Annotated in this window: 455 protein-coding genes, 5 tRNA genes, 8 pseudogenes and 1 riboswitch (1 of these 469 only partly in view); of the genes and pseudogenes, 230 read left to right on the top strand and 238 right to left on the bottom strand. The window is 48.9% G+C overall.

Translation table 11 applies throughout. The features are described from left to right. Both IPG80_RS15765 and IPG80_RS15770 read right to left on the bottom strand, forming a co-directional pair. The coding region (locus IPG80_RS15765) for an IS110 family transposase (RefSeq protein ID WP_345108620.1) at positions 1-784 on the bottom strand (784 nt) is incomplete at its 3' end. 1,082 nt (positions 785-1,866) lie between these two features. Continuing rightward, a pseudogene (locus tag IPG80_RS15770) lies at positions 1,867-2,025 on the bottom strand (IS110 family transposase); the annotation flags it as partial. Positions 2,026-2,474: 449 nt separating this feature from the next. Here IPG80_RS15770 and IPG80_RS15775 point away from each other — a divergent pair. Then, positions 2,475-2,735: a DUF1905 domain-containing protein gene (locus IPG80_RS15775; protein ID WP_345108623.1), complete on the top strand. Its 261-nt coding sequence runs from the start codon at positions 2,475-2,477 to the stop codon at positions 2,733-2,735. Positions 2,736-2,772: 37 nt separating this feature from the next. On the opposite strand, the gene IPG80_RS15780 is transcribed toward IPG80_RS15775, so the two are convergent. The 3 genes from IPG80_RS15780 to IPG80_RS15790 all read right to left on the bottom strand — a co-directional run bounded on the left by IPG80_RS15780 (position 2,773) and on the right by IPG80_RS15790 (position 6,439). Then, positions 2,773-3,462 (bottom strand): HAMP domain-containing sensor histidine kinase, encoded by a 690-nt coding sequence (locus tag IPG80_RS15780; RefSeq protein WP_345108626.1) that lies wholly within the window; start codon positions 3,460-3,462, stop codon positions 2,773-2,775. Between the two features lie 233 nt (positions 3,463-3,695). Continuing rightward, positions 3,696-5,195, bottom strand: a complete 1,500-nt coding sequence (locus IPG80_RS15785) for an acyltransferase family protein (RefSeq protein WP_345108628.1) — start codon at positions 5,193-5,195, stop codon at positions 3,696-3,698. Positions 5,196-5,431: 236 nt separating this feature from the next. Then, positions 5,432-6,439, bottom strand: coding sequence for a LysM peptidoglycan-binding domain-containing protein (locus IPG80_RS15790; protein ID WP_345108630.1), 1,008 nt, complete (start codon positions 6,437-6,439; stop codon positions 5,432-5,434). 99 nt (positions 6,440-6,538) lie between these two features. On the opposite strand from IPG80_RS15790, the gene IPG80_RS15795 reads away from it, so the two are divergent. Then, on the top strand, positions 6,539-8,035 hold the full coding sequence (locus tag IPG80_RS15795; protein WP_345108634.1) for a methylenetetrahydrofolate reductase C-terminal domain-containing protein: 1,497 nt from the start codon (positions 6,539-6,541) through the stop codon (positions 8,033-8,035). Here IPG80_RS15795 and IPG80_RS15800 read toward each other — a convergent pair. Further along, complete coding sequence (locus IPG80_RS15800) at positions 8,032-8,586, bottom strand: pseudouridine synthase (protein WP_345108636.1); 555 nt, start codon at positions 8,584-8,586, stop codon at positions 8,032-8,034. The genes IPG80_RS15795 and IPG80_RS15800 overlap by 4 nt on opposite strands. A 69-nt stretch (positions 8,587-8,655) precedes the next feature. On the opposite strand from IPG80_RS15800, the gene IPG80_RS15805 reads away from it, so the two are divergent. After that, entirely contained in the window at positions 8,656-9,456 is an 801-nt protein-coding gene (locus IPG80_RS15805; RefSeq protein WP_345108639.1) for a hypothetical protein, read from the top strand. A 23-nt stretch (positions 9,457-9,479) separates the two neighbouring features. Next, positions 9,480-10,106 carry an RNA methyltransferase gene (locus IPG80_RS15810; protein ID WP_345108642.1) on the top strand — a complete coding sequence of 209 codons (627 nt, stop codon included), beginning with the start codon at positions 9,480-9,482 and terminating at the stop codon, positions 10,104-10,106. A gap of 6 nt (positions 10,107-10,112) precedes the next feature. Here the strand turns inward: IPG80_RS15810 and IPG80_RS15815 are convergent, their stop codons facing one another. Both IPG80_RS15815 and IPG80_RS15820 read right to left on the bottom strand, forming a co-directional pair. Beyond that, positions 10,113-10,982 (bottom strand): GDSL-type esterase/lipase family protein, encoded by an 870-nt coding sequence (locus IPG80_RS15815; protein ID WP_345108645.1) that lies wholly within the window; start codon positions 10,980-10,982, stop codon positions 10,113-10,115. Between the two features lie 21 nt (positions 10,983-11,003). Next, positions 11,004-11,651 carry a YgjV family protein gene (locus tag IPG80_RS15820; protein WP_345108648.1) on the bottom strand — a complete coding sequence of 216 codons (648 nt, stop codon included), beginning with the start codon at positions 11,649-11,651 and terminating at the stop codon, positions 11,004-11,006. A 157-nt stretch (positions 11,652-11,808) separates the two neighbouring features. Between IPG80_RS15820 and IPG80_RS15825 the strand changes: the two genes are divergently transcribed. Then, on the top strand, positions 11,809-12,003 hold the full coding sequence (locus tag IPG80_RS15825) for a PspC domain-containing protein (RefSeq protein WP_345108651.1): 195 nt from the start codon (positions 11,809-11,811) through the stop codon (positions 12,001-12,003). A 56-nt stretch (positions 12,004-12,059) separates the two neighbouring features. Here the strand turns inward: IPG80_RS15825 and IPG80_RS15830 are convergent, their stop codons facing one another. Then, positions 12,060-12,245 (bottom strand): LysM domain-containing protein, encoded by a 186-nt coding sequence (locus IPG80_RS15830; protein WP_345108654.1) that lies wholly within the window; start codon positions 12,243-12,245, stop codon positions 12,060-12,062. Positions 12,246-12,406: 161 nt separating this feature from the next. On the opposite strand from IPG80_RS15830, the gene IPG80_RS15835 reads away from it, so the two are divergent. Together IPG80_RS15835 and IPG80_RS15840 are read left to right on the top strand one after the other, a co-directional pair. Further along, positions 12,407-12,778 carry a hypothetical protein gene (locus IPG80_RS15835; protein ID WP_345108657.1) on the top strand — a complete coding sequence of 124 codons (372 nt, stop codon included), beginning with the start codon at positions 12,407-12,409 and terminating at the stop codon, positions 12,776-12,778. Positions 12,779-12,914: 136 nt separating this feature from the next. Further along, positions 12,915-13,505, top strand: coding sequence for a hypothetical protein (locus IPG80_RS15840; protein WP_345108660.1), 591 nt, complete (start codon positions 12,915-12,917; stop codon positions 13,503-13,505). A 119-nt stretch (positions 13,506-13,624) separates the two neighbouring features. On the opposite strand, the gene IPG80_RS15845 is transcribed toward IPG80_RS15840, so the two are convergent. The 7 genes from IPG80_RS15845 to gpmA all read right to left on the bottom strand — a co-directional run bounded on the left by IPG80_RS15845 (position 13,625) and on the right by gpmA (position 21,325). Beyond that, positions 13,625-14,176, bottom strand: coding sequence for a hypothetical protein (locus IPG80_RS15845; RefSeq protein ID WP_345108663.1), 552 nt, complete (start codon positions 14,174-14,176; stop codon positions 13,625-13,627). Between the two features lie 7 nt (positions 14,177-14,183). Continuing rightward, complete coding sequence (locus IPG80_RS15850; RefSeq protein ID WP_345108666.1) at positions 14,184-15,050, bottom strand: GDSL-type esterase/lipase family protein; 867 nt, start codon at positions 15,048-15,050, stop codon at positions 14,184-14,186. Continuing rightward, positions 15,047-17,989 (bottom strand): FAD-linked oxidase C-terminal domain-containing protein, encoded by a 2,943-nt coding sequence (locus tag IPG80_RS15855; protein WP_345108668.1) that lies wholly within the window; start codon positions 17,987-17,989, stop codon positions 15,047-15,049. Before IPG80_RS15855 ends, IPG80_RS15850 begins: the two co-directional genes overlap by 4 nt. Before the next feature lie 10 nt (positions 17,990-17,999). Continuing rightward, positions 18,000-18,611, bottom strand: a complete 612-nt coding sequence (locus tag IPG80_RS15860) for a hypothetical protein (RefSeq protein ID WP_345108672.1) — start codon at positions 18,609-18,611, stop codon at positions 18,000-18,002. A gap of 32 nt (positions 18,612-18,643) precedes the next feature. Continuing rightward, positions 18,644-19,309: a hypothetical protein gene (locus IPG80_RS15865; protein WP_345108675.1), complete on the bottom strand. Its 666-nt coding sequence runs from the start codon at positions 19,307-19,309 to the stop codon at positions 18,644-18,646. Positions 19,310-19,372: 63 nt separating this feature from the next. Beyond that, the gene (locus IPG80_RS15870) at positions 19,373-20,527 is read right to left on the bottom strand and encodes a uroporphyrinogen decarboxylase family protein (RefSeq protein WP_345108678.1); all 1,155 of its coding nucleotides are present in this window, start codon (positions 20,525-20,527) and stop codon (positions 19,373-19,375) included. A gap of 51 nt (positions 20,528-20,578) precedes the next feature. Further along, positions 20,579-21,325: a 2,3-diphosphoglycerate-dependent phosphoglycerate mutase gene (gene gpmA, locus IPG80_RS15875; RefSeq protein ID WP_345108681.1), complete on the bottom strand. Its 747-nt coding sequence runs from the start codon at positions 21,323-21,325 to the stop codon at positions 20,579-20,581. Between the two features lie 95 nt (positions 21,326-21,420). Here gpmA and mutS point away from each other — a divergent pair, with 95 nt between their 5' ends. Further along, a complete protein-coding gene (gene mutS / locus IPG80_RS15880; protein ID WP_345108684.1) occupies positions 21,421-23,991 on the top strand; it encodes a DNA mismatch repair protein MutS in 2,571 nt (856 codons plus the stop codon). Positions 23,992-24,338: 347 nt separating this feature from the next. Here the strand turns inward: mutS and IPG80_RS15885 are convergent, their stop codons facing one another. The 11 genes from IPG80_RS15885 to IPG80_RS15935 all read right to left on the bottom strand — a co-directional run bounded on the left by IPG80_RS15885 (position 24,339) and on the right by IPG80_RS15935 (position 36,226). Next, on the bottom strand, positions 24,339-25,640 hold the full coding sequence (locus IPG80_RS15885; RefSeq protein ID WP_345108686.1) for an O-antigen ligase family protein: 1,302 nt from the start codon (positions 25,638-25,640) through the stop codon (positions 24,339-24,341). Then, positions 25,640-27,052: a sugar transferase gene (locus tag IPG80_RS15890; RefSeq protein WP_345108689.1), complete on the bottom strand. Its 1,413-nt coding sequence runs from the start codon at positions 27,050-27,052 to the stop codon at positions 25,640-25,642. Before IPG80_RS15890 ends, IPG80_RS15885 begins: the two co-directional genes overlap by 1 nt. Positions 27,053-27,085: 33 nt before the next feature. Further along, positions 27,086-27,370, bottom strand: a complete 285-nt coding sequence (locus IPG80_RS15895) for a WecB/TagA/CpsF family glycosyltransferase (RefSeq protein ID WP_345110139.1) — start codon at positions 27,368-27,370, stop codon at positions 27,086-27,088. Positions 27,371-27,374: 4 nt separating this feature from the next. Further along, the gene (locus IPG80_RS15900; RefSeq protein WP_345108692.1) at positions 27,375-27,794 is read right to left on the bottom strand and encodes a WecB/TagA/CpsF family glycosyltransferase; all 420 of its coding nucleotides are present in this window, start codon (positions 27,792-27,794) and stop codon (positions 27,375-27,377) included. After that, the gene (locus IPG80_RS15905) at positions 27,791-28,462 is read right to left on the bottom strand and encodes a glycosyltransferase family 4 protein (protein ID WP_345108695.1); all 672 of its coding nucleotides are present in this window, start codon (positions 28,460-28,462) and stop codon (positions 27,791-27,793) included. Before IPG80_RS15905 ends, IPG80_RS15900 begins: the two co-directional genes overlap by 4 nt. A 523-nt stretch (positions 28,463-28,985) precedes the next feature. Continuing rightward, positions 28,986-30,710 (bottom strand): capsule biosynthesis protein, encoded by a 1,725-nt coding sequence (locus tag IPG80_RS15910; RefSeq protein ID WP_345108697.1) that lies wholly within the window; start codon positions 30,708-30,710, stop codon positions 28,986-28,988. Positions 30,711-30,728: 18 nt separating this feature from the next. After that, positions 30,729-32,243, bottom strand: a complete 1,515-nt coding sequence (locus IPG80_RS15915) for an oligosaccharide flippase family protein (RefSeq protein ID WP_345108699.1) — start codon at positions 32,241-32,243, stop codon at positions 30,729-30,731. Positions 32,244-32,258: 15 nt separating this feature from the next. Next, positions 32,259-33,161, bottom strand: a complete 903-nt coding sequence (locus IPG80_RS15920; RefSeq protein WP_345108701.1) for an FkbM family methyltransferase — start codon at positions 33,159-33,161, stop codon at positions 32,259-32,261. Between the two features lie 356 nt (positions 33,162-33,517). Continuing rightward, the gene (locus tag IPG80_RS15925; RefSeq protein WP_345108703.1) at positions 33,518-34,903 is read right to left on the bottom strand and encodes an SAM-dependent methyltransferase; all 1,386 of its coding nucleotides are present in this window, start codon (positions 34,901-34,903) and stop codon (positions 33,518-33,520) included. After that, positions 34,903-35,103, bottom strand: coding sequence for a hypothetical protein (locus IPG80_RS15930; RefSeq protein WP_345108705.1), 201 nt, complete (start codon positions 35,101-35,103; stop codon positions 34,903-34,905). The genes IPG80_RS15925 and IPG80_RS15930 overlap by 1 nt, the downstream gene beginning before the upstream one ends. A 163-nt stretch (positions 35,104-35,266) precedes the next feature. Next, complete coding sequence (locus tag IPG80_RS15935) at positions 35,267-36,226, bottom strand: proline dehydrogenase family protein (protein WP_345108707.1); 960 nt, start codon at positions 36,224-36,226, stop codon at positions 35,267-35,269. A gap of 127 nt (positions 36,227-36,353) precedes the next feature. Between IPG80_RS15935 and IPG80_RS15940 the strand changes: the two genes are divergently transcribed. The 15 genes from IPG80_RS15940 (at position 36,354) to IPG80_RS16010 (ending at position 51,130) form a co-directional block, all read left to right on the top strand. After that, positions 36,354-37,844: a serine hydrolase gene (locus IPG80_RS15940; protein ID WP_345108710.1), complete on the top strand. Its 1,491-nt coding sequence runs from the start codon at positions 36,354-36,356 to the stop codon at positions 37,842-37,844. A 63-nt stretch (positions 37,845-37,907) separates the two neighbouring features. Continuing rightward, the gene (locus IPG80_RS15945) at positions 37,908-38,606 is read left to right on the top strand and encodes a hypothetical protein (protein WP_345108713.1); all 699 of its coding nucleotides are present in this window, start codon (positions 37,908-37,910) and stop codon (positions 38,604-38,606) included. 8 nt (positions 38,607-38,614) lie between these two features. Next, positions 38,615-41,146: a HEAT repeat domain-containing protein gene (locus tag IPG80_RS15950; protein ID WP_345108716.1), complete on the top strand. Its 2,532-nt coding sequence runs from the start codon at positions 38,615-38,617 to the stop codon at positions 41,144-41,146. 1 nt (position 41,147) lies between these two features. After that, complete coding sequence (ssnA, locus tag IPG80_RS15955; RefSeq protein ID WP_345108719.1) at positions 41,148-42,500, top strand: putative aminohydrolase SsnA; 1,353 nt, start codon at positions 41,148-41,150, stop codon at positions 42,498-42,500. A gap of 27 nt (positions 42,501-42,527) precedes the next feature. Then, the gene (gene npdG, locus IPG80_RS15960) at positions 42,528-43,202 is read left to right on the top strand and encodes an NADPH-dependent F420 reductase (protein WP_345108722.1); all 675 of its coding nucleotides are present in this window, start codon (positions 42,528-42,530) and stop codon (positions 43,200-43,202) included. A 55-nt stretch (positions 43,203-43,257) separates the two neighbouring features. Continuing rightward, positions 43,258-44,025 carry a coenzyme F420-0:L-glutamate ligase gene (gene cofE, locus IPG80_RS15965; RefSeq protein ID WP_345108725.1) on the top strand — a complete coding sequence of 256 codons (768 nt, stop codon included), beginning with the start codon at positions 43,258-43,260 and terminating at the stop codon, positions 44,023-44,025. Between the two features lie 72 nt (positions 44,026-44,097). Next, the gene (locus IPG80_RS15970) at positions 44,098-44,490 is read left to right on the top strand and encodes a pyridoxamine 5'-phosphate oxidase family protein (protein ID WP_345108728.1); all 393 of its coding nucleotides are present in this window, start codon (positions 44,098-44,100) and stop codon (positions 44,488-44,490) included. Next, a complete protein-coding gene (locus IPG80_RS15975; RefSeq protein WP_345108731.1) occupies positions 44,474-45,097 on the top strand; it encodes a nitroreductase family protein in 624 nt (207 codons plus the stop codon). Before IPG80_RS15970 ends, IPG80_RS15975 begins: the two co-directional genes overlap by 17 nt. A gap of 6 nt (positions 45,098-45,103) precedes the next feature. Beyond that, a complete protein-coding gene (cofD, locus tag IPG80_RS15980; RefSeq protein WP_345108734.1) occupies positions 45,104-46,018 on the top strand; it encodes a 2-phospho-L-lactate transferase in 915 nt (304 codons plus the stop codon). A gap of 3 nt (positions 46,019-46,021) precedes the next feature. Further along, entirely contained in the window at positions 46,022-46,630 is a 609-nt protein-coding gene (gene cofC / locus IPG80_RS15985) for a 2-phospho-L-lactate guanylyltransferase (protein WP_345108737.1), read from the top strand. 145 nt (positions 46,631-46,775) lie between these two features. After that, positions 46,776-47,777 (top strand): LLM class flavin-dependent oxidoreductase, encoded by a 1,002-nt coding sequence (locus IPG80_RS15990; RefSeq protein ID WP_345108740.1) that lies wholly within the window; start codon positions 46,776-46,778, stop codon positions 47,775-47,777. A gap of 194 nt (positions 47,778-47,971) precedes the next feature. Next, a complete protein-coding gene (locus IPG80_RS15995; protein ID WP_345108743.1) occupies positions 47,972-48,577 on the top strand; it encodes a TetR/AcrR family transcriptional regulator in 606 nt (201 codons plus the stop codon). A 22-nt stretch (positions 48,578-48,599) separates the two neighbouring features. After that, entirely contained in the window at positions 48,600-49,568 is a 969-nt protein-coding gene (locus tag IPG80_RS16000; protein WP_345108746.1) for an ABC transporter substrate-binding protein, read from the top strand. 51 nt (positions 49,569-49,619) lie between these two features. Beyond that, positions 49,620-50,393 (top strand): ABC transporter ATP-binding protein, encoded by a 774-nt coding sequence (locus IPG80_RS16005; RefSeq protein ID WP_345108749.1) that lies wholly within the window; start codon positions 49,620-49,622, stop codon positions 50,391-50,393. After that, on the top strand, positions 50,390-51,130 hold the full coding sequence (locus IPG80_RS16010) for an ABC transporter permease (protein ID WP_345108752.1): 741 nt from the start codon (positions 50,390-50,392) through the stop codon (positions 51,128-51,130). The genes IPG80_RS16005 and IPG80_RS16010 overlap by 4 nt, the downstream gene beginning before the upstream one ends. 26 nt (positions 51,131-51,156) lie before the next feature. On the opposite strand, the gene IPG80_RS16015 is transcribed toward IPG80_RS16010, so the two are convergent. Then, positions 51,157-52,044 carry a 1,4-dihydroxy-2-naphthoate polyprenyltransferase gene (locus IPG80_RS16015; RefSeq protein WP_345108755.1) on the bottom strand — a complete coding sequence of 296 codons (888 nt, stop codon included), beginning with the start codon at positions 52,042-52,044 and terminating at the stop codon, positions 51,157-51,159. Between the two features lie 67 nt (positions 52,045-52,111). Between IPG80_RS16015 and IPG80_RS16020 the strand changes: the two genes are divergently transcribed. The 9 genes from IPG80_RS16020 (at position 52,112) to IPG80_RS16060 (ending at position 59,067) form a co-directional block, all read left to right on the top strand. Next, positions 52,112-52,690 (top strand): ubiquinone/menaquinone biosynthesis methyltransferase, encoded by a 579-nt coding sequence (locus tag IPG80_RS16020; RefSeq protein ID WP_345108758.1) that lies wholly within the window; start codon positions 52,112-52,114, stop codon positions 52,688-52,690. Between the two features lie 114 nt (positions 52,691-52,804). After that, positions 52,805-53,284, top strand: a complete 480-nt coding sequence (locus IPG80_RS16025; protein ID WP_345108761.1) for a PaaI family thioesterase — start codon at positions 52,805-52,807, stop codon at positions 53,282-53,284. Between the two features lie 132 nt (positions 53,285-53,416). Beyond that, complete coding sequence (locus IPG80_RS16030; RefSeq protein WP_345108764.1) at positions 53,417-53,989, top strand: RNA polymerase sigma factor; 573 nt, start codon at positions 53,417-53,419, stop codon at positions 53,987-53,989. Next, on the top strand, positions 53,986-56,481 hold the full coding sequence (locus tag IPG80_RS16035) for a LysM domain-containing protein (RefSeq protein WP_345108767.1): 2,496 nt from the start codon (positions 53,986-53,988) through the stop codon (positions 56,479-56,481). Before IPG80_RS16030 ends, IPG80_RS16035 begins: the two co-directional genes overlap by 4 nt. A gap of 66 nt (positions 56,482-56,547) precedes the next feature. After that, a complete protein-coding gene (locus IPG80_RS16040; RefSeq protein ID WP_345108770.1) occupies positions 56,548-57,150 on the top strand; it encodes a trimeric intracellular cation channel family protein in 603 nt (200 codons plus the stop codon). A gap of 34 nt (positions 57,151-57,184) precedes the next feature. After that, entirely contained in the window at positions 57,185-57,928 is a 744-nt protein-coding gene (locus IPG80_RS16045) for an FAD binding domain-containing protein (protein WP_345108773.1), read from the top strand. Positions 57,929-57,955: 27 nt separating this feature from the next. Further along, a complete protein-coding gene (locus IPG80_RS16050) occupies positions 57,956-58,234 on the top strand; it encodes a hypothetical protein (RefSeq protein ID WP_345108776.1) in 279 nt (92 codons plus the stop codon). Positions 58,235-58,400: 166 nt separating this feature from the next. Continuing rightward, positions 58,401-58,886, top strand: coding sequence for a CarD family transcriptional regulator (locus tag IPG80_RS16055; RefSeq protein WP_345108781.1), 486 nt, complete (start codon positions 58,401-58,403; stop codon positions 58,884-58,886). A 10-nt stretch (positions 58,887-58,896) separates the two neighbouring features. After that, positions 58,897-59,067 carry a hypothetical protein gene (locus IPG80_RS16060; RefSeq protein WP_345108784.1) on the top strand — a complete coding sequence of 57 codons (171 nt, stop codon included), beginning with the start codon at positions 58,897-58,899 and terminating at the stop codon, positions 59,065-59,067. A 61-nt stretch (positions 59,068-59,128) separates the two neighbouring features. Here IPG80_RS16060 and IPG80_RS16065 read toward each other — a convergent pair whose 3' ends face one another. Then, positions 59,129-60,922, bottom strand: a complete 1,794-nt coding sequence (locus tag IPG80_RS16065; RefSeq protein ID WP_345108787.1) for an ATP-binding cassette domain-containing protein — start codon at positions 60,920-60,922, stop codon at positions 59,129-59,131. Positions 60,923-61,025: 103 nt separating this feature from the next. Here IPG80_RS16065 and proB point away from each other — a divergent pair, with 103 nt between their 5' ends. The 16 genes and pseudogenes from proB to yqeB all read left to right on the top strand — a co-directional run bounded on the left by proB (position 61,026) and on the right by yqeB (position 78,874). Continuing rightward, complete coding sequence (gene proB, locus IPG80_RS16070) at positions 61,026-62,123, top strand: glutamate 5-kinase (protein ID WP_345108791.1); 1,098 nt, start codon at positions 61,026-61,028, stop codon at positions 62,121-62,123. A gap of 95 nt (positions 62,124-62,218) precedes the next feature. Then, positions 62,219-63,467: pseudogene (locus tag IPG80_RS16075) on the top strand (glutamate-5-semialdehyde dehydrogenase). 31 nt (positions 63,468-63,498) lie between these two features. Next, positions 63,499-63,747: a hypothetical protein gene (locus IPG80_RS16080; RefSeq protein ID WP_345108794.1), complete on the top strand. Its 249-nt coding sequence runs from the start codon at positions 63,499-63,501 to the stop codon at positions 63,745-63,747. Beyond that, on the top strand, positions 63,744-64,388 hold the full coding sequence (locus tag IPG80_RS16085) for a nucleotidyl transferase AbiEii/AbiGii toxin family protein (protein WP_345108797.1): 645 nt from the start codon (positions 63,744-63,746) through the stop codon (positions 64,386-64,388). The genes IPG80_RS16080 and IPG80_RS16085 overlap by 4 nt, the downstream gene beginning before the upstream one ends. Further along, positions 64,385-65,449: a DNA methyltransferase gene (locus IPG80_RS16090; protein WP_345108800.1), complete on the top strand. Its 1,065-nt coding sequence runs from the start codon at positions 64,385-64,387 to the stop codon at positions 65,447-65,449. Before IPG80_RS16085 ends, IPG80_RS16090 begins: the two co-directional genes overlap by 4 nt. Positions 65,450-65,517: 68 nt before the next feature. Beyond that, a pseudogene (locus IPG80_RS16095) lies at positions 65,518-68,426 on the top strand (insulinase family protein). 42 nt (positions 68,427-68,468) lie between these two features. Next, positions 68,469-69,122 (top strand): transposase, encoded by a 654-nt coding sequence (locus tag IPG80_RS16100; RefSeq protein WP_345108803.1) that lies wholly within the window; start codon positions 68,469-68,471, stop codon positions 69,120-69,122. Between the two features lie 36 nt (positions 69,123-69,158). Next, positions 69,159-72,116, top strand: coding sequence for a molybdopterin cofactor-binding domain-containing protein (locus IPG80_RS16105; RefSeq protein ID WP_345108806.1), 2,958 nt, complete (start codon positions 69,159-69,161; stop codon positions 72,114-72,116). Between the two features lie 166 nt (positions 72,117-72,282). After that, on the top strand, positions 72,283-73,224 hold the full coding sequence (locus tag IPG80_RS16110) for a histidine kinase N-terminal 7TM domain-containing protein (protein WP_345108809.1): 942 nt from the start codon (positions 72,283-72,285) through the stop codon (positions 73,222-73,224). Then, entirely contained in the window at positions 73,199-73,648 is a 450-nt protein-coding gene (locus IPG80_RS16115) for an HD domain-containing phosphohydrolase (protein ID WP_345110145.1), read from the top strand. The genes IPG80_RS16110 and IPG80_RS16115 overlap by 26 nt, the downstream gene beginning before the upstream one ends. A 53-nt stretch (positions 73,649-73,701) precedes the next feature. Then, the gene (locus IPG80_RS16120; protein WP_345108812.1) at positions 73,702-75,045 is read left to right on the top strand and encodes a DHHA2 domain-containing protein; all 1,344 of its coding nucleotides are present in this window, start codon (positions 73,702-73,704) and stop codon (positions 75,043-75,045) included. A gap of 82 nt (positions 75,046-75,127) precedes the next feature. Next, on the top strand, positions 75,128-76,003 hold the full coding sequence (locus IPG80_RS16125; protein WP_345108814.1) for an alpha/beta hydrolase: 876 nt from the start codon (positions 75,128-75,130) through the stop codon (positions 76,001-76,003). A 53-nt stretch (positions 76,004-76,056) separates the two neighbouring features. Next, positions 76,057-76,551, top strand: a complete 495-nt coding sequence (locus tag IPG80_RS16130; RefSeq protein ID WP_345108817.1) for a DinB family protein — start codon at positions 76,057-76,059, stop codon at positions 76,549-76,551. Further along, the gene (locus IPG80_RS16135) at positions 76,548-77,303 is read left to right on the top strand and encodes a DUF1361 domain-containing protein (protein ID WP_345108821.1); all 756 of its coding nucleotides are present in this window, start codon (positions 76,548-76,550) and stop codon (positions 77,301-77,303) included. The genes IPG80_RS16130 and IPG80_RS16135 overlap by 4 nt, the downstream gene beginning before the upstream one ends. 57 nt (positions 77,304-77,360) lie before the next feature. Then, positions 77,361-78,077 carry a DUF1361 domain-containing protein gene (locus IPG80_RS16140; protein ID WP_345108824.1) on the top strand — a complete coding sequence of 239 codons (717 nt, stop codon included), beginning with the start codon at positions 77,361-77,363 and terminating at the stop codon, positions 78,075-78,077. Further along, positions 78,074-78,874: a selenium-dependent molybdenum cofactor biosynthesis protein YqeB gene (gene yqeB / locus IPG80_RS16145; RefSeq protein WP_345108826.1), complete on the top strand. Its 801-nt coding sequence runs from the start codon at positions 78,074-78,076 to the stop codon at positions 78,872-78,874. Before IPG80_RS16140 ends, yqeB begins: the two co-directional genes overlap by 4 nt. Positions 78,875-78,969: 95 nt before the next feature. On the opposite strand, the gene IPG80_RS16150 is transcribed toward yqeB, so the two are convergent. The 3 genes from IPG80_RS16150 to IPG80_RS16160 form a co-directional block, all read right to left on the bottom strand. Further along, on the bottom strand, positions 78,970-79,695 hold the full coding sequence (locus tag IPG80_RS16150) for a response regulator transcription factor (protein WP_345108829.1): 726 nt from the start codon (positions 79,693-79,695) through the stop codon (positions 78,970-78,972). After that, positions 79,692-81,275, bottom strand: a complete 1,584-nt coding sequence (locus IPG80_RS16155; RefSeq protein ID WP_345108832.1) for a response regulator — start codon at positions 81,273-81,275, stop codon at positions 79,692-79,694. The genes IPG80_RS16150 and IPG80_RS16155 overlap by 4 nt, the downstream gene beginning before the upstream one ends. 111 nt (positions 81,276-81,386) lie before the next feature. After that, entirely contained in the window at positions 81,387-83,984 is a 2,598-nt protein-coding gene (locus IPG80_RS16160) for a GAF domain-containing protein (protein ID WP_345108835.1), read from the bottom strand. A gap of 71 nt (positions 83,985-84,055) precedes the next feature. On the opposite strand from IPG80_RS16160, the gene trmFO reads away from it, so the two are divergent. The 7 genes from trmFO (at position 84,056) to IPG80_RS16195 (ending at position 92,116) form a co-directional block, all read left to right on the top strand. After that, the gene (gene trmFO, locus IPG80_RS16165; RefSeq protein ID WP_345108837.1) at positions 84,056-85,396 is read left to right on the top strand and encodes a methylenetetrahydrofolate--tRNA-(uracil(54)-C(5))-methyltransferase (FADH(2)-oxidizing) TrmFO; all 1,341 of its coding nucleotides are present in this window, start codon (positions 84,056-84,058) and stop codon (positions 85,394-85,396) included. Continuing rightward, positions 85,393-86,364: a M28 family peptidase gene (locus IPG80_RS16170; protein WP_345108839.1), complete on the top strand. Its 972-nt coding sequence runs from the start codon at positions 85,393-85,395 to the stop codon at positions 86,362-86,364. The genes trmFO and IPG80_RS16170 overlap by 4 nt, the downstream gene beginning before the upstream one ends. A gap of 41 nt (positions 86,365-86,405) precedes the next feature. After that, on the top strand, positions 86,406-87,680 hold the full coding sequence (locus IPG80_RS16175) for a HAMP domain-containing sensor histidine kinase (protein ID WP_345108841.1): 1,275 nt from the start codon (positions 86,406-86,408) through the stop codon (positions 87,678-87,680). Then, positions 87,640-89,013, top strand: coding sequence for a GTPase HflX (hflX, locus tag IPG80_RS16180; protein WP_345108844.1), 1,374 nt, complete (start codon positions 87,640-87,642; stop codon positions 89,011-89,013). Before IPG80_RS16175 ends, hflX begins: the two co-directional genes overlap by 41 nt. Next, positions 89,010-89,213, top strand: a complete 204-nt coding sequence (locus IPG80_RS16185) for a hypothetical protein (RefSeq protein WP_345108846.1) — start codon at positions 89,010-89,012, stop codon at positions 89,211-89,213. Before hflX ends, IPG80_RS16185 begins: the two co-directional genes overlap by 4 nt. Before the next feature lie 9 nt (positions 89,214-89,222). Further along, positions 89,223-91,208 (top strand): protein kinase, encoded by a 1,986-nt coding sequence (locus IPG80_RS16190; protein WP_345108849.1) that lies wholly within the window; start codon positions 89,223-89,225, stop codon positions 91,206-91,208. Between the two features lie 311 nt (positions 91,209-91,519). Beyond that, complete coding sequence (locus IPG80_RS16195) at positions 91,520-92,116, top strand: SET domain-containing protein-lysine N-methyltransferase (protein WP_345108852.1); 597 nt, start codon at positions 91,520-91,522, stop codon at positions 92,114-92,116. A 98-nt stretch (positions 92,117-92,214) separates the two neighbouring features. Here IPG80_RS16195 and IPG80_RS16200 read toward each other — a convergent pair whose 3' ends face one another. Together IPG80_RS16200 and fabD are read right to left on the bottom strand one after the other, a co-directional pair. Then, on the bottom strand, positions 92,215-93,447 hold the full coding sequence (locus IPG80_RS16200) for a phospholipase D-like domain-containing protein (RefSeq protein ID WP_345108855.1): 1,233 nt from the start codon (positions 93,445-93,447) through the stop codon (positions 92,215-92,217). Between the two features lie 85 nt (positions 93,448-93,532). After that, the gene (gene fabD / locus IPG80_RS16205; RefSeq protein WP_345108858.1) at positions 93,533-94,474 is read right to left on the bottom strand and encodes an ACP S-malonyltransferase; all 942 of its coding nucleotides are present in this window, start codon (positions 94,472-94,474) and stop codon (positions 93,533-93,535) included. A gap of 185 nt (positions 94,475-94,659) precedes the next feature. Here fabD and IPG80_RS16210 point away from each other — a divergent pair, with 185 nt between their 5' ends. After that, a complete protein-coding gene (locus tag IPG80_RS16210) occupies positions 94,660-97,671 on the top strand; it encodes a TIR domain-containing protein (protein ID WP_345108860.1) in 3,012 nt (1,003 codons plus the stop codon). 55 nt (positions 97,672-97,726) lie between these two features. Here the strand turns inward: IPG80_RS16210 and rpmF are convergent, their stop codons facing one another. Then, positions 97,727-97,927: a 50S ribosomal protein L32 gene (gene rpmF, locus IPG80_RS16215; RefSeq protein ID WP_345108862.1), complete on the bottom strand. Its 201-nt coding sequence runs from the start codon at positions 97,925-97,927 to the stop codon at positions 97,727-97,729. 128 nt (positions 97,928-98,055) lie between these two features. Between rpmF and IPG80_RS16220 the strand changes: the two genes are divergently transcribed. The 7 genes from IPG80_RS16220 (at position 98,056) to IPG80_RS16250 (ending at position 104,135) form a co-directional block, all read left to right on the top strand. Continuing rightward, on the top strand, positions 98,056-98,763 hold the full coding sequence (locus tag IPG80_RS16220) for a SpoIIE family protein phosphatase (protein ID WP_345108863.1): 708 nt from the start codon (positions 98,056-98,058) through the stop codon (positions 98,761-98,763). Beyond that, on the top strand, positions 98,756-99,817 hold the full coding sequence (locus tag IPG80_RS16225) for an NAD-binding protein (RefSeq protein ID WP_345108866.1): 1,062 nt from the start codon (positions 98,756-98,758) through the stop codon (positions 99,815-99,817). The genes IPG80_RS16220 and IPG80_RS16225 overlap by 8 nt, the downstream gene beginning before the upstream one ends. Then, positions 99,807-100,166 (top strand): hypothetical protein, encoded by a 360-nt coding sequence (locus tag IPG80_RS16230; protein WP_345108869.1) that lies wholly within the window; start codon positions 99,807-99,809, stop codon positions 100,164-100,166. Before IPG80_RS16225 ends, IPG80_RS16230 begins: the two co-directional genes overlap by 11 nt. 171 nt (positions 100,167-100,337) lie before the next feature. Then, the gene (gene secD / locus IPG80_RS16235; protein ID WP_345108871.1) at positions 100,338-101,696 is read left to right on the top strand and encodes a protein translocase subunit SecD; all 1,359 of its coding nucleotides are present in this window, start codon (positions 100,338-100,340) and stop codon (positions 101,694-101,696) included. Positions 101,697-101,719: 23 nt separating this feature from the next. Then, complete coding sequence (gene secF, locus IPG80_RS16240) at positions 101,720-102,634, top strand: protein translocase subunit SecF (protein WP_345108873.1); 915 nt, start codon at positions 101,720-101,722, stop codon at positions 102,632-102,634. Positions 102,635-102,694: 60 nt separating this feature from the next. Further along, entirely contained in the window at positions 102,695-103,534 is an 840-nt protein-coding gene (locus tag IPG80_RS16245) for an endo alpha-1,4 polygalactosaminidase (RefSeq protein ID WP_345108876.1), read from the top strand. A gap of 4 nt (positions 103,535-103,538) precedes the next feature. Beyond that, entirely contained in the window at positions 103,539-104,135 is a 597-nt protein-coding gene (locus tag IPG80_RS16250; protein ID WP_345108879.1) for a LysE family transporter, read from the top strand. Positions 104,136-104,203: 68 nt separating this feature from the next. Here the strand turns inward: IPG80_RS16250 and IPG80_RS16255 are convergent, their stop codons facing one another. After that, positions 104,204-105,631, bottom strand: a complete 1,428-nt coding sequence (locus tag IPG80_RS16255) for a sensor domain-containing diguanylate cyclase (RefSeq protein WP_345108882.1) — start codon at positions 105,629-105,631, stop codon at positions 104,204-104,206. Between the two features lie 118 nt (positions 105,632-105,749). On the opposite strand from IPG80_RS16255, the gene IPG80_RS16260 reads away from it, so the two are divergent. Then, a complete protein-coding gene (locus tag IPG80_RS16260; RefSeq protein WP_345108885.1) occupies positions 105,750-106,241 on the top strand; it encodes a prolyl-tRNA synthetase associated domain-containing protein in 492 nt (163 codons plus the stop codon). Positions 106,242-106,255: 14 nt separating this feature from the next. On the opposite strand, the gene IPG80_RS16265 is transcribed toward IPG80_RS16260, so the two are convergent. Genes IPG80_RS16265 through IPG80_RS16285 form a run of 5 tightly spaced genes read right to left on the bottom strand, consistent with a single transcriptional unit; the run spans position 106,256 to position 109,615 of the window. Further along, complete coding sequence (locus IPG80_RS16265) at positions 106,256-106,501, bottom strand: FeoC-like transcriptional regulator (RefSeq protein ID WP_345108890.1); 246 nt, start codon at positions 106,499-106,501, stop codon at positions 106,256-106,258. Positions 106,502-106,507: 6 nt separating this feature from the next. Continuing rightward, complete coding sequence (feoB, locus tag IPG80_RS16270; RefSeq protein ID WP_345108893.1) at positions 106,508-108,193, bottom strand: ferrous iron transport protein B; 1,686 nt, start codon at positions 108,191-108,193, stop codon at positions 106,508-106,510. Continuing rightward, positions 108,190-108,702: a FeoB small GTPase domain-containing protein gene (locus IPG80_RS16275; RefSeq protein ID WP_345108896.1), complete on the bottom strand. Its 513-nt coding sequence runs from the start codon at positions 108,700-108,702 to the stop codon at positions 108,190-108,192. The genes feoB and IPG80_RS16275 overlap by 4 nt, the downstream gene beginning before the upstream one ends. Next, on the bottom strand, positions 108,695-108,946 hold the full coding sequence (locus tag IPG80_RS16280; RefSeq protein ID WP_345108899.1) for a FeoA family protein: 252 nt from the start codon (positions 108,944-108,946) through the stop codon (positions 108,695-108,697). The genes IPG80_RS16275 and IPG80_RS16280 overlap by 8 nt, the downstream gene beginning before the upstream one ends. Before the next feature lie 15 nt (positions 108,947-108,961). Next, positions 108,962-109,615, bottom strand: a complete 654-nt coding sequence (locus tag IPG80_RS16285) for a metal-dependent transcriptional regulator (RefSeq protein ID WP_345108902.1) — start codon at positions 109,613-109,615, stop codon at positions 108,962-108,964. Positions 109,616-109,759: 144 nt separating this feature from the next. On the opposite strand from IPG80_RS16285, the gene IPG80_RS16290 reads away from it, so the two are divergent. Together IPG80_RS16290 and IPG80_RS16295 are read left to right on the top strand one after the other, a co-directional pair. After that, a complete protein-coding gene (locus IPG80_RS16290; RefSeq protein ID WP_345108905.1) occupies positions 109,760-110,515 on the top strand; it encodes a dienelactone hydrolase family protein in 756 nt (251 codons plus the stop codon). Positions 110,516-110,529: 14 nt separating this feature from the next. Then, positions 110,530-110,799: a DUF6295 family protein gene (locus IPG80_RS16295; protein WP_345108908.1), complete on the top strand. Its 270-nt coding sequence runs from the start codon at positions 110,530-110,532 to the stop codon at positions 110,797-110,799. A gap of 72 nt (positions 110,800-110,871) precedes the next feature. On the opposite strand, the gene IPG80_RS16300 is transcribed toward IPG80_RS16295, so the two are convergent. From IPG80_RS16300 to IPG80_RS16310, 3 genes and pseudogenes are all read right to left on the bottom strand, one after another. Next, entirely contained in the window at positions 110,872-111,462 is a 591-nt protein-coding gene (locus IPG80_RS16300; protein ID WP_345108911.1) for a TlpA disulfide reductase family protein, read from the bottom strand. 12 nt (positions 111,463-111,474) lie between these two features. Next, positions 111,475-111,687 (bottom strand): annotated as a pseudogene (locus tag IPG80_RS16305) (thioredoxin family protein); the annotation flags it as partial. A 12-nt stretch (positions 111,688-111,699) separates the two neighbouring features. Further along, entirely contained in the window at positions 111,700-112,143 is a 444-nt protein-coding gene (locus tag IPG80_RS16310) for a hypothetical protein (RefSeq protein ID WP_345108914.1), read from the bottom strand. 118 nt (positions 112,144-112,261) lie between these two features. On the opposite strand from IPG80_RS16310, the gene IPG80_RS16315 reads away from it, so the two are divergent. Continuing rightward, positions 112,262-112,867, top strand: coding sequence for a sigma-70 family RNA polymerase sigma factor (locus tag IPG80_RS16315; protein WP_345108916.1), 606 nt, complete (start codon positions 112,262-112,264; stop codon positions 112,865-112,867). Then, positions 112,864-113,127, top strand: coding sequence for a zf-HC2 domain-containing protein (locus IPG80_RS16320; RefSeq protein ID WP_345108920.1), 264 nt, complete (start codon positions 112,864-112,866; stop codon positions 113,125-113,127). The genes IPG80_RS16315 and IPG80_RS16320 overlap by 4 nt, the downstream gene beginning before the upstream one ends. A gap of 49 nt (positions 113,128-113,176) precedes the next feature. Here IPG80_RS16320 and IPG80_RS16325 read toward each other — a convergent pair. Both IPG80_RS16325 and IPG80_RS16330 read right to left on the bottom strand, forming a co-directional pair. Then, positions 113,177-113,247 (bottom strand) — tRNA-Gln (locus IPG80_RS16325). A gap of 60 nt (positions 113,248-113,307) precedes the next feature. Then, the gene (locus tag IPG80_RS16330; RefSeq protein WP_345108923.1) at positions 113,308-113,646 is read right to left on the bottom strand and encodes a hypothetical protein; all 339 of its coding nucleotides are present in this window, start codon (positions 113,644-113,646) and stop codon (positions 113,308-113,310) included. Positions 113,647-113,813: 167 nt separating this feature from the next. Between IPG80_RS16330 and IPG80_RS16335 the strand changes: the two genes are divergently transcribed. The 3 genes from IPG80_RS16335 to IPG80_RS16345 are packed head-to-tail and all read left to right on the top strand — an operon-like array spanning position 113,814 to position 116,269. Beyond that, a complete protein-coding gene (locus IPG80_RS16335) occupies positions 113,814-115,490 on the top strand; it encodes a glutamine--tRNA ligase/YqeY domain fusion protein (RefSeq protein ID WP_345108926.1) in 1,677 nt (558 codons plus the stop codon). 20 nt (positions 115,491-115,510) lie between these two features. Continuing rightward, complete coding sequence (locus IPG80_RS16340; RefSeq protein WP_345108929.1) at positions 115,511-116,011, top strand: hypothetical protein; 501 nt, start codon at positions 115,511-115,513, stop codon at positions 116,009-116,011. Positions 116,012-116,053: 42 nt separating this feature from the next. Then, positions 116,054-116,269: a hypothetical protein gene (locus tag IPG80_RS16345; protein WP_345108932.1), complete on the top strand. Its 216-nt coding sequence runs from the start codon at positions 116,054-116,056 to the stop codon at positions 116,267-116,269. A gap of 36 nt (positions 116,270-116,305) precedes the next feature. Here the strand turns inward: IPG80_RS16345 and IPG80_RS16350 are convergent, their stop codons facing one another. Then, positions 116,306-117,994 carry an AarF/UbiB family protein gene (locus IPG80_RS16350; protein WP_345108935.1) on the bottom strand — a complete coding sequence of 563 codons (1,689 nt, stop codon included), beginning with the start codon at positions 117,992-117,994 and terminating at the stop codon, positions 116,306-116,308. A gap of 323 nt (positions 117,995-118,317) precedes the next feature. Here IPG80_RS16350 and IPG80_RS16355 point away from each other — a divergent pair, with 323 nt between their 5' ends. The 5 genes from IPG80_RS16355 to IPG80_RS16375 all read left to right on the top strand — a co-directional run bounded on the left by IPG80_RS16355 (position 118,318) and on the right by IPG80_RS16375 (position 124,797). Further along, complete coding sequence (locus IPG80_RS16355) at positions 118,318-120,084, top strand: ABC transporter ATP-binding protein (RefSeq protein WP_345108938.1); 1,767 nt, start codon at positions 118,318-118,320, stop codon at positions 120,082-120,084. 100 nt (positions 120,085-120,184) lie between these two features. Beyond that, the gene (locus IPG80_RS16360) at positions 120,185-121,993 is read left to right on the top strand and encodes an ABC transporter ATP-binding protein (RefSeq protein WP_345108944.1); all 1,809 of its coding nucleotides are present in this window, start codon (positions 120,185-120,187) and stop codon (positions 121,991-121,993) included. Positions 121,994-122,144: 151 nt separating this feature from the next. Beyond that, positions 122,145-122,573: a nuclear transport factor 2 family protein gene (locus IPG80_RS16365; RefSeq protein ID WP_345108947.1), complete on the top strand. Its 429-nt coding sequence runs from the start codon at positions 122,145-122,147 to the stop codon at positions 122,571-122,573. A 101-nt stretch (positions 122,574-122,674) separates the two neighbouring features. Further along, the gene (locus IPG80_RS16370) at positions 122,675-124,096 is read left to right on the top strand and encodes an RtcB family protein (protein ID WP_345108950.1); all 1,422 of its coding nucleotides are present in this window, start codon (positions 122,675-122,677) and stop codon (positions 124,094-124,096) included. Between the two features lie 59 nt (positions 124,097-124,155). Next, positions 124,156-124,797 carry an adenylate/guanylate cyclase domain-containing protein gene (locus tag IPG80_RS16375; protein ID WP_345108956.1) on the top strand — a complete coding sequence of 214 codons (642 nt, stop codon included), beginning with the start codon at positions 124,156-124,158 and terminating at the stop codon, positions 124,795-124,797. Positions 124,798-124,831: 34 nt separating this feature from the next. Here the strand turns inward: IPG80_RS16375 and gltX are convergent, their stop codons facing one another. The 9 genes from gltX to IPG80_RS16420 are packed head-to-tail and all read right to left on the bottom strand — an operon-like array spanning position 124,832 to position 134,066. Next, the gene (gene gltX, locus IPG80_RS16380) at positions 124,832-126,313 is read right to left on the bottom strand and encodes a glutamate--tRNA ligase (protein ID WP_345108959.1); all 1,482 of its coding nucleotides are present in this window, start codon (positions 126,311-126,313) and stop codon (positions 124,832-124,834) included. Positions 126,314-126,358: 45 nt separating this feature from the next. After that, complete coding sequence (locus IPG80_RS16385) at positions 126,359-127,531, bottom strand: FtsW/RodA/SpoVE family cell cycle protein (RefSeq protein ID WP_345108962.1); 1,173 nt, start codon at positions 127,529-127,531, stop codon at positions 126,359-126,361. Between the two features lie 18 nt (positions 127,532-127,549). Then, positions 127,550-127,801 (bottom strand): cell division topological specificity factor MinE, encoded by a 252-nt coding sequence (gene minE, locus IPG80_RS16390; protein ID WP_345108965.1) that lies wholly within the window; start codon positions 127,799-127,801, stop codon positions 127,550-127,552. Positions 127,802-127,805: 4 nt separating this feature from the next. Further along, positions 127,806-128,603, bottom strand: a complete 798-nt coding sequence (gene minD / locus IPG80_RS16395; RefSeq protein ID WP_345108968.1) for a septum site-determining protein MinD — start codon at positions 128,601-128,603, stop codon at positions 127,806-127,808. A 1-nt stretch (position 128,604) separates the two neighbouring features. Continuing rightward, entirely contained in the window at positions 128,605-129,303 is a 699-nt protein-coding gene (gene minC, locus IPG80_RS16400; RefSeq protein ID WP_345108971.1) for a septum site-determining protein MinC, read from the bottom strand. Between the two features lie 54 nt (positions 129,304-129,357). Then, positions 129,358-131,616: a penicillin-binding transpeptidase domain-containing protein gene (locus tag IPG80_RS16405; RefSeq protein ID WP_345108974.1), complete on the bottom strand. Its 2,259-nt coding sequence runs from the start codon at positions 131,614-131,616 to the stop codon at positions 129,358-129,360. A gap of 2 nt (positions 131,617-131,618) precedes the next feature. After that, the gene (locus tag IPG80_RS16410) at positions 131,619-132,113 is read right to left on the bottom strand and encodes a hypothetical protein (protein ID WP_345108977.1); all 495 of its coding nucleotides are present in this window, start codon (positions 132,111-132,113) and stop codon (positions 131,619-131,621) included. A 4-nt stretch (positions 132,114-132,117) separates the two neighbouring features. Further along, entirely contained in the window at positions 132,118-132,960 is an 843-nt protein-coding gene (gene mreC, locus IPG80_RS16415) for a rod shape-determining protein MreC (protein ID WP_345108980.1), read from the bottom strand. A 38-nt stretch (positions 132,961-132,998) separates the two neighbouring features. Then, positions 132,999-134,066: a rod shape-determining protein gene (locus tag IPG80_RS16420; protein ID WP_345108983.1), complete on the bottom strand. Its 1,068-nt coding sequence runs from the start codon at positions 134,064-134,066 to the stop codon at positions 132,999-133,001. Between the two features lie 140 nt (positions 134,067-134,206). Here IPG80_RS16420 and IPG80_RS16425 point away from each other — a divergent pair, with 140 nt between their 5' ends. From IPG80_RS16425 to IPG80_RS16465, 9 genes are all read left to right on the top strand, one after another. Next, the gene (locus IPG80_RS16425; RefSeq protein ID WP_345108986.1) at positions 134,207-135,058 is read left to right on the top strand and encodes a DegV family protein; all 852 of its coding nucleotides are present in this window, start codon (positions 134,207-134,209) and stop codon (positions 135,056-135,058) included. 3 nt (positions 135,059-135,061) lie between these two features. Continuing rightward, complete coding sequence (locus IPG80_RS16430) at positions 135,062-135,736, top strand: Crp/Fnr family transcriptional regulator (protein WP_345108989.1); 675 nt, start codon at positions 135,062-135,064, stop codon at positions 135,734-135,736. 75 nt (positions 135,737-135,811) lie between these two features. Beyond that, complete coding sequence (locus IPG80_RS16435; protein ID WP_345108991.1) at positions 135,812-136,012, top strand: DUF2892 domain-containing protein; 201 nt, start codon at positions 135,812-135,814, stop codon at positions 136,010-136,012. A 49-nt stretch (positions 136,013-136,061) separates the two neighbouring features. Beyond that, complete coding sequence (gene trxA / locus IPG80_RS16440; protein ID WP_345108994.1) at positions 136,062-136,559, top strand: thioredoxin; 498 nt, start codon at positions 136,062-136,064, stop codon at positions 136,557-136,559. 91 nt (positions 136,560-136,650) lie between these two features. Then, entirely contained in the window at positions 136,651-137,271 is a 621-nt protein-coding gene (udk, locus tag IPG80_RS16445; protein ID WP_345110147.1) for a uridine kinase, read from the top strand. A gap of 42 nt (positions 137,272-137,313) precedes the next feature. Next, positions 137,314-137,823 (top strand): peptidylprolyl isomerase, encoded by a 510-nt coding sequence (locus tag IPG80_RS16450; protein ID WP_345108997.1) that lies wholly within the window; start codon positions 137,314-137,316, stop codon positions 137,821-137,823. 68 nt (positions 137,824-137,891) lie between these two features. Then, positions 137,892-138,398: a VTT domain-containing protein gene (locus tag IPG80_RS16455; protein ID WP_345109000.1), complete on the top strand. Its 507-nt coding sequence runs from the start codon at positions 137,892-137,894 to the stop codon at positions 138,396-138,398. 19 nt (positions 138,399-138,417) lie between these two features. Then, positions 138,418-139,776 (top strand): M20/M25/M40 family metallo-hydrolase, encoded by a 1,359-nt coding sequence (locus tag IPG80_RS16460; protein WP_345109002.1) that lies wholly within the window; start codon positions 138,418-138,420, stop codon positions 139,774-139,776. 174 nt (positions 139,777-139,950) lie between these two features. Continuing rightward, positions 139,951-140,592, top strand: coding sequence for a CBS domain-containing protein (locus tag IPG80_RS16465; RefSeq protein WP_345109006.1), 642 nt, complete (start codon positions 139,951-139,953; stop codon positions 140,590-140,592). Between the two features lie 110 nt (positions 140,593-140,702). Here IPG80_RS16465 and IPG80_RS16470 read toward each other — a convergent pair whose 3' ends face one another. The 11 genes from IPG80_RS16470 to scpB all read right to left on the bottom strand — a co-directional run bounded on the left by IPG80_RS16470 (position 140,703) and on the right by scpB (position 152,602). Further along, positions 140,703-141,866, bottom strand: coding sequence for a DUF1786 domain-containing protein (locus IPG80_RS16470; RefSeq protein ID WP_345109008.1), 1,164 nt, complete (start codon positions 141,864-141,866; stop codon positions 140,703-140,705). 66 nt (positions 141,867-141,932) lie between these two features. Continuing rightward, complete coding sequence (locus tag IPG80_RS16475) at positions 141,933-143,600, bottom strand: hypothetical protein (RefSeq protein ID WP_345109011.1); 1,668 nt, start codon at positions 143,598-143,600, stop codon at positions 141,933-141,935. Between the two features lie 117 nt (positions 143,601-143,717). Continuing rightward, positions 143,718-144,521 carry a class I SAM-dependent methyltransferase gene (locus IPG80_RS16480; RefSeq protein WP_345109014.1) on the bottom strand — a complete coding sequence of 268 codons (804 nt, stop codon included), beginning with the start codon at positions 144,519-144,521 and terminating at the stop codon, positions 143,718-143,720. 117 nt (positions 144,522-144,638) lie between these two features. Continuing rightward, the gene (locus IPG80_RS16485) at positions 144,639-145,439 is read right to left on the bottom strand and encodes a hypothetical protein (protein ID WP_345109017.1); all 801 of its coding nucleotides are present in this window, start codon (positions 145,437-145,439) and stop codon (positions 144,639-144,641) included. A gap of 127 nt (positions 145,440-145,566) precedes the next feature. Next, positions 145,567-146,103 (bottom strand): hypothetical protein, encoded by a 537-nt coding sequence (locus IPG80_RS16490; RefSeq protein ID WP_345109020.1) that lies wholly within the window; start codon positions 146,101-146,103, stop codon positions 145,567-145,569. A 109-nt stretch (positions 146,104-146,212) separates the two neighbouring features. Beyond that, entirely contained in the window at positions 146,213-147,700 is a 1,488-nt protein-coding gene (gene gcvPB / locus IPG80_RS16495; RefSeq protein WP_345109023.1) for an aminomethyl-transferring glycine dehydrogenase subunit GcvPB, read from the bottom strand. Further along, complete coding sequence (gene gcvPA, locus IPG80_RS16500) at positions 147,700-149,049, bottom strand: aminomethyl-transferring glycine dehydrogenase subunit GcvPA (RefSeq protein ID WP_345109026.1); 1,350 nt, start codon at positions 149,047-149,049, stop codon at positions 147,700-147,702. Before gcvPA ends, gcvPB begins: the two co-directional genes overlap by 1 nt. A gap of 51 nt (positions 149,050-149,100) precedes the next feature. Next, positions 149,101-149,478, bottom strand: coding sequence for a glycine cleavage system protein GcvH (gene gcvH, locus IPG80_RS16505; RefSeq protein ID WP_345109029.1), 378 nt, complete (start codon positions 149,476-149,478; stop codon positions 149,101-149,103). 182 nt (positions 149,479-149,660) lie between these two features. Further along, positions 149,661-149,765: riboswitch (glycine riboswitch) on the bottom strand. A gap of 60 nt (positions 149,766-149,825) precedes the next feature. Then, positions 149,826-151,154, bottom strand: a complete 1,329-nt coding sequence (locus IPG80_RS16510; RefSeq protein WP_345109032.1) for a sulfatase — start codon at positions 151,152-151,154, stop codon at positions 149,826-149,828. After that, positions 151,155-152,030, bottom strand: a complete 876-nt coding sequence (locus tag IPG80_RS16515; RefSeq protein WP_345109035.1) for a pseudouridine synthase — start codon at positions 152,028-152,030, stop codon at positions 151,155-151,157. 2 nt (positions 152,031-152,032) lie between these two features. Further along, positions 152,033-152,602: an SMC-Scp complex subunit ScpB gene (gene scpB, locus IPG80_RS16520; RefSeq protein WP_345109038.1), complete on the bottom strand. Its 570-nt coding sequence runs from the start codon at positions 152,600-152,602 to the stop codon at positions 152,033-152,035. A gap of 40 nt (positions 152,603-152,642) precedes the next feature. On the opposite strand from scpB, the gene IPG80_RS16525 reads away from it, so the two are divergent. From IPG80_RS16525 to IPG80_RS16585, 13 genes are all read left to right on the top strand, one after another. Continuing rightward, entirely contained in the window at positions 152,643-153,212 is a 570-nt protein-coding gene (locus tag IPG80_RS16525) for a hypothetical protein (RefSeq protein WP_345109041.1), read from the top strand. Positions 153,213-153,231: 19 nt separating this feature from the next. Beyond that, the gene (locus IPG80_RS16530) at positions 153,232-154,821 is read left to right on the top strand and encodes a G5 domain-containing protein (protein ID WP_345109044.1); all 1,590 of its coding nucleotides are present in this window, start codon (positions 153,232-153,234) and stop codon (positions 154,819-154,821) included. Between the two features lie 26 nt (positions 154,822-154,847). Next, positions 154,848-155,807 (top strand): UDP-glucuronic acid decarboxylase family protein, encoded by a 960-nt coding sequence (locus tag IPG80_RS16535; RefSeq protein ID WP_345109047.1) that lies wholly within the window; start codon positions 154,848-154,850, stop codon positions 155,805-155,807. 124 nt (positions 155,808-155,931) lie between these two features. Further along, positions 155,932-156,270, top strand: a complete 339-nt coding sequence (locus tag IPG80_RS16540) for a GtrA family protein (protein WP_345109050.1) — start codon at positions 155,932-155,934, stop codon at positions 156,268-156,270. A 10-nt stretch (positions 156,271-156,280) separates the two neighbouring features. Then, entirely contained in the window at positions 156,281-156,655 is a 375-nt protein-coding gene (locus tag IPG80_RS16545) for a hypothetical protein (protein ID WP_345109053.1), read from the top strand. A gap of 3 nt (positions 156,656-156,658) precedes the next feature. Beyond that, positions 156,659-157,120: an acyl-CoA thioesterase gene (locus IPG80_RS16550; RefSeq protein WP_345109056.1), complete on the top strand. Its 462-nt coding sequence runs from the start codon at positions 156,659-156,661 to the stop codon at positions 157,118-157,120. A 4-nt stretch (positions 157,121-157,124) separates the two neighbouring features. Continuing rightward, a complete protein-coding gene (locus IPG80_RS16555) occupies positions 157,125-158,678 on the top strand; it encodes a hypothetical protein (RefSeq protein ID WP_345109060.1) in 1,554 nt (517 codons plus the stop codon). A 21-nt stretch (positions 158,679-158,699) separates the two neighbouring features. Then, positions 158,700-159,533, top strand: a complete 834-nt coding sequence (locus tag IPG80_RS16560) for a polysaccharide deacetylase family protein (RefSeq protein WP_345109063.1) — start codon at positions 158,700-158,702, stop codon at positions 159,531-159,533. Continuing rightward, positions 159,530-160,552 carry a peptidoglycan bridge formation glycyltransferase FemA/FemB family protein gene (locus IPG80_RS16565; protein ID WP_345109067.1) on the top strand — a complete coding sequence of 341 codons (1,023 nt, stop codon included), beginning with the start codon at positions 159,530-159,532 and terminating at the stop codon, positions 160,550-160,552. Before IPG80_RS16560 ends, IPG80_RS16565 begins: the two co-directional genes overlap by 4 nt. Before the next feature lie 9 nt (positions 160,553-160,561). Beyond that, the gene (locus IPG80_RS16570; RefSeq protein WP_345109069.1) at positions 160,562-161,161 is read left to right on the top strand and encodes a GNAT family N-acetyltransferase; all 600 of its coding nucleotides are present in this window, start codon (positions 160,562-160,564) and stop codon (positions 161,159-161,161) included. Between the two features lie 6 nt (positions 161,162-161,167). Then, positions 161,168-162,145, top strand: coding sequence for a uroporphyrinogen decarboxylase family protein (locus IPG80_RS16575; protein ID WP_345109071.1), 978 nt, complete (start codon positions 161,168-161,170; stop codon positions 162,143-162,145). After that, a complete protein-coding gene (rsmD, locus tag IPG80_RS16580) occupies positions 162,142-162,696 on the top strand; it encodes a 16S rRNA (guanine(966)-N(2))-methyltransferase RsmD (RefSeq protein WP_345109074.1) in 555 nt (184 codons plus the stop codon). The genes IPG80_RS16575 and rsmD overlap by 4 nt, the downstream gene beginning before the upstream one ends. 72 nt (positions 162,697-162,768) lie before the next feature. Next, positions 162,769-163,056 carry a DUF4345 family protein gene (locus IPG80_RS16585; protein ID WP_345109077.1) on the top strand — a complete coding sequence of 96 codons (288 nt, stop codon included), beginning with the start codon at positions 162,769-162,771 and terminating at the stop codon, positions 163,054-163,056. 148 nt (positions 163,057-163,204) lie between these two features. Here IPG80_RS16585 and IPG80_RS16590 read toward each other — a convergent pair whose 3' ends face one another. Then, on the bottom strand, positions 163,205-163,795 hold the full coding sequence (locus tag IPG80_RS16590; protein ID WP_345109080.1) for a hypothetical protein: 591 nt from the start codon (positions 163,793-163,795) through the stop codon (positions 163,205-163,207). Further along, entirely contained in the window at positions 163,792-164,328 is a 537-nt protein-coding gene (locus IPG80_RS16595; RefSeq protein ID WP_345109082.1) for a hypothetical protein, read from the bottom strand. The genes IPG80_RS16590 and IPG80_RS16595 overlap by 4 nt, the downstream gene beginning before the upstream one ends. Before the next feature lie 122 nt (positions 164,329-164,450). Here IPG80_RS16595 and IPG80_RS16600 point away from each other — a divergent pair, with 122 nt between their 5' ends. Next, positions 164,451-165,308 (top strand): RHS repeat-associated core domain-containing protein, encoded by an 858-nt coding sequence (locus IPG80_RS16600; protein ID WP_345110150.1) that lies wholly within the window; start codon positions 164,451-164,453, stop codon positions 165,306-165,308. 17 nt (positions 165,309-165,325) lie between these two features. Further along, positions 165,326-165,976 carry a hypothetical protein gene (locus IPG80_RS16605; RefSeq protein ID WP_345109084.1) on the top strand — a complete coding sequence of 217 codons (651 nt, stop codon included), beginning with the start codon at positions 165,326-165,328 and terminating at the stop codon, positions 165,974-165,976. Positions 165,977-166,114: 138 nt separating this feature from the next. Here IPG80_RS16605 and IPG80_RS16610 read toward each other — a convergent pair whose 3' ends face one another. From IPG80_RS16610 to IPG80_RS16630, 5 genes are all read right to left on the bottom strand, one after another. Further along, complete coding sequence (locus IPG80_RS16610; RefSeq protein WP_345109087.1) at positions 166,115-166,621, bottom strand: site-specific integrase; 507 nt, start codon at positions 166,619-166,621, stop codon at positions 166,115-166,117. Between the two features lie 4 nt (positions 166,622-166,625). Further along, positions 166,626-166,964, bottom strand: coding sequence for a hypothetical protein (locus tag IPG80_RS16615; RefSeq protein ID WP_345109090.1), 339 nt, complete (start codon positions 166,962-166,964; stop codon positions 166,626-166,628). Beyond that, positions 166,961-167,560 (bottom strand): tyrosine-type recombinase/integrase, encoded by a 600-nt coding sequence (locus tag IPG80_RS16620; protein ID WP_345109093.1) that lies wholly within the window; start codon positions 167,558-167,560, stop codon positions 166,961-166,963. Before IPG80_RS16620 ends, IPG80_RS16615 begins: the two co-directional genes overlap by 4 nt. 370 nt (positions 167,561-167,930) lie before the next feature. Then, positions 167,931-169,046, bottom strand: coding sequence for a hypothetical protein (locus tag IPG80_RS16625; RefSeq protein WP_345109096.1), 1,116 nt, complete (start codon positions 169,044-169,046; stop codon positions 167,931-167,933). A 292-nt stretch (positions 169,047-169,338) separates the two neighbouring features. Further along, complete coding sequence (locus IPG80_RS16630) at positions 169,339-170,019, bottom strand: RHS repeat-associated core domain-containing protein (protein ID WP_345110153.1); 681 nt, start codon at positions 170,017-170,019, stop codon at positions 169,339-169,341. Positions 170,020-170,083: 64 nt separating this feature from the next. Here IPG80_RS16630 and IPG80_RS16635 point away from each other — a divergent pair, with 64 nt between their 5' ends. From IPG80_RS16635 to IPG80_RS16645, 3 genes are read left to right on the top strand one after another with little or no spacing between them, the layout of a single operon-like run. Beyond that, the gene (locus tag IPG80_RS16635) at positions 170,084-170,377 is read left to right on the top strand and encodes a hypothetical protein (protein WP_345109099.1); all 294 of its coding nucleotides are present in this window, start codon (positions 170,084-170,086) and stop codon (positions 170,375-170,377) included. Next, a complete protein-coding gene (locus IPG80_RS16640; protein ID WP_345109101.1) occupies positions 170,370-170,639 on the top strand; it encodes a nucleotidyl transferase AbiEii/AbiGii toxin family protein in 270 nt (89 codons plus the stop codon). The genes IPG80_RS16635 and IPG80_RS16640 overlap by 8 nt, the downstream gene beginning before the upstream one ends. Before the next feature lie 31 nt (positions 170,640-170,670). Continuing rightward, positions 170,671-171,033 carry a hypothetical protein gene (locus tag IPG80_RS16645; protein ID WP_345109103.1) on the top strand — a complete coding sequence of 121 codons (363 nt, stop codon included), beginning with the start codon at positions 170,671-170,673 and terminating at the stop codon, positions 171,031-171,033. Between the two features lie 119 nt (positions 171,034-171,152). Here IPG80_RS16645 and IPG80_RS16650 read toward each other — a convergent pair whose 3' ends face one another. Together IPG80_RS16650 and IPG80_RS16655 are read right to left on the bottom strand one after the other, a co-directional pair. Beyond that, entirely contained in the window at positions 171,153-171,389 is a 237-nt protein-coding gene (locus IPG80_RS16650; protein WP_345109106.1) for a hypothetical protein, read from the bottom strand. Between the two features lie 62 nt (positions 171,390-171,451). Continuing rightward, complete coding sequence (locus IPG80_RS16655) at positions 171,452-172,141, bottom strand: peptidylprolyl isomerase (RefSeq protein WP_345109109.1); 690 nt, start codon at positions 172,139-172,141, stop codon at positions 171,452-171,454. A 102-nt stretch (positions 172,142-172,243) separates the two neighbouring features. On the opposite strand from IPG80_RS16655, the gene IPG80_RS16660 reads away from it, so the two are divergent. The 4 genes from IPG80_RS16660 to IPG80_RS16675 are packed head-to-tail and all read left to right on the top strand — an operon-like array spanning position 172,244 to position 174,814. Beyond that, positions 172,244-173,086 carry a YwiC-like family protein gene (locus tag IPG80_RS16660; protein ID WP_345109112.1) on the top strand — a complete coding sequence of 281 codons (843 nt, stop codon included), beginning with the start codon at positions 172,244-172,246 and terminating at the stop codon, positions 173,084-173,086. Next, positions 173,074-173,301 carry a DUF2007 domain-containing protein gene (locus IPG80_RS16665; protein WP_345109114.1) on the top strand — a complete coding sequence of 76 codons (228 nt, stop codon included), beginning with the start codon at positions 173,074-173,076 and terminating at the stop codon, positions 173,299-173,301. Before IPG80_RS16660 ends, IPG80_RS16665 begins: the two co-directional genes overlap by 13 nt. Positions 173,302-173,309: 8 nt before the next feature. Further along, positions 173,310-173,651 (top strand): DsrE family protein, encoded by a 342-nt coding sequence (locus IPG80_RS16670; RefSeq protein WP_345109116.1) that lies wholly within the window; start codon positions 173,310-173,312, stop codon positions 173,649-173,651. A 14-nt stretch (positions 173,652-173,665) separates the two neighbouring features. Beyond that, on the top strand, positions 173,666-174,814 hold the full coding sequence (locus IPG80_RS16675) for an acyl-CoA dehydrogenase family protein (protein WP_345109119.1): 1,149 nt from the start codon (positions 173,666-173,668) through the stop codon (positions 174,812-174,814). 44 nt (positions 174,815-174,858) lie between these two features. Here IPG80_RS16675 and IPG80_RS16680 read toward each other — a convergent pair whose 3' ends face one another. The 10 genes from IPG80_RS16680 to IPG80_RS16725 all read right to left on the bottom strand — a co-directional run bounded on the left by IPG80_RS16680 (position 174,859) and on the right by IPG80_RS16725 (position 183,025). Beyond that, positions 174,859-175,407, bottom strand: coding sequence for a class I SAM-dependent methyltransferase (locus IPG80_RS16680; RefSeq protein ID WP_345109121.1), 549 nt, complete (start codon positions 175,405-175,407; stop codon positions 174,859-174,861). Further along, positions 175,407-175,994 carry a helix-hairpin-helix domain-containing protein gene (locus IPG80_RS16685; RefSeq protein WP_345109123.1) on the bottom strand — a complete coding sequence of 196 codons (588 nt, stop codon included), beginning with the start codon at positions 175,992-175,994 and terminating at the stop codon, positions 175,407-175,409. The genes IPG80_RS16680 and IPG80_RS16685 overlap by 1 nt, the downstream gene beginning before the upstream one ends. A gap of 10 nt (positions 175,995-176,004) precedes the next feature. Beyond that, positions 176,005-176,448: a GNAT family N-acetyltransferase gene (locus IPG80_RS16690; protein ID WP_345109125.1), complete on the bottom strand. Its 444-nt coding sequence runs from the start codon at positions 176,446-176,448 to the stop codon at positions 176,005-176,007. Position 176,449: 1 nt separating this feature from the next. Further along, positions 176,450-177,064 (bottom strand): type II CAAX endopeptidase family protein, encoded by a 615-nt coding sequence (locus tag IPG80_RS16695; RefSeq protein ID WP_345109127.1) that lies wholly within the window; start codon positions 177,062-177,064, stop codon positions 176,450-176,452. Positions 177,065-177,071: 7 nt separating this feature from the next. After that, complete coding sequence (locus tag IPG80_RS16700) at positions 177,072-178,508, bottom strand: glycosyltransferase family 39 protein (protein WP_345109129.1); 1,437 nt, start codon at positions 178,506-178,508, stop codon at positions 177,072-177,074. After that, positions 178,505-179,005 carry an SET domain-containing protein-lysine N-methyltransferase gene (locus IPG80_RS16705; protein WP_345109130.1) on the bottom strand — a complete coding sequence of 167 codons (501 nt, stop codon included), beginning with the start codon at positions 179,003-179,005 and terminating at the stop codon, positions 178,505-178,507. The genes IPG80_RS16700 and IPG80_RS16705 overlap by 4 nt, the downstream gene beginning before the upstream one ends. A gap of 67 nt (positions 179,006-179,072) precedes the next feature. After that, a complete protein-coding gene (locus tag IPG80_RS16710; RefSeq protein ID WP_345109132.1) occupies positions 179,073-179,903 on the bottom strand; it encodes an ABC transporter permease in 831 nt (276 codons plus the stop codon). Next, the gene (locus IPG80_RS16715; RefSeq protein ID WP_345109134.1) at positions 179,893-180,798 is read right to left on the bottom strand and encodes an ABC transporter permease; all 906 of its coding nucleotides are present in this window, start codon (positions 180,796-180,798) and stop codon (positions 179,893-179,895) included. Before IPG80_RS16715 ends, IPG80_RS16710 begins: the two co-directional genes overlap by 11 nt. 1 nt (position 180,799) lies before the next feature. After that, the gene (locus IPG80_RS16720; RefSeq protein WP_345109136.1) at positions 180,800-181,828 is read right to left on the bottom strand and encodes an ABC transporter ATP-binding protein; all 1,029 of its coding nucleotides are present in this window, start codon (positions 181,826-181,828) and stop codon (positions 180,800-180,802) included. A 69-nt stretch (positions 181,829-181,897) separates the two neighbouring features. Next, the gene (locus IPG80_RS16725; RefSeq protein WP_345110155.1) at positions 181,898-183,025 is read right to left on the bottom strand and encodes an ABC transporter substrate-binding protein; all 1,128 of its coding nucleotides are present in this window, start codon (positions 183,023-183,025) and stop codon (positions 181,898-181,900) included. 323 nt (positions 183,026-183,348) lie between these two features. On the opposite strand from IPG80_RS16725, the gene IPG80_RS16730 reads away from it, so the two are divergent. From IPG80_RS16730 to IPG80_RS16780, 11 genes are all read left to right on the top strand, one after another. Continuing rightward, entirely contained in the window at positions 183,349-184,518 is a 1,170-nt protein-coding gene (locus tag IPG80_RS16730; protein WP_345109138.1) for an acyl-CoA dehydrogenase, read from the top strand. A gap of 1 nt (position 184,519) precedes the next feature. Continuing rightward, a complete protein-coding gene (locus IPG80_RS16735) occupies positions 184,520-187,423 on the top strand; it encodes a glycosyltransferase family 39 protein (protein WP_345109140.1) in 2,904 nt (967 codons plus the stop codon). A gap of 8 nt (positions 187,424-187,431) precedes the next feature. Then, on the top strand, positions 187,432-188,463 hold the full coding sequence (locus tag IPG80_RS16740) for an alcohol dehydrogenase catalytic domain-containing protein (protein WP_345109141.1): 1,032 nt from the start codon (positions 187,432-187,434) through the stop codon (positions 188,461-188,463). A gap of 2 nt (positions 188,464-188,465) precedes the next feature. After that, positions 188,466-190,538 carry a hypothetical protein gene (locus tag IPG80_RS16745; protein ID WP_345109143.1) on the top strand — a complete coding sequence of 691 codons (2,073 nt, stop codon included), beginning with the start codon at positions 188,466-188,468 and terminating at the stop codon, positions 190,536-190,538. Positions 190,539-190,541: 3 nt separating this feature from the next. Further along, positions 190,542-190,955 carry a hypothetical protein gene (locus IPG80_RS16750; protein ID WP_345109145.1) on the top strand — a complete coding sequence of 138 codons (414 nt, stop codon included), beginning with the start codon at positions 190,542-190,544 and terminating at the stop codon, positions 190,953-190,955. Then, positions 190,921-192,471, top strand: a complete 1,551-nt coding sequence (locus tag IPG80_RS16755; RefSeq protein WP_345109147.1) for an acyl-CoA carboxylase subunit beta — start codon at positions 190,921-190,923, stop codon at positions 192,469-192,471. Before IPG80_RS16750 ends, IPG80_RS16755 begins: the two co-directional genes overlap by 35 nt. Before the next feature lie 17 nt (positions 192,472-192,488). Next, positions 192,489-193,997 (top strand): acetyl-CoA carboxylase biotin carboxylase subunit, encoded by a 1,509-nt coding sequence (gene accC, locus IPG80_RS16760; RefSeq protein ID WP_345110157.1) that lies wholly within the window; start codon positions 192,489-192,491, stop codon positions 193,995-193,997. Between the two features lie 20 nt (positions 193,998-194,017). Then, the gene (locus IPG80_RS16765) at positions 194,018-194,515 is read left to right on the top strand and encodes a biotin/lipoyl-containing protein (protein ID WP_345109149.1); all 498 of its coding nucleotides are present in this window, start codon (positions 194,018-194,020) and stop codon (positions 194,513-194,515) included. 2 nt (positions 194,516-194,517) lie between these two features. Continuing rightward, the gene (gene cyaB, locus IPG80_RS16770) at positions 194,518-195,129 is read left to right on the top strand and encodes a class IV adenylate cyclase (protein ID WP_345109152.1); all 612 of its coding nucleotides are present in this window, start codon (positions 194,518-194,520) and stop codon (positions 195,127-195,129) included. Between the two features lie 6 nt (positions 195,130-195,135). Beyond that, the gene (locus tag IPG80_RS16775) at positions 195,136-195,621 is read left to right on the top strand and encodes a DUF3601 domain-containing protein (RefSeq protein ID WP_345109155.1); all 486 of its coding nucleotides are present in this window, start codon (positions 195,136-195,138) and stop codon (positions 195,619-195,621) included. Positions 195,622-195,759: 138 nt separating this feature from the next. Beyond that, positions 195,760-196,251, top strand: coding sequence for a nitroreductase family deazaflavin-dependent oxidoreductase (locus IPG80_RS16780; protein ID WP_345109157.1), 492 nt, complete (start codon positions 195,760-195,762; stop codon positions 196,249-196,251). On the opposite strand, the gene murI is transcribed toward IPG80_RS16780, so the two are convergent. From murI to moaC, 11 genes are all read right to left on the bottom strand, one after another. Further along, positions 196,217-197,029: a glutamate racemase gene (gene murI / locus IPG80_RS16785; protein ID WP_345109160.1), complete on the bottom strand. Its 813-nt coding sequence runs from the start codon at positions 197,027-197,029 to the stop codon at positions 196,217-196,219. The genes IPG80_RS16780 and murI overlap by 35 nt on opposite strands. Positions 197,030-197,040: 11 nt before the next feature. Then, on the bottom strand, positions 197,041-197,490 hold the full coding sequence (locus IPG80_RS16790; RefSeq protein WP_345109163.1) for a DUF4442 domain-containing protein: 450 nt from the start codon (positions 197,488-197,490) through the stop codon (positions 197,041-197,043). Between the two features lie 11 nt (positions 197,491-197,501). After that, complete coding sequence (locus IPG80_RS16795; RefSeq protein ID WP_345109166.1) at positions 197,502-198,212, bottom strand: gamma-glutamyl-gamma-aminobutyrate hydrolase family protein; 711 nt, start codon at positions 198,210-198,212, stop codon at positions 197,502-197,504. 123 nt (positions 198,213-198,335) lie between these two features. Then, complete coding sequence (gene rplS, locus IPG80_RS16800) at positions 198,336-198,683, bottom strand: 50S ribosomal protein L19 (RefSeq protein WP_345109168.1); 348 nt, start codon at positions 198,681-198,683, stop codon at positions 198,336-198,338. A 94-nt stretch (positions 198,684-198,777) separates the two neighbouring features. Next, entirely contained in the window at positions 198,778-199,281 is a 504-nt protein-coding gene (locus IPG80_RS16805) for an endonuclease V (RefSeq protein ID WP_345109171.1), read from the bottom strand. 54 nt (positions 199,282-199,335) lie between these two features. Further along, positions 199,336-200,580 carry a beta-ketoacyl-ACP synthase II gene (gene fabF, locus IPG80_RS16810; protein ID WP_345109173.1) on the bottom strand — a complete coding sequence of 415 codons (1,245 nt, stop codon included), beginning with the start codon at positions 200,578-200,580 and terminating at the stop codon, positions 199,336-199,338. Positions 200,581-200,892: 312 nt separating this feature from the next. After that, on the bottom strand, positions 200,893-201,453 hold the full coding sequence (locus IPG80_RS16815) for a GNAT family protein (RefSeq protein ID WP_345109176.1): 561 nt from the start codon (positions 201,451-201,453) through the stop codon (positions 200,893-200,895). A gap of 39 nt (positions 201,454-201,492) precedes the next feature. Next, entirely contained in the window at positions 201,493-201,957 is a 465-nt protein-coding gene (locus tag IPG80_RS16820) for a molybdenum cofactor biosynthesis protein MoaE (protein ID WP_345109178.1), read from the bottom strand. A 52-nt stretch (positions 201,958-202,009) separates the two neighbouring features. After that, positions 202,010-202,258, bottom strand: a complete 249-nt coding sequence (locus IPG80_RS16825) for a MoaD/ThiS family protein (RefSeq protein ID WP_345109182.1) — start codon at positions 202,256-202,258, stop codon at positions 202,010-202,012. A 1-nt stretch (position 202,259) separates the two neighbouring features. Next, positions 202,260-202,628 carry a cupin domain-containing protein gene (locus IPG80_RS16830; RefSeq protein ID WP_345109185.1) on the bottom strand — a complete coding sequence of 123 codons (369 nt, stop codon included), beginning with the start codon at positions 202,626-202,628 and terminating at the stop codon, positions 202,260-202,262. A gap of 34 nt (positions 202,629-202,662) precedes the next feature. Beyond that, positions 202,663-203,139: a cyclic pyranopterin monophosphate synthase MoaC gene (moaC, locus tag IPG80_RS16835; RefSeq protein ID WP_345109188.1), complete on the bottom strand. Its 477-nt coding sequence runs from the start codon at positions 203,137-203,139 to the stop codon at positions 202,663-202,665. Positions 203,140-203,237: 98 nt separating this feature from the next. On the opposite strand from moaC, the gene IPG80_RS16840 reads away from it, so the two are divergent. Then, positions 203,238-204,011, top strand: a complete 774-nt coding sequence (locus IPG80_RS16840) for a segregation/condensation protein A (RefSeq protein ID WP_345109191.1) — start codon at positions 203,238-203,240, stop codon at positions 204,009-204,011. An 80-nt stretch (positions 204,012-204,091) separates the two neighbouring features. Here the strand turns inward: IPG80_RS16840 and IPG80_RS16845 are convergent, their stop codons facing one another. The 3 genes from IPG80_RS16845 to IPG80_RS16855 are packed head-to-tail and all read right to left on the bottom strand — an operon-like array spanning position 204,092 to position 205,936. Continuing rightward, positions 204,092-204,565: an FAD-dependent oxidoreductase gene (locus IPG80_RS16845; RefSeq protein ID WP_345109194.1), complete on the bottom strand. Its 474-nt coding sequence runs from the start codon at positions 204,563-204,565 to the stop codon at positions 204,092-204,094. Between the two features lie 53 nt (positions 204,566-204,618). Next, a complete protein-coding gene (locus tag IPG80_RS16850) occupies positions 204,619-205,491 on the bottom strand; it encodes an FAD-dependent oxidoreductase (protein ID WP_345109197.1) in 873 nt (290 codons plus the stop codon). 58 nt (positions 205,492-205,549) lie between these two features. Next, positions 205,550-205,936 carry a VanZ family protein gene (locus IPG80_RS16855; protein WP_345109200.1) on the bottom strand — a complete coding sequence of 129 codons (387 nt, stop codon included), beginning with the start codon at positions 205,934-205,936 and terminating at the stop codon, positions 205,550-205,552. Positions 205,937-205,947: 11 nt separating this feature from the next. Between IPG80_RS16855 and pabB the strand changes: the two genes are divergently transcribed. From pabB to IPG80_RS16885, 6 genes are read left to right on the top strand one after another with little or no spacing between them, the layout of a single operon-like run. Then, entirely contained in the window at positions 205,948-207,672 is a 1,725-nt protein-coding gene (gene pabB / locus IPG80_RS16860) for an aminodeoxychorismate synthase component I (RefSeq protein ID WP_345109203.1), read from the top strand. A gap of 30 nt (positions 207,673-207,702) precedes the next feature. Next, complete coding sequence (locus IPG80_RS16865; RefSeq protein WP_345109206.1) at positions 207,703-209,163, top strand: DUF6056 family protein; 1,461 nt, start codon at positions 207,703-207,705, stop codon at positions 209,161-209,163. A 56-nt stretch (positions 209,164-209,219) separates the two neighbouring features. Then, the gene (locus IPG80_RS16870; RefSeq protein WP_345109209.1) at positions 209,220-209,408 is read left to right on the top strand and encodes a hypothetical protein; all 189 of its coding nucleotides are present in this window, start codon (positions 209,220-209,222) and stop codon (positions 209,406-209,408) included. A gap of 15 nt (positions 209,409-209,423) precedes the next feature. Next, positions 209,424-211,232 carry an alkaline phosphatase family protein gene (locus tag IPG80_RS16875; RefSeq protein WP_345109212.1) on the top strand — a complete coding sequence of 603 codons (1,809 nt, stop codon included), beginning with the start codon at positions 209,424-209,426 and terminating at the stop codon, positions 211,230-211,232. Continuing rightward, positions 211,219-211,794, top strand: coding sequence for a hypothetical protein (locus tag IPG80_RS16880; protein ID WP_345109215.1), 576 nt, complete (start codon positions 211,219-211,221; stop codon positions 211,792-211,794). Before IPG80_RS16875 ends, IPG80_RS16880 begins: the two co-directional genes overlap by 14 nt. 8 nt (positions 211,795-211,802) lie before the next feature. Continuing rightward, positions 211,803-213,329 carry a sulfatase-like hydrolase/transferase gene (locus IPG80_RS16885; RefSeq protein ID WP_345109218.1) on the top strand — a complete coding sequence of 509 codons (1,527 nt, stop codon included), beginning with the start codon at positions 211,803-211,805 and terminating at the stop codon, positions 213,327-213,329. A 32-nt stretch (positions 213,330-213,361) separates the two neighbouring features. On the opposite strand, the gene IPG80_RS16890 is transcribed toward IPG80_RS16885, so the two are convergent. Then, the gene (locus tag IPG80_RS16890; protein ID WP_345109221.1) at positions 213,362-213,943 is read right to left on the bottom strand and encodes a sulfotransferase; all 582 of its coding nucleotides are present in this window, start codon (positions 213,941-213,943) and stop codon (positions 213,362-213,364) included. A gap of 102 nt (positions 213,944-214,045) precedes the next feature. On the opposite strand from IPG80_RS16890, the gene IPG80_RS16895 reads away from it, so the two are divergent. After that, positions 214,046-216,082 (top strand): thioredoxin domain-containing protein, encoded by a 2,037-nt coding sequence (locus tag IPG80_RS16895; RefSeq protein ID WP_345109224.1) that lies wholly within the window; start codon positions 214,046-214,048, stop codon positions 216,080-216,082. 29 nt (positions 216,083-216,111) lie between these two features. Here IPG80_RS16895 and IPG80_RS16900 read toward each other — a convergent pair whose 3' ends face one another. From IPG80_RS16900 to IPG80_RS16940, 9 genes are all read right to left on the bottom strand, one after another. Beyond that, entirely contained in the window at positions 216,112-217,389 is a 1,278-nt protein-coding gene (locus IPG80_RS16900; protein WP_345109227.1) for a DUF1501 domain-containing protein, read from the bottom strand. 8 nt (positions 217,390-217,397) lie between these two features. Next, entirely contained in the window at positions 217,398-218,876 is a 1,479-nt protein-coding gene (locus IPG80_RS16905; protein ID WP_345109229.1) for a DUF1800 family protein, read from the bottom strand. A 94-nt stretch (positions 218,877-218,970) separates the two neighbouring features. After that, positions 218,971-219,162: a twin-arginine translocase TatA/TatE family subunit gene (tatA, locus tag IPG80_RS16910; RefSeq protein ID WP_345109233.1), complete on the bottom strand. Its 192-nt coding sequence runs from the start codon at positions 219,160-219,162 to the stop codon at positions 218,971-218,973. A 57-nt stretch (positions 219,163-219,219) separates the two neighbouring features. Further along, a complete protein-coding gene (locus tag IPG80_RS16915) occupies positions 219,220-220,323 on the bottom strand; it encodes a beta-ketoacyl-ACP synthase III (RefSeq protein WP_345109236.1) in 1,104 nt (367 codons plus the stop codon). Between the two features lie 9 nt (positions 220,324-220,332). Beyond that, entirely contained in the window at positions 220,333-221,571 is a 1,239-nt protein-coding gene (fabF, locus tag IPG80_RS16920; protein ID WP_345109245.1) for a beta-ketoacyl-ACP synthase II, read from the bottom strand. Positions 221,572-221,667: 96 nt separating this feature from the next. Beyond that, positions 221,668-222,858: a DinB family protein gene (locus IPG80_RS16925; RefSeq protein ID WP_345109248.1), complete on the bottom strand. Its 1,191-nt coding sequence runs from the start codon at positions 222,856-222,858 to the stop codon at positions 221,668-221,670. Between the two features lie 34 nt (positions 222,859-222,892). Continuing rightward, on the bottom strand, positions 222,893-223,225 hold the full coding sequence (locus IPG80_RS16930; protein ID WP_345109251.1) for a hypothetical protein: 333 nt from the start codon (positions 223,223-223,225) through the stop codon (positions 222,893-222,895). Between the two features lie 3 nt (positions 223,226-223,228). Beyond that, on the bottom strand, positions 223,229-223,786 hold the full coding sequence (efp, locus tag IPG80_RS16935) for an elongation factor P (RefSeq protein WP_345109255.1): 558 nt from the start codon (positions 223,784-223,786) through the stop codon (positions 223,229-223,231). 223 nt (positions 223,787-224,009) lie between these two features. After that, positions 224,010-226,742, bottom strand: coding sequence for a DPP IV N-terminal domain-containing protein (locus tag IPG80_RS16940; RefSeq protein ID WP_345109258.1), 2,733 nt, complete (start codon positions 226,740-226,742; stop codon positions 224,010-224,012). 40 nt (positions 226,743-226,782) lie between these two features. Between IPG80_RS16940 and IPG80_RS16945 the strand changes: the two genes are divergently transcribed. Next, positions 226,783-227,304: a hypothetical protein gene (locus IPG80_RS16945; RefSeq protein ID WP_345109261.1), complete on the top strand. Its 522-nt coding sequence runs from the start codon at positions 226,783-226,785 to the stop codon at positions 227,302-227,304. Between the two features lie 896 nt (positions 227,305-228,200). Beyond that, positions 228,201-228,986 carry an ABC transporter substrate-binding protein gene (locus IPG80_RS16950; RefSeq protein ID WP_345109264.1) on the top strand — a complete coding sequence of 262 codons (786 nt, stop codon included), beginning with the start codon at positions 228,201-228,203 and terminating at the stop codon, positions 228,984-228,986. A 55-nt stretch (positions 228,987-229,041) separates the two neighbouring features. Here IPG80_RS16950 and IPG80_RS16955 read toward each other — a convergent pair whose 3' ends face one another. The 8 genes from IPG80_RS16955 to IPG80_RS16990 form a co-directional block, all read right to left on the bottom strand. Beyond that, a complete protein-coding gene (locus IPG80_RS16955; protein ID WP_345109267.1) occupies positions 229,042-229,536 on the bottom strand; it encodes a MogA/MoaB family molybdenum cofactor biosynthesis protein in 495 nt (164 codons plus the stop codon). Further along, on the bottom strand, positions 229,536-229,967 hold the full coding sequence (locus tag IPG80_RS16960) for a GNAT family acetyltransferase (RefSeq protein ID WP_345109270.1): 432 nt from the start codon (positions 229,965-229,967) through the stop codon (positions 229,536-229,538). Before IPG80_RS16960 ends, IPG80_RS16955 begins: the two co-directional genes overlap by 1 nt. Beyond that, positions 229,964-230,326, bottom strand: a complete 363-nt coding sequence (locus IPG80_RS16965) for a response regulator (RefSeq protein WP_345109273.1) — start codon at positions 230,324-230,326, stop codon at positions 229,964-229,966. Before IPG80_RS16965 ends, IPG80_RS16960 begins: the two co-directional genes overlap by 4 nt. Further along, complete coding sequence (gene lon, locus IPG80_RS16970; protein WP_345109276.1) at positions 230,298-232,913, bottom strand: endopeptidase La; 2,616 nt, start codon at positions 232,911-232,913, stop codon at positions 230,298-230,300. The genes IPG80_RS16965 and lon overlap by 29 nt, the downstream gene beginning before the upstream one ends. A gap of 7 nt (positions 232,914-232,920) precedes the next feature. After that, entirely contained in the window at positions 232,921-233,310 is a 390-nt protein-coding gene (locus IPG80_RS16975) for an Hsp20/alpha crystallin family protein (RefSeq protein ID WP_345109279.1), read from the bottom strand. Between the two features lie 33 nt (positions 233,311-233,343). Beyond that, positions 233,344-233,416, bottom strand: a tRNA-Arg gene (locus IPG80_RS16980). Positions 233,417-233,437: 21 nt separating this feature from the next. Beyond that, positions 233,438-233,875, bottom strand: coding sequence for a hypothetical protein (locus tag IPG80_RS16985; RefSeq protein WP_345109282.1), 438 nt, complete (start codon positions 233,873-233,875; stop codon positions 233,438-233,440). After that, a complete protein-coding gene (locus tag IPG80_RS16990) occupies positions 233,872-235,443 on the bottom strand; it encodes a hypothetical protein (RefSeq protein ID WP_345109285.1) in 1,572 nt (523 codons plus the stop codon). Before IPG80_RS16990 ends, IPG80_RS16985 begins: the two co-directional genes overlap by 4 nt. Before the next feature lie 167 nt (positions 235,444-235,610). Here IPG80_RS16990 and IPG80_RS16995 point away from each other — a divergent pair, with 167 nt between their 5' ends. The 10 genes from IPG80_RS16995 to IPG80_RS17040 all read left to right on the top strand — a co-directional run bounded on the left by IPG80_RS16995 (position 235,611) and on the right by IPG80_RS17040 (position 242,994). Beyond that, positions 235,611-236,114, top strand: coding sequence for a c-type cytochrome domain-containing protein (locus tag IPG80_RS16995; RefSeq protein ID WP_345109289.1), 504 nt, complete (start codon positions 235,611-235,613; stop codon positions 236,112-236,114). A 132-nt stretch (positions 236,115-236,246) separates the two neighbouring features. Then, positions 236,247-237,002, top strand: a complete 756-nt coding sequence (locus IPG80_RS17000) for a glycoside hydrolase family 25 protein (RefSeq protein ID WP_345109292.1) — start codon at positions 236,247-236,249, stop codon at positions 237,000-237,002. Continuing rightward, the gene (locus IPG80_RS17005; protein ID WP_345109294.1) at positions 236,999-237,367 is read left to right on the top strand and encodes a hypothetical protein; all 369 of its coding nucleotides are present in this window, start codon (positions 236,999-237,001) and stop codon (positions 237,365-237,367) included. The genes IPG80_RS17000 and IPG80_RS17005 overlap by 4 nt, the downstream gene beginning before the upstream one ends. Positions 237,368-237,435: 68 nt before the next feature. Next, positions 237,436-237,642 (top strand): hypothetical protein, encoded by a 207-nt coding sequence (locus IPG80_RS17010; RefSeq protein WP_345109297.1) that lies wholly within the window; start codon positions 237,436-237,438, stop codon positions 237,640-237,642. A 173-nt stretch (positions 237,643-237,815) separates the two neighbouring features. Beyond that, positions 237,816-238,487 carry an FCD domain-containing protein gene (locus tag IPG80_RS17015; RefSeq protein WP_345109299.1) on the top strand — a complete coding sequence of 224 codons (672 nt, stop codon included), beginning with the start codon at positions 237,816-237,818 and terminating at the stop codon, positions 238,485-238,487. 71 nt (positions 238,488-238,558) lie between these two features. Beyond that, positions 238,559-240,514: a 2-oxoacid:acceptor oxidoreductase subunit alpha gene (locus tag IPG80_RS17020; protein WP_345109301.1), complete on the top strand. Its 1,956-nt coding sequence runs from the start codon at positions 238,559-238,561 to the stop codon at positions 240,512-240,514. Positions 240,515-240,691: 177 nt separating this feature from the next. After that, positions 240,692-241,606, top strand: a complete 915-nt coding sequence (locus IPG80_RS17025) for a thiamine pyrophosphate-dependent enzyme (RefSeq protein ID WP_345109304.1) — start codon at positions 240,692-240,694, stop codon at positions 241,604-241,606. Positions 241,607-241,669: 63 nt separating this feature from the next. Next, a complete protein-coding gene (arfB, locus tag IPG80_RS17030) occupies positions 241,670-242,074 on the top strand; it encodes an alternative ribosome rescue aminoacyl-tRNA hydrolase ArfB (RefSeq protein ID WP_345109307.1) in 405 nt (134 codons plus the stop codon). A 28-nt stretch (positions 242,075-242,102) separates the two neighbouring features. Next, positions 242,103-242,540, top strand: coding sequence for a DMT family transporter (locus IPG80_RS17035; protein WP_345109309.1), 438 nt, complete (start codon positions 242,103-242,105; stop codon positions 242,538-242,540). Then, complete coding sequence (locus tag IPG80_RS17040; protein WP_345109312.1) at positions 242,527-242,994, top strand: DMT family transporter; 468 nt, start codon at positions 242,527-242,529, stop codon at positions 242,992-242,994. Before IPG80_RS17035 ends, IPG80_RS17040 begins: the two co-directional genes overlap by 14 nt. 389 nt (positions 242,995-243,383) lie before the next feature. Here IPG80_RS17040 and pyk read toward each other — a convergent pair whose 3' ends face one another. From pyk to IPG80_RS17085, 9 genes are all read right to left on the bottom strand, one after another. Next, on the bottom strand, positions 243,384-244,853 hold the full coding sequence (gene pyk / locus IPG80_RS17045; RefSeq protein ID WP_345109315.1) for a pyruvate kinase: 1,470 nt from the start codon (positions 244,851-244,853) through the stop codon (positions 243,384-243,386). A 288-nt stretch (positions 244,854-245,141) separates the two neighbouring features. Beyond that, positions 245,142-246,452, bottom strand: coding sequence for an acetyl-CoA hydrolase/transferase C-terminal domain-containing protein (locus IPG80_RS17050; RefSeq protein ID WP_345109318.1), 1,311 nt, complete (start codon positions 246,450-246,452; stop codon positions 245,142-245,144). Next, positions 246,449-247,540 (bottom strand): alanine dehydrogenase, encoded by a 1,092-nt coding sequence (locus IPG80_RS17055; protein WP_345109321.1) that lies wholly within the window; start codon positions 247,538-247,540, stop codon positions 246,449-246,451. Before IPG80_RS17055 ends, IPG80_RS17050 begins: the two co-directional genes overlap by 4 nt. A 57-nt stretch (positions 247,541-247,597) precedes the next feature. Further along, on the bottom strand, positions 247,598-248,800 hold the full coding sequence (gene rocD / locus IPG80_RS17060) for an ornithine--oxo-acid transaminase (protein WP_345109324.1): 1,203 nt from the start codon (positions 248,798-248,800) through the stop codon (positions 247,598-247,600). A gap of 57 nt (positions 248,801-248,857) precedes the next feature. After that, positions 248,858-249,784 carry an ornithine carbamoyltransferase gene (argF, locus tag IPG80_RS17065; protein WP_345109327.1) on the bottom strand — a complete coding sequence of 309 codons (927 nt, stop codon included), beginning with the start codon at positions 249,782-249,784 and terminating at the stop codon, positions 248,858-248,860. Between the two features lie 81 nt (positions 249,785-249,865). After that, positions 249,866-250,768 carry an MBL fold metallo-hydrolase gene (locus IPG80_RS17070; RefSeq protein ID WP_345109330.1) on the bottom strand — a complete coding sequence of 301 codons (903 nt, stop codon included), beginning with the start codon at positions 250,766-250,768 and terminating at the stop codon, positions 249,866-249,868. Then, positions 250,735-252,054, bottom strand: a complete 1,320-nt coding sequence (locus IPG80_RS17075) for a DUF58 domain-containing protein (protein ID WP_345109333.1) — start codon at positions 252,052-252,054, stop codon at positions 250,735-250,737. Before IPG80_RS17075 ends, IPG80_RS17070 begins: the two co-directional genes overlap by 34 nt. Positions 252,055-252,056: 2 nt before the next feature. Next, on the bottom strand, positions 252,057-253,022 hold the full coding sequence (locus IPG80_RS17080; RefSeq protein WP_345109336.1) for a MoxR family ATPase: 966 nt from the start codon (positions 253,020-253,022) through the stop codon (positions 252,057-252,059). 114 nt (positions 253,023-253,136) lie between these two features. Further along, a complete protein-coding gene (locus tag IPG80_RS17085; protein WP_345109339.1) occupies positions 253,137-255,578 on the bottom strand; it encodes a sodium-translocating pyrophosphatase in 2,442 nt (813 codons plus the stop codon). 194 nt (positions 255,579-255,772) lie between these two features. On the opposite strand from IPG80_RS17085, the gene IPG80_RS17090 reads away from it, so the two are divergent. Further along, positions 255,773-256,171, top strand: coding sequence for an iron-sulfur cluster assembly accessory protein (locus IPG80_RS17090; RefSeq protein ID WP_345109341.1), 399 nt, complete (start codon positions 255,773-255,775; stop codon positions 256,169-256,171). Between the two features lie 74 nt (positions 256,172-256,245). Here the strand turns inward: IPG80_RS17090 and IPG80_RS17095 are convergent, their stop codons facing one another. Beyond that, complete coding sequence (locus IPG80_RS17095; RefSeq protein WP_345109344.1) at positions 256,246-256,866, bottom strand: hypothetical protein; 621 nt, start codon at positions 256,864-256,866, stop codon at positions 256,246-256,248. A 2-nt stretch (positions 256,867-256,868) separates the two neighbouring features. Continuing rightward, entirely contained in the window at positions 256,869-257,480 is a 612-nt protein-coding gene (locus tag IPG80_RS17100) for an SH3 domain-containing protein (protein ID WP_345109346.1), read from the bottom strand. 49 nt (positions 257,481-257,529) lie between these two features. On the opposite strand from IPG80_RS17100, the gene IPG80_RS17105 reads away from it, so the two are divergent. The 4 genes from IPG80_RS17105 to IPG80_RS17120 are packed head-to-tail and all read left to right on the top strand — an operon-like array spanning position 257,530 to position 261,848. Further along, entirely contained in the window at positions 257,530-258,117 is a 588-nt protein-coding gene (locus tag IPG80_RS17105) for a zinc ribbon domain-containing protein (protein ID WP_345109349.1), read from the top strand. Positions 258,118-258,127: 10 nt separating this feature from the next. Further along, a complete protein-coding gene (locus tag IPG80_RS17110; protein WP_345109352.1) occupies positions 258,128-258,949 on the top strand; it encodes an FHA domain-containing protein in 822 nt (273 codons plus the stop codon). Further along, a complete protein-coding gene (locus tag IPG80_RS17115; RefSeq protein WP_345109354.1) occupies positions 258,946-259,431 on the top strand; it encodes an FHA domain-containing protein in 486 nt (161 codons plus the stop codon). The genes IPG80_RS17110 and IPG80_RS17115 overlap by 4 nt, the downstream gene beginning before the upstream one ends. Next, entirely contained in the window at positions 259,428-261,848 is a 2,421-nt protein-coding gene (locus IPG80_RS17120) for an FtsW/RodA/SpoVE family cell cycle protein (RefSeq protein WP_345109355.1), read from the top strand. The genes IPG80_RS17115 and IPG80_RS17120 overlap by 4 nt, the downstream gene beginning before the upstream one ends. A gap of 265 nt (positions 261,849-262,113) precedes the next feature. Here IPG80_RS17120 and IPG80_RS17125 read toward each other — a convergent pair. The 4 genes and pseudogenes from IPG80_RS17125 to IPG80_RS17140 all read right to left on the bottom strand — a co-directional run. Then, positions 262,114-262,311, bottom strand: a pseudogene (locus tag IPG80_RS17125) (ferredoxin family protein); the annotation flags it as partial. A 131-nt stretch (positions 262,312-262,442) separates the two neighbouring features. Beyond that, on the bottom strand, positions 262,443-263,048 hold the full coding sequence (locus IPG80_RS17130; protein ID WP_345109358.1) for a superoxide dismutase: 606 nt from the start codon (positions 263,046-263,048) through the stop codon (positions 262,443-262,445). Positions 263,049-263,170: 122 nt separating this feature from the next. After that, a complete protein-coding gene (locus IPG80_RS17135) occupies positions 263,171-263,647 on the bottom strand; it encodes a hypothetical protein (RefSeq protein WP_345109360.1) in 477 nt (158 codons plus the stop codon). A 170-nt stretch (positions 263,648-263,817) separates the two neighbouring features. Further along, on the bottom strand, positions 263,818-264,051 hold the full coding sequence (locus IPG80_RS17140; RefSeq protein WP_345109363.1) for a hypothetical protein: 234 nt from the start codon (positions 264,049-264,051) through the stop codon (positions 263,818-263,820). A gap of 133 nt (positions 264,052-264,184) precedes the next feature. On the opposite strand from IPG80_RS17140, the gene IPG80_RS17145 reads away from it, so the two are divergent. The 4 genes from IPG80_RS17145 to IPG80_RS17160 are packed head-to-tail and all read left to right on the top strand — an operon-like array spanning position 264,185 to position 266,627. Continuing rightward, positions 264,185-265,108 (top strand): DMT family transporter, encoded by a 924-nt coding sequence (locus IPG80_RS17145; RefSeq protein WP_345109365.1) that lies wholly within the window; start codon positions 264,185-264,187, stop codon positions 265,106-265,108. Positions 265,109-265,119: 11 nt separating this feature from the next. Continuing rightward, positions 265,120-265,608, top strand: coding sequence for a gluconokinase (locus IPG80_RS17150; RefSeq protein ID WP_345109368.1), 489 nt, complete (start codon positions 265,120-265,122; stop codon positions 265,606-265,608). After that, complete coding sequence (locus IPG80_RS17155; RefSeq protein ID WP_345109369.1) at positions 265,605-266,084, top strand: YbaK/EbsC family protein; 480 nt, start codon at positions 265,605-265,607, stop codon at positions 266,082-266,084. Before IPG80_RS17150 ends, IPG80_RS17155 begins: the two co-directional genes overlap by 4 nt. Before the next feature lie 21 nt (positions 266,085-266,105). Further along, positions 266,106-266,627 carry a cupin domain-containing protein gene (locus tag IPG80_RS17160; protein ID WP_345109371.1) on the top strand — a complete coding sequence of 174 codons (522 nt, stop codon included), beginning with the start codon at positions 266,106-266,108 and terminating at the stop codon, positions 266,625-266,627. Between the two features lie 64 nt (positions 266,628-266,691). On the opposite strand, the gene malQ is transcribed toward IPG80_RS17160, so the two are convergent. From malQ to hisS, 6 genes are all read right to left on the bottom strand, one after another. Continuing rightward, a complete protein-coding gene (gene malQ / locus IPG80_RS17165) occupies positions 266,692-268,221 on the bottom strand; it encodes a 4-alpha-glucanotransferase (protein ID WP_345109374.1) in 1,530 nt (509 codons plus the stop codon). A gap of 15 nt (positions 268,222-268,236) precedes the next feature. Then, positions 268,237-269,658 (bottom strand): glycogen/starch synthase, encoded by a 1,422-nt coding sequence (locus tag IPG80_RS17170; protein ID WP_345109377.1) that lies wholly within the window; start codon positions 269,656-269,658, stop codon positions 268,237-268,239. A 23-nt stretch (positions 269,659-269,681) separates the two neighbouring features. Then, positions 269,682-270,485 carry a polyphosphate kinase 2 family protein gene (locus IPG80_RS17175; protein ID WP_345109380.1) on the bottom strand — a complete coding sequence of 268 codons (804 nt, stop codon included), beginning with the start codon at positions 270,483-270,485 and terminating at the stop codon, positions 269,682-269,684. A 140-nt stretch (positions 270,486-270,625) separates the two neighbouring features. Continuing rightward, positions 270,626-270,697, bottom strand: a tRNA-His gene (locus tag IPG80_RS17180). 55 nt (positions 270,698-270,752) lie between these two features. Next, the gene (locus IPG80_RS17185; RefSeq protein ID WP_345109383.1) at positions 270,753-271,220 is read right to left on the bottom strand and encodes a GNAT family N-acetyltransferase; all 468 of its coding nucleotides are present in this window, start codon (positions 271,218-271,220) and stop codon (positions 270,753-270,755) included. After that, complete coding sequence (hisS, locus tag IPG80_RS17190; RefSeq protein WP_345109385.1) at positions 271,213-272,490, bottom strand: histidine--tRNA ligase; 1,278 nt, start codon at positions 272,488-272,490, stop codon at positions 271,213-271,215. The genes IPG80_RS17185 and hisS overlap by 8 nt, the downstream gene beginning before the upstream one ends. Before the next feature lie 109 nt (positions 272,491-272,599). On the opposite strand from hisS, the gene IPG80_RS17195 reads away from it, so the two are divergent. Both IPG80_RS17195 and IPG80_RS17200 read left to right on the top strand, forming a co-directional pair. After that, a complete protein-coding gene (locus IPG80_RS17195; protein ID WP_345109388.1) occupies positions 272,600-273,400 on the top strand; it encodes a class I SAM-dependent methyltransferase in 801 nt (266 codons plus the stop codon). A 79-nt stretch (positions 273,401-273,479) separates the two neighbouring features. Further along, complete coding sequence (locus IPG80_RS17200; RefSeq protein ID WP_345109391.1) at positions 273,480-274,109, top strand: PIG-L family deacetylase; 630 nt, start codon at positions 273,480-273,482, stop codon at positions 274,107-274,109. A gap of 74 nt (positions 274,110-274,183) precedes the next feature. On the opposite strand, the gene IPG80_RS17205 is transcribed toward IPG80_RS17200, so the two are convergent. From IPG80_RS17205 to sufC, 10 genes are all read right to left on the bottom strand, one after another. Beyond that, a complete protein-coding gene (locus IPG80_RS17205; RefSeq protein WP_345109394.1) occupies positions 274,184-275,062 on the bottom strand; it encodes a GNAT family N-acetyltransferase in 879 nt (292 codons plus the stop codon). A gap of 20 nt (positions 275,063-275,082) precedes the next feature. Continuing rightward, positions 275,083-275,451, bottom strand: a complete 369-nt coding sequence (locus tag IPG80_RS17210) for a response regulator (protein ID WP_345109397.1) — start codon at positions 275,449-275,451, stop codon at positions 275,083-275,085. Between the two features lie 101 nt (positions 275,452-275,552). Beyond that, positions 275,553-275,900: a non-heme iron oxygenase ferredoxin subunit gene (locus IPG80_RS17215; protein ID WP_345109400.1), complete on the bottom strand. Its 348-nt coding sequence runs from the start codon at positions 275,898-275,900 to the stop codon at positions 275,553-275,555. A gap of 14 nt (positions 275,901-275,914) precedes the next feature. After that, positions 275,915-276,331, bottom strand: coding sequence for a GNAT family N-acetyltransferase (locus IPG80_RS17220; protein WP_345110159.1), 417 nt, complete (start codon positions 276,329-276,331; stop codon positions 275,915-275,917). A 26-nt stretch (positions 276,332-276,357) separates the two neighbouring features. Continuing rightward, complete coding sequence (sufU, locus tag IPG80_RS17225; RefSeq protein ID WP_345109403.1) at positions 276,358-276,753, bottom strand: Fe-S cluster assembly sulfur transfer protein SufU; 396 nt, start codon at positions 276,751-276,753, stop codon at positions 276,358-276,360. Between the two features lie 92 nt (positions 276,754-276,845). Continuing rightward, the gene (locus tag IPG80_RS17230; protein ID WP_345109406.1) at positions 276,846-278,072 is read right to left on the bottom strand and encodes a cysteine desulfurase; all 1,227 of its coding nucleotides are present in this window, start codon (positions 278,070-278,072) and stop codon (positions 276,846-276,848) included. 38 nt (positions 278,073-278,110) lie between these two features. Beyond that, positions 278,111-278,725 (bottom strand): hypothetical protein, encoded by a 615-nt coding sequence (locus IPG80_RS17235; protein WP_345109408.1) that lies wholly within the window; start codon positions 278,723-278,725, stop codon positions 278,111-278,113. A gap of 133 nt (positions 278,726-278,858) precedes the next feature. Beyond that, the gene (gene sufD / locus IPG80_RS17240; protein WP_345109410.1) at positions 278,859-280,196 is read right to left on the bottom strand and encodes a Fe-S cluster assembly protein SufD; all 1,338 of its coding nucleotides are present in this window, start codon (positions 280,194-280,196) and stop codon (positions 278,859-278,861) included. A 1-nt stretch (position 280,197) separates the two neighbouring features. Then, positions 280,198-281,622, bottom strand: coding sequence for a Fe-S cluster assembly protein SufB (gene sufB, locus IPG80_RS17245; protein ID WP_345109413.1), 1,425 nt, complete (start codon positions 281,620-281,622; stop codon positions 280,198-280,200). Between the two features lie 31 nt (positions 281,623-281,653). Next, entirely contained in the window at positions 281,654-282,424 is a 771-nt protein-coding gene (gene sufC / locus IPG80_RS17250) for a Fe-S cluster assembly ATPase SufC (RefSeq protein WP_345109416.1), read from the bottom strand. A gap of 180 nt (positions 282,425-282,604) precedes the next feature. On the opposite strand from sufC, the gene IPG80_RS17255 reads away from it, so the two are divergent. Continuing rightward, positions 282,605-283,258, top strand: a complete 654-nt coding sequence (locus tag IPG80_RS17255) for an HAD family phosphatase (protein ID WP_345109419.1) — start codon at positions 282,605-282,607, stop codon at positions 283,256-283,258. Between the two features lie 12 nt (positions 283,259-283,270). Beyond that, positions 283,271-283,798: a GNAT family N-acetyltransferase gene (locus tag IPG80_RS17260; protein ID WP_345109422.1), complete on the top strand. Its 528-nt coding sequence runs from the start codon at positions 283,271-283,273 to the stop codon at positions 283,796-283,798. Positions 283,799-283,811: 13 nt separating this feature from the next. Here IPG80_RS17260 and IPG80_RS17265 read toward each other — a convergent pair whose 3' ends face one another. After that, positions 283,812-284,615 carry a tyrosine-protein phosphatase gene (locus IPG80_RS17265; RefSeq protein WP_345109424.1) on the bottom strand — a complete coding sequence of 268 codons (804 nt, stop codon included), beginning with the start codon at positions 284,613-284,615 and terminating at the stop codon, positions 283,812-283,814. A gap of 301 nt (positions 284,616-284,916) precedes the next feature. Between IPG80_RS17265 and IPG80_RS17270 the strand changes: the two genes are divergently transcribed. The 28 genes from IPG80_RS17270 (at position 284,917) to IPG80_RS17405 (ending at position 310,644) form a co-directional block, all read left to right on the top strand. Further along, on the top strand, positions 284,917-285,387 hold the full coding sequence (locus IPG80_RS17270; protein ID WP_345109427.1) for an SAM-dependent methyltransferase: 471 nt from the start codon (positions 284,917-284,919) through the stop codon (positions 285,385-285,387). Between the two features lie 83 nt (positions 285,388-285,470). Then, entirely contained in the window at positions 285,471-286,238 is a 768-nt protein-coding gene (locus tag IPG80_RS17275) for an intradiol ring-cleavage dioxygenase (protein ID WP_345109430.1), read from the top strand. 136 nt (positions 286,239-286,374) lie between these two features. Then, on the top strand, positions 286,375-287,424 hold the full coding sequence (locus tag IPG80_RS17280) for a zinc-binding dehydrogenase (RefSeq protein ID WP_345109432.1): 1,050 nt from the start codon (positions 286,375-286,377) through the stop codon (positions 287,422-287,424). A gap of 42 nt (positions 287,425-287,466) precedes the next feature. Further along, positions 287,467-288,198, top strand: coding sequence for a hypothetical protein (locus tag IPG80_RS17285; protein WP_345109435.1), 732 nt, complete (start codon positions 287,467-287,469; stop codon positions 288,196-288,198). Next, positions 288,195-288,452 carry a cytochrome b5 domain-containing protein gene (locus IPG80_RS17290; protein WP_345109438.1) on the top strand — a complete coding sequence of 86 codons (258 nt, stop codon included), beginning with the start codon at positions 288,195-288,197 and terminating at the stop codon, positions 288,450-288,452. The genes IPG80_RS17285 and IPG80_RS17290 overlap by 4 nt, the downstream gene beginning before the upstream one ends. A 17-nt stretch (positions 288,453-288,469) precedes the next feature. Continuing rightward, positions 288,470-290,188, top strand: coding sequence for an alpha-glucosidase (locus tag IPG80_RS17295; protein WP_345109441.1), 1,719 nt, complete (start codon positions 288,470-288,472; stop codon positions 290,186-290,188). After that, positions 290,185-290,457, top strand: a complete 273-nt coding sequence (locus IPG80_RS17300; RefSeq protein WP_345109444.1) for a hypothetical protein — start codon at positions 290,185-290,187, stop codon at positions 290,455-290,457. The genes IPG80_RS17295 and IPG80_RS17300 overlap by 4 nt, the downstream gene beginning before the upstream one ends. After that, positions 290,432-291,220 (top strand): formate dehydrogenase accessory sulfurtransferase FdhD, encoded by a 789-nt coding sequence (gene fdhD / locus IPG80_RS17305; RefSeq protein WP_345109447.1) that lies wholly within the window; start codon positions 290,432-290,434, stop codon positions 291,218-291,220. Before IPG80_RS17300 ends, fdhD begins: the two co-directional genes overlap by 26 nt. Before the next feature lie 134 nt (positions 291,221-291,354). Beyond that, entirely contained in the window at positions 291,355-291,720 is a 366-nt protein-coding gene (locus IPG80_RS17310) for a DRTGG domain-containing protein (RefSeq protein ID WP_345109455.1), read from the top strand. Then, positions 291,707-292,714, top strand: coding sequence for a CBS domain-containing protein (locus IPG80_RS17315; RefSeq protein WP_345109458.1), 1,008 nt, complete (start codon positions 291,707-291,709; stop codon positions 292,712-292,714). The genes IPG80_RS17310 and IPG80_RS17315 overlap by 14 nt, the downstream gene beginning before the upstream one ends. After that, positions 292,711-293,049 carry an AraC family transcriptional regulator gene (locus IPG80_RS17320; RefSeq protein WP_345109461.1) on the top strand — a complete coding sequence of 113 codons (339 nt, stop codon included), beginning with the start codon at positions 292,711-292,713 and terminating at the stop codon, positions 293,047-293,049. Before IPG80_RS17315 ends, IPG80_RS17320 begins: the two co-directional genes overlap by 4 nt. Positions 293,050-293,051: 2 nt before the next feature. Further along, positions 293,052-293,786, top strand: a complete 735-nt coding sequence (locus IPG80_RS17325) for a PHP domain-containing protein (protein ID WP_345109463.1) — start codon at positions 293,052-293,054, stop codon at positions 293,784-293,786. Positions 293,787-293,904: 118 nt separating this feature from the next. Then, on the top strand, positions 293,905-294,411 hold the full coding sequence (locus tag IPG80_RS17330; RefSeq protein ID WP_345109465.1) for an NAD(P)H-dependent oxidoreductase subunit E: 507 nt from the start codon (positions 293,905-293,907) through the stop codon (positions 294,409-294,411). A gap of 2 nt (positions 294,412-294,413) precedes the next feature. After that, positions 294,414-294,983: an ATP-binding protein gene (locus IPG80_RS17335; protein ID WP_345109467.1), complete on the top strand. Its 570-nt coding sequence runs from the start codon at positions 294,414-294,416 to the stop codon at positions 294,981-294,983. Between the two features lie 12 nt (positions 294,984-294,995). Further along, the gene (locus IPG80_RS17340) at positions 294,996-295,364 is read left to right on the top strand and encodes a (2Fe-2S) ferredoxin domain-containing protein (protein ID WP_345109470.1); all 369 of its coding nucleotides are present in this window, start codon (positions 294,996-294,998) and stop codon (positions 295,362-295,364) included. Positions 295,365-295,403: 39 nt separating this feature from the next. Beyond that, positions 295,404-297,188: an NADH-quinone oxidoreductase subunit NuoF gene (locus tag IPG80_RS17345; protein ID WP_345109473.1), complete on the top strand. Its 1,785-nt coding sequence runs from the start codon at positions 295,404-295,406 to the stop codon at positions 297,186-297,188. 119 nt (positions 297,189-297,307) lie between these two features. Continuing rightward, entirely contained in the window at positions 297,308-297,799 is a 492-nt protein-coding gene (locus tag IPG80_RS17350; RefSeq protein ID WP_345109476.1) for an NAD(P)H-dependent oxidoreductase subunit E, read from the top strand. Positions 297,800-297,808: 9 nt separating this feature from the next. Next, positions 297,809-299,446, top strand: a complete 1,638-nt coding sequence (gene nuoF, locus IPG80_RS17355) for an NADH-quinone oxidoreductase subunit NuoF (protein ID WP_345109479.1) — start codon at positions 297,809-297,811, stop codon at positions 299,444-299,446. Between the two features lie 59 nt (positions 299,447-299,505). Next, on the top strand, positions 299,506-301,479 hold the full coding sequence (locus IPG80_RS17360) for a molybdopterin-dependent oxidoreductase (RefSeq protein ID WP_345109481.1): 1,974 nt from the start codon (positions 299,506-299,508) through the stop codon (positions 301,477-301,479). Positions 301,480-301,486: 7 nt separating this feature from the next. Then, a complete protein-coding gene (locus IPG80_RS17365) occupies positions 301,487-302,029 on the top strand; it encodes an NADP oxidoreductase (RefSeq protein ID WP_345109484.1) in 543 nt (180 codons plus the stop codon). A gap of 38 nt (positions 302,030-302,067) precedes the next feature. Next, positions 302,068-303,495 carry a Ni/Fe hydrogenase subunit alpha gene (locus IPG80_RS17370; protein WP_345109486.1) on the top strand — a complete coding sequence of 476 codons (1,428 nt, stop codon included), beginning with the start codon at positions 302,068-302,070 and terminating at the stop codon, positions 303,493-303,495. A 52-nt stretch (positions 303,496-303,547) separates the two neighbouring features. After that, on the top strand, positions 303,548-303,994 hold the full coding sequence (locus tag IPG80_RS17375) for a CBS domain-containing protein (RefSeq protein ID WP_345109489.1): 447 nt from the start codon (positions 303,548-303,550) through the stop codon (positions 303,992-303,994). 57 nt (positions 303,995-304,051) lie between these two features. Further along, complete coding sequence (locus IPG80_RS17380; protein ID WP_345109492.1) at positions 304,052-304,558, top strand: hydrogenase maturation protease; 507 nt, start codon at positions 304,052-304,054, stop codon at positions 304,556-304,558. 135 nt (positions 304,559-304,693) lie between these two features. Continuing rightward, on the top strand, positions 304,694-305,140 hold the full coding sequence (locus tag IPG80_RS17385) for a CBS domain-containing protein (RefSeq protein WP_345109494.1): 447 nt from the start codon (positions 304,694-304,696) through the stop codon (positions 305,138-305,140). A 200-nt stretch (positions 305,141-305,340) separates the two neighbouring features. Continuing rightward, positions 305,341-305,811: a GNAT family N-acetyltransferase gene (locus IPG80_RS17390; RefSeq protein WP_345109497.1), complete on the top strand. Its 471-nt coding sequence runs from the start codon at positions 305,341-305,343 to the stop codon at positions 305,809-305,811. A gap of 54 nt (positions 305,812-305,865) precedes the next feature. Then, positions 305,866-307,488: a LysM peptidoglycan-binding domain-containing protein gene (locus IPG80_RS17395; RefSeq protein ID WP_345109500.1), complete on the top strand. Its 1,623-nt coding sequence runs from the start codon at positions 305,866-305,868 to the stop codon at positions 307,486-307,488. A 41-nt stretch (positions 307,489-307,529) separates the two neighbouring features. Next, the gene (locus tag IPG80_RS17400) at positions 307,530-309,164 is read left to right on the top strand and encodes a M23 family metallopeptidase (protein WP_345109503.1); all 1,635 of its coding nucleotides are present in this window, start codon (positions 307,530-307,532) and stop codon (positions 309,162-309,164) included. Then, the gene (locus tag IPG80_RS17405) at positions 309,148-310,644 is read left to right on the top strand and encodes a LysM peptidoglycan-binding domain-containing protein (protein ID WP_345109506.1); all 1,497 of its coding nucleotides are present in this window, start codon (positions 309,148-309,150) and stop codon (positions 310,642-310,644) included. Before IPG80_RS17400 ends, IPG80_RS17405 begins: the two co-directional genes overlap by 17 nt. 13 nt (positions 310,645-310,657) lie before the next feature. Here the strand turns inward: IPG80_RS17405 and IPG80_RS17410 are convergent, their stop codons facing one another. The 3 genes from IPG80_RS17410 to IPG80_RS17420 are packed head-to-tail and all read right to left on the bottom strand — an operon-like array spanning position 310,658 to position 311,948. Beyond that, positions 310,658-311,128 (bottom strand): OsmC family protein, encoded by a 471-nt coding sequence (locus IPG80_RS17410; protein WP_345109509.1) that lies wholly within the window; start codon positions 311,126-311,128, stop codon positions 310,658-310,660. Between the two features lie 6 nt (positions 311,129-311,134). Next, entirely contained in the window at positions 311,135-311,710 is a 576-nt protein-coding gene (locus tag IPG80_RS17415) for a TlpA disulfide reductase family protein (RefSeq protein ID WP_345109512.1), read from the bottom strand. A 34-nt stretch (positions 311,711-311,744) separates the two neighbouring features. Continuing rightward, complete coding sequence (locus IPG80_RS17420; RefSeq protein ID WP_345109515.1) at positions 311,745-311,948, bottom strand: hypothetical protein; 204 nt, start codon at positions 311,946-311,948, stop codon at positions 311,745-311,747. A 152-nt stretch (positions 311,949-312,100) separates the two neighbouring features. Between IPG80_RS17420 and IPG80_RS17425 the strand changes: the two genes are divergently transcribed. Continuing rightward, positions 312,101-312,556 carry a cyclic nucleotide-binding domain-containing protein gene (locus tag IPG80_RS17425; protein WP_345109518.1) on the top strand — a complete coding sequence of 152 codons (456 nt, stop codon included), beginning with the start codon at positions 312,101-312,103 and terminating at the stop codon, positions 312,554-312,556. A gap of 5 nt (positions 312,557-312,561) precedes the next feature. Next, the gene (locus tag IPG80_RS17430) at positions 312,562-312,807 is read left to right on the top strand and encodes a NifU family protein (RefSeq protein ID WP_345109521.1); all 246 of its coding nucleotides are present in this window, start codon (positions 312,562-312,564) and stop codon (positions 312,805-312,807) included. A gap of 51 nt (positions 312,808-312,858) precedes the next feature. Here IPG80_RS17430 and IPG80_RS17435 read toward each other — a convergent pair whose 3' ends face one another. The 11 genes from IPG80_RS17435 to IPG80_RS17485 all read right to left on the bottom strand — a co-directional run bounded on the left by IPG80_RS17435 (position 312,859) and on the right by IPG80_RS17485 (position 322,978). Further along, positions 312,859-313,626, bottom strand: a complete 768-nt coding sequence (locus IPG80_RS17435; protein WP_345109524.1) for a hypothetical protein — start codon at positions 313,624-313,626, stop codon at positions 312,859-312,861. Positions 313,627-313,636: 10 nt separating this feature from the next. Beyond that, a complete protein-coding gene (locus IPG80_RS17440; RefSeq protein WP_345109526.1) occupies positions 313,637-314,422 on the bottom strand; it encodes a hypothetical protein in 786 nt (261 codons plus the stop codon). A gap of 4 nt (positions 314,423-314,426) precedes the next feature. Beyond that, complete coding sequence (locus tag IPG80_RS17445) at positions 314,427-314,954, bottom strand: hypothetical protein (protein WP_345109529.1); 528 nt, start codon at positions 314,952-314,954, stop codon at positions 314,427-314,429. Between the two features lie 89 nt (positions 314,955-315,043). Beyond that, entirely contained in the window at positions 315,044-315,928 is an 885-nt protein-coding gene (locus IPG80_RS17450; protein ID WP_345109532.1) for a class I SAM-dependent methyltransferase, read from the bottom strand. Next, positions 315,925-316,692 carry a nucleoside phosphorylase gene (locus IPG80_RS17455; protein WP_345109535.1) on the bottom strand — a complete coding sequence of 256 codons (768 nt, stop codon included), beginning with the start codon at positions 316,690-316,692 and terminating at the stop codon, positions 315,925-315,927. Before IPG80_RS17455 ends, IPG80_RS17450 begins: the two co-directional genes overlap by 4 nt. Next, positions 316,670-317,845 (bottom strand): oligosaccharide flippase family protein, encoded by a 1,176-nt coding sequence (locus tag IPG80_RS17460; RefSeq protein WP_345109538.1) that lies wholly within the window; start codon positions 317,843-317,845, stop codon positions 316,670-316,672. The genes IPG80_RS17455 and IPG80_RS17460 overlap by 23 nt, the downstream gene beginning before the upstream one ends. A gap of 7 nt (positions 317,846-317,852) precedes the next feature. Next, positions 317,853-319,256, bottom strand: coding sequence for a radical SAM protein (locus IPG80_RS17465; RefSeq protein WP_345109541.1), 1,404 nt, complete (start codon positions 319,254-319,256; stop codon positions 317,853-317,855). Further along, on the bottom strand, positions 319,253-320,146 hold the full coding sequence (locus IPG80_RS17470; protein WP_345109543.1) for a hypothetical protein: 894 nt from the start codon (positions 320,144-320,146) through the stop codon (positions 319,253-319,255). The genes IPG80_RS17465 and IPG80_RS17470 overlap by 4 nt, the downstream gene beginning before the upstream one ends. An 11-nt stretch (positions 320,147-320,157) precedes the next feature. Further along, entirely contained in the window at positions 320,158-321,027 is an 870-nt protein-coding gene (locus tag IPG80_RS17475; protein ID WP_345109545.1) for a glycosyltransferase family 2 protein, read from the bottom strand. Then, positions 320,939-321,652, bottom strand: coding sequence for a glycosyltransferase (locus tag IPG80_RS17480; protein WP_345109548.1), 714 nt, complete (start codon positions 321,650-321,652; stop codon positions 320,939-320,941). The genes IPG80_RS17475 and IPG80_RS17480 overlap by 89 nt, the downstream gene beginning before the upstream one ends. A 3-nt stretch (positions 321,653-321,655) precedes the next feature. Beyond that, on the bottom strand, positions 321,656-322,978 hold the full coding sequence (locus tag IPG80_RS17485) for an O-antigen ligase family protein (RefSeq protein ID WP_345109551.1): 1,323 nt from the start codon (positions 322,976-322,978) through the stop codon (positions 321,656-321,658). A gap of 98 nt (positions 322,979-323,076) precedes the next feature. On the opposite strand from IPG80_RS17485, the gene IPG80_RS17490 reads away from it, so the two are divergent. Further along, positions 323,077-324,210 (top strand): glycosyltransferase, encoded by a 1,134-nt coding sequence (locus tag IPG80_RS17490; RefSeq protein ID WP_345109554.1) that lies wholly within the window; start codon positions 323,077-323,079, stop codon positions 324,208-324,210. Here the strand turns inward: IPG80_RS17490 and IPG80_RS17495 are convergent. From IPG80_RS17495 to IPG80_RS17515, 5 genes are all read right to left on the bottom strand, one after another. Next, entirely contained in the window at positions 324,158-324,619 is a 462-nt protein-coding gene (locus IPG80_RS17495) for a DUF2214 family protein (RefSeq protein WP_345109557.1), read from the bottom strand. The genes IPG80_RS17490 and IPG80_RS17495 overlap by 53 nt on opposite strands. Before the next feature lie 62 nt (positions 324,620-324,681). Further along, on the bottom strand, positions 324,682-325,629 hold the full coding sequence (locus tag IPG80_RS17500) for an NAD(P)H-binding protein (RefSeq protein WP_345109560.1): 948 nt from the start codon (positions 325,627-325,629) through the stop codon (positions 324,682-324,684). Positions 325,630-325,640: 11 nt separating this feature from the next. Further along, positions 325,641-326,492: an alpha/beta hydrolase gene (locus IPG80_RS17505; RefSeq protein WP_345109563.1), complete on the bottom strand. Its 852-nt coding sequence runs from the start codon at positions 326,490-326,492 to the stop codon at positions 325,641-325,643. Further along, a complete protein-coding gene (locus IPG80_RS17510) occupies positions 326,489-326,764 on the bottom strand; it encodes a hypothetical protein (protein ID WP_345109566.1) in 276 nt (91 codons plus the stop codon). The genes IPG80_RS17505 and IPG80_RS17510 overlap by 4 nt, the downstream gene beginning before the upstream one ends. Beyond that, positions 326,742-327,635: a TetR/AcrR family transcriptional regulator gene (locus IPG80_RS17515; protein ID WP_345109569.1), complete on the bottom strand. Its 894-nt coding sequence runs from the start codon at positions 327,633-327,635 to the stop codon at positions 326,742-326,744. Before IPG80_RS17515 ends, IPG80_RS17510 begins: the two co-directional genes overlap by 23 nt. A gap of 166 nt (positions 327,636-327,801) precedes the next feature. Between IPG80_RS17515 and IPG80_RS17520 the strand changes: the two genes are divergently transcribed. From IPG80_RS17520 to IPG80_RS17535, 4 genes are read left to right on the top strand one after another with little or no spacing between them, the layout of a single operon-like run. Beyond that, positions 327,802-328,254, top strand: coding sequence for a hypothetical protein (locus tag IPG80_RS17520; RefSeq protein ID WP_345109572.1), 453 nt, complete (start codon positions 327,802-327,804; stop codon positions 328,252-328,254). A 1-nt stretch (position 328,255) separates the two neighbouring features. Then, on the top strand, positions 328,256-328,483 hold the full coding sequence (locus IPG80_RS17525; protein WP_345109575.1) for a helix-turn-helix transcriptional regulator: 228 nt from the start codon (positions 328,256-328,258) through the stop codon (positions 328,481-328,483). Between the two features lie 12 nt (positions 328,484-328,495). Beyond that, positions 328,496-329,314, top strand: a complete 819-nt coding sequence (locus IPG80_RS17530; protein WP_345109578.1) for an NAD(P)-dependent alcohol dehydrogenase — start codon at positions 328,496-328,498, stop codon at positions 329,312-329,314. Positions 329,315-329,367: 53 nt separating this feature from the next. Beyond that, the gene (locus tag IPG80_RS17535; RefSeq protein WP_345109581.1) at positions 329,368-329,490 is read left to right on the top strand and encodes a zinc-binding dehydrogenase; all 123 of its coding nucleotides are present in this window, start codon (positions 329,368-329,370) and stop codon (positions 329,488-329,490) included. A 212-nt stretch (positions 329,491-329,702) separates the two neighbouring features. Here IPG80_RS17535 and IPG80_RS17540 read toward each other — a convergent pair whose 3' ends face one another. Then, positions 329,703-330,551 (bottom strand): crosslink repair DNA glycosylase YcaQ family protein, encoded by an 849-nt coding sequence (locus IPG80_RS17540; RefSeq protein WP_345109584.1) that lies wholly within the window; start codon positions 330,549-330,551, stop codon positions 329,703-329,705. Positions 330,552-330,612: 61 nt separating this feature from the next. On the opposite strand from IPG80_RS17540, the gene IPG80_RS17545 reads away from it, so the two are divergent. From IPG80_RS17545 to IPG80_RS17600, 12 genes and pseudogenes are all read left to right on the top strand, one after another. Then, entirely contained in the window at positions 330,613-330,960 is a 348-nt protein-coding gene (locus tag IPG80_RS17545) for a hypothetical protein (protein ID WP_345109587.1), read from the top strand. Between the two features lie 6 nt (positions 330,961-330,966). Continuing rightward, positions 330,967-331,683 carry a 6-phosphogluconolactonase gene (gene pgl / locus IPG80_RS17550; protein ID WP_345109589.1) on the top strand — a complete coding sequence of 239 codons (717 nt, stop codon included), beginning with the start codon at positions 330,967-330,969 and terminating at the stop codon, positions 331,681-331,683. Between the two features lie 59 nt (positions 331,684-331,742). After that, positions 331,743-332,657, top strand: a pseudogene (gene gnd, locus IPG80_RS17555) (phosphogluconate dehydrogenase (NAD(+)-dependent, decarboxylating)); the annotation flags it as partial. 76 nt (positions 332,658-332,733) lie between these two features. Beyond that, positions 332,734-334,215 carry a glucose-6-phosphate dehydrogenase gene (zwf, locus tag IPG80_RS17560; RefSeq protein ID WP_345109592.1) on the top strand — a complete coding sequence of 494 codons (1,482 nt, stop codon included), beginning with the start codon at positions 332,734-332,736 and terminating at the stop codon, positions 334,213-334,215. A gap of 411 nt (positions 334,216-334,626) precedes the next feature. Further along, positions 334,627-334,794, top strand: a complete 168-nt coding sequence (locus IPG80_RS17565) for a hypothetical protein (protein WP_345109595.1) — start codon at positions 334,627-334,629, stop codon at positions 334,792-334,794. After that, positions 334,761-335,744 (top strand): efflux RND transporter periplasmic adaptor subunit, encoded by a 984-nt coding sequence (locus IPG80_RS17570; RefSeq protein WP_345109598.1) that lies wholly within the window; start codon positions 334,761-334,763, stop codon positions 335,742-335,744. Before IPG80_RS17565 ends, IPG80_RS17570 begins: the two co-directional genes overlap by 34 nt. A 65-nt stretch (positions 335,745-335,809) precedes the next feature. Then, positions 335,810-336,952 (top strand): ATP-binding cassette domain-containing protein, encoded by a 1,143-nt coding sequence (locus IPG80_RS17575; protein WP_345109601.1) that lies wholly within the window; start codon positions 335,810-335,812, stop codon positions 336,950-336,952. Further along, complete coding sequence (locus IPG80_RS17580) at positions 336,949-339,342, top strand: FtsX-like permease family protein (protein ID WP_345109606.1); 2,394 nt, start codon at positions 336,949-336,951, stop codon at positions 339,340-339,342. The genes IPG80_RS17575 and IPG80_RS17580 overlap by 4 nt, the downstream gene beginning before the upstream one ends. Before the next feature lie 147 nt (positions 339,343-339,489). Then, positions 339,490-339,975, top strand: coding sequence for a hypothetical protein (locus tag IPG80_RS17585; protein ID WP_345109608.1), 486 nt, complete (start codon positions 339,490-339,492; stop codon positions 339,973-339,975). A gap of 108 nt (positions 339,976-340,083) precedes the next feature. After that, entirely contained in the window at positions 340,084-340,767 is a 684-nt protein-coding gene (locus IPG80_RS17590) for a response regulator transcription factor (RefSeq protein ID WP_345109611.1), read from the top strand. Positions 340,768-340,819: 52 nt separating this feature from the next. Next, positions 340,820-342,160 (top strand): ATP-binding protein, encoded by a 1,341-nt coding sequence (locus IPG80_RS17595; RefSeq protein WP_345109614.1) that lies wholly within the window; start codon positions 340,820-340,822, stop codon positions 342,158-342,160. Positions 342,161-342,243: 83 nt separating this feature from the next. After that, positions 342,244-344,343 carry a WD40 repeat domain-containing protein gene (locus tag IPG80_RS17600; RefSeq protein WP_345109617.1) on the top strand — a complete coding sequence of 700 codons (2,100 nt, stop codon included), beginning with the start codon at positions 342,244-342,246 and terminating at the stop codon, positions 344,341-344,343. A gap of 99 nt (positions 344,344-344,442) precedes the next feature. Here IPG80_RS17600 and IPG80_RS17605 read toward each other — a convergent pair whose 3' ends face one another. Both IPG80_RS17605 and IPG80_RS17610 read right to left on the bottom strand, forming a co-directional pair. Continuing rightward, positions 344,443-344,748 carry a hypothetical protein gene (locus IPG80_RS17605; RefSeq protein ID WP_345109620.1) on the bottom strand — a complete coding sequence of 102 codons (306 nt, stop codon included), beginning with the start codon at positions 344,746-344,748 and terminating at the stop codon, positions 344,443-344,445. A 2-nt stretch (positions 344,749-344,750) separates the two neighbouring features. Next, complete coding sequence (locus tag IPG80_RS17610; protein ID WP_345109623.1) at positions 344,751-345,239, bottom strand: DUF4405 domain-containing protein; 489 nt, start codon at positions 345,237-345,239, stop codon at positions 344,751-344,753. Between the two features lie 150 nt (positions 345,240-345,389). On the opposite strand from IPG80_RS17610, the gene IPG80_RS17615 reads away from it, so the two are divergent. After that, the gene (locus IPG80_RS17615; protein WP_345109625.1) at positions 345,390-348,233 is read left to right on the top strand and encodes an FAD-binding and (Fe-S)-binding domain-containing protein; all 2,844 of its coding nucleotides are present in this window, start codon (positions 345,390-345,392) and stop codon (positions 348,231-348,233) included. Positions 348,234-348,334: 101 nt separating this feature from the next. Here IPG80_RS17615 and IPG80_RS17620 read toward each other — a convergent pair whose 3' ends face one another. Further along, positions 348,335-348,967 (bottom strand): YigZ family protein, encoded by a 633-nt coding sequence (locus IPG80_RS17620; protein WP_345109627.1) that lies wholly within the window; start codon positions 348,965-348,967, stop codon positions 348,335-348,337. A 112-nt stretch (positions 348,968-349,079) separates the two neighbouring features. On the opposite strand from IPG80_RS17620, the gene IPG80_RS17625 reads away from it, so the two are divergent. From IPG80_RS17625 to IPG80_RS17635, 3 genes are all read left to right on the top strand, one after another. After that, positions 349,080-350,234, top strand: coding sequence for a sensor domain-containing diguanylate cyclase (locus IPG80_RS17625; protein WP_345109629.1), 1,155 nt, complete (start codon positions 349,080-349,082; stop codon positions 350,232-350,234). A gap of 67 nt (positions 350,235-350,301) precedes the next feature. After that, positions 350,302-350,940: a helix-turn-helix transcriptional regulator gene (locus tag IPG80_RS17630; protein ID WP_345109631.1), complete on the top strand. Its 639-nt coding sequence runs from the start codon at positions 350,302-350,304 to the stop codon at positions 350,938-350,940. A 189-nt stretch (positions 350,941-351,129) separates the two neighbouring features. Further along, entirely contained in the window at positions 351,130-355,194 is a 4,065-nt protein-coding gene (locus IPG80_RS17635) for a TIR domain-containing protein (protein WP_345109633.1), read from the top strand. Between the two features lie 49 nt (positions 355,195-355,243). Here IPG80_RS17635 and fdhF read toward each other — a convergent pair. The 3 genes and pseudogenes from fdhF to IPG80_RS17650 form a co-directional block, all read right to left on the bottom strand. After that, positions 355,244-357,382 (bottom strand): annotated as a pseudogene (fdhF, locus tag IPG80_RS17640) (formate dehydrogenase subunit alpha); the annotation flags it as partial. 99 nt (positions 357,383-357,481) lie between these two features. Beyond that, positions 357,482-358,168 carry a 2Fe-2S iron-sulfur cluster-binding protein gene (locus tag IPG80_RS17645; protein WP_345109636.1) on the bottom strand — a complete coding sequence of 229 codons (687 nt, stop codon included), beginning with the start codon at positions 358,166-358,168 and terminating at the stop codon, positions 357,482-357,484. Then, entirely contained in the window at positions 358,165-359,832 is a 1,668-nt protein-coding gene (locus tag IPG80_RS17650) for an NAD(P)H-dependent oxidoreductase subunit E (RefSeq protein WP_345109639.1), read from the bottom strand. The genes IPG80_RS17645 and IPG80_RS17650 overlap by 4 nt, the downstream gene beginning before the upstream one ends. A gap of 91 nt (positions 359,833-359,923) precedes the next feature. On the opposite strand from IPG80_RS17650, the gene IPG80_RS17655 reads away from it, so the two are divergent. The 11 genes from IPG80_RS17655 (at position 359,924) to IPG80_RS17705 (ending at position 372,487) form a co-directional block, all read left to right on the top strand. Further along, positions 359,924-360,667 (top strand): GntR family transcriptional regulator, encoded by a 744-nt coding sequence (locus IPG80_RS17655; protein ID WP_345109642.1) that lies wholly within the window; start codon positions 359,924-359,926, stop codon positions 360,665-360,667. A gap of 12 nt (positions 360,668-360,679) precedes the next feature. Next, positions 360,680-361,345 carry a corrinoid protein gene (locus IPG80_RS17660; RefSeq protein ID WP_345109645.1) on the top strand — a complete coding sequence of 222 codons (666 nt, stop codon included), beginning with the start codon at positions 360,680-360,682 and terminating at the stop codon, positions 361,343-361,345. Between the two features lie 60 nt (positions 361,346-361,405). Beyond that, a complete protein-coding gene (locus tag IPG80_RS17665) occupies positions 361,406-362,860 on the top strand; it encodes a trimethylamine methyltransferase family protein (RefSeq protein WP_345109653.1) in 1,455 nt (484 codons plus the stop codon). A 112-nt stretch (positions 362,861-362,972) separates the two neighbouring features. Continuing rightward, a complete protein-coding gene (locus tag IPG80_RS17670; protein WP_345109655.1) occupies positions 362,973-364,451 on the top strand; it encodes a trimethylamine methyltransferase family protein in 1,479 nt (492 codons plus the stop codon). A gap of 49 nt (positions 364,452-364,500) precedes the next feature. Next, positions 364,501-365,031, top strand: a complete 531-nt coding sequence (locus IPG80_RS17675) for a hypothetical protein (protein ID WP_345109658.1) — start codon at positions 364,501-364,503, stop codon at positions 365,029-365,031. Next, a complete protein-coding gene (locus IPG80_RS17680; protein ID WP_345109660.1) occupies positions 365,028-366,815 on the top strand; it encodes an alpha/beta fold hydrolase in 1,788 nt (595 codons plus the stop codon). The genes IPG80_RS17675 and IPG80_RS17680 overlap by 4 nt, the downstream gene beginning before the upstream one ends. A 53-nt stretch (positions 366,816-366,868) precedes the next feature. Further along, a complete protein-coding gene (locus IPG80_RS17685) occupies positions 366,869-368,287 on the top strand; it encodes a trimethylamine methyltransferase family protein (RefSeq protein WP_345109663.1) in 1,419 nt (472 codons plus the stop codon). A gap of 65 nt (positions 368,288-368,352) precedes the next feature. Further along, positions 368,353-369,510 carry a M20 family metallopeptidase gene (locus tag IPG80_RS17690; protein ID WP_345109665.1) on the top strand — a complete coding sequence of 386 codons (1,158 nt, stop codon included), beginning with the start codon at positions 368,353-368,355 and terminating at the stop codon, positions 369,508-369,510. A 25-nt stretch (positions 369,511-369,535) separates the two neighbouring features. Beyond that, positions 369,536-370,408, top strand: coding sequence for a dihydropteroate synthase (locus IPG80_RS17695; RefSeq protein WP_345109668.1), 873 nt, complete (start codon positions 369,536-369,538; stop codon positions 370,406-370,408). Next, positions 370,405-371,343, top strand: a complete 939-nt coding sequence (gene mmuM / locus IPG80_RS17700) for a homocysteine S-methyltransferase (RefSeq protein WP_345109673.1) — start codon at positions 370,405-370,407, stop codon at positions 371,341-371,343. Before IPG80_RS17695 ends, mmuM begins: the two co-directional genes overlap by 4 nt. Before the next feature lie 76 nt (positions 371,344-371,419). Beyond that, positions 371,420-372,487 (top strand): alpha/beta fold hydrolase, encoded by a 1,068-nt coding sequence (locus tag IPG80_RS17705; protein WP_345109676.1) that lies wholly within the window; start codon positions 371,420-371,422, stop codon positions 372,485-372,487. Between the two features lie 60 nt (positions 372,488-372,547). Here IPG80_RS17705 and IPG80_RS17710 read toward each other — a convergent pair whose 3' ends face one another. Together IPG80_RS17710 and IPG80_RS17715 are read right to left on the bottom strand one after the other, a co-directional pair. Then, complete coding sequence (locus IPG80_RS17710; RefSeq protein WP_345109679.1) at positions 372,548-374,512, bottom strand: cation:proton antiporter; 1,965 nt, start codon at positions 374,510-374,512, stop codon at positions 372,548-372,550. 109 nt (positions 374,513-374,621) lie between these two features. Then, entirely contained in the window at positions 374,622-375,047 is a 426-nt protein-coding gene (locus tag IPG80_RS17715) for a GNAT family N-acetyltransferase (protein WP_345109681.1), read from the bottom strand. Positions 375,048-375,137: 90 nt separating this feature from the next. On the opposite strand from IPG80_RS17715, the gene IPG80_RS17720 reads away from it, so the two are divergent. From IPG80_RS17720 to IPG80_RS17730, 3 genes are all read left to right on the top strand, one after another. Continuing rightward, complete coding sequence (locus tag IPG80_RS17720; RefSeq protein ID WP_345109683.1) at positions 375,138-376,190, top strand: proline racemase family protein; 1,053 nt, start codon at positions 375,138-375,140, stop codon at positions 376,188-376,190. 183 nt (positions 376,191-376,373) lie between these two features. Beyond that, complete coding sequence (locus IPG80_RS17725; RefSeq protein WP_345109685.1) at positions 376,374-376,889, top strand: hypothetical protein; 516 nt, start codon at positions 376,374-376,376, stop codon at positions 376,887-376,889. Positions 376,890-376,906: 17 nt separating this feature from the next. After that, positions 376,907-377,833, top strand: a complete 927-nt coding sequence (locus IPG80_RS17730; protein WP_345109687.1) for an ornithine cyclodeaminase family protein — start codon at positions 376,907-376,909, stop codon at positions 377,831-377,833. A gap of 45 nt (positions 377,834-377,878) precedes the next feature. Here the strand turns inward: IPG80_RS17730 and glp are convergent, their stop codons facing one another. From glp to IPG80_RS17760, 6 genes are all read right to left on the bottom strand, one after another. Beyond that, positions 377,879-379,138, bottom strand: coding sequence for a gephyrin-like molybdotransferase Glp (gene glp, locus IPG80_RS17735; RefSeq protein WP_345109689.1), 1,260 nt, complete (start codon positions 379,136-379,138; stop codon positions 377,879-377,881). 16 nt (positions 379,139-379,154) lie between these two features. After that, on the bottom strand, positions 379,155-380,018 hold the full coding sequence (locus tag IPG80_RS17740) for a hypothetical protein (protein WP_345109691.1): 864 nt from the start codon (positions 380,016-380,018) through the stop codon (positions 379,155-379,157). A gap of 1 nt (position 380,019) precedes the next feature. Then, positions 380,020-381,150, bottom strand: a complete 1,131-nt coding sequence (locus tag IPG80_RS17745) for an aminotransferase class I/II-fold pyridoxal phosphate-dependent enzyme (protein ID WP_345109694.1) — start codon at positions 381,148-381,150, stop codon at positions 380,020-380,022. Positions 381,151-381,183: 33 nt separating this feature from the next. Further along, positions 381,184-381,654: a DinB family protein gene (locus tag IPG80_RS17750; protein WP_345109696.1), complete on the bottom strand. Its 471-nt coding sequence runs from the start codon at positions 381,652-381,654 to the stop codon at positions 381,184-381,186. A 64-nt stretch (positions 381,655-381,718) separates the two neighbouring features. Next, on the bottom strand, positions 381,719-383,347 hold the full coding sequence (locus IPG80_RS17755; protein ID WP_345109698.1) for a hypothetical protein: 1,629 nt from the start codon (positions 383,345-383,347) through the stop codon (positions 381,719-381,721). A 10-nt stretch (positions 383,348-383,357) separates the two neighbouring features. Next, positions 383,358-384,074: an SDR family oxidoreductase gene (locus tag IPG80_RS17760; protein ID WP_345109700.1), complete on the bottom strand. Its 717-nt coding sequence runs from the start codon at positions 384,072-384,074 to the stop codon at positions 383,358-383,360. A gap of 111 nt (positions 384,075-384,185) precedes the next feature. Between IPG80_RS17760 and IPG80_RS17765 the strand changes: the two genes are divergently transcribed. Next, positions 384,186-384,258, top strand: a tRNA-Arg gene (locus IPG80_RS17765). Between the two features lie 374 nt (positions 384,259-384,632). On the opposite strand, the gene IPG80_RS17770 is transcribed toward IPG80_RS17765, so the two are convergent. Beyond that, on the bottom strand, positions 384,633-386,939 hold the full coding sequence (locus IPG80_RS17770) for a cellulose biosynthesis cyclic di-GMP-binding regulatory protein BcsB (RefSeq protein ID WP_345109703.1): 2,307 nt from the start codon (positions 386,937-386,939) through the stop codon (positions 384,633-384,635). Between the two features lie 46 nt (positions 386,940-386,985). Further along, complete coding sequence (locus IPG80_RS17775) at positions 386,986-388,098, bottom strand: diguanylate cyclase (protein ID WP_345109706.1); 1,113 nt, start codon at positions 388,096-388,098, stop codon at positions 386,986-386,988. Between the two features lie 375 nt (positions 388,099-388,473). Here IPG80_RS17775 and IPG80_RS17780 point away from each other — a divergent pair, with 375 nt between their 5' ends. Next, positions 388,474-389,304, top strand: a complete 831-nt coding sequence (locus tag IPG80_RS17780) for a right-handed parallel beta-helix repeat-containing protein (RefSeq protein ID WP_345109709.1) — start codon at positions 388,474-388,476, stop codon at positions 389,302-389,304. A gap of 111 nt (positions 389,305-389,415) precedes the next feature. Beyond that, positions 389,416-390,447 carry a polysaccharide deacetylase family protein gene (locus tag IPG80_RS17785; RefSeq protein WP_345109712.1) on the top strand — a complete coding sequence of 344 codons (1,032 nt, stop codon included), beginning with the start codon at positions 389,416-389,418 and terminating at the stop codon, positions 390,445-390,447. Between the two features lie 30 nt (positions 390,448-390,477). Here the strand turns inward: IPG80_RS17785 and IPG80_RS17790 are convergent, their stop codons facing one another. The 11 genes and pseudogenes from IPG80_RS17790 to IPG80_RS17840 all read right to left on the bottom strand — a co-directional run bounded on the left by IPG80_RS17790 (position 390,478) and on the right by IPG80_RS17840 (position 401,545). Next, a complete protein-coding gene (locus IPG80_RS17790; protein WP_345109715.1) occupies positions 390,478-391,260 on the bottom strand; it encodes an FkbM family methyltransferase in 783 nt (260 codons plus the stop codon). A gap of 218 nt (positions 391,261-391,478) precedes the next feature. Next, positions 391,479-392,501, bottom strand: a pseudogene (locus IPG80_RS17795) (glycosyltransferase family 4 protein); the annotation flags it as partial. Beyond that, a complete protein-coding gene (locus IPG80_RS17800) occupies positions 392,498-393,619 on the bottom strand; it encodes a glycosyltransferase family 4 protein (protein WP_345109718.1) in 1,122 nt (373 codons plus the stop codon). The pseudogene IPG80_RS17795 and the gene IPG80_RS17800, both read right to left, overlap by 4 nt. A 219-nt stretch (positions 393,620-393,838) precedes the next feature. After that, positions 393,839-395,311, bottom strand: coding sequence for a lipopolysaccharide biosynthesis protein (locus tag IPG80_RS17805; RefSeq protein WP_345109721.1), 1,473 nt, complete (start codon positions 395,309-395,311; stop codon positions 393,839-393,841). Beyond that, positions 395,308-396,795, bottom strand: coding sequence for an O-antigen ligase family protein (locus IPG80_RS17810; RefSeq protein WP_345109724.1), 1,488 nt, complete (start codon positions 396,793-396,795; stop codon positions 395,308-395,310). Before IPG80_RS17810 ends, IPG80_RS17805 begins: the two co-directional genes overlap by 4 nt. 54 nt (positions 396,796-396,849) lie before the next feature. Then, positions 396,850-397,557, bottom strand: a complete 708-nt coding sequence (locus IPG80_RS17815) for a hypothetical protein (protein WP_345109727.1) — start codon at positions 397,555-397,557, stop codon at positions 396,850-396,852. 24 nt (positions 397,558-397,581) lie between these two features. Continuing rightward, positions 397,582-398,361: a glycosyltransferase family 4 protein gene (locus IPG80_RS17820; protein ID WP_345109730.1), complete on the bottom strand. Its 780-nt coding sequence runs from the start codon at positions 398,359-398,361 to the stop codon at positions 397,582-397,584. Positions 398,362-398,372: 11 nt separating this feature from the next. Further along, positions 398,373-398,714 (bottom strand): hypothetical protein, encoded by a 342-nt coding sequence (locus IPG80_RS17825; RefSeq protein ID WP_345109732.1) that lies wholly within the window; start codon positions 398,712-398,714, stop codon positions 398,373-398,375. Between the two features lie 24 nt (positions 398,715-398,738). Next, positions 398,739-399,923, bottom strand: coding sequence for a glycosyltransferase family 2 protein (locus IPG80_RS17830; protein ID WP_345109734.1), 1,185 nt, complete (start codon positions 399,921-399,923; stop codon positions 398,739-398,741). Positions 399,924-399,987: 64 nt separating this feature from the next. Beyond that, the gene (locus tag IPG80_RS17835) at positions 399,988-400,653 is read right to left on the bottom strand and encodes a sugar transferase (RefSeq protein WP_345109737.1); all 666 of its coding nucleotides are present in this window, start codon (positions 400,651-400,653) and stop codon (positions 399,988-399,990) included. A gap of 28 nt (positions 400,654-400,681) precedes the next feature. After that, on the bottom strand, positions 400,682-401,545 hold the full coding sequence (locus tag IPG80_RS17840; protein ID WP_345109740.1) for a diguanylate cyclase: 864 nt from the start codon (positions 401,543-401,545) through the stop codon (positions 400,682-400,684). A 234-nt stretch (positions 401,546-401,779) separates the two neighbouring features. On the opposite strand from IPG80_RS17840, the gene IPG80_RS17845 reads away from it, so the two are divergent. Further along, complete coding sequence (locus IPG80_RS17845; RefSeq protein WP_345109743.1) at positions 401,780-402,436, top strand: hypothetical protein; 657 nt, start codon at positions 401,780-401,782, stop codon at positions 402,434-402,436. Between the two features lie 6 nt (positions 402,437-402,442). On the opposite strand, the gene IPG80_RS17850 is transcribed toward IPG80_RS17845, so the two are convergent. The 4 genes from IPG80_RS17850 to IPG80_RS17865 are packed head-to-tail and all read right to left on the bottom strand — an operon-like array spanning position 402,443 to position 407,004. Continuing rightward, the gene (locus tag IPG80_RS17850) at positions 402,443-403,783 is read right to left on the bottom strand and encodes a hypothetical protein (protein ID WP_345109745.1); all 1,341 of its coding nucleotides are present in this window, start codon (positions 403,781-403,783) and stop codon (positions 402,443-402,445) included. 28 nt (positions 403,784-403,811) lie between these two features. Further along, a complete protein-coding gene (locus IPG80_RS17855; protein ID WP_345109747.1) occupies positions 403,812-404,927 on the bottom strand; it encodes a hypothetical protein in 1,116 nt (371 codons plus the stop codon). A gap of 11 nt (positions 404,928-404,938) precedes the next feature. After that, the gene (locus IPG80_RS17860; RefSeq protein WP_345109748.1) at positions 404,939-405,649 is read right to left on the bottom strand and encodes a hypothetical protein; all 711 of its coding nucleotides are present in this window, start codon (positions 405,647-405,649) and stop codon (positions 404,939-404,941) included. Between the two features lie 5 nt (positions 405,650-405,654). After that, on the bottom strand, positions 405,655-407,004 hold the full coding sequence (locus IPG80_RS17865; protein WP_345109751.1) for a hypothetical protein: 1,350 nt from the start codon (positions 407,002-407,004) through the stop codon (positions 405,655-405,657). 140 nt (positions 407,005-407,144) lie between these two features. On the opposite strand from IPG80_RS17865, the gene IPG80_RS17870 reads away from it, so the two are divergent. Further along, on the top strand, positions 407,145-407,900 hold the full coding sequence (locus IPG80_RS17870; protein ID WP_345109754.1) for an NYN domain-containing protein: 756 nt from the start codon (positions 407,145-407,147) through the stop codon (positions 407,898-407,900). Between the two features lie 48 nt (positions 407,901-407,948). Here IPG80_RS17870 and IPG80_RS17875 read toward each other — a convergent pair whose 3' ends face one another. Continuing rightward, complete coding sequence (locus tag IPG80_RS17875; protein WP_345109757.1) at positions 407,949-409,205, bottom strand: glycosyltransferase; 1,257 nt, start codon at positions 409,203-409,205, stop codon at positions 407,949-407,951. Positions 409,206-409,297: 92 nt separating this feature from the next. Here IPG80_RS17875 and IPG80_RS17880 point away from each other — a divergent pair. The 5 genes from IPG80_RS17880 to IPG80_RS17900 all read left to right on the top strand — a co-directional run bounded on the left by IPG80_RS17880 (position 409,298) and on the right by IPG80_RS17900 (position 414,546). Continuing rightward, positions 409,298-409,370: transfer RNA gene (locus tag IPG80_RS17880), tRNA-Thr, on the top strand. Between the two features lie 692 nt (positions 409,371-410,062). Beyond that, positions 410,063-410,596 carry an SHOCT domain-containing protein gene (locus IPG80_RS17885; RefSeq protein ID WP_345109761.1) on the top strand — a complete coding sequence of 178 codons (534 nt, stop codon included), beginning with the start codon at positions 410,063-410,065 and terminating at the stop codon, positions 410,594-410,596. Positions 410,597-410,813: 217 nt separating this feature from the next. Next, positions 410,814-413,006 (top strand): ATP-binding protein, encoded by a 2,193-nt coding sequence (locus IPG80_RS17890; RefSeq protein WP_345109764.1) that lies wholly within the window; start codon positions 410,814-410,816, stop codon positions 413,004-413,006. Positions 413,007-413,131: 125 nt separating this feature from the next. Beyond that, entirely contained in the window at positions 413,132-413,695 is a 564-nt protein-coding gene (locus tag IPG80_RS17895) for a PadR family transcriptional regulator (RefSeq protein ID WP_345109766.1), read from the top strand. Positions 413,696-413,697: 2 nt separating this feature from the next. Next, the gene (locus tag IPG80_RS17900) at positions 413,698-414,546 is read left to right on the top strand and encodes a CPBP family intramembrane glutamic endopeptidase (RefSeq protein ID WP_345109769.1); all 849 of its coding nucleotides are present in this window, start codon (positions 413,698-413,700) and stop codon (positions 414,544-414,546) included. 69 nt (positions 414,547-414,615) lie between these two features. On the opposite strand, the gene IPG80_RS17905 is transcribed toward IPG80_RS17900, so the two are convergent. Genes IPG80_RS17905 through IPG80_RS17915 form a run of 3 tightly spaced genes read right to left on the bottom strand, consistent with a single transcriptional unit; the run spans position 414,616 to position 419,281 of the window. Next, a complete protein-coding gene (locus tag IPG80_RS17905; RefSeq protein ID WP_345109771.1) occupies positions 414,616-416,343 on the bottom strand; it encodes an aldehyde ferredoxin oxidoreductase C-terminal domain-containing protein in 1,728 nt (575 codons plus the stop codon). A 17-nt stretch (positions 416,344-416,360) separates the two neighbouring features. Beyond that, a complete protein-coding gene (locus tag IPG80_RS17910; protein WP_345109774.1) occupies positions 416,361-417,896 on the bottom strand; it encodes a hypothetical protein in 1,536 nt (511 codons plus the stop codon). A gap of 26 nt (positions 417,897-417,922) precedes the next feature. Then, positions 417,923-419,281, bottom strand: coding sequence for an aspartate aminotransferase family protein (locus IPG80_RS17915; protein WP_345109777.1), 1,359 nt, complete (start codon positions 419,279-419,281; stop codon positions 417,923-417,925). Between the two features lie 115 nt (positions 419,282-419,396). On the opposite strand from IPG80_RS17915, the gene IPG80_RS17920 reads away from it, so the two are divergent. After that, positions 419,397-420,494: an AAA family ATPase gene (locus tag IPG80_RS17920; protein ID WP_345109780.1), complete on the top strand. Its 1,098-nt coding sequence runs from the start codon at positions 419,397-419,399 to the stop codon at positions 420,492-420,494. Here the strand turns inward: IPG80_RS17920 and IPG80_RS17925 are convergent. The 15 genes from IPG80_RS17925 to IPG80_RS17995 form a co-directional block, all read right to left on the bottom strand. After that, complete coding sequence (locus tag IPG80_RS17925; protein WP_345110161.1) at positions 420,491-421,735, bottom strand: aminotransferase class III-fold pyridoxal phosphate-dependent enzyme; 1,245 nt, start codon at positions 421,733-421,735, stop codon at positions 420,491-420,493. The two genes, IPG80_RS17920 and IPG80_RS17925, sit on opposite strands and share 4 nt — an antisense overlap. 134 nt (positions 421,736-421,869) lie before the next feature. Further along, on the bottom strand, positions 421,870-423,777 hold the full coding sequence (locus IPG80_RS17930; protein ID WP_345109783.1) for an aldehyde ferredoxin oxidoreductase family protein: 1,908 nt from the start codon (positions 423,775-423,777) through the stop codon (positions 421,870-421,872). 284 nt (positions 423,778-424,061) lie between these two features. Further along, positions 424,062-425,270: a saccharopine dehydrogenase C-terminal domain-containing protein gene (locus tag IPG80_RS17935; protein ID WP_345109785.1), complete on the bottom strand. Its 1,209-nt coding sequence runs from the start codon at positions 425,268-425,270 to the stop codon at positions 424,062-424,064. A gap of 318 nt (positions 425,271-425,588) precedes the next feature. Further along, the gene (locus IPG80_RS17940; RefSeq protein ID WP_345109788.1) at positions 425,589-426,056 is read right to left on the bottom strand and encodes an Lrp/AsnC family transcriptional regulator; all 468 of its coding nucleotides are present in this window, start codon (positions 426,054-426,056) and stop codon (positions 425,589-425,591) included. Between the two features lie 163 nt (positions 426,057-426,219). Beyond that, on the bottom strand, positions 426,220-427,380 hold the full coding sequence (locus IPG80_RS17945; protein ID WP_345109790.1) for a spermidine/putrescine ABC transporter substrate-binding protein: 1,161 nt from the start codon (positions 427,378-427,380) through the stop codon (positions 426,220-426,222). 64 nt (positions 427,381-427,444) lie between these two features. Then, positions 427,445-428,341 (bottom strand): ABC transporter permease, encoded by an 897-nt coding sequence (locus tag IPG80_RS17950; protein WP_345109793.1) that lies wholly within the window; start codon positions 428,339-428,341, stop codon positions 427,445-427,447. A gap of 40 nt (positions 428,342-428,381) precedes the next feature. Beyond that, positions 428,382-429,305 (bottom strand): ABC transporter permease, encoded by a 924-nt coding sequence (locus IPG80_RS17955; protein WP_345109796.1) that lies wholly within the window; start codon positions 429,303-429,305, stop codon positions 428,382-428,384. A 2-nt stretch (positions 429,306-429,307) separates the two neighbouring features. Continuing rightward, on the bottom strand, positions 429,308-430,423 hold the full coding sequence (locus IPG80_RS17960; protein ID WP_345109799.1) for an ABC transporter ATP-binding protein: 1,116 nt from the start codon (positions 430,421-430,423) through the stop codon (positions 429,308-429,310). A 76-nt stretch (positions 430,424-430,499) separates the two neighbouring features. Continuing rightward, a complete protein-coding gene (locus IPG80_RS17965; protein ID WP_345109802.1) occupies positions 430,500-431,861 on the bottom strand; it encodes an aminotransferase class III-fold pyridoxal phosphate-dependent enzyme in 1,362 nt (453 codons plus the stop codon). Between the two features lie 23 nt (positions 431,862-431,884). Further along, positions 431,885-432,310, bottom strand: a complete 426-nt coding sequence (locus IPG80_RS17970) for a universal stress protein (RefSeq protein ID WP_345109804.1) — start codon at positions 432,308-432,310, stop codon at positions 431,885-431,887. A gap of 12 nt (positions 432,311-432,322) precedes the next feature. Then, positions 432,323-433,735, bottom strand: coding sequence for an APC family permease (locus tag IPG80_RS17975; protein ID WP_345109807.1), 1,413 nt, complete (start codon positions 433,733-433,735; stop codon positions 432,323-432,325). Between the two features lie 24 nt (positions 433,736-433,759). After that, a complete protein-coding gene (locus IPG80_RS17980) occupies positions 433,760-435,226 on the bottom strand; it encodes a CoA-acylating methylmalonate-semialdehyde dehydrogenase (RefSeq protein WP_345109810.1) in 1,467 nt (488 codons plus the stop codon). A gap of 61 nt (positions 435,227-435,287) precedes the next feature. Then, positions 435,288-436,613: an aminotransferase class III-fold pyridoxal phosphate-dependent enzyme gene (locus tag IPG80_RS17985; RefSeq protein WP_345109812.1), complete on the bottom strand. Its 1,326-nt coding sequence runs from the start codon at positions 436,611-436,613 to the stop codon at positions 435,288-435,290. 55 nt (positions 436,614-436,668) lie between these two features. Further along, complete coding sequence (gene gntE, locus IPG80_RS17990) at positions 436,669-437,967, bottom strand: guanitoxin biosynthesis PLP-dependent transaminase GntE (protein WP_345109815.1); 1,299 nt, start codon at positions 437,965-437,967, stop codon at positions 436,669-436,671. Between the two features lie 46 nt (positions 437,968-438,013). After that, entirely contained in the window at positions 438,014-438,520 is a 507-nt protein-coding gene (locus IPG80_RS17995) for an Lrp/AsnC family transcriptional regulator (protein WP_345109817.1), read from the bottom strand. Between the two features lie 118 nt (positions 438,521-438,638). On the opposite strand from IPG80_RS17995, the gene IPG80_RS18000 reads away from it, so the two are divergent. Further along, complete coding sequence (locus IPG80_RS18000) at positions 438,639-440,195, top strand: glycoside hydrolase family 36 protein (RefSeq protein WP_345109819.1); 1,557 nt, start codon at positions 438,639-438,641, stop codon at positions 440,193-440,195. A gap of 57 nt (positions 440,196-440,252) precedes the next feature. Here IPG80_RS18000 and IPG80_RS18005 read toward each other — a convergent pair whose 3' ends face one another. The 5 genes from IPG80_RS18005 to IPG80_RS18025 form a co-directional block, all read right to left on the bottom strand. Further along, complete coding sequence (locus IPG80_RS18005; protein ID WP_345109822.1) at positions 440,253-440,396, bottom strand: hypothetical protein; 144 nt, start codon at positions 440,394-440,396, stop codon at positions 440,253-440,255. Positions 440,397-440,474: 78 nt separating this feature from the next. Then, the gene (locus tag IPG80_RS18010; RefSeq protein ID WP_345109825.1) at positions 440,475-442,943 is read right to left on the bottom strand and encodes a bifunctional transaldolase/phosoglucose isomerase; all 2,469 of its coding nucleotides are present in this window, start codon (positions 442,941-442,943) and stop codon (positions 440,475-440,477) included. Between the two features lie 30 nt (positions 442,944-442,973). Continuing rightward, positions 442,974-443,435, bottom strand: coding sequence for a ribose 5-phosphate isomerase B (gene rpiB, locus IPG80_RS18015; RefSeq protein WP_345109828.1), 462 nt, complete (start codon positions 443,433-443,435; stop codon positions 442,974-442,976). A 51-nt stretch (positions 443,436-443,486) separates the two neighbouring features. Next, entirely contained in the window at positions 443,487-445,457 is a 1,971-nt protein-coding gene (gene tkt / locus IPG80_RS18020; protein WP_345109831.1) for a transketolase, read from the bottom strand. Positions 445,458-445,478: 21 nt separating this feature from the next. Beyond that, positions 445,479-446,237: a DUF429 domain-containing protein gene (locus IPG80_RS18025; protein WP_345109833.1), complete on the bottom strand. Its 759-nt coding sequence runs from the start codon at positions 446,235-446,237 to the stop codon at positions 445,479-445,481. A 69-nt stretch (positions 446,238-446,306) separates the two neighbouring features. On the opposite strand from IPG80_RS18025, the gene IPG80_RS18030 reads away from it, so the two are divergent. Together IPG80_RS18030 and IPG80_RS18035 are read left to right on the top strand one after the other, a co-directional pair. Further along, positions 446,307-446,852: a TlpA disulfide reductase family protein gene (locus IPG80_RS18030; RefSeq protein WP_345109836.1), complete on the top strand. Its 546-nt coding sequence runs from the start codon at positions 446,307-446,309 to the stop codon at positions 446,850-446,852. Beyond that, on the top strand, positions 446,852-447,586 hold the full coding sequence (locus IPG80_RS18035) for a prolipoprotein diacylglyceryl transferase family protein (protein WP_345109838.1): 735 nt from the start codon (positions 446,852-446,854) through the stop codon (positions 447,584-447,586). The genes IPG80_RS18030 and IPG80_RS18035 overlap by 1 nt, the downstream gene beginning before the upstream one ends. A 45-nt stretch (positions 447,587-447,631) precedes the next feature. Here IPG80_RS18035 and raiA read toward each other — a convergent pair whose 3' ends face one another. From raiA to IPG80_RS18100, 13 genes are all read right to left on the bottom strand, one after another. Next, positions 447,632-448,195, bottom strand: coding sequence for a ribosome-associated translation inhibitor RaiA (gene raiA, locus IPG80_RS18040; protein ID WP_345109840.1), 564 nt, complete (start codon positions 448,193-448,195; stop codon positions 447,632-447,634). 45 nt (positions 448,196-448,240) lie between these two features. After that, on the bottom strand, positions 448,241-448,969 hold the full coding sequence (locus IPG80_RS18045; RefSeq protein ID WP_345109843.1) for a ComF family protein: 729 nt from the start codon (positions 448,967-448,969) through the stop codon (positions 448,241-448,243). 31 nt (positions 448,970-449,000) lie between these two features. Next, positions 449,001-449,966: a type II secretion system F family protein gene (locus IPG80_RS18050; RefSeq protein WP_345109846.1), complete on the bottom strand. Its 966-nt coding sequence runs from the start codon at positions 449,964-449,966 to the stop codon at positions 449,001-449,003. A 1-nt stretch (position 449,967) separates the two neighbouring features. Continuing rightward, positions 449,968-450,927: a type II secretion system F family protein gene (locus IPG80_RS18055; RefSeq protein WP_345109848.1), complete on the bottom strand. Its 960-nt coding sequence runs from the start codon at positions 450,925-450,927 to the stop codon at positions 449,968-449,970. A 39-nt stretch (positions 450,928-450,966) separates the two neighbouring features. Beyond that, complete coding sequence (locus tag IPG80_RS18060; RefSeq protein WP_345109851.1) at positions 450,967-452,430, bottom strand: CpaF family protein; 1,464 nt, start codon at positions 452,428-452,430, stop codon at positions 450,967-450,969. Positions 452,431-452,441: 11 nt separating this feature from the next. Further along, positions 452,442-453,686, bottom strand: coding sequence for a response regulator (locus IPG80_RS18065; RefSeq protein ID WP_345109854.1), 1,245 nt, complete (start codon positions 453,684-453,686; stop codon positions 452,442-452,444). A gap of 41 nt (positions 453,687-453,727) precedes the next feature. After that, positions 453,728-454,810 (bottom strand): hypothetical protein, encoded by a 1,083-nt coding sequence (locus IPG80_RS18070; protein WP_345109857.1) that lies wholly within the window; start codon positions 454,808-454,810, stop codon positions 453,728-453,730. A 145-nt stretch (positions 454,811-454,955) separates the two neighbouring features. Beyond that, complete coding sequence (locus IPG80_RS18075) at positions 454,956-455,966, bottom strand: histidine kinase (protein ID WP_345109859.1); 1,011 nt, start codon at positions 455,964-455,966, stop codon at positions 454,956-454,958. 9 nt (positions 455,967-455,975) lie between these two features. Then, positions 455,976-456,671, bottom strand: a complete 696-nt coding sequence (locus IPG80_RS18080; RefSeq protein ID WP_345109861.1) for a response regulator transcription factor — start codon at positions 456,669-456,671, stop codon at positions 455,976-455,978. A gap of 67 nt (positions 456,672-456,738) precedes the next feature. Then, on the bottom strand, positions 456,739-458,220 hold the full coding sequence (locus IPG80_RS18085; protein ID WP_345109864.1) for a hypothetical protein: 1,482 nt from the start codon (positions 458,218-458,220) through the stop codon (positions 456,739-456,741). Further along, complete coding sequence (locus IPG80_RS18090; RefSeq protein ID WP_345109867.1) at positions 458,192-459,727, bottom strand: hypothetical protein; 1,536 nt, start codon at positions 459,725-459,727, stop codon at positions 458,192-458,194. Before IPG80_RS18090 ends, IPG80_RS18085 begins: the two co-directional genes overlap by 29 nt. A 61-nt stretch (positions 459,728-459,788) precedes the next feature. Further along, on the bottom strand, positions 459,789-461,042 hold the full coding sequence (locus tag IPG80_RS18095; protein WP_345109871.1) for a hypothetical protein: 1,254 nt from the start codon (positions 461,040-461,042) through the stop codon (positions 459,789-459,791). Further along, on the bottom strand, positions 461,039-461,373 hold the 3' portion of the coding sequence (locus tag IPG80_RS18100; RefSeq protein WP_345109874.1) for a GNAT family N-acetyltransferase. The gene runs 241 nt beyond the window's last position; only the last 335 of its 576 coding nucleotides appear in the window; its start codon lies off the right edge, out of view; it ends in the stop codon at positions 461,039-461,041. The genes IPG80_RS18095 and IPG80_RS18100 overlap by 4 nt, the downstream gene beginning before the upstream one ends.

Here is a 461,373-nt window from a genome sequence, read left to right on the forward strand (position 1 = left end):
TATCTCGCATCATTGCATTCAAGATCGTTAGGAACTTCCGCATGCACGCGGTCAGAGCTACCTTCTTCACCTTCCCCCTTCTCAATAATTCCTGATACTGTGCCTGGATCAATGGGTTGTAGCGGGTCGCCACCAAGGTCGACATATACAGCACGTTCCGCACTTCCACACGCCCTCCCTTCGTCTTGCGGTAGCCGCGCTTCTTGCCACTGTCCGCATTCATGGGTGCCAAGCCCACCAAGGCGGCAATCTTCTTGCGGTCTAGTTTTCCAAGTTCTGGTAGCTCAGCCAACAAGGTTGTTGCGGTAATCCGTCCCACCCCCTTGGCACTCGTCAGGATCTGCTCCTGTGCCTGCCACTCTTCATTCTCTTTCATGAACTGATCCAAGTCCTTTTCCAGCCGTTTGATCTCTTCCTTCAACGTCTCGATCATCCGCTCCACCGAGGGTCGCATCTTGGGCGGGACCGTCCGCAGGCGGCTTTTTTCTGCTTTCAGCATCTCTTCCAGCTGTCTTCTCCTCACCAAAAGCGCGGATATATCCCTGCCCGCCTCACTTTTCGCTTCGAACCGTCTTGGTTTCATTTGTTTCCCAAACTCTGCCAGGTTGAAGGCATCCAACTTGTCCGTCTTGGCAAAGAGTCCACTCGCTCGGGCGTATTGTCTCACCCGCGTTGGGTTGACCACGGCGACCAGTAACCCGGCTTCGTACAGTCCCAGCACCACTGCCCGCTGATATCCCCCCGTCGCTTCCACCACGATCAGCTCCGGGTTCAGGGTTTGCATCTTCTTGATCAACCTAGCAATCCCAACTTCATCATTCCCACTTGGCTGGCTTTCTTCTCCCCAATACCGCTATATCTAACTTATCCTTCGCGACATCGATCCCTACGAACTTTCCACTACTAGTTGTCATTCCTGCCTCCGCTTTGTATAATAGGAGTTGATCCCACGCTAGTATACGGTCTTCAAGACCCTGCAACTGTTCGGGATCACCTGACGTACTGGACATGGCGATCCTGCTGCACGACGGTCTTACCTGACGACCTACCTGACATCGATCTGCCGTGTCCACTCTTAAAGATACTACCTGACGCTGGGGATTCTGCGCACATCCCAAGCAGTTTCACACGCCTTATCATTTTTCTGGTTGGACGGCTTCGCCGTCCCCGCCCCAGCGCAGGTATCCCCTATCGGGGACGAGCCGCAAACCGTTGGAAGGCACAACCATAATGCGTCCCAACCTAATAAAAGGTAGAATTCACACAATGCAAAATATACTCTTGGTTGTTGGATCTCCAGCCTCAGGAAAGAGCACCATCTCGCAGGCTATTGCAACGCGAAGCGCAAAAGGTGTACATATTCCAGTCGACGACCTTCGGACAATGGTACGAGGCGGAGTCCTCCATCCAGGACCAAATTGGACACCAGGTTTGATTCATCAACTTAAACTTGCACGGCAAACCGCAACAGACATGGCTTTACGCTATCGAGAAGCCGACTTTTTTAGTCGCAATAGATGATTTCTGGGATTCGTTTTCGCAATTGCAGGAGTACACTACACTCCTCAATCAGCCAAATGTCACCCCAATTATTCTCAAGCCAGAGTTGTCCGTTGTCCTAGCCCGCAACCATGCTCGCAATCCTCCATCAGAGTTTCGGGAACATATGGACGACGGCATTAGAATGATTTATGTGGATCTGGACAAGCAAGAGTCTGTGCTGAAGTCGCAAGGTTGGCTTATATTTGACACATCGAATGACACAATAGAATCATCGGTTGCTCGAATTCTGACACTACTTGAAACTTCTACAAGTTGAACATAAGCACTTAATGGATATAAATAAAAAGGAAAACCCAGTCCCGTTCAGGCAGTCACCGTCTGCCTGAACGGGACTTTGTCTCGCATTATTGCGTTCAGGATCTTTAGGAACTTCCGCATACATGCAGTCAGAGCCACCTTCTTCACCTTCCCCCTCCTCAATAATTCCTGATACTGTACCTGGATCAATGGGTTGTATCTCGTCTATTTGTTTTGGTAATATTTTGGCTATTTTTTAACCTCTAAGGAATGTATCAAGACAAATACAGGTCATTATACAGATGCAGGATAAATAGACAACACCCCAAAAGCGTGTACAAGAAAAAAATAACAACATCTACCTGCTTTCGTGATACTGCCTGCCCGGGTTATCATTTCCAGCACTACTTCGTTCTGCCTTGTCAGATTCTTTTTCATCCAACTTTCCAGGTTCGACAGCTCAACCCTGCGTGCAGGCACGACCAATCCAAGTTTTCATCCACCTCAACCCGATCAGGTAATGTTTATGCACATCCATTTCTATTCCCAGAGGTATATTCTTGATTATTCTGGCTTACCCGCCGGAATAGCACGAACAAGAGATTTACGGCGAATATAATATAATGCTTGCATTTAAAGAACCTATCTGGATATAGAAAAGGAGCTTCTCTTCAATGAGCATTAAAGAATTTAACACAAAGATCCAGAAAGAGGGAAAATTCACCTTTATAGCAATTCCGTTTTCGCCGCGCGATATATGGGGTGCGAAACCACGCTATTACGTCACAGGAACAATAAATGGTCACCCAGTGAGAGGTTGTCTCGGCGCCTCAGGACACGAATACTTTTTACGACTGAGCAGTACGTGGATGCGCGAAAATAAAGTCGTTCTTGAAAAAACCGTACATGTGCAACTCTCATCAGAAGACCGGTGATAGACTGAAAGATCAATCGCTGCACAATAACCAACCATTAGGTTGGTATCGTAAAGAAGAATGAACTTCCTGAATCTTTCTTACTCTCAAACCAGGTCTCCCCATCATGCAAGTTGATGATATTTTCGACGATCTTCAACCCCAAACCAAAACCCAAACGTGGATCATTTTTATCTTCGAGAATCGTCTCGAACGGCTCAAAAACTTTATCCTGATCTTCCTCAGAAATGCCGATCCCTGTATCGTGAACCTCGAACAAGATGCGATCAGGTTCTTGCTCCACGCGAAGGGTAACAATGCCTTTATCCGTAAACTTAACTGCATTGTGAATGTAGTTTAATAATGCCTGTGTCAATCGGGTGGGATCACCTTCAATAACAGGTAGGTCATCTGGAATATCTTCTTCAACCGTAATCCCTCCCTTGTGTTCAGCTAATTGATCCGCCATCATCAACACGCCTTCCAGTAAAGCATGTATATCTACTTCTTGAATATCCAGCTGCATACGACCTGTCACAGATTCGGCATAGTCCTGAAAATCGTTCACCTGGATCACCAGTGGCATAAGCGCTGCTTTGATATGCTCAATGGGTGAATCAGGGATATTGATGTAATCTTCCAATTCGTCTATTCGGTACAGATCATTAACCTTCGCCTGCACTTCGGCAAGTCCTTTGTGCAAGTGGCTGGACATCTTATAAAGAAATTCACTTTGATTCTCGGTCACAGTTCACTCCTGAAAGCCTGTTTTATATAGTTCGTATTAGCGTCCATGTAAATTAAGTACATACTGCCATGCTCAACGATCCTGTCACCATCGATATCTACGATTTTATCCGCATTGATGATGATATATAAGGACGAAGAAAGGCAACAGAGCGCATTAGGGTTTTCAAAATCGGGGATTTTTGGATATCAAAGCAGACGTTTGATAATTATTCGCCGGTAAATAATGAAGGGTCAAGGTTTAGGCGAAACCCCAGGCAAAATGGAAGTCCGGAAGCGAAATAATAGACGTACCGCAACGGATCCAGTAATCACAATTAGAAAATCCACCAAAAAGATACTGCGCGGAAAGTTTTCAGAAAATCCAGCGTGAAAACCCAGGTATCCAATAACAGTAAGAATTAACGACTCCAGTAGTGCAGAAATAAAAACAGGACGAATTGATTGAAAAATAGAACTTTGGCGCAAAACAGATTCATCGTATATGCGAAAAACTATCGCTACTGCGATTCGCAAGAAAAGAGCAGCCCAAAGCAACAATCGCACCAACGTCCGATAGGATAAATAGTCGCGCCCATCACCAAACCTAAGATAAAACGAAATGAATATAGATGAACCAAAAATAATCAGATCAATAAAGAAAAGCTGCGCATTAATTTTCGGCAAAATTTTCTTTAATCCATTTCGGATCGGAGTATCTACATACAGATACATTACCAGCCCGATCACCGTCACCATAGGAACAACCGCAACAGAAAAAATCCATTCCGGGTTTGAAACCGTGGAATTAAAAAGTTTTTTTTCGAAAAACCAGATCACCGGGATGTGCAAGATGTAAATGGCGTATGATGCCTCACCCAGGTTAACCAGCCAGGGATGCTGCAAGGCTTTTGAGAGCTTTGATTCGTCTAAAGCCAATGCAATGATAAAAATGACCATCACGGGGGCGAGCAATCCTGCCATGGGCTGCAATTCACGCGGCATGGATGGGAAGAAATTCATACTGACGATCAAATAACCCAAGGAAAGAAATGCGCTGCCTGCCAACAATGCCCACTTCAACCCGGCAGTCGCTTGTTGATGTTTCCCCTCGCGAACGTACCAAATGCCTCCCACGGCACCCAGGATAAAGGAATTCAAATGAAACAAAGGAAAGTACAGCACAAAATGACGCTGTGTTTCAAAATACCCGATCCAGAGTACTTGATACACCACCTGACTCGCCGCCCAAAAAGCCAACCCGCCCCAGATCAATTTTTTCAGAGATTGCCGGTACGCCCATATGGTAAAGAAGGGGAAAATGAAATAAAAAAAGATCTCAACCGTTATTGACCAGGCAGGGTAATTAAAAGATTGGGCGTATGGTGGGTACCATGCCTGTAATGCCAATAGATTCACCAGTATCTTCTGTGGCTTAACCCTGAGAATGGTATCGAGATAATAAACGCATGTCAATAAAAACGCGATCAAGTAAAGGGGGTAAATACGAACAAATCGCGACTTCCAATAAGTGATTATCTCGAATTTTTCGGAAGGACGATAATAGACCAAGGACATGATAAACCCCGAAAGTACATACATGTACCCTACAGCCGTAGTTGCCGATTTTATCAACGCATCAAAAAATGGGATATTCTGCAGGAATGCTTCATAGACACCGCCGTATCCATGATAAAGCACAATGAACAAAACCATTCCAAATCGGATGAAGGTCAGCTGATCGAGTCGTTTCATATGATCCTAATCACTAGAAGTTATCTCAAAAATACCTTGTCACCCTGAGGGAGCGTTTTTTGCGACCGAAGGGTCTCTTACATTGGGGGTAGAGATCCTTCGCTATCGCTCACGCGTGCCTGCTGCACGGTGCAGGCAGGATGACATTTTTGAGACAGGTTCTACTTATTTTACATCTAAAACAGAGCTGCAATTTCAGCCCTGTTTTAGATTTTTAACAGCGGCAACGCGGCAAGTTAGGGTGTATCAGTAGATGCCGGACGGTCTTGATTGGTCATCTTTTCTTTGCGCTTGCCTAAAAAGGAAAGCAATCCGGCTGCTGACAAAGCAGCAAGTGTAATCGCTCCAACTGCCAATCCCCCGCTTCGTAATGTAGTGGGAGGAGCCGGCAAGGCTGTTGGTGTTTGGGTGATGGTCGGGGTGACGGGTTTGGTGGCGGTCGATGTCGGGATGCCAAGCGTGGCAGTGACTGGTACAAGCGATGGCGTCGGCGTTTCCGTCCATACCGGACGAATCACCAAACGTTGTCCGGCAAAGATCTCATCAGTAGCAAGTCCATTCAACAGCTTAAGTTCCTCAATGGTTGTATCATACAGTACGGCAATGCTCCATAAAGCTTCGTTCTTTCTAACATCATGGAAAATTGCGCCGTCTGGTAATGCCGTATTTGGGTATACCGTCCCTGTAAGCGGGGTCAGCAATGAAGCGGCAACTGACGGAACAGCCGTCCTGGCTTCACCCTCTGTGCCAGCCACTAGAACGTAATATGTAATGCCATTGGCAGCAGTAATTCCAACGCCAACATCTTCAAAATCAGCTGAGAACAGAGCAGCTGAGTCTGCGGTATTTGCCTGCCAGGCAGAAAGTACTTCATCATCTGAAACCGCAGAACCGGAAAAGATTGCCTCGGCAAACGAGCCGCCTGCGGATAAATTTCCTGCAACTGAGTATCCAGCTGCCATCGCACGCTCATAAGGACGGCGACCTTTATCATCAAAATGGGTCAGCACGCCCGTGCTTGCTATATATTCCACATGGTCCTGTGCCAGCGTCATCAAAATCTGATTCTGCTTATACGGCACAAGCCCTTTCGCCTGACGAAGCGAATTCGCTTTTTCGATTAACTCAAGGGCAGAGAGGTTGGGCGATAATTGTCTAGGCTGAGCACCCACCTGCTCAGACGGGAGCAAGGCGAGGGTTAAAAAAAGAAGCGGGATCAACATCCCAAAAAGGTAACGTTTCATTGGTCAAAATTATACCCGCCCCGCATTTTACACCTTCCCAAATCCAAAGAGTCGGCGGTAAAATTATATATAATATATAATTCTTAGGAGCAGCTCCCTATGCCCGGTTTTACTCCAGGACGTCGCTATCAACCCCCATTCATGCCTTTCAAACGCCAGCCGTTCAAAAAACGCGCCTTGGCGGCCATAGAACTTGCCATCAAAAGCCCATTGTTTGGCTGCCGCATGTGTGGAAATTGCCTCCTGCAAGAAACTGCGCTGATTTGCCCCATGGAATGCCCTAAAGGGCTGCGAAATGGACCTTGTGGCGGTTCTACACCCGAAAAGTGTTACGTCGATGAATCGCGCCCATGTATTTGGTATAAGATCTACGAACGTTCTTTCAAGCTAGGACGCGAAGCCTTGCTTCTAGAAGTCCTGCCCCCTATGGATTGGAGCAAAGCGGGAACAGATGCATGGAGCGATGTGTTCGCACAGGCAGGCAAAGTGGGGATTAAAAACATCGCCTCCGGTCTGACATCGGGTGAAGCGGGTTCAGTTTCTCGAACCTTAGACTCCATCTTCAAACCGGTGCGGCAGCCTGAATGGTGGCAGGGCGACGCAGAGTATCATGCACCCAAATATACAGAACCCGTATCCGAATTGGAGCGCCGCCTCAAAACTGGCGAATTTGTCGTCGCAGCAGAAGTCACACCACCGCTTTCCATCAAGACCGACAAGCTCAAAGAAAATATTGAATTGCTCAAACCCTATGTGGCGGCGCTTAACTTTACCGATAGCGCCTCAGCCATTCCTCGCATGTCTTCCTGGGCATGCAGCAAACTTGCCCTGGAATTAGGTGCCGACCCCGTCATGCAGATCACTGGACGTGACCACACTCGCGTCAATTTACAATCCAGCGCTATGGGAGCTTCAGCCTTGGGTGTACGCAACATCCTCTGTCTGACCGGCGACAGCATGACTCTGGGACCTGGTCCACAAGGGCGCATGGATATCGTGGATCTGGATGGTATTCAAATGCTCTGGATCTTGCGTAGAATGCGCGACGAGGGCAAATATCTGGATGGTCGTGAGATCAAGTTCGCGCCAAAGTATTTCCTCGGAGCAGCAGCTTCACCTTTTGCTTCGAACATGAAATTCCAGGCATTGCGCGAACAGAAAAAAGTAAACGCCGGAGCGCAGTTCTTCCAAACCAATGTCGTATTTGATGCGGATGCGCTCGATGAATGGCTGAACGAGATCGCCAAACGCGATATTCTCGATAAGGTCTACATTATGATCGGCATCACACCATTAAAGAATTACAGAACAGCCGCCTACATGAATCAAAAGATCCCGGGTGTTTTTGTGCCTGAAAAAATCCTCAAACGGATGGAAGCGGCGAAAGAAAAAGGAAATGAACAGGAAGAAGGCTTGCAGATCGCGCTGGAATTGATAGAAAAGATCAAAAGTAAGCCCGGCGTTAACGGGATTCACTTGATGGCGGTGGGCTGGGAAGAGATCGTTCCGCGTATTGTTTTAGAAGCCGGACTCGTTAAGAAGCAAGACTGGCAAATGAACGATTTTTCAATCAAGAATGCGCAAGTTCAGGCTTAACGCAATGTTCGTAGTTCGTCAGGTGTCAGGTCGCGCCAATGGCCGACAGGCAAGTTGCCAAGTTCAATATCACCGATAGCCACACGAAAGATCCGCAGGGTAAACAAGCCAACTGCTGCAGTCATGTGGCGGATCTGGCGTTTTTTGCCTTCGCGCAATTTCACGGTAAGCCAGGCAGTCGGTCCATGCGGAGTAACAGGTTTGGGACGTGGCGGCAGATTTGGGTCAGGGATGAGGCGAAATGAGGCGGGACGTGTAAAATGATCTTTGAGTTGGACTCCGCTAGAAAGTTGATTTAACTTTTCCGGAGTCGGATCGCCCTCTATCATCACAAGGTACGTCTTTTCAATATGATGAATGGGGTCAGTAAGGCGTTTGATCAAGCCTCCGTCATCGGTGAGCAGCAGCAATCCTTCGCTGTCGCGGTCCAGCCTGCCTGCCGCATAAACATTCGGTATGTTTATATGATCTTTGAGTGTCGGATGTCCGGTGCCTTCGTCTGTAAATTGCGAAAGGACGCCATAGGGTTTATTGAAGAGTATATAACGCATTCAGATCAAAATCCAATCCATCGAGATTTTCGTTGAAAAATAATATAAAATAATGGAAGAGAGAGTCCCATGAAAAATAATCATCTTATTGTAATGGCATTAATTGTTCTTACCAGCGCCTGCGTCCCTTCCATACAACCTCCAACACCGCGTCCGTTTGTTGCGGGTATTTCCTCAACAATGACGAAGAGCGTATTTGAGGCAACCGAAAGAGCCAAAATAACTCCAACGGTAACCGCAGGCAATCCAAACCCAAACATGACCGCCACTCCAGATATTTACACCAACTTTAGAGATGACTTTGATGAAAAACTCCAACCTGGCTGGGAATGGATAAACGAAGACCCGAAAATGTGGAGTCTGACTAACACCGCAGGTACACTACAGATCCAATCTGAATTCGGAGAGATCAGGCGGGGTTCTGCAAAAAATGTATTACTGCGAAGCGCTCCCCGTGGGGACTTCATGGTTGAAACCAATCTCAATTTCTCGCCTGATGAAAACGATCAGTTCGCAGGGCTGGTTCTGTTCGCGTCAGAAACTGATTTTGTTCAAGCGGGTCTTGGGTATTGCGCACCGACAGTTGGCTGTATCAAGCGCGGTTTTTATATTGATACCTATGAAGGTGGAAAACTTCTACTGCCAAGGCGCGCCTTTACTTTTAATGAAGATATTATCTTTGTCCGTCTGGTCGTTCAAAACGGGAGTCTGAGCACTTTTACCAGCCCTGATGGCAAAGTTTGGTACCGTACGGGAAAACAGGGGTTGAACTTCACCCCGACAAAGATAGGGCTTTTTACGGGACAAAACAGCTACGATATCATCATCCCTGCTTGGTTTGGTTACTTTGAAGCAACTTTATTGAAATAGTAATCCTTACGTCATACTTAGAAATGTCCATATTAAATTTTGAAATTCGAAGATGTAATTCGTGTGGTCTACGTTACCCTGCCCAGGAAGGGAATTCGTTCGGGATTCGCTGTCCGATCTGCCTTGGCGAAACGACCGTAGTACTCAAAAAGTCCATTAATGCCAGTGAGAAATCAAGGGAAAAGGACGCCCGCAAGAAGGATTTTTCTCGCGCCGTATTGCTGGATAACATCCGCTCAGCCTGGAATGTTGGTTCGATCTTTCGCAGCGCAGATGGATTTGGGCTTGATCATGCCTATCTTTGCGGCATTACTCCCACGCCGGAGATTGAAGCCGTCACCAAGACCTCGCTTGGGTCCGAGGAATCGGTTCCGTGGTCACAGCACAAGGATGCAGTGAAATTAATACAAGGGTTAAAAAAAGAGGGCTGGAAAATATATGCGCTGGAGGAGGATATGCGCGCAGGAAAACTTCACAAGCTCACACCCTCAAGACAAAATTCTGTTTTGATCCTCGGTAGTGAAATAACAGGGGTGGACCCAGATCTGCTCGACCTGTGCGATGAGATATTCTATATTCCCATGCACGGAGAAAAACGCTCACTAAATGTTGCCATCGCTTTTAGTGTGGCAGCCTTCGCACTGAGGTAATAAACGCTAAGGTAATATCTTAATGAGCGTCTTATACCAAGACTGTGTAATCAAGTCATATCCTGCCGGGTTGGGATGGTAGCCATCACTTGCCAGTGTAGCATCTTTGATAAAAATATCGCTCCCATAAAAATTAACTGTCAGGGCGTTATGCCTATTGGCAATATCTGCGATCACTCCGTTGTAACGCTGAACCTGAAGCGACATTCGGTCCAATTCTTCTGCTGTGATATTTGGATATATCTCACTACGCGTTCGCGCTGGACGTTGAGACTGGTCATCCAACTGAGCAATGATCACCTCCGCGCCCGCCTCGCGCAATGTGAAAATGATGGTGTTAATATTTCCCGAAAACCGAGCGACGTCCTGATCTTCCTTTTCGCGCGTCACTGGTTCTTCACCGGTATACAACTCCCACAGGTCATGTTCACCTGTCCAAACCAAAACAACTGAACCGCGTCTCTGCCCGACAGCAGAATTGACTTCGCTGACTGCTCGCCCCAATTGCCCCGAGAAATCTACAGTCCCATTAACCAAATCACCGGAGGTCCAGCCGCTCTGACTAAAATTTGTGATCCAGGAACCGGGTCGAATCTGGGTAACCAGTTCCAATAAGCGCCCCGGATAGCCGCGCCCCAAGTCATCTCCGTCACCACGGGTAATATCATCGCCAATGGCAACAATGCTGATCGGACCCGCAAGCAGCACTTGCGGCAAAGGAAAAGCCGGAGTAGGTGTAAACACCGGGGTTGAAGTTGGAATCGGAGTATTCGTCTCAAAAGCGGAAGTAACCACTGGGATATTCACATCTGTCGATATCTCCTGACGACAGGCTGTTAATATAAGGACTGCGATCCAAATGTAGTAATGCTTCATAGGGTCCTCTGAGGTTTCAACTTAAATATGCTCGCGAATGATGCGGGTTGGAAGTATGTAATAATACCTGCCATCTTCCTCTTGCTGAAAGCCCATACGATTTAAATAGGTTTCATGTTTTCGGCTGCCCGGTGCAGTTGAAAGACGGAGAATACCCATTTGTCGATAAAATTCAGCGCTTTCTTCCAAAAGGAATTTTCCAGCACGGAAATCACGATAGCCGGGTATGACGAAATCCAGAAAAATACGCGCCTCCTCACCTTCAGGTCTAACGACAACCAACCCCACAGGAAGCATATTACGTAAAATGAAGACCACGACCTGGTTGTCATCCGGCTTGAATTGATACGTTGGAATAAATTCAGATATTTCCCTGCGGTAAAAATCGAGAAACTTTATCAGGTAGGCGCTATCTGCTCGCACCTGCATTAAAGTGAAATAATCCCTGCGCTGCCACATACCCCATAAATTATAGATATTTACACATAGAGTCAACCCATTAAGTAACGCGATTGGAAGCGCACCGATCAACAATCCATATGTAATAAAAAAAAGGGCGCCAACCATGTTGACGATTCGTAGTTTCTGAAGGGATTTCATCGTCAACGAGAATGCGACGAGTAGGGACCCCATATAGCCGATCATTTCATAGAAAAGCGATAATTCCATTTTATTTGCCTGCCTTAAGATTTCAAACGCCGGATTATACACCTGATGAGATGGAAGGTCTTTTGAAAGTCTGGACAAATCAAATTGTACACGGCAGCTACCACTTTCTACAACCTTCCGTAATAAAGGACGTATATTTCCGCATAAGGAGATAAATATGAACATACAACGACAAGCTTTACGCAGATCAAGAAAAGACCGCATCATTGCCGGAGTTTGCGGAGGGCTAGGTGAGTTCTTTGGTATTAGTCCATTCTGGTTCCGCCTCGCCATGTTTATCGCTTTTATCCCAGGCGGTGTACCCGGTATTTTAGTGTATCTTGCCGCCATGATCATGATCCCATCGGAGTAATTAAAATAAAAAACGTCCGAAATATTTCGGACGTTTTTCGTATCATAGTATTAAACTTATCTTATCCGAATGGATTGATCTGCGTAGATATAGTTGGGGTCGTACATCGTGAAGTTGAGTAATTGCAGGTTGTAGACCGTGGTGCCATAATACCCGGCAATTATACGAAGTGTCTCACCATAAACAACCGTGTGATAAGCAGGCGCAGCTGGGATATTAAGAACTTGACCCGCATATATCAAACTTGGACTCCCACAACAATGAAAATCGCCTCATAAAAACCGGGTGTTAAACACGATCGAGACGTAACAATTTTGTTAATTGTAATCCTTGATTCAAGAGCGCTCTATTGTTAATATATCCACCTATAACCGCCAACGGATAGGAGGATTCCATGTCGTACATGTTGAATTACGAAAAAGAGGGTTATATTAAGCTCATTTATGAGGGAAATGCAAATCTAAACGACATTAAGGATGTAATAACTCAAGGGGTATTGCTTGCTCAGGAGAATAATTGCCTCCGGGTCTTAAGCGATTTTCGGAAAGCAAGCCTCAGTCTTTCCATCATGGAACTCTTCTCCATTCCGAGCAAACAAGAGGTGCAATCAAAAATGCTGAATGTGCCTTTTTACCGATACCGACGCGCCGTGGTCGTACCGGCTGGAGATTATAAAAAATACAAATTCTTCGAGAATGTTGCTGTAAATCGCTCGCACCAAGTGAGGGTATTTATTAGCTTTGATGAAGCCTCCAATTGGTTAATGGAAACATAGTGCATTCACCAGACTGGTAATCTATTGTCTTTATTTCGGACAACAATACGCATAATATTATCCATCAACATTCCTATTGTATTTTCACGTCAATACTTCAATAATAAGGTTCATCTCAATAAAACAGGAGTTAAGAATGAACCGTCCTTACACAGCAAGGGTGTTACTTTCCATTGTTATGGTGATCGCAAGTTTTGGATGCGTTACTCTCACAAAAGCTATCGCAGAGCAACAACCGCAGGCAACAGCCACTCCGAATGAAGATGCCACTGTCGCTGCCGTTATGACCGATATTGGTATTTCGCCATCCTCAGTGGCATGGATGGCAACTGTAAATGCCGTAAGCACTCAGGGATTTTATGGCAACCCAGCTGATCTTGATGGTGTATGGACTGGAACAGGCTTTACCGTTGACAACACGGATTACACCCTCGATGTGGAAATTGCAAATAACTACATTACAGATATCACCATCAATTACCCTGGATCAGGGAATGAACCTTGTTCACTCCACATCAGTGGTACAGAGAAAGAGTACGGCGTAGATTTTCTGCCCGCAGAGATCGACTTTACTGGAACAGTCTACCTGGAAGAATTTGGCGGATTTACCGGTACCTTCTTCCCAGATAATAGTGCCAGTGGCGGTATGGGCTTAAAAATAACTGACCAATCTAAAGCCGCCTGCAATGTAGAACTTATCGGCGCATGGACCGCGGAGAAAAAATAAGCAAATTGTAAACCTCAGAGGGGTTAATGGGGAATTTACAAAAAAATATGCTGCATCTTATATCTATCCAAGATGCAGCATATTTTTTTAGATGGGTTATCTGTAAGTTTTATTATCTTTTATTTTCTCAACTTTTTCCACAACACCACCAATATCCCCAATATTACAATCACAAAACTGCCATTCACGAAAAACCATTTTATAGCTGTAAATACCGGAGCTAATCTGTCAACAACGGGTGTCGTATCTGGATAACGCCAAAGCACCAGCGAAGTGGAAATATTCTCAAGAAAATCAAAGATTGCCCCTGCCAGCGGAAACAGATTCAGCAAACGCCAGGGACTTTGCTCCAACAACCCACGCGCCAACAGCCAACTGATCGACGTAACGAGAAAAAATAAATACGCAATAGGGAAGACCACATCAAACGTGAAACGCGCACGAATATAGGCAGCCCGTCCTTCTGCGCCGTAAACTTCCGCCATATGATAAAGATCTGCTGCCGAATAAATATATGAAGTATCCGGCGAGGTTCCACCACTATAAGCCTCTGCTTTTCGTGATTGCTGCGGTAGAACAAAGACCATAAAGAGAACGAAAACCACCAAACCCAGTAATGTAACCCAGCCAGTGGAGAATGAATAAAAGGAAGTAGAAATTCTCTTCAACATGGATACCTCATGGATTGATCGAACTACTTAAGATTTCCCACCACTTTTGCGTGATGGCTTCATAACCTGCGCTATTCGGATGATTGCCATCATCGTACAGTGTGGCAGGGTTGGTGAAAATATCGGTATTGTAAAAATCCACAGTCAGTGCGCCATATTGGGCAGCCTTGGCGGTGATAACCTCGTTATAGCGCGTTGCCTGCACTGACATGCGCTTCAATTCATCAGGCGTCACAGCAGTAAACGCTTCACCCTTTAAAGCGACTGGGCGTTGTGATTGATCATCCAGTAGTGCAACCAAAACGAGTGCGCCGGATCCACGAAGGCGGCTGAGGATCAAATCCATGTTCGCTTCGAAGTGCGCAAGGTCTTGCACATCTCCCTCATCGTTGATCTCGCCGCCATACTCATATAAGTACCACAGGTCATTGCTGCCGATCCAGACCAACGCCACAGTTCCACGACCTTGAGCAGTTGCATTTTGCAACTCAGTTATGGCGCGATCCAACTGACTCTCCAAACCTTGATCGCCATTGATCAAAGCGTCGGAATTCCAACCTGATTGCCCAAGATTGGTCATTGTAGACCCAGGTCGTACGGCATTCACCTGCTCCAGCAAGCGACCTGGGTACCCGCCCAATCCGGCATCATCGCCGTCACCTTGGGTCAAGCTGTCGCCAAGTGCAACTAAAGTCAAAGGTCCAGCAGGAAGCGCCGCAGGCAAGGTCGCTTCAGCAGGTACAAGCGGAGTCGCAGATTCCGCAGCCGAAATAGATTCAACGGGTGTATCCTCCGCCTGCAATGGAGCTGATTCACCCAACGTACAAGCCAGAATTAAGAAAACCGCTGAAATGATCCAAATAATCTTTTTCATTTTGCCTCCAAGCCAAGTAGACCTGCAACAATAACAAGTGGATGTTCCGCTTCTATGCCTGCACCTTGCTTTATCTGCATTCGACATGCCGCACCTGACGAAACAACCTCAATACTTTCTGCGTCAGACAAAGTTAATGCTCGGATTTTTGGTAAAAGACTTAACTCCCCCACTTGCATTGAAAGCTGATAATGCTCCGCTTCAAAACCAAAGGTGCCTGCCATTCCGCAACAACTTGCGTCACTTAACTCCACATCACAACCACAGGCACGCAACAAAGCTATGGTGGCACCCGTGCCGTTTGGTAAACCATCTTCAGCCATCCCTTCAGCACGTTGATGACAATGTGGGTGAAAAAACAACTGCAGTGACGACATCTGTATATTTTTGGCTACACGCAAATCATCAAAACCTTGTGAACGGATCAACAACTCATCCACCAGCCAAACAGGGCGAGTCTGATCTTCTGCTTCGGCAACCAGGTCACCATATCCAGATTTGAGCAGATAAATTTCCGGCGGCTCCACTCCAACGATAAGCGCTTCTTTCTTCGGGTCGGCTTGATCCAACAACGCAAGCACCCGCCTCGCATAAAGTTTTGCCTCACTCAAAAAACCCTTTGAAAGTAAAGCCGCTCCGCAACCCACGACCGGCAAAACATACACATCATATCCGCAGGCATTTAAAAGATTCAAGGCAGCCTGTTCTACTTGCGGCTCGATAAAACGAGAAAACACATCAGAAATAAATATCACTTTCTGTTTTCCGGCTTCCACATGCGCAAATCCTTTTCCGGATTTTATGCGAGAGTTCGCAAACTTTGGCAGCGGACGGTTTTGCGCCAGCCCCAGTGTTTTTGATATCAAAGTTTTCGATGGCGGAAAGTTCATCAACGCATTGGCAAGCGGCGCCACAGGTGACATCACCTTTGCCACTACGTCAAAATATCCGAACAAATAATCACGCATGGGTCGGCGGTGCGTTTTGTAATATTGATTCTCGAACTCATATTTCAGCTTTGGCATATCCACACCGCTCGGACATTCGGATGTACAACCCTTGCACGCCAGGCAGAGATCAAGAGCCGTGAAAGTTGAATTTTCTATTTCGGATCGACCTCCTTGGATGGTGCCAGGCGAGATGATCAATGCTCGTAGAAGGTTTGCCCGGCCTCTCGTTGAGTTCGCTTCATTCCGTGTCGCCTGAAACGAAGGGCACATCACACCAGTTGATTTACGGCAGACACCCTGCCCATTACAAGCTTCGATCGCACCCACCAAGCCATGCTCATGTTCAAAGCGTAATAAAGGCTGCCACGCTTTGGCGTGATAGGACTCGCCGTAGCGCAAGTTCGTATCCATGGGCGGCGCATCAAATAATTTCTTCGGATTTAATAGGTTATCAGGGTCAGCTGCCTGTTTCAATAAGCGCATGGCTTGAGTCACTTCACTGCCATATGTCCGCTCAATGAATTCGCCGCGCGCGATCCCGTCGCCATGCTCGCTGCTCATCGCACCACCTAAAGACATGGTCAGCGCAAAGACCTGCTCAACAATTCCACGCATTGCCCGGATGGCTTCACCGCGTTGAAGATCCAAGACCGGGCGGATATGTAAACAGCCTGCAGAAGCATGAGCATAGATACCGCCAAAAGTTCCATGGGCATCCAATATCTTTTCCACTTCACGAACAAAATCGCCTAACTTTTCGACCGGGATGGCGCAATCCTCAATAAAAGCAACCGGTCGCGCGGACTGGGGGCGGGAGTCTAAAATCCCCAAACCCACTTTACGAAGATTCCAAATGCGCGCCTGCTCCTCTGCTGTTTCAGCGATGGTTAGTACATCCCCAAGATGACGAATTGCTTCTTTCAATGCCGAGGGCTGATCACCACTAAATTCAACCACCAACACTGCCGCCGGGTCACCCACTACCCAACCCATTTGTCGCGCATATGCTGGGATGCTTCTAGCATTGCGCAAGATCAACTGCGGAATCAACTCCACGGCACTGGGGCTCAGCTTTAGCAACCGCGGAACATCGTCACAGGCTTCAGCAATACTGGCATACGACAAAACGCCCAACATTGTATGTTTGGGCTTTGAGACGAGAGCTACTTTTAATTTACGTATGACCGCCAGGGTCCCTTCGGAGCCTGCCAGCAACGGTGCCAGACTCCAGGTGCCAGGTTTCAAGTTTGCAGGATAATTTTCCCCTGTCCATTGCGGTGGAGTGGATGGGCTCCATGGCAAAAGATAATTAAGGCGATAGCCCGCTGAGTTGCGCCATGATTTTGGATAGTTTTGTTTGATGGCGTCAGAATACTTCTGTCTGATTTCGTGAACAGCAGAGACGATATTCGATAATCGAGTATTCGATAATCGAGTATTCGAATATCGAATATCAGATATCGAATTATCAAACTTCGCCAAACTGCCATCACTTAATATCACATCCGCTTCAAGCAAATGGTCTGCACTCATACCATACAAGATGGAATGAGCACCTGTAGCGTTATTCCCAATGACCCCTCCCATTGTGGCACGTTCCGCCGAAGCCGGGTCGGGACCGAACATCAGACCGTATTTTGCTGCAGCACGGTTGAGGTTTGCCAAGACGACACCAGGCTCAACAAAAGCAGAACGAGATTCCGGGTCTATCTCAATAATCGAATCGAGGTATCGGGAGCAATCAAGGATCAACGCTGTACCAATGGCTTGCCCTGCAAGTGAAGAACCTGACCCTCTAGGAAGGATCGGGACCTGATATTTTGCCGCAAGTTCAACAACAGCATGCAAATCGTCCTGCGTCTTTGGGATGGCGACGCCAAGCGGTTCGATCTGATATGACGACGCATCGGTGGAGTACAAAACACGGGACGCCTGATCGAGGAGAATTTCTCCTCGAAAGTGAGACTTTAATTTCTCGTAGAAATCCAAGGTGTTTACCTTACCCCGGCACAGCCGGAGAATTTTGATTTATAAAAAAGACATGTTGTAAAAATATTCGTACGATAAAGGCAAAAAGCAAAAGGTGAAAAACAGCCATGCCATTAAACATCAATCTTCCAAAAATCTGATTTAATGCTGACAAGTATCCGAATAAGAAACAACCATAAAACACTGCTCCCGCCAGTAAAATTATCAAGCTTCTCTTGTTGATAAATGACATGGTTAAAAAAGCAGAAATCACAAAGGGATAGAAGTGGTACAAGTAGCGCTCATGAGTACCCGAGAGGAAAAGGTTGAACGCCAAATTCACCAATCCAAGATGAAGAAGCCAGAAAATCAGGTCTTCCACACCAAAACGACGTTGACCAGCGAGATACTTTCGGCGGAAATAGACCAACATCAAAACAAAGAGAAAAACATTCACAAACAAAAACAGTCCTATCCCAGTACTAAAAGGGACAATCCCAAACTCTACTACGCTGCTGGTAAATAATTTCAATGGTTCATGAGAAGAAACCAACGGATCCTGAACAAACAGGGACCAAACATTAAAACCATAAGACGAAATCACATCCCCGTGACTACTCCCGGTGGCTAAAATATATTGCAAATGAGAAATATACGGAGGATCAAGTGAAACTGTCAGATCAACAAAAAGAATAGGCAGAAAAATGCAAGGAGAAACAAGAATGCATCTGTGAATACATCCATCCATGTATTGGAATTGAGAAGGATATTTACAGAAACCAACAAACCAAGGGAGATCATACTGAACATGACCAACTGCTTTGTCAACAAAACGCATGAGAGCAGCAATCCAAGGACAATGACGTATACACGGAAACTGAATGGGCGTTGTTTTGTATGGAGGTTATAAAACGCTACCCAAATGAAAATTACCATCATTATCAACTGACCCAAACCATCCACCTGCCCCCAATAGGAAGTGCCAATGAAAGAGGAAGGCAGCAATCCGATCAAGCCCGCCCAAAAAGCAGGATTTGAATTCCCCATTTTTTTTAACAAGAAATAGACCGCAACCACGTTCAACAAGTCTATTGCAGTGAGATAATACCTGAAGCCCGAGATCATTTGGTCGTAATTGATGATCCCAAGGAAATGAACCATCCCACCCGAAAAAAACATTCCAAGGAAGGGATAATTACAACCAGGGCAATTTATATAAATATCCCGCCACCCAAGTGCCCAGGCTTTTGACCAGTGCAAGAATGCATCTATGTCATCTGGCTGGTAATATTTTAGGTAAGTTAATAGCACAAATACCGGGAACACCATCCCGGTAAACATAACCATTGAGTTTTTATTCTTTTTAAGCCAATCAATAAAGTTCATGTACGTCGGCAACGCTTTTTAGCGATACCACCCAAATTCCTCTACGGCATCCACCATGGCAAGAATATTTTCAGCCGGTACATCCTCAAGAATTGTATGGACGGATGCCAGCATGTAGCCGCCGCCATCGCCAAGGACATCAATGATGCGCTTCACTTCCGCACGGACTTCCTCGGGGGTACCAAACGGCAGGACACGATGCGTGTCGATCGCGCCGCAGAAAATAAGGTCTTTGCCGAATTGCTTTTTGAGCTCTGGCAGATTGGACATCTTCCCAGCCGAGGTTTGAATTGGATTCAAGATATCGATGCCCATTTCAACAAAATCCGGCAAAAGCGGGAAGACATCTCCATCCGTATGGAAGAATACTTTGGCTTTGGTCTTCGATTTGATGAATGAGATGTAGTCAGCATGAATGGGTTTAACATAATTTCGGTACATCTTGGGCGAAAGCATCAGGCTGGATTGCATCCCCAAGTCATCACCGATCTTGACGATATCGATCACATCTCCGCATTCATCGAGGAAATGTCCCATAAGGGTTTTGCACATTTCGCCGGTCTTCTTAAGCAGTTCAACCACAAAGTCGGGATGCCGTCCCATGTTGAGATAGAACTTATCCATGCGCTGCATTTCATAAGCACGTTCAACCGGGAATGCCAACCAAGGTGTACCCATAAGCGCGTACTTATTTTCCTGATGAAGTTTTTGTGCATGCGCGCGGACATGTGCTACACGCGTGGGGTCGTTCATGTCGGGCCAGGGATATTTTTCAAGGTCTTCGATGGAATGCGTTTCTGCCAGCGGATGATAAGAAGGGAACCAGTTATCGACTCCGGCTTTGGTCACGCCGCCGCCCCACGAGTTGACGTACATCGAATCGGGTTCACGGTTGGCATTGCGCTCAAGGATATGCTGAGGCTCACGATCCAACACTCCACGCACATCCACATGCAAGCGTTCAAGCATGGGTTCGTCAAGGAGTGCCGTGCCAAGTTCCGGAAAATCGTACAAGTAGCGTTCAGGCGCCTCAAAGTTGAGCAGATTCTTTAGGCGGCGATAGGTCGGCATTTTGATCCCGGTGGCATTGCTTGCACCGATAACAATGGGAACTCGATCTGGAACCTCGTGATTAATGGTTGTAAGGACACGTTCGCGGGAAGTGAGTGGCATATTAATGTTGCAGGGACACAACGGCGCTGTGTCCCTGCCCTTTCTGAATATTTATTTCACTTTACCCTGGTTCGCCACAGCAGCAGCTTTCTTTGCCGCTTCTTCAGGGTCGCCAAGATAATAGTGCTGGATCGGTTTCAGATTGTCGTCCAACTCATACACTAAAGGTAAACCCGTCGGAATATTCAATTCAGTTATTTCGGCTTCGGAAACATCATCGAGATACTTCACCAAGGCGCGGATGGAATTTCCATGCGCGACGACGAGCAAACGTTTGCCCGCTTTGATCTCAGGCGCGAGGGTGCTTGTCCAATAGGGCAGAACACGATCCAGCGTAATCTTAAGTGACTCAGTGGCTGGCAACTGTTCAGGAGTCAGTGAGGCGTAGCGGCGGTCAAATTTCGGGTGACGTTCATCGGTCAATTCCAAAGCTGGGGGCGGCACATCATACGAACGTCGCCAAACTTTTACTTGATCTTCGCCAAATTTCTCAGCAGTCTCGGCTTTATTCAAGCCTTGCAGCGACCCATAATGACGTTCGTTCAATTGCCACGCCCGAATAACAGGCAGCCAGTCGCGATCCATCACATTCTGAATAATGCCGAGGGTCTTGATGGCGCGCTTGAGAACAGAGGTGTAGGCAATATCGAAATCATAACCCGCTTCGCTCAACAACTTGCCAGCCTCGGCAGCTTCGGCTTTGCCGAGGTCTGTCAGTTCAACATCCGTCCAACCGGTGAAGCGGTTTTCGAGATTCCAAGTGCTTTGTCCATGACGGACTAAAACCAATTTATACATATGAACTCCTGAGTGTAACCACGCATGCGTGGTGAATTTTTTCGAATGCGGCTCAAATTATAGCCCAAGTCTTTCGGACATAGTAAAATCAGAGCATGTCCAACGAAGATATCACTCCCGTCCGCAGGCAGTATCTCGATGAAAAAAAGAAACACCCCGACGCGATCCTGTTTTTCCGTCTGGGCGATTTTTATGAAACCTTTGATGAAGACGCCGAGATCACCGCGCGCGAACTCGATATCGTCCTCACCTCCCGCCCCGTCGGCGGCGGTGTGCGCGTGCCGCTCGCGGGCATTCCCTATCACGCCGTTGAAAATTACCTTTCGCGTCTGATCGAAAAGGGCTATCACGTTGCCATCTGCGAACAGATCGGCGAAGTGCCTGCCAAGGGATTGGTTGAACGCAAAGTAGTACGTGTGGTGACTCCCGGAACTGTGACCGAACCGGGACTCTTGCCTGGTGACGCGAATAACTATCTCGCCTCTGTGATCTTGGACTCTTCCGCCTCACCCTCAGGGACAGTTGCCTCTGTTTCTTATACCGACGTGACCACTGGAGAATTCGCCGTCACCGAGCTTCCGCTTGAAGCCCTGCGCGCCGAATTGACACGCCTCCACCCTGCTGAAATTCTCTACCCCGATAATCAAAAACTTCCCGATGGCATCATTGGTCACACCACGCCATTACCTGCATGGAAGTTCGAACCTGGAAAATGTAATGAAGTCCTGCTGACGCAGTTCAAGTCATCTACCTTGGATGGCTTTGGATTGAAAGCGAACAGCCTTTCTGTCCGCGCAGCTGGGGCGATCATTCAATACCTCAAAGAAACTCAACCCGACGCACTCAACTTGTTGAATTCCCTGCGCTCCTACAGCCTTAACGAGTTCATGACCCTCGACTCATCCACCCGCCGCAACTTGGAATTGGATGAAACCCTGCGCGGCGAGCGCAAAGGCTCGCTACTCGGCACACTTGACGCAACCATTACCCCGATGGGCAAACGCATGATCCATCAATGGGTCAGCCAGCCGTTGTTGAATGTAGAACGCATTACGAAACGCCAGAACGGCGTAGAACATTTCGTTCAAAACGGCATGATGCGGGCAGAACTGCGCGAGTCGCTCAAACCGATCGCAGACTTGGAACGCCTGATCAACCGCGTCATCGCCGGGCAGGCGCAGCCGCGCGATCTGGTGGCGATGCGCTCAACAATCGGCTCGCTGCCAAATATTTTGCAGGCGTTGGAAGAAAGAGGGAAGAAGAAAGAAGTTCAGTTGCCTTATGTTGATTTATTGAGCGAGCAATTGTCGATTCTACAAAACGCATTGGATGATGACCCGCCCGCGACATTGCAAAACACGGGCGTCATCCGTGTTGGGTATTCGGCAGAACTCGATGGCGTGATGGATGCATCCAAACATGCGCGGGAGTGGATCGCCAACCTTGAATCTGTGGAGCGTGAAAAGACTGGCATCAAGACTCTCAAAGTCGGCTACAACAAAGTCTTTGGCTATTACATCGAGATCTCGCGCGGCGCGGCAGATAAAGCGCCCGAGCATTACATCCGCAAGCAAACTTTGGTCAATGCCGAGCGTTTTATCACGCCAGAGATGAAAGAATACGAAACGCTGGTCTTGAATGCCGAAGAACGCGTCAAAGAGATCGAAACTCGTCTTTTCAAGGAACTTTGCGCAGAACTCGCTAAAGCAGCAAATAAGATCCTTGCAACGGCACGCGCTATCGCCGAACTGGATGTGCTATCCGCTCTCGGCGAAGTGGCAGCTTTGAATGGGTACACCAAGCCTCAAGTCCACGAAGGAAGCGAGCTGGAGATCCACGAAGGGCGGCATCCGGTCGTTGAGCAGTTGTTGAAGTCTGACCGTTACATTCCTAACGATGTCATCTTTGAAAAAGGCGAGATCGTGCGGGTCATTACCGGTCCGAACATGAGCGGCAAGTCGACTTATTTGCGGCAATCAGCTTTGATCGCGTTGATGGCACAGATGGGCTCATTCGTGCCCGCGGCTTCGGCTCGAATCGGTTTGGTCGACCGCATCTTCACCCGCATCGGCGCGCAGGACGAAATCCATGCTGGGCAATCTACCTTCATGGTCGAGATGGTCGAAGCGGCGAATATTTTGCATCACGCCACGAATCGCAGTTTATTGATCCTAGACGAGATCGGGCGCGGCACTTCAACCTATGATGGTTTGTCCATTGCATGGGGCATCATCGAATACATTCATAATCATCCGCAACTGCGTGCAAAGACCTTGTTTGCAACTCATTATCACGAGTTAACGCAACTTGCCGAGTTACTACCCGGCGTACGCAATTACAATGTCGCCGTCAGTGAAGCGGATGGTAGTGTGGTTTTCCTGCACAAGATCATTGCAGGCGGCGCGGACAAATCCTACGGCATTCACGTTGCCCAACTGGCAGGCTTGCCCGCTCCAGTTATCAGCCGCGCCAATGAGATCATGGCTGAGCTTGAAAAATCAGCAGCACGCGGTGTGAAGATCAACCCGCAAGCAGCGCAACAAGTGGCGCTGTTCCCGGAGACCAATCCGCTGCTTGATGAATTGAAGGATATCGATGTCAATTCACTTTCGCCGATCGAGGCATTAAACAAATTATTCGAATGGCAAAAGAGGTTTGGGAAGTAATCTCTGAGCATCCCACAAAACTCGGGCGCTGTCTAAGTGGTCGAATAAAAAAATAATTAGAACCTGTCTCAAAATGTCATCCTGAGCGATAGCAAAGGATCTCTACCCCTAATGTAAGAGACCCTTCGGTCGCAAAAAACGCTCCCTCAGGGTGACAAGGTATTTTTGAGATAACTTGTAGAATTCCGTCATTGTGAGTCTCGCCTTTTCCGACACCTCTCTCAAATCTTGGGATTGCTTCGTCGGGATACTTGCCCATTATGCAAGTACTGGGAGAGCAGCCGCATTACATGCGTACCTGCTGCAAGGTCCAGGCAATGACGGTGCTTTTTTAAAATTTAATTCGATCACTTATTTGCATACGTTTCGTCTTTCTTATCCAAAAGCACTATTTCCTTCAGGGTAATAGTGGAGACCGCCACCATTAAAATCCAAACAAAAACTTCAGTCTCAAAAAATAAGCTAAAAGTAAGATTTGCCAAAAACGTAATAAAAAACAATAAAACAGGGAAATATCCCTCAATCTCGATCGGCTTCAATAAATTACGAACAATATTGATCCAAATCTTTAAGTAGTAAATTAAAAACAAAACAAGCCCGACCAATCCCAAGTTAAGCAAAATGTCAATAAAACCATTATCTCCGATCATTATAGGATACCCCCAACCAGCAAGGTCACGCATATAAATACGAAAATCACGATCCGCCCAAATAGTACCAAATCCACTTCCGAACCAAGGGCGTAAAGGGAACACCTCGCGAAATAAAATCCCCCACATTGGAATGCGGCCGGTTAAACTTACATTTTTACCAAATAAACCAAAAATAAAATCTATATTTAGCAGCACCCCAAAAAGCAGAATAAAAACAAAAAATAGTAAATAGTAATAATGCACGGGTCGTAAAGCGTGCCTTATTCTTATCCATACAAACAGGGAAAGGAAGCCAACGTGGAGCAAGAACATTACCATCCAGCCTGAAGCAGATTTTGAATAAAATGCAGCAACCAAAGAAGCGAAGTAAAGAAAGACGGAACCTATCCTAACTAAACTGTCTATCTTTACTTTTGGCGAAAAAAACAGCATCAAGTATACGAGAACAAAGACTGGAAGAATATTCCCAAAATGGTTTTTATGCCAAAAAATTCCCCGCCACGCCCCATTGTAAGGTGGATTTGTATCAGTCCCCCCCATTGGAAGCAGCCAAATAAACAAAAAACTCATGACCATTACTGACAAGCTAAAATAAAACAAAATCTTCATAAGTTGCAAAATTGAGTATTTAGTTCCGATATAAACAGCCACACAAGAGGCTAAAAAAAACACCAAACTACGATGCAAAGTTACCAGCCATGAAGTTGACCAAATCACAGAAACCAGCGAAAACGATACAAAAACTACCAAACCAGGCTGAAGTCTCCATAACTGCAAATACTGGTTTTTTAAGTTACCCCACTTAATTAGATATACCATAAACAAGACAGCAATCAACCAAAAAACAACTTCACGCCAGGCTCGCGCGTAAATTCCATCAACAGTTGGGTATAAATCTGAAACAATAAAAGCGCGAATGTTCGCAAAATAAAAAACAAGAATCAAGAACAAGCTTTCAACAATTACTTTATACCTAACTTGGATAAATGCAATCATTAATATGCTCCTTTACCAAAGAGAACAACCCAAACAGTCTTGATCAATATCTGAATATCCAAAAGAATGGAATAATTTTGGATGTAATACAGGTCGTCCTCTGTGTTCAAGTGCATGGGGCGGTCACTGCGTCCATTCACCTGCCACCAGCCGGTAATGCCCGGGGGCACGGCAAAACGTTTGCGTTGCCAGGGTTGGTATTTATCCACCAAATGTGGCATCTCAGGGCGCGGACCAACGAGACTCATATCGCCCCGTACAACGTTTAGGAATTGCGGCAGTTCATCCAGACTAAAGCGACGAAGAAATCGACCAACCCTGGTAACGCGTGGATCTGACCTGGTTTTATGAATTATTTTTCCGTCTTCATCTCGCTTCTCTACCTGACTTTGCAATTGTTCTGCGTTTCTAACCATGGTCCTGAATTTGAGCATTTCGAATAAATGCCCGTTCGCGCCAACCCGTGCCTGCTTGAAAAAGATCGGCGCGCCATCGTCCAGAAAAACCAACAGCGCAGAGAATGCCATAAGTGGCAGAGCAAGCGCAAGCGCAGCAAGACCGAAGGTCACATCAAAGCCGCGTTTGAGCATGTGTTGGTAATCATCCATGGCAGATGCCCTTAGATCCAGCATGGGGATTCCGGCAAAATCTTCTATGGACGTTTTGTATAAAGCCAGATCAAAAAAGCCCAGCGCAACCCACACTCTTACAGGCAGGTCTTCCATTCGCTGAACGATATCCCCCATTTGATAATACGCAGAATGAGGCAATGCAATAACGACATCTGTGATCGAATGTTTATTAAGCACTTCACGGATTTCCTCCGCTGCACCCAGGTACAAGGTTGGGTCGACAGCTTTCATGGATGCATCGTCAACGAACCCTTCAAACTCAAGGTCGAGCGACGGTGAAATCAGCAATTGCTCTTTGACCTTCTGCCCCAGCGCACCTGCACCAACAACAAGAATATGCCGCTTCTTTTCTGGAGGTGTTTTTTGACTACGAAAATAAATTCGAATCAAAATTCGCCAGGCAAGGCATATCAGATAAACGATCAGGATAAACAGAAGGAATAATGCACGCGAAACTTGACGGTAGGACAAATACAGAATCCCTGCCGCTGAAACAGACGCGATCAACATAGCAAAAGTAAGCGCGGAAAATTCGTCAAAGACCCGCAGATATTTCCGTCCGTCGTAAATTGATAAAGAAGAGTAGATCAAAACCCAGATCAAGGGAAAGAGAAAATACAAAGTTAATGGAACCAGCCCCGGAGTCTCTATCACCTTAAACCATGGAATACTATTAAAAAAAGGGCGGGCATACACTGCAAGTTTTAACCCTGTCGAAACCGCCAGCATATCCAACACCATTGAAAAAAGAGCAAAATTAATCGAGAATCTTCGAAGCATGCTACTTATAAACCCCAAGCAGGTCTAGAATTGCTAAGTTACAAAGCGCGGGTTGTGATAAAGATACCGCCGCCACAACCGTCGCGGCTCGGTCAAAAGGCGGAAGAACCATTCCAATCCAAGTCTTTGCAGCCACGCAGGGGATTGTGGCTTCACGCCCGCATGAAAGTCGAACGCGGCGCCAACCCCAAGCATGACAGCATTGATGGCATTCCGTTGTTCTGCCATCCAAACTTCCTGTCTGGGGCAACCAAGCCCTACGAAAAGAATTTGCGCACCTGAGTTTTTTATTTCTTGAACGACATCCTTTTTTCGGATTCGTTCAAATCACGAAAAGGAGGGCTAAAAGCATAAACGATCTGTAATTCTTGGAATCGCGCTCTTGCATTTTTAGAATCAATTTGCCTAAAACTTCGGGGGAGCCGCCGTAAAAGCCAATCGGGATTTTTTTACATGCAGCCAAATCCAGTACATGCAGCATCAGCGTCGGACCGTAAACACGCCGCTGGTCTTTTTGTCCTTTTAGACGCATCATCCAAACAACGGGCATACCATCCGGAACAACAAGGTCTGATGAGTTTATTATTTGTTTGTATAATGGCACATCGTGAGATTCCATTATCATGTGTGTGTTCGCAGCACAAACAAATCGCCCTTCTTTATGGGCTGCCCACTCACCAATCATCTTCGATGCTTGAGAGTAGTTTACTGCATCAAGGTAGATGTCTAGCACTGTCGTCATCTTGATTCGATCAATTCATCATACACTTTAATAAGTGTATGATAACAACGTTTGTCCGTATAATAATTCTCAAAAAACTCCAATCCATTTCGCCCCATTGTATCAGCCTCCGTTGTATGATCCCACATCCATGCAGCTTTATCGGCTAGATCACGAGGGTTTCCAGATTCAAATAGCAGCCCCGTATATTTATCGGAAACAATCTCACTTGTAACTCCGAGATTTGACGCAACCACCGGAACGCCTTTTGAATATGCCTCAACAATTACCATACCAAAAGTTTCGTAATATCCTCCTGATGGCACAATTAAGAAACGCGCTTTATTGATCAAATCTGATAACTCTTCTTCGCTTAGTCGCCCAACAAATTCAACATGATTCAAGTGGTGAAGTTCAACAAATTGTTTTGCTTGCAAGGTTAATTGCCCATCTCCACGAATTTTTAATGGGATTTTCAATAAACGCCACGCTTCGAGAAGGGTTTCCACTCCTTTTTCAGGATCAAGCCTCCCAACAAACAAAGCATACTCTCCACTTTTATCTTTTGCGCTTACGTAAGGCAATTGTCTAACATAATGCGGCATGACAACAATCTTCTCGGAGGGGAAACCACTCTGAATAAACAAGTCTTTATAAAAATTAGTTGAACATAAAAATATATCAACCATTTGTTGCCAGGTTTTTAACCATCGATGGATCGACACCATCGAAGCTACAACCCCGTATGCAGCCGGGAATTATGATAACAAGCGTGCAACACACCCGGCCATGGTATGTTTGTTCCCAGACATTCCAGGCAAAGTTTCCCGTCCCGAAAAAAAATTCGCAGACGGGCATATTAATCTTTGATTATCAAGAGTTTGAACGACCGGAATTCGCAATTCCCGACACGCATAATATGCGGCGGGGGAAATCAACGGAAACGTGTTGTGAAAATGAACAACACTAGGTCTTTCGTCTTCAAGGATTTGCTTTATTTTTCGATACGATGAAAAAGACCAGACTGTCTGCAATGCCACAATTGCCTTATTCATTTGCTCGATCTTTTTATTATCCTCAACATATGTTATTACTTCATGACCATACGAACGAAGAAGTTCCACCTCTGCGTGGAACACAGTATCTTCCCCGCCTGGCTGAACATAATAATTATGAACTTTAAGAATACGCAAAAGATTCAACCTTTTAAGATTAAGATGAAACAAAATCTTCAGCCGGGTAAATGAAAGGAGTGTTATTCAAAATACCGTTGCAGATAATATCCAACCCAATGGATTGCCCAGGTATAAGCTCACTTATATTTTTCACAGTAACACGGTACGGCGAACTCCTGCCCGTTGGCTCAAAAAATTCTAAAGGTATCATCCGTCTAAAAAAGAAATGGTATGCATATTTGCGAGCACGTTTTATTTTTTCTTCATCCAGTCGCTTATTTAATGGCAACTGATCCAACAAACCAAGATACCCGTCAACAGATGACGCGTCAAGAGTAATGCCTTTGTTGCGAACCCACGCCTCACCAGCAACAATCACAGGGATTCCGATACTGGTTAGTTCCACACCCATTTTTGTTCCAAAAATGATCACTGAATCACATGTTGACATAGCAGCATAAGTGCTAATATGACTCTGAGGAGGGATTACGAAAACATTTTTTGGAAGGTTAGGAAACCTTTCTTTGATTTCCTCTACAATTGTCTGCCTTGAGGGAACAGTACCACGTATCTCTGCCGGGTGAACTCTTATTAAAAGGTTCAAATCAGGACGTTCTTCAAAATACTCGATCGTCTTCATTACCCAATCCAACATGTTCGGAAATGCGTTTGCTGGATAATGAAGCTGGGCATCCCATAAAACATTAGTCAACATCCCGATGCATGGCTTGGAAAAATCAACGCCTATTTCCTCAGTTATTTTACCCAAGTCAAAGTAAGGATGCTCGTGAAACCAAATCCAATCCTGAGATCCTTCCCATCTACTTTTTAAGTAATCCAACAAGTCGGACTCTACTTCAGGATTCCATCGAATATCTTCCCAATCCTTAACGGGCTCCGACATTAGTGTATGATGATATGTATCTTGATGACTGAATATAAAACGCTTCTTTCTATAAGCGGGATTCCAATTTACCACTCGTACATTTTCTTTACGCGCAACTTCACCTATTAAACCTTGCGGTACATAAATCCCATGATGAAATACCGCAGCCTGAAAATCCACTTTCTTAAGCAGGCGCTGCACAGCCATAGTAGATAACAAAGCAGACTTAAAAAAACGTCGCAAAACTGGTTCGGTATCAGGTTCCCCGGATAAAGTGCCGCGCGCATAGAATCTCAAAGTTCCTGCAATCGCATGTTCACCCACACTACAACCTTCAAATGTATAGCCCGCTATTTCATTAACTGCTATCGTCGTAGAAAGATGGTCAGCCCATTGCTGCTCTTCCGTTGTAACAAGGTCACCATATTTATGAACAGTAACTCCCAACGACTTGTATAATTTATTAGCAGGAGCAAAACAATGTTTACACAAGTCCTTACTAGGACCATACTTCACAAATGTTTTTCGATTTGGATACCATGAAACATCACAAGCAAAGCAAGCGGGCAAAAAAGAGTCACACAATAGAACATGGACATCTGCGCCTCTTAGTGTAAGTGCAACCGCCAAGACACTTTCCAAATTTGTTCCAGCAAAATATTGTCCAATGCTGGTGCCGATTAATATTTTGGAACCATTTTTTGATTCAATCAAAAAAGAATCCCACATTGCCCTGCTTGCATTTAACGTCTTCGACCAGGTTGGATGCCCAGTTTGTTTTACATTCATCCATTTTATGAAAAACTTAAGCCAACGGTCCAAAAATTTATTCTGTCGCCTGTAACGATTAACAAGGGAGATAATTTTATTTTTCATCCTACCTCTTTGAAATTGCTAAGGTTTCTTGAATTTCTCAATCCAGGGAAATGCAAACATGAAATCCTTTAATAAGAAAAAAAATAGAGGGTAGACAGTCAAACAAATAACAAGGTAAAACATTCCTCCTAAACACAAAAATATAATAAAAGAATAATTGAAGTTTGATTTCAACCAGTATGATAAGCCAAAGATAGAAAAGCTGATAAACATGAACGACAATGTGTCTTTAAATATCCAGTCCAACTTTTCTTTTTGCAGGATATATCGATGCATAACCTGAGGCACAATCAAATAATAAGTTATATTAAAAAAGACCCATGCCACCCCTGCCCCCGCAATGCCATGTCGATGAATCAGGTAATACATAAGTGGAAGCAGAACAACCAAACTTATCGCGTTATTCCACAAGGCAATCCAAGTAATACCCGCAGCAAGCTGCAACACATATGGAATATACATCATCAAATTAAACATGGCCGCAATGGACAAAACGGAAAGGGTGGGCGCTGAATTAATCGCAACATCCGATGATCGGGTCCAGATCAAAAGGATGTCGTAAGAATAAAAATACATGATACTGGAAACTGGAGCAACAACAAAAGAAACACTCTTTGCAAGTTTGTGATATGTAGCAGCCAACGCCTCGTGGTTCTGGTCGGCAATTAATGAAGCAAACCTCGGGAATGCAGCAGAAGAAAATGGCGTAGCAAACAAAGAGATCGCCATATAGGCTGTGTTCGCAGTTGTGTAATAACCAACCTGACGCAAAGACAATAAACTGCTTATCAAAACACGGTCCAATTGCTTTAGAAAAGCAGCAAACAGGGAATTAAGACTAACAGATGCACTAAAACGCAACACCAGTTTAAATAAAGAAAAATCAACTCGGGCCCCTTTCCCTCTCATGGATCTCAAGATCGTCCACGCAGCACTCCTCATAACGATCAACTCCACAAGAGCAAACAAGAGATTCCAGAGTAAATATGCAAGAATTGTTTGTGACAAATAAATAATCACCAACACAGAACCAGTTCCACGAGCAGTGGTCATCACAATGGATAAGAAGTTATAATAAACCTGCCTCTCAGCACCTTGCAAAACCCCGATGTAAAGCGCCATAGGCCATCGAACGGCAAGAGTTGCCCCAAATGTTATTACCGCCAATCGAACTGTATCAGCAGTCAAATTTTCTGTGGTAATCCAATCTGAAGAGAGCCAGTATGATGCAAAATAAAAACAAAATACAATAATAATTGAAACTGATCCATATATTATTTCAAACGTGCGGATTAATGTCTGGATTTTACGTGTATTTTCTGGCTTGTTAAGATCCAATGCAACTTCACGGTTTGTTGTTGTACTTAAGCCTAAATCCAAAAAACTTATGAGCGCCTGAAGGGAAACAAAAAAACCTACCAAGCCATATGCTTCAACCCCAAGAAAATGCAAATAAACCGGAACCAAGATAATGTTCAATAGGCTTGGCCAAACACGTCCAATAAAATTTGCAATAATATTGCTCCTCAGCATATTTTTTTATTCCGCCTAGTCGCGAGTAAATATATAATTACAGGTGGAAGATTCACTTCTGCCATGGCTTTTTATTATGTGAGTATGAAAACCATACAACCCAAGAAATCCCACAATTTGCTCAGATGTCTCCAAACTAGGTTCAATTTCAACCAGAACACTCCGTAATCCCGGGTATTGCAATGTTTCCACTACACCTTTAAGAACTTTTAATTCGATGCCATCCACATCCAACTTTATATGCGTTGGAGGGGACATGCGAAACATCTTAATAAAATCATCAATCCGATAACTTATTACAGGTTGTTTAAAAACTGGTTTAAATGCCTCTCCGAGATTATTAATCGGCAAACCTAAGGCGTGCAATGCTGCTCCCGGGGCAAGGCTACTATAATTTAAGACGCCAAGATATGTTTCATCTGAGAGAGCAATGCACAATGGAACAATGCGCTCCTGGCATGAATTCAAGTTAACATTCCGAACTAGTTGAGCGTATGTAGAAAAGCTGGGTTCAAAGGAATAAATCTTGGCCAGCCCCCTTGTGTGACAATCTGCAATAAATGAATAAGAGCCTGTATTCGCACCAATGTCAAAAAATATATCTCCAGGTTTTACATAAGTCTCGATCCACTGCACTGTCTCTGGTTCTTTTCTAGATGAATTCGTACGAACCACGTACTCGGTTACTGAATCGGAATATAAGTAAATATCAGATCGTGCATAGTCCATCTTCACCGTAATTGACAGTCGTTCTTTAACTTCAACTAACAATCTTTTGGGCAGTAAGCGCAATAATGCCAAGATTAAAGACGCAACGATATTAATGATTCGATACCAAATTCGTAGAACGCGAGACGCTAGTTGTTTCAAAAAACTCCAAACATTAGGAGGCAATTTCTCCTTAAGCAGTTCTTTCATAACATACGGTGCCTGTACATTTTTATTTCACTCATTGTATTCACTCCGTCAAGCAATAACTCCAATATCTAAGTTTTTTTCCCTGAAGATTCGAAACTCATCCAAGCATAATTTTAAAGATTTCAACAATCGTATTATAGACAAATTTCAGGAAACTGCAATGCGACTTATTTCCCTATCAATCAGCCATGAATTTTTACGATATTGTCGTTTCGATCGCTATTTAAGAAGTTTGTAGTAATAAAAGAAAGGCAATGGATAAGGTAGAGACACAAAAATGTTCCACAGTAGGCTTGCACACATTATGGAAATAATGCCGCCTAAATCTCCCTCTGCCCCCCAGAGCTTATCAAATTTTATGTACGCATCTCCATCAAATACAAAAAGCGCTCGGTCCCAGCGATGGCTATTTTCTCACGGGTTATAAACTTTTCGCCAAAATATCTCTCGAAGCCCTCGACAGTATATTCATCGAAAATATCCAATCGTGAGGAAAGCAATTTTTGAACCTGCGAGTCGGATTTTGGTACAAACTCAATTACCAGCCATTTTCCAAGACCGTGAAAGAAATTTGCAAGCTCCGCCAGGGGGACATTGTTTGAAATGGCAAGGTGATGAATGATCGCCAAGGCAAATACCATTTCAGCGGGAGCGCGTTCAAAAAGAGAATCGCGCTCGCGTCCATTCCAACCAAGGGACGGGCTTGGGCTGGTTAAATCCATTACCAAAGGTAGAAGCTGCTTTTCTTTCGCTGCCTTAACATTAAGGTAATTCTTCTCTACCGCAGCGGGATCAAGGTCGAAAGAAATTGATGCAATGCCCTTTTCTGCTGCAATACGGGTAAATAAGCCCGTATTAGCGCCCAGGTCCCAAACTGACTTGGGCTGTATCCGAGAAACCCAATCGTCCAGAATTTCTTTTTTCGTCTGGAACGCAGAGTCAGAATAATTGGTAAAGGTGTAATACTCTCCCCAATCCGTTCCTGTCGGTTTCCATAGCAGAGACTGAATGGTTTTCTTGAGATTATCCAGCAATGCGAGCATGGCGTCCTTGCTCATCCTTGCCGCATTCGTTCTAGGAGCATCCGGTCGAGAATCTGAAAGACGAGATAAAGCATGCGCATGCATGTGTATGTGGGTCAGCAATCCAAATCGTAGTCTTGTAGAAAAAGGCAAAAGGCGGCTGGCAAGATCAAGTGGAATTCCGTCAATATAAACTTTTAATAACTGTGAAAGACGAATATCCACCTTAGACATTAAAGCAAGTGGAGCCAAAAAATGCTGGCAAAACTGCTTATAAGCAACCCAGGGCACTCCATCTTGATAAGTTTCGAAGGAGAGTGTATCGATCAAAATAGCTCTACCTTGATGAAACTGAATGTTATATGCACTGGCATCCTTCAATGACATGCCGTATTTCAATGCACGGCGCTGGATGGACAAAGTGGTTAAAGCTGCATCCTTAAGTTGAGAGAATGACCACTCATATGGATAAGAAATAAAACCTACCTTTTCAGGTTGAATCACCTTATATGCACCCTCAGATTCATAAGGTGCAATATCCGTCTCTTGGTGTTCGATCAGCAACCCAGCCTTCAGCAGATTTTCATACAAACCAGAGCTCATTAAAAGGTCGTATTCCGCTGAATATTTTTTATTAACTTGACGATACAGGGTACCAGAGTGCCTGAATAAATAACCGCTCGGGTCGCGGAAAGAGGCGGAATGCTTGTCGGCTGACACTACTTCTCCTCACTTTCGTCATCCGAATCCGGGTCTGAATCTTCAGTCTTTACCCCAAACCAGCCTTTGATACGCTTCCACTGTGAACGGACGAGGATTCCTCCGCCAAGCAACACAGCAAGGATCATCTGCATCAGGATGCTTCCTGAGCCTGGGTCAAGGTAAAGGCGGGGCAACAGCAGTATTGAAACAAAAAACATGGTTATATTCCTTTTGGGGTGATTTGTGGCAAGTATTGTATTTCAGAGAAGGATTGCAGTCAATAAGAGTATAAAATTCTCTTACTTCATAAAAAACTTTTTCCCTAAAAACAAAAATCCGCAAAGAAACCTTCTCTTTGCGGACGGGAATTTTTCAATTTCCTTATTTTTTGAAAAAATTAGAGATAAAGAACCAGACGTTTGCAGGGCGTTCCGCAAGGCGGCGCATAAAATAGGGGTACCAATGTGTGCCAAATGGAACATACACACGTACAAGGTAACCATCTTTTGCGAGCGCTTCTTGCAAGTCTCTGCGGATGCCATACAGCATTTGAAACTCAAGTCCATTTTTAGGTAAACCGATCTTTTCGGCATAACTTTTGGCAAAGGCAATGCGCTTCTCATCATGGGAAGCAATGGCAGGGATGGGTGGAACACGTCCATCATCGCTAAGGCTGGATTTCTGCGCAAGTGAGGCGTCGAGCATGATCTTTGTGATCAAATCAAAGTTCGCATCCACATCCGCCTTTTTAGGGAAGGCTTTATCAGGCGGCTCATTGTAAGCACCTTTTACATTGCGGATACACACACCGTCCTGCAACATCCGGCGCACATCCGCTTCAGTGCGGAAGAGGTATGCCTGAATCACCATGCCATGATTGACATATCCCTTTTCACGCATGGCATAGTGCAAATTTATGGTCTTATCTGTATATGGAGTATCTTCCATATCCACACGAATGAAGGTGTTAGCGGCTTTAGCTCGGGCAAGAACCCGTTCAAGGGTTTCGGCACACAGGCTTTCATCAAGCCCCATTCCGATCTGCGTCAGTTTCACAGAAACATTACTGCGCAAACTAGGCTCCGCGCCAATGGCGTCCAACGTGGAGTAAATATTTTCGGCCGCCTGATGTGCTTCTTCAGGCGTATTCGTATGCTCGCCAAGATGGTCGAGCGTGGCATTGATCCCTTTTGCATTTAATTCACGGACAACACGCAAAGCGTCTGCCAGTGTCATTCCCGCGATAAAACGGGAGGCGATCCGCCAGGAAAAACTCCAGCCAGTGAACAGTTTTTGTGCCCAAGCGGCTTTGGACAGGTAGATGAAAAATGAACGGAGCATATCCATCCTTTTGAACAGAATTTTCAACTAATGCGAACTTATTCTAGCACATGCCCCTTGTTTCGGTATGTTATACTTTTTGAGTGATTTTTGTCATGACTCGTGACTCTGGAGGCAAAGTCAAAACGTGAGAAACCGCAACACAAATACCATCCTTCGGGGTGTTTCGATCCTTTTCCTTATCGGCGCCTTCGTTATTACTGTTTTTTCGTTGATCGCCTACAGCCGTCAGCGAAACACCTACCCATCGGGTATGACCATCGCCGGCGTGCCTGTGGATGGGCTTGCTCCCGCAGAAGCCTCTCAACGCCTGCTTGAAGTCTATACATCCCCGATCGAGGTTAAATACAACGAAGCGGTCTTTCATATTGACCCAGGTGCCGTTGGTTTTACGATAGATGTTGAAACCATGCTCGCCGCCGCAGACTTAACCCGCACAGGCGGTTCCTTCTGGGGCGGATTTTGGGATTACATCTGGAACCGTACTCCACCCGAATCAAATATTCCATTAAGTGCCACAATTTCGGAAGAACGCCTGCGGGAATTCCTGCAAAATGAGATCGCCTCTCGCTATGATACTCCGCCCGCACCTGCACAACCCATTCCCGGCGGGACCACCTTCCTGCCTGGTGCTCCCGGACAGACCCTCGACCTTGACCGTGCGCTTGCGATTATCACAACCGCGCTGCGTTCGCCCGCCAACCGTTCAGTGGCATTGACCTTTAATGAGACAATCGCCGCCCGCCCTACTGCAGAAAATCTGGAGATCCTGCTCAAACAGATCGTCAGTACATCTGAATTTGATGGCTTGATCGGCTTTTATATGATGGACCTGCAAACCGGGCAGGAGATCCACTTTGCCATGAACAACAAACAGGAAGTCATTACCGAGCCGGATATTGCCTTTACCGCATCCAGCACTATCAAGCTCCCCATCCTTACCAGTTATCTTGTCAATTACGGAACAAATTTGGATGCGCAAACCACAGATGCCATCACACGTGTTTTCCGCGTTTCAGATAACTCCGCTACCGACCTAATTCTTGAACGCATCGACCCAAACAATGGACCCATCATTGTCACCCAAAATATGGATGCCATTGGTCTGACCAGCACCTATATCAGCGGCATGTTCTTCCTTGGAGCACCCAATCTGATTCCCGGGCGTGTAACCCCTGGGAACTCTCGTGCAGATATATTCACAGACCCGGATCCCTACTCACAGACAACGCCATCCGAAATGGGTATCCTGCTGGCAGATATTTATCAATGCGTCCAAAATGGAGGCGGCGCACTAGCCGCGGCTTTCCCTGACAAGGTAACCCCAGCCACCTGCCAGCTCATCATCGACTTCCTCGCCCTCGACAAATTTGGGGCGCTCATCCAGGGCGGCGTACCTGACGGGACTCTTGTTCCGCATAAACATGGTTTTGTCCTCTCGCGTGACGGTGTTATGCACGACATCAGTGATGTGGGGATCATTTATTCACCTGGCGGTAATTTTGTGCTTTCCATTTACACATATCATCCTGCGCAAAACATTTGGGATATCACCAACCCGCTCTTTGTAAACCTGACTCAGGCAGTTTACAATTACTTCAACATTTCAGCTCAATAACCAAATACCCCGTTTTCAAAACAAAACGGGGTATTTTTTCACTCTTCGTATATAATTCGAAGCATGAGCGCCTCACTGGGACTTTTCCGCCTGCAACAGATAGACACCCAAATTGACCGCGCAAAAACGCGTCTGAACGGTATCCAAAAAACCCTCGAAAACGACAAAGAACTCAAAGCCGTTCACACCCGTTTTGAAACCACCAAAAGTGAAAACCAAAACGCACTTCTTGCAGCAAAGAACGCCGAAGCCGAAGTTGACGCCATGAAAATAAAAATCGAACAGGTGGAAGCCAGTTTGTATGGCGGCGTTGTGAAGAATCCCAAAGAACTTCAGGATCTGCAAAAAGAATCTGCGTCGCTCAAAAAACATTTGGTGACCCTTGAAGAACGCCAACTGGAAGCCATGCTCCTTTCTGAGAACGCAGGTATAGAAATGGAAAAAGCACAGAACGACCTTGAGCTTGTCCAGGCACGACTCGGCAATGAACATAAAAAATTATTCGACGAACAGAACGAATTGGTAAAACACATGGAAAGCTTTGTGCAGGAACGTGAAGCCGCCCTGGCTCCCATTGAAATCCCCCTGCTCTCCTCATACGAAGACTTGCGCAAACAGAAACGCGGGGTTGCTGTAAGTGAAGTTGAAGATGGCGCTTGCGCCTCTTGCGGCACAACCCTTAATGCAGCATTGCAACAAAATGCACGCTCCCAAAAATTAGCATATTGCCCCTCCTGCGGGCGGATCCTTTTCGCAAAGTAGGCGCTTACATGCTCCTGAATTTAATTGACCCCATCTCTTTCCTTGCAGGTTTTGCAACCGCCACAGTCTTATGGTTCGTGGCTGGGCGCGCGCGTCCGTTAATTGAAGATATACGCAATAGCCTCAAAGAGCAGCGTGAACAAGCCCAATCACGAAAATCCAGCACAGTGGAAGAAAATCACCGCCGCCTAACTCTGCGGCGCGCCCAAGGCATGCACCTTGCTGCCCAGTTATTTGCGTTAGACGAGATCCTTCAGGAACCGATGGTGATCACACCGCCTGCACCTGTTGAACCCAATGGCGCAGTTCGTTTTGAAGACATTGTCACCCAAACCCTGCCGTATTTGCCAACCTGGCCAGAGATCGCATCGGTCTATCAGCCACACACGCTCAGCCTTCCTACAGCACTCGCGGGAGATACCAACCTCGTCATCATCGGTCAACCTGGAACAGGGAAGAGTGTGGCATTGGCACATCTCGCCAGCCTGGCTGCCAACCGCAGCGAAAAGCTGGGGGCACTGAAAGATTTCGTCCCCTTTCATTTCCATGTAGCAGACCTTAACCTTCCAGTCCAAGACCCGAAAAATGTTCTCAACGTCATCATAGATGCCGCTTCAGAAAATGCGCCGATTTTTGACGTCAGCAAGATTTCAGCGTTTGTGCAATCCGTTTTCAAAAGCGAGACCGCCCTGCTGCTTGTAGATGGCTACGACGAGATCACACCAGACGAACAATCACTTATTGCCGAGTTCTTTAAAACGTTATTAAAAGCCCACCCCAAAACCCGCATTGTGACGACTGGCGCGCCCGAGTATCTCGATGGATTGATCCCGCTTGGTTTTGTTCCACTCGCATTATGCACCTGGTCTGAACGGTCCAATCAACAATTCGTGGATCAATGGGGCGAATTATGGTCGCGCACAGTTGCATTAGAAACCTGGGCACAAACCGGACCTGAACAAGTGGATGCGCTCCTTATTAACTCGTGGCTGGGTTCATCATCTTTAAATTTATCTCCCCTTGAACTGACTCTCAAAGTCTGGGGGGCATACGCAGGGGACAGCCTCGGACCGCACACCCCGGACGCCATCGCTACACATATCCGCAGGTTGGCTCCGGCAAACACGCCGCTTGCCGCTTTGGAAACTCTGGCAATGCAGGTGGTCATAAACGCCACACCAGTCTTCGACCCGCGCAAAGCGCGTGAATGGGTGAAGTCGTTCGAAGTGGCGGAAGAAACGCCTGAAGGCGAAGCAGTTCAAAACCCAGAAGAAGAGGCGCAGGAAGCTCCGAAAGCCGCAAAAGGCAAAAAGGTCGAGAAAGTTTCCACGCCAAATTCAGGCTTACTTGGAAAAATGTCCACAAGCGGTTTGTTGATCTCATACGCCAATAACCGTATGAGATTTGCACATTCGATATTAGCCGGGTATCTCGCCGGACACGCCATGACAAGTTACAACGCTGAGGAAACCCTTATCAACCAGCCTGATTGGTCTGGGAAATTCCTTACCATGCGCTTCATCGCCGCACATGGGGATGCAAGCCGACTGGTTCAAGCCTTGCTTGAATCCTCCGACCTGCCGATGTATCGCTCGTTGTTCGCAGCAGCACGTTGGCTACGGGATGCCCCGCGCACCGCGCCATGGCGTGGAAAGTTATTTAGCACCCTGGCATCCATTCTACAAATGGAGGGCATTCCATTAAGTCTGCGCGGACAAGCCATGGCAGCATTTGTCTATAGTAACGACTCAGCTGCAGCGCCGCTATTCCGACAATTTGCTGCATCTGGTTCCTTTGAACTGGTACACCTTGCCATTCTGGGCTTGGGTGCCATACGCGATATTAAGTCTCTAAAATTACTGGAAGCTGCATTGAACGCTCCCAGCCTAGCGGTCAAACGTGCGGCATGCATGGCTCTGGCTGCCATCAGCACAAACGAGTCGCTTGAGATCGTGGCGCATGCCCTGCTCAACGGCGAAGAAGATGTCCGCCGTGCGGCAGGAGAAGCGCTTGCCAATGACCCGAACGAAGGCCACGAAATGCTGCGTGATGGCATTACCATCAACGACATTCTTCTGCGCCGTGCCGCGATCTACGGTCTTGGGCGCGTGAAGGAAGAATGGGCAACCGACCTGTTGAAGAAGGTTCAGATCGAAGACGAGCAATGGGTGGTTCGCAATGCCGCCACCGAAGTACTGGAAATGAGAAGTCATAGCCACGCTTACTCGCCAATGAAGCCCAAAGCACCATCTGAAACTCCATGGCTGATCGAGTTCGCCGCTAAAAAAGGCGTAGGTGTATCACCCGGAGTCCCTGCCACCGATATTCTGCTCATTGCCTTACAGGATGAAACCCCAGAAGTACGCCTTGCCGCCCTGCAGTTCTTAAAATACACGCCGCAGGATATCGTCCTGAAACAAATGTATGAAGCCATGTACAAGGATGACCCCGAACTTCGGGAAGCCGTGTATCTTGTTCTTTGGGAACTTGGAATCGCAGGTATCAAGCTCCCACATCCCAGCCAATACGGATTAGGATAATATGCTGATAACAAATGCGAACATCATCACCTGGGAAGCGCAAAACCGCATCCTGACAAACTACGCCATTCTGATCGAGGGCGGACACATCAAAGAAATCGGTACGACCAAGGCGCTCACAACCAAGTACCCCAAGATTAAGGCTACCGATGTTAACGGACAATATGTAATGCCTGGCGGCATCTGCGCACATACGCATTTCTATGGAGCCTTTGCGCGCGGAATGGCAATTCCAGGTCCGGCACCGAAAGATTTCCCCGAAATTCTGAAAAAACTGTGGTGGCCCCTTGACCGTTCGTTGGACGCCGAGGGAGTACGCTATTCTGCCTTGGTATGTTTGGTCGATGCCATCAAACACGGCACCACCACGCTGATCGACCATCATGCCTCTCCCAATTCTATCGACGGCTCATTGGATGTGATCGCTGATGCCGTGGACAAAAGTGGGCTACGCGGCGTGCTTTGTTATGAAGTAACCGACCGTGATGGAGTGGAGAAAGCCAATGCAGGTATTCAGGAAAATGTACGCTTCCTGAAACGCCTCGCCTCGAATCCCCATCCTCGCCTGGCGGGTGCATTTGGGCTGCATGCCGGTCTGACACTTTCCGGCGCGACCCTGCAAGCATGCGCATCCTCCATCCCGGAAGGGCATGGGTTCCATGTTCATACCGCCGAACATGAATCGGATGAATACGACAGCCTGCAAAAATCGAACATGCGCGTGATCGACCGCCTGCAAAAACATGGCATTCTGGGTCCCAAAACGATTACTGCACACGGCGTTCACTTCGATGCACGAGAGATGGAAATTCTCAAAGAAAGCGGGTCGTGGCTCACCCACCAACCGCGCTCGAACATGAATAATGGAGTAGGTACTGCACAGGTCGAATCGATGTTGAGGCTGGGTATCAAGGTCTGCCTTGGTAACGACGGTTTCACCAATTCGATGTGGGATGATTGGAAGGCAGCTTATCTGCTTCACAAGGCAGAACACCGCGATCCGCGCCGTATGGGCGGATATGACGTCCAGCAAATGGCGATCTACAATAACTCAGCGTTGGCTCAGGTATTCTTTCCAGATGCACCCATCGGACAGATCGTCCCTGGCGCAGTGGCAGACCTGATCTTCGTAGATTATCAACCCTTTACCCCACTAACTGACGGTAACCTGCCCTGGCACATTATCTTTGGCTTCCAGCAAAGCATGGTCACCAGTACGATGGTCGCCGGGAAGTTCCTGATGAAAGACCGCGAACTGCTCACGCTCAACGAAGCGGAAATCGCCGCCCGCGCCAGAGAAATTGCGCCGCGCATTTGGAAAAAGTACGAAGAAGAAGTATCCAAAGTATCTTAAGTTTTCATCCCTGATTCTGGAGAGACAATGAAAGAAGAACCCATCCTGTTAACCATTGCTGTTTTAGGCGGTACCGGAAAAGAAGGTAAAGGACTTGCGTATCGCTGGGCGAAAGCAGGCTACCATGTGTTGATCGGCTCACGCACTGAAGAAAAAGCTGTTGCTGCGGCAAAAGAGGTCAGTGAAATGCTTGGCGATGGCGCCTCTGTCTCTGGAATGAACAACCCGCAGGCGGCGAAAGAGGCGAACATTATTGTGTTGACAGTTCCCTATGCCGCACATCGCGACACGCTGGAATCGGTCAAAGGCGATCTGCAAGGAAAGATCCTTGTGGATGTAACAGTGCCGCTCGTCCCGCCCAAAGTTGCCACAGTGCAAATGCCCACCGCGGGCTCCGCCGCACAGGAAGCCAAAGAGATCCTCGGCGATGGCGTGGAAGTTTGTGCAGCATTCCAGAATATTTCGCACGAGCATTTGCTTGGCGAAGAAGGCGTGGAATGTGATGTACTGGTCACCGGCACCAGCAAAGACGCTCGTGCCAACGTCATCAAGCTTGTCGAAGCGGCTGGTTTGCGCGGCTGGGACGCAGGACCGATCGAGAATTCAGTGGTGGTCGAAGGACTGACCAGTGTATTGATCGGCATTAACAAAAAATACGGCTCGACTCACGCGGGCATCAAAATCACAGGAATTTCAAATTAAACCCGTAATGCGTAATGCGTAATTGATACGTGTTACGCATTACGCATTACGTAACATGTCTCTCACTCTTAATTCGCTAAAAAACATTCCCCTCATCCGCCAAGGCGACCCTCTGGCGGATATTCTTCTTAACTCCCTGGAACAAACCAATATTCAAATACAGGATGACGACATCCTCGTTCTGGCGCAAAAGATCATTAGCAAGACCGAAGGACGCATGGTCAACCTGGCAGAGGTTGCCCCATCGCCGCACGCCATGGAGATCGCCCCGCAAACAGACAAAGACCCGCGGCTGATCGAATTGATCCTGCAGGAGAGCAACGAGGTACTGCGCATCCGCAAAGGAGTCATCGTCGTTGAGCACAAGCTGGGTTTCGTTTGCGCCAATGCCGGGATCGATCACTCCAATGTCATGGGCGATGGCAATGAAAATGAAGAATATGTTTTACTGCTCCCCAAAGACCCAGATGCTTCGGCAAAAAAAATCCGTGAAGAGATCAAACAAAAGACTGGTAAAAAGGTCGGCGTCATGATCATAGACTCGCATGGGCGCGCCTGGCGTAATGGAACCGTTGGCATATGCATTGGAATAAGCGGTATCCCTGCTCTGGTTGACGAACGAGGTTGGACAGATCTTTTCGGCTACACACTTAAAGCCACAGTTGTCGGTGTTGCAGATGAACTCGCCGCCGCCGCTTCGCTAGTGATGGGACAGGCAGCTGAAGGCACCCCCGCCGTTCACGTACGCGGATATCCCTATCCACCAGGCGAAGGATCGCTTGCAGATCTTATCCGTCCTAAAGATACGGACATGTTCCGATAAAAACAAAACGCTAACAGGAATCTTATGTGCCCCTGATATAAACAGCGCGCACGAACATCCCTGGAGAAAACAATGCCTTTCCCTGATAAATTTATAGACCTCTTCCAACCAGAAACGAAAGCGTTTCTATATCTCGCGACCGTAAACTCCAAAGGTCTGCCGCAAGTTACGCCGGTCTGGTTCGACACTGATGGCGAGTACATCCTCATCAACACCAATGAAGGGCGGCTCAAAGACCGCAACATGAAGAAAAACGTGAACGTGGCAATGGTTATTCAAAACCCCGCCAATCCCTATCGTTACCTCGGCATGCAAGGCAGGGTCATATCCTATACCACCGAAGGTGCCGACGAGCACATCAACATGCTTTCCGAAAGGTATTACGGCAAACCGTGGACGTACCGCGAAGGACAGAAGCGGATCATATTCAAAATCCAGCCAATATCCTTTGACGAACACAACTGATCTTCGCAATTTTCTGCGCACGCGTCGCTCGATCCGCCGCTTCAAACCGGACCCGGTTCCTGAATCGGTCATCCGCGATATTCTCTACACTGCCACATTTGCCCCCTCTGCTCATCATCGCCAACCCTGGCGTTTTATCGTGCTGACCGATCCTGTTGCCAAATCGCATTTCAGCGAATTAATGGCGGCGGAGTTTCAACGCGACCTCGAACAAGACCAACTTCCTACTGATGAAATCCAAAAACGGTTGAAGCGTTCCCGTGAAAGAATCACCAATGCGCCTGTCGTCATACTCCTGTGCGTGGATATGACCGAAATGGATAGCTATCTAGATGAACGCCGACGAATGGCAGAGCGGGTCATTGCCACTCAATCTGCAGCGAATGCAGGCATGCAACTCCTCTTGGCAGCACATGCAGAAGGGCTTGGCGGGGTTTGGGTTTGCAGCCCTGTATTTGCACAAGAAATCGTACAACATGCATTAAACCTCCCCAAAACGTGGGAACCCCAGGCAATGTTTTTACTGGGTCACCCCACAGAAATACCGGCTGTCCGAGAAAGAAAAACACTAAATGAAGTATCAATATTCTTCAATAAACAAAGGTGATCTAATTTGAAAATCGTCGCACTTGCAGGCGGAGTCGGCGGAGCAAAGCTCGCGCAAGGACTCGCCCAAACCTTACCACCAGAAGACCTGACCATCATCGTCAACACGGGCGATGATTTTGAACACCTCGGGCTTTCCATCAGCCCCGATCTCGACACCGTCTGCTATACACTGGCGGGGCTCGCCAATAACGAAACAGGCTGGGGGCGCGCTGGCGAAACCTGGAATACCATTTCCAATATCGAAAAACTGGGTGGACCTGCCTGGTTTAGACTCGGAGATCAGGATTTCGCAACCCATCTTGAGCGCACAAGACGACTAAAAGAAGGACAGTCTCTTTCACAGATCACCAGTGAATTTTGCAAAGCCTGGGGAATTCAAGTCACGGTGCTGCCCATGTCTGATTCACCAGTGCGGACGATGGTTGATTCGGATGAAGGCGAGCTGGCTTTTCAGGAATATTTTGTTCACAGGCATTGTGAGCCAAGAGTAAAAGGTTTCAGGTTCGATGGAGTTGAGGCAGCGAAACCAGCTCCCGGTGTGAGTGAAGCGCTAGAAGCTGCGGATGCGGTTATTTTTTGTCCATCCAATCCCTGGGTGAGCATCGACCCAATCCTTGGTGTTGTAAAAGAAATAAATAAGCCGGTCGTGGCGGTTTCGCCGATCATAGGTGGAAAGACCGTCAAAGGTCCAGCGGCGAAAATGTACAGCGAGTTGGGCATTGAGCCTTCTGCCCTGGCAGTTGCAAAGCATCATCGCTCCACCCTAAAAGGATTCGTGCTAGACCATTTGGATGCCAGTATGGAGGAACAGATCAGGCAGCTGGGATTAGCGACACTTGTCACAAACACGCTTATGAATCTACCTACAGATCGCTCACGACTCGCAAACGATGTGCTAAACTTTATCGGGAGTTTATAATCAATGTCACTTTGGGCAATTGTGCCAGTCAAACCCTTACGACGCGGAAAGTCCCGCCTTGCTGGCACGCTCACAGAAGATGAACGTACAGCATTGAACCAGGAATTACTGAAACGGACTCTGAAAACCCTGACCAACTTGAAAGAAGTGGATCAGGTCTTGGTGGTCAGCCGAGATTCACATGATCTAACCATTGCCCGCAATCACGGGGCAAAAACCGTTCAAGAGGATGGTCAACCTCATTTGAACACTGCTCTTACCAGGGCTTCTGTTGTTGCGCAAGTACATGCAACCCAAGGGGTATTGGTTCTTCCCGTAGACCTACCCTTGCTTACCCCGGAAGATGTGATCGCCTTGATCGACCGGGCAGCCAAACCCCCTGTTGTGGTGATCGCACCAGACAGACACCACAAAGGGACCAATGCCCTGTTGATGGTTCCAGCGGGACAGATCGAGTATGAATTCGGTGAGGGATCCTTCCAACGGCATTGCGAACGGGCGATCCAATCTGGTGCAAGGCTTGAAGTTGTGGAACTGCCTTCTCTTGGTTTAGATCTCGATGATCCTGAAGATCTCGAGCTCATCCGAAAATTGGAAGCTTCAAAAGTATAGACATTAAATTGTGCCACTTGTTCGCAAACCCTATGAAATTTGCGAAACCTGTGGCACAATTTTTATTAATTGTCAGACAATAATTTAAAAGTTCATAAGTCCTGAGTACAGCCGTAATAATCATTTCACATTCAAGGAGAATGTCATGACCAAAGAGCGCGTTGCACTTTACCTGCAAGACTCGCATGACCTGCGAGACGGATTGGATTACGCAAAGTACGCCGAAGATAAAGGCTTCGAAGCCGTGTGGCAAGCGGAAAGCAGGCTTGTACGCGATGCGATCGTGCCAATGGCAGCGTATGCCGCTGTGACCAACAAGATCAAGGTTGGCTCAGGCGTGATCAATAACTGGACTCGCAACATTGGTTTGCTGGCGGCAACCTTTCTTACACTCGATGATCTCGCGCCTAACCGTGTTATTTGTGGACTCGGCGCATGGTGGGACCCCCTAGCCGCAAACGTTGGCATTGACCGCAAAAAACCTTTAACCGCCATGAAAGAAACGGTCATGGTCATGCGCAAACTGCTCAACCTGGAACGTGTAAGTTTTGATGGCGAATTCATTCATGTAAAAGATATTGAATTGGATGTTGTCTATGGTCGTCGTGAACCGCGCAACGTGCCGATCATGATCGGTGCGACCGGCGACAAGATGATGGAATTAACCGGCGAAGTTGCCGATGGCGCGGTGTTGAATTACTGCGTCGCTCCTGATTACAATGACAATGCCATGGAATTGTTGAATAACGGCTTGAAGAAATCCGGGCGCAAGATGGATGACTTCGACCGTCCGCAGTTGATCGTTTGTTCGGTGGATGAAGATCACGATAAAGCCATTAACTACAGCAAGATGCTGCTCTGCCAATATATCGCCCAGCAGCCCCACATTGCCAAGGCATCGAATGTTTCGGACGAGGTGGTTCACCAGATCCAGTCCATCTTAGGCTGGCCTGCCACCAAGGAGCAGGTGATGAAAGCCAAAGATCTGGTGCCGGATGAATTGGTGCTCAAGATCACTGCCTCAGGCACACCTTCTGAAGCGAAAGCCAAAGTGGAAGAATACAAGAAGCGCGGCTGCACCTGCCCGATCCTCTACCCCGTCGGCGGAAATTTCAAACTGCTGATCGACACTTTCGCGCAAGCTTAGTCAAAAACTGAACTGCATTTGTCCACGAAGGACACGAATAAACACGAAGTTTTTATTTCGTGAAAATTCGTGACTTCGTGGATTTTTTTTGGGAGGATTCACATCTGCAATGGTGAGATTCGTCACCTTGCCCGCATTTTTTGACCATGCTATCCTCATATCAATAGACTGACCAGTCAGTCTATTGATCAATTATGAGCAAACCCAACCAAGACCCCTCGCATGAAACCCGCAGCCGCATCCTTGAAGCGGCGGTGAAAGTATTTGCCACTAAAGGTTATCACGGCACCAAAGTGGATGATATCGTCAATGAGGCTCAAACTTCAAAGGGGTCCTTCTATTTTTACTTCCCTAGCAAACAAGACATTTTCATCGCCTTAAGCGATACGTTCGCAGATCTGCTTGAAAGCAGACTCGCGGAAGCCATACAAAGCGAAAGACACGGGCTCCAACAAATGGATGCAGCCCTGCGGGTGAGTCTGGGGCTATTCAGCCAATACCGCGGATTGGCAAAAGTTGCGCTTGTGCAAGCTGTTGGGTTGGGTGCCGTTTTCGAAGAACGCCGCCGCGCCATCAACGACCGCCTGACACGCCTCATTCAATCGCGACTTGAAACTGCCGCAACAGAAGGAAGCATTCCGCCGCTGAATGCAGATCTCACCGCCCGTGCCTGGGTGGGTGCGCTTAATGAGGTGGTCACAAATTGGATCTACACTGGAACCCCACCGCTTGAAGAATCATTACCGGAAATAAGAAAATTCCTGGCACGTTCCATCGGCGTGCCAACTGAAAAAATATGATCACCAAGGAGACTCACATTTCATGAGAATCACACGTTCATTCTTTTTTGTTCTACTAGCACTCAGCCTTGTCCTTAGCGCCTGTGCGCCCGCCGGTTCAGGAGAGGGAGCGAATGAAAGCACTGGCACACTTAAAGTAGCAACCCTGCCTATCATTGACACGCTTCCAATGTATGTTGCTGAAGCAGAAGGGCTATTTGCCAAACACGGCGTGACTGTGGAACTTGTTCCAGTTGCCTCCGCACCCGAGCGCGACCAATTACTTTCAGCAGGGCAGGCAGATGGCACCATCAACGAGACCCTGTCTGTAATGCTCTTCAACAAAGACGCAATCCAGATGCAAGCTGTACGATATGCCTTGCGCCCAACCGAAGGGTTTGGTCATTTCTTCATCCTTGCTTCAGGCAAGAGCGGCATCACCGATGCACAAGGACTGAAGGGGGTCGAAATCGGTGTCTCACAAGGAACGGTCATTGAATATGTTACGGAACGATTGCTGCGAGCCGAAGGCTTAAGCTCCGACGAGATCAAGACTATAGCAGTACCAAAGATTCCTGACCGGATGGCACTGCTTGGATCAGGCGAACTTGCCGCTGGGGTATTACCGGACCCACTTGCTTCACTAGCCATCAGCCAGGGTGCAGTAAAAGTATTGGACGATTCAACTCACCCAGAATATGGATTTAGTGTGTACTCCTTCCGCAAAGACACAGTAGACAAAAACCCAACCGCTGTAAGTGCATTTCTCGCCGCGATCGAAGAGGCAACCTCACTTATCAACGCAGACCCGACCAAATACACGTCTCTATTAAGTGACAAGGGACTCGTCCCCCCGCCATTACTGGAAACTTTCAAAGTTCCAACCTTCCCTGCTGGCGAAATTCCCACGGAAGAGGAATGGAATGATGCATTGGCATGGGCGAAAGAAAAGGGGATGTTGACCGTGGATGTTTCATACTCCGACTCTGTAAACGGAACTTTGCTTCCATAAAAAACAATTTCAGGCGAGGGATGCCCCTCGCCTGAATAACCGAACTGCTTAATGATATCCATCCGCTCTCTCGCCTTTGAATACACAAATGGCTTGCCCCTCTTTCAGAACTTTAATTGGGCGGTCTCGCGCGGCGAGACTTGGGCGATTTTAGGACCTTCAGGTTGCGGTAAAACGACCTTGCTATATTTGCTTGCAGGGCTAAAATTCCCCGCATCAGGCGAAGTAAAGATTAGCGGCGAGCAGATCACCCGTCCGCGCCCACAAAGCGGATTGATCCTGCAGGATTACGGTTTGCTGCCCTGGTCAACTGTACGTGAGAATGTAGAACTGGGTTTAAAAGTCCGCAATTTCTACGGACCTGACGGGAAGCACACACCCAATAATTTTATTTCCAAAAATAATACTGAAACCTGGCTCAACCGCTTGGGATTGAGTGAAGTGGCAGATAAATTCCCCGGTCAGCTCTCGGGTGGTCAACGTCAACGTACGGCAATCGCCCGCACATTGGCTCTTGAACCAGACCTGCTGTTGATGGATGAACCATTCTCTTCACTCGACGCCATCACCCGCGAAGACCTGCAAAACCTGACCCTTAGCTTGTGTGCCGAAAAGAGCATTACGTTCATCATCGTGACTCATGCCATTGAAGAGGCAGCGGTGCTTGGGAGGAAAATCCTACTTCTTGGAACAACGCCCAACGACAAACCATATATAGTTGAGAATCCAAATGCAGGTTCAAGCGGCTACCGTAATACAGCCGAATTCCATGCTACATGCGAACACCTTTGGAGCGAAATGCAAAAAAAGGATATTACAGCATGAAGCGGCGGGACATTTTCTACACTACCCTTGCGCTCTTCGTCATTTGGCAGATCACAGCAATGCTTGTGAATTTACCCATTCTGCCTGAGCCAATAACCGTACTCGCGGTATTCTTCAAGGAATTACAGAGTGAGTTGCTTATTCATTTCTCGGTCAGTTTGTGGCGCGTTAGTGCCGGGATGCTCCTTTCGGTTTTGATCGCCGCGCCAGCCGGGTTGGTTATCGGTGGGTCAAAACGGTTGAACCGTCTGTTCTCCCCCATCATTTACCTGCTCTACCCCATTCCTAAAGTGGTTTTCGTACCCATCATTATTCTTTTCCTTGGTATTGGCGACACATCCAAGATCGTTATCATGTTTCTGATCCTGTTCTTTCAGATCATTGTGCTCGTCAGAGACCAGGCGAGCGGAATTGCGCCGCAATTAATTCAAAGCCTGCAAAGCCTCGGTGCTGGTCGCCGTGCACTGTTTCGGTTCGTATATTTACCGGCAAGCCTGCCTGCCATTCTAACTGCCCTGCGCCAATCCATCGGAACGGCAGTCGCAGTGTTGTATATCACCGAGCTTTCAGCAACAAAGTATGGGCTTGGTTATTACATCTACTATAAAGGCAGCACCCTGCTGGATTACCCATCCATGTATGCAGGTGTGATCGCCATGAGTCTGCTGGGGCTGGGTATGTATTTTTCAGTAGACTGGTTGGAAAAAAAGTGGTGCAAATGGAAGTTCGTAAGTTAGGTGCAGAGTTCAAATGGGACACCGAACTAGAGAAGCAAGCCCAGCCAAAATAGCAGGCTGAATAAAAATGCAGTCTGCCCTGTGCCTGCCAACGCAGCATTTAAAGCACGACCTTTTTGAGTAAGGACAACGCGTAACGTACGCAGCGCAAAAGGCAATGACAACCACGCCAACAACCCGCCAAGTGGAATGAGCTTCATCATTACAAAGAACGGCAGGATCAGGTAAGCCACTCCCATACACAGCACGTATTCGATCTTCGTTCCGGTTTCACCAAAGCGAACTGCCAATGTATGTTTGCCTGCCTTGCGGTCACTCTCGAGATCACGCAGGTTATTTACAACCAGAATTGCGGTAATGATCAAACCGATCGGCACAGCCATCCACCATGCGGCTGAAGAGACGAAGCCTGCCTGAACGTAGTATGTACCGGCAACAGCGGCAAGACCAAAGAAGATAAATACAAATATATCGCCGAGTCCATGATAGCCCAATGGATACGGACCGCCGGTATAAGCAACAGCGGAGAGAATGGCTGCAGCGCCGATCCAGATCACGGTCCAGCCGCGAAGCGCGGCAAGATACAAACCGAACACAACCGCCAAAGCAAGCACAACCATCAAGCCGCGCTTAACCTGCGAGGGTGAAAGAAGTCCAGCTTGAGTGACACGCAAGGGTCCCATTCGTTCTGCCGTATCTGCCCCGCGTTCAAAATCAAAAACATCATTCGCCACGTTGCTGGCGATCTGAAGAAGTAATGCCACCATTAAAGCTGCCAACGCCGGCATCCACCGAAATGAACCGTCGTACCACGCAAGCGCACTGCCCATCGCCACACCTGATGCTGCTGCCGGTAAAGTACGCGGACGTATGGCAAGCCACCAGATTTGAAAAAGATTCGGTTTATCATTCATAAGTGCCGCAGTATAACATGGGTATAATTCCAACCCGCAAGACAAGCTGCACAATTCAGGAGAATTCATGACCCAACTCACCGGGCGGGAACGCGCCAATTATGTTCAATCCATGTTCACTCAGATCGCCCATCGCTACGATCTGATGAATCGACTGATGACAGGCGGACAAGATGTTCGCTGGCGAAAGGAAGTCATTCGCCGCGCGCGCCTGATGCACAACGCCTCTCTACTGGACCTGGGAACAGGCACCGGCGACCTGGCTCGGGAGGCGCTGACACAGTTCCCTAAAGCCCGTGTAACCGCGGCGGATTTCACTCTGGAGATGATGCGCGTTGGTAAAAAAAACGGCAATCTCAACTTTTCATCTGCGGATGCGTTAAACCTGCCATTCAAGGAAAAAACCTTCGATGCGATAGTCTCCGGTTTCCTAATGCGCAATGTCACCGATGTGCAGCAAGCCCTGAAGGAGCAGCATCGCGCGCTCAAGCCCGGCGGACGAATCGTCATCCTTGATACGACCCGACCGAAAAAGAATCTCCTTTCGCCGTTCATTAAATTTCATATGCATGTCATCATTCCAACATTGGGCGGTATATTGTCTGGGGTACGCGAGGCGTACACCTTACCTGCCAGACACTACTGAAGGATTTTTAACTGCGGAAGAGCTCACCGTACGCATGGTGGCGGTCGGCTTCCGAAGGGTTAATTTTGAACGTTTGATGTTTGGCACCATTGCCATTCATTGGGGAGAAAAGTAATGTCTAAAACAAAGCAACCCAATTCACGGCATTGTTTCATATGCGGAGTGGAAAACCCTGTCGGTTTGCATTTGCATTTTTACGAAACAGAGCCAGGGGTGATAGAAACCCAATACCTTGCACCAGACCATTTCGAAGGGTTCCCGGGTGTTTTGCATGGCGGCATTGTAGCGGCGATCATTGACGAAGTCTCAGGGCGTGCGTACATGGGCAGCGACCCGACGAATCCACGCTTTATGTTCACCGGCAAGCTTGAGGTTAAATATCGCAAGAACGTGCCGATCGGAAAGATGCTGAAGATCGTCGGCAAGGTATTGAAGAATAAGGGTCGCATTGCCGAAGCCTGGGGCGGTATCTATGATGCTGAAACAAATGAACTACTAGCCGAAGGCACAGGGATGCACATCAATGTACCCCCAGATCAATTTGACATGAGTAAACTCGAGGAACTGGGCTGGAAAGTTTACCCGGATCAATAATAGACATTTACAAATAGTCTGCGGACGCCGATGTCGCCACAATCATCGTCTGTAGGCTATTTTCTTATTTTGCCTGTTACTTTTCTCCGCCTCCTGCAACATAACCATGTGCACACACTACCCAGGAGGTTTATGACTACCCTAACAAATATGGACATTAAAGAGCTGGACGAAGAAGACCTAGCACGTAAGGCTGCCACAGATGTAGATGCCTTTGCCGAACTGTATCGCCAACACGTGACGCGGGTTTACCGCTACCACATGGCACACATTGGCAATGTAAAAGACGCCGAAGACCTGACTTCACAGACCTTCGTGGCAGCCATGGAAAACATTCGTTCCTACCGGGGCGAAGGGTCATTTGCAGCGTGGGTCATGGGAATTGCTTCAAAAAAGCGCCTTATGTTCTTTCGCGAAAACAGACACGAAGTCTCGCTGGAGACAGTGGAACATTACCCAAATCCCAGCCTGCCTACAGATAAAGCCGCGATGCAACGCATTAGGCTGCAATCCATTGCACAGGCACTCAAACAGGTTTCAAGCGACCGCTGCGAAGCCATCATTCTCATTTACTTTGGCGGACTAACCTATCTTGAAGCCGCGCACATAATGAAGAAAAATGAAGCGTCCGTCAAAATGCTCGTTTCACGCGGATTACAAGATCTGCGTGAGCGAACCACCCTCAGAATGGAGGTGGAAGAATGAATGAATTGGATCAAGAAAAAAACATCGAAAATTTATTGGAAGACACCGCCGAACAGATTCAGCCGAACCTGATGTTTAAGGCTGAATTGGAAGAGAAGCTCCGCAAAGAATACCGCCCCAAAGCAGGTTTCTTTTCCAATTTTAGCAGGAGTATTACTGCAAATCGTCCCACACTGACCGGCATTGCCGCACTAGGTGCATTGGTGATCGTTATCTTTTGGATTTTCCAAACCATTCGACCTCAAAACAGTGCAGGCACCAGTGAAATACAAAGCACACCCGAAAGCGTCATTGACCCGCAAAACAGTACCAGCGAAGATAACGGGGAGAGCTACGACTACCGTGAAGGGAAATTAGTCCTCACGGCTCCTTTACCAGAATCACCTGCCAGCGCAAACATATATACATACCGCAATGACCAACCAGCAACCCAGGAAGAGGCGCAAGCCCTCGCAGATAAATTTGGATTAAAAGGTGATACCTACAAGGTGGCTTTTCCGCAATCGCCAGAGCAAACGGGCTATGTCATCTCAGACGGAAAACGCATTCTTACCGTTTACACAAAGAATTATTTCACCTACACCCCGGATATCGTAGTGACAGATCGTGGATACTACGGTGTTTTTAACGAAAATGCAGAAGCGATCATCTTCGACTTCTTCAAAGCGAATGGCTTTGACTTGAAATTAGATATCAGCGAATCTCCCATGGAAGGCATCTATCAATTTGCGCAAGTGTCACCGGATGACATCCCTATGCAATATGATATCTATACCATCCAGGGTTCAACAGTCACCCTCGACAAGAATGGCGAGGTGGCAAACCTTACCGCCAACCTGATGAGTTACGACCAGAACCCAGCAGGAACCTACGACATTATCAGCGCCAAAGATGCCCTTGATGCGATCCTGGATCCCAACTCCACTGTTGGCATGACAGAAAGCGGTTCATCTGGCGGCAGCGGTGAAATTCCGCAACAATGGTATCGAGAATATCCAAATAATGAAACCGTCACAATTTCTGGCAGCCTCATAAAATATGACGCAGCAACTCCAGGGCAACCGCCATTGATCTTTATTGGAAGCACCCCCGCAATTGGGAATATTGAAGCTCTAAAAACAGTCAATGACTATACGTTCGTGCAGGCAACCGGTCAGTTTTTGTTAGAGGATGGAGTCCGTAAATTCAACGTGGAGACTGCCGATGTGAACTCGATACAAGGTTATATTTCTGGTTCATTGCGCCAGGAAGGCAGCCAAATCTTACTTATCGGTGACGATGGCAAAAGCGAGTACATCTTACTCGATCCGCCTGCAGATCTGCCACTGAATACCAAGATCGAAGAATCTTATATCGGGATTACTGGCGCGCTCATTGAGAATACATTGGACTGGTCGAACATCCAATACATAGCGGACGCCAGCAGCATGGGCGGCGGTGGCGGCGGTGGCGGTTACGGGTTTTATCCACTCAATCTAACCGGCACGCCAGCGGTCTTCCCAACGCCTATCCCGTCAGAAGATCAATACAGTCCCGCAGAAATAAGTAGCTTTTTAAACTACACAGTAAAAAGCGGCGACACACTGGAAAGTATTGCAGCCACCTTCAATGTTCCGCTTGAAGATCTTAAGCGCGTCAACTACATCACAGACTTGAACGTCATTCAAAACGGCTGGATCATAAAAATTCCCGGTGTGCCGGGACCCACCCAACTGGAAGGCGCGGAAGGGATCGTCAACGTCTATCAATTCAAAAAGCCCGATGGCAGATTGCGCTATCAATACAACTTTGTCAGTGTACAGGACAGCGCCTACTATGAGTTGACGGGAGACGAGCTCGAGCCGCTTCAAAAGATGATCAATCGTCCGGTAAAAATATGGGGCGACATCAGTTTTTCAGAGAATGGTTCAGCATTTCTGGATGTGAAGCAATATGAGGAACTCTACCCGGGTTTGCAATATCAGATCCTGCAAGGCAAAGAGACTGTAAAAGAGATCAATGGATATCCGATGGCGTTCTTCACCACCGGGAATGATACCTACGTTATTCTCTCAGAAATGGGTACCTACCAAGACATAAGTTTTAAAGGTGATTTCCCTGAAGGTGTAAGCGTCGAAGCTTTGATCGTCCCCGGCGAAACATACGAAGGGATGCCTGCGATAAGAGTATTCAACATGGTACCCGCCACCAACCCAACCACCGGACTTCCACTCGATATTGAGCCCATGGCAAATAAAATCCTGCCACCAGGACCAGACCCGTATGGAAATTCGGATGAATACATCCAACCTGATCTCATAGTGGACAGCATCCAGCTTGAATATTACGTCTCGGATCCCAAAATGCTCTACGACTCTCCAACAGACGCGGCAGATGGTCAATACATCCAGCCAGTCTGGCATTTCCACGGGCACTATATAGACGGCGCTATTATTGACATCCTAGTGCAGGCGCTTAAACGGGAGTACCTATCTCCATACGAATCGCAGTAAGATAAATAAATGCCCGCCATCGTTTGATGGCGGGCATTTCAGTAATACTTGTGTGATACTAGGCGAATGGAACAAATTCTACTCGTACTCACTTACATCGCGGTGGCGGCATCGTCCATTTCTGGCGCACTTGAAGCACGCAAACATCAAATGGACATTGTCGGAGCCACAACAATCGCCTTTGTCACTGCATTTGGCGGCGGCACAGTACGCGACCTGCTCCTTGGACGCACCCCTGTCTTTTGGGTCAATGACGCCTGGTTGACCGTAACAACATTCGTTGTAGCCATTATTTCATTCTATCGACTCAATCGGATATCCAATCGCCTGCTCGTGTTTGCAGATGCCATCGGACTTGGCATTTTCAGCATTTTAGGCGCTACCTATGCACTGCAACTAGGCATTCCATCCATTGTGGCTGTGCTCATGGGGGTGGTTACCGGTATTTTCGGCGGCGTCTTGCGTGACGTCATGAGCGTACGCATCCCCAGCGTTTTTGGTCAAAGCACAGAACTCTATGCCACTTGTTCACTTGTCGGCACGGCACTTTTCATCATACTCAATACGCTCAACCTTAATACATTGGTTGCCTCGCTCACTGGCGGGTTAACTATTTTTACCATGCGGCTTCTGGCGGTCCGCTTCAAAATGACCCTACCCTCTCCATAAGCATTTATAATCAAGCTATTACGGAGGCACTCTCATGATCTCAACCTACCATCGACCGAAAAATCTCGACGAAGCCCTCACCCTTCTATCACAGCCAAACACCGTCCCTCTTGGAGGCGGTACGCTTCTTTCTCACGGGACAGTTGATCCTGCCGCCGTTGTAGACCTACAAGCCCTGGGGCTGGATGCGCTCCGCGTCAACGGCAATGAACTGCAAATTGGCGCCACTGCCACATTACAGTCATTGCTTGAGTCTGGCATGTGCCCGGAACCTCTCAAGAAAGCCATCAAACTCGAAGCGCCACTCAACGTCCGTAACACCGCCACTGTCGCCGGGACGGTCGTTGCCAGCGATGGACGCTCGCCTTTTGTGACCATGCTTCTGGCAATGGATGCCAAACTCGAAATCCGCACCTCAAAAAGTGACTCGCGCGCTTCGAACATTGGCGAATACATCCTCACCCTTCCCCGCGGACTTGTCACATCCATCGCCATTCCACTCAACACAAAGACTGCATTTGAATTTGTCTCCAAGACCCCTGCCGATAAGCCTGTAGTTTGCGCTGCCGTTGCACAATGGAATTCCGGTCGCACCCGCCTGTCACTGGGTGGATATGGGAAAACGCCCTTGCTCGCCATGGATGGCACCGAAGCAGATGGCATTCAAGAAGCCGCAGCCAACGCCTACCACGAAGCGCACGATGAATGGGCATCGTCAGAATACCGCATGGATGTTGCTGCAACGCTGGCAAATCGCTGCCTGGGCTCGTTGGTTTAACTCGATCATGAAAGCACAAGAATCCTAATGACCCCAAAAGACAAGAGTAAGGCTTACGAAGAAATCGCGCGTATCTTTGAGATATCGAACGAAAGCGCAAAATATTTTCTGAATCACGTTCAAAAAAGTTTCAAAGTGGAAAGACCGCCCCACAAATTGATCCTTGAATTTGTGGCAAAACAAAAATACCAATATCAGCCCACTCCGTATGATGTCGCCTCTGCGATGAAAGAAGGCGGCATTTGGGACTTCGCCCTCGGTTCTCCGCCCCCAGCCCTGGAAGACGAAGAAGACATCTATCAATAAAGAAATTTCAGGCAACAATAAAGTGATGTTAACTTTTACCGATCAAAGGAAAGAACCGTATCGGTGATATAATACATTGTACATAACAGATTGACAGTGTCCATGCGCCAGTCCTTTTGTCGGACTGGCGATTTTTTTATCCAATTGAACAATTAAGGAGCCCCGTATGAATTTTCAGACCGGCGAATGGGTCGTGCATTGTACGCATGGATTGGGGCAGGTAAAAGCCATTGAAGAGCGCTCCTTTGGAGACAACACCGTACCTTATTATATGGTTCAGATCGCAGACCTGACTATTTGGGTGCCAGATGATGAAAACCTGGGAAAAAGATTAAGAAAACCAGTTAATGAGGGTGAATTCAAAAAACTGCTCAATACTCTCGCCGGACCTCCGGAAGAACTCCCCACAGACCGCCGCCAAAGAAATCAATATCTCGTGGAAATGCTGAAAGACGGCAGCGCCGAATCGCTTTGCAGGGTGATCCGTGATCTTACAGCGCATCGCGGTCACCGCTCGTGGAGCGAGTATGACAGTGAGTTAATCCGCCGCGTAAAAAAGACATTGATCGGGGAATGGAGTTTCATTTTATCCATCACCCCACTCGATGCCGAAGTAGAGATGCAAAAACTATTAGCTCAAAACGCCAAATAAGGAAAACGCCATGCAATCAGAAGAGAAGACCATCCTGCAACGAGTTGTCGAAAACTTCGCCCTTACCGGCAATGCCAGTGACGAACAGGTTACTGTGGTGAATCTGCCCAAGGGAAAATCCAGCATTGTCGAAAACGACCGCTCAGTAATGTTGAAAGAATATAAGTTCAATGAAAGTTGATCTGGGCGGGCTATAGCAGCCGCAGCAATACCGTCTACTTGAGTGTGATGAGCGGATAAACCTAACCGTCCAATTCGCCCCAGCGCTCGTACACCTGCGCTAATTCTTTATGAATCTGTTCCAGCCGTTCGACGGCTTGTGTGATGATTGCGCCTTCCTGTTGATAAAAGGAGGGCGCTTCCATTTTAAGGGTGAGCTGTCTCTGCTCTTCTTCAAGCGTTTCTATTCGTTTGGGAAGTTCTTCAAGCTCGCGTTTTTCGTTATAGCTTAACTTGCGAGACTTAACCTCAGGCTTGGATTCTGCTTGAGCGGACTGAACAGGCTTCGGCGTTGGACGTGAGGCGGGACTTGCATCCAATTGCTTTTGCCAATCTTCGTATCCGCCAATGAATTCTTTCACATCCCCGGAGCCATCCAGAATTAACGTGCTGGTGACGATGTTATTGAGAAAGGCGCGGTCGTGGCTGACGAGCAGGAGCGTGCCTTCGTAATCCAGCAAAAGGTCTTCCAGAATTTCGAGTGTTTCAATGTCAAGGTCGTTGGTCGGTTCATCGAGGATGAGCAGATTGGCAGGCATGGCAAAGAGCCGTGCCAATAATAGACGATTACGCTCACCACCTGACAATGCCGTGATAGGCGCGCGGACACGGTCACGCGTGAAAAGGAAATCTTCGAGATACCCCATCAGATTGCGCGTACGTCCATTGATGGTGACGGTGTCGCGTCCCTGCCCAACGTTATCGAGCACGGATTTGGATTCGTCGAGTTGGGTGCGCAGTTGGTCAAAATAGACGATCTCAAGATTCGTACCGTGACGCACCTCGCCCGTCTGCGGTTGCAGTTGACCCATGAGCAGTTTCAGCAGTGTGGTCTTGCCTGACCCATTCGCGCCGACGATACCGATCTTATCTCCGCGTTGAATGGTGGTAGTGAAGTTACGAATGATGGTTTTCTCGGCGTAGGCATAACTGATGTTCTCAGTTTCGATTACCAACCTGCCCGAACGTTTCTCGGTGCCGATCTGCATTTTCACTTTACCAAGCAGGTCACGTCGTTCGGAGCGCTGTTGACGTAATTTTTTCAACGCAAGCACACGTCCTTCGTTGCGGGTGCGGCGGGCTTCAATGCCTTTGCGGATCCATTGTTCTTCTTGCGCAAGTTTTTTATCGAAGAGGGCATTCGATATTTGTTCAGACTCGAGCATAGCTTCTTTACGTTCGAGGAAGGTCGGGTAATCACATGCCCAATCGTAAACGCTGCCTCGGTCGAGTTCGATGATGCGGATGGTGAGCTTCTGCAAAAAGACACGGTCATGCGTCACGAATAAAAGCGTGCCGCCCCAGCGTTTGAGGAAATCTTCGAGCCAATCAATGGCTTGGATGTCGAGGTGGTTGGTGGGTTCATCGAGAAGCAAAAGGTCTGGGTTGCAGACCAAGCCGCGGGCAAGAATGATGCGGCGCTTCATCCCAGCAGAGAGAGTTTCAAAGCGGGCATCGCCGTCGAGTTCCATCAATGAGATGGTCTTTTGTACCTGATTGTCGCGCTTCCAGTGATGTTCATCGTCGGCAAAATCAGAATCGATGAGACCCGACGCGATGATATCTTGGACACGCCCAGTGAGGTCTTGCGGTACTTCCTGCGGCAAATATGCCGTGCGGACGTTCTGCTGGCGGGCAATGACCCCATCATGCGGCATGAAATCATCGTTGAGCATCTTCAACAGCGTGGACTTGCCCATGCCGTTACGCCCCAACAGACCGACGCGCTCGCCGCGTTCGATCTGAAAACTGACGCCCTCCAAAAGCGGGTGCCCGCCAAAGCCGATACTGACTTCCTGCAAACTAATTAACGCCATGCAAAGAACCTCGCGAATGATTTCATGAGGGCGAATTGTAGCCGATAAAATGGATGTGATGCGAGTCTGACGAGGGTATAATCCTCGACTAATTAATAACCTTATGCTCATCATCGTAAAACTCGGCACCTCCTCTCTTACTGCTGGCACATCAAAGATCTCTGCGCCTTTTCTAGTAGACCTTGCCCGGCAAGTGACCCAATTGCAGACAGCGGGGCATCAAGTCATTTTGGTTTCCTCTGGCGCCATCGCAGCCGGTCGCGAGAAACTGGGTTTTCCTCAACTACCCAAAGACATTCCCGCAAAGCAAATGCTCTCTGCAATTGGTCAACCACGCCTGATGGCGATCTATGAGCAGGTATTTGGTTTATATGGGCTAACGCTGGCACAAGTCCTGCTCACGCGCTCAGACCTTGCCGACCGTCGCCGTTACCTGAATGCACGCAATACGCTTACGGCATTGCTTTCACATCAGGCACTTCCCATCATCAACGAAAATGATACGGTTGCCACCGAAGAGATCCGTGTGGGAGATAACGACAATCTTTCTGCCCTGGTTGCCAACGTCGTTGAAGCGGACTTGCTCGTTTTACTCACTGACCAACAAGGTCTTTACACTGCTGACCCGCGCAATAATCCCAATGCAAAGCTTGTTCAAGAAATCAGCACACCTGAAATTCCACAAGAAATTTGGGAAGCCGCAGGCGGCAGCGGCACAAAACTCGGCACAGGCGGCATGGTCACCAAATTACAGGCTGCCGATCTTGCACGCCGTTCCGGGACGACCGTGGTGATCGCACAAGGCACAGAACCCAATGTGCTTTCACGCCTTGCAAGTGGGGAGCGCATCGGCACTCGTTTCATGCCCGTCCTCTCTACACTGGAAAGCCGCAAACGCTACATCCTCTCTGGTAGGCTTTCGCCGGGGCAGATCAGTGTCAACGAAGGCGCCGCCTCTGCGCTCAAAAAAGGCGGCAGCCTATTGCCCATTGGTGTGACCCAGATCACTGGCGACTTTGACCGCGGCGACACCGTCCGCGTTCTCGACCCGAGCGGACGCGAACTGGCGCGCGGCATCACCAACTATTCCAGCGCCGACCTCGCCCGCCTGCGCGGACGTCATTCCGATGAGATCGAATCCCTGCTTGGGTATGACTATGGCGATGAAGTGATTCACCGCAACGACCTGGTAGTTCTTTAGACCATAGACCGCCGACCACAGACGATAGACGGCACTGCACGGTCAGCAGTCTGTCGTCCGCGGTCCATTACTCAACCTCTTTAATAAGGATTTATATGCTGACTGAACTTGGAAAACGTACCCGCCTCGCCGCCCGTGGACTCGCTCGCTTAAGCACGACTCAAAAAAATACCGCGCTTCATCACCTAGCCGATGCCTTGGTCGCTGACCAGAAAGCGATTCTCGCCGCCAATTTGAGCGACGTCGAGTCTGCCAAAGCAGCAGGGCTTGCCCCAGCCATGATTGATCGCCTGATGCTGAACGAAGCCCGTCTTGCAGACATTGCCCACAACGTACGCCTCGTCGCGGACTTGCCTGACCCGGTTGGCGAGATCTTCGAAGAATCCACCCAACCAAACGGACTGCACATCCGCAAACAACGTGTGCCGCTGGGTGTGCTGGGCGTCATCTACGAAGCACGCCCCAACGTCACGATCGATGTCGCCAGCATTGCCATCAAAAGCGGCAACGGCGCCATCTTGCGCGGAGGTAGTGAAACGTTGAACACCAACCGTGCCATGATCGCGGTTTTACAAAAAGCACTCGCAAGCAGTGACGTCTCTGCCGATGTGATCCAATTTATAGACAGCCCCGACCGCGCCCTTGTACTTGAGCTTCTTCATTTGAGAGACTATGTGGACATGATCATCCCGCGCGGTGGCGCAGGCTTGCATGAGTTCTGCCGCGATAACAGCCACATCCCTGTTATCACTGGCGGCATCGGCATCTGTCACCTCTTTGTAGATGACACCGCCGACCAAGATGCAGCCCTGAAGATCATCCACAACGCCAAGACCCAACGCCCCAGCGTGTGCAATGCGCTCGATACCATTTTGGTTCATCAACAGGTTGCAAAAGAATTTTTACCACATGTCGTGGAAAACCTCGTTCCAGCCGGGGTCACCTTCCGCGCCGAACCGAAAGCCGCCGCCTTGCTTCAGCATGAGACGGTCTTCCCCGCTGGCGAAAAAGACTTCGACACCGAATGGCTCTCGCTTGTGCTTGGCATCAAAGTCGTGGACGGTCTCGATGAAGCGATTGACCACATCGCCGCCCACAGCACCGCCCACTCTGACGGAATCCTCACCTGCACTGACGCACAATGCCCAACGCTTCATCGCCGAAGTGGACTCTGCCGCAGTCTACGTCAACGCCAGCACCCGCTTCACCGACGGCACCGAACTCGGCTTGGGCGCGGAAGTTGCCGTCTCCACGCAACGCCTGCATGCGCGTGGTCCGATGGCGTTGAGGGAACTCACCACCTATAAGTGGGTCATCGTCGGGGATAATCACGTACGGGCGTAAGAAGGCAGTGAAAGGTATAATTTGTCCTGCCATGACCTCGATTCCCATTTCCCTCAAACCATTTTTTCAGGAATACGACATCACAAAACTAACTCCTGAAAAAGATGCACACACGATCATCGAGCGGGTCTTACAATTTGGCAATCGTGCAGAAATTAAATGGCTATTTGGGGTATATACCCATGAGCAGGTTGTTGCCTGGGTTAGGAAGTTCGGGAAAGATAAACTTCCGCAACCGCATCGCGCATTTTGGGAGATTGTTCTGGATATTCATTCATGAGCGATTTATTCTGGAACACCATAACCAATCCCATGCGGGAGGTTTTACGTGGATTCATGCAATCCGAACTTGGTTCCCAATTCTATCTTGCTGGTGGAACTGCGCTTTCTTTGCAAATCGGACATCGGCTGTCAGTTGATTTAGATTTCTTTTCACCAACAGAAGATATTCCATCCACGCGAGAAGTGATCGAGAAGACTCTTAATCCATTTCAAATTATGTTGACGGATTCTTCCTGGGGTAATCTTGTTTACATTGTCAATAATGTCCGTGTTGGGTTTTATGGTTACGGATTCCCCTTGATTGCACCACTCATTGAAACTGAAAATATTAGACTTGCTTCCATCGAAGACGTTGCTCTAATGAAATTCGACGCCCTTCTTGGTCGTGCTTCACGCAAGGATTTTTACGATCTCTACTACATTTGCAAATACCTTTCATTGAGAGAACTCCTGAACAAAGCGCCGCAAAAATATCCTTCCGTCCGTGACTTTGAAGTTCAGGTGGTAAAACGGCTCGTCTTTTTTGAGAACGCAGAAAACGAAACAAACCTTGTCTTACTAAATGAAATTGACTGGCAATCCGTAAAGAATTTCTTTATCGACCAAGCCAAAGTTATCGAACAGGGTTGGCTTCAATGACCCTCCCCCTCAACCAGATCCTGCAAGGCGATTGCATTGAGATTCTCAACTCCCTGCCTGAAAAGTCAGTGGACTTGATCTTTGCCGACCCGCCCTACAATTTGCAATTGCAGAACGACCTCTTCCGCCCCGACCTCAGCAAAGTGGACGCGGTCAATAACGGTTGGGACAAATTCTCCAGTTTCTCAAAATATGACGAATTCACCTCTAACTGGCTACGCGCAGCAAGGCGGGTCTTGAAAGATACAGGCACCATTTGGGTCATCGGCTCGTATCACAACATTTATCGTGTTGGCACGGTGATGCAAAATTTGGGCTATTGGATCCTCAACGATGTGGTCTGGCTCAAAACGAATCCCATGCCGAACTTCCGCGGCGTGCGTTTCACCAATGCACACGAGACCCTGCTCTGGGCGCAAAAAGAACAAGGCGCAAAATACACCTTCAATCACAAGGCGATGAAAGCCCTGAACGATGACCTGCAAATGCGCAGTGATTGGGTCATTCCATTGGCGACGGGAAAAGAACGCCTCAAAACCAACGGGACGAAGGCTCACCCCACCCAGAAGCCGGAAGCCCTCTTATACCGAGTCTTCCTATCCAGTACCAACCCCGGCGACGTGGTACTCGATCCATTTTTCGGCAGCGGCACGACCGGTGCGGTCGCCAAAAAACTGGGACGCAACTTCATCGGCATTGAACGCGACAAGAAATACATCAAGGTCGCGCAAAAGCGCATCGCCGCGATTCAGTCCGCACCGGCTGAGGCGTTGGACCTGCCCGAGAGGCGCAACCAGGCTCGAATTCCGTTCGGAGCGCTGCTGGAGCATGGCTATCTCAAGCCGGGGCAAAAACTCCAATACGCCAAAGGGAAACGCGAAGCAACCATCCTCGCCAACGGACATCTCAAATGCGGCAAGCTCACCGGCTCGATCCACACCGTTGCAAGAGAATTGACCAACGCCCCCGCCAACGGCTGGGAAATGTGGCTTTATTCAGAACGCGGTACACTTAAGCCGATCAATGAACGGCGAGAAAAATACAGGCAACAAAAGTTATAAGGTTAAGAAAGAGTAAATAGTAAAAAGTACTTACCACGCACCAATTACCATTTACCTAAAAGGAACCCATGACCAAATCTTTCACTCTTATCAAAGAACAACAAATCCCCGAGATCAACTCACTCGTGCAACTGTGGGAACACAAACGCACCGGCGCGCGCCTGCTCTCGGTCATCAACGACGACGAGAATAAAGTATTCAGCATCAACTTCCGCACCACGCCCAAGGACTCAACCGGTGTGGCGCACATCCTTGAACATTCGGTTTTGAACGGCTCGGAGAAATATCCGGTCAAGGAACCGTTCGTGGAATTGCTCAAAGGTTCGCTCGCAACTTTCGTCAATGCCTTCACTTTCCCCGATAAGACTTGCTACCCCGTTGCAAGCCAGAACGAAAAAGATTTCTACAACTTGATTGATGTCTACATCGACGCGGTGTTCAATCCCATCCTCAGCGAACAGACTCTCATGCAGGAAGGCTGGCACTACGAGATCGAAGACCCATCTGCACCACTGAAATACAAAGGCGTGGTCTTCAATGAGATGAAAGGCGCGTATTCCTCGCCCGATAATTACCTCGCCAAGGTCATCATCGAGTCGCTGTTCCCCAAACACATCTACGGCGTGGACTCTGGCGGCAACCCGGCAGAGATCACAAACCTAACCTACGAAAACTTCTTCGCATTTTGGGAGACGTACTACCACCCCTCCAACTCGTTCATTTTCTTCTACGGCAATGATGACCCCGATACCCGTCTCAAACTGATGGATGGCTATCTCAAGCCGTTCAAAAAGAAGAAGGTCAAATCAGCGGTGCCGCTTGCTAAGCCGTTCAAGAAACCAAAGAAACTTGAGTATGCCTACCTCGCCACCGAAGGCGAAGACCTCGACAAAAAACATTTCCTCACCGTCAACTGGAAACTACCCGACGCATCCGATCCCGTGCAGGCAATGAGTTTTCACATTCTCACACACACCCTCATTGGCACGCCCGCTTCCCCGCTCTATAAAGCGCTCACCGATTCAGGTTTGGGTGAAGACCTCGCGGGTCTCGGTCTCGAAAGTGACCTGCACGAGATGATCTTCTCGACCGGTCTCAAAGGCACCAAAGCCCGCAACGCCAAGAAGATCGAAACGCTCATCTTTGACACGCTGCAAAAACTCGTTACCGAAGGCATCGACCCAGACACCATCGCCGCCTCCATCAACACGCTCGAATTCGCCATGCGCGAAAACAATACCGGCGGCTTTCCGCGCGGCATCGCCATCATGTTGCGCGCCCTCAGCACCTGGCTCTACGATGACGATGCTTTCAAGACTCTCGCCTTCGAAGCCCCGCTTGCTGAGATCAAGAATCGACTCGCCGCTGACTCACGCTATTTCGAAAAGATGATTCAGACTCACCTGCTGGATAACATGCACCGCACGGTCATTCGCCTCACACCAGACGTGGAATTGGCTCAGCGCCTCGAGGCGGAGGAAACGCTCAGGCTGGATTCTGCCAGAAAGACCATGAGCGACGACGACATCCGCAAGCATATTGAGAACACCCAGAAGTTGAAAATCCGTCAGGAGACTCCCGACTCGGCGGAAGACTTGGCAAAACTCCCGTGCTGGATTTGGCAGACCTCGACAAGCAAGTCCGCACGATTCCGGTTGAAGAAATCCAAGTGCAAGACTCGAAAGTCCTGTTTCACGACATCTTCACCAATGGCATCGTCTATCTTGACCTCGCCTTCGACATGCGTGCCATGCCGCAAGAACTCCTGCCGCTGACTGAAGTCTTCGCACGTGCATTGTTCGAAGTGGGCACCGAAACTGAAGACTACGTCAAACTGTCGCAGCGGATCGGGAAAAGCACAGGCGGAATCTACGGCTCGTCGGTCACAGCGACCACGCAAGGGTCAAGAGAGAGCCGCGCATACCTCACCATCCGCGGCAAGTCCACGATGAGTCAAGCCAACGAGATGTTGAGCATCCTGCGTGATGTCCTCCTGACCGTGAAGTTCGATAATAAGGAACGCCTCAAGCAAATTGTGATGGAAGAAAAGGCGGGCTTAGAATCTGGCTTGGCGCCTGCAGGGCATCGCTTTGCGAACATGCGCCTGCGCTCGCAATTTGGCGGCACGGGTTACATCAACGACCAGACCAAGGGCATTGGTTATCTGTTTGCACTGCGCGAACTCGCGACCGAGATCGATAAAAAATGGGCGAACGTGCTGAAGAAGTTGGAGACCATCCGCGAGACCTTGATCAACAGCAAGACCCTGCTTTGCAATGCGACCCTCGATGCTGCAAACTGGAAAACCTTCCAACCACATCTTGAGAATTTCATCTTCGCCATGCCTGTGAAGGATGTTGAAATTAAGCCGCTCAACTTTACAGCGGCAACTCAAAAGGAAGGCTTGGCGATTCCTGCACAGGTCAACTATGTGGCAAAAGGCGCGAACCTCTACGACCATGGATATGAGTTGGATGGTTCTTCATCTGTAGTTGTTGGCTACCTCGGCATGACTCACTTGTGGGAAAAAATCCGCGTGCAGGGCGGCGCGTACGGCGCCTTCGCCCAGTTCGACGACACGACAGGTGTGTTCACCTTCCTTTCCTACCGCGACCCGAACGTGGATAACACCATCGCCAGTTATGACAGTTCCGCCGCGTTTTTGAAAGGTCTCGACGCCTCACGCCTGAACGATAACGAACTGAAGAAATCCATCATCTCCGCCATCGGTGATCTGGACTCGTATCAACTGCCCGACGCCAAAGGCTACACATCCATGATGCGCTACATCACCGGGCGAACGGATGAGATCCGCCAGAAGTATCGTGATCAAGTACTCTCCACCAATGGCGAAGATTTCATTGCATTCGGCGAGGCATTAGAGAAAGTGGCACAATCCGATGCCGTGGTGGTGGTAGGGGCACAGTCCGCGCTGGAGGGGTCGAAAGTTGGGTTGAAGGTGACGAAGGTCGCGTAACAGTAGAACAAGTCTATAGACTTGTTCTACGAGTCTCAAACAATGGCAGATTTCTTTCAACGCAACCTCCCGCATTATCATCAACCAAATGCCACATATTTCATTACTTTTCGCCTAGCAGGAAGTCTACCTGTGGAGATTTGGAAGAACTTGAAGGAAGAGTACGAGCAAGAAAAAAGAAATCTGGCAACAAGACATTCAGGAGCTAAATTACAAGAAGAACGGTATAACCTGCAAAAACGTCATTTTGCCCGTTTTGACGCTTTGCTTGAAAACGATGAAGGAAGTCCGCGCTGGCTGGCAGAGCCTCAATTTGCAGATATCGTTCAACGCGAGCTTCATACGTTGTCCCCCGAACATTACAATTTACACTCATATTGTCTAATGCCCAATCACTGCCATTTGCTTATTAATCAACAAGACATTCAGGAACCACCATTACCTATTGACGGGAAGCACTACACATCCTTGAGTCATGTCATGCGCCTACTCAAAGGTCGAACAGGGTATACCTGCACAAAATTACTGGGGCGCAAAGGCGCGTTCTGGCAGCATGAAAGTTACGATCATGTTGTAAGAGATGACAGAGAATTTACAAGAATCCTTGATTACATTGTCAATAATCCAGTCAAAGCTGGGTTGGTTGAGAAATGGCAAGACTGGTCTTATACTTACGTCAACCCCAATTTGCTGTAGAACAAGTCTATAGACTTGTTCTACGAGGAGCAATACATGAACATCACACTCAAGATCAACGGAATTGAATACATCATCGATGCACCCGCGTCCACCACCCTGCTGGCAGCTTTGCGCGGACTGGGTTTCCATGGCGTGAAGTTTGGCGATGAGCAAGGTCTCACCGGCGCAGATACGGTTTTGCTGGATGGCAAACCGGTCAACGCAGGGTCGATGCTTGCGGCGCAGGCGGAGGGTCATGCCGTAGCAACCATCGAATCTCTGGGCGAACACCCAGAACAAGGCTGGAGAAAGACCGATGGTCTGCATCCACTGCAAAAGGCTTTTGTTGAATCCGGTGCAATCCAATGCGGATATTGCACGCCTGCACAGATCCTCGCCGCGAAAAGCCTTCTGGAGAAAAATCCGAAACCCAGTGAAGATGAAGTCCGTGAGGCGATCTCTGGCGTGTTATGTCGCTGTACAGGATATCTCAAACCGGTGCAGGCAGTTTTAAAAGCAGCCGCAGTGATGCGCGGCGAAACACCCGAAGATGGAGAAGCAGTCAACTGGGATCTGGGAAACTGGGGGAATCGTCCGGAAGCGCCTAACAGCCCAAGTGACCAACTCACCAACGTTATGACCAAGCCCAAAGTGGTGCTCACATCAGAGACGCAAACCTGGAAAACTGTCGGCAAACCCGAAAAGAAGGTGGACGCCATTAAATTGGTGCAGGGCAAACCTGCCTTTACTGCCGACATAGACATGCGTGGAATGTTACACGCCAAAGTGCTGCATTCGCCTCATGCACATGCACTCATTAAGAACATAGATGCAAGCAAGGCATTGGCACTGAAAGGGGTGGTCTCGGTGTTAACATGGAAAGACCTGCCTCGTGTGGTGTACTCCACTGCCGGGCAATCAGACCCCATTCCGGGTCCACTGGATGCATTTTCACTGGATCACAAGGTACGATTTGTAGGTGACCGCGTGGCGTTCGTTGCCGCAGAAACGCCTGAAATCGCCGAGCAGGCGCTTGCATTGATCGATGTTGAATATGAGATTCTGCCTGCCATCATTGACTCACGCGATGCAATGAAACCCGATGCAGTCAAAATTCACGACGAACCAGAATATGTCAACTTTGCAGATTCCAACCCTGATAAAAACCTCGCGGCTCACATCCGCATTGATATTGGCGATGTCAACAAAGGATTTGCAGAAGCCGACGAGATATTCGAAGCTGAATACGAGGTACCCAAAGTACAGCATGGTCATATCGAACCGCATGTCTGCGTAACCTATTGGGATGAAGACGACCGCTTGGTGATCCGCACTTCCACACAGGTGCCATTCCATGTGCGCAGAATGATGGCGCCCGTGTTAGGCTTGCCTGTAAAACGCATCCGCGTGATCAAGCCGCGCATTGGCGGCGGCTTTGGCGGCAAACAGGAAGTGTTGATGGAAGATGTAGCCGCCCATCTGACGATCGCCACCAGACGCCCGGTGATCTACGAATACACACGCGAAGAGGAGTTCATTGCTGCACGTTCTCGTCACCCCATGCGTGTCAAAATGAAGACCGGCGTCAAAAAAGATGGGACAATTACAGCCAACGAAATGTATGCGCTTTCAGACACCGGCGCATATGGTTGCCACGCGCTGACAGTAACCGGTAACACGGGACATAAATCCATGGCGTTATATGTTGGTGATGGGGAATATCGCAAAGCGCCCAACATCCGCTTCTATGCTGATGTCGTCTACACTAACACCCCGCCTGCTGGAGCCTTCCGTGGGTACGGCGTACCGCAAGGTTACTGGCCCCTTGACCGTCATTTGGAAAAAATCGCCCGCGCCATGGGCTTTGACCCAATCGAATTCCGTTTGAAGAACGCCATCCGCCCGGGTGAGTATCATCCCTTCTCAACCGCTTGGAACGAAGGACGCGAACCACGTCCCGAGATCATCCACACCGTTGGGCTGGAGCAATGTGTGGCTCAAGGGAAAGCCGCCATTGGCTGGGATCAGAAATTCGGGAACAGCGAGTTCCATAAGCAAGGTACAAAACGAAAAGGCATCGGCGTGGCAATGGTCATGCAAGGGACAGCCATCCCCTACCTGGATATGGGCGGTGCATCGATCAAGATGAATGATGATGGTTCGTTCAACATGCTGGTCGGCGCGACCGACCTCGGCACCGGCTCAGATACGGTCCTTGCCCAAATGGCAGCAGAGGTTTTGGGCGTCCCCATCGATGACATGATTACATACTCATCGGACACTGACTTCACACCGTTTGATGTTGGCGCATACGCCTCCTCGACCACTTATATTTCCGGCACAGCAGCAGTCAAAGCAGCTCAGATCGTGGCAGAGCGGATCAAAATCCGCGCAACGATGATGCTGGATCTGCCAGAATCAGAAGCGGCAAACATCCGCTTGGTCGACCGAAAAGCCATGTCACCAGATGGGCGTTCAGTATCGTTCGCGGACATTGCACTGCATGCCCTGCACAAGGCAAATCAAGAACAGATCATGGGTGTTGCGAGCTATGTCTCGCCGGTCTCACCTCCGCCTTTCGCAGCACAATTTGCCGAAGTGACAGTGGACACGGAAACAGGTCAAGTGACAGTGGATAAATTGGTCATGGCAGTAGACTCCGGTGTGATCGTCAATCCGCTTACGGCTTCAGGTCAGATCGAAGGCGGCATGATGCAGGCGCTTGGCTACGCCGTCTCGGAAGAGATGCGGTACGATAGCAAAGGCGTTGCCTATGAACGCGATCTGGAGCGCTACCACCTTCTGCGTGCAGACGAAATGCCGGAGCTGGAAACCATCTTTGTGGAAACCTTCGAGCCAAGCCATCCGTTCGGCGTGAAAGCGGTGGCGGAGATCCCCATGGACGGGGTGGCACCAGCAGTTGGCAACGCCATCCTCGATGCTATCGGCGTCAACGTGGATGTGAACCCAACCACACCAGAACGAGTCTGGAAGGCGATCAAACATCAGTAAGCAGGAACGGGCAATCACAATGAAGACGCGCGGAGTCAAATCCCGCGTCTTCATTTTTGTAATGAGTTGGCTTCCGGGGGAGAGGCGGGATATAATAACGAGCATTCTTGATCAGTGTGCCCAATTATGATTCTCCGTACACATCGCTGCCACCAACAATGTCATTATGAGTGAAGAAAAAATTATTTTTTTGATCCCATATGCAGGGTCGCTGGGAATTTCCCTGGGACTCCTTTTTTACGTTTGGGCGTGGAGAACGTCCAGAGGCGCAATCTCCTTTTTTTTATTCACCCTCAGTCAAACCATGTACATCACCGGAAATATTCTGGAGATGGTTTCACCCACATTGAACGGAAAGATTATTTGGGAAAGTTTTCAGGCAGTCGTTGGGAGCATGGCGGTCATTGCCTTTCCCATCTTTATCATTCAGTACACCGAATTTAAAATCAAGAACCAAAACCTGCTATTTGCACTTAGCTTTGTATTTCCGATCCTATTTTCTGTCCTGAGCATCGCAAAGGATTATCACAGCCTGATCTACCTAAACCCAAGAATCTTACCCACCAAACCATTCACGGCATTGGTCTATGAGTATTCGCCGGTTTTCATCACGTACACAGTCTATATCTTCTTCATTGTTTTCTCTGGTTGCGCAGTTTTGGTCCACAAAATGATCCAGCCTCACAGCCTGTACAGGAATCAATCCGCGTTCATTCTAGCCGGGCTGATGCTGCCAGTGCTGGGCTCGATCCTTTCGCTTGCCGGTATTTATATTACTGCACAACGAGACTCTTCTCCATTCACGGTTGCCATTGGAAACTTGCTGCTAGCCTGGGGGTTGTTCCGTTTTCGTATTTTTGATATGACACCCGTTGCACGCGACAACGTATTTGAGACTCTGGTCGACCCGGTTGTGATCCTCGACAAAAACAACAGTATTCTGGATGTCAACACAGCCATGCTTGACCTGCTTGGAAAAGAATCGAAAGATGTCGTTGGGCAATCGGCAAAGATCGTTTTCGAGAACTTCCCGATCCCGATCAAGCAATACAACCGAATCTGCCTTGAAGATCGCCCTGAAGATGGGGATCCAGGGAGAAATGCTTGAAGATATTCGCAGCGGGTCGATCCTGCATGATATTGGAAAGATCAGCATACCAGACGAGATCTTGCATAAACCGGGCAAACTCACTCCCGAAGAACGCCTGATCATTGAAAAACATCCTGAGACGGCATTTAAACTACTCTCGCGAATTCCCTTTCTGAGCAAAGCCGTCGAGATCCCATACTGCCACCATGAGAAATGGGACGGGACGGGTTATCCACGCAAACTCGCAGGAGAGCAAATCCCCCTTTCAGCCCGCATCTTTGCCGTCGCTGATGTTTGGGACGCGCTTAGCAATGACCGTTCCTACAACAAAGCCTGGCCCCGTGAACAGATCATTGAGTACTTTATTGAACAAACCGGTAAACATTTCGATCCCGTTGTTGCAAAGTTGTTTTTATCCATGGTAGAAAAAGGCGAGATATAATCAGGGATAATATCCCTTTGGGGATAAAAGAATTCAAGGAAGAAAAGAAAAGAATGCCTGATCAGATCTATGTTGTAGGACACATCAACCCCGATACCGACTCTGTTGCTTCCGCCATGGGCTATGCCTGGTTGTTGCGCGAACGGGATGGGCTCAACACCGTCGCAGCCCGAGCCGGGGCATTAAACGCTCAGACCTCATGGGTGCTAAAAACCCTCAAATTGGATGCCCCCTACCTGCTTACCGATGCATCACCGCGTTTCGATTCTGTCATGCAACGGCTCGACAGTCTACGCCCTGATGCGCAGCTTGGTTCCGCCTGGACGCTCGCCAGCCGCACCGGCGGGCTTGCTCCCATCGTCAATGAAGATGGGACTCCGTATGGCATGGTTAACGGTATGAGTCTGTTCAAATATTTCAGCGACACACTCGGTCCACGCCCTGGCGATACGACCGTGCGTGAAATGATGTCTGCCCAGTGCCGCGATGCCGCCGATACGAATGTCCCTAAATTTCAATCAAATGCCCACATCCGTGACTCACTCAACCGCATCCTGCGCGCCGAGATCGACGACTACTGGGTCGTAGACGAAAGTGGACGTTACCTTGGCATTGCACGCCAGCGCAACATCCTAAACCCGCCGCGCCTTAAGATCATCCTCGTTGACCATAACGAACCGCGCCAATCCATTGCCGCGCTCGAAGAAGCCGAATTGCTGGAGATCCTCGACCATCACCGGCTTGGCAACCCGTATACCCATCAGCCCATTCGCTTCACGGTAGATGTGGTCGGATCGACATCCACACTCGTCACAGAACAGATAGCGGAAGCAGGCTTGTCTGCCCTTCCCGCCATTGCTGGTGCGCTTCTTTCTGGACTTTTATCTGATACGCTCATCCTAACCTCTCCCACCACAACAGAACGAGACCGAGCCGCAGCCGAGCGATTGGCGCGTTGGGCGTTCGTTGGCGGCAGCCCGCTGCAAGGCGAGACCATCGATTCTTTCGGGAAAGCCGTTCTCAGTGCCGGAGCGGGACTCTCCAACCGCAAACCGGAAGAGATCGTCAGCACAGATATCAAACCATTCGAGGGCGGCGGTTTCAAGTTCGCGGTCGCCCAAGCCGAAGTAACCGATATCATGCAGCTTTCGGAACATCTCTCCCCGCTCACCAAAGCCCTCGATGAACTGCGTGAAAAACGCGGGCTGGACTTTGCCATGCTGCTCGTCACCGATGTCGTCCGCGGCACCAGCCGTCTGCTGCTTTCATCTTCTGCCCCGCCAATTCTTGACGACCTGCCCTATCCGCCCATGCCCGACGGAACCCGTGACGCCGCTGGCGTGGTTTCCAGAAAGAAACAATTGCTGCCCGCAGTCCTCGGTCTGCTGGAAAGATAATAAAAACTCCAAAACTTTTAAAAGGCACATAGACACAAAAAGCACTTAATCGTCTTTGTGCCTTTGCAGTTCCAACAACAAAATGACCTTTCCCTACCTTGACGAAACGCTTGCGTTGAACGATGAGACCCGCAAAGAATTGCCTGGATCGTTCATCACCCTGCCAAGCGGAGTAACTCACTTTGAGGAAGGCGGCAACCCAAAGGGACAACCCATCGTCCTCGTGCATGGATTCTCCGTCCCGTATTTTATTTACGACCCCACCTTTGAGTTTCTCTGCAGCCAGGGCTTCCGTGTTCTGCGCTACGACCTGCTCGGACGCGGCTTCTCAGATAGACCTCGCATGCGCTACGATGCGGCATTATTCGTACGTCAACTCCGGGAATTGCTGGAAGCTTTAGACTTTAAGCGCATTAATCTTTGCGGAGTTTCCATGGGAGGACCCGTCACCAGTTCCTTCATTGCCGCCCATCCTGAGTCCGTGAAAAAACACATCATGATCGACCCTTCCGGCGCAAGAGCCGTTACACTTTCGCCTTTTCTCAAGGCGGTGAAAATGCCAGTTTTTGGCGAGCTGGCTATCGGTTTATTTGGAACCAACAGCATGATAAAAGGGATAGCCTCAGACCTTTTTACGCCCGAATTAGTGCAACAATTTCAGGAAAAATATCAAGTCCAAATGCAGTATCAAGGATTCAAGCGCGCCATCCTATCCAGTATGCGCAATGGGATGCTGGATTCCTTTATAGAAACCTATAAAAGGATTGGAGGGCTAAAGATCCCAACGCTCTTATTCTGGGGTAAGCAGGATGCCACCGTCCCATTTGAGCACAGCGCAGATATCATACGAGCGATCCCACATGCAGAATTTCACGCCTTTGAGGATTGCGGGCACATTCCGCATTACGAACGCGCAAGCGAGGTTAACAGAATTCTGTTAGAATTTTTAGGTCATTAGATTCGATCATTGGGGGTCATATTTCTTTCCATATAAGCAGACAAGGAGTTCACTTGAATCAACAATACATTCAGAAGCTTTACAGATACAACCAATGGGCGAATGCACGCATTCTTGATACGGTTGCCAAACTCAGCCCGGAGCAATTCCTTGCACCTGCAGGACATCCACACCGCTATTTACGCGGCATTCTTGTGCATACCCTCTTTGCCGAATGGGTCTGGTGCAAACGCTGGACCGGCGAATCGCCAACAACACGTTTGAAACCGGAAGACTTTCCAACTTTTGAGGTCCTGCGCTCACGCTGGGCACAGGAAGAAGATGACTTGATGAAATTCGTGGAAGGAATAACCGAAGAACGTTTGAAAACGCTATTTCAATATACAAGCATGGAGGGCGTAAAGTTCGAGAACACGCTTTGGGAAGCCATGGCACACGTTGTCAATCATGGCATGCAGCATCGCAGCGAGGCTGCCGCCGTCCTTACAGAATTGGGATTCTCCCCCGGCGACCTGGATATGATCCTCTTCTTCCGAAAGAAATTATGAACCCGCAACGGATCAAAAATTTTATCTTTCGCAACCGCCACAACATTGCCGTCTTTGTGCTGCTAAACCTCGCATGCCTGACTTGCATTGTCTTGGTTGGTGCTCGCGTGGTATATACAGACTCTACCCGTCATTCTGGCTTGATCTGGAACCTTTTCCTGGCATGGATCCCGTTCATCCTTTCATACTTTGCACACGCCCTATCATGGAAACGCATGTGGGTGTACCTTGTCATCCCTTTGGTCGCCTTCCTCTGGCTCTTGTTCTTCCCCAATGCTCCATACATGTTGACCGACCTTCAAGACCTTGCGCGTGGAACCGGCAGGGAAGCCCCGCTCTGGTACGATGTCATCATTGTCGTTTGGTGTTCATGGACTGGCACTTTGTTAGGGGTCATTTCCTTGTATCTTATGCAGGATATCATCGCCAGAACTTTCAACCGCTGGATGGGCTGGATATTTGTATTCGTTATTTCGGGGCTGAGCAGCTTTGGGGTTTACATCGGGCGTTTTGTCCGACTAAACTCGTGGGATATTCTACAGAACCCAACAGAAACCGCCATGGAGATCCTCGGTATCGTCATTGACCCCAGCCGCAGGCTGGCTGCCTTCACCCTGTTGTATACAATCTTTTTCTTATTTATCTTTTTATTACTGTATTCATTCAGCCATATGTTACAGGAACAATCAACACTCGCACAAAGTTCGCCGGAACAAATGGCGTCTACGCAGCCCACACAACCGGTCAGATAGGCTTTGGAAGAGATTGGAAGCAGGCGTGCATACAATGCACAAAAGCCTGGAGGCAAAATGTTCAAACAGTTTTACGAAAAGATCAAACCCGCCCGATTTCGTCTTGCCGTTGTTGGTCTATTGTGCATAGCAAGCCTGATCTCTGTAGCGTTATTCCGCATCCGCACCATAATGAGCGGTACAATGGATTACGACTTCCTGATGTGGAACCTTTTTCTCGCCTGGCTGCCGCTTGGCATGGCTTATACAGCCTCAAGTTTTGCAGGTAAGCGCCGCTTTGTCACATTGACCGTTCCGATTGCCGCCCTGCTTTGGCTCTTATTTTTCCCCAACGCGCCATACATTCTGACCGACTTGTTCCATTTACGTCATCCGCGTGAGAATATCCCCATCTGGTTCGACACCCTGCTCATCAACTGGTTTGCCTGGACGGGAATTCTGCTCGGTATTTTTTCGTTATTCCTGATGCAGGATATTGTGCGCAAAGCCTTCGGGCGTGTTACAGGTTGGGTCTTTGTGATGATCGTCAGCACCTTATGCGGCGTTGGCATCTATATGGGTCGCTTCCTGCGTTGGAATTCATGGGATATGCTCCTGCATCCTTTCGAACGTATACGCGAGATGCTGTATTATGCAACACATCCCAGCTTGCAAGCCATTATGTTCATCAGCGTATTTTCTTCGCTGTTCATTTTTATATACATCACCACATATGCGTTCGGTTTGCTGTTTCAGGAACAAGCGCATCATCCCATTTCAGAGGACACTCCATGAATCCACTCATTCTTATTCGCGGCGGCGGAGATCTGGCATCAGGGGTTGCGCTTCGCCTGCACCGTGTCGGGTTTCAAGTTGCGATCCTTGAGCTCGAGAAGCCCCTCGCCGTGCGGCGCACTGTCTCATTTTCTGAGGCGGTTTATGAGGGCACTCAAACTGTTGAAGGCGTAACGGCAAGGCTTGTTTCAGGAGACCAGTTCCAAGTCACGATGGAAGCGGGCGAGATTCCAGTTTTGGTCGATCCAACTGCAAACATCCTCAATAATCAATTTCTAACAAGTCCAAATTTCACTTTTGTTGTAGATGCACGCCTCACAAAAGCAGAGCCCGATCCGCTGCCAGTGAACGTTGCGCTTCATATCGGGCTTGGACCTGGTTTTACAGCCGGAGCCAACTGCCACGCTGTGATCGAAACCCAACGCGGACATGCTCTCGGCAGGGTGTACTGGGAAGGAAAAGCTTCGCCAGACAGCCGTCAACCCGACGGTGACCAGCGCCGGGTCTTGCGCGCACCGGCGGCTGGAAATGTTGAAACGAAGAAAAGGATTGGCGATCTTTGCAAAGAAGGGGAAACGATCGCAACAGTAGGCGGCAAAACCATTATTAGCCCGTTCGATGGGATTCTGCGCGGATTAATCCACTCGCGTGTGCAAGCCACTGAAGGGATGAAGATCGGTGATGTGGACACACGCAATGATCCGAGTATGATCCATTTCGTCTCTGACAAAGCCCTATCCGTTGCAGGCGGCGTTCTGGAAGCAGTGTACATGAAATTAAAGGGAATGGAAAATTAATTTTTCAAGATCACGCCAGTCATAATGACTCACGATAAAAAAGGAGACAGCCATTCTCAGCTGTCTCCTTTTTTATCGAATACCACCAAACAAAACTACCCGCCCTCGTATAGATACCCCGTTCCGCGCACACTGACAACTTTTTCTGAAAGGGACGGGAAGGCTTCCAACTTATGGCGCAGGCGACTGACAAGCGGGCGCAGGATCTCGGGAGCTTCGCGCGCTGAAGTGTCGTAGCCTTGTACAAGCAGCACTAGTTCGCGATGCGAAAAGACCTTGCCCTCATTTTCCATCAGGATGCGTAACAAGCGTCCTTCGGCAGGCGTTAGATGTTCGATCTTGCCCTTGAAACGGATCTGACGCCGGGAAAGATCGACCATGGTGCCATCTTTGAGCGTATATACTTCCTGGGTAGATTCGGTACCGGTCACTGCGGCATTATTGACCCGTGAACGGCTGCGTCGACCCAAGCCCTTCTTTACGCTGGCAAGAATCTGCGCGGGGGAAGCGGGCTTTAATAAATAATCATGGATGCGTAATCGCAACGCCTGAATGGCAGTTTCGATGGAACCATGCGCTGTTAAAAGGATGATCTCGGTTTCAGGTGAAGATTGATTCACGACCTGAATGACTTCCAGCCCATCCATTCCCGGCATTTTCAGGTCAACGATCATTAAGTCCACGGCATGGGTGCGGATGTGCTCAACAGCCGCCTGCCCATTCGGGACGGAAGAAACGATAAACCCCTCAAGCTTTAGAATATCAGATAGGGATTGCCGGGCTACAGGTTCGTCATCAACGACAAGGATGTTAGACTTCATTGTGTTCCTCCGGTTGGCAGTAGGATTCTAAAACAAGCCCCGGGAGCGCGGTCGACGAGCAGTTCGAGCGAGCCTCCGTGTGCGGTAATTATATTGTAACTTACGGTTAAGCCCAACCCTGTGCCTCCATCTTTGGTACTAAAGAAGGGTTCAAAGATATTGGCTTGTTCCTCGCTTGAAATCCCCTTTCCGCTGTCTTGAAATAAAAATTCAACCCCATCCTCCCAGGTGCGGGCAGTAATGCGCAAATCGCCACCCTCAGGCGCCATGGCGTCAGCAGCGTTCAAGATCAAGTTTATGAAAACCTGCTGGATCTGACTCCCCACCGCTGTGATCAACGGCAAGTCGTCACGAATATCCTTGATCACGTTCACCTTCGCCTCAGACATCTGCTTCGCCATCAGGCTCAAGACATATTCCAACATATCCACCAGATTGACCTTGGTTTGGGTGACGGCATTTGGGCGATAAAAATCAAGCATGCGTCGGGCAGTGACCATCAGGCGTTCAAGTTCTGTGCGTGCCAGATCAAAATATTCCTTGCGTTTTTCTTCAGGCAGGTCATTACGCCCGGCAAGATGTAGACAGTTTTGCACAGCCTGTAATGGATTATTGATCTCATGTGCAATGGATGCGCTTAAACGCCCGGCGGCAGCCATCTTTTCGGCTTGGATCAATGCCTTCTGTGAGGCTTCGATCTGGCGTACATACTCCAATTGCTCAGCATACAACCGTGAATTCTCAAGCGCCGTGGCAGCCTGCCTTGCCAGAATTTGGAACATCTCCAGATCTGATTCGCGGAAGGCAGGCTCACTGACTCCGCGTGCCGCAAAGAAAACTGTGCTAAGGCTGGGGTGGCGTACAGGCGCGAGAATCGCCGAACCCAGTTCGAGGTCTGCAAGAAGCGCTTTGAGAGCATGGTCACCAGGACCGGCAATGTTGATCAGGATAGGCGAATCCGTCGTAGTGGCGCGGGCTAGTAACTCCATCAATGGTTTGGATTCTGATGCCCCGCGTGCAGCAAGACGGGTGTATCCCTGCACATCGTTCTTTTTTTGGTAGCATGCCGCCTGTGAACAACTTAATTGCCCGCCAATGGCTTTGATGATTAGATCAAGCAGCGGCGCCTGCCGTCTTTCAGAGAGTAATGACTCTGTGATAGCAAAGAGCGGACGAAGTGCCTGTGTACGGGCGGCATCGCGTTTCTTTTGATTATCTGCAAACGCCAGCTGAACGGCATCGACAAGTTCGGCACCCTGCTTGAACGGTTTGAGGATCAAACCATCGACGCCTTGCCGCAGGGCACGAATGGCGGTATCCACCGTGCCATGACCGGTCATGATGAGGATCGCAGCATCGGGCTGCCAACGTTGGACGTGCTGAATAACTTCGAAACCATCCACATCCGGCATGCGGATATCTACAAGCAGCAGATCGATCGGGTTATCTTCAAAATAGTCAACTGCCTTACGCGGATTGGTCTCAGTGGCAACTCGATAGCCAGCGCGGGTAAGTACGCGGTCACATAGCATGGCAATGCCAGGTTCATCATCAACGACGTAAACAAAAGGTGATTCCATAAGCCTATCCTGCTCGTAGAGCGGGGCTGAAACCCATCATGTAATTTTTGGCTAAAATAATGGTCCAGCGGAAAATAAATTCTGAGTACATAGCCCGACCTACATTCACTATCATAACGGCAGCCAGACTTCAAAAACCGAGCCGCGCCCAGTCTGACTTAATACCTCGATCGTCCCGCCATGATCGGCAACAATGCCATACGTAACCGAAAGTCCCAGCCCTGTGCCGCCGCGATTGCCCTTGGTGGTAAAGAACGGCTCAAAGATCTTGGATTGGTCTTCAGGTGTAATTCCCGTCCCCGTATCACGCACAGACAGGACGATCCAGTCCCTGTTTTCACGCTTTCCCAAAAAGGTACGCACCTGCATCTCGCCGCCCTTGGGCATGGCTTGTAACCCATTATGAATTAGGTTGAGCAGGACTTGCTTCATTTGATTCGAGTCAATGGATACCCAGGGAAGTGATTCATCCAGGTCAAGAATGAGTGCAACATTATTTGTCTGAAGCAAATGCCGCGTCAATGCGATCACATCATTCACAACCTCGTTCAAATCAGCATTAGCACGGATGCGCTCGCCCTGCCGTGAGAAATCCAGTAAGCGGCGCACGACCGAACTTGCCCGCCGCGCCTCCTGCAAGACCATGAGCAACTCCTGCCGATGAGCCGAATCTTCGGGTAGGTCTTCCAGTACCAACTCAGAAAAACCCGTCACTGTGGTCAGCGGGTTGTTTAATTCGTGCGCCACACCCGCCGCCATTTCACCGACTGCAGCAAGTTTTGCCGCTTGCAAAAGTCGATTCTCTGCAGCACGCTGGGCTTCCATGCGCTCTTTGAGCTCAGTCTCCGTCATTCTCAATTGCCGGACGGTCTCCTGCAGTTTCTGATATTGGTTTGCGCTGGTTACCACCGAAGCAAGAATACCCGCCAGCGCTTCCATCGCAATGAGGTCGTTATGTGAAAAAGCGTTGAGTTCACGGCTTTCGACATCAATAATACCGAGTATTTGTTCGCCATCCTTTACGGCAACACATATTTCCGAACGCGCCAGCCAACCCTTGGATGATTTATAAAGTTTGCTTTGGGTCGTGTCATTGAGCAAAACACTTTCGCCTTTGCGGGAGACATGCCCCGTTACCCCGCTCAATTGCAGGAATTCCTGATCTCCTAATGCCTCCTTAAAGATCTGCGCCTGTGTACCACCAATGCCTTGAATGGAATACTCGCTTCGTCCATCCATAAGCAGAATGGCAGCAAGCTCATACTTGAAATATTGCGCAACCAATTCAGCCGTAATGGAAGCGACCTCTTTTTTATCGTTCAAGCCAATGACTTGTTGCACGACTTCATGGATCAACCCCAAGCTCCTCGCCCTGCCTTCCGCTTCCTCACGCAGACGGGTGTATTCGATCAACCCTGCCAGATGGCTTGCGATCACCACCATGAGATGTTCATCATATTGGCTGAACGTCTCGGCATGAGAATTTTCAATGACCAGTACGCCGGTTGCCTGTCCGCGATAACGCAACGGGACGACCAGTTCGGAACGGGCAGTCTTATGAATGCCGACAAAACCTTCACGCGACGAATCCGAAATGCGACGAACCCGACCCTCTTTCAATAACGGCTGAATGGGATGATCTGCCACAGAAACGCTGATGACGTTCAATTTTCCTTCGAGCAGGCGATAATCACGCAAAATACGTCCGTCACTGGAACGAAGGAAGAGGGCGATCAATTCCGTGTTAAACGCACGTGAAAGCAAGCCAAACATGCGCCGCGCGATCTGATCAAGGTTTTGCGCCGAAGATACGGTCAACACGAAATCGTTGAGCAAACCCAGACGCCTCAAATGAGAAGACATCTCGGAAAAGGTAACAACAATATCCACCGTCTGCGGGACACTCGCCGCCAACTCGCGCAGTTGACCTCGCTCTGCCATCGTAAAGTCCTTTTGACGCCACATCGCTACAATGCCGATCAAGCGTTGCCCAATAACTAATGGCAGGCAGATCCATGCGCCGCCGCTGGGTTTCATGGCAGTGAATGGAAGTTGGTCAAAATTAGGTTGACCGCGAGTAAGCAACAGGTCAGACAGAGACCGGTTCACCCGGCGGAAGATCGGATTGTCATCAATCAATAAGGAGGCGCCACGTGACTTCGGCGCGTTCCATTCGGCTTGGATGTCGAGCGCGTCGCCGCGGCGGATGGCTAGCCAGGCTCCCTGACAAGCCACTGCCTGCACGAAACTGCTGAGAACTTTTTCGAGGGCAAGCGGCAGGTCGAAAGCCAGGCCAGATTGCAGGTCAGGCAGAAGCGCCTGCCCTTTCGGTGTGAATTGACCGGCAAGCAAGGAAGCCGTGAGTCGCCAGATCCGTTGCGCGGCAGCGGGCTGATCCAACGCGCCTACGAGAATCAATTTGGAACTATTAGAAATGGGAAAGGCAAAAAAACGCCCCTGCCCTACTGAATTATTTTCCGGGATCTCTGCCGAGCGCGTATGTCCCCCACTCAGCGCACCACACAACCACGCATCTGTGGATGAGCCAGCCATAATACCGGTCAACTCATTCTGAGCAGACTTATTCAAATGATGCGAAGCCCGCACCAGCCAAACCCCTCCGACGCGTTCCGCCAAAACAGCCCACAATGCACCGGTAAGCTGCACTGCTTCTTTGAGTTGGGAATCTATGAGGGTATCAGTCTGCATGGTATGTGCTGTTCAAATTATACATTACGATGCAAGCTCCTTGAGTTTTCCGGATGGTAAAATAGCGCCCTATGAATACTATGATCGTAATTGGCGGCGGACTCGCCGGAAGTGAAGCCGCCTGGCAGCTTGCCCAGCAAGGCATTCAAGTAAAACTTTATGAAATGCGCCCCGGCAACCCGACAGGCGCGCATGTGACCAATGATCTGGCTGAACTCGTCTGCTCGAATTCACTCGGCTCCAACCAATCTGACCGCGCCTCCGGTGTTCTGAAAAATGAACTGCGCCGGTTGAATTCGCTTTTAGTGGAATGCGCTGAAGCAACGGCACTCCCTGCCGGGGCAGCTCTCGCCGTAGACCGAGAAGCCTTTGCCCGCCGCGTTACTGAGAAAATTCAAAGCCACCCAAATATTGAGTTGATCCGCGAAGAGGTAAAGGAGATACCCGCCCAACCTGTCATCATCGCCAGCGGACCCCTCACCTCAGACAACCTCTCCAAGTCCATTGCGGCATTGAGCGGCGACGAGCACCTATTCTTTTTCGACGCCATCTCTCCCATTGTCCGTGCCGAAAGCATCAACATGAACATTGCCTTCCGCGCCTCGCGTTACGACAAGAGCGAGCAGGAGGAAGGTGATTACATCAACTGCCCCTTCACAAAGGAGCAGTATTACGAATTTCTCAATGCACTCCGCACCGCCGAACGGATCGAATTGCGCGCCTTTGAAGATGCCATCAAAAGCGGCGTGAAAGCCGGGCACTTCTTTGAAGGCTGCCTGCCAGTCGAGATCATCGCAGAACGCGGCGACGAATCTCTGGCGTTTGGTCCCATGCGTCCGGTCGGCTTGCGCGACCCGCAAACCGGCAAACGTCCGCACGCTGTGGCGCAGTTACGGCAGGACAATCTCGCCGGAAGTTTATATAATATCGTCGGCTTTCAAACAAACTTGAAATTCCCCGAACAGCGCCGTGTCTTACGCATGATCCCTGGCTTGGAAAATGCCGAGTTCGAGCGCTACGGACAGATGCACCGCAACACCTTTATCGCTTCTCCCAAACTTCTGCGCCCCACTTTGCAGCACATCACGCGAGATGATTTATTCTTCGCAGGTCAGATCACCGGCGTGGAAGGTTACATGGGCAATATCGCTACAGGTCTTGTGGCAGGGCTTAACGCCGCGCGATGGCTAAAGGAACAAAGCCTGCTTACCCTGCCGCAAGAGTCCATGCTGGGTGCCTTGTGTCATTACATCACCCATGCCAGCCTCAAAGATTTTCAACCAATGAAAGCCAATTTCGGCATCCTGCCTGAACTTGGCTTGGAGAAGAAGATCGGCAAACGCGAAAAGGGGCAAGCCTACGCAGACCGCGCTGCACAAACATTGGATAATTATTTGCAAGCCAATCCATGATGAATAAACGCGCTGTCGTCCTTTATCTGACCTTGATCAGCGGCTTGTTATTGATCGTAGCCGGATGGTACACCGCTTCATTTCTAACCTTTGGAGCTGGTACTGAATCTGCGGGCGAAACCGCAGCTGTTAACTTCACCACGGCTACCGCCGGCGTCACCGCACAACCAGAATCTTTTGACGGGGCACGTGCTTACATAGATGTCCAAACACAGGTGGATATGGGACCGCGTACACCCGGGTCGGAGGGGCATGCCCAAGTCCGCGAATGGATGCGTGAGGAGTTGGAATCTGCCGGATGGACGGTGGAATTCCACGAGTCGGAGCGACTGGGTCATCCTATTTACAATCTCATTGCCAAACGCAGCAGCGAGCAGCCACAGATCATTTTTGCCGCACATTACGATACGCGCTTCGCCGCAGATAATGACCCCGACGAAAGTAAGCGCACGCAACCTGTGCCCGGCGCCAACGACGGCGCTTCCGGTGTGGCAGTTTTGCTCGAATTGGCTCGTACCCTGCCGGAGAGTACCATTCCTGTGTGGCTGGTCTTCTTTGACACGGAAGACAACGGACGCATCGAAGGCTGGGACTGGATCCTCGGTTCACGCGCCTTTGTAGAGGAAATACCCATCCAACCCCAAGCCGTGGTGATCGTGGATATGATCGGGGATGCCGACCTGAACCTTTATTACGAAAAAAACTCCGACAAGACCATCCGCGCTGAAATTTGGGAAACGGCAGCCCGGCTTGGGTACGGAAATGTGTTCATTCAAACCGAAAAACACAGCATGTTGGACGACCATACCCCCTTCCTTGAGAAGGGCATCCCCGCTGTGGATATCATTGATTTCGACTACCCGTACTGGCATACCACAGCCGATACGCCAGACAAAGTTTCTCCAGAAAGCCTGCAAGCCGTGGGCGACACCCTCTGGCACTGGGCAGCCAGCCGAACGGGGGAATAACAGTATGGTCAAAAGTTGGGACTGGGCGTAAACTTACGGGAATGGTAGTACAAACTTCGCTGCAAAAAATACGCGCTACATGGGTGGAACGCATTTCCCGCGAACTGGCCGCAGGGGAAGGTGTGCGTGCAGGTTTTTCCGAACAACTGGAACGCTTTTACGAACTGCTTGAACAGACCATTATCAGCGGTGATACCGCCTGGCTGGATCCCATTCTGTATGATTGGGGACGCTCCCCCACAGAAACAAACCTGGAACAAGCCGATTACAACGTCTCTTTTGTACTTAATCGGATGATCGCACTTACCATCGAAGTGGCACAAGATCATCTGGAGTACAAGGACGCCCTGGAACTGCTGGCAGCAGTGACACCAGTACTCACACACAGTTTGAGTGTGGTGATCCGCTATGAAATGGAAACCCGCGTTGCGCACATCTCCAAGGAATTGGGGCTGGTACAGGAAAAACTGCAAACCCTCGACCAGAACAAATCCAAATTCATTTCAGTGGCGGCACACGAACTAAAAACCCCACTGACCCTCATTGAAGGCTACACGTCCATGATGGCAGATTTGGTGCAAAATTCAGAACAGGCTCAGATGAAAAATTATCTGAGCGGCGTAAATACCGGCATTTTACGCCTGCGCGACATTATTGACGACATGATCGATGTCTCCCTGATCGATAACAATCTACTGACCCTCAATATTCAGCCCATGTGGATCAGCCATCTGTTGAACCTCATGCGCAACGAGTTCAAAAAACCTATTGCCGATCGCAGACAGAACCTGGTGATCAACGAATTTGAAGGCAGTGATATGATGATCTACGGTGACTCAGAACGCCTGTATCAGGCGCTCAACAATGTAGTCACAAATGCGATCAAGTACACGCCCGATAAAGGGACCATCACCATTGACGGGCGCATGCTCCCCGGATTTATTGAAGTAACAGTGAGCGACACAGGCATCGGCATTTCTCCCGAAAACCAGACCTTGATCTTCGATAAGTTTGGTCAGCTTGGCAGGACCGATCTGCACTCAAGCGGCAAGACCAAATTCAAAGGCGGCGGACCGGGGCTGGGTCTCTCTATTACACGCGGTATCATTGAAGCACACAGCGGTACGATCTGGGTCGAATCTGCAGGCTATGACGAAGTAAAATTACCGGGTTCCACATTCCATATTCTGTTACCCACACGCACCGAGCCTAGCAACCCGGTGATGATCAAATTCTTTGGAAATAACGACAAGCAAAAATTAGAAACGGAAACCAGTGGCAAAGAAAATACCCCAACCAACGACCCCTCCGCGTGAACGCGCCTTTTTAGCGGGCGTGGAACTTCACGATAACAAACAACTCCTTTCCCTTGAAGACTCTCTCGCAGAACTAGCCTTACTGGCAGATACCGCCGGTGTGGATGTAGTTGGTGAGATCACCCAAAAACTCAGTCGCCCGCACGTCGAAACATACATCGGTCCCGGCAAGGTGGAAGAACTCAAACTACTCTCTGAGGAAACCCTGGCAGAAGTTGTCATTTTTGATGATGAATTATCACCGCGCCACCAGCGTGAATTGGAAAAAGCGCTCGGCAAGAACATCCGCGTTATTGACCGTACCGCGCTGATCCTCGACATCTTTGCTCAACACGCCCACACAAAAGAAGGCATGCTGCAAGTGGAGCTTGCTCAGTACGAATACAACCTCCCCCGCCTCACCCGCGCATGGACACATTTGGAGCGTCAGGCAGGCGGCGGCGGCGGACGAGCCGGTTCGACAGGCGGTGTGGGTTTACGCGGTCCCGGTGAAACCCAATTGGAAGTTGACCGCCGAACTATTCGCAAACGTATCTCGCATATCAAAACCGAACTTGAGAAAGTAGAGGCACATCGTCTGCGCTATCGTGCCCAACGCAAGCGTTCACGCATTCCAACCGTCGCACTTGTTGGCTATACGAATGCCGGGAAGTCCACTCTGCTAAACCGCCTCGCCAAAGCAGATGTTTATGTTGCCAATCAATTATTTGCGACCTTAGACCCAACCACCCGCCGAGTACAACTCCCTGGGGATAACCTTGCCCTCATTACCGATACGGTTGGATTCATTCAGAAACTTCCCACCGCATTGATCGCCGCCTTCCATGCAACACTGGAAGAAATCGCTGAAGCCGACCTGCTCCTGCACATGGTCGATATCTCTCACCCCAATGCATTGGGGCAGTATCAAGCCGTGCTGCAAACATTGGAAGAGATCGGCGCGAATCATATTCCCATGATCACCGCCTTGAACAAGGCAGACCAATTGAAAGATCCGGAAAATGCCGCGCGCATTCTGGAAAACTTCCCCAAGTCGGTTGCCATATCTGCACTGAAAGGCACAGGAATCGATAATTTGCTCATGCTGGTTCAGGCTGAATTATTCGAAGCCTATGAGCAGATCGGTGTGCGCCTCCCTTATAAAGAAGGAGCTTTGATCTCACTTTTTCATGAGCTTGGGCAGGTAGAGCGTGTGGAACACGAACGCGGCGGCGTCATCATCCATGGCAGCATCCCCGGCAGGCTTTTGGCGCAATTTGCAGCCTGGAAAATAAAACCGAACAGCAGTTCCCCCCATATCGCTGAAGAAGAAAACGACCTGGAGGAAGTATGATCTCTAAACTACTTGATAATCTTTCCAACTATCTTGCTCACCGCAAAGGCTTGTTGCCGATCATTGGATTAGTTTTGATCTTCCTCAACCTGCTGATTCAATTTATCGTCCCTGGTTCACTGCTTGCCACCAGTAATCTCTTCCTGCATATCGGCTTGATGATCGCCATCTTCGGCTTGATGCTGGCATGGGCGCTCTAAGAATCCATAATGGCGTCCGCGGTTACGCATAAAATTTTATTCAATCAATATCGGGTTGAAGAGCTCATCGGCATCACACCGTTGGGCGAGTTATACCGCGTCACCGATGAACGCAGCAACCTGCCGCTTGCACTTACCATCCTGCCTAAATCCATTTCAAGCAATCCTGAAGCGCTTAAGGAGCTTGAAGTCAATTCAACCCGTTTGCAGGGTCTCAGTCATCCCAATTTAAACAAATACCTTGGAATCCAAAAAACATCCGAACAAACCTGCCTGCTCGAAGAATGGGTCGACGGTCCCTCACTTAAAACTGTCCGCGAACGCGGGAGATTAAATGCTGTAGAAGCACTCTTCTTCGCGAAACAGATCTGCAACGGGTTGGAAACCCTCCACAAACAAAAACTAATCCATCTTCACCTCGCCCCCGAATTGATCCGCATCAACAAACGGGGCGAAGTCATTCTTTGCGGAATCGCTGGCGCCCAGTCAGTCGGCGCAAAAATGAAGAGCAAACCCGGCAAGTATCAACCGCTATACAACGCTCCTGAACAATTTCTCGAGCAAACACTCACTCCCGCCGCAGATATTTATGCACTGGCGGTATTGCTCTACGAATTGACGACAGGCAGCTGGATCAACGGGAAGTCCGCGCCGAAAACCAGCGACTCGATCCGCAAAACGCATCTGGACGTAACGCCGCCTGCTCCCGCCTCCCTCAACCACGACATCCCCGACAACTTCTCACGAATGGTTCTATGGGCTTTACGAAAAACGCCGGATGACCGCCTAAAATCAACAACCGAATTGCTGTCCTCTCTTGCACTTGGTACTCAACTACCCTTGGAAAAGGTCCCATCGCGTGCCACCCCCGAAATGACCCCAATCATCTCGAACATCCTTAGTGATTGGGATTTCCTCCCGGCACCTCAACCAACCACCGTTCGTGCAGATACGATCCCACTGGAGGAACGCCTTGCAGCGATCACTCCACCGAAGAAACCAACTCGACGCGTGGGTTACTTTCCCGTTTTTTTGTTCCTCCTGCTCGCAGGTTTTCTTTCGCTCTTTCTTTTCGTACGCCCCGCCGCAGAAACGCTGCTCCCCACACCCATCGTTTTCACATCCATTGTCGTTGATTTCACTCCCGAACCAACCGCCACTCTCACCCCGCGTCCGACGTTGACCAATGGCGGGCGTATCGTCTTCACCTGTACCCGCGGCGAATACAACCAACTATGTATGATAAATCGTGACGGGAGTAACCTCGTCCAGTTAACGGATATGGGAGCCAGCAACTACTATCCCATCTCTACTCTGGACGGCAGCTCAGTGCTTTTCGCCTCCAACCGCAGTGGACCTGCGTTCGACTTTTTCATTTTGAACTTCAGCGAACGGGAAGTCTTTCAAGTAACGAACAATGTCGGCAATGTTATCTCGCCAGATTTTTCACCGGATGGGCGTTTTATTGTTTTCGCCAACCGGGTTGGCGATAATCCCACCGCCATATGGATGGTCAACGCAGACGGTCTAAATCCGCATTTGGTGTATACAGGAGCAGGTGATATTGTCTCTGTTAGTTGGTCGCCCGATGGCGAAAAGATCGCCTACGCCATGAATACGGGTGTCCCCCAGGAATACGAGATATTCACGATGGATGTGAATGGGCGGAACCACATCCAGATATCCAAAGGGCTGCAAGGCATTGGCGGCAGCGTGGACTGGTCCCCTGATGGGACGTCACTTTTGATATACGCCGGTCCGTTTGGGGATAAAGATATCTTCAAGATCGACGTTGCCAGCGGCAGCTTCGCTCAATTAACCGACGGCGGCAATAATGCTGGTGCATCCTATTCACCCAATGGTCAGTTCATTGTTTTCAACTCCCTGCGCAACAACGATCAGGCAGATCTTTACATCATGGAAGCAGACGGCTCCGGTATGAGGCAACTCACAAACGATCCTGAGCCCGATTGGGGAGCAAATTGGATCGAGTAATGTGGGTATTTTGTGGGGAAATAAGGGCAAAATGGGTGGAATCAATTCGGAGCGAAAATGAAGCGCAAACAGGTCTTGAATCGACGATGTCATTTTTGCACTCAACACGTCAATGCAATATCGTTTATGAATTGCAAAGAACTCCACAATAACGAATCATTAATCAAACGAAAATAATCTGCGCAATTAAAACCTTTACACTGCGGATATTTAATGTATTATTGATACATCAATGGCGTTTTTCGCGGCTCGTCCACCGCGGGAGGCGCTGTTAATCTTTAATCCACAAAAAACGAAAGGTAATTATATGAATGTCCAAGCAACCGAGTTCCTATCTGTCTTCTAAGTTGGAAGGTCGCCTGAAAGCCGACGAAAGCGGAAACAGCATTTTCGCCATCGAACCCATTAAGAAGGGTGAGTTAATTGCTGTTTTCGGCGGCGTTGTTTATGAATGGGAGACCTTTATCCACCTACCCGAACTTGAGCGCATGTTATGCATCCAGGTAGAAGATCGTCACTTCCTGGTACCGCGCCCCATTGGAGAGGGAGATTATGTCAATCACTCGTGCAATCCGAATGCGGGTCTTTCGGGCCAGATTGGACTTGTTGCCATGCGCGACATCCAAATCGGCGAGGAAGTTTGTTTCGATTACGCCATGAGCGATACGATGGCGTACGACGAATTCGAATGTTTATGCGGCGCGCCCACTTGCCGCGGGAAAGTTGGCGGCAATGACTGGCAGCGCCCGGAATTGCAAAAGCGGTATGCCGGTTATTTTGCCCCGCACGTCCAGCGCAAGATCGATGCGCAGAAGGCGGAACGACGCGCCTTTGACCGGGCAATGCGCGAAAAAACCAGCAGCAGCTACGCGAGTAAGGTCGTCACACCCACTGTTGCATTCAAGTAATAACAAAAAAGACAGCCTTGCTTGCAAGGCTGTCTTTTTTGTTGCAATTGAGGTATCTTGGGTTTAACCGATAAATCATTTACTTTCTTTGCTTACAATTACTCACAAGTAAAAGCGCCGGTTTCCACATTCACTGCCTGATCCCATAACTTCTGATATTCCTGTAAATAAAGCCCAGCGATCTCCGGGTTATCCAGGATAATAACGTTTTCTTCATTATCTTCATCGGCGCTGGAAGAGAAGTTCAAAGACCCCGTCACCACAATGCTGTTGTCAATGATGATGATCTTATCGTGTAAAAAGCTTGAGTTACCGTCCTGCCTCACAGGCAGCCCAGCACACCAGAACGTCTTTAACTCCGAACGCGGGCTGTTACTGCCGAAGGTTTCAAATACTCCCTGCACGTCCACGCCAGATTGGGCACGCGCGATCATTGCCTGCGCCATTGGATAATCCGTGAAACTGAAAGCAAGAAAACGAATACTGACCTGCGCATCATTAATCAAGGCGATCAAATGACTTACTGCACTGTCCTCTGGCGAAAACAAAACCTGAATAGGAGTCCCCTCCAGAATCGTCCATTGAGTATTTACAGTGGAAGGCGCACGCCGACCTAATTGGGCATTCCACAGCTCCTCCCATTCCCGTTCATAGATCACTGAAATCTCTGGCGAATACAACACAATGGCATTGTTATTTTGTTTATAAATCCCATTAACTGTAATGTTTGTAGAACCGGTCCATGTGATCTGACGGTCGAAGATCCAGAATTTATTGTGCATCAAGGCAGAACGCCCCGCATCATCCTTAACCTCAACTCCGCCAGCCATCAAGCGGGTGAATTGCCCCCGGTTCGGATTCGCATCAATATCCAAACCGTTTTCATTATCAGTAACCCAGCGCACGTCCACGCCGCGAGCTTTTGCTGCGAGCAAGGCATCCGTGACGCGCGGCAGGTTAAATTCAAACGAGGCGATATGAATGCTAACCTGCGCACCATTGATAAACTGGATCAAGCGGTCTTCAATGGAACCGTTCGAATTATTCGGGTCATTGATGATTAAAGGGTCAGTGAAGTAAACCTCCCATCGCTTCACAACAGGAGCCGGAACAGGCGTATCTGTTACAGCAATCGGCTCTTCAATCAAGGTTTCCGTGATCGGAACAATGATCTGAGGCGTATCAGTGGCAGGGATGATGAAAGGCGGCGGCGTTTCGCTTGCGTAAAACGAGATCTGGGTAACCGGCGGCAGAACCGGTGTTTCAACATCCAGAGGCTCACATGCAACAGTAAGGACAAATATCAGGAGAACAGCAAGTTTCATTTTCATGGCGGGTTTATGGTTCCTGAATCAAAAAGTGACAGCTGCAATATTGTACCGGAAAGCAACTGTCACTTTGGGTTACAAAAAAGCACTACCCCAACGCGGAAAAGTCCTGAGGATTACCCAGTGGATAATTCACTCCCTCGCTGATAATTCGTTTGACCAAACCACCTAATACGGAACCGGTTCCTACTTCTACGAACGAACGCATGCCCATTTCGCTCATTAACTTGACACTATCTGTCCACCGTACACGCGATTGCATTTGGGCTTTGATATCTGCCCGGGCATCATCAGCTGTCTTTAGAATGGACGCATGTACATTTCCGATCACAGGAATCTCCAGTGTGTTCATTGTGATCGAATCCACTGCTTGATTCCATTCCTCTTGAATGGATGCCATCAATGGTGAATGAGCAGCAATGGAAACCGCCAGCGGCAACGCGCGCTTGGCACCGGCTGCTTTTGCTCCAACCATGGCGCGCTCCACCGCGGGCTTCGAACCAGAGATGACCACCTGCCCCGGGCAGTTATCGTTTGCAACCTGCACAAGCTCATCCGCAGAACTGGCTTCAGCACAGACTTTGTCTAGGGTGGGAATATCCACACCTAGTATGGCAGCCATACTGCCGGGAGCAAGCTCGCCTGCACGTTTCATTAACTCGCCGCGTTTTCGAACGAGGCGCAAGCCGTCTTCAAAAGATAATGCACCAGAGGCGGTCAACGCCGATAACTCACCAAGAGAATGTCCGGCAAGCACTGCAGGCTTGAGGTCTGGGAAGAGGCGTGAAAAGGTGCGGAACGAAGCGATGGAATGCAGGAACAACGCGGGCTGAGTATTGACCGTATCGTTTAATTCGGCATCGGGCCCATTCCACATCAGTGTTGAAAGTGAGAAACCCAGGATGGCATCGGCTTCAGAAAAAGCATCACGAGCTGAAGCATGTTCTTCAGCAAGGCTTTTTCCCATCCCCACGGCTTGCGACCCCTGCCCTGGAAAAATGAAGGCAGTGGCATTGATATTTAAGTTCATTCGATCTCCTTGATAAAAATTTCATGTTTTAAGCAAAAATTACAGCATTGTTAGGCACGGCTATTAAACACAAAAATGAAGGGTTGGTCACGCTAGGCTGGGGTAAAATTTCAATATCATTACAATTTTTTGTGGCAAGAAAAGGCAATTAATCCCATTAAAAGCAAGCATCAAGGAGGCTCCCAATGACCGAGCTTTTCATTTCATACTGTCGTCGAAACAAGGGGTTTACTGAAGATTTTATTAAAACCCTGGGGGAACACGGATATTCAGAAGACAAGATATGGATAGATTGGAATAACATTCCCCCATCCTCAAAATGGGAAGACGAGATCCGCAAAGGCATCGAAGCAGCAAATGCAGTGATCTTTATCCTCAGCCCAGACTGGATCCTTTCCAACGAATGCGCCAAGGAATTGCAGATCGCGGTTGAATACAACAAACGCCTGCTTCCTGTTATTCATCAAAATATTGACCCCAAAACGACTCCCGCCGACCTGGCTTCTTTAAACTGGATCTTCCACCGTGAGACAGATGATCCCAAAGGCGCCATGCAAAAATTACTTGAAGCGCTCAAGACAGATCTAGAATGGGTCAGCCAACACACCGTAATTTTGAAGAGAGCAAACGAATGGAAAGAAAAAGCGCAAGACAATAGCTATTTGTTGCGAGGCAGCGAATTACAAGAATCGGAATTATGGCTCTCAAAAAGTTCTGAAGGCAAGGAACCACGTCCAAACCCGGTACAAAACGAATACATCTTCGCAAGCCGCCAGGATGCCACCAGACGGCAGCGTAACACGTTGATCGGTGTCAGTGCCGCATTGGTCGTTTCGATCCTGTTGGCGATCGCGGCGGTTATTGGCGGGATCGAGGCAGTTCGAAAAAGCCAGCAGGCACTTGCCAGTCAATTGGCTGCTCAAGCGATCACCTTAGTCGACACTCAACCAGACCTGGCCCTGCTATTAAGCCTTGAATCGAACTATATCAGTGACACAATGGATGAATCAGATCCAGCCAGACTGGGAAGTTTGATTACCAGTATGAACAGCATGCCAAAGTTGGAAATGTATTTGCACGGGCATGAAGACGAGATTCGCACTGTAACATTCAGCCCGGATGATCATTGGATGGCATCTACAGGCAACGCATCAAATGACGTTGGACAAGTGTTCTTGTGGGATATGACCTCCACTACGAACCCCAGGACTCATCAAATATTTACCGGTGGCTCACAGCGCATCCTTGGTTTAGCATTCAGTGCGAACAGTAAGGTCCTGGCTGGAGCGGGCGATGAAAAGAAAGTCTTTATATGGGATCCACAACATTGCTGCGAACCTGTTCAAGTATGGGAGATGGATAAAAAGGTCCGCGCCCTTGAATTCATTCCTTTATTTGGACACGAGTATCTTGCTATTGCATCAGGAACACAACTCACTTTCTGGGATATCAAAACCGGAAAAATGAATCCAAAGTTAACACTGGAAATACCGACCGAAGACCCTACAGTAAGGATCTATAGCATCGCATTTTCTCCTGCGAAAAACCTGATCGCAGTTGGCGGCGATGATGGAAATATTACAGTATGGGACGCAAGGTCGCGCACGATGAAATTTCACGCCTGTAGCTATGGGGATCCCAAAAAGAATTCAGAAACCGTTTGCAAATCCAGCGGAGCAGGCGTCGTCGAAATCCGGGGTGTGGCGTTTAATACAAGTGGAACGCTGCTGGCTTCCGGAAGCTCAGATCATCGGGTTTGGCTTTGGGATACAAGCACTGGCGAACTCCTGGCGCAATCCATTAGCGGCGTAGAGGGTGGTCACATTAACTCAGTCACAAACCTGGCATTTGACCCCATAACCGGAGAGATCGCATCTGTTAGCTGGGATAACACCGTATGCCTCTGGCAGCCCGTCATTACAAATAATGGGAACTGGCAATTGAACCTGGTTGAAACGTTGACTGGGCATACAAATTCTGTCTGGGCAGTTGCATATAATTCTTCAGGAGACTGGCTTGCAACCGGCAGCTCGGACAAGAGCGTTATCCTTTGGGATCCTCGTCAGAACAGCCAAATAGGAACCCCTATAAAGACCATGGAAGATGATACATGGGCAATGTCCGTTTCTCCGGATGGCAAACAATTTTCGGCGGCAGACATGGCAGGCAATATTTATCTATGGGATTTTGATGGAACCACGCTATCGAATGAAAGGCATGTGATGCACGAAGGCGGGGTTCTTTCACTTGACTACAGCCACAACAGCAAGCTCCTGGCATCTTCTGGCTACACAGACTCATCCATTCGAGTTTGGGATGCTCAAACAGGGGAGGAAGTCTGGCACATTGAGAATGCGCACGATTCTGAAATTTGGGCTTTGACATTCAGTCCGGATGATACCCAAATTGCTTCAGCAAGCTTCGACCAAACCGTGAAGATCTGGGATGTGGCAACACAAACCCTGATTTCCGAACCATTAAAACACGAGACCGGGGTGTTTACACTAACATATAATGAGGATGGTTCAAAGCTTTTTGTAGGAGGGTTCGCAACCGATATATATTCCTACGATCTAACAGATATTAAGAACATTCCCTCCCCCAAAGTATTGTTAGGGCATGCATCTGCTGTTAACTTGATAGCAATCAACCCCAAATATCCAAACTTACTCGCATCCACCAGCGACGATAAAACCCTGCTCATCTGGAACGTTACCAACAATGAACACACCCCGCAGGTGCTGGGTTTGAACGAAAGTATGGAGGCGGTTAATTTCCGCCCAAGCGGCGATTGGCTGGCAAGCGCGACCGATAATAATACAGTTCTGCTTTGGCAGTTAGACTCAAAACGCTGCTCAAAAGAGTGGGACAAAAATGGATGCCAGCCGCAAATGATCGGCTCCCCGCTGACTGGCAGTGAAACACCCGTTGAAAACGTAGTGTTCCTGTCAGATACAGTAATGGTATCTTCCAGTGAAGGTGGACAGCTAATTCAATGGAATTTGAAGAAAGAGGATTGGTACCAACAAGCCTGCAGCATTGTCAACCGCCCGCTTAGCGACTCAGAGTACAAGCAGTATGTTGGCGAAGATATCAACTCCTCGTTGTTAAATCTGGTTTCCAAGGTATCCAACTGGTTCAATAACGAGACGCCTGATACCATCCCTCCCTGCTTAATAACCAGCGAACCGGAATAAATAACGGGCTGCAAATTAAACACAAACGGGTCGTGAAAATCACGACCCGTTGTGATTATTCAGCTGATTTTTTTTCTTTTTTGACCTGAACAACTTCACGTCCTTTGAAGTAGCCGCAGTTCGGGCAGACGAGATGCGGCAGGCGCTTGTTACCGCAATTGGAGCAGGCGACCAAATTCGCGGTGCTCAGGGCGTCCTGAGAGCGGCGGCGGTCACGGCGTCCTTTTGAATGTTTGCGCTTTGGATGTGGGGTCATGAAACGTTCTCCTTTATACATACATCAGACGGGCAAATGCCCGTCTGGATTGGTTTTATTATGAAGCCCGCTGATTATATATGCGGGAGGCAGTGACGTCAAGGCGAATCCGATGTAAAATCCTGAGTATGGAAATCCAGATCGCAGTCGCAAAAGTCAACAAATACGCGGTTTCCGAAAGCGGGGATACGCTTGAGGTCATTGAACGCCCCACGGGTGGACTTTCCGTAGTACTAGCCGACGGACAAACCAGCGGACGAGGCGCCAAAGCCGTTTCCATGATGGTAGTACGCAAGGTGATCAGCCTGATCGCCGAAGGAGTACGCGATGGAGCTGCTGCCCGCGCCGCCTCAGACGCCCTCTTTACCGAACGGGCTGGCAAGGTCACTTGTACCTTAAACATAGCTTCTGTAGACCTGCACAGCAAAACCATTGTGCTGACTCGCAACAACCCCGCCACCGTGTTCATTTGTAGAGACGAAGTGATCGAAGCACATACTGAAGAAAGTATCTCCCTCGGAACTTCGCGCAATGTGCGCCCGATCATCACCGAATTAACGATCGAATCGGGTTTGACCATTGTCATTTTCTCAGATGGCATTAGCCATGCCGGAGAACGGCGCGGCACCCCAATGGATGTCCGCCATACTCTGCGATCTGTCCTGGAAGACCAGGACCCCAGTCCACAAGAGCTCGCCGACGCTCTGCTTGCCCAGGCAGTTCGCCTCGACGATAACCGTCCGGCAGACGACATTAGTGTACTAGTATTACGCGTCTCAGCGCGTGCTGGGGATGAAGTCCGGCGCATGGCAGTTAGACTACCAATCAATGCATAAAAAAATCTCCTTCATCGATAAACATCGCTGGCGCCATATTCAAGCGGGAATTCGTGATACAGTCATTCTGTTGCGCGAATTCCGTAAACCGATTTTCTGGTTCTCTTTTGCAGTGATCGGCGGCGGGGCTCTTTATCACTATTTGTCACAGCGGTTAAACGAGCCGGTCTATAGTCTTGTTGAATCGATCTACATTGTCTTGATCGCAACATTTCTACAGCCAGCCAACCGCGACTTTCCACACCACATCCTCTTGCAAATATTTCATTTTCTCATGCCCGTCATTGGACTGAGCGTGTTGGCGCAAGGACTAGCTGACTTTGGCAGTCTGTTCTTTAACAGAAAATCACGTAATAAGGAATGGGAAATGGCTGTCGCATCTACTATGCAAGACCACATTATCCTCGTCGGACTTGGTCATCTCGGATACCGGGTAGCGCTCAAACTTCACGAAATGGGTGAACCATTAGCCGTCATTGAATTCAACGCCGAAGCAGACACAGTTAATGCCGTAAAGAACATGGGCGTCCCGGTCATTCATGATGATGCCACACGACCTTCCATTCTTGAAGCTGCTAATATTAAGAAAGCGCGCACGATCATCATGGCAAGCCAGAACGACTCGATGAATTTGCAGATCGCACTAAAAGCCCGCTCACTCAATCCAAGCATTCAGGTTGTGATCCGCATCTTCGATGACGACTTTGCTCACGCGCTTCAGGAACAGTTCTCCTTCATTGCATTGAGTGCCACCGAAATGGCGGCACCCGTCTTTGCCGCCGCCGCCGCCGGTGTGGATGTCACCAATCCGATCTCGGTCGAAGGGCAATTGCTCAGCCTCGCCCGCCTGACAATCTCCAAGAAAGCACCTTTTGCCAACAAGACCATTGGTTTCATCGAAGACACATATCACCTAAACATTGTTCTTCACCGCAAGAACGGGAATTCAGAAATGCACCCTACCGATAAGACCGAGATCAAACCCGGTGATGTTATCGCCATCCTTGGCGGACCTCACCAGTTGAACCAAATCTTTCACGATAATGGACAATGACCCTGCGACACCACTTGTGATCGGCGTTGTTGGTCCATGCGGATCCGGGAAATCCACGCTTATCGCCGGGCTGGAAAAACACGGCTATTCCTGCCGGCACATCGCCCAGGAACATTCCTTTGCAAAACATATGTGGCAGGTCATTGCCAAACCGGATATTCTCATTTATCTGGAATGTTCCTATGAAAACTCCACCCACCGTCGCAAACTAAACTGGCTACCCCGCGATCACGAAGAACAATTACGCCGTCTGACGCATGCCCGAGAGCACGCCAACCTTATTATCGATACAAACACACTCAATCAAGAAGGTGTCCTCGCCCAGGCTTTAACCTACTTGAAAAGTTAAATCCTCCGCCAAGCCTTTCTGCGCTTCCAGCGTAGTTCCAGCCTGGGGTTTCAACTCAGGCATCTCCCAAGCTGGAGGCGATTCCCTTCCTCCAAAAATCAAATATCGGGAGTATAATGTCGTCCGCGCCAGCCACAGGCTGGCATTTTCGTGGATGGAGATATTTCCCGCATGATACGTAACTTAACCAATCGCATCATCCTGATCGTAGTAATCCTTGCTCTCGCCTTATGGATCGACCTGACTCCCGAGATCAAGCTTATCAATCCGGTCAACGATGAAACCCTTTTCTCACAAAACGTCGAGCCGCGCCTTGGGCTCGACCTGCAAGGCGGCTTACAAGTCCTGCTTGAAGCGGATATTCCTGAAGATCAGCAGATCGATCCGGAATCCCTTAACCTTGCACGCGACATCGTGCAGCAGCGTACAGATGCCTTGGGCGTGAACGAAAACGTCATCCAGATCGCCGGAGATCGCCGCATTGTAGGCGAATTTCCAGGTTTGGAAGACACCGAATCTGTGCTTGCCATCATCCAACAGACTGGCTTGCTCGAGTTTGTTGATACTGGCGACTTCAGCCCCGAAGAAGGCTCTGTCCTCGTTACCGATTACAGCCCCACCGGTGAACCTATTACATCTTCAAATCCGGATGAAATTGTATATCACACCATTATGACCGGTGGAGAACTCTCTGCTGTAACTGTTGCACCCGATAGCATTGGCGGCAGCTATCAGATCAGCTTTACGCTGACCTCAGAAGGCACCAAGATATTTGCCGACCACACTGGGAAGAATTCCGGCAAGTTTCTGACGATCCTCCTCGACAAACAGGTGATCTCCGCTCCAGTCATTCGCGAGCCGATCACTGGCGGTCAGGGCTCGATCAGTGGTAATTTCACCGCTGATTCTGCAAATGCCTTTGCCGTTCAACTGCGCTACGGCTCCCTGCCGGTTCCCTTGAAAGTTGTGGAAACCCGTATCATTGGTCCGACCCTCGGCGCCGACTCTCTTGATAAAAGCGTAAAAGCAGGCTTAATCGGTATGGCAATCGTGGCGCTGTTCATGATCATTTATTACCGGATGCCCGGCTTGGCAGCAGTGATTTCCATTTTGACCTATGCGTTGATCTCCTTCGCCATCTTCAAGTGGTTCCACTTTACGCTTACTCTGCCCGGTATCGCTGGCTTCCTGCTCAGTACTGGTTCTGCTCTTGATGCGAACATCCTGATCTTTGAGCGCATCAAGGAAGAACTTCGTAATGGGCGCAACATTGTACAGGCTCTTGATCTTGGCTGGACGCGCGCCTGGTCTTCCATCCGCGATTCCAACCTTTCAGCGATCATTACGGCAGTCATTCTATTCTGGTTCGGATCCTCCTTTGGCGCGACCATTGTAAAGGGCTTCTCGCTCACCCTCGCCCTCGGTGTCATCATCTCACTCTTCACAGCGATCTACATCACCCGCACGATCCTGGCGTTGCTCATCAATTCCTTCAAACCTAAAAATCTCGAAACCTGGTTCGGTCTGTAAAGAAAAGCTGCAAGGACAAAAACATGAATATTCTTGGTAAACGATATTACTTTTTTGCACTCTCCCTGATCTTGATCGTGCCAGGGCTCGTGCTGCTCGGCATCAAGGGAGTCCCCCTTTCCATTGACTTCACCGGTGGGACACTTTTGGAAGTTTCCTTTGCAGACGGCAAAACCCTTGATACGGCGAATATCCTATCAATTTATGATGATGCCCAGATCGGCGATGCGCAAGTTACAACGACTGAAACTGGCTCTCTGATCATCCGCTCTTCTTTCTTGACGAACGAAGCCCGAGATGTAGTCTTGTCTTCAATGAAGGCTGCCTCTGGCGGTGATGTGACCGTCATCAAATTCGACAGTGTGGGTCCAAGCATCGGCAAACAGGTTACCCAACGTGCTGCAATCGCGGTAACCGTATCCTCGCTTTTGGTGGTGTTGTTCATCATCTGGTCGTTCCGCAAAGTAGAGAATGCGTTCCGCTATGGCGTGTGCGCCATCCTGGCAATGATCCATGACATCGCCATCATTATCAGTATTACCGGTATCGGCACATATTTCTTCGGCTGGGAAGTGGACTCACTCTTCCTAACCGCCTTACTGACCGTAATCGGCTTTTCCATGCAGGACACCATTGTGGTGTTCGACCGTATCCGCGAAAATGCGAACATCTTACGCCGTGTGGAATACGAAACCCTCGTCAACCACTCCATTGTTCAAACTTTACAGCGCTCCATCAACACCCAGTTGATGACCGTTGAGTTCCTGCTCCTTGCGCTTGCGATGTTTGGTGGTATTACCCTGCGCGAATTCGCCATCATCCTGCTCGTCGGTCTTTTGAGCGGAACCTACTCCTCGATTTTTGTAGCGGCTCCCATTCTCGTACTGTGGGAAAAGCGCGAATGGACCACTTGGTTCGGACGCAGCGCCAACGCGTAAAACTCTCTCAAAGACAGCCATCAAATTGATGGCTGTCTTTTTATATCAATGGAGTGGCAGATGAAAAAGAGCATTCTCGTTCTCATTGCAGCCCTTCTTATTTCTTGCTCGAACCCACCAGAAAAAACAAAACAATCACCATCTTCAAAAACAACACCGGTTGAAATACCGATCACACCCTATCAAATAAATGAAAACCCAGCATCCCTTCCACTGGAAATGTCCTGGCAGATCCAATATTCCGGCGATATGGACTTTTCATTAGGTGTTGAAATGTACAATATAGACCTCTTTGATATTTCTAAAGAGGAAATAGCTCAACTTACAGAGCAAGGAATATTTGTCATGTGTTACTTCAGCGCCGGTTCGCATGAAGACTGGAGACCCGACGCAGATGATTTTCCAATTTCAACTTTAGGAAAATCCATGGAAGGCTGGGAAGGCGAAACCTGGCTTGATATTCGGCAAATCGCCGTACTCCAACCCATCATGGAAAAACGTCTTGATATGGCTGTCGCCAAAGGCTGTAATGGCGTAGACCCGGACAATGTGAATGGCTACGAGAATGAAACCGGGTTTCCACTTACATTCGAAGACCAGATCGCATTCAACATTTTTCTTTCAAATGCAGCCCATGCACGCGGACTAATGATCGGGCTGAAAAACGATCTTGGTCAAATAAAAGAGCTGGTCTCTTACTTTGACTGGATCTTAAACGAAGAATGCTATTCGTTTCACGAGTGCGACCTGCTGCTGCCTTTCATCGAGGCAGGCAAACCCGTTTTTGTAATAGAATACGATTCTTCTCCGCAGGATTTCTGCGAGCAGGCAAATCGAATGAATTTCAACGTTTTGCATAAAAATTTGGACTTGGACGCATATCGCGTTTCATGCAGGTGATTTCATGCTTTTTCTACGTGCTTTTATCATTGGTATTTCCATCGCTGCCCCGGTTGGACCGATTGGCGTACTTTGTATCCGCCGCACGCTGGCGAATGGCAGAGCCGCGGGTTTCATTTCCGGCTTGGGGGCTGCCAGTGCAGATATGGTCTACGGAGCGATCGCCGCTTTCGGGCTGACTGCTGTGACAGGATTACTGGTTGACAATGCTTTTTGGCTGCGGATCATCGGCGGGATATTCTTGCTGTATTTGGGAATAAAAACATTCCTGGAAAAGCCTTCCGATAAACCAGCGCAGGCAGCCCAAAGCGGATTATTTAGTATGTACACCTCTACATTCTTCCTGACCATCACCAACCCAATGACCATCCTTTCATTCGCCGCCATATTCGCCGGGACCATGCTGGGAAAAAATACCGGGTCACCATTGATCATGGTGGCAGGCGTTTTTGCTGGCTCTGCAACTTGGTGGCTAACCTTGAGCTTCATTGTTGGGATCCTGCGAGATCGCCTAACTCAATCTCACATGGCTTGGATCAATCGCATCTCCGGCGCGATCATCATTGTATTTGGAGTTTATGCGCTGTTCAGCGGAAACTAATTCCATCTTGCAAAACATAAAAGCGGCAGACCTGAGGGGCTGCCGCTTTTATGTTTCCGATTAATCCATCAATCATCTCTACGCCGACGGTGATGCTCTGCCTTGCTGTTATACATTGCATTATCCGCAAGCTGGATTATCTTTTCCATATTCATCCCCGGCTGCCCGGTCGCAGTTCCCAAAGAAACGCTCAAGATTGGGTCGCGGTAATATTTGTTATTTATATCAATTAACGCCTGGATTTGCTTCAGGTAATCAGCCGCCTCGGTTTCATCAGTACGCGGGAGGATGACAGCAAACTCATCGCCGCCGATCCGTGCTGCAATCTGCCCATTATTGAATGCCGTAGTCAGCACCTCGGCGGCACGTCGGATCAATTTATCGCCCGCTTGATGCCCAAGTTCATCGTTTGTTTTTTTGAGGTAATTGAGATCGAGAATAATAATGCTGACGGGGTCCTTTCGGCTGAATTCCAACCGCTGAATGGTCTCTTCAAAAAAACCACGATTAAACAACCCAGTCATTACATCATGCGTCCCCAGGTAATGAAGATATTCCTCCGCTTTTTTACGCGCTGTAATATCCTGAATGGAAACCATCGCCCAACCAAAGTCATTATCATGTCCTGGCATGATCCTAAAGTTCAATAGAATATTGATCGGATCACCACTCAAGGAGTAATTTACGCCTTCGCGCTCATACATCAAAACACCATTCCAAAGGTCGATCAACTCTTTAGCAAAATGATGCTCCATCTCATCACGAAATATCTGATCCAAATTCGAGAGTAAATGCTCCTTCGAAGCCGCACCAAATAAATCCAGCGTGCGGCGGTTGACATTCAGAACCTTGATCAATTTTGTACAATGCTTTACGGTATCAGGGTGTTCATTCAAATAAGATTGCAGATCCGTCACCCCCTGACTACGAAGTAAATTAAAGAAGTCCTTAATAGCGCTGTAGTCTTCCTCCCACAAAGAGATCGGAGAAGCTTCAAATAAATTATACAAGCGCCGCTCCGCTTGCTTGCGGGCAGAAATATCTTGAAAAGTGACCAGAACCTTTTCCCAGGTTTTTTCAAACTCCGGCAGAATGCGCCAATCCAGGAGAATATCCAACGGCTCTCCATCCAAAGTGTAATTGACCCCCTCCCCCGACCAACTAAGTTCACCATTCCAAAGCGCCCGCAGTTCGTCACGAAAATGATGCCGCATGCCATCTCGAAGTACCTTGTCCAAATTAGCAAGCAACTGCTCCTTTGAATTTGCCTTCAGCAAGGAAAGTGTTTTGTGATTAACCTCCAGAACCCGTATCTGCCCCATGCAATGATCAATGAATTCTGGGTGCATTAGAAGATGAGCATCCAGCGATTTGACTCCCGCCTCACGCAATTCATCAAAAAGCCTTTTGATCTGACTAAAATCCTGTTCCCATAAAGAAATTGGCGCGTGCTCAAATAAAGTCACCAAATACTCCTTATCCGAAGAATCGAACATAAAAACTCCCTTATCCAAGATTACACTTGGAATAGCATTATGAATTATATCTGCAAACTCTGGCGGTCAAACCTTGCAAGTTGTAATATCATTGGGTAGTTTTTACAAAGGACACCCTATGTTCACAACTGAAACTACATTCCTTGAATTTCTTCACGCAAACGGATTTACTCCACAACGGCTGGAACACCCGGCTGTTTTCACCTGCTCCGAAGCCGAAGCGCATCACACTGGTATGGAAGCGATCAGCACCAAAAATCTTTTCCTCTGCGACAAAAAGGGGCGCCGCTTCTTTCTGGTTGTGACTGCTTGCGAAAAAACGGTAAAACTCGAAGAACTGGCAGAGCAGTTGGGCGTCACTCACTTACGTTTCGGCTCCGAAGACAATCTTATGCGTCTGCTGGGTGTAACGCGCGGCTCGGTCACGATGATGGGGCTGGCAAACGACACAGAACACACCGTAGAACTCTGGGTGGATGATGATATCTGGAAAAATGAACGCTTCCTTGCGCATCCACTCGTCAATACAGCGACTCTTGTCTTTTCAAAAACGGAACTACAACGATTCTTTGGGTTGACGGGACATACATTAAATCTTTTCAAGGGCTAGTTGGTGCCTTCTAATTACTTTAATGACTGACTTACCACATAGCGTTTTCCGCGCGCTGCAAGCAAATTGCACTCAGATTCCAGTCCGCAATCGGTACAACATTTGCCGTCGGGTCCGATCTCGATCAACTTTCCCTTCTTAACAAGCAGGTCGAGCATGGCAAGAACCGCCGAAGGTTGCGCTTTCATCTCGCGGCTGATCTCCGATAGGCTTAAGCCATTCTCTTTACCTGCCAGTAGTTCAACCAACTGTGTCAGCATGATCGATCAACCGAATCCCAGAACATGCCCGCCCTGATAAACCACAAAGGCGACCAACCAGGCGACGACGGTCTGATATACCGCAGATGTCACCGCCCAGGATGTTCCAAATTCATGTTTGATCGCACCAAGGGTTGCCACACAAGGCACATACAGCAAAACAAATACAAGCAAAGCAACAGCACTCAATGGTGAAAAATTCTCGCGCAATGCAAGGCTTAGAGCCGTATCTTCGCTTGTTAATCCATCATTCACAAGGTTTACACCAGGGATGATGCTGATAAGGATCTTCCCCGAACTCACACACGCATCCCAAAATCCTTGCACAATGCCGATCAGATCTTCTCCCAAATCGACAGGTTCAACGACTTGTGCAGTTTTTTCGCCGCCAAGGTAGATCTGACTCATAGTACTAACCACGATCTCCTTTGCCATAAACCCGGAAACGAGCGCGCCGCCGGTTTCCCAATTATCAAACCCAAGCGGAGCAAAGATCGGCGAAATAGCACCGCTAACCCTGCCAAAATACGAATCGCGCTGATCCACAACTCCCCAGGGAAGGTTTAACAACACCCACATCACAACCGAGGCATACAGGATCATTGTGCCTGCCTTGCGAACAAATTCTCTGGTGTTCTCCCACATATGAATAAGGACACTCTTTAGAGCTGGTCGACGATATGGCGGCAACTCCAGCACGAACGCCGAAGTCGCATCTGGTTTAAGGATGGTACGGGTGAAGACCATGCCTGCAAGCATGGCAACAAGAATGCCAAGTGCATACATTGCCCAAATGACCGTCCCTGCGCGAGCGCCAAAAAAAGCCAGCCCAAAAACCACGTACACAGGCAATCTCGCAGAGCAGGACATCAGTGGAACCAACAATGCCGTCAACAAACGGTCACGGTGACTGGCAATGGTTCGTGTGGCATAAATGGCAGGTACCGCACAGCCAAACCCCAAGATCATCGGAATGAACGATTTTCCGTGCAAGCCCACTACACGCATGAATCGATCCATCACAAAAGCTGCGCGAGACATATATCCCGAATCTTCCAACAAGGCAAGAAAGAAATAAAGGATCAACAGCCCGGGGACAAAGACCAGCACGCCTCCAACCCCGGCGACGATTCCGTCAATGATAAGAGAATGTATCCACGCTGGAAGAGGCACAAGGTCCAGAATGAAGCGCAGCCAATTAGCAATGGGACCGTTAATGACTGCATCAGTCCAATCCAAGAACGGTGAAGATACATCAATAACGAGTCGAAAAACAATATACATCACCGCAAAAAAGACGGGCAAACCAAACCATTTGTGCGTCACAATATCATCAATGCGGTCTGTGAGGGTGATCCGGTCGAGGCGCGGACGGTGAAGGGTTTGACGGACAATGCCATTAATAAATCCATAGCGTCGGTCAGCCGTGAGCAGGTCAAAATCATCCCCAAGCATCGACTGGACATGCTCTGCTCCCCGCTTTGCACGTTCAATGATCAACTCCCCTTTTGTCATAGATTGGACTCGGGCAAGAATATCCGCGTCAGCTTCAAGCAGCTTTAGCGCCAACCAACGCCGGGGATAGCGCCCTGTATCAAATTCGACTTCATCGAACAGAGTAGTAAGTTTTTCGATCTCTCGTTCGATCTTGCCGCCGTAATCAAGTTTAAATAAAGTGGGCGCCAGACTCATGCCAGCTCTCTCTTTCGTGCCGCATCCACCGCCATCTTCACGAGATTCTTTATGCCACTGCCTTTATTCGCTGCCGTCTGCACGACAGGAATATTCCCCAGCAGTTGCGAAAGCTGATCGACATTAACTGTCGCTCCGGTCTTTTGTAAATCATCGGTCATATTAAGAGCAAGAATAACCGGCACATCCAGTTCGAGAATCTGAACCGTCAGGTACAAATTACGCTCAAGGTTGGTCGTATCCACTACATTGATGACAACATCCGGGCGCTCTTCAATGATATAGTCACGCGCAATGATCTCTTCAGGTGAATAAGCAGTTAAACTGTAAGTGCCGGGCAGGTCAACAACGTTGATCGTTTTGCCTTCATGCTCAATCTCCCCTTCTTTTTTTTCAACTGTTTTTCCGGGCCAATTCCCAGTATGCTGATGCAAACCAGTTAATAGGTTAAAGATCGTGGTCTTGCCAGCATTGGGATTCCCCGCCAGCGCGATCGTCAGGTCAGGCATTTTCGCCCTCCAACAAAGAGACTTCTATAAAAGCGGCTTCTTCTTTTCGCAAAGCAAGGTGATACCCCTTAATAAAATATTCTACAGGGTCACCTAAAGGTGCGCTTCGTTCGATCAGGATCGTTTCGCCCTTGACGATGCCCATTTCTACAAACCGCCTGCGCAATGCACCGTTCCCGTTGATTTTTGCAATGGTAGCCTGCTGACCAGGACGAAGCAGGTGCAATTGGATCAATTCATTCATGGATTCCTTCTTTTTTCATTTCACGAACACAAGCTCAGCAAGTGAAAGCCCAAGTGCAATTTCTTTTCCGCCGACTAATAATGTCAACGGACCTTCCAGCGGCGCAGCTTCCAATATTTTTATTTTTTGACCCGGCAAGATATTTCGCTCATATAAATACCTAAGCACATCTGTTTCAGTTGCGTCAATCGCTAAAATCGTCACCGACCTGCCAATCTCAACCTCGCGCAACATCAACCCATCCATAGCCACAAATAGCCCATCTTCATCAGGTATCGGGTTTCCGCGCGGGTTCACCTGCGGATGACCAAGAAATTTAGCCAGCGCTTCAGTCACCTCAGGCGCTGTAGCATGCTCAAGCGAACAGGCCAATTCGTAGACCTTTGACCACTCAAGGTGCAGATGTTCGTATAAAAACACCTCCCACAAGCGCTGACGGCGAATGACATTCGAAGCCACTTCACGCCCTTTTTTAGTCAAGGTTACACCTTTATACGGTGTATGTGACACCAATCCTTGCTCCCCCAGACGACGCATCATTTCATTGGCTGAAACGTTCGTTACCCCCAACCGTTCTGCGAGCCGTGCAATCGAAACATCACGGTCGCCCAGTTCCGCCATCGCTTTCAGGTACATTTCCGTACTCTCGCTTAACTGCCGAAACGACATAAGGGTATCCTTTATAAAATCATATGGCTCACCTTATTATCGCCTTCATGCAGGGGTTTCGTCATGGATGGAGGTCACAAATTCCATGGAAATTTGTCATCATGCTATACTCGGCTCATCTTATTCATAAACGAGGAGTGAGTTATGTATCAAACGGATATGTACGAAGGTCTGCTCGCAGAAACCGTCACCATGACCGGCGCAAATGGAGACACGATCAACGCCTATTTTGCCCGTCCATTGGGTGCGGGTCCTTATCCGGCAATGGTTCTTGCACACCACATGCCCGGGTGGGATCAATGGTACCGGGAAGTGACACTGAAATTTGCACATCATGGGTACATTACCATTTCTCCTAATTTATATTTTCGCACCGGCCATGGTACCCCGGAAGATGTTGCAGCAAGAGTCCGCGCGGACGGCGGCGTTTCAGATACCCAAGTGGTCGGTGATCTCGCGGGCGCAATGCAGTACGTCCGTTCCCTGCCATATTCAAACGGCAAAGTTGGCGCATTTGGAACATGCTCGGGCGGAAGGCATTCCTACATAGCCGCTTGCAACACCCCCGGTTATGATGCGATCGTGGATTGCTGGGGCGGGCGTGTTGTGATGACCCCTGATCAATTAAGTCCTAAAACACCCGTCTCGCCTCTTGATCTGACCCGCAACCTGTCTTGCCCCATCTTGGGTCTATTTGGCAACGACGACTCCAGCCCCACCCCAGAACAAGTCAATCAACATGAAGCTGAACTAAAGAAACATGGCAAAAATTACGAATTCCATCGCTATGATGGCGCTGGTCACGGCTTTTTCTATTACGACCGTGCAGCCTATCGCCAGGAACAGGCAATGGACGGCTGGCAAAAAGTATTTGCTTTTCTGGAAAAGCACCTTTCATAACAAGGAGATTTACCATGTGTACCATGATCGTTGAAAAAGTAAAAATCGAGGGAAGCGGTAAGGGTGTAAATGGCTGGTTCAAATTAAATCAGGCAAATATCTCTTACGACCATCCATTTGACGCACCATACGAACATGCCCTCAACATTGATTTCGTGAACGAAGCCCAGGGTGTGGGTGCCCGTGTCGCTGTGGAATTAAGCGAGCAAGCCGCCCGCGAACTCGTTAAGACGATCCTCGAAGTATTAGATCAAGCCGAAGCTGGCGGGCATCTGCCAAAGTAATCTTACGCTTGAATTAAATAAAAAAACCAGCCAAAAGTGTAACTTTTGGCTGGTTTGCATTTACAGGCTATCTCAGTTGGTTTCTTGTATGACAGGAGTTATATATTTCTCCAGCATTTCGTAACTGATCTCACCCGTCCAGGCATAGCGAACAATACCGGAGCGGTCTAATACATAGGAACTTGGCAGGCTCCCATTCTTGAAAGCATCAAGTGCTGCACCGTTTGGGTCAAGCCATACGTTAAAAGTGAGTGAATAATCAGAAACGAATTGGTCCACTTTAGATTTAGTGTCGCCAGCGTTGACCGCAACGATGGTAAATCCTTGCTCATGATGCGATTGGTAATATTTCTGCAGGGATGGCATCTCTGCCTTACAAGGCGGACACCAAGTCGCCCAATTGTTCACCAAAACGACCTGACCGCCAAAATCTGTCAACGACTCTGTGCCGCCTCTGACATTCTCCAACACAAGAGCGGGAGCGGGAAAGTCAACTTTAACAGGCACAACAGAATTAGCAACACTGTCAGCCGCAGATGCATCTGCGGGTTTTTGAAGAACGCCGATCAAAGCAAGACCGAGGAGGATCAGTCCACCGCCAATGATAAACGGCAAAATGGAATTACTCTGTCTCTGCTTGCGGTATTTTTGGTGTTTTTTCATCTTGCACCAACCTCAACTTTGCAAAGCACGTTTGATTTCAGCCAGCATTTGCGCCTCAGGGTATGCCCCAACAAATACGGCTTTCCCAGAATCAATAACGGTTTGAGGCACTCCCTGTACATGGAACTGATCGGACAATTCCGGGAATTCCATTGCGTCAACCGCTTCTGCGCGGATCATGGACGGATTTTCCATTGCCATTTGATGTGCGAGCAACACGGCTCGCGGACAATGTGGTCAGGTAGGGGTTACGAATACCTGCAAGTGCAGGGGTTGCGTCAGGGTTTTCAAAAATTCACGTGTGGCAGCACCCAATCCCGTCGCTTGCTTTGAAGCGTATATGATGTCCGTGATCAAGGTACTAAATTCATACCCCGCGGGAATTCCCGCAAACTGCACGCCCAGATCCACGATCTGCCCGCCATTCTTTGAGGCGATCACGATCGCAGGGACTTTATCGACACGATATTGGGAAGCCAGAGCGGCATCCTCTTTCAGGTCATGAACAGAAAGGTTGACGCGTGCGTCGACCATGCTGATCTCGGTCAACAACTGCTGGGTTTCACCGCAATAATCACAACCCTCTTTTGATCCAAAAAAGAGGATCTGGACAGGGTTGGTCAGATCGGCAAAAGCCTGCTTGAGCTGCCCGACAACTTGTTCATTTAACAATTTTTCCATGGGGTCTCCAATCAGTTTCAGGTTCAATATTTTGGATGCACAAGCCGTAATAAAGTTACAAGTCTACTCATCTGTGATGTATACTCGAGCTGTATCTTTTTGAACCTGAGCGCATCAAATGATTGAATCACTAACACCAGAACTCTCCATTGAAGCTTTACGGGCAGGCGACCGGGCAGAATTCGCACGACTTGTGGATCAATTTTCAGCACCGATCTACCGTCTGGGCTTGAAAATGCTTGGAACCCCCCAAGACGCCGAAGATATATTACAAAATACCTTTTTGAACGCGTTGACCCATCTCGCCTCCTTCGAAGGACGCTCAAGCATATCCACCTGGCTGTATCGCATTGCGACAAATGAGGCGTTAATGCTCATTCGCCGTCGGAAATCGAATATAAACCTTGAGGACATGCAAACTGAGGACAGTGAAGAGGTTTCCCTGCCAGAAACCTTTGTAGATTGGAGCATTCTGCCGGAAAAAGAATTACTTTCCAGCGAAAGCCAGCATGCCATTGAGGCAGCAGTCAGCAAGTTACCGGAGCCGCTGCGAATCGTTTTCATCTTGCGAGACGTGGAAGACCTCTCTATCAGGGAAACTGCCGAAATTATGAACCTTACCGAAGCCAATGTTAAAACCCGCTTATTGCGCGCCCGCATGGCATTACGTGAACAATTATCATCTTATTATGTAGAACGGGTTCAGAGAAAGGATTTGCAATGACTTCTCACTCACACGAAAATTGTCAGGCTCTTTTAGGCTCCCTGTCAGAGTACATTGACGGCGAGTTGCCATCTGATCTTTGCACTGAGATCGAAAAACACCTCGAAGGCTGTGAAAATTGCCGGGTTGTTCTCAATACCACGCGCCGCACCATTGACCTTGTGCAGATACCCGCTGAAGGAAACCCGCTCCCCAGCGAAGTGCGTGAACGGCTTTTCAAACGGCTCGATTTGAATGAATTTCTAAATTCAAATCATTAATTTCCATCGCAGAAAGAAAAAAAGACTCCCTAAAAGGGAGTCTTTTTAGCTGGGGATCAAGGATTCGAACCTCAAATTTCGCGTCCAGAGCGCGACGTGATGCCATTTCACCAATCCCCAATGTATTTCCATTTTTCCAGCGGGCGGTATTTTATCACGCCCATCGGCAGAGAGCAAGCCCTATTTCCCACGAGCAGAGCGGCGAGTGTTATCTTCAATATCGAGCAGAATCAGAAGCCCTTGAGCAAAAGCCTGCAAAGCGGTAAAAAATATCAACCCTGCCAGGCTTGGCTGAATCTGCCACAGAATCTGCATCATCAGGTCGGTGGGACCACCGACATAAATCAGGTGGCGGATGAATTGCAAAATAAAAACGCCCAAATTTAAGACTAACTGATAGATATATACGCCAGCCACAATCCAAGAGGCGACTTTTATAAAGCGTACAAGCCGAAATACGGTGTCTTTATCGAAGTAGGTACCTGAAAAATGAGTGCCAGTTTGCTTGGATTCGGTCATAGTTTCCTCCAGAGAAAGGTATTATAAAGCAGTTATAATTGAGAACGCTTTCCATCTGAAACGCATTCCAGTGGAAAAAAGTTCCTGAAAGCAGTATCAGATTCGAGTCAAGAACGAAGCGGACCTTGCTTATCCGCATAAATCCATCACGAAGGTTAAGTCATAGAATGAGTTCCGAAGAAACAACCAAGCCCACTGATTTTATCCGCGAAGCTGTTGCAGAAGACCTGAAGAACGGACGCTTCAAAAGCATCCGGACGCGCCTGCCTCCAGAACCAAATGGGTATCTTCACATTGGGCACGTCAAGGCGTTCATGATCGATTATCTCATTGCCAAAGAAAATGGCGGTGAGTTGGTTTTGCGTTTTGATGATACCAACCCTGCCAAGGAAGAGACTGAATTTGTGCAAGCCATTGAAGAGGATGCACGCTGGCTTGGCATTGAATGGGTAAAGGTAACGTACGCCTCTGATTATTTCGGTCTGTTATACGACTGGGCGGTGCAGTTGGTCAAAAAAGGTCTGGCGTATGTGGATGACCAGACTCCCGAAGAAGTAAGCGCCAACCGCGGCACATTAACCCAGCCAGGGAAAAATTCACCCTTCCGTGATCGTTCGGTGGAAGAGAATTTGGACCTACTCGAACGCATGAAGAACGGTGAATTTCCGGAAGGTTCGCGAATTTTACGCGCCAAGATCGACATGGCACATCCGAACATCAATATGCGTGATCCTGCCATGTATCGCATTATCAAAACACCGCCGCACCATCGCACCGGGGATGCATGGAAGATCTATCCCATGTACGATTGGTCTCATGGGCAGAACGACTCAATGGAAGGCATTACGCATTCTTTGTGTTCGTTGGAATATGAAAATCACCGTCCATTGTATGAATGGTTTCTGGATCAACTTGGCGTGTTCAAGCCGCGCCAGATCGAATTTGCACGCTTGAACATCAATTACACTGTGATGAGCAAGCGCAAGTTACGCCGCCTCGTTGAAGAAAACCTGGTGAAGGGCTGGGATGACCCGCGCATGCCGACTCTGCGTGCCATGCGTCGCCGCGGATATTCCGCCGAGGCAATTCTGGAGTTCATCCGCCGTGTGGGCGTGGCAAAGAATTACAGCGTCAGCGATGTAGCACTGCTCGAAGAATGTGTGCGCGACGACCTCAACAAACATTCCCTGCGGCGCATGGCTGTCATCCGTCCACTCAAAGTGATCATCGACAATTATCCTGATGACCTCACTGAAGAGATGAGTGCCATAAACAATCCTGAAGATCCCGAAGCAGGCTCGCGCAAAGTTCCATTCTCAAAGGTTTTATATATCGAGCAGGACGACTTCCGCGAGACGCCCCCGCCGAAATATTACCGTCTCTTCCCCGGCAATGAAGTCCGATTGCGCTATGCATATTTCATCAAATGTACGCATGTGGTCAAGAATGATGCCGGTGAAGTTATAGAGGTCCATGCCACATACGACCCAACCACCCGTGGTGGTGATGCGCAGGATGGACGCAAGGTCAAATCGACGATCCATTGGGTATCTGCGGCGCACGCTCGAAAAGTGGAAGTGCGTATGTATGACCGTCTGTTCACCAAGGAAGACCCCGAAGAAGGTGATGAAGGCTTCCTTAATTGCATGAACCCGAACTCATTGGAGATCCTAACGGGGTATGTAGAACCAGCGCTTGCTTCCGCCGAAATCGGTTCGCGCTTTCAGTTCGAGCGTCTCGGCTATTTCTGCGTGGACAAAGAAACCACATCCGAAAAGCCTGTGTTTAATTTGACGGTCAACTTAAAAGATACCTGGTCGAAGGTTGAAAAGAAGACAAAGTAATTGTGTAGGCTTTGGAGAAAATGATGAGATTAATTTTCAGTCGCAATATTGCGCTTGCAGCTTTGGTTTTGATCTTGCTTACAGCCTGTGCACCGCAAGCCGCCACCCCAACCGTTGATATTGTAGGCACGACCGCGGCACAATTGGCAGTCGTTATGTTGACCCAAACCGCAGGTGCCGTTACCGCTACCCCCATTCCGCCTACAGAAACACCCACCCCTGCGTTCACAGATACGCCTTCTGGACCACCCACCGACAGACCACAGGCAAAGCCAGCAGCGCTGATCGCCCAAACTGGCTGCTGGACAGGTCCAGGGGATACTTATACATTGATCAGCAATATTGAACTTAATGCACGAGGGCGAAAGAATGTGATCATCCTCGGAATGGGAACCGAACCAGGCTGGGTCGTGATCCGAAACCCTTACTTCAATAATCCCTGCTGGGTCAGAATTGAAAATATGGATATTGACCCCAATATGGATATGAGTCAATTCCCGCCCATGACCCCCGGTCCGTAAAAGTCATCGGTGCTATAATAAAAGTAAATAAAGGAGTGACCCATGAACACCGAAAAACGCAAATCCATGAAAGACAAACTTCCGCCCGAGGCGTTGGAACACATGAAAGCTGCCCGTGCTGAGATGCGCAAAAGCATGGAGACCATCCTCCCGCCCGGCTTTTTAGAACACCGCCGCGCTGCCCGCAAAGAAGCGCTTCTCGCCTTCCGCAGCTTGATCGATGCAGCCATCAAAAAGACAGAAGAAAAATCCTCATAAAGCAAAACTCCCAGCCAAATGGCTGGGAGTTTTTTTCTACTGAAATGGACGTCTGCCGCGCACAAGAAAGGCGGTATAGAAAAGCACCAAGCCTGCCCCACCAAAAAGACCTTGCCCAAGTAAAGTGTGGCTATCGTACAGGATCGCACCTGCGATCAACAGACCTAAAAACACAATTCCACTCGTCAGACGATTGACCGAACGTTCCAAATAGCTGATCTGCAAATTGACCAGCGGCGCTTCCACATTCAACTGTCCGCGTTCGATGCGCCCAAGCACACGCTCTGCCCTGCCGGGGATGGCGATCAGGGTCTTGAGCAGTTCGCCTGCTTCGTTCAAAAACGTATCGAAAACCGAGCCACCTTCGCCTTCGGTAAGTTTCTTAGCATAGGGTGCAAGTTGCAGCCACAAATTGAAATCAGCGTTCAAGCCGGTACACATGCCGGACAATATTCCGATGGTACGCCCCAAGAGCAAAAGGTTTTCAGGAATCTGAAATGGCATCGAGGTCATCAACTCGCGGAATTGCAAGCCGAACTTCATCATGTCACTGTGTTGAATGCTGCGCAGCTCGTTCATGCTCTTGCCCCAAAAGCGGTCAAAGACCTGGGCACTGGCTTCTTCCAACAATTTTATATTTGCACTCGGCAACAAAACACCTAGGGTTTGATAAGCCCTGATCAATCTTGTCGCATCTTGCAGCCCTACAGCAATGACCACCTCGCGCAAACCTTCTACCAGTTTGTCGGGCATGCGTCCAACCATACCAAAGTCGATAAACGTCAGGCGAAATTTGGTAAAGCCATCCTCGTCTTTTTCACTCAATGGCAGTACGAACAAATTGCCGGGATGAGGGTCGGCATGGAAAAACCCATCTTCGAAGATTTGCTTTAAGTAGGTTGCCAATAAACGATCTGCCACCGCGGCGCGACTGATCCCAGCGGCTGTGATGGCATCGTAATCTGTGATCTTGATTGCAGTGACATCTTCCAAAGTCAGCGTGCGACGCGTGGACCGATTCCATACTACGCGTGGAACATGAACGCCTCCATCGTCTTTGAAGTTGGTCGCAAACGTCTCGGCGTTTTTCCCCTCTGACAAATAGTCCAGTTCCGCGTTCAGGACGGCGGCGAATTCCTCCACAATAGCAGGGACATCCGCCCGGTCGCTGACAGGTTTATAGCGCTTGAGCCAGCCACCCACTACCCGTATTGCGGACATGTCCACTTCTACTATCTGTTCGATGTTCGGGCGCAGGATTTTTACGACGACGTTTTCAAATCCCATTGCTTCGGCTTCGTTAGGAAGAAGCTTCGCGCGGTGGACTTGCCCCAATGAGGCGGCGGCGACGGGTTCTTTCTCAAAGGTAAGAAAAACTTTTTCGATGGCAGAACCAAGCTCGAGTTCGGTTTGGAGGCGAATGGGTTCGTAGTCCACGGGCGGAACTTCATCCTGCAATCCAGAAAGTTCATCCGTGATCTCCGGCGGCAACACATCCAAACGCGCCGAAAGGAACTGCCCCACTTTGATCATCACACCGCCAAGACGAATCGCCAACGCACGAAACCGAATGGCGATATTTTGAAGCCGCCGCGGACGAGTATTTTTCACCCAAGCGCCCAGCCCAATGCGCCGCAGAAAAATATCCCAAAAGATGATGCTCGCCGTAACGCGGGCAAAGAACAGAACGATGCGCCAATAACGCATCCGTAAAATGGTTTTCATGAAGCCTCCATGCGAGGTAATTGTAGCCCGATTATTGAGTTTGTCAGGATGACGAAAATCTCGAATCGCCTTGACAACTCATCCCACTCTCATGTAAACTGACAGCGTAATTAAATTTCAAAGAAAGGAGCGCACTTCAAATGCTATTACATCTTCTGCGTAGGAAAGCCAGCCGAATAACAACTTACCCCGAAGTGCGCCTATTGACCGTTTAACTACGGCTCAATTCCCTGTGTCTTTACAAACACGGCGCACCCGCGCCGTGTTTTTTTATTTTTATTCGTGTTTCTTCGTGTCCTTCGTGGACAAAACTGGAACCAACTATGAACCTCTCATTCAAATCCTACTGGAACCTGCTCGCTGACCACATCCGCCCTCAACGCGGACGATTCATCCTGCTGGCTGTCTTGTTATTTGGCAGCATCGGCTTACGCATCCTTGCCCCGCAGATCATGCGCCTCTTTATCGACGACGCGCTGGCAGGCGAAGCCCTCTCCACGCTCATGTGGACAGCCGTCGGGTTTATCGGTATCGCGTTGGTACAGCAGGTTGTCCACATTGGCGTGACCTATCTCGGTGAAAACGTGGCATGGACCGCCACCAACGCCCTGCGCGCTGAGCTCGCGGAACATGCCCTCAAACTCGGCATGAAGTTCCACAACGACCACACACCCGGCGAGTTGATCGAACGCATCGACGGCGACGTGACCGAGTTGGCAACCTTCTTCTCGCAATTTGCGCTCAACCTCATCGCGAACGGACTTCTACTCGTCGGCATCCTCGTCACCCTTGCCATTGAAGATTGGCGTGTGGGCTTGGCATTCGCGGTCTACTCCGCAATCACCATTGGCGTGCTTGGCAGGCTCAAAGACATTGCTGTGCCACATCAAAAAGCAAGGCGTGAAGCAGAAGGTCAGATGTACGGCTTTATCGAAGAACAACTGGCAGGCACCGAAGACATCCGCTCGAGCGGCGCAGTCGGATTCTCCATCCGCGAACTCTTCCGCCATCAAGCTGAGATCCTCAAGCACAATCGCCGCGCGCACTTCAAACGCTGGATCATCGAAAATGCGATGGGCTTGGCGCTCACTACTGGCACCCTGCTTGCCGTCACCAGCGGATATTGGCTCTTCACCGCGGGCATCGTCACCATCGGCACGGTTTATCTCTTTGTCCATTATCTCAATTTGCTTGAAGAACCCTTCTGGGCGATGACACATGAGATCGAAAGTTTCCAAACCATCGGCGCCTGTGTCGAACGCCTGACCGAGTTCAAGCAGTTCCAACCTGAAGATAGGAATGAGACCGGCAAAGTGATTGACTCGCATCCGCTTGCATTGGAATTCAAGGATGTGACCTTCTCCTATATCACCCCCGATGAAGGGGGCAACGGTGACAACTCGGTCATCAAACGCCTCTCACTCGACCTCAAGCCTGCTTCTGTTTTAGGGTTGCTGGGTCGCACCGGAAGCGGAAAGACCACCCTCGGGCGATTGATCTTCAACCTGTATGATGTGAACGAAGGCAGTATCAAGGTCAATGGCGAAAATTTGCACAACATCCAACTCGACTCGCTGCGGCAAAACATCGCCATTGTGACACAGGATGTGCAACTCTTCCGTGCCTCCGTCCGCGAGAACCTGACCTTCTTCGACCGTTCGATACCCGATGACAAGATCATCGCCACCCTCGAAGACCTCGAACTCGGCGACTGGTTCCGAACCCTGCCCAACGGTCTGGACACTGAACTGGAAACAGGATCAAGGTCGCTCTCCGCGGGTGAGGCGCAATTACTGGCATTCACGCGAGTCTTTCTGCGAAATCCCGGTCTGGTCATCCTCGACGAAGCCTCATCCCGCCTTGACCCTGCCACCGAGCAGAAACTCGAACACGCGATAGACAAGCTGCTGAAGGGACGTACCGCCATCATCATCGCCCATCGACTCGACACCCTGCACCGCGCCGACGATGTGCTCATCCTCGATAACGGCTCCGTGCTCGAATATGGCGACCGCAAAGAACTGGCAGCCAACCCGAACGCAAGGTTTTATCAATTGCTGCAAACGGGCTTGGAAGAAGTATTGGCTTAAGAGCATTAACCACAAAGGACACGAAGGTCACTAAGGAAAACCTTTGTCAAACCTTCCCCTTTGTGTACTTTGTGCCCTTCGTGTTTAAGGATTTTTGACTATGACCGAAACCACCCTCACCTCAAACGACCTCAACATCCCCGCCCTGCCCGCGTGGAAAGTTGTGTTGGAACTCATCCGCTTTCGCACCTGGCTTTGGATCGTTGACTTTTTCAGCGTCGGGCTCATTCGCTTTTGTTGGCAAGTCGCACCTGCCCTCATCATCAAAGCCTTCTTTGACTATCTAACAGGCGCCGCACCATTGACCTTTGGCATCTGGGCTGTGGTCGCTTTCCTCGCCGCCACCTGGCTCGGACGCATACTCGCAAGTTATGGCTTCTATTATGCCGATGTGCCTATCTTTGCAGACATGGGCACGTTGCTGCGCAAGAACCTGCTCACATATATCCTGAAACGCCCCGGCGCATCACAACTCCCTGACTCCGCAGGGGAAGCCATCAGCCGTTTCAAAAATGACGTGCAGGAACTTCCACTCTTCGTCATTCTCGTCAACGATGTGATGGTCGGCATTGCCATCATCTTCTACTCGATTTACCTGATGGCTCAGATCAGTCCGTCTGTGACGATCATGGCACTCATTCCATTGGTCATCGTCGGCATCGTTGCTAACATCGCCACCAAGCGCATTGAACATTATCGCAATGCATCGCGTCAATCCGCTGGCAAAGTGACGGGTTTCATCGGCGAATTCTTCGGCGCCGTGCAAGCCGTAAAAATTGCCACCGCCGAGAAGAACATCATCAGTCACTTTCACAAGATCAACGAAGAACGCCGCAAGCTAACTGTGCGTGACAAGTTGTTCGATGAAGTCCTTCGCTCGCTTTATCGCAATACATCCACGCTCAGCACGGGCGTGATCCTGGTGCTGGTTGCTCAATCCATGCGCACAGGCAATTTCACCCTCGGTGATTTCTCGCTCTTCGTTTATCTCCTGCAAAGCATGGGCGACCTCACCACACTCGGCGGCGAACTCTGGGCGCGTTACAAACAAATGGATGTCTCTGTCAAACGCATGTATCACCTGATGGAGAATGCGCCACTGGATGCGCTTGTCGAACATTCTAAAATTGATTTGGATCACGAACTGCCTGAAGTGACCTACGCGACGAAAACCGCCTCAGACCGACTGAGCGAACTGGTCGCTGACCATCTGACCTTTCACTACCCGAATTCGGTCAACGGCATCGAAGACATTTCGCTCAAGGTCAAACGCGGCTCGCTGACAGTCATCACCGGTCGCATTGGTTCTGGCAAAACAACATTACTGCGTACATTGCTGGGGCTGCTCCCCGCCGACTCTGGCGAAATCCGCTGGAATGAGCAAGTCGTCACGGACGCTGGCAACTTTTTCGTGCCGCCGCGCTGTGCATACACCGCGCAAGTTCCGCGCTTGTTCAGCAACTCCCTGCGAAATAATATTTTGCTCGGCATGAACAAAAGCGATGACGAGATCTACAAAGCGACCAAACTCGCCGTCATGGACAGAGACTTGGAAATTCTCGACGATGACCTCGAAACGATGGTTGGCTCACGCGGAGTCAAACTCTCTGGCGGGCAAGCCCAGCGCACCGCCGCCGCCCGCATGTTCATCCGCGAACCAGAACTGGTCGTCTTCGATGACCTCTCCAGCGCGCTGGATGTGGAAACCGAAAAGCAACTTTGGGAGCGCATCTTTGCATCAGGCAACGAACTCACCTGCCTCGTCGTCTCCCATCGCCGTCCGCTTTTGAGGCGCGCTGACCATATCATCGTCCTTAAAGACGGCAAAGTTGAATCCGAAGGCACGCTCGATGAACTCCTCGAAAAGAGTCAGGAAATGCGTGAGCTTTGGAAATTAGAAGAAAGTTAATCCGTCATTGCGAGCCACGCTCTTGCTCTTAGTGGCGAAGCAATCCCATGAAATAATTATAAGATTGCTTCGGGCGGACGAACACCGCCCTCGCACGCGTGCCTGCGCACGGTACAGGCAATGACGAAGTGAAAACAAAAGGAAAACCATCATGACCCAACCCACCTCCACCGACCTCATCCGCGCCGCACGCGAAGCCTTCAACCGCGCCATCGCCGAGAAGGACGCCAAGCGTATCCGCCCGTTGCTGGCTGCAAGCTATCATCTGGTAACCGGTCGCAGCGACCAGTTCCACGGAGCCGACGAGGAAGAAATACGTTGGGCAGAGCTTTTCCAAAACGACCCGACCTCCGTCTATCGTCGAACCCCGCGGGAGATCACCACCAATGATTCCTGGGGCATCGCCGAAGAACTCGGCAACTGGCAAGGCGAGTATTCGATAAATGGAAATCTCGTCCGCGCCTCAGGTGTCTACGCCGCCAAATGGCAGCGGACACAAAATGGCAACTGGGTTTTGCAGGCGGAAATTTTTACGACAATTAAGTTTGATGAAGCCTGCATCCCGCCTGATCCGATATAAAATATCATGTCACTCTGAGGGAGCGATAGCGACCGAAGAGTCTCTCGCAACATCGTAGAGATCCTTCGCTCCGCTCAGGATGACATGCTGGAGATTTACAAATGGACATCATCACAGGAAAAATCCTGAAACTCAACAACTGGGAAGACGGAAAAAGTATCGGTCTTGCCAAAGAAGCTGGAAACAAAATGATCGCCTCCGGCATGGAACGCGACGCGGCTCTTGCCGCGCTCGAGGCTGTTCGCACCAACCCGGGCAACTTCCTCGCCGACACCTTGCTCTCCAACCTCGCCCGCGAGATTCTGCGCAAGAATAAGAACAACGAACCAAGCGAAGATACACTTCGCGAGTCACCTCTGCCCTTCCCCATCTGGGGCACGGACAATATCGACCCGGAAGCCATCAAGCAGATGGAAAACGCCATGCGCCTGCCCGTGACCGTCACCGGCGCGCTCATGCCAGACGCACATGTCGGCTACGGTCTGCCAATCGGCGGTGTGCTGGCGACGGAGAATGTTGTCATCCCTTACGCTGTCGGCGTGGACATTGCCTGCCGCATGCGATTATCGCTATACGAAGTATCGCCGATTCTCATCGGACAGAAGAAAGGCATGTTCGAAAATGCTCTTATGGACGAAACTGCCTTCGGTATGGGCGCTGCCTGGAAAGGCAGCAAACGCGCCCAGCATCAGGTGTTAGACGATGAAGCATGGCTTGCCACCAAGCAACTGCGGACTCTGAAAGACACCGCCATGAATCAGCTCGGCACCAGCGGCACAGGCAATCACTTCGTCGAATGGGGTTCGTTCCGTTTGCATGAAGAGATGTTTGGCTTAAAACCCGGCGAGTATCTTGCCTTACTTTCACACAGCGGCTCACGCGGAGTTGGTGCGAAGATCGCAGATCGCTTTAGCAAGTTGGCAAGAGAAAAGCATCCAGATCTTGATCTCAGCGTCAAACACCTTGCATGGCTAACGCTGGATTCAGAAGATGGTCAGGAATATTGGCTCTCGATGGAACTGGCGGGGCGTTTCGCTTCGGCGAATCACTACATCATCCACAAACGTGTGGCGGCAGCCATTGGGCTGAAAGAAGTGGCGGTGGTTGAAAATCACCACAACTTTGCCTGGCGTGAGAAACTTCCCGACGGGCGCGAAGTCATCGTCCATCGCAAGGGAGCCACGCCCGCGGGTGCTGGCGTTCTCGGCGTGATCCCCGGCTCGATGGGAGACGCAGGCTACGTCGTCCGCGGAAGAGGCGTGAGCGAGTCGCTTGAGTCGGCTTCTCATGGAGCCGGTCGCAAGATGAGCCGCAGAGTTGCCATCAACTCGATCAGCAAACGCGAACGGGACGATTACCTCAAAGAGCGCGGCGTCACCCTGCTTGGCGGCGGCATCGACGAATCGCCTCAGGCGTACAAACAGATCGAAGAAGTCATCACTGCCCAGCACGACCTGGTAGACGTGATCGGCAAGTTCACCCCACGCATCGTCCGCATGGCAGATGAGCCGGGAGATATTTAGGTAAAAAGGGTCATGGGATTGGCTTACATTCCCATGACCCTTTTCGTTATAATCAACTCATGCATATCCAACCAAAAGACCCCATCCTTCAAGAAACGCTGTTGAATTACTCGCAAGAGTCGGATCCCACCAAACGCAAGCAGCTGGAAGAATCGATTTGGCAGCGTTATGGCAGCGAAAACACCGCCTTCGTTTTGGATATGTCCGGGTTCTCGTTGTTGACCCGCAAGTACGGCATTGTGCATTACCTCTCCATGATCCGTCGCATGCAATTGACTGTTGAACCGATCATCACAAGCCATGGCGGGCGCATCATCAAATTTGAAGCGGATAATTGCTTTGCAGTCTTTCCCGAACCTTCTTCAGCGACCCGCACGGCTATTACTATTCAACATGCTCTTGCCGCATCCAACCTGCTCACCAGCGAAGATATGGATGTACATGTTTCCATCGGAATTGATTATGGGAAGATCCTTATTCTCAATGAAGACGATATGTATGGTGACGCCGTCAATCGTGCGTGCAAAATGGGTGAAGACCTTGGCAAGGCAGATGAAATCCTCATCTCAAAAGAAGCCATGGATATGATCCCAGAGGATGCTCAAATTCATGGAAAACTGATCGAAGTCAGTATTGGCGGGCTGACAATGCCAGCGTATCAAATTATTTACCGAACCGACACCGAAGAAGAACAACAATAAAAAAGACGGAGCGAGTGCTCCGTCTTTTTCGTTATTACATCTTTTCCAAAATTGAAATTGCATTTTGAACACGTTTCAAACAGACATCACGCCCAATGATCTCCATGCTTTCGAACAACGGCGGACTGACCTTCTGCCCGGTGACCGCGACACGCAGCACACCAAAGACCTGCCCGGCATTAAATCCGCTGGCTTCAACATAATAGCGGAAGGGCGGCTCGCTTCTTTCGTGACTGATATCTGGTTGCGCAGACAGGAGCTCATACGCCTTTCGAGCGATCTCTGCCGACTGTTTTGCGTCCAAGCCTTTGGCGATAAGTTCTTCAGGGTTTGGCGTAACCTCATCTTTGAAGAAAAATGCGCCGAAGGAAATGCAATCATCCAAAGTGGTAAGGCGTTCGCGGATGATGGGAATCATCTTCAACAAGACGTCATCTTTGACGGCGAGTCCCTCACGGGCGAAGTAAGGCTTGAGGCGGGCTGCCAGGTCTTCGGTCGTCAGGAGGCGGATGTGCGTCGCATTGAAGTGATCCAGGCGCTGGAAGTTAATCGCAGCCGGGGAAGGCGTCAACGAGTCAATGGTGAAGCGCTCCACCATTTGAGCCGTGGTCATCACATCATCTTCTGCAACGCCCCAGCCCATCAGCCCGCACCAGTTCAAAACGCCTTCGGGGGTGAAGCCAAGATCTTGCATGTCTTTGACGAAAATGGAATAGCCATCTTTCATGGCATCTGCCGCTTCACGTTTGGACATTTTACCCTTGCCGCTCGGCTTGAGAAAAACGGAAAGGTGGATCCAAGTCGGTTCATCCCATCCGAATGCGCGGACAATGTTGACATGCAACGGGAAGGTGCCCAACCATTCTGAACCGCGCATCACATGAGTGATTTTCATTTCATGGTCATCCACCATCGCGGCGAGGTGATAGGTTGGCAAGCCATCTGTTTTGAGAATGACCTGGTCATTGAGTTGCTTGTTCTCAATGGTAATGTCACCACGCAGATGATCATGTGCAACGGTCACACCATCATGGGGCATCTTGAAACGAATGGTATACGCCTCACCATTTGCGATGCGCTTTGCGGCTTCATCGGGAGCCAGGCTGCGACAAGTTCCGTCATATCGCGGGTTTTCCTTCCGGTCCATCTGCTCCTTGCGGACTTTATCCAACCGCTCAGTCGTACAGAAACAAGGATAAGCGCGCCCATTATCCACAAGAGTTTTTGCATGAGCTTGATAAATTTCTCGCCGCTCTGTCTGACGATAGGGTCCGTAAGGTCCGCCAATATCTGGACCTTCATCGTAATTCAAGCCAAGCCAACGCAAACCGTCCATGATCTCTTGTTCAGCACCGGGGACAGTACGTTTCAAATCCGTATCTTCGATGCGCAAAATGAACTGTCCGCCGGTCTTTTTGGCTAACAGATAGGCATACAAAGCCGTACGTGCACCGCCGAGATGTAAATGTCCGGTCGGCGAGGGTGCAAAACGAGTGCGTGCTGGTTGAATGGACAAAATCTTTTCTCCTTAAGAGCGCTTATTATTCTGCAGAAGTCTAAATTAAAACTCAAGTTCTTTCTGGCGCATAACGACAGATTCTACCAACCCGATACCGATCATAAGAGCGGTTAAACCGCTGCCGCCATAACTAACAAACGGCAAAGGTAAGCCTGATACCGGCAAGAGGTTAAGATTCATTCCGATATTCACTGCCCCTTGAAAAAAGATCAGGGTCGCCACGCCAATGGCAAGCATAGCACCTGCAACGTCTCTGGCTTTTTGCGCCGCACGGATACAACGCCACACAACTACACCAAGCGTGGCAATGATCAGCACTCCGCCCGCCATGCCAAACTCTTCAGAGCTTGCAGCAAAAATAAAATCAGTATGGCGAACTTTCAGGAAGCGCAACTGGGTTTGGGATCCATACCCGTATCCTTCGCCAGAAACGCCGCCCGCGCCTACCGCAATCAACGCCTGTTGAACGTTATAACGATTCCCAAACGTATCGTTCGGGTTTGGTACAACGAAGTTCACGATACGTTCCTGCTGGTATGCCTGCAAAAAGGGAATGCGTACTCCCAGCACCGACAGAGAAATCACCGTTACTAATAGAACTGCACCGATCCCGGCTGCCGAAAACACATGCTTGATCTGAATGCCATTTACCCACAACATCACCCCAAGGATCACGGAGAGTACCATCACATTACTCAAGTTCGGTTGAAGCAGAATCATGCCAATGATCCAAATCGCACGAAAGACCGCTCCGAAAATCCACTGCAAATCACGCGGTTGGTCACGGGTAAATTCAAAATAACGCGCCAGAATAATCAATGCCACAATTTTGGCAAATTCGGTCGGCTGAAGGAACAAAACGCCTACCTGAAACCAGCGCTGAGCACCGAAGGCGGTCTGACCGAACCCCGTCAGTGTTACCAAAAATCCCAGGATCACAAAATGAATGGGACGGTAAAGTGCCAGCCAGTAACGATAGTCAATGGATGCGAGAAAAAAGATCAATGCCACACCCAAAATTGCGAAATAGACCTGACGCAAGATCAGGGGTTGAAGCACTTCATTTCCCGCGACAGCAGAACGGATCATGACTGCGCCAAAAGAGGACGCCAATACAACTGCGCCTAATAAAAGAAAATCGAAATTTCTCCAGGAAAGTCCACGATTCATAATAAAAAAACATGGATAAACCCGCATCGCTACAGGTTGATCCATGCCCTTTAATTTAACATATCAACCCGCGCGATGACGCGATGTACTCTTCAATGGGATATCCGCAACCAGACGTTGTGAACGCCCGTCTTTTTCCAATTCGATGCGAACGGCTTCAGGGTCGATCTCGATATATTGTGAGATCGCTTTCAACAAGTCGTCCTTTAAAGATTCCAGTTGACCGGGTGTCAGATCTGTGCGGTCATGCACAAGAACCAGTTGCAAGCGTTCTTTCGCACTGGAAGCGCTCCGTTTACGTGTGAAAAAATCCATGATACTACTTCCTTCCAGCAAGGCGTTGAATGGTACTCCATAACCCGCCCTGTTGAGCAAGATCCATGAAAGGCACATCTTCACCTTGCAGGCGTTTGGCGATATTGCGAAACGCCTGCCCAGCCCGGCTTTTTCCATCTGTAACCACGGGAGCACCCCGGTTTGAACCAATGATCACATTTTCATCTTCCGGCACAATACCGATCAGGCGGATGCCTAAAAGATCAAGTACATCTTCGGCTGATAACATATCATTATTTTTGACAAGGGTCGGATTCAAACGGTTGATAATGAGAGATGGATTTCCTTTTTCTTCCGCTTCGAGGATGCCCACCACACGATCCGCATCACGCACCGCACTGACCTCAGGATTGGTCACCACAAGAACACTGTCAGCAGCAGCGATGGCATTCCTAAATCCACGCTCGATGCCAGCTGGAGAGTCGATCACGATGAAATCCGCATCTGGTCGAAGGTCATTACATATGCGGATCATATCCGAAGGTGAAACGGCATTTTTATCGCGGGTTTGTGCCGCAGGGATCAGATAAAGGTCCGGGTTATGTTTGTCACGGATCATTGCCTGCTTGAGTTTACAACGCCCTTCGATGACATCCACAATATCATAGACGATTCGGTTCTCAAGCCCCATCACAACATCAAGATTGCGCAGACCAATATCACCATCAATACAAACTACACGCTTGCCGTCCATGGCGAGCGCAGTAGCAAGGTTTGCAACGGCAGTGGTCTTGCCAACGCCGCCTTTTCCAGAAGTTACAGTGATCACTTGAGAAGTCATATTATTTCCTAATAGTGGTTTCGCCGGTATGCCAGAGTTCTGCTTGTAATTTACCCTCGCCATTGATGCTGGCAATCTCAGGCTTGGGGTCTTTTTGTGGCTTCAGCATGGCGGACGATTCATCCGCGATGCGCAATTGATTTGCGGAAAGGTCAAGGGCGCAAATGAAAGCAGAGCGATCGCCCTTTGCTCCTGCATGGATCACGCCGCGCACGCGCCCCCACACGATCACATTTCCTTCTGCAACGATCTCCGCACCCGGGTTAACATCCCCGAAAACAACGATGGTGCCGGGGTACTCAATGCGCGTCCCTGAGCGTACCGTCTTGGAAACAAACAACGCTGAGTCGCTAGGCACAGATTCATGCACATGCCGGGTCTCTTCGGGGCGCGGCTTTGAGATTCGGGTCGCCAAGCCCAGCAATTGAGCCGTAGTTTCTGTAGTAGGCGACTCGCTGATAACTGCCCACAATGTGATGTTTCGTTCTGACAACCAGTCCCGCAGGTCTACCAGATCATTTACTTTCAAGGGCTGCGAGCCCACATCCATCGCAAGGCGCGCGCCTTGAAAGAAAGCAGCGCGCTCATTGATCTGGATCATGAGTGCATTGCGCTGCTCCAGCCAAGGCACATCCATGAAGGTAGCAAGAAGACCATCACGGATACCCTTGATCTGAACGATCGATGTGGTTGATTCCATAGGCGTATTCATACAGATAATGAAAAACAATTATACCTGATGAGCAACTTGAATCTACGGAGCTGCACCTGAACCGCCCGCACCTTGAGCAATATCCAGTGCTTTTATTTCAAAGTAAGCCTTAATCATGCGTGAAACCATGGGGCCTGCCACACTGGCACCCTCGCCGCCATTATAGGCAAAAGCGATCACCGCAATTTCAGGGTCTTCATAAGGCGCATACGCGAGCGTCCAGGAATGAGTTGGCCAGGCGCCAAAGTTACAGCGTTCAGCGGCACGGGCCACATCGTCACAATATTCGGCGGTTCCTGTCTTTCCGGCAACGGCGATCGGGAAATCAAGGAAGAGTCTATATAACGTACCAAAGGATGTGTCAGTAACTGCCCGCCTTGTCCCTGCCCGTACAGCCGCTACGGTCTCCGGATTTACTGCCTTTAAATCATCTGTCAGTGTGCAATATGGTCCGTCACAAGAATATCCATGAATTAGAGGGTCCACTGTAATATCCCATTTCATGTTGGGAGTAAAGGGAGATATCTGGTAACTGCCTTCAGTTTGAAACGGAGAAGCCTTAAAATCTTCAGGGTCTGGGTCAAACCACATTGGCACCACGTTCCCATCACCATCCGTCACTTGGCGAATAATGGTAGGCTGCATCAACTTTCCATTATTTGCGATCGTCGCTCCAGACATTAAAACCTGCAGCGGGGTCGCCAGGACAAATCCCTGACCCACGCTTGCAATGTACGTATCGCCAGTAGACCAGTTCTCACCCGTGTTAATACGCTTCCATTGCGGGTCAGGAATCAAACCATTTTGTTCACCCGGTAATTCAATACCCGAAGGAGCGTTGTATCCCAACGCAGTTGCATATTCCTTTAGACGCTCAATTCCCAAGCCCTGGAGGATCTCATCTTCAAAGCCGCCGCCTAATTTATAAAAGCACACATTACTCGAATAAGCAATGCATTGCGTAAAGGTAATGGGACCAAAACCCTCTGGGCGCTGGTCAAAAATATGATCAACGAACGGGCGTGTATTTCGGTCCGTACAAATATCGTTTGGGTTAAAGCGCTCACAAAGCAAGAGTTGACCTGGAGCATTAACGATCGTATCTAGGTCCACCACGCCTTCATTGAAAGCACCGGTCGCCGTTGAAAGCTTGAATGTGGATCCAGGCGGATATTCGGCAGAGATGGCGTTGTTTAATAGCGGCTTGCGGGGATCCTGGCTTAATTGCTCATAGTAATAAGCAGGGATAAGACGGCTAAAACGGTTGTTCTCATAACTCGGGTAAGAAACCATGGCAAGGATCTCACCCGTTTTCGGGTTCATTGCAATAATTACACCACTCGAAATACGAACCTGCCCAAAATACGTGTTCCAAAACTCAATCTCTTCCAACAAAGTTGCTTCAGCAGCAGCTTGCAGCCGGGTATCAATAGTGAGATATACATTGTTCCCCGGCTCGGGCGCAATCGGCGGCTCAAGGTTGCGGATCTCCTGACCGGCAACGTCAACTTGGACAACACGCAAGCCATTCCTGCCAGCAAGAATCTCCTGCATGGAAGTTTCTACACCGGCATAACCGATCTTATCGCGGTTGGGAATAAATCCCTTGGCACGCAATTCTTCCTCTTGGGATGCAGGGATCGGTCCTAAAAATCCAATTAGATGCGCAGTCAGTGAACCCGTTGGATAATCACGGATCGGTTCGATCTCTACGCTCACGCCCGGCCAATCCATCTTCTTCTCTTCAACCACCCGGGCTATTTCTTCACTAACATTACACTGGACCTTAACCGAACTGTATGGGGCAAGCGTATCCTGCAGAGCAACCAACTGAGCAATGCTCGGACCCGGCACACACGCTGCAAAAAGTTTCGCCTCTTCCAACGATTCCTCTGTCATCAAGCCGCCAGGAACGGATAAAAATATGGCGTCACTTTCAGGGTCGTTCGCCACAAAACTACCAGCTGGTACACCGACCAATTCGGATAATTCGCGATAGATCAACTGAATATCTGAATCATCCGCTGGAAGGTTGGCAGGTGTAATAACTACGTTATATGCGGCAATATTTCTCGCAAGAATGTATCCATTACGGTCGTAAATAATACCGCGTGGAGCAGGAATACTGACCTCATTCGTGTAATTGTCAATGGCACGCGCCTGGTACAACTCGACATCGAACACCTGTAAATTTATCAAACGGATAATGAATCCGGTCAACGTGAGCGCCACGACAAGATAGATCAATCCAAGCCGCCATGCCTCAAATCGAACCGGACGAGAATCTGAACCAACGCTCATTCCTACTCCTCTATTGGGTATACCCAATAAGATACATCACGCATAAACGCATACATTGGAACCGCAAGCAACATATTCAACAAAAGGCTTGGCAAAGTAAGTAAAAACACTATGTCTTCAAGCATTAATGGGGTTCCAGAAAAGCTTAGAACAATGAATGAAAGCATATGAAAAAATATCGTCCCTAAAAAAACAACGCTGAACATGGCAAGGAGCGGAGCCTGCCACACTCGCCTTTGGAGTACCCGTGCCAGAAATACCACAGCCAAATATCCTATAACGATCACAGGCACAGATAAGCTTGAAACAAATCCAACATATAAACAGACCAATACACCCCAATGCCAGGAAGTTTTCACGCGCTCTTGTAACGCCCAGGCGGCAAGCAACACCAGAGGCAGGTCGGCATACCCAGAAAGCAGTTTAACCTGACTCACAACCGCAGATTGCAAGATCACAGCCAAACCTAAAAGTGGAAAGGCGATCAAATTTCGCATGATGTTATGGGGCGGGGGTTACAGCCGGTTCAAGCGGAGCAATATCCACAGGGCGGAAGTTGGTAATGACCAGCACGATCTCAAGGCGCGAAAAGTCTACAGCAGGTTGAACTGTCGCCTGCTGGAACAGCTCAAATTCCAAGGCGCGAACCGTTACGATCTGCCCAATAATGAGGTCGGCAGGATAACCGCCGCCCAAACCGGAGGTCAGGATCAAGTCTCCCGATTCCACGGCTACATTTTGAGAGATAAGATCCAGAGAAACATCGCCAGTGACTGAGCCGTACAAGACCGCGCTGGTATCTGCGTTTTGCAAATAAACATTTACAGCCGATGCCGGGTCCGTTATGAGTTGAACGCGCGCAGCATCTGCAATGACCGCATCCACACGCCCAACCAAACCCTGGTTCGTCACCACAGGCATGCCACGGCGAATGTCATCATTTGACCCGCGATTAATAATAATGTAATGAAGAAATGGGCTGGGATCGCGACCGATCACAGAGGCGGCCTTGTATGTACTCTCTGGATTGGAACGGGAAAAGTCAACGAGTGCAGCAAGAATTTCAGTTTCGTTGACGCGCTGCTGCAACTCGATCAACTGCGCCTGCAACTGCGAAACCTGGGCTTCTAATTCAGCATTGCGTGTGCGCAGTGTAACGATATCGCGAGGCGCAGTAACAAAATCCTGAAAGCCAAGGAAGCGGCTGGAGATCCAGGTTTGAACATCAACCAGAACTGAGGTAAACCCTCTGGAGGCTGAACCCAATGCGCCGCTAAAGGCAAGCACAAGAATACCCCCAACCACCAGAAAGATTATCGTCGTTTGTAAGGAACGGGAATTCATTTTTTATTCAGCCCAGCAAGGGACTGTTTCAATTCATCCTAAATATGTCGGGTACTGCCGCGCTCAAGCCCAATAAGATAACGGGAAAGGTTTTCGAGGTCTTCAAAGACAGTTGCCGCTCCACGGGCAACGCAGGTGAGCGGATCTTCCGCCACCCACACGCGCAGTTTCAATTCATCTGTAAGTCGTTCAGCCAGTCCTTGTAACAACGCACCGCCGCCGGCAAGACAAATACCAATATCCATCAGATCCGAAACGATCTCTGGAGGGATTTCATCCAAGGCATCGCGTACGGTATCAATAATAACCTGCACTGAACCGGAAAGCGCTTCGCGGATCTCAACAGAAGAGATCTCAACCGTTTCGGGCAAGCCGGTCACCAAATTCCTGCCACGTACTTCTGTTGTTTTCTCCGGCTGTAATGGGTAGGCGGAACCGATCTGCCATTTGATCTGCTCTGCAATACCAGACCCGATCAACAAGTTATATTTGTTGCGTAAGTACTGCACCACATCCTGGTCCATCTCATCGCCAGCAACACGTAAAGAGCGAGATGCAACCACACCACCTGTAGACATGACCGCTACTTCGGTAGTACCACCACCAATATCGACCACCATTGAACCACGGACTTCGCCAATGGGAAGCCCGGCTCCTATCGCCGCCGCAATTGGCTCCTCGATCAACATTGCCTGACGCGCCCCTGAAGCCATTACCGCATCATAAACCGCCCGTTTTTCCACTTCGGTTACACCGGTCGGCAGACCAACAATCACGCGCGGACGCGGCAAAGGCACCACACTCTGTTCATGCACCTTGCCAATAAAATATTCAAGCATGACGCGTGTGACATCAAATTCGGCGATCACCCCATCCCGAATGGGACGCACCACCACCACATTGGCAGGAGTGCGGCCAACCATTTCCTTGGCTTCGAGACCGATCGCCAGTGGTTGCCGCAATTTCTTGTCGACAGTCACCCAGGATGGCTCATTGATCACGATCCCCTTGCCACGGACGTGTACAAGGGTATTCGCGGTGCCAAGGTCAATGGCGATATCCAGAGAAAAAAGGCCTAACAGCCAATTAAGTGGGTTGAAGGCCAAAATAGGCTCCTATGATACAAGAATGGGCTCAAACAAAACTGCCGACCCATTATACCATGAGGAAGAGTCGCATTTTTTCACAATCCCTCAAGGCAATCGGGGTAAAATCAGGAAAATTTTCAACTCCGGAGGAACGAGACATGTCCAAGTTCGCGATCGTTACTGACAGCACTTCCTATATCCCATCAGAGGTTAGCCAGAAACATGGCATCACCATCACCCCACAAGTCCTTATCTGGGATAACCAGACTTACCGCGATGGGATCGACATCCAACCGACAGATTTTTACAGCCGTCTCAAGACCGCCAAAACCATGCCGTCCACCTCGCAAGTTTCTCCCGCTACCATGCAGGAGACCTTCCAAGGGCTTGTTGATAAGGGATTGTCTGTCCTTGGCATCTTCATTTCTTCCAAATTATCCGGCACTCTTCAATCTGCAATGCAAGCGAAAGATATGATGGGAAGCGCAGGCGAAAAAGTAATGCTGGTGGATAGCCAATCCACTGCGATGGGGCTTGGGTTCCAAGCGATCGCCGCAGCACGCGCCATGGAAGCTGGAGCGAGCATCGAGGATTGTGCTGCGTCTGCAGCAAATGCTCACACTCGCACAGGTGTCCTTTTCGCTGTGGATACGCTTGAATTTCTGCATCGCGGCGGACGCATTGGCGGCGCTCAACGTTTTATCGGTTCAGCGTTAAATCTCAAACCCATCCTTGCAGTCAAAGATGGAAAAGTGGAAGGGATTGAACGCATTCGCACCAAAGGCAAAGCTCATGACCGCATCCTTGAATTGGTTACCGAACAGGTTAAAGGGAAGTCGAATGTTCGCATTGCAACTCTGCATGCCAATGCTGCAGATGATGCGAAGATTCTATTGGATCGTGCCACCACAGCCCTATCTCCAGTGGAATCTCTTTTCACCGAGGTCAGCCCGGTTGTAGGAACACATGCCGGACCTGGCACTGTGGGTCTCGCCTATATCTTTGATTAATGAATGATCGACGAAACGCAATTTAAACGCATCGTAAAGTCGATGCCTTTTCTACAAAACGCAGACCTGGATTTCGTAAAAGACTTCCAACGGTCTGCATTTGTTGCACAGATCCCGGCAGGGCATGATGTTTTTCTGGAAGGGGATCATGTGGAGGCGATCGCCCTCCTGATCTCAGGTGTGGTGCGCGTTTACAAGGTCGGCGAAACGGGACGAGAGATCACCTTATATCGATTTGGAAACGGCTCTTCTTGCATCCTGACCGCCAACGCCATTTTGAGCCGAAACACTTTCCCTGCCATTGCCACAGTCGAGCAGAATGCGGAAGCTGTGATGATCCCGGCGGATGTGTTTCGTGACTGGGTAAAACGTTACGATCTATGGCGCGATTTTGTCTTTGACCTGTTATCACAAAGACTCTATACCGTTATGGCAGTGGTGGATGAAGTGGTTTTTCAGCGCATGGATCGCCGGGTTGCCACACTATTATTAAAACGTGGAAGAATATCAAATCCTATCCGAATCACCCACCAAGAGATTGCCTCGGAACTGGGCAGCTCCCGCGAAGTCATCAGCCGCCTGCTGGAGGATTTCATCCACGAAAGCAGTATTCAGGCTGGGCGGGGAAGCATCGAAATCATGGATTTTGAGCTATTGGAATCGCGTTCGCGTGTGTGACATTGTCACAGACAGAAAACGTGAAGTCTCATATACTAACAACATCAATTCAAACTTCCAAAGGAGATTTTCCAAATGAAACGCAATATGTCCAATACCGATCGCATCGTCCGTGTCGTGATTTCCGCTCTTTTTGCCTATTTGTACTTTAGCGGCATTGTCACCGGTACCCTTGGCATCGTACTGCTCGTGCTCGCTGGTGTATTTACCTTGACCTCAGTGATCGCCTTCTGCCCGCTGTATGCACCCTTCAAGCTCAGCACCTACAAAGGTTAAAGGATAACATCGAGAGCGGACGAGAACTCGTCCGCTCTACGCTTTAATCATGAACAAACAAGAGTTTCAACAAAAACTGGAGTCCGGCAAGCCACTCGTAGTGGATTTTTGGGCGCCTTGGTGCGGACCTTGTAAGATGACAAAACCGATCCTAGACAAACTAGGCAGGGAATTTACTGAAGATGTAGAATTTCTGCCGATCAACGCCGACGATTCGCGCGACATCATTGAACACTATCGTGTTTTTGGCATCCCAACCGTGGTCGCCATTCGCGATGGAAAAGAAGTTGCGCGGCTGACGGGCGCTCAGAACGAAGCTGGGTATCGGGCGGTGTTCGAAGCGCTGGCACAGGGAAAAGAAGTGAAAGTTTCCATGTCTCAGTTCGACCGTATGCTGCGGCTTGGCGCAGGCGCCTTATTCATCATGATCGGGGTGTCGAATAACAATTGGATCGTGGCTGGCATTGGCGGCATCCTCGCTTTTATGGGAATCTATGACCGATGCCCAATATGGAACGCATTGACCCGATCGCTCAAGCGTAAGTAAAAAAACTGAATGACAGTAAACAGGCTCCGGTTTTGCCCGGAGCCGTTTTATTTGCACCGCATGGATGGCGACGGGTATAATCCTGTTCATGATGCAGAAAATCCCATTGGTGATCGGAATTGCGGGCGGGTCAGGGTCTGGAAAGACCACCGTTGCACAGGAATTATTAAGGAGAGTGGGATCAGATCGCATCGCCTACCTTCAACACGACTCGTACTACAAAGACCTGCGCATGCTGCCATCGGCACAGCATTCTGAGATCAATTTCGACCACCCCAACGCACTCGAAACCGAATTGCTCATCGAACACATCACAACCCTGCGCAGCTTCAAGCCTGTGCAGGTGCCGATCTATGATTTTTCCAACGACACACGCAAATCAGAGACTTTTACCGTTCAGCCAAGTAATGTGATCCTTGTTGAGGGCATCCTGCTTTATGTGGAGCCCGAGCTGCGGAAATTATTCGATGTAAAGATCTTTGTGGATGCTGACGCAGACATCCGCTTCATTCGCCGCCTGCACCGCGACATCACCGAAAGAGGTCGCAGCACCGAATCTGTGATCGAGCAATACTACGCCACGGTGCGTCCCATGCACCTCGAATTCGTAGAACCATCCAAGCGATATGCCGATGTCATCATTCCCGAAGGCGGGCATAATATTGCCGCCCTGGACATGGTGACAGCGAGAATCGAATTGCTGCTCAAATAAGGCAGTCAATCTATTTTATTTCATCACCCCAAGGAGAGACGTATGGCAAAACAATGGAGCACGCCCCCCGCAATGCAGATCGACCCCAAAAAGAGTTACCGCGCCCGCATGGAAACCGATAACGGCACGATGGTGATCGAACTATTTGCAGACAAAGCACCGGTCACTGTAAATAATTTCGTTTTCCTTTCACGGGAAGGCTATTACGATGGGGTTATTTTTCATCGTGTAATCTCAAACTTCATGGCACAGGGCGGCGACCCGACCGGCACCGGACGCGGCGGACCTGGCTACAAATTCCAGGATGAATTTCACCCCAGCCTCAAGCACAGCAAGCGCGGCATCCTATCGATGGCGAATGCAGGACCTGGCACGAACGGCTCACAATTCTTCATCACCCACGGACCCACCCCGCACCTTGACAACCGGCACACTGTGTTTGGTCAGATCGTGGAAGGTGAAGATGTGCTCATGTCCATCCCCGAGCGCGATCCGATGAAGGTCAATGCTCCGGCGGTTAAGATCATCAGCGTCACGATTGAAGAAATCTAAAGGAACAAACCCTGCCAACTCCAAAGCCAGAAAACAGGACGTTTACAACCATAACACGCATTCTTGCTGTGCTGGTAGTGATCGGGATTACGGTTTACGTTTATTCCATTCGCGAACATGTAGAAGAATTTGCCCAATATGGTTATTTCGGCGCGTTCCTGATCATGTTGATCGCTAACGCGACGGTCATCCTGCCTGCACCGGGTGTGGCGGTCATTTTTGCGATGGGCGGCGTATTGAACCCATTGGGTGTAGCGCTGGCTGCAGGGGTTGGCGGCGCCCTAGGTGAAATGACCGGCTATCTTGCCGGTTACAGTGGACAGGCGGCGGTGGAAAATACTCAGCTATACAATCGCATCCTACCTTTTTTACAAAAATATGGTGCTTGGGTCATTCTCGTTCTTTCATCTTTCCCCAACCCTTTTTTTGATGTTGCCGGGATCGCGGCAGGGATTGCAAAGATTCCCATTTGGCAGTTCATGCTGGCATGCTGGGTTGGGCAAACCATAAAAATGGGTTTATTCGCTTTTGCTGGTGCCTACTCACTTGATTGGATCGCAAGTTTCTATAAATGAAATTCAAAAGGAGCGTGCCATGAGTAATTACGATAAGATCGATACCTACATCGATAAGAATCTGGATAAAAATCTAGATGAGCTTAAAAAATATGTTGCCCAACCCAGTATCAGCGCTCAGAACTTGGGATTGAAAGAATGCGCCCAACTTGTAAAAGGGATGCTTGAACAACGTGGCTTCAAAGCCGAAGTCATGGCGACGGATGGAGCGCCGGTAGTCTTTGCAGAACGTAAAGGCAAAGTGGATAAAACCATCCTCATCTACAACCATTATGATGTTCAGCCGCCTGAGCCATTGGAATTATGGGAAAGCCCTCCATTCGAACCCGAGATCCGCAACGGCTATTTTTATGGACGCGGCGTCAGTGATGACAAGGGACATCTCACCGCGCGCTTGCATGCCATTGACGCGATCCTCGCGGAAGAAGGTGAACTGCCCTGCAACATCAAGTTCATTATCGAAGGCGAGGAAGAAACTGCCAGCGAACATCTGCACGAATACATTTCCAAAAACCTTGACCGGCTCAAAGCCGATGCCTGTATTTGGGAATTTGGCGGTGTGGACCATCGCGAGCGCCCGCAGCAATATCTTGGTTTGCGCGGAATCTTCTATGTGGAGCTTTCAGTAACGGCGTTGGGAACAGACGTCCACTCGGGCTTGGGTGGCAGCATCCTGCCAAATGCGGCGTGGAGACTCGTTTGGGCATTGAACACGCTCAAAGGCGAGGATGAGCGCATCCGCATCCCCGGCTTTTACGATAACGTTGTAGCACCCACCGAACGTGACCGCGAATACATGGAAAAACTTCCTGACCCGGCAGAAGAATACAAGACCCGCTTCGGCGCCAAAGCCTTCATCAAAGGTTTAACCGGCGGCATGGATCTGAAGATCGAAGAAGTTTTCACACCGACCTGCACCATCTGCGGTTTGACCAGCGGATATCAAGGTCCCGGCTCGAAAACTGTGCAGCCTGCCTTTGCCTCTGCAAAAGTGGACTTCCGCCTCGTGCCAGACCAAAAGCCGCAGGATATTCTAAAGAAGCTGCGCGCCCATCTGGACGCGGAAGGCTTCAGCGATGTGGAGATCAAATTCCTGGGCGGCGAGCCCGCGGCGCGAACGGATCCGGATCACCCCTTTGTCAAACTAGTGGTGGAATCTGCAGAAGAAGTCTATGATGCCAAAATGGATATTGTCCCCATGATCGGCGGCTCAGGACCCAATTACCCATTCGTGCATGACTTGGGCGTTCCCGTGGTGACAATGGGTTTTGGCTACCCGAATACTAAAGCCCACGCCCCCAACGAAAACTTCCGCATTGACCTGTACGTACAGCACGCCAAGCACACGGCCAGGGTCATCAAAGAATTCGCAAAATAAAAGCAAGGCAGAGTATTGACCACGGATAATCTTATCCGTGGTTTTTTATTTGACTATCGTCCAATCTAAAGTGACCTTTTTCACTCCGATTTCGTGACTTTCTTTTTTCAAATTTTGTATATAATGGACTTGTAACAAATTTCACAATTCAAACAAGTACATTTGGAGGTACTCATGTTCGTCGGCGAAAGAATGTCTCACCCTGTAATTTCTGTAACCCCTGAAACCCCAGTTCACGACGCATTGGTCATGTTCAAGAAAGAACACATCCGCCGTGCGCCCGTGGTCAAAGATGGAAAAATGATCGGCATCGTCTCGGAAAGCGACCTGCTTAACGCCTCGCCTTCCCCGGTTACCAGCCTGAGCGTTTGGGAGATGAACTACCTGATCAGCAAAGTAACCATCAAACAGGTTATGAGCAAAAAACTTATCACAGTTGATGTCAACACCCCCATTGAAGAAGCTGCACGCATCATGGCAGACAAAAAACTCGGCGGTTTGCCTGTAATGCGCTCAGGAAAATTGGTTGGCATCATCACAGAGACAGACCTGTTCAAGATCTTCCTCGAACTGATGGGCGCCCGCACCAAAGCCATGCGTGTCACCGCAGAGATCGACGATAAACCCGGTGTGCTTGCCAGGGTCACCAAAGCCATTTCAGACGCAGGCGGTAATTTCGTCTCCTTTGGTCAGTTCTCAGGCGACGACTCTACCAGCAAGATCGTCACTTTCAAGGTCGCCGGATTGAAAAAAGAAGAGATCACCAAAGCGCTCAACAAGGTGGTGGTCAAGTTTTGGGATATTCGTCAAAGCTAAACTCCTTCATAAATTAAAATCAAACTCACCCCGAAATTATTTTTTTCGTGGGTGAGTTTGATTTTAAGACAGTACAAAAAATTTAATTAAAGCTCAGACTAGAGTAATGTTCACAAACGGATCACATCCCACGGCGCGGTCCCTTGCCCAGACCCGCCTCGCAGGGACCTTTGAATGGGTCCTGCCAACTCCGGGAGTATCTCCGCTGTCGCCGCCAGTAACCCAAAACAGCCTGCAATCATCATGTCGCCAAACGGGACAGCAAAATAAGGCTTCAGCGAATCTGCAGAACGAGAACCTGCAAACATGCTCCGGCGTGGACCAGTCACTACCACGTCGAATTCGTCCCTGCCGAATTCGAACGCATCCTGCGAATACATTAATGCACCATGCCCCATATCATCAAACACATCGGCGTGACGAAGTGATCCATCTGCCAGCTTGCGGATCAAACCCTCAAGTTTGGCAAGGTCGATCTCGCCGGTATGGTGCTCAAATACACCCTCAATTCCCCTCTCCCCAAGGCGAAAAGCCAATGTATGGAAATTACCCACATTGCAAATGATCTTGTTCTCGCTTTTAGCAACCACGGGGTCAAAGCCCGCACCCCAAACCGCGGCGGGAGCTGTATCCATTACCACCAAAGGACAGGGCAAACCACGCCCAGAATCTGCGACGGATTGCAAACGCGTCATGATCTTTGGAACTTCCGTTGACAGAAATGCAAAGGAAGATAGTGAGTTCTTTGCGCGAATTCTTTCATCCAGATAATCGAAACGAAACTGCCGGTCGGAAACCCCAGCCGGAGCATTGCCATGGTCAAAGACAGCCACTGCCGCCGCACCAAGCCCATTCAACGAAACGCCGTAATCCTGAAACGTCTTTGAGATCAAGAGGAAATCAAAATCTTTCAACTCCAGCGTCTCGACTCTGGAGCGCAATTTATCTGCTTCGTCTTCAGAAACGATCTGAATCCCAAGCGCTTCCACTTTATCCAATTCGTCGTTCAAAGTGGTGGCAGCTGAGGGTGTCATGTACACGGGGATTCCCGCACGAGCATATTCTTCGATCGCCCAAGCTGAAGGACCGCCGCCCATTTGATGTCCAGTTAAAAGGATCGGGGTCCGCGCAGGAAGCGCTGCTTTAAGACGACGGTGAATCATCATTGTCGGCGAAGGCAGGACGAGCTTGAATCCGTTCTCAATATCAAGATCTGAATCGTACAAAAAAACATCCTGTGTACCTGTGCCAATATCTACCGTTAATATTTTCATATGCACCTCACTAGGAATAATAACAAAAAAAGATGCGCCGCATGGCGCATCTTTTTTTGTTTCTACTTATTGGGCATCACTTACCACATACTCTTCATCGATCTCGCCGTCACCGTTCAGATCAACGCCGAAGTAAATACCATCCGGGTTGGCATCTGTCCATTCAGCATAGTTGACATAGACCAGTGCACCTTCTTTCAAGGCGATATCTTCAGCAAAGAATTCTTCTTCAGCTTCATCAGTAATACGAGTGAGGTAGAAATTGAAGCTGCCTTCGCCGGTCAATTTTTCGGTATTAATGAGCAGGTCACCTGCAGTGCTATCGAGCCAGGCTGTAATGGTGCCGCCGCCGATCATATCCGCGCCGTACACTTCGAAGTAGTAATCGGCATCAGGGTTCTCAACACCAAAAATAATACTGGGCGATTCGTCTGAGGTGGTTTCATAAGCAATCATTTGGTCGGCAGGGTAAATATACGCCACATCCACCTGACCGGGGGTCAGATAAATGCTTTCCACGCCAATTGTAAAACCAGCACCGATCATAACGAGATCAGTAAGAGTCTCTTCAGTAAGGTCCGTTCCGTCAATGGTGACGGTCAGGTCAAGCCCGGCAGGGATCGAATAGATCGGCTCGGGGGTTTCGCCGTTCGCCAACATGCGCATCTGAGTATAGGAAGCATTCGGAATTTCATTGATGATCTTCCCGTCCACATAACCAAGACGGTTGCCGCTTTCATCGGTAATCAGGATGTGTCCTTCGCCATCCAAAAAGATCTGATTAAAGGGCTGGTTGGCGGCCGCAAGTTTCCCGGCACTTGCCTGCCCTTCTTCACAAAAATAACAGTATTGCGATTCAAGACGGGCAGATGTGGGCGTGAGATTAAGGGTCTGCGTCTCAGCATTGCCGCTCCACACTTCAGATTCCACCTGCGGGTTGATCGAAGTCTCATACGTCCAGGAATTATCGCGAGAGTCAACAAATAATTCGCGGGTTTCACCAGGATAATTGTTATCATACACAAGGATGGCATACAAACCATCGCCTTTGTCTTCCACGCCAAAAGGGGTAATCGCATGACCTGAGCCATTCCCATCATAAATGCCGATGGTGTAGGTCTCGCCGCCGACTTCCATTTGACGGATGGTTTCAAGAATTTCCATGGGAGTGCCCGTCACCGCACTGGATTGGGTCGGGTCCACCGACTGGGTTGCCCACCAATAAGCGATCTCGCGCTGAAGCGTTTCGTCGTTGATATCCAGCTCACTGGCAACCGAAGCGCCAAAATCCGAAGGTGAAACTTGCTGGGTGTACATCATCAAGCTAAGAACTGCCATGCCCTCACAGTGTCCGCCTGCCATGTCGCCATTGATCTGCTCCATCCACTGTTCGGCGGGTGGAGTAAGAATACATTCATCTCCGTTGATATCCGCACAGACCACATCACCGAACATGCGGCGCATTTCTGCGGCGGTCAGGTTGGTGACTGATATTTCATCTCCATAGTTTTCAAAACTGAACCCATTTTCTTCCGGAACGAAGCCAAAATCATAAATAACCTCGCCCGGCGCAGACTCTATCGGCGCAGCCGCTTCTGAATCTGCCTCTTCTGTGACTGCCTCTTCCAAATCAGATGTAGTCTCGCCAGATGCATCCACATCCGCGCTATCTACCGACTCTTCTTCCACTGTATCACAGGCAGAAAGAACAAGACTAAAGATCGTCAGGATCATAACAAGTATATAAAACGGTTTCTTTTTCACAGTTGCCTCGGTTAGGTGAATTATTAGATCGCGCTGATAGAGTCACGGGCTCAGCCAGCAATGATTTCTTTCGGACGTATCGAACGATTATGCTTTTTGCAGAACAAAATACCAGTATCGGCGTCTTTCCAAATGCGGTACAGCCGTCGGCGAGTCCAGATCGAGACCGGCAAAATGATAGAACTGCTTGCGCAAGATCACCGGAATGTAAGTGTCCACCAGGTGGATACGGCGCTCCCTATCCAATTCCATGGCTTTGAGCACGTTATCGGTGATATCTTCCTCCTTAATGATCTTCAAACCAATCTCTTCGATCTGCGTATGCCATTCCGGTATCTTTTCTTCGTAACGCAGGTCTGTGTAGAGAAAATACCCTCCTGGTTTCAAAACTCGCTTCACATGTTGAAAGAATTTCTTGACGTTCGGATAATACAAAGAGGCTTCCACATTCACAATAACATCAAATGAGTTATCCGGATATTTCAGGTCTTCGGCATTGCCGTGTTCAAAACGCAATCCTTCCAAAATATGATGACTGCGACAAAACTCGATCGCCTTGGCGGAGAAATCCACTCCCACATACGTTCGGGGCTTGAAATGACGCATGATGAAAGACGCGCCGCCGCCGCGCCCCGAACTGACTTCGAGTGCATCGGCGTTCGTCCAGCTGACATGCTTTGCCACATGATGATACAACTGCATCGGATAACGGTGAATCTCATCTTCTGGCTTTAACGGGATCGGATCCACTCCTTGATGATGGGCAGTGTAGCCAAAATTCATAAATAGCACATCACGTTTGAGATTTAATGCCGAAATGAATTCATACTGCAGTCGTGTCAGGAGGCTTTTTACATTTGGGAATCGATGGAACAGCAGTTTGTTGAGCACGTCTTTCTCCTATGATGTAATTACAAAAAGCACCCAAAATCTGGATGCCTTTTTGAATAACGTCAATTATAACCCTGAGATTTCGCGGAAGATACCGCCTTTCAAAGTTGACGAGAATTATGCCAGCGGCAAATGCAAACCTGCCCCCGTAAAGTCATCATGTAGACGAACCGCCTCAAACGACCCGTGATTTGCTCCAGCAGTTTCGACGAATTTACATACGCTGAAGTTTCTGCTCGCCTGTTCATAGCTCTGCAGCCAGGCTTCAAATTGAAGATCCGCCTCCACTCGCGGATACTTCACCTTATATGCCTTCATTTTTATTCGATTGGGTTTAGGCGTTAACCTTGCACGAAAACAGCCCTGTTTACGACAAAGAGCGGCATACAAAGGATCGGTATTGAACTCCCGCATCAACTCCATGGCAAACAACTCACGCGGATCGAAACTTCGTCCGGTCACGATCACCCGTGCTCCCTGAAAGGTTTCGTAGATACGAAATCCCAGCCCGGCGTATTTTGAACCTGATGCCAATTTACGCACCATATCAAAAATTTTTTCTTTATCGTCTCCAGGCGAGCTTTTCCTGAAAAGACCTGCCAGAGTTGCTTTTGGTTTATCAATGTCAAGAAACATTAAGTTTTCTGCATTCATCACCTGTGCTCCATAACGGTTACGAGTGATGACAGTATGGTCATCCACAGTTCGAAGAATTTCCTCACGGATCTCTACTTCATATTCTTCAAACGCATCTCTATTCCCTTCTATTTTTCTTTTTATCAAATCTGCCTTTTGTCTTGCCTTTTGTGCGGCGTCATCCGTTGAAACATTTGACCCACCATAGATGGTAATTTCTTTTATTTCGCCATACACATCCATCCGCACTTTTTCTGTAACCCAATACTTAAAAACCTTCATATTTTTTTCTCCTTTACATCCACATTACTTTTTGCTTGATCAAAAAAGCGGAAGCGATGGAGATTATAGGATTCAAATTTAAATACAAACATCCTCCAAATTGGGGATATGGAGGATGTTTGTAGAATTAATCCCCATCCTTACTGGCATGCCTTAAGTTGTGATATACCGTGAAATAGAGCATCTCGCGCATGGTTAAATTGCCTAAAAGCGGATGTGGAAGCTGCGCTTCATCCAAGGAAGGGTCGTCCCACTTCTCGATATTTAACACCAACTTATCCATCGCTTTGAAGAGCTCAGCAAGAATTGCGGATTTTCTTTCCTCGGGGTCAGCCGGATCTTCCTGTTGAGGGAGAAAACTGCCGCTTGCTACAGCTCCTTTTGCGATCTCTGCACGGTAGAGGGAACAAATTTCCTCATAGCTTTTCGAAGATCGATCAGGTTTTCCAAACATTGCATGCAAAGCTAATTTGGGAAGCCCCAGCGCCTTGGCAATAGGCTTTATCGCTTTGATCAAATGGTCAACATTATCTGATGCAGACCAGACCTCTCCATGCCTTGCGAAATACTCTTTAGCTGAAAAGGAAGAGTACCATTCTTGCATATATTTACTAGATTCCTGTAAAGCAGAAACGATCTCAAGTTTGGTTTGAATAGGTTGCATAAAGTTTTATCCTTTATCAATAAAACCATCAAGTTGAGCATAAGTTACTTAAACACAGTCTGGGCAGACGGATGCCTGCCCAGACAAATACTGATTTCTAATTGCTTCGCTACACTAACTGTTCATAATTCTCGGGCAGCCAACAGCAGAGGACCAACTCTCTCGCGGCTTTGACCTCGTCCATGCGACCGAATTGCGTGGTGCTGGGTGCGTTGTGGAGCAGCTCGGGCTGGGTCTTGGCCTCTTCCGCGATGGCGATGAGCGCGTCGGCGAAACGGTCGAGGGTGTCTTTGTTCTCGGTCTCGGTCGGTTCGATCATCAGCGCTTCGTGGACGATGAGCGGGAAGTAGTTCGTGGGCGGATGGAATTTGTAATCCATCAGGCGCTTGGAGATATCCAGCGCGCGGACGTCGCTGCCTGCGAACTGTCCTTCCATCACGAACTCATGCATGCAAATACGGTCATACGGGATGTGATAGGTGTTGCGCAGACGGGCTTGCAAGTAGTTGGCGTTGAGCACCGCGTACTGAGAAACATCTTTCAAGCCATCGGGTCCGTGCATGGCGATGTAGGTGTACGAGCGGACAAGCCCGCCGCCGAAGTGACCGTGGAAGGCTTTCATGCGACCGATGCTGTTCTTGGGGGTGACGAAACCATAAAGCGGCGCAGTTTCATCGTCGCCTTCTTCGATGATGCCAACGAGGGGGGACGGGAGGAAATCCACAAGGCGCTGGCTAACACCGACCGGACCAGAACCCGGTCCACCGCCACCATGCGGGACGGAGAAGGTCTTGTGCAGGTTGAAGTGCATCACATCAAAGCCGAGGTCGCCGGGGCGGACGATGCCGAGCAAGGCGTTGAGGTTCGCGCCGTCGCCGTACATCAAACCGCCGCAGTCCTTGACCATGTTTACAACTTCTTCGATATGTTCATCGAACATGCCAAGGGTATTCGGGTTGGTGAGCATCATACCGACCACGGTATCGTCACAGGCGGCTTTGAGTTTTTCCAGATCTACGTTACCGCGCGCATCGGAGGGGATGGTCACGACTTGCATGCCAAGCATACCGACAGAAGCAGGGTTGGTTCCATGTGCCGCATCAGGTATGAGCATCTTGGTGCGTTTGGTATCGCCACGCAGCTTGTGATACGCCGCCATCATCAACACGCCGGTGAATTCGCCATGCGCGCCAGCGGCAGGCTGAAGGGTCACACCGGCAAAGCCGCTGATCTCTTTGAGCCATTCCTGCGTTTCAAACATCAAGGCGAGGTTGCCTTGCACGGTTTCGATGGGCTGCAAAGGATGAGTGTAAAGGAAGCCCGGCAGGCGGCAGGTGTCTTCGTTGATCTTCGGGTTGTACTTCATGGTGCAAGAACCCAATGGATAGAAGCCGCTGTCCACGGAGTAATTGAAACTGGAGAGTTTCATATAGTGACGCACAACGTCCACTTCGGCGAGTTCGGGCAGAGGCAAGTCAGAACGAAGCAGATCTTTGGGAGGCAGAGCAACTTCGGGCACGTCTGAGGCGGGCATGGTCACGCCGCGTCGCCCGGGAGAGGAGAGTTCAAAAATGGTGGGTTCGATCACGGTAGCCATTATTTCATCTCCTTAAGGATTTCGACGAGGGTGTCAATTTCATCTTTGCTGTTCATTTCGGTGACTGCCACAAGCAGATGATTCTTGAGCGAGGGGTAATCGTTGCCGAGGTCGTAGCCGCCGAGGATGCCATTATCGAGCAGGTACTGGTTGACTTCGCTGGCAGGCTTGGGGCAGCACAACACGAATTCATGGAAGAACGGGTCGGTGAAGCACATGCCAAAGCCGTCGACCTTGCTGAGTTCGGTTGCGGCGTAATGCGCTTTTTGATAGCACAGGTTTGCAACTTCCTGCAGCCCGCTCTTGCCGAGCACTGACATATAAACCGAAGCAGCGAGCGCAAGCAAACCCTGGTTCGAGCAGATGTTTGAAGTGGCACGTTCGCGCTTGATATGTTGTTCACGTGCGGTCAGGGTCAACACATACGAGCGATTGCCGCGGTTATCCATGGTTTCGCCGATAAGGCGCCCTGCCATTTTGTGAACGTAGGATTTCTTAGTGGTGAAGAAGCCGAGGTAGGGTCCGCCATACCAGAGCGGAATGCCAAATGGCTGTGCTTCGCCCACGACAATGTCTGCGCCCATTGAGGCGGGCGTCTTGAGCATGAGCAAGGCGGTGGGATTTGCCACGATGCAAACGAGCGCGCCCTTGGCATGTGCGTCGTCAATGAGCTTGGTGTAATCGTAGATGCGACCGAAGAAATCAGGATATTGCACCACGACCAGCATGGTCTTGTCATCCACAAGCGACATCAACCCTTCGGGACCCGCTTCGAGATCTGCATTGGGGTCGTCTCCCGCTTCTTCAATTCCCATCCCCTGCGAGTAGGTGCGAATCACTTCGCGGTACTGCGGGTGGACGGTGGGTGACATGACGACTTTCTTACGCTTGCCGCGGAACTGGGCAAAGGCAAGGTTCACGGCTTCGGCGGTGGCAGTTGCGCCATCGTAGTGAGATGCGTTGGAGACATCCATGCCGGTGAGGTTGGTCATCAACGATTGATATTCGAAGATAGCTTGTAGAGTCCCCTGCGAGATTTCAGGCTGATAGGGGGTGTAGGCGGTGTAGAACTCGCCGCGGCGCAGCATGTGATCTACAACTGACGGAATGTAGTGGTTGTATGCACCGGCACCGAGGAAAGAAATGAGATGGTCGCGCACGTTCTCGTTCGTGGCTGCCATATCGCCCAGGTGAGCGGCGGCTTCCATTTCGGTGAGCGCGGGGGGAAGGTTCAACTCGGGAAAACGATGCGCGGCGGGAATCGCCTCAAAGAGATCGTCAAGCGATTTTACGCCGACGGTCTCCAGCATCGCATCCCGTTCTTTGGGACTGATTGGAATGTAGGTCATGGGTTACCTCTAATAATCGCAGGGACGAGGCACCTCGTCCCTGCGAAAAAATTAATGCGCTCTTCCTGCACAATCAGCTTCATAGGCAGCTGCATCCATTAAACCATCTGCAGAGCCGCCTTCGATCTTGATCATCCAGGCATCACCGAAGGGATCACTATTGAGTGTTTCGGGTTTCTCAGAGAGTCCTTTATTCACAGCGCCGACCTTACCAGCCACAGGCGAGTAAATTTCAGCAGAAGCCTTCACCGATTCCACGGAGGCGATGGCTTTGCCCACGGTCACTTCTTCGCCTTCATCCACAAGAATTTCAACAAAAACAATATCTGAAAGTTGATTCTGGGCAAAATCCGAAATACCTACAGCGCCAGTGGCAGGGTCAAACCATTCATCAGATTTAGCGTACTTGAGGTTGGCAGGTGTGTTCATTTGTTGTCTCCTATTTGGAAATAATTTTTGGCGAATCAAAAGAGGACGCACGATTCCATAATCATGCGTCCTCTGTAATTGAACCTGAGAGATTAGTCTAGTTGTGTAGTTTTTGACTACCAAACTAACTTTACACCGTCGGTATCCTGTGAGTCGTTTCAACAGGAATTTTCCAGAGTGTCGTCGGTTACAGGGTCCTTTTGCCTGAGAGATTCATCTGGATTCGCCTTGTCTCCAGATTTGCACCTTCGGCGTCCTCTTACGGGGATCTCTTCCCTGTGAACCGTTTAATTGTTATACAAATTCTAAGGTCGAGAAGAGACAGAGTCAAGGGGAAAATGTAACCTTTAAGGCTGAGATGTCCTTGGCTGCCGTTCGGCTTGCAGGTATTGTTGTAAAGTAGCGATCGTTTCCTGATATTGAGGGTCGGAGATCGCATTATCCAGTTCAAATGGATCAAGGTTCAGGTCGTAGAACTCCGACAGGTCATTCTCTGTTTCAATATAAATGTATTCTCCAGTATGAATGGCAGACCAGGCACCCCGGTCTGGCCAGGCTTCCAGCAAAATGTGATCGCGCCAATCCGCCCCGCCTTGAAGCATATTGACCAATGAACGCCCATCCATAGAATCCGGGATGCGTGTTTCAGAAAGTTCATAAAGGGTTGGGGCAATATCGATATTAGCAACGATGCGGTCATCCACATAAGGCGTGGGGACAAGCACCGGGTAACGAATGGCAAACGGCACTTTGACAGATTCTTCATACGCGGTACTCTTCGAATCCAAACGGTGCTCACCCCAATGTTTACCGTTATCCGAAATAAAGATAATAACGGTGTTATCCAACTCGCCGGTTTCCTTCAACTTATTAATAATGTCCGGGATGGTACGGTCGAGCGCCATCAAGGTCAGGATCTGACGCCTGCGAGTGTTGTCGATCGAAGTAATATCTTTCTCTGTCAGCGGAGCCATATTTGAAATTGAAGCAGGTTTATCTTCTATATCTGCTTCATTAAAACTTGCCGGACGATACGGCACCAGATCGGTTAAGAGTGCATTATCCTCTTCGGCAGGAGTAAAAGGTGCATGTGGCGCATTGGGCGCGTAAACAAGAAGGAAAGGTTTCGACTGTTGACTGGCTTGGTCAAGAAACTCAAGACCAAAATCCCGAAAGAGATAGGTTGAATAGCCTGTATGTTTTGACCATGTCCCGTTCACATTCAAGTCTGGGTCATAGTAGCTTTTCAGCGTACCACCCCAAAACGAAACCCAGAAATCATACTCAGGGCGGGTATCCCCTTTCCATGAGTTTAGATACTTCCCCACCAACCCTGTGTAATAACCGTTTCGCTGAATATCTTCCACCATAGTGCCAAACTCTAGCGGATCTTCATTGACATGCACCCAATGGTTATGCGCATACATACCTGTCAAGATACTCGCCCGACTCGGGCAACAAAAAGGAGTCGTCACATAACCCTTTGAGAAGGTCACACCCTGATCAAAGATCAATTCCTGGGTGTTCGGCATATACTCCATCGTGTCATACCGCTGGTCATCTGTGATGATGATCAGAAAGTTTGGGCGTGTGTCATTAAAACGCGGAAGACCCTGACAAGCTGACATCACAGACACCGCCAAGGCAAAGATTACAACGTAATATAACTTCTTCATTTACTTCCTTCTTTTGGGAGACGGTCCAGTCCGTTTTTGGGAAGCAGGCTCAGCTCGCCGTCTCGAGGCTGATTCGTTTCTCCTATTCGGAGTCGAATCGGTCGTCCGTTGCATGGGTCGCCTGGGCGGACGCGGCTTCATGGATTTCTGTTCCATCTTCGGGACATTTTCCCCTTTCAATTCCCGAATTTCATCCTCGGTCAAATATCGCCACTGACGGGGCTTGAGATCGCCAAGTTTCAAGGTGCCGATCCGCAAACGGATAATTCTTACAACGGGCAAACCGAGCAATTTCCCGATCTCACGGATCTGACGCTTCTTGCCTTCCCCCATTACCACCCGGATCCACGCGCCTTTGCCGGAAGATGAAATAAAGTGGACATGTGCAGGCTGGGTACGGTCACCATCGGGAAGTACCACCCCTCTCCGCCAGGCATCGATCTGTTCGGTATCGGGGCGACGTGCCACAAGGACGCGATATTCTTTCTCATGACCAAAACGCGGATGTGTGAGCTTATTTGTCAGCTCCCCATCATTGGTCATAAGGATCAAGCCTTCGGAATCATAATCGAGACGCCCCACCGGATAAAGATGCCCCGGTACAGGGATCAGATCACGCACGGTCTGGCGGTCATCTGGACCCTCTGCAGCAGACAGCACATTGCGTGGTTTGTATAAGGCAATATATGCCATCGTCTCAGGCTTGGCAAGCGCCTTACCGTCCACAGTGACACGGTCAACAGCAAGGTCAGCTTTCTGTCCCAACTCGGCGGGTTTCCCATTGACGAAGACGCGCCCTTCAATAATAAATTCTTCACAGGCGCGGCGCGAGCCATATCCAGCCTGGGCGAGCAATTTTTGTAAACGTTCCTGCATGTTTAGCCTTTCAATAACTCTGTCGGTTCCGGTTCAACTTCAATGGGTGCGGCAAGTGGCGGCAATTCCATAATCGAAGTCAACCCGAAATGTTGTAAAAATTCAGGCGTGGTCGAATACAAGATCGGACGCCCCGGACCCTCTGTTCGTCCAGATTCCTGGATCAAACCTTTGCTCAATAAACTCTTCATCATACCGTCACTATTCACGCCGCGGATCGAATCCACCTGCGGGCGTGTGACCGGCTGTTGGTACGCAATGATCGCCAGCGTCTCCAATGCGGCTCGGCTGAGGTGTGTGATCGCCTCCAAGCCAAGAAACGTCTCGACCAAAGAAGCCAGTTCCGGAGCAGTCGTCAACTGCACGCGACCCGCATTGCGCTGCAAGCGCAAGCCGCGCGACTTTAATGCTTCTTCCAATTCTTTCAAGCCACGTTCCACCACCGAAGCTGTCACATCCAACGCCTGAGAAAGCTGCACCATCGGCACTGGCTCCGCCGAAACGAACAACATCGCCTCGATCTTCGCCGACAGGCTCAACTCTTCATTTGAAATGGATTGAGATTCGCTCATGCTATAATTGCTCCGCATTCAATAGATTTATACATACAAAATGAAACCAAACAATCACATCCAACTCTTCTTCATTATTCTTGTTGCCGCGTCGCTGGCTTGCTCCATCAACGTCGGCGGACCCGAGTATCCGGCACAGACAGTCCCTGCATCTGCCACCGATGCGCAAACCTTGCGCGATATGATCCAGCAGGCAATGGTCACTGGCGCAGAAACGGGCGTCATCACACTGCAGATCACAGAATCTCAACTCACCGGATACATCGCAGAAAAGATCGCCCTGCAAACCACCCCACCATTTACTGAGCCGCAGATCCTACTCCGCAACGGACAGATGATGATGTATGGCAAGTTCACACAAGGCTGGTTCACCGGTAACATGCTCATCACCATGAATGTGACCATTGATGAAGCCACCGGTCAACCCAAAATTCAAATCGCCTCGGCAGATTTCGGTCCCGTCCCTGCACCGGAAGGTCTCAACACCGCCATCAGTGCCATTATTGACGAAGCCTTTACCGGCTCATTCGGTCCTGTGGCTGTCGGCTTCCGATTGCAAACCATCAGCATTGCAGATGGCATCATGACGGTAACAGGAAGAATTAAATAGCGGCTGGATTATACCCGACATGCCCCGCTTCCCTCTCCGCTCCAGCCTGCCCTTCATCATTTTACTTTTTGCTTCTCTGTTGGCGGCTTGTCGCTCACCCCAGCTTAACAGCAGCATCAAGATCAGTATTACCGCAGACGGACAAACCCAGGAAGTAACCGTTGAGCCTGGCGCGACCGTAACCCAGGCACTGGAAAGCGCCGGTATCGAATTAGGCAGCCTCGACAAGACCGAACCGCCGCTTTACACCGTCATCAGCGATGGCGACAGTATTACTTTGACACGTGTGGAAGAGGTCTTCGAAACTGCCGAATCTGTCATCCCATTTGAAAGGCAGATCGTCCGCAATGAGACCCTGCCTGAAGGAGAAACGCGCCTTGTGCAGGCAGGCGTGAACGGACTCGAAGAGGTCACCTACCGCAGGATACTGGAAGACAAAGTAGAGATCAGCAAGAATGTAGTTAAGAGCGTGGTCGTAAAAGAGGCACTGCCTGAGATCGTCATGGTCGGCGCGCAAGCTTCCTTTGTGCCGCTAAATGTGCCGGGAACACTTGCCTATTTGGCAGGCGGCAATGCCTGGATCATGGAAGGCTCTACTGCCAATCGCCGCGTCATCGTCAGCACTGGCGATCTGGATGGACGCATATTCACCCTTTCTCCCAATGGGGAATATCTGGTCTTCACCCGTAAATCAAGCAAACCCGCCGACGAAGAGATCAATACGCTTTGGGCGGTACGCACCCGCAACCTTGAACCAAAACTGATCTCATTGCAAGCCCGAAATGTCGTCCACTTTGCGGCGTGGATACCTGGAACAAACTCAGTGGCGTATTCCACTGTTGAGCCGCGCAGCACAGCGCCCGGTTGGCAGGCGAACAATGACCTGTACCGCGTGAGCATCACAAACAGCGGCAGTCCGCGCAAACTGCTAGGTTCTGGCAGCGGCGGTGTGTACGGTTGGTGGGGTATGTCCTTTGCCTTCGCACCAGACGGGCGCCTCGCGTATGCCCGCCCGGATGGAATCGGTCTTGTTGATCAAGATGGCGGCTATTTGAAACCCTTATTAGATATCACCCCATTAAACACACACAGCGACTGGGCATGGATTCCGCCCATCGTTTGGGGGGCAGACGGAAACAGTTTATACTTCGTCAGTCATGCCCCTGCACCCGCACCCATTTCCGGCGAAGAGTCGCCTTACTTTGACCTCTCCGCCCTCTCGTTCAAAAACGAATCGGCGGTCACTCTGGTTAACTCAGCCGGCATGTTCTCGTATCCATCCATTTCTCCGGTCACATACATTGGAAGAGAAGCCGCCTTTCAAGTAGCGTTCCTGCAATCCATTTTTATTGACCAAAGCGATTCGAGCCGTTATCGGTTGATCGCGATGGATCGTGACGGTTCGAACAGCCGCGCGCTTTTCCCACCGGCAGACAAAAATGGAATCGAACCACAAACACCCGCCTGGGCACCCGGACAGGTGGAAGGACAAACCGGAAGTTTTATCGCAGTCACCTATCAAGGCAACCTGTGGTTGGTTGACAGCGGCAGCGGCAACACCTATCAAGTTACCGGGGACGGATTGATCTCCCGGATCGACTGGAAGTAACTTAAATAAAAAGAGGTACATACGCAATGCGAATACTGATCACAGGCGCAGCCGGATTCCTCGGCTCTCATCTCTGCGACCGCCTTCTTGCAGACGGTCACGAGATCATCGGCATGGATAACTTCATCACGGGCAACCCTGATAACATCGCTCATCTTGCTGGCAATGAAAAATTTCAATTCTTCAAGCGAGATGTTTCCAATTACATCTTTGTGCCCGGCAAAGTTGAAGCGATCTTGCACTTTGCTTCTCCTGCCAGCCCAAACCCGCTTTCCAAATCCGGTTACTTTAACTTGCCCATTCAAACCATGAAGGCAGGTGCGCTTGGAACGCATAACTGTTTGGGTGTAGCGCGTCGCGATGGGTCTCGTTTCCTGATCGCTTCCACCAGCGAGATCTACGGAGATCCAGAGGTTCACCCGCAGGCAGAGACCTACCCCGGCAACGTTGACCCGGTCGGTGAACGTGCCGTGTACGATGAAGCCAAACGCTTCGCTGAGTCGATGACCATGGCATATCACCGCTTCCATGGTGTGAATACAAGCATCGTGCGCATCTTCAACACCTATGGTCCACGCATGGACATGGAAGATGGTCGCGCCCTGCCCAATCTGCTCAAACAAGCCCTGTTGGGTCAACCACTGACCGTATATGGCACTGGCAGCCAAACCCGCTCCTTTTGTTTCGTAGACGACCTGATCGAAGGGATCGTAAAACTGCTGTACTCCAATGAGCATATGCCCGTCAACATTGGCAACCCGGTGGAAATGACCGTGCTTGAATTTGCAGAAACCATCAACCGCATCACCGGCAACACCGCCGGGATTACCTTTATGGAAAATGCCCGCAGCGCCCGCGACCCGCAGCGCCGCCGCCCCGACATTACCCGTGCAAAAAATATCCTGAATTGGGAACCGAAAGTCAGTCTGGAGGAGGGTCTGCGCCGCACCATCCCATTTTTCAAACAAAAACTGGGGCTGGCATGATCCTGACGGACGCAAAAGAACGAAGGCGTTTTCTCAAATTTGCATTCGTCGGAGCCATTGGCGCGGCGATCGATTTCGGCGTGATGAACCTGCTTTCCCATGGGATATTGCAACTCCCCTGGTTGTGGCAGGGACCATTTCCTTCGTTTGCGCCGTCATTAGCAACTTCACATGGAATCGCTACTGGACCTACCCCGAATCACGCTCGCGCCCGCTTCTTAACCAATTGGGCATGTTCTTTGCCGTCAACGTAGCTGGCATGGCGATCCGCATTCCGATTCTGCATTACCTTGAACCACCGCTTCTGCAACTGGTTGAAACTTCCTTCCACACCTCCTACCTTACCGCCGAGTTCTACGCAAAAAACCTGACTCTGGCTGCCGCTGTGGGCATTGTGATGATGTGGAACTTTTTTATCAACCGTTACTGGACATACAACGACATTGACGATGACATAGGATAGGGATATTCAAATGGCGCAACTCACATTAATTCCAATCTACACCACCAAAGGCGATGCCGAAGCTTTTCTTTTATATCCTTATTTATTCAACCGCAACGGAGATTGGATCGGATTTGTCACCCCAAACCGGGACGTGTATTCAGTGATCGGCGAATTTGTCGGCACGCTCACCAATGACCCGCGCATCGTCACTAAACGAGCCATAGAAGAGACCAAACCACGCATCTCCCCGCCGCCAACTCCCAAGAAAGTCCAATTACCCGCCAGTGTTCCGCTTGCACCGCTGATGCCCGAACTTAGCCACTCTCTGATCGACGTTCTACTTGAAATGCCTGAAAAACTTCACACATTAGATAGTGGTGAATTCCGGCAGGATATGGATTGACCGATGAATCAAGCAAAAACGTCTCGCACGTCTCGTGTTTACCTTTCGCAGCTGATGCAGCCCGAACACGCCAACCACCATGGCAACGTCCACGGCGGCTGGATCATGAAATTGGTAGATGAAGCTGGGGCGCTTGCCTGCATGCGCCACGCTCAAACCCGTGTGGTCACCGTTGCAGTGGACTCGCTCGTCTTCCGTGAACCGATCAAGATCGGTGACCTCGTCACCTTTACCGCCGAAGTGACTTACACCGGGCGTACCTCCATGGAAGCCGAAGTGCAGGTCACTGCCGAGAACCCTATCACCGGCGAACGCACTCACACCAATACCGCCTACCTCGTCTATGTTGGTTTGGACGATAACAATCACCCAACCACCATTCCGCAGCTCAACCTTGAGACTGACGAAGACAAAGCCCGGTACGAACAAGCCAAACTGCGCCAGCAGCGACGCATTTCCAAATAAACTCTTGAAAACATTTCGGCAACACCCTGTTTTGATTCTCCTCGTCATCAACCTCATCATCGGGTTGATGACGTTTCGTTCCTATGGCTTATCATGGGATGAGCCGCTGTTTTATGAGTATGGCGCATCTGTAACGTACGCCTACAACCCGGCTAACTGGTTTAGCGGCAATTTCGACATTGAGAATGCCTTTGGTGCCAGCGCCAGCGACCATGCCAATCGCGGTCCGGCCTATTTATTGCTCGCAGTTCCATTGATCTCTTTTTTGAAATGGCTGAGTGTAGACACCGCCTCTGCCTGGCACCTCTCCAACTTCCTGACCTTTAACCTGGGAGTTTATCTACTCTACCGCCTCGCCTCAAAATGGATGAGCCGGGAGGCTGCCTTATTCGTTGCCGCGCTTTACGCCTGGCAGCCGCTTCTCTGGGGGCACGCCTTCATCAACCCCAAAGATTCTGTCTTCATGACGTTCTTCATTGCCAGCGTTTACACCAGCTTTGGCATGGTGGAAAAATTAACAGAAACTGATTCGGCTTCAAATCTACTAACGAGCCGACAGATATTCAAGATCGTTCTGCTTCCCGCCATCCTGCTCGGGCTGGCAACTTCCATCCGCATCCTCGCCCCGCTGGCTGGGCTCCTTGCCATACTCTATGCGATATTAATTCTCAAAGCCAAACTTTTCTCACGCACGAATTTCATTGCACTAACTTTGTTCGGCGTGCTCGCATTGCTATCCATGGTGCTCGCCTGGCCCTATCTCTGGATCGACCCGCTCCATCAATTCCGGCAAGTGCTGCAACTTGCCAGTGAACACCCAGCGTCCATTCAAGTGCTCTTTAGCGGCGAGCTTTATCGCGCCTACGATCTGCCTCAAAATTACCTGCCTAAACTGCTTATCCTTACATTGACCGAACCTGTCCTGCCGCTGTTTTTTATCGGCGTCCTTATTCTGGTCTGGAAGCGAAAAGACTGGCATGCGCTGATCCTGATCTTATTGTGGTTCGTGATTCCATTGTTTTATGTTGTACTTAGCCAGCCGCCCTTATCAGATAACTATCGACACTTCCTTTTCATTTTGCCGCCTATCTTTATCTTTGCAGGCATCGCCACAGATCACATTTTTGGCTGGCTAAAAACCAAATGGATGGTTGCTGTGTTTTCGGCGCTGCTGCTCCTGCCTGGAGTTTACGCGAATATTTCCCTGCATCCATACGAATATACGTATTACAACAACCTGGCAAGTGCAGTGAACGGTAACTACGAAACCGATTATTGGCTGACATGCTACCGCGAAGCAGTATTGAAGTTCGAACAGGTCGCGCCGCAAAACGCCCAGTTATTCGTCCGCCGCGAGCCGTATATTGCAGCCTACTATGCCAGCCCAAATATCACCATCCGTGATTTTCGCAGCGAAGAAAAAAACGTACAAACCGGCGACTACTATCTCGTCAATACTCGAGCGAACGAACAATTAAATTTCCTCAAAAATGATCCAGCGCTGATCGAGATCTCCCGTCAAGGTAACGTGTTCTGTCTCATCAAGCAAGTCCCCTAACCCTGCTATAATCCCCGCGCCATGACCCCCTCTCCGCGATTACTCCTCACGATCGACTATGAATCCTGGTTCGCACTTTCCCGCAGGTATGATTTTCTGCCGCCGGAAACGCGCTTTCAAATGGACGAAGAATATTCGCGCCGGGCGATTGACCCCATCCTTGAAATGTTGGGAAATTCCAAGATCACATTTTATCTCGTGGGCGAAATGGCGGGGTGGTACCCTGAACTTCCTGAAAAGATCAGCAAAGCCGGTCATGAAGTCGGCTTTCACTGCCATGTTCATCGCAGATTGAACAATATCCACGAGATCGAAAAAGACCTGAATGCCTCTGCTGAGTGGATAAAAAAATATAATGTCCGCGGTTACCGTGCCCCCATGATCACCACCGTCGAAGAGGTCTACCCTCTGCTGGCGAAACATAACTTCACATACAGTTCATCCCAATACGCACCGACCGGCGTCACTATAAAAAAAGGCAGTATTTGGGAGATCCCTGCCAGCACATTGCCACTCCTCAGTATGCCCGACGAATTCAACGCGCCGCGTAATATGAATCTCAAACTTATCCGTGGCGGCGAATTCCCCTACGGCTCCAGTTTTATGAGCGGACTGTTCCGCCCGATCGTTTACAAGATCATCGAACAAGAATTCAAGGCGGGCAAAAGCCCGGTCATCTTTTTACATCCCTACGAACTCGTCAGACCATCACGCTGGTATGCGCGGTTTGCAAACGACCTGCTCCGCGACCCATCTTTGCTTCCATTTACTTTTCACAAAGTCAACTTCCTCAAAGACCTGCTTAGGAATTTCCCCACCTCCAGCATGCAGGACTACATCAAAGAGCTATCATGAAAATTCAACGCGTCAATTCTCTCGACTACCCCTCGCTTGAGCCGAAACTCAGCTACATCGGACTCGACTCGTGGATGAACTTCATCAACGATGTTTATGGTCATCCCGTCCATCGTTTTGCAGTGCTGGAGGGAGACCGCCCGCTGGGTGCGCTTTCATTGTTGGAAGTCAAGCATCCGGTCTTTGGGCATTATCTCGCCACTGCCCCGTTCGGAAATTATGGAGGATTCACCTTCGAGGATCAAGCCGTCCGTGACCTTTTGTTGAATGAAGCCCGCCGCCTCGCGGAAGAAATCAAAGCTGAATACGTTTCCCTGCGCTTCGACGATATCGCTTCACCCCTCGCCGAAGGCTGGGTTGAACACCCGGTTTACTCCACCTACCTGATCGACCTCGCTGCCACTCCAGACGATCTGCTCAAACGCTTCTCCTCAGATCACCGCAACCACGTCCGCAAATCAATGAAAAAAGGGTTCTCGATCCGCTTCGGTCATCTTGACCTGCTTGATGATGCCTATGATGCGCTTGCCCTTTCGATGCATGAGCTTGGCTCGCCGTATCACTCTAAAACCTATCTTCGCAAGATGGCAGAGTATCTCGGCAATACGCTTGAATTTGCCGTGACGTATGATGCAAAAGGCAAGATCACCGGCGGCGGTGTATTCATTTACCAAGGAAAAACCATCTTCAACCTGCATGCCAATGTTTTACGCTACGCCCGTTCTGCCTATGCGGGTGAATATCTTTATTGGATGGTCATTGAACGCGCCATGCAAAAGGGCTGCACCACTTTCGACCTCGGACGCAGCCTGATCGGTTCTGGCAATGATGTGTTCAAATCCAAATGGGCACCAGAGAAGAAGCCGCTCGCCTATTGGTTCTGGCTCGCTCCGGAGCAGGAATTGCCTTCACTAAATCAAAAGAATCCCAAATTCCAATTTGCCATTGCAGCCTGGAAACTCATGCCTGCCTTCATCATTCGCCCGCTTGGACCATACATCATCCGCGGGTTGGTCTGATCTATTTTTATGCCTCATACTCTCCATTCCCTCAAAACCATTCCCGCCAGCCTGCTCCCGCGCATTGCCGAGATCCATTTGGGAGATGCGGGTTTGCTTTCAAAACTTGGGTATCCTTTTGTTCTGCGGTATTTCGAGGGCGCTATCAAGGACGATCGCGCATTTGGTTTTTACGCACAAGACGATGGCACTGGCGAGATCATGGGCTTCAGCCTCGCCTCTCCGGAGCCTTCTGCCCTCACATCCAAATTGACCGAAGATAAGGGCTGGTTCATCCAAAATATTATCAAGGTTATTTTCACCCGCCCGGCGGCTTTCCTGCAAATGGCAATCTCCAGCATTACCATTCGCGGGCAAATGTATGAACCGAACACCATTGAATGCGTATACTTCACTGTTGACCCAACATTCCGCGGGCGCGGGTTGGGGCGTTCCCTGCAAAAAGCCCTCATGGACGAAGGACGTAAACAGGGGTATAAAAAAATCTACGCCAGCGTTGAAACATGGAATATCGCCAGCTTGAAAGCGACGCAGGCAAATGGGTTTAGAATCATCAAAACCTTCCGCGAAGGGATCTATCACAGGCATCGCCTGGAAAGCGAGTTGTAAGAATATATGACCACCACCCACCGAGAACGGATCAAAGCCTGTATCAACGGCGAAATGACAGACCGGACACCGGTCGCATTATGGCGGCACTTCCCCGAAGAGGATCAGAACCCTGAAACTCTCGCCGCTGCCACACTGAAATTCCAACAAGCCTATGACTTCGACATCGTCAAAGTGACACCCGCTTCCTCTTTTGCCGTCAAAGATTGGGGCGTTGAGGATGAATGGCAGAATAACCCCGAAGGCTCGCGGGCTTACACCAAACGAGTCATTCAAAAACCACAAGACTGGGAAACGCTCAAACCGCTTGACCCCACTGCTCCGCACCTCGCTGCCCAGTTGAAATGCTTAAAACTTGTACGCGATGGCATCGGTGCAGACACCCCGGTCTTGCAGACCATCTTTAACCCCATTTCGCAGGCAAAGAATTTAGCTGGGAATGACCTGCTTTTAGAACATATAAAAAAACATCCGGAAGCGGTGATGAAGGGGTTGGAAACCATCACCAAGACCACAGTCAAATTTATAGAAGCTGTTCAGGACTCCGGCGCAGACGGTATTTTTTATGCAGTGCAACATGCCCAGGGTCACATGCTTGAATTGGATGAATATAAAAAATTGTGCCTGCCCTACGATCAGGAATCATTGAAAGCCGCTGAAGGATTTTGGTGCAACCTGCTCCACCTGCACGGCAAGGATGTTTATTTTTCCCTGTTGCGGCTGCTAAACGTTCACATTGTCAACTGGCACGACCGCGAAACATATCCGTCCCTTTCTGAAGCGCAGAGTGTACACCGCGGCGTATTGTGCGGAGGTATCCGGCAGGATACGCTTTACTCGGGCGATCCAGAACAAGTTAAGAAAGAGGCGGCGGACGCCATTCAGCAGACGAAGGGGAAAAAATTCATCCTCGGTACCGGCTGTGTAGTTTATTATCAATCTGCCCATGAAAACATCATGGCGGTACGAAAGAGCGTGGAATGAGTCTTCGAGTGATCGCAGGGACTGCAAGAGGCAGGAAGTTAAAGTCCGTTCCCGGGGATACAACCCGCCCTGTTATGGATCGTGTAAAGGAATCGCTGTTCAATATTCTGGCAGGCGATGTGATCGATTCGAACTGGTGGGATCTCTTCGCTGGGACTGGTGCAATTGGCATTGAGGCACTCAGTCGCGGCGCTGCTTTTGTGAAGTTCACCGACCTGAACCGTGCGCCGATCGAAACGATCAAGGAAAACCTGGAGCACTGCAAATTCATTGAGCAGGCGGAGATCAAACGCGGCGATGCCTTTAGTATGTTATCCGGCACACCAGACAAGCGTTTTGAATATGTTTATATTGCTCCGCCACAGTACAAAAAAATGTGGGTGGAAGCCTTGAAATTGATCGACGACAATAGCGAATGGTTGAGCGATGATGGCACGGTCATTGTGCAGATCGATCCACGGGAGTATGAAGAAGTTGAAGTTAGAAATCTGGTGGAAAGTGAAGAAAGAAAGTACGGCAGTACTCTTTTGATCTTTTACGACCGCAAATAAACTCATTCAAGGACAAAGTTATGATCCTCTCGATCTTGCAATACATTGCATGCGGCTTTACGATTCTTGTGGGTGCTTACGCCCTTTTCGCTCCACAAAGCGCCGACGTTTACCGGACTAACCCCCAATGGCGGGCGTGGCGTGACCGAGATTCGTGTGGTGCTTGGGATGTTCTTTGTTGCGCTGGGCGCCTATCCCCTTCTTTTCCGCAGCGAGACTGCATTTCATATGCTCGGGTTTGCCTATCTACTCGTTGGCGCGGCGCGGACGGTTTCGATCTTTATCGATAAGTCTGGCGAACAGTCGAATTGGATCAGTGTCGTGAGCGAATTCGTACTTGGCGCGATCTTGTTCTTCTAAAACATCTTCCATCCACGAAGCTTCAATAGCATAAGTGAACAAAAACAACTATTTTTGATTTCCGGGAATTCCAAACAGTCATAGTATCTTGCTCCGAAGTAAATTAACTGTGTGGAATCCCCATATTGTTCACTTTGAATAAGAAACCCTAACTAATATTGCCTTTTAGCCCGTCCCATATTGCCCCAAGCCCTAACTGGGTAACCCATTTTTCGATATATTGGAGGTCGATATTCCCACTTTTAGCTTTCAGAATTGCTGTAATATCTCGAGCATGTTTTGGTTGCCCACTCAATCCTAGGTACATCAGTTTGTAAATGATCAAATCTTCTGGAGTGTGAACAAACACTTTCCCAATCGGCGAACCATAATCCACCAAGATACGACGTTTGAAAGCGCTCTGACGTAAAGCATCACCTTCTCGCATCAAATACAAGTCCGCTTTAAGACCGCTGTACATGTGAATCGCATTCAAGGGAATGTCCGCTCGATCTTCAGCAATCGTATCCAAAATAATGTCCGCAGGAACGAGCATATCTCGCTTTTCAAGTTCCTTGGAGAATTTACCAATGGATTTGATGGGTAGATTGATAACAACATCCAGATCTTGAGTGGCTCTCGGCTCTCCCCAAGCCCATTCCGCAATCGCCCCTCCGATCATGTACTCTACCTTGGAAGCTTTCAACGCCTCAAGAACAAGTTTGAGGAAACTTGTAATATCCAGAGTCTTTTTACTCATTTTGTATATGCCCTTTGTAAAGCTAGCTGATGAGCCTCTTGTACAGTCAGTGAAGGATTTTCCTTCCGGATACGAAACGCCACAACGTTTCGAGCAGTGTCGCTGATTGCGCATCCTTGCCGAAAGCGTGCAGCAGGGGATAACCTGCGGTAAATGTCGAGCTGTCGTTGGTCCACTTCTGCGGCGCTAGCTTTCACCATATTCATGAATTCAGGCGATAAAGCATCTTGCTCACATATATAGTAACCAGAACGTTTTTTGCCCCGGCTGTATTCCAAGGTTAATCCGGCGGCTAGAAAAGCCTGCTTAACAACCCGCATATCCCGGTAAAAAGCATCTTCCCAGGCAGATATGCCAAAGCAATTCTTTCCTAGCTGATACCCAACTCGCGCGATCAATTGCGAACGTGTGAGGAAGCGTTCGTTCCAAAGGATACGCAACAAGGCAGCGCGACGAGCCGTAGTGATATCACGTTGTTCAGCATCATAAAGTAGAACTCCGATCGCTTTTTGTGCAGGGATGAGAGTGGACATATTCCATATTATAAACTGATTTAAGAATCAGGTGTTCTTTATATTTCACGCCTTTTCACAATTCACCACAACCAAACGCATATTGGGTCTTAACCTTATGGCATCCATATAAGATGTAAATAATAAAAGAACAATATGGGGATTCCACACAGTTAATTTACCTCAGAGCCAGATATTACAACCCCGCCGATGGGAGGTTCCAGTCGCGGGATACGTGGAGTGGGGATTACAACCGTCCCTTGTCGCTGAACCGGTGGATGTACGTCGAGGGGAATCCTGTCAAGCATACGGATCCAAGTGGATTCTGCCCTGAACCTCGAACAGATGAAGACCCATGCTGGGGTCTTCTACTTCAAATTGAATCTCGTTATAGTTTTGTGGATTTAGGGTCTGAGTTGAGTAAATTTAATTTTTGGACTTACGAAGAATTATTATATATACAAAAAGACCTCGAAAGATTTGACCAATCATCTAAAGTTGACTTAGGCACACTTTATCCCTCTAGCGTAAAATTAAAGAGAATTTTGGCTAATGACAATAAGGCTTGTGCAGAAACGAATCGCTATTTTGTAAAAAACAGCTCCATTGTTTTTTATAACAGCTTTGATAAATTGTGTGGCGAAGGGGTTTTGGTGCATGAATTAGGGCATTATCTTGATGGTATAAATCAGCGGAAGTATAGTAAAGAATTCGAGGAATATGTTGGGGCATTCACTTTTCTTTGGTGGTACAACCTTGGACAAGAGAACCCACCAATTTATGGTTCAGGTTATCCTCCTAATCGTCGCGAAGATTTCGCCGAATCACTAGAAGAATATGTTTTACTTTACACAAATTATTCAGGACCAGACATTGGCATAGTTCCTGGCGAAAAAAGATGGAAATTTATTGAGTTTGTCTTAGACACAGGACAATTATCTATAAATAAAGAGCAATACCTCTGTCTTCCCAGCTATGGTAAATTGATAAATCTCAATTAGATATTCAATGGTGAGTTATGAAGATTAAAACAGTTATTTTGCGCATATTGCTAATTCCACTTCCTTTGATTTTGGTACTAACAGGTTGCAAAGATTCTAAAGGAACTGTTTTAGTTGGTACAAGAGATTGCGAGCCACCTTGCTGGTTAGATATTATGCCAGGAGTTACAAAAAGTGGTGATATGATAGAAATTCTTAAGAAGAAAGAACAGGCAAAAGAAGGATTTTTAACACTTTTGGATGGTGGAATTATAAGATGGCAATCACTCGATGGTTACAACTCTTATGTTTACGCGTCAGAGAACGAAGTTGTTACCAGAATCGAGGTTGACTTGCGATCTAATTCAATAAAGTTGGATGATTTAATTACCATCTTTGGAGAGCCTTTAATATTAGATATTGGAAAAGTTGAAGACGGATATTTTCGTTCTACTGTGTTTTATCCAAATAAGGGATTGGCATTCGTTATTAGTGGTGATGAAATTGATATTACCACTTCGGATTTGAAGTTTCTTTTCAATCCCGATATGGCGGTTTTAAAAGGTATTTTTTTTAGTCCAATGGAAGATATATTTGCTATGATCAATTTACTTTATTCGTCAAATGCCAAACCCAGCGTATTGTTAAATATCCAAAATTGGACAGGATATGGGATTTATTATAAATAATATTGGAACTGAAAGATGTATGGCAACTTCCTACGTATAAATTTTCAGGAAATTACCATACATCCTAAAACTTACTTAACCTCAATACCCACACTCCAACGTCAGAAAGCACATCATCAGCGACTAGAGTCAATTTCTTTATTTCACATCACTTACCTTCCAAAAATCTCTCACAACTGTGACATCGTATAACCTTGCATATCGCAAAGTCGTCTCCACATATTTGTGCCCCAACAACTTTTGCACGCCAAGGACTGACATTCCCGCATTGAGGAGTATCGTCGCGCAGGTGTGTCGAAGTTGGTGGGGCGTGACATGAAACCCGACTTGCCTGCCAAGAGTCGTCAATCTGCTCTGACAATAGCGACGGCTTAAAGACTCGTTGCGATAGGTGAATACAAAATCTTGGTTTTGCGGGAGTTCCTCCAGTACTTCCTTTACTGGCTGGCTCAGAAAAACGACACGGCTTTGCAAACCCTTGGATTCTCGAACATAGAGAACGCGTTTTTGCAGATCAATATCTCCCCAATGCAAGGCGCGGATTTCACAGGTACGCAACCCGCAATGAAGCATCAGCAAGACCCAAGCTCTATCTATTGGTTTATGAATAGCATCAACCAAGGTTTTGACCTGACTAATGCTCAAATCCTTAGGTAAACCCTTTGCCTGTTTTCAATGGGCGGACTTCCAGCATTGTCTCGCAAATAGGGTTGTCGGTTTCTTTTACAAACCGAAGCAGAGACTGAATAACCTTCAACTCTGTGTTCAGTGAGGAAGGCTTGATGCATGCCCTGATTCTTTCTTGAACATAGGCAAACCAGACCCTGGGCGTGAGGTCTGCAAGGTGTAGTACATTCAAATTGCGGGAAAATGCCATCAAGATGGCAAGCAGGCTGTGGGTCTGGGTGAGACGATCCGCTTCGCTCCAGGATCGAGCTCGATAATTAACATATTTAAGGATACAAGTCTCCCACTCCGGCGCGTTCATGCCGTACCACCCAATGCCTTTTGGATCGCGCGGTCATAGTCAGCTTGCAGCGCAGGGTTGGAGAGATTGACATAGCGCTGTGTGGTGCGTGGACTGCAATGTCCGAGCAGTTTTTGCAGGGAGGTGACCGGCATGGAAGCCTCTGCCATGCGCCTTCCGAAAGCATGGCGGAATTGATGACAGGTGACTTGAACTCCTGCTTTTTGGCAATATTCCTTCAAGATGAACTGGACCCCATTGACGGAGAGGCGCATGCCACGTTGGGAAATGAAAACCGCCCGATCTTTCGTGACCGGGCGGTTAGTGAGCCAATCTGTGAGTGTGGATAGGGCTGGTGGAGGGAGATAGGCAATTCGTTGCCTGCCTCCCTTGCCATTAATCTTTATTTGGGGAGGAGATTCGAGCAGGACATCCTCCACTGAGAGAGCACGGACCTCACCCACCCGTAGTCCACATTCGAGCATGAGGGTGAAGATGGCAATATCGCGTTTGCAGGTAACAACAGAGAATAAGGTATTAATTTGCTCTTCGCTGGCGTCGCGCGGAAGGGATTGTGGTTTGCGAAGGAAGTGACGCTTTTGGACGGGACAATCCAATGCCTCTTCCTGAATGATCCTGAGGAAATAATAAAACAACCGCAGGGAGGAAAGCCTGCGGTTGATGGTGAGAGGGGAGAGCGTTTTTTCAAGACAGTGGTGAATGTACCGGTCTATATTCTGTGGGGATATTTCTGCTGGTGGTTTATCGATCCATGAAAAGAATAGCGCCAGGTCACTAAGATAGTGTTTCCTTGCACTGAATTCGGGTACTGGCAGGTCAGCCAGTCGTGAAATGGGATGAGGTCGAGGTGCATGATAATCTCCTTTGATTGGGTTTAGGGGAGATTATCATGATTTCTTGTAAAAAATTCATGTTATTCACAAAAAGCAAAAGTATTTCATTATTAATTTTTTGATGACAAACACATTATTGGGTCCATGCTAATAATTCCAAAAAATAATACGAGAAATTTAATTTTGTGATTTGAAGAGTAGAAATATTCATTATGTTAATCTTGTCATATTCATTTAGAGTAATAAAGGCAATGTAATTCCCGTCCGGAGACCATATAAACTTATTCAAGTAATTTCCTGGATGCATCTCGCCATTAAATAATAGCTTAATATCTCCAGTATTAATGTCCAGCAATACTAAGTCGGATGAACCCTGATTTGTGATAGACGTATAGCTTTGGAGAAGGATAGAATTACCGTCTGGAGACCACGCTATCCCTCCGATCAGTTCCTTGGGAATGCTGAATAAATTAATTGAACTTGTTTCCACGTTTATTATTGCAATTTTATTAGGACTAAACCCGCCAATGGCTAAAAACTGTCCATCAGGCGACCAATTAAACGCAGATGGATCGTTTATTTCAAAACTATTGATTGTTTTTTTGCTGACTGTATCTAAAATTACAAGAGAGCGGTTAGTCTTTTCGTCAACCGGAAGACTCAAAATTGCAAGTTTACTGTCGACAGGAGACCATTTGATCATGAAAGGATCGTTGCCCTCCAAGAGGATATTTTCATTATTAGTTTCTCTACTGTAGAGTATTACTTTATGTCTATTTTCTAAACCCGTTTGATCAAAACGGTCAGATACATATGCTAGACTCATACCATTAGGAGATGCAGAGAGGTCATAATCCCAATAGCTATCATTTGTAAATCTTACAACTCCCTGAGAACTACCATCAAACATAAATAGATCTTCCGGTTCATTTTTGGCACCAGTTGTCTGTAAATAAAACAAGTCCTTCTTTCTAGCATTAACACTCTTGAATAAATGGAAGGTATCTTCGCTTAATACGGTTATTTTTTCTGAATTGACATTAACAGAGTAAATTCCATGATTATTACTCGCTAATATCTCTCCAGAAGCATCAAAAGAAGAACTATCTACTAATAGAGTGGATGCAGGAGAAGGTGAGGTTAAAACCGCAGGAATCGCTGTTTTTGTTGGGATAATAACTATATTCTTATCACCATCACAACCATTAAGCAGTACAAGACTTAAAAGAAATACTGTTTTTTTATTCATGCTGAGATCCTGATATTTTACTTTTTCCATAATTCGACTAGTCCCCATCCATTATTGGCGATAGAAGCTTTGAAATCTCTCCACATATAAACTTCTTTACGGTTGTTATAGGGATTATTTATTCTAACGTAGTTTCGATTTGAATTTTCATCCATCTCGTCCCAATTTGTCGAAAATCCAGTAATTAATACCCAATGTAATATTCCTGTTCCAGTAACAAGAGGTCTCCACTCACCGCTCCCTTTTAAAGTAGCAAGTACCAACAAGCGATGTCCGCTTGCAAGTTTGTTCCTTAAAGCACTTGCGGCAATAGAGCCGTATTCTGTACCTGACCATGAATCATTTCCAATAAAATCTCCCTCATTCCACCAGCCATTATTAGGGAAACTCGAAATTTTCGCAATCTCTCGCTATCCAAATAATAGCTTTGAGAAAAATAATATACCTTTCCTGCCCACGAATTCCCAAAAGTTTTTATAGCGGAATATAACAACTCATATCCACTTGTTGGACTTTGTGTACTTCCTGTATTTTGCCAAATAGTCGGTAAGAGATTTTCTCCGCCCGTGATTTCGGAAGCAATCATAGAAAGAGCGACTTGCCCACATAAATTGAAACCCATAAATCCAGTGATTGGATTTAACTGAGCGTCGGGGAAATTTGCAGGAAGACCAGGAGAGAGCGGAATGTCTGGTTCTCCAAAAACTGGCTGAATTCCTACACTAACGCAATGACCTGAAACAGGATCATAATCAAAACAAGACCCTGGACCTTTAGGTTCGTTACCTGTCGGATCTGTAAAACTAATCGGATTCCCCTCCACATACATCCACCGGTTCAGGGACATTGGCCGGTTGTAATCCCCACCCCACGTATCGCGTGACTGGAACCTCCCATCGGCTGGGCTGTAATATCTGGCTCTGAGGTAAATTAACTGTGTGGAATCCCCATATTGTTCGGGAGCAATGCAAATTTACCCAAACCCGCTATATTAAAGCGCCAAAAAGGTGAATTCATACGTGTATAATTACCTCACTATGAGCGACATAAAACGTTCCCCCTACGTTTGGGACTACGACATAAGTGATTCACAGTTTAGAGATATTCTTGAAGGACGATTAGTGTTGGGACGACTGAATAGGGATTGGGCAGCACGTCGCCTTCTGGATTATGCACCTTACGAAGAGATCATTCGCTTGATTGGATTTAAACAACTTGTGGAGAATTGGTCTCGCTGGCGCCCAGGAGTACGTTCCAAGAGGCGCATTCGTGGTCTGGATTTTCTTGTTACTTGGCTTCCAGTCAAGCACCCTGAGGTTCTAAATGGATAACTCATCATATTACTTCGATGTTCTCTATCCCTTTCAAGATCGGGTGATAAAAGTTGTCACTCAAGTTGATACAGAATTCTATTTATCAGGTGGAACCGCCGCGTCACGAGGTTATCTTGAACATCGGTTTTCAGATGATTTAGACTATTTTGTCAATGATGATGATCGATTTGGGTTATGGACTGAAAGGTTGTTGCAGGCTCTAAACTCTCAGTGGAAATGTGATGTAATTCAAAAGGAAGAACGATCTTATCTTCAATAATATTGAAGATAAGATCGTTCTAAAAATCGAGTTGATTAATGATGTCCCTGCACGGGTTGGAGAAACACAGAAGCACCCCATCCTTGGACGAATAGATAACGCTGAAAACATTCTCGCAAATAAAATTACAGCCCTACTTGATCGCAATGAACCGAAAGATTTGGCGGACATTTGGGGTTTCTGTTGTGTAAAAGGAATAAGTATCCAAGATGCAATCGCGAACGCCCAGGGAAAAGCAGCGGGGGTGTTTCCTGCCGATTTGGGGCGTGCTTTGTGTTCTGTTACTAAAGAAGATTGGGAAACGATACGCTGGATAAACCAACCATCTCTAGACAGCTTTTTGACCCAATTGAATGAGCTTGGGGAAGGTTTGTTGTTACCGGGGAATTTGTAGCCTCTATCCCAGTTTTGATGGTGAACAATATGATACTTACATTAAGTTAATTTATCTGCGCTCCCGAATGTACTTCCCCACCAGCAGACGGTCTCTCCTAAGAGCGCAACCGCTTTGTACTATTCTTCTTCAGGCTCGGTACCATATACTCGTTCCACTGCCGTTTTCACTTGTTCATCGTTATGATGCTCACATGCAACCAACGGGCGGCTCTCATGTACCACCCGTTTACCATCCGCGCTCATCACCTTTAGATCGAACAACTTCCCATTTGTATCATAAACAACTAATAGTTGGTGAAGTTTTCCGCACACAATACAGCCGTGCATTTCAGTGCGAGTGGTTTTTTCGCTCATCTCATCCTCCAATAGGATAAAAAAGAGGCAGCCTCCTCAAAAAGCGGCTGCCTCTTTTTTTATTACTCTTCCGTGATCGTCACAGACTTCATTACATCACCTGTGAAGTTCGGGTTTTGTTCAGGGTCACGGCGGGTGATCTCATTGACCACATCCATGCCTTCAATAACCTGCCCAAAAATGGTATAACCGCCGTTCAAAAATTCCTGCGGACCGTATGTGATGAAGAACTGACTGCCATTTGTGTCGGGTCCGGCATTCGCCATTGCGACCACACCATCTTTATCAAAGGTCAAATCGCTGTTCTCATTCACGAACTGATAACCGGGACCACCCATACCGGTGCCGGTCGGGTCGCCGCCCTGCGCCATAAAGCCATCGAGTACACGATGAAAAGTAACGCCATTGAAATAGCCTTCCTGCGCAAGGAACACAAAACTATTAACGGTGATAGGCGCCTTATCAGCGTACAGCTCGATCACAAATTCACCGCCTTTTTCCATCTCAACAGTTGCAAAATATTTCTTCGCAGTATCAATGGTCATGGGCGGAGGGGCATCATAGGTCTTCGGTCCGCTCGAAGCGGCGCTTTCGGTGGCAGTTTCTGAAGAAGCGCCGAAAGAACTCCAGGGAACGTAGCGCACCAGGAAGAAAATTGCAACGAGCGCGATCACCACTACCGCAACGATCTGAACGGTCCGGTCAGTTTGAGCCGGTTGGGTCTTTTTACCTGCTAATTTCTTTTTTGCCATACAAACATCTCTCCTAAAAAATTTTCTCAATTATACCCACTCTGAATAATGAGTATGGATGTCACCTTGCGGACAAAATCTTTTTCCTTTATCCTTGTTGAAATGCAATCCTATTTAAAACGCCAGATCGCCCTGCCGCAAGACCACGGCGCATGGGTTTTCATCTTCAGCCCATTATTAGTAGGCGTGTTTGCGGGCAGAACCTTTCAGTTGCCCAGTCTTTGCCTCGTCATTGCGGCGATGTCCGCTTTTTTGATACGCCAACCCGTGACTGTGATCGTCAAATCCATGAGCGGACGACGCTCCGCTGCGGATCTGCCCGCCGCCCAATTCTGGGTACTGGTCTACGGCATTCTCGCCGTTGCCGCCTTAATCGGGCTTATTCTGAACGGCTATGGGTATGTTCTCTACCTTGCCATACCAGGAGCCCCCGTATTTGCATGGCACCTTTGGTTGGTAAGCAGACGCGCCGAGCGCAAACAAGCAGGTGTTGAGATAATCGCCACTGGAGTGTTGGCATTGGCTGCCCCTGCTGCGTTTTGGGTCGGGCTCGGGAGTTACGACCCGAACGGCTGGTGGCTATGGCTATTCGCCTGGCTCCAATCGGCAGCCAGCATCGTATATGCTTATCTTCGGCTGAGTCAAAGGGACCTATCGCCAGAACAAGCCGCGGCGAAGAGTCGAACCGAATGGTGGCAGATGGGGAGACGTGCCTTGGCATACACATCTTTCAATGTACTCTTTTCCGTTGGGCTGGTTATGTCGGGGCTTGTCCCATTCTTTATATTTGTCTCTTTTCTGGCACAATGGCTGGAAACCCTTTGGGGCATCACGCATCCCTCCGTGGGATGGAAACCGGTGCATATTGGCACACGTCAATTGATCGTCAGTATCTTGTGGACGGTGCTTTTTATTGTATTTTGGAGGCAGGCATGGACGAGATGAAATACGAATTACTGACCGAACTAAACAGCCGCATGCAAGCGGACTTATTGGAGAGTTTCCTCGAGGCGAACGGAGTTGATGTTGAGTTATTTCAAGAATCAGTGGGGCATTCGATCTACCCCGTCAATGTGGACATGCTTGGGCGGGTGCAGGTCTTCGTACCAAAAGAAAAGATTCAAAAAGCAAAAGAACTGCTTGAATATTTTGAAACATAGGAGTTACTTTGAAAAACACAATCCTTCTCATCACAAAATTTGGAATGGGACAAACCGAACATCCCGAACTGGGCATAAAGTTAACCCAGAAATATTTCTCACTATTGCTTGAAAACGCAAACCTGCCTGCCGCGATCTGTTTTTACACCGATGGCGTAAAATTAGTCGTCGCCGGGTCGCCGGTCATTGAGCAACTAAGACAATTGGAGAACAAAGGCGTGCGCTTGATCGTCTGCTCCACGTGTCTGGATGCAATGAACTTGACCGATCAGTTACAGGTCGGCATTGTAGGTGGAATGCCCGATATAATCGAAGCGCAAATCAAAGCAGATAAAGTTATTACGCTATAAATTCAGGAGCCACAATGAATTTCGATCTAAATGAAGAACAAAAAACATGGAAGAAGATCGTCCACGAATTCGCAGAAAAGGAATTGCGTCCCAAGGCGCGCGAAGTGGATGAAAAGGAAGAGTTCAATTGGGAAGCCTTCCGCAAAGCAGGACCGGCGGGTCTGGCAGGTATGAGCATCCCGGAGGAATTCGGCGGTTCGAACGTAGACATGATCTCAAATGCCATTGCCATGGAAGAATTGGGCTGGGGTTGCGGCTCGACGGCACTCGCATTCACCGCTCACAATGGGTTGGGAACCGCTCCGATCGCGTTGTACGGTAGTGATGAATTGAAAAAGAAATGGCTGCCCATTGTTGCCAGCGGAAAGAATAAACTTGGCGCATTGGCACTCACCGAACCTGGGGCTGGTTCCGATATTCAGGGCGGCGTAACCACTCGCGCCGAAAAAGACGGGGATGAATGGGTCATCAATGGCGCGAAAATGTGGAACACGAATGCGAGCATTGCTGAATACATCATCACCCTTGTGCGTACCGACCCGAAAGGCGGCTCAAAATCATTGAGCATGATCCTCGTACCAACGGACTCAAAGGGCTTAACCATTCATCCGGCAGAGAAAAAGATGGGGCTGCGCGGCTCTCCAGCCCACGGCGTTTCTTACGATAATGTACGTGTCCCCCTCAGCAACCTGATCGGACCCGAAGGCAAAGGCTTGCAGCAAACCCTGTCCACTCTGGATGCAGGTCGCATCAGCATTGGCGCGATATCGATCGGTCTGGCACGCGGCGCAATGGAAGCTGCTGTCCTGTATGCAAAAGAACGCAAGGCATTCAATCAATCGCTCGCAGATTTTCAGGCGATCCAATTCAAGATCGCGAATATGGATATGGAGATCGAACTGGCACGGACATATATTTACAAAGCCGCCTGGCTCAAAGACCAGGGTCGCCCATACAGCAAGGAAGCAGCGATCGCCAAATTGTACGCGACCGAAATGGCGGAACGAGTCATCTATGATGCCATTCAGATCCATGGCGGGTATGGATACAGCCGTGAATACAATGTGGAGCGCATGTACCGCGATGCACGTCTGATGACCATCGGCGAAGGGACAAGCGAAATTCAGCGATTGGTAATCTCAAGACATGTATTGGCTGGCTAACTAAATTTCAAAATAAAAAGGAGGTTTCTAAAGAAACCTCCTTTTTATTTTTTTACGATCACCCAAGCTGTACCATCGGCAGATCTGGTTTCTTTTTCCCCTGCGTCGATCAATTTCATTATGGCATCCGGCTTAAGGAAATGACTGCGCATGAGCAACAACTTCTCAGCGATGGCGATCAGCTTCACGCCAAATGTACGAATATCGGGCTCTTCAACAACAAGCACGCCGCCGGGCTTCAGCACCCGGTACATCTCGCGCATCGAATCAGTATGATTGATCACATGATGCAGGGCATCTACCATGATGACTCTTTCAAAAAAATTATCAGCGAAGGGTAAAGATTCAGAAGCGCCGCACACAGGCTGAAAGATAGTACGAGGCGAATGGGCTAACATCCCAAAAGAAACGTCAGCGATGATGATCTCATCCACGTATTCGCGAATGGCTGCAGCGACGCGCCCCGTACCGCCGCCCACATCCAAAAGGCGACCCTGAACCGGGAGTGAAGCGATCTCGCGCATCGCATCTTTTTTCGAATAAGTGACACGTGCATAGATCGGGGCAATGGCAGAAAAATGATCGAAGCTCATTAGGTTGAAATTAATTCCTTTATATTCTCAAAAGTTGACGGACCAATACCGGAGACATTCATCAGGTCATCAATTGTCTGAAAAGATCCATTCGCCTCACGGTATTCGACGATCCGTTGGGCAATGGTTGGACCGATCCCCGGCAGATTATCCAGCTCTTCAGCAGATGCCGTATTGATATTTACCAGATCCTGCCCGGCTTCTGATGCGTCTGGTTTTTCAGTAGCGCCAGGCAAAACGAGCGCATCATCGCCATTTTCATTTGAAGAATCTGTGCCCGCCTTGTATGGAATATCCAATTGCTGCCCATCTTCAAGCAAGGCAGCAAGGTTGACCGAATCAACATTAGCGCTGGTCAGCAAGCCACCTGCGGCATCAATGGCATCCTGTACACGTGAGCCCTCAGCAAATTCATACAAGCCGGGTCTCGGCACAGCCCCAATGATATGCACAGCAATCGGTTCTTTTGTCGGCGCAGGCTGTAATACGATCGGTTCTCCGGCAGGCGCGCGTGACACAAACAATAACATGCCTGCCAATGCAAATCCCGCCATCACACCGACCAGTGTGTAGATCACATTTTTCATGCCCCGAATTCTACTCCAACTTCATGACCAACAAACCCTCATCGATCTTACGAATCGCCTTGGAAACATCGAAAAGTTTCTTGATGCGCTGAAAATATTTTGGCATTCCGGCATTATCCACGGCTTTGAAACCAAATTTCTCATACATCGGCCCGTTATGTTCAATGCACATCAAATACAAAGGGCGGGGATTTTGCTCCAACAAGATCTCAATAATCCTGCGTGCAATGCCCTGCCCGCGCCGGTCGGGGGAAACAGCAATAGAAGCCAGTTCGAGGATATCCTGCCCATGCGGTTTGATCTGACCACACCCAACCAACCTTCCATCTTCATCCAATGCGACAAGGAAACGCTTCCAGTCCAACCCCATGGGATTGATTCCCACTTCGTGGATCAGGTCTTTGATCTGAACTGACTCTGCTTCAGTTGCAGGTCGATATTGATAATTTCCCATATTAGATCGCTCCAGCCGCCACAATGATAATGAATGTTCCGATGAACCAATGGATCAGGAATGGATAGATGAACGAGCGTGTACGCCATGCAACCCAACCGAAGGCGAATCCACCAAAGATGGTGGATAGTGTCTCGACCTCTGGTTTACCGATGTGTGCAAGCGCAAAGGGAACGGCATGCAGCCACAAGGCTTCCGGACCAAATTTGCGGGAATATGCAAACAGAATCCAGCCGCGGAAAAAGAATTCCCAGCCGAACAGGTCAAGGAACGTTGTCCAAGGCAAGCCTGGCAAAAATCGCTCGTAATATTTTTTCATGACCTCGTCGCCATGCCCAAGATAATAAATGATCGGAGCCATGAGCAAAATGCCGATAACTGTGTACGTCAGACCGAGTTTCCAATCACCGAGGGAAAAACCGTAATCACGCGGGTTTTCGCGGAAAAAGACAACGGTGATCAACAACGGAATGACCAGGTATAGCAGGATGCGGTCCCAATATTTATATGCGAATATCTTATGGTAATGGTCAACCATCAGCAAGAGAGTACTGACAATGGTGACCGAGACGACCTTCCAATCAAAATTTATTTTTTCGCCGGTTAAATATTTCATAGTTCACTCAATACGAGAAATGTGATTGGTTTCCGTTTGGACCAAGAATGGCTGAAATTTTATCCGCATCACGGTTTAATTCCAGCCCCCAATTAAGCAGGAAGAAAAAGATCAACACAGAGGCAATCAGTAATACCCTGCCATTAGTATTTTCTTTATATTCCCGCTCTTTTATCAAGGTAAATGCATATGCCGCCCAAATTGCCATAACTGGAATCAGCGCCAGATGAAAACGATCTTCCGCAAGAATGAGAACATGCGGGGCGACATAAGCGACTAACAGGAGGGTAAACACATCCAACTGCGGAGTATGTCTCAGAACAACGCCGCCCAAGACGGCAAAAATACTTACAAACACCAGAGGCAAAAGCAAGATGGCAGCGGTCAATAAAAGCCCGGGCAATGGAATATAACCAAGGATGTTATTGGAATAAAAATACATCAACACCCGCTTTTCCAAACCGAAGAAAAAGCCAAGGCGATTTAGGGCAAGCGGCAATACCCGTTCTGGCTGAGCGCGGATAAATTCCAAGGCTCTTTGTGTCCCAACAGCATCGCGCTCCGAGTCATCCATGATGGTTAGCAAATCCAGCGACGGTCCGAAAATAAATGAACCATTTCCGTCAGGGTGGTAGCCAAGATAAAGGTTATATCCCATGGAAGTTTCAATACCGGTCAATTTATGATGCAATATGGAATTACGCACAACCCAAGGTGCGATCAGCAAGGCAAAAGAGAGGGCAACCAGTAAAGCCCTGGATCGATGAAGATACAGGAAGTACAAGATAGCCAGCCCGACAAAAGGCAAAATAACGGAGCGCGTTAATGCCGTAAGCGCAAGGAAAAATCCAGAAAGTAACAGATTAAGTGCAGACGAATCCTCAAGCGACCGCAGCAGGAAAAGAACCGAACAAAGCAGCAGGACAAAAAACAGGTTCTCGGTACCCAGCCCAAGCGGATAAACCAGCAGCATGGGATAACAAGCCACGATCCAGGCGGAGAGGCGCGCACTTTTTTCGGCAAGATCGTCTTCGTTGCCAAAAAACTGCCTGGCGGTGAGGTATGTCAACGGCGCAAGCGGTGCGCCGAGCAAGATCACCTGCGCGAGCCGGGCAGCAAAGAATCGCGAGAATTCAAGTCCACTAATCGAGTAGACCAGAGCAAGGAAGGCGGGATAAAGTGGAGCACGAAAGGAAGTGTAAAGCCCATACTTTGGATCGTAACCAGTTGCCGTGGAGAGGTCAAAATCTACATAGGGTTCGAGAAGTTTCAGATCGTCCTGGGCGTACCAACGGAACCCATTCCCTGCAGCAAGGCTGCGTGCAAGCATATCGTACTGAAACATGTCATCCAAGCCGATGCCAAGGTTCATGGTCAACAGCACAGGGATCAGTCTCAGGACGAGAGCGGCAAAATAGATCTTTACAGGGAAGGGAATTTTCATTTCCGCAATTGTTCGATACGGCGTGCAAGGTAGGATGAGAAGTATCCGTCGTATTTCTTCCACAGTTGCGGCATTGCCCAGTCATTCCCTGTCACCTTATGACGGCAGGTAGGGTTGCCGCAATCGCATTCAAATTCATCATACGGCGCCCCATCCGACATGGCGTAATCAAAAGTTAATTCTTCACCCGCTTCAATATCCCGCATTGCCACCAGCCCGATCTGCCCAATAAACCCAAGGTTTGGCTCACAAGAGTGGTTGAAACAATCATTCGGTTCTTTTTCTGCAGAAGTTAATAAATACAGTTCTTCGTCGATCTGTATCACGCGTTCAGTAAAGCGCGGCATGTCAAGGTCAAGCTGGTCTTTTGTAATCACTGTTCCACCCCATAGAGACACTAATTCCCCTTTGGTGATCAGACGAAGAGCATAAACAGCACAGCCGGAGCCGCGCTTTGAGCGGGTTTCACATTTTGGGTTGAGATAAGAGTTATTCATGGCGTGTATTATACAAAAAAATCCGTCCAGGGTTATCACTCTGGACGGATTGCAAATTCGTATGTTTTTACTTCGAGCCACCTTCAGATTCGGAATTTTCAGAGGTGATCTTTTGTGCGTACAGAATGGGCAGGGCTGTGATCAAAACGACCAGCATCGCAGTCACATTGGTAATGGGACGATTGCGCGGTTTCAGCATTTGCGAAAAGATCCAGATCGGAAGGGTTTGTTGATTTCCCGCGGTAAAGGTTGTCACGATCACTTCGTCAAACGAAAGTGAAAAAGCCAATATCGCGCCTGCCAGCAGCGCAGTGCCAATGTTGGGGAGAACAACATGCCAGAATGTCTGGAAGGAATTAGCCCCAAGGTCCATTGAGGCTTCGATCATGGAATTGCTCGAGCGTCGAAAACGGGCGATCACATTGTTATAAACCACCACAACACAGAAGGTGGCATGACCAATAACAATGGTCCAAAATGTGAACGGGATCTTGAGTAAGCTGATGGCGGACCGCATGGCGATGCCAGTGACAATGCCCGGGAGCGCCAGGGGTAGAACCAGCATAAATGAGATTGCTTCTTTGCCGAAAAAATCAAAGCGATAGACCGCCGCTGCAGCAAGAGTGCCAAGGATCAAAGCAACAAATGTGGCAAGGATGGCAACGCGCAAGGTTAGACCCAACGCTTCCTGCATGGCACTATTTTGCAAAGCTTGCGGAATCCACTTTAACGTCAACCCTGGGGGAGGAAAAGTATACGCCGACTCTTCAGTGGTAAACGCATATAAGAAGATCAACCACAATGGAATATGCAGGAAGAGTATCGCCGCCAAAGAACTTAACTTCAGCAACCAAGAGGCTTTGGGTGCATTCGAATCAGAGACAGTTTTAGAGGGCATCGAAAGCTCCCAATTTGCGTGCGATCAGCAAATAGATAATCATGATGACGATGGGTCCCATGGTGAAGGCCGCCGCCAATGGAATATTCCCGGATGTACCTTGATAGGTCAGCACCGCTTTACCGATGTAGAAGCTGGAGGTTCCAAAAAGTTGCGGCACAATAAAATCGCCAAGTGTTAGTGAAAAGGTGAATATTGAACCGGCGACAACGCCCGGAAAGGATAAAGGCAGCAATACTGTTCGAAATGTTTGCGCGGGAGACGCTCCCAGATCACTGGAAGCCTCGATCAGAGATTTTGGCACACGTTCCAATGCAGTTTGAATTGGAATGATCATATAAGGAAGCCAGATATAAAGAAAAACCAGAAAAATGCCTGTCGCAGAAACCGCAAGAGAGGGTCCGCCGACGACCTCATTACTTAAATACCAATCGAGCAGTCCATCCAAATGGATAATTCTTGCAAACCAGGAAATGATGCCCTCCTGCGCCAGGATCAACTTCCAGGAATAAACACGCACTACATAACTGATCCAAAGAGGCAGGGTAACAGCAAGATAAAGAATTGTTTTCAAGCGCGGAGAGGCAAAGCGCGCCATGTAATAAGAAATGGGAAATGCAATAATAACACTTGCAACCGTAACCAGGATCGCCATAATGGTCGTGCGAAAGAATATCTGAAGGTTGGTGGGCAGAAGTAATTTGGCATACGTTGCCAATGTGAACTCACGCACAACCTGCCCGGTAAAGCCATCGAGATAAAAAAAGCTGTTGACGAGCAAGGTGAGCAAAGCACCAATGTAAACCACCAGAAACCAAAGCAGAGGCGGGGTTAAAAAGAGGGCAAGGACAGCCTTCGGGCGCAGGTAAAAATAGGTGGAGATTCTTTTTAGCATCCTACCCTCCCACGTAGCTGACGTGATCTTTCTTCCAAAACAGGCGGACGCTTTGTCCTTTTATTTTGGTCACATCCATGGAGGTTGTTTTCAGATTTTGCTCCACAACCACCAGGTCGCCGCCGCCATTCATTTCCACGAGATAACGTGTATACAAGCCCAGGTAGACCACATCACGCACAGTCCCGTCTGTGCTGAACATGTCGCTTTCCACTTTATCCCCAGCTTGAGCGAGATGGATCTTCTCCGGGCGAACGGAGAAACGTTTGGGTGAACCTGTAATCCGTTCGGCAGTCTCACCTGAGACGAGGTTTGATGTACCAACAAAACCTGCAACAAATGGTGTAGAGGGATGTTCGTAAACTTCTGCCGGAGATCCGATCTGCTCGATCTTGCCTTGGCTGAAAACTGCAATGCGATCACTCATCGTCAGCGCTTCCTCTTGATCGTGAGTCACAAAGATAAAGGTAATACCAACTTCACGCTGAATGTTCTTCAACTCGACCTGCATTTGCTGGCGGAGTTTTAAATCCAAGGCGCCGAGGGGCTCATCGAGAAGTAAAACTTTGGGGTGATTGATCAAGGCACGGGCGAGTGCGATGCGTTGACGTTGTCCGCCGGAGAGTTGGGATGGTTTCCGGGCACCAAACCCTGTCAACTGCACCAACTCCAGCATTTCATCCACGCGTTTTTTTCTTTCCGGTTTGGATACGCCTTTGATCATGAGTCCATATCCAATATTTTCCTCAATGCTCATATGAGGAAAGAGCGCATAGTCCTGAAAAACAGTGTTAACCGGTCTTTCATAAGGGGGCAGGTTTGAAACATCATCTCCATAAAGAATGATCTGCCCGGCAGTCGGGCGATCGAACCCGGCGATCATACGCAGGCAGGTGGTCTTCCCTGAACCGGATGGACCAAGCATTGAGAAAAATTCTCCATCCTTGATCTCCAATTCAACGTTATCAACCGCTTTGACTTCCCCAAAATGACGGCTTACATTCTTAAATAGGATCGCAGTTTCGCTCATAAATAGCTGCCCTCAGAAATGGAATAGGGACACGGCAATTGCCGTGTCCCTATAATCATACTCAGAAAATTATTGACCTACAATGGCGGTGAACTCTTCAGTCCAGCGATCATAGGTAACGCAGTCGGTATTGCCGTTGCCGCAGGCGGCGATGGGCGTCTTCCAAAAGTAGATCTGATCAAAGGTATCGTAACCGTTGGCTTTACAACCTTCGGTGCCGAGCAGTTCGCTGGCGCCGTCACAAGCTGCAGGTACAGACGGAGCAGAACCAAACCAGGAAGCCACGTCACCCTGAACTTTCGGGTTGATGGAGTGTTCCAGCCACAGATAAGCGCAGGAAGGATGCGGTGCATTTGCAGCCATCATGGTTGTATCTGCCCAGCCGGTAGCGCCTTCTTCAGGAACAACGCTGGCAATCGGTGCGCCGTCTGCCTGAAGCAGGTTCACCTGCAGAGGCCAGGAGGAGGAAGCCACAAAGCCTTCGCTCTTGAAATCTTCAACCTGAATGAGGTAATCGCCCCAATATTTCGGAGTAAAGCCACGCTGTGTGCGGAGGAGATCGAGCGCCGCATTGAACTGGGCTTCATTCAACTCATACGGGTCAGTAATGCCCAATTCAGGATTGTGCGCCTTCAGGTAAAGAGCAGCATCTGCAATGTAGATCGGACCAGAATACGCCTGGACGCGGTCCTTGTTAGACTCGCCATCGGGCAGGGCTTGTTCTTCGAAGACCACACTCCACGAAGTGGGAGCATTTCCGCCAAAGGCTTCAGTGTTGTACATCAACACGTTAGGACCCCACTGATAAGAGACGCCGTAATGCTTCCCATCCACAGTGTGCCAGGGAGCATTCTGCAATCGTTCGTCAATTGTGTTGTACGAAGGGATCTTTGTGATATCGATCTCCTGAACGATCTCACCATAGACCATGCGAAGACTGGCGTCACCAGATGCGGTCACAAGGTCATATTCACCAGTGGACATCAAGGACACCATTTCGTCTGAAGTGGCAGCATCTTTCACAGTAACCTTGCATCCGGTTTCCTGTTCAAAGCTGGTCACCCAGTCGTAAGCGGGGTCATTTGCACCACGTTCGATATACCCAGGCCATGCCACAATGGCAACCTCGCCTTCGGGCTTGGCGGCTGCGCCACCACAAGCCGAAAGAACAAGGCTGGCGAACACGAGCACGAACATTACCTTAATTGCGAACTTATTCATTCTCTCTCTCCTTTTGTGAGTTGAATGGATTCGAATCGACAAGCCTCCAAAAAATAAATCGCCACCTTTTCGGAATTCGATCGCTATCATCTGAATCCGAATCGGAAAGCGCTGTGGTGACTATTGTCGAAGTTCGGGCATTATAACGTGTTTAGATGCCGCGTCAATATAAATAATTCCGATACCGACACACGCCTCCTTCTCCGCCGTGTCCTGCCCCTCCCCCGCAGCCAATTCAAGCCGAAAGTTTACGCATGCATCACGGTATAATTCACATACCAATTCAACCGGAGGAATCAGTGACCGACCTTCCTATTTACCCGCTTACAAATGAACACAAAATGCTGCGTGATGCCGCGCGGGATTTTGCCGAAAAAAAAATCACGCCAATTACCACTGAGTTCGACGAAAACGAAAAATTCCCACATGCCACCATTAAAAAAATGGGCGAATTGGGCTTCATGGGCATTGAACTCCCCGAAGAGTACGGCGGAGCAGGCATGGATGCACTCGCATATGTACTGGCGCTTGAAGAGATCTGCAAAGTGGACGCCGCTCACGGCGTGATCATGTCGGTCAATAATTCTTTGTATTGCCACGGTATCTTGAAATTTGGGACAGAAGAACAAAAGAAAAAATTCATCGCACCCATCGCATCTGGCAAAGCCATCGGCGCCTATTCCCTCACGGAGCCCCAGAGCGGATCCGATGCCGGAACCATGCGCAGTCGCGCCACTCGTGACGGTGATTTCTACATTTTGAACGGTCGAAAATCCTGGGTCACCAGCGGACCTGTTGCAGACTACTTTGTTGTATTTATGATGACGGATCCTGAGAAAAAACAAAAAGGCGTAAGCGCCTTCCTTGTGGACGGGAAGACACCCGGATTGGTCCGCGGAAAAAAAGAACCAAAGCTTGGCATTCGTGCTTCAGCAACAAGTGAACTGATCTTCGAAAATTGCCGTATCCCGGCTGAGAATCTGCTTGGTGTGGAAGGCGAAGGTTTCAAGATCGCAATGACCGTGCTGGACGCAGGTCGGATTGGGATCGCCACACAAGCCCTCGGAATTGCCGAAGCCGCCTACGAAGCGGCAAGGCAGTATGCAGGTCAACGTGAGGCGTTTGGTCAACCGATCGGCAGTTTTCAAGGAACCGGATTCAAACTCGCGGATATGAAAACACGTATCGAAGCATCACGTCTGTTGATCTACAATGCTGCGATCGCAAAAGAAAATGCAAAAGGCTCGAATGGCAGATACTCTCTTGAAGCCTCAATGGCAAAACTGTTCGCTTCAGAGACAGCCATGTTCGTAACCCACCAGGCTGTGCAGATCCATGGCGGTATGGGGTACAGCAAAGAATTACCCGTTGAGCGCTATTTCCGTGATGCAAAGATCACAGAGATCTATGAAGGCACGAGTGAAATACAAAGGCTGGTCATCTCACGTATCGAATTAGGATCTAAATAATTTGGCTACGAACCACATCCTCTTCTGGTCTTTTGTGCCGGCAACCGCGGCGGTCTTATTCGCATTTGCACTAATGTTCATGGCACGCCGCCATAAATGGACAGACCCGGAACCTGCCGCAGCGTCCTTAGTAAGTGAACTTGAAGCAAAGCCAAGAATCGATTGGAGCAGCCAGGGATTGCGCACCTTTATCTCAACTTATCGTTGGGAAGTTGCACTGGCAGCGGTCTTCCTCGGGCTGATCCTTTTCCTTTGGGCATCTGCTCCGGTTCAAATGACAGGCGAAGTACCAATCACTCCAAATAATCCGGGGCGTCCCTTTTATTTTGTCCATTGGCAGCGAAATCATCTCTTTCTTTTTTATAACCAAACGGCAAGCGCAAGCAATCTTCTGACTGGATTTCTCGCACTTGCCATGACGGTCTATGCTGCCGTCCGCCGTTCGCCGCGCAAGGTGCAAGCCGGTCTTTTATGGGGTGTGATGGCACTCGCAGGCGGTGCACAATGGATGGTTTCTGATGACGCCCAACGCGGGGTAGGCATTGCCATTTATTTGATCGCAGGTGCAGGGCTGCTGATCTGGAGTCTTATAAATCACAACGTGCTTGGTTCAGACATCAGCGAGTCACGTCCACTCTCATTTCAATGGGAAGTTGCATTGGTCGTTGCAGTTATAGCCCTCGCTTCCTTTGGACGCATGTATATGCTTACTGAAATACCATATGGGATCGAAGGAGATGAAGCCAAATGGACGGCTGAAGTAGTTTCCCTTGGTCTGCGCGGCGAGCCCGATTCGAACGGACTATATCACCGCGATTCATTACCCGTCAGCTTTTACATGCAGACGATCTTCCACAAGATCATGGGTCCTTCTTTGTATGCAGCGCGATTTGAGGTGGCACTCTTTAGTGTCCTCGGCACACTTGCGTTTTACCTGCTCCTGCGTCAGATCACAGCCATGCCGCTCGCATTACTGGCATCCTGGCTTTTGAGCGCTTCCATGTTTGATATCAGTGCCAGCCGTCTTGCGAATGTAGAGAGCCACGTAAAATTCTGGCCCATCCTAACATTGGCTTTATTTGCCTGGGCTTTACAAAAGAAACACTGGGCAACTTACTCCATCGCAGGCATCGCACTCGCGATCGGTTTATTGACGTATGACACAGTCCTGCCTTTGGGTATCATAATGGTCATTATTGCCATTGTCGAAGCACGAAGACAGAATGACAGTCTTGCAGATGCAATTCGAAACCTGATCGCGCTGCTTACCCCCGCCCTGCTCACCTTGCCATTTTTAATCCCCTACCTGACAGGCAGGTTGGGATATTACGGCGTAAGCGAAAAAGGCTGGGAAAGCGGGATCGCAACCTTGTGGGCACATTTCCAAGATGTACTCTTCACCTGGTATGCCCGTTCGTTTGAAGATTTTCTTTATAACCGCAACGGACCTCTATTAAACGCCTTCCTCCTGCCCTGGCTGACATTTGGACTTACAGCATCGCTTGTAATGATCCGCCGCCGCCTCTCTTTCTGGGCTCTAATCTGGTTGCTACTCTTCATCCTCCCCGTCCCGATCGCGACTCATACGCCACTCGGGCGTGTGTATTATCCCGGGCTTCCTGCCGCATATATTTTGGCAGCCATTGGTTTATATGTCTTCAGCCGTGAAAGCCTGCGCGCACTGGGCAATGAATTCCGTCCCCTTGTTACAGCTGTTTCCGTTGCAATACTGGTCTGGCTGCCTGTATTTAACCTCTATATCTATTTCAATGAAGTCTTCGACTTCGCAGACAGACAGATGCGCCGCGAAGTTGCCGAATTTGCAGGAGAGGTTGCAAGCAACGACAACATGATCATTCTTGCATCCGTTCCGCGCGCCAATGAAGCCTTGAATAACGAATACCAAATGATCGAACTCTTCATGATGGATAAACTTGACATCGAGGACGTCAAATCATCATACAAAAACGTCCCTCTCGAAGAGGTTCTGCCCACGTTGCAAAGCATCAGCCCTCGCATAAATCGTTCTGTGCTTCTTGATAAATCAACAGAGAATGATCGTCAGAAAAGGAACAACCTCACCCAGGCATTACACATGTGTTACCCAAACGCCAAATGGACCGAGGGCGTTTTCTTCGACCGAATGGATATTGACGAGAAATCGCTTGTAAACCCTGCCTGTATAAGTACAGTTCTCACTTTTACTCAAAAATCAAGCGACACGTTTTCATGGGAGTTATCCCAAGGCGTGGTAAATCAAGTCGCCTTACAGTGTGATCTGTTACAGGCAGATCGGAATTGGATAGAAGCCGAAAATCTGCCGCTCAATGCTGGCTGGCAATTCGAAACCGCCTTCGCTGCCGACTGGAATGGTGACGGCTTTATCATGGACAATTACGACAGTTCCCCCATGATCTTCGATGTTGAAAAAGTACAGGATGGCAGCATGTATATCTGGGTACGGTATTTCAAACGCGCCGTAGATAACTCTCCTGCCGAAATCACACTTAACGGTCAAACCCTAACGTTCAGCGACATCAAGGACGACCAACTCAATCAGTGGGTTTGGGAAAAGGTTGGACCGTTCAATTCTTCTGCCGGAAATTACAGTGTATTCCTAAATCGTCCATACAAAGACGACCCATACGGATTCATCGCTCTTTTTATCGATTCGTTAGTGTATACGCATGACCCCGATTTTATTCCAACCGACGCCCAATTTCAGGCTCTGCCGCCGCACGTATTCTCCTTCCAGAACGACCGCAATCAAGGCACCATCACCACACAACTTGCCCCAGGTACGTACAGCTGTTACCTCGAAGTGACGAATAAAAAACTTTCTCTGGTGGATGCGTTTGGCTTCACACCAATAAAATCAGAGATCATTGAATTTTCGGTCAAATAATCATTTTGATGAAAACTATTTTTTTTCATAAACATGGCGGACCGGAAGTCCTTGAATACGGGGAACTCCCAACACCAACCCCAAAACCGGGTGAAGTTCTGGTTCGCCTGAAAGCTGCAGCCCTTAACCGAGTGGATGTATTTGTCCGCAATGGCTGGCCCGGTTTAAAGCTGGAACTTCCTCACATTCCCGGTGCAGACGGCGCAGGGGAGATCGTCGCACTCGGCGAAGGCGTGAACGGATTCCAAATCGGCGAGCAGGTGGTTCTCAATGCAAACCTCGGCTGCGGTGAATGCGACGCTTGTAAATCCGGGCACGATAATCTTTGTAAGAACTGGCATCTATTGGGTGAAACCACTCGTGGGACGTATTGTGAATACATTTGTATGCCAGCCAGGCAGCTGTATAAAGTACCCACAGGATTCGACCTGCGCCAAGCCGCCGCGGCTGCCTTGGTCTATCAGACCGCATGGCATTCGATGGTAAAGCGCGGGGGCGTCCAGGCTGGAGAAACCGTGGCAATTGTCGGCGCGGGTGGAGGCGTGAATTCCGCATCCATTCAGATCGCCAAATTTCTTGGTGCCCGGGTCGTTGTCATTGGCTCGAATGCCGAAAAACTCAAACAAGCCGAAGCCATTGGCGCAGACATCCTGATCGATCGTTCGAAAGAAGAAGATTGGTCGAAAGCGGTCTTTTTAGCAACGAACAAACAAGGCGTAAATGTTGTAGTTGATAATGTTGGCACTACCTTCCCCCTCAGCTTGCGTGCACTCGCAAAAGGCGGAAGATTGTTAACCGTGGGGAACAGCGCTTCACCAAGATTCGAGATCGACAATCGTTTTATTTTCGCCAAGCATCTCTCGATCCTTGGTTCTACCATGAGCACCCTATCCGATTTTCGTGAAGTCATGGATCTGGTCTTTACGGGCAAACTCAAACCCATCATGGACAAAACCTTCCCTCTGCAAGAAGCCGCCATCGCACAGGAACGTTTGTGGCGTGGTGAAAATTTCGGAAAGATCACATTGAATATTTCTTGACAATGAATTTTATTAAACGAATCGCACCCTTCGAAGTCCTGTTAGTGCTCGTCATGATGGGGCTGCATCTTTTTGCCGCCACGGCAGACCCATATGTTTTCCCTAATCATTGGTTTGTACGAGATGATTCTTACTACTACTTTAAAGTTGCTCAAAACATCGCAGCTGGATACGGCAGCACCTTTGACGGCATCAACATGACAAACGGTTACCATCCACTGTGGATGTTGATCTGTATCCCGATCTTCGCGCTTGCAAAATACGATCTGATCCTGCCCTTGCGTGTGCTGCTTACGGCCATCACCGTGATCCACACCGCAACTTCAGTAATGCTCTATCGGTTGGTCAAAACACATCTCTCGCATGCAGTGGCAATTTGCGCTGCGATTTTTTGGTCTTTTAACGGCTACATCCACTCGGTAGTTTATGAAATGGGTCTTGAAACCCCCATTGCAGCATTTTCACTAGTGCTGGTCATCTACCTGCTGTCCAAATTTGAAAACGAATGGCGTTCAAATCCGATTCCGCTTTCACGAATCGCATGGCTGGGTTTTTTCTCTGCGCTGGCTATGTTCAGCAGGTTAGATCTGGTCTTCTTTGCAGTAATCATCGGTATTTGGATCATTTTCCGAAACACTCCCATTCGATATTTCCTGCCATTGGATATCGCGATCATATTCATCACCATGACCAGTTCCGTCATTCTGCGAACAAGTTTTTCTTCATATAACACCGTCTACGCTGGATCAGGGATCGAAGTAACCATGATCGCTTTGGTTATTAAAAGCCTTTCGTTGTATTTCTTTGGTGCGTATCAACACCCACATACCTTGCCCAAATGGCAAATGCTGCGACAGGTATCGCTTGCCCTCCTCGTCAGTTCACTCCTTACTACTGGAGTTTACACTTTACTTGTCCAAATAGGACTAGGAAAAGGCTTCCCCCGCTCGGCATTTCTTCTAGACTTTCTTTTCAGCCTGATTCTCATTTCCGCTTCACGCTTAATTTCAGCCTGGTTCACAACCCAGAGAAGTTACCCAGCAGAAGCCCCACTCTCACAACTCAGATTACAGTGGAAGAATTGGCTGAGAGAAGGCGCCGCATATTACGGAATCCTTGGTGGTTTGCTGCTTTTCTACATGATATTTAATCATTTTACGTTCGGCACCTCCAGCCCAGTCAGTGGACAGATCAAACGCTGGTGGGGCAGCATGGGCGACACTGCCTACGAGCGCCCGGTTGCCAGCTGGGATTCTTATTTCGGTTTGGGTGAAGATGCCTATCAGACTTGGCAACCCTACTCAGAATTCTTTTGGAAGACGTCAGACTATATTCGTCCCTACATTCTGCCAAGCGAAGATGCTGAGTTTCTACGTTTTTATATTACTTCGGCTGCATTTGTCTTGTTATGGATCATCCTAGTGTTAATCAACAAACGCCGTTCTGCACAGGCATTTATAAACCTCGGCATCGTCCCGTTATTTGCAGCGAGTATCGTCCACATGCTCTCATATACAGCTACTGCCTATGGTGGTGCGAAAGAATGGTACTGGTCCAGTCAGATGATCCTTATTCTGTTGGCATTCAGCCTGCTATTCGACTTGTTATTAAAACCGCTGCGCCGTGTTCGCTATATCAACATCCTACTGATATTTACTGCCTGTTTCTACGGCATTAGCTCAGCCGAGAATTTCTGGCGGACTATTGAATACACCATGCCGCATGGACGCTTCGAGGCGGATCGTCCGTATCTCGAGGTGGTCGCTTTTCTTGAAGCTAACACCTTTCCAGGCGAAGTGATCGGCATGACTGGCGGCGGTAACGTCGGCTACTTCATCAAAGATCGTACGATCGTCAATATGGATGGGCTGATAAACAGTTATGAATATTTTCATATCCTGCAAAGTCAGCAGGCAGCTCCCTATTTGCGCGAGCGTGGCATGACCGTCATTTTCGCAAATCCACGCCTGTTAGCCCTACCGCCATACTATGGTCAATTTGCACCGTATCTGGAAAAATACAGTAGTTACGGCGGCAAAGACCTCCTTTATCTACTGGAAGAGCCGAAGTACTAGACAATGAAACGTCCCTTTTCAGTAACCCTTGCGGGCATGCTGGTGTTAATCCTAGCATTGTGGAACGCCCTGCGGGCATGGACATCCCTAGCCTGGCGGTCGATCCTTAATGAATACTCGGTGCAAATGCCGCCCTTCTTCAGTGCCGGCATGGGTTCCTTTTGGTTTATCATTGGGTTGACCATCGCAGCAAGTATTTGGAAGAAGAACCCTTGGAGCATTAAACTGCTCTCATTGGCGGCAATAGGCTACACCATCTGGTATTGGAGTGAGCGGATGATCTGGCAAAATCCACGCCCAAACGTACCATTTGCGATCATCATAAATCTCGCATGTTTGGTCATAATCTATTTCGCATCGAAATCACTGTCGAGAGAGGCATATGAACGAGATATCGAAAATCCAGCAACTGAATAACCTGAAAGCACAATCCCGCCTTGGCGGCGGGCAGGCACGCATCGATGCCCAGCACAAAAAAGGACGCCTGACCGCGCGCGAACGTCTTGATCTTTTATTAGATCGCGGCTCCTTCCGCGAAGTGGACCCATTCGTCGTCCATCGCACTCATGACTTCGGGCTGGACGAACAAAAAATCATCGGCGACTCGGTCGTCACCGGCTGGGGCACCATTGATGGACGGCTGGTGTACGTCTATTCACAGGATTTTACGGTTTTTGGTGGCAGCCTTGGTGAAGTGCATGCCGAAAAGATCTGCAAGATCATGGACATGGCAATGAAGAACGGCGCTCCAGTCATCGGCTTGAACGACTCTGGCGGTGCGCGCATTCAGGAAGGCGTTGTCGCCCTCGGCGGATACGCAGACATCTTCCTACGCAACACAATGGCATCCGGTGTCATCCCACAGATATCTGCCATTATGGGACCCTGTGCCGGCGGTGCAGTATACTCCCCGGCTCTTACAGACTTTATCTTCATGACCCGCAACACCTCATACATGTTCGTCACCGGTCCGGATGTGGTCAAGACCGTGACTCATGAAGAAGTAACCCAGGAAGAACTCGGCGGAGCAGGCGTACATTCGGAAAAATCCGGCGTCTGTCACATTGCCGCAGATAGTGAAGCTGATACGCTTTATCTCATCCGCAAAATGATGAGCTACCTGCCGCAGAACAACATGGAAGATGCTCCCGTCGTCCCCACTTCTGACGACCCGCTGCGCATGGAAGAAGCGCTCAACACCCTCGTCCCAGATGACGCGAATAAACCGTACGATATCAAAGAGGTCATTCGCCATATTGTGGATGATGGTAACTTCTTCGAAATCCACGAAAACTACGCCGCCAATATCGTGGTAGGCTTCGCCCGCCTCGGTGGACAATCTGTAGGCATTGTCGCCAACCAACCAGCAGTACTCGCAGGCGTGCTTGATATCGATGCCAGTGAAAAAGGCGCCCGGTTCGTCCGTTTCTGTGACGCCTTCAATATTCCGATCATCACATTTGAAGATGTCCCTGGCTTCCTGCCGGGAACCTTTCAGGAACATCACGGCATCATCCGCTCTGGTGCAAAATTGCTTTACGCCTACTGCGAAGCCACTGTGCCAAAATTAACCGTCATCACTCGCAAGGCGTATGGTGGCGCGTACTGCGTCATGTCTTCCAAGCACATTCGCTCAGACCTGAACCTCGCCTGGCCCACCTCGGAAATTGCAGTCATGGGTCCCGATGGTGCAGTCAGCATCATCTTCCGTCGTGAGCTCGAAGCGGCAGAAGACCCCATCAAACGTAAAGCGGAATTGGTGGCAGAGTACAAGGAAAAATTTGCCAACCCTTATGTGGCGGCTTCCCGCGGTTACATTGACGATGTCATTGAACCCAAAGAGACCCGCCCACGCCTGATCAACGCGCTCGCCATGCTCAGCAACAAGCGCGATGCGAACCCTGCCAAGAAACACGGCAATATTCCACTATAAACCGAGGAGCAACCATGTTGTTCAAAAAAGTACTAGTTGCAAACCGCGGTGAAATTGCCGTCCGCATCTTGCGCGCCTGCCGCGAACTGGGGCTCGAAACCGTTGCCGTGTTTTCAGAAGCAGACAGAAACGCGCTTCATGTACGCTATGCCGATGAAGCCTATTTACTTGGTCCCGCCCCTTCGCGCGAATCGTATTTGCGTGCCGATAAAATTTTCGATGTTGCAAAACGCTCCGGCGCCGATGCCATTCACCCCGGCTACGGATTTCTCGCAGAACGGGAAGATTTTGCCGCCAAATGCGCTGAATTAGGAATAACATTTATCGGTCCTAAACCTTCTGCCATTGCTGCCATGGGCGACAAAGGCAAAGCCCGTGCCACGGTTATCAAAGCCGGAGTACCGGTTGTGCCCGGCACTGAAGACGTTGGCAATATGACCAACGATGACCTGTTGCGTATCGCCCCTACCATTGGATTTCCGCTGCTTATCAAGGCGACGGCAGGTGGTGGTGGAAAAGGCATGAGAGAAGTCCGCAGCTTGGAAGAAATGCCAACACTTCTCGCGTCGGCGAGGCGTGAAGCAGAATCGGCATTTGGCGACGGCAATGTCTATCTTGAAAAATTGATCGAAGGCGCACGCCATATCGAATTCCAAATCATGGCAGATGAACAAGGAAACGTCATTCATCTCGGTGAACGAGAATGTTCCATTCAACGCCGCCACCAAAAACTTGTAGAAGAAGCACCGTCTCCATTCCTCGACGAAGAATTGCGCAAACAGATGGGCGATGTCGCTGTCAAAGCCGCTCAAGCCGTGAACTACGTCAACGCAGGCACGATTGAATTCCTGGTTGATAAAGACCGTAACTTCTATTTTCTGGAAATGAATACCCGCCTTCAGGTGGAACATCCGGTAACCGAATTGGTAACCGGTATTGATATCGTTGCTGAACAATTACGCATCGCACGCGGACGCCAGCTCAGCTACACTCAAGAGCAGGTCCAATTTAAAGGTCACGCCATTGAATGCCGCGTGAATGCAGAAGACCCTTTCAACAACTTTATCCCATCCACGGGTCGTATTACCCACAGCATCATCCCCACTGGTCCGGGTGTGCGCGTGGACACAGGCGTTTACCCTGGCTTTGAGATCACACCGTTCTATGATCCAATGATCGCCAAACTCATTGTGTGGGGCGAGACCCGTGCGCAAGCCATTCTACGCATGCGCCGTGCCCTGGAAGAATATCGCATCGTAGGGGTACGCACCAATATCCCCTTCCACCAAACCCTGATGGATTCACACCGCTTCATGGGCGGTCAATTCGATACCCGCTTTGTCGAAGAACGCTTCTCGATGGAAGCCGCGTCTGAAATTGATGAGGCCCAGGCGGAGATCGCCGCCATCCTTGCCACTCTGGTCTCTCACAAGGAAACCGAACGCTCGGCACAGATCGTGCGCGGCAATGAACGCGATACCAGCAACTGGAAGTGGGTCGGTCGCTGGGAACGAATGCATCGTTAAATTACGATTGAGGCAAACGCATGAAATATGTGACAACCATTGACGGCAAGGAATTCGAGATCGAAGTGGTGGATGACCACCATGTACGTGTGGCTGGGCGCCTGCTGGAGGTTAATTTTGAATCGGTCAGCGGGCAGCCCGTTTATTCGCTGATTTTGGATGGAAAATCCTACGAGTCGTATGTGTACCCCGGCGACGAGGACTGGCAGGTGTTGCTGCGTGGGCGGCAGTTCCAGGTAAAGGTCGAGGATGAGCGTGAAAAACGACTGAGAGTTGCAGCAGGCGGCGGCGCAGCAGAAGGAGGCGAATTCCACCTCAAAGCGCCCATGCCGGGTCTTGTTGTTGCCATACCGGTCAATGAAGGACAGGAAGTCAAAAAAGGACAGGTGCTCGTAATCCTTGAGTCGATGAAGATGCAAAACGAGCTGAAATCGCCCCGGGATGGCACTGTCAGCCATATCAAGGTGAAAGCGGGCGAAAGCGTTGAACAGAAGCAGATCCTTTTAAACCTGCATTAACCATGACCGGACAAGAAACCGAAGTTAAGCTCTTTGTAAAAGATCTGGGTCGGATCGAAATGCGCCTTCGCGAGTTGAAGGCGCATTTGATTCAGCCACGGGTACATGAAGTCAACCTGCGTTTCGATAACCCAAACGGCGACCTGCGGCGGGAGTTCAAAGTGCTGCGCCTGCGCAACGATACCGAAGCGAAATTCACATTCAAGGGACCCAGCGAAGAACGTGCTGGCGGAGTCCTTAGCCGCCGGGAGATCGAATTCTCGGTCAGCAGCTTTGAGGCGGCACAGGATTTCCTAGAAGCACTGGGGTTTATTCCGGTTGTGTTCTACGAAAAATACCGAACCACTTATGAACTGCATCAGGTCCACATCATGTTGGATGAATTGCCGTACGGAAATTTCGTTGAGATCGAAGGGGAAGATATTAATGCACTGCATAAAGTAGCAGACTTACTGGCTCTGAATTGGGAAGCCATGGTAAAAGCTGGTTACCATGCAATATTCGAACGTATCACCAGAAAATTCGATCTTGACCCAAGCCAATTAAGCTTTGAAGCCCTACGTTCAACTCAGGTAAGCAAACAGGATCTGGACATAACCTATTCAGATGAGTAGGCAAAAATGAAAAGACCAAAATACAATCCGATCTTCACGATCCTTTTATATCTGGCAGCAGCATTTTTTGCGATATTTGCCCTAAAGCCACTAGACCATCCGCCTGGTTCGTGGACTGTGACCATCATGATGCTTGGATTGTTTTCAGTCTTCTACTTATGGGCATTGCTTCGCACATTACAGGCACGGGATGAACAGCGCGCTGAGGCATACAAAACGCAGAATGCCATCCCTACTCCGCCACGCCCCGAATTAGAAGGGACGGCATATGGGCTAACGCCCGGAATTAAATACAAGGTCGTACGATCATTCAAAGACTTTTACGGAAAATCGTTTAATGAGCACGAGGTATTGACTTTTAAAGAGCAGCATTTTTTACCTTACCATGGCGGGTATACAATTATCTTTGTTGAAAGATCCTTGTTTTTACAGGAAAACACGAACAAGGATATTTTGGAAAACTTTTCGGAATACATCGTAAAACTTACTTAACAGAATCGAGAGGGCGTCATGCAAATCAAAGGGTGCAAAGAACTGAGTGACCTCGTTCTCGAACTTGATACAACAGAAGGAAGTTGCAAAGTCGCTGCGATATAATTTTTTTCAAAGTCTTGATAACTGGAAAATAACATGCTAGAAAAACGCCCCACACCTCTACAAAAATATTTCTTCAAGATCCCGTTATTTATGCATAAATTGGGCTTCGGCGGCTGGGAACGGCTCATTGGAGCTCAATGGATGCTGATCGCCACCACCGGCAGAAAAACCGGCAAACGCCGCGAAACACTGGTAGACGTGATGGATTACAACCCAACCACAGATACCTACTACATTGAAGCAGCCTATGGCTCACATGCAGATTGGTTCAAAAATATTCAAGCCAATCCTTTATTTAACGCACAAGTTGGCAGGCGAAAGTTTATTGCCCAGGCAGAAATTCTCAACGAAGGCGATACGGGTGAAATACTCGTCCAATTCTTTCGACGTAAACCCGCCTATACTCGTTCTGTCATGGCAATGGTTGGTATGAAATTCAAGGACGAAGACGAGTTAAGGGTACTGGGCAAAAATCTAACCTTGCTGGTGGTCAAGCCACAATCTCCAAATCGTTCTTCCAAATAATCGTCTCAACTTCGCTATTGATCCCCAATAAAATATTTAAACTGGACTTAAGTGCTGCTGCCTCGCCAGAGGTGACAAAACGCAGGATGCCGCCAGTCTCGTTTATCATCCCCCGCGTCTCCAGCAGACGTTTGACCTGCCGCGCCACTGCAGGAGCGGGGTCGATCACCCTGACCTTCTCCCCAACGATCTCTTCAACCAGCGGGATCACAAACGGATAATGTGTACACCCTAACACCACGGTGTCAATATTATTCTCCAGCATGGGTTGTAACGCATTCCGCAGGATTTGACGCGTCTTTTCGCTGTTTAAATCTCCGGTCTCGATCTGCTGAACCAATCCATTGCATGTGTTCTGGAAAAGCTCCACACCATTCGCAAAGCGTTCCACCACAGAAGCATATAATGCCCCCTGAAATGTAGCTGGGGTAGCCAGTACACCTACTTTGCCAGTCTGGGTCTTCTCCGCCGCCGGTTTGACGGCTGGCTCCATACCCACAAAAGGCACCTCAGGGAAGGTTTGCCGCAAATAAGTCAACGCCGCTGCAGATGCAGTATTGCAAGCGACAACAATTATTTTCGCACGCTGCTTCAGCAAAAATTGAGCGATCCCTTCGGAAAAGTCCTGTATCTGTCCCATTGCCCGCGGACCATAAGGGACATGCCCCTGATCACCGAAATAAATAATGTCCTCCCCTGGCATCAACGAACGGATCTCACGTAAAACGGAAAGCCCGCCTACGCCGGAATCAAAAACACCGATCGGTTCTGTATTCATATTAATAACCGTTAAATAGGCTTCTTTCTACGCACATACAAGAGCTTTTCAACACTGGCAACGACTTCGCCTTCTTCGCCGATAACATCAACAAAAAAGACGGGCTCGATCTTGCCTTGTGCATCAGCATCTCTGCGAATTTCTTCCACTCGCTCAACAGGAATATTGAACCGCGCTCGCACTCTGCTGCGCCCTGGCTTCTTAAATTGGATGCTGGCTGCTTTATCCCAAACAATATAGTCACTGCCCAACAAACGCATCAAGATCAACATAAACCATGGGTCGCACATGGCATACAGTGACCCGCCAAAATGTACACCGACCAGATTTCTGTTGAAGGAGGTCAAGTTCATTTCAACTTCAACGGTTCGATCATCAATGGTGTGGGAACGAATGCCCGCCCCAACAAGCGGCGGGTAAAAATTAATGAGCCTCTCCATCCAACGTTGACGCAGATTCATGATTCGGAATTCTATTTTTGAGATGCATCCACAAAAGACTTAAACAAACGACGCATTACAGGTTGGTCGGTCAACCATTCGGGGTGCCATTGCACGCCCATTGCATAGGGATGGTCAGGCAATTCAACAGCCTCGATCATGCCGTCTGGAGCATGACCAACCACCTTCAGGGAAGAAGCGACGTCTTTCAAGCCCTGATGATGCAGACTATTCACATTCAAAAGCGTCTCACCGAATATCTCCGCCAGGCGCGAATCCTCATCAATATTGACCGGATGAGCGATGGTTGTAAATTCATCCTGACTATGCTCCAGGGTCGTGTTAAATTGATCGGGAATGTGGGTGTAGAGCGTACCACCCAGGGCAACATTCATCACTTGAACACCGCGGCAAATTGCCAGAAACGGCTTGCCATCTTCCACAGTTTTCTTCAATAAGGTGAGTTCTGTAATATCACGAGAGTCATCCACCTCTGCGATCTTGGGATGATCTTCTCCCTGAAAATACTTGATCGAAATATCCCCGCCGCCGGAAAATAACACACCTTGTACGCGAGCATACAGATCGTTCCGGTCTTCTTCTTCCAATATAGACGGGATCAAAATCGGTATCCCGCCCGCCTGAACCACGGCGCGAATATAAGTATGTTGCACACCCGACATGGGTCTGCCATAATCATTATTACGGTTAAAGGTGGTAATTCCGATCAACGGTTTGGTCACAGGTTCCTCCAAAAGGGGAAATTTACAATACAGAAATCCAAGGATACCACAAGCATATTCAGGATGAAATTAAACAAAAAAAAGACTCCGATGAAAAATTCATCGGAGTCTGGTAAGGAAAAACTAGGAGAACTTTTCCTTGATGCGGGCGCTCTTGCCGGTGCGATCACGCATGTAGTACAGCTGAGCGCGGCGGACTTTGCCGTGGCGTTCCACCACGATCTTGTCTACACGCGGCGAGCGGAGCAGGAAAGTACGCTCCACACCGATGCCGTTCGACGCCATACGGCGGACGGTCACCGAGGAGTTGTTGCCGCTGTTTCGCAGGCGGATCACCAAGCCCTTGAACTCCTGAATACGCTCACGTTCGCCTTCCTTGATCTTTACGTGGACGCTAACAGTATCGCCAGCAGCAAGCTGGGGGATCTTTTCGTTGTCTTTTGCCTCTACGGCTTTAATCAGGTCTGCCATTTCCGTCTTCCTTACTTTGTGATTAGGTTTCCAATATACGCGAGGGCGGATTATAGCATGGATGTTCTCAATACACAAGAAAAAACGGGTTATTCTAACCACCCAATTCCCGAGCCAACCGGTCTACCTGAGCCAGCAAATCCGGGATCCTGCCCTCCCCAGACATTGAACCAACCAGAGATTTTGCCTCGTCCAAGGGGATGCCTGCTGCCGTAATATAAAGGGGCTTCCGGCTGATACCTCTGATCAATTCACATTCAGACGGTGTGTTCAAATAACGCGTCTTGGCAACCCCTATCACTGGCACATTGGAATTTAGTGCTTCAAAAAGGTAACGTCCTAACCCCGGTTTGGCATCGAAACCCAGGCTAACATAACCATCAATAAGAATGACATCCAATTCAAGATCAACATCAGAAAGAATAGCCTTGAGACAGGGCAGCTCACGCTTGTAGAAAGCACCCGGCTCATAAGCTTGGACACTTTCGATGCGCTTGCGAATGATCTTCTGGATCGAAGCGGAAGTCCAATTAGAGAATAGAATTCCAGCCGCATAAGCGGCATCATCAACATATTGAACATCAACAGCCAGGATCATACAGCCTCCATAAAGAAAGAGACCTCTTGGAAGAGGTCTCGATTGGTTGATTCTCTAGCTGTATTTTCGAACCGCCAGCACAGCGTTGTGTCCGCCGAACCCAAAGGCATTGCTGATCGCTAAAGAGATTTTCGCCTCGCGCGCCTTGTTCGGAATATAGTCCAGATCACATTCAGGGTCAGGGGTTTCGTAATGGATGGTCGGGGGCAGAATGCCTTCACGAATCGCCTGCACACAGAAAATGATCTCTAATGCACCCGTCGCACCCATCATATGCCCGGTCATTGATTTTGTTGAAGAGATCGGAACCTTATATGCCAGGTCACCAAATGCCGCTTTGACCGCGCGTGTCTCCGCCTGATCATTAAGGGATGTCCCCGTCCCATGGGCGTTGATATAACCGACTTCATCCACATTCGCTTTAGCAGAAGCCAGCGCCATCTTCATGGCTGCCGCTCCGCCTGCGCCATGCTCATGCGGAGCCGTCACATGAAATGCATCTGCTGTAGCACCATACCCGGCAAGTTCCGCCAAAATATTCGCGCCACGCGCCTTCGCATCCGATTCGCGCTCCAGAACGATCACAGCACCACCTTCCCCCATCACCAGACCATCACGGTTCTTATCAAAGGGCTGCGGCGTCATCGAATAACCATCGTTACGACGAGACATGGCACCTACGCGATCAAACGCAGCCACACCCGTGGATGTGATCGTCGTTTCGGCAGCGCCAGTCACCGCAGCATCGATCATCCCCGTGCGAAGCATCATCAGTGCCGTTCCAATTCCATCCGCACCGGAAGCACAAGCCGACGCCACCGAAAAACACGGACCCTTGATTCCAAATTCAATGGCAGTCATACCTGCACCACCATTCGCCATCAACATGGGAATCAAAAACGGACTAACCTTTCGGGGACCTTCCTTATAATTGATCAGAGTGGCTTCCTGCAGAGAATGTAAACCACCAATGGCAGAAGAAATGATCACGCCAATACGCCCTGAGTTGGCTTCAGTCACTTCCAACCCCGAATTCGAAATAGCTTCTTTGGCAGACGCCACAGCAAACTGTTCAAAACGATCACGGCGACGTGCTTCACGAGCGTCCATATATTCTTCAGGCTTAAAGTTCTTCACTTCAGCAGCGATATGCACCTGTAAATTCGCCGCATGTGAATCGAAAATAGTGATGGGACCCACCCCCGATCTCCCCCCGATCACATTTTCCCAACTCTCTTTAACATTCAAACCGAGCGGGTTGACCGTGCCCATACCCGTGATGACGATACGTTCCTGCATTTCTCCTCCGAATTCAGTGAATATAACTACAGTAAGAACACAGAATTTACGAAATCGTGACGCTCCGCTTCGCTTTCCGCCCATGCCTGCCAGCTCTCTCAAAAAGGGGTTTACGTCGAAAATATTTTCAGATCCCGCCAGCCATATACAGATTCTATTATTTTAATACCGCCTAATCAATCTGAGATTGAGCTCACCCACTGCTCTGCCCGTCGCTGAATGGAAAGGCTGCCTAAAAACTCATCTGAGACGATTCCACGGTAACTCTCTCTCCAAGCTGTCCCATGGACGGTGACAATGGCAGATGCATCATCAACAGTTTCTAAACGCCGCTTTCGCACGCCATTCGCGTTGAAGCAAGCCATAGTGGTATTCACTTACATAATCATTCCCCACAAGCAAGCTTTCTACAAAGTGAGCTTCCCGCCGGAAGCCCAACTTCTCAAGAGTTTTCCATGAGCCTATGTTTTCCGTATCGCAGTCGGCAATGACGCGGTGCATGTCCATGTCTTCGAATAGATAATCCAGCAAGGCTGTTGCGGCTTCGGTAATGTATCCATTCTTTTGGTGAGTGGAGGCGATAGTGAAACCAATTATGGCCTGTCGGGCATCGTCTCCTTTTATGACGAAAGCAATATCACCGATCAATTCACCCGTCTCTTTTAGCTCAATGGCTAGCTGCAGCCAATCATCCACTTTAGGCGCGTGGACGTCCTGCATTTCACGAATCAAAGCCTCCGCTTTCTCGCGCGGATATGGCAGTGACCAACTTTGATATTTTGCTACCACGGGATCATTACGATACGCCAAAAAAGCCTCCAAGTCAGAGGCGTTGAAATTTCTAAGAAGCAGACGTTGGGTATGAAGGAACATGATTTTCCAAAACAGGGCGGGGTGAACCGCCCTTACAAATTATTCGCCAGGCTTCGGAATGTAATCGCCTTCGACCCATTCCTGCCCATCAGGACCGATTTCCTTTTTCCAGACAGGGACGATCTCTTTGAGACGGTCAATCCCATAACGGGCAGCCTCAAAGACACCTGTATCACGATGGGCAGCAGTGCATGCAATCAACACAGTTGGGGTCTTCGGGTACAACTTGCCAATGCGTTGAACGATGGCAATACCTTCCACAACAGCCCACTTCTCACGGATCTCATCGGCAACCTGTTTCATTTTAGCTTCTGCCATCGGCACATACGACTCGTACTCGAGATATTCCGTCTCATGAGCATCGCCACGTGAGGTAACACCACGCACCATACCGGTGAAGATGGCTGCTGCCCCCGTGGAGGTAAGTGTGATCCTGGCAAGCAGGTCGTTTAAATCAATTTCTGATTCGGTGATGGAATAAATGGTTGGGAATGTTTCGGTCATAAAACTCTCTTGGTTCTAGTATGAATTATGCGTGGTATCTTGCATACGCACCTTATCCACCGCTGACGGGTGGGAATAAGGCAATTTCAGCATTACTGGGAACAACGGCTTCATCGAAAGCATACTCACGGTTGATCGTGATCAACACAGATTTCATCGACTCTCTCAAATTGGGGTGATCAGCGCCAAGCTTTTCCTTCAATTGCAGGATGGTCATGTCCATTGGAATATCCATCTCCATCGATTTAGTCCCGGCACGATCACGAATAGTTGCAAAAAATAATAGTTTGATATGGTTCATATTAAATCCAGACATCAGTAGGGGCTGTTAGCGTGGAATCTTTTGCAGTACCTGTGTTGACCAAGCCTGCAGGTTCGATCAACAGAATATGACACTCCTGCTCAGCAACAGGCTTGTGCTCCACCCCTTTGGGTACAACGAACATTTCGCCATCATTAAGTGAAACTTTACCATCACGAAAGAGAATATCAAGGTTACCCTTCACGACAATGAAGACTTCATCGGTTTCGGGATGGCTGTGCCAGACGAATTCTCCCTGAACTTTGGCAAGTTTGAGATGATAGTCATTCATTTGAGCAATGATCTTCGGCGACCAGTGCTCGGAAAATTTCGAGAGCTTTTCTTGGAGGTTGATGGAGGGATAATTCATGGGTTCACCAAAAATAAAAGGGACAAAGTCGCCATTACGGGTTGACAATATCTCCCGATTGACCACCATGCTTTTCAACGAGACGGATATTTTGAATCCGCATGGTTTTCTCGGCAGCTTTCGCCATATCATACACAGTGAGCGCAGCGACCGAGACAGCAGTCAGCGCTTCCATTTCTACACCGGTTTTGCCGGTGACCTTGGCAGTAGCGGTAATGACAACACCTGGGAGCGTGTCATCCAACTCAAGGTCGACATCAACTTTTGAGAGTGGCAAAGGATGACATAACGGAATCAGGTCTGAGGTCCGTTTTGAGGCGGTAATGCCTGCAATTTGAGCCACCGTCAAAACATCGCCCTTCTTGATCTGCCCGGCACGGATCAATTCCAATGTCTCCTTTTTCATGTGGACTTCACCGCGGGCGATGGCAGTGCGGGAGGTATCGGGCTTATCGCTCACATCCACCATTTTTGCGCGACCGTGTTCATCGAGATGAGTTAGCTTGGACATGAACTGAATTATAACCGCTCAATTTCCGCCATTGTGAGGGCACCAGAGCAAAGCCCCCTTGCAGTGACGGGAAGATGCAATGATATAATTCGCCCGCTATGGATGGAATTCTTGGAAATCAACTCGGCACATATAAGGTTCTGACCCCTGTTTACGAGGGACCACTGGATCTTTTATTGAGCCTGATCGAACGCGCCGAACTGGATATTACAACGGTCTCGTTAGGTTCTGTAACAGACCAATATCTCGAACATTTGCGCATGGTGGAAAACCAATTACCGGAAGAGATCTCGTCGTTTTTGGTAATTGCGGCGAAGCTGGTACAAATCAAATCAGAGGCACTTTTGCCGCGCCCGCCCGAACGCGAACCCGGTGAAGAAGACCCTGGGCTGGCGCTGGTGGAACAGTTACGGCTTTATAAGCGCTACAAGGAAATCGCGGTATGGATGGAAGAACGCCAGACCTTAAACTTACGAACATTCCTGCGCGTGGCACCACCACCCAAAGTGGAACCAAAACTTGACCTATCGAATCTGACTTTGGAAAAACTGATCTCCGCAGCGGAATCTGCGCTCTCAAAGGGTAAAGATAAGAAACCACTAACCACGGTCATCAGTGCGCCAAAGGTAACCATCCGCGAGAAGATCGATTACATTACAAAGACCTTGAAGAACATTCAACGCATGCACTTTAGCGGACTCATCACTGATAAAGCCACCCGTGTGGAAATCGTGGTGACTTTTCTTGCACTGTTGGAATTGGTCAAGCGCTATCGTGTAACAGCCAAACAGGACGTATTATTCGGCGATATTGAATTTGAACGCAGCGAAGACTGGAAAGAAGACGAAGAGATTGATATCGAGTTCGAATAACCTATTTAATAGCTAAAAACGGACGAGGTTTCACCTCGTCCGTTTTTGATTTCTTCAGTTGGCAGATCTGGAAACCCTGCTCACATCTCTTCAGCAGCAGCCACGCCTGAAAGATATGCTCCATGTACCGTGCTGGGGTACTCACGCCAGGTCGCCTCACCGGCAAAGAATAAAACATCGTCCACGGGCTCAAAAAGCGCATCATAATCAGCGCCGCTCGCAAAAGGCGGAATGTGCGAATATGCGCCAAAGGCAAACGGGTCTTTGCCCCAACGTGTCACCAACATCCCTTCAGGTTCAGGGATATCATCTCCGAACATCATGCGCAACGCATTCATGGCACCTTTATGGATGTCGTCATCCGAAAGGTCTTCAAGCGCAAAGCCCTTATCGCCACCATGAAAAGCCATCAACACAGGCTCACCCGTGAACGGCGCAAAACTCAACCAGTCACTCCATTCGCCAAGCTCCTCACCCATATAACTGATAGTCTGTATATCCTCATCCCAAAACGTTTCTGGAAATTTCAAATAGACTTTATTGAGGACGCCCATTGCAAGACGCTTAATTGCCGACTGTTTCGACTCGGGTAATTGCGGCTCAAACTTTAACAGAAGCCTGTTTCCAACACCCCAAGCGGAAACGTCACCACGGCTTTATCGGCCACAAAGCTTCCTGCAGACGTTTCCACCTCAACCCCATCACTTCCATAACGGACAGTGTTCACCACCGTCCCCAAGCGAATATCCAAGCCTTTTGCAAGTCCATCCGTGATCTGGTTGTACCCGCCAGGGAAAATAACTTCCTCGCCGCCAAATTCTTCATCTTGATCCCATTCCCAAAGCGACAGATCCTTCGGGTCAGCGCCATATTCCAATGCTGTTCCAAGGTAGGCGTAATAATTTAATCCACGCAGTTCTTCTTCTGATAGATCATACTCTGCCAATACTTCATTAAATGCCTCTTGTAAACTCATATCGCTATCCGTGTCTTCCTGCATAATTTCCACTTCAGCATAAATTTCCTCGAACAAAGCCTCGATCTCTGTCCATTCTGCATCTGACATTTCACTGCCATCCGCATGGAACATGATTCCATTTTCGCCATCCGTTGCCATGGTTTTTGCCCCAAACTGTTTCGCCAGCTTCGTGATCGGATTACCACTCACGCCATGGATCCATGATGCGCCAAGATCGAGCGGCAACCCCAGCGACGAATCTGTCCACATGCGCCCACCGACACGAGTCCGCGCTTCGAGAACGATGACGTTTAAGCCCTTATCGGTCAAAGTACGCGCGGCAGCAAGCCCTGCTATGCCTGCGCCAAGCACAAGCACGTCGGCACTGGTGGATGAATTTTGATTTGGCATAAGTTTGGTCTCCTCTTCCGGGGTTAATACACCACACGCAAGGGCAAGCGCTGAGGCTGTCCCGATCGAAGCGGCTTTCAGAAAATCTCGTCTATTAAATTTATTTTTCATGTAAATTCCTTTGTGTGTCACTCTAAGGGAGTGTTCTTCACGACCGAAGAGTCTCTTATTATTGACGTAAAGATCCTTCGCTACGCTTAAGATGACAAATTTGATAATGCATAAAAAGTGCGATCATCGCGCCAAAGCTATCGAACACTAGAACATCCGTAACTGCAGCGTGGCGCCCCGGCACAAATGACTGGTGAAACTCATCTGTCGCAGAATACAACACTGCCAGCAACCATGCCAAAAAATAATTTCGCTTTGGCAATGCCCGTAAATAGGAGAGAGCCAACAAACCATAACCGACCCCATGCGCACTTTTTTTGACGAAATAGTCCCAGCCGCCAAAACTCGGCAATTCATTACTGGTACGTGAAGAAATGGCAAAGATGGCAAGCATCATCAAGAACGCTGGAAGCCATCGCGGTACAATTGCAACGAATTTATTCATGAGAGGTTTACTTGAACGGTGACGTGATTCTCAAAAACGACGATGTTTGGTGGAAGTTCCATAATCCGCATCGCGTGATTTTAACCGAGAAGTTGGAAGATGTTCGCAAGAGATTGGAAGAAGTAGAAAGGCTGGTCAACGAACATGGCTGGATGGCGGCTGGCTTTATCAGCTACGAAGCCGCCCCTGCATTCGACCCGTCGCTACAGGTTATCCCATCCCACGGATTTCCTTTACTTTGGTTTGGTTTATATGATGCACCACATATTCTACAGACGCACGAAATCTTCGAAGACTTTGAAAGTCTGGCGCCATTAAATTGGCTGCCGGATACTGATAAAGAAACCTATAATGCAGCCATTCAAACCGTAAAAGACCGCATTGCCCAGGGGATGACCTATCAAGTCAACTTCACTATGCGCCTCAGCACAGACTTCCATGAAAATCCCTTGAAGTTATTCAACAACCTCGCCCGCTCACAAAACAAATATGCCGCATACCTCGACATTGGCAATTGGGCAATCTGCTCCGCCTCACATGAACTCTTCTTCGACCTAGATGGAGAGATCAGTACTGGACGCCCCATGAAAGGGACGGTAAAACGCGGTCGTACTACAGCTGAAGATAAAGCTATTTCTGATTGGCTACACGCATCCACCAAAAACCGCGCCGAAAATGTGATGATCGTGGACATGATCCGCAACGACATTGGGCGGATCGCAGAGACAGGCAGCGTGCATGTCCCTGAGTTGTTCACCATCGAAAAATACCCCACCCTCTTCCAAATGACATCAACGGTCAGGGCAAAGACCAAGGCATCGACAAGCGAAATCTTCGAGGCGCTTTTCCCATGCTCCTCCATCACCGGTGCGCCAAAAGTCAGCACCATGAATATCATCGCGGAATTGGAGACGAGTCCGCGCAGAATATATACGGGCAGTATTGGTTATATTGCGCCGAATCGCAAAGCACGTTTCAATGTGGCAATCCGTACCGCACTTGTGAACAAACAAGAACAGACAGCCCAATACGGCGTTGGCGGTGGTATTGTGTGGGATTCCACCTCCGCAGATGAATACGGCGAAGCCTTGTTAAAGGCGCGGGTGCTGACCGACCCTCCGCAAAATGAATTCTCCCTCTTTGAAACCCTGCTCTGGACACCGGAAAGTGGCTACTTCCTTTTGAACAGACATATTGCAAGAATAATGGACTCTGCAGAATATTTTGGGTTTTCTACAGAGAACTCGGAAGGAATGATAAAAAAATTCTTGAGCACGTTGACGGCAAACGCCATTTCACCCAGACGCGTAAAGCTTGTGATGAATTCTCGCGGAGAAATATCGGGTGAAGCGAAGGATTATCAAACAAGTGAAAAATTATTCAACGTATGTTTGGCAAAAGAATCCATAAACTCCAATGATAGATTCTTGTTTCATAAAACAACACGGAGAACCGTTTATGAGCAAGCTGGCATCCAAGGGTTCGATGATGTGCTTCTCTTCAATGAAAACGAAGAATTGACCGAGTTCACCATTGGGAATCTGGTTGTAAAGTTGAACGGCGAATTGTTCACGCCGCCAGTGGAATGCGGGTTGTTGGCTGGCACGTTCCGGGCGGAGCTGGTCGCATCAGGCGAGGTAAAAGAAAAGGTCTTGAAGAAACAGGATCTGGCGAAAGCGGAAGCGGTGTTTTTGGTCAACTCTCTCAGGAAATGGGTAAAGGTTCGATTCGGGTAAAATAAATCCACTACTCTAGAAGGATAATAAATGGAAAAGAAAAACTCAATCGGGCAGATGACTGTCTTTTTAGGAAGTATTGCGCCGATCATCGGGCTGGGGCTCATGATCTACATTGGTTTTTATAATCGGTTTTGGAACGATGACTGGTGTTACAACTTTGACTTCAAAACCCTTGGCATCGATAGCGCGATCAAAACATATTTCATGACAGGACCCGAAGCCTTGCGGGGATACGCAAACAACCGCTATTCCCTGACATTGATCTCCGGCTTGTTGTATCTTTTGGGTATAGTAGGTGCAAAAGTTACTGCCGCTTTGGTAATTACCAGCTGGTTCATCGGTCTTTACTGGACCCTCTCAAATATCGCCAAAATATCTGGTTTCGCCTCCAGGACTGCCATCATGGCAGGAACGGCTACCCTGCTTTATTACACGTTATATATCTCTCCGCAGAGATTCCAAGTCTTATATTGGACAGCGGGCATCCATTACAGCCTTGCGATCATCTCCGGAATATTCCTCTTTGCCTTGATCACATCTCAATCCGTCCGCGCAACTCGCAGCAAACTAATTGACTACATCATCATTCCAGTAGCAATTCTGGCGGGTGGATTTTCCGAAACCGGGAATACCTTTTTGCTCAGTTGCATGACTTTGTTTTTGGTTCAGCTTTGGTTGCAAAAAAAACAACAGTCCGTTTGGGCAGAGAAAGCGCTTCCCACAGCGATCATCGCTTTTGTTACCCTGCTATTTTCCCTGATGATCCTCGTTCTAGCCCCCTCAAACGCAACTCGCACTGAAGTGATCTCGGCAGAACGTACAAGCCTGCCCATGACGATCTTCCTCTCACTAAGGTTTGCCTTTGATTTCATCACAGACTCTATTCGCAGCCTGCCAATGCCGCATCTTATTTTCCTATTGGTCTTTCTTGCACTGCCGATCCTGATTGGAGGATCGTCTAAAGAAAAACTAAATGGGGTTTTGCGAAACGTCATCTTGCCTGTGCTCGTGATCCTTATCGCCATATGGTTGATCACAGCTGCAGTTCAGGCTCCCAGCGTTATGTTTTATGGCGCTCCACCCGACCCGCGTGGGAAATCGCTTGCCCGGTTTGTCATGCTTGCAGGGTTGGCAGGGATCGCCTGGTTGCTTGGCAGGGAATTAAACTCCCGCTGGAATAATACTTGGTTACACTCAATAGCCATCCTAGCTGTAATCCTCAGTGCTGTATACACAGCCCGAACTGTAACACGGGTTTATGCAGAACTGCCTGCCTATCGCCTACGCGCAGAATTATGGGACGCACGGGATCATGTCATTCAAACTGCGGTTCTTGAGCAACAGAAAAGGGTAGAAGTCAGCGTGATTGACATGAAAGGTCTGGGCGTACAGGACATTATGAAATCCCGCGATATGACCGGGGATTGGATCACCGCCTGTAGCAGCAAATTCTACGGGTTTGAGGCAATTAAGGCTGCCCAACCCTAGGCGGGGATGTTTGTTATAATCCAGTACGATAAATTAGTAGAAAAGGAAAGAAAAAAATGTATATTGACCCTGGCTCTGGTGGAATGTTGTTTCAAATTCTCGCGGTTATGTTTGGCGTTTTGTCTGGCACCGTATTGATGTTCTCTGGGCGTATCAAGATGATCTTCGCCAAGTGGCGCAGAACCATGCGCAAGGAAGATCAGCAGGACGAAACACCTAAAGACGATAACAACTCCAATTCATAAATCACCCTTCAACTCATGCGCACACTGATCATTGGTCTTGACGCCTTCGACCCCGCTTTTTTTGAAAAACTACACGCACAAGGAAAAACCCCCAACCTAAGTAAACTTGTAGAGGCTGGGGGGTATTCTCGTTTTAGCGTTTCGAATCCTCCACAAAGCGAAGTCTCGTGGACAAGTATCGCCACCGGCATGAATCCCGGCGGCCACGGCATGTTCGATTTTGTCCATCGTAACCCTGCAAATTACAGCCTGCAAGTTTCGCTGTTACCTACACAAAAGAATTTACTCGGACTGCAATTCGTTCCGCCATACACCGCACATACCATCTTTGACCAAGCTGTGGAAGACGGATATCCCGCCACATCCATGTGGTGGCCCGCCACTTTCCCGGCGAAACAAGCATCCCCTGTGCAAACCATACCTGGTCTCGGCACCCCTGATATTCTAGGGCGCCTTGGGGTGGGAACATATTTCTCAGTAGATAAATTGCAAGAAGATCCAGAAAGAAAAAGCGCAGTCCGCGGATTGACCCAAAAAGGCGCTTCGCGATTTACAGGTTCGCTTGAAGGTCCAGCCAAAAAGAACGGAACCGTCAATATTGATTTTGAGTTGGAGGTTGAGAGCGGCGCAGTGTCTCTCAAGATCGCCAAACAAAAGGTTACTTTGAAACCAGGTGAATGGGGCGATATTGTTGAGCTACCTTTCTCCGTCGGCTTTGGTATGACGGTCAAAGCCATTAGCCGCGCTATTGTTACAAATCTAAATCCCCTGTCGGTGTATTTCCTGCCGCTGCAGCTCCATCCGCTGGGCTCGCCCTGGCCTTATGCCACTCCGAAAAGTTTTATTCAAGACCAGTGGAAAAAGAACGGTCCCTTTCTCACACTTGGCTGGCCTCAAGACACAACCGCTCTCAACGAAGGTTTGATCAACGACGGGCAGTTCCTCAAACTGTGTGAAATGATCGACGACGAACGTGAGCGCGTCCTTAACCATGCATTGAGCACATTCGACGAAGGCATTCTCGCTTGTGTGTTCGACAGCCTTGACCGCGTCCAACATATGTTCTTCAAAGGACGTGAGGATGTCATTGAATCATGGTATATCCGCCTCGACCAACTGGTGGGACGAATTATCGAAAAAGCATCCCATAAAAAGAAAACCCGTGTGCTAGTCATTTCGGATCACGGATTCGGGCGCTTCGACTACAAAGTTCACTTGAATAAATGGCTGGTTGATCGTGGATACATGAAAACGACCAGCCCCGCCTCTTCCGACCTTCGAACGGCAGACTGGTCTCAGACTCAAGCCTACGCTTTAGGCTTGAACAGCCTCTATCTCAATATCGCCGGTCGCGAAGGTAGCGGTATGGTCAACGAAAATGAAGCCATGCAGATCCTTACCAAGATCAAGGAAGACCTGTTGCAATGGAAAGGTCCCGACGGCGGGCAGGTCATTCAAACTGCATTGATCCGCACAGAGGTATTCCAGGGACCTCTCGCTGCTTATGGTCCCGACCTCTTTGTCGGCTACCACCCGCCTTATCGCGGGTCTGCTGAAACAGGTCTCGGTCAGTGGCGCAGCGAAGCACTTGAAAAGAATACAGAGCACTGGGAAGCCGATCACTGTTTCGATGCGAAAGCTGTTCCGGGTGTGCTTTTCTCCACCGACGGGCTTGGCAACTTTCCTTCGCCTTCCTATCGCGATATTCCTGCCTTGACGATCGGCAAAGACCTTAAAGCACAAGCCTCTGCGCCGCCGCCCTCCTACAGCGATGAAGATCAGGACGAGATCGAAAAAAGGTTAAAAGATCTTGGCTATCTTTAAAAAATATTATTCACGGCAGGGGTTGTGGACACTCTTTCTGATCTGCGCCCTGCCGTTGCATCTTTGGGCACTCTTTCTCTCTTTGCGGGATTTCGACTGGATCACCGCTCGAACCAATTCATGGGATGCGGTTGGGGTTGTTTCTTACGGATTATTATTTGCGTTCCTGGAAAGCCTTGCGATCTTTGCTCTGGCAGCATTGCTCGGCTTTTTGATCTCCAACAAATGGATTGAAAACAAACGTGTCGCGTTGATGGGCACATTTGTGATCGTTCTTTCGTTTTGGTCTATCTTGAACCAAACTTATTTCCTGCGGGCAGTCACACCTTCCGGGCAAATTCTCAGCTTATTCGCCGGAACCGGTCGTCCCTTGATCGCGTTGTATATAACCGCGTTGTTCTTAATCGGGCTGACAGTTATCCTTCCCACATATTTCATCCTACGATCTGAAAAGGCGGAAAAAATCGTGCTGGATGGGTTTGAGCGTTTCTCGCTCCTGATGACCCTGTACCTGTTTTTTGATTTCATTGCCCTGGTCATCGTTCTTGTGCGTAATTTTTGAGGTCCATTATGAATCGCTCAATTAATCGGCGTGACTTTTTAAAACTGGCTGGGCTAGCCTCGCTTGGCATGGTTATTCCGCCCTCCATCAACCATATCGGTAACACGGCACAAGGCAACAAGAAAAATGTCCTGATCATCGTCTTCGATGCCATGAGCGCCTATAACCTTTCACTGTATGGCTATGACCGCGAGACCACACCCAACCTTGCCCGGCTTTCCAAACGCGCAACGGTCTTCCACAACCACTTTGCCGGAGGGAATTTCACCACGCCCGGCACCGCATCCATTTTGACCGGCTCACTGCCATGGACACATCGCGCCATCCGCTTTGGTGGCATGGTCAAACCTGAATATGCAGACAAAAGCATCTTCCACGCTTTCAACGATTATTACCGCATCGCCTACTCTCACAACAGCCTGGTAGACACGTTGTTCTATCAGTTCACAAAAGCCATCAACGAGCGAGTCCCGCTGGAAGAACTATTCCTATCCAACGACGGGCTGATCCGTGAAGTATTTAAGAACGATGAAGATATCGCCACTCTGGGTTGGGGTAGAGCGATCAAACGCCCGGATGGATATTCCTATTCGGTTTTCCTTTCGCAGTTGTACGAAAAATATACTACCAACCGCATGAAGGATATTGCCAAGCTCTATCCATACGGGCTTCCGCACATCAACTACGATAATTATTTTGTTCTTGACCAGGGAATTGACACACTAGGTGACCGGGTACTTGAATTGCCTAAACCCTTCCTGGGATATTTCCACTTTCTTCCGCCGCACTCGCCCTACAAACCACACAAGGACTTTGCGGGTACATTCTCGACCGATTCGTACAAGCCGCTTGCCAAACCCGAAGATCCATTCACAGAAGAAAAAGACTTTGAGTTTCTGCGAAAAGCACGAAGTCAATATGATGAATTTGTTTTAAACGTAGACCATGAGTTCGGTCGGTTGTTTGAAAAGCTCGAAGCCGCCGGGATTTTGGAAGATACCTGGCTGGTCTTCACATCAGACCACGGCGAATTCTTCGAACGCGGAATTTGGGGGCATTCCACAGGCGCCCTTTATCAACCCGTTGTGCGCGTACCGCTGATGATCTTTGAGCCCGGCGTTCAGACCGGGCGGGATGTGCATACCACCACCAGCGCCATCGACCTCATGCCAACCCTCCTGCACCTGACAGGGCATGAAATCCCCGCTTCCGTTGAAGGGACCATTCTTCCGCCCTATGCATCGACACCCACTCCTGAAGATAAAAAAGGTGCATTTACCATTCAAGCGCGTTTCAACGAAGCCACCTATCCTCTCACCCAGACGTCCATCATGCACGTACGTGACAACTATAAAATGATCTATTACCTTGGGTACGAAGAACTTGACGGAGATCAGGAACGCTTCTATTTGTATGATATCGAAGCCGACCCACAAGAATTGAACGAGTTATCACAGGTCAAACCGGAAACAGCTGCCGAGATGTTGAACATCATAAAGACCAGACTGGCAAAATCCAACGAACCCTATCTATAAAAAGAACGGCGAGAGCAACCTCGCCGTTCTTTTTATTTTCGTTGTCGGTAGAATTGCTCTTGCGGCACGTCACTCATTGCCTGAGTATTCATGGGCACGCCTAGAAATGCCGCCACTTTTTCGGCATAATCAGCAGGATGAGCGATCATCTCATTGTAGCGGATGTAAAGCACGCTTATGTTCGGTTGACCTGCGAGCCAGGCTTTCACTTTCTCCAAATGCTTTCCATATAACTCGGCAAACTTGCCATCCTCGGCAGGATTTCCCGGTTTACCACGGCGCTCCAGCATTTTTCGCTGCGAAGCAAGGATCTCCATCATCTCACGTTCCATGAAAATAACCTTATATTGATGGCTGGATGGCAAATGCTCCAACAGCGCCGAGATCACTTTCACCACCTTCCCCTGCGATTCTTCCACCCAGGCTGTATCGCCTTCTTTCATCGCTTTGACTCGCTCAAATTCATAATAACCCTGCAGGTTATCATCATCCGCTGTTCGGATATTATCAGTAAGCGGGCTTAACCCACCTGCTTCAAGCATTTTCATCATCATGGACGTCCCCGAACGGGGCAACCCAGAAACAATATAGATCGGTTTTGCTACTTCACTCATTTTTATTACACCTGTCCTTATTAGTTTGTGCCAGCATCATACCCGTAAATGAGGGATTTGAAAATGCGCCGCATCCGCTATAATCCACTCATTAGAGGTATTATGTCAAACCAACTTTCAAATTCAACCTCCCCCTATCTTCTCCAACACGCTCACAACCCTGTAAATTGGCACCCTTGGGGCAAAGAAGCATTAAAAATAGCCAAAGCTGAGAACAAGCCCATCTTTTTATCCATTGGGTATGCCGCTTGTCACTGGTGCCATGTCATGGCTCACGAATCATTCGAAGACCCTGAAACTGCGGCATTCATGAACGAGCGCTTTATCAACATCAAAGTAGACCGCGAAGAACGACCCGATCTTGATAACATCTACATGCAGGCAACCATCGCCATGACCGGCTCTGGCGGCTGGCCCATGTCCGTATTCCTTACACCCGAGCTAAAGCCATTCTACGCAGGCACCTACTTCCCGCCAGTGCGCAGGTATAACATGCCATCATTCATGGAAGTCCTCTCCGGACTTGCAAACGCATGGGCAAACGATCGCGAAGAAGTGGAAAAGACCGGCGGCAAGGTCTTTCAACATTTGAATGCCCAAACGAAGTCTGAAAACGGCGAAGTGTTAACTACTGCACATCTTGATGCGATTGCCAGATCCATGCAAGAATCGTACGACTGGGGATACGGCGGCTGGGGCGACGCGCCGAAATTCCCTCAGGCGATGGCAGCTGAGTTTCTACTGCACCATGCCAACGTCCGCAAAACAGACGAACATGCAAAGCTTATAAAACACTATCTTTACGCCATGGCGCGCGGCGGTATGTACGATGTAGTTGGTGGAGGCTTCTCACGTTACAGCACAGACAATCAATGGCGGGTGCCGCATTTTGAAAAAATGCTCTACGATAATGCCCTGCTTACCCGCACCTACCTGCACGCCTGGCAGGCCACCCGCGACCCTTTCTATAAACGCATTGTCGAAGATACGATCAAATTCATTGCGAAAGAAATGACCCATGAACAAGGCGGTTTCTATTCATCACTGGATGCTGACTCGGAAGGCGAAGAAGGAAAATTTTATATCTGGACTCTCGAAGAGGTTCGCGATGTTCTCCAGCACGATTCCGATTTTTTTGAAGCGGCGTATGGGATCACTCCCAAAGGCAATTGGGAAGGCAAGACGGTTCTACAGCGCGCCATAGATGATGCCACCCTCGCCGCCCGCTTCAAACTTGACGCTGAAACTGTCCCGGCAAAATTAGCCAGATCTCACACCAGGCTTTACACAGCACGCGCCCAACGCATCCGCCCCGGCACAGATGACAAAATTCTAACTGCCTGGAATGGTTTGATGCTCGCCGCCATCGCCGAAGCCGCGCGAGTTTTTGAAAACACAGAGCCCTATCTACACCTGGCAATACACAACGCCGAGTTCCTATTGAGCAGCCTGCGCCCGAACGGTCAACTCCGAAGAGCCTGGCGGGAGGGGAAAACCACGAACGAGGTATTTCTCGAAGATTACGCGGCGCTCATACTCGGCTTGTTGGAACTTTATCAGACTGACTTTAATGAAAAATGGTTCTCATCTGCCAGGGAGCTTGCAGACGAGATGATCGAAAAATTCACAGACCCGTCAGGTGGATTTTTCGATACCCCCCAGGATGGCGAAAACCTGCTCTTCCGCCCAAAAGATGTGCAAGACAATGCCACTCCCTCGGGGAACGCGCTGGCATGCGAAGCATTGCTCAAACTTGCCGCATACACAGATGAAGGTAAATACCGTGACCTTGCTGAAAACTCGTTGAAATTAGTAACCCAATTCACATTGCGATATCCGCTTGGGTTTGGGAGATGGCTCACAGCGGCAGAGTTAGCCGCAGGGACGTTGAAACAGGTGGCGGCGGTGGGAGAAGCGCAAGACCCAAGTTTTCAGGGTTTGCTCAAAGCCATTCGCGCAGAATATCGTCCAAGTGTGGTGGTGGCAGCTTCGCCATCTTCCTCGAAGGAAAATACCCCCGCCCTTCTACAAGAGCGCGGCATGATAAATGGCAAAGCGACTGTGTATGTATGCGAAGGGTTTGTATGCAAACAACCAACAACTGAGGTTGAAATTTTGATCGAACAGCTAAATTCATAAAAGAGAGCCGCCCCTAAGGCGGCTCTCTTTTATTCGATATCGTTGGCTATGCCCAAGGGCTGGAAGCCGGTAAAGTTCGGGAAGACCTGGTCAAGTGCGGGGTTCTTAAGGTGCTTGGAAACCAACTCGCCCAACATAGAACGAAAGTCGGTTGTGATCGCAAGGTCGCCAGGGGCGATGAGTTTGTCGGCAGCCAAGCCGGGCCACTCGCCATATACCTTGCCGCCATTGATCGACTTCCCCAAGGTCATCATCACATTGCCATGACCGTGATCTGTGCCAAAGCCGCCGTTCTCTGCTGCGCGCCGCCCAAATTCAGACATGGCTGTAACGGTCACATGCTTCATTGTATCTCCAAGATCATGATAGAAAGCCGCAAGCCCTGCGCTTAGGTCGGCAAGCAGGTCGGGCATATCCCCTTTGAGCGTTCCCTGGGTAATGTGTGTGTCCCAGCCGCCGAGATCAACAGCAGCAACCTCCACGCCGATCTCTGCTTTGATAAGCTGCGCCACCTGTTTAAGTGATTGACCAAATTCACTCTCCGGATACTTCGCTCCATTTGCAGGCTGATACTCACCAGACACCACACTTTGCAGAAGCTGAACTGCATCAAGCGTAAAATCTGCCCGTTCGCCAAGCGTAGAATCTGAGGCATACATGGAAGAAATGATGTTTTGAAATTGCTCCACCTCGCCTTTGTAACGACCGCCCAAATGAAAATCTGCAATGGACTGCAAAGCGATGGCTGGGATCGGTCCGCGCAGGGAAGAGGGCAACATTGCGCCAAACCCAACAGCCCGGAAGGGTGATCCATTTTCGGTGGCGGCGACTTGCAAATGCCGTGCAAGCCAGCCGGTGCCCATTTGTTTATCGCCAGGTGTACCGCGCTCCATGTAGTCCATGGCATCGAAGTGGGAATGGGTTGGGTCTGGTGAACCAGCCGCATGGATGAATGCCAGGGCTTTATCATCCCAAATATCTTTGAGCGGACGCAGAGAAGGGTGCATGCCAAAAAAGCCATCCAGGTCAATACCGGTTTCATCGTTGCCAGAGCTTGGTTCCGGGATGGCAAGCGTTGGGCGCAGGCGGTAATAATCAGCGTCACCATGTGGAATAACGGCATTCAGCCCGTCCATGCCGCCGCGCAAAAAGATGCACACAAGAACATTGGCTCGGGGTTCCTGCCCCTTTGGGGCAAGGAACGCAAAGCGCGGACGAAACTGCCGCGGTGTTTCAGGGGCAAACATCCAGGCGGGCAAAGCGGCGGCAGATCTTAAAAAGTCACGGCGGGATAAAGTTGAAGTCATGATTACCTCTATCGATACTGAAAATATGGAGATGCTAATAACAAAGCACAAGCTGAATATTCAGGTTCAAGATCACTGACTGACATAACCGTATCCAAAAGTTTCGAACGCGGTTCATCTGGCAGGGTGAAACCCAACAAACGTAAACTAAGCGCATCCACGATCTCAGATTCGGGCAGCCCAGACAGCCACGAAAGATCAAGCTGTGAGCCACGGACGGAATTGGATGCAATGAACAACGCAAAGTTCCAGCGAGCGAGCAGGTCGTTGGAATTCAGCCACGCGCTGCCGACATCTGGGTAGCCGTTCGGTGGGGACCAGAAAAATGGGATCTGCCCCATCAGTTGAAGCAATCGGTAGGTAGGGCGTTCATAATTTGTTTCGACACCCAGCTGACGTACAGCCGAAGTAACGAACTCAACCGGTCTCTTTAATTTTCCAGTTCCTAACGATGCTTTGAATTCTTCTGAAAAAAAGAGGGTGCGCAAAACAGCGCGAATATCCCCGCCCGAAGAACTGAATGTCTGCGCCACAATCGCCACCAAAGCTTCGGAAGGCAGGTCTGATACAAAATGTCGCACAAGTTTGTAAGCCACGAAACCAGCCGTGGAAGGATGGTCAGCAAGCAACCGGGCAAGCTGCTCGCCCTCCTCGATCCCCACACCCGCGGGGAAATCCACGCCGAGGATATGCTTGGCTCCATCATCATGAAAATTGCGTTTGAACATGAATTCACCCGCATTATCCATTTCACGCCTACCCGTTACAGACCACCCTGTTAATACACGTGCCACTTCAATAATATCCTGCTGCGAGTATCCGCCATTGACGCCCAATGTGTGCAACTCCAGCAATTCACGGGCATAGTTCTCATTCGGTCCATTCTTGGTACTGGAGGCATTATCCAGGTATACCATCATCGCCGGGCTGTGCATCGAAGCAGAAAGCAGGGTATGGAAATTCCCCAACGCATTCGGGCGGATCACATCCCGATCGTCACCAGTTTTCAAGAACCGATCCTGGCTTTTCAAAATATAAATATTAAAGTGATCTGTCCAAAAATGGACCATGCGTTCATATAACTGACGCGGCGAATAAGCGGCTCGCATCAAAGTTGCCTGAATTAGTTCAGTTACAGGCTGGGATGGTTTCGCCAATGCAGCCAATTCATTAACAGGCATGTTTAATGTCTTGTATTGACTTATGAGGCTGTTGACCGACGAATCATCGATTTGGTCATACGCAAGTTGCCTCTCAACATACGCTTCAAACCCGGACTTTTGAATTGCCTCCACATCTCCGGTTGTTGGACCAAACCCGATCCGCTTAAGTGCGTTAAAGAGAAATTGATTCCCCTCCGATGTTGGAAGTACCGTAGGCAGGGAAACAGCGGTGGAAGCTGCTCCAGGCGCGCACCCCCATAACAAGGTCAATGTTGAGGCGAAACCTGAGAGCTTGAGAAAGTCGCGGCGGGATATCTTATTCATATCCAAAAGTTTAATCCGGTTTAGTTATCCCCGCATCATTTAGTTGTAAAATAAGTGTAAAAAAACAGACCGTTCTCACGGTCTGTTTTTTTGGTTAATTCTTTTTTTCTGCATCCGAGGGTGTGCTGGCATTTTCTTCATCATCCTTGGTGCCTAACCCATCACGAAAGGATTTGATGCTTTTTCCGATCTCCCCGGCAACCTTGCCGATGCGCCCCGGACCGAATACGAGAACAACAATGAGCAGAATAACGATCCATTCTGTGCCGCGCGGTAAACCTAACATAGTACACTCCTTGATTGAATTTCACTTCAATCGTACCATAATTCGATGAAATCACGATTAAAGTTCGCGGCGGGAGAATAGACCTTCGATAAAGCGCAGGGCTCTGCGCACCAAAGAACGCAGGCGGGCAAACAAACGGTATTGCTCGGGGTGAACGTGCTTCTTGGTCGGGATCGGTCCAGACCATTCGGCAACCAGTGCGCCCCAGGTAAGCCCTGCCCCAAAACCTACGAACACCACCTTGCTTCCACTTTTTATTCTGCCTTTTTCAAAAGCCTCCACGGTTGCAATTGGAATGGATGCTGTTGAAGTATTTCCATAACGATCCACATTGATCATGAATTTATCAAGCGGTAATTTCAAGTATTTTGCAGCCGTCTCAATGATCCGGTAATTCGCTTGATGCGGGATGATCAGATCAACCTCTTCCAACTTCATACCTGCCCGCTCCAGGGCTTCCTTGGTGGCTGTGCCCATCACACGAGTGGCAAAACGGAATACCGCTTTGCCATCCATCTGAACAAAATGCTTGCCTTCATGGATGGTCAACTCCGTGGCTGGGTGCCGCGCACCACCACCCAATAGAGTTAAAGAGTCTGCTCCGGAACCATCTGAGTGCATGACGGCTGAAAGTACGCCGCCGGGTCTTTCGCTTGCCTGCAAAACGAACGCTCCCGCTCCATCGCCGAACAGAATGCAGGTGCTGCGATCTTTCCAGTTGGTAAAACGTGATAGGGTTTCAGAGCCGATCACAAGCGCATTCTTGATCGAACCACTCCGAATCGATTGTGCTGCCATATTGGTTGCATAAATAAAACCTGAGCAGGCAGCCAACAGATCGAATGCACCCGCTTTGGTGGCGCCGATCTGATCCTGCACGAGACAGGCAGTGGCAGGGAAAATATATTCCGGCGAGGAAGAAGTCACAATGATCAGGTCAAGTTCAGTTGGCGCAAGATTCGCCACCTGCAAGGCTTTAATTGCGGCTTCTACTGCCAGAGTGGAAGTAAACTGATCTTCACGCGCGATATGGCGTTCACGAATACCCGTGCGTTCACGGATCCATTCATCATTCGTATCCACCATTTTGGCGATGTCTTCATTGGTTAGAACAGGCTCCGGGATACTAACACCCCAGCCTGTAATATGCGCGTATGGCATTCCTACTCCTTATTGATAGCGACTGACGATCAAAGTCGCATTATGCCCGCCAAACCCAAATGAATTTGACATGACATTGGTAATGTTGGCTTTACGCGGCTGGTTGGGCACATAATCCAGGTCGCAAACCGGGTCTGGGGTTTCGTAATTTATGGTTGGAGGTATGATCTGGTCACAGATCGCCAGGGTCGAGATCATTGCTTCCAAAGCACCAGAAGCGCCCAGCAAATGCCCTGTCATGGATTTAGTTGAAGACACGGCAAGCTTATATGCCTGCTCACCAAAAACGGTCTTGATCGCAGCCGTCTCACTTTTATCGTTCAATTGAGTGGATGTACCGTGCGCATTGATATATTGAATATCTGCCACACCTAAACCGGCATTCTGAAGAGCCAGACTCATGGAAATGGCAGCGCCCGCACCATTTTCCGCCGGAGCGGAAATATGATGAGCATCGTCCGAAGTACCGTAACCAGAGAATTCGCATAAGATCGTTGCGCCGCGTGCCTGAGCGTGTTCCAAAGATTCGAGAATTAGGATCGCCGAACCTTCCCCCATCAAAAAGCCTTCACGGTCTTTATCGAATGGACGGGAAGCCCGTTCAGGATCATCGTTGCGGGTGGAGAGCGCCGTCATGACATTCATGCCAGCCATGGTCAACGGATGGATTGCTGCCTCAGAAGCGCCAGCGATCATCACATCTGCTGCACCGCGGCGGATCATTTCAGCGGCTTCACCAACACCATTCGTGCCGGAGGCGCAGGCTGTCGCCAGAGACATGTTAGGTCCACGAGCGCCGACACGAATGGCGAGATTCCCTGCCGCGCTATCGGAGATCATCATTGGAATGAGGAAAGGGCTGACACGTTCCGGTCCGCGTTCTTTCATCACTTCATATTGTTCAATGGTAGTGATCACACCACCGATGCCGGAGCCGATCAAAATCCCAACCCGGTCACGGATCGAATCATCAATTTTCAAGCCTGATTGTTCCAGCGCTTCCAGTGCGGCAGCAGTGGCAAATTGGGTGAAGCGGTCCATCTTGCGTGCCTCGCGTGTGCCGAACAAAGCCACAGGGTCAAAGCCTTTCACTTCCGCTGCAAACTTTGTCTTATGACCACTGGCATCAAATGCCGTAATAGGAGCCGCACCAGATTTCCCAGCTAAAAGGGCGCTCCATGTATCTTTTACATTATTCCCTACCGGGCTTACACAACCCAACCCAGTAACAACTACACGTTTTCTCATCTAACAGATACTCCTTAAGGGTTTTTTGCAACAAAAAAGGACAAGCAAACTTGTCCTAATTAACACTAAAAACAGGGTTTGGACACGCGGAAATTTTTACATTTTCTTCAAAAGCGCCCACGCCTGGTGAATATGCATTCGGTCGTGGTCTGCCATAAAACCGGCTACTTCACGAAAATCCGTGGGACCAAAGATGGCATGGCGAGCTTTGCGTCCCCATCCTTCGGCAGGGGTTGAGTATAGAATTTCAAGTGTGGCAAGTCGCGCGTCATTAAACTCCCGCAGTGCAGTTGGCCCATCCTCATGCAGATAATCTCGCTGACTTGCCCACACGCTGGTATCCGGACGGGGAATAAAAGGTTCATCTTTATCGCTGAATAACTTCAATTGCATAAGATGAACCTCACGTTCAGTATCACGTAAATGGCAAATCAACTCCGTCAGAGTCCACTCGCTGGCAGATAATTTTCGTTTCCAGTCATCAGTACTTAAATTACGCAACAACCCATCCAGAACTGCTGGTGTGGAAGAGAAAACGGTCATGATCGCATCCTTCGCCTTAAGAGACGGGGTTAGGGATGCGAGATCAGTGGTTTCAAGATATCGGCGTAGATCTGCTAATGTGCCGCGCGGACCCGCTTCAGATCCAGACGTTGAGCCGGATTCTGTTTCGATAAAAAATGTTGCCAGCCCAAGCTTTCTCGCCGACATGATATCCCGTTCCATATCATTCCCCACCATGAGGACGGGTCCATCCTGCCAGCCGATGCGACCAAGCACCTCGGCATAATAAGCGGGATAATTCTTTAGGAAATGAAAATCTTCAAAAGTGGAAATAAGTTCAAATTGCTCAGGTTCCAAACCCGCCCACTGCACGCGCTGCCGGGTGGCAGGACGGGGTAACAACGGGTCAGTGGCAACGACCAAGCGATACCCTTGAGCCACAGCCCAATCCACGAAAGGTTGAACCTCTGGAATTTGAGAGGTGATCCCGCGCAAGCTCGGGAAGACCCGGCTATAAAAATCATCGATGTGAGTATCGAGTGCTTCCCGGCTCATTCCCACCATCGGACAAAATTCATCACTGAATACATCTTTCAATGAGCGGGTTGCATCTTGATTCTGATTCATTTTTTCTATGCTGGAAAGGAGAGCACGCATAACCAGTTTTGGATCTAAAAAGGATGCAAAATTGGTGGATAATGCCTGAAGGTAGGCAGGAAAAAATATATCCTGATTTGTGTTCAGTAAGGTTTCATCTAGATCGAGCAGGAGTGTCAGCTTCATTAGGAAAAAAAGACTCCTTTTAGGAGCCTTTTGATTAATCTTCTTTTATTTCGAACTTAAATGGCAGGGCATGGCATTCACCACACCCCACCTGAGGTTCTGAAACATTTTGTTTCGACTTCTCGCAATATGCCTGCACTTGAACACGGCGTTGGAACAATGCGGTCAATGGGCGGGCAACCACTATATTCAACTTCATGAACTGGCATGAATTCGCGCGCGAAATTACAGGAACCGGGCATGTTCGGCATAGGTCTGGCGACCAAGCCTGGTTTTGCGACTTTAGCAAACGGCATTCTTCCACATTCTTGCCGCGGAAATAATCACCGTAAAAGTGCGGGCATTCATGCCCGGCAGGAGTCTTCATAGATCAGACGCGGGTAACGTACTCGCCAGTGCGTGTGTCCACGCGGATGGTGTCACCAACGTTGACGAAGTTCGGGCATTGTACAGTCAACCCGGTTTCGGTGGTGACTTTCTTGGTCACACCGGTGGCGGTATCGCCACGAATCGCCATTTCTGCTTCAACAACCTTCAAATCCACAGAGGTGGGCATTTCCACGTCGATGGCTTCGCCTTTATAGAAGGTTAATTTAACTTCCATGCCTTCCTGAAGGAACTGGGCGCTATCCCCAAGGGATTCGCGCTTAATGGCAGGCTGCTCGAAGGTTTCCTTGTCCATGAAATAATACATGTCGCCATCATTGTAGAGATAGGAAACATTGGCGAAATCAAGGCTAACATCCTGCACAGACAGACCTGAATTAAAGGTGCGCTCAATGTTCGCGCCGCTGATGAGGTTGCGCGCTTTGATGCGGATATTGGCATTGCCGCGTCCAGTCTTGTTGTGGCTGTAGTCCACCACTTTATACAGGTTGCCGTCCAATTCGAAGGTGACGCCTTTACGAAGTTCGTTTACATCGATCATACAGTTTTCTTTCCTTTTTTATGTTTTTGAAGCGGGCGGATTATACCAACTGGCAACGAAAATTGGGTAGGATGACTCTATTGGCATTTTCAAATTTCTAATAATCATCCAAACCATGATTTTCCCGATTTAATCATAGACTCCAACAAGAATACGTGCAGACGCAAAAACAGACTCGCCCACAAAACCATAGTTTCGGGACGAGTCTGTTTTTTTGAGAAAGCTAATAGCCTACACTGGATACGTCATTTGTTGGGCGCCACTGCGACCATTTATCCGTTGCCGGGTCGATGGTCATATTGCCTGCCGAACCGCCCTGCCAGTAGACCTGGAAGATGTTCGGGTCGCCGTCACGGATGGAAGTGAAAGCCAGGTTACTGCCGCCACAATCCCAAGTCGGACCAGAGTCGCGACCATCATAATCTGTCACACGATATTCTTTATCATCCCTGAAGTCAAAGCTATAGATATCCAGGTTTCCATCGCGTTCAGACTGATAAGCGATGCGATCTCCCTCCGGCGACCAGACCGCGTTGACGGTCTTGCCATCGGTGGTAAGTCGTCTCAGGTTTCTTCCGTCCAAGTCGATCACATACAGGTCAGTCACGCCACCTTCATCCAAGATGAAAGCGATCTGCTTGCCGTTCGAAGACCAAGCCGGGAAGGTTTCATCTGCTGTGGAGTTCGTCAACTGGAATTCTGTACCGGTTTCAACGTTTAAGACGAAGAGGTCCCAATTTCCGTTACGATTACTTTGGAAGACCAGTTTCTCCACATCGGGTGAGTAAAAGGCATTGACATCGTCTGCAGGATCACTCGTCAACTGCGTTTCTTCGCCTGACTGTTGGTCGATCGTGAACAGGTCGAAGCTACCGTTCCTATCGCTTTGGAAGGCTACGGTCTGTGCATCCGGTGCATACATCGGATTTGTATTGTTCGACTGTGTTTCCGTCAAACGGGTCGCCTCGCCGCTTCCAAGCAGATCGGTATAGTACAGTTCAACATTCCCATCACGGTTACTCTGGAAGACAACCCAGGAATCATTCGGGGCGCGACTAGGGCGGCTATCCACGGCTTCATCTTGCGAAAGATTGTAAAGCTTGAAGCCAGGTTGACCTTCAACTCCATCGAGACGGTAGACTTCAAGGTTCTCGTCACGGAAAGTATGGAAGATCAAACATTGGATACAAATGCTCGGCTCAGCCGGTGCAACGGTCAAGTCTGGCTCAACACAGTCGGTCATTGCTGTGCGCACTGTCGTGCCAGAAGGATCAGAGAGAGTAAGTGTCAGCACACCATAATTACCGGTTACCGTCAGTTTTTGGTTTTCTCCAGCCTTTAACTGGAAGGTTCCATTCTGGATCACTTTTCCGGATTGGTCGGTGATGACGTAGTTGTACGCTGCCGGCATGTCACCACCGTTATTCGTGATGCTAAAGGTGGCGATATCAGCCTCTACACAAACCCCATTCGCCGAGATGCTGGGAGGCGGCGGAGGCGGGAGAACACAAGCAGTCATGTCCACCACGGTGGTCAATTTGGCATCATTTGGCGTGGCAAAGGTATAACCGGAGGAAGCACCCTTTACTGTGAGTTTAATACTCTGCCCTGCCAACAGAGATACTGTCCCTGCTTGAACCACGGCACCAGTCGCATCGGTGATGGTATAGGGGTACGGAATTGCCATATCTGTGCCGTTATTCTTTATCTCAAAAGTGGCTTCACCAGCAACCGCCGTACAAATACCAGTAATAGCAAGGTCTGCAGGCGGGGGCAACGGAGGGGCTACAGCAGCTGCAGCCACAGGCGCACAGGCGGTCATATCCGCAACTCGTGTGAGAGTGACATCATTTGGCGTCGAGAAGGTATAGGAACTCGAGGCACCTGTAATTTTTATCGTAGTACTTTGATTGGCGAGCAGGTTGATCGTGCCGGAGTGCGCCAGGGCGCCATTGGCATCAATGACAACATAAGAATAAGGAGTTGTCATGTCTGCACCTTTATTGGTTACAACAAAAGTGGCTTCACCGGTATTTGCGGTACAAACGCCGGTTACTTCAAGGTTTGCAGGCGGTGCAAGAGGAGCCGCAGCAGCTGGCGCACAGGCAGTCATATCGACTACTCGGGTCAAAGTGTTGTCGTTCGAGGTTGAGAACGTATAGGTATTCGACTGTCCAGTGACCTTGATCGTAGTGCTCTGATTCGCCAGCAAATTGATCGTACCTGAAGTAGCCAGAGTTCCACTAGCATCAATGACAACATAGGTATAAGGAGTTGTCATATCGGCACCCTTATTGGTAACAACAAAGGTAGCTTCGCCGGTGTTCGCAGTACAAGCCCCGCTGACATCAAGGCTCGCCAAAACGATCGGTGCTTGCGCTGGAGGCTGACACGCAGTCATATCCGCCAATTTGGTCAAAGAAGAATCGTCCTGTGAAGCCAGGGTGTAAGAGGTCGAATTTCCTGTCACAGTAATCGTTGTACTTTGACCTGCTTGCAAGTTAATCGTGCCCGTATTCACTACAGCGCCGCTCGCATCAGTGACGGTATAGGTGTAAGGCTTGGTCATATCGCCGCCAGTGTTGGTAACAACAAAGGTGGCAGTTCCAATGTTTACATCACTGCATGAACCCTGAATGCTGAACGCAGCAGGCTGAATACTGGTGGCGGTCGGGGTGGTGGCAGTGGCTGTACTGGTTGGGGTGGCTGTCGGTCTGCGCGAGCACGAGCCGGTCACATTCAATGTCACAGAGGAAAGGAATGAGGTTCGATACGTAACTCGCATGGTGGCATTGCCAGCACCACGCACGGTCACAGATGCTCCAGGCAGAATATCAACGGGACCAGTGCTCACTGGGTCTGACAACGAATAGGTACCATCACTGACGCTTCCGGAAATATTCGTGATCAGGAAGGTGGCGGTCTGGTCGGTATTACAGAAGACCTTCAAATCCAACTGACCATCCACCGGGGTTGCAGTAGCGCTAGGTGTAAACGTGAATGTCGGCGTAAAGGTAGGAGCCGTTGTATTCGTTGGCGTGAAGGTAACCGTCGGGGTGTTCGTCGGCTTGGTGGTTTTAGTCGGTGTCGGTGTCTTAGTGTTGGTCGGCGTCGGTGAAGGTCCAGCCGTATTGGTAACCGTCGGAGTGTTCGTCGGCTTGGGGGTTCTGGTCGGCGTCGGCGTCTTGGTGTTGGTCGGTGTCGGTGAAGGACCCGGCGTATTCGTAAGAGTCGGGGTGTTTGTTGGTCTGGGAGTCTTAGTTGGCGTTGATGTCTTGGTATTGGTAGGCGTCGGTGAAGGTCCAGCCGTATTGGTTGGGCTGGCTGTCTTCGTAGGTGTGGATGTTTTGGTATTTGTAGGAGTGCCGGTCGGCGCCGTGGTCCGTGTTGGTGTTGGGGTGGCGGAGGATCCTGGCGTTCTTGTACTGGTCGGTGTGGAAGTTGGCGTGTTTGTCGGCAACGGCAAACAAGTGCCAACCGCCTGCAAGTTGACATTATCCAATTCCGACGTGGAATAATTTACAGTAACGGTGGCGTTCCCGGCAGCATTAAAGGAAATACTCTGGTTAGTGTTCAAATTAAGTACAGAAGTCACCGGAGACTTTCCGGGCTCAGAAACAGTATACGTCCCGCCAGACAGCGGTCCGCCAATATTTGTAATAGTGAACGTTGCGGAAAGGTCATTATTACAGGCTACCCCCAATCCAACATACGGATCAGAAACAACAGCAGCAGGGGCTGCGCCCTGATTGTTCTGCGCCGAATTAACAGAGGTCGGGGTTGGGGTAGACGTACTAGTCGGCGGCAAATTCTGGTTTGCGCCGCCTTGAGACTGCCCCGCCTGCGCAGCAGCCTGATCAGTTGTAGCCGTAGGTGTAGGCGTTGACGTAGCCGTTGCCGCTGCAGGAGCTTCTGTCGGTGCATCAGTTGGGGGTGGTGCCTCAGTTGGAGGTGGTGCCTCGGTTGGGGGTGCCTCAGTTGGAGGTGCTTCAACGACCGGGGGTTCGGTCGGTGCCGGCGGCTCAACAACAGGAGCCTCGGTTGGCGGCACTTCTTCCTGACCGCCGGTACCTTCCAGCCCCACAACCGGGGCGCACGAAGTCAGCAGCAACGATAGAATTACTAATGCTGATAGAACATTTAAAAAACTGGTGAATTTTATTTTCGCGAACATCTTAACCTCTTGAGGTACCAAACTTTAAAAAGGTAACAAAAAATCACAACGCAATAAAATCCTGCGCTCACTAACCTTGTCGCTTAAACGTGCAGAAATGGGTCGAAAAACTTCCCCCCAAACGGGGTTACAAATTTACCAGATTATTATATTCTCTCACCAGCAGAATTACGCTAGAATACATTGAGATTTCAATACGGTTTTTTTACCCCAACCAACCATAAGGAATGAGAGCCTACGATGAATAATAAAACTATAACCCAAGGATTTATTCTCCTGGCAGCCGCAATGTTACTTTTAACTGCCTGCGGACCCAAAGAAACAGACGCCTCCACCGTGACCGATCCTACCCAGCCCCCCCCGGCAGATGCCACTGTGCAGGTTGAAACAACGATCGTTATTAACAAAAACATTACGCTTGACCCTGCAAAAACCGAGGATTCAGATTCTTTGCTTGTCAGCCGAAACCTTTATGAAGGGCTCGTTACTCTCGGTGCAGATGGGACCATCCAGCCGGGCATTGCGTTCTCGTGGGTCATCTCAGATGATGAATTGGATTATATATTTGAACTCCGCTCAGATGCCGCTTTCAGTGATGGCTCCCTGATCACAGTTGAAGTGATCGAGCAAAATTTCAACCGCTGGTTCGAACCGCAAAATCCGCTGCATGGTGACGGGAATTACCCAACCTGGTTAAAGCTTTTCCTGGCATTCAACGGCGAAAGGGACGCGAACAACCGCCAAAAATCACAAGTAGACGGTGTGCAGATCGTGGATAATAATACCTTTATCGTCCACCTGAACCGCCCTGAACCGGAATTGCTAACATATCTGACGGAACCTGCTTTCACGATCCTCAGTTCGGCTTCCTTGAACAACCCTGCCTATGGAACCCGTGAAAGCACCATCATTTCAAGCGGACAATATGTCATCACCGACTGGACGGATGAGGGAATGACACTGAGTCCCAATCCGCAATATTGGAAGTCTGTTGAAGACGGTGACCTAAAGTATATTTTCAAATAATAACAACAGTGCCCCGCAGGAGAACCTGCGGGGCACTGTTGTTTAATCGTCTGATTCAATGAGACTTTTCAGAATTCGGGTCATCACTTAATAATTGAACGGCATGTGAGATGACTGGAAACACAAATTCGAGATTTTCTACAGCACCTTTGGGGCTGCCTGGAAGGTTGAGGATGAGCGTCCGGGCACGGATCCCAGCCATTGCACGGGAAAGCATGGCATGTTTGGTTTTTTTAAGGCTTTCGGCACGCATCACTTCTGCAAGTCCGGGTGCTTCTTTTTGAATGACCGAACGTGTGGCTTCGGGGGCAATATCTCTTGGAGCAAAGCCAGTACTCCCTGTTGTGAGTATGACATCGAATTTACCGCTATCCGCCCATTCGCTCAAGGTTTGGCGCAGTGCTGATTCATCATCGGGGAGGATCAGTTGCATTAAGACGAGGCAATTTTCGGCTTGCAAAAAGGAGGCGAGAGCAGGACCAGAGAGGTCTTCCCGCTCACCGCGGGCGGAACGGTCAGAGAGGGTTATGATCCCAAATCGAATCGTCATTAAAATTCCTTTGCAAAGACCAGATCGTGTTTCATCTGAGTCCAACCGCATTCTTCATAAAAACGCATTGCCGGAAGGTTATCATCCACAACCAATAGGTAAACCTTGAGGCAGCCTTTGGCTTGCAGGCGCTCTTCCACTTTCGCAAGTAGTGCAGCTCCGATGCCCTGTTTGCGCATTTCCCGTTGTACAGCAAGGTGATAAATCATACCTCGCCGCCCATCGAAACCACCAATGATGGTTCCAATAATTTCATTACGAACTTCCGCCACAAGGAAAAGGTCCGAGTCGCGATCGATCTTTCGTTTGATCTCTTCAGGAGTATCTGAACGTTCCACCTGCATTCCGACCTCTATGCTTTTCCAGAGAGTCAATACCCGGTCGTAATCCTCTTCAAAGGAAAATTCGCGAATGCAGGCAGCGGGGTTCATATGGATAAGACGTTTTTGAGTTGTTTGAATAAGTCGTCCGGCATATAAGGCTTCATGAGAAAGCCGTTGGCGCCGTGATTAAGACATTCGTCCTTGACATTAGCGCCAGATGACATTAACACACGGAGGCTGCTGGTATCGCCTGCTTCCCGTATTTTGTCGAGGATGTCCAATCCATTTTGGCTGAACAGGTGAACATCCATAAGAAGCAAATCTGGTTTAACAGACCGCACAGCCTGTATGACATCATCCTCCGCATCAAGGGCTATAACCTCATACCCCTCCATCTTGAGGAGGGTTTTTAGCAGGGATACCATGGTGTAATCATCTTCAGCGAGGAGCACTTTTTGCTTTGGCATTCTTTTTTGCTTTCTTTATATTGGGTTTAGCTGCCTTCTTTGTCGGCTTTTTCTTGCTCTTTGGTTTTTCCAATGCGGCTTTAAAAACATCTTCCACAGTTTCAGCAAACACGAACTTCATTGAGTTACGAATTTCGTCAGGAACATCGTCGAGGTCGTTTTCGTTTTGTTTTGGAAGAATGACCGTTGTCAATCCGCTGCGATGTGCCGCCAGCACCTTCTCCTTGACGCCGCCGATCGGCAAGACCTGACCTCGCAAGGTGATCTCACCGGTCATGCCGACCTGCGGGCTAACCTTGCGCCCAGAGATGAGTGAGACCAGTGAAGTTGCCATAGTCACTCCAGCAGAGGGACCGTCTTTGGGCTGGGAACCAGCCGGAACATGCATGTGGATATCATGCTTATCAAAATACTCGTGCGGGATACCAAGTGAATTGGAACGCGAGCGGACATAGGAAAGCGCAGCACGTGCCGATTCTTGCATGACATTACCAATGGAACCGGTGATCTGGAACCCCCTGCCCCCCGGCATGGATGTGGCTTCAACCAATAAAATATCACCGCCGAAGGAAGTCCATGCCAGCCCGGGGACAACACCGGGAATGGAGGTACGTTTATTCAATTCTTCTGGTCCCAAATAAATGGGGTTATCAAGGAAGTCTTCGACCACCTTTGGGTTGATGCTGTACTTTTTCTTTTTGCCTTCCGCAATGTGAGTACCCACCTTGCGGCAAACTGCACCGATCTTGCGTTCCAAATTGCGCACACCCGCTTCACGGGTGTATCGGCGGATGATCATCTTCAGCGCCTCATCATTGAAAGCGACTTCATTCTTGCGCAAGCTATTCTCGCGGATCTGTCGAGGAATCAAATACCCGCGTGCGATCTGCATCTTTTCAGTCTCGGTGTATCCCGAGAGATAGATCATCTCCATACGATCACGCAATGGACCGGGGATGTACTCCAACGTATTCGCAGTAGCAATAAAGAAAACCTGGGATAGGTCGTACGCCACTTCGAGATAGTTATCGCGGAATTCGCCGTTTTGTTCCGGATCGAGCACTTCAAGCAGGGCAGAAGACGGATCACCATGAAAATCATTGGTCAACTTATCCACTTCATCGAGCATGAAGACTGGGTTTTTCGTCCCAATGCGCCGCAGAGATTGCAGAATACGCCCCGGCATGGCGCCAATGTACGTACGACGGTGACCGCGAATTTCGGCTTCATCACGCACCCCGCCAAGGGAAACGCGGATGAACTTACGCCCCATGGCGCGAGCAATGGATTGCCCCAACGAGGTCTTGCCCACGCCGGGAGGTCCAACAAAGCACAAGATCACGCCTTCGCGTTCACGGCGAATGAGGTCGGTCGATTCTTCCTTCTTGTCATTGGCGCGGTCAAGCCGCAGTTTTCGAATGGCAAGGAATTCAAGGATGCGATCCTTCACATCCTCCAAACCAAAATGATCCTGATTCAATACCTGACGGGCATGGGCAATATCGAGATTATCCTGTGTACCTGCAGACCATGGCAACGCCACCATCGTATCAAGATAAGTGCGGATGACGCCGTATTCAGCTGCCGCCGAAGGCAGGCGCGAAAGCCGATCCAACTCACGTTTGGCTTGTTTATCCGCTTCTTCAGGCATTTTTGCCTCTTCGATCTTTTTGCGGAATTCGTCGATCTCCTCTGATTGCTCGTCACGCTCCCCCAATTCGCGCTGAATGGCTTTCATCTGTTCACGGAGATAGTAATCACGTTGAACTTTTTCGATCTCGCCGCGTGCTTCATTTTGGATCTTTTGACCAATGGTCAAAACCTCAGCCTCACGTACCAGCAAGCCGATCAATTTCTTTAACTTGTCATAGACCGAATCGATCTGCAGGATTTCCTGCGCATCCTTCAATTCGATGCGTTGGAAATTGGCGATGGTATAAACGGTTTGCAAGGGGTCTTCGAGCGAAAGGATGGAACTTGCCAACTCTTCCGGAAAGGAAGGGATCATCTGCGTGATCGCCTGGAACTGATCACGGGCATTGCGCGCAAGCGCATCGGTTTCTAGATTTTTTTCATCAGACTCAGGGGCGCGGATAATCTTCGCTTTGAGATAGGGTTCTTCTTCCACAAATTCACCCAAACGAAAACGCTCCATGCCTTGCACCAACAAACGGACGGTTCCATCCGGCGCGCGAAGCAAACGATGAACGGTGGCTATCGTACCCACCCGATACAACTCATTTGGACCCGGGGTTTCCTTTTCGGGATCCAGCGCAGCAACGAGCCCCACCAACTTATCACCAGCAACGACATCATCCACCAGTTTGATGGAACGCGCCTGCCCAACCGTCAGCGGAACAGCGGTGTTCGGGTAAACGACCACACCCCGCAAAGGCAGGATGGGTAAAGTATCGGGCAAAGGTGTTTTGTCTCCGCTGTTCTCAGATTGCGGCTCGCTTGAGCCGTCGTCCTTTTTCTGGAGCTGGGAAAAGAAAGAGGTCATGAAATGTTTCGAAAAATCGTCATCCATTTCACCCATCAATTGTAAAAAATTCTGCAAACCAGATTGCCATTTTTGAGCAGGCATCGAATGTTTACCCTTGTTCTTGTGTCTCTTTTGGGAGGGTGATGGTCAAAAAACCATCTTGATATTCCGCAAGCGCATGTTCAACATCTACCGGGGCGGAAAGCCGCACAACAGACGCAAACCTTCCTGATCGTATCTCCATTTGATGAACTGCGCGTTTTGCGGGGAAGTCGTGGCGAAAGCCAGTGATATACAGAGTGTCGTTTTGAACGGAAACGTCGAAATTTTCTTCGCGCATTCCTGCGATTTCTACACGAATGACAAATACTTCTTCAGTTTCATAGACATCGGTTGGAGGGTCCCAAATGCTGGACTTAACCTGCCAGCTCACCGAGTGGAGGATGCCCCGCCGCACTTCCATGAGAGTCTCTCGTGTTTTTCGCACCACGGTTGGCATGGGTACCTCCAATAACGATCGCCGATAATAGTGCGCCCCCGGAGAGGATCGAACTCCCAACAACCTGCTTAGAAGGCAGGTGCTCTGTCCATTGAGCTACGGGGGCAATTTTCTACATTTTACCCGACTATGCAGGCTCAGTGGGCTGAAGGCTAAGGATTGGTCGCAACCCACGGTACACGCGTGGACCTGCTATTGTACGCAGGATCGTATCTGCTGGCTTGCCAAGTTTCTTGCTTAATTCTTCAGAAGACATGGGTATATTCCCATTTGCCAAAAACATACGGAAGATCGCTTCAACCACTGCCGTGCGTTGGTCTACAAATTCGGGCAGCTGCGCACAATGAGTCATCAATGCATGCTGCACACCGTCCACGGGTTTTACTTCGGCAGTACGCGGGTCGACCCAATCGATCAAATCCCCTTCTTCCACGTTCGCAAAGGCTTCCTGATGCTCAGCGCAAAGGAACGAACGCAGGAAAATGTGCCAGTCGCCTTCATTTTGCTTCCACCATTCAAAATCGATATGAAAAGGGGTTTTTGCATTCGGTTTTAACAGACTCATAACGCCGCCTCTTCATCCAGACGGAAATGCAGATCGCCAACATGCTTGTAAATGGGATTCAATTCCAGCTCAGCAAAGATCGGCGCAGGCGGAACTCGCCGCACCAGGTTGACCGCTGCGTACAACTCCTGCGCATGGACATGTCCCTGCGGGTTTGATTTGGATAATTCACGCATCACCATTAATAACAGGTCCTCAAAAGAGCGCTTCTTTTCCCAGATCGGGTCAAGCGCTTTGAAATCTGGCACATGCACAACCATGCGGTCATTGAATTCGGCAGTAATGGGCTGTTTGAGTGTGGCAAAAACAAAACCGCCATCTGAGCCAACCATAACCGTGCGCACCCAATCCTTTGACGAACGCTGGCTTTTCGCCTCTACAATAACTTCGCCAGGGTTTTCCCCTTTACGAACCTGAACCAATGAGCCGGGGATCAACTGATGTGCCTTGTACCACTCACGCAGCCCAAAGACATATCCATGTTCCAACACAACCCAGGCGGGAATGCGCTGCTTGGTCTTTCCATCGACAAGTGTAAAACGCACACGCGGAGTTTCATACGCGGTCGGGAAAAGTTTACGCGTCCGTTGTGAAACGGGCAACGTCCCGGCTCGCAGGTGCGGGTATATCAAGGTAATGTTAACAGCCGAGACATCTTCTTGCGAATCGATCTCATGTATGGTCAATTCGTCATCGAGTTGCGCTTCCAACGCCAGCATTTCAGGCGTTAGTACATTGCGATCATGAGAGACATCCAAATATTGCAGCGGAGGAGGAACATCCCGCACAAAATCCGGTTCTAGGCGGCGCAAACACCAAAGTACCTGCCCAACTGGTCCCACTTCATCAAATCGGTCGTCATCCTGCAATGCATAATTCAAGGAAAATTCAACCAATTTAGGGCTCTCGCTCGTCGGCAGGTCTGAATCTTTCATTAATTCGGCAGTGGTCAATGGTTCGCCGCCTGCCATATCCAAAATGGCTTCGACCAAGTTTAACTGTCCCTCATTAATGTCGATCAACAGTGCTCGCGGAAACCAACTTCCAGCAATCTTGACTAACCCCTCATCGTCAACAAATGCCTGCTCCAGTTTTTTTCGGATCGACTTACCGTGCTCAGTGATGATAAGCGCAGAACTCACATCATCGCTTTCCGGCTTTACAAGCGGCTCATCATTTAACACATGTGCAGCCAGACCTGCAGCAAACATACGTTGCGATTCGTCTTCAAACTCGACCGCGATAACATCAAACTCGCCTACAGCCGGATTCACACCTGCCCGTACAGAAGCGACTTTGCCCTTCTGCCAGCCAAGCGCCGGGAAGACGAGCTCGGTACCAGCGGAATATTTTTCCTTTGGCAAAAACGGTTTGCCAGCGGATTTCTGTTTGTTCTCGGCCGCTTTACGTTCGAACTGGATGCGCGCCTCGACGAACTCAGAAACGAGGTCACCCGTTGTGAGCGGGGTCTCTCGTTCAAAGAGAATCGTATGCAAATTTTCTACATCTTGGGGTGTTACCTGAAGGTTTAACCAATATTCGTTGGGAAGTGTAAATACACCGATCATACTCAGCCTTGAAGTGAATTGATTCCTCTTGCGAGGCGTCCTGATTATACCTTTCTTGCGCAAAATGTCACAGGTCTTAAAGCATCGTAAGAATTCACACAATTTCTTCATCCAGTTCTTGTTATTATCGCTTACATTCCAAAAAAATCGCAAAAGGAACTCTAGACATGAACAAATATACTTTACCTGTATTGATTCTATTGGCTCTCGTATTTCTGACTTCGTGTGGAGGAAGCGCCGCTCAGACTCCGCCCACACCTGTCCCACCCACCGAAACCGTCACCCAACCAACACTTCCCCCTGCACCTACAGAAACAGCCATCCCTACTGTTGCAGCCACTGAAACAACGGTTGCTACTGAAGCCCCGGCAACAGAAGCATCAGTAACAGGTCAAATCAGTTTCGCAAGCAATGTAATGCCCATATTTGAAGCAAAATGTATTAAGTGCCACGGCGTAGAATCGAAAAAAGAAGGATTGGATATGCGCACCTATGATGCTAATTTGGCAGGATCTTTCAATGGACCGGTTCTCACCCCGGGCAATGCAGATAACAGCTTGCTTGTGCAATTGATCGAACGAGGCAAAATGCCCAACCGCGGACAAAAACTTACTCCAGAAGAAATTCAGATCATTAGAGACTGGGTAAACCAAGGCGCACTGAACAACTAACAAAAATATTTCACACGAATTCACCGCCGCAGAGAATAAGGAAGTCGGAATGATCTCCATTGCGCCATCCATATTTTCTGCGGTGTTTTTTTATGCTCAAAGAGTTGGGATGATATATAATTGTCCAAAACCATGACAAAGCAGCCCTATCAACCCAAGCCAATCATCCAACCACAGAGGACTCAATTCCTCACAAACTTCAAACTGCCCGACATTAGTTTCTGGCAGGATGACCCCACAACCCCATCAGGTATCAACTTTGTCAAAATGACAGAAATGACCAGAGGGGTCATCATCCGTGCTGGACAAGGGTCATTCGAAGATAAAGTCTTCAAAACATCGTGGAAGAATGCCAAGCAGGCTGGTCTTGTACGTGGTGCCTACTGGTTCTACGACAGTCGCGTTAACCCCAAACGCCAGGCAGAAAAGTGGGTGGAAGTCATGGGGGATGACCCAGGTGAAATGGAAATGTGGGGTGATTTCGAAGACCGCTATGGGGGTCCGTACGGAGGCTGGCGTAACTGGTTCGACTTCATGGAACGCATTCGCGCGCTTCTGCCAGAAAAAAAGCTGGGGGTATATACCGGCTACTATTATTTTCAGGAATTTGCCGCCGGTGTGAAATACTTTGCCCAATATCCACTATGGATCGCCTGGTATAACCCGACCGAACCGCTCGTTCCGCCTATTTGGGATGACTGGACCTACTGGCAGTTCACTTCAAATGGCGATGGGGCACTTTTTGGTGTTGAAAGCAAAGATATCGACCTGAGCTACTTCAACGGTACAGAAGCTGATTTTCTTGCCCGCTACCCAACGTCACAAGTTCAAGCCACTTTGATCGCCAAATTCGGGAATACCCTCGTCGAATATAGGAGAGTTTCATGACCCAATACAGCATGACCCCAATCAACAACGGTACGCGTATGCGTGCAGACCACAACACTTTTGCCGCCGTTATCGCATCCTACAATCGTAGTCAACTGATCGTTGGGGATGAGGTTTGGGAAGCAACAGCGGATGGAAACGAAGTCAAGAAAGGCGATAAATGGCTGCACGTCACATCCGTGGACGGAGTCAATTTGACAGACAGCGGTTGGATGGCTTACATTCACAAAGGAGTGGCAGTCTGTAATAACTTCAAGGAAATCGCATCCCCTCCCCCTCCAACACCGATCTTTCCCGACACCTTTACCCTAACTGACCCAAGCGGCGCGAAAGCAGAATATAAATTTGTGAGAATCATAGAATAGCCAATGCGTACTTGTGAAAAGTATTTACTTATAAATTCATAGCCAATATTAGATACCAGGAGAATGTAATGAGAAAAAGAAATTGGAGATTTGTACTTGCCGGTGTTTTCTTGATCGTGGTCGCTATTGTGATTTTTATTTCCCTGTCAGCACTTGCCACTCAATCTAACGATCCAGCCATGGTGGTTCAAACAGCCGGACAGGCTGCCGGCGTCGCGGGCGGCATCGGAGTTGCCCTGATCATTTCGGGTTTAATTGGCAAGAAGATTTCATAAACATCGCATAAAAATATCGTGTAAAAAACCGTTCTCAAACTTAGGAGAGCGTTTTTTTTATGCTTAAATTTAGCCGCAAAGGTTCCCGTTCCTAACTGAATTCTTAACCTTAATTCCTTGACATTACACTAACTAGAGGCGTAAAATATGATTAATCGGATTAATCAACTTTTATGTTGCGTGAACGAATCTCCCCTAATATTTCCGAATTCCTGCGTTATCTGGCTTCACATCCTGAAGCAGACGACAAACTCCCCTCTTTAAACGAACTTAGCCGCGAATTAAATATCAGTCTGGCATCTTTACGCGAACAACTCGAGGTGGCGCGTGCACTTGGGTTTGTAGAGGTTCGTCAAAAGACAGGTACGAGACGCCTAACATATTCATTCACGCCAGCCATCCGGCAAAGCCTTGGATACGCGCTGGCACTCAACGATGAACACTTCCGTAAATTCGCTGAAATGCGCAATCATCTTGAAGCGGCGTATTGGTATGAAGCTGTCAAATTGCTGACCGTGGAAGATATGGCGGAATTAAATACACTGATCGCACGTGCGTGGGAAAAACTGGGCGGAACTCCGGTGCAAGTTCCACATGAAGAGCATCGCAAACTTCATCTCACGATCTTCAAAAACCTAGATAATCCTTTTGTGATCGGTGTGCTTGAGGCGTACTGGGAAGCCTACGAGGCAGTGGGTTTAAATGTGTTCGCTGGAAGCTACGAATATTTACAAGAAGTATGGCGATACCATCAAGTGATGGTGGAGTCGATTTGCAATGGCAAGTTCGAGGTCGGGTATGAGGCGCTCGTGCGTCATACAGACCTTCTGTATCACCGTCCATAATAAAAAATTATTCATCATTACCAGGATAGTTTTACCCAGGTCTTGATGAAGACACTAAATAGAGGAGCTCCATGAATAAGATAGTGAACGATTTTTCGATCACCGTTGGCACGAAGAACGGTTCAGGCAGTTCAACTGCCAACAATACAATCCTGCGCTCTGTTTTCAAGATGGGCATTCCGGTTTCAGGCAAGAACTTATTTCCCTCAAATATTCAAGGCTTGCCCACCTGGTATACCATTCGAGTTAATAAAGATGGTTTCATCGCGCGCAAAGAGACCAGTGACATCGTTATTGCGATGAACCCCGATTCGTTTGCCAAGGACCTTGCGTCTGTTACGCCGGGCGGCGCTTTTTTCTACGCGGATGATATCAAACAGCCCATCACTCGCGTGGATGTTGCCATTTACCCGATGCCGATCAAATCCATCGTGAAGAACGACCCGAATGTCCCGACTGATTTCCGCGAGCTGGTCGGCAACATGGTTTATGTCGGCGTGCTTGCCCAGATCATCGGGATTGACTTTGAGACCATCCGTACCGCGTTGAACTTCCACTTCAAAGGCAAACAGAAACCGATCGATATGAACTTTAATGCTTTGAAAGCTGGCGCTGAATGGGCTGCCGCCAACCTGGAAAAGAAAGATCCGTTCTATCTCGAACATATGAACAAGACCGAGGGCATGATCATGTCGGACGGCAATACGGCCGGTGCGCTTGGGTCTATTTTCGGCGGTGTGCAATTTGCAGGCTGGTACCCCATTACTCCGGCTACTTCACTGGCAGAAGCCTTGAATGATTATTTACCCGTTCTACGCAAACGCGAAGACGGCAAACATACCTATGCCATCGTTCAGGCAGAAGACGAACTCGCCGCCCTTGGTATGGCGATCGGCGCTGGCTGGACAGGTCTGCGCGCCATGACCTCCACCTCGGGTCCGGGTCTTTCGTTGATGACCGAATTTGCAGGTCTGGCATACTATGCCGAAGTTCCCGTGGTGATCTGGGATGTGCAGCGAATTGGTCCTAGTACCGGTTTGCCGACCCGCACCTCGCAAGGCGACCTAAGCTTTACCTACTTCATCGGGCACGGTGACTCACACTCCGTCATCTTGTTGCCGGGTGATGTTTTTGAATGTTTTGAATTCGGCTGGAAATCCTTTGATGTAGCTGAACGCATTCAGACCCCGGTCTTCGTTCTGAGCGACCTCGATATGGGCATGAACCAGTGGATGAGCAAGCCATTCGAATACCCTGAAACGCCCATGGATCGCGGCAAGATCCTGTGGGAAAAAGATATCGAAGAACTCAAAGGCAATTGGGGACGCTACCTCGATAAAGATGGCGACGCCATTCCCTACCGCACTTTTCCTGGCAATAAGCACCCGCTCAGCTCGTACTTCACCCGTGGAACCGGTCACGATGAATACGCCAAATACACCGAGGATTCAAATGTTTATATTCAGAACATGGAACGCCTCGCCCGAAAACAGATCACTGCCAAGCAATATGTACCTGCTCCGGTTCTACACGGAAACCGGGACGCTTCAGTCGGCATCCTTGCCTATGGTTCAACGGAGAATGCGATCTTCGAAGCACAATCTCAGCTCGAAAAAGAACATGGCATCAAATCTGAATTTATGCGCGTACGTGCCATCCCCTTCACAAAGGAAGTGGATGAATTCATTGAACGCCACGATCAGATCTTTGTGGTCGAAATGAACCGCGATGCACAGATGCTGCAAATCCTTTACACTGAGTATCCGCAATTTGCGATGAAATTCAAATCAGTTGCCTATCACGATGGTCTTCCCGCTGCAGCCAAATGGGTTCGAGAAGGCATCCTTGCCAAGTACGAAAAACCAACAGGCGGCAAGCAGAAAAAAGCAGCACTTGCTCCTTCTTCAAAGGGAAAGAAAGCTGCCACGAAGGCAAAAGCAGCTCCGGTTAAGAAAGCGGCGGCGAAGAAATCCGCTGTCAAGACTGCCGTCAAATCCAAAACCGCTGTCAAGTCGAAGCGCAAATAGTTAGTAGTTATCGGTAAATTGGAAAAGGAGTAAAACAATGAGCGAAACACTTCCCATGGCTGGCGCACCGTCAAACGTGAACACCGTTGGCTTAAGTAAAAACGATTACCGCGGCGCCCCAAGCACCTCTGTCAGGGCTGCGGACATAACTCGATCTCAAACCAGATCATTTCGGCAATGTATGAGATGAATGTGCTGCCCGAAGATGTTATCAAGTTTTCCGGCATTGGCTGTTCATCCAAATCGCCGACCTATTTCATGAATCGCAGCTTTGGCTTCAACAGCCTGCACGGACGTATGCCATCCATTGCAACGGGTGCGCTTTTCGGTGATGCCCACATGAAGGGGATCGGCGTCTCCGGAGATGGCGATAGCGCCAGCATTGGTATGGGACAGTTTAAACATGCCATGCGCCGCAACATGAACATGGTTTACATCGTGGAGAATAACGGCGTCTATGGACTTACCAAGGGGCAGTTCTCTGCAACTGCTGAAAAGGGTCTGCAATTGAAGAAGCAGGGTGAAAATCCCTACATGCCGGTCGATATCTGTATGGAAGCCCTGATTTCCAACGCAACCTTTGTGGCACGCTCGTTCGCGGGCAATCCCAAACAAGTGAAAGAAATTCTTAAGGCTGCATTTGCCCATAAGGGTATTGCCGTTCTCGATATCATCAGTCCGTGTGTGACCTTCAACAATCAGGAAAATGCCTACCACTCCTATGCCTGGGGCAAGGATCATGAAGAACCCCTGCATGAAATTTCCTACATTGCGCCGCGCAGTGAGATCATGCTCGAACAGGAAATGATGGATGGCGAAATGCGCGAAGTTTCCATGCATGACGGTTCCACAGTCATTTTGAAAAACCTTGAAAAAGGCTACGACCCGACCAATCGCATGACGGCACTGCAGGTTCTCGAGGAAGCACACCAGAACAATTGGCTGCTGACCGGAATGATCTATGTCAACACTGCCAAGCCCGCCCTGACCGATATCTATAATTTGGTGGACACTCCGCTAAACCGCCTGACTGAAAGCGATCTACGCCCAGACCGCGCCATGATCGACAAAGTCAACGCGTTGATGTTTTAGCTTGACCTCACCCCTACCCCTCTCCCTAAACGGGAGAGGGGTTTTTATTTTATAATTTCAATAATGAAACGACTCGAGAACGAAATTCAATTGGAATATATCCGCGCATCGGGACCGGGGGGACAGAATGTCAATAAGGTTGCGACGGCGGTGCAACTACGCTTTGACGTGGTTAACTCCCCATCGCTCGGCGCAGACTTAAAGGGACGGCTGCTTCGGCTTGCCGGAAAACGCATCAACTCTGAAGGCGTTTTAATTCTCGAAGCCAAACGCTTCCGCACCCAGGAAGCGAATCGAGAAGATGCGTTGGCAAAGTTCCACGAGTTGGTCCGTAAGGCAGGGGAAAAGCCCAAGCTCCGTCACAAAACCAAGCCAACGAAAGCCTCTAAAGAAGAGCGCATCAAAGAGAAGAAGCAACGGGGGGCAGTCAAGAAATTGCGCCAAGGCAAAACCCGGATCGAAGATTAATAAAGCATTCATATATAATCGGGGAACTATGCACAACAAACATTCATTTGCAGGATTGGTTTCTGGTCTCACTGCCGCCTCGATCTGGGGTGGTATGTATGTGGTAAGCAAGGTGGTTTTGGAGGTCATCCCTCCCTTTACCCTGCTGTTATTGCGCCTGATCATGGGCGCGATCGTATTGGGGATCGTTATTTATTTTCGGAACCGAAAAACAGGGGCGGTCTCTCCCATGACAAAAGAATTCTTCTGGAGAAGCTTTCTGGTCGGTTTTGTAGGGTATGGCATTTCGCTTGGCTTTCAATTCGTAGGAACAAAACTTTCAACTGCATCGAACGGCTCTTTGGTCACTTCTGCCACTCCTGCATTCGTGCTGCTGTTTGCTCCCTTCCTGCTGGGGGAGAAACCCACCGCACGGGGCGTGATCGCACTTATCCTTTCCACATTGGGTGTACTTGGCAGTCATTGACCCGCGCACCGCGGAACTTTCGCCGTCGCTGTTTTGGGGCAATATGAGTCTTTTGGCAGCCGCGTTGACATGGGCATTGTATTCAGTGCTGGTGCGTAAAGTTTCCCAAACCCAAGACCTGCTTACATCCAGCACCATCATGCTGCTTGGCGGCATTCCCTCCAGCCTGGCTTTTTCGGTCTGGGAGATGAATTCGCAGGGGGTAGGCGAAATCACCTTGGGCATCATTGGCGGTCTGCTCTTTTTAGGGATCATCTCCACTGCCATCGCCATGTTTCTTTGGAATTATGCCTTTGCAGAATTACCCGCCGCTGTCGCCTCGCTGACGTTCTTTGCCCAACCGGTCGTAGGGACATTGCTGGGATGGTTCTTTCTCTCTGAACAGATCACATCCCTTTTCATCGTCGGCGGGGTATTGATCGGGGTTGGGATCATTATCGCTTCAAGTGAGTAATAAATAACTCGAGTTGCCACCTTGATTGCCAAAACCTCCCTCACCCCAATTAACAAGGCTTTTCGTCGGGATGACTCCCCTCGTGGGAGAGGGGGGTGGGTTTTTGCGGGCATGTGAATCTGTTCGCTTGTGGGCGGGTATTTCTGGAATCCGTGAAATCAGCGTAATCCGCGTACTTAAGAAACGGTCTCTAAGACGCTAAGATTTAAGTGCTTTTTCTTTGCGCCCCTGCGCCTTTGCGTTAATTTTTTTCACCTTCTCTATAAGTCGCAACTTGGTTAAGTACGAAACGCTGAAACAAGTCAAAAGTTAAAAAAGAAGCGGATGCAGTTAAGTAGATTACTGCATCCGCTTTGGTTAAGCTACGAGAGGAGAAAATTAATCCGAAATTATTTTTCTGCCAATTTACGGGCGAGGTTAAGGGTTGGCTCGCTGGCGACAGTGTGAAGCAATGCCATATTGGGAGGACGCTGCTCGCCAATAGGGAAACCACAGACCAACACCACTTGCTGCCCCGGCTTAATGCCAGACTTCAATAAAACAGAGTCCACTTCCGAAAGCATGTCATCCATGGTCTTGGCATACTTCACAAGGTTGGGCTGCACACCCCAGAGAAACGCTAACTGATTGAATGTTTCGCGCTCAGGTGTGAAGGCGAGAATTGGCTTCGACGGGCGAGCCTTGGACATGAGCCAGGCAGAACGACCACGCATAGTGAAGACGGAAACCGCCTGCACTTCAGGATCGCTTGCCAGCACGTTGGATGCGCGCGCCATGGAAGCCGCATCGCTCTCACCCAAACCTGCGTTGGCGTCCTGGCGGCTGCCCCACTCTTTGAAGTGGGTCTCGGCTTCGGTGACGATGCGAGACATCATCTCAACCGCAAGGCTGGGGTATTCACCCGAAGCTGTTTCAGCAGAAAGCATAACCGCGTCGGTACCATCGAAGACTGCGTTGGCAACATCAGAGGATTCCGCGCGGGTCGGCAGCGGATTTTGGATCATGGATTCAAGCATCTGTGTGGCAGTGATCACCAGTTTGGCGCGGGCGTTTGCAGCACGGATGATCATTTTTTGCAACGGGGGCACACGTTCGGGCGGAAGCTCCACCCCAAGGTCGCCACGGGCAACCATGACGCCATCCACCACTTCAAGGATGTCTTCCAACACATCGAGCGCTTCTGGCTTTTCCAATTTGGCGATCAGCATGGGCTCATGCTTGCCTGCTGAATATTCGCGAATGGCGGCGCGTACTTCACGCACATCGTTAGCGCTGCGAACGAAGGAGATAGCAACCGCATCCACGCCTTGCGAGATGCCAAACGCAAGATCAGCTTTATCTTTTTCGGTAAAGCCCGCAATGCGAAGTTTGACACCGGGCAGATTAATACCCTTGTGAGAGGACAATGCACCGCCCACTAAGACGGTAGCATGAACGAGTCTGCCTTCTGCAGAGGTTACCTGAAGTGCAAGACGACCATCATCAAGCAGGAGTTTGTCACCTTTTTGAACCGAGTCGAACAATTCGCGGAAATCCACCGGAATGATCTGGTGACCGTTTTTCGGGGGGGTGTCTTTGGTCGCGTACAGGCAGATCTCTTCACCCACTGAAAGTTGCAGAGGGACTTCTAATTTACCAACGCGAATCTTGGGTCCCTGCAAGTCCTGAAGGATGCCAACCGGCATATTAAGGCGCTTAGATACTTCACGGATGCGGGCAACTCTTACCTGATGTTGTTCGTGCGTTCCATGGGAGAAATTTAAACGGGCGACATTCATGCCCGCCTTGATCAGGGATTCCAGCGCCTGTTCCGAATCTGAGGCGGGACCGATCGTTGCTACGATTTTTGCTTTACGCATGTTGTACTTCTTTCTATTAATAATTGATTTGTAGTGCTGAATAAAATCATTCACGAACCCGCCAAAATCGACGGCGCGATAATTTCTCAAACCGCCCGATAATAGGTAAAAAACCCCAGAATGTCAAGCGGGATATTGTCAAGAAGTTAACAAAAAAACGGACGTGGGGTTACGGGCTCCCACGTCCGTTTTTGGGTCATCTTTGCCATTACCCAAACAACAAGAAGAATAGGGTCAAAAGCAGCCAAAAGCCTCTGCTATTGACCCTGATGTTTGGAATTTGAGTTATTAGGAGTAATGAAGTTCTTTCGCCTGCTTTTGCAGCTCATCGTGGAAGATCGGGTTTGCCACTTTGATAAGCGCCTGGGCACGCTGGCGGATGGTCTTGCCATACAGGTCGGCGATACCATACTCTGTCACCACAAAGCGCACATGGTTACGCGTCGTCACAACACCGGCACCGTGTTTCAGCATGGCAGCGATCTTGCTGATCTGCGTGCCATCCTTCATGGTTGCAGTACTCGGTAAAGCAATGATGGGAACACCGCCTTTGGAGCGGGAGGCACCGTAGATGAAGTCCAATTGCCCGCCCACACCGCTGAATAGTTTGGGACCAATACTATCAGCACAAACTTGACCGGTGAGATCGACTTCAATGGCAGAGTTGACCGCCACCATACGCTCATTCTGGGCAATGATGAACGGGTCGTTCACATATTCAGTGGGATGCATTTCGACCATGGGATTATCGTTCACCCACTCATAGAGTTTCTGCGTCCCAAGAATAAATCCGGCAACGATCTTGCCCGGATGCAGAGACTTGCGTGCATTCGTCAGGATGCCAGCATTCACTAGGTCAATGACGCCATCCGAGAACAACTCGGTATGAATACCAAGGTCTTTCTTGTCCGTCAAGAATTTCAAGACCGCATCGGGGATCGAACCAATACCAAGCTGCATGGTCGCTCCATCAGGGATCAAAGATGCCACATGCCCCGCGATCTTCTTGACAATATCTGAATCGCCCTCTGCCGTCATCTTGTGCTCGGGAATCGGATAATTGACCGGCACAATATGCGTCAGGCGGCTAACGTGGATGAAGGCATCACCCAGAGTACGGGGCATCTGGTCATTTACTTCTGCGATGATGATCTTTGCACATTCCGCAGCAGATTTGGTCAGACCGACTTCCACGCCAAGGCTGCAAAAGCCATGCTCATCCGGGCGTGAAACGTGGATAACAGCAACATCCACTGGGAGCACGCCGCGCTTGAACAAGAGCGGGAATTCAGAAAGCAGCACAGGCGTAAAATCTGCGCGCCCTTCCTGAACTGCCTTGCGAATATTGGCGCTAATGAACATGGAATTTACCCGCAGGTGACCTTCCATCTCCGGTCCAACATAGTCAGCTGCACCTACTGTCAACGCCTGGCAGATCTCTACATCTTGCAACTCGGGTGCACGGTCTACAAGCGCCGCCAATAAAGTTTTAGGGACAGATACATTACCGGTCAGAAACACCCGGTTGCCGGATTTGATCACTTTTACGGCTTCGGCTGCCGTGGTTACGCGAGATTGATAAATAGAAGCGGGATTCATTCAGATACCTCCTGCCCGCTTAATCGAACCAAATTAACCAGTTTTCCCTGGTGTGTATTTACTGCGGCTTCAATGGATGGATCTTTTTTCATTACGTCATCAATTCCGTTATTTGCGATCTCTGAAATATAGGGGATGGCAGAATTCAAGAATACATGGCTCGCGGTTCGCGCCACAAGGCTTGCAATATTCGGGACGCAATAGTGGACCACATTCTCTTCAATAAATGTCGGGTTGTCGTGCATAGTGGGGCGGGAAGTTTCCACACAACCGCCTTGATCGATACTGACATCGATAATGACAGAGCGTGGCTTCATGGCACGCACCATTTCACGAGACACGATAACGGGTGCGCGCTGCCCGGCAACGAGCACAGCACCCACTAATACATCGGCATAGGCGGTTGCTCGCTCGATATTCCGCTTGGTCGCCATCATGGTCACCACCCCCGGCAGGCGATCATGGATATTTTCAAGGGCGGTCATACTTTTATCAAGTACGGTTACATGCGCGCCCGCACTCTGCATGGCACGCGCAGCGGAAGTCCCCACCGCCCCGCCGCCAAGAATAACAACCTCAGCAGGCGGCACACCGGGAACACCACTCAACATAATACCTTTACCACCGCGATTGGTCTGCAGCCAGCGAGCCGCGATCTGCGCCACCATTGCACCAGAGATCAAACTGAATGGGCGCAATACAGGCAGCCCGCCGGAAGAATCGGTTATTTGCTCGTATGCTAGAGCCGTGATCTTTTTCTCCAGGAGCAGGTCGATCTGATCCTGTGAGCTGGAAGCCAGGTGTAAGAACCCTGAGAGAATGGCTCCTTCTTGCAACCACTCCAACTCCTGTTTCAATGGGCGCGATATCTTCAGTAAAAAGTCAGCGCGTCCAAAGACTTCCTGCCCGGAAAAAGCAATACGAGCACCCGCGCGTTCATAATCCTGATCTTTAAACCCTGCGCCCGCGCCCGCTTCATGCTCAACAAAAACCTGATGCCCAAAATGGGTCAAAATCTCCACCCCCGCCGGAGACAAACCAACACGATACTCGAACGGTCGGCTTTCTTTTGGAATTCCAATATACATATTACCTCCATAAAAAGACCCTAAAGGCATCCAAATCCTTAGGGTCTGGGTTGATGATTACGGCATATTAAGCACATCCCTGATCGCAGGGAGCGCCCAATCTATCGTTTCTTTATCGATCACAAGCGGTGGAGCAAAACGGATCACGTGATCATGCGTCTCTTTAGCGAGGATACCTCTGCCCTTCAAGGCTTCACAGAAACGGCGCGCGCCGCCTGCTTCTGGCTTAAGTTCCACGCCAATAAGAAGTCCCTTGCCGCGTACTTCCTTTACATGCGGACTTGGAATTTCACTCAGTTGCTCAATGAAATATGTGCCTAACTCTGCAGATCGTTCTGCCAGTTTTTCTTCGCGCAAAACCTTCAATGCCGCCCGCGCCACAGCCGCCGCCAGTGGATTACCACCAAAGGTCGAGCCATGCTCACCTGGTGTGAATAACCCGAGGATCGGTGCATCTGCCAACACAGCTGAGACGGGATAAAACCCGCCTGCCAATGCCTTACCGACGATCACAACGTCTGGACGAACATCTTCATGGTCAGCCGCAAAAAGTTTCCCGGTTCGCCCCAAACCAGTTTGAATTTCATCTGCCATAAATAGGACATTGTTCTTCTTGCAGATCTCAGCTACTTTTTTCAAATATCCGTCAGGCGGTACTACAACACCGGCTTCACCCTGAATCGGCTCCAGCATCACTGCCGCGGTATTGGGCGTGATCGCCTTTTCAATTGCGTTTGCATCGCCGTATTCAACAATAACAAAGCCCGGCGTGAAGGGTCCAAAATCATCGCGATAATGCGGCTCAGTGGAGAAGGAAATGATGGTCACCGTGCGCCCGTGGAAATTATTGCCCGCTACAATGATCTCTGCTTGATGACGCGGCACCTTCTTAACCTGATACGCCCACTTGCGCGCCAGCTTAACCGCTGTTTCAACCGCCTCTGCACCAGAGTTCATCGGCAGTGACATGTCATAGCCGGTCATCTCAGAAAGTTCCTTGTAGAGAAGCGGCAATTGGTCGTTACGGAAGGCGCGTGAAGTCAGAGTGACCTTTTTTGCCTGTTCTAAAAGAGCATTCAAGATCGCCGGGTGAACGTGCCCTTGATTCACTGCAGAGTAGGCAGAAAGACAGTCAAGATACCTGTGCCCATCCACATCGTAGACCCAAACCCCCTCAGCCTTTTCGATGACAACATCCAAAGGATGGTAATTGTGTGCGCCGAATTTTTCTTCGATCTCAATAAAATTTTGTGTGTTCATGTTTGTCCTGTAAAAATTTAGTTATGGCAATACCCGCCGGTCGGGTACTGATTTTGATTAATCTACATCGAACAAACGCGCCAGGATCGCTTTCTGGGCATGCAAGCGGTTATGAGCCTGCTGGAAGATCACCGAATGCGGACCATCCGCCACTTCATCGGTCAATTCCTGGTTACGATGGGCGGGCAAACAATGCATAACGATCACATCCTTGTCGGCTTCGCTCACCAATTTTGAGTTAACTTGATAGGGAGGGAATATTTTTCCGCGCTGGGCAGTTTCTTCTTCCTGCCCCATGCTGGTCCAGGTATCGGTGTAAATGACGTTCGCATTCTTCACCGCCTCATGTGGGTCACGTACAAAGGATAATTTACTACCACTCATTTGAGCGATCCCTTGCGCGATCTCAATTGCCTGTCGGTTCACATCATAACCTTCAGGAGTAGCTACGGTCACATTCCAGCCCAGCAACGCGGATACATGCATAAGTGACACCGTAACATTATTGCCGTCGCCGACATAACTGATATTCAACCCCTTCGACTTCTTGCCGAATGTTTCAATGATGGTCAACGCATCCGCCATTCCCTGGCAAGGGTGGTTGTAATCGCTTAATCCATTGATCACGGGAATGTCCGACCATTGCGCCAACTCAACCACATGCGAGTGTTCGAATGTACGCGCCATCAACCCCTGAACAAACCCGGAGAGAACTCGCGCCACATCCGCAATCGATTCGCGTGTACCCAGCCCGATCTCACTTGGCGAAAGATACAAAGCATCGCCCCCGCAATGCCGCATCGCCATATCAAAAGATACACGCGTACGCAAACTGGGTTTCTGGAAGACCATCCCCAGCACTTTCCCTTTAAAGATGGGCTTGTTGCCCTTCTTGAAATATTGCTTCTTCAACTTGATCGCGAGATCAAGCATGTCTTTGATCTCATCCGCGGAATAATCAGAAATCGCTATAAAATCCTTCATCTTTTGCTCCTTGATGAGGGAAGTATAACGTTATTAGCCTTTTTTGGCATGTTTCATGCATCACGCAATCAGCATGACAAATTACGCACTACGGGCTTTTTTCCAGTATCGCATCAACCCATCGGCGCTCATCGCCACCGGGTTCGAAAGGGAATACGCCCGCACAGTATCGTCGCTCAAGTTCTCAGCGCGGCTTTCCTCCTCCATCCACAGCGTGAATTCTTCGCGTAATTCTTCGATCGATGGGTCGCGCACCATGACCGTTTCAAGCCACTGCTCCATCCCAGCCAGGGTGGTATCCAGCTTATCCAAATGCCAGTGCACATCATCATAGATCCCAAAATGCGTGGGGGCAATGCGTGAAAACTTCAAAGCCTTCAATCGCGCCAGGCTTTCACGCCAGCGCCCAAAATGCAGTTCCGGGGGTGGCATGGGCGCGCGCAGATACATGTATCCTGGAATACGAACCCCGCCCACATCCCCACTAAAACAGATATCTTCAAATAAATAGGAATAATGATGTTCAGCATGTCCAGGTGTGTTAACTGGCAAAAAACGTAAACTGCCGATGACGATCTCTTCCGCATCATTCGGGGTTTTGAGCTGCTCCTGCGCTACTGGCAAAAACTCACCCCAAAGTGTATCCATCCTATCGCCATAAATGCGGGTGGCGCTGGCTATAAGCTTCTCAGGGTTTAACAAATGTGGCGCGCCAATTGGATGGACATAGATCTCAGCGCCCTGCCGTGAAAGCCAACCCGCCGCCCCGGCGTGATCAAGATGAATGTGTGTAAGCAGGACGTGAGTCACATCACGAGTAGACAAACCCTCCTTCGCCAAACCAGCCTCGAGTGTAGAAAGAGTCGAGCCGGGTCCGCTTTCGATCAAGACCACTGCATCCCCCTGTTGGATCAAATACGAAGCAATGGCTTGTGTCTTATTTTGAAAGTTCAGATCGATAGTGACAATTCGGGTGTTTGCCATTGGCGCAATTCCTGAAGTTTGAAGTTGGATGAAATTTCCGAAAGTGCCTGGGGTAGGTCATCTTCACAAGCGATCGGGATCACAGGTACGCGCCGGTCTTTTAATGCAGATATCAAGACGTCTGTGCCTGTGGGTCCGCCAAACGTGTTCACGTCCAACAAAACAACGATCGGCGAAAGATAACGCAGCTGCAAGTCATCGACAGCTTGAAGCAGGGTGGGGCGCGTCGTTGGAGTAATAAGTATAACGCTTGAGCCCTGCGGCAGAAGGGCGGCTTGGGTAGATACCAGCCCCGCCAACGATAGTGTACCATCCGCTTTAACGAACGCCAGAGTCTCCAAGATCTTCGCTTCCTGCCTTTCACTGCGTTCGGCTGGAAGTACGTTGTAGGTTTGTCCGGCGCTGGCAAAACCCACAGCACGCCGTTGATTGAGAAAATAATGTGCAAGCGAAGCTGCAATGCTGACGGAATATTCAAGTGTTGAAGGCGGCAAGTCGATCTTGGGACGCTTTCTCAGCAACATATCATAGAACGGGATTTCCTGCTGTTTATGCCGCTGTTGATAGTGAATGTTCTGCTGCAGATCCAGATAGATCCAGAGTTCCGCCTGGGGGTCCTGTTCAAATTCCTTCACCATTAAACGATTTCGCCGCGCACTGGATGGCCAGTGAATGCGCTTCATCGCATCCCCATGAACGTACTCCCGAACCCCGGCGGCATGCGGGGTAACGTCTGGTGATTTTTTTCGGATCACCTGCCCGCCCGTCAACACACCCTGCGGGGTTGGAAAAGAACGGATCTCATGGATCATAGGGAAAACGATCAAGGTATCTTTGGATTGAAATTCCCTGCTTGAAGTAAATAAGCCAAATGGGTCACCAACCGTAATTCGGGTAGGTCCTAATTGAAAACTTCCGCGGCGCGTCAACCAAGTGCGTGCTGTGTAATTCCTTCTTTGTTTCCCCATCAATAAAGTGAATAAACGCGACCCCGCGGCAAAAGGAATTGTCGAGTGATTCAAAATCTCCACCCACGGCATGGGCAGTCTTCCCCGATTTGAGATGCGGTAACTTTCTTCCAGTACATCACCTACGTTGGCGCGCAACTCACGCGAAGACCTCTCAAAAACGACCCCACGAATCACCCAGCGCGTCCACGCCCATGAAAAAAGGACCAGGAAAGCACTGCTATACAGAAAGCGGGAATAGATCGTGGCTCCGCTAACCAGAACCCCGATCCCACCGACAACGAAAAGCAAGGCGACAAGGATGCGCCCAGCCTTCATGGTTAATTATCCTTTGCAGTTACTTCAAATGATCCGCCGGGAACCGGTGTGGAGAGAACGATCTCATTCACGATCCGATCCGAGCTGACATCACGCAAGCGGGCAGCAGCACTGACGATAATACGATGTGCCAATACAGCCACAGCCAGCGCCTTAACATCGTCCGGCAAAACATGATCACGCCCATGTAAGGCAGCTCGAGCCTGCCCTGCCCTGGCAAGGAAGAGGCTTCCACGCGGGCTTGCTCCGAGGTATACATCCTGACTCTGGCGGGTACGGGTACTCAACTCTACAATATATTTCTTGACCGCATTGGAAATATAAACACCCCGCACAGCTTCGCTCATCGCCAACACCTCATCACTCGAAGCAACCGAAGTGAGCGCTTCGATCGGATGCTGCATTTTTTGATCATCCATAATGCGGATCTCTTCGGAGGCGCTGGGATACCCCAGGCGCATACGCAGCATGAAACGATCTAATTGCGCTTCAGGAAGTGGAAATGTTCCCTCATATTCGATTGGGTTTTGTGTGGCAAGTACGATATAAGGCTTTGGCATTGGGTGTGTAACCCCATCCACGGTCACTTGTCTTTCTTCCATCGCCTCCAATAATGCCGCCTGGGTCTTCGGTGTAGCACGGTTGATCTCATCAGCCAGGACAACCTGCCCAATGATCGGACCGGGTCGAAATTCAAACTGATTCTTTTGCTGGTTGTAAATCGAAACACCGGTCACGTCACTTGGGAGCATATCCGGCGTGAATTGAATTCTGTTGAACACGCAATCCAGTGACCGCGCAAGGCTCCGCGCCAGCATTGTTTTTCCCACCCCTGGCACATCTTCGATTAGGACATGTCCCTGGCACAGCAAACCGATCACAACCAGTTCCAGTGATTGCCTTTTCCCAACGATCACCTTTTCAAGGCTATCCACCAAACGCTCACCAAATGCTTTTACATCCGCCATTCGATATTATTCCTTTCAGGAAAGTTAAGCAGATTCTATCACGCGCACTATAATGCATATAAAGAAAAAATCCCGTTCCAATACTTTGGAACGGGATTTTCAATTCAATAACTACTACTTTTTAGTGGTCTTTTTCTTGGCTGCAGTAGTTCTGGTGGAGGATTTCTTTGCAGGTACAGCAACTTCTGCTGTCATCGACTGAGCCGGAGCTTTAGAACGCATTACAGCCCATACCAGCAAACCAAGTAAGGCAAAAGCAATCGTCCAAACCACTACCAAAGCACCGCCTGTTACACCTTGATACTGCACCACGATCGGGGCAATAATGACCGCAACGAGGTTCACAACCTTAATCATCGGGTTGAGAGCAGGTCCAGCAGTATCCTTGAAGGGATCGCCAACGGTGTCACCCACAACGCCAGCCTTGTGACGCTCAGAACCCTTGCCAAGGTTTCTGGCAGGATCCTTGGGTTCATCTTCAATCAACTTCTTGGCATTATCCCAAGCGCCGCCGGAGTTGTTGAGGAACACAGCCAACAACTGACCAGAGACGATGATACCCGCAAGGAAGCCGCCGAGAGCCTCCACGCCTAACATTAAACCGACAACAATCGGAGTAACGATACCGAGCAAGGCGAGAGAAACCAATTCCTTCTGCGCCGCGGTCGTGGAGATACTGACTGCCTGAGCATAATCGGGCTTGACTTTGCCTTCCAACACGCCCAGCTTGAACTGACGACGGACTTCCAACACAATCAGGGAAGCAGCGCGGGTTACAGCTTGAATGGCAAAGGATGAGAACAGCCATGGCAGAGCGCCACCGATAAGCATACCCACGAAAATCTGCGGGACATCGACACGAATGCCGACTTCGGTGATGAACTTCTCAAAAGGAGCAATATTGCCGAGGGCAAGTGCCGCATCATTCGCAACTTTTTGCGCGCGTTCCACATCCACAAGGAAAGAACCGAACAACGAGACTGCCGCAATCACTGCAGAACCAATGGCAACACCTTTGGTGATAGCTTTGGTCGTATTACCGACCGCATCAAGGTCAGCCATGATCTGCTGCGCGTCTTTCGTCGCCTTATCCGTTTTGCCAGACCAGGACATTTCACCAATGCCGTTAGCATTGTCTGCGATCGGACCAAAGGAATCCATGGCGACATTATTTCCGGTGAGAGTCAACATACCAATACCAGTCATAGCAACGCCATAAAGGATGAAAGTGGCTCTAAGAGTGCCATCAGTTCCGGGGATGGTACCGAAAATAAAGATGGAGGCAATGATAGTCATCGCAATGACGAGCACCGACCAAACCGAAGATTCGAAACCAACGGTGATACCGTTCAAGATCAACGTAGCGGGACCCGTATCAGCAGATTTTTTGATGTCATTCACAGGCGCTGCATGCGTACCGGTGAAGTATTCGGTCAGGCGATCGATCAAAATGGCAAGCACCACGCCCACACCTACAGCCGTCGGCATACGCCACCAACCACCATACTCAACCATGGTGTTATTCATATAGAGGAAACCTGCAATGAAGAACAACACAGCTGAAACCAAGGCAGAGGTCAAGAAGCCGCTGAAAATGGCGTTCATCGCATCTTCGCTCTTGCCGGTCTTGCCCGCTTTAACGAAGTAAGTACCAATGATTGAAGAAAGCACACCAATACCGCGAACCATCAAGGGGAAGATAATCCACTCGAGGCGGTCTGTGGCGTGCCAGAGAGCCAAACCGAGGATCAAGCCGGAGACGATGGTCACTTCATAGGATTCAAAGATATCCGCCGCCATACCTGCACAATCACCGACATTATCACCGACGAGGTCCGCGATCACAGCCGGGTTGCGTGGATCATCCTCAGGGATGCCAGCTTCCACTTTACCGACCAAGTCAGCACCGACATCAGCAGCCTTGGTGAAAATACCACCACCCACACGCATGAACAATGCAAGGAGGGTACCGCCGAAGCCGAAGCCGAGTAGCGCATCTGGAGCAGCGATACCAAGAATAATAAAGATGATGGTGCCGCCGAGCAGACCGAGTCCATCGGTGAGCATACCGGTGATGGTGCCGGCGCGATAGGCAATGCGAAGCGCGTCACCAAACGACTTCTTGGAAGCCGCAGCCACACGTACATTCCCTTCGATCGCCATGCGCATACCAATTTGTCCCACCGTCAGCGAAAAGCCGGCGCCCATGACAAACGCAAGAGCGCGCGCAATACCGATGATGAGTTTGATCTGGCTGTCAGCCATGCCACTGAAGCGTTCTTGAGCTTCAGGGGAAGGCGGAACCACATAAACGGAAAGGAACAGAGCGACGGTAAGAACGACGATCAGAGGCAGGATGGATTTAAGTTGCTTCTGCAAATAAGCATTGGCGCCATCCTTGATCGCTCCCCAAACTTCCTGCATTTTTTCCGTTCCTTTGTCTTCACGTAAGATTTGGGAACGCAAAAAAACCGCATATCCGAGACCAAGCCAAGCAACGGCAAAAACGGCCCAGATTGCGATCTGTTCAACACTGGTTAAGTCCATAGTGAACATGAAAGGGTACTCCTCCTAGAGTGATGAAAAAATAAAGGCTATTGCCTTTTAAGCAAAGGGATTTTACAGTCGCAAAGGGTTTGTGTCAAGAAAATGAGTACGGATTAATATTCAACACTGAAAAAGTTGACAGACCCCTTTAAACCTGATAACATTCATCGAAATTACCATTAAATGTAATCGAGGAGAAAAACATGCTCCAGGAAATTAATACCCAAGTCTTTACTCTTACCCCCGCTGCAAGTGAAGCAGTCAAGAACATTTTGAACGAACGTAAACTTGAAGGCTATGCCCTCCGTGTATATGTGGCAGGCGGCGGCTGTTGCGGCGTCAACTTTGGTATGGCGCTTGATAACAACTTCCGTGATGTGGATACCACCTTCGATGCAAACGGCGTAAAAGTCGTTGTAGACGAAGTCTCCATTGATTACCTGCGTAACGCCACTGTCGATTTTGTGAATGACCCTGTTCGCGGCGCTGGTTTCGCTGTGGATAGCCCGAATGCGAAAAGTGAAGGTTCATCCTGCGCTTGCGGATCCGGCGGCGGAGAAAGTTCCTGCGGATGCGGCGGCTCTTGTAGTTGCAACAACTAAAACCAAAATTATTTATAAATAAAAAAATGGACAGGTGCTTTCACCTGTCCATTTTTTTATTTATTTCGGAAACTCTATCGACCGCGCAAGAACGAGATCAAAGTTCCAAATGCACCAATAAAACCAAGTCCCATGATCGCCAAACCAACCGGGATGCGGTTGGCGGAACCTGTATCAGGCAGGAAAGTAGGGACGACAAGTTGAGGTGGCGGGGTAAAAGTAGGCAGACGCGTTGGTGTTACAGGGTCAATGAATGCTGCAACCAAAGTGGGATTAATAGTTGGAGTGGAAGCTGGTGTAGGCGTACTCGGCGCTGGTACACGGGGAAGGCGTCCGGTTTTGATAATGGTTACATAAGGACCATAGACCCAGGCAGCCGAACCAGGAACCCCTGGATAATAAACTTGAATCCAATTCTGGTCATCCGAAATGCCGATCGCGGGAACTTCCTGTCCTAGCAATAACACACCAACTGAAGGGTACAAATAAGTACTCGGACCTGAATATACATTGACGATCTCAAGATCGAGATTGACCCGGACGATCATCCCTGTGGGCGTGCCTGTTACTGTGGCAATTGAGCCCGTCGGTTGCTGGGCAACCACCGGATATTTTACGGGTGTGTAAAAAACAACCCAGCTTCCCAAGCCTACTAGAAGAAAAAAGGCGAATAAACGTTTACCAGGTCCAAACATTTTCATTTTCGTCGTCGAATCAGAGAGAGCAGAAAGCCGATTACACCCAGGATTGTGAGGACAATAATGATGGAAGCCCAAGGAACACCAACCGTAATAGCATCTGGTTGCTCAAAATCAAAACCTGCCAGTGTTGGTGCAGGAGTAAAGGTCGGCAGGCGCGTATTTGTTGGAACAATCACAAACTGAGCAGCAAGGGTCGGGTCGATGGTAGAAGTGGCGGGGGGCACCGGCGTTGGCGGCGCTTCAACAACTTGAAGGTTGCCTGGTGGAGATACCTGAACCAATGGGGAATATACCCAGCCTTTCCCACCCGGCGCAGACGGGAATTCGATCTGAACCCAATCCCCGCCCTGAGACCTGCCAAGGGCGGGTGCAGAGGAGCCAGTTAATAGGAAGCCTACTACCGGGTAAACCGTGGAACTGGGTCCCATGCGAACGTTGATCTGCGGCTCATTTGTCACCACGGTGATAAAAAGACCGGTCGCGGCGGCAGGAGTCTCCGTCGGTTGTTGAGCCAGGACATCGGTCGATGAAGAGGCGAATGGAATCCCAAGTACGATCAGCAGGATGGCGAGCGTCAGTGTGAGTGGTTGAAACTTATAGGGTGTCATTTCGTAATATTCTTAAAGGAGAATCGCAAAGGCGATTATAATCGAGTTCATGGAGCGAAAAATCTTTCACGGGAACATCAAGCCGGTGGATGTTGCACAGGCATTACTGGCTGAGTTCAATCAGGGCAATATGCGCGCACAAACCCTGGGGCAAAGTGACCGGATCGTGGTGCAGGTTGGCACCCGCCCCGATGCGATGTCTGGCGGTCACACCGCCATGACCATCACCATTCAGTCGCTCGAAGAGGGGATTATGGTGGAGCTCGGGCAACAAGCCTGGCTTGGTGTAGCTGCCAGCCTGGGCGTGAGCGCCCTTGCAGCCCTAAAGAATCCCTTCAGCCTTTTAGGGCGGCTCGATGACATTGCACAAGATATCGAAAACCTGCAGATCAGTGAACGGGTTTGGAGCATAATCTCGAAGACGGCTCATGCCGCAGGAGCTTCTGCTGAGCTTTCTGAAAATCTAAAACGGACAACCTGTGCGTATTGCCATGTTGCCAATCGAGTAGGTGATCCCTCCTGCGTTGCCTGTGGCGCTCCGCTAGGAATGGTACAACCCAGTACCTGCCGTCATTGCGGATTCGTATTAAGACCCGGGGAGAAAATCTGCCCAAACTGCAAGAAGCCCCAGTTTTAGAAAACTCAAGATGAATTTACATGAAATTGAAACCCGCTTACAAACTCTTATTGAAGTAGACCTGTTAAAGGTGCTTCCAGGCAAGCACGTAGAAGACTTAATCGTTCAAAAACTGGCTACTGCGATCCAACAAAATAGTGTTGTAAATGGCGGCGCAACCACCATCCCCGATGTCTACAAACTCCTCATGCACCCTGAGACCGCAAAGAACTGGGCAGATGAGGGATTACTTACAGTTATCTTGCATTCGATCACGACTTTGGCGTTGGAAGCGGGGTTTAAGTTTACAATAGCCCCTACAGTAACCGTCTCACAGGATGAGCATGTTCGTATCAACGATGTTGAAATTTTTACTTCTCACCGGATAGAAACCATGGCAGAAACAAATGCAACCCCACTGGACACCGGCAGCCTAGACCCTGCCATTGAAATGATGCCCGAAAATTCCTTCTTGATCGTGGAAGGAGTTAAAATATTTCCTCTTAATATCCCGGTCGTTAACATTGGACGCAGGCTGGATAATCAACTAATCATTGACGACCCACGGGTTTCCCGCAACCACGCTCAATTACGCGCCATTAAAGGGCGCTTCGTGGTATTCGACCTAAACTCCACAGGCGGAACCTTTGTTAATGGGCAACGGACAAGCCAAAGTGTGCTCTACCCAGGAGATGTCATTTCACTGGCTGGCGTGGCACTTATTTTCGGGCAAGACAGTCCACCTCCACGCCCGGACCTGAAGGATACAGCCCCTTTCAAACATCAGGCACCTGATAGACCGACTGCCGTATTGAAAAAAGACCACTCCACGGCAAACTTTAAAAAGAAATGAGCGGGTCTGTCGTTCTTGTGCTGCGAGTCGCCACGGCGCTTACATTGTATGGATTCCTTGGCTGGGCGCTTGTATTCTTTTATCGTGAAATTCAACGACAGGGAATCAACCTGACAAGCCGACGCGTGCCTGGAATCAGCATCACGGTTAGATCAGCAGGAACACAAAGCACCATGCGGTATTTCAGCCAGGCAGAAATCAGCATTGGGCGCGACCCCGGCTGTGATATTCCCATTTTCGACGAAACCATCTCCGCGCGTCATGCACAATTGACTTATCATCATAATCAATGGTGGCTCGAAGACCTCACATCTACAAATGGAACGAGACTCAATGCAGCCCGCATCACCACCCCGACGGTAATCACCTCTGGGGATGAGATCCAATGTGGGGGAACGAATTTATCTATTAGCCTCTCTGAAAACGTGATAATCGAACCCACACAACGGCTTGGAAAGCGCACTCCACCCAACACCCCATGAATAATCAAGTGCAGAGCCGCCTCCTCCAATGGGCGGCAATTTTCCTCTTCCTACAATCCATTGTGCTCACTCTTGCCCCGGCAGTGCGGGAGCGGACTTGGGATGTAGATTACAGGCTGGCACATTGGATCGGCTTTCTTTTATGGTCAGCCTTCACGTTTCTTGCGCATCGCGCCCTGACCCGTTACCTGCCCGAACACGACCCATATCTTTTCCCCGCTGCAGCCTTACTTAGCGGCTGGGGTCTATTAACGGTCTGGCGGCTGGATGAAAGCTTCGGCATCCGTCAATCCATTTGGCTCGGGTTGAGCTTGCTGACCCTGATCGTGTTAGCCCGGTTCGTAAGAAAACTTTCTTTTTTTAAAAATTATAAATATATCTTCTTGAGCAGTGGATTGCTTATCACGGCACTGACACTCATCTTCGGCACCAATCCTTTGGGGGTGGGTCCGCGTTTATGGCTTGGGTTTGGAGGCGTTTACTTTCAACCTTCTGAACCTTTGAAGATTTTGCTTGTCATATATCTCGCGGCATATCTTGCTGAACGGGTCAACATCCGTCTATCGGCAGTACCGCTGTTAATTCCAACCATCGTTGTGACTGGTGTTGCATTGTTGTTACTGGTCGTACAGCGTGACCTTGGCACAGCATCCATATTCTTTTTCATTTACACCATATTTCTATTCCTCGCATCCAGCAAACGCCGCATCCTGATCGGGACCAGTCTTTTCCTCTTAAGCGCCCTTCTGATCGGCTACTTCATGATAGATATCATTCACATCCGTGTGGTGGGCTGGCTCAATCCATGGGACGACCCAACTGGTAACTCATATCAGATCATTCAATCGCTATTGGCTGTAGCAAATGGCGGCATTTTTGGCAGGGGAATGGGAATTGGAAGTCCATTGCTTGTACCAGTCGCCATATCCGATTTTATTTTTGCAGCAGTCGCCGAAGAAAGTGGTCTTATTGGGACGATCGGTATGATCGGGCTCATTTGGTTGATCCTTGCCCGAGGATTGATCATTGCCTTGCGTGCCCCCGATAATTTTCGGAGGTACCTGGCAGCGGGAGTGGTAACCTATCTTGGAGTACAAAGCCTGCTTATCATTGGTGGTAATTTGCGCTTGCTGCCACTCACCGGTGTGACTCTGCCTTTTGTTTCCTACGGCGGATCATCCTTGCTCACTTCATTTATTGCCTTGTATTTCCTACTTTCCATCAGCAATGTAGAAGATGATGAACCCGCCCCCCTGCCAAACCCAGTCCCTTATACCATTCTGGCAGGCATTTTTGCGCTAGGGCTTGCCGCCTGTGCCTTAACTGGTGCATGGTGGGCACTTGTCCGCAGTGAAGACTTACTCGTGCGAACCGACAACGCCCGACGCGCGATTGCTGATCGTTATGTATTACGAGGCGAGGTAGTCGATAAAAACAATCAAATCATTAACATGACAACTGGCGAGAGTGGCACGTACATTCGAAAGTATTTGTATCCCGACCTTGCACCAATAATTGGCTATACGCATCAAGTTTATGGACAAGCCGGGCTCGAAGCCAGCCTGGACGACTATCTGCGCGGCACACAGGGGAACCCCATGAGCTTGATCCTTTGGAATCAACTGCTTTACGGAACGCCTCCCCCCGGACTGGATGTGCGTTTGAGCATAGATCTAAACCTGCAAATGACAGCGGACCAATTGCTTGGCAACCATCGCGGCGCGATCATTCTAATGAATGCGGAAACCGGAGAGATCCTCGTCATGGCATCTCATCCTGAATATGACCCAAATAATCTGGACGAAGAAGGCGATACACTCTCCCAAGCAGAGGACTCTCCTCTTCTTAACCGCGCCACACAAGGAATGTATCCAGTTGGAGATGTATTTCAACCATTGATACAGGCATACTTTGGCGAAGAGACCCCGTCACAAAATGAATTGCTTAATTTTTATGAAACACTGGGCTTTTTCCGCCTGCCACGCATTGCAATGCCGGTTGCGGAAATTTTCCCCACTACAGAATTGGACGATGTGCGGGCAAGCCCATTACAGGTGACGTTGGTAACAGCAGCGTTAAGCGAACAAGGGATCAGTCCTGCGCCAAGGATCGCTACAGCTGTGAATACACTTGAGCAGGGATGGGTGGTATTGCCAGCGTTGGAAGAGCCTCGAGACGTGATCCCAGCCGGGGCGGCGGAAGAGGCGACGCAGTCCTTTGTCGAAGAAGGCAATGCATACTGGAGTCACACAGGTAGGGGAAGTATCAGCAAGACGACTGTCACCTGGTTGATCGCTGGCACCCCACCCGATTGGCAAGGCGCACCCCTTGCCATGGTAGTTGCTTTAGAAGAAAACAATCCACTTCTTGCGAAACATATCAGCGAATCTCTTTTCAAGGCCGTGTTGAGTCGATAACAAAAAAGCCAGTCTAATGTAGACTGGCTTTTTTGTTACATTTAAGTTACTAGCTACCGGAGTCGTTGTCTTTCGCGCCGTAGCCAGGACCGCTCTTGAAGAATTCATAGTTAAGCGCGGTATCAGGCGTGAGGTCCACCGACTCACCAGCATCGAGCTGACGAGTGGTTTCAAGGACGACAGCTTTGCCGTGATGATTGGTGGCTTCGTAATGACCAGTGAGACCGGTGCGGTTGATGTACTCGCCGCCCTTGGCGGTGTACGCTGCAGGAACTTCATCTTCGGGGAAGATCGCCGCGAAGGGGCATTCCGGAACACAAGCGCCGCAGTCAATGCAGGTGTCAGGGTCGATGTAGACCATGGGGAAACCATCGGCAGGGTTGCCGGGAACGATACATTCGACAGGGCAAACTTCGATGCATCCACGATCGCGAACACAGAGGCTGGTAATAATATGAGTCATTTTTATTCTCCTTTTAGGGATTATTGGTAAGCCAATAGAACGTATTATATCTTTGTTTATCTGCATGGCAAGGTAGGAATAAAAAAACCCCGTGCGGTTGCACGGGGCAGAGTAGAGTATTTTTGTGGGAATTATTTGCCAGCAAATTTTGCCGAGACAGCTTCCCAGTTAATCACGTTGTAGAAGGCAGTGATGTAATCAGGGCGGCGATTTTGATAATTGAGATAATAGGCATGTTCCCAAACATCGATACCAAGGATGGGGGTCAAGCCATCGGACAAGGGAGTATCCTGATTGGCAGTAGAGACGACAGCCAAACCGCTGCCTTTCTTGACCAACCAAGCCCAACCGGATCCGAAGCGGGTCGTGGCGGCTTTGGTAAACTCATCCTTGAAAGCGTCGAACGAATTGAATGAGGCATCGATTGCCTTGGCAAGATCGCCCTTGGGTGCGCCGCCAGCTTTGGGTCCCATAATTTCCCAAAACAGGTTGTGATTGTAAGTACCGCCACCATGATTGCGGACAACCATGCGTACTCCCTCAGGAATTGCATTCAGATCGCTAAGCAGAGCTTCGAGGGACTTGCCCTGAAGTTCAGGGGTCTTTTCCACAGCGCCGTTCAAATTGGTAATGTAAGTCTGATGGTGCTTGGTGTGGTGGATTTCCATTGTGCGCGCATCGATATGAGGTTCGAGAGCGTCGTATGCATATGCAAGTTTGGGAAGTTCAAAAGCCATGAGATTTCTCCTTCAAGTGAGTTGATTTAAATAATTAGGACTACGAAAATGATTTTATCCCACCTCATAGCAGGACGCAAGAATAATCGAATTTTTATACAAAAATCTAATATATTCATTCTTCAGGGTATGGGGGGGCCAACTGCCTGTACATGCGCTGAAGTTACCAAAATGGTATTGCAACCCGCATCTGTCATATATCCCATGAATGTGCCATCCGGTTGATAAGCATCGATCCGCAATATCTCACGCCCGACCACACGGACCTCATCCCATTTGCCGATCTTCGTCAATTCATTGAAAACCTCATCAGATGCAGGCAAAATATGCAGAAGATTAAGAGAGCCTTTTGGTGAGCGGGTATCAGAACGGTAGAAAAACTTGTGCCCCATCACAACCACCGCCACATGTTGGCGAGACGAAAAATCTCCTGTAGTGATTAAGATATCGTGCGACATGAAAGGTGCCGCAAAGTCATACCAAAGGGAAACATGCCGGACGACTCCAGTAAAGGTAGTGTTGCGGTCATACTCAAAGACAACATCCCAGTAGCGCCCATCTTCAGCGGTAATGCGAGTGGCTCCATGTGAAAATGTCAATTTCTCGAAAGGCGGTCTGCCAGAAATATCCACCCCGCAGGCAGAAAGAAAAAAACATAAAATAACAAGGATTAGAAAAAACTTTTTCGATAAATCATCGTGCCATCATAACGCCTAAGTAGAAACATGGTACTGCCTGTTATAGACAGCACCATGTTTCTACCCAATTTTTATTTCTTATCGCCGAGTAAACCGCCGAGCAAGCCAGCTGCATCGTCAAGCCCGATGCCGTCGCTCAAGTCAACATTCCCAGAGAGGATGGCATCCAATTTATTTCCGATGTTTGGGGGCAGTTTCTTTTCAACGAAATCAAGAACGACTTCGACAGCTTGAAGAGCCTGGGCGTCGGTAATCTTGACCTTCTTGGAAACCAGTGCAGCAATTTCATGTTTGATGTCAGACATTTTATGTTCTCCTTTTTTATGATAATCTGAATTTAGCACACCTTAGAATGAAGTGCAAGTTCAAAATCATAGTTCCAAAAAATACGATAAACTCCCGCGAATTTTTGAGGTTTCGAGTACACTCGGCAACATTATGGATTCACGTACCCGTCTCCTCCTCCCCATTGCTTTGATCGTTGCAACTTTGGCTGTTTCCACCTCCAGTATTTTTATCCGTTTCGCACAGGCGGGAGGCGCGCCTTCGCTGGTAATCGCTGCGCTGCGAGTGACCTTTGCCACCTTGATGATCGCGCCCGTTGCGTTGACCCGTCACATGGATGAGATCAAACGCTTCACGCGGACCGAGTTTTTGCTCGGTGTTGCCTCGGGCATTTTCCTCGCCGCTCACTTTGCCACATGGATCACTTCACTTGAATACACCAGTGTTGCCAGCTCCGTCGTCTTCGTAGGGACGGGTCCGTTGTGGGTGGCGCTGCTTTCGCCGATGCTGCTGAAAGAGCACATCTCGCGGACAACCATCATCGGCTTGGGACTCGCCGTGATCGGCGGAATTATCATCGGGTTGGCAGATGCCTGCACATGGAACCACGGGCTTGTCTGCCCGGCGCTGAACGATATCTTGAAGGGACGCGCCATGTGGGGCAACTTCCTTGCCTTGGCTGGAGCCTGGGCTGTGACGGGGTATCTCATCATCGGCAGAAAATTGCGCGCTGAGACTTCGCTCGTGCCCTATATCTTTTTGGTATACGGTATGTGCGCCATTGCGTTGATCCTTTTTCTATTCGCAACCGGAAACACTCCTTTTGGTTATGACGCAAAGACCTATGGCTGGATCTTCCTCTTGGCGGCGATTCCGCAGTTGATCGGGCACAGCACCTATAACTGGGCATTGAAATATCTAACTGCCGCCATGGTGGCTGTGACAGTTTTAGGCGAGCCGATCGGTTCTGCTACTCTTGCATATTTCCTGCTCAATGAAACGCCTTCGCTGATGACAATCTTTGGCGGGGTGTTCATTTTGATCGGGATATTTCTTTCCAGCAAAGGTTCCTCGTAAGGAGAGAGTTTATGGCGCAGGTGATCGTTGTGATGGGCGTTTCAGGCTCAGGGAAGACGACGGTTGGTGCCAGGCTGGCGCAAGAACTGGGTTGGTCGTTTTACGATGCCGATGATTTCCATTCGGAAGCGAATCGGGAAAAGATGGCGCAAGGCATTCCGTTGAACGATGCCGACCGGGCAGAATGGCTTAAGTCGTTGCAAGCGCTTATTCAAAAGCATGTAGAAGAAGGTACTTCTTGTGTACTGGCTTGCTCGGCATTGAAGCAACGCTATCGCGACACCTTGGCGGTGAATGAAAAGGTCCGGTTTGCGTATCTGCGCGGATCGTTTGAACAGATCGAAACAAGAATGAAGCTCCGCAAAGATCACTATATGCCGGTAGAATTATTGAAAAGTCAATTCGAGGCGTTGGAAGAACCGCGAGACGCGGTCATCGTTGATATTTCACATTCGCCCGATGAGATCATCCAAATCATTCGCAAAGGAACAAACGCATGAAACTGCCTGCTCATCTTCATCTTGATCAACACAATATTCCATATGAAGCTAAAAGTTTTTCGCCAGAAACCGAAAAAGGTGCGGCAAATGTTGCCAACGTTTTGGGGTTCCCTGAACGACAGGCGGTAAAAACGCTGGTCTTTCAGGTGGTGGATACGGGCGAGTGCGTGCTAGTGATGCTGGGCGGCGACCAAAATGCGGTTTCGGGTAATTTGAAGAAAGCCATTGGTTCGCGCAATATTCAGATGGCGCCGCCTGAGCGTGTGAAAGAAGTGACGGGATACATCATCGGTTCGATCCCCGCCTTTGGCTGGCAGCCCGAAGGATTTCGTTCCTTCCTCGAAGCGACTCTGATGGACGAGCCCATGCTTGGAACCGGTGCCGGACAATGGGGCGAGGAGATCATGATCACGCCAGAGAATTTGGTGAAGGCAAGCGGTGCGACGGTGGTGAATTTGACGGTGAAGGTCAATTGATAATTAATTAGTGGCGGTGTGATGGATTCAGAGATTCGGGATTTGATCGAGCATTTCAAGTTGGAGGCGTTGCCGGTAGAGGGGACGCTTTTTGTGAGCACATATCGTTCAGGAGATATGCCGGACGGAAAGCCGTTTGGGACGGGCATGATCGGGATGTATTGCCATGAACCGCGCAGTGTGTCTTGCTTTCACAAGTTGACCATTGATGAGATGTGGCATTTTTACGGTGGTGAACCGCTGCGCTTGATTTTGCTTTACCCCGATGGGTCCAGCCGCGATGTGATCTTAGGCAGTGAACCGTTGAAGGGTCAACTTGTGCAATTTGTGATCCCAGCTGGAGTATGGCAGGCAGGTCATTGTGTGGAGGGCGGAAAGTATTCTCTATTTGGCTGTACGCTTGCCCCCGGTTTTACAGGCGATATCTTCACGGGCGGCACCCAACCAGAGTTGTTGAAGCTGTACCCAGAACGCAAAAAAGATATTTTGGAATATGGCTTGACGGGCGGAGAAACAGCAATGCCGGATGGGTTTGCGAACTGAGGGTAAACCTCGGTTTCGGATCAGTGAGATAAAAATAAAACGCCTCGTACGAGGCGTTTTATTTTTATCTCAAAGTCATCCAGTTCAAGTCTCTGAGCCCGGCAGCGAGGTCTTCGCGGAAGTCATCCTCCGACATACGCCACTCCCAGTTGCCACCAAGTTTACTGGGGAAGTTCATGCGAGCTTCACCTCCCAAACTGAGGACATCTTGCATGGGGGCAATGGCAAAGACTGCCACCGATTTCCAGACTGCCCGAATAAGGTCCCAGGAAAAATGATGCCCATCTACACCAAGATAACGACGGGCAAAATCCTTCTCGGCTTCGGGCGCACTGACGTACCAACCTACAGCGGTATCGTTATCATGTGTACCAGTATAAGCAACGCAATTCGGGATGTAATTGTGCGGCAGGAAAGGATTATCAGGTCCTGAAAAGCCGAATTGTAAAACCTTCATGCCGGGCAGATCAAAGGCAGCCAACAATTCAATTACATCCGGTGTCACCAAGCCAAGATCTTCTGCTACGATAGGTAACCCTGTGCCGGGCACGATCACACCATTGCCCAAGTCTTCATCCACGGCGCGGAATAGGTCCTTACCAGGTCCAGGCACCCAGCGTCCATGTTCAGCTGTGGTATCGGTGGCAGGAATTTCGTAATACCCCGCAAAACCGCGAAAGTGGTCGAAGCGCAAAATATCCACTGTCTGCAAAACGGCGCGAATGCGGGAAAGCCACCAGGCGTAACCATCCTTTTTGTGGATCTTCCAATTGTAGAGCGGATTTCCCCACAATTGACCAGTGGTGGAGAAAATATCAGGCGGAACGCCAGCAACTACAGTTGGGTTGCCAGCCTCATCAAGGAAGAAGAGGTCGGGGTTCGCCCACACATCAGCAGAATCATAGGCGACAAAGATCGGAATATCACCCATGATCTGAATCCCGCGTTCGTTGGCATACTTGCGCAGCCTGCTCCACTGGCGGAAGAAAAGGAACTGATAGAAGGAATAGCGTTCGATCGATTCGCCCAATTCCTTTTTGGCTTTGTTAAGCGCGGCTTTTTTACGGGTACGCAAGGCGGCATCCCAGCCATTCCATGCACCGCCGCCATTGGCTTCCTTCAATGCCATAAAAAGCGAGAAGTCATCGAGCCAGAAAGCATTTTCGGCACAGAAATAACTGAAGGCATCGCGCAACTCTCCAGGATCGGATTGGAAGTGTTGGTAAGCCTTGAGCAAAAGGTCAAGCTTTTTAGGGATGACCAGCCCAAAGTCTACGCGTGAGGCAGGTAAATCTTTTAATGCATCCAAATCAGCTTGTGTCACCAAACCTTCGACAAGCAGGTCGTCGGGGCTAATAAGGTAGGGATTACCCGCGAATGCTGAAAAACATTGATAGGGGGAATCTCCGTAACCGGTGGGACCCAAAGGCAGGATCTGCCAGATCTTACAATGAGTAGATGCAAGCCAATCGATAAAGCGATATGCCTGTGGTCCAAGGTCGCCAATACCATATGGACCGGGTAGACTAGTGGGATGAAACAAAATACCAGAAGAACGCTTGAATGCCATGTTCACCTTGTAGTTTATGCTCACATGTGAGCGAATTTTTTATTTCACCAGTGACTGGTAAATTTTGAGATACTCCCTTGCAGACGCTTCCCAGGAAAAATCTTTTGCCATGCCATTGCGCTGTAAAGTTTCCCATTTTTCACGATCAGTGAGTGTTTTCATACCAGCTTTGATTGCGCTGACCAGAGACATGTGATGCATCTTTTCAAAAACGAATCCAGTCTCATTCGGCTTGACCGTGTCTTTCAAACCGCCTACCGAGCGTACAACTGGCACACAGCCATAGCGCATTGCGATCATCTGTGCAAGCCCGCATGGTTCATAACGAGAGGGCATGAGGATCATATCTGCACCCGCATAGATCTGGCGGGCAAGGTTCGCATCAAACTTTAGCTCTGCTTTTATCTTATCCGGGAAGAGGGTCTGCAATTCGCGAGCGGCTTCTTCAAGTTTCGGGTCGCCCGTCCCCAAGATGACCGCCTGAAAATTGATACGCTTCATGTTCTTGAGTGCTGTAAAAGCCAGATCGACGCCTTTTTGAACATCCATACGTGAGATGACTGCCAACAGCGGCACATTCGGGTCGCGAGCCAGTCCGAGCTTTTCTTGCAGCAATTCTTTATTCTCAGTGCGGCGGTTGAAAGTATCCAAACTGTAATTTACGCTTAACGCCTTGTCAACCGACGGGTCAAATGAGACCATATCAATACCGTTCAAAATTCCACTCAAGGATTCTTTACGCAGATTGAGGAAATCGTACAAGCCGCAGCCAAACTCTTCAGTGAGCACTTCGCCCGCATATCCCGGTGACACAGCGACGATCGCATCAGATGCCCACAAACCCAGCGGCAATGGCAGGACACGCGCCCACTCAGGCAGGTCGGTTTGCGCCAGCTTGACCCCATAACTTTCAAGGATAGCGCCTACATCCGCCCCCATAAATGGCAGGTTATGCAATGTGATGACACCTGCCACATGTTTTGCTCCAGCTTCCCAGCGCTTGGTCAGGTTCACATACAGGCTCAACGATGTATGCCAATCATTTGCATGAATAACATCCGGCTGCCAATTGATATGTTTGGGAAGTTCCATTGCCGCCATCGAAAAGAAGGCATATTTTTCAGAATCTTTGGCAGCATCCAACGAATAGACAGAACCGTTCGCTCGAATGGGCTCACCGCCGATAAAATAAACTGGCAAGCCATTCAACGTGGTCTCGAACGCCTCCACCCCAACCTCTGAGTCGCCGCGTGGAATGGAGAACAGATCCAACGGACGAAGGTTTTCCGCTTTCACCGCCGGGTGATATGGCAGCACTAGCCGCACATCCAATTTAATTTCGTCATTTGAAAGCGCGCGCAACTCACGCGGCAAAACCCCTGCAACATCGCCGAGCCCGCCAACCTTGATAAATGGGTCAGCTTCGGCGGCGAGAAAAAGCACATTGATCGTTTTAGACATGATCTGATTTTACTCCCAATGAGTTACTCGATCACAATCCCTGAAAGATCATCTTTGGGCTCGGGGTATTTCATGTTCAAATTCTCCAAAGTCTCCACTAAAATTTTTGAGATCACAAGATCGCGATACCACTTACGATTGGCGGGCACGATATACCACGGCGCATGTGTTGAGCTGGTCTTATTTAATACATCTTCATATGCGGCTTGATAGTCACCCCATAATTTACGCTCGTCCAAATCACCCAGGCTGAATTTCCAATGTTTGGTGGGGTCATCCAGGCGGGCTTGCAATCGTTCCTTTTGTTCGTCTTTACTGATATGCAGGAAGAATTTAAGGATGGTCGTACCGTTCTCCGCCAGGATCTTTTCAAAGGCATTAATCTGTTCATAGCGCTTTGACCAGACATTTTTATCTACATAGCCATGCACCCGCACAACCAGAACATCTTCATAATGACTGCGATTGAAGATCACAATCTCGCCGCTTGCGGGAGTTTGTTTGTGAATACGCCACAGGAAATCGTGCGCCAATTCTTCGCCGGTCGGCACTTTGAAACTCGCCACTTTCACACCTTGTGGGTTAACCCCATCGAACACACGGCGGATCGCGCCGTCCTTGCCGCCTGTATCCATGGCTTGCAGAACAACCAGCACTTTATGCCTGCCTTCTGCATAAAGCAATTCCTGCAATTCCTGCAATTTTTCATTCAACTTTGAGATCGCTTTAAGACCCTCTTCTTTTCCGCCCTTAAAATCACCGATATCCTGCGGGTCCCGTTCCGACAATTTGATCTTCTTTCCAGGCTCGACCAGATGCTTCTTCATGAGACCTCCGAGTTTTTATAAAAAACCCCCGAGCTTTTTGCCCAGAGGTTTTGTTTGGGAGTCTGATGGGCTTCGAACCCAATACCCCTCGATGGGGCAACTCCACAGATGTTCACCTCAAACACTTGAGGGTTTCAGTGGGAGCCTGATGGGTTTCGAACCCACAACATCTACAGCCACAGTGTAGCGCTCTGCCGTTGAGCTACAGGCTCCATGTTTGCCTGCTCCAATATTCTTTTGGAGAAGCGGGCAAAATTTTACCACAAATCACCGCAGGTTCAAGAGCGCCAACGCTTCTCCATCCACGATCTCCCCGGTCTCTACAAAACCATAGGAAGCATATAACTTGCGTGCGGTTTCATTTTCTGGTTCATAACTGATGGCGACCGCCGTTATACGAGGGTCACTGCGATATTTTTCGAGCATCCACTCCATACCAAATTTGCCGTACCCCTTGCCTTGACGTTTCTCATCCACCATCAGCCGCAAGATAAAACCCTGAAATCTGGAGAAACTATAGTTATACGACATCATCAAAAAGCCAACCGGCTTATCTTCTTCATAGATACCATAGGGTTCCATCGCCCAATACCCTTCGTCTGGGATATCTTCGCCAAATTGAGCTTCCGCGATCGAATAAAGATTAGTCGCCACAAAATGCTTCTGATCTTCCCGAACTTTCAGGGCGATCAGTTCCCGCCAGTTCTCTTTTGAGACAGGACGAATTTCAGGCATTTTTCAAAATACCCATAACAGAATCGACCAACGCTTCTTTTTTGACCTGAACCTGCTCGCCATTCGTAAGGTTTTTGATGACGACCAAGCCTTTCTCTGCTTCGTCGGGTCCGAGCACCAGCGCCACCTTGATCTTCATCTTGTCCGCAAATTTAAATTGTTTGGGCAATTTGTTCGGTTCCGGCGAAACCATCACATTCATGCCTGCCTGTCGCAGTTCAGCAGCCAGGGCAAAAGAACGCATCCACAACGTCTCGTCGAATACAGTCACCAATACCTGTGCAGGGCTAGGCTGAAATTCCGGCACCAACCCAGCTTCCTGTAGGATAAGTCCGATCACCACATCCCCCATTGCAAAGCCAACCCCCGAGAGCGGCTGTCCACCCACGTCGGCAAGTAGATTGTCATAACGCCCGCCGCCAAAAATGGCACGCTTTAAAGAGCCGCTGGTATCAAAGGCTTCAAAGACTGTGCCGGTGTAATACAACAGTCCGCGCATGATATTTGGGTCAAATTTTACATATTCCTTTACGCCCAGAGCTTCCAACGCAGCGAAAAGACGGGTCAGCTCGTCACTTTTCTTCCACAGTTCAAAATTACCGAGAATGTCTTTCAAACCATCGAGTTGAGTCTGGTTCAAGCCGAGGTCAAAGGCGTTCGCATCCCACTTCGCGGCTTCCATCTTGGTGCGGCGGTCAACGAGGTTCGAAACATCGAGGCGCTTTTCCACAGGAATGCCCAAGGCGTCGAATTCAGAATCCATCAAGCGGCGATTATTCACATAGATCAGAGCCCGCTCCGGGCTGAGTCCGACCGAGCGCAGGAAGGTCGCACCAACAGCGATCAACTCTGCATCCGCTTCAGGCGAGTTGACTCCAAGCATATCCACGTTCCATTGAAAAAACTCACGTGTACGCCCCTTTTGAGGCTGTTCATAGCGCCAGAACGGACCGAAGGACCACCAGCGCACCGGATAGGTTAGTTCGCCTTGTTTTGCCGCGATCATTCGTGCCAGACTGGGCGTCAATTCTGGGCGCAAGGTCACAAAATCGCCGCCACGGTCTTCAAATGTGAATGACTGTTTCTTCACCAACTCTTCGCCAGATTTTGCCGCATACAGGTCAATGGTCTCAATAAACGGTGCGTCCCATTCCTGGTAACCAAATGCCTGGGAAGCGGCGCACATCTTTCCATAGATAAAATTCCGCAGAGCCATTTGCTCCGGGTAAAATTCGCGAGTGCCTTTTACTGCTTGAATCTTGTTTGCCATGATCGCTCCAATGCGCAGATTTTATCATGGCTTTCCTGTCAAAATTCAGTCGGTGAATTTTGTTTTTATGTTTGGTATAATTCCCCTATTATTTTCAAGGAGAGAAAAAATGAAAATTGACTATCAGGAACCCAGCAAAGATTTACTGATGCGGATCGACATTCATGAAAAATATGGTTCAGCCAATATCGATATGTGGACCAATGAATTGCTGCAACCCAAGGCAGGCATGACCATTTTGGATGTGGGCTGCGGTGCGGGAAAACTGTGCTTCCTGTTCAATGATTACGTTAAAGGCGGAGCAAAAATCACCGGCGGTGACTTCTCCGAAGAACTGCTCGAGAAGGCGCGCGAAAAGAATAAAAAGACCGGCGCGAACATAGACTTTCAGTTCCTGGATTTCAACGAAAAATTCAAATTCGAAGACGGTTCGTTCGACCTCTGCACTTCGGCATTTGCGATCTACTACGCCTCAGACCTCGACTTTACCTTTGGTGAAGCTCACCGCGTGCTGAAACCTGGCGGACGGCTTTTCGTCTCCGGCCCACTGCCGGAAAACAAGCAGATGTTCTACGACATCATCAAAGAAGCCACCAATAAGCCCATTCCGCCCATGCCGGGTTCTTCCCGTTTCAAGGGTGATATCTTCAGCACCATTGATCGCATTTTTGCAAAGACCGAACTGCACAAATTTGAAAATCATCTTACCTTCCCTGAAGTTGCACCATTCATTGACTACGTCCGTGCATCACTCGGTGAAGATCGCCGTTTATGGACCTCCATGTTCAACGGAAAAGATGAATACGAAGCCCTGATCGGCAAGATCGAAGAGGTTGCCAAGAAGTGGTTTGACCGCGACGGCAAACTGGTGATGACCAAGGTCATCGGCGGAATTCTGGCGACAAAATAAAACTGACGATAGACAATGAATCATAGACGATGAAAAAAACCGTCTGTGGTCTATCGTCCACCGTCCACCATCTAAATTTATGAACTTCTTCGGCAAACGAGTCCTATTCCTCGGCGCACACCCGGACGATATTGAGATCGGGTGCGGTGCTTTGATACACAATATCGTCAATAAAACTGAGATCTTGTGCGTAACCCTTTCAGACAACCAGAAAAACCCTGATCTGCAAAAGGTCAAAAACGAACACATCAACTCCATGAAGGTGCTGGGCGTTCCTGAAGAAAAGATCAACTTCGGTCCATTCACTACACGTGTCTTTCCGGATGCCCGGCAGGATATTCTTGAATACTTCCTCAAACTCCGCAAGGAATTCAAGCCCGACCTGATCTTCACGCACTCGAAGCAGGATGTTCACCAGGATCACAATACGATGACGGATGAGGCGCTGCGTGCCTTTCGTGGGATCACGGTGCTGGGCTTTGACGTGGTGCGCTCTTCGTATGGGTTCTTTCCCAATTTTTTGGTAGAAGTCACTGAAATAAATGTAAACAAGAAGATCGAAGCGCTGGCGCAGTATGCCACCTACCAAGACCGTTACTACTTCAATGCCGAGTTGACCCGCTCGATTATGGTCCGGCATGGAGCATTGGCAGAACGACCGTTTGCGGAAGGATTCGATATTTTGAGGATCGTTGGAAAGTTCGAATAACTTGAAGTTCAAAGCTCTGCATGCTGGAGACTGGTAAATAAAAAAGGCTGCTCCAAAATTGGAACAGCCTTTTTTTATTTGGCAACAAGAGATTTGGGCGGGTCACCGCGCCACATTTCTATACGGCGAAAGGCTTCAACGTATCCCATTTTATAAAAGCCAGGCAAATGTGGATCGTTAGCCTGAATATTCTCAATATGCGTATCAAGGCGTGGATATTGATGATGTAAATGCGAAAGAAACGCGTATGCCATTTCAGCCGGATCGCCGACCTCAGTCTTATAGATGAAATGTGTCAGCATGAATTTTTGGCGTTGATAGACCAGCCAGCCACTGCTCCCATTTGGCAATGTCAGATATAACCCCGAAATATCCTGTGCATGGCTCATGGACTCAGATTGATTGGTCCAGGGTTGGGTGCCGCGGTCATAGCCAACCAGGTCCAGCGCCTCATATCGCTCCAGCCTGCGTGCGTCTGCTATTACAGGCTCCATAATTGTTTTGGACGGTGAACGCCGCAAGATCAACAGTTCACCCACTTCATAAAAACCAAGTTTCAAGAATAATTGATGCGCTGGCGTATTGTTTTTGATCACTTCCAGCATATTGAAATTGATGCCAAGCTGCTCAGACCGGTCAAGTAAACTGTGCATCAACGCCTCGCCGACACCACCCCGCCGTGTCGATGGGATCACCCCAAGGCGCGTGATCCAGGTACGGTCAGCGCGTATGCCCAGCATAGCCACACCGCGCAACTCCCCATTCTCAGACGCAACAAATGAGTGATCCAGGTCCACATCATAAGCAGCCACATATTCGGCAAGCCTGGATGCGTTCATTGGCATGGGAATCAAATAATCCACACGGGTCTGGTTGTAGATCGTCGTTAATTCATCGATCGTAAAACGACTGGACGGTATCAGTACGATCTTATTATTTGATAAAGATGGCATTCTCTAAACCAGTAAAGAAATCATTTTCCAAGATACAATTCGATCTGAGCAATAAAGTCATTCACCTTGATGATCGGTTTTCCGATAAAGCCATTACAGCCATAACTCTCAGCCATGGGTTTGGCTGTGTCGGAGGGCCAAGCTGTGAATGCAATGATAGGGAGTTTTTCAAAGAAGGGGTCTTCCCGCAACTGACCTGCAAGGGTCAAGCCATCATAGTCTGGCAGCCCCAGATCGAGCAAGATCAGGTCAGGGTGGGTCTCCAGCGCAAGCTGATAACCCGCCTCGGCACTTAATGCGTGGACGACCTCATACCCACGCGAACTGAGTATTTTTCGAGCAAGTTCTGCATTATCGGGCATATCTTCAACGATTAGAATTCTAGTCATAGATCACCTGCTGACAAAGGGCAGTCGGATGTTATCACGCTGAACAGATAATACCATTTTAAATAAACAACCCCCGCAAACTCGCGAGGGTTGAATTGAAATCATTCTTTAGGGAGTCCGATAAAGATCGCGCCTTCACGTACCACCACCGGATATGCTGGAATATCCACCACGGCGGGCATTTGTACAGCCTGCCCGGTACGAACGTCGAATTCCGCTCCATGCCTGGGGCATACAACATTGAAGCCTTCCAGTAAGCCATCCCCAAGTGGACCTTCATCGTGAGTGCAAACGTCACCAATGGCAAAGAACTGACCGGCAATATTGAAAATGACCACAGGCTTATCGCCAAGATCTACAAAGAGACGTTCGCCGTTCGGCAATTCCGAGGCGGGGGCGATCTCTAAAAATTCCACTTTCGTTTCATCGTAAGTTGTGTAATTGAACATAAAGGCTATCCGTTTCAGATATTCAGGTTTTTTGAAGTATTGAAAGAATACATATGAACTTCTTCGCGCAACACCCATCCTTGTTTTTGCCAAAACGACTCGCCAGCATGATTGGTCGCTTGAACAAAAAGATGAGTTTTATACAGCCCGAGTTTTTGCAAGGCATCCAGACATGCCTTATACAGATTCGTACCGATCCCAAGTTTTCTAAACTCAGATTTCACAACCAGATGTTGAAGGTAGCCGCGGCGACCATCGTGCCCGGACATGACACATCCAACAATATTCCCATTAGCAACAGCTACAAAACTTAAGCCGGGGTTTCTTTGTAAATAAATTTCGGTTGCTTCACGAGAATCCGCTTCACGGACGGATATCCCGGGCGTTTCCTGGAACATCGCGATGATATTGCCATAATCCTCTATTATCATTTCACGGATCTGGTACGACACGCGACTCACTCCACCAAGTCATCACCCGCTTCGCCCAAACCGTATACTCCCGCTTTCAAAACCTTGAGTGAGAGCAAGGCACACTTCAGGCGGACGGGTCCAAGGTCAATACCAAGCATATCGAGGATATCCTGTTTATTGAGCTTCTTCACTTCTTCCAACGGTTTACCAATGATGGTTTCCATCAGCAGGTCTGCTGACGCTTGCGAAATAGCACAACCATGCCCGTCAAACCGCGCTTCAGTCACTTTCCCATCGGCATCCACGCGCAGGTCGATCTGAATGTGATCACCGCACAGGGGATTGTTATCTGCAAAAGAGATATCATGCGGGTCTAGTTTGCCGCGGTAGGAAGGGTTCTTGTAGTGCTCGATAATTACTTCACGATACAGATCATCCATATGTATAGTTCCATGGTTCGATGGTCAAGGGATCACTGGGGCGGGCAATAAACAACTGTTTACCCAAATAAATTCCAGACCACCTAAATAATTTATCCAAACAATTCTTTTACTTTATACAACCCATTCACAAGCATATCCACTTCTTCTTTTGTGCTATACAAATAGAATGAAGCGCGGCTGGTGGCGGGAATGCCAAACTTCTCATGCAATGGCTGGGCACAATGATGACCAGCACGGACTGCAACGCCGTCCTGATCCAGTATTTGCGCCACATCGTGCGGATGTATACCTTCCAATGTAAAAGCTGCCACACCGCCCTTTTTATCCGCTGCAGGACCGAACAACTTCACGCCGGGAATCTCTTCGAGCCTTTCCAGCGCATATTCCGTGATCGCATGCTCGTGCTCGGCAATTTCTTTCATACCCACTTTGGTAAGGTAATCCACAGCTGCTCCAAAACCGATCGCTTCCGCGATGGCAGGTGTTCCTGCCTCGAACTTGTGCGGCAGGGTATTCGCACGGAAGGAACGAAGCTTCACTTCCTTGATCATGTCACCGCCGCCAAGAAATGGAGGCATGGCTTCAAGCAAGGAAGATTTTCCATACAACGCGCCGATACCTGTTGGACCGCACATTTTGTGCGCTGAGAAGGCATAGAAATCTGCATCCAATGCTTGCATATCAACAGAGAGATGCGGGACGGATTGAGCACCATCCACCAACACAACCGCACCAACTGCATGAGCCAGCTTGATGATCTCAGCCGCCGGGTTGATCGTGCCCAAAACATTGGACATGTGCGTAAACGAGACCAGTTTCGGGGTCCGATCAAGAAGCGTTTTATAAACATCCAGATCCAGCAGACCTTCTTCGGTCACTGGAATGAATTCCAATTCGATCCCTCGCTCGGCTTGAAGCATATGCCAGGGGACGAGATTGCTATGATGTTCCATCTCCGTCAAAATGACAAGATCGCCCGCTTTCAAATTCGCTCGCGCCCAGGAGTAAGCGATCAGATTGATCGACTCAGTCGTGTTCCGGGTGTAGATGATCTCACGAGAAGAAGCTGCATTGATAAATCTGGCAATACGCTCCCGTGCGCCTTCATACATCGCCGTAGCTTCCTCGGCAAGTGTATGTACACCACGGTGAATGTTCGCGTTCGAACGACGATAATACTCGTTCATCGCTTCGATCACTTGTACAGGCTTTTGCGAAGTGGCGGTTGAATCAAGATAAACAATGCGAGCACCACTATTCGTCTCGCGTTGAAGAATAGGAAAATCCTTGCGTATTTCGTTTATGTTGAGTGTCATAGGATGAAAAGAGGGCGGGAGATCACCCGCCCATCAGACTAATAATCAGGAATGATATCCTTTTTGAACAGCGGCTTCTTGCCAGTCGTTACAGGGCGGATATGCTCCGAGTTCAACGGATACCAAAGGATACGGTCGGGAACCATCCAGCCGTCGGTGAGAAATACATTCGAACGAAACTGCACCGCGACCATCTTGTTATCCACCTGCACCACAATACCCTTGATCCACCCGCGCACACGCTCACGTCCCTTTTCGTGGTCGCAAAACACTTCCACTGTATCGCCCACTTCAAAGGCATACTCAGGGCGCGGCGCCTTCATGAACTTGAACAAATTAGCATTGGCAACCCCAACACTCGCTGAGCTTTTTCGCATCACGGGTTTAACCGGCTGGCGGATCTGACTCGCAAGGTTCACCGTCCGGGTTACTTCAACCGGAGCCTCGGCTGGTTTGGTCTTTTTGCGCTCGGCATGCAAAGCGTTTTTTGCGACCGGCTTGGCATTCTTGGAAATCGCTTTTACTTTTGACGCTGAGCTTGAAGATGTCTTACGAGTAGTGCTGACCTTCAACGCCCCTTTCTTAACCGTCGCTTTTATTTTCACCGCCGCCTTCACTTTCGATTTTGGTTTGATCTTAGACTTGACTGCCATAATCCACTTCCTGACTCACAAAAATTGAGACGCCCTCCGCCTCATCCTTAAGGGATGCCTGATCCAACACACCAGGCAGAAACCTACTCTGAAGACCTGATGGATCCCTAAAAAAACCACCAGGTCTTATAAATTACGCCAACAACTTATTTTGAATGGATTGTTGAAAACGCTCACGCACGCCTTCGAATGGGATGCGCTGCATGATCGGGTCGAAAAAGCCTTCAACCACCAAACGCTCAGCTTCCTTTTGAGGGATGCCGCGAGATTTGAGGTAAAACAGGGGTTCCTGTTCAAGTTTACCAACGGTCGCACCGTGTGTACAGCGCACATCATCGGCGAGGATCTCAAGACCGGGAATCGAGTCGGCGCGCGCCTGATCATCGAGAACAAGGTTACGGTTAGCTTGGTAACCATCGGTCTTCTGTGCCCCAGGGGCAACATAGATCATGCCCTGCCAAACCGAGCGGCTCTTTCCTTTGAGAGCACCTTTGAACAAAAGGTCACTGGTGCAGTGTGGGGCAAGATGATTCTGCTGAGTGTCATGGTCAAGATGTTGAGTTCCATCGGTAAAGTAGAAACCAGACATGCGCCCTTGAGCTCCGTCACCTGCCAGATCGAGATCAGAGAAGTTTTTGGTCAGGCGTGAACCCACGGCACCGAAGATCCAGTCCAGGTTGCCGCCGCGATCCACACGGGCACGTTCATGGGAAAAGTTCCAAACATGGCGACCCCAGGATTGCAATTCCACGAAACGCAGGTTGGCATCTTTACCAACATAAATTTCGACAATTCCCGCATGCATGGCGTGCCCTGCTTCATCAGGTGAGGCAGCTTCATGAACATAGGTCACAGACGCGCCATCTTCCACATACACGATGAGGTGCGAAAAGTGAGCCAGAGCAGACCCTGGTCCCCACAATACGGAGTGAAGCGGTTGTTCCACTTGTACACCTTTGGGTACATAAAGCAAAACACCGTTTTCAGACATAGCCGAAGCCAACGCAGCGAATTTGCCGTCTTCCGGCTTGACGATCTGACCGATCAATTTTTTGAGCAAATCAGCATGGTTCTTCTCAGCAGTACGGAAGTCGGTGAAGACCACTCCTTTTTTGGCAAGGGTTTCATCCAGGTCCACTTTCGAACCGCCAGGGAGAAGAGTGATCTGTCCGCCGTGCTGCTCGCCGGTCAATGGTTTAAGTAATTCATCGGGCACAACTGGCAGGTCTTCAAATGCGCCTGCTTTGGGGAGTTTGAAATCAGAAACGGGCAACAGGCGCAGGTCGGTGCGACGCCACGCCTCGTCTGTGGCGACGGGGAGAGAAAGTTTCTGGAATGAATTCCAGGCGTCGGCTCGGAATGAGGCGAGTCCGTTTGTTGAAGAGACATCTGCCTGAGTAAAGCTAAATTCCCTTGCAGCAACATCGGCGCGTCGTCCTCTTGATACGGTTACTTTTGGTTTCTCTTGCATGTTAGCCGATCGATCCTTCCATTTGTAACTGGATGAGTCGATTCATTTCGACTGCGTATTCCATGGGGAGTTCTTTGACAAGCGGTTCAATGAAGCCGGAGACGACCATGGTGGTCGCTTCTTCTTCACTTAATCCGCGAGACATGAGGTAGAAGAGCTGTTCTTCGCCCACCTTGCTGACGGAAGCTTCGTGACCGATGGTCACATCGTCTTCGTCGATCTCAATGGTGGGGTATGTATCGGAGCGTGATTTGGGGTCAAGCAAAAGTGCGTCGCAAACCACGTTGGATTTGACGCCCTTGGAACCTTTATATACCTTGACCATACCGCGATAGGAAGCGCGTCCGCCGCTCTTACTGATGGATTTGGACACGATCTTGCTGGTGGTGTTAGGCGCAAAGTGCATCATTTTTGAGCCGGCATCTTGAGTCTGCCCGGGTCCCGCAAATGCCATGGAAAGCATTTCGCCATGAGCGCCGGGTTCCATCAAATAGCAGGATGGGTATTTCATGGTCAACTTGGAGCCAAGGTTTGCATCCACCCATTCGTGGGAAGCGTTGGCAAAGACCTGGGCGCGCTGAGTCACAAGGTTGAAGACATTAGTAGACCAATTTTGAATGGTGGAGTAACGCGAGCGAGCGCCCTTCTTGACGACGATCTCGATCACACCGCTGTGAAAAGAGTTGGTGGTGTATTGCGGAGCAGTACAACCTTCCACATAATGCACAGAAGCGCCTTCATCCACGATGATAAGGGTGCGCTCAAACTGACCCACATTGGCTGTGTTCAAGCGAAAATATGCCTGTAAGGGCAGATCTACTTTGACGCCCTTGGGTACATACACGAAGGAGCCACCAGACCAAACAGCAGAATTCAATGCTGCAAATTTATTATCTTCGATCGGAATAACGGTACCGAAATATTCCTTGAACAGGTCGGGGTATTGCTTGAGACCATCTTCAATGGAAAGGAATACAACGCCTTGTTTTTCAAGATGCTCCAAAATGGAGTGATATACCATTTCGGATTCGTACTGGGCGCCAACGCCAGCTAAAAACTTTTGCTCAGCTTCAGGGATACCCAGCTTATTGAACGTATTCTTAATGTCATCGGGGACGTTATCCCAGCTCTTTTCGCTCTTCTCGGTCGGCTTGACGTAATAAAAAATATTGTCGAAGTCGATCTCATCCAGAGTGGGTCCCCAACTCGGCATGGGGCGATTGATGTAATGCTCATATGCCTTGAGGCGAAAATCAAGCATCCACTGGGGTTCGTTCTTCATGCGCGAGATATTTTCGACAACTGCACGGCTCAACCCGCGTTCGGATTTGAAGACGTAGTTATCATCACGGTCATGAAAGCCGTACTTATATTCACCGATCTCCTCAAGGAGCTTGGTGTCGTCAGGTTTTGTTTCTTCAGCCATTTTAAATCTCCGGATCGCTCAACTGCCAACGTTATGCAGGCTCTTCGTATTTCTCGCGCACCCAGTCGTAGCCTTGTTCTTCAAGGTGCAGCGCCAGGTCAGGTCCACCCGATTCAACGATGCGCCCATCCAACATGATATGGACAAAATTGGGCTTGATGTAATTCAACAGGCGCTGATAATGTGTAATGACCAACACTCCAAGTTCGGGACCCGAAAGAGCGTTGACGCCTTCGGACACAATGCGAAGCGCATCAATATCCAAACCGGAATCGGTTTCATCCAAAACAGCGAACTTCGGTTTTAGAGTTGCCATCTGCAAGATCTCGGCGCGTTTCTTCTCACCGCCAGAGAAGCCATCGTTCAAATAACGACCTGCAAAGGTATGATCCATTTTGAGGGTGTCCATCTTTTCCTTCAACATCTTGCGGAATTCAGGGATGGGCATGCCTTTATCTTCGGGGTTCTCAGCGCGACGGCGGGAATTGATCGCAGTCCGCAGGAAATTTGCCACGGTCACACCGGGGATGGCGACTGGGTATTGGAATGCAAGGAAAATTCCCAAGCGAGAGCGTTCGTCAGGCTCCAGCTCAAGAACATTTTGTCCATCAACGAGCACTTCCCCACCAGTCACGGTGTAATTGGGATGCCCCATCAATGTGTACGCCAAAGTGGACTTTCCCGTACCGTTCGGTCCCATGATGGCATGAATTTCACCCTGTTTAATGGTCAGAGTTAACCCTTTGAGGATCTCTTTATCCTCAATGCTGACATGTAAATCCTTGATCTCAAGCTGCGACATTCATTTACTCCTGCGAAAATTAAGCCATTACTGGCGTTTTTACTGTTCGAAGCGGTATTATAGCAAACTTGCCGGGATTTGTCAATATTTATGATATTTTTCTAGTTTATTAATATTGCGGAAAAGATAGATATACATCGGCAAGACAGCCTTAATTTGTACGTGTATAATCCCGCCCCGATGAATTCCTTACCTTTTGAACTTGCCATCTTTGATTGCGACGGTGTTTTGGTAGATAGTGAGCCGCTTGCAAACCGGGTTTTCGTTCAGATCGTCCGTGAACACGGTTTTAATTTGGATGAACCCACCTACCTGCGAAAATTTTCCGGTATCACCCTGCCTGATCGCATCAGTGCCATTGCAGAGGAATTGAATTGGACTCCGCCTAAAAACTTTTTGAGCGTTTTTAATGAGCGCTTAATCGCCATAACCGAAAAAGAGTTGCGGGTTGTTGAGGGAATTTACGAATTACTTGAAAGCTTGCGTGTCCCCCTCTGCGTCGCCTCGAACGGAACGCGCGATGAGATCGATCTGCGCTTGAGACTCTCAAAACTTGCTCCATTCTTCGGCGAAGCCATCTTTAGTGGAATGGAAGTGCCCAACCCCAAACCAGCACCAGATGTTTACCTCGCAGCTGCACTTGCATTTGGAGTTCCACCTTCACGGTGTATCGTCATCGAAGATAGCATTCCGGGTGTCACTGCCGGGGTTCGGGCTGGCATGCGCGTTTATGGACACGCTGCACTAACACCGGTTAAAAAGCTGGAAGCGGCGGGCGCAATCCCATTTATGACGATGATGGAACTAAAAAACGTTCTTCTAAATAAGCAATAGCACACCAGCTTCATGCGCAAGATCATTGCCAAAACTCCGCGAATCATCTTAAGACCTTTCGCACTTCGAGACGCGGCTGGGTTTTATGAACTCAACTCAGACCCTGAAGTGCTGCTGTACACTGGAGACAAGTCCTTCGCTTCGATCCTTGAAGCAAGAAACTTTATTCGCGACTACAAACATTACGAACAATTCGGCTACGGCAGATGGTCCGTCTTTCTTGCAAGCACAGAAGAGTTTATGGGGTTTTGCGGATTAAACTTCTCGCAATTACGGCGGGAAGTAGATCTGGGCTTTCGGTTTCACCGGAAGTTTTGGGGGCAGGGCTTTGCCACCGAAGCCGGGTTCGCCGCACTTCGAGTGGGCTTCTCAACATTCCAGATCGAAAAAATCGTTGGGCGGGCAAGCTCCAAAAACCTGGCATCTCTACGGGTTTTGGAAAAACTTGGAATGACTTTTGAAAAGAAAATAGAGGAATCCGGGGAACACTGGATCCAAATGTCCATTTATCGCGATGATTTTGGGATGTTTTATGAATAATCCACTGTTAAAATTATTCCAGATAAAAGTTCTTCATTTGCTCAATATTTTTATCAGTTAACTTCAATCCATTGCGAACATAATTCTCAAATGATCCGTGCTCACGCTCCAGCGCAAGGAATGCGGCAGACAGGTAGCGTTCGTCAGCTTTCATAAACCCATGAATACCTTCGACGAACTTCCTTCCTTTCACGATGCGCGCCATGAAAAACTCCCATTTATATGCATTCAATAAATAATTATTGGTAAGCAAATAATCCTGCATGATCGTTTCCCAATCAACACCAAGGATTTTCAAAATGGTTGCCGCTGCAAATCCAGTACGGTCTTTACCCGCAGCACAATGAAACAACATCGGACGCCCATTGTGTGCAAGAAGTTCACGATGAAACAGAATGTATTCAGGGGTGAATTTCGTCGCCAACTCGACATTTGTCTTGACCATATATTTGGCAGGGTCGAGATTCCTCATATTCTTGACCATTTCTTCCCGTGCTTCATGCCAGACCTTCGTGCTGGCATCCTCCATTGGAAGTTTCAATAACTTCACATCTGTAGGCAGCCTGTCAGGCTCACGCTCCACTTCGTGTTTGGCCCGAAAATCAATGATGACGCTCAAATTCAGCGAAGTTAATAATTTGATATCTGTATTCGTTAATTTATGCAAACTATCTGATCGATACAAATGACCCCAGCGAACCGACCTGCCATCCCTGGTTCGATACCCACCCAGATCACGAAAGTTCTTCACGCCAGAAAAAGGCAGAGAACGCACGTGATTTTTTCCCATCAGCAACACATCCACGTCTTCTTTCATAACTTTTATCTCTCCTTTCCAAAAAGCATCGTCATTATATCGGTGGAGTTGAGTGAAACATATTAACAAAAGATTATTCTCCATCTAACATTCGCTTAAAATCGTATAATTTGCACATGGCATAGTACATCGCCTACCTTGCTTACGGGATGTGAAAATCTACATCCGAATCAGAAACGTGATCCTCGCCTCACCCCAACGAGACAGCGTTGCTCTCGAATATGTTTATCGAGAAACTGATCAAAGCTCCCGCCTCCACCCGGAACAGGAATACCATTTACAAAATATCCGAGAAGCACAAATGAAATCCCAAATCACACTTACTCCCATTGCATCTGTACAAAATTCACGCGTTGAAGTTGAGGACGATAACTGGGGCGATGTTATATCCATTCTTGTATTGGATCCATCCCTGCCAGAAGACGCCCTGCTGGGAATCGAAAGTTTCTCGCATGCAGAGATCATCTTTTATTTTCACCTTGTGTCCGACTCCAAGATCGAAACTGGCGCACGCCATCCGCGCAACAACCCGGACTGGCCCAAAGTAGGGATTCTCAGCCAGCGGGGCAAGAACAGGCCCAATAGGCTGGGCGCAACCATCGTCAAGATATTGAAGCGCGAAGGGCGACATCTCCATGTACAGGGTTTGGATGCGGTCAATGGGACGCCCATTTTCGATATCAAACCAGTCTTGAGAGAATTTCTTCCAAATGAAGATGTGCGCCAGCCACAATGGGCAACCGAGCTTATGAAAAACTATTGGAAGAAATAATGCTCACTAAATAAACATAATTTCTTCATGTGCCTATTAAATCTAAACTTTACACTAAGTTAACTTTATACAGGAGAAACTTAATGGATAACGACGATAAATCAATTGGCACGATCCTCAGCCGCAGGGATGCTTTAAGAGTTTTGGGGCTCGGCAGTGCAGCAACACTACTGGCAGCTTGCGCACCTGAAGTTATGGAAACCTTGAACCCTACTTTAATGCCGTCTACCATTGCTTCGCCCGCCGTGACATCAACGCTCGCGGCAGTGGGCATGCCCGTTCCTGCCTGCGTGGTGCGCCCGGAAATGACCGAGGGACCGTACTTTGTAGATGAGATGCTCAATCGTTCAGATATTCGTAACGACCCGTCTACTGGAGCTCTTTCTGAAGGAGCGCCACTTGAGCTGACTTTCAATGTGTCGCAAATCAGCGTAAATGGATGTCTTGCCCTTGAAGGCGCACAAGTGGATATCTGGCATTGCGATGCATTCGGCGTTTATTCTGATGTAGAGAATGCCGTTGGCACAAAGTTCCTGCGCGGATATCAAACTACAGACACAAACGGACAGGTAAAATTCACCACCATCTATCCGGGTTGGTATCCGGGTCGGGCTGTGCATATTCATTTCAAGATCCGCATCCATGGATACGACTTTACCTCGCAAGTCTTTTTTGATGACGCCTTCACCGATCAAGTTTATTCACAGGAACCCTACGCCAGTCGCGGCGAACGCAATATCCGCAATGATCGGGATGGCATCTATACCCATGGCGGAGAACAACTCCTGCTTTCCGCTACTCAAACAGAAATTGGCTATGCTGCCGTATTCGATATAGGCATGCAGATCTAAAAGGAATTCGATCGCAGTATTCCACCTCAGATAAACATGGACAAATTTTTCTGAATGAAAATCTCCCGGTGCATCCGGGAGATTTTCATTTCCCTTGTATAATCACGAACCAAACCAACTCAAATCAGGAGGCAGTATGAAAGCTGTCCGCTTTATCGGCATTAACCAGCCATTGCAACAACAAGATATCCCTGTGCCCGAGATCGGGGATCGCGATATTTTAGTGAAGGTCAAAGCTGCCGGAGTCTGTCATTCTGATGCACACTACCGTGCCGGGATATCTCCCGTCCGACCTGTGCCGCTTACCCTTGGGCATGAAGTGGCAGGTGTGGTTGAAAAGATCGGGTCTCAGGTTGGGAATGTAAAAGTCGGCGACCGGGTAGCACTGCACTACAACCTCACCTGTGGTGATTGTTATCACTGCTCAACAGGCAATGACCAGTTTTGCGAAAACGTTCTTATGATCGGGCATTTCACAAACGGCGGTTATGCGGAATATATTGCCGTGCCTGCCCGCAACGCCATCCCTCTGCCCGATGAAATTCCATTTGAACAAGGCGCAACGCTCATGTGCGCCAGTGCCACCGCGTTTCATGCACTCCGTAAGAGTCGCATTCAAGGCGGGGAAACAGTGGCAATTTTCGGCGCGGGAGGACTCGGCCAGTCTGCCATTCAACTGGCAAAAGCCTTCGGTGCGATCGAGGTCTATGCCGTGGATATCAATGAAGACAAGCTGGACCTTGCCAGACAGCACGGTGCGATTCCGGTCAACGCAAAAAAAGTCGATCCTGTGTCAGAGATTAAACGTCTGACCAAAAACAAGGGCGTGAACGTTGCCATCGAAATGATCGGTTTACCGCAAACAATGAAACAGGCTCTGCAAGTCGCCGGTGTGATGGCGCGGGTAGTCATCGTTGGGCTTTCGAACAAGTCGATCGAGATCCAAACTTACACCGAATTGCTTGGCAATGAGGTCGAACTCATCGGTTCAAACGACCATCACCTGCAAGAATTACCCCTGCTGGTTGATCTGGCACGTCGCAAGATCCTGGACACATCACATATTGTCACTCGAACCATCCCATTAGATGCAGATGCGATCAACTCCGCACTGGATGACCTGGAACAATTTGGCGGCGATGTTCGCACCGTGATCGTCCCCGCTTCAAACCAAGCCGACGCCTGACCCGCAAGAAAAGATATAATCTCACCTGAAGGCTCTCCTCCCATGACAAATCCAACTCCTGTAATAAAAATCAACCCCAAACGCACGCTCATTTTTCTCATGTCGCTGGTCGCCGCACTGATCGGTATGAGCATTTGGGGACAACACATGCGCTTCTTCGGCGTTGCAGACATCCGTGGCACATGGCATGAATTTCTGATCGACCTGATGATGACCGCGTTCTACATGGATCTGGAAGGCAATATTCCGACGTACATAAACGCGCTGTTGCTGTTCATTCCAGCACTTTTGCTGGCATTCATCGGAGCATGGAAAAACATCGTCAAAGATAAATTCCGCTTTCAATGGAATGCACTCGCCCTGGTCTTCTTCATGCTCTCAGTCGATGAAGTTTCAGTGATCCACGAACGCTTCATCAAGCCTATGCGTGCCATCTTCGGCGCAGAGAGTTTTTTCTATTTTGCCTGGATCATCCCCGGCATGATCGCCGTGACACTGTTCGGGTTGACCTTTCTCATGTTCTTCCTACACCTGGACAAAAAATTCAAATGGCTCTTCTTTCTTTCGCTGGGTGTTTACATCGGGGGCGTGATCGGCGGAGAAATGGTCAGTGGCTATTTCGCCGCAAATCTGGGACTAAAGAATTACACCTACGCTGTTGTCGCCAGTATCGAAGAATCGATCGAAATGTTCGGCTGCACATTCATTGTTTATTCCCTGCTCGAATATATCAGACACTACCTGCCCGATGGCATTACCTTCAATCCATCATGATCCCCGATAAGTTGATCTCTTTGTCTGAACTAAAACGTAATACTGGCGAGCGCGGCTCGCGCATGTGGATAGCGCATGATGGCATTGTCTATGATGTGACCGAATGCCCAAAATGGCGGTTGGGCTTGCATGAATTTCTACACTTCCCCGGTCAGGACCTGACCAACGAGATGCAAGATGCACCGCACATGGAAGAAGTCTTCAAGCACGATTGTGTCAAAGTTATCGGCAGGCTTGAACCCCAAACTAATTAACGCAGAGGTAACTGCTCATGGCAAAACTTAAATGGTGGCAAACCGCGGTTTTTTATCAGATCTACCCACGCTCTTTCGCAGACGGAAACGATGACGGCATCGGTGATTTCAAGGGAATCACCGAAAAATTAGATTACCTCGTCAACCTGGGAATTGATGCGATCTGGCTTTCACCGCACTTCCCCTCCCCAAACTGGGATTGCGGATACGACATCTCCGACTACACCAACGTTGCACCAGAATATGGCACCCTTGAAGACTTTAAAACCTTCCTAAACGAATCGCATAAACGTAACATCCACGTCATTCTTGACCTTGTTTTAAATCACACATCCGACGAGCATCCGTGGTTTCTTGAGTCGAAATCCAGCCGAGACAACCCCAAAGCAGATTGGTACGTCTGGGTCGATACTCCGCCAAACAACTGGCAATCCTGCTTCGATGGCGATGCCTGGACCTACGTCCCAGAACGAGGTCAGTATTACTACCATTACTTCATGAAGCAACAGCCGGATCTAAACTGGCATAACCCTGAAGTAAAACAAGCCATGTGGGATGCTGTCCGCTTTTGGCTTGACCTCGGGGTCGATGGTTACCGCCTGGATGCCATTGGCACCATTTTTGAAGACCCGAACCTAACCCCGCATGAAGTTCCCATGACTCTCGCCGAGTTGCGTCGCTTCACTGAGCTCGCTGAGACCGCCGAAGACAAACAACTTGCAGAAAAACACTGGAAGTCCATGTTCAAAAATCAATTTGGGCAGGCAGGCTTGCACGAATTGATGAAGGAACTGCGTTCCATCATAGACGAATATGAAGGCGACCGGATGCTCGTTGGTGAAGACGAAAATATTGACTACATGGGCAACGGCAACGATGAATTGCACCTGGTCTTTAACTTCCCGCTTGCAGACACAAATCGCATCACCCCGGAGCACATCCGCCGCAATCAGGTAGAGCGCCTTTCCCGCCTCAGTCAACTTCCCATGGGTGGCTGGGCTTGCAACACGCTCAGCAATCATGACCGTTCGCGCATTTATACAAATTACGGAGATAAACACCACGACGCTGAGCTTGCACGCCTCAATGCGGCTCTCTCGCTCACATTACTCGGGACTCCCTTCCTTTACAACGGCGAAGAGATTGGTATGACCGATTATCTTCTCCCGCATATTTCACAGGTTAAAGACACGATGGGCTCATGGTATTACCATACTATCGTCACTGAAATGGGTGTGGATCCCGAAGAAGCCATGTTCCGCACCGCGGAAATGACCCGAGACAAGAACCGCACACCCATGCACTGGTCAAACAAACCCAATGCCGGTTTCTCACCAGACGGAGTGACCACCTGGCTGCCCATCAACCCGAATTATAAGGATGGGATCAATGTTCGCGAGCAGGAACTAAACCCAGACTCGCTTTTGAATTATTACAAACACCTCCTCAAGGTCCGCAGAGAAACAGCAGCATTGATCGAAGGAAAATACCTGCCTCTTCATGAGACGTCGCAGGAGTATTTTGCATTCCTCAGAAGCTCTGAGAATCAGCGGGTGCTGATCGTTTTGAACTATTCTGAAAAACGATTGAATTTGGATTTTAGCGACACGAGCGAGATCTCTGGCAGGAAGCTGCACACCCTTTTCTCCAGCGGAGTCCGTTCACGTGTGGATCACACTCCAAATAAATTGACCATCGCCCCATTTGAAGTCTTCATTGCGGAAGTAAAACCATGAGCGATGAAACGAGAAAGCCAAAAGCATTTGCCACCTTGTGCGGGCGCATCTTCCGCGAGACAGACCCGCAATACTTCCCCTCTGCCATGCATCGCGGCAAGAATATCCGCTTGTGTACAGATGCCTGCCTGGGTGCTTTTCTCGCCGACCCCGATATTTTCTGCAAAGTCCATCGCAACTCAGACAAAACCGCCGCACGCATGAAAGCAGAGATCGAACACCTTATTGGTTTATGGAGTACGTATGATCCCACCCCGAAAAGCGATTGAGTATGAACGTTATGAATTTAAAAAATGGGAACACTTCACTGCCGAGACCATCGTTGAAACGCCAGTATCGCTAACCGTCAACGGACAAGTTTGGATCTCATTCATGTGTACACCCATCCATCTGGATGAGTTGGCGCTGGGATTTTTATACAACGAAGGAGTTATCCAAAGCATGGAAGAGGTCGCAGATGCGCGCCTCTGCGAACATGGCGATAATATGGATATCTGGCTAAACCATTCAGTGGAGCAGCCGACAAATTGGCGCAGAACATCCGGCTGCACTGGCGGTATGACGGCTGTTGACCTGCTGGCGAAGCCAAATGTTAATTTCGCCGAGGACAATTTCAAGATCCAGCCCGAAGCGGTGATGGAGATGGTGGACAAGCTATTCGAGTCGCAAGAGCTTTATCGGGATACAGGCGGGGTTCATACATCCGCATTGAGTGATGGTGAGAAAATTGTCTTCGCGGCAGATGACATTGGAAGACACAACACGCTCGATAAACTTGCAGGAATGTGCCTGATGCAAAATACATGGCCCAAGAATAGACTGTTGATCACCACCGGGCGAATCAGTTCAGAGATGCTTCAAAAAGCGGCGCAGTTGAATGCACCGATCTTGATCTCACGCACCTCCCCATCGTCACTTTCAATTGAGATGGCGCAAAGATATGGCATCACTCTGATCGGGTATGCAAGGAAGCACCGCTTCAATGTTTACTCGAACGGTGAGCGAATAGGATTGGAAAAGAAGGTCGAGTGACCTTCTTTTTTTGTTAAATTTATTTGTGAAATTTGTCACATAACAGGCATATTATCACCCACCAAGCATGAAGAATGAAACTTACCAAAACAGACGTAATAACGAATAATTTAATGGAAAAGGAAAACTTTATTATGCACATGAACTTGGAACAGATCATTCGTATCGCACAGGGTGAAATCGTAACAAAAGAACTAAGCACAGATGTGAATATTCATGGCGGCTGCTGTGCCGACTTAATGAGCGATGTACTGGCATATACCCGTCCGCATGCCGTGCTCATCACCGGGTTAACCAATCCGCAGGTAGTTCGTACCGCCCAAGTCGCAGACTTTCGCGCCATTATCTTTATTCGCGGAAAAAAACCCCAATCTGAAACGATCGAGATCGCCGTGCAGGAGAATATTCCACTTATCTCCAGCCCATTTGGCATGTTTGAACTGAGCGGAAAATTACACGATGCCGGACTAACCAGTTACGAAACCAATGACTCCAACTAGACCTCAAACTGAGCAGGAAAAATTCGGGCGGCACCGTCCACTGACCGACCGTGACGCGCACGAGATCAATCGTATCGAGGAACTTTCATACGATCTGAAAGTGCGCGAAGTAATGGTACACAATGTCATCACCACTTCGCCCGAAGTTCCCCTTGCCAGCGCTCTGGAACTTTTGCGGGTCAACCGCATCTCCGGTTTACCTGTCATAGAAGCAGGAAACCTGGTTGGTGTTATCAGTCTGGAAGATATTGTGCGGGCTTTACAAAAAAACGAACTGCCACTTCCTGTAAAAAATTACATGAGCGCCAGCCTCGTTACGGTCAAAGCGACTGACAGCGTTGTTGAAGCCATCAAAACGTTCAGCGAAAAAAGGCTGGGGCGTTTGCTTGTTGTTGATGAAAACCACAAACTGATGGGTATCATCACCAAAGGAGATATCACGCGCGGCATTTTGCTCGCCGTTCAACGGGATTACAAAGAGGAAGAAGTCCGCAGGTATCGAGCCAGCCACCTGTTTGAAGATATCGTCTCAGACCGTACAACTCTTGTTTTGCGCTACGACATAAAAGCCGGAGATTTCACACACGGCGGAAACTCCTCCAGCAATATCAAACGCGCCCTCTTACGCCTCGGAGCCGACTTTCAAGTTGCGCGGCGCTGCGGAATTGCCGCCTACGAAGCGGAGATGAATCTCATTATTCACACCACCCATGGCGGCATCCTCAAACTGGAAGTGGAGCCGCACAAGATCACACTTTCCACCAACGATGATGGTCCTGGTATCGATGATGTTCAAAAAGTGCTGCAACCCGGCTATTCCACCGCCACCGACGAGGTACGCGCCTTGGGTTTTGGGGCAGGCATGGGGCTGGTAAACATCAATAAATGCGTGGACAAAATGGAGATCGAATCCACACCTGGCAAGGGCACCAAACTCGTCATGCGCATTTTTATTCCCAACGAAACATTAAACGGCAAAAAGGCATCCATATGAACCTGCAAACGATCATTGACCAGCTTCAACTCAACATTCTCACAGAGCCGCGCGACTTCACCGGCATCACTCCACAAGGCGGATATGCCTCTGACCTGCTTTCATGCGTCATGGCAGGCGCAAAAAGCAACAATCTTTGGATAACCCTGCAAGCCCATTTGAACATTGTGGCAGTCGCTTCTATGCTGGATGTCGCTGCCGTCATCATAACCGAAAATGCCCAACCCGATGAAACCACGATCAACAAAGCAAACGAACAGGGTGTGATCCTGCTTTCCACTCACAAGCTTAGCTACGAGATCTGCGGAATACTTTGGGAAATGAACATCCGGTAGAGATGAAAACCTTTCGTGCTGACCTACACGTTCATACCGTCCTCTCGCCCTGCGCAGAGGTGGAAATGATCCCACCGCTGATCGTACAGGCAGCACGCAACCGCCAAATTGACATCATCGCCATCACCGACCACAACGCCAGTGCGAATGTAAGTGCCGTTCAAAAAGCAGCCGAGGGAAGCGGGTTGACCGTCCTGCCTGGCATGGAAGTTCAAACGCACGAAGACATACATATGCTTTGTCTTTTCGCCTCACTTGCTGACCTCGAAAACTGGCAGCACGAAGTGGACCTTTCCCTGCCCGAAGCCTTAAATCAGCCCGAACATTTCGGCGAACAATTTGTTGTGGATGAGAGCGGCGAATTCATCCGTAGCGAGCCGCGTTTGCTACTGACCGCCACACAATTCTCCATTGAAGAAGTTCTCGAAAAAGTTACTCAATTGCATGGCATGGTCATTCCTGCACATGTAGACCGAAAAACCTTTGGCTTATTCCCAACGCTTGGTTTTCTAGCCGATTGGTGGAACTTCCCGGCACTGGAAATTTCCCGCCACATCACCCCCGAAGGATTATTTCAAGCCTTTCCATCTTCAAAAAGACTTCCGATCATTCAATCCGGTGACGTTCATCGGCTGGATGAATTTCTAGGCACTACCTATTTCGATGTGGAAGCACCCACCTTACCTGAGATTTACAAGGCATTAAATGGTGAAAATGGCAGAAAATCAAAAATGTAATCGATTTAATGGATAGATAATTTACATACCCATCATATGACATCCTTCATTGACTGATTTGGGTTCAGCATGTAAACTTAAATTGTGAAAATTATCACAATATCTTAATAGAGAAACTATGACACGCTCAATAAAAGAAATCCCAGAAAACGACCCACTTAAATCTGAAGACCTGAAGCCGCTGATCGACAAGGCTATTGCCGAGAATAAAGACCGCCCTGGCGCGGTCATGCTTGTGCTAAATGAAGTGCAATCCAAGATCGGGCACGTCTCCCCTTGTATGCAGGTGTATATCGCACAAAACTTGAAAGTCCCACTGGGGCAAGTCCACGGTGTGGTGACCTTCTATTCGTTCTTCAAGACCAAGCCGCGCGGCAAGCACACCATCAAGTTCTGTTTGGGCACAGCTTGCTATGTAGCAGGCACGCCCCAATTGGTGGAAAAAGCCAAGCAAATGTTGAACATTGACCTCGGCGATACAACGCCCGATGGACAGATCACACTCGAAGAATGTCGCTGTGTGGGCGCATGCAGTCAGGCACCTGTAGTGGTAGTCAATGAAGAAGTGCAAGGCAAATTGCGCCCGAACAAGTTCCCGCAGGTGTTGAAGAAGGTTCAAGGATAACCATGCGCGAAATCGCTTTGCATCTTTTGGATATTGCTGAAAACAGCGTTGCGGCGGGAAGCCGAAATATTCACATTGATGTGATCGAAGATCTGCATAATGACTTACTAAAAGTCAGCGTGACCGATGACGGCAGAGGCATGGATGCAGAAACTGCCAAACGTGTGCTTGATCCGTTCTACACCACGCGCACCACGCGCAAAGTCGGCTTGGGCATTCCGCTCTTAAAGTTGGCGGCAGAACAGTCTGAGGGTGGATTAAGCCTGGAAACAGAACCCGGCAAAGGCACGCGTATCGAGGCGTATTTTCGTCACAGTCACATTGACCGGATGCCGCTGGGCGACGTCGGTACTACATTCCTGACCCTGCTGGTTTCTTATCCGCATATTCATTGGGTGTTCAAATATCAAACAACAGCAAACGACGGCTCAACCAAAACGTTTGAGCTGGATGATGAAGAAATCAAAGCCGTGCTCGGTGACACACCATTTACCGAGCCGGATGTGTTGAAATTTTTACGCGGGATGATCGAGGAAGGCATTGCCAACCTCACCCTGCAAACGGAGTTTTAAAAAGGAGTAACCATGCCAGCCATTAAATCGTTGGAAGAACTGAAGCGTGTTCGTGAAGAAGCGCTTGCAAAGAAACAAATGAAAGCCGCGCCAGGCAGCGTGCAAGTGATCGTCGCCATGGGCACTTGTGGAATTGCCGCCGGTGCGCGTGACACGATGAAGAGCGTGTTGAATTACATCGAAGCGCAACATCTCAGCGGCGTGACCGTGACCCAGACCGGGTGCATGGGTATGTGTGAGCAGGAACCGATCGTGCAGGTCATCTTTGGTGAGCAGGCGAAGGTGACGTATGGCAAAGTCAACGCCGATGTTGCGGCGCAGATCATGAAACAGCATGTGCAAGGCGGTATGCCATTGAAAGATCACGTTTTACCTAAATAATCATGTCATGCTGAGTGACATTTTCGGAGAATAGTTTTTATGCCTTTTTATCGATCTCATGTTTTAGTATGTGTTGACCCAGAGTGCCTTGCCAAGGGCGCTCATGAAGTGGTAGATGCTTTGCAAGACGAACTTGTTGCACAAGGTTTATTAGACGAAATTCAAGTTCTTGAGACCTCACGTATCGGAAGTTGTTCCGATGGTCCTGAAATGATGGTCTACCCAGACGGTGTGCATTATGTCGGCATGACCGCGGACGATGTGCCGTTCTTGGTGGAGGAACATTTTCTCAAGGGTCGTATTGTTGAGAAGTTCCGTGAAGTTCATAAAGCGATCGTTGATGAAGAGTTAGGTCCGTTACGCCCGAAAGAAGTACGTGTGGTGCTTCGCAACTGCGGCGAGATCGACCCGATGAACATCGAAGATTATCTCGCTGTGGATGGTTATCAAGCACTTGGCAAGGTCATCGGTGAGATGACGCCGGAACAGGTCATTGATGAAGTGACCAAATCCGGTCTGCGCGGACGTGGCGGCGCGGGCTTCCCTGCCGGGCGCAAATGGGGACTCACCCGTCAGGTTCCCGGTGACATCAAATACATGGTCTGCAATGCGGATGAAGGCGACCCCGGTGCGTTCATGAATCGCCGCGTGCTCGAAGGTGACCCGCATTCGGTCATCGAAGGCATGATCATTGGCGCGTATGCTGTCGGCGCGAGCTATGGCTACATCTACTGCCGCGCAGAATATCCGCTTGCGGTGGAAACGCTCAACGTGGCAATTGCTCAGGCGCGCGAATTTGGCTTTTTAGGAAATAACATCCTCGGCACGGACTTTAACTTTGACCTTGAAGTACGCGTCGGCGCGGGGGCTTTCGTGTGCGGCGAAGAAACCGCTCTGATGGCATCGATCATGGGCAAGCGTGGAGAGCCGCTTCCGCGTCCCCCATTCCCCTCTGTGAAAGGCGTGTGGGGTAAACCGACAAATAATAATAATGTGGAGACTTACGCCAACATTCCGCAGATCATCGTCAAAGGCGCGGACTGGTACGCCAGCATGGGCACGGAACGCTCAAAAGGCACGAAGACTTTCGCCGTCGGCGGAAATGTTGCCAAGCCGGGTCTGATCGAAGTGCCGATGGGCATCACCCTGCGCGAAATTATTTTCGATGTGGCAGGCGGCATCAAAGACGGACGCACCTACAAAGCCGTGCAAACTGGCGGACCGATGGGCGGATGTCTCACCGCAGAACACCTTGACCTGCCGCTCGATTATGAAGCACTTACCCAAGCCGGTTCGATGATGGGTTCAGGCGGTTTGGTGGTGATGGATGAAACCTCCTGCATGGTGGACATTGCCCGCTTCTTCATGGACTTTACGCAAGCGGAGTCTTGCGGGAAGTGTACGCCGTGCCGCGTGGGCACACGCCGCATTTTGGAACTGCTGCAAAAAATTTGCGACGGCAAGGGCGAGCATGGCGATCTCGAAAAACTTGAAGACCTGTGCCACGAAGTTGCCAAGAACAGCCTATGCGGACTTGGTCAAGGCGCGCCGAATCCAGTACTCAGCACGCTCAAGCACTTCCGCCATGAGTATGAAGCGCATGTTTATGACAAGAAATGTCCGGCAAAAGTTTGTCGTAATTTGATCCACTTTGAAATCCAGGCGCCGACTTGTACCGGTTGTATGGTCTGTGCAAGAAATTGCCCGGTGGAAGCCATCAGCGGCGAACGCAGACAGGCGCATACTATAGATATCAACAAATGCATCCGTTGCGGCATTTGTATGCAAGTTTGTAATTTCAACGCAGTTTCGGTTTTGTCATAGTCACTTTTCCGTCCTTGCGAGCCGCGCACTTGTACTTTGCGGCGAAGCAATCTCGGACATAATCATGAGATTGCTTCGGGCTAACGCCCTCGCAATGACGGAAATAGAAAAGAGGTTGAATGTACGCTCCAGCGGTTGAACGTGAAATCAAGGAAGTCGTTCAGGAAGCCATTGAAAAGCATGGATGTACGCGTGATGCGTTTATCCCCATCCTCAGTGAGATCAATCATGCACTGGGATACATCCCTGCTGAAGCCATTCGGGAAGTGAAAGTGCAGATCAACCATGATGGCAGTTTCGTCTCACAGGGACAGTTGTTCGGGTTGGCGAGTTTTTACGACATGCTCTCCACCCAGCCTCGCGGACGACACGTCATCAAGTTCTGTGAGAATGCGCCGTGCCATGTCGTTGGCGGCAAAGCCATTTGGGATGCTCTGCGCGAAACGCTCGACCTCGAAAACGGCGCAACCACACCCGACAAAAAGTGGACGCTCGTTACTACATCGTGCATCGGGTTGTGCAGTGTCGGTCCTGTATTGTTGATCGATGACGACATGTACGGCAACGTCACGATTGAGCAGATCCCCGATATTTTGGAACGTTACGAATAGGAGCCAGCCATGAAAACCAAACGTGCCATGATGTTGGTCTCCACAGATCCAGAGAGTATGAGGCTCGGAGCGAGCGAACTACTCGAAAATCTGAAAGAGGCGTTGGAAGCCTATCAATTGCAAGACGAAGTGGATATCGCCGAGATCAGCGACATCGAGCGGACGAATATCCTTCCCATTGTTGTGGTGTACCCCGAAGCCACCGTGTATGGACCTGTCAAACCGGGCGATGCGCGCTACTTGGTGGAAGAACATCTTTACAAGGGACGCGTTGCTGAGGATTTGCTTGCCCCACCCAAACAGTTGACGGGACAGATCGGTTCTCTCCGCGCTCATAAAGGATACAACCCATCGGAGCAACGCATCGTCCTTGAGCGTGCCGGGCGCATCGACCCCGAGAACATTGAAGATGCGATCGCTCACAACGGGTATGAAGCACTTGGCAAAGTGCTGAGCGAAATGCCGCCGGAGCAGGTCATCGATGTCGTTGAAAAATCCGGCTTGCAAGGACGCGGCGGCGCGGGCTTTTTGACAGGGCGCAAATGGAAATTCGTGCGCGCTGCAAAAGGCGAAAAGAAATACGTCATCTGCAATGCCGATGAAAGCGAGCCGGGCACCTTCAAAGACCGCATCGTGCTCGAAGGCGACCCGCACGTCATTCTTGAAGCGATGGCAATTGCTGGGTACGCCGTCGGCGCGGACGAAGGCTACATCTACATTCGCGGCGAATATGGTCATGCCTATCGCCGTTTGCAACATGCGATCGAACAAGCTGAGGAATTTGGTTTCCTCGGCAAGAACATTTTCAACACGAACTTTAACTTTCACATTCATTTACATGCAGGCGCAGGCGCATATGTCTGCGGCGAAGAGACTGCGCTGATCGAATCCATCGAAGGCAAGCGCGGAGAGCCGCGCCCTCGCCCACCCTACCCGGTGACGCGCGGTTTATGGAATAAGCCCACCACGGTCAACAACGTGGAGACGCTGGCAAACATCCCTGCCATTTTGCGCAACGGCGCAGAGTGGTATCGCTCATTCGGCACACCGTCCAGCCCGGGTACGAAGGTCTACACCATCATGGGCAACGTCAACTTTAGCGGCGTAATCGAAGTACCGATGGGCATTACCTTGCGCGAGGTCATCAACATCTACGCCAAAGGGATGAAACCCGGCAGCGTGTTGAAACTTGCCCAAACCGGCGGCAGCAGCGGATCGATCATCCCATCTTCCCTGCGAGATGTTCCGATGGATTTCGAGTCCTTCCGCAAGGCAGGTGTTTCGCTCGGTTCAGGTGCATTGCTCATTTGCGACCAACATACCTGCATCGTGGATTTGGTCAAAGTGCTGTTGCAATTCTTCCGCTTTGAATCCTGCGGCAAATGCACGCCTTGCCGTGTAGGTACCCAACGCTCCTACGAGATTATGGATCGCATCTCAAAGGGACAGGGCAAGTTGGAAGATTTGGATACGCTTCAAAACCTGATCTCGGAAATGGAACGCGCTTCGAACTGTGGGCTTGGTCAGACCGCCACCGTCCCGATCCGTGACATGCTCAAGCATTTCCGCACTGAGGTGGAAGCGCACATTCAGTTGGGAAGCTGTCCCACTGGCGTGTGTGAAATGATGGCGATTATGGAATCCTGAAGCTCTGCTTCAGGAAAAGCCGAAAGCAGAGCTTTCGGAATCCAAATTACGAGGATTACATGGTTCAGATAACGATCAACAAACAACAGATTGACGTCCCCGAAGGAACGACGGTTCTACGGGCAGCAGAGATGGCGGGTATTAACATCCCACGTCTATGTGACCACAAGGAACTGACTCCATACGGTGGTTGCCGCTTGTGCATTGTGGAAGTGCAAGGCGTGCGTGTGCCGATGGCATCTTGTACCCTGCCGGTCAGCAATGGCATGGTGGTGGAAACCGAAACCGATGCGCTCAAGAAATCGCGTCAGTTCGTGCTCTCCATGCTGTTCAGCGAACGCAACCACTTCTGCCCGTTCTGCCAGGTCAGCGGCGGAGATTGCGAACTGCAAAACGCCGCCTATCACGAAGAGATGACGCACTGGCCCATTCAACCGGGTTGGAGTGATTTCCCAGTCGATACCTCACATCCGTATTTTGTGTTGGATAACAACCGCTGCATCCTCTGCCGCCGCTGCGTGCGGGCATGTGCTGAGATGGCAGGCAACTTCACGCTCTCGGTCGCAGAACGCGGCGCGAAGAGCATGATCGTTGCAGATACTGATATTCCGCTTGGCGAAAGCACTTGTATCAAATGCGGTTCCTGCGTACAGGTCTGCCCGACCGGCGCATTGATCGACCGCACCAGCGTCTATCAATCGCACGACAAAAATTTACAGGAAATCAAATCGGTGTGTGTGGGCTGTTCGGTTGGATGCTCGATCAAGATCATGGTGCGCGACAATCGCATCGTACGCATCGAAGGCGATTGGGATGGACCCGTCAATCACGGTGTAATGTGCGAGTACGGACGATACACTACCGCCAATGAAAACCGCGTGCGCCTCACCTCTCCGCTGATGAAGAAGAACGGCAAACTCGAACCTGTTTCCTGGGACGAAGCATTGAGCGCCGTGCAAGAGAAAATGGCAAAAGAAAGCATTGCCGCTTTAGCATCCACTCGTTTATCGGCTGAAACTTTGGCGGCGTTCAAAGACCTGTTCGAGAGCAAACTTCACAGCAAACTCGTGACCAGCATCGAAGAAGGTGTGCCAACTGCGGCAGTGACAAAATTCGCTGAAACGCACGAAGGCTTTGAGGGCAAACTTGATGCCCTGAAAACTGCGGATACGGTTCTGTGCGTCGGCGCGAACGTCAACCGCAGCCACATGGTGGCGGGATTTTTATTCAAGCGCAATTTGAACGCTGGCGTGAACTTGATCAACATTGACCCCGATGAAACCTCGCTGGATGAAGTTGCCCGCGTCGCGCTTAAGCCGAAAGCTGGTTCTGACCATGTGCTGATCCTTGCGCTGCAAGCGATCATTGCAAAAGAAGAACTGGAACGCAAGTCCCTGAATATCACAGACGCCGATGCCCGCATCAAGAAAGCCGTGACTGAAACCGGCATCTCCGAAGCGGACTTGAGCAAAGCCGCGCGGATGTTGGCACACGCCATCTCACCGATGATCGTCTTTGGTAAGGGCGTCACCGCTCAACGCGATGAAAAACTGATCGAAGCGCTGTACCAACTCGCAGTCCAGGTGGGAGCCGTGGATGGCGAACGCAGCAACATCCTTTCGCTGAAAGGTGAAGCCAATAGCCAATCCGCTGCATTGATGGGGCTTGAGCAGCCATTCAATCCCAATGGCGAGAAGGTCACCTACATTGCGATCGGTGATGATTATGTGGCGAACAGGTTTGTTGAAAAAACATCCAAGTCTGCATATTTAGTGGTGCAGGCGAGTTATGAATCAAAACTGACTGAGCAAGCGGATGTGGTGCTACCAGTAAGCATTTGGGCGGAGCAGGAAGGTCATTACATCAATCTCGATGGACGCGTGCGCAAAGCCGAAAAGGCGATCAATGCGCCAGAAAACGTGCGCGACAATTTGGATGTATTGACCGAGCTTGCCAAACGAATGAAATTGACATTGGATGCGGATTGGAAGAAATCCATCCGTGAACGCAAATCTAGCGTTTCGCTGAATTGAGGACCTTATGACTAAACCGAAGATCGCTTCTGATTGGATGTGCGGCTGTGCAGGCTGCCACATGTCATTGCTCGATATGGACGAACGCATTTTGAAGATCGTCGAGCTGGCAGATTTGCGCGCAACCCCCATCACAGACTTGAAAGAACCCGATGCCAGTGGCGTAGACGTGGGCATACTGGAAGGCGGTATCAACAATACTGCCAATGAAGAAGTAGCGCACAAGATGCGCGAACGCTCAAAGATCCTGGTGGCGCTCGGTGACTGTGCTGTATTTGGCGGCGTGCCTGCCTTGCGAAACTTCTGCGGGGTCGAAGCGGCGTTGCGCCGTGCCTATGTGGAAGCTGAAAGCAATGAAGAAGGTAGCCAGATTCCCAACGACCCCGAACTGGCAACCATGACTCAAACACGCGCTCTGCATGAAGTTGTGCCGGTAGATTACAACGTTCCTGGCTGCCCGCCCGACCCGGATGTGATCTTTTATGTGCTTTCAGAACTGGCACAAGGACGCAAGCCGGAATTGAAAGATGATTTATTGCACTGGCATTAGTAAATAGAGATTAGTAATTGGTAATTGAGGAGCGATTTATGACAACACAAAAAATTACGATTGAGCCCGTCACTCGCATTGAAGGTCATGCCAAGGTGACGATACACATGAAAGACGATAACACCGTTGACCATGCCTACATGCACGTCAACGAGTTTCGTGGGTTTGAAAAATTCTGCGAAGGGCGTTTGTATTTTGAAATGCCGCAGATCACGCCGCGCATTTGCGGCATCTGCCCGGTGAGCCATCACCTCGCAGCTGCCAAAGCCAGCGACGCGTTGACGGGTCAGACCCCGCCGCGACCGGCAAGCCTGTTACGCGAACTGATGCACATGGGTCAGATCGTGCAAAGCCACGGTATGCATTTCTTTGAATTGGCTGGACCCGACCTGTTGCTCGGCTTCGATGCCGCACCCGAAATACGCAACGTCGTCGGCTTGATCGGCGCGAACCCAGAGTTGACGGTCAAAGCCGTGCAGCTGCGCAAGTTCGGTCAGGAGATCATCAAGACTCTTGGTGGACGGAAAATCCACCCGGTGTTTGCTGTCCCTGGCGGCGTGAACAAGGCATTGACTATTGAAGAACGCGACAACATCCTGAAAGGTGTGGATACTGCCGTTGAAACCTTGAAGGTCGGTCTGCAGATCATGAAAGATTGGGCGGCAAAGAATATGGAAGACATCAACAAGTTTGCCGTCTTCCCCACTGGTTACTTTGGTCTGACCACACCTGAAAACGGACTTGAGTTATACGATGGCGACATCCGCCTCATCAGCCAAGAGGGCAAGCCGTTGGAAAAATTCCCGGTTGCCAATTATCTGGATCACATAGCGGAACACGTCGAGCCGTGGTCGTATCTCAAATTCCCGTATTACAAAAAACTGGGCTATCCGGGCGGCGTCTATCGCGTCGGTCCGCTGGGACGCTTGAACCTTGCCGAGAAGATCGATACGCCACTGGCAAATGAAGAGCTCAAGATATTCAAAAGCCTCAACAACGGCAAGATGGTTGAGAACACACTTTATTATCACTATGCCCGTCTGATCGAAGCCTTGTTCGCCACAGAACGCGTGCGTGTGCTGTGCGAGGATAAGGACATCACCAGCACCGATATTCTCAATACGCGCAAGAATTACACCGGTCACGGCGTGGGCGTGATCGAAGCCCCGCGCGGAACGCTCATCCACGATTACACCGCAGACGAGAACGGCAAATTGCTCAAGGTGAACCTGATCGTTTCGACCGGTCACAATAACTGGGCAATGACCAACGCCGTGGACAGCGTCGCCAAAACTTATGTCAAGGGACCAGATGTCAGCGAGGGCATGCTCAACCGCGTCGAAGCCGCCATCCGCGCGTATGACCCGTGCCTGTCCTGCTCCACCCATGCCGTCGGACAAATGCCCATCCAAGTTGACTTTATCGCCCCAGACGGTACAATAATTAAGACACTGAAGCGTGATTAAGTTTTAGAGTGTTGTCGTCCATCCTTGTTTGAAAACAAAAGGAGTTTGTGCTATGACGACCGTCCGAAAGATCATCGAAAGTAAAGCCCGCACAGAAGTTTTTACAGTGCCCATTACTGCCACTATCCTGGATGCCCTGAAAGTGATGGATGAAGGCAATGTAGGTGCAGTGCTGGTCACAGAAAACGATAAGATCGTTGGCATCTTCACCGAGCGGGATTATGCCCGGCGAGGTGAGCTCAAAGGCAAGCACGCCAATGAAACCCCCGTCCGGGAGTTGATGAGCTCAAATCTCGTCATGGTCAAGCCGGATACACTGCTTACCGAATGTGCAGACTTGATGTACCAGCACCATGTTCGACACCTGCCTATTATGGAAAAAGAAAAAGTTGTAGGGATCGTTTCCATTCGCAGGTTGGCAGAAGCTTTACTGGCTGAAGATAAAGGGACAATCAATAAACTTGAGCATTACATCCTTGGAACGGGGTATGGTGAATAATCCCAAACCTCCGAGGTCTTAAAGACCTCGGAGGTTTAGCAAGGTTTTAGAGGTTGAATGAAGAAAATTTTATTACTTGGATATGGAAATCCTGACCGGGAAGATGACGGTGTCGCCTGGCACATCCTGCGGGCGCTGGCACTCAAAATGGGACTGCCCGCACCCGATTCATATGAAGATGATTTCCCTGAAAATCCACAGGTAGATTTCGCTTTCCATCTACAATTGACTCCCGAGATGGCGGAAGACATCGCGCAGTATGAATATGTCTGCTTTGTGGATGCGCATACGGGCAACATCCCCGAAGAAGTGCGTATCATTGACGTGGAAAGCGATTTCCAGAAATCGCCGTTCACACATCACCTCACCGCCCAGTCGTTGATTTCGATTTGTGAGACGATCTATCACCGCAAACCGGATGCTGCTCTGCTCTCTGTGCGCGGATATCAATTTCTGTTTTCGCGGCTCCTTTCCGCGCCGACGGCTGCTCTTGTGTCTGACGCGGTGGATATCGCTTGGGCGTGGATGACTGCTCGAGAATCGCTGAATCCGTCAAAAAGTTGAGGAAGACCCGGAAGCAGGGTTTGCGAACGGAGAGAAAGAAAATCAGATGACAAACGTCACGCGAGAAGAGGAAGTTTTCCGTGTGACGTTTTGAAATGCCTATGATACAAACGATAGCATAAGGAGACGAAAATCATGACCACTGTCCGAAAACTTCTGGAAGTCAAGGAATTTGCGACGAACTATTCCGTCGATTCTTCTCAAACTGTATTGGATGCCCTCAAAGTGATGGCGGATGCTCATATTGGTGCGGTGTTGGTTACCGAAAAAGGGAAGATCGTCGGTATTTATACGGAGCGCGACTATTTATATAAGGGCGAGGTTTTAGGTCGGGTCGCCAAGGACACTAAGGTCAAGGATGTAATGACGCCAAAGATGATCAATGTGACCATGGATACGACCGTTGAACAGTGCATGGGTCTGATGAAACAGTATAAGATCCGTCACTTGCCAGTGGTCGAAGGCGATCAGTTCGTCGGGCTTGTATCCATGCGTGATGTAATGCTGGCAGCGATTGAGATCAAGGATAGTGAGATCCGCGGGCTGGAAAATTACATTTTAGGATCAGGCTTCCATTCTTAATCAATACAAGGTTGATTCCATAAGAGGCGCAGTGAACTGCGCCTCTTTTTATTGTTGATATCCCGAGTTTGGGGCTTGCCAAAAACTAAAAAAAAGAGAAAATTCATTTTGCAAACGAAAAATTTTCAAAGAAAAGGCATCCCACAATTCATGAATTCGTTGGTCTTAAACACTCAAAAACCATTAACAAGGAGTGGGGCATGATCGCAAAAGCATTAAAAGCAGATGGGGCTCAGGTACAGGAAATCACTGCAAAAGCGGGGGTGTTCAATCAGGAAGAAGTGGATTGTGTGCGTGAAATATGGGATGATTATGTAAATCTTGGCGCTGAGGAATGCGGATACAACTTCATTGTTGAACGCAATGGAGATCAGGTCCTCGGGTTTGCCTGTTATGGTCCGCGTGACCTGACTGATGGTGTCTTTGACCTGTATTGGATTGCCGTCCACCCGGATGCCCGCCGTGATGGTGTAGGTAAACGGTTATTGACCGCCAGCGAAGAAGCCGTTCGTGCCCTAGGTGGTCGTATGTTGATCGCAGAAACATCGGGGACACCGTTATATGAACCGACGCGTAAGTTCTACCTCGGAATGGGATATTCCGCCGAGGCGGTCATCAAGGATTTTTACTCAGATGGAGACGATCTGGCTATTTTTGTAAAGAAAGTTTAGTATCGTATTGGGGCTGTAATATATTCATCCCTTTCCTTTGGTAAAATCACCCCCATGTCATTTTCAAAGATCACCTCGGCATTCTTTCTTGCCGTCCTGCTTGTATCATGTGCTCCCGCCGCAGAACCTGCTGTTGTATTTCCCACCTACGATCCTTTCGTCTCAGCCAATGGGTTTACCGTCACGCCTCCGCCCACTGCGTTTCCCAGTGAAACGGCGGTTAGCGCACAAAATGGAGAGCAGCCGGTTGAGCCGATTAGCACGCGCCCACCTACTCCCACCCGTGTACCGTTAAACATTTCTCCTCTTATTGGCGCACAGAATCAGATCATATCCAGTTCACCTACGCCTGATCTGGCACGCATTCTGCCCACCCCAAGGCAGGCAACAGATGACTATACCGTCCAAACCGGCGACACGCTTGCCAGCATAGCGGAACGTTACAACATCAGCCTGCAAGCTCTAATGGATGCGAACAACATCACTGACCCCAATACCATTGTTGTGGAAATGGATTTGGTCATCCCTGCACCCGAGGTGGCTCAAGTCAGCAGTTCTACACTGAAGATCATCCCGAATTCAGAACTGGTCAATGGACCCGCAGCCATTCACTTCGATGTAAGAAAGTTCATAGCCAGCCAGCATGGCTACCTCGCCCACTACAACGAAGATGTTAAAGGGATCCTGCTCAATGGCTCAAGTATTATTGAAGGCGTTGCTACTAACTATTCAGTCAACCCCCGTCTGTTGCTTGCAGTACTTGAATATCAAAGTGGCTGGGTGACCAATCCCAACGCTGCATTTACAGATTACCCAATGGGGTATGTGGATGCAAACCGGGTTGGTCTTTACCGTCAGACCGTATGGGCGGCAAATATGCTCAACCGTGGATACTATCTCTGGAAAGCGAACGCCATTTCCACCCTTACACTGGCAGACGGACAGGTCATCCCCATTGACCCCACCATTAATGCCGGAACTGTTGCGATCCAATACCTATTTGCACAACTTTACGGCTACGACCAGTGGCTGTACGCAACCAGCCAAACCGGTGTCGTCGTCACTTATTTTGTTTTCTTTGGTAACCCATTTAGCTATGCAATCGAGCCACTCACCCCTGCCGGGCTCGCTCAACCTGCAATGTCACTTCCTTTCGCTGCGGGCGAACGCTGGTATTTTACAGGCGGACCCCACGGCGCCTGGGATTTCGGCTCTGCCTGGGGCGCACTCGATTTCGCTCCGCCAGATAATCCCGGCGGATGTGGTGCGAGCACTAAATGGGTTCTCGCCATGGCAGATGGGTTGATCACCCGCACCGGTACCGGCTCCGTCTTTCAAGACCTCGATAATGACGGATACGAACAAACTGGCTGGGTCGCTGTGTACATGCACGTTGCCGGTGCTGGGCGCATTGCAGCAGGAAATTACCTCTTCCGCAATGAACGCGTGGGACACCCTTCCTGCGAAGGTGGCTTCTCCAATGCAACCCATCTTCACGTAACCCGCAAATACAACGGTGAATGGATTCCTGCCGATGGACCCATCCCGTTCAACTTGGACGGCTGGATATCCAGCGGCGGTGGCAACGGAATTGAATACGACGGGTATCTCACGCGTGGTTCGACCACCATCGAAGCCATCAACGGCGCGCAAGATGCCAACCTGATTTCACGTTAACTCACTTCCCATTAACGTATCTGGTTATAATGAATTCCACCATGCAACGCACATTTGCCGTTCTCATTGCAGTAACGATGACCATTTCCGCCTGTGGGACTTCGCCTTCCATTTGGGGCGTAGCTTCCACCCCAACCGCATCCTCCGCCCAAGCAGCGCCTCAGAACGACCCTTTCACCTATCAAGACAACCCGATCATTTTCCCCACATCGACCACACCGCCATTCATCGAAACTGAGAACGCCGCCACGCCCGCTCCACAAGCCACCGAGGAAAGCGCACCTCAAACCAAACCTGCCACCCCTGCATCAACCCTTAATGATGCGGCACCATTTCTTTACTATGCCCAAAGCGGCGACATGCTATCCGCCGTTGCGGCACGCTTCAATGTCAGTGAATCAGAGATCATCTCCGATGCCGATCTCACTCGAACGACCCTGATCGACCCCGGCACCCTGTTAGTGATCCCCAATCGCATCAACGAAGCGACCACTCCCAATATTCAACTCCTGCCCGATGCCGAGTTCGTTTTTTCTTCCACTGGGTTGGATTTTGACACTGAAGCCTTTGTAAAAGAACAAGGTGGTTATCTCAGTTCATTTCGCGATTACCTCGGCTCTACCGGCTGGATCGAAGGCTACGACGCCATTGACCGCCTTGCCATCGAAAACTCGGTCAATCCGCGTCTGTTGCTCGCACTGCTTGAATATGAAGCCCGCTGGGTGCGCGGTCAACCCATCGACCTGTTGCACACTGACTTCCCGATGGGCTTCAATGACTATCACTACAAAGGCATGAGTGTACAAATGACCTGGGCGATTAACACCATGTCCATTGCTTATTACGGCTGGCGGGCGGGTACGCTCACGCACCTTGAATTTCCAGAAGGCACCAAGCTTCGGTTGGATCCGCGCCTGAATGCAGGCACGGTTGCCATTCAATATTTATTCTCAAAACTTCACAGCCAGTCTCAATGGTCGCAGATCATCAATCCAAGTTCCGGCTTCCCAGCCCTATACAATGAGATGTTCGGCGACCCGTGGGCAAGAGCAGACTTGGTTGGCAACATCTTTCCGCCCGGGCTGATCCAGCCTCCGCTGACCTTACCGTTTGAACCGGGTGTTAAGTGGAGTTTTACTGGCGGTCCTCATAACGGATGGGGACAGATCAACCCAAATATTTACGGCCAATCTCACAGCATTTTCTCCGCGATCGACTTTGCACCAGCTGCAGCCAAATCCGGGTGCGTTCCAACAGACACCTGGGTGGTTGCCGCCGCACCTGGGTTGGTCGTCCGTTCGGGTAACGGTGTGGTAATGGTTGACCTCGATGGCGACGGATACGAACAAACTGGCTGGAATGTTCTCTATCTACACCTTGCCACAAAGGACCGTGTACCCGCCGGAACCTACCTTGAAACAAATGACCGCATCGGACATGCCTCGTGTGAAGGCGGCGTATCCACCGGTACCCATCTGCATTTTGCGCGCAAATTCAACGGAGAATGGGTCACAGCAGACGGACCCATTCCCTTTGTAATGGATGGTTGGCGCGTAATAGCCGATGGCGAACCCTACAAAGGTAGACTGGTAAAAGAAGATCGGGTCATCACCGCCGACTTGCTCAGTCAGGCATGGTCAAATATCATTCGCGAAAAAGATGTCCAAGACAATTAGATCTACAAATCTGTTCACGACAGTCGTCCTCGTGACTACCCTGTTCGTTAGCTCCTGCTCCAGATTTTCAAACACCGCAACAGAAAATACTTCTGTCGATCCGTCATCTGTTAATGAGGCAGGCGAATCGATCTCTGCTTCCACGCCACTGCCGACACGCCCATCCTATGCACCAGGCGAACTGGTGGATTACACAGCACAGACCGGCGACACTCTGCCTGCACTGGCACTGCGTTTTAACACATCGGTCGATGAAATTCTCGCTGCGAATACCTTCATTCCCCGTGAAGCAACCACCATGCCTCCTGGCATGCCGATAAAAATACCGATCTACTATCGCGCATTATGGGGCAGTGCATTCCAGATCCTTCCTGATCACGCTTTCGTGAACAGCCCAACCGGCAGCGGATTTAATACAGCTGCCTTCGTAGCCACCCAGCCTGGTTGGCTGAAAAGTTATAGGGCATATGTCGGAGGCGAATGGAAATCCGGTGCTGAATTGGTGGATTATGCCGCGGTCAACTACAGTATCAATCCCCGTTTATTGCTTGCACTTCTGGAATATCAAGGCGGTGCATTAACGCAAGCTGAGCCAACAGCACAGAAAAATATCCTTGGGTTATATCGTCCATTTTGGGATTCGCATTACCTGCAGATCGTTCTTGCTGCTAATACTCTCAACAACGGCTACTATGCCTGGCGCGCCGGCACATTGACCGAATTCGAAGATGATGCAGACATCCTTATCCGCCCTGATCCCTGGCAAAACGCAGGGTCTGTAGCTTTACAATATTATTTCTCGCGAATGCTCACAGGTGAAAAATATCAACTTGCCATCAGCTCAGATGGGTTGTACAAGACTTACGAATCTTTATTTGGCAACCCATGGGAAGATGCTTTTGAATTGATCCCTGGCAGTTTGCAACAACCCGAAATGCTCCTGCCATTTCCAGCATACCAAACCTGGAACTTCACGGGCGGACCTCACACCGGCTGGGGAACCGGCGCTCCCTTCTCGGCATTAGACTTTGCGCCTCCCTCCGAACAATCCGGCTGCATCCCAGCCAAACCTGAGAACTTCGCCACCGCAGTTGCAGACGGGTTAGTTGTGCGGTCTGCATTAGATGGTGTTGCCCTTGACCTGGATAAGGATGGCGATGAACGCACAGGCTGGGTTGTATTCTACTTACACCTTGCCACCGATGAAAGAGTGCCGCTCGGCTCAAACCTGAAGGCAGGTGACAAGATCGGCTACCCCTCCTGTGAAGGCGGACGGTCAACAGGGACACATATTCACATTGCTAGAAAATATAACGGGGAATGGATCCTTGCAGATGGACCATTGCCATTTATCCTAAGCGGATGGATTCCTCACAGTGGAACAGATGCTTATCAAGGTACACTTACCAAAGGCGGACTCACTGTCATTGCCTGTGAATGTGGCGATGCCTACACTTCCATTAGTGGTTCGTATCCATAAAAAAGAGCGACCGCTAGGCGGTTGCTCTTTTTGGGGTGTATTCGCCTTCTTTCAAAAGCACATTTGAGGTCGTATCGAATATTTTATAAGTCAGGCGAATGGGAAACGCTTTTTCTAGCATCGCCTGCGCCGGGCAGTATTTCTCTGCTGAAAGTTCAATGGCACGCAAGACCGCCGCCTCGTCAATATCGGTACCATGAATCTGGTATTCGATGATCGAAGCAGTAAAAACCTTTGGGTGGTCTTGGGCACGGTCACCATGAAAATTCACTTTGAAATCAGTAATGGATTGTTTTTTCTTCGTCAGGATTGAGATCACATCCATTGCCGTGCAGCCTGCCAAGCCAATGGCGATCATTTCCATGGGACGCGCTCCGCTATTATCCCCGCCTGCAGAAGCATCTGAATCCAATCGCTGAGTAAAACCAGACGGACCGGTTCCTTCAAAGGTCATACGTTCTTTCCAATTCAAAGTTATATCCATCGTTGATTACTCCATAATTACTTCTGGGACGTATTTTTCAAGATTCTTTTTTGCGATGCCACCTATCCACATCAAGCGCACTTGACCTGTCCGATCAATTACATAAGAACTTGGCAGGTTCATGGTCTTAAAGACATATCCAGCCGTACTCGCTGGGTCCAGCCATACCGGAAATTCCAAACCGAATTCTTGTACGAACGGATTAACCAACTGGGATGTCTCCCCCTGGTCAATAGCGATCAAAACAAACCCTTCCGACTTGTAATCTTCGTAAAAGGCTTGCAAAGTAGGCATTTCTTCCCGGCAGGGCGGGCACCAGGTTGCCCACAGATTCACCAAAACCACACTGCCTAGATAATCCGAAAGTGAAACGGGCTCGCCTTCCAAAGTAGTAAGGCTCAATTCCGGCGCAGGGAAATCCACTTGAACGGGGACCGTTGAAAAGTCCTGAGCAGAGGCAGAGACGTCTTGTTCGTTCAAGAGCATGAATGCGATCCCCATTGCGAGAAATCCGCATCCGATCATTATCAAAGCAAGCACACGTCCAAGGGGAGTTTGTTGATGAGCGTCATTCGTATCCATTGTATTTAATCCACACGGGATTTAGCCTCTTTCATCAGGTACATCCCCCTGCCTCGCCGTTGACAAAACCACAGGCGGGACATTCAAGTTGAAGCATGCCGTTGTACAGCAATTTGCCTTGACCACACTGCGGGCATTTTGAATCTTGCCGAAGCGGTGTTTCCACTTTGGGAAGATCTGGCACTTCCAAGCCCAACAAGAGCTTTTCCAATGATGAGAGGTCGTTTTCCTTTTTCATGTATAACCTGAGTATACATGGCTAATAAAACATCCATGTACAGAAAGTATACACCACGACAAAACATCGACATGGAAAACAGGACGAATGTCATCCTGTTTGGGATGGATGATACTGGCGGGCTCTTTCCAGGCTGATTAATATATTTTGAAATGCTTGATACACTTCCCCTTATTCCTTTATTTCAAGACCTTAGCATCGAGCAAAACTCCATGCTCATGGCAGCTTTTGAGAAATATACCTGCTCACCCGGCACAGTGATCTTTGAGCAGGGCGACTCTGCCCAGCATCTTTACTTGATCCTAAAAGGCAAGGTCGTTTTGAGTTACAAACCTTATGACGGCCCCCGAATTGTGATCACACGCTTGAAAGACGGAGATGTATTTGGGTGGTCGGCTGTAGTCGGAAGCAACAAGTATTCTTCCAGTATCGTTAGCGAAACGGCACTGGAAGCCATTCGCCTGCGTCGTGAGAAATTATGGGAAATAAGCAATACCCAGCCAGAAACGGGAAAGATCATCATAGACCGGCTGGCTCTTAACGTTTCTCCTCGATGGACAAATGCCCACGAGCAGATAAAACCACTGATCCACAGCATGGAAAGGTAGGAAGAATGACCGCGCCGGATATCGTTTCACGCGAAAGTCAGGTCCGCCAGCTCCTAAACAACATCAGCGCCTACATTGAGCAATATCATGGCGGAACAGTTGAGTTCTTATCACTGGAAGGTGATCAATTGGTTGTGCGACTCGGAGGCGCCTGCCTGAACTGTCCCTTACTTCCGGCTACATTGCATGGCTGGGTGGAAGGCACGGTACATCAATTCTTCCCTGAGATCCATGTGATCGAAAGCAAATAATAAAAAAAAGTCCCGCAATGATTGCGGGACTTTTGATTTAAAGTGACCTAGTCATGAGCTGCGCGAGAAATAGCGGACAACCATGAAGCCGCCAATGGCAATGAGCGCGACCGCCCAAACATAATTTGCAAAGTTTAACAGGGAACCCAACCCAAGCAAACCCATGACACCGAGCGCCAAAGCAGGCCAATACGCCCAGCGCATGCGGGCAAGGACAGCAACCAGCAGAAAGGTCACCGCAAGCCCAAGGAAGAAAAAGCCTGCGGTCTGAAATTCACCGAAACGTTCTGCTGCGATGGTCATTCCTGCAAGTGTTGCCAGCACGCCGCCGGGAATCAGTGCCCACCAACGCTCTCCTGGATTCGTAAGATAGACAACAAAGAAGGTCAACCCGATACCGCCAAGAACGATCGCACCGGAAAACTCCTTGAACAAGGAAGAGGCAAGAATCAAGAGGGCAAGCGCAGTCAGCACCCCGCCAGGGATGATCGCCCACCAACGACTGACACGGTCAGTAAGAAAAACATACCAGAACGATAAAGCAATGCCGCCGAGAAATACAGCACCGCCCATCTCATCCAGGGAATCCGGCAAGAGTCTCGTTACACCCAGCGCAAATAAAATAAAACCAGGGAACGCCGCCCACCAATTCTCACCTTTCAACATGAACAAAAACGCCAAACCGCCAATCAGAAAAGCGCCACCCCAGAAATATTTTGTAGCATTTTCCAAATACCCCATAGACTGAACAAGCGCAAGTCCACCGCCAGTGATCAGCAATATTCCCAAAACAATTCTTGGATCAAATCGTTTCATCATATCGACTCCTTTACTTGATCCTGACGGATGCAGCTCCGCCTTTGACATAAATATCGATGGCATTTTGAGCAGTTGCAAAATCAGGTGATTCATTGTTCGGGAAGCGTGATTTATCCACGCTGAAATCACCGGCGCCAATGGAAGCACGCGCACGAATGGAAACGCCCTCAGGGACGATCAAGGTCAGGGCGGCAGCACCAACTTCACAGTCGACAGTGAGGCGCCCGTTGGCAGGCAGGGTGATGACCGTTTCGCTCGCGCCTGATTTCAACTTAATATCTGTAATACTCATATCCCGCAGATCGAGCACAGATTTATTCGCACCCATATTCATATCCAATGCCATAGGGACTGCGGCATTAAGCGAAACATCCCAGTCTAATTGTTCGCTGGAGCCAAATGGAGGCAGCATGATGAAATCGTGCGCAGGACGCAGTTTGACTTTGAGCTGATCGCCGTCCAATTCGGCTTTGTGATCCAACCCTCCAGCAAAGGCGCCATGAAGTAGATCATTTCCAGATGCCCCGCTGTGCAAACGAAATTCACCTGCACCATGCTTGATCTTCACACTGGCAGAACGCGCACCCTGTAAACCCACACTGGCGGATTCCATTTCGGTGTTACGCGGCAGGAAAACACTGACCAAAACCCAAATACCCACTCCTACCAGGAGAATGGGCCAGAAAAGACTCATCAATGAATTGCCATTCGGGAGCCGTCCCCCCATCTCGCCGCCAAGCATCAAACCACCGAGCAAAATCAGAACGCCGCCCCAAAATAATTGATTGCGTCTCATAAAATCATTCCCTTCTGCGATAGGCACGATATAAACCACTGCCCAACACCCATACCCCAAGCAAGATCAACAACACAGACGGGGCATAACTGCCAAGAATATTCCAACCACCTAGAAAAGCGGAAAAGAAGAGGAATGCCACGGCACTAATCACCATCAGGTTCAGTCCCCTTTTGAGATTAGCGCCGGTATTCTCGCCAAGCAACCCTTGCAGGATGGTGCCCACACCGATAAAGCCGGGAATCAACGTCCACATATAAGACCATGATTCGTAATCACCGGTGGTTTCCTGATAATAGAAAATTCCGCCAAGCCCAGCCACGATCGCAGCAGGAACAGCCAAACCGGGTGAACCGGTCGCCAGACCAACGATGAATATTGCCGCGCCGATCAATAGCATGTTCGAGGGCCATTCAATGTAGGGTTTAAAGAATGACTGGAACTCAGGCATGGTTTGGTTGAGCAAGAACCAGCCGCCGATCAGGATCAAAATGATGCCGAGGGCAAGTTGAGAACGACCAGATTTGTTCATAAAAGAATGCTCCTGTAGTTTTAGGTAGTGTATAACTTTTCAGTGGAAATTGAAAGCCACTTCTTATACGCAAAAAAAACGACTTGGTTTCAGCGCCTGCCCAGCCACAAGCCAAATTGCGCCGGTTCGCGCTTGCCGCGCAACCTAGCAAAAAAAGGTTTCAGTGCCCAATGTAAACCATAGAATGGAACTATATGCTGCCAGCGAACATCCAAGCTTTGCTCCAATGCCTGCATGTGCTTATAGGTCAGAAAGCCTTCGCTTTGAATGGTGTCTGAAGCAAAGCCGTATCGATCCAGGAACTGTTGTTTGCGTTCTGCCACCATCTTTTGCCCAGATTCAGCCTCTCGATACACAGGTGAATCCATGATGACTAGCATGCCATCTGAGCGAAGCACCCGCAACGCCCCGGCAAGAGTATATTCATAATTTTCAGCATAATGCAACGACGCATTGAAGATCACCGCATCTACGGATGAATCAGGAATTGGCAAAGCCACAAACTCTGCCTGAATAGGAGTGAAAGTTGATTCGAAATACTTCCATGCCCCCAAGCCATCTTCAGCATTGACAAGCAAGTCCACGGCGTAGACGGTATGCCCAGCCAACGTCAATTGATTAGAAAGCCAGCCATTACCTGCCCCCAAATCCAAGACGGTTGAGTTCGCTGGAAGCATTTTTGTTAATGCACGAAAACTTGCCGCACGAATTTTCCAATCTTTAGAAAATCTTCCACTTAAATCCTGAAACGGGAGTGCGCGATAGTAAGAAGCCTCAGCGGAGAAACGCCCCTCGAAATGCCGTACCCTTTCATAGTCTGTGATGAAGCGGGCATAATGTGACTCACGCTCAGGCAGCAGGAATCGCCAGACTCCATCTACTTGACGGAAGTCCAACGCATCTTTCTCACATCGAAGTTGGTCTGGCGCTTCGAGCATCAAGTCACCCTTGCAGCGCGGACAAATCAATTTCATGCGCCCTCGTTCAACGCTTGAATTGCAGCACGATACGCCATCTCAAATGAACTATTGATCCGTTTCATATCGCTAGGCATTTCCCATGTGAGATTCGCCAGTTTATCCGCCGCCACAACCACCGCCGATGCCTGCACGCCGCGCACCTTTGCAAGCGCAAACAATGCGGCGATCTCCATTTCGACAACCTGAATCCCTTCAGCTTGATATTGTATAACTTCATCGCGCGTCTCACGATAAGGGGCATCCGTTGTCCATGTGGAGCCAATTGTTGTCTGCGGAAGATTGTTTTTCAGCTTCACCGTAAGCGCTGCATCGGCATGAATAAATTTCTCTGCGGGCAGGTAATGATGCGACACACCTTCGTCACGGATGGCTCTTTCTGTGATGATGATATCACCTACATTCAATGACGTTTGCAACGCACCGCCCCACGAAAGGATAACGAAGCGCTTCACTCCCCATGCAATCATCTCTTCAGTAAGCGAAGCCACCACCGGCGCACCGATGCCAAAATTGGAAAGCACTCCTACTCGTCCGCGCGCAGAACGGACCAGATAAAAATCCCCCATAACCTTGCCTACTTTTTGAACCGGCACTTGCCAGCGTAATTGAGTCGGCAAGTCATTTTTGAGGCACAGAACCAAGCCTTCGGGCGCGTCCACCTTTGGGAACTTCCCAAAGCGTTTGCGCATGGCGATCGTATCTTCGGGGCGCATGACCGGTTCGCCTTGATATTTTTCAGGGAAGTTTGGAAAGGACATGCTTTCTCCATTGAAACCACAATAACGCGGCATGAATAAGTTCAGCAAATAAAACCGCCAAAGCAGAACCCATACTACCAAATTTAAAAGTGAAACCAATCATAGACAGAAGCAAAACCGTCAACGCGATCAAAAGAGAATGCAAGACCGGTTTCTCAAGCCCCAAAGCGACCAATCCCAGCGAAGTATACGTCACCAGCACATATGGCGGGATACACCACACCAATACACGCAACACAGGCACAGCGGGCAGAAACTCCGCGCCGAATAAAAATGGGACGATCAGTCCAGCAAAAAAATACAATATCGTGGAGATCATAAAGCCTACGCCCAAAAGCAGAGCCAAGCCTTTGTGTTGTTTTCCAAAATTCTCATCGCGAGTCATTTCCGGATACATAGCTGCGAAGGCAGACAAATGCCCCAACTTGCCTGCATCCGTCACACGTGCCGCCGCAGAGAATATTCCCACCCCGGCAAAGCCCGAAATGACCGGGAGCAATGTGAGGGGAATTTTTTCATACACCAAGCGCAATGTGCCGATCACTGCCATAGACATGCATTCTCTGAGCAAAGCAAAAGAACGAACCATGGAAAGAAATTCAAGCCGAAATGCAAACTGTCCGTTTGCCCAGATGGCGATCAGTACATGCGTCAACAATAAAGCGAGGATCAAAAAATCGAGATCGCCCTGAGCCGCCCACAACACCGTGACGGCAAAGAATTGCAAAACCGCCATCAAAAACTGTGCAATGGAATAGATTGCCATGTGTTGGCGAGCGCGCGTCCCAATGGTGAAGATCGAATAGAACGATAGCGGAAAAAGCGCCAGCGTATAAAATTTCACCGAGAAGGGTATCGCAAAAAATTGCCCCGCAAAAAACACCGCACCGCTATATACCAGCGATAAAAATAATTGCCCGCCCAAACCATCGGTCAATAACCACGGCACATCGGTGATGGATAACTTACGGATCAGGATCATGTCCATGCCAAAATTCGTAAAGGCATTCCCGATCATCAAAACAGCCGAGGCAAGTGCATACTCACCGAAACCTTCCACGCCCAAGTAACGGGCAAGCAGAATATTAGAAATAACCGCCAAGCCTTGCGCGCCATAGCGTGAGAGAACCGTCCATATAATATTTTTAAGCATGTTTTAGCTAGCGCACAAAATTTCTCAACCGCACTTCGGCGCGGGTCCAACCGAGAAGATAATAAGGTGAAAGCAGCATACCGCGCAGGTCGGTCTTCTTCCACGCCTTGCGCAAGCGGAATTCGTGATGCACTCGCCCATGTAGAATACGATAGAACTCCTGCGGGAACGGTCCATGATAGAGCATAGCAAGATCATCCGAGTCGACCCAGTTTTGTTTTTCGCCCAACTCCAATTTCACACGCTCAAAGAACTTCGTCCCCGGCAACGGATACGAAACCGAAATACCGATGTCATCTGGCATGCATTCGCGCACCATCTTCAAGGTCAACTGCACATCGTCCCAAGTCTCGCCGGGGTAACCGAATTGTAAAAAGTATCCAACCTGAATGCCGTTGGCATGTAACAATTGCGCGGCGCGATAAATATCCTCCACCTTATCGCCCTTATCCATCGCATCCAGAATTTTTTGTGAACCCGATTCTGCGCCTACCCACACGATCTGACAACCCGCCTTCGCAAGAGCCGCGGCAGTTTTTTCGGTCACAAGGTCAGCGCGTTTCAAGCACTTGAAGGGAATCACCGCGTCGTTCTCGATGAGCAAATCCGCAAAGCGCTCCACCCAATTTGGCTTTAAACCAAAGATGTCATCCGCGAACCAAATATGATCCGGCGCAAAATTCTCCTTGAGCCATTTCATTTCCGCCGCCACATTCTCGGGTGAGCGTGAATTGTAGCGCTGCCCCCAGATCGGTTTGGCGCACCAATTGCAATGATAGGGGCAGCCACGCGTCGTGACCATATTCATTGAAAAATACCCATGACGTTCCAGCCAGAGTTTTTTATATTTCTGCACATCCACCAAGTCCCAGGCAGGGAACGGCAAGGCATCAATATTTTTGATATCAGGACGGCGGGATGGATGAAGTGTGAGACGCGAGGCAAGACCGATCACGCCACTCGCATCTTTCCCCGCCGAAAGTTGACTCAGTAATTCTGCAAGCGTTTCTTCGCCTTCACCGAGGATGCAGTAATCCGCGCCTTGTTCCAGATATTGATCGTAATGGTCGGTCACATCCGCCCCGGAAAGGATGACAATACAACCGCGTTCCTTCGCCATATGGATCATTAGATTCGCGGCTTCACGCATCCGTGAGAGACACATCTTGGATAGATAATTAAAGTTATCCTCATAGATCACCGCATATTTGGGCATATGCTCGTCTAAAGCCTGCGCCCATTCCTGCTCAGACTCTGCCAACATGGCGTCGAACACCGCAACCGTATATCCTTTTTCACGGATATAACTTGCTGCATACAAAGTCCCCAACGGCGGGTAAGGCTGCATGGCGCGCCAAAGCTTTGGGTCAAAACGCAGGTAATAGGATTGACCAAATAAGACCTGGGTCATGATCGATTCTCTCTTTCAACCAATAGGTCAAGGCGTTCGCGAAAAGACTGGTCAGTTAATGAATGATGATTATGAAAATTACCCTGACAGAGATCCACCGAGAAAATCGCCTCTGGACCCGTTCCGTATGTGCGGGCGATCTTACGGGTCTGAAATTTCATTGCCCATGCTTCCAGGATGTCCCCGATTTTTCCACGAAAGAAAAACTCGATTGATTTCTGAAACAAGGAATTAACTTCTTTTACCACTGGAGTATGCACTGGGAAAGACTCCGCATTCGGTAAAAAGGATTTGATCCAGACGTTAAGTTGCCGTAATTGAAAGTACACTTCCATGCCGGTGATGGGGATCATCTGACACATTTCACGGGCAGAATACAGATCGTGCGAATGCCATGCCAGCGCCGATTTAGATATGAGCAAATTGACGCAGATACGGTCACCAAACAAGCGCATGAAACGTCCAAACGTAACCACAAAAGCACGAGCCAGCCATAAACGTCCCGGCTGGGTGATGAGCAGGTAATCCATGTCAGCATCTTTGGAAAGATTAAGGACAGCGAGAGAACCTGTCAGTGCCACCATGCGAACGAATGGAAATACACCTAGGAGGCGTCCATAAACAATTGCGCGCTTAAAGGCAGAACGGGAAGCAGCCTCGCGCTCCCGTCGAACACCCACAATGGAACGGCGATGTGAAAGAAAATAATATCCCTCAAAGGTTCCAACAGCGGAAAGAATATTAATGCGATTTTGCATCTCTTCCATTTCCGCCAGGCAGGTTAGATAGCGATGCAGTTCGCCCAATGTCAGCGGGTAGTCGAAGACGTCTGAATATGCCAAGGTTTCAAGAACGGCGCTTTCAAGAGATGTGGAAGAGGTCTGAGACAAGATAAGGCTCGTTAGGGAGAGGCAGGTTCCGGGTCTATGGTGAGGCGGGTGGAAATGGATTGATACAGGGTAAAGCCGGAGAAGAAGAATAAACCCGCAGCGAAGAAAAAGGCATAGATCATCATTAAATAATAACCTGAATTCCACGCCAGCCAGACAGACCAGAGATTTAAACATCCAAGCAGGGCTTCGAGCAAGACCAGCACATCAAAGCGGATCTGGTAACGATTGCCCTGCCAGGATTGCGAACGCTGCGTAATGCCAAATTTAGGTGTGCGCTCAAAGGGAACAACTTCTTTTTTTACGATCTGGATCAATGCCCGCACAGTGTTAAGTGCCATACCGGAAGCGAACATGGAGAGTAGAAGAATAACGGGGAGCGATAAGAACCAGCGGCGCTTGAGAAGATGTTGGGCGGCAATAAAATACAAAGCGGGGGCAATCGCAAGGATGTTCATCAAGAAACCGAAGCCGATGGGTGAAAGCAGGCTTGGGTACTGCCTTGCGATCATCAACAAGAACGGGTAACAAAGCATAAGTAGAACAGTTAGTAAATGCAATAGATAGCCGGTAAGATGAAACGTGGCTTGTAATTTGCGGGCGAATGAGAAGTCGCCGCTCCAGAGGATGGGAAGGTATTTCATGGCACATTCCAAACTCCCGCGCGCCCAGCGATATTGCTGGCGGCGGTATGCTGTGAAACTGACGGGCAATTCGGCAGGTGCTTCCACGTCAGCGGCGAAACGCGCCGACCAGCCGCGCAGAAAGGCACGATAGGAAAGGTCCATGTCTTCAGTGAGGGTATCCGGCATGCCAGCCACCTGCATCAAGAATGGCGGACTTACGCCACACGCCCGCAGTGCCATTGAAATTGAAGACATAGCCAGTATTGGAACGCGCAAGTTGATCAATGGCAAAATGCGCATCCAGCGAAAAGGATTGCAAAAGGGTCAGCAAAGAATAGTCGCGGTTCAAGTGTCCCCAACGGGCTTGCACGAAGGCAACATTCTGCTCAAAACGAGGCAGCATTTGCAACAGAAAATTCTTTTGGGGCAGGAAGTCGGCATCGAAGATGGCAACAAATTCACCATGGGCAAGGGCCAGTCCGTTGGCGAGCGCACCGGCTTTAAAACCTTCACGGTTCTGACGATGCAAGTGAACGATATTGATTCCTTGCAAGCACAATTCATTAACTTTCCGGGCTATCAAGGTTTTGGTTTCATCCGTCGAGTCGTCAAGCACCTGAATTTCTAGGCGGTCGCGCGGATAATCCAATGCAGCACAAGCGTCAAGCAGACGCTCCGCCACATACCATTCATTGAAGATCGGCAGCTGCACGGTAACGACCGGCAGAACTTCCAACACGGGCGAGATGGCAGCCTGCATACCCCGGCGGTTCTTCAGGCTGAGCACCATCAAATAGAACAGGTTAAGAACATATGCGGTTAATGCCAGCATAACCAAGGTGTACGCAACCAACAGCGGGGCAAGCAGATATTGAAGCATCTTCTAACCCGCCTTTTCCAACGCCGTAGAATACAAGCCCCAAGCCAGCCATTGCCACAAACGACCCGGCGCATACATCCAAGTATAGTAGTCGAATAGATTCACCATCGTAACGGCAAGCAGTAACGCTATAGTCCCCAAAACCGGCGGATGCAGCATGTACTTGCGCCAGCGCAACAAGAACAGGATAAAGGGCACCATAGAAAGCAGGAAATAAAAGATACCGCCAACAACGCCAGTTTCCAATGCAGAAAGCAGGGGGATGAAATGCGGCGGTTGAAAATTGACACGGAAGTTTTCAAAGCGCAGCTTCATGGCAAGCGGCGAAGCCCCCAGACCTACACCGATCGCGGAATGCTCTACGAACAATGTATTTCCCGCATTCAATAGGTACGCACGTTCATTCATTGGCTGGTCTTCGGCAACATTTCCAGAATTAATGCGCTGGTTGAATACTGAAAAGTGACCGATCAAAAATGGAAGTGAGGCTGTCAGGCTGAATACACCGACCAAAAAGGAAAGTTTCAAGGCGCGCCAATCCTTCAGATATACAGTTGACATCAAAAGAAAACCTACAGCAACAAAAAGACCCACCCACGCCGAACGTGAAAAGGTCAAAAGGAGTGCCGGAAACATAAAAACAAAAGCAATCGCAGCAAGGGCTATTCGACCTTTGCTCTTCCCGGTCATCACCGTCGTCCACAGAATTACCAGCACAAATGCCAGGCAACCACCAAGGATATTTGGATGATCTGTCAATCCATAGGCACGCAAGAAACGTCCGCTTGCAATCGGGATGATACTAGTGCCCAAAACCTGCGGGTCTAGCACATGCTCACCAAAAGCCTGCAATCCCAACGATGATTGCAAAAGTGACTGCCCGAGCGCCACCGGAGCCTGAAGCAATCCCTGCAGTCCAACCGGGATGACGACCCCAATCACCGAGGAGACCTCGTTGACAATATATAAGTAAAAAAACAGCAGCCCGGTAAAACGAACAGCATGATATTGGGTAATGACCGGGTCTACGCTGCCCAAGGCAGAAAGCCAGCCGGAAAGAGTTAGCCCCACTAAGAGTACCCACAGAAACTTGTTTCCCACGCTTACTTTTCGCGGTTCAATGATCAAGTAAGCTGCCCAAAACGTGAGCATGAAAAGCAGGGCAAAATCGCTCGCGTAAAAAAGAAAATCAGTGTAATCTGAATAGATTGGAAAGAACGGTCTCTCCCACAACACCAGGCGAAAACGAAACGGCATAAGCAGGATCGTCAAGGCAAAGAAGAGGCGCGCAACAAATTGAAAGAAACGGGAGGGAGAATTATTCACAACAGTAAATTTGACCTAAGTTATCTGAATTGCAATTATAATCTGTCGCCGGTTATGTTTCTCCCAACTCACATCCAAAACTCACATACAGGTACTGCATGAAAATTGCCATCGTTCACGAATGGCTGAGCGCATTTGGCGGCAGCGAACGTTTGCTGGCACAACTCTTGCGGCTCTTTCCACACGCCGATGTCTTTGCGCTGACTTATTTTCCTGCAAACTTTCAGAATACAGAACTGGCACAACTACGGGTTCAGACCACGTTCATGCAGAAGATCCCGCATATCGAACGCCATTACCGCAAACTGCTGCCGATCATGCCGTTCGCCATTGAAACATTGGATGTGAGTGAGTACGACCTTGTCATTTCGCTTTCACATGCCGTGGCGCATGGCGTAAAAACTCACAAGCAACAGTCCCACATCTCCTACATTTCGACTCCCATGCGCTATGCCTGGCACATGCGGGATGACTATTTGAAACTGCACCACCTGGATAAATCGATCATCCGCCTCGCCGCAAACGGGACCCTGAGTCTGCTCCGCCGCTGGGATACCTGTGCCTCCGTCCGATCCGATTCGCTCATCGCCAACTCCGCCTGGACGGCAGGTCACATCCGTAAAGCCTGGGCGAGAGACTCACAAGTCATTTATCCTGCAGTTGACGTTGACCGTTTCACACCCGCTGCCGATCGCGGTAATTTTTATTTGCTTGTCTGCCGCCTCGTGCCTTATAAACTGGCAGCGGAGATCGTCAAAACCTTCAATATCTTGAAATTGCCGCTCGTCATCGTCGGAGATGGTCCCGATTTGCAAAAAATACAACGCCTCGCAGAAGCGAATGTGCGGGTCATGGGGTATCAACCAGACGCAGTCGTCACCGAATTGATGAACCACGCCAAGGCATTCGTCTACATGGCGACCGAGGATTTTGGCATCGCCATGGTCGAAGCACAAGCAGCAGGCTGCCCTGTCATCGCGTATGGCATTGGCGGTGCCTCAGAGATCGTTCTGGACGGTGAAACCGGCTTGTTGTTTCAGGAACAGACGTCCCATAGTTTGATCGAGGCGGTTCTTCAATTCCAATCCATGAAATTAAACAGCGAGGCTGCGTCGATCAACGCAGCCCGCTTTTCATCTGAAAGATTCAGAAGTGAATTTTCTGCTCACATGGATTCGGTCACGAAAGCATCCACACGGCGCGTGCCATCGCAGGGGCGGCAAACAGAATAAGCGCCAGCCCAACTACTTCCAACGTCAACAACAGTCGGGTGGTCTTGAATTCCTGTTCGGGGATTTCTGGTGCCATGCCCTTGCCGAGCGTCGCATTCCATTTGATGTAACGAATGGTTGGATAAACTGAAAGCAAGCCGACAACTACAAACAACGCCATCTTGATCCAAAAAAGCAGGTTGTGCGAGTAAAAGGTTGCACCTTTTTCAAACAAGAAGACGCGCAACAATCCAGCCACCACGAGCAAGCCCGCAGAGATGCCATACCATAAATCCACCTGTTGGATGCGACGTGCTTCAACCACAGACATTCCTTTATGATACGCAATAAACTCATAGATCAAACAAGCCGTGAGAACGAACGCGCTCAGATGGTGCAGAGTTGCCATTAAAGATGCTGCGATCAACATAAATTCTCTCTCCTTTTATCTGTCCATTACGACTGACCGACTACTTAGGCTAAAACCATAACTTACTTTTGAGGGTGGCTCTTATACCAGGCAACCGTCGTTTTGATGGCATCCTTCATGGGTGTGGCTTTCATTCCAAAGGTTTTCTCGAACCTGCTTGAATCCACAATGAACGGTTTTTCGAATTCATACATCATCTCCACGGATTCTTTCGCTTCGGGTATGAACAACCCACCCATCCACATCATGGCTTTGCCCATCGCACTGACCTTGAGGGGCAGCCCTAATTCATCCGCGATCATCTTTGCCATTTCGCGCTGAGTGACACGCGGATTGTCATTGGGCACATGCCAGGCATGACCATCTGCTTCGGAACGTTCACCCAGAATAACCAGCGCCTTTCCGAAATCAGGAATAAAGGTGTGTGTGTGCGGAATATCTATATTGCCAACCAGACTCGCCGCTTTGCCCGCGATCATCGGGTAAAACGTGCGTTCACCCATTGCCGCAGTTGGCAGCCCCCACGGACCAAAAAAATCAGACCCGCGCGCCGCCGTCACTTTCAACTTGCCGGCTTTATGGGCTTCAAAAGCAGCCTTGCTCATTTCGCTACGCGTCTTCCCTTTGCGGGTGTGCGCATTATGCGGCATATCTTCAGTCATCGAACTGCCGTTAACTTCGCCATACATGTACAGATTCTCAACCAACACCAATTTAGCTTCGCTTCCCGACAACCCATCAATGATCGATTTTTGCAGGGATGGGAATTTTTCGGGCCACTGTGTATATTCCGGCTGTGATGCCTGATACACCACCTTCGCTCCGCGCGTCACTTCCTTGACCTTGGCTGAGTCGTACAGGTCCGCAGAGACCACTTCCACGCCAGCAGGTGTTTCGTCCATTTTGCCCGAGCGGCTTACCATGCGGACAGTTTCTCCACGCTTTACCAATTCATTCGCTGCAGCGCGACCGATCGCACCCGTACCCAATACAACATGATTTACAGACATTTTCTTTTCTCCTACTTCAACCAATCCAAAATAATTTTGTTCACTTCTACAGGCTTTTCCTGATGCACGAAATGATCGGCATCGAGCATCACGGTCTTTGGTTCATGTTTGAGCCAACGGGCATTATGCTCATGTCCTGAAGCGAGTAAGAAACGATCACGCTTTCCGTGAATGACCAGGGTCGGCGCTTCAATGATCGGCAGCGTTTCGTCCAACGCATATGGCTCACGCGGATAATTCAACTGATAGAACGAAGTGATCGCATCCGCATCCGTGCCGCGATCTGCGCTCCAATACAAAGGCAATGCAGGCATATCCATCAACAACCCGATCTGCCAGGGGCGAAACATCGGACGCGCACCCTCAACTTGCATCTTCCGCGCGTATTCGCTGGCTTCGTGCTGAGCGCCATGTTCCGCCAATTCTTCGCGCATCGCGTTCGGATGAGGCACACTCAAAATGACAAGCCGCTCCGTCATTTCAGGATGGAGCGCAGCGAAGTGCCATGCCAGCCAAGCCCCCGCATCATGACCGACGATCACCGCCTGTTTCCGTCCGAGATGCCGGATCAACGCCGCAACATCTTCCACCAATCGCTCCACCCGATACCCATCCGTGGAAGCAGGCTTACCCGATCCGTTAAATCCGCGCTGGTCAATTGCCACTACCTGATAATTCGCGGAAAACGATCTGATCTGATGCCGCCACGAATACCAAAATTCAGGAATACCGTGTAGCAAAACAATTAACTGACCTTCGCCCAAGGTGACATAATGCTGGCGAATGCCATCGTTCTCGAAGTACCCATCCTGCACATGCCGGGTAACAGGATGAGTGAACATCCAACTTTTTGCGAACCTCATTGAGTCACCGGCGGGGCAGGCATTTTGAAGCCTGATTGCATGGTATCCGGTGCGGTCTTCCCAGAAGCCTGCAAAGGTGACGGATATTTCACCTTGGACTGCTTGCCCTCCACCAACAGACGGCGATGGGCTTCTTCCCAAGTGGGAAGTTCTGTGCCTTCCTGCTGCCAACGAGTGACGGAGGCTTCAGAGCACATTTCTGAAAGAATGCGCATGGCGATCTGATGCGCGCCTGAGCTGCGATATTTTTCATCGCCGACTCTTCTTTCCAAACGGTCTTTGTCCAAACGACGTTATTCTTCTCAAAGCGAGTATCGACACCAACGATGCCTTCAGATTTCTGAGCCTGCATACTCGTACGCATGGCGTGATACGTAAAAAGCGGCATAAGAAAAATCGAACGGACTCGTAAACGGGTAATAGAAACTGTGTACATAACAAAACTCCTTTGAAGTTATTTTTTATAAATTGTTTGATGAGAGAATCGATCTCAAAGCGGTAAAGTGCAGAGCCATCCACACCAAAGGGCGGCATATTGCCAGAAACTTCCAATGAGACCAAGCCATGCACACGGCTCCAGATGATCATGGCAACAGATAGCGAGAAGATGTCATAGTCACCGGCAAAGCCACGCCAGACATCAAACATAGATTCATAACCAGGTTGTATGGAGGGAAAATTTTCCGTTTGTAATTTATTGGCTATCCGCAATTCGTCTATAACGCTGACTAGGGCACTTAAAGAACGAGCGGCGGAAGGCAGTATCTCCATCAATGGAGCTTTATAGCCAGGGATGGGCGTGCCAAAGATCAACTGATAGCGTTGTGGATAGTCCAACGCCCACTGTCGGTAAGAATAGCCAATCGCACGCAAACGTCCCGCCAGGTCATCCCCTGCCTGAGCGTCGCGTGAGACGATCTGGTAATCTCCAAAAGAAGTGTAGGCATCAATGATCAGTGCGGTCACAAGCGCATCGCGATCTGGGAAGTAGTTGTAAATGGCAGGCGCGGTGATCTTCAATTCACGAGCAATGGCACGCAATGAAAGCGCCGCTGCACCGAACTCGGCGATCTGTTTCCACGCCATGTCTTTGATGGCTTCTTGTAAATTTGGGATCTGAGTCTTTTTGCTGGGTCTGACCATGTTGGCTCCTGTTTTAACTTACAGTGTAAATATACAGTGTTTATTTATTACAGTCAAGGGGAAAACAGGTGATAAAAGTATCAATTTCCAAAGTCGATGTAAAAAAGTATTGACTTAATGTAAGTTATAGCTTACATTATGAATACTAAAGCATACAGGAGCAAAAATGTCCTACCAAGAGAAAAACATCACCGTGTCGTTAGTTAGCCATTTATTCATCATGGTCTACTATCTGGTCAACCTGTTCCCCATCATCCAATCTGGCGAGTGGATCGCGGGAAAGTTATATGGTTTGTGGGCAATCGTGATCGGTGTCAACATCCTCGTCACCATCATCGGCAGTATTTTGACAAATATCCTGCTTACGATCATTGAATCTATTCGGTCGCAGAAATATGAAGACCCGCGCTTCATCACTGACGAGCGAGATAACTTGATCGAGCTAAAAGGCATCCGCGTTTCATATATCATTTTTTCAGTCGGTGTACTAATCTCTATCTTTGCCTTCATTTTCGGTCAACCCGCATTGATGATGATCAGCTTGATCTTCGTCTTCAGCATCCTTGCTGAGATTGTCGGGGATATTACCCAGATCACCCTCTACCGCCGAGGGCTGTGACATGGAGAAGCGACAAGTCCGCAACAACATCCGCAAATTGCGCTTCCAAAATAACGAAATGACCCAGGAGCAGTTGGCGGAAAAAGTCGGTGTGACGCGCCAAACCATCATTGCACTGGAAGGTGGAAAATATGCTCCATCGCTGGAATTGGCGTTCCGCCTCTCTCTCGCTTTTGGCTTGCCTCTGACCGAAGTGTTTTCGTACGAAGCTGAAGAAAAATCTACCTAAAAGGAAATAAGCATGAAAGCAATTACCTATACTGAATATGGCTCCCCAGATGTTTTAAAATTACAAGAGATCGCTAAGCCAGAACCAAAAGACAACGAGATTCTGATCCGCATCCGCGCCACGCGAGTCAACTATGGAGACATGCTTGCTCGAAAATTCGGAAGCGTAACAACTAAAGAATTCAACATGCCGGGTATTCTGCTGCTCCCCGCGCGAATGGACTTTGGCATACGCAAACCGAAAAAATACGTCCTTGGCAGTGAATTCTCTGGCGTGATCGAAGCCGTTGGCAAGGAAGTAAAACGGCTCAAAATCGGTGACGAAGTCTTCGGCTATCGCGGACCACTATTCGGCGCATACGCAGAATATCTCTGCATGCCCGAAAGCGGGCTCGTCACCCACAAGCCTGCCAATATGAGCTTCGAAGAAGCCACACTGATTCCTTATGGAGCGTTGACGGCGCTGAGTCATCTCAAGAAGATGAATATTCAACCGGGACAGAAAGTTCTAGTCAACGGCGCTTCGGGCGGCATCGGCTCGGCAGGCGTTCAGCTTGCCAAATATTTTGGTGCAGAAGTGACTGGCGTTTGTGGCACGAATAAACTGGCATTCGTCCAAGCCCTCGGTGCGGACAAGGTCATTGACTACACTAAAGAAGACTTCACCCAAAACAGCGAAAAATACGACCTGATCTATGACATTCTCGGTAGAAGTTCGTTTGATAAGAGTCAATCCTCACTTACCCCTAAAGGCATTCATCTTTATGCCAGTTTCAAAATGAAGCAGGTAATCCAAATGATACAGACGTCCAAGTCAACGGGCAAAAAGTAATCTGTACTTTTTCTTCTGAAACTCTCGATAATCTCAATTTCATCAAAGAACTTGTGGAAGCCGGAAAATTCAAGACCGTTATCGATAAGAGGTTTTCACTGGAAGAAACCGCCGAAGCGCATCGATATTATGAATCTGGGAAGAATACGGGGAATATAGTAATCTCAGTCAGTTAGAAAAGACCTCGGAGGTTTTGAGAAGTTTCGAAAGAGGAAAATCTCCGAGGTCTGCTTATATACCCCAAATTGCACTTAAAGGGCTTGCGTCAAAGAATTTAACGCAAAGGCGCAAGGTCGCAAAGAAAAGACTTTAAATCTTAGCATCTTAGCGACTTTGCGTTAAAAAATTCCGACAAACTCCGCTAAAAGATACATGGTAGTAACTTGAGCTATATAACTTCTTTAATCGCCACCCACTCCCCCGCGGATTTAGGGTGTTCTGCCGGGATCAAAACTCCATTCTCCATTAACTTATTAACCGATTTCTTCACGACCTCATTCCCCCACCCAAACAATTTCTGCACATCGCGGATTTGTGCCGCACCGACCATATCAAAATACAACTCAATTAGTTTCATCCGCGCCTGCGATTCGGTGATCTTGCGCGCCTGCTCGGCAAGCTCAGGGAAATGGCTGGTGGTAATTGCATAAATATGCGAATATTTCCATGCGCCCGCCTGTGCCACACCGACGGGTAATATCTTAAAATCGCGTTGTAAATATTCCAACGCCTTATTGAATTCCGAATCTTTGGCATTGGACAACTTCGCCTCTTTGCGCAAGTCCAGTGTGTTCATGGCACCTTTATCCAGCAAAGCTTCATAGACTTGTTTTGCAGATTGCGGCAAGCGTCCTTCTTGATAGGCAATCAAGTAATCTTCTTCAGGGGAGCCATAATTTTCAGACAAGGCATAAAAATAAGGGGCAATCTCCAGCGAAATCATGGTCGCTTTACCGCGTAGAATCTTCCCGTAATACCAGATCTTTTTATCGAGCGCATTATCTTTCCAGCCCCAGGTGATATGACCTGGATCGTCGTGTTTATCTGCAACAGGTCTATCGCCCGCAACCGCCGTCCACAAGGAAGGCAGGTCGATGCCTTTGATGGGCCAGAAATAGACAAAGCCGCGTTTGTTCACAAAGCTCAAAGCTGAGGCGGGAGATGAAACCCGTTTTTGTGGAGGCAAGTTGAAGGTCCGCGTGCGAAGCGCCTGTAATTTTTTCAAATTGATAATCATGTTCCTGATTCTATTTCATTCGGTGTAAAATCGCAAAGAAAAAATGGAGAGAGAGGCAATCATGGCAGTAGTTAATCAGGTGTTCATTATGACATTTACACCGGCTGCGATCCCGCAGAGTGAATTGGTCGGTTTTACACGCATGTTCTCAGATCGGCTTGCAGCCAAAGATGCGGTTTTTGCCGGTCTGGTTGCGCAAATGGGAAAAGGCGTGAAAGTTGACATCTCAGCTCAGCTACACAGCACCACAATGCATACCCCTCAAGTAATGCAGAACACACTTGCCGGTTGGATGAAGAACATGAACCAATCTTTTAATCCACAATATGGCGTAAACTTTTTCGTCCACGCCATGAAAGACCCCAAGGGCATGGAAAATTATGTGCTTTTTTACTTCCTGCTCAAATAGCACATCATGCAAACGACGATCCTAACGTATTCCACACCTGATGAATTAAGCAATTCTGCATCCAATAAATTTATTGAAGCTGCCCAAAGAGCCATTTCCGAGCGCGGACGTTTTCTCGTTTCACTTTCCGGCGGCAGTACGCCAATGAAATTATTTGAACGGCTCGCCAAAGAAACGCTGGACTGGAGCCTTGTACACTTCTTCTGGTGCGACGAACGCTGCGTCCCTATGGACGATCCTGGCAACACCTACGGGCAGACGAAAAAAATCCTCTTCGACAATATCGGGATAACAAACATCCACCGCGTCGAATCGGAACTTGAGCCTGCTCTTGCTGCCCAAGCTTATGCCCACACCCTAAGCGGATTCGCCGAAGCGCCGCTCGACTTCCCGCGCTTCGATCTGGTTTTATTGGGCATGGGCGACGATGGGCACACCGCCTCACTCTTCCCCGGCTCACCTGTGGAGATCGAAACATCCACCATTGCTGTCACTGCGCAGTATCAAGACCGTCCTGCCAACCGCGTCTCTTTGACCCCCAAGGTGTTCAATCAAGCCAGAGAGATCTGGTTTTTGGTCACCGGTGCAGGCAAGGCAGAGACGTTACGCAACGTCATAAAAGGTGAAAAGAATTTGGAACTACTCCCGGCTCAACGCATTCAACCCAAAGATGGAAATCTGGTTTGGATGATCGATGAAGCCGCGGGAAAATTACTAAATTAAAATCAATAGACTTCCAAAGTCTTAAAGACTTCGAAGTCTGACAACCAAAGGAGTTTTACAAAATGGAATTAGCACTGATCGGTTTAGGCAAGATGGGTTTAAACATGGCGAAACGCCTCACCAAAGGCGGACATCGCGTGATTGGGTACGCCCGCACAAAAGAGACTGTGGACGGAGCCGTCAAGGAAGGCATTGAAGGCGCATATTCCGTGGAAGAAGCGGTCAGCAAATTGACTTCCTCCCCCAAAGCGGTTTGGGTCATGGTTCCGGCTGGAGCCACCACCACCGAAACTATCGAAAAAGTCGCCGCATTATTGAAACCAGGCGACATTATTATCGATGGCGGTAATTCGAACTACAAAGACACCATCAAACATGCCGAAATGCTCGAAGCCAAAGGCATCGACTTCGTGGATTGCGGTACCAGTGGCGGCATTTGGGGCATCACCGAAGGCTACAGCCTGATGATCGGCGGCAAGGAAGAAGTAACCAAGAAATTGAATCCCATCTTTGAAACCCTTGCTCCCGGAAAAGAACTCGGCTGGGGACGCGTCGGTCCGCATGGCGCTGGTCATTATGTGAAGATGGTTCACAACGGCATCGAATACGGAATGATGCAAGCCTTTGCTGAAGGCTTTGGTATCTTAAAAGGTAAAAAGGAATTCGGTCTCGACCTTTCGCAGGTTTCGCACATCTGGCAGCATGGCAGCGTCGTTCGCTCGTGGCTGCTCGACCTCGCCGCTAACGCCCTCGATGAAGATACCGAACTCAAAGATATCAAACCCTGGGTGGCAGATTCCGGCGAAGGTCGCTGGACGGTCTTCGAGTCCATTGATCTTGATGTACCTGCCCCTGTCATTACCCTCGCCCTGCAAATGCGCTTCGCCAGCCGCGATGAAGAGAACTACCCAGCCCGCATGCTTTCCGCCCTGCGTAATCAGTTCGGTGGACATGCAATAAAGAAAGCCAAATAATTAAGACAACGGACGACAGACCATTGACCATGGAAAAAAATCCATGGTCTGTTGTCCATCGTCAATGGTCAATTTTATGAATACACCACTTTACAACGGACTACTGACTACGATCGTCATCTTTGGCGCATCCGGCGACCTGACTCAACGGAAACTGATCCCTTCGCTTTTTAACCTTTTCCACAAACGCCGCACTCCAAAGAAATTTCAGATCTTCGGTTTTGGCGGCACTGCATTCACCGACGAACAATTCCGCGAACATTTACACAAAGGCATGCAGGAATTTGCCGGGTATGAATTCACCGACGAAGAATGGACCGTTTTTGCGTCCAGCCTGCATTACACATCCGGAAAATATACAGAGACCAGTGACTTCCAAAACCTCGCCGAAATGCTCACCGTTTCAGAAGAAGGCGAAGCGAATCGTCTATTTTATATGGCAGTCCCCCCCACTCTTTTCCCTGCCATCATCGATAACCTCGATGCCACGGGTCAGTTGGTGGAGAATGGCGGCTGGAGACGCGTAGTGCTCGAAAAGCCCTTCGGGACCGACCTCGCCTCGGCAGTGGAATTAAACAAGCAAGTTCATAAAGCGTTGCACGAGAACCAGATCTATCGCATCGACCATTATCTCGGCAAAGAGACTGTACAAAACATACTCTTCACGCGTTTTGCCAACACCATCTTCGAGCCGATCTGGAACCGCAACTACATCGACCATGTGCAGATCACCGTATCAGAGAAAGTCGGCTTGGAGCACCGCGCCGGTTTTTATGATGGCGTCGGTGTTCTGCGCGACATGTTCCAAAACCATATTCTGCAAATATTAACCCTGGTTGCCATGGAGCCCCCGGCTTCCTTTAGTGCGAGCCACCTGAGAAACGAAAAGGTAAAAGTCCTCAGCGCGATCACGCCAATGACTCCTGAGCAGGTGGCGGTGAATACGGTGCGAGCCCAATACAAAGGCTATCGTAACGAAGAAAAGGTCAACCCCAAATCCACCACACCCACGTACGCCGCCCTGCGTCTTTACATCAATAACTGGCGCTGGAAGGGTGTGCCCTTCTACTTACGATCCGGCAAAAACATCGCAGAAAAACAGACCCAGATCATCATCCAATTCAAAGAGCCGCCGACCACCATGTTTCCGATGCAGACCATGAAGCCGAATATGCTGGTGCTGTATCTACAACCGGACGAGGGCGTGCATCTGCGTTTTGAAGCCAAAGCACCAGACACCGTTAACGAAACCCGTTCCGTGGATATGGAATTCCACTACGAATCTGCCTTTGGAAAATCTGCCATTCCAGAATCCTACGAGCGCCTCCTGCTGGATGCCCTGCAAGGCGATGCCTCTCTCTTTACACGTGCCGACGAGGTGGAAACAGCCTGGTCGCTGATCGACCCCATCCTCCAAACATGGGAAACGCATCAGACTCCGCCTCTGGCTGTGTACAAGCCAGGAAGTTGGGGTCCCCCTGAAGCTTACGATCTACTCGCCCGAGATGGGCGGCGCTGGCTCAATGAAGAAGCCAGTCGCCTATTGGATAAAGAATAAAAATCATAAAGACCACGCGGCAGGCGTGGTCTTTATGATTAAAAACCATTCTCAAGGAGCGGGGAATTTGCGCATGAGCCGGGTAGACTAATAAAAGAAGGCACTGCCATAAATCCAACTGGGGCTATTTCAAATATTGATTTAATTTCGCTTCACAGCATACCGAAGCTGCGGGACAATTCATCCATCCTCCATGTTAAACTATTGACTTAATAACAATTTGATACTATTATAAGATTATTATTAGTAATCATTTGACAGTACTAGTAAACACCACACTCGAAGGGTGGGCAAGCCGAAGTACGCTATTTCGGAAGAAATACAAAATTTTGCAACCATACGTAAAGAACAGCGTATATTTTTTGATTGCATTTCTTAATAATCAACTAGATCATTCTAAGGAAGTCTAATATGAAAAGAAAAATAGTTATCACCCTCATCCTTGTCAGCACATTCCTTGCCGCGTGCGGCACATCTGCTCCGACAACAGAAGCCACCCCCATCCCCACAGTTGAAGCCGGTGACATCATCATCGCCGAAGGAAGTTGGAGCCGATCCAATTCACTGAAGTTTCCTTAAATACTGATGGATTGGTCAGCAGCATCTCAATAGAAGAAGGCGATAAAGTAGCTGCTGGAGACGTCATTGCAGTCGTCGAGTCAAGCGATTCGCAAACACTGGAAGATGCCCAGGCAAAGGCAACCCAAGAGCTGACCACCGCCTACCAGGAATTCAGAGACACTCAAAGCAAACTTGATGATTTCGATGTCCCTGCCCGTTTTAATGGGATGACCCCCACTGAAGCCGTGACAGATTCCCTTGAGAAACTCAACGTAGCCCGGGCGGAATTCGAACCGTATAAACATCTGGACGCAAAACTCGTCGAATACGCCGAGAAAAGCGTGGACACTTCATTAATGAGTCCCGAAGAATTGGAAATCCACTTGTCCATGCTGGAAGAGAATGAAAATGACGACCGCCCAGTGACCGGCGTGCCGCGTATCAAGAAAAAAAATCTAGACAATGCATGGGCGATCTATCGTGTCGCCATTCAATGGCTTGACCTTGAATCCAAATTCCAAAACGCACAGGTGCGGCTGACAAACGCCCAGGCAGACTACAACGCCCTTGAAGATGCAGATTTCTCGCTAGACACCGCCGGACTACGCGCCATACTTGCCAATGCTGAATTACGCGCCCCACATGCAGGCGTGGTCACCAACCTCGACCTCAAGGTCGGCGAATTTGCCACCACCAATGCGCCGGTTGTGACCATTGCCGATACATCCAAGTGGATCGTCAAAACCACCGACCTGACCGAGATCGATGTAGTCAATGTCAAAGAAGGTCAACCCGTAACGGTCAAGTTGGATGCCATTCCCGGCTCCGAGTTCAAAGGGAATGTTCTTGCCGTCAGTCAGAATTTCTCTGAAAATCAGGGTGACGTGGTTTATGAAGTCACCATTCTGCTCACCGACCTCGACCCATCCATGCGCTGGGGTATGACCGCCGTAGTTACCTTTGAATAGAAAACCTTTGAAGGCAAAATGCGTTCCCCACCTTCGGGATTTTCGAGCAAGAGAAAGAGATCTTTATGGCTATAACATTTCTTAAACCCAAAGCAGAAACAAGCAGCGCGGATAACCATCCAATGATCGACATCCGCAGCGTGAACAAATTCTATAAAACCGCCATTGGTGATTATCACGCCCTTAGTGATGTAGACCTGCAAATTCATGCAGGGGAATTCGTCAGTATTATCGGCAAGTCAGGCAGCGGCAAAACCACGTTGCTCAATATGATCACCGGCATCGACCGTCCTTCGAATGGTGAAGTATGGGTCAATGGAACCGGCGTACACGGTTTGAACGAAAACCAAATGGCACGCTGGCGCGGAAAAAACCTCGGGGTTGTCTTCCAGTTCTTTCAGCTGTTGCCGATGATCTCCGTCATCGAAAACGTCATGCTGCCGATGGATTTCTGCCGCATGTACACCCCATCTGAACGCCGCCAGCGCGCCATGGACCTGTTGGAACTTGTAGAGCTGGCGGAACATGCACATAAACTCCCCACGGCGCTTTCCGGCGGTCAACAGCAACGTGTTGCGATCGCGCGCGCCCTTGCCAACGACCCACCCGTCATCATTGCCGATGAACCCACTGGGAACCTGGATTCAAAAACAGCGGAGTCTGTCTTTGCATTGTTCAACAACCTTGTCAATAAAGGCAAGACCATCATCATCGTTACACACGACAGCGCCATGGCAAAACGCACCCATCGCACAGCCCTCATTGCCGATGGCGAGATCGTCAATGAATATGTGGCAAAAGCCATGCCAACACTTTCGCACACTCAACTCTTGCAGGCAACTAAATCGGCAAAGGCACTAAATTTCGAACCTGGAGCCATGATCCTTTCGGAAGGCACGAATGCGGATGCGTTCTTCATCGTCTCGCATGGGACAGTGGAGGTCATCCTGCCGCGCCCTAATCAATCGGATGTGATCGCGCTTCAACTCGGACCCGGAAAAGTGTTCGGCGAAATGGAATTCTTTCATGAGAAAAAACATCGCGCCTCCATCCGTGCCTCCGAAGCGGGCCCTGTGGAAGTGTTAGCCATCGGGTACGACAAGCTCGCAGAATTGCTGGAGCAGTCCGACGTTACGCGTGAAGCGCTGAAAGAAATGGCTGGCAAACATAATGGGGAGAATTTGTCGTGGCGGGGAGTCTCGTCATGATCAGCAGTCGTTGGAAAAAAGTCTGGTCTGACTTTTGGAGCAACCGCGGGCGGACGTTATTAACGATTGTCACGATTGCGGTGGGCACTTTTGCCGTCGGATTCAATAGCAACCTCGGCTTGTACATGAATGAGAGTATGGATGGTGACTATCTCTCTGCCAATCCCTCTGAAGCGGAAGTGTACGCCTCAGACCTGGATGATGCGAGTGTCAAGATGGCGCGTGAAATACCCGGCGTGGAAGCCGTGGAGGGCACATCCAGTGTAAGCGCACGCATCGTCCACACAGATGGGACCATGGTGCAGATCATCTTCATTGCAGCAGAAGACCCGGCAGACCTGACCTTGAATTACCTCAAGCCTGCTCCCGACGATCTCAGCATTCCGGTTTACGGGGATAAGGAAACCATCATCGACCTGAGCGCTGTCTCGCTCGGGTACGAACCTGGCGATATGATCCTTGTAGAGCTGGGCGATGGTAAGCAGCGCGAAGTGAAATTGGCTGGCTATATGCACGCAGTAACGGGTATTCCATACAACCTTGCACAACAAGTTTATGCGTACGTGACACCCGACACGCTTGAATGGCTGGGAGGCACCACAGACGGTTACGACCGGCTTTCCATCAGCGTAGCTGAAAAGCAGACCGATGCTGAGCATGTAACTGCGGTAGCCCAGGCAGTGGCAGATAAACTGGAACGTGCCGGTTCAACGGTATTCTTTGTCAGCGTTTATCAACCGGGTCATCATTTTGCCTATAGCATTACACAAGGCGTATTCTTTGTCCTTGGGATACTCGGCTATCTAACCGTACTTCTTAGCGGATTCCTGATCGTCAATACCATCACGGCGTTGATGACCCAACAAACCCGACAGATCGGTATCATGAAAGCAACTGGCGGTAGCGGTGTACAGATCTTTTTTATGTATATGACGCTGATCGTTGCCTTTGGTATCGGCGCTCTTCTCCTTGCAGTGCCATTGGCAAATGCAGCCGCAACAAACATCGGCGGAGGTATGGCAACTTGGTTAAACTTCTTTGCTGCTCCCTACAAAGGCTATGGCACGACGATTATTCAGCAGGTACTTGTAGCCATTGTGATTCCGCTTCTGGCTGCGCTGCTACCGATCTACAACAGTGTACGCATCACTGTGCGCGAGGCGCTTAGCGATTACGGCTTGGGCGGGAACGCCAAAGCAAAAGAAGAGACAACCCATCAGAACTCGGTTTTGATCCCGCGCCCGATCCGTATTTCCTTGCGCAACACGTTCCGGCGCAAGACCCGCCTCGGATTGACATTGTTCACCCTGGTGTTGGGCGGCGCGGTATTCATTGCGGTATACAACCTTTGGGCTTCTTTCGACAAGACCATTGAAGATATACAAGGTTATTTTCTGGCAGACATCAATATTTCTTTTGACCGCGGTTATCGCTTTGATAAAGTGGCAAGCATCGCGCAAAGCATCCCTGGCGTGGTGAGCGCCGAAGGCTGGCTGGAATATACCGGCACGGTCGAAATGAACGACGATGATGCCGGAACGCAGATCTTGTTTGTTGCGCCGCCTTCGACCTCGATCCTGATCGACCCCATCATTACATCAGGTCGCTGGCTGGAACAGGGTGACGAAAACGCCATTGTGATCGGCAATCACCTGTTACAAGTGTATCCCGATCTAAAAGTCGGCGACTCGTTAACCATTGACATTGACGGCAAAAAAACAGAGTGGACCATCGTTGGTACCTACAGCATCACTGGCAATGTCAGTCCTCCGCTGTTGTATGTCAACTATGAATACTTGAGCGTACTGGTCGGCGAGCCGGAAATGGCATATTCACTGCGTATCATTACTGACCCGCACGACTCTGCCACCCAGGGACGCATCAACGATCAGATCCAGGCAGCATTCAAGCAACGCGGCATTCAGATCCAATCCACGCAATTGGGCGCAGATTTCATCCGCGATCAAAAAGCACAGACGGATATCCTCGTTTATTTTATGCTGGTCATGGCAACCTTGATCGCCATCGTTGGCGGGCTGGGGCTGATGGGAACGATGAGCATCAACGTCCTCGAACGTACTCGCGAGATCGGCGTCATGCGCGCCATTGGCGCCAGCAACGGCGACATTCAAGCGATCGTCATTACCGAAGGTATGGTCATTGGACTGCTGAGTTGGGCGATCAGCATTCTGATCTCCGTTCCCATCACGAACGTGCTTTGTTACGGCGTTGGCATGGCGATCCTGACCGCCCCCATGCCCGTCGTCTACGGCGCGACGGGTGTCATCGCCTGGCTGATCTTCACCATCGTGCTGGGTACGCTCGCCAGCGCCCTGCCCGCACGGCGCGCCTCGCGCCTGACAGTAAGAGACACACTGGCATACGAATAAATAAATTCACGCATCACGGATTTAGGGAGGCATTTTCCGTGATGCGTGATGGCAACACCCCCTCCCCACAACTTCCACACATTTCCTCCACTCCATCGAAATACCCGCATGGGAGAATAGACTCAAGTTTACAAATTGGAGGTAAACATGAAAACTAATAAATGGGTCCGTTGGATCATCACCACTTTACTGACCGTGATCGTTCTGGCAGGCGTCGGGTTTGCGGGCTTCCGCGTTGGCGTGGCACAAGGTGCGAACTTAACTGCCGATGGGGCAATGCTTATGTTCCAGCATAGCCGCGGTGGCGACGGCAGCATGATGGACGGTAATTCCAACATGCGTAGTTCCGGTCATGGACACAGCTTTAAAGGACAGACATCGGAACAGGGTCACGATTTCAGTGGGCGTAATTCCTCACGTGGTCGTGATGGATTCTCCTTCTTCTCTCCGTTATTCGGACTGCTCCGACTGGCAGTGCTCGGCGGGCTGGTTTGGCTGGGCTACACCCTTGTCAAGCGCAGCGGCTGGCGGGTGGTTAACGTCAATGCAAGCCAGGCAGCCAGCGCAGAACCTGAACCTGTAGAAGCTGTAGAAGCAGACGTGGAAGCCGAAGAGAAAAAAGACGAGGCGTGATCCACCTCTGATAATGAAAAGAAGAGCCCCCGCCTGTTATGAGGCGGGGGCTCTTCTTTCACGTAACCCCCACAATTTCTTCACAGCATCTATGGGATAATCTTATCCATGCCGCAAACCATCCTTATCGTTGACGATGAAAGACGTATGGTCTCCCTTCTAAAAAGCTATTTAGAGCAGGAGGGCTATCGCGTTGCCACCGCATATAATGGGCGCGAAGCATTGGACGTCGCCCGCAAAGAAAACCCCGACCTGGTTGTACTCGACATTATGATGCCCGAGATGAACGGGTATGATTTTATGAACGCCCGCCGTGCCGAAAGCGATACCCCCATCATCATGTTGACCGCAAAAGTGGAAGATGACGACAAGATCATCGGGCTTGAGCTCGGCGCAGATGATTATGTGACCAAACCTTTCAAGCCACGTGAACTGATGGCACGCGTCCGCAATGTACTGCGCCGCGCCGGAAAAAATGAACCCAAAGGCAAAGCCTTAAAAGTACTGGATATTACCCTGGACCATGAAACACGCGATGTTCAGATCGGTGAACGTCATGCAGATCTAACCCCCTCCGAATTTGACCTGCTCGCTGCACTCATGACCAACCCGGGAAAAGTCTTCTCACGGCTCGACCTCCTGGATGTCATTCAGGGTGTCCGCTATGAGGGCTACGAGCGCACCATCGATACGCATATCAAAAACCTGCGTGCCAAAGTGGAAGAAGACCCGCGTAAACCCAACCGCATCGAAACGGTATACGGTGTGGGCTACCGCCTAAGAAAGTCTTAAAACAAAGTCAATAACAGACGTTGATCGTTCAACGCCAGCATCCATCTCCAATATGAAACTTTCTACCAAACTCATCCTCGCATTCTTACTGGTCAGCATTTTCAGCACGGGCATTATCGTGTTGTCTTCCCGTATCCTTGCCAACCGTGAGTTTGAGCGCTTTATGGATGACCGTTATCAAAGCGAACTTGCCGAGGAACTCGCAAGGTATTACCGCAACAATCAAACCTGGGATGGCGTTGAGAACGAATTCCAACGGTATGGACACGAACCAGACAAGAACAGTGAACCACACCCACTTTATTTTTCCATTTCAGACACACAGGGTAACATCATCGTTGCGGGAAACGGTTACACCAAAGGCGAGCCCTGCAATGAAGAAGATCTCGAGAATGGATTCCCTATTCAGGTCGATAACAATACCGTCGGTGTACTCCTACTTCCCACTTCTCCCAATCAACGCAGCCCGCTCGATTACGAATTCCTGCGCCGCCTGAATGGTTCTATTTTTCTAAGTGCCTTCGCAACACTGATTCTGGCGCTTTTCCTTGGTGTGCTGCTCTCTCGCAGCATTTCACGACCCATTCAGGAACTTACCAAAGCCACACACAACATGGCAGATGGAAATCTCGGTCAGCAAGTGCCGGTACGTTCACGAGATGAGATTGGCGAGTTGACGCAATCCTTCAATAAAATGAGCGCTGACCTTGCACGTTCATTCAACTTACGCAAGCAAATGACCGCCGATATTGCCCATGAACTGCGCACGCCGCTAAGCCTCATCCTTGGGCACGCCGAAGGTGTGAAGGATGGCGTTCTCAAACCAAATCGCGAGAATTTCGAGATCATTCGTGAAGAAGCCGAAAGGCTCGAACACCTTGTCAATGACCTGCGCACATTATCGCTTGCGGATGCCGGTGAATTATCCGTTGATTTCCAATCTGTGGATGTGAACGTCCTCATGAGGGATGTTCACGCTCATTACCTGACCCTATTCAATCAACAACGCATCGCCCTTAATCTCGAAGCGGCTCCCGGTATTCTGACAGTGAATCTTGACCCTGGGCGCTTCACTCAAGTCCTCAATAATATCCTCGACAACGCCCTACGCCACACCCCCGAAGGCGGAAGCGTGGAACTGAAAACAAAGCTCACAGAAAAGCGAATCCAGCTTTCCGTTAAAGATAGCGGCGAGGGTGTCACTCCAGAAGAAGCGCAACACCTGTTCGATCGTTTCTACCGTGTAGACGCATCCCGCACTCGTGATGATGGCGGCTCTGGCTTGGGGCTTGCCATTGCCAAGTCCATTGTGGAAATGCACAAAGGGCGCATCTGGGCAGAAGGTGAAAAAGGCAGGGGCTTGCTGGTGATCATTGAATTGCCACAAGCGTAATCGGCTATTTTTCCCATCTATTTGACAACACCCTCACAACCACATACAATCTCTAAAAAAATAATGTATGTGGAGTGCATATTGTGAATGAACAACCAATAGTCGGTAAAAAAACTTCCGTCCGCCTTGAATTCATCGTTGGTTGTATTTGGTTTCTTGTGTTGGGGGTGATTGCCGCACTGGTGGCTGCATTGTTCCTCGTCCCTGGGCTCAACCCATTTACACCTCCCCCTCAACCAAGCCCGATCATCCCAACAAACACTGTCACGGTTACTTCCACTCGCCCGCCAACCCTTACCCCAAAACCAAGCGCCACAATTCCACCATCTCAAACGCCTACCCCCACCCCGGCTGCACTTGATCTCAATAACACAAGCCAGATCAAGGAAATTCATAAACTAGGCAAAGGGGTCATTGGGCAGATCGTTTATTCCCCAGATGGTTCGCTGATTGCAGTGGCGTCTTCAACAGGAATCCGGCTTCACAACGCAGAGACACTTGAAATCATTGCCGAATTTGCAACAGATCAGTGGATCGCCAGTCTGGCGTATTCTCCAGATGGAAAGAGCGTTGCCGCCTGGCTGCCCGATGGTTCGGTCAGTTTATGGGATACGTCCACCAGCGAATTGATCAAGACGTTTGCAGCGCCAAGTGAGAATGGCTCGATCCGTGTTACAGCCGATGAGATGCACAACGTCACGTTTTCTCCCGAGGGTCAGCTCCTGATCGCCGGGCATGGGGATGGTTCCATTCATATTTGGGATATTGCAAGCGGAGAGCTGCGCACAACCATCAAGGCATCTGAAACATCCATTCAAGGACTTGCCATTTCTGCAGATGGAAAACTGCTCGCAAGTACCGCAATCCTTGAGGGAGCTGTAAGAATTTGGGATGCCCAGAGCGGCATCTTGATCAAGGAACTGCTTTTTGAAGGTGCTCCTGCCCTAAACCTGAACTTCTCGCCAGATGGCAGCATCCTTGTTGTATCCGGGGCGGTATACTCCAAGAAAAAAGACAGCGTCGAATCCTTGGTTAGCCTTTGGAGCACCCAAGATTGGCAGGAGACCAAAACCATACAAGGCGAGGAAGGCGGCGCAAGTCGGATTATTTTCACGCCGGATGGGAAAAATATAGTTGCCCGCATTGGTTCGAGTCTTTCCGTTATAGAGATCGAAACCAGTATTGTCACGCATACGTTTATTGAGCAGACGGGATATGTCCACACGCTTGCCGTTACCCCCGCTGGTAACAGCATAGTATCCGGAGCCGATGATGGCACATTGACCATTTGGGATATCGCCAGTCAAACGCGGTTTGTATCCACTCATGAATATAGTGACAGGATCAACGATATGATCCTCTCGCCTGATGGGAACGTCCTGGTTACCGCCTACGAAAATGGCAATATTTCCATGTGGAATGCCGCCAGTCAGGAACTGATCCGCACATTGAACACAGTAGATAGTTCCCCAACCTGCCTTGCCTACTCACCGGATGGAGTTTGGCTTGCCGCCGGCTTTGAAGACAACAGCATTCATATTTGGAATTCAGGAGATGGTGTCGAAGCCTTCAAATTGGAAGATCACAGTGGCGACATCAACGATCTTGAATTTTCTTCAAACGGAATGTTTCTCGCTTCCGGTTCTGAAGATAAAACCATTCGTATCTGGGACATGACAGACGAAGCGAAAATGATCCAGATCATTAAAGATAACAGTGGACAGGTCTTAACCGTGTCCTTTTCTGCTGATAATGCATATTTATTAGGCAGTACACAAGAAGGTGAGATCAAACTTTGGGAGACAACCAAATGGAAACAGCTCTATGGGTTGAAAGAGAACACCTTTACCATCCTCAGCCTGATTTCGCCGGATGGGCAAACCTTCGCCACTGCGGATTTTTCCAAACTTAATGTACGGCGTCTGATCCTGGGAGATGTTCTTGTAGAAATGGAAACAGAACAACTGGGTATCGAAAGCCTTGCTTACTCCATCAATGGCGCAATTCTACTCACAGGGGATGCAGAAGGGCTGATCAAAGTATGGGGATCCGGCAATGGCTTCTCTTACGGAGAATTAAAGGCTCATAACGGGGGTGTGGAACGTATCATCTTTGTCAGTGACGGTAAAACCCTGATCACGGGGTCCAGAGATGGAACCGTACGCTTTTGGAACACTAGATAAACGTTATTGATGCATTTACAAGGGATTAAGGGATTTTATTAAATGAAAAGATGCCTGAAAGATCAATGATCATCAGGCATCTTTGGTAAGGTGAAAAAATTACGACGTGGTGAGTTTCTTTACCTTCTTCCCAGTCCAGGTAGTGGCATAATAAATTCCACCTGCAAAGGTCATTAGAACCCCAGCCTTTATCATACCGCCTGGGAAACGAAACCCACCTTCGCCGCGTTCGCCATGCTCTTCACGTTCCGGGCGGAATTGCTCTCCACCTTCTTGAAATTGTGGGCTTCCTCCCTCAAAAGACTGTACATTTGATGTACCGGCGGCATTCACCCCAACATACATCAGCCCTCCAATCAGAGTGGCAATGACAACGAGCACGAGAACTCGAAAGAGTGTTTTCATCTTTATGCCTCCTCAGCAATCATGGCAGTTTGTTGTGTCTTTCCGCCGCTTAGGAACACCCGCTTGAAAGTGGTCACGATCCAAGTCCAATGCATGGCGAGGTGTACACCCATGATAAGGAGCGAGAGGTTGGCAGACATGTCATGCAGCCTGCGCCACGCAAAGTTCATCGGCAGAACGATCCCCAAAGCAGGCATTGCTGACTCTGAAATCATAATTCCTGAAAGCATGATCAGGATGCCGTCGATGAAGAGCAGCCAATTGAGGACATAATTGACACGTGCACCATTGGTTGCCTTGGCAAAAAAACGTCTGGTGACGTTCACGATCCAAGACCAACTCAACAGCAAATGCACAATCACCGTTGCTGCAGCAGCGATCGAAAGCCATTCATGAATGGCAAGTCCGCTGAAACGCGGATCCATCGTAATGAGGAACGCCACAAAGAGCGCAATATCCAGAAGAAGTTTTGTTCGATTTGAGTTAGACATTTTATCTCCAATATAAAATTTCCAGTCGCTCTGAAAGCGACCTTTTCAAATTTTATAGAATTAGCGCTTTTTCGGGTGGTAAAAATGCGAAAAGATTATGAAGAAGTTGTAAAATACTCTTAAAGATAATTTATCCTCTGGAAATCCCCAATGACACCTTCCCTAGCCGCCATCCTCCCCGCCTCGCGCATTCGTGACCGTCTCATTGACCGCATTGCCTACGCCAACGACGCCTCGTATTTTCGGCTGGTGCCACAGGCGGTGGTGCAGCCGAATTCCATCGGCGAGATTCAGGCGCTGTTTCAATTCAGCCAGCAGAATAGAATCCCAATGACCTTCCGCGCGGCAGGGACGAGTCTCTCCGGGCAAGCGGTGACGGATGGCATTCTTGTAGATATTTCCAAGCATTGGGGGGATTACAGTGTAGAAGAAAATGCGGGCAAAATTCGTTTTCAGCCTGGCATTGTAGGTGGGTTCATCAACAACGTGCTCAAACCGCATGGACGGCGTATCGGCCCCGACCCTGCGTCCATTGACGCGTGCATGATGGGCGGCATCCTTGCCAATAATTCCAGCGGTATGTGCTGCGGCACGACAGAGAATTCCTACAAGACCATCCACTCGATGACGTTTGTGTTACCGAATGGATTCGTCCTTGATACGTCCCGCCCCGATGCGCACAAGATTTTTGAAAATGAACAGCCGCACATCGCTAAAGGTCTGCTTGAACTCAAGCAGAGAATTCTGAATTCAAACGCAAAATATAAAAACGAAACTCTCGCAGAAAAAATTCGCCGTCGTTATCAGATGAAGAATAACAACGGCTACCTGCTCAACGCCTTTCTTGATTTCGAGCATCCGCTTGATATTCTCATCCACCTGCTCATCGGCTCCGAAGGCACGCTCGGATTCATCGCCGAGGGCGTGCTCCACACCTTGCCCGATTACACCTACAAATACACGGGGCAGATGTACTTCAAAAACATCCGCGACGCGGCGGCGGCGGTATATCCCATCAAGCAATCAGGTGCGCGCGCGGTGGAAGTGATGGATAGAGAGTCGCTGCGTTCGGTGGAGCATTTGCCGGGCGTGCCTGCCATTCTCAAAGAATTGCCCGCGGGCGCAACCGCAATTCTCGCCGAGTATCAAGCGTCAGATTCAGAGACCATGCTCCAGTTTAAGAAAGAGGCGGGGCGCGTCATCCACGAACTCAAATTGATTCACGATGTCAACTTCACCGATGACCCCATCGCGCAAGCGGCGTTGTGGAAACCGCGCAAAGGCATCATCGCATCGGTTGGCGCGATGCGTCCGCGCGGCACGACCTCTGTCAATGAAGATGTTGCCTTTCCCGTTCAGCATCTCGCCGACGCCGTCACTGACCTGCGCCATCTCTTCGATGATTTCGGCTACACCGAGGGCGTCATCTTCGGGCACGCGAAGGATGGCAATTTGCATTTTCTCGTCAATCAGGCGTTTGACACGCCAGAGCAAATTCAGTTCTTCGATAAATTTCTGCGCGAGATGGTGGGCATCGTCAGCGGAAAATATGATGGCTCGCTCAAAGCCGAACACGGCACGGGGCGTAACATGGCGCCGTTCGTCGAAACCGAATGGGGCGCCGAGGCATACGCCATCATGCGCGACCTCAAATCGCTGCTCGACCCCGATGGCATGCTCAACCCCGGCGTGCTCATCAATGACAACCCGCAAGCGCACGTGACTCACTTGAAAAGCCTCGCGCTCGTCGCACCTGAAATTGACAAATGCATCGAATGTGGATTTTGCGAGTCGAAGTGCCCTAGCCGCAGGCTGACTCTGACTCCCAGACAGCGCATAGTCGTCCAAAGAGAACTCGCCTCTATGCGCCTCGCCGCCTCAGACTCAGCCGAAATTGATTCTGTTTCGAAAGATTTCACCTACGCTGGAATAGACACCTGCGCCCTTGACGGTCTCTGCGGAACAGCTTGCCCAGTGGGGATTGATACGGGGAAGTTTATAAAACGATTAAGAGCGGAAGAAGTAAAAAGTAATAAGTCGGCGGAGTGGGTTGTAGAGAATTTTGGCGTAGTGGAAAAATTGGTTGGGGTTGGCGTTTCACTTGGTCACACTGCTGAAAAAATTATTGGCGTGAATGGAGTCAAGTCCATTTCGGTTATCGCTGAAAAAGTGACAGGCTCAAGACTACCGAAATGGAATAAATCCATCCCGCACTCTCCCAAAAAACTCAGTGTCCTCCGTGACCTCCGTGATGAAAAAGAATTCATCTATTTCCCCTCCTGCATCTCCCGTCAACTGGGAACCCCACAATTACCAATTACTAATTACCAATCACTCGCCGAAACCTTCATAACCATTGCCAACCGCGCCAATATCAACCTCCACATCCCCGCCAATGCTGCCGGTCACTGCTGCGGAATGCCCTTCTCCTCCAAGGGATACAAATCCGCATACCAAGCAGCCTTGCACAAAACCCTCACGCAAATGTGGGACTGGTCTGAGCATGGAAAATATCCCATCGTCATCGACACCACCTCCTGCACGCACACGCTCAAAACCTGCGGCGATGACCTCACGCCCGAAGACAAGGAAATCTGGAATCAACTCACCATCCTCGACGGCGTGGAATTTCTACACGACCACGTTTTGCCCAAATTAGAAATCCATCCCGTGGATGAAGAAGTCATCCTGCACCCCAACTGCTCCGCCCGCAAACTTAACCTTGATGCAAAAATGTTTGCCATTGCAAAACAGTGTGCCAAGAACGCCGTTGTCCCGTTTGCCCTCGGCTGCTGTGCCTTTGCCGGTGACCGCGGATTGACTCACCCCGAACTGACCGCATCCGCCACTGAAAAAGAAACCGCCGAAATCCTCAAAAGGGATTACGACGGTTATTATTCCTCTAACATCACCTGTGAGATCGGCATGAAAGAAGCAACGGGGAAGGATTATGTGTCCATTGTGTATTTGGTGGAGAAAGCGAGTAGACCGTAAAAATGTCACCCTCCCGAAGGACATCGGGACGATATGAGCAATAGCGAAGGGACTCTTAGATAATCGTAGAGATGCTTCGCTACGCTCAGCATGACATCCTGCTACACTTTCACGATCTCTTCCTTCGTCTCGATCACTTCTGCCTGAATTTTTCCCGCAGAAATTTCGCGCATGTCTTTTTGAAATACTTCAAAATTGTCCACAGGGAATTGCAGCGTCAATGTAATATCCCCCGTGTAATCTTCACCCAAGACCTTCCCCTGATTTTTTGAAACAAACAAACGCACCCGTTCCAGCAAGTTATACGGGATCGCCATCATTGCCACATGGACGGGGACGCGCCGTCCCCGCTCCACAACATTGACAACCGATTGTGCTGCCTCGGTGTAGGCTTTCACCAATCCGCCTGTGCCAAGCAATGTCCCGCCAAAATAGCGGGTGATGACCAAAACCGCATCGCCAAGTCCACTGCCACGCAGAACGGTCAACGCAGGCTTGCCGGATGTACCACTTGGTTCGCCGTCGTCAGAAAAATATTCGGTCACGGTGTTTCCGCCGCCAATGATATAAATGGGGACGTTATGGCTCGCATCCGCGAATTCTTCTCGAATTCTCTTCATGAAGGCGCGAGCTTCGTCGATAGAAAAAGCAGGCGCGAGCGTGGCAATGAAGCGCGAATTGATCACCATCTGCTCGCGGCGAATTTCGGTCAAAGGAACTAGGTAAGGTTTCATCAGAATGAAGGAATCTTAAAAAAACTAAACTATGACCATAAAAATACACCGAAATAAAACAAGAACACAATCGGCAAATCGCATATAATCAAAAAAAGACTCAAGGTTAAATATGAAAGATACTAATTTCAACACCCTATTTAAACGGGCGTTTTTTATCCAGATTATAACTGGTTGGACCCTCCTTCTTTTTACCAGCTATTTGATTGAGGAAATTTGGATTCAGAACAGTATCGTATCTCATATTGGGTTATGGGCGATCGGACTAGTTGGTATTTATCTTTCCACGTACTGGCGCTATAACTTTTTTCGCGAGAATGGAACAACTCACGAAGACACACAGATCAGCAGTTTAATCTATCATGCTGTCATGGAAACATCCCCAGACTCCATAGCAATTACAGACATGCTAGGTAATTATATTTTCGCCAACAAACAAACTGCTGTCATTCATGGGTACGACTCGCCAGAAGAATTTTTAGGAAATAGTGCTTTTAGCCTCTTTCCCTTTAATGAAATCTCAAAAGCGGTTCAATCCATGAGCATGACCCGTGCAGATGGGATCCTTAGAAATATCGAGTTTAATCTCCTGCGTAAAGACGGCACTACCTTTCCTGCCGAACTGAGCGCAGCATTAATCAAGAATAAATCTGGAGTACCGCTGGCATTTATCGCAGTTACCCGAGATGTTACTGAACGCAAACACATTGCAGATCAGCTTAATGATATGAACGAAAAATTACGTCAACAACTGACAGAGATTGAAAAGCTGCAAATGATCCTGCACGAACAAGCGATTCAAGATCCGCTTACCGGATTATACAACCGGCGTTATATGGAAGAGGCACTTAAACAGGAACATGCCCGTGCCGCAAGGGATGGGCAAGCATTTAGCGTAGTCATGGTGGATATGAACGATCTCAAAAAGATAAACGATGGTTACGGACACATCATGGGCGATGAAGCCATCAAACAGGCGGGGAATTTACTCAAAGAGAGAATACGCGCCGAAGATATTGCATGTCGTTATGGTGGAGATGAATTCCTGGTCATCCTTCATAATGCCTCTTCTGAAACTGCCCGGCAATGCACCCAGCAATGGGAAAATCGCGCAAAAGAACTATCCATTACATCGAAAAATAAAAAAATACCGATCAGTTTCTCTATCGGAATTGCGACCTACCCAACAGACAGCAGTCATATCGAAGAACTCATTTCACTTGCTGATGCGAGTTTATATGCTGCGAAATCAAAAAGGTCATATTAATGCAGGGGTAACTTCTAAAATTGGTTGTTTCTTTTTCGATACAATATGTTGACGAAAAGAAACTTTTTTGTTAAAATATTGGTTAGTTCCGTCCAGCCTGCCCCCCTCAGGCTGGACGGAACTATTTCTATTAAGAACTTTTATATTTTGGGTATATAATTTGGCTATAAACAGGGTGGATATCCAAATTACAGACCTTCTATCACTGAACAAAATCCCCCCCACCATCAAGGTAAATAATCCTATTTGCCGTATTTTTAAACGCACAGATGTTTCTATTAAGAAACAATATCGCTCCCAACAGAAACATGTATTGTGCCAAAATTATAAAACTATGACTGCTGTGGGTAGACATCAAAAATTCAAAGAATGGCTCATGAAGGAGATGGACAAACGGGAATGGTCGCAAGCAGACCTTGCACGGTATGCCGACCTGAATCGAGCCGTCATCAACAAATTGTTGAATGGACATTCAGCAACCCCGCGTCCTGCAACACTGGAAGCCATCGCACGCGCGTTCAAAGTTCCCGTAGAAAAAGTTTACCGGGTTGCGGGGCTGCTTCCCGAAGTGCCTGAAAATGAGGGAGTGATCGAAGAAGCAATCCATCACCTTAGTCAAATTCAAGACCCCAAGCGCAAATCAGCTGTAATCTCTGTGATCAAAGCCCTTGCCGAAGAAGAGAAAAAAGAAAAAAACCAAAAGTAACAATAAAACATCCCCGAGACACGAAAAAAATCTCGGGGATGTTTTTGTATCTGCTCATCCAAACATCTACCGAATTGGCATGGTTTAAAAATGCCTATATATCTTTATCTTATCTTTTTTGTAAATTGATAATTCCAACCTTGCAAGTAAAATTTAGCCAGTTCGTATCCGCTCATCAGGAGAATCGCCATGACCGATGTATTTATTTCTTATTCCCGTCGAGATAAAGTTTTCACCCAAAAGCTGGTAGACGCGTTACATGCCGCCAATCGTGACGTGTGGGCAGACTGGAACTCCATCCCTGCCGCATCAGATTGGGACGCAGAGATCAAAGAAGGCATCGAAAAGACGAATACGGTTCTATTTTTGCTCAGCCCTGAGTGGATCAAATCCAACGAATGCCGCAAGGAAATGATCCACGCCATTCAACATGGCAAACGTCTTGTCCCCATTTTGTACCTCATGCCAGATCAGGGACAGGAAGTTCCGCCGGAATTGGCGAAAATCAACTGGGTGTACATGCGGGATACGGACAATTTTGACAAGGCGTTCGAGACCTTGCAAAGCGCGATGGATACGGATCTCGATTGGATTAAGACACATACCCGCGTTCAAGTCCGCGCGATTGAGTGGGATAAAAAGAAACGAGATAACTCTTTTACACTGCGCGGGAAAGACCTCACCGATGGCGAGCAGTTCATTTCCGGTGCGACAGGGAAAAGCCCCGAACCTACTCAATTACAAGGTGAATATGTTCTCGCCAGCCGTAAGGATGCCACTCGCAGGCAGAGAATCACACTAGCTGGGGTTACGATTGCCTTGGTAGTGTCTATTGCGTTGGGTATTACTGCTTATTTTCAGCGGCAGGTAGCAGTTGCAAATGAGAAAACAGCAAATGCAAATTTCCTAGGCGCTCAAACTAATTTACTGATTACTACGGATTTTCAACAATCTCTTTTACTCGGCATTGAATCTTTCCGCTTTATGGACAAATCAATTACAAGAGGGGCTCTGCTAGATGCATCTGCGGCAAACCCGGCTATTCTCCAATATCTTGAAGGACACACAAACCAGGCATTCACTGTTGTCTTTAGTCCTAATGGACAAATCCTTGCATCCGGAGACTTTGATGGCACTATTTTGTTATGGGATGTAGCCACCGGCAAACAAATCGGACAGCCTCTCACTGGGCACACAGATACTATATACAGCCTGGCGTTCAGCCCAGACGGTAAGACTCTTGCATCCAGCAGTAATACGATCATGCTATGGGACGTAGAAACAGGCAAACCTATTGGTGAAGCACTTAAGATGGACACAACAGATGCGGCTATAAGGGTGGCATTTAGTCCAGACGGCAAAACACTGGCATCCGGAAGTACCGACTCCACCATCATGCTATGGGACGTATCCACCGGTAAACGAATAGGAAAACCGCTTACAGGGCATACTGATAGTGTAATTAGCGTGGTATTTGTCCAAAACGGAAAGACTTTAGCATCTGGCAGTGCAGATAACACCATTAGGTTTTGGGATGTCGCTACCGGGCAACCTATTGGAGAACCGCTTACAGGCCACACTAACATGGTAACGAGTTTGGCAACAAACCCAACCGGGGAGATGTTGGCATCTGGGAGCATGGATGGAAGTATCATAGTGTGGGATGTCGCAACAGGCAGTCCAATTGGCGAACCTTTAAGGGGACACGACGATATCATAACCAGCGTTGCTATAAGTCCAGATGGACTAAATGTAGTGTCAGGCAGCGCTGACCAATCCATTAAAATGTGGGGAATAGGGCTTGGTGTCAGCCTTGATGTGGTAACACCAAGAGTTATTGGGCGAGTCAATGCATTGACACTCAGTCCAGATGGTAAAACTTTGGCAGTAGCAGATAATAGTTCAAGCGTTATTTTACTAACTACGGAACACACTAATCCTATTGGAAAGCGGATCTCGTCCCAAACAGAGGGACTGACAAGAATGTCCTTAAGTCCTGATGGCAAGATTTTGGCAAATACCGGTTTGTATTCTGACACCATCGTACTTGTGGATGTGACAACTGGTAATCCTATTGGTCAACCACTTACGGGACACACAGATACTATATGGGAGCTGGCATTCAGTCCAGATAGTAAAACACTAGCATCAGGTGGAATGGATGGAAGTATCAGACTGTGGGATGTGGCAACCGGCAAACCCATTGGTCAACCACTTATAGGGAATACAGATACCATATACAGTCTAGCATTCAGCCCAGATGGTAAAACCCTTGCATCTGGCTACAATGATAAAACCATTATTCTATGGGATCTGAAAACTGGCAAACCCATTGGTCAACCTCTATCGGGACATACAGATGCGGTAATAAGTATAGCGTTCAGTCCAGATGGTAAAACTCTGGCATCGGGTGGTGGCTTCCCAGATAACACCATAAGATTATGGGATGTAGCAACAGGTAAACCTGTTGGGCAGCCTCTCACAGGGCGTACAAAGACAAGCAATGCGATGGATTTGGTTTTCAGCCTGGACGGAAAAACGTTAATATCTGGCAGCACAGATCAGTCCATCATTTTATGGGACGTGGAGACTGGCAAGCCCATCGGTGAACCACTTACTGGAGCTACAAATGCAGTTACCGACCTGGCATTAAGCCCAGATGGCAATATTTTGGCATCTGGCTATGCAGATCAGACAGTGAGACTGTGGGATATAGCTACTGGTAAACCCATTGGACAACCCCTGCTTGGGCATAATGGTCCCTTGGTACAAGTTAGTTTCAGCCCAGACGGCAAGACTCTAGTATCAGGCAGTCAATACGGCAATATCATATTATTCAATCTGGAAACAGATTATTGGATTGAACGTTCATGTGAGCGTGCAGGACGAAACTTCACACAGGCTGAGTGGTCAGAATATTTTCCAAACGTGACGTACCGGAAAACATGTGAACAATGGCCACTCGAAACAGAAAATGCGCCCACAAACATTCCTTTTCCCACACCATATCCTACAAGCGCAACAACGGCAACGCCGATTTCGGATCTCAATGATTCGACATCTCTCCCAGGATCAGATAACGGCATAATTTATCAAGACGACTTTAGCCAAAAAACAGATTATTATGAATACTTTAATTTAGAGCAAGCAACATCGGATATAGCAAACGGTGTATATTCCATCAAAGTTAATACCCCAAACACTTGGGTTATTCCGACCTCAGGCATTGAAGCTAATGACAATGATATATCCGCAGATATTCAACAATCATCTGGGAATGCAGACCAAAGTTCTGTTTATGGTTTAACATGTCGAATAACACAACAAGGCGGATATGTATTTGCAGTCACAGGCGATGGAAATGCTCTCATCTTGAAGAAAAATGACAGCGGCCAATTTTCACTTATTTCAGATGTTATCCCCGTGAGTTCTTATAATTCAGGAGGCTCAGTAAATAGATTGTCTGTCTCATGTGTTGGCGACCAATTGACGCTATCGGTAAATGGAGAAGTTATCATTCAAATTACAGACAATTCGTACGCCACAGGCTATTTAGGTTTTGCAGCATTCTCACTTGACACATCGCCCAGTCCTCTGCAAGTGAACTTTGACAACCTAGTGATAAGCGAGCCTGGCAAATTGCCAGCAACAACCGCGCCTGATTCGCAGGGAAGTTCAAATGAACAAGCAGGAAATAACGTTCTCTATCAGGATGATTTCAGCAGCTCAAACGATGCCGTTGAAACTTTCGAGAGCAACAACGCAAGCAATATGGCAAAGAATGGCGTGTACTCTGTTACAGTAGCAAAGGATGGCATCACCAACTTTCCACTCATTTTTATAGATGCAAACGATAGTGAATTAACAAGCCGTGTAAAGTTGATTGCCGGCCCATCTGACAATAATATTGGGTTTGGATCAGCATGTCGCTTTTCGTTTGATGATGGAAATGGCTATCTATTTTTCGTGAGCGGCGATGGATTTGCAAGTATACAGTTAATGAAAGATGGGCAAATTACCGCCCTAAAAGATTGGACCTCCTCTGACGCCATAAAACAAGGGAGTGTTGAAAATACTTTTACATCATCCTGTATCGGCGACCAATTAAAACTAAGTGTAAATGGAGAAACCGTCCTTGAGGCGACTGACAGTACACATTCTTCGGGTCAATTTGCTCTGTTCCTCCAATCGTATTCCGCTTCATCCTCACCCATCACAGTAGAGTTTGATGACCTGCTGATCACCCAACCCTAAAATTGCAAAAAGACCTCGGAGATTTTCTACTCTCCGAGGTCTTTTACTTTTAATACCTTCCCCTATTCAAAACAATCTCCGCATTTGGCAGGTCGCTTTCCCTCGCGGGGAAGACCTGCACGGCACAGGCTTTGAATTCGGGGATCTTTGCCTGGGGGTCGAGCGCGTCATTGGTCAATAGGTTCGCGGCGGCTTCATGGAAGTGCCAGGGGAGGAAAATGACGCCGACTGTTGTCTTCTCCGTCACCGTAGCGCGGACGATGACCTCACCGCGTCGACTCTGGACTTTGACCGGGTCGCCGTTGCGGATGCCGTGGATCTCGGCGTCGGCGGGGTGGATCTCCACACGGGCTTCGGGGTAAATTTCGTTCAGGGCTGAATTACGCGTCATCGAACCGCCATGCCAGTGTTCCAGCAGACGCCCGGTGGTGAGGATGAAGGGGTATTCATCGTCTACTTGTTCGCGCACAGGGACGTAATCCAAGGCGTGGAATTTTCCTCTTCCGCGCGGGAAGGACTCTTTGAACAAGGTCGGCGTGCCAGGGTGTTCCATGTGCGGCACCGGGTAAATGAGACCTTCTTTATCAATGCGATCATAAGTAATGCCGGCATAATCGGGATTCACGCTGCCCATCTCGCGCAGAATCTCTTCCGGGTTGGAATAAGCCCAATGAGCAGTGGGCAAGCCAAGGCGCGATTCGATGCGCAGGGCAATGTCACAGACGATCTGCCAATCGGGGCGGGACATCCCGCGTGGAGGATGAGCCGCGCGGACTCGCTGCACGCGTCTGTCAGTGTTTGAAAACGTGCCTTCTTTTTCAGCGAAAGGCGTGGCGGGCAGGAAAACATCCGCAAACGCGGCGGATTCGTTGATGAAGATATCCTGCGCAACGATGAATTCAAGCTGCTCCATGTGATGGCGTGTGAGGTTCAGATTCGGCTCGGACATCATCGGATTTTCGCCCATGATATAAAGCGCACGGATGCCGCCTTCGTGGGCGTTGCCGAGAATTTCAGTGGTGGTGAGACCCAGCTTGAGGCTCAATCCGCCTTCTTCGATGTTCCAGGCTTTTTCCCATTTGGTGCGGTTATCGGGGTTATCCACACGCATATAGCCGGGGTAATGGAATGGCATGGACCCCATGTCACTGGCACCCTGCACGTTATTCTGTCCGCGCAGAGGATTCAACCCGGTGCCATCTCGCCCAACGTGACCAGTGAGGAAGGCAAGATGAATGAGTGCCATGGCACTGGCAGTGCCGTGAGAAAGCTGCGAAATGCCCATACCCCAATAAATGGCAGCGTTCTTCGCGGTGGCATACATGCGGGCAGCTTTACGAATATCTTCGGCTGGCACGCCGGAAATCTCTTCAGCGTATTCTGGTGTGAATTTTTCGAGACTTTCCAGAAACTCATCGAAGTTTTCAGTGCGATTCTTGACAAAGTCCCAATTGACGAGGTCTTCTTTAACAATGACATGCGCCATTGCCGAGAAAACCGGTACGTTCGTGCCCGGCTTGAGCGGCAGCCACATCTCCGCCATATCCACCAGGTCAATGCGGCGCGGGTCGATCACGATCATCTTCGCGCCATGCTTTTGCACAGCATCTTTCATTTGCAGGGAAATGATGGGGTGATTTTCCGAGGTATTCGAGCCGGTGACGATGAAGACATCGTTCATCACGACCTGACTCGCGGTGTTGCTCATGGCAGAAGAACCAAGTGCCTGTAGCAACGCCACGACCGAACCGGCATGGCATAGACGGGTGCAGTGATCGACATTGTTCGTGCGGAACAAGGCGCGGTACATCTTCTGCAAAACGTAGTTATCTTCGTTGGTGGCTTTAGCACAGCAGTAGACCGCCATGGCGTCGGAACCATCACGCTTGTAAATGCGGGTGAGGTTATCAGCCACATAGTCCAACGCCTCATCCCACGAAGCCTCGCGCCATTCAGAAAGGTCGAACGCCTGCGTGCGTTTTCCGGCTTCCTGCCTGGTCTTACGGATCATCGGCGTGGTGATGCGCTTGGGGTGATAAATAAAGTCGTAGCCAAAACGTCCCTTCACGCACAGGTTGCCGTGATTGACTGGGGAATCGAACGGCGTAGTGACCTTGAAGATAAAGTCGTCTTTGACGTGAAGTTGCAAAGTACAACCTACGCCGCAGTAAGGGCAGGTTGTAGTGGTGATATGGTCGGATTTGATCATAAGGTCTCCTTGCGGTAATTGGAGATTAGTAATTGGTAAATGGTAATTGACTAATCTCCAATCTCTATTTACCAGTTACTACTTACGTTTTTTTCTGCCCGTATTCATCACACTGATTTCAGCAGGCGTTTTGCCTTGCTCCAGCATATATTCGCGCTTGGGTTTCAATGCGCCGGTGGGGCAAACGCCCACGCATTGACCGCACATCACACAAGTCGTTTCAGGGATGGGTTTATCAAAGAACGTGGCGATCTGCGTTTCAAAACCGCGCCCTTCAAAGTTAATTGCAAACGTATATTGAGCATCATCCGCGCAGACCTGAACGCAACGCCAGCACAACAAACATTTTGAATAGTCGCGGACGTACATCGGATTATCATCTTTAACTTCCGACTCGCGGCGCTCGGCATCGGGAAAGCGCTCAGGGCTTGCGCCGTATTCATCCATCATCGTAAGGATATCGGGCGCATCAGACAAGTCCATGGTGGAGGCGAGCATTTCGAGGATGGTCTTGCGTGCGCGCACCACCTTCTCGCTTCGGGTCTGGACCTTCATATTTGCGCCCGCTTTGACAATGCACGAAGGCTGGAGCACTCTCTGCCCTTCCACCTCGACGACACACATGCGGCATAGTCCATTCGCTGTGGTAGCTTCGTGAAAGCAGATGGTGGGAATGTTGATGCCGTTCTCGCGGGCAACATCTAGCAATGTCTGTCCGTCTTGCGCGGTAACTTCCTTGCCGTCCATCATAAATGTGATCGTCATGATTTCACCTCGAACAGGTCGGGCCACAATTTCATCGCAGACAATACCGCACTCGCAGCCGTCTGCCCCAACCCGCACAGACTTGCATCCGTCATCGTCCAGCCGACATCTTGCAAGCGGACGAAGTCACCTTTCTGCGGGTTGCCCTCTGCCACGCGGTCGAGAATTTCCATTTGGCGCCGGGTTCCCATTTGGCAGGGATAGCATTTACCGCAAGACTCATGTGCAAAGAAATGACCGAGTCTTTTCAATACATCGCGCATGTCCCGGGTCTCATCGAAGACCATCACGACACCTGATCCAAGCGGAAGACCAGCAGCACGCAGGTCTTCAAAGGTCATTTTCACATCAAGGTGTTCCGCCGTGGCAAAGGCTCCCGCCGCACCGCCGAAGAGAACAGACTTGAGCTTTTTACCGTCAATCACACCGCCTGCCATTTCAAGCACTTCACGTAAGGTCGCACCGAACGCAACTTCATATACCCCCGGCTTGACCACATCCCCTGAAAGACAGAACAATTTGGGTCCCGGTGATTTTTCGGTACCGATCTTGCGATATTCAACGGCGCCTTTTTCGAGGATGAGCGGCACATTGCATAGTGTTTCAACATTATTGATGACGGTTGGTTTACCGAACACGCCATGCGTCGTCGGGAAGGGCGGCTTCACGCGCGGAAAGCCACGCTTCCCTTCGATCGATTCAAACAGCGCGGTCTCCTCGCCACAAATATAGGCACCAGCGCCGACGCGAATTTCAACTTCAAAACCTTCAAGATGCCCGGCAGCTTTGGCTTCGTCAATGGCATTTTGCAGCGCCGGGACAATATACGGATATTCACCGCGAATATAAATAAAACCTTTGGTCGCACCAATGGCATACGCCGCAATGGACAACCCCTCGATCATCATATGTGGGTCATCCAACAACAGGATACGATCTTTGAACGTGCCAGGTTCGGATTCATCTGCATTACAGATGACATATTTTTGGTCTGCCTGCGCCTTGAGCGCGCCTTCCCATTTAATTCCAGTTGGGAATGCTGCGCCGCCTCTTCCCACCAGACCGGCAGCTTTGATCTCTTCCACGACCTGTTCGCGGCTCATGGATCTTGCTTTTTTCAGGGCGGTATAGCCGCCATACGCCTCCAATGAAGTTGTTTCACCGCCGCAGTTTTTGGTCAGCATGCGGAGCGTCCCACCGACGAGAGACTTTGGGCGGAAGTTCTTATCCACGCCGAAATCTTCGATGGCACGATCTCCCTTCGTTACCAGCATGGCGGGAACCTGGTCGCACATCCCAAGGCAGGGACTCGGCTCAATGGTGAGATCCAATTCCGGGTGAATCTGATGCGGATCCAGGTCAAATTGATGGCAGAGTTTTTTCAAGACGCCGTCTGCATCACGCAAGCCGCAAGCCGGGTCGGTGCAAACGCGGATCACATTCCTGCCGGTAGGTTTGTTGTAATACATCGAATAAAACTCGATGACCCCATGCACATCCGCCAGCGGAACCCGCAGCGTTTTGGAAATTTCGGCAGCCACAGGTTCGGGGAGCCAACCATAAATATTTTGAGCCGCATGCAAGGCTGGCAAAAGCCCCGAGCGGCCCAATGGGACAAATTTTTCTATTGCGGGTTTCAATGGCTTCAGGTCAATTTCAGACATATAATCTCCGGGATGTTGAGTATAACCGAATGCATTTTCAGTGACACGCGGCACTTCCGAAATCCCCTCAGATTATATATAATGTACAATCATGGCGTCAATAGCAGCAAGAGAACTCACCCACAAGCCCCTGAAGGAAGAAATCTATGATGCCTTGCATCGTCAGATCATTGCAGGGAAATACACCCCCGGCGACTGGCTCCGGCAGGAAGATATTGCCAGCCAGATGGGCGTAAGCATGACACCCGTACGAGAAGCCTTGGATCTGCTGGTGGCGAAAGGCATTGCAGAGCGAGTGCCATACCGCGGGGTGCGCGTGCGCGAAATGTCCGAAAAGGATGTTGTTGAAGCTTATGGGATGCGTCTGTTTCTCGAAGCAATGATCGCAAGAGAAACCGCCCTGAACATCACCCCGGATAAGATCGCAAACCTTGAGGCGATCATGGCGGAAATGGATCGGCATGTTGAACTAAGCGAGATGCCGCAGGAACGACAATTAAGCCGCGAGTTCCATACTGCCATTGCGGAAGCCTCTGGGAATGACCTGTTGATTCAGTTGTACTCCATCGTTTCAAACGCATTTCCAGACTGGCTGCTCTACGAAGCGCTTTACCGCAAGCCCGAATTGGTCTCAAGTAGTGTGGCGCAAACCCACGACGAACACGCCGCCATCCTGGAAGCATTCAAGAAAAGAGATCCGGATAAAGCAGTAAAAGTATCGCTCGAACACGTCATGGAATCAGGCAGGTGGCTGGAAACGTACCGCAATATCCCCGCAGCCCTGTTGAGAGAGAAAGAAAAACAAGTTTCGCACTTGATCAAAAAATCAAAGTAATCAGGAGGCAGTATGTCAGAAGAGATCGAGAAGTTATTCAAGGATATGGCACAAAGCATTATCGATGGTGATTCGGATGTGTCGGTGGAGCTTGCTCAAAAAGCCATTGCCATGAATATCCCGCCGTTGGATTCCATTACCAAGGGGTTTGTGATCGGCGTAAATTACATCGGCGACCAGTTCGGCGCTGGCGAAGCCTTTTTGCCGGAATTGGTGATGGCAGGTGAAGCCATGAAGGCAGCCGTCGCCACCCTTGAGCCGGAACTCCTTAAGCTCGGCGAAGCCCGCGAAACGATGGGCAGAGTTGTGCTTGCCACCGTGGAAGGCGACATTCATGAGATCGGCAAGACGCTGGTCGGCACGATGTTGAGCGCCTCCGGTTTCGAAGTGACCGACCTCGGTGTAGACCAGCCCGCAGATAAGATCATTGGCAAGGCACTCGAGATCAACGCCAGCCTCATCGGCATGAGCGCACTCCTGACCACCACCATGGTTCGCCAGCGTGAAGTGATCGAAGAAATGGATAAAGAAGGTCTGCGCCCGAAGATCAAGGTCATGGTTGGCGGCGCCCCCATCACCCGCGATTGGGCTAACAAGATCAAGGCAGACGGCTACTCGGAAGATGCCGTCGGTGCGGTAAAGCTCGCCAAAGAATTGGTCGGCAAGTCCGATATGTAATTCGTCATCACGACATAATCAATCAGAGAGAAGAGAGAGACATAGCCTCGGGAGGGCTCTATGTCTCATAAGAAGATCAAAACCATCAGCGACCCCAAATTGAATTTTGAGGTACTGACCCATGATGAAGTATTAAAGATCCACGAAACAACGCTGAACATTATTGAAAATGTCGGCGTTCGTTTTCCTTCCAAACGCGCACTGGATATTTGGGAAGCCGTTGGCGCAGATGTGGATCGCACCCGGAAGACCGTGAAGGTCAAACCGTACCTGATCGAAGACGCGCTAAAGCAATGCCCGCCGAAATATGTGCTTGCGGCACGCGATCCACAGCAAGACCTCCCACTCGATGGCAATCACGTCTGTCTTGGCACAGACGGATGTGGCGTCGAAGTCATCGACATCAATACCGGCGAGAAGCGCACCACTGAACTGCAGGACGTACGCGATATTTCCAGAGTAGCCGATGCTACCGAAGAAGTGGCGTTCCATTGGGTGCCCGTCTCTGCGCAAGATACAGCGGTTGAAGCGCGCGGACTGCACGAACTCAAAGCCGTTTGGGAAAACTCCACCAAACACGTCCAGACCGAATCCATTTACAACGTGGAAGAAGCCAAAGCCGCGATGGAGATGGTATCAATTCTGGCTGGCGGCAAAGAAAAACTGCGCGAACGCCCCATGCTCTCCTTGATGCAGTGTACGGCGCCTCCACTCGGACACGACGGCGGATCCCTCGATGCAGCCTTGATTGCCGCCGAATATGGAGTTCCGACCGGTTTCATGACCATGTCTGCCTGCCTTACAACAGGACCGGCAACCATGGCTGGGACTCTTGCCGTCGGCAACGCAGAGGTTATTGCAGCCACAGCATTGCTGCAATTGGCATACCCTGGCACTCCCGTTTTTTATGCCGCAGCCCTCACCGCCTCTGACCCGCGCTCCGGCGCTTACACCGGCGGCGGACCTGAAGACTTCCTCTTTGGGGCAGCCGTCAATGCGCTTTCAGATTTCTACAACATCCCGCTCTCCATGGGTTCGTTCGCCACAGGCGCAAAAGAACCAAACTGGCAAGCCGGGCTGGAAGGCAGTCTCTCGACCTTCATGGCAAGTGTGGTCATGTCGGATATGCTGTTGGGATGCGGTTTTCTGCATGGCAGCCGCATCTGGTCGTATGCAGAGATGATGTTGGACTGCGAGATCTTCTCCATCATTCACAAAATGATGCAAGGCATTGTCGTAAATGAAGAAACCCTGGCAATGGATGCCATTGCCGCAGTTGGACCCGGCGGTCATTTCCTGGCACAGAAACATACCCGTGCCCATACCCGTGACCTGTTCATGCCTGAATTTTTAGACCGCCGCCCCTACACGCAATGGGAAGACAAGCGAGATGACGCGCGCAACTGGGCAACCGCCAAGGCAAAAAAGATCCTGCAGGAGCACCAACCTGATCCGTTGGATGAAAAGGTCAGCAAAGAATTTGAAAGAATTATCAAGTCAGTCGAAAAGAAATAACAAGAAATGAGAGTTGAGTAACGAGGCGCAAGAAAACTCACTTCTTGTACCTCGTTACTCATTTTTTAATCTCTTCGCCCAAAGAGAAATCCAATTCAATTAGAGGTGTCTCATGAGACCAAAACTTACCCTGCTCAGCGACGAGATCATTGCCCGCATTCTGGCAGAGGCGTATGAACTGCTTCTGAAACCCGGCATCAAGGTCCAGAATGAAGAAGCGCGGGAATTGTTGATGCAAGAAGGCGTGGTCATCAATCCAGAAACCCACGTCGCTCAGATCCCCGCATCCCTTGTACAACGCGCGCTCGAAAGTGTGCCGCGTGAATTCTACCTTTACGATTACCACGGCAACCCCGTCGTCCACTACGGCGGCGATTCCGTCCACTTCGACCCGGGCTCATCCGGCATCACCATGCTCAACCCGGATACGCTCGAGCATGAGACCACTGAAACCGAACATCTCATCCGCCTGCTGAAAGTGGCAGAGCAGATTCCGCAATACGACGCACAATCCACCGCAGTCATCTGCCATGACGTCTCCAAAGATATTCAGGATTCATACCGCCTGTATCTAACCCTGCTTTATTCCAAAAAACCCATCGTCACCGGCGCATTTACGAACAAGACCGTGCAGGAAATGATCGACATGCTGGAAATGTTCGCAGGCAGCCCGGAGGAAGCTCGCGAGAAACCACGCGCCATCTTCGACGTATGCCCCGCCCCGCCGTTGATCTGGAGTAACTTCGGCGCTGGAAACCTCATCCGCCTGGCACGCGCCGGAATCCCTGCCGAGATCGTTTCTGTACCGCTCTCGGGCGCAGCCGCGCCGGTGACCATGCTAGGCACCGTCACCCAGCATGCAGCGGAGTGCCTGGCAGGCATCACCATTCATCAACTCGCCAAGCCCGGCTCACCTATTGTTTGGGGCGGCGCGGCAGCGATCTTCGATATGCGCAAAGGCGCCACCCCTATGGGTGCCGTCGAAACCGCCATGCTCGATTGTTCCTATGCCCAAGTCGCCAAAACCCTTGGCATGCCCACTCATACCTATCTCGGCGCAACCGATTCAAAACTCGTGGATGCCCAAGCCGGGCTTGAAAGCGGCATCACTGCCATGGTCGGCGCATTGAGCGGCATTAACATGATCTCTGGTTCCGGCATGTTGGATTTCCTCGCCTGCCACAGTGCCGAAAAACTCGTTATTGATGCGGAAGGCATTGCAATGGCAAAACGCCTCATTGGCGGCGTCAAGCAACATACAGACACTCTCGCCACCGGTTTCTATGACGACAAGATCAACTTCAAAGGCGGCGATTTCCTCAAACAGAAGATTACCATGCAGTTGTTCCGTGAAGAACAGCACCTTCCTGGAAATGTGATCGACCGCAGTTCCACGCGCGCCTGGAAGGAAGCCGGTTCCCTGGACGCCTTCGGCAGAGCCAAGCTACATGTGAAGGAATTACTCGCCTCCTACACCCGCCCAGACCTGGACCCCGCCAAAGTGACCCGACTCCACGCCTTCATGCTTGATCTCGCGAAAAAAGCAGGACATGAAGAATTGCCCAAACTTGAAGAATACCAACTGACATAACACTTACATTCTAGTTTTTTTAATATTACTTCCGAGAGGAGCAAATTTAATGGTAAAGAAAATTGCTGTTTTTATCTGGGACATTCTGCTTGCGATCATTGCAGGTACACTTTCCTTCGGGTTTAACACTCCATTCAGTACGTCGTTGGAGATCCAATGCGAATTACAACCAGATAAAACCTACATTTGCCAGGTCCGTGAATCAATATTCAACTGGACGATCTCAGAACAAAGCTATGAACAGATCATTGACATGGACCGGGACCTCAACTGTAGCGGAAGTGGAAAGAACAAAGGTTGCAGTGCTAGTGCTCAATTCCAAACACCTGTTGGCGAGTTCATATCCGTGAGCAGGCTATTTACAGATCCAACACAGGTTCAGAAGCTGATAAGTGCGGTCAAGCCGCTTATGCAAACAAGGTCAACGCCCATTCAATATGAAGCCACGCGCTCCCCGATCATATTGATATCGGTCACAGCCTGCCTGACGATGGTTTTTTTACTCAGAGCATTTTTAAAATTGCTACCAGAAAGAAAAGATAAGGGTCCAATAACCCTTATTCGATGGAAACGTGATTGAATCCAACCCGTATGCCCAACCTTGAACAGCTCTTGCAAGTTCCCTACGTAGACTCCGGTCTGCCATACACCATCGCCCCCGATGAAAGCCGAATCGTCTTCGCCTGGAACAAGACCGGGCGTTGGGAATTGTGGCAAACCACAAACGGCAAAGAGCTAACTCCGCTGTCTCTAAAAATAGACGGCGCACAATTTGCTCCCAAGTTCTCCCCCGACGGCTCCCGCCTGGCATTTGCCCTGGATCTGGACGGCAGCGAGTCGTACCACATTGCCGTCCATGATTTCAATACAGACACAACCACCGACCTGACCCCGGATATTCTTTATGCCCATCAGCCCAATGTGAGTTGGTCACCAGATGGGCAGCTTCTGGCTGTACTCTCCGAAGCAAAGGGACAATTCGCTTTATACATTCTTCCCACAGATGGCAGCGGCGAACACATGATCCGAAATATCTTCCACCCCTGCTGGGATGCTGTCTGGTCGCCGGATGGGCTTTGGATCGCCGTTGAGTCAGAAGCAGCAGCGAGCGATCGCAGCATTCACATCGTACCGGTGGGACGCCACAAGGGCAAAGTGTACACTACTCAGCTTCTCTGGGAAGGCAAGGCACTGAATGCACAGCACCCGGCCTGGTCACCTGATTCAAAATCCCTGGCGTTCTCTGCCGAAGTGAACGAGTGGCATGATATCGGCGTATTTAATATTGAGTCGCAGGAGATCCACTGGGTAGACCAGAGTGCCGGGGATAAAACCCAGCCTGTGTGGTCGCGAAGCGGAGATGGAATCGGGTGGATACAAGCTGAAGGCGCGAAGACCAGCTTCAAGTTTCAGAAAAGAGGCGGCGAACTACATCAAATAAAAATCGGTGATGGCTGCCATTCCTTTCCGCAGTTCACTTCAAATGAAGTCGTCCTTTTATATGAGGATGTAAATCGCCCATCTGACCTTTGGAAGATTAACCTCGAAAGCGGGGATGCAACCCAACTCACGAAGTCCTTGGCAGAATTGCCCGGTTTTGCCCTGCCGGAAGAAGTTTGGTACACCGGTAAAGATGGTGTACAGGTACCGGCATTGTTATACCGTGGAAACGGCAGGCAGGCTGTGATCGATATTCACGGCGGACCGAACTGGCATTACTCGAATTTATGGAGCCCCATGATGAGCCACATGGCAGCGCAAGGTTGGACGGTGCTTGCGCCCAATTATCGCGGCTCGACCGGGTATGGCAAAAAATGGCAGAACGCCAGCCGCTACGACATGGGCGGCGTGGACACGGATGATTGCGCAGCAGGTGTAAAGTATTTGATCGATAACGGTCTGGCAGAAAAAGGCAAGATCGCTGTAACAGGGCGCAGCCACGGCGGTTTTTTGACCATGTGCTGTCTGACAATGTATCCACATTTATTTGCAGGCGGTTCGGCGGTGGTTCCGTTCCTGAACTGGATCAAGTCGCATAAAAATTCACGCGAAGACTTGCAGCATTGGAACATTGAGAATATGGGTGACCCGGAAGAGAACCGCGAATTATGGATCTCACGCTCTCCGTATTTCTTTTTAGACCGCGTCGTTGCACCTGTGCAAATGATCTGTGGAGAGAATGACCCGCGCTGCCCCGCCTCCGAATCGATCGATGCACATGACAAATTAAAAAATTTAGGCAAGGAAGTTGATTTGCATTTATACAAAGGTGAAGGGCATTCATTTCTAATGATCGAAAACATCCTGGATGCTGAAACGAAGCGTTTGGAGTTTTTAAAGAAAATACTGAACGACGAACAATAGTCACCAATAACGTGGTCTCTAGACCATGGACATAATTTTTATCAGGAGAGCACATGGAGCCGTTGAAGTTTTTGTCAGATGCTGACGTACAAGCCATGCACGAAGCCACACTGAAAGTGATGAGTGAGATCGGCATCATTTGGACGCATAAACCCAGCCTCGATATCTTATTACAAGCAGGCTGCAAAATGAAGGATAACCGCGTCTTGATGCCGCCTGATTTGGTGATGGACTCTGTTGCTAAAGCGAATAAACGCCCCAAGATCCGCGGGCGCAACGGCACTGTGAATGAGTTGGGCGGCGGGAATTTATTCTTTCACAACCTCGGCGGTGCGCGCGATGTATTTGATGCACGTACCGGCACGCACCACACCGCCACGACTGAAGATTGCGTGAACGCCGTCCGTCTGCTGGATGCATTGCCAAATTGCAATAACATCACACCATTCTTTACCCCGCCTGATGTGGAAAATGAAATGATGGCATTGCATATGTTCCGTCATGCCTTGTCGAACACCACAAAGCCTGTGCAGGGCCCCGGCATTCAATTTGGTCACGAAGCAAAATATGCTGTTGAAATGGCAAAAGTGATCGGCATTGAGCCGCACGAGATCACACTCTCGCTTTCTCCGGTCAGTCCGCTGACCATGCACGATATCGCAGCGCAAGCCATCATGGATATGGCAGAGGCGGGCGTCATCCACGCCAACCTGCCTGCACCCACCGGCGGCGCAACCTCACCCATGACCATTACCGGCAGCCTCGTCCAACAAAATGCTGAGACGCTTGCTCCGCTCGTTCTGGCACAGATCCTAAATCCAGGCTGTGGCGTGGTCTACTGCGGGCGCTTGGGTTTGCTTGAGCCGCGTACAGGGCTGATCTGGGGCGGCGTGGAACTTGGCATCTCTTCCGCGGCAACGGTGCAGCTTGGGCATTATTATGGCTTCGCCGTGAACGTGTATGGCTTCTCCACGAATGCCCACACATTGGATGCCCAAAACGCTTTTGAACGCGGACTGAACGCCTCTCTCCCCGCTCTGGCTGGGGCAGATGAACTCTCGGGCATTGGCGAAATGGAAGCAGGTGTGATGGGTTCCTTCGCTCAGATGGTGTTGGACAATGAACTCGCAAAAAGCATTCACCGCCAACGCCAGGGCTTATCGGCTGATGCAGAACACTTGGCAGTGGAGGTCATCGGCAATGTCATGGACTCAAACCGCAATTATCTCGCCAGTAAACACACCCTCAAACACTTACGTGCCGGTGAAATGGCGTTGACCAAGCTCGCCGAACGCAACTCTTGGGATACCTGGGAGGATAAAATGGGACGCAAACAAATGGCAGATCACGCCACAGACGAAGCTGAGCGCATCTTGCGCGAACATACCGTCCCGCCGCTGGAGCCGGCACAGGAAGCTGAATTGAACAGGATCCTCGCCGCCGCAGAACGAGAGACGGTAAAAAAGAAATAGTCCGTTACCAATGAAAAGTGATTGGTAAAATTAGTAACGAGCAATAAGGCATACAAGGAGAAGTTATGATCAAACAAGCTCATGCAATTTCAGAAGAACTGATCGAGTGGCGGCGGGATTTCCATATGCACCCCGAAACCGGGTTCGACCTGCACCGCACAGCCGCGATCGTGGCAGATGAACTGGAAAAGATGGGATACAAGGTCAAACGCGGAGTTGGTAAAACCGGCGTTGTGGCGGAGATCGGCGAGGGCGGAAAACTGGTTGCCATCCGTGCGGATATGGATGCGCTCCCGATCTTTGAACAGAACGAGACCGATTATGTCTCACAAAATGAAGGCAAAATGCATGCCTGCGGTCATGATTCTCATACTGCCATGGCACTGGGCGCAGCAAAGATCCTTGCAAAAGAAAAACTGAACGGGCGAATCCGCTTCCTATTTCAGCCTTGTGAAGAAACCGCAGACGAAGAAGGCAAAAGCGGCGCGCAGCGTATGTATGACGAAGGCGCTGTGGAAGGCGTGGATTATGTGATCGCCCAACATGTAGACCCGACCAGCCCGGTGGGCACCATCGCCATCAATGAAGGTCCGAGCGGCGGCGGGGTCAGTTCATGGCAGGCTACCATTTACGGCAAGGGCGGGCATGGTGCGTACCCGCATTCCTCAAACGACCCGTTCGTGCTGCTGGCACACGTCATCATGGGTGTCAATGCGATCGTCTCGCGCAGACTCGACCCATTTGAACCAGCGGTGATCAGCATCGGCGCTGTCAATGGCGGCTTCACCGAAAATGTCATCCCCGACAAAGTGGAACTCAAAGGAACCATCCGCTTTACCTCTTTGGAAGTTGAAAAACAGATCCGCGAAGAATTGACCCGCGTTTTCGAGATCGTCAAAGTCCTTGGCGGCGATTACAAGCTGAACATCCTCTTTGGTGGAATGCCGATCATCAATGACAAATTGGTCGCAGACACGATCGCGCAAGTCGGCAAAGATCTGCTTGGTGAAGGCAGCGTCCATCCGCTTGAAAAAACCCTCGGCGCTGAAGATTTTCCCGAATTCCTGAAGGATGCGCCCGGCGCGATGTACACCTTGGGGACCAGGATCGAAGGTCGCCCGGTGTATGAATTACACCACCCTAAATTTGACCTTGACGAACGCGCTCTGCCCGTGGGAACCGCTGTATTGGCTGAGACGGCATTGAGATTCTTGAAAGCGTAGTTTAATAACTTTACGGAGGGCACTCATGCATACCATTCTCAAGTCTGAAAAAAAGGAAGTCACAATCGGTTTTGATAAGCCATTCGTCATCATTGGCGAGAAGTTGAACCCGACTGGTATCAAAAAGCTCGGGCAGGCGCTGGTGGAACGCAATATGGATTACGTTAAGCACCTCGCCAAACGCCAGGTGGATTGGGGCGCGGACGTACTCGATATCAACGTCGGTCATCCGCAGATCGAAGAAGCCGAAGTCATGCCGTTGGTGGTGGAGGCGGTGCAGTCCGTTACCGACGTGCCGTTGTGCATAGACTCGAATGAGCCGAAAATTCTCGAAGCCGGGTTGAATGCCATCAAAGGCGGTAAGCCGCTCGTGAACTCGGTCAACGGCGAAGAAAAGCAGCTTAGCACAGTGCTGCCCATCGTCAAGGCGCGAGGCGCAGCTGTGATCGGGTTGACCATTGGCGATGAGGGCATCCCGCCCACAGCCGAGGGTCGTCTTGCTGCTGCAGCAAAGGTCATCGAACGTGCGGCAAAGATCGGCATTCCCATTGAAGACATCATCATCGACCCGTTGGTGATGACGGTCGGGCACGACAGCAAGGCAGCCACAGTGACACTAAAAGCCATTGAAATGATCAAAAAAGAATTCGATGTGAACATCAGCCTCGGCGCAAGCAACGTTTCATTTGGTCTGCCAGACAGGCACTCCGTCAACGCCGCGATGCTTTCCATTGCCATGCTCACCGGTGCCACCACCTCCATCACCGACCCGATCAAACTCGGCAGCACCATCCGCGCCACAGACCTGTTAATGGGACGCGACCCGAACTCGATGCGTTATCTCAAATACTTCCGTGCCACTGAAAAACTCCGCGAGGCAGAAGCAGCCGCAAAATGAACCCGATCGAAACCATTCTAAAACATCAGCGTATTGCCATTGTGGATGGCGCCATGGCAACTGAACTCGAAGCACGCGGTTGTGACTTGAACGATGATCTGTGGTCGGCACGTGTACTACTCGAACAACCAGAGTTGATTCACTCAGTGCATCTCGATTACTTCAACGCAGGCGCCGATATCGCCATCACTGCCAGTTATCAAGCCACAGTGGATGGGTTTGCCAAGCGCGGCTTGAGTCGCGATCAGGCACTTGACCTCATGAAAAAGTCTGTGAAGTTGGCACAGGAAGCACGCGATGAATTCTGGGCAAAAGCGGAAAACCGCGTAAACCGCGCCCGCCCATTGGTGGCTGGCTCAGTGGGACCCTACGGCGCCTTTCTTGCAGACGGTTCTGAATATCGCGGCGATTACAACCTAACCGAGGATGAACTGATTGCCTTTCATCGCCCGCGCATCGAAGCCCTTATCGCCTCCGGTGCGGACCTGTTAGCCTGCGAAACCATCCCATGCGGCATCGAAGCTCGAGCCTTGATCCGCCTGCTTACCGAATTTCCAGGTACATTTGCATGGTTCACGTTTACCGCCAAAGATGGTGAACACATCAGCAACGGTGAACGCATTGCTGATATAGCAGCATTTCTAGACAAGCAGCCCCAAGCTGCTGCGATCGGAATTAACTGCAGCTCGCCACTACACATCCCTTCTTTGGTTCGTGAGATCAAGCAGAACACGAGCAAGCCCATCATCGTCTACCCCAACTCTGGCGAATATTACAGCGCAGTGACGAATACCTGGCATGGTGAAACCTCCTGTGATAAATTCGGCTCGCAATCCAAGGAATGGTACGAGAACGGTGCCACACTCATTGGCGGATGTTGCCGAACCACACCGGGACATATCCGTGAAGTCAGAAATTGGGCGTTCCAAAATTAGAATAAAAACAAAGTGAGAAAGCAAAAGAGGCGGTAATAGGCTGCCTCTTTTTGCTTTCTATACTACAGGAGTAAATATGAAAAAAACCTTATTGGTATTCCTCGTAATTTCACTGGTGCTCACTGGCTGTGCCGCCGAAACGGCGCCGCTGCTTACAGATACCCCCAGACCACCCACCGAAACAGCCACCCTTACCTCCACGTTCGAGCCGACAGAAACGTTTACGCCGGAACCAACCGCTACACCGGTTCCACACCCAATGAGCATTATCGCGCTTCGCAATCAGGAATATCCCGGCAGCGAGATCACGATTGTCAAAGAATTGGAACGCGGCATTAACTATCGGCGCTACTATACCTATTATCTTTCAGAGGGACTGAAGATCTACGCCCTGCTCACCATCCCCAACGGCGAAGCGCCCGAAGGCGGATTCCCAGCCATTGTCTTTAATCATGGCTATATCCCTCCTGATGTTTACAAGACCACAGAACGCTATATCGCCTATGTAGACCAACTCGCCCGCTCGGGCTATGTCGTCTTCCGCATCGACTATCGTGGACATGACCAATCCGAAGGCGAAGCGACCGGCGCGTATGGCGACCCCGGTTATCAAGTGGACGTGATGAATGCTCTGGAATCTCTGAAGCAGCACCCCGACGTCAACCCCGAAAAGATCGGCATGTGGGGGCACTCCATGGGCGGATATTTAACCCTGCGCGCCATGGTCATTTCGGATGATATCAAGGCGGGTGTTATTTGGGCTGGCGTTATCGCCTCATACCCGGACTTGTTGTATAACTGGCGACGAACGGGCGCATTTACCCCATCACCAAGTTCTACCGGGCGCGGCTGGCGCTCAAGTTATATCGAACAGTACGGCACGCCCGAACAAAACCCCGCCTTTTGGGACTCGATCTCCGCCACATCCTACCTTACCGATATCTCTGGTCCTTTGGAACTGCATCACGGAACCAACGACGAAGATGTCCCCGTTGATTTCTCCATCCGGCTGGCAGAGTTGGGGCGGCAATCTGGTCAGATCGTCAATTTATATACTTACGAAGGCGACAATCACAATATCTCGAACTACTTCACCCAAGCCATGAATCAGACAATCAAGTTCTTTGATATTTATCTGAAGTAAAAACATAAACCGCCGACAACGGATCAGAGTCTACGGTCGGCGGTTTATGGTCAAAAGTCTTTATTTATCGAAATGCAAGATTACTAAATTCCCATCAAAGTGTTGGGCGATTTGCTCGGGGATATTCCCAAGCGTATCTTGAACACGTTTGCGGGAACCGAAGCCGGGCAGAATAATAAAGTCGCTCACAGCTTCGTGTTCTAATTTTTCAGGTTTTAGTTGATCTTTAAGGACTTCAAGTTTATATTCCTGCTCCGGGCTGATGGCAACGAACAAAGCCTCTAGAGTCTGCACGTAACTCTTATCTGCACGAACGAGCAAGGGGACGTTAAGTGCCTTGGCAACGGCAAGGTTGGCTTCGAGCATACGGCGTAACGCGATTGGCGGAACAGCTTTGGCAGGCACAATAAAGATCACCCGCCGCATGCTGTTCAATGGCAAGGACAATTTTCCAGCCACTACAGGAGTGTCCGAGCCCCAGATCACTTCGTCCAGTACGGAGCCAAGCACGCTTTCGCGGAAGGTACGCTTGCCGCGCCAGCCCATGACAATAAGGGACGCATTTTCTTCGTTCGCGGTATGTAAAATACCCTGCGCATGTGTGGCAGCCAGACGAGGGATAAGCTCAAGCTCCGCCTCAGGGTCATGCAGGGATGCACTGACCTTGCCGAGCAATTCTTTGTGAAGCATCAAGCTGTTGCTTTCATTAGGTCCTGTCGCTTGAGCAACACTGACTGCCAGCACCTTCCCTTTTGAGCTGCGGGCAAGCAGGCTTGCAAGAGCCACTAATTCCCCGGAATTGGCTTCAGACACAGGAACGAGAACCCGCCCAAAGAGCGGGGTCTGCTCATCATCGGCAGAGGCAGTTTGCAGGTCAGGAGCGAAGCGCTGTACGATGAGGGGCGAAGTGATTGAAGTGAGAAGGATCATCAAAATGGCGGCATTAAAAAGGGTGGAGTCGAAAAGTCCAGTTTCTAAACCGATGACCAACGTAGGGATGGTAACAGCGGCTTGAGCATGCGATAAACCGTAGACCGTCCAAAATTCAGATTTGGTGTATTTGTAAATTTTCGCAGTGATCCACGCCGCGATCAATTTGGATAGATATGCAACGATGGTAACGCCAATCGCAACAACAATCGTCTGCGGACTTTTGAGAAAGGTCAGTGGATCAGTAATGAGCCCGCTGTAAAGCAAAAAGACCGGAATGAAGAATGACTCGCCAATAAAGAGCACATGCCCAGCCACCGGGCTGTGTCGCGGCAGCATGGAATTAACCGCCAGCCCTGCAAGAAACGCTCCAACCACTTCATGCACGCCGATGACTTCCGCAAAGAATGCCGCGACGAATAATACAACGATCACAAATTGAAATTCCACGGCTCGACCGGATAATTTTTGAAAAACGAATTTCCCAAAACGCGGCAAACCAAAAATGATAACCGCTGTAAAAAGTGCCAGCATCACAAATAACTGTGCAAAATAGCCAAAGCTCAACCCGCCTTTATCCGCGCCGAGGACAACCGCCAGCACGATAAAAGCGCCGATATCTGTAAGAACCGTTGCACCAGTGGTAACAGCAATAGCCTCATTGCGTGTGACGCCAAGTTTGGTAAGGATGGGAAAAGCGATCAACGTGTGCGAGGCGAATGCAGAACCTAGCAGGATCATGCCTAGCCAGTCCAGCCCTAGAATGTACCCCAACCCCATGCCCATGAGTTGCGGAAATATAAATGTGATCAACCCAAATACCAAAGCCCGCGCACGGACTTTCATAAACTGGTTGATATCCACTTCGAGACCAGCGCTGAACATAAGATAGACCAGCCCAATCGTAGAAAGGAATTGGATTCGGTCATTATCTTCGAGGAGACCAAATCCATGCGGACCAATGAGCATACCGCCGATAATGATCCCAATGATGCCAGGCAACCGCAACCGCTCAGAAATAAGCGGCGTAATCAGGATGATCGCCATGACGATTAAAAAAAAGCCTACAGGTTTGGCAAAGAGTTCTTCAAGCATGAGAGTCCTTTGGGAACGGGAATTTACAACTTGGTGGTTGGTATATGAATTTTAGTGGATACCGGCTGTTTAATGACAGAGCCGAAGCATCCCCCAATATTCTTAGTCGTTATTTGGCAGGGTCAAATTTCTCCATCCACCTGGAGGGGTCTCCCAATTCTGTAAAGCCAAATTGTTCGTACAGCCCATGAGCGTCGCGAGTAAGCAAGCACCAACGCTTCATACCTTGCAAGTCGGGGTGAGCCATAATGCATTCCATCATCCACTTACCGAGGGAGTGTCCGCGATAATCTTCGTGGATAAACACATCACACAGGTAAGCAAAAATAGCACGGTCTGTCACCACACGGGCGAAACCGACCTGCCTTGTACCATCATAAACACCGAAATTAAGCGAAAATTGGATCGATTTTTCGATTACCTCTCGCGGACGAGTATCCGCCCAATAAGCACGGGAGAGAAAATCACAAATAGCGTCAACATCCAAACGAGATGCGTCATCCGAAATAGTGAATTGGTCGCGTGTATATTCCATGGCAATATTTTATCAGGCAAGAATCAAATAAGGTAAACTTGGCACAGCCTGACATTAGCTGCAAACCATTTCATTTTATGTAGGAGTCCCATGCGCCTTACAAACATGATCACCGCTGTTGACCTGCACGCCTGCGGCGAACCCGGACGCGTCATCACAGGCGGCGTGCTCGATGTACCCGGCAAGACAATGTTCGAGAAGATGAAATACATGGAAAAGAATCTCGATGACCTGCGCTTGCGCATGCTGCGCGAACCACGCGGATACCCCGCCTTATGCTGCAACGTCATCATGCCGCCCACACACCCCGATGCTGCCGCGGGTTTCATCATCATGGAGCAGACCGAGTACCCGCCCATGTCTGGCACGAACACCATTTGTGTGGCAACGACCCTGCTCGAAACTGGCATGATCCCCATGCAAGAGCCGGTCACGGAATTCATGCTCGAAGCGCCTGCCGGGCTGGTCGGCATCCGTGCTGAATGCAAAGATGGCAAGGTCACACAGATCACATTCAAGAACGTCCCCGCATTTGCTGTACACCTCGACCTCAACGTGGAGGTGCCAACTCTTGGCACTGTCAAAGTGGACGTAGCATGGGGCGGCATGTTCTATGCGATCGCAGACGCCGCGCAATTCGGGTTACAGCTCACGCCCGACGAAGGCAAAGACATCACCCGCATCACCGAGATGGTCAAGTCTGCTACTGCTGAGCAATATCCGGTGACACACCCCGACAACCCGGAAATTACCGGTCCCACCATCGGACAACTTTCCGCGCCGCCTATTCACCCGCAGGCGCATCGCAAAAATGTTGTCACCGTTTCAACCGGCAAAATTGACTGGAACAAACCTTCCACCTGGACGGGCGTGATCGACCGTTCTCCCTGCGGTACAGGCACTTGCGCCAAAATGGCAACACTCTATGCACGCGGCCAACTCGGTTTGAATCAAGATTTCATTCACGAAGGCATTCTTGGCACACTCTTCACTGGACGGCTTATCGAAGAGACGCAAGTCGGTCCTTACAAGGCAATTGTCCCCACCATTGGCGGCACAGCATGGATCACGGGCATCAATCAATTTGTAGTTGATCCCAGCGACCCATTCCCGAATGGGTTTACAGTTGGTGACATCTGGTAAACAGACAATGCGCGACTACCCAGCGACCATGGAAATGATCGTCTACCGGCAGCAGGAGTAATTATGGAACAGCCAACGATTAATTCGCAAGGCCCAACAAACATTGGGCGGAACGGCGCCCCTTAATTAAATCACAAGGCGATAACATTTTTCGTTCCCGGACTCATCTATCTGGTCGGAGACTTGCGAAGCGCCCTGGGTCCAATCGCCTATCACCTTGCCGATTTCCTTTACGGACCTGTTTGGGCATTAAGTTTAGTCACCTGGGTTTCCGTACTTCGAGAAAACCTTGGCAGCCGCGCGCCACGTCGCATGTCATTGGCGTTATCTTCCGCTTTCCTCTCCGCAGGGATGATGGTAGCAGTTGCATTTATCCGCTCAGCTAACCGGCAATATCACCTCCTGCATCCCGAATTAAATCTACAAGACTCCATCCCAGTCTTGACTGTATGGGCAACACTACTCACAGGTTTAACTGCCGTTGGCTGGCACTTCCTCGGTTGGGTACAAATCCTGATCGGATCTGCAAGTTGGGCATCTCACCAAACACCAAAACCATTAATTCTCTTGTATTTCACCGCTGGCATCGTTTCGCTTTTTGTCTATTTATTTCCAACTGCAGAAGGGCTGGGGATATTGCTAGGCATGATCATCGGTGGTTGGCAAGGCGTTCTACTTTTGAAAGAAAGACAAAAATAATAAACAAAGGATCTCCCATGCTCATTCTCTCTCACAAAGAAGTCGCAGAACTACTGGATCCTCATGAACTCATCCCTGCCCTGGAAAAAGGCTTTAAGGCACTAAGTGCTGGTCAACTGGAGGTGCCGCCGCGCAACCAAGTCGGCGCGCCCAAAGGTGCTTTACTGGGCATGTACGCCTTTATGCCTGGAAAGCCTTTCTCGGTCAAACTCGTCAGCATCTTTCACGAAAGCACGCCTTCTCACCAAGCCGTCATCACCCTCTTCAACTCCGAAACCGGCTCACCTATTGCCTTGATGGACGGCGAACACATCACCGCCATGCGCACCGCAGCTGCATCACTGCTCTCTATCAAACATCTCGCCCGCCCAAACTCAAAAACTGTTGCCATTATCGGTACAGGCGTACAAGCTGAATCGCATTTGAAGATGATCGAAACTCTGGGTGGCATCGAAAAAATTTGGATCGCTTCGAGGGACCATTCCGCCGCCTCTGCCTTAGCTGCCCACGCCTCAAACGCCCATGCAGCTGATTCTATCCATCAAGCTGTTTCCAACGCTGATATTCTCTGTCTTTGTACATCATCACCCGAACCTGTCATCAAAAAAGAGTGGCTCAAAGATGGCGTCCACATCACCTCGGTGGGGTACCGCCCGCCCGGCGGCGAACTACCCCGTGATGTGATCGAGTCGTGTCATCTTTTCGTAGAATCCAAACGAGCCTTTGAACCGCCTCCGGCTGGCAGCGCCGAACTCCAAGGCTTGGATACAGATTTTGGAACCGAGCTTGGCGAGTTGCTTTTAAAACAAAAACCCGGCAGAATATCCGAAACCGAGTGGACAATTTACAAATCCATGGGACACGCCATGGAAGATCTTGTCGCTGCGAGTTTGGTGTATGAAAAAGCGTTGACGAGAAAAATGGGAATGACGGTAGAGTTGTAATCATTGACAGCGAAAAATCTTTTCCACCGTCAATGATCCGAGGTTTTAGATCAACACCACTTCCACAACTTCACCGGCACTCAAACCCGTTGCATCAGGGTGAATTTTTAACAAGCCGTCACCTGCAGCCAGAGTGAAGATCAAATTACTCTTACCAAAAATTGGCTCCGCCTGATACCTGACCCCTGACTGCTGACCCTTACCCTCACTTAATTTCACTGCCCACCAATCTTCACGCCCAGCTTGCGATGGCAGGTTGACGGTCAGTTTCGCTTGCACAGTGGCTTTGGGTTTCGGCAATACCCCCAACAATTTTTCGATGACCGGCACGACAAACAAATATCCATTTACCAATGCACTGACAGGGTTCCCCGGCAAACCAATCACGGCTTTGTCATTACACGCGCCTAGAATGGTCGGTTTTCCAGGACGGGTGTTGATGCCATGCACAAGCACACCCGGCTCCCCCAGCTGACGGATAACTTCAGCCGTCATGTCGCGAGTAGACGCCGATGATCCGGCAGTAACGATGACCACATCACATTCAGAGAGTGCTTTAGCCGCAGCAGTCTTCAGCAATTCAAACTCATCCCCAATAATCCCATAACGGACAGCTTCACCACCGCTCTTTTCGATTAATGCGCCCAAAGTATACGAGTTGATATCACGTACTTGTCCAGGCCGCGGGTGTTGGCTCGGTTCAATGACCTCATCACCAGTTGATATCAATGCTACTCTCGGTTTATTGACTACACGCAAAGAAATAAATCCAAGCGCCATCAGTCCGCCGATCTCTGCCGGGCGCAACGACGTCCCTTTGGCGATGACTACCTGACCTTTGGCAACATCCTCACCGATACGAATAACGTTCTCGCCATCGGCTACGGACTTGAATATTTCGATTTCCGGGTGAGACGCCTCTGCGCCTACGGTTTGTGTGTACTCCAACATTACAACTGCATCCGCGCCTTTGGGAAGCATTCCGCCAGTGTGGATGAGTGCGCATTGCCCCGCACCCACAACAAATGTTGGTTCATCTCCCATCGGTACTTCCCCTATGAGATGAAGATAGGCAGGCAACGAATCCGTTGCGCCGAAGGTATCTTGCGCGCGAACAGCATATCCATCTACAGTAGTGCGGGGAAACTCAGGCAGCGGATGCGGGGAAACTATATCCTCTGCCGTGACTCTGCCCAAGGCTTTGTCTACTGCCAGAGTTTCAGAATCAGGCATCGCCTTGGAAAGAACCGAGAGCAATTTATCACGGGCTTGGTCGGGTGGGAGAAGAGTCAAAAATTCAGGCATGGTATTGGGTTGAAAGTCAGCGAATCCAAAAGGTTACAGTTAGAAAATAGGATGTGAGTCCAAAAACGGCCAGGGCGGTGGAGGTAAGCAGCTTCCAATTTGGGGCATTCCCATTGGCAAGCGCACGAAGTTGAAATATTTGAAAGACGGCAAAGGGCAGGGTTAGAAAGGCTGGGGCAACCAGGTTAAATGCGAAGCCAAAAAGCGGCACGAAGGCAAACATCAAATATGCGAAGGCAACAAGACTATGATGGAACGGAATAGCACGCTCCCAAGTGAGACGGCGAAGCAAGGTGACGCGCTCATATTTTTGATCGTCTGGAAAGGTGGTGAAATTACCAATGAGGAAGTATGCAAGTGCAAGAACTGTGAGAGGAAGAAGCAAAAGAGTCAACAAGCGCGAGTTCTCTCCAGCTTGAAGGACGAAACCGATGGAAGGTATGACATACGCGACATGCATGGCAAGGATAAGCTCACCAAAGCCGCGATTAACGAGGTGAAAGGGCGGCAAGGCATAGACCAAGACAAGAAGAACGGAAGCGAGTAAAAAGTAAAATACGGGAAGCGAAAAGGTAAAGTTTAGATATATCAAAAAGAAAATAACGGCGATGGTTCCAAGCATGCCAAAGGAGATATAGAGGAGATTGCTACGCAGCGTCTCTTTTTGTTGGGGAGTTTCGCCGGGAATAAGCGGTTCATTATGCGGACGAAACACTTCGCGCAAATAAGACATGGTCGCTTGTGCGAGCAGGGAGATTGCCAAACCAAGGATAAACAACGTAAGTTGGATCGGTTTTCCTAAATAGGCAGGGATGCTCACACCAAGAAAATATGTCAACCCGGCAAGAAAGAGATGAAGGGGACGTAAAAGCTTTATCAATTTATTTTTTCCGGTTGTAAATTGACGATGTAGAAAGGTAGTCCTCCAAGCGTTCAACAGCTTGCGGGAGGTTTTTGCGTCCCAGACCCAGACGGAAATGGTTGTTGGTCTCGTCATACATCGACCCCGGCAATAAAAGCACACCAGCTTTTTTGACAAGATCATCGCAAAAAGTTTCGATATCACCAGTGAGGAGCTTTGGGAACCCCATGGAGCCTGCTTTGGGTCGGTGCCAGGTGAATAGTGAAGAATTTCTTGCAAAAAACTCATCCATTACGGTCAGGTTATTTTTGATGATCTGCAGATTTCGCTCAGCAAGTTTGGTGCGATTGCGCATGGCAAGCTCGGCAAGAAACTCGCTGGGCGCAGAGTTACAGATTGTAGTGTAGTCTTTCAGTGAAGATATCTTGCTGTAAAGGTCACGGTTTTTGGTGGCGATCCAGCCAATACGCAATCCAGCCAGTCCGTATGTTTTTGAAGTAACGCCTAAAGAGACGGCATGCGGACCGTAATCCACAGCGGCTGGGAGGCGGTCCGCCAGATCGTATTCCGATTCCCGGTAGACTTCATCTGAGAAAAGCAATAGTCCGTTTTCCTGCACGAACTTGTTGAGGTCATCAAAATCTGACCGAGGCATAAGGTAACCAGTGGGATTATGCGGCAGATTGACAATGATGGCTTTTGTAGACGGGCGCATAAGATGGCGGAGTTCATCCATATCCAATCCCCAGGCATTTTCTTCCCGGGCACGCCACGGGCTGACCATACAGCCGATCCCTTTTGCAACTTCGCTCAATGCCTGATAATGCGGCGCATGTACAATGATATGGTCGTTCTCTTTCAAAGCCGCCATCATAAAAAGATAAATAGCCTCATTTGCACCAGTGAAGACCAGAACATCCTCAGGCTGTGTAGTGGAATACATCCCCGAGATCTCTTTTCGTAACGTCGGACTGCCTAACGACTCGGTGTACCCGAGCCAGACGTTCTGAAACTTACCCGCTGCGCCTTCTTCCATGGCGAGCAAGTCAGCAATAGAAACGGATTCGCAGTCTGAAGAGCAGAGCAGGAATTCGGTATTAAATTCATATTTGGCAAAGAACCGTTCGAGTTTAAAGGGAGAAAGTTGCATGAAAAAAACCTTTTTATATTGTATTGAGTTTGATTATTTCAAAGCCCGCTTCACATCACGATAATGCAGTTGATTATGCAGGTATAACATTTTGATCATTTCGCGAATAACTGTTTCGCCAAGAAAGGGGTGCCGCCCTTTAATTTCAAGCTCTTCCTCTTTCAGACCACCTACCCATTTCACTGAATCAGCGCGTACCTGTTTATACTGCTCCAGCAACTCTGCTGGCGTAAGGTCTTTGGTCTTCAACTGTTGAGCAGCGTTATAGTGGTCGATCGAAAAATCATCCGCGGCACCTTCGCCAGTAGTGCGGATCCGCTCAAAGAGTTTCACCAACCCACGCTCCGAGGTGACATAGTGCGCAAGCACATTGCGGATCGTCCAGGTCTCCCCTTCTGTATAGACCTCATCTTCCCATTGAGTATCGGTCAGCTCGGCAAAGAACGCCGCCATGCGCTGACCTTCGGTTACAAGTTTCTCAGCAAGTTCATTAACTTCAGACATAACTCTCTCTCCTAAAGATTATTAACTTTGAAGAATGCGAAATAAAAAAATCATTCCACTTAACTTATGGCTCGGCAAATTCAGCATAATTGATCGAGCGCTTGCCGGTGGTCGGGTAAAAATAATTACGGAATTTTGAGATCTGCTCCACTAGCCGTTTGCTATCTTCAAAGCCAGGGCGAACATAATAGTAATGCGTATCATAGGGGCTATCTCCAAAAACAGCCGCAAGAATATAACCATTATCTTCCGCATAGGTCTTCAATAAGATCGTCATGCTAAACCAACGCTGGGCAAGGTTGGCATCAGTCAATTTTGGCGGAACAAGCGGCGAGTAGTAATCGTGGAACATAATGATCTCGGGCTTGTATTTATCCAAATACTCCACCGTGATCGAGCCATTATGCGCAATAAATTGATCGTTCAACCCCCAGGTATCGAGCGCATCCCAGCCGGAATAATACGGCAGGAGACCCGCCTCCGTTGTTGCGATCATATATCCTTTGCCGCGATAATCTGCCAACATCTGTGCCATTTCCAAACGCCCATCGCGCTCATAAGGACGGTCACAGGCTTGCTGATACAAATTAAGGAAGCAGTTCTGGAACCAGGAATAATAAATCAGACCCGCAGACAACGCCGCTCCCATGACAAGGTATACGCCTCTTTCCCTAACCGAGGATTGCTTCAGTGCTTCAAAATTTACGCTCCCGATCAGGGGCACCCATGACATCAGTGCGATCGGGACGACCGCATATTGAAAACGGGCGCCATAATTCATTTCATCTGAGATCAAACCAAATGCAATCGCAAACCCTAGTATGGGAACAAGATGGGCAACCGTCCGCTTGAAGGTTTCATTTGAACGGAAGCCGAGTATAAAGGCGATAACCATCGGCAGGCATAAACGCAAGGCATTCCACATCGAATGCTGGAATGAATCCCACTTCCACCCCCCATCCCCTTTTTTGTAAAATGGGTTGGGTAAAGGGTAACCGAAATAGTTCCAGCGCCATAAAAAGTAAGCACCGCCAAGCAATAAAAAGACCGAGCCAAAAGCAACAACGATCATTTTGGATTTATTCAGTCCACGCATGAAGACGACAGCGACCAACATCAAGGCGGCAAGGATGACACCTTCAGGGCGGATCAAGCCGGTAATAAGCCCACTTAGGGCGAAGGCGATAGAAAGCCAAAAGCTTGGATTCTCTTCCTTCATTAGGATCAAGCCCAACGCCCAAGTGGAGGCGGCGGCAAGGGCAAAGAAAGGCGTCCCGAAGTATGCGGATACATAGGAAAGCCCTGTGCCCACTGCAAGGTAAAGTCCGCTCAGGAAAGAAAAAGAGATATTTCCATTATGGACGCGGCGATTTGTCCAATATATGATGAGGACAGTTAGGAGATGGGCTGCAAAACCAATACCACGCACTGACTGCCCTACGGTAAAGCCGAGTTTTATCAGCCCGGCAGATGCAGCCATAAAAAGAAAATCCGTTGCGCCGTCTACAGGCGCTTCGCCGACATTCCAAACAATGCCATGCCCACCAGCAAGATGCTGGGAGTAACGCATAATCATGGCTGCATCTTCAAACGGAGGAATATCAAAGTTAATGTAATTGAATGCGTAATACAATGTAGAAATTACGAGCAGAAGGGAGATTAAAAGGTCGGGGAGGATTTTTTTGAAATTCATTGGAAAGGTGTTATATCAAAGAATAGCCGCCGTCAACGACGATGGTTTGCCCGGTAATATACTCGTTTTTGATGAGAAATTCGAGAGTAAATGTGATCTCATCCAAGGTGGCAGCACGCTTGAGCGGAAGTTTTTCAATGAGTCGCTCCCACTGCTCTGGAGTTACCACATCCGAAGGCAGCACCAACCCGGGAGCAATGGCATTGACGCGAATCTCTGGTGCCAATGAACGCGCCAGCATTTTTGTAAGCGCTTCAAGCCCTGCCTTGCTGACACCATAAGACGGATAACGGCTCCATGCTTTTTGCGCACCTGTATCAGAAATGTTCACAATCAGTCCGCCGCCTTTCATACGTTTAGCAGCCTGCTGGGCAATTAGAAACGGTGCCCGAAGGTTCAAGTCGAGTGCGGCATCCCAGTTTTGAAGCTCCAAGTCTCGCGGGTTCCCCACTGGCATTACAGCTGCTGAATTGACCACAAGCGTGAGCGGGGCATGAAATTCATCCACCAGTGAAAACAGAAATTTGATCTTTTCGGGGTTTGTCAGGTCTGCCCGGATGGGCAAACAGTCAACACCCAAAGCCCGGATTTCTTCGGCTGTTCTTTCTGCTTCGGTCACAGAGCCGCGATAGTGCAAGGCAATGGAATACCCCATACGGGCAAGGGTTATGGCAAAGGCTTTTCCAAGCCGGTGGGCAGATCCGGTTACAAGGGCAAGAACTGGCATGCTCAAATTGTAAACGAAAACACGATGACTGATTTAAATAGCAGAAATCTCCTTGGAAACCGAGAACAAAGCGGTTTCTACTTCACGCAAATCGTGTATAATCGCGCTCACGCCCCAGTAGCTCAATGGATAGAGCGCCTGACTTCGGATCAGTAGGTTGTGGGTTCGACTCCTGCCTGGGGCGCCTTTTTATTTAAATCTAGGGGCAAAATGTCGTTCCCATCTGGCAGTCTCATTTTTAGCAGAAGACGTTTTATCCCGTTTGTTGGGTTTAGGATGGCGAATTATCTCTATAGTAGTCTTAAACACAAAAGAAGTGGTGTTTTTTCTGCCTCAGAACAGCAATATTGTATCCAGCGACATACATTCCATTTTCCCCGTCTTTATACCCGCTTTGAGCAAACTATCAGGCAAATGAAGCTCTAAAATTAATAAAGCCGCGGTCTTTTCCTAACTTTAAACTCTGGAAAAGACCAGCGGCTCTAAAAACATATCTTAAATATCTCGCCAAGAATGCGACAAAACTACCATTTAAAGAATTGACGCCCTTTGGGAATCTCAGTCCTCTTTTGCCTCAATTTCCTTCTCGTCTGGTGGAAAATCTAATTTTGCACTCTTTATAACATCCAATCGTCTTTTATCAATGACGGTCTTGATAACTACTATGATCACAACGAGAATAGAGATGCCTGAAACGATCATCACTGGAATAAACCACACTGGAGGAGCAAAGCCTTCTTGCAGTCCAACTAGATCAGGAAGCGGTGTGGCAACCACCAACTCCGCATTAGGAACTCCAGTGCCGACAATCGAAAATTGACCTGAAACATTATTTCCAGTAGCAACCTGAACACCATTCGTCACCGCAAAAACACCAGCTAATTGACTTTGAAGGTCACTTGACAACAAGGCTGATACAGAATGCTCAATTCCTTTATCAGAATTACCCGAAACAACAAGAATGGTGTTTTCTCCATTGAATGGGGATGGGAGCAACTCAAGGTAGCCGACATCCACACCCGGGGGGATACGATATACAATCTGCATCTGACGCTCATTTGCAGTATCTGAAGAAGGATCAAATGGGGCAGGAAGGCTATTATTGATATCTAACAAAAACGGAGAGTTACTTGCCCTGCCAACCACAATAAGAGAATTATTTTCAAGAACATCCTCAGAAATGGCATCTGAATAAACCACCTTTAGGCTTGACATAGCAGGCGTTATCGACTTACCGAGTTCATAAGCCAATCGCCCGGCAACCGCCCAACCAACAGGATCTGTTTTCGAAAGAACAAAAGCAGTATCTCCCAAATCGCTACTTAATGTGAAAAGTTCCGGGAAAAACTTTAAGTCTTTCGATATTGAAGGGATTGCATCGCTCCCTGTCGCAGAGGGAATATGGAAATTCGTCTCGTCAGAAACAGTCAGCCACGGATCAGACAAACCTGTATCATCACAAGATGGTATTGTCACTAATTCAGTTACCACCTCAAATAGGTTTTCCCCATAACGCAGAACACCCGGAGGTATCTTAATCTGCACAGTCGTAACTTCTCGAGTCTCTTCTTTGAAGTTTATACTTGAGATAACTTCTCCATTCAACCTGACTGAAAACAACTGACCTTCATAATCAGACATGCTTGAATGATAGTAGACCAACTCGACATATCCCTCCCTAGTTAACACTTGATCCCTAGATATGTAAAATTGATATTCAGCCGAACTACTAAAGCTACTAAGGGTTTCTTTAGTGTAACCAAGACTCTTTAGAGAAAAATTCTCGACTACAGGCAAATTCCCTGCCAGAGGCTGAATGTCAGCAACGAATACAAGATCAGGGTCACCGTAAGTAATTAAAGTTCCAGCACTAACCGCTTGAGCAGCTTTTAATACTGCAGTTACAGAATTACCAGAAACAAGCATAATTGCTTTATTTAGATTCCAAGGTGACACTGCCAACTGCAATACACCATCATCTGCTGCGTCGCTTGGCATATTTTCAAATTTTCCATTAACTGGCGTAAGTTTAAATTGCACGTCTGAAAGCAAAGGAAATGCAGACGGCATCCCCACAAATATCAGATGGTTTTTTGACAATAAATCTAACGTTAGGTTGCTCGCAGTTGTCAAATTGATATCGTAAACATCTTCAATTGCAGATCCAAACCCTGACATAACATCCATTGCAGACTGCAATTCCAACGGGTCTGGGTCGTCCGGAACGACAACCAATACACTATCGGGAACAAAAGAGTTAAATTGATAAAAAGGCGAAGGCAAGCGCGCAAGATCCAACACAGGACTTGTGGGCTCAAAAGATAAATCAAAAAACGACGACGACTTCAATGTCACCATCGCATATATGTCATACGCACAACTCAATTGCGCATTCAAGGAGATCGTTAACAAGTGCCTTCCACCTTCAATTATCGGTACAAGGGCCTCTTCCGGAACTTGAAGTCTCGCCTTAAACGAACCCGACTCGTTAAATGGAATAGTGCCAATTAAAACATCATTCAACTTTACGAATAAATTACCACCATAAGGGTTTCCACCCGAAGTAATTCTACTTAAATCGGCGCCACTTAAGAATACATCGTACTGAATTTCCTCTCCACCAGCAGTCAACTTCCAATTAGGTGGAACACCAAAAATATAAGCTTTTGTGTCTATTGGGCTAAGTAAATTCCTATCGTCATACCTCAAGTCTTCAAAGGAAAAAACAGCCCTATTATCAGTAATTTCAATTTCAGGCGATTGCCCCTGCTCTCCCCCTTTGCTTAAGGATTGTGCTGCCGCGTAAATAGGTGTGGACAGCAAAAATACCAGTAATGCCACTGTGGAAAATAATTTTGTTTTCATAAGTTTTATCCCGAAAAAGCTCAACACAATACGCTATTAAAAAATACTATCCAAAAGGACGCACTCTATACATACTAATTTTCTCATCAGATTCAGCAGATATTTCAAGAGCCGTCTCAGCTTGAGATATCAAGACATTCACAGACTCGCCTCCCTGTCGGTCTGCAAAACCAATCCGTACATCCAATGAGATATCAAAGTTTCCATCTACCTCAAGCGAAATAGGCTGGTCTAACATATCACGAATTCTTTCAAATCTATTAATTGCAGAAACACCTTCAGTGGAAGGCAAAAGAATACCAAACTGCAACTTTGACCATCTACCAACAATATCATTACCACGTAATTGATAACGTAAAGAGTCTGTTATCTTGCGCATAATTTTATTAATATACGTTTGCGGAAGTGAATCGTAATAATCTTGCACACCGTTCAGATATATAATCCCAAACGTGATAACAGCATCAGGCTGGTTTACGATTTCCTGGCGTATTCGACGTTCAAAATACGCACGATTAAAAGCAAGAGATTCGTAATCAAGTATATTGCGCTTACTGAATTGATCAATGGTACCGGAAATTAAATCACGGAAAATGGCCATACCCACGCCAATAACCAACCCAAATAGAAGCGCCAACCCGGCGTCTTGAAGAGGACGGGGTACATAGGGCTCTTCTGAAACAACTGCCTTATCGAGAAAGGTTATATTAAAATTTATGTACAACCCATTAATATAGTCAATTGCATACTGACCAATACTATTCGCCAACATTGCAGCAACTTCAGGGTCGGGTCCTTTAACGCTATATCTAATTATATTTGCTTCTGGGAGTGCAGTTGCAGAGATTGTATATTCAGCGTAATCGCTTGGGTTTTCACGCAACAGCTCCATTGCATCATTGATAATCTGGTAACTATTGAGGACTTCAGCGTAAGTAGCAATAATAGAACGATTATCAAGCGCCTCCAAACTGTTCACCATATCGCGATTATCAGTAGTTTGAAGATTTGGACTTACTATAAACCGAGCAACCGACTCGTACATAGGGGTAGTAATATAATACGAGTACACTAACGATACATTAACTGCAACCAAGGCGGAAATAACTATCAGCCACCATCCCCTTTGAAGTATTTTTAAATAAAAACGAATCTCCATATGTCACATGCTCCCTTCAAACGGCCTTCACAATGATATAATAATAAAGTACTCAACTTATTAAATTATACCATTAGTTCAAACCAACATAATAAGGCAACTCTCCCAAACAAAAGTAATTAGAAATACTCTAAAACCCTAAACTCAAATTGTATTCGGAAAGTAATAATAAAGGTCCCTCCGTTGAGATACAAGCTGTTTTTTATAATGATATTAACATTTTCACTGGCGCTGCCAGTATTTTTTCTTTCACAATCAAACGACTTATATGTTTCCCCCTCCGGCAACGACTCAACTAATTGCTCATTTTTAACCCCCTGCCAGACATTTTGGCAAGCAGAAAACCTCGCGCAGCCAGGGGATGTAATCCATCTTTTGGAAGGAAATTACAATGAAGTTTACGATGCCTATAAATCAGGTAACGCAAATGCTCCTATAATCATTACGGGAAATAACGCCGTTGTAAAAAGCCTGCTTATTTCTGGCGATTATATAATCGTTAAAAACATAGAAGTAACTGGAGCAGAGTATCATGGCATAATAACAAAAGGCAGTCATATCGTTATCCAAGACACGGTCGTCCACCACAATGTAACCGATAATGGCTACGGTCCAATATGTAACACCCAAAATAATATAGATGGGGGATGGGGCAGCGGTATAAAAGTTGAGCGCGGCTCTGAAAATATAATTATAAAAAACAATTTTGTTTATGAAAATTGCGGAGAAGGAATTGCCGCAACAATGGGTGAATACGTCTCGATAATTGATAATATTTCTCGCGACAACTTCTCAGTTAATATTTACGTTGATAACTCATCGTTCACAACTGTACTCAGGAACAAAGTAATATGCACCGGCGAGGGATACTTGCGCGACGGACGCCGGGCAACTGGGATTGCCATCGGTGAGGAGGTATATGAAGGATGGGGGGCGCAAAGGCACGACAATCACATCCTAGAAAACACCGTTGACGGATGCTACGAAGGAATATCATCATGGAAGTCAAAAGTCCCTGAAGGAATTGAAAAAAACTTGGACATCAAAGACAATATAGTTACAAATGAGACTTACCAAAGCATATCACTATATTGGGTAAATCAAAACGTAAAGATTGAAGGCAACACTGTGGATACCCCAATTTTTATAGAGAACCAGGGCGGGACGGTGCTTTCAAATAATATAGTTAAAGAATCTGAAAATTAAGCTACTGGCTCAAGCCACCGGGAAACAATTTTATAAAATTCATTTCGAGCAGCTACTCGACCTTATCCCTTTAATAAAAACATGGAGCTATTTATGCATGATACAGGAAGCATGGAAAATAAAAAAAACAAGGGGATTACTGGAAAGTTATTGCAATTTGCACATAACAGCGGACTTATCAGGGCAAGCTATCCCTTATTGTCAAAATCGTTAACCGTTTTAAATTACCACAGAATAAACGACCCCTCTGCAGCCCACTTTGATTCATTCAAACCTAATGTTAGCGCCACTCCAGAAATGTTCGCGAAACAAATGGAATATCTCTTGCGCTGGTTTAATGTTGTTTCTGTATCTGAAGTGGTTCAATGGCTACAAGGCAAAATAAAGTTACCTGACTATCCCGCACTAATAACTTTCGACGATGGTTATTTAGACAACTACACCCTAGCATATCCGATCCTCAAACAATACAATTTTCCCGCAGTAATATTCCTTACATCAGGCCATATAGGGACAGACAAAGCCTTTTACTGGGATTTAGCTGCTTATTGCTTCTTTCACACCTCTCAGGACCACATCCTATTTCCAGACAATAAAGAAAAATCTTGGGAAACAAAAGAGCAAAAATTTACAATTACAAATTCCTGGGTAGAATCACTGAAAAGATTACCAGATACAGAGAAACAAAAATGGGTCAATGAATTACCAAGTCGCCTGAAAGTAAGCGTTCCTAAAAATTATTTCAAAAACCTAATGATGAGCTGGGATCAAATAAGAGAAATGAGTCAAAACGGATTTGAATTTGGCGGGCACACAGTGACGCATCCTATCCTTTCACGCATACCTATTGAACAGGCACAACAAGAAATAATCGAATCAAAATCCTATATTGAAAAAGAATTAGGGCAAGCACTTCTTAGCTTTGCCTACCCAAATGGGACAAAAAACGATTTCAATCCTGAAATCCAGTCACTAGTCGCAAATGCAGGCTATAAAGTTGCGTTTACTTTATTAAATGGACCGACATCCCTAAACGAGGTAAAAAAAAGCCCGTATACAATAAGAAGAATATTCATATTGCATTCACACACACTGGCACACTATTCAGCGCTTGTCAGTCCTATAAATCGTTATCGTAAATAGAATTTTACGATAACGATTCCATTTAAATCACTAATTATTTTTATTTCTTTGTAATATTTCTAATTTATCATCTGTCATTAAAAAGGAGTTAGGAATTCCTTTTTCACCCTGTATAAAGACACCGTTAGAGTATTTGTACATTTTGTATCCGTATTTTTTCACAAAATTCATTATCTCACTGTCTTTTTCTACAGACTCGACAAGCATTATTGGACGAGACTTTTCAATTGTTCTCTCGCCACCCAACATGACATCTAATTCAAATCCTTCAACATCAATTTTGATAAAAAAAGGATCCAGATCAAGGTCGTCTAATTTTTTTATCTTACAATCAACCTCATGCATTGACAATTTTTTTTTGTCATAAAAATAAATACCTTCTTCGAGCCAGGGGTCATCAAAACTCGAGCTTAAAGACCCAAGTCCATCAAATTTATATCCTCGATAAACGGGTATATATAGTTTGAAATTACCTTCCATCTTTCCGAGACCGAAATTAAACAATTTGACTCGCGTATTATTCTTAAATCGCATGCTAGTCAAACGAAACACCTCCGGGTTAGGCTCATAAGAATTAACTCTACAATTTTGATTTTTCCGTAGGAGAATATCAATGATAGCCCCTTGATTTCCGCCAACATCTAAGTACAAAAGATTCCCATTTTTAGGAAATAAATCTATGGCATTAAAATCCTCTTCGACCGACAAACCAAGCACATTCTGAAAGAATCGTCTCACAAAGTAGATTTCATCTTTCATGCTTGGAAAAAATGTCACTAATGTTCTTGCTATTTTTTTGAGAACTTCAATCATAATTCGTTTAATCCCTTTTCGTTTGAGTTTACTAAAGCAAGCAGCAGTTCTGATACACTTTCTCAATATTTAATCGTCTATTTTTCTTCAAAAACAGACGATCGCTGATTGATTTTCTGCAGTTATGTTTTTATATTATTTTCAGGATCGCCTGCTCTAATACTTTTGCGCGCGTTTGCCAGGTAAAAGATGAGGCTAATTTGCCTGCATTTTCACTAAGTATCCGCCGGAGATTTGCGTCCTCGATAAGCATCTGAATCGCCAAACCAAGGGATTGAACATTTTCAGGCTCAAATAAATACGCGTTCTGATTATGTTTCGCAATCTCTGTAATAGTGTCTTGATTCGGAGCAATCACTGCCTTGCCAAGTGCCATATACTCATAAACCTTCATAGGGTTCCCATACTCGTTTGTAGCTGGCATTACGGCAATATCGCCAGCCGCAGCATAAGCGTTTCGCGAGAACCTCTGCTTCTGGCCTGTGATTACCATCTCCAACAAAGAGCAGTCGGGCAGGCTGTTTGGTGACGATGTTCGCAAAAGCATTAAGCAGGAAATCAACACGATGATATGGCTGAAAAGAACCTACAAAAACCAATACCACCTCATCTTCACGAAAACCATATTGAGCTCTGTATTTACGTCCATCCACGAGTGGATTAAATAATAATCCATCAATACCATTTTCTACAACAAGGATTTTCTTTTCAGGCAAACCCTGCTCAAGCAAATATTTTTTCAAAGTTTTATTTACAGCGATCAACAAGTTTGCACGATTCGCAACCTGCTGATATGTTTTTTGCGCTAAACTTTTAAATCCCACTCCATACTGCAGTTCCTCTTCCCAAACAGGCGCGACATCATCAATAATAAGAGGTGTTCCTGTTTTATCCGAAGCTAACTTGCCCGCTAAATTAAATGGCACGTGAGTCTCTAAAATACAATCTGGGCGATGGTGCTCAATTGCCTCAATCAAACGATGAGCGTAACGACGGCTTTGCACAACCCTGCCGACATCACGCAATTTCAAGGCAATCGAGGATGGCAAGCGATTCTTGATAAGATTTTGGTAGGTACTTACTGCAAGGCGCGCCTCTTTATCTTCAGCGGCTTCGATTCTAATAACTGTGTGTCCTAGAGCTTCCAATCCATTTAATATGGCATTTGCACGGACTATATGCCCAGCACGCTGTACATCTAATCGATCACCAGGATATGAAAGGTTATAAAGGATTTTCATAAACCACCCAAGGTTCTTTTATAAAGTGAAAACATAAGATCGGACTGACGCTGCAATGAAAATAATTTTTGAACCCGATCGCGAGCACGCCGACCCATTTCTCGAGCGCTTTCACTATCACTCAGTATCTTGATCAATTTCTCAGCCAATGACACCGAATCGCCTGGTTGGACAACATAACCCGTATCCCCATCCATAACAATCTCTGCAGTACCGCCAACATCAGTTGCAACAACCGGCAAGGAAGCAGCTCCAGCCTCAATAAGTACTGTTGGAAGGGCTTCACTCCAAGAGGGTAAAACCAAAACATCACTAGCTTTTAGCAACACAGGCACATCCATTCTTTCTCCAAGAAATTCAACCACTTCTCCAAATTGGACGGCTTGTTGTCGAAGTACGGTGTTTAATTCGCCATCACCAATTAGTTTTATGCGCGCTGATGGATTTGCTGACATAATGCGAGGAATTGCATCGAAAAGGACTTCATGCCCTTTTCCACGCCTTAATACTGCAACCATAATAATTATTTTTTCCTCTAAACCCCATCCTAGCTCTAGGCGAATATCTTCCTTTTCCTTATTAACTATAAAACGCTCCACATCAATTCCATTATAAATTGTTTCGATCTTTGAAAGCGATACGCCCGCGTGGCTCCCTAAATTCTTTCGTACAGCATCTGATACAGCAATAAGTTTGTGAGCACTGCTGCGAGTAGCCCATAAAACCATACGTGCCCGAATCGACTCTCGCAGCGTATCCGCAGGGTCCTGCATAACATGACGAGTCATCACCACAGGTATATTGGTAAACCAAAAAGCTAAAGCGGCAAATATATTAGTATATTGATCTTGAGAATTAATTAGATCTATTTTTTTCTCTCGAAGCAAATTAAGGAACCGCACCCAACTCGCTGGATCTACTAAACGTTTTGCATCAAGATCAAATCGCTCAATTCCAGTCTTATTAAACTCGTCAACGAGAGGTCCATCCCGGTGCGTATTAAGAGTACACAATAAAGGCGTAAGCCCATCCGTCTTTTTAAGGTATGGAAGAACCGACACCAAACTTCGCTCACCCCCACTCAAAGGAAGGCCGCTCAACATCAAGAGGACTCGCATATTTTCTCCAAAACTCAAACTTGAACGAAACAACAAAAACGCATCTTTTTACTGCATATCTCTTACATAAATAATGACAGGTTGATCCTCGATTTGCGATTCTCTAGATTTCAAAAAATATCAGGTCGTAAGTTTAAAAGAGTTTTAATATAAAAGACAAAAGGTCACCGAACAAAAAACTACTCTGTTTTCCAAGCAATTAGCCTGTAAAATATTTTCTTAAGCTTCATTTTTCTGAATATCAACACCTACAACTCGTAACATTTTTAGCAAATTCTCCCTTTCGACACCCCATAAAACGACCCCATAACAAAATGCACCTAGTATTACAACTAAAGGCAGTTGAATGTACGGGCTGTAGTTCTTCGTCAAAAACAAGGTAGCTAAAACTACAGGCGCCATAGCACTGGAAGCCTGAAAGGAAGGCTTAAGTTCTTTCAATATATCAGTAACTGGAATGTTTATAAAGCGCGCCGCTACAATAATGCTAACACTTTGATAAATCAAAGCAGCACTTAAGTGCCCCCAAGCTACTCCAACCAAACCAAATTTCGACCCAAATGTTATAAAAGGAACAATTAATATCAAAGTAAAGATAGTCAACTTTAATTGTATATCCGGTCTTCCTATCGCTTTATAAATATCACCAACATGAAACCCGACAGAATAAATCCAAGCATACAACGCCAAGACACGCAAGACAGGGATAACCTCAAGCCACTCATCACCGAACACGACACGGACAATAGGTGCAGCGGCAAGAAGCAATCCTAAAGAGATTGGCATAGCAAACATTTGCAAAAACCTTGTCGTAAACAACATTCCTCGGCGCATTTCATCAGGCTTGTCTTGAATAGTAGAAAAAGCTGGATATGTAATGCCAGCAATAACCCACAGGATACCAATCAAAAGCATTTCAGGAAGTCTAAATGCAAGTGTATATACGCTTAATTGCGCTAATCCAAACACCCTGCCTACTACAATATAGTCAAAGTTCTCAATAAACACACTAAGTATATCTTCGCCGAACACTGAGGCACCAAATTTCAACATAGCAGACGCCAGTGTTTTCTTTATCATTATCTTAGGTCGCCAAGGAAATATTAACCACACCGCAATTACTGAAACAACCGACCCAGCAATCTGGCCAAAAACCAACGCCCAAACGCCAAATCCTGTAACAGCCAATCCGATCGAAACAACACCCTTTACAATTACATTACTAATATCTGGAATAAACTTTTTACGGAAATCCAATTCCCGGGTAAGTAAAACAATATGAACAGAGCCGAGCGCATTGATGGCAAAAGAAGTGCCTAACCATCTTATAACTGACACAACCGCTGGCTCGTTAAAATAATCTGCCACAAACGGCGCAATGGGGAATACAATTAATGACAAAAAGAAGCCAACAATCACATTAATAGAAAACACTGTGTTGGCAGCATCATCTACATTATCACGACGCTGAATTAACGCAACACCAAGCCCTAAATCCTTTATTACAGAAAGATAATTAATGGCAATCACCGCTACAGCGACTAAACCAAAATCATCTTTGGCAAGAAGCCTTGCCAAAATAGAAGTCGTCAAAAGAACAACGACCTTACTTAAAGCATAAGCTAAAAAAACCCAAAAAGCCCCCTTGCCCGCTTTACGTGCTACATGATTGTCATTTATAGTATCCGTCAAGAGGTTTTTCCAATTAATATTTGATCCGCTTCCTTAACTTGCTCATCAACTAGTTGAATTGCAGTCATTGAAAGAGCTACTAAAATCCAAAAGTACCTGATGTAAACATTGTGTAAAAAAGTGGCTGCAACTAAATACCCAACCAAAGATGCTTGAAGAGCTGAAAGCCAAGGCAGATAATGCCTTAATTTTTGCAAATGCTCTATGGACTTCACTGCTTTAGATAACGCTATAAATAACGAAATCATAATACCGATAAAAGCTATCAGCCCCAACAATCCTGTTTCGGCTGCAATCTGTGTATACAAAGAATGAGCTTCTACTTCTCCGTATCTAGCTTCAAGCCCCAAAATCTGATTATATTTTTGATAATTATTTCTAAAATTTCCAGCACCTACACCAAGCAAAGGGTTTTGGACAAACATCAATAGAGCAGTTTGCATAACACTACTCCGCTGGCGGAGGGAACTATCTTCGTAAATGCCAGAACCTTCCTGCGATGATGATGTAAGCAAAGACAAACTATCAAAACGAGCAACATAATTCGAAGGCAAGAACGGGATCAATAAAATCAAAAAGGCAAAAGTAAGCACCGCCCCAACAGGATTTATCCGTTTTATTTCAAAAACAAAAATAACTAAAATCAAGATTACGATAAAAGCAAGATACCCACCGCGACTATAAGTATCCAGTAGAACGATTAGCAACGGCACCAACATTCCCGCAGCCACCACTTTCCACTTAAGCTGTGCTTCATGAATAATGCGAAATATCAAAAAAGGTGTTACTGCAACGATAACTTGAGCCCAAAGATTTGGATCATGAACCGGTCCTCCAATCCTTGCAGTGGTTCCATTGTCACTATCAACAACACTAGTAACGCCAATGGTTGAAAATCTAAAAAATTCTTGAGTACGCGTCCCGGTGATAATTTGGTAAACCCCCAATAAGCACAATACAAAAGTAACAATTGTCAACATCCATACAGCTTGCTTCCATGTTTTCCATGTCCGAACAGAGAAAAGGATTGTATAAAGGATTACCAAATCTTTTCCAAGGTCAACGACATCGGTGAGTGCTCTGTCTTTATTTGACGCAACCAAATAAGAAGCAGCTAACACAAGAAAATACAAAATTAAAAACGTTTCGGTAAAAGCAGTATTTCGGCGATCTACCGGAAGTTGTCCGGCATAATAATTACGAATCATAATTGCGCTAAACACAACAGCAACTAATGGTTTAATTATTCCTGGGTATCCCATATCCGACATGTTTGCAGAAACATTCGAGTAGATGGCAATAATCAATACATTAGCCCCTAAATTTGGCTTTACAATTACCGCCAGGACCAATGCTATTCCCATCAAGCCAGCAAGTCCATATAATTGAATATTCGAATTTGAATTACCTAAGGCGTAAGCTGCGAGACCAGAAAGAGCAACCACAGACAATAAATAATAAAAATCGTTTCTTTGCACTGTCATATCTACTCACTTTTTCTAAAAACCAAAGAATTTGGGCAATCAAAACTAGAAATATCAAACTTTTGAACGGTCTCTGATTATGTCAATTGCCACAAGCACAAATAAAAGAGCGTAATTGCTTTCTTTAACTTCTTGTACTGCTTGTACAAAAGGCAATAACTCAAAACCATACTGACTCTTAAATAAAATCGTTGCTACTTTAGCCCATAAGTAATTAAACAGAAAAAGAAGTCCGATGTAAATGCGAGGTGTAGAAAAGAATTTATCTAAAAAAGCACCTATGGTCTTATTAAATTTTACCACCAAGGGAAGTGCTAACGTCAAAGACACCCAGAACATGTCAAAGATGGTTTCGAAATGGATCTTATTTTCAAACAACCCGATATTATGAACGTTGGTTTCATCCTGAGTATTTATCTTTGACAATGATTCGGGTGTTTGAATATTAAAAATCCTTTGCCCCCAACTAATCTCTTCGCCACCGCCAAAAAAGAAAAGAAAAAACAACCCAAAGAGAATTGCCAGTCTAAAATAAAAATAAACACCAGCAGACTTTAGTTTAAGAGTCTTTATAAAGCCATACAAAAAGACCAAGGATGTAACAAAAAAACCAATTGCACCCATGTTCTCAAAATATTTATCTTCATCAAACAGCATGTCTGCCAATTGATCCCCAGCAATCAAGGTCGAAAAACCTGCAATTATATAAATTATAATTGCAACATATAAAAATGATCCATCAAGCCAGTTTCTTTTACTCATTTTATTCTCCGTATTTATACTAAGTTATTTACACGCTTTAAGATACGCATCCACAGTTGCTTGAGCCTGAAAACTGACAGAAAAAGACGATTCGGTTTTCATTCGAGCCTGGTTTCCAAGAAAAGCAGCCAACTCCTCATTCTCCGCCATTTTAAGTATAGATTCGCTCAGGGCATCAAAGTTGCCTTTCTCAAAAAGTAATGCGTGTTCCTCGTTACTCACCAACTCAGGGATTCCACCAACACGTGATGCAATAATTGGCTTACCCAACGCCGCAGCTTCTAGCAATGCAACCGGCGTACCTTCTGTGCGGGAAGGCATAATGTATATATCACAAGCCTTTAATATTTTCAGCAAGTCTCCATGTTCAAGGTGACCGCACAAAACAACTTTTCCATCCAATTCAGCTTGACTGATTTTCTCCATCAAAGATCCATACAATCTGCCTTCACCCGCAATTAAACAATATAAATTTTTGTTTTTTTTGCGAGCCAGAGCCATGGCGTTAATAAGATCGTCGTGAGCCTTTGCCCATTCCAGCCGCCCGGCGGCAAAACATATAATGGCATTTTCGTCCCACTGGTATTTCTCCAAAAGATCTTTTTTTCTCCCTACTATTTTTGATGCATCAAGATTAACGGCATTATAAATAAGATCTATTTTATCCTTTGGTACTCCTATTTCAATCATATCTTGCTGAATTTCACGTGATACGACAATGTACCTGGATAAAGCAAAATTAGTCAGAATTTCCATTATGGAGTATACAAACCAACGCAGGCTATACTTAGGATGTTCGTTCATGTACCAACTATTTAAAGTAGACACAAGGTGTGCCCACCCAAAAAGGCAGCAATGCTTCCCCATAATTTGGATTGCGGATTCTGTGTATCGACTACTTCAAAACCATAATCACGGATCACGCGACTCATTCGAATCGGTATACGTGGGTCGAACTTATGTTCAGCCAACCGAAACACATCATATCCCAATTTTTCCAACTCCGAAGCGATTCTGCTTTTCTTGATGGTAGCAAGTCCGATCCTGTCTGTCGGAAGGGATTTCATCAATGCTAATACCCGTGCATTCGCACCACCAAAATTATCTGAAATATCAACAATTAATGCTTTGGGAGAATAGAGATTTTCGCTTTTCACTTATACACCTAAAACCAGAATCTTTTACCTTTGAACTCGCTGCCAAATATGTTGCTGCCTGTTCGTTAAAAAACTGTAAAATCCTTTGGCAGTTGCCAGATTGGAATTTACAAGAAAGGTTGGTAAATATAACAGCTTACCAAGCAGACCGCCAACCTTAAAAACATTACCCAAAAGGGCAGCAAAATAAAAAAGGACTTGTCCAATCAGGGCTGCAGTACTTAAAGTAGCAGGCATTAATCTTGTTGAAGAATAAGGAGATAATAAAACGCATAACATATTCGACACTAGCGCCAAAATCATGGCAAATGGAACAAATGCTCTGAAAAATTTGTGGGAAATAATCTGCCAAACGACAAAAGGTCTATTAAAAGGAAGGAATTTTCCTGACATGAAAATTGTCTGAAATAACCCGGCATTCATACGAGTACGCCGAACAACTTCATCAAGCGCAGTCTTTGAGACATGCTCATAAGAACGAGCGGCTGGTGTGTAGATGATCTTATATCCTTTATGGATAAAGTCCATGACCAGATAATGGTCATCATTGATTATCTTTTGTTGAGGAGGAGAAAATTGCGCCCGACGGAATGCAATAATTTCACCAACAGCTATAACACAAGTACCTAATTTTGTTTCATTCGATTTGATCTGCGATTCATAACGCCAATAAAGCCCTTCGGAGGAACTCAGATGCCTGCCATCCTCTAGGATCGTCTTTGCACCCGTTGTTACACCGACGGTCGGATCAGCAAAAGGGAAAACTAAATGTTTTACGGCCTGACTATCATAATCATTATTAGCATCAGAAATAATTATGATATCTCCCCGGGCCGAAAAAGTTATCGCCCTGGTGATTGCCGCCATTTTTCCGCCCCGCTCCGGAACAAAACTCAACTCAACACCACGCGCCTCATACTGCCTAACAATATCCGGAGTTCGATCCGATGAGCCGTCAGCAGCGATAAGGATTTGCAATTTCCCTGTCGGATAATCAAGAGCAAGTGAGTTCTCGATCTTCCGGGCAATATCATTCTCTTCATTATAAGCTGCGATCAACAAGGTTACAGTTGGAAAATAATCTGGATAATCAACACGTGATCGTTTGAGCGAAGCCAAAAGCCAAATAATTAGAGGATACCCAAAGTATGTATAAATAATAAAAAAAACTGCCCCCCAAAACAATAACGCAAACATAGTCAGTAACATAGAACCCTGCTTTTGCTTTTTAAAAATTTGATGGATATATATAAATGCCAGCCAAACGAAAAGGCTATACAGTACCGGGAGGTTTTATAACAGCAGAAACCGTCTTGAACAAAATCACAATATCAAACCAGATACTAGCCCGGTCAACATATATTATGTCAAGTCTAGAGCGCTCATCCACATCCACAGCACCCCGCGCAGTTACTTGCCATAGCCCGGTCAACCCCGGTAAAACGTCCAAACGCTCTGTCTGCCACAACTTAAAAGTTTCAGGTCCATAATCCGCCGGTCGTGGGCCGACCAGACTCATTTCGCCCTTCAGAACATTAAATAGTTGCGGCAGCTCATCGATGCTGGTTCTTCTTAATACACGCCCTACCTTAGTAACTCGGGGGTCATTCTTGATCTTAAACTCAGGCCATTGCAACTCATTTAGATGTGCATATTTGATCTTTAATTCTTCGGCATTTGGAACCATCGAACGAAATTTGTACATCGCATAAAGCTTTCCGCCCCTGCCTGTTCGTTTTTGGGTAAAGAATACCGGTGCCCCGGGAGATTCTATCCAAATTGCGAGTGCCGCCACCCCTATTACCGCAAGCCAAAAAGGTGAAGAAATAACCACCAAAAACAGATCCATCATCCGCTTTACTCGAATGTATTCCGCCCCAACAAACCATCGCTTATTGGGGTCAAATGTCCTTACCCATTGAATATCCTTCACTGGCATTTGCTGACTCCAAAAAAATATATAAATTTTAGGAAATTTGTGTTTCGACAGAATCCTGTTTTTTCACAACGATCTTGGGGCTCACCAATCGGCTCAGGGCAACATCCATCAAATCGTCGAAATTCAAAGCATCATCTGGAAACGCAGCAACACCAAGCATCGTACTTACACCTGTCTTTTTCAGTACAACTTCGCTAATCCTCTCAGCAAGCAGTACAGAACTCTCGTGGTTCGTTTCAGGGCACAATACAATGAAACGGTCGCGTTCATCACGAAAAACCATGTCTGTCTGCCGAACGTATTCATCAATCACCTGACCTATACGTGCAAAAGAAAATCTATTCGCCAGGTCATGTTGAATATTCAAAAATAATTTATCTGAAAATTCAGAATTTGGCACTTCAGTGCTTAGAACCACCAAACATAACGGTCGATAGTAACGACGGCTACGGGTGATCTCGAGTTTGATTTGTTTTGAGGCTTCATTGATATTTCTAACCCTATTGGGAAAAGCGCTTATTGCCATGGCGTCAAGAATGGATTCGGCGTGACTGATCCCATTTGCCAATTGATAAGCAAGCCAGACCCCGATCAACAACAAGACAAACTCAAGAAGTATGATGGTGAAGGTGCTATTTGGGGCTGACACAGTGCGGTCCAACATTTGCAGCATTACAAAATAAACACACCCCCACAAAATAACCGGGACTGAAACGTTTACCCTGGTCGTGTACGGAAAAAAGACAGTTAATGGGACTGCCACCATTACGGCAAAATAAAAATATTTGGCAAAGTCAATAATTGGCGAATCTGAATAATCAAATTGCGCCAAAAGGAAAATTGCCGCCAAATAAACCGAAACTAAAAAAATGGACTGTTTTAGGGAAGACATGTATCAAATCCGGGTTGTATTAAGAAATAATAGAGAATAACGTTCATAATCTGGCGTTCAGCATGTTTTAATCCAAAATGCCTTACAACAAAAAGATGCCAAACTTGTCATATTTCTATTATATCGCCAATTTTTACAAACCTAAAGAATTAGTGGCACAATATAGCCCATAAGGGTCGCTCGTCCGGCTCAGTATTCTACAAAACCCAGCCACAATTCAAGAGGATTTAATACATGAAAAAAATATCCACACTTTTCATTGCAATTCTTATTTCATCATGCGACATTCTGGGCGGCGCACCGCGCCCGCTCCCCATACAAACTGCAATCTCATCCAGCACTCCTGTTATTGTGTCTGCAACGCCGCTTATCATTCAACCGCCCACTCAAAACTCAACTTTGATACCCTCCCAAGGGAATAATACATCCATCCCAGTAACAATGACGGAAGTCGCGCCTCCAACTTCAGCCGTAACTGACCAGCTACTCCCAACCGAGACACAGCCGACAATTCAATCTGTTTCGGTGGAAATCCTTGGCTGCGATACAGGCATTGATATTCTAAATGGTATGGGCGAAGTGACAAATGCATATGTCACCGTTAAAAATACAGGAACTGGAGACCTTCCGAATTTATGCTCTCTGCTTCGAGCAGTGGATGAAGGACGATCTCATCCTGATAAAAAGGTCTGCGTCAATAGCCTCCCTGTTCAAACTCAGATCACTTTCAAACTTACTGTAGATACAACCTATCAAAAAGACACCGTGATCCAGGTGGATGCAACCACAAACGATCTCACTTTGTTACGCTTAGACAAACAATCTTGCCGGGATATCAATCTTTTTGGCGGCACTCCTGCAGATCTCGGCGTCGTCAAGCCTGCCCCATAACTAACATCAAGCCTTGTGTCTACGGATATGTGCTTGAACATCCTGTTGTAATTTCAAGGCGAGGTCGGAGGTTGGGGCAACAGCGATACAGCCAAAACGATGGTTATGAAGCGCACGGGTTATTGTCACTACCAACCCGTATCGATTATCCCCATTGATCGGAAGAAGATATTCATTCAGGATATCCAAAAGTTCCTGGGCATCTGTAATGTCTCCAGAATCCATTGCTTCGTAACTAATGAACGAAGCCTTGTCGATGTAATCATCACCATAAAAATGCCTGGCAAATTCATGGACGTGTGTCCCGCCAGTACGACGGGCATTGATCTCAAGAAGGTATAAATGCCCGTCGTTTTGAACGACGCAATCCATATCGAAGTGTCCTACATACCCCATCTCTTGCAATCGTTCCGCGAAGAGTAAACCACTGGCCGCAAGTTGAGGATACCAGGATGCCTGATAAAGACTCTTATCCACTTGTATCCCGCAAAAATCACCGAAATTCAAAAACAGCTGTCCCGAAAGATAGGTGATCTCTGGTTTGCCCTGCCCCAGGCGGGGCACTCTCACTTCGAGCGACGGTGAAACCTGATCGCGAGATGGAACAAATCGTTCCACAACAATTGGTTCATTTGCAAAATACGGGTCTTGCTTCAGACGTTCAAAAACCTTTGGTCTTTCCGAGTCTGTATATGCTTCAATGACAACCGTACCAATGCCGCTCTCACCAGTGTCCGCTTTTACAACGCAGGCTTCCCCTTTTTTACTAAACCAATCCACCACCCGAATCGCCTGATCCATGTTGTAGCAGGAGAAGCCAAGCGTTAAGAGTTCCTCCGCATTGTTCAACCACATGGATGCGAGGGAACGGAAGCCATTTTTGGTGTCGATATAATCCCTTAACCAAAAATCTTTGGGTTCGGGAGTTTCGGGTGTTTTAACATCAAGATTATGTTGGGAACGAAGAAAAGCCACCAGTTCGTAAAACTCGAGGGTGGCCGCATACGGGATCATATTAACAACGCGGTCTCTCCCCGCAAAGTTTACGATCTTTTCTATTAAGGAGGGTTCACGCAGAATATCTTTGCACAGATAAAATGTGGGGTTTTCAGGGAAGGCGTGTTCACTTCCCTGAAAATTGAGACGTTCTTTGATCAGGTTTGCATGCGCAATTGGATAGCTGACAAAAACCAGCTTAGGGTCGCCTGCCCATAACAAAGTCCGATCCGCATGATAGGCTTCGCTAAGAATCAGTTCTTCGCGCTCTTTCGGGTCTGCGCAACGTCCCAGAAAGTCAATGTGTGCTTCCGCGAAGTTACTTACGATGATTGTCGGAATCGAATGCATGGACGGCATTAAGACATCTACCCAGTAATTATTCTCTGGATTTTTGCTGATCGCGCATCTTTTGAGCTTTGGTGCGCAGGTCCTGAAAGAATTCCGAATCTACGATCTCACTAACCTGTTTCTGACGCTTGGATTGATCAATCTCGATCTTTAAATCTCGCAGTTGTTGGCGAAGAACTTCTTCGCGTTTATAGACTTTATCTACCATGCCTTTGAACACGCCCTGCATGGTCTCGATCTCGTCTGGATATTTATCGGAAAGCCCCAATTCGCTCAGATATTTCAACCCGACTTCATAATTACCCTCACCGATCTGCTCGGCGGCACGCGTCAGCCCAACCATAGGGCGGGTGAGGAATTGCGACACAAAATAGACCAGAACAACAAGAATTATGTATGTAATCGAAAAGGCGATATAGATACTCTTCAGGATCTGCTCACGCACCTGGTTAACATACGTGGAGGTGAAATCTATGCCTAGAGCGCCAACCGTTTCACCTTTTGAATTCTTAATGGGTGCATACGCAGAAACCCACGACCCGAACTTATCACCGTAGATTTCAGGTACGCAATTCAAATCGTCATACGTACACCAACCGTTATCTGTTTGAAAAACCACCTGCTCCAGCCCGGCAAGGTTGGGTCCGGTGTTCGTCGTGTAAGGGATGCGAAACTTCACAAACTGGTCCCAATCGGGGTTTGGTAAACAAGCGCCCCAACTGGCAATAAAGATGATCTCACCGGGCGTTTCACCGGCAATATAGGTATAAGGACTTGCACGGGGTTCAACGCGCCGAATTTCGCACAAAACTTCCACCTGGCTCCAATAGCGTGCATCATCCGTCAACCCATCCGCGCGCACCTGTCCTTCATTTACCAAACCCTCCAGGTCATCGCCATTAATGATCTGAACTGTATCGCCTGCATCCAGAATGCCCGTTTGAGTAGCACCGATGATGGTATCGTACAAACCTTCTTTGATTTGATTCATAGCCTCTTTTTGAGCAAAATCATAAAACCAGTAATATGTAGAGGCGAAAACGATGGTAAAGATCAGGGTAAATCCCAAGATCAGCTTGGTCTGAAGGCTGATAAATCTTCCCTTGACCTTTCCGATCGACATGGTTTCAATTTTCTCAGTCATGGATATCTCTCCTAAACGGGAATTTCATGGATTACCTTTTGTACAAGCCAATGATCGAAAGGCAATTGGTAGTGATCCTCTAAGAACGCTAGAAGAATGGTTTTGATTATTTTTGAGTCTTTCGGGTCAAATGGGTGACCCGGTATCTGAAAGGCGCCAATATACATTCGCCCAAAATCCATTTTGCCAAGTTCCCGAATTTTATCACCAACTTTTTCCAACTCAGGGGTAGAGGGCGGCTCAAAATACTCAACTGGGAACTTTACATATCCATATTCTTCATATTTCTTTAGCAGTGCCGGATGTTCAACTTCCGCCGCCAGGCAGACTGGGGCAGTAAAACGATTTTCATTGGCATCTTCAAGCAGTTGTTGCATGGAGTGCTTAAGTACAAATTCAGAAAAAAGAACATTCTCCCCTGCATGCACCTTCCGGGCTTCAGGGTAGATGGCAAAATCCATAAGAAGCCCCACGTTCCTTTTTTGATTGTATAAAAAGCCGATGATGCCGACGGGGTTATCATTCATCACCAACAACCATTGATGCCATCTTTCATTGACGGAACGGTCTGCTTTTTTTTCAGCCCGCTGGCGCATCAGCGGCAGATAGCGGATATATTGTGGAAACAAGTTCTCGTATATTTTCAGATAGTCATCAATGTAACGGGAGTTTCCATCAACCAGATCGTGGATCACGAGGCCAACTTCAGGGAAGACAAGCATGCGGGTTAAAACTCAATCCCATCAAGCACGCTTTTGCGCTTTGACCGTGACAACCGGTAATTCAACATACTGGTATCGTACTCTCTTCGAAGCCAGACAAAAACCAATACAGCAATAAGCGAGGCGACAATGGCAATCCCAAGGTAAACCACAACAGCTGCCTCCCGGGATATCAAACCGGCTGAAACAAGCCCAAAAAGAAGTACAAGGATCAAACAGCCTACAATGGTGGCAGTTGTAATGAAATAACTATCCATAAAAGCGGATATACGACCGCGCTTTTCATCAGGTACCAGTCCTTGCAAGGCTTTGCGAGCGGGGTCATCCCAGGCTGAGTAAACTGTTCGCGCAATAAAACGAGCAGTTGCCGCTCCAAATAAGGCCGGAAGAGACAACGCCAAGCTGCTAGCCACTGCCAGGGATATAGGAAACACAGAGAAAGAGTTTTTTAACTCGATCTTCGATAGCCATCGGCTTGTGATCAACCATTGAAACGCGAGCAGCCCAGAGGTTTGCACTGCCTTGTAATATCCCAGAAATCTTTGAAATTCAAGGTCGCTATGAACTGAATTATTAATCACCGAAAGAAAGTTAAATTCCAGCAAGGTTAAGATCAGACCAGCCAGGAACATCAACATCCCAACCGCTTTGAACAAAGGAATGTTCAAAAAATAATCCATGCCGATCTTTATCGTTTCGCCCAAGCTCGCATTTTCCTCACGAGTCTGGCGTGTTCGTATGTTTACGTTTATAAACATAACCCGCAGATAAACCGCACTGGCGATCAAAACCACAGCTATGGCAATGAATATCTGTGTTAATCCAAAGGTGTATTTCTCAGCCAGATACGTAACCAAAGCCGCCGCACCATTGCCCAACAAGCCGCCGATAACTGCGCCAGAGGCGATAAAGGGAAACACGCGCTTCGACTCTGTGACCGCAAACACATCACTTGCCAATGCCCAAAAAGCCAGCGGCAGGATCATAAATTGTTGATCCGCTAAAAGATAAAGAACTGGGTATGTAAACCAATGAGGGGCATTAAAAGCAAAAAGAAATTCCAGTAACAGGTAAAGTATGGCAAGCCCGATCAGCAACCAAATGACCAATTGCAGCCTGGGATAACGGTCAATAAAAACAAGATAAAAACCTGCCGCCAATATGGTGATCAATGTGGTGACGATCCATAACCAGGGAATTCGATCCACCCCGAGATTACTCACAAAACCCGCCGTCGCCACAACATCCGCCAGTTCTAAAACAAAGGTGTTGATCGCGATCAACACCCAAAGAGAAAAAGCCAGCCGTATTTCTTCCGATTTTAAGTTGACTAGCGTGAAAAATCTTTCCTTCATGCGGCCTCTGTGTATTTAGGATATTAAATTTTATCATAGTCTCACTATGCGCAGTTTTCGGTTACGGAATTCAGTTGAACTTACCTTCTCGAGGAGCAAAGTGAGCGCATTCTATAAAAACAAACAGGTATAATCGCTTTATGCCAGAAAACCAATTGAAAACCCTTGCACGCAGCAAGATCGCCATGTTGATCGACGGCGATAACGCACAAGCGGGGCTGCTCGCCCAAATGCTGGTGGAAGCCGGCAGACATGGGCAAGTGACCGTCCGCCGCATCTATGGCGATTGGACAACCAGTAGTATGAATTCATGGAAGGATACGCTTAATTTCCATGCCTTCCAACCCATCCAGCAATTCCGCTATACCATCGGTAAAAATGCAACAGATAGTGCCATGATCATTGACGCCATGGATATTTTGCACACCGGTGTTGTAGACGGTTTCTGCCTTGTTTCTAGTGACAGCGACTATACCAGACTGGCAACGCGCATCCGTGAAACAGGCATCTTCGTTATGGGTATTGGTGAAAAGAAGACACCTAAACCGTTCGTAAATGCCTGCGATGTGTTTGTATATACTGAGAATTTGGTCACGACCAAGAAAACCGCACCTACGCAAAAACCGGTCAAGGGTGGGGCAAAGAAAAAAGAAGACCAGGAACTTGACCCCGTCCCTATGTTGACACAGGCATTTGAAATGGCAGTGCAACAGGATGGTTGGGCGGCATTATCCAGTATGGGCAATGCGCTATATCAACTTGACCCTGCCTTCGACCCGCGCACGTACGGTCATAAACAACTATCCAAATTAATCAGTAAATACAAAGACCGCTTCGAGATTCGCCTGCAGGATATAGACGGATCAACGCTCTTTCATGTCAAACTAAGGGAATAAAAATGGTTCAAAAACGCTTCAGGTCCATCCTGAGGCGTTTTTTTATTCTTACTGTATCCGCGGCTCGCGAGACACTTCTTCATACACTTTAATAATCGAAGTCGCGATCTTCTCCCAGGCATAATCTTTTGCGTATTCAGCAGCCTTCTCGCCCATCGAGGTGCGCAGCTCGTTATTTCCCAAAAGAGAAGATAGCCTTTCACACAGAACGCCAGGGTCGCTATCTGGTACGGTGTAACCGGTTACGCCATCTTGAACGAGATAACCTAGCCCGCCAACTTCCGAAGCGATGACCGGAATGCCGCTCGCCATGGCTTCCAATGCCACCATGCCAAAAGATTCATACAATGAAGGCATCACCAATAATTCGGCGGCGGAATAATAATAAGGAAGGGTATCCTGCGCACGCTTGCCCAAAAATAGGACCATGCCGCCCATGCAAAGGTCATCACACATGGATTGCAGGCGCGCCATCTCTTCGGTCATTTCGGCTTGGTCAACATCGGGTTCGCCACCAATGATTGCCAGATGGACTGGACGATCTCTGCTTGTTAAATTCATATCCAAGCAAGACATGGCTTTGATCAGCGTATCTACCCCCTTTAGCGGTTCGATGCGCCCAACAAAAAGGATCATGCGGTTTTCAGGCTGTAATCCAATGAATTGCTTTGCCTCATCTGGCGGAATGGGATAAAAGTGCCCTGTATCCACTCCAGGTGGAATGACCGTCATTTTGGCGGCATCGGCGCGGTAGAGAAATCTCAATTGGGTCAACTCAGCCAACGTGGCGACGATGATCCGGTTCGCCTTACGGAGGACCTGCCTCTCCCCATGCAGCCGGTCTGCCCCTGCTTTTTCATCCTCTGACCTTGCCACCCGATTTTTCATCTCGCCCAAGGTGTGGAACATGTGAACAACAGGGATACCGTGCCAGGCGGCGCTTAGCTTTTCTGCTGCCAGCCCTGACATCCAATAATGACTGTGGATCACATCGTAGGTGATGCCCTTCTCTTCCGCAAACTTTTGCACCCCTTCAACAAACTCAGGGATATATTTGGCAATGTCGCTTTTGCTACGAGGTTCTTCTGGTCCTGCCGGGATGTGAACCACCCGATTGCCAAATCCCAGCTCGTGAATAACATGCGGCACATGTTCATCCTGAGAACGCGTGAAAACATCCACATGGATGCCTTGCCGCCCCAATTCCCGCGTCAAATCGCGGACATAAACGTTCATTCCGCCCGTATCCTTGCCGCCTAACGTAGCCAAGGGGCAGGTATGGTAGGAAAGCATAGCAATTCGCATCAATGAAAAATCTCCAGACTTACAGACAACGTGAAAATGGAAAAACTTGCGTGAATGTTGGTATTCCTTTATAATCCCGCCGCTTGAAAAACGCCACCGTAGCTCAGCTGGCAGAGCAGACGATTCGTAATCGTCAGGTCGTGGGTTCGTATCCCACCGGTGGCTCAAAACATCACCAACAACCAAATGACTGGTTAAAAACCCTAATCGTCTGGTGGTTGGTACGCAAAATCGAAAAGTTCAGGGGACCAAGAAACCAGACGATTAGCATGGCTGATGGAATAAAAAGAACGATTTTTCATCAAATCGAAAGACTTTTTATTCAACCAGAAGCCACACGAATGAAACATCCTCTCACCCTTTATCAAGTTATCTTCCATATTTCACAGTAAAGATTCCGAGATGGTTGTTCAGAATGGAATGGGGTACTTTACGCTGCCAAACAAAGTACGCAGTGTGCAACTAACACTGCATACCACCCGAAAGGCGTGATATATGTTTTGGTAATTGGCAGTCTGGGTTTCAACTTTTCTTTTTTGTTAATTGCGCCTTACCTGCTCTTATGTCATAATGTCGACTAGATTGGGAAATAGCTTTTCTGTCCTGCCTGTAAGTGTCAGCCTCTTCTAGTGCCTCCTGTTTCCATAAGCCCAAGCTTTTCGTGCACCTAACATTGTTTTCATGCGATTTCGGGGAATTCGGCACACTTCTAGCAGTTTCCTACTCCTCAGCTTTTCCCCGCTCAGTTAGTTTTTTTCTGCACCCTTGTTGCAAGTGAAACTTGCTATTGAGTAGCTAAATCAGAATAACTAATGCCATCAAATATTTATACACAACAATATCAAAGGAGAAAAACTATGGAACAAGCAACACCAAGCACAGTATCGAATATCAGGAAAAATTACAATCTACTACTTTTCCTTGTAGTCACTTCGGTGCCATTATTTCTTTGGGCAATCATAATGGTTTTCGACGTAGTTGAAGGAATTGTTTTTAGAGATCCCGAAAAAATTATGTTTGATATTTTTGTAGTTTTCGTACTTCCACTGATTATTGCTCCAATCATTAGCGGTCTTGCCCTCCTGATTGCAAAGCTTTTGAGTATTCCTGTAATCCGGTGGTTTGTTATTTTAGGATTAGGCATAATCACGCCACTAGTCGTTTTTGCACTAGTATTTGTTGCCCATTTTGTAACTCGGAAATTTTACACAGGAGATAAAAACTCTCTCCCTAGCATTCTTTCGGTGATGATCAAGAATGGAAAGACCTTACAAAAAATAAATCAAGACCCATCTAACAAATTAGCTGACCTCAAACAGATGCTCGACAAAGGGCTTATCTCACAGCAAGATTACGAAAGAAAAAAAGCTGATATTCTCTCAGAACTATAAAAAGATCCCGGAGCTGACGTACTACAATATTTTGTACGTCAGCTTTTCATTTACATAGGCGCATATCACCCTAAAATAGGCGTGATTTGGGCAAAAAACGTCCCAAACCCTAAAGCGCGGTGGCTTTCAAGGGTTTTTTTGTTAAATTACAGAACTTTCACAAATTCAACCGGTGCTGCGTTGAATTTCAAATAATCCAGTAGAATTAATAGACAAAATGAAGAACACGAGCAATTCCAACCCATTAAATTTGGGCTCAGAACCATCCGGAATGCGGCTGCTTATCCTGGCTGTTCTTGGCACGGCGCTATTAAACACCAGTCTCTTGGCAGCATTGGATATCAACCGTCCTTTTATGGTCGTGCTTAGCTGCATTCTCGTGTTGTCCATTGTACTTACCTATGCTGGCTACACAGCCATAGGAAGCTGGGTCACACTGATCTCTTCATTGATCGTGCTTTCCACACTGGTTTTCAGGAACAATGGGATTCGAGATATAGCCGTCATGGGCTTGATCGTAGTCATCATTTCAGCAGGATTACTCGCAGGAAAAACCGGTACGATCATCATCGGCGCATTGATCATTATAGAGATGGGCATTTACGGCGCTCTTGAAGCTCGAGGGATAGTCATAAATAAATTTAGCGCAGAAAACTATTTCGGGGATTATGTTGCGCTCTCTTTCGCAGTGGGACTTATCACTGTTTTTCAATGGCTGGTGATCGGCAGGCTCGACAACACGATCAAGAACGCCAAAAATGAGCTGGCAGAACGCAAAAAGTTCCAGGCACAATTGCAAGAGGCTGAAGCCCGTTATCGCGGACTGGTGGAAAGCATTCCCCTCGTACTGTATACATCTGAGCCGGGAAACTCCGGGGTCTGGCATTTCGTTGGACCGCAGATCACCGACCTGACAGGGTACTCACCCGAGGATTGGCAGAACGACCCCGGGTTATGGTTTTCACTTGTACATCCAGATGACCGCCAACGAATATTGGAAGAAGAGCGTCAAGCGCTGCAAGAGGGCAGAATGCCGATGTTGGAATATCGGTTATTCACCCGAACCAACCAAATGAAGTGGGTGTATGACGAAAGTCTGGTTGTCGTGAACACGGACAAACAGCTTGTGCAGGGCTTCCTGCTAGACATCACCACTCGAAAACTGGCAGAAGAACAATTAACGAAACGGATCGCGGAATTGCATGCGGTACACGGAATCAGTGAGACATTGGTTCAAAAAAGCGACCTGAAAAAATTAATATACGAAACCGGTGAGCAGATCCGGCTTGCATTTAAAGCCAGCAATGTTTTAATCGCCATTCACGACCCAAGCACAAACCTAATTCATTTTCCTTACGATTATGAAGATGGCGTACCGCGAAAAGACCCCCCCATTCGTTACGGCGAAGGTATGACCACCCGCCTCATGGAAATGAAAAAACCGCTACTGATCGATAGCAATTGGGCAGAAAGGTCGAAAGAACTAAACGCGATCTACACAAACAAAATACCCGTGCTTTCCTCCTTTAGTGTTCCGATCATGACCACGGAACAGGTCATCGGCGTCATTACACTGGAAAGCAGCGAACGTGAATACGCCTTTTCAGAAATAGACACCCGTCCCATTATGACCATCGCATCCAGTCTGGCGGTCGCCATTGAAAAAACACGATTACAAGACTCACTAAAGAAAGAGCTTGACATTCAAGAAAAACTCATCCGTGAACTTGAGGTTAAGAACGAGGAGTTGGAACGCTTTACCTATACAGCTTCACACGACCTTAAATCCCCGCTCATCACCATTCGCGGTTTTCTGGGATATCTCGAACAAGATGCCCGCAAGGGAAATTTCGACCGATTGAATACGGATATTCAGCGCATATCAGACGCAACCGAAAAAATGCACCGCCTGCTCAGCGAATTACTGGAACTCTCACGGATCGGCAGGGTTGCGAACGAAAAGCAAGATGTTCCTTTTGGGAGCATTGTTGCAGATGCCTTAAAACGAGTGGAAGGGCAACTGCAAGAAAAACAAGTTTCCATCGCAATCGGCAGCGACCTTCCCACCGTCTGCGTGGACAAGGAAAGGGTTATTGAGGTCGTTCAAAATCTGGTGGATAACGCAATAAAATTCATGGGTGATCAAAAAGAACCTGCGATCGAAATTGGGCATTTACCACAGGATGGATACCCGATCTTTTATGTTCGCGATAACGGCATTGGCATCAAGAAAGAATTCCATAAAAGGATATTCGGCTTGTTCGACAAACTCAATCCAGATTCAGAAGGTACCGGCATTGGTCTATCCCTCGTGAAGCGCATCGTGGAAGTCCATGGCGGCAGTATTTGGGTGGATTCAGAAATTGATTCAGGAGCTACGTTCTACTTCACCTTGGGTGCAAACAGCTAGAAGCAAAAAAATGGTTTGAATCAAGCCCAAGTTGAGTTTTGAGGCGTTTAATCTCCTTGACACAAAAAAACAAATAAATTATAGTACGCATACTATAATACAAGTACTATATAATCTATACGCATATGTCACTTAAACACGCAATTCTCGGTTTTCTCTCTTTCAAACCCTTTTCGGGGTATGAACTTAAAAAAGCTTTTGATTCCTCTGTGCAGCATTTCTGGCCTGCCAACCAAAGCCAGATCTATCGCACACTCGCAGAATTGGAAGGTGGCGGTTTTGTAGAAAAAGAAGTGGTCGAGCGTGAAGAAAGGCTCGATATGAAAATTTATAACATCACCGAAACAGGGCGAACCGAACTTCACCAATGGCTTGCCACTCCCCTGCCCAAACGTGATGAACGAGAACCCTTCCTGATCCAGGTGTATTTCAGCGGGCAACTGAGCGACAAAGAGATCTTGTATATTTTCAGGAATAAACTAAAAGAAACAGAAGAGCGCTTGGCGGTTTATGAAAGCGTGCATCAAATGATCCAAAACACCCCGCAACGCATAACCGACCCGCGCATCGTCTTTTTCAGCGTTCTAACCCTCGAAGCAGGCTACGTAAATAATCAATCCATAGCAACATGGCTGCGTTCTGCCATTGAACGGATCGAGACAAAAAACTACAAGATCGACATAGGATAAAAATGAGTAGAACTATTCGCAATATCATGATCGTATCTGTCATCACTGTTGGCGGCGGCTGGCTTGGCATCTGGCTAAACAACGTCACCGGCAACACCATGCCGCCCTTACAAAGTTTGGGAGCATTGATCTGGCTGACAAGCCCCGCCCTTTCTGGCTTTGCTCTACGCACCTTTGGAGGGGACGGCTGGAAGGATTCTGGCTTTGGCTTTCATCTCCTCTCAAGCTGGAAGTGGTATCTGGCAGCTATCTTCATTTATCCGCTTGCGGCTCTTCTAACCTTTGGGCTGGGTACACTTCTCAATGTGATCTCCGCTGAGGGTTTTGCTGCACAAGGCTTTGGCGCCTACACATCGGCTGCAGCAATGATCTTCGTCGGTTCGTTGATGAAAAATTTTTTTGAGGAATTTGCCTGGCGCAGCTATCTCACCCCCCGGCTGGATGCAGCAAAGGTTCATCCGTTACTGAATCATTTCATCGTCAGCATTTTGTGGATGTCATGGCATCTACCTTACTACTATTACTACCTTGACCGTGCAGTGCTCGAAAGCGCCATAACGACCAGCATTCCCGTTTTTCTGGCTCTAGGTTATCTTGTGATGTTCCCCACGGCAATTTTATTTGGCGAGATCCGCTTGCTAAGTAAATCTACCTGGGCAGCATTTCTCCTCCACCAGGTGATCAATGCGCTCAGTATGCCATTGTTGATCAACGGCTTTATCAAAGTCAGTGGGCCTCTGGCACCGATACTCTCCCCTACAAATGAGGGCGTTATCGTTGCATTGTTATTTGGTATTGTTGGAGTAATGCTGATGAAGTATCGCCTGAAAGAAAAAACAAACCCCGCTTAAGTTACAAAATGCCTATTTTTACAAAAAGAGAAAGCTGCTTTCAGTGCAGCTTTCTCTTTTTATTTTGACCTATTCGAGCCCGTCGAAGATGTGGTCAAGCACATCTTCACTGACATCAAAGACCGAGCCATTTTCGGGTAAGGCTTCTTCCATCATCCACTTTGGGAGGCGGTCATCTTCCTTGGTAAATCCGGCACGTTTGTTAAACTCACGCTCCAGTTTGATGGTCTCCTTGCCAAGTGCCTGTAAAATATTATCAGGAACATCATCCCAGCCGTAACGCGCCTTAAGCAGGCGCTTCACCACGCCGTCGGGGGTGGCAGCATAACCGAAGCCAGCAAAAATGCAGGCTCCAATGGTATCGTACCCAGCCATATTCAACTGTGCGTTGAGCGAAGCGTCTTTTTGCTGGGTCGGATCCAGGTGATTAACCTGAGCACGAATGGTGAGTCCGCAGGTATGATCTGCACCTTGAGGCGTGGTGGCATACGTCACGCCTGTACCTTTAATGGAACGCGGCTCATACGCAGACATAACCTGTCCTTTTACTGCCGGGACACGCTCGATATTATATTTTTTACCAACGGCAACTGCACCATCGCCCAAGGTTCGCCCAAGCTCCGAGCCGCTGCGAATCTCATCGATCAATTTTAAGGCATCTTCTTCACTACCCCAGCGCATCAAGCCAGCTTCTGCCGCAACACCCAGGGAACCGCCTATTTCAATGGTATCCAAACCAAGGTCATTCACCTGCCAGTTCATTCGTCCGATCGAATCCAGGGAGTCGATATCGAGGTTCGTTCCCATCAACCCGACCGTCTCATATTCCAACGGAGAAACAATGACCTTGCCATCTTCCCCGCCAAAGACATTTGAGCATTTAATTGTACAGCCTGCCATACAGGCGTGCGCGGGTTCAGACGGTTTACCGCGTGCCAATAAAAATTCCCGCATGGTTTCGCCGCTGATCTTTTCCACATCATAAAAAGTACCGCGAGAAAAGTTATGGGTGGGCAGGGCAGCAAACCGCTGGGTCATTTGCGGCATGGCTTGTGTGCCATAATCCCGATACGTGATGGATTGGGGATGATTCATCACCGACTGGGTGTAATCCTTTTGGGCGATCTTGAATGCTTCGGTATCAACAATGGATGGTTTCTGCCCGCCAGCATGATCAAATACAATAGCTTTCAAGCCCTTCGATGCCATGACAGCGCCCAACCCGCCGCGAGCAGCGATACGAGAGGGAACTTTATCCTTATCCAAATTTTGAATACCAGCAGATTTCATGCGCATTTCACCGCCGGGACCGATCAACGAAATCGCCACCTTGTCGCCATATTTCTCAAGAAGTTTTGGAGCAGTTTCATATACCCCCAGCCCAGCCAGGTCATCTGCTTTTTCCCATTTTGCGCCGCTCAAAGAAAGGTGCAAAACCCAATATCCTTCCCGCTCTGGCACATCTTCGATGATCAACGCTTGAATACCCATGAACGCCATGTGATATCCGGTACGTCCGCCCGAATTGGCTTCTTTAATACCACCGGTAAGAGGTGACTTGCCACCAATTGAGAGGCGATCTGTAGAAGACAGCATATGCCCTACCAACAACCCAGGGGTAAAAATAAGTTTATTGCCGGGTCCGAGCGGGTCACATTTCGCATCTACTTCATCGACCATGATGCGTGCGATCAATCCGCGCCCGCCAAGGCGCTGCCATGTTTCAGGGACGGATTCGCGCGTCAATTTTTGCGAACGGGTATTGATCCGCCAAATTTGATTTTTGTGTTCGGTCATTCAGCTCTCCTGTGATTTTAAGGCGCGAGACAGTCCGCGCTCCAAAGAACATAAATTCCAATAACAGCCAGACGCTGGCATGCGCCGCTGGTCTCAAGTTCATACGCCAATGTTTTTTGATTTTTCTTGGTGATGAGAATGTCGCCAGCAGCCACATTCAATTCAAGATCTTTAAGGCACTGATAGGATTGCCCGTCTTTGCAGTAAGACACCTTTCCCTGCAGAATACGTTGTTGGTCATAGGTGCCTAGCCACTCGCTGCCCCATTTTGAAACAAAGGGCTCTCTTCTCAAAAAATATGGGAACCATTCAGCTTCTGATTGACCGGCAACGAACAAATACCTGGCATCTTCCGGTACATTTGCTTCAACAAAATCCGCCACATCGATCGCATTCTTGTTGAGAAAAAGGACAGATCCGAGGACTTCTTCCAAACCATATGCCGCCATTTGAGCGAATGAAAGGACAACACATACGACTAAAGCGATTCGAAGCCATAAAGACTTCAGTTTTTCCATCCCTATTGAAAAACCTATACCGGTGAGAAGAATGATCACCAAGACCAGGAAGCGCTCACTTTCCGGTGAAAGCAGGAACACCATAACAAATAAAACGACAGGGATGCCAAACTTCCGTTGGGTAAAAAGGTAGATGAGTGCTGCCGCAGAAAACACAAACCCCAATACGGGGAGCGGTGCTTCCGTAATCTTCACAGCCGCAAAGGATAAAAGCGCACCCAACCTTCCTTGAAGAAAAGTGTCCTGAAACGCATAATTATCGTGACTTGAAAATGCATTTGTAAAGACTTGGAAACCATATCGTGTGATCATCACAAACGCCCAGGGCGCCCCAACCAAAGCCGAGGTTAATAGAGTCAGCAGAGTTTTTTTCCAGGCGTTGATGTTGAATTCGATCAACCCAAAACAAACAACCCACAGCGCAAAAAACATGCCATAAAAAAGATGGGTCAAACCGGTCAAGCCAAGGAAAATACCTGTCAGAATAGCGAATGATCGATTTTCGCCTTCTTCAAGGGTACGGTAAAAACAATAGAAACCACAAAGCATCAGAAAAAATGCCAATCCCCGCACCATTCCCGCAGACCATGTGTGGTTCTGGAACAAGGTTGGCGAAAAAAGTAGAAGAGTTGTCGAGAATACTGCTGCCCAGAACGAAAATGTCATTCTCTCGACTAACAGAAAGAAGGGCACCAAAGCAAGCAGGCTGAACAATGGTGGAATAAAACGAAGATAGGTAAATATGGATACATCGAAAAGATCAACGATGACTGCCATCACATAGAAACCAAACGGCGGATATGCGAACGGGATCCCGCCTGGTCCATAATACGGCGTGGATTCGGGCAAAGCATACCCATTATCAGAGATCTGTTCTGCCATTAAGGTGTACATGCCAGAAAAGCCAAGCGGCAATTCAAACCGGAAAGCATTATAGAAAAGAAGAGCCGCACTGACCACGATCAAACAAATCAGTGAAATGACCTTCCACTTATCCAGTTTTTCAAAAAAAATACCAGGGTTAGCGAATGACATATCCAAACGAGCCTTATGACTCCACATCAAACGAAGAGACTCGCAACTGCCTCACGGAAGACTTTTGTGTGATGATCCACGTCGGCTTGGGAGGTTTCGGGGGAGATCAGAGCCATATTATGAAAGGGCGTCATCAAAATGCCGCGGTTCAGGGCATACAAGTGCATGTAGCGGTCCAATTCAGGGTCTACAGCGGCATGAGCTTCTCCGCCATTCTTCGGTGGGTTTGGTCTAAACCAATACTCCGAGCGGTTCCCCAATTGTTTGACGATCCATGGCAGGTTGAATTCTTTGATGACCGACTGCACACCTTCGGTAAATTTTTCCTGCAGGGCAGTTGCCTTGCTATAAAATTCTTCGGTCAAAACGTTTTGAAGCGTGGCTTTCATTGCAGCAATGGAAAGTGCGTTCCCAGCAAGCGTACCGCCGATGCCGCCAACATCTGCATCATCCAGAGCGAGTTTGTTGGTGAAGGCTTGGGAGACTTCTTCAGTAAAGCCATAAATGGCGGCGGGGACACCTCCAGCGAGGGGTTTGCCCAGGGTTAAGAAATCAGGCTGAAGACCGAAAGAGGCGGTGTATCCGCCGGGACCAGCACAAATGGTGTGAGTTTCATCAATAATAAGGTAGGTTCCATATTTACGCGTGATTGCACGCAACGCCTCGTGATAGCCGGGGTCGGGGTGAATGATGCCGATATTAGTCATGGCAGGTTCCGCCAGAACAGCAGCGACATCGCCCGCGGAAAGGGCAGTTTCAAGCGCAGCAATATCATTGAATTCGATGACCTTGGTGGTTTCACGCGGGTCAATTTGCGGACCCATATTATTGGGACGCGAAATGGGTGTACCTTCTTCATCGAGTGTAATAAAAGTCTCATCCACCGAACCATGATAACAGTAATTAAAGACCAGTACTTTAGGACGCCCCGTAATGAGGCGCGCCATACGCAGTACAAAACGATTTGCATCGGTGGCAGTAAGAGCAAACTGCCAATAGGGAAGTTTAAAGCGGCGTTGAAGTTCCTCCCCGACCCAAATGACATCTTCATACGGGAGCATTAGAGTAATGCCTTTTTGAATCTGCGCGTTGATCGCTTTTACCGTGGCTTCGGGAGCGTGCCCGGTCATGGCGCCGGTATCGCCAAGGCAGAAATCGATGTAGTCGTTGCCATCCACGTCGGTAAAGTGTGCGCCTCTGGCTTCTTTAACGAAAACCGGGAATGACCCCGCCCAACGGATCATCCACAACATGGGCACACCACCATGCAATGACTTACGCGCACGTTGATACAACTCATACGACCTGGGGTGATTTTTGTGGAAGAGTTCTTCTTCCTGCTTCAGGAGTTTCTCAAGTTTGGAACGGTCAATTGTATTGTTCATTTTTTTATTTTCTTTTTATTTAGGATTGTCAAATCTTTGAATCAACTGTATATTTCTATTTCAGCGGTATATCGGGAACGCCCCCATACCGTCTTTGGAGGATAAAAAATTACTTATGGAAAACCCAATCACCGGAACACTGTTCGACTCGCTAGACCAAAACAAACGCCTCAAGCCGTCTGCTTATTATTCGATATGCTTCGGCACTTTGCCGTCCAATGTGCGCCTCGCTCTGACTCTAGATCGTACCAAAGAAACCGTAGACACCCTGCTTGAGCAAATGGAGCTCGGAACCTTTGAATTCACCACAGTTTTCAAAAATTGGGTTACAGAAGATTTCCAAAATGCCAAACCCGACGACGATTATGTCTTTGAATACCTGTTCAAGAGTGAGATACAGCGCATGGTCATCCATTTCGTTGCGCGAGACACCTACACCATGGTTGACTTCTATTTCGATCAAGAGGAACCAAAAACCGAAGCCTGGGTCCTGGAGATCAATCACAAATTACGTTCAAAATTCGGCACGCCCAAACAACCCAAGTTCAAAGTACTGATGCATCAAGACGGCATGTTTGGCACGGAAGATGTCAACACCAGCGATTTTAAGTCGATCGAGATCGCCGAGTTATACAACGATGACTTCATTGAAGTGGACAAGGTCATCTCTGGCTTTATGGGCAAGAAAGAGTCAGGCATCGTTCTGCTACATGGCGAACCGGGAACCGGTAAGACGACCTACATCAAACATCTGCTTTGCAAGTTCACTGACCGGGAATTCATTTTCATTCAGAACGATTTTGTCAGCGACCTGCTCAAACCGACTTTTATTTCTTTCCTGCTTCAGAACAAGAACGCCGTACTGGTCATCGAAGATGCCGAGAAGGTTGTCGTCCCCCGCGACCACCACTCCGAATCCTCGGTGGTATCCACAATTTTACAACTAACTGATGGTCTGTTCAGTGACTTTCTGAACATCAAGATCATCTGCACGTTCAACACGGATATTGAACGCATCGACAAGGCTTTGCTCCGCAAAGGGCGCATGGTCGCCAAGTACAGCTTTGGCGCCTTGAGCCCCGAAAAAACAAAGATCCTTGCCCAGAAACTCGGGCACGCAAATGTGGAAGGCAGCCTCACGCTGGCTGAGATCTTCGGGTACGACAAGCTCGACTTCAAAGAGAAAAGCAAGCGCAAGATCGGCTTTGTTTAAGCCGATTCTTTGAGGGCTTCACCAAATATTTTCAGACCGTTGTTGATCTGCTCACTCGTCACATTTAACGGCGGGATCCAGCGCAGGGTATTGTCGTAGGTTCCGCAGGAGAGCAGGAGCAACCCCTTCTCTTCCGCCTTATGAATGATCTCTTTGACGAGCGGCTTGGCTTTCGCCTGGCTGCCGTTTACGATGAATTCGGTGCCAACCATCAATCCTTTGCCGCGCACATCACCGATCTGCGGATATTCTTCCTGCAGTTTGTGAAGCCCAGTCATCAACTGGACGCCGCGTTCAGATGCATTTTCGAGCATCTTCTCTTCGCGCATCGCACGGATGGTAGCAACTCCTGCCGCGCAGGCAACAGCATTGCCACCGTATGTCCCACCAATAGAACCGACATCGAGCTTCTTCATAATGTCAGTTCGGCTAAACACAGCAGAAAGCGGCATACCGGAAGCAATGCCCTTTGCAGCGGTGATGATATCAGGAACAACCCCGAAATGTTCGAGGGCAAACCATTTGCCAGTACGCCCAAAGCCAGATTGCACTTCGTCAAAGATCAACATGATACCGTGTTTGTCGCAGATATCACGCAGTCCTTTCATAAAGGATGTCGGCGGCAGAACGTATCCACCTTCGCCCAGCACAGACTCGATCAAGATGGCAGCTGTATCTCGCGGCGCTGTCTGCGAAGCAAGCAGATATTCCAATTGTTCCAACGCATACTGACTGGCTTGTTCTTCGGTCATCTTCATATTAAAGGCGTAGGGGAACGGCGAAACATACACCCCACCCAATAATGGAGCAAAACCCGTGCGATACCCCGTCTTGGATGTGGTTAATGCCATCGTGGCATGAGTTCGTCCGTGAAACGAGCCGTTGAAGACAATGACATTCGGTCTTCCAGTGGCGGCTTTCGCGATCTTAACCGCATTCTCCAGAGCTTCAGCACCGGAGTTGGCGAAGTAAAAACTATCGATCGAAGGCGGCACGATCTTGCGGATTTCTTCAATGAGTTGCAACATCGGCTTATGGATGACAAGATTTGCCTGCGCATGCAGGAACAGACCCGCTTGCTCGCGGATCGCTTCCACGACCTTCGGGTGACAATGACCGGTGTTGGTAACGCCGATGCCGCTGGTGAAATCCAGCAATTCTTTGCCATCATCGGTGTAGATATATGCACCTTCAGCACGATCTGCAACAAAATTGAAGATGCGGCTCCAGGCTGGAGTCATATGGGGGAAGTTATCTTGATAGAGTGTACTCATGGATTTCCTTCAAAGTGAATAGACAACCTGTAGTGCCCAAAAACGGGATGGAATGAAAAAATCACTCCATCCCGTTCATTATAAGGCTACATTATTAATAATTAGGCGGGTAGATACTCCGCTGCCCACTCGACATCATGCTTCTTTAATGTCTCAGGGGTGGGCACGCCGTTGTTCGTCCAGCCTGCCAGCTTGTAGTAGGTATCAAGCGCTGATTCAACTTCCTCGTGGGTCAGAGCGAAGCCCGCAGTGGGACCAGTTCCCTTTAATTCTTTGAAGAACTTCTTTGGGAGTTTATCCGCATTGCGCGCCAGACCTTCGCGGGCATTGAACACACGGAAGAGATCGAGGCGGCGGCGACCGACGGTCATCAATTCTTCAATGGTCAGATCCCAGCCAGTGACCGAATTGATCATGTTCACAGTGTCTTTGCCATCGTAAAGCGTCCAAGTGGGACCATAAACAAACTGACAGAGTTCCGCTGAGTCGAGCATCGAGTAGAAGACCTCGGTTTCATACGCAAAGCGGACTTTTTCTTCGGTGAGTGAATAGGCAGGCTGTGGCGAGCCCAGACCGATCTGCTTGAGGCGGTCGAGGTTGAAGTCACCCACGCCTTCTTCGTAGTACGGGTCATGCTCTGAGGATTGGTGATCAGCACCAAAGGGATTGACCGCGTAAATGAGCGCCAAGGAACGCTTGGCTTGGGGCATGTGAGCAGGAGCCTCAGCACCTTTCACAGTGATAAGGCATTCATCCGCACCGTTACCCCATTTGGCAGCCGCACGTTCAGAACCCATGCCGAGGGTTTTACCAAACTCGCCTTCGCCCTTCACCAGCATATAAAGCGCTTTGATCATCGCATCTGCATTGCCGAATTTGAGATCGAGCCCTGCGGTTTGTTCCCTGGTAATGATGCCCTTTTCGTAGCATTCCATCGCGAAAGCGATCGTTGCGCCTGCTGCGATCGTATCAACGACGTATTCATTGCAAATTTGGTTGGCAAGTGAAACAGCAGCAAGATCATCCACGCCGCAGTAGGAACCAAATGTACCAAGGGTTTCGTATTCGGGTCCACCATAACGCGGATCTACCTTATACGCACCATCTTTGATCTCCACGACACGCTTACACTTGACCACGCAGGCATAGCAGGTATCACGTTCCTTGAGAACGGTCTCAGCCATTTTCTCGCCGCTGATCGGTTCGCAACCCTCGAACTGCCCTTCGTTATAGTTACGGGTCGGCAAGGTACCGATGGTATTGTTAAACAAAACCACCACCGCTGTACCAAACTTCGCAAGCCCATCCATATCGCCGTTTTCCGGCAACGCCTTGGGACCTGTGCGATTCAACTCGGTTAACGCTTTTTGATTCGAGAGTTTCATCTTGCCGGTTCCACGAACAACTACCGCCTTGAGATTCTTGGAAGCCATCACCAAGCCCATGCCAGTGCGTCCATTATGGCGGTTGGACATTGAAACCAACGAAGAATATAAAACGCCATTCTCTGCGCCAATGCCATGCTGAAGGATCTCTGCTTTCGGATCCACTTCTTTGTGAATGATATCGTCCACTTCACCTGAAAGTTTACCCAGCAAGTGGGCGGCATCACGCAATTCATATTTTCCATCAATAATACAAAGATACACGGGCTTGGCAGATTTCCCCTTCACCACAATGCCATCTAAGCCAGCAAATTTCAATTCAGCCGGGAAGAACCCGCCGCTTTGCGAGTCGCCGATACCGCCGCTGATGGGCGATTTGGCATTCGCATTCAAACGACTCTGTCCAGAGATGGCAGCACCAGTCGTCACACCTGTAAATAACGTCAAAACGTTTTCAGGACCAAGCGGGTCAGCACCCTGTGGCATATCGCGCAGAATGTAATGCATTCCCATTGCGCTTCCACCAAGATACTTGCGATAAAAAGCCTCATTCGGCTCTTCCACCGTCAGCGAACCTTTCGTCAGATCAACGTGCAAAATCTTTCCGTTATAACCGTTTGGCATGACATCCTCCGAATGAATATAATCAAATTATAACGAATTGGCGGGACTTTCCACAAACAGATTTTTCCGAAAGCGACAGCCACATACGTTCAATTAAGTTTTTTCCTACATTGAAAACATCGCATCCCCCTAAACCTACAATGGATCAGCCACTTCAGGAATTATTCTCCTCCGCAGCATTAGCATAACAAAAGCAGTAGAACGTGAAGCGCCAAGTCAAAGGTAAATTAAATACTAGATGGGATGCTTTATTGGCGCATCCCATCTAGTGCATTCCATATTGATTAGGCGGTCATTTCTTTAATCCCGTATGGGAAGCCATAATCTGCCATTTTTTCCATAAAGACGGTTGGTTCAAAGGCTTCTGGTCCCAACACACCTGCACCAGTCCATTGTCCATGTTCCACCAAGTCCATGGCAATAACAGCTGAGAAAGCGGTCTGCGCCACCACTGCCTGACATCCCCACGCCTGCATGCACTGCTGATTATCCGCGACCTGATACAGATACACCTGCCGTGGTTTGCCGTCCTTGATGCCTTTTACCCAAGTCCCGGCACAAGTCTTACCATGCATCTTTTCACCGAGATGAGCAGGGTCGGGCAAACAGGCAGCCACTACATCACGGGGAGCAACCTGCACGCCTTTAACATTGATCTTATTTTTATTATCCAAACCAAGCATATGCAAGGTTTTCAGCACATCAATAAATTGATCACCAAGCCCGTATTTGAAAGTGGCGCGCTTGGTCTTCACCCAGCGTGGAACCAACAGCACTTCCTCATGCTCCACATTAACGACCTCAACAGGTCCGATCTCGGGGAAGTCGAAAACTTCCGGCTCAGAAAATGGCGGGGTGGTAAACCAGCCTTTGCCTTCCTCCCAGATCACTGGCGGATTGAGGCATTCCTCGATGGTCGTCCAAATGGAGAAGTTCGGGGCAAATTCGTATCCATCAATGGTGATGTTGGCGCCGTCACGGATACCCACTTCTTCAATCTCGTCAAAAAGATGGTCCTGGGCATAACGCGCAAAGACATCCGCCATCCCCGGCTCCACCCCGAAACCAACGAGAGCAAGTAACCCTTTCTTTTCCCAGTCTTTGGCTTTTTCGAATTGATAATCGCCAAGCTTTATACCCGGCTTGTTGAACGGGTCTGTGGGATGAGGTTCGGAAAGCGTCATCGCCATGTCCATATATTTTGCGCCGACATTGTAAGCGGCATCGAAGATCTGTTTGTTAAAGATCGGGTCAACTGAATTCATGATCAAGTCGACCTGATATTTCTTCGCCAAATCTTCTATGCTTTGCTGGTTGCTGGCGTCAATGAATTCAACTGGAAAGCGCCTGGTATCCCCCATTTTTTTCTGCACTTCCTCGGCACGCTTGACGTTGTAATCTGCCAGCACCATTAATTCCATCCACTTGCGCGGCTTGGCAATGGCTGCAATGGCTTCCCCAACTCCGCCTACTCCTACCAACAATACTTTCATGAGATTTAATTCTCCATTTAGTTTTATAACCCGCATCAACGGGTTAGATTGATGAAAAAAGAATCCCGCCGCAAACATGCGACGGGATAGACTGTGACTACCGGTAACGATTATTTACGTCAGCTTGATTCCCTGGAAATACGGAAATCATCAGTGAAGTCATGTACATCTTCACGAATGCATCCCCCACAGTCTTCAGTGCGCGAACAAGGGCTTTCATAGTACCTTTCAAATGGCTCTGCGTACCGGGTCACTCCCGGGGCAGACAAGTTTTGGAAGCTGCAGCAGGCACGAGGTCCGTACTGAAGCGTATTCCCGTTAGAAGTAGATCTCTTTGATAATCTTCAAGTAGATAAAAGACTCGGTCTCTCGAACTCCATCCACTTTGGCAAGTTTTTCGGTCATGAAGTTCAACATATCTTCATGATCGCTGCAAAAGACCTCGATCATCAGGTCGTACCTGCCGCTGGTGGCAACGATATAAACGACCTCATCGAACTTCGCGATCTTGCTTGCCACATCCATCATTTTTCGCCCGTCGGTGCGGATGCCGATCATGGACATGGTACGCTTGCCCATCATTAATGGGTTGGTAACGGCTACAACTTTTAAATAGCCTAGATCCACAAGGCGGTTGTAACGCTGACGAATCATCCCTGGTGAGACATTCAGTTGTTCAGCAAGTTGGGCAAATGCCACTCGCCCATCCGCTCGAAGTGCGTTTATAATATGAAGGTCAATGTCATCGAGGCGGTCGGGGTGCTTATTGCCGATATTGCTTTCCATAAGCGTATTTTATAACGATTATTCATTATTGTCAATGTTTTTTTGATTATTATTCATTAATAACAGTATTTTAATGAATAATAATCATCTCAGCACTAATTGATATAAAAAAGACCCCGGCGGGTATACCCGCCGGGGTCTTTTTTATATATTACCAATGCGGCTAATTACCGCCTTTGACCTCAACCCAGATGTTATCGTAAAGCGGGGTAGCTTCGCCTACATCTTCGATACCAAAGCCCTTTGAGATGGCTTCAGCAGGCGGGTTTGTGATCGGAGAATCCGCATAAGCGGAGTACACATCCGGCTGATTCTCTTTGGCGTATTCGAGAGCAGCCTGATTCGGGTTGGTGTATTGGAAATCACGGATGGTCAGCCAGAAGACATCGCCCTGCATGGTGTAGCTCAACCATGCATACGCAGCATCGACGTGGGATGCATCCTTCAGCATAACCCAGTTATCCTGCCAAAGAACGGGACCTTCTTCAGGATAGATATACTGGATGTCAGGATTTTCCTGATTCGCAATGAAGGCCTCACCAGTCCAGGTCATACCTAGATCAACATCACCAGCGATCAAAGCAGTCTTGGGGCTGTCGCTATCAAATAACTTGATATTAGGCACCAATTCAGCTAGTTTATTTTGGGCTTCTTCAAGTTGAGCAGGATCAGTGGTGTTGGGGTCATATCCGAGGGTAACCAGAGTAAGACCGATCGTAGCGCGGGAGTCATCAAGGAATACCATGCGTCCGGCGTATTCGGGATTCCACAGGTCAGCCCAGGATGTGGGAACATTTTCAACGGTTGCGGTGTTGACAATAATCGCATCAGTACCGGCGAGGTAGGGAAGCGAATACTTGTTACCGGGGTCGAACGGCTGATCCATCCAGTTCGGGTCAAAGTTGCCAATATTCGGCAGTTTTGAATGATCCAATTCCTGGAGCAATTCCTGGCGGATCATGAGCGGAACGATATAGTCAGTAGGCTGAACGAGATCGTAAGCGGTGCCCCCCGCAGAGACCTTCGCATACATTTCCTCATTGGAAGAGTATTCGTCACGGTTCAGGGTAATGCCATACACCATTTCGAAACAATCCAGCATATCCTGCGGGAAGTATTCCGTCCACACAAAGATGTTCAATTCGGTCGACGTCACATCGACACGCGGATTGGGTTCCGGGCATTCAAACCCAGATGAGGTTGTCTTGGGTCCATCACTGGCAGGTTCTGCCGAAGTATCCCCACCGCCTCCACCGCAGGCGGTCAGCACAACGCTGAGTACCACCAGGACGGCAAGGGCATTGAAAAGCGATTTTCTTAACATTTTTCTCTCCTTTTATTTATATCGGCGACGTACGAAAAATCAACTTCGCACGGTATACCCAGGTTTAATGAGCAGGTTTGCTCTCACGGCTTTGCAGCCACTGAAGCAACAACACAGCGATAAAGACTGTCAGGATCCACACTGTTGAAAGTGCGTTGACCTGCGGAGTAATGATCCTTCTCAACAAACCATACACATAAATAGGCAGGGTCGTGGAGCCTGGTCCATTTGTAAAGAAGGTAATGACAAAATCATCCAACGAAAGGGTAAAAGCCAGCAGCGCACCCGAGAGCACACCAGGAAGAATGGTTGGAAAGGTCACACGCCAAAATGTGATCCACTCATTGGCGCCCAGATCCATTGCGGCTTCTTCAAAAGATCTGTCAAATCCCTGTAACCGAGCCTGCACCACCAGAGTCACGAATGGAACCATGAATGCAATATGACTTACCGTCACTGTGCCGATGCCAAGGGAAAGGCGTGCATCTCCGGTCAAGTGCAAAGCGTCATTTAACCAACCAAAGGTCTGACTGAAAAGAGTCAGAATACCAATACCCATGACGATCTCAGGGATAACAATTGGGATGTAAAGAGCCAGTTGGGAAAACGGCTTAATCTTAAAGTCGTAACGCTGCAACGCAAGAGCCGCCATCGTACCAATGATCGTGGCGATGATTGTAGATGTAAAAGCGATGGTCAAAGTATTCCCAGCCGCCTCGATAACATCATCATTCTTCGATAAGTCACAATACCAATGAAAAGGGCCGCAGGGGCTGGACTTTACCAGACTGCCATCCATTTGAACACGGTCACTGAAAGTTGTAATAAAGCCTTCAAATTTCACATTTGCACGTGAAGCGTTAAAGGAATACAAGATCAACATCACGATCGGCGCATACAGAAAAAAGTACACGAAAGCTGCAGCGGCGATCACGCCAGGAGAACGACGATGTGGGTTCATTCTTCACACTCCATGATATTAGGCACATTGGCATGAGAAATCATGCGGCAATGATCTCCTCTCCAAATCCAAATTTACGAGTGTAGAAATAAGTCACGATCAAGGTCATCACCATTAGAATAAGTGAAGCAGCTGACCCGAAGGTTGGGTCGCGCGCGTCAAGGAATTGACGTTGGATCAGGTTTCCAACCAGAATCACCTGTCGCCCGCCGAGGATATCGGAAACGATGAACGTTCCCATCACCGGGATAAAAACCAGAATGGTCCCAGCGACCACACCCGGCATCGAAAGTGGAAGCGTGACGCGTAAAAAGGTGCGCAGAGAATTGGCACCCAAATCCGCTGCTGCCTCATACAGCGAGGCATCGATCTTCTCCAAAGAAGTGTAGATTGGCAGGATCATGAAAGGCAGAAACTCATACACCATGCCAATCAGTACGGCAGTGGGTGTATAGAGCATTTCCAACGGCGTGAAAGGAATATGCAGCAGGTTTGCGATCCAACCAATAACGATATTGATCGCACCTTCCTTGCGCAGCAACATCATCCATGCATAAACACGGATAACGAAGTTCGTCCACAATGGGATCAACACCATAAACAGGTACATATTACGCTGCTTGGGATGAGCGCGGGCAATGAAATACGCCAAAGGATAGGCGAACATGATCACGATTGCCGTTGTATTGAAAGCCAAAAGCAGCGACCGGGAAAGGATATTGACGTATAAGGGATCGAAGCAGGAAGCCTGACCATCCGGGCAATCAGTACTGTAGCCCATCAGGCGAATATAATTATCAAAACTGAAAGAGTAGATCACATCACCATCTGGACTGCGCTGACCGAAACTTACGAACAGGGTCAGGAACAGCGGAATGATCAACAATACAAACAACCAAAGGGTGGTTGGAAGAGCAAGAAGCGTACCCTGCATGGATTTATTCTCACGTAGTCGTTGAAGCATGGCTAATCCTTTTTCAAGACAAGCGTATTTTCGGGCATGAATACCAGCGTAATCTCCTGTTCCTTAACATAAAAGGAAGAGGGATCCAAACGGGAGATGCGGTTTTGTTCCATCACCTTCAAACGCAAGCCCTGCATATCCACATAGACATGTGTATCTGAGCCAATATATACAGAGTTGAGTACCCGCGCCTTGAACAGTCCATCCCCTTTCGCAGATTGCTCAGCAATACGGATCTTCTCAGGGCGGACCGACACAACGACCTCTTCCCCATTGACGAAGTTCTGTGACATAGGCATGCCTCGGATCTCCGCATTCAACGCCGGGACATGGACAACCGCCTCATTCCCAGATAATGATTTGATCTTGCCCTCCATAAAATTAGACTCGCCGATAAAGTCGGCTACGAACTTATTGACCGGGCGTTCATAGATCTCCACAGGGGTGGCCAGTTGTTGAACCCTACCCTTGCTCATCACAGCGATGCGGTCAGACATGGTCAGGGCTTCTTCCTGATCGTGAGTCACATAAATGAATGTAATACCCAGTTGCTGTTGAAGCGCTTTTAGTTCAAGTTGCATTTCTTTGCGAAGTTTCAGATCTAAAGCACCAAGAGGCTCATCAAGCAAAAGTACATCCGGTGTCTTTACCAAAGCTCGAGCTACCGCTACGCGCTGTTGCTGTCCACCAGAGAGTTGTTTCGGGCGGCGGCGCTCCATGCCGGTAAGCTGCACCATCTCCAATGCACGTCCGACACGTTTCTTGATCTCATCTTCTTTAGCGCCTTCCATTTCCAGACCAAAAGCAATGTTTTGAAAAACAGTCATATGCTGGAACAGGGCGTAACTTTGAAAGACCGTGTTTACTTTTCTTTGATACGGCGGAGTATGCCCCATGCCCTTCCCCTCGATATACACCTCGCCTTCTGTCGGCCACTCAAAGCCTGCTATCATACGCAGGGAGGTTGTCTTTCCGCAGCCGGAGGATCCGAGCATCGAAAAGAATTCACCGTTCTTGATCTGCATGGTGACATGGTCAACGGCGTTCAATTCATTCCCCTCGGGTGTAATGAACTTTTTTACAACATCGCGCATCTCGACAGCAAATTCACTGGTCATCTATCTCTCTCCGTTATGAAATATAGACTTCCGAAAGTTCGCGGCACTATCCTGCCTGAAATTTCGGAAGTATGAATTAAAGCGATCTACTAATTTCCTTCAACACATCACCCAGACGGTCCAGTAATGCGTCTATTTGCGGATAAGTCACCACCAACGGCGGTTCGATGCGGATGGTCTGGGCACTTGTTAACGTGCCTGCTACCAACACGCCGCGCTTGAAAAGTTCCGCGGCAACTTTATACCCGATCTCAGGATTCTTAAAATGCATACCGATGAGCAAACCTTTGCCAGTTACTCGTTCGAAAATGTTTGGGTATTGTACAACAAAATTTTGCAATTTTGGCATCAAATAATCACCCTTTTCCGCAGCCTGTTCCCAAATCTTCTCGCGCAGGGTCACGTGAATGGCTGAGATCGCCGCTGAGCAAGCCAGCGCCCCGCCACCCGTGGTGGTGGTATGCATGAATGGATTGGGGTACATCATTGGATGGAATATTTCTTCTGTGGTGGTCACAGCACTAATAGGCATAACACCACCGCCCAGTGACTTTGCCACAGTTAAAATATCAGGAACAACATTCCAATGCTCCACACCCCATAATTTACCGGTACGCCCCAGTCCTGTCTGCACCTCATCTGCAATCAACAGCACGCCATATTTCTTCGTCGCAGCACGGATGCGGGGCCAAAAATCATCCGGCGGAACGATCGCACCCGACTCGCCCTGGATCGGCTCGAACATAACAGCAGCTACGCCAATGCCCACTTTTTCACAGATTTCCAATTGCTTCTCAACAGCATCAGCATCCCCAAAGGGAACGTGATAGACCTGCCCCGAATACATTTGTCCCATCGGAGTGCGGTAATCGGATTTACCCATCAAGGAGAGCGACCCCATTGTCTTTCCATGAAACGCCTTCACTCCGACAATGAATGCAGATTTTCCTGTATACAGCTTCGCAATCTTCATTGCGGCTTCATTGGCTTCAGTACCACTGGCTCCAAACCAGCTATATTTCAGATCACCCGGCGTGATGGAAGCCAGTAATCTTGCCAGTACACCACGCAATGGATCCAACAACTCCTGTGAAGGCATGGGCGAACGCTCCAACTGCGCTCGAACCGTATTCACAACCTCAGGATGACTCCAGCCCAGATCCATCATGCCGTAGCCGCCCAGAAAATCGAGATACTCGCGTCCCATCACGTCTTTAAAGACAGCCCCGGAGCCGCCCCACTCCACTGCTGCCCAATCCCCAGACTCTGTAACCGACTTACGATACTCCAACCAGTTGCGGTTGTAATATTCTGCAAAATTACTCGTAGACTCTTCAATGATCTTATGAGCCTGCTCTGGGGTCGGAAATTCATTTTTCTGGATCCAATCCATCCAGTGGGATGAATAATCCAATGCATCTTCGTAATCAACTGTCATACAATATCTCTCCAAATTAGTTTTTACTTTACGACCAGTACAGGAACCTTCGCGTGATGAACCACTTGCTCTGCCACGCCTCCCAACAGAACATTGGCAAACCCGCCTTCACCGCGCGACCCCATCACAATGACATCCGGCGACAACTCATCGGCTGCACGTAAGATCGCTTCTGCCGCCGGTCCTTCCACTACGGATGCCGTTACGGTCAACCCTTCATTCTTCAGCCTTTCAGCCACTTCAGTAACAATCTCGCTTGCATCCTCTTCCATTGCACTACGGTATTCTTCCAACATCATGGAAGCACGTTTCCGCAATGAAGCCACCGGTTGAAAAGCATACATCACATCCACACTGGCACCAACTGACTTTGCAAGATCCACTGCGAACTGGATTGTCTTTTCGGCATATTCTGAACCATCTGTCGGTAAAAGGATTTTTTTGATCATAAGTTTTCTCCTTTAGTCTTCTAGCTCGATCGGCACTTCCACATCCGGCTGACCCTTTTTCACAAACTTTTTCAGGAAGGGGTACAGGATCGGACCCGTCGCAATCGCAGCCAAAGACAGATACAACGCACCAATTCCTTCCTCCTGGATCGTGCTGACAACTGCCAAAATCAACACACCCAACGGAAAGATCGTAACCAAAATGATCCCAAACCACCCTCCAGGAATCTTATAGGGTCGTTTCATATTAGGATACTTGATCCGGAAAGCGATCAAGGCAGAAAATTCCAGCATCAATGCCGCCGAATAGACGATTACATCCACAACCACCAGGCTGGCAAATGCACTTAGCGTAAAAAAAGAATAGATAGTCGCACAGACAATGATCGCAACCCAGGGCGTGTCAAATTTTGGGTGCATTTTCGTAATGGCTTTTGGCAAATAACCATCCTCCGCCATGACGAATGGCAGACGAGAAATGGATAACAAAAGAGCGCTAAACAAACCCACAGCGCTTACCAAGCCGCCAATTGCCAGCCACGCCCCCAGCCATTGACCACCGATCTGCGCAGCCACCTCAGGGAAATATCCCGCCGTCCAATTTTGCCAATCACGCGAAACCGCCAACCCGCCCAACACGGGCAGGAAGTAGGCAAGTGTCACAAGCGGGATCGTGATTGCAAGCGTACGCGGATAATTCCGTTTGGGGTCTTCGATTTCCTCACTTACGGTTGAAACGCCATCCCACCCCAGATAATTCCACATCACCACAAACATGCCAACGCCAAAAGCGCCCAACACCGTTGAATCTTCGGGGATGAACGGCTGCCAGACCGGATATGGGTTTTGGATCAAACGGACAATTCCTAGAACCGACATGACCAAAAATGGCGCAAGGATGAACAAACCAAACCAGTTGGAAGAATCGCCAACATTCTTGGTGCCGCGAATATTCAGCCCAGCAAAAACCCAGATCACAACAAGCGTCACCCCCCAATGAATCCATTGGTTTTCGAGTGCATGAATATCGAATTGCTGGACTAATAAAGTAGAAAGATAGTCCGCAAACAATACCGGGTAGATCGCCATATCCACAAAGGAGGTGACCCAACTCCACCAACCTTCCTGAAACCCCCAAAACGGTCCCAACGCTTTCTTTACCCAGGCATAATAACCGCCTTGTACAGGCATTGCAGTGGAAAGTTCTGCAACCATTAAAGCGGTGGGTAAACTCCAGATCAAAGGAGTAAGCAAAATAAGCAACAAACTCATACCCGGCGCAGAATAACCAACCAGGTCTTCCAAGCCATACGCCCCCCCGCTGACCGTGAAGAACATGATCATCACCAACGGCAGAAGAGTTAACCGCCGTGGAATTACACGAACTGGAATCCCACCACTTGATGTTGAATTTGTTTCAACCATTTTGCCTCCTCCGGAAATCTTCAACTAAAACTTACGGCTCCACTCTTTGGGCCAGCGTTCCACTACAACTTTCTTCTGCGTGAAGAACTCAACCGCATCCATACCTTGCCCGTGCATGTCACCAAAGAATGAATCTTTCCAACCACTGAAGGGGAAGAATGCCATCGGTGCAGCCACCCCAATATTGATGCCAATATTGCCTGCATCCGCTTCGTAACGGAAGCGGCGTGCGGCATTTCCACTAGTGGTGAACAAGCTGGCTTGATTGCCGTATTGCCCACTATTGACCAACTGGATGGCGTCATCGATATTTTTGACATGCATGAGGCTGAGCACCGGTCCAAAAATCTCTGTGCGGGCAATTTCGCTTCCAACTTTGACGTCGGAGAGGATCGTCGGTCTGACGAAGGATCCGCCCTCGTAGCCTTTCACCTTCGTCCCACGACCATCCACAGGCACGCCCGCGCCTTCTTTGGCGCCGAGAGCGATCAACTGCTCCACACGCTGCATCGAAGCGGTGTTGATGACAGGTCCCATTTGCACACCCGAATCCATGCCATAACCAACCGTTCGAGAAGATGCTGCATCACAGATCAACTCGGTGAATTCGTTCTTTGATTCGCCCACGGTCACAGCCAGAGAAACTGCCAAGCAGCGCTGACCCGCGCACCCGAAGGCTGAGTCGGCGACGATCTTTGTCGCCATTTCCATATCTGCATCCGGCAAAATGATGACCGGATTCTTCGCTCCGCCTTGGGCTTGCACACGTTTACCGTGGGATGCAGCGGTGGCATAAATGTATTTCGCCACATTGGTCGAACCGACGAAGGTGATCGCACGGATGGTGGGATGTTCAAGAATAGCATCCACAGTATCTTTCGCGCCATTGACCATGTTGACGACGCCCTTGGGGAAGCCAACTTGTTCGATGAGTTTGAAAATGAACTGCATCGTCATAGGCACTTTTTCAGACGGCTTGACGATGTAGGTGTTGCCCGCCGCAAGTGCATAAGGTAGATACCAGAACGGAATCATGCCGGGAAAATTGAACGGCGCGATGGTGGCGCACACCCCTACCGGCTGACGAATCATGATCTCGTCGATGCCGGGAGCGATGTCTTCCACAAATTCACCTTTGCTCATGTGCGGCATACCACAGGCAACTTCTACGTTTTCGTAGGCACGCACCATTTCAGCTTTGGCTTCTTCGAAGGTCTTGCCGCATTCGTTGGTAATGAGTTTGGCAATTTCATCGCCATTCTCACGCATCAGATTGCGGAGTTTGAACAGGTACTGCACGCGATCATTCACAGGTGTTCTGCGCCAGCCATCGAAAGCTTCACGCGCCGCCTTTGCCGCTGCTTCCACGTCTGCCTTGGTGCCAAGCGGAGTCTTTGCGATCACCAATCCCGTAGCCGGGTTGATAACTTCGAAATAATCTTTTACAGCGGGTTTTACCCATTCGCCATTGATGTAATTTAAGATTTCCATGGTTTCTCCAGATTAGTAATTAGAGATTGGTAATTACCATTTACCAATCTCTAATTACTATTTACTTTATATTCTTATCCGCGACTTCCAATGCCTTCTCAACGATGGCAAGACCTTCATCCAACTGCTCTTTGGTGATGCACAACGGTGGGACGACAAAGAGCATGCTGCCCATGTTGTTCGCCATGATGAAAGTGAACAGTCCATTCGCACGCAAAGTCTTACCCACTTCCGCCATCACAGCCGGAGACATGATCTCTTTCGTATCACGATTTGCAACCAATTCAATGGTTGAGAAAAGCCCGATATAACGTACATCACCCACAGAAGGATGTTTGGCTTTAATATCTTCAAGACATTCGCCCAGATAATTTCCCATCTTTCGCGCGTTTTCCATGAGGTTATCTTCATCATAGACTTCGATGGTTGCCAGTGCGGCTGCACAAGACAAGGCATGACCGTTATAGGTCAGACCGGCGTAGAGATATTTATCTTCAAAGAATTCGGCGATTTTGTCCGTGACGATCACAGCGCCAAGCGGGGCGTATCCACTGGTGATACCTTTTGCTGTGGTGATGATATCGGGGACGACATTCCAATTGTCTACAGCGAACCATTCACCGGTGCGTCCCCAGCCGCTCATGACTTCGTCAGAGATTAAAAGGATGCCGTACTTGTCGCATATCTCGCGGACACGCGGCCAGTAATCATCCGGCGGGACGATAATGCCGTTGGAGCCAACTACCCCTTCCATGATGATCGCTGCGATCTTGTCGGGACCTTCATACTTGATGACTTCCTCCAAATGTGAAATACACTCACGTTTGCAAGATTCTTGCTTCTGCCCAAACGGACAGCGATAGCAATGCGGATTCATGAAATGCACGCCGCCCGGCATGGTCGGCTCGACAGCAAGACGACGGTAATCGCCTGTCAGGGCGATCGACCCATGCGTCGCACCGTGATAAGAACGGTACTGTGCCAAAATCTTGTGGCGACCCGTATAGAAACGGGCAATCTTGATGGCATTCTCATTCGCTTCCGCGCCGCCAAGGGTGAAGAATGTCTTTTTCAAATTACCCGGCGTGACTTCTGCCAGTTTCTTGCCCAACTGCGCACGGACATCCGTTGTATTGCCAGGGTGGACAAAACAAAGCTTTGCAGCCTGATCTTGAATGGCTTTCACCACCTTGGGGTGCTGATGCCCAATATTGGTATTCATTAACTGGGATGAAAAATCAATATAACGCTTTCCGTCCGTATCCCAAAAATAAATACCTTCGGCCTTCTCCACCGGAATCGGGCTGGCTTGCCCCTGCACAGACCAGGAGAAAAAAGTATATTCCTTGCTGAGTTCTATGATTTCTTGAGTAGATAGTTTCGACATGGTTTCCTCATACTAAAAGTCAAAGGTTACAAGTCAACTGACTTTTGACCTTTGACTATTTTTTGACTTCCTTCACGATCTCGGCATAGACGTTCAACGTCTCGTCAATGTCGGCATCGGAGTGTTCGTAACACATGAACCACGGTTCACGAGCATCAAGGTCGGGCATGACACCTTTTTTGATCGCCTTTTCAGTGAGCGTAAGATACAACTCACGGTCGCTTTGCTGCCAATCACGCTGGCATGTCACCGCCTCGGTGTTCAACGAGAATGAGAACATGGCTGGGTAGCCTGTAAACACAGCAGGAATATCGTTCTCTTCGAAGATTTCCTTTAAGCCGTCCATCAGGCGCTGTCCACGTTTTTCGATAGTCTTGAGGATTGGTTTGGATTTAAGAAGATTAAGTGTTGCATACGCACCAGCCACACCGGGTTTATTGTTGGTATAGGTTCCACCTTGCGCCACACCATGCCCAATAATGGACATGATCTCTTTCCCGCCACCGAATGCTGCGATCGGGTAGCCGTTCCCCAGAGCTTTGGCATATGTCACGAGGTCCGGTTTGATGCTGTAGTACTCCTGTGCACCACCGTTAGCAATGCGGAAGCCTGTCTTCACTTCATCCAAAATAAATACACAACCATATTCTTCAGTCCTTTTGCGGATGAGTTGCAGGAAGCCCTCCTGCGGGTTGATTGCAGCGCAATTGCCCTGACACGGCTCAGAAATGACCGCGGCGATCTGCTCGCCATTCGAACGCATCACGCGCTCAAAGCCTTCAAAATCATTGAAAGGCAATGTGATGATATTCTCGCGCATAACTTTGGGAATACCCGATGACGCTGGAACAGGAATTGGGCTGCGACGATTGCCGTAGGCTTCAGCAGGTGCATAGGTAGACCACAACGTGTGGTCGTGGAAGCCGTGATAATTGCCTTCAAACTTGAGGATAATGTCGCGCCCGGTGAATGCCCGCGCCACACGGATGGCATGCATGGTGGCTTCAGTACCTGAACACGCAAGGCGCACCATATCAATAGCAGGAGACATCTCCACGATCATCTCGGCAACGGCAACTTCTAGCTCCCCCGTCATGGCAAAGAGAATCCCCTTTTGAATTTCTTCAATCACTTTTTGATCGACTTCATCATAGGCATGCCCCAAAATAATGGGACCGAACGCCATGCGATAGTCAATGTATTTTTTACCGTCCACGTCCCATAGATGGCTCCCCTTGGCTTTTTCAACATAAGGGGTGACACCATCTCCCCAAAAACGAAAGTTAGAATTCACCCCCAACGGCGCAACTTTTTGCGCACGTTGTTGGAGGGCCTGAGTCTTTGAACCGAACATGATTGCTCCTTTTATCGGGTTGCGGCTTGAAAACCGCGTAGCAGAATTATTTGGATGCGTTTATTGTTTCGTTCTCTGACAGTTCTTTTGCAATGCGCTCTGGCACTCTCCACTGGTAAACATCTTTGAGAATGATCGGTACGATGGACGTTGTGGTCTTGCGCACCCCCGGAACCTTGCGGACGACTTCGGTAACGAAATAATAGATCTCGGAAGTGTCACGCGCAACGATCTGAATACTGATGTCATTCTGCCCGATGCCGCAGGCTACGTACGTCACATTTTCGAAGGAAGCCAATTTCTTGGCAACGTCCAAGACCGTATCGGCTTCGACCTCAAGCCATACATCGGCTTTGATGTTGAATCCGAGTGCCTCGGGGTTAACTACTGCACTGATCTGAATGACCCCTTCTTCGATCATTCGATCCACACGGTAGCGAACAGCCCTCTCTGAAATCTTCCCCATACGGCGCGAAATCTCAGAGGCAGACATCCGCCCATCCTCAAGAAGTAAATTGACGATTTTTATATCAGTTTTGTCGAATTCATACATAGTTTATTGGCTTCTTTTCCGAAAGTGACACGCGGAATATACCTTGAGGAGTTTTAACCGTCAAGGGGGCAATATTTTGCAAGGATGTGGCTTTTCCTTTACAATGGGGCGAAATTCAATGAATATAAATCTTTCTCACATTCAAACCACCCGGGTCTATAAAACCAAAAAAATCAGCATCGATCTACCCGCCAATCCCATTCGGTATTATCGCCACGGTTGGCAATCCTGGTCACTAACCGCCTGGACGGACCTCTCTCCCCTCCCGCCCCAAAAACCAACCATATTCCTTCCTCTGCAAACAGACGCCGTCTACGCCAAAGAAAATAATCCACATGGTTCGTGGCTGGGCGCAGTGGAATTTGAAGATGGCAACATTCTTTTGCTTGGCGCGTTGGCAACAGACACGCATGTTTCGCTGGTGGAGAATCAGCTCACAGGGTGGAGCGAAGCGGGCGAGGTCGAATGGTTCGCCGCATATGGTCAGGAAAAAATCGTCTTCGATGAATATGTCGCGCAGTTGGGAATCCGCTTTGGGAAAACCGACAAAAATCACATTCCGCGTGTGTGGTGTTCCTGGTACAGCCTCTATACCGCTATTGACGAAAAAGTCCTCCACACTTCTTTTGACATGCTTGGCAACCTGCCTTTCGATGTTTTGCAAGTAGATGATGGCTGGCAAAAAGATATCGGCGATTGGGAAGCCAATGCAAAATTTCCATCGGGCATGCAGGCATTGGCAGAAAAGATAAAATCCACGGGCAGGCGCGCAGGTTTATGGCTTGCGCCGTTATTGGTCGCAAAATCATCTCAGCTATACCGCGAGCACAAGGATTGGTTATTACGCGATGAAAAAGGGCAACTCGTCTCGGCAGGATTCAACTGGGGGCAGGATTTATACGCCCTCGACACCACGCATCCCGACGTGATCTCCTGGCTGGTTGCGCTCATGAAGTTGGTGCGACGCTGGGGCTTTGACTACTATAAGCTGGACTTCCTTTACGCAGGCGCATTACAAGGCAAACGCCACAAAGACATGCCGCGCGAAGCCGCATACCGTGAATGCCTGCGCTATATGCGTGAAGCAATGGGGGCAGGCTCCTTCTTCCTGACCTGCGGCACGCCCATCCTGCCTGCCCTTGGTATGTGTGATGCCATCCGCATCGGACCAGACGTTTCACATGAATGGGAAAACTACCGCAACGAAACATTGTTGTATAACTTTGCCACTCCCGGCACGAAGAACGCCATCCGTACAGTGGTCCATCGCTTATGGCTCAAGCCGCTGGTTCACATTGACCCTGATGTAGAATATTTCGAATCAAAAGAAAATTCGCTCGCAGATGAACACAAACAGCAATTGCAAGACCTTGCCTTGATCTGCGATTTCAAAGCAACATCTGACCTGCCGCAATGGATAACAACGGAGGAACGCGAAAAGGTCCGCGCTTTCCTCATCGCCGAAACGGATGCGACTCAACTCAGCCGATATGTCTACAAACTTGACGATCGCATCGTGGATTTTTCATCTGCAGTAGCTCTGCCGCCAAAACCAACAGGCATTGCCTTGCTCTGGGGCGAATTCCTGGGCTGGCTCGGCAATTGGAAGTTCGTTTTGCGTATTATAAAAATGCTGGACGACCGAAAATTACGGAAACGGGTTTCAAGAATATAAAAAAGAGCGACCTGTATGGGTCGCTCTTTTTTTATAACAATTCGCTGCTTTACTGATCTACAGCAAGCCCTTGATATCCTCTGGCTTCGATAGGCGGATTCGCAAAGCCTTCCGCCCGGCGGCTTTCAAGGCTTCGTAATCGCCTAATGCCTGCGCACGGATGAGCGTACCAAAGGTGAGTCCCTGCGTGGGAATGTCCATGTCATGTTCAGCATCGTATACGAACTGGATGAAACGCCCCTTGTTAGGACCGCCTTTATGGAACTGACCTGTCGAATGCTAGAAGCGCGGACCAAACCCGGCAGACACGGGTAATTTGGTCTTGGCGCGAATGACAGTCCGAAGGGATTGGATCGCTTCGATCATTTCAGCATTACGTGGCAGATATGCATTAATGGTCACAAATTCGCCAACCTGGGCATTTTTCAAAAACTCATCAAGAGCTTTTTTAGCATCTTTGAAATCCACCAGATCAGCCTCAGCAAGTTTGCCTGATGACTGGTAATCCTTGATCTTGGCGATCGTGCGCAATTTGCTGTCCTGAACATCAGGCTGATCAAAAGCGTTGATGCCCAAGATATGACAAGCCGTGGAAATAGCGATCTCCCACCGGAAGAATTCAGCACCTGCATCGTATGGTCCATCGATCGGGAATTCGATCACTGGGAATCCGGCTTTTTTCAGTTCAGAAACACCAGTTTCCAACTCGCCATTGCTTTTGATGTAAACGAACAAACGGTCATTACCATATTCACCGGGCGCACCAAGCGGCTCCAACGCCACCGGCAAAATGCCCTTGCCATGTTTGCCGCTGGACTCAGCGATGACTTGTTCCACCCAGCCTGCCAAAGCAGACACAGGCGCATCTGCCAGGACTGTGAGCTTGTCTCTACCCATCAAAGCGGATTCTGCGATAAGAGCACCCAACGCCACCCCAGGGTTGCGCGCCGCAGGAACACCTGCCAGCGACTGGCTGCGCATACGGTCAGCGCTGGCTAGCAACTTTTCAAAGTCCATGCCCAGCAAAGCGGCAGGGACCAAGCCAAAATCGGTCAGTGCGGAGAAACGTCCGCCCACCATTGGGTCGGCATTGAAGACCTTACGGAAACCGCGTTCTTCAGCCAGTTTTTGCAGCGACGTACCTTCATCGGTCGTGACAACAAACCTTGAGCCATCGCCTTTGCTTTCTTTCCAGATGTAATCAAAGGCAGCCATCAGTTCGGCAGTGCCGCCAGATTTGCTGGCAACGATATATAGCGACTTATCTGCCGGATAATCTTTGAAAGCCTGCTCCACTTGCGCCGGGTCGGTCGAATCAAGGATGGCAAGCGAGAGTTTGGCTTTCACATCAAAACGAGCCAACAGGGAGCTCAACACTTCAGCCGTCAAGGATGAGCCGCCCATACCAATAACAAGGACGCGGTCGATCTTTTCATCGTGAACTTGTTTCGCAAAGGAGAGATACCCTTCGAGCCGCGCACGGGCATCATCCACAGAGTCCAGCCAGCCAAGGCGCTTGGCGGCCTCGGCTTGCCCGTCAGGGTCGTCTGCGTCAGACCAGAGAGTGACATCGTGTTCCCATAAGCGTTGGGAAAATGATTCAGCTTCCAGTGCGGCTAAACGCTTGGCAACAGAATCAGCCAACGGCGCAATTGAGGCGAGTGCGGCTTTGCGCCGCGTTTCGATGGAATCCAAGAGGGACTTGAAAGCATCATCAAACGCCTTAACGCCTTCTTCTTCAAGTTCCTGTGTAACTGTGCTCATGGAAATTCCGACTGCTTTGAGATCCACGAATATCTTCTGCACGCCGTCGAGGTCGCGAGTAATGGTCATTGTGGCAGTGCCATGATCGCGGAAGGCATCCAATGTGGCAGGCGGCACCGTATTGACGGTATCTGGTCCGATGAGTTCGTCCACATACAACGTATCTGGATACTTCGGATTCTTTGTTCCAGTAGATGCCCACAACGGACGCTGCACACGCGCACGGAAACGCGCTTTAAGTGTTGCAAAACGCGGTGAAGTGAAAATAGATTCAAACTGTTCATACGCCAGCTTGGCATTGGCAACCGCAGCCTTGCCGCGCAACGGAGAGTCTTCAGGAAGTTTGGGGTCGATCTTGGTATCCACTCTGGAGACAAAGAAAGACGCCACCGAAGCCACATGATGAACGGGTAATTCTTTGGAAACACGTTCTTCTATGCCTTCAAGATAAGCGTTCATCACTTCGGCATAGCGCGAAAGCGAGAAGATCAGGGTTACATTGACGTTGATACCAGCAGCAATGCTTGTGCGAATGGCGGGAACGCCTTCTTTGGTGGCAGGGATCTTCACCATCAGGTTGGGTCGATTGACCCGATTCCAAAGTTCCTGTGCCTGTTTGGCAGTACCTTCGGTATCCCGCGCCAGCAGCGGACTGACTTCGATACTGACATAGCCGTCGCCGCCGTTGGTTTCATCGTACAACGGGCGGAACAGGTCACAGGCTTCCTGAATATCTTCAACCGCCAGCTGCCAGAAAATGCGTTCAGAATCCCAGCCTGCCCAGGCAAGTGGAGTTAATGCGGCATCGTAATCGGTCGTTTTGGCGATCGCATTCTGGAAAATGGTCGGGTTCGAGGTTACACCGCGGATGTCACCGCGATCAATCATGGCTTTCAGTTCGCCATTGACCAACAACTTACGCTGGATGTTATCGTACCAAAGGGATTGCCCCAATGCAGTTAGTTTTTTTATTGATTCAGACATGCTAATTAAGACTCCTTGAAAAATTACGTATTAGCGATTCTCTTCTTCTATTTTCTTGATCTTTCCCACGCGCCGCGCCAGCCGTTCGCCGCCTTCATCATCCCCTTCGTAGCGCGCATTCAAAAACGCAGGCACAAGCACCTTCACCAATTCAGGACCGATCACCCTGCCGCCAAGGCAGAGCACATTCATTGCATCATGCTGAACACCCTGCGCCGCAGAATAGGTATCATGACAGATCGAAGCGTAAATACCTTTCATCTTATTCGCAGCAATGGCAGCACCAATGCCTGAGCCGCAGATCAAAACTCCGCGCTCGGCTTCGCCGCTTTGTACTTTCTCGCCAACTTTTTTTGTAAAATCGGGGAAATCCACTGCATCCGCACTGAACGTACCTACATCAATGACTTCATGCCCCATTGATTTAACCGTTTCAACAACAATACTCTTAAGCGGAAACCCGCCATGATCGCAACCAACTGCTACTTTCATAATTCTCCAAAAAGACCTGACAGGTCTTGCAACCTGTCAGGTCTGTATGTTCTAGAGTTCTTTTGCTTTCGCAATGATGTTCTCAACCGTAAAGCCCAGCTTTTCAAAGATGACCTTCGCCGGAGCGGATGCGCCAAAGCGATCAATGCTAATTGTGGACTTTGCGTATCGTTCCCAACCGAGGCTTGTCCCGGCTTCGACAGCGAGCCGCTTCTGAATGCTCTTCGGCAAAACCGACTCACGATAGGCTTCATCCTGTTTCTCGAACAATTCCCAACTCGGGAAGGAAACCACACGCACGCCCTTGCCTTCTTCTGCAAGTTTCTGCGCCGCATCCAGAATTAGGCTTACTTCCGAACCGGATGCCATGAGAATGATCTCCGGTTTGCCAAAATCTTTTAAAACGTATGCACCTTTTTCAACAAGGTTCGGAGATTCCAAGGTCGGCAGGTTTTGGCGGGTCAAAGCCAAAACAGTAGGTCCATCACGTCGGGAGATCGCCACTTTCCACGCTTGAGCCGTCTCATTCGCATCCGCCGGGCGAAGCACAACAAGGTTTGGGATCAAACGCAAGGATGTAAGGTGCTCGACAGGCTGGTGCGTTGGTCCATCCTCACCAAGCCCGATCGAGTCATGCGTGAAGATAAAAATGGACGGGTAATGCGAAAGTGCCGCCAAACGGACAGCCGCGCGCATGTAATCTGCAAAAACAAGGAAGGTCGCGCCGTAAGGGATCAAACCGCCATAAACAGCCATGCCATTCAAAATAGAACCCATTGCATGTTCGCGCACGCCAAAATGGAAGTTGCGCCCGGCATGTGAATCTTTTTGGAAGGCTGGCAGACCATCGATCTTTGTATTGTTCGAAGGTGCAAGGTCAGCAGAGCCGCCGAGGAGTTCGGGGAGTTTTGCTGCGATCGCATTGATGACTTTGCCAGAGGCAGCGCGGGTTGCCATGCCTTTCGGGTCAACCGGGAAGGTTGGGATGGTCGCCTCCCAGCCTTCGGGCAGTTTACCCATTATCAAACGGCGATTGAATTCAGCGCCTAATTCAGGGAAAAGCCGGGCATAGGCTTCGCGGCGCATTTTCCAATCGGCTTCCAGTTCACGTCCGCGCTCCACGGCTTTGCGATAGAACACTTGCACATCCTCAGGGATGAGGAAACGCGGTTCCTTGGGCCAGCCTAAGTTATCCTTGGCGGCGTTGAGTTCATCATCGCCGAGAGGTTCGCCATGAGCCTTTTGTGTACCTTGCCTATTCGGGGAACCAAAACCGATGATGGTACGGCAAAGGATCAATGAAGGGCGCGGGTCGGCTTTGGCAACTTTGATGGCAGCATCGATCGCTTCCACATCGTTGCCATCGGCAACATGCTGAATATGCCAGCCATAGGCTTCAAAGCGCTTGGCGCGGTCTTCGGTAAATGCCAGGTCTGTGGAACCGTCAATTGAAATCTTGTTATCGTCATACAGATAAATGAGCCGCCCGAGTGAAAGGTGCCCCGCCAAAGAAGCAGCTTCCGAAGCAACACCTTCCATCAAGTCGCCGTCGGTGACAATGGCGTAAATATACGAATCCAGTAATTCGTGCCCAGGTTTATTGAAAACGGCAGCGAGATGAGCAGCGGCAATTGCCATACCCACACCACTGGAAAGACCTGCGCCGAGCGGTCCCGTGGTCAATTCCACGCCAGGAGTCCAGCCGTACTCAGGGTGCCCAGGGGTCAAGCTCCCCCACTGACGAAAGTTCTGCAATTGCTCGAGTGATAGGTCGTATCCGGTCAAATGCAGCAGAGAATACAGAAGCATTGAACCATGCCCACCCGAAAGGATGAAGCGATCACGTCCCATCCATTTGGGGTTGCGCGGGTTATGACGCAGGTGTCGAGTCCAGATTGTAAACGCCATTGCCGCTGCGCCCATCGGTAAACCGGGGTGCCCGGAGTTGGCTTTTTGTACGCCATCGGCAGAAAGGAAACGAAGTGTATTGATTGCTTTGTTTTGAAGTTCGGGGTTTGTCATGTGCGGTATTTTACCATTCGGTTAGTATTTTTCTTTCAAATTCTTTTCAGGAAGATGGATCAGCCCTTCGCTGGGATCACCAACGGTGGATATATTTTCAGGCTTATGGATGGATAACCAGGCAGTGTATGCCGCGACCAGAGCATCCATCTGCTCAGGCAGGTAAAGCAGATCAAGCGGCCAGGTGCCTTTCAACATTTTATGGCGGGTGATCTCCTCAAAGAAATCCATTGGATCTTTGAGGCGTACGCCTGCTTCATAAAGTAGCAATTGGCGCTGAATTTTCCCCTCCAAAGAGGTTTTAGGCTGCGGCGTTACGCCTGCCATGACGCAAAAAGCAGCATGTGGCTGGGTTTCCAAAAATTGATATTTTACGTTCTCTGAAGGATATGTGTTAAATCCCGCCTTTTCTAATTTGCGATATAACGTAAATCCTGCCTGAACCCATGCCGGGCAAGCACTCACGGTTGAGGGTGTCCCAGATACAGTAATCCCCCGCTCCCGTAATTCAAGTTCCGCTACGCGGAAACCCACAGCACGCGACTTCAAAGACTTAAACATGTCCTTATTCTTTTCACGCACCAGCCCACGATTAAGCCCGGAAGGCGCGTTGACCGCCACGATCGCAGAAGGCTGCCCGGCAATGAAGGCTATGACATCTTCCAACTCGCCATCGGCAAGTGCAACAAGATGCAAGCCCTTGTCCAATGCCGCATAGGTATAGGACTGGTGGGAAGAAGTTGGGTCGATGCCGATAAAGAGCGTGTCATTAAAAAGCATAGTAAGATTGGGTACTATAATCACTACGAAAGATAAAAGAAACATTCCTATTTTACTATCCATTTCCCAATGAACCGAACCCAACGTATCATTCTCTATGTTCTCCTACTGGTAGCCGGAGCCTCGTGGATCGTCCTCTCTGCAGACCCTGCTGACCAACCCGGCACCGCAGCTCCCGAAGTTGTGCCGCAAACCGGCTTTCTTGCCCCCGATTTCACCCTGCAAACCCTCGATGGAGAAAGCATCACCCTGTCCGATTTAAGAGGGCAGGCAGTGCTCATCAATGTTTGGGCAACCTGGTGCCCGCCTTGCAAAGCCGAGATGCCCGCCATTGAAAAGATGTACAACGAATACAAAGATCAAGGCTTTGTGGTGCTGGCGATCAATAGCACTTTTCAAGACGCCGCGGGTGACATTGCCCCATTCGTCGCCGAGTATGATCTGACCTTCCCGATCCTTTTGGACGAAACTTCCGATGTAAGCCGCACTTATATGGTGCGCTCCCTGCCATCCTCGTATTTCATTGACAGGCAGGGCATCATCAGCGAAGTCGTGGTCGGCGGTCCAATGGCAGAAGCCTTGCTGCGTACCCGCATTGAGGAGGCGTTGAAATAATGTTCGAAACATTTCAAAATCTATTCGCCCCGCCACGCCATATGATCCTGCTGGTCATCGCAGCGTGGTTCGGGTTAACCTTTGCAGAAAGCCGCACCGAACGACATGGTATTGGTCGCGAAGACCTAAACAACATCACATTTTTTGGGTTGATCGCCTTCGTAATTGGCGGGCGCATTTCCTACGTTCTTCAAAATCTATCTGCGTTTACAAAAAGTCCGGTTGGGGTCATCTCCATCAACCCCGATCTATTCGACCCGATCGGGGCGGCCGCCGCAGCACTCATCGTCGCCATCGCATACGGACAACGCAAAAACCTCGCTTTCTGGAACATTCTGGATGCGCTTACCCCATTTTTCGCCGTCATCGCCATAGGCTTGGGATTAAGTCACCTCGCTGCAGGCAGTGCATTCGGGAGCCCCACCGACCTTCCCTGGGGGATCGACCTTTGGAATGCAACTCGCCACCCCACCCAGATCTACGAAACGCTCGCCTCTTTCCTGATAGTCATCCTGCTATGGCGCTCCAAACCCCACCCGCGTCCGGGCATCTCCTTCCTATTTTTTGCATCGCTAACTGCGCTAACTGAACTTATCCTGCTGGCATTCCGTGCCGAATACACATCCCTAACGAATGGTTTCCGGCAAGAACAAGTCATTGCCTGGGTCACGCTTCTGGCATGTTTTATCTTGCTTGAGGTCAGGCTTAAACCGGTCAAAAAGCAGACTCTATAGAATCAAAAACGGGCTGACAATGTCAGCCCGTTTTACTTATTTCCGTTAACCAAGTTCAGGTTCGATCAAACCATAACTACCATTACGTCTGCGGTACAGAACATTGATCTTGCTCGTCTCCGCATTGTAGAATACGAAGAAATTGTCATGCCCAAGGTTGCGCATTTGCACCAGCGCTTCATCCTCAGACATGGGGTACAACGTAAATTTCTTGCGCTTGGCAAACAATGGGGAAAGTTCGCCAGTCTCATCATCGATCACACTCTCAGCCACCTCGGCAGCAGAGCGACCATCACCACGACCATGGTGCTTCTTCCCTTTGTAGCGTTCGATCTGACGCTGCATGTTATCCAGTGCCATATCGAAGGCAGCCAACGCCTCATCGGCACGTTCTTCAGAGCGAAGGGTAAACCCCTTGCCAAACACGGTGAGCTGCGCCACATTTCGGTCTTTGGCATCGCGTGCCGCCTGATGATGGGATAGTTCCACACGCGCCTCTTCAATGGCAGGCAAATAATGGTCGAGGTTTCCTGCTTTTTTAGCGACATACTCCTCGATATGATCAGTCAAACGAATGTGACGTGTCTGAACTTCCACTTTGTTGGACATAAGGTCCTCCTTGAAATTAGGTTGTCAAGCTACAAACACAACGCGCTATACCTGCCTCAGATCGTGATGAGGCAATGCCCGCGCGACTGTCAACGCATAAACATCGTTGGCACCAGATGCATACAGGGCATCTGCACCGGAAGAAAGGGTCGAACCTGTTGTTGAAACATCGTCCATGATAAGCACATTCTTACCTCTCACCCCCGAAGACGCTTGGAAAGCATCGTGTACATTCGTATGCCTTTCCTCCCTGCTTAACCCTACTTGCGAGCGCGTCTCTTTTCGGCGCGCAAGCGCTCTTGGTAAATACTGCAATTCCAAACCCAAAGCTAGTGGCAATGCGATCATTGCAACCTGATTATATCCCCTTTCTCGCTTCCTCTGTTTTCCCAACGGAATGGGAACAACCGCATCAATACGCCAACCCAAATCTTGAACAAAAGGCAGCATTTCAGCAGCAATAGCATCACCTAGAGAAAGGTTGCGCCGATATTTCAGTTGATGCATCAATCTTTGTATGGGTCCATCAAAAACCGTCCAAGCCCGCAAAGAATGAAAGCGCGGCTTACTAACAAGACAAGCACCGCATATCCCGGGCTTCTCTTGCGGCAAGCCGCAAATCTCACAAACAATACCATTCAAAATTTTCACAGTATTCTGACAGGTCTCACACCACCCGGAGCCAGGTTTGTCACATCCCCCACAATGTGGAGGAAAAAGCAAATCGACGGCTGTCCAGATCGAATGATACATTTTATATTTTTTATTGTCCATTTTCGCCTCCCTGAATTTTTAGACTGGCACCTCAGTTTCCCAGCATTGGTCCAAATGCGCCTGCAATCTGGAAACCCGCTGGCGCCATAAGAATGATCATGATGGAAGGAAACGTCAGAAGCGCCATCGGGATGATCATCTTAATTGGAGCCTGATGTGCTTCTTCTTCCGCGCGCTGGCGTCGCTTCATTCGCATCTGGTCAGATTGAATACGCAAGACTTTCGCCATACTCACACCCAACATTTGGCTTTGAATTACCGCCGCTACAAAGCTGGTTAATTCTGGCAAGCCAATACGTTCCGCCATATCGCGCAAGGCTTCACGCTGGGTCTTACCAAGTTGAATCTCGCGAATACAACGACCAAACATAATGGATAATTCGGTCTCCCATTTATCTGCCACCTTAGACATCGCAGCTTCAAAACCAAGCCCGGCTTCCACGCATATTGTCAGCAAGTCAAGTGCATCTGGTAACGCTTTACGAACATCATTCTGACGGCGGGTAATCTTGCTGGACAACCACATCTGAGGAAAGAAAAAGCCCAAAAGTGTAAAGATGGATACAGCCAGGAATGTAGTTCCAGATGACCAATCGGCAGCTGGCAAGTTTGCAATCAAAAGTAAAAGCCCGCCAAAAACACCAGCGCCAATAAAGCGAGTGGAAAGGAACGTGGAAGCGTCAATTCGCCCGGGATTCCCTGCTAATTCGAGTTTCAGAGTCGTTTCCTGGAGAAGCTTTGCCGGGGTAAAGCGAGCTGAAACTTCACCAAGCCTTGTGATAATCGGAATTACAACGCGCTCCATGAAAGGCTGCTGGAGTTCAATTTCTTCAAGCGAAGCGTTTTCACCACGCTGAGTTGCCTCTGCCAGGCGCGCCAATACAGGATCCGATTCGCCGCCCTGAGCCTCACGCGCAGCTCTAGCTCCAATAATAACCACAAAAACGACTCCACCTACAAGGGCAAGAGCGACAACTATTCCTATAACAGTAGCCATATTACACCTCGATATCTGCGATCTTCATCATAATAAAGTAACTAGAGGTAATCAGACCCAACACCACACAAATAATAATCGCCGTACAAATCGGTCCACCATCAGTAATGGAAAGAAGATAATCTGGATTGAGAAACCAAAGAAGCAACGTCAAGCCAAAGGGAATCAATGAAAGAACGGTTCCAGATGTACGCACCTGTGCTGTTAAAACCCGCACTTCACCTTTGATCCTGACGCGCTCACGGATAGTAAAGGAAATGCTATCAAGAATTTCCGATAAGTTACCGCCAACCTCGCGTTGAACGTTGATGGCAGTAACGACAAAATCAAGATCTTCACTTGGAATACGGCGTAACAAATTCTCTAACGCAGTTTCCATTGGGATGCCAATCTGCATTTCCTGAACCACGCGCCGGAACTCATCATTAATAGGCGGCGGCAACTCTTTACTGATCGCTTCCATAGCCTGCATTGTGGAATAACCGGCGCGTAAACCATTTACCATCAAATTGAGCATATCTGGCAGTTGTTCGTTAAACCTTCTTAAACGCTTTTTTTGCTGCGACTTAACATATTGTCCAGGGGCAATCCCACCCAACACCATTCCAATGAGCGCTGAAACTGGATGTCGATTCCCAATAAACCATGCAATCATGCTCACAAGGACAATACTAATCACGATGAGAGCAATATATTCTGAAACTTTGAATTTCAAGTCGGCGCGGGCCAGCTGGCGAGCCATTCGGTCACCATAGGAAGTTTTTTCCACCCGCTTGGAAACCCAGTCGGTAAGAACCGAGTTTTGAGCAGACTTGTCAATATTTTTCTTGCTGCTATCATCTTCAAGGTATTGGCCTAAACGCTCTTCGATGATAGAACGCTCGCTGTTCGAGGACACAACAACGCCTACAATCAGCAAAACAATCAGGATGATACCGCCGATAATTATTACCCAGGTCATTGATTTTTTTCCTGGCAGTTAGCCTTAAATATCATAATCTTAATACCGCCTGCGTTCACCAATACCAAAAATGGAAGGAGGCAGGTGAATACCGGCAGCTTCGATTTTATCCATGAATTTGGGGCGCAACCCGGTTGGGCGCAGACGACCAATGATACGCCCATTTTCAGTACCGGTCTGTTCAAAAACAAAGATATCCGTCATGGTAATCACGTCACCTTCCATGCCGCTCACTTCAGTAATGGTGGTTACCTTGCGGGTGCCATCGCGCATACGCTCTTGCTGGCAAATAAGGTCTACAGCGCTCGCCACCTGTTCACGAATAGCGCGAATCGGCAAATCCATACCTGCCATGAGGCACATTGTCTCAATACGGGACAGAGCATCGCGAGGTGTATTCGCATGGGCAGTGGTCATGGAGCCATCGTGACCTGTGTTCATCGCTTGAAGCATGTCTAGGGTTTCACCACCGCGGCACTCACCCACAATGATCCTCTCCGGGCGCATACGCAAGGAGTTCATTACCAGATCACGAATAGTAATCTCGCCACGTCCTTCAATGTTTGCCGGACGAGACTCAAGTGTAACTACATGTTCCTGACGCAGTTGAAGTTCAGCAGCGTTTTCAATTGTAATAATGCGCTCATCTGAAGGAATGAAACTGGAAAGCACGTTAAGCAGAGTAGTTTTTCCAGAACCCGTACCACCCGAAATGATGACATTTAAGCGTGCTTCAACGCATGCTTTCAGGAATTGAACCGACTCGGCGCTTACGGAGCCAAACTGGATCATTTGGTCAACCGTAATCGGGTTCTTTGAAAACTTACGGATGGTGAGAACAGGTCCTACCAGTGAGATTGGGGGAATCACAGCATTTACACGGGAACCGTCAGGAAGACGGGCATCCACATATGGGCTGGATTCGTCAATACGACGCCCCAATGGCGCAACAATGCGATCAATGATACGCATTACATGTTCGTTGCTTTCGAATGTGATGGGTACCCGGTGTACCTTACCTTTACGCTCAATATAAACGTTCTTGGGTCCATTCACCATGATTTCAGTGATGGTATCATCTTCAAGCAAAGACTGAAGCGGACCAAATCCAAGGATTTCCGCCGAGATCTGTTCGAAAAGTCTTGCCCGTTCAGGGCGTGATAAGACTATATTTTCTTCGGTTAATATCTGTTCAAAAAGGCTTTGAATGGTGCGCCGAACCTCATCAGTTCGGGTGACATCCATGGACGGATCAATCTCAGCAAGCAGTTTATTCTGAACTCTTGTTTTGAGATCAAAATAGGAACCGGCTTGTGGAGAAGTGATCGGTGCGCTAACCCTTCTCGCCTGCAATGAAGACAAGCGGGAAGCATCGCCACCACCCGAACCAGCCGGGGGGGGTTCAGCGGGAGGCTTGGGAGTTCCCTGAGTAGCAGCGCCAGAGTTCTGTTGGTTATTATTACCAGAACCCTGACCCTGTTCGATACGTCTTAGCAATGACATAAACTTTCTCCTTACCGCCTGGCAGTGGAAGCTTCAGATTCACTATCCAAGGCAATCATACGAGCTCGTATCGATTCCGCAAGGGCAAAGATTCCTCTTCCAATCGGCTGAGATTTATTGTCCAACATAAAGGGAATGCCACGATTTACAGCTGTGATAGCTACCTTCTCGTCAAGTGGAATTACCGCCGAAATTTCGTGCTTAAGATTTTCGGCTACACGCTCTGGCGTAATGGCGATACGTTTATCGTATCGATTCATAGCAAAAACAATTCGTTCTTTGCCGATGCCCATGGTATTCAATAGATCTAGAATTAAGCGTGAGTTCTTGATAGATGGAATTTCTTGAGTGGTCACAAGTACCATCGCATCACTCAGGTCAACCGCAGCGAGAATAACATCTGTCAGAATCGAAGATGTATCTACAATAACATAGGAATACATCCTCTGCATAAATTGCAGAACTTTCATAAATTGGTCGCCGGAAATCTTTTCAGCCATTTCAGGGCGTTGAGGGGCGGCAAGAATACGAATACCTGAACCTTCATGCTTGATCAAAATTTCTTCTATAATCTCCGCATCAAGGTCATCCACGCGTGGAGCAATATCAAGAATAGTATTCTTTCCCTGCTCGTTCACAAAAACAGCTACATCGCCAAACTGCAAATTTCCATCAACCAGAACCGTGCGCGTGTCCTCGTTATTTAATGCAATGGCAAGGTTAACAGCAATGGTGGTGCACCCCGTTCCGCCTTTTGGGCTGTACACAACGATGATTTTCCCCTGCTGTGTCGGGGAAAAACCACCCATCATGTTGGATGATCCCGTCGAAGCAGACAAAATCATTTGCTGCTTGGCGCCTTTTTCCCGTTCCGAATGAGCCATTTCGCCCGCCCGCTTTATGGCAGAGATCAATTCATCCCCCATGGGCGGTTTGGTAAGAAAGTCTCTGGCACCGGCAAGCATAGCTCGGCGCATATAATTTTGATCCCCTTGCACAGATAAAATCACAACCTGCACATGGGGGGAATCACGACGAATCGTCTCGGTCGCTGTAATCCCATCGATATCCGGCATGTTTATGTCCATAAGAACAACATCCGGATTCAATTCCTGGGTCAACTGAATCCCTTCTTTGCCAGTTCGAGCAGTTCCTACTACCTCAACATCCGACTCGAACTGCAATAACTTGCGCACGTTCTCACGGGTTTCGGCAATATCGTCAACAATAAGAACTCGGATTTTATCAGCAGCCATATTCAGAATATCCAATCACCCATTGCTAGATGAATAAAAAATTAAGGTTCCTGTGTAACAGTATCGTTTTGCAAAGACGGTGCACTTAAGTCTAAAAGCGCGGGGTGCATGGCATACGGCAGTTTCGCCGGAACAGGAATATTGTATTGACTCAAAAGGAACTGAAGAGTCGAAGCCTCCGTGGCAAGACGCGCCTGATCTGACGGGTTTCGAAGTGTCAATGAAATCGTGGCGTTGGTATAAATCAAATAGGACAAAGTAACAGAATCCTGTGGAGATACGATCAAGGTGACAAGATCAGGCGCTGCCGGAGCAGGAGCCGGTTCAGCCGCGGGATCTACCGCTACGTCTGTTGAAGCTCCTGCAGCTGCAATATCCTCAACACCTGTCAGCGGGAAATCGCCCAAGCGCATAACAACCACATCTTGAAGGAGAGTCTGGCAGACCATACGCGGGCGCTGGGGCTCAGACGGAATGATGTAATAAGGTTGTTGAACAGAGGGGTCCAATTCAAGCCGCCCTTGAGCAGTTCCGGAAGCAGTTATGCCTAATGACAAAACTGGCAAGCCACCTTCGTCAGGCAACCCTGTGCCGGTCATGATCGCGGAAAGATTCGGGAGGATGGTTTGATAGGAAGGATCAATATCTACAAAAAGCAAGCATGCATTGACATTTACATGAGCGCCGGTATTAATCGCATAGGCGGAAACAGAAAGCCTATCCGTCGGAATCGCCATTGCCGTCATGCCGGGCGGAATCAGTGAAGCCCACTGTGGACCGGAAACTGAAACAGTTGACGACGAATCTGAAACCATCGATTCTGTGATTACAACACCTTGATCTAAAGGTAATTTTGCAATTTTATCTACAAGAAATGGCAATTCATCCCTGGTATACATGACTGAAACCACATTCTCCTGCGGGATGGACATAGTCGCCAAAACATCTTCGGTGATCCGTCCTCCTTGGGGAATGTTCTGGGCAGAAAAATATACCTCAACATAAACCGGGAGGTTTGCCGTATCTTGTGGTGTAAATAAAAACTGGCGGACAGCTACAAAACCAACCACCAAGACAATGATTATGATTAAAAGCACCAAAATCAGAGTGCGACCGCGACGCATAGTTATCTCCTCTCAACAAGTACCGTATTAATTGGGCACTTTATAACATGTTCATTATAATGGAAAAATGTCAAAAGCATATTATAGGGGCACAGAACCGAAAGCTGCGGCTCCATGCTCCTAACAATATTGTTAATCAAACGACTTAGATCTTAGCTACCACAGAAAAGGAGATTTTGGCACCAGACCCAACTACACTATCAATTTCAAATTTTCCACCCAGCATTTCCGAACGTTCCCGAATCAGTTTCAAACCCAGGTTATTTGAATCCTTCAGAGATTCAGGGTCAAAGCCACGTCCATTATCATCTACACTAATACGTATAAAATCGCTTCCAAGGTCTAAGTGAACTTTAACAAGTGTTGCCTGGCTGTGACGGGAGGCATTTCCAAGGAGCTCCTGAACAGCGCGGAAGATCATTACTTCGAGATACGACTCCAACCTACGCTCGGTACCAGACACTGTCACACTGACATCCATACCAGACTGTTCTTTGAACGCGTCAGCATATTTACGCAGGGTGGGAACCAACCCAAGGTCATCCAGCATCATGGGGCGCAACTCAAAAATAAAGCCTCTTACTTTTTGGAAAGTCCCCATTGCAGAGGCTTTCAGGTTCCCCAATTCTTCTTTTGCCTGGGATGGATCAACGTCCAATAAACGCATGGCAATCTCGGTTTGAAGGATGAAATTGGATAACGCCTGGGCTGGTCCATCATGCATCTGACGTGATAAGCGTTGACGTTCCGCCTCCTGCGCATTTACTATCATTTCAATGCCGGTCATCTGTTCCTTACTGGAATTGCCAGCCCCAGAAGATAACCCTGTACTTTCTCCACCACCGTTATTTACCAATTGTTCGAGGACAGCTTGATATTTCTCGAGGTGAGCCTTGTCATTTTGCAACTTGTCTAACTGCCCACGCATCACGAATAATCGCTGCTGGGCGTCCAAAGCAGAATCGTACGCCATTTTGATCTCTTCCACCGCCCCGCCCTGTTTTTGAACCTGCTGCAAGTGGGAGGTAATCGCCGTATTCCGCTGGGTTAATTTGGAAAGCTCACCCTGGCTTTGTTCCATCATTAGAGTGATCTCACGCAAAGCACGTCGTGTCTCATCCAGTTCGTTCTTGTAATCCATAGCCTCACCAGACATGGAACTCTCCTAAGGTCGAATATCGGAATCCCGCAAGGTTACCCAACCGCGCTTCAAAGCATACACAACAGCCTGCGTGCGGTCTTCAACGCCAAATTTGCGCAAAATCGCAGTGACGTGATTTTTTACGGTCTGATGGCTAATACCCAAAAGAGAGGCGATCTCTTTATTACTCATACCGCGCACTACACAGCCAAGAACTTCCATTTCACGGTCAGATAGGGGGTGAAATGGAGCGCCCGGCTCACTATAAGAACGGCGCGCGCCTTCCATGCTATCTTCCACCCACAACTCAAGTTCACGGCGAGTGAAGACGTTATTGGCAAAAACATATTTACCCTCAGCAACTTCACGAATGATGCGGGATAGATTTTGCGGCTCAATATCTTTGGAACAATACCCATGTGCTCCTGCAAGCGCGGCATGGATCGCCTGTTCGATATCATCGTAACCGGTCATCAAGATGATACGAGTGCCCATCTTTTCTTGAGATACCTGATGAGTGATCTGTTGACCATTCATCCCCGGTAAATTCACATCCAGCACAGCCACGTTTGGTTTCTTCGTGCGGATAAGCTCCAACGCCTCATCCCCGGATGCAGACTGGGCAACGATCCGCATATCCGATTCCAAGGACAACGCATCCACCACACCCTGACGGAACAATGGGTGATCATCCACGACTAGTAATGTAATTTGATTCATCGCTTACTGATTCTCTCTCTTTGGTGAAATTTATTTCTGATATACCCATCTATTTTATCTCATTCTCTTATTTCCAACGATAAATTGTCATACGGGGATATCCCTCTTTAGTAGCAATTGTGCCGCCCGTAACATAAACAACCTCCCTGCCAAGAGGGAGTTTCTCATATAGGTCGGGATATACAATAAGGTATGCGACGTTTTTACCATCCAGGTAAGCAGCAAGCTGGGCTTCGTCACGGATAAATGGAATAACATCAGGGGAAGCCAAGCCAGCCAGGTCGATCAATGGATGCTGGTCAAAATACCCCAACGCACCCGTATCGTGAGCTGCCAAAACAGCTTCGGGCGGCAGGTTGAGAGCAGACCACTTCGCAACAGTAACCATTTCCTGTTCAGTAAGGGCAACTTCCTCTGCGTAGGCACGTGCGCCAAGTACAATAAAAAGCAAGGTGACTATTCCCAAACTTGCTTTCCAAAGCATAGACATAAACCATTGGTAGCGCCCAAAGGTTTTGCCGGATGTAAAGCTGATAATTGCAAGGAAGCCTATCAAGAAAAAAATCGGCAAGGCAGGGATGATGTAACGTTCATGCTGGTCTAATGGCAATCGAAAAACGTACAAGCCCATGTAACCAATCGACCAAATCAGTGCAAGCACACTGCCCCAGGAGCGCTCACGTATAGAGCGAACCATCCACATGACAATGCCAGGAAGTAATAAAAAAGAGGGACCCACCAATAGCTTAAGAAATAATTCACCCAAACGCCCAACGAGCGGACGTTGCGATGCGGCATATTCCGCCTGCCTGGCGTAGAAAGTGTTCGGCATGGGTGCGCCACCGATAAGTAAATTAAATAATAAATAGAATAAGAAAAGCGCACCAAAGCCAAGCCCAACTTGAAGCACGCCGCGCATTCTGGATTGCGAATCTTTTTCTGTAAACAGAACTGCCAACACAAGCGGGCCGAGAAGAGTCAAACCGTCGGGGCGCACCCAGATGCTTAGACCTGTAAGAAAGCCCAGAGTTAGGTAGCGACGCGAATTTAACATCAAGGCAGATAAAATCACAGTAGCAATTAAGGCATGCAGCAGGGTTTCCATCCCGGACATCGCCGCCCAGAGAAAATGCCACTCTACGATGATAAATAACCCAACCCATGGAATGACTGTGATGTAAGTTTTCACTAATCGCCGCGCAGTTACTTCGCTGATAACACTAAGCGCCCACATGATACTCAGACCAAGGAAATACGTCCAAACGTAAGGAGTGAGATTAAATAAAAAACCGATGGCAAGCAAGGCGGACCACAAGGGAGACGTAGAGCCTGCCGATGGTATACCCGGGCGAAACGACCACTCACCATGTTGTGCAAGGTTGCGGGCAAAGGTCAGGTGGACCCAGGATTCATCAAGAGGGAAGCCGACTCCGAAAAAAAAGTAACTGGTGAGAAGATAAATAGAACCTGCTATGAGTGTAGACGCGCCGAGAATGATCAAGTCACGTTTTGAGAGCGGGTTATGGAAATCTAAAAATACGCGTGTCATCTACTTCACCTAAATATTCCAATTGGGGATAGTTTTTCGGGTTATCGTACAGATCAAGCAAGAGTTTGAGCCTGCCAGATGCTTCAAAGGCATAATAGCGGGCGTTGTATTGCTCGGCAACTTCAAGCAAGGTATTAACATCCCCATATGGCTGGACGAAAGCAGGGCGTCCTGTCATCATATAATACCCAGGTGCGCTTAAAACAATGATCGGTTCGCCGGGCTGCGCACCCTGCTCAACCAGAAACCTCTCAACAGCGGGATAAGACAATTCACCTTCCTCCCACCCTGTATCAATGACGCGCACCAAGACAACCCATACTGAAAACACAACCATAGTCTGGATAAGTACGATCCGAATCACAACATAGACATAGTCTGTCAAGCGACTTCTTTTCCTAACCCATGCCACGACTGAATCCAGGCTGTAGGGTACAAGCACCCAAAACAATGGCTGTAAAGCCGCGCCGGCATGAAAGAAGCTTCCGCGCACACCGGCGAAGGGGAAGATAAAGGTCATGACGAGGAAAAGTAATACCCAGGCAAGCAAACCTAATTGGACACGACGGTCTTTACGTAAGAGAAACATACCCATTGCTATAAATGGGAAAAGAATGAGATGCCCCTGTGCAGCGATAGCGGTTTTGAGGTTTGTAATAAATGCCCACCAACGGATCTTGAATATCTCACCCCAACCGCTCGCAAGCCACGAGGTTAATGTCAACTTTGAGGCGGGATAGATAAAGGTTTCATCATACGTGGTGATCCACAAAACGCGACTTCCTGCAGGTGACATAATAGCGCCAAAGACACTCAAGTTTCGCAAATACCATGGTCCCATAACAAGAAGGAAGCCTAGTAACGTCAACGCCGAAAACTGAAACGCCGTTGAGAAAGACAATTCTTCATCTCTCATACGCCAGAGAACTAGAAGGAAAGTCAACGCCAGCCAGAGAAGACCGTCACTTCGGGCCAGGGACATAACACCCGCTATAAGCCCAAGCCAAAACCATGGTCGCGGACGGTTTGCCAGTAGGAAGAATAATCCGCCTGCAAGCATGAAGATACCGTAATTATCAGGAACGGGTAGAAATGGTAAGTGGAACACAGGAAAGAGCGCCAGAAGACCCGATACCCAAGCAAGCGCATTACTTTGAAAAAAATGATATGACAATGCGGCTGTCAACGGCGGAATGAAGGCGGCGATCACTATAAAGAAAAGGCGACCGGCTTCATAGGTTTGCTGCCCGGTAAGCCACATCCCCAACGCCGAAATGATCGATGCCAGGGGAAGCCAGTACCCATGGGATGGGTGTGGAATACCTTGCGGGTCATCCAGGTAGTTCCATAAATAAGGCTCAGTAAAGCCGTAACCCTGGACTAACCGCACACCACCGGAAAAATAATAGTCGGCATCAAGATAGCCGGGAATGGATTGCAAACGACTGACAGCGATCTGCAAGATCAAAGCAAAGGAGAATAGAATCAGGTAGGTTCGGCGGGACATGAGATTTAGGGGATAGGATGCAGGGGACGAGTTCGTTCAATTTTCTTCAAATTTTCTTTAATCATTTACTAAACGAGTCCGCCCAAACGCGGGGAGGGCGAATCGCCCACCAACGAATCCAGTATAAACTTAGGACAGTGAAAACTGGGAAAAAGAGAAAAAGGATATCCTGGGAAAGGTCACCCAAAAAGGCGGGAGCAAAAAGATACAACGCCCAAGGTACGAGAAAAACTATTAACAAAAGCAAAAAGGTTAGGGCGGTTTGAAATCGCTGCCAGCGATCGTAAATGACAGAAAAAACCAAAGCCAAAGGAATGATAAGAACTGCGAGATTTTCATACTCGGTGCGGAAACCAAGCAGAGGCGCAGCTGCAATTGAAAGACAAGCCACCCAATACAACCGGCGGGAGTCTCCAAATTGCGAAGCGTTCCATTCGTAGCCGAGAGCAAAGACGAGCAAAGCGATGAACAGATATGCAAAATACCTGCCAAATGCAGGGATAAGGGCTTCAAGAACAGAAATGATGGAATAACCAAAATTCGCGCGCAGGGCATTCATCCCTGCACGCAGGTAAGGAATGATCCAATTCGGATAGATAAGAAAAGACACGGCTAAAAGCACTATGGTGAGCATTCCAAAACCTGCGAGAATGCGTACCCGTCCCTGTTTGTAAGAATGCCAGGCAATAAATAAGAGAAAAGGAAGACCGGCTTCCCAAAAATATAAGGAGACAGCCATCAACGCGCCTACGAGTTCATCCTGTTCATTTCGGAAGGCGATCACGATACCTGCATAACACAAACCCAACAACAAGACCGGGCTGGCATCAAGAATGGCTTGAAAAGTATAAAAGTTAACCACAGCAAAAAGAAAAAATAATACCGTAAACCAGCGCGGAGCCGTCCAATTTGTAAGCCGCAAACTAAGCACGGCAAGCACAAACAACGCCCATTCGAGGATCAAGGTATATATCGCCCGGGCAGTAAGCGGGTCGGTAAGAGGCGCGAAGGGAACATAAAGCAGAAGGATATGAAAAGGCGTATCCAAAATATAAGGATCGCGTGCACTATCCGTTATGCCTTCGTACACAAGTTTCTGTACAACATCCGGCACATAACTTGAATAAGGGTCCATACGCTCAAAGATAAATGCGCGCCCGCCAGCCCAATGACGCAAAAATTCGCCGCCACCAGCAGGGAGAGACCGATTTACTACAAGCAGCCCGGCAGATATAGCAACGAATAGAAGCACGACCACAGCGATAAAAACATAATCGCGCGAGGTCAATGATTTTGAAGGAGGTTGAAAATTCATTTAATCGTAAATCGATAGATCGGTCTGGTGGGGCTGGGTCTGGCGGCTTCTACAAAACCTGCCTGTTGGAATGCCGAGGATGTGCCGGTAAAAATAAAAACAGGGGGAGCCTCTCCCTTGGTTTCGATGGGATATCCTTCAACGATGTGTGCGCCTTGCGCTGCTGCGTGTTGCACCGCTGCCTGGATCAGCGCCACAGCGATCCCCTTTCGCCGATGCTTTTTATCAACGAACAGACAGGTCAATGACCAGACTTCCTGATCGTCGATAGGCGCCAGCACACGCGAATGAGCCAGCCGTGGATATTGGCTGCGCGGTTCGATCGCCACCC

This window comes from Candidatus Villigracilis vicinus (genome assembly GCF_016702885.1).
Lineage (GTDB): Bacteria > Chloroflexota > Anaerolineae > Anaerolineales > Villigracilaceae > Villigracilis > Villigracilis vicinus.

Bases quoted from the DNA above. Each gene is read 5' to 3' on its own strand.
- IPG80_RS15775 (WP_345108623.1), top strand. From the start codon at position 2,475: ATGAGCATTAAAGAATTTAACACAAAGATCCAGAAAGAGGGAAAATTC.
- IPG80_RS15785 (WP_345108628.1), bottom strand. From the start codon at position 5,195: ATGAAACGACTCGATCAGCTGACCTTCATCCGATTTGGAATGGTTTTG.
- IPG80_RS15790 (WP_345108630.1), bottom strand. From the start codon at position 6,439: ATGAAACGTTACCTTTTTGGGATGTTGATCCCGCTTCTTTTTTTAACC.
- IPG80_RS15795 (WP_345108634.1), top strand. From the start codon at position 6,539: ATGCCCGGTTTTACTCCAGGACGTCGCTATCAACCCCCATTCATGCCT.
- IPG80_RS15800 (WP_345108636.1), bottom strand. From the start codon at position 8,586: ATGCGTTATATACTCTTCAATAAACCCTATGGCGTCCTTTCGCAATTT.
- IPG80_RS15805 (WP_345108639.1), top strand. From the start codon at position 8,656: ATGAAAAATAATCATCTTATTGTAATGGCATTAATTGTTCTTACCAGC.
- IPG80_RS15810 (WP_345108642.1), top strand. From the start codon at position 9,480: ATGTCCATATTAAATTTTGAAATTCGAAGATGTAATTCGTGTGGTCTA.
- IPG80_RS15815 (WP_345108645.1), bottom strand. From the start codon at position 10,982: ATGAAGCATTACTACATTTGGATCGCAGTCCTTATATTAACAGCCTGT.
- IPG80_RS15820 (WP_345108648.1), bottom strand. From the start codon at position 11,651: ATGGAATTATCGCTTTTCTATGAAATGATCGGCTATATGGGGTCCCTA.
- IPG80_RS15825 (WP_345108651.1), top strand. From the start codon at position 11,809: ATGAACATACAACGACAAGCTTTACGCAGATCAAGAAAAGACCGCATC.
- IPG80_RS15835 (WP_345108657.1), top strand. From the start codon at position 12,407: ATGTTGAATTACGAAAAAGAGGGTTATATTAAGCTCATTTATGAGGGA.
- IPG80_RS15840 (WP_345108660.1), top strand. From the start codon at position 12,915: ATGAACCGTCCTTACACAGCAAGGGTGTTACTTTCCATTGTTATGGTG.
- IPG80_RS15845 (WP_345108663.1), bottom strand. From the start codon at position 14,176: ATGTTGAAGAGAATTTCTACTTCCTTTTATTCATTCTCCACTGGCTGG.
- IPG80_RS15850 (WP_345108666.1), bottom strand. From the start codon at position 15,050: ATGAAAAAGATTATTTGGATCATTTCAGCGGTTTTCTTAATTCTGGCT.
- IPG80_RS15865 (WP_345108675.1), bottom strand. From the start codon at position 19,309: ATGTTTACCGGGATGGTGTTCCCGGTATTTGTGCTATTAACTTACCTA.
- IPG80_RS15870 (WP_345108678.1), bottom strand. From the start codon at position 20,527: ATGCCACTCACTTCCCGCGAACGTGTCCTTACAACCATTAATCACGAG.
- gpmA (WP_345108681.1), bottom strand. From the start codon at position 21,325: ATGTATAAATTGGTTTTAGTCCGTCATGGACAAAGCACTTGGAATCTC.
- mutS (WP_345108684.1), top strand. From the start codon at position 21,421: ATGTCCAACGAAGATATCACTCCCGTCCGCAGGCAGTATCTCGATGAA.
- IPG80_RS15885 (WP_345108686.1), bottom strand. From the start codon at position 25,640: ATGATTGCATTTATCCAAGTTAGGTATAAAGTAATTGTTGAAAGCTTG.
- IPG80_RS15890 (WP_345108689.1), bottom strand. From the start codon at position 27,052: ATGCTTCGAAGATTCTCGATTAATTTTGCTCTTTTTTCAATGGTGTTG.
- IPG80_RS15900 (WP_345108692.1), bottom strand. From the start codon at position 27,794: ATGACGACAGTGCTAGACATCTACCTTGATGCAGTAAACTACTCTCAA.
- IPG80_RS15905 (WP_345108695.1), bottom strand. From the start codon at position 28,462: ATGGTTGATATATTTTTATGTTCAACTAATTTTTATAAAGACTTGTTT.
- IPG80_RS15910 (WP_345108697.1), bottom strand. From the start codon at position 30,710: ATGAAAAATAAAATTATCTCCCTTGTTAATCGTTACAGGCGACAGAAT.
- IPG80_RS15915 (WP_345108699.1), bottom strand. From the start codon at position 32,243: ATGCTGAGGAGCAATATTATTGCAAATTTTATTGGACGTGTTTGGCCA.
- IPG80_RS15920 (WP_345108701.1), bottom strand. From the start codon at position 33,161: ATGAAAGAACTGCTTAAGGAGAAATTGCCTCCTAATGTTTGGAGTTTT.
- IPG80_RS15930 (WP_345108705.1), bottom strand. From the start codon at position 35,103: ATGTTTTTTGTTTCAATACTGCTGTTGCCCCGCCTTTACCTTGACCCA.
- IPG80_RS15935 (WP_345108707.1), bottom strand. From the start codon at position 36,226: ATGCTCCGTTCATTTTTCATCTACCTGTCCAAAGCCGCTTGGGCACAA.
- IPG80_RS15945 (WP_345108713.1), top strand. From the start codon at position 37,908: ATGAGCGCCTCACTGGGACTTTTCCGCCTGCAACAGATAGACACCCAA.
- IPG80_RS15950 (WP_345108716.1), top strand. From the start codon at position 38,615: ATGCTCCTGAATTTAATTGACCCCATCTCTTTCCTTGCAGGTTTTGCA.
- ssnA (WP_345108719.1), top strand. From the start codon at position 41,148: ATGCTGATAACAAATGCGAACATCATCACCTGGGAAGCGCAAAACCGC.
- npdG (WP_345108722.1), top strand. From the start codon at position 42,528: ATGAAAGAAGAACCCATCCTGTTAACCATTGCTGTTTTAGGCGGTACC.
- cofE (WP_345108725.1), top strand. From the start codon at position 43,258: ATGTCTCTCACTCTTAATTCGCTAAAAAACATTCCCCTCATCCGCCAA.
- IPG80_RS15970 (WP_345108728.1), top strand. From the start codon at position 44,098: ATGCCTTTCCCTGATAAATTTATAGACCTCTTCCAACCAGAAACGAAA.
- cofC (WP_345108737.1), top strand. From the start codon at position 46,022: ATGTCACTTTGGGCAATTGTGCCAGTCAAACCCTTACGACGCGGAAAG.
- IPG80_RS15990 (WP_345108740.1), top strand. From the start codon at position 46,776: ATGACCAAAGAGCGCGTTGCACTTTACCTGCAAGACTCGCATGACCTG.
- IPG80_RS15995 (WP_345108743.1), top strand. From the start codon at position 47,972: ATGAGCAAACCCAACCAAGACCCCTCGCATGAAACCCGCAGCCGCATC.
- IPG80_RS16000 (WP_345108746.1), top strand. From the start codon at position 48,600: ATGAGAATCACACGTTCATTCTTTTTTGTTCTACTAGCACTCAGCCTT.
- IPG80_RS16005 (WP_345108749.1), top strand. From the start codon at position 49,620: ATGATATCCATCCGCTCTCTCGCCTTTGAATACACAAATGGCTTGCCC.
- IPG80_RS16010 (WP_345108752.1), top strand. From the start codon at position 50,390: ATGAAGCGGCGGGACATTTTCTACACTACCCTTGCGCTCTTCGTCATT.
- IPG80_RS16015 (WP_345108755.1), bottom strand. From the start codon at position 52,044: ATGAATGATAAACCGAATCTTTTTCAAATCTGGTGGCTTGCCATACGT.
- IPG80_RS16020 (WP_345108758.1), top strand. From the start codon at position 52,112: ATGACCCAACTCACCGGGCGGGAACGCGCCAATTATGTTCAATCCATG.
- IPG80_RS16025 (WP_345108761.1), top strand. From the start codon at position 52,805: ATGTCTAAAACAAAGCAACCCAATTCACGGCATTGTTTCATATGCGGA.
- IPG80_RS16030 (WP_345108764.1), top strand. From the start codon at position 53,417: ATGACTACCCTAACAAATATGGACATTAAAGAGCTGGACGAAGAAGAC.
- IPG80_RS16035 (WP_345108767.1), top strand. From the start codon at position 53,986: ATGAATGAATTGGATCAAGAAAAAAACATCGAAAATTTATTGGAAGAC.
- IPG80_RS16040 (WP_345108770.1), top strand. From the start codon at position 56,548: ATGGAACAAATTCTACTCGTACTCACTTACATCGCGGTGGCGGCATCG.
- IPG80_RS16045 (WP_345108773.1), top strand. From the start codon at position 57,185: ATGATCTCAACCTACCATCGACCGAAAAATCTCGACGAAGCCCTCACC.
- IPG80_RS16050 (WP_345108776.1), top strand. From the start codon at position 57,956: ATGACCCCAAAAGACAAGAGTAAGGCTTACGAAGAAATCGCGCGTATC.
- IPG80_RS16055 (WP_345108781.1), top strand. From the start codon at position 58,401: ATGAATTTTCAGACCGGCGAATGGGTCGTGCATTGTACGCATGGATTG.
- IPG80_RS16060 (WP_345108784.1), top strand. From the start codon at position 58,897: ATGCAATCAGAAGAGAAGACCATCCTGCAACGAGTTGTCGAAAACTTC.
- IPG80_RS16065 (WP_345108787.1), bottom strand. From the start codon at position 60,922: ATGGCGTTAATTAGTTTGCAGGAAGTCAGTATCGGCTTTGGCGGGCAC.
- proB (WP_345108791.1), top strand. From the start codon at position 61,026: ATGCTCATCATCGTAAAACTCGGCACCTCCTCTCTTACTGCTGGCACA.
- IPG80_RS16080 (WP_345108794.1), top strand. From the start codon at position 63,499: ATGACCTCGATTCCCATTTCCCTCAAACCATTTTTTCAGGAATACGAC.
- IPG80_RS16085 (WP_345108797.1), top strand. From the start codon at position 63,744: ATGAGCGATTTATTCTGGAACACCATAACCAATCCCATGCGGGAGGTT.
- IPG80_RS16090 (WP_345108800.1), top strand. From the start codon at position 64,385: ATGACCCTCCCCCTCAACCAGATCCTGCAAGGCGATTGCATTGAGATT.
- IPG80_RS16100 (WP_345108803.1), top strand. From the start codon at position 68,469: ATGGCAGATTTCTTTCAACGCAACCTCCCGCATTATCATCAACCAAAT.
- IPG80_RS16105 (WP_345108806.1), top strand. From the start codon at position 69,159: ATGAACATCACACTCAAGATCAACGGAATTGAATACATCATCGATGCA.
- IPG80_RS16110 (WP_345108809.1), top strand. From the start codon at position 72,283: ATGAGTGAAGAAAAAATTATTTTTTTGATCCCATATGCAGGGTCGCTG.
- IPG80_RS16115 (WP_345110145.1), top strand. From the start codon at position 73,199: ATGGGGATCCAGGGAGAAATGCTTGAAGATATTCGCAGCGGGTCGATC.
- IPG80_RS16120 (WP_345108812.1), top strand. From the start codon at position 73,702: ATGCCTGATCAGATCTATGTTGTAGGACACATCAACCCCGATACCGAC.
- IPG80_RS16125 (WP_345108814.1), top strand. From the start codon at position 75,128: ATGACCTTTCCCTACCTTGACGAAACGCTTGCGTTGAACGATGAGACC.
- IPG80_RS16135 (WP_345108821.1), top strand. From the start codon at position 76,548: ATGAACCCGCAACGGATCAAAAATTTTATCTTTCGCAACCGCCACAAC.
- IPG80_RS16140 (WP_345108824.1), top strand. From the start codon at position 77,361: ATGTTCAAACAGTTTTACGAAAAGATCAAACCCGCCCGATTTCGTCTT.
- yqeB (WP_345108826.1), top strand. From the start codon at position 78,074: ATGAATCCACTCATTCTTATTCGCGGCGGCGGAGATCTGGCATCAGGG.
- IPG80_RS16150 (WP_345108829.1), bottom strand. From the start codon at position 79,695: ATGAAGTCTAACATCCTTGTCGTTGATGACGAACCTGTAGCCCGGCAA.
- IPG80_RS16155 (WP_345108832.1), bottom strand. From the start codon at position 81,275: ATGGAATCACCTTTTGTTTACGTCGTTGATGATGAACCTGGCATTGCC.
- IPG80_RS16160 (WP_345108835.1), bottom strand. From the start codon at position 83,984: ATGCAGACTGATACCCTCATAGATTCCCAACTCAAAGAAGCAGTGCAG.
- trmFO (WP_345108837.1), top strand. From the start codon at position 84,056: ATGAATACTATGATCGTAATTGGCGGCGGACTCGCCGGAAGTGAAGCC.
- IPG80_RS16170 (WP_345108839.1), top strand. From the start codon at position 85,393: ATGATGAATAAACGCGCTGTCGTCCTTTATCTGACCTTGATCAGCGGC.
- IPG80_RS16175 (WP_345108841.1), top strand. From the start codon at position 86,406: ATGGTAGTACAAACTTCGCTGCAAAAAATACGCGCTACATGGGTGGAA.
- IPG80_RS16185 (WP_345108846.1), top strand. From the start codon at position 89,010: ATGATCTCTAAACTACTTGATAATCTTTCCAACTATCTTGCTCACCGC.
- IPG80_RS16190 (WP_345108849.1), top strand. From the start codon at position 89,223: ATGGCGTCCGCGGTTACGCATAAAATTTTATTCAATCAATATCGGGTT.
- IPG80_RS16195 (WP_345108852.1), top strand. From the start codon at position 91,520: ATGTCCAAGCAACCGAGTTCCTATCTGTCTTCTAAGTTGGAAGGTCGC.
- IPG80_RS16200 (WP_345108855.1), bottom strand. From the start codon at position 93,447: ATGAAAATGAAACTTGCTGTTCTCCTGATATTTGTCCTTACTGTTGCA.
- fabD (WP_345108858.1), bottom strand. From the start codon at position 94,474: ATGAACTTAAATATCAATGCCACTGCCTTCATTTTTCCAGGGCAGGGG.
- IPG80_RS16210 (WP_345108860.1), top strand. From the start codon at position 94,660: ATGACCGAGCTTTTCATTTCATACTGTCGTCGAAACAAGGGGTTTACT.
- rpmF (WP_345108862.1), bottom strand. From the start codon at position 97,927: ATGACCCCACATCCAAAGCGCAAACATTCAAAAGGACGCCGTGACCGC.
- IPG80_RS16220 (WP_345108863.1), top strand. From the start codon at position 98,056: ATGGAAATCCAGATCGCAGTCGCAAAAGTCAACAAATACGCGGTTTCC.
- IPG80_RS16225 (WP_345108866.1), top strand. From the start codon at position 98,756: ATGCATAAAAAAATCTCCTTCATCGATAAACATCGCTGGCGCCATATT.
- IPG80_RS16230 (WP_345108869.1), top strand. From the start codon at position 99,807: ATGGACAATGACCCTGCGACACCACTTGTGATCGGCGTTGTTGGTCCA.
- secD (WP_345108871.1), top strand. From the start codon at position 100,338: ATGATACGTAACTTAACCAATCGCATCATCCTGATCGTAGTAATCCTT.
- secF (WP_345108873.1), top strand. From the start codon at position 101,720: ATGAATATTCTTGGTAAACGATATTACTTTTTTGCACTCTCCCTGATC.
- IPG80_RS16245 (WP_345108876.1), top strand. From the start codon at position 102,695: ATGAAAAAGAGCATTCTCGTTCTCATTGCAGCCCTTCTTATTTCTTGC.
- IPG80_RS16250 (WP_345108879.1), top strand. From the start codon at position 103,539: ATGCTTTTTCTACGTGCTTTTATCATTGGTATTTCCATCGCTGCCCCG.
- IPG80_RS16255 (WP_345108882.1), bottom strand. From the start codon at position 105,631: ATGTTCGATTCTTCGGATAAGGAGTATTTGGTGACTTTATTTGAGCAC.
- IPG80_RS16260 (WP_345108885.1), top strand. From the start codon at position 105,750: ATGTTCACAACTGAAACTACATTCCTTGAATTTCTTCACGCAAACGGA.
- IPG80_RS16265 (WP_345108890.1), bottom strand. From the start codon at position 106,501: ATGCTGACACAGTTGGTTGAACTACTGGCAGGTAAAGAGAATGGCTTA.
- feoB (WP_345108893.1), bottom strand. From the start codon at position 108,193: ATGAGTCTGGCGCCCACTTTATTTAAACTTGATTACGGCGGCAAGATC.
- IPG80_RS16275 (WP_345108896.1), bottom strand. From the start codon at position 108,702: ATGCCTGACCTGACGATCGCGCTGGCGGGGAATCCCAATGCTGGCAAG.
- IPG80_RS16280 (WP_345108899.1), bottom strand. From the start codon at position 108,946: ATGAATGAATTGATCCAATTGCACCTGCTTCGTCCTGGTCAGCAGGCT.
- IPG80_RS16285 (WP_345108902.1), bottom strand. From the start codon at position 109,615: ATGTCGTTTCGGCAGTTAAGCGAGAGTACGGAAATGTACCTGAAAGCG.
- IPG80_RS16290 (WP_345108905.1), top strand. From the start codon at position 109,760: ATGTATCAAACGGATATGTACGAAGGTCTGCTCGCAGAAACCGTCACC.
- IPG80_RS16295 (WP_345108908.1), top strand. From the start codon at position 110,530: ATGTGTACCATGATCGTTGAAAAAGTAAAAATCGAGGGAAGCGGTAAG.
- IPG80_RS16300 (WP_345108911.1), bottom strand. From the start codon at position 111,462: ATGAAAAAACACCAAAAATACCGCAAGCAGAGACAGAGTAATTCCATT.
- IPG80_RS16310 (WP_345108914.1), bottom strand. From the start codon at position 112,143: ATGGAAAAATTGTTAAATGAACAAGTTGTCGGGCAGCTCAAGCAGGCT.
- IPG80_RS16315 (WP_345108916.1), top strand. From the start codon at position 112,262: ATGATTGAATCACTAACACCAGAACTCTCCATTGAAGCTTTACGGGCA.
- IPG80_RS16320 (WP_345108920.1), top strand. From the start codon at position 112,864: ATGACTTCTCACTCACACGAAAATTGTCAGGCTCTTTTAGGCTCCCTG.
- IPG80_RS16330 (WP_345108923.1), bottom strand. From the start codon at position 113,646: ATGACCGAATCCAAGCAAACTGGCACTCATTTTTCAGGTACCTACTTC.
- IPG80_RS16335 (WP_345108926.1), top strand. From the start codon at position 113,814: ATGAGTTCCGAAGAAACAACCAAGCCCACTGATTTTATCCGCGAAGCT.
- IPG80_RS16340 (WP_345108929.1), top strand. From the start codon at position 115,511: ATGATGAGATTAATTTTCAGTCGCAATATTGCGCTTGCAGCTTTGGTT.
- IPG80_RS16345 (WP_345108932.1), top strand. From the start codon at position 116,054: ATGAACACCGAAAAACGCAAATCCATGAAAGACAAACTTCCGCCCGAG.
- IPG80_RS16350 (WP_345108935.1), bottom strand. From the start codon at position 117,994: ATGAAAACCATTTTACGGATGCGTTATTGGCGCATCGTTCTGTTCTTT.
- IPG80_RS16355 (WP_345108938.1), top strand. From the start codon at position 118,318: ATGAACCTCTCATTCAAATCCTACTGGAACCTGCTCGCTGACCACATC.
- IPG80_RS16360 (WP_345108944.1), top strand. From the start codon at position 120,185: ATGACCGAAACCACCCTCACCTCAAACGACCTCAACATCCCCGCCCTG.
- IPG80_RS16365 (WP_345108947.1), top strand. From the start codon at position 122,145: ATGACCCAACCCACCTCCACCGACCTCATCCGCGCCGCACGCGAAGCC.
- IPG80_RS16370 (WP_345108950.1), top strand. From the start codon at position 122,675: ATGGACATCATCACAGGAAAAATCCTGAAACTCAACAACTGGGAAGAC.
- IPG80_RS16375 (WP_345108956.1), top strand. From the start codon at position 124,156: ATGCATATCCAACCAAAAGACCCCATCCTTCAAGAAACGCTGTTGAAT.
- IPG80_RS16385 (WP_345108962.1), bottom strand. From the start codon at position 127,531: ATGGATCAACCTGTAGCGATGCGGGTTTATCCATGTTTTTTTATTATG.
- minE (WP_345108965.1), bottom strand. From the start codon at position 127,801: ATGGATTTTTTCACACGTAAACGGAGCGCTTCCAGTGCGAAAGAACGC.
- minD (WP_345108968.1), bottom strand. From the start codon at position 128,603: ATGACTTCTCAAGTGATCACTGTAACTTCTGGAAAAGGCGGCGTTGGC.
- minC (WP_345108971.1), bottom strand. From the start codon at position 129,303: ATGGAATCAACCACATCGATCGTTCAGATCAAGGGTATCCGTGATGGT.
- IPG80_RS16405 (WP_345108974.1), bottom strand. From the start codon at position 131,616: ATGAGCGTTGGTTCAGATTCTCGTCCGGTTCGATTTGAGGCATGGCGG.
- IPG80_RS16410 (WP_345108977.1), bottom strand. From the start codon at position 132,113: ATGCGAAATTTGATCGCCTTTCCACTTTTAGGTTTGGCTGTGATCTTG.
- mreC (WP_345108980.1), bottom strand. From the start codon at position 132,960: ATGAATTCCCGTTCCTTACAAACGACGATAATCTTTCTGGTGGTTGGG.
- IPG80_RS16425 (WP_345108986.1), top strand. From the start codon at position 134,207: ATGTCCAAGTTCGCGATCGTTACTGACAGCACTTCCTATATCCCATCA.
- IPG80_RS16430 (WP_345108989.1), top strand. From the start codon at position 135,062: ATGATCGACGAAACGCAATTTAAACGCATCGTAAAGTCGATGCCTTTT.
- IPG80_RS16435 (WP_345108991.1), top strand. From the start codon at position 135,812: ATGAAACGCAATATGTCCAATACCGATCGCATCGTCCGTGTCGTGATT.
- trxA (WP_345108994.1), top strand. From the start codon at position 136,062: ATGAACAAACAAGAGTTTCAACAAAAACTGGAGTCCGGCAAGCCACTC.
- udk (WP_345110147.1), top strand. From the start codon at position 136,651: ATGCAGAAAATCCCATTGGTGATCGGAATTGCGGGCGGGTCAGGGTCT.
- IPG80_RS16450 (WP_345108997.1), top strand. From the start codon at position 137,314: ATGGCAAAACAATGGAGCACGCCCCCCGCAATGCAGATCGACCCCAAA.
- IPG80_RS16460 (WP_345109002.1), top strand. From the start codon at position 138,418: ATGAGTAATTACGATAAGATCGATACCTACATCGATAAGAATCTGGAT.
- IPG80_RS16465 (WP_345109006.1), top strand. From the start codon at position 139,951: ATGTTCGTCGGCGAAAGAATGTCTCACCCTGTAATTTCTGTAACCCCT.
- IPG80_RS16470 (WP_345109008.1), bottom strand. From the start codon at position 141,866: ATGAAAATATTAACGGTAGATATTGGCACAGGTACACAGGATGTTTTT.
- IPG80_RS16475 (WP_345109011.1), bottom strand. From the start codon at position 143,600: ATGATCCTGACGATCTTTAGTCTTGTTCTTTCTGCCTGTGATACAGTG.
- IPG80_RS16485 (WP_345109017.1), bottom strand. From the start codon at position 145,439: ATGAAGGTTTTTAAGTATTGGGTTACAGAAAAAGTGCGGATGGATGTG.
- IPG80_RS16490 (WP_345109020.1), bottom strand. From the start codon at position 146,103: ATGCAACCTATTCAAACCAAACTTGAGATCGTTTCTGCTTTACAGGAA.
- gcvPB (WP_345109023.1), bottom strand. From the start codon at position 147,700: ATGGCTACCGTGATCGAACCCACCATTTTTGAACTCTCCTCTCCCGGG.
- gcvPA (WP_345109026.1), bottom strand. From the start codon at position 149,049: ATGACCTACATTCCAATCAGTCCCAAAGAACGGGATGCGATGCTGGAG.
- gcvH (WP_345109029.1), bottom strand. From the start codon at position 149,478: ATGAACACACCTGCCAACCTCAAGTACGCTAAATCTGATGAATGGTTT.
- IPG80_RS16510 (WP_345109032.1), bottom strand. From the start codon at position 151,154: ATGAAGAAGTTATATTACGTTGTAATCTTTGCCTTGGCGGTGTCTGTG.
- IPG80_RS16515 (WP_345109035.1), bottom strand. From the start codon at position 152,030: ATGCAGGAACGTTTACAAAAATTGCTCGCCCAGGCTGGATATGGCTCG.
- scpB (WP_345109038.1), bottom strand. From the start codon at position 152,602: ATGAGCGAATCTCAATCCATTTCAAATGAAGAGTTGAGCCTGTCGGCG.
- IPG80_RS16525 (WP_345109041.1), top strand. From the start codon at position 152,643: ATGAAACCAAACAATCACATCCAACTCTTCTTCATTATTCTTGTTGCC.
- IPG80_RS16530 (WP_345109044.1), top strand. From the start codon at position 153,232: ATGCCCCGCTTCCCTCTCCGCTCCAGCCTGCCCTTCATCATTTTACTT.
- IPG80_RS16535 (WP_345109047.1), top strand. From the start codon at position 154,848: ATGCGAATACTGATCACAGGCGCAGCCGGATTCCTCGGCTCTCATCTC.
- IPG80_RS16545 (WP_345109053.1), top strand. From the start codon at position 156,281: ATGGCGCAACTCACATTAATTCCAATCTACACCACCAAAGGCGATGCC.
- IPG80_RS16550 (WP_345109056.1), top strand. From the start codon at position 156,659: ATGAATCAAGCAAAAACGTCTCGCACGTCTCGTGTTTACCTTTCGCAG.
- IPG80_RS16560 (WP_345109063.1), top strand. From the start codon at position 158,700: ATGACCCCCTCTCCGCGATTACTCCTCACGATCGACTATGAATCCTGG.
- IPG80_RS16565 (WP_345109067.1), top strand. From the start codon at position 159,530: ATGAAAATTCAACGCGTCAATTCTCTCGACTACCCCTCGCTTGAGCCG.
- IPG80_RS16570 (WP_345109069.1), top strand. From the start codon at position 160,562: ATGCCTCATACTCTCCATTCCCTCAAAACCATTCCCGCCAGCCTGCTC.
- IPG80_RS16575 (WP_345109071.1), top strand. From the start codon at position 161,168: ATGACCACCACCCACCGAGAACGGATCAAAGCCTGTATCAACGGCGAA.
- rsmD (WP_345109074.1), top strand. From the start codon at position 162,142: ATGAGTCTTCGAGTGATCGCAGGGACTGCAAGAGGCAGGAAGTTAAAG.
- IPG80_RS16590 (WP_345109080.1), bottom strand. From the start codon at position 163,795: ATGAGTAAAAAGACTCTGGATATTACAAGTTTCCTCAAACTTGTTCTT.
- IPG80_RS16595 (WP_345109082.1), bottom strand. From the start codon at position 164,328: ATGTCCACTCTCATCCCTGCACAAAAAGCGATCGGAGTTCTACTTTAT.
- IPG80_RS16605 (WP_345109084.1), top strand. From the start codon at position 165,326: ATGAAGATTAAAACAGTTATTTTGCGCATATTGCTAATTCCACTTCCT.
- IPG80_RS16615 (WP_345109090.1), bottom strand. From the start codon at position 166,964: ATGAACGCGCCGGAGTGGGAGACTTGTATCCTTAAATATGTTAATTAT.
- IPG80_RS16625 (WP_345109096.1), bottom strand. From the start codon at position 169,046: ATGAATAAAAAAACAGTATTTCTTTTAAGTCTTGTACTGCTTAATGGT.
- IPG80_RS16635 (WP_345109099.1), top strand. From the start codon at position 170,084: ATGAGCGACATAAAACGTTCCCCCTACGTTTGGGACTACGACATAAGT.
- IPG80_RS16640 (WP_345109101.1), top strand. From the start codon at position 170,370: ATGGATAACTCATCATATTACTTCGATGTTCTCTATCCCTTTCAAGAT.
- IPG80_RS16650 (WP_345109106.1), bottom strand. From the start codon at position 171,389: ATGAGCGAAAAAACCACTCGCACTGAAATGCACGGCTGTATTGTGTGC.
- IPG80_RS16655 (WP_345109109.1), bottom strand. From the start codon at position 172,141: ATGGCAAAAAAGAAATTAGCAGGTAAAAAGACCCAACCGGCTCAAACT.
- IPG80_RS16660 (WP_345109112.1), top strand. From the start codon at position 172,244: ATGCAATCCTATTTAAAACGCCAGATCGCCCTGCCGCAAGACCACGGC.
- IPG80_RS16665 (WP_345109114.1), top strand. From the start codon at position 173,074: ATGGACGAGATGAAATACGAATTACTGACCGAACTAAACAGCCGCATG.
- IPG80_RS16675 (WP_345109119.1), top strand. From the start codon at position 173,666: ATGAATTTCGATCTAAATGAAGAACAAAAAACATGGAAGAAGATCGTC.
- IPG80_RS16680 (WP_345109121.1), bottom strand. From the start codon at position 175,407: ATGAGCTTCGATCATTTTTCTGCCATTGCCCCGATCTATGCACGTGTC.
- IPG80_RS16685 (WP_345109123.1), bottom strand. From the start codon at position 175,994: ATGAAAAATGTGATCTACACACTGGTCGGTGTGATGGCGGGATTTGCA.
- IPG80_RS16690 (WP_345109125.1), bottom strand. From the start codon at position 176,448: ATGGGAAATTATCAATATCGACCTGCAACTGAAGCAGAGTCAGTTCAG.
- IPG80_RS16695 (WP_345109127.1), bottom strand. From the start codon at position 177,064: ATGAAATATTTAACCGGCGAAAAAATAAATTTTGATTGGAAGGTCGTC.
- IPG80_RS16700 (WP_345109129.1), bottom strand. From the start codon at position 178,508: ATGAAAATTCCCTTCCCTGTAAAGATCTATTTTGCCGCTCTCGTCCTG.
- IPG80_RS16705 (WP_345109130.1), bottom strand. From the start codon at position 179,005: ATGAATAACTCTTATCTCAACCCAAAATGTGAAACCCGCTCAAAGCGC.
- IPG80_RS16710 (WP_345109132.1), bottom strand. From the start codon at position 179,903: ATGCCCTCTAAAACTGTCTCTGATTCGAATGCACCCAAAGCCTCTTGG.
- IPG80_RS16715 (WP_345109134.1), bottom strand. From the start codon at position 180,798: ATGCTAAAAAGAATCTCCACCTATTTTTACCTGCGCCCGAAGGCTGTC.
- IPG80_RS16720 (WP_345109136.1), bottom strand. From the start codon at position 181,828: ATGAGCGAAACTGCGATCCTATTTAAGAATGTAAGCCGTCATTTTGGG.
- IPG80_RS16725 (WP_345110155.1), bottom strand. From the start codon at position 183,025: ATGTTCGTGCTCGTGTTCGCCAGCCTTGTTCTTTCGGCTTGTGGTGGC.
- IPG80_RS16740 (WP_345109141.1), top strand. From the start codon at position 187,432: ATGAAAACTATTTTTTTTCATAAACATGGCGGACCGGAAGTCCTTGAA.
- IPG80_RS16745 (WP_345109143.1), top strand. From the start codon at position 188,466: ATGAATTTTATTAAACGAATCGCACCCTTCGAAGTCCTGTTAGTGCTC.
- IPG80_RS16750 (WP_345109145.1), top strand. From the start codon at position 190,542: ATGAAACGTCCCTTTTCAGTAACCCTTGCGGGCATGCTGGTGTTAATC.
- IPG80_RS16755 (WP_345109147.1), top strand. From the start codon at position 190,921: ATGAACGAGATATCGAAAATCCAGCAACTGAATAACCTGAAAGCACAA.
- IPG80_RS16765 (WP_345109149.1), top strand. From the start codon at position 194,018: ATGAAATATGTGACAACCATTGACGGCAAGGAATTCGAGATCGAAGTG.
- cyaB (WP_345109152.1), top strand. From the start codon at position 194,518: ATGACCGGACAAGAAACCGAAGTTAAGCTCTTTGTAAAAGATCTGGGT.
- IPG80_RS16775 (WP_345109155.1), top strand. From the start codon at position 195,136: ATGAAAAGACCAAAATACAATCCGATCTTCACGATCCTTTTATATCTG.
- IPG80_RS16780 (WP_345109157.1), top strand. From the start codon at position 195,760: ATGCTAGAAAAACGCCCCACACCTCTACAAAAATATTTCTTCAAGATC.
- murI (WP_345109160.1), bottom strand. From the start codon at position 197,029: ATGAATACAGAACCGATCGGTGTTTTTGATTCCGGCGTAGGCGGGCTT.
- IPG80_RS16790 (WP_345109163.1), bottom strand. From the start codon at position 197,490: ATGAATCTGCGTCAACGTTGGATGGAGAGGCTCATTAATTTTTACCCG.
- rplS (WP_345109168.1), bottom strand. From the start codon at position 198,683: ATGGCAGACCTGATTAAAGCCGTAGAGGCAAAAGACAACGAAAAGATC.
- IPG80_RS16805 (WP_345109171.1), bottom strand. From the start codon at position 199,281: ATGATCCTGGCTGTTGATGTTCAATATGTTGATGATGCCGCTTATGCG.
- fabF (WP_345109173.1), bottom strand. From the start codon at position 200,580: ATGCAGGAACGTATCGTCATCACGGGTATGGGCACGGTCAACCCGCTC.
- IPG80_RS16815 (WP_345109176.1), bottom strand. From the start codon at position 201,453: ATGTTCCTTCATACCCAACGTCTGCTTCTTAGAAATTTCAACGCCTCT.
- IPG80_RS16820 (WP_345109178.1), bottom strand. From the start codon at position 201,957: ATGACCGAAACATTCCCAACCATTTATTCCATCACCGAATCAGAAATT.
- IPG80_RS16825 (WP_345109182.1), bottom strand. From the start codon at position 202,258: ATGAACCATATCAAACTATTATTTTTTGCAACTATTCGTGATCGTGCC.
- IPG80_RS16830 (WP_345109185.1), bottom strand. From the start codon at position 202,628: ATGAATTATCCCTCCATCAACCTCCAAGAAAAGCTCTCGAAATTTTCC.
- moaC (WP_345109188.1), bottom strand. From the start codon at position 203,139: ATGTCCAAGCTAACTCATCTCGATGAACACGGTCGCGCAAAAATGGTG.
- IPG80_RS16840 (WP_345109191.1), top strand. From the start codon at position 203,238: ATGGATGGAATTCTTGGAAATCAACTCGGCACATATAAGGTTCTGACC.
- IPG80_RS16845 (WP_345109194.1), bottom strand. From the start codon at position 204,565: ATGGGCGTCCTCAATAAAGTCTATTTGAAATTTCCAGAAACGTTTTGG.
- IPG80_RS16850 (WP_345109197.1), bottom strand. From the start codon at position 205,491: ATGAAAAATAAATTTAATAGACGAGATTTTCTGAAAGCCGCTTCGATC.
- IPG80_RS16855 (WP_345109200.1), bottom strand. From the start codon at position 205,936: ATGAATAAATTCGTTGCAATTGTACCGCGATGGCTTCCAGCGTTCTTG.
- IPG80_RS16865 (WP_345109206.1), top strand. From the start codon at position 207,703: ATGGAAAAGAAAAACTCAATCGGGCAGATGACTGTCTTTTTAGGAAGT.
- IPG80_RS16870 (WP_345109209.1), top strand. From the start codon at position 209,220: ATGTATATTGACCCTGGCTCTGGTGGAATGTTGTTTCAAATTCTCGCG.
- IPG80_RS16875 (WP_345109212.1), top strand. From the start codon at position 209,424: ATGCGCACACTGATCATTGGTCTTGACGCCTTCGACCCCGCTTTTTTT.
- IPG80_RS16885 (WP_345109218.1), top strand. From the start codon at position 211,803: ATGAATCGCTCAATTAATCGGCGTGACTTTTTAAAACTGGCTGGGCTA.
- IPG80_RS16890 (WP_345109221.1), bottom strand. From the start codon at position 213,943: ATGAGTGAAGTAGCAAAACCGATCTATATTGTTTCTGGGTTGCCCCGT.
- IPG80_RS16895 (WP_345109224.1), top strand. From the start codon at position 214,046: ATGTCAAACCAACTTTCAAATTCAACCTCCCCCTATCTTCTCCAACAC.
- IPG80_RS16900 (WP_345109227.1), bottom strand. From the start codon at position 217,389: ATGACTTCAACTTTATCCCGCCGTGACTTTTTAAGATCTGCCGCCGCT.
- IPG80_RS16905 (WP_345109229.1), bottom strand. From the start codon at position 218,876: ATGAATAAGATATCCCGCCGCGACTTTCTCAAGCTCTCAGGTTTCGCC.
- tatA (WP_345109233.1), bottom strand. From the start codon at position 219,162: ATGTTAGGTTTACCGCGCGGCACAGAATGGATCGTTATTCTGCTCATT.
- IPG80_RS16915 (WP_345109236.1), bottom strand. From the start codon at position 220,323: ATGCCATACGCGCATATTACAGGCTGGGGTGTTAGTATCCCGGAGCCT.
- fabF (WP_345109245.1), bottom strand. From the start codon at position 221,571: ATGAGAAAACGTGTAGTTGTTACTGGGTTGGGTTGTGTAAGCCCGGTA.
- IPG80_RS16925 (WP_345109248.1), bottom strand. From the start codon at position 222,858: ATGAAGCTGACACTCCTGCTCGATCTAGATGAAACCTTACTGAACACA.
- IPG80_RS16930 (WP_345109251.1), bottom strand. From the start codon at position 223,225: ATGAAGACTCCTGCCGGGCATGAATGCCCGCACTTTTACGGTGATTAT.
- efp (WP_345109255.1), bottom strand. From the start codon at position 223,786: ATGATCGATGTAAACGAACTTCGTAAAGGCGTCACCTTCGAATTGGAC.
- IPG80_RS16950 (WP_345109264.1), top strand. From the start codon at position 228,201: ATGAATAATAAAACTATAACCCAAGGATTTATTCTCCTGGCAGCCGCA.
- IPG80_RS16955 (WP_345109267.1), bottom strand. From the start codon at position 229,536: ATGACGATTCGATTTGGGATCATAACCCTCTCTGACCGTTCCGCCCGC.
- IPG80_RS16960 (WP_345109270.1), bottom strand. From the start codon at position 229,967: ATGAACCCCGCTGCCTGCATTCGCGAATTTTCCTTTGAAGAGGATTAC.
- IPG80_RS16965 (WP_345109273.1), bottom strand. From the start codon at position 230,326: ATGCCAAAGCAAAAAGTGCTCCTCGCTGAAGATGATTACACCATGGTA.
- lon (WP_345109276.1), bottom strand. From the start codon at position 232,913: ATGCCTGCTCAAAAATGGCAATCTGGTTTGCAGAATTTTTTACAATTG.
- IPG80_RS16975 (WP_345109279.1), bottom strand. From the start codon at position 233,310: ATGCCAACCGTGGTGCGAAAAACACGAGAGACTCTCATGGAAGTGCGG.
- IPG80_RS16985 (WP_345109282.1), bottom strand. From the start codon at position 233,875: ATGAGTCTGTTAAAACCGAATGCAAAAACCCCTTTTCATATCGATTTT.
- IPG80_RS16990 (WP_345109285.1), bottom strand. From the start codon at position 235,443: ATGATCGGTGTATTTACACTTCCCAACGAATATTGGTTAAACCTTCAG.
- IPG80_RS16995 (WP_345109289.1), top strand. From the start codon at position 235,611: ATGAACAAATATACTTTACCTGTATTGATTCTATTGGCTCTCGTATTT.
- IPG80_RS17000 (WP_345109292.1), top strand. From the start codon at position 236,247: ATGACAAAGCAGCCCTATCAACCCAAGCCAATCATCCAACCACAGAGG.
- IPG80_RS17005 (WP_345109294.1), top strand. From the start codon at position 236,999: ATGACCCAATACAGCATGACCCCAATCAACAACGGTACGCGTATGCGT.
- IPG80_RS17010 (WP_345109297.1), top strand. From the start codon at position 237,436: ATGAGAAAAAGAAATTGGAGATTTGTACTTGCCGGTGTTTTCTTGATC.
- IPG80_RS17015 (WP_345109299.1), top strand. From the start codon at position 237,816: ATGTTGCGTGAACGAATCTCCCCTAATATTTCCGAATTCCTGCGTTAT.
- IPG80_RS17020 (WP_345109301.1), top strand. From the start codon at position 238,559: ATGAATAAGATAGTGAACGATTTTTCGATCACCGTTGGCACGAAGAAC.
- IPG80_RS17025 (WP_345109304.1), top strand. From the start codon at position 240,692: ATGTATGAGATGAATGTGCTGCCCGAAGATGTTATCAAGTTTTCCGGC.
- arfB (WP_345109307.1), top strand. From the start codon at position 241,670: ATGAAACGACTCGAGAACGAAATTCAATTGGAATATATCCGCGCATCG.
- IPG80_RS17035 (WP_345109309.1), top strand. From the start codon at position 242,103: ATGCACAACAAACATTCATTTGCAGGATTGGTTTCTGGTCTCACTGCC.
- pyk (WP_345109315.1), bottom strand. From the start codon at position 244,853: ATGCGTAAAGCAAAAATCGTAGCAACGATCGGTCCCGCCTCAGATTCG.
- IPG80_RS17050 (WP_345109318.1), bottom strand. From the start codon at position 246,452: ATGAATCCCGCTTCTATTTATCAATCTCGCGTAACCACGGCAGCCGAA.
- IPG80_RS17055 (WP_345109321.1), bottom strand. From the start codon at position 247,540: ATGTATATTGGAATTCCAAAAGAAAGCCGACCGTTCGAGTATCGTGTT.
- rocD (WP_345109324.1), bottom strand. From the start codon at position 248,800: ATGAACACACAAAATTTTATTGAGATCGAAGAAAAATTCGGCGCACAC.
- argF (WP_345109327.1), bottom strand. From the start codon at position 249,784: ATGAAGGATTTTATAGCGATTTCTGATTATTCCGCGGATGAGATCAAA.
- IPG80_RS17070 (WP_345109330.1), bottom strand. From the start codon at position 250,768: ATGGCAAACACCCGAATTGTCACTATCGATCTGAACTTTCAAAATAAG.
- IPG80_RS17075 (WP_345109333.1), bottom strand. From the start codon at position 252,054: ATGAAGGCTGGGCGCATCCTTGTCGCCTTGCTTTTCGTTGTCGGTGGG.
- IPG80_RS17080 (WP_345109336.1), bottom strand. From the start codon at position 253,022: ATGGCGGATGTAAAAGCATTTGGTGAGCGTTTGGTGGATAGCCTTGAA.
- IPG80_RS17085 (WP_345109339.1), bottom strand. From the start codon at position 255,578: ATGTTCACTATGGACTTAACCAGTGTTGAACAGATCGCAATCTGGGCC.
- IPG80_RS17090 (WP_345109341.1), top strand. From the start codon at position 255,773: ATGCTCCAGGAAATTAATACCCAAGTCTTTACTCTTACCCCCGCTGCA.
- IPG80_RS17095 (WP_345109344.1), bottom strand. From the start codon at position 256,866: ATGTTTGGACCTGGTAAACGTTTATTCGCCTTTTTTCTTCTAGTAGGC.
- IPG80_RS17100 (WP_345109346.1), bottom strand. From the start codon at position 257,480: ATGACACCCTATAAGTTTCAACCACTCACACTGACGCTCGCCATCCTG.
- IPG80_RS17105 (WP_345109349.1), top strand. From the start codon at position 257,530: ATGGAGCGAAAAATCTTTCACGGGAACATCAAGCCGGTGGATGTTGCA.
- IPG80_RS17110 (WP_345109352.1), top strand. From the start codon at position 258,128: ATGAATTTACATGAAATTGAAACCCGCTTACAAACTCTTATTGAAGTA.
- IPG80_RS17115 (WP_345109354.1), top strand. From the start codon at position 258,946: ATGAGCGGGTCTGTCGTTCTTGTGCTGCGAGTCGCCACGGCGCTTACA.
- IPG80_RS17120 (WP_345109355.1), top strand. From the start codon at position 259,428: ATGAATAATCAAGTGCAGAGCCGCCTCCTCCAATGGGCGGCAATTTTC.
- IPG80_RS17130 (WP_345109358.1), bottom strand. From the start codon at position 263,048: ATGGCTTTTGAACTTCCCAAACTTGCATATGCATACGACGCTCTCGAA.
- IPG80_RS17140 (WP_345109363.1), bottom strand. From the start codon at position 264,051: ATGTCTGACATCAAACATGAAATTGCTGCACTGGTTTCCAAGAAGGTC.
- IPG80_RS17145 (WP_345109365.1), top strand. From the start codon at position 264,185: ATGGATTCACGTACCCGTCTCCTCCTCCCCATTGCTTTGATCGTTGCA.
- IPG80_RS17150 (WP_345109368.1), top strand. From the start codon at position 265,120: ATGGCGCAGGTGATCGTTGTGATGGGCGTTTCAGGCTCAGGGAAGACG.
- IPG80_RS17155 (WP_345109369.1), top strand. From the start codon at position 265,605: ATGAAACTGCCTGCTCATCTTCATCTTGATCAACACAATATTCCATAT.
- IPG80_RS17160 (WP_345109371.1), top strand. From the start codon at position 266,106: ATGGATTCAGAGATTCGGGATTTGATCGAGCATTTCAAGTTGGAGGCG.
- IPG80_RS17170 (WP_345109377.1), bottom strand. From the start codon at position 269,658: ATGTCTAAAACGATCAATGTGCTTTTTCTCGCCGCCGAAGCTGACCCA.
- IPG80_RS17175 (WP_345109380.1), bottom strand. From the start codon at position 270,485: ATGAAGAAGCATCTGGTCGAGCCTGGAAAGAAGATCAAATTGTCGGAA.
- IPG80_RS17185 (WP_345109383.1), bottom strand. From the start codon at position 271,220: ATGCCTGAAATTCGTCCTGTCTCAAAAGAGAACTGGCGGGAACTGATC.
- hisS (WP_345109385.1), bottom strand. From the start codon at position 272,490: ATGGCAAACAAGATTCAAGCAGTAAAAGGCACTCGCGAATTTTACCCG.
- IPG80_RS17195 (WP_345109388.1), top strand. From the start codon at position 272,600: ATGAAAATTGACTATCAGGAACCCAGCAAAGATTTACTGATGCGGATC.
- IPG80_RS17200 (WP_345109391.1), top strand. From the start codon at position 273,480: ATGAACTTCTTCGGCAAACGAGTCCTATTCCTCGGCGCACACCCGGAC.
- IPG80_RS17205 (WP_345109394.1), bottom strand. From the start codon at position 275,062: ATGCCATCTTTATCAAATAATAAGATCGTACTGATACCGTCCAGTCGT.
- IPG80_RS17210 (WP_345109397.1), bottom strand. From the start codon at position 275,451: ATGACTAGAATTCTAATCGTTGAAGATATGCCCGATAATGCAGAACTT.
- IPG80_RS17215 (WP_345109400.1), bottom strand. From the start codon at position 275,900: ATGTTCAATTACACAACTTACGATGAAACGAAAGTGGAATTTTTAGAG.
- IPG80_RS17220 (WP_345110159.1), bottom strand. From the start codon at position 276,331: ATGATAATAGAGGATTATGGCAATATCATCGCGATGTTCCAGGAAACG.
- sufU (WP_345109403.1), bottom strand. From the start codon at position 276,753: ATGGATGATCTGTATCGTGAAGTAATTATCGAGCACTACAAGAACCCT.
- IPG80_RS17230 (WP_345109406.1), bottom strand. From the start codon at position 278,072: ATGACACTCAACATAAACGAAATACGCAAGGATTTTCCTATTCTTCAA.
- IPG80_RS17235 (WP_345109408.1), bottom strand. From the start codon at position 278,725: ATGGCAGTCAAGTCTAAGATCAAACCAAAATCGAAAGTGAAGGCGGCG.
- sufD (WP_345109410.1), bottom strand. From the start codon at position 280,196: ATGCAAGAGAAACCAAAAGTAACCGTATCAAGAGGACGACGCGCCGAT.
- sufB (WP_345109413.1), bottom strand. From the start codon at position 281,622: ATGGCTGAAGAAACAAAACCTGACGACACCAAGCTCCTTGAGGAGATC.
- sufC (WP_345109416.1), bottom strand. From the start codon at position 282,424: ATGTCGCAGCTTGAGATCAAGGATTTACATGTCAGCATTGAGGATAAA.
- IPG80_RS17255 (WP_345109419.1), top strand. From the start codon at position 282,605: ATGAATTCCTTACCTTTTGAACTTGCCATCTTTGATTGCGACGGTGTT.
- IPG80_RS17260 (WP_345109422.1), top strand. From the start codon at position 283,271: ATGCGCAAGATCATTGCCAAAACTCCGCGAATCATCTTAAGACCTTTC.
- IPG80_RS17265 (WP_345109424.1), bottom strand. From the start codon at position 284,615: ATGAAAGAAGACGTGGATGTGTTGCTGATGGGAAAAAATCACGTGCGT.
- IPG80_RS17270 (WP_345109427.1), top strand. From the start codon at position 284,917: ATGAAATCCCAAATCACACTTACTCCCATTGCATCTGTACAAAATTCA.
- IPG80_RS17275 (WP_345109430.1), top strand. From the start codon at position 285,471: ATGGATAACGACGATAAATCAATTGGCACGATCCTCAGCCGCAGGGAT.
- IPG80_RS17280 (WP_345109432.1), top strand. From the start codon at position 286,375: ATGAAAGCTGTCCGCTTTATCGGCATTAACCAGCCATTGCAACAACAA.
- IPG80_RS17285 (WP_345109435.1), top strand. From the start codon at position 287,467: ATGACAAATCCAACTCCTGTAATAAAAATCAACCCCAAACGCACGCTC.
- IPG80_RS17290 (WP_345109438.1), top strand. From the start codon at position 288,195: ATGATCCCCGATAAGTTGATCTCTTTGTCTGAACTAAAACGTAATACT.
- IPG80_RS17295 (WP_345109441.1), top strand. From the start codon at position 288,470: ATGGCAAAACTTAAATGGTGGCAAACCGCGGTTTTTTATCAGATCTAC.
- IPG80_RS17300 (WP_345109444.1), top strand. From the start codon at position 290,185: ATGAGCGATGAAACGAGAAAGCCAAAAGCATTTGCCACCTTGTGCGGG.
- fdhD (WP_345109447.1), top strand. From the start codon at position 290,432: ATGATCCCACCCCGAAAAGCGATTGAGTATGAACGTTATGAATTTAAA.
- IPG80_RS17310 (WP_345109455.1), top strand. From the start codon at position 291,355: ATGCACATGAACTTGGAACAGATCATTCGTATCGCACAGGGTGAAATC.
- IPG80_RS17315 (WP_345109458.1), top strand. From the start codon at position 291,707: ATGACTCCAACTAGACCTCAAACTGAGCAGGAAAAATTCGGGCGGCAC.
- IPG80_RS17320 (WP_345109461.1), top strand. From the start codon at position 292,711: ATGAACCTGCAAACGATCATTGACCAGCTTCAACTCAACATTCTCACA.
- IPG80_RS17325 (WP_345109463.1), top strand. From the start codon at position 293,052: ATGAAAACCTTTCGTGCTGACCTACACGTTCATACCGTCCTCTCGCCC.
- IPG80_RS17330 (WP_345109465.1), top strand. From the start codon at position 293,905: ATGACACGCTCAATAAAAGAAATCCCAGAAAACGACCCACTTAAATCT.
- IPG80_RS17335 (WP_345109467.1), top strand. From the start codon at position 294,414: ATGCGCGAAATCGCTTTGCATCTTTTGGATATTGCTGAAAACAGCGTT.
- IPG80_RS17340 (WP_345109470.1), top strand. From the start codon at position 294,996: ATGCCAGCCATTAAATCGTTGGAAGAACTGAAGCGTGTTCGTGAAGAA.
- IPG80_RS17345 (WP_345109473.1), top strand. From the start codon at position 295,404: ATGCCTTTTTATCGATCTCATGTTTTAGTATGTGTTGACCCAGAGTGC.
- IPG80_RS17350 (WP_345109476.1), top strand. From the start codon at position 297,308: ATGTACGCTCCAGCGGTTGAACGTGAAATCAAGGAAGTCGTTCAGGAA.
- nuoF (WP_345109479.1), top strand. From the start codon at position 297,809: ATGAAAACCAAACGTGCCATGATGTTGGTCTCCACAGATCCAGAGAGT.
- IPG80_RS17360 (WP_345109481.1), top strand. From the start codon at position 299,506: ATGGTTCAGATAACGATCAACAAACAACAGATTGACGTCCCCGAAGGA.
- IPG80_RS17365 (WP_345109484.1), top strand. From the start codon at position 301,487: ATGACTAAACCGAAGATCGCTTCTGATTGGATGTGCGGCTGTGCAGGC.
- IPG80_RS17370 (WP_345109486.1), top strand. From the start codon at position 302,068: ATGACAACACAAAAAATTACGATTGAGCCCGTCACTCGCATTGAAGGT.
- IPG80_RS17375 (WP_345109489.1), top strand. From the start codon at position 303,548: ATGACGACCGTCCGAAAGATCATCGAAAGTAAAGCCCGCACAGAAGTT.
- IPG80_RS17380 (WP_345109492.1), top strand. From the start codon at position 304,052: ATGAAGAAAATTTTATTACTTGGATATGGAAATCCTGACCGGGAAGAT.
- IPG80_RS17385 (WP_345109494.1), top strand. From the start codon at position 304,694: ATGACCACTGTCCGAAAACTTCTGGAAGTCAAGGAATTTGCGACGAAC.
- IPG80_RS17390 (WP_345109497.1), top strand. From the start codon at position 305,341: ATGATCGCAAAAGCATTAAAAGCAGATGGGGCTCAGGTACAGGAAATC.
- IPG80_RS17395 (WP_345109500.1), top strand. From the start codon at position 305,866: ATGTCATTTTCAAAGATCACCTCGGCATTCTTTCTTGCCGTCCTGCTT.
- IPG80_RS17400 (WP_345109503.1), top strand. From the start codon at position 307,530: ATGCAACGCACATTTGCCGTTCTCATTGCAGTAACGATGACCATTTCC.
- IPG80_RS17405 (WP_345109506.1), top strand. From the start codon at position 309,148: ATGTCCAAGACAATTAGATCTACAAATCTGTTCACGACAGTCGTCCTC.
- IPG80_RS17410 (WP_345109509.1), bottom strand. From the start codon at position 311,128: ATGGATATAACTTTGAATTGGAAAGAACGTATGACCTTTGAAGGAACC.
- IPG80_RS17415 (WP_345109512.1), bottom strand. From the start codon at position 311,710: ATGGATACGAATGACGCTCATCAACAAACTCCCCTTGGACGTGTGCTT.
- IPG80_RS17420 (WP_345109515.1), bottom strand. From the start codon at position 311,948: ATGAAAAAGGAAAACGACCTCTCATCATTGGAAAAGCTCTTGTTGGGC.
- IPG80_RS17425 (WP_345109518.1), top strand. From the start codon at position 312,101: ATGCTTGATACACTTCCCCTTATTCCTTTATTTCAAGACCTTAGCATC.
- IPG80_RS17430 (WP_345109521.1), top strand. From the start codon at position 312,562: ATGACCGCGCCGGATATCGTTTCACGCGAAAGTCAGGTCCGCCAGCTC.
- IPG80_RS17435 (WP_345109524.1), bottom strand. From the start codon at position 313,626: ATGATGAAACGATTTGATCCAAGAATTGTTTTGGGAATATTGCTGATC.
- IPG80_RS17440 (WP_345109526.1), bottom strand. From the start codon at position 314,422: ATGAGACGCAATCAATTATTTTGGGGCGGCGTTCTGATTTTGCTCGGT.
- IPG80_RS17445 (WP_345109529.1), bottom strand. From the start codon at position 314,954: ATGAACAAATCTGGTCGTTCTCAACTTGCCCTCGGCATCATTTTGATC.
- IPG80_RS17450 (WP_345109532.1), bottom strand. From the start codon at position 315,928: ATGAAATTGATTTGTCCGCGCTGCAAGGGTGACTTGATGCTCGAAGCG.
- IPG80_RS17455 (WP_345109535.1), bottom strand. From the start codon at position 316,692: ATGTCCTTTCCAAACTTCCCTGAAAAATATCAAGGCGAACCGGTCATG.
- IPG80_RS17460 (WP_345109538.1), bottom strand. From the start codon at position 317,845: ATGCTTAAAAATATTATATGGACGGTTCTCTCACGCTATGGCGCGCAA.
- IPG80_RS17465 (WP_345109541.1), bottom strand. From the start codon at position 319,256: ATGACCCAGGTCTTATTTGGTCAATCCTATTACCTGCGTTTTGACCCA.
- IPG80_RS17475 (WP_345109545.1), bottom strand. From the start codon at position 321,027: ATGTCTTCAATTTCAATGGCACTGCGGGCGTGTGGCGTAAGTCCGCCA.
- IPG80_RS17480 (WP_345109548.1), bottom strand. From the start codon at position 321,652: ATGCTTCAATATCTGCTTGCCCCGCTGTTGGTTGCGTACACCTTGGTT.
- IPG80_RS17490 (WP_345109554.1), top strand. From the start codon at position 323,077: ATGAAAATTGCCATCGTTCACGAATGGCTGAGCGCATTTGGCGGCAGC.
- IPG80_RS17495 (WP_345109557.1), bottom strand. From the start codon at position 324,619: ATGTTGATCGCAGCATCTTTAATGGCAACTCTGCACCATCTGAGCGCG.
- IPG80_RS17500 (WP_345109560.1), bottom strand. From the start codon at position 325,629: ATGTCTGTAAATCATGTTGTATTGGGTACGGGTGCGATCGGTCGCGCT.
- IPG80_RS17505 (WP_345109563.1), bottom strand. From the start codon at position 326,492: ATGAGGTTCGCAAAAAGTTGGATGTTCACTCATCCTGTTACCCGGCAT.
- IPG80_RS17515 (WP_345109569.1), bottom strand. From the start codon at position 327,635: ATGGTCAGACCCAGCAAAAAGACTCAGATCCCAAATTTACAAGAAGCC.
- IPG80_RS17520 (WP_345109572.1), top strand. From the start codon at position 327,802: ATGTCCTACCAAGAGAAAAACATCACCGTGTCGTTAGTTAGCCATTTA.
- IPG80_RS17525 (WP_345109575.1), top strand. From the start codon at position 328,256: ATGGAGAAGCGACAAGTCCGCAACAACATCCGCAAATTGCGCTTCCAA.
- IPG80_RS17530 (WP_345109578.1), top strand. From the start codon at position 328,496: ATGAAAGCAATTACCTATACTGAATATGGCTCCCCAGATGTTTTAAAA.
- IPG80_RS17540 (WP_345109584.1), bottom strand. From the start codon at position 330,551: ATGATTATCAATTTGAAAAAATTACAGGCGCTTCGCACGCGGACCTTC.
- IPG80_RS17545 (WP_345109587.1), top strand. From the start codon at position 330,613: ATGGCAGTAGTTAATCAGGTGTTCATTATGACATTTACACCGGCTGCG.
- pgl (WP_345109589.1), top strand. From the start codon at position 330,967: ATGCAAACGACGATCCTAACGTATTCCACACCTGATGAATTAAGCAAT.
- zwf (WP_345109592.1), top strand. From the start codon at position 332,734: ATGAATACACCACTTTACAACGGACTACTGACTACGATCGTCATCTTT.
- IPG80_RS17565 (WP_345109595.1), top strand. From the start codon at position 334,627: ATGAAAAGAAAAATAGTTATCACCCTCATCCTTGTCAGCACATTCCTT.
- IPG80_RS17575 (WP_345109601.1), top strand. From the start codon at position 335,810: ATGGCTATAACATTTCTTAAACCCAAAGCAGAAACAAGCAGCGCGGAT.
- IPG80_RS17580 (WP_345109606.1), top strand. From the start codon at position 336,949: ATGATCAGCAGTCGTTGGAAAAAAGTCTGGTCTGACTTTTGGAGCAAC.
- IPG80_RS17585 (WP_345109608.1), top strand. From the start codon at position 339,490: ATGAAAACTAATAAATGGGTCCGTTGGATCATCACCACTTTACTGACC.
- IPG80_RS17590 (WP_345109611.1), top strand. From the start codon at position 340,084: ATGCCGCAAACCATCCTTATCGTTGACGATGAAAGACGTATGGTCTCC.
- IPG80_RS17595 (WP_345109614.1), top strand. From the start codon at position 340,820: ATGAAACTTTCTACCAAACTCATCCTCGCATTCTTACTGGTCAGCATT.
- IPG80_RS17605 (WP_345109620.1), bottom strand. From the start codon at position 344,748: ATGAAAACACTCTTTCGAGTTCTCGTGCTCGTTGTCATTGCCACTCTG.
- IPG80_RS17610 (WP_345109623.1), bottom strand. From the start codon at position 345,239: ATGTCTAACTCAAATCGAACAAAACTTCTTCTGGATATTGCGCTCTTT.
- IPG80_RS17615 (WP_345109625.1), top strand. From the start codon at position 345,390: ATGACACCTTCCCTAGCCGCCATCCTCCCCGCCTCGCGCATTCGTGAC.
- IPG80_RS17620 (WP_345109627.1), bottom strand. From the start codon at position 348,967: ATGAAACCTTACCTAGTTCCTTTGACCGAAATTCGCCGCGAGCAGATG.
- IPG80_RS17625 (WP_345109629.1), top strand. From the start codon at position 349,080: ATGAAAGATACTAATTTCAACACCCTATTTAAACGGGCGTTTTTTATC.
- IPG80_RS17635 (WP_345109633.1), top strand. From the start codon at position 351,130: ATGACCGATGTATTTATTTCTTATTCCCGTCGAGATAAAGTTTTCACC.
- IPG80_RS17645 (WP_345109636.1), bottom strand. From the start codon at position 358,168: ATGACGATCACATTTATGATGGACGGCAAGGAAGTTACCGCGCAAGAC.
- IPG80_RS17650 (WP_345109639.1), bottom strand. From the start codon at position 359,832: ATGTCTGAAATTGACCTGAAGCCATTGAAACCCGCAATAGAAAAATTT.
- IPG80_RS17655 (WP_345109642.1), top strand. From the start codon at position 359,924: ATGGCGTCAATAGCAGCAAGAGAACTCACCCACAAGCCCCTGAAGGAA.
- IPG80_RS17660 (WP_345109645.1), top strand. From the start codon at position 360,680: ATGTCAGAAGAGATCGAGAAGTTATTCAAGGATATGGCACAAAGCATT.
- IPG80_RS17665 (WP_345109653.1), top strand. From the start codon at position 361,406: ATGTCTCATAAGAAGATCAAAACCATCAGCGACCCCAAATTGAATTTT.
- IPG80_RS17670 (WP_345109655.1), top strand. From the start codon at position 362,973: ATGAGACCAAAACTTACCCTGCTCAGCGACGAGATCATTGCCCGCATT.
- IPG80_RS17675 (WP_345109658.1), top strand. From the start codon at position 364,501: ATGGTAAAGAAAATTGCTGTTTTTATCTGGGACATTCTGCTTGCGATC.
- IPG80_RS17685 (WP_345109663.1), top strand. From the start codon at position 366,869: ATGGAGCCGTTGAAGTTTTTGTCAGATGCTGACGTACAAGCCATGCAC.
- IPG80_RS17690 (WP_345109665.1), top strand. From the start codon at position 368,353: ATGATCAAACAAGCTCATGCAATTTCAGAAGAACTGATCGAGTGGCGG.
- IPG80_RS17695 (WP_345109668.1), top strand. From the start codon at position 369,536: ATGCATACCATTCTCAAGTCTGAAAAAAAGGAAGTCACAATCGGTTTT.
- mmuM (WP_345109673.1), top strand. From the start codon at position 370,405: ATGAACCCGATCGAAACCATTCTAAAACATCAGCGTATTGCCATTGTG.
- IPG80_RS17705 (WP_345109676.1), top strand. From the start codon at position 371,420: ATGAAAAAAACCTTATTGGTATTCCTCGTAATTTCACTGGTGCTCACT.
- IPG80_RS17710 (WP_345109679.1), bottom strand. From the start codon at position 374,512: ATGCTTGAAGAACTCTTTGCCAAACCTGTAGGCTTTTTTTTAATCGTC.
- IPG80_RS17715 (WP_345109681.1), bottom strand. From the start codon at position 375,047: ATGGAATATACACGCGACCAATTCACTATTTCGGATGACGCATCTCGT.
- IPG80_RS17720 (WP_345109683.1), top strand. From the start codon at position 375,138: ATGCGCCTTACAAACATGATCACCGCTGTTGACCTGCACGCCTGCGGC.
- IPG80_RS17730 (WP_345109687.1), top strand. From the start codon at position 376,907: ATGCTCATTCTCTCTCACAAAGAAGTCGCAGAACTACTGGATCCTCAT.
- glp (WP_345109689.1), bottom strand. From the start codon at position 379,138: ATGCCTGAATTTTTGACTCTTCTCCCACCCGACCAAGCCCGTGATAAA.
- IPG80_RS17745 (WP_345109694.1), bottom strand. From the start codon at position 381,150: ATGCAACTTTCTCCCTTTAAACTCGAACGGTTCTTTGCCAAATATGAA.
- IPG80_RS17750 (WP_345109696.1), bottom strand. From the start codon at position 381,654: ATGTCTGAAGTTAATGAACTTGCTGAGAAACTTGTAACCGAAGGTCAG.
- IPG80_RS17755 (WP_345109698.1), bottom strand. From the start codon at position 383,347: ATGAATTTCAAAAAAATCCTCCCCGACCTTTTAATCTCCCTTCTGCTC.
- IPG80_RS17760 (WP_345109700.1), bottom strand. From the start codon at position 384,074: ATGCCAGTTCTTGCCCTTGTAACCGGATCTGCCCACCGGCTTGGAAAA.
- IPG80_RS17770 (WP_345109703.1), bottom strand. From the start codon at position 386,939: ATGAAAACAAAATTATTTTCCACAGTGGCATTACTGGTATTTTTGCTG.
- IPG80_RS17775 (WP_345109706.1), bottom strand. From the start codon at position 388,098: ATGGAGATTCGTTTTTATTTAAAAATACTTCAAAGGGGATGGTGGCTG.
- IPG80_RS17785 (WP_345109712.1), top strand. From the start codon at position 389,416: ATGGAAAATAAAAAAAACAAGGGGATTACTGGAAAGTTATTGCAATTT.
- IPG80_RS17790 (WP_345109715.1), bottom strand. From the start codon at position 391,260: ATGATTGAAGTTCTCAAAAAAATAGCAAGAACATTAGTGACATTTTTT.
- IPG80_RS17800 (WP_345109718.1), bottom strand. From the start codon at position 393,619: ATGCGAGTCCTCTTGATGTTGAGCGGCCTTCCTTTGAGTGGGGGTGAG.
- IPG80_RS17810 (WP_345109724.1), bottom strand. From the start codon at position 396,795: ATGACAGTGCAAAGAAACGATTTTTATTATTTATTGTCTGTGGTTGCT.
- IPG80_RS17815 (WP_345109727.1), bottom strand. From the start codon at position 397,557: ATGAGTAAAAGAAACTGGCTTGATGGATCATTTTTATATGTTGCAATT.
- IPG80_RS17820 (WP_345109730.1), bottom strand. From the start codon at position 398,361: ATGAACGAACATCCTAAGTATAGCCTGCGTTGGTTTGTATACTCCATA.
- IPG80_RS17830 (WP_345109734.1), bottom strand. From the start codon at position 399,923: ATGTTACTGACTATGTTTGCGTTATTGTTTTGGGGGGCAGTTTTTTTT.
- IPG80_RS17835 (WP_345109737.1), bottom strand. From the start codon at position 400,653: ATGCCAGTGAAGGATATTCAATGGGTAAGGACATTTGACCCCAATAAG.
- IPG80_RS17840 (WP_345109740.1), bottom strand. From the start codon at position 401,545: ATGTCTTCCCTAAAACAGTCCATTTTTTTAGTTTCGGTTTATTTGGCG.
- IPG80_RS17845 (WP_345109743.1), top strand. From the start codon at position 401,780: ATGAAAAAAATATCCACACTTTTCATTGCAATTCTTATTTCATCATGC.
- IPG80_RS17850 (WP_345109745.1), bottom strand. From the start codon at position 403,783: ATGCATTCGATTCCGACAATCATCGTAAGTAACTTCGCGGAAGCACAC.
- IPG80_RS17855 (WP_345109747.1), bottom strand. From the start codon at position 404,927: ATGACTGAGAAAATTGAAACCATGTCGATCGGAAAGGTCAAGGGAAGA.
- IPG80_RS17860 (WP_345109748.1), bottom strand. From the start codon at position 405,649: ATGCTTGTCTTCCCTGAAGTTGGCCTCGTGATCCACGATCTGGTTGAT.
- IPG80_RS17865 (WP_345109751.1), bottom strand. From the start codon at position 407,004: ATGAAGGAAAGATTTTTCACGCTAGTCAACTTAAAATCGGAAGAAATA.
- IPG80_RS17870 (WP_345109754.1), top strand. From the start codon at position 407,145: ATGCCAGAAAACCAATTGAAAACCCTTGCACGCAGCAAGATCGCCATG.
- IPG80_RS17875 (WP_345109757.1), bottom strand. From the start codon at position 409,205: ATGCGAATTGCTATGCTTTCCTACCATACCTGCCCCTTGGCTACGTTA.
- IPG80_RS17885 (WP_345109761.1), top strand. From the start codon at position 410,063: ATGGAACAAGCAACACCAAGCACAGTATCGAATATCAGGAAAAATTAC.
- IPG80_RS17890 (WP_345109764.1), top strand. From the start codon at position 410,814: ATGAAGAACACGAGCAATTCCAACCCATTAAATTTGGGCTCAGAACCA.
- IPG80_RS17895 (WP_345109766.1), top strand. From the start codon at position 413,132: ATGTCACTTAAACACGCAATTCTCGGTTTTCTCTCTTTCAAACCCTTT.
- IPG80_RS17900 (WP_345109769.1), top strand. From the start codon at position 413,698: ATGAGTAGAACTATTCGCAATATCATGATCGTATCTGTCATCACTGTT.
- IPG80_RS17905 (WP_345109771.1), bottom strand. From the start codon at position 416,343: ATGACCGAACACAAAAATCAAATTTGGCGGATCAATACCCGTTCGCAA.
- IPG80_RS17910 (WP_345109774.1), bottom strand. From the start codon at position 417,896: ATGTCATTCGCTAACCCTGGTATTTTTTTTGAAAAACTGGATAAGTGG.
- IPG80_RS17915 (WP_345109777.1), bottom strand. From the start codon at position 419,281: ATGAACAATACAATTGACCGTTCCAAACTTGAGAAACTCCTGAAGCAG.
- IPG80_RS17920 (WP_345109780.1), top strand. From the start codon at position 419,397: ATGGAAAACCCAATCACCGGAACACTGTTCGACTCGCTAGACCAAAAC.
- IPG80_RS17925 (WP_345110161.1), bottom strand. From the start codon at position 421,735: ATGACTCCAGCCTGGAGCCGCATCTTCAATTTTGTTGCAGATCGTGCT.
- IPG80_RS17930 (WP_345109783.1), bottom strand. From the start codon at position 423,777: ATGCCAAACGGTTATAACGGAAAGATTTTGCACGTTGATCTGACGAAA.
- IPG80_RS17935 (WP_345109785.1), bottom strand. From the start codon at position 425,270: ATGAAAGTATTGTTGGTAGGAGTAGGCGGAGTTGGGGAAGCCATTGCA.
- IPG80_RS17940 (WP_345109788.1), bottom strand. From the start codon at position 426,056: ATGGAAAGCAATATCGGCAATAAGCACCCCGACCGCCTCGATGACATT.
- IPG80_RS17945 (WP_345109790.1), bottom strand. From the start codon at position 427,380: ATGTTAAGAAAATCGCTTTTCAATGCCCTTGCCGTCCTGGTGGTACTC.
- IPG80_RS17950 (WP_345109793.1), bottom strand. From the start codon at position 428,341: ATGAACCCACATCGTCGTTCTCCTGGCGTGATCGCCGCTGCAGCTTTC.
- IPG80_RS17955 (WP_345109796.1), bottom strand. From the start codon at position 429,305: ATGCTTCAACGACTACGTGAGAATAAATCCATGCAGGGTACGCTTCTT.
- IPG80_RS17960 (WP_345109799.1), bottom strand. From the start codon at position 430,423: ATGACCAGTGAATTTGCTGTCGAGATGCGCGATGTTGTAAAAAAGTTC.
- IPG80_RS17965 (WP_345109802.1), bottom strand. From the start codon at position 431,861: ATGACAGTTGATTACGAAGATGCATTGGATTATTCATCCCACTGGATG.
- IPG80_RS17970 (WP_345109804.1), bottom strand. From the start codon at position 432,310: ATGATCAAAAAAATCCTTTTACCGACAGATGGTTCAGAATATGCCGAA.
- IPG80_RS17975 (WP_345109807.1), bottom strand. From the start codon at position 433,735: ATGGTTGAAACAAATTCAACATCAAGTGGTGGGATTCCAGTTCGTGTA.
- IPG80_RS17980 (WP_345109810.1), bottom strand. From the start codon at position 435,226: ATGGAAATCTTAAATTACATCAATGGCGAATGGGTAAAACCCGCTGTA.
- IPG80_RS17985 (WP_345109812.1), bottom strand. From the start codon at position 436,613: ATGTCGAAACTATCTACTCAAGAAATCATAGAACTCAGCAAGGAATAT.
- gntE (WP_345109815.1), bottom strand. From the start codon at position 437,967: ATGTTCGGTTCAAAGACTCAGGCCCTCCAACAACGTGCGCAAAAAGTT.
- IPG80_RS17995 (WP_345109817.1), bottom strand. From the start codon at position 438,520: ATGTATGAATTCGACAAAACTGATATAAAAATCGTCAATTTACTTCTT.
- IPG80_RS18000 (WP_345109819.1), top strand. From the start codon at position 438,639: ATGAATATAAATCTTTCTCACATTCAAACCACCCGGGTCTATAAAACC.
- IPG80_RS18005 (WP_345109822.1), bottom strand. From the start codon at position 440,396: ATGGACATTCCCACGCAGGGACTCACCTTTGGTACGCTCATCCGTGCG.
- IPG80_RS18010 (WP_345109825.1), bottom strand. From the start codon at position 442,943: ATGTCTGAATCAATAAAAAAACTAACTGCATTGGGGCAATCCCTTTGG.
- rpiB (WP_345109828.1), bottom strand. From the start codon at position 443,435: ATGAAAGTAGCAGTTGGTTGCGATCATGGCGGGTTTCCGCTTAAGAGT.
- tkt (WP_345109831.1), bottom strand. From the start codon at position 445,457: ATGACAAACCCCGAACTTCAAAACAAAGCAATCAATACACTTCGTTTC.
- IPG80_RS18025 (WP_345109833.1), bottom strand. From the start codon at position 446,237: ATGCTTTTTAATGACACGCTCTTTATCGGCATCGACCCAACTTCTTCC.
- IPG80_RS18030 (WP_345109836.1), top strand. From the start codon at position 446,307: ATGAACCGAACCCAACGTATCATTCTCTATGTTCTCCTACTGGTAGCC.
- IPG80_RS18035 (WP_345109838.1), top strand. From the start codon at position 446,852: ATGTTCGAAACATTTCAAAATCTATTCGCCCCGCCACGCCATATGATC.
- raiA (WP_345109840.1), bottom strand. From the start codon at position 448,195: ATGTCCAACAAAGTGGAAGTTCAGACACGTCACATTCGTTTGACTGAT.
- IPG80_RS18045 (WP_345109843.1), bottom strand. From the start codon at position 448,969: ATGGACAATAAAAAATATAAAATGTATCATTCGATCTGGACAGCCGTC.
- IPG80_RS18050 (WP_345109846.1), bottom strand. From the start codon at position 449,966: ATGGCTACTGTTATAGGAATAGTTGTCGCTCTTGCCCTTGTAGGTGGA.
- IPG80_RS18055 (WP_345109848.1), bottom strand. From the start codon at position 450,927: ATGACCTGGGTAATAATTATCGGCGGTATCATCCTGATTGTTTTGCTG.
- IPG80_RS18060 (WP_345109851.1), bottom strand. From the start codon at position 452,430: ATGTCATTGCTAAGACGTATCGAACAGGGTCAGGGTTCTGGTAATAAT.
- IPG80_RS18065 (WP_345109854.1), bottom strand. From the start codon at position 453,686: ATGGCTGCTGATAAAATCCGAGTTCTTATTGTTGACGATATTGCCGAA.
- IPG80_RS18070 (WP_345109857.1), bottom strand. From the start codon at position 454,810: ATGCGTCGCGGTCGCACTCTGATTTTGGTGCTTTTAATCATAATCATT.
- IPG80_RS18075 (WP_345109859.1), bottom strand. From the start codon at position 455,966: ATGTCTGGTGAGGCTATGGATTACAAGAACGAACTGGATGAGACACGA.
- IPG80_RS18080 (WP_345109861.1), bottom strand. From the start codon at position 456,671: ATGAATCAAATTACATTACTAGTCGTGGATGATCACCCATTGTTCCGT.
- IPG80_RS18085 (WP_345109864.1), bottom strand. From the start codon at position 458,220: ATGACACGCGTATTTTTAGATTTCCATAACCCGCTCTCAAAACGTGAC.
- IPG80_RS18090 (WP_345109867.1), bottom strand. From the start codon at position 459,727: ATGTCCCGCCGAACCTACCTGATTCTATTCTCCTTTGCTTTGATCTTG.
- IPG80_RS18095 (WP_345109871.1), bottom strand. From the start codon at position 461,042: ATGAATTTTCAACCTCCTTCAAAATCATTGACCTCGCGCGATTATGTT.